The organism is Pseudomonas saudimassiliensis, assembly GCF_000939975.1.
GTDB lineage: Bacteria > Pseudomonadota > Gammaproteobacteria > Pseudomonadales > Pseudomonadaceae > Halopseudomonas > Halopseudomonas saudimassiliensis.
In genome coordinates this window covers 1-457,047 of sequence record NZ_LK391969.1, presented here as the reverse complement: position 1 = coordinate 457,047, position 457,047 = coordinate 1, and the positions used below count along the sequence as shown (strand labels likewise).

The window sequence follows — 457,047 nt, the reverse complement described above, 5'->3', positions numbered from 1 at the left end:
TTTCCTGGAACTCGGACATATTGATGGTGGTGAGGAAGCGCTCTCCACCGTACAGCAGGTCGGCCAGCGCCAATGCCGTTTCGGTCTTGCCGACCCCGCTGGGGCCGACCAGCAGGAACACCCCGGTGGGGGCATCGGGTGAGGACATGCCGGCAGCGGCCGCGCGAATGGCGCGATCCAATGCCTGGACGGCCTGCTCCTGGCCCCGCAGCCGCTGGCGCAGATCTGCAGTGAAGCTGGCCACCCGGGCATTGTGCTGGCGGGCCAGCTGGGACAGAGGGATACCGGTCCAGTGGCTGAGCACCTCGGCGACCAGGCGCGGGCAGACCTCATGGTTGACCAGCGCGCCCTCGGCCTGGGCCGCGTCGAGCTCGGTCTGCGTCTCGCATAATCTGGCTTCCAGCTGCGCGAGTTGCGTCTGTCCAGCGACTGGATCTTCCTCGACCGTAGGGGCCATGCCAGCCTGACGCGCCGCGGCACATTGTTTGCGCAGCTCGAGCAGCTGCAGGGCCAGATCCCGCTGATGTTCCCAGCGGTGCTGGAGTTCGCCCAGTTCGCTGTGGGCGGTGAGCAAGCGATTTTCCAGCCGGTCCAGGGCCTCGGTATCGATGGTCAGGCCAGCCTGTTGATCACGCCGCAGGGCATCGCATTGGCGTTCGCCCTCGGCTAGTTCCTGGCGCAGGCGTTCGACCGCTTCGGGTGCGGCGGCAAGGTTGATACGCACCCGCGCACAGGCGGTATCCAGTACGTCCACCGCCTTGTCCGGCAACTGCCGCCCCGCCAGGTAGCGGGCGGACAGCTCGGCCGCCGCCACCACGGCGTCATCGCGCAGGTAGACCCCATGGCTCTGCTCGTATACCGGCGCCAGCCCGCGCAGGATGGTGATCGCTTCGCTGACGGTGGGCTCATGCAGCTGCACGGGCTGGAAGCGCCGGGCCAGGGCCGGGTCCTTTTCGAAATACTTCTTGTATTCGCTCCAGGTGGTGGCAGCGATGGTCCGCAATTCGCCCCGGGCCAGCGCGGGCTTGAGCAGATTTGCCGCATCCGAGCCGCCGGCCTGGCCGCCCGCACCGATCAGCGTATGGGCTTCATCGATAAACAGGATGATCGGCCGGGGCGCTGCCCTGACCTCGTCGATCACCGCCTGCAGCCGGCGCTCGAACTCGCCCTTGATACTGGCCCCGGCCTGCAGCAGGCCCAGGTCCAGGCACAGTAGCTCGGTATCCGCCAACGCCGCCGGCACCTGGCCCTGGACGATGCGCAGTGCCAGCCCCTCGACAATGGCGGTCTTGCCTACGCCGGCTTCACCCACCACGATGGGATTGTTCTTGCGCCGCCGGGCGAGGATATCGATCATCTGGCGGATGGCGGCGTCCCGGCAGAGCACCGGGTCCAGTCGGCCCTCTTGGGCCTGGCGGGTGAAGTTGTGGGTGAAACGTTGCAGGGCGGACTCGTTGCTCGCCAACGCGCCAGGCGAAGCGGTGGCGGGCTGCTGCGAACGGGCGAATTCCCCCAGGCGCTCGGCGTTCAGTTCACCCAGGATCGCCATGTACCCCGTGCCGGCGTACCGTAGTGGATTACGCAGCAGCGCAAGGATCAGTGCGGCCTGGTCGATCTGGCCCTGTTTCAGCTCCAGCGAGGCCGTCAGCAGGGCGTCCTGTAGCCACTGGACCAGCTCGGGGGCAAACACCGGGTTGTTGGTGCTGGCCGACTCGGGCCGCGGCTGGAGCATGGCGGCCAGTTCATCGGTACTGTGGCCGGCATCCTGCAACGCCCGAACCAGCAGGCCATCGGGACGGGCCAGCAGGCAGGCCAGCAGGTCTTCGACCAACACCTTGGCGCCGCCTCGGCCGACGCAGCGTTCGGCGGCGGCTTCCAGGTCCCGACGGCTGTCGGCATCCAGGGCCTGTACCAGTTGTTGCAGATCCAGATTGATCATGGGGTCCATCCTCATAGGTTGTTGGCCGGGAAGGGTGTCTCAGCACACCTGCTGGGGCTGACTGCCCAGCGTGACCATGGCGTCGGCGCGCTCGCAGCCCAGCCAACTGGTCCAGCCCAGCCGGCAGGCGTTGCCCTTGCCCAGGCGTAATTCGCGGATTTCGTCCGGTCGCAGGTGCAGGCGGACGTCGTAATCCAGCGGCGTGCGCAGCACGAAGCGGATCAGCACGCGCAGCGGTTGGTTGTCACCGCCGGGCGGCAGAAAGTCGTGAAAGCGCGCCCAGTCGAGATTGAGAATATGAATGCGGAACTTGCCGCTGCGATCGCGCACCTGTTCGCCCAGCACCAGGCTGTCGCCCAGGGTGCTGTTACCCAGGCCCAGCTGGCAGCGTTGTTCCGCGGGAATTTCCACTTGCCGCTCCAGGCATTGCTCGATATGCAGTTGCTCGTGCTTGAAGTAATAACGCAACACCGACTCGACCATCGCAGCCGACTGCGCCCGCAGACTGAGCAGGCCCAGATAGGGCAGCAGCCGCTTCCAGTTCAGTTCGGTGGAATGTCGGATGATGCTGCCGCTGAGCCCGATCAGCGAGAACAGCAAGGCCGACACCGCATCGCTGCCGCCCGGTTTGAAACGCGCGTGGTAGCGGTATTTCTGCCAGACCGGCAGCAGCAGCCGCTGCAGCCGGTTGTTGAACAGGTCCATGAACTCGCGGGTGGGATTGCCGTCGGCGCTGTCGCCGAGCGCCTGCTCACCGTAAAAGGCCGGCAACGGCGAGCCGGCGCCGAACAGGCTGATCAGGTTCACTCGCAGCCGCGCCCGCAGCTCACCGCGCTCCTCAAAATACTCCACCGACTCGATTTCACTGCCCGGGAAGCCCATGCTCGGGTTCGCCTGCAGTTCCAGACGCTCATACAGCGCCTCATCGTCCAGTTCGGGATGGGCCTGGCGCAGGCGCTCCTGCACCAGTTGCACGCCCTGGAACAGGCTGTATTCCCGAATGCTGCGCACGATCGGACTCAAAGCAGGGGCTGTTGCCCCATGCGTGGCGGCCATTGATAGGTCTCTCCCTTGGAACTCTTGACCCGCAACTCGTGGAAGGAGTTGAGGCTGGCGTAAAGTGCAAAAAATTCGTTGAGCACGGAGGCGAACAGGAACAGATCGCCCTCGCCCAGGTAGCCATCGGCGTCCATGCTCAGCTCGGTGCGGATACCCCGTACCGGCAAGCCGCGGTGCAGCCGGTCAACGTGCGTATGGCTGATGTGCTTGAGGCCGCCGAGCAGGCGCTTGCTGACCTTGGCGGCATGCTGGTCGGTATGGCGTGGCAGGTCATAGGTTTCCAGGATGACCTTGAGCGCCTCGACGTTGGCCAGTGACAGGTAGTTGAGCGACATGTTGCTGATCAGCTTCCACAGGAAATCCCGGTGCAGAGGCGGCGCATGGCAGGGGGTGACCGCGCTGATATTGCGGAAATTCAGGAATTCCGGAGTGCCTTCACAGGGTAGGCAGATATCACCCAAGGTCAGTTTCTGCGGAAGGTTCTGGTTAGTACAGGTCAGCTCCACCGACAGCGTCTCGTGATGTTCCAGGCTGTACAGGCCGAAGCTGAGATAGGTCTCCAGCCCGTCGCCCACCGGCGATGCGTACTGCCGCAAGCTGTAGTAGGGGCGAGCCGTGTCGGCGCCGAAGCTGGTGTCGTGTTCGAAGGACTCGAAGGGGACATATTCCTCGTAGCCCTGGCCGCCCGGCTTCCAGCCGGTCACCCGGTCGATGGAAAACACGCCGCAGTGACGATTGCCGTAGGTGGCTGGCCGCAGCAGATACTGGTCCTGGCGGCCGTCGAGCCGGATCGGACTAGCGTCATGGCTGAACAGGTTGACGATCGGGGTGCAATACAGCCGCACATTGTCCAGCGTCGGGCGGATACGCTGTTCCCCCGCCTTGGCAATATGACAGCGCAGCTCCAGGCCCCTGGCCTGCTTCAACAGTTCCGCCGGTGCGCGTTGCACTACGTTCAGACCGAGTATGTCCACGAACAGGAACTTGTCCTGAAAGGCGAAATATTCCTGAATGTAGCGATAGCCGCGGAAGGTATTGAGGGGGTAGGGGATCATCGCCTCCTCATCAGCGAAGCCTACCTGTTGCACCTGCTCCGGGCCCAGCCGCAGGGCCTTCGTTATCTCGCCGGGCAGCTCCAGCGCAGCACCGTGCCGGTCGAGCAGCACGAGCTCGATGCTGTGCAGATTGCGCGACAGGCCCAGCAGCAGCATCTGGCTGATGTAGCGCTCGCCAGCGAAATGCAGGCGCAGTTGCTTGAGCTTGATATCCGCGAGGTTGCCGGGAGCGCTCATCATCAGTTGCAGATTGAGCAGGGCGCCATTGCCCTTGACCGAATAATCCACGGCCTGCATTGCCAGGGGCAGCACCTCGGTATCGAAATTGGTGCGGAATCGGCAACTCACTCCGTCTACCGGCCGTGACTCCACCGGCGTATTGCGGGCCACTACCAGGGCATCGCCAGCGTGGCGCAGCGGATCGAACTGCAGAATGCTCATCGCCGGCAGCGGCCGCATATAGTTCGGCCACAGCAGATGCATCAGCGAATGGGTGAGCTCGGGCAGCTCGTCGTCGAGCTTCTGCCGCAGCCGTCCAGTGAGGAACGCAAAGCCCTCAAGCAGGCGCTCAACGTCCGGGTCCTTGCCGCTCTGCCCAAGAAAGGGTGCCAGCGCCGGGCTGCGCTCGGCAAAGCGCTTGCCGAGCTGCCGCAACGCGGTCAGTTCACTTTGGTAGTAATGGTTGAACGACACTGTGCATCCCTGTGTAGTCGAGTAAAGGGTTGGCGTCAGCCGATCAACACCGTGGCCGAGCCCGCGGTGACGGCGTTGCCATGGGTGCCGGCGCTGCCGAGCGTCGCGGCTGGTTTGCCGTTGATCACCACTGTGGGGCTGAGCCCGTCCACTAGGCTGGCGCCGCAGGCAGTGGCATCACCCATACGTGCCGCCGGCACACCGTCAATCAGCACGTCGGCCGAGCCGGCGGCGATGGGGTTGGTGCCGTGGCCGGTTTTGGGGCAGGCTGTGGGGTCGCCCAAACGGGCGGCGGGTCTTCCTGACATGGTGAACTCCTATTCAACCTGGACTTGACCGCTGCCATCCAGGCGGGCGGAAAAGTTGACATTGCATTTCAGTTGCTCGACCTCCAGCCTGGCCTCGATGGCGAAGGCCAGGCTCAGGGGGTCGATATCCCGGGGCAGGGCGATGACCCGGACCTGGGACAACCGCGGTTCATGGGCCTCGATGAAACGCTCGATGGCGAGCCGCGCCTGCTGCAGGGAATCGTGCAGGGACAGGCGCATATCATTGAGATCGGGCAATCCGTAATCGGGCAGGGTCAGCACGCTGCCGGCACGGGTGCTCAGCATCTTGGACAGATGACTGGCTACCGAGGCCATGGCGGCGCGCTGCAGGTCCCAGCCAGCGCGGCCAGCGGTCTCGCCGGCCAGGCGTTCGAACAGACTGCCGTAGCCCATGTCTGCTTACTCCTTGTCCAGCTTGCCAACCAGCGACAGGGTGAAGTCCGCGCCCATGTACTTGAAGTGCGGCCGGACGCTGAGGGTGACCCGGTACCAGCCTGGCTCGCCTTCCACATCGGCAACACTGATCTGCGCCGCACGCAGCGGACGGCGGCCGCGGACTTCCGGGTTGGGGTTGTCCTGGTCGGCCACGTACTGGCGGATCCAGCGATTGAGTTCCAGTTCCAGGTCGGTACGTTCCTTCCAGGAGCCGATCTGCTCGCGCTGCAGCACCTTGAGGTAATGGGCCAGGCGGTTGACGACGAACAGATAGGGCAACTGGGTGCCGAGTCGGTAATTCAGCTCTGCCGCCTTGCCTTCCTCCGAGTTGCCGAAGAACTTGGCTTTCTGGGTCGAATTGGCGGAGAAGAACGCGGCGTTGTCGCTGCCCTTGCGCATGGTCAGCGCGATGAACCCTTCGTCGGCCAGTTCGTATTCCCGGCGGTCGGACACCAGCACCTCGGTGGGTATCTTGGTCTCGATCTCGCCCATGCTCTCGAAATGGTGCAGCGGCAGGTCATCGACCGCGCCACCGCTCTGCGGGCCGATGATGTTCGGGCACCAGCGGAATTTGGCGAAGCTTTCGGTCAGGCGGGTGGCAAAGGTAAAGGCGGTGTTGCCCCACAGGTAGTGCTCATGACTGTTGGCGACGTTTTCCTTGTACACGAAGCTCTTCACCGGATTGTCTTCCGGATCGTAGGGGTTGCGCAGCAGGAAGCGCGGCAAGGTGAGGCCGACGTAACGGGCGTCTTCCCGCTCCCGGAAGCCCTGCCACTTGGCGAATTGCGGGCCTTCGAAATGGTCTTTCAGGTCCTTGATATCCGGCAGGCCGGTAAAGCTCTCCAGGCCGAAGAAACGCGGCCCGGCGGAGGCGATGAAGGGCGCGTGGGCCATGCTGGCGACACTGGCGACATGCTGCAGCGTCTTGATGTCCTGGGCGCTGGGATCAAAATAATAGTTGGCGATCAGCGCGCCGACCGGCTGCCCGCCGAACTGGCCATATTCGGCGGTGTAGACATGTTTGTAGAGGCCGGACTGGACGATCTCCGGGCTGTCTTCGAAATCGTCGAGCAGATCCTGCTTGGAGGCATTGATCATCTCGAACTTGATGTTCTCGCGAAAATCCGTGCGATCGACCAGCAGCTTGAGCCCACGCCAGGAGGACTCCAGCGCCTGGAATCGCTGATGGTGCAGGATTTCGTCCATTTGCTGGCTGAGCTTGGCGTCGATCTCGGCAATCATCCGGTCGACCAGGGCCTTCTTGACCGGCTCCTTGTCATTCTGCGGCTTGAGCAGTTCCTCGATGAAAGCCGATACGCCACGGCGGGCGATGCCATAGGCTTCGTCATCCGGCGTCAGTCGGGTTTCGGCGATGATGCGGTCAAGGATACTGATGTCGTCGCTGGCGCTGGCTGCGGCAATGGCGGTTGTCTGGGTGCTCATGCGTGCTTCCTTGTGATCAGGCGTCCGGTTGTTGTTGCTGGGCCAGGCCCAGTTCGGCAAGTACGCGCTCGCGGGAGTCGTCATCGCTGAGCACGCTTTCAATCGCCTTGCGGAAGGCCGGTGCGTTACCCAGCGGGCCTTTCAGGGCCACCAGCGCATCGCGCAGTTCCATCAGCTTGCGCAGCTCGGGCACTTGCTCGACCAGGCTGGCAGGGTTGAAATCCTTCATGGAGTTGATCTGCAGGTTGACCGCCAGGTCTTCCCGGGCCGGGTCATCCTGCAGCCGGTTGGGCACCTGGAAGCTCAGGTTCAGCTCCTGCTTGGCCAGCACCTCGTCGAAGGTGTTCTTGTCGATGGCGATCGGCTTGCGATCCTCGATCTTGCGCTCGTCTTCCCGCTGGGTGAAATCGCCCAATACCATCAACTTCAAGGGCAGTTCGACTTCCTCCGAGGCGCCATTCGAGTCCGGCGTGAAGGTGACGTTGATCCGTTCTTTGGGTGCTACCGTGCCTTCTTTGGCCATGGTGGTTCTCCGCTACATTGATGGCCCGAGGGCCTTGTTCAGTACCACTTCCAGATCGAAGTGGCACAGCCGGTGGAAGATCTCTTCCCTGCGATCACGCACAAGCTGGCTCTGCGGCAGCAACTCACAGCAGGCATACAACAGACGCAGTACTTCCAGGTTCAGGGTGGGTTCCCAGCGTTCCAGTCCGGCGGACTGGAGCTGGTGAAGCAGGGCATCCAGCCGGCCGTACGCCGCCTCGTGCTGGCGGGCACGGAAGCACAGCTGGGCTTGCGCCAATTGCCAGTGGAAGCGGGCCCGATCGCTTTCGCTCTGCCGGGCACCTTCCGCGAGCAATTGCATGGCGGGCGGCAAGCCGTCCCGGCGCAGCAGTGTCAGCGCATCTTGCAGGGCCTGTTGCCAGGGAGCCGTCCCGTCGCTGCAGGACTCGGCAGCGGGAGCGGTCACGGTTGTCGCCGGAGCCATTACTCGAGTGCCGAGCCAGTGACGGGTGTCGGTGTCGGCGAAGGGTTCGCCGTCATGGAAACGCAGCTGTTCCAGTCCCGGCAGGCGAACGAGCAGCTGCCGCAGCTGGGATTCAATTTCCTGCATGGCAGGCTCAGCGCCCAGGGCTTCGTGGCAACGCCAGGCCAGATACTGGCCGCTCAGCCAGAAAGGTGCGCGGTTGAGACTGCCCTCGAGTTCAATCAATAACGGCTGGAACTGACCCTGATTGAATCGGTCCTGGAACCCCTTGAGACGATCGGCCGGGAGGTTGCGCAGGGCCGTGACCTGTTCCGCGTCGTGACCGGGGAGGCTGTCGATCGGCAGCCACAGCAGGGTGCGAGCCAGGCGTATGGCGCGTACGTCGCTGGGGTTGTGATGTTGCCACCAGGCGATCAGCGGCTTGGCCTGATCCTGCAGGGCGCGCAGGCTGCGGTGCGCATCACGGCCATCGACGATGGGGGCGCCGGCGGGCTGGGCCGAGGGCTCGAAGGCCGCTGGCGCCGAGATTGGCGGAGCCGCTGCGGTCTGCGTGGGGGAAGCCGCTGAGGCAGGCTGCGCCGCGGTATCGGCGCGCTCAAGCAGTTGCTCTACCCGGCGCGATAGCGTGCTCAGCGGCGGGGCGGCATCTCCCAGGTGCTCAATGAACAGGCGATCCAGTTCCCGCAGTTCTGTAGCGATGGCGCTGAATATATCCAGCTGGCCGGGCTCTGGTGCTTGCTCACCGAGTACCTCTTCCAGCCGGCTGCAGAGCCAGCTGATGGTCGCGGTACGGGTGCGGATGCGCTGGGGGTGCAGCGCCTGCCAATGCGCTGCGCATCCGTGACTAAGCATGGCCAGGCCCGCAGCCAGACCGGTGAAGCGCTCGGTTTGAAACAGCGACCAGACCAGCCAGCAGGCCACGCGCAGGTCCTTTGATTGGGTCTGCAACAAGGCTTCGGCACCTTCACGGACAACTGCCCAGTCGGTGCCCGTGGTGCGGTGGACGGAGCTGTCCTTGGCGAGTTCCTCTTCCAGTGCTTCGAACTCAGGGGTATAGCGCGCATCATCACCGGCATAATCATCAGCCGAGATGGGCGTGCTCATCAAATTGATGTAATCCGTGTCCAGCATATTCACATCAATCCCTGACTAAATGAAGAATCCGTGCAACTAAGACCTAATAAGGCAGGTCATGAAGTGCGCAATAAGTTGCGCAACTGAAGTGTGCAGCAAGTTGCGCACTTCTAGGTGACAGGGCTCGTATGCTATTGATCCGGCGGATGCGCTTCAAGGCACAGAATGTGACTTGGGTCCACTTTGTGGGTAATTAGCCGGGTGGGTTATCTAGAGTGTGAACCGCGTCATAGACGGGTGCGCAAGCGCGATGGCGCCCATGGCCGACCACTTGAGAAAGTAGCCGGTCATGGAGTAAGTGCATTGGAGTAATTGTTAACGGAAGGTGCGAAGTTGCTTGAAGCAGTTCACAAGTCTCAACTTAATTGCTTGTCCCGCAACTAAGTTCTGTGCACGCAGTGGGTTTGTTGTCCTGTTTGCTGCATTGACGGGCCAACTTCGCTTGGTCCGCGCAGCCAAGTGTTTCCAGGCCGATGGCCAGATTGTTCCAGCCGGGCTGGAAGTCCGGGAAATCATTTACCAGACGCTGGAAATGATCCAGCGCGGTCTGCCGATCGTTCATTGCCCAGCTCGTGTTACCCAGCCCCAGCCGCGCAGCGGGCTGATCCGGCCATTGGGTCGCGGCCTTCTGGTATGAGCGCAGGGCGCTGTCCAGCCGACCCGTCTGCTCCAAGTCACTGGCGGCCTGCAGGTAGCTTAGGGGGTTCGCGGTGGCGGGCAACTCGCCGGGGGGCAGCATGACCCGGGCCCAGCGGTCGGCTCGGTCCCAGGTACGCATGAACACGCCGAAGGGCTCTCGCTGCGCAGCGTTCAGACCGCTGTGCACGATCATTTCCTCTGCGGCCAGGTCGTAGCCGATGACAACTGCATAATGCCACTGCGGATACCAATCGAATGCCAGGTTCTGCATGACCAGCACCGGATTACCCGCATTCAATTCGCTGAGGATGGCGGTGAGCTTGCGCTCCAGGGGATAAACCAGCAGATCCCGTTCGCGGGCGGCGGACACCATTTCCACCTGCAGGGTACCGTTGCGTTCGGGCAGATAGACCCGGTCCTTCAAGCCATCGGGCGTGGCGCTGATATGTCGATGATTGAGTACCATCGCCAGCGAGGCGGGACCGCATTGGTAGGCATCCTGGGCGTGGAAGGGCACGCTCTCCAGTACTACGCGGTTGGGGAAACTGGCCAGTTCGGAAGGCGCTGGCATGACGGGCGCACGCCCGGCGCAGGCTGACAGCAGAGCTGCCAACCCGAGCAGGACGGTAATGCGGAGTAAGCGCACCGGTTAACGGTTGATGCAGTTGACGAAACGGAAGATGTTGGTGGCGCAGAGCATGTCGGTGATGATGAAGATGACCAGGAACAACACGATCACACCCAGTACACCGGCACCGGCAGGCGCTTCATCCAGTTGGGTATTGAAGTATGCCAGCTCATCTGCGGTCAGGCTGTTGATGCGCTGTTCAACCTGGTCGGGAGAAACCCCCATGCTGGCCAGTTTGTCTTGCACTGCTTCGTCATCGAGCATGGCCTTGAGCTGATCACGATCGACGCTGAGCTGCTCGGAGGCGATCACTTCATGGGTGCCGACCATGGAGGCCTGGGCGTGGATGCTGGCCATGCTGGTAAACATGAACAGCGCGGCCATCAGGATGGACAGATAACGGCGAGTGACGGAAGTTTGCTTCATGGGGGACTACTCCTGGGTTGTCTTGGTGCTGTGGTTTTTCTTGGTACCCTTGCACCCCTGTGACCGCTGGAACGCACCCGGGTTCCGGCTCAGACGCCGAAGCGGTCCCGCAGCTGATAATACCAGGCGCCGAGAGCCGTAAAAGGCACCCGGAACAGTCGTCCACCCGGGAACGGATAATGGGGCAGGGCAGCAAAGGCATCGAAACGCTCGGCCTGGCCGCGGATCGCTTCGGCCAGCACCTTGCCGGCGACGTGGGTGTAGGTCACACCATGGCCGCTGCACCCCTGGGAGTAGTAGATGTTGTCGCCCAACCGGCCAACCTGGGGCAGGCGGGACAGGGTCAGCAGGAAGTTGCCGGTCCAGGCGTAGTCGATCCGGACATTGCGCAGGGCAGGGAAGGTACGTGCCAGTTTGGGCCTTATCAGGGCCTCGATATTGGCCGGATCGCGGGCGCCATAGACCACGCCGCCGCCGAAGATCAGCCGACGGTCAGCGGACAGGCGATAGTAATCCAGCAGGTAGTTGCAATCCTCGACGCAGTAATCCTGTGGCAGCAAGCGCCGGGCGACTTCTTCACTGAGGGGCTCGGTTGCAATGACCTGGGTACCGCACGGCATCGACTTGGCGGCCAGCGGCGGCAGCAGCCCGCCCAGGTAGGCATTGCCGGCCACCACGACAAAGCGGGCCCTGACCTGGCCATGGGCGGTATGGACCACAGGCGTGGCGCCTTGCTCGACCTGCACGACCGCCGACTGCTCGTGGATGACGCCACCCAGCGACTCCACCGCGGCGGCTTCGCCCAGCGCCAGGTTCAACGGATGGATATGGCCGCCGCTCAGGTCCAGCATACCGCCGACATAGCGGTCGGTATCGACCACGCCGCGGATCGCCTGGGCATCCAGCAACTGCAGCTCGCCATGGCCGTGGCGCTCCCAGAGGGCTTTTTGCTCCTCCAGCTGGCGTAGCTGCTTCTGGTTCACCGCAGCGAATACGCCGCCGTCCTTCAGGTCGCAATCGATAGCATACTGCCGGACCCGGTCACGGATGATGCGCGCGCCTTCGAAGGCCATCTCGCCCAACTGGCGCGCATGCTTCGCCCCCACCTGCTTTTCGATCACATCCAGATCGCGGCTGTAGCTGTTGACGATCTGGCCGCCGTTGCGCCCGGACGCCCCAAACCCGACGCGTGCCGCTTCCAGCACGGTCACCTGGAAGCCCTGCTCAAGCAGGAACAACGCCGTGGACAAGCCGGTATAACCTGCTCCGATCACGCAGACGTCGGTGTCATGGGCTCCCGCCAGGGCGGGGCGGGCAGGGACCGGGTTGGCGGAGGCGGCGTAATAGGAATCGGGATAGGGCGTATGGCTCATGCTGCGCACCTTGTGTGATATTTTTTACATCCCCGCATGCTACCGATCCGCCGGGATGAATACCAGAGAGGGCAGCCGCTCAGGCTTTCGCCGGTGCCTTCGGCAGCGCCTTGGTAAAGCTGATGCACACCACCGAGAAGGCCAGCATGATGCCGATCAGGTGGAAGGCATCGTTGTAGGCCATGATCTGCGCCTGCTGGCGCACCTGCAGGTCGAGCATCCGCAGGGCCGCCTCGGCGCCACCGAGCTGCTCGCCCAGCGTCGCGAGGCGCTCGGTCGCCGCCGCATTGCCAAAGCTGACATGGCTGCGCAGGATGTCGAAGTAGTAGGCAGTGCGGCTGTCCAGGATGGTCGCCAGCGCGGCGATGCCAATGGCGCCGCCGAGGTTGCGCAGTATGTTGTACAGGCTGGAGGCCGAGCCGGCCTGGACCGGCGAGAGCCGCGCGGTGGCGATGATGGACAGCGGCACCATGACCATGGGCTGCCCGCAGGCGCGGATGATCTGGATGGCAATGAACTGGTCGCCGCCGAAGTCCAGGCTGAGCGAACCGCTGAGAAAGCTGCCGGTGCCGAACAGCGCCAGGCCCACCGCGCAGATCAGCCGCGGGTCGACGTAACGCATCAGCACGGGGATCAGCGGAATCAGCAGCAACTGAGGCACCCCCATCCACATGATCACCTGGCCGATCTGCAGGGCGTTGTAGCCCTGGATCTGCGCCAGGTACAGCGGCAGGACGAACACCGTGCCGTATAGACCCACCCCCAGTCCGATGTTGGCCAGGCTGCCGAGCAGGAAGTTGCGCTCCTTGAATAGCCGCAGGTTGACCAGATGGTTATCCCGGGACAGCTGCAGGATCACGAAGACGCCCAGGCTGATGAAGGCAATAGCGGCCAGCAGGATGATTTCCCCGGACTGGAACCAGTCCTCCCGTTGCCCCTCCTCAAGAAATATCTGCAGGCAGCCCAGGCCGATGGCCATGCTCAGAATGCCTGCGTAATCGCCCTTTTTCAGCAGCTCCCAGCGCGGCTCGCTCTTGTCCAGGCCGTACAGCAGCCCGAGGGTCATCAGCGCGCCGGGTACCACGTTGATGTAGAAGATCCATTCCCAGCCGTAGTTTTCCGTCAGCCAGCCGCCGATGGTGGGGCCGATAGAGGGCGCGAAGGTGGCCGTGATGGCGAACATCGCCATGCCCTTGGGCCGGACGTCGAGTGGCAGCTTGGTCAGCACCAGGGAGAAGGCGAAGGGGATCAGCGCGCCCCCGGCCAGACCCTGCAATACCCGGAACAGGATCATGCTTTCCAGGTTCCAGGCCATGGAGCAGAGCAGCGAGGCCAGCACGAAGAGGACAGAGATGGAGACCGCGAACCGGCGCGGCGACATGACCATGGCCAGCCAGGCCGCCAGCGGAATGATGATGATCTCGGCAACCAGGTAGGAGGTCGAGATCCAGGATCCTTCCTCAATGGTCGCCGAAAGCGCGCCCTGGATGTCCTTGAGCGAGGAGTTGATGATCTGGATATCCAGGATCGCCATGAAGGCGCCGAGGATGGCGCTGAGAATGGCGATCCAGTCGCGGCGCGTTGGCGGTGGGATCGGCTGCGCCTGGGCCGGGGCCGTTTCAGTCACGCAGGTCGACCTTGACGCTGACCGACATGCCGGGGCGTATCGTCCGGCTCAAGGGGTGCTGCTGGTCCACGGTGATCTTCACCGGGATGCGCTGCACCACCTTGGTGAAGTTGCCCGTGGCGTTATCCGGCGGCAGCAAGCTGAACTGGGCACCGGAGGCGGGGAACAGGCTATCGATGCGCCCGACCATCGGCTGCCCACCGAAGGCATCGAAGGTCAGGGTCACCTGCTGGCCCTTGCGCATGCGCTTGATCTGCGTTTCCTTGAAGTTCGCCTGCACCCAGAGGTCCTGGCCCGGCACAATGGCCAGCAGATGGTCGCCCGGTTGCACGTTCTGGCCGATCCGCACGCTGCGCTGGCCGACCCGGCCTGGCACCGGGGCGCGGATCTCGCTGCGTGACAGGTCCAGTTCAGCCCGTTGCACCTCGCTCTGCGCCGCCTGGATCAGCGCCGCCAGGCGGTCGATGTCGGCGCCCAGGGTTTCCTTGCTCAGAATCTGGGTCTGCAACTCGGCCTCGGCGCCGCGCAGCTGGGCCTTGGCTACGTCCAGCTGGGCGCGGAAGTTGCTCACCTGCTCCTCGGAGGCATAGCCGGACTTGCGCAGGGGCAGGATGCGCTTGATATCCAGCTCGATGCGCCGCTGTTCGGCCTGGCGGGCATCGACGGCGGCGCGGGCGGCTTCGATCAGGCTGTCCTGGCGGCGTAATTGGGCGCGGGCCTGCTGGTGCTCGGCTTCCCGGGTGGCGAGGTTGGCGCGGGCCTGGGCCAGGGCATTATCGAAATCACGAGGGTCGAGCCGAACCAGCAGGTCGCCGGTCTCGACCGTCTGGTTGTCGGTCACCAGCACCTCGGTCACCTGGGCGGCCAGTTGGCTGCTGACGCGGGTGATATCGCCGTGGACGTAGGCATTATCAGTCGTTTCATAATGTCGGCCGACCAGCCACCAGTTGGCTAACAGGGCGGCAGCAACCAGAAGAACCAGCAGCAGGAAGATGAGCAGGCGATTGCGGACCCGTGACGGCATGGTGTGCTTCCATAGTTATTGTGCGAATCACTCTACACTGTTCCGCGCCCACCCAATGACGCTAGAATCCGGGAAACTTTGTTGCATTACAGGAACAGTGTGATGGGATTGGACGACGCCCTGATTTTCACCCGGGTTGTGGAGTGTCACAGTTTTACCAGCGCGGCCCTGACCCTGGGCATGCAGAAGTCCACCGTCAGCCGCCGGCTGGCGCAGTTGGAGGAGCGGCTCGGGGTGCGCCTGCTCAACCGCACCACGCGCAAGTTGCGCCTGACCGAGGTAGGGCAAGCCTATTACGAGCGATGCCGGCAGATCATGCAGGAGTTTGCCGAGGCCGAGCAGGCCATCATGCAGCTGCAGAGCGAGCCTACCGGGCTGCTGCGTATCAGCTCGCCGATCGAGTTCGGCCAGCTGTTTCTCGGCGGTGTGGTGGGGGATTTCATGCGCCGCTATCCGGCGATCCAGGTGGAGGTCGAGTTGACCACGCGGGTAGTTGATCCGGTGGAAGAGGGCGTCGATATCGTCATCCACCGGGGCCGCCCCCAGGATTCCAGCCTGGTGGCGCGGCCCATGATGCACAGCCCGCGGCAATTGTTCGCCAGCCCGGACTACCTGGCGGAGCATGGCGTCCCGCAGAAGCCCGAGGACCTGATCCAGCACCGCTGCATCCATACGTTGACGGACGATGGACGCAAATGGCACTTCCAGGAGCCCGCCGTGAGCGTGGCCATCAACCCGGTGCTGACCGTCAATAACATCACCTTCGCCCGGGAGGCGGCCCTGGCCGGCACGGGCGTGATCAACGTGCCAGCCTTCATCGCCGAGCCCCATGTGGCCGAGGGCACCCTGTGCCGGGTGCTGGAACACTGCGTGCTGCCCGCTACCGAGCTCTATGCCCTGTACCCGTCCCGCCGCTTCCAGGCGATGAAGGTCAAGGCGTTCATCGACTACATCATCGAGCAGTTACAGCAGCGGCTTAACGTCGGGGTGGAGCAGGAAGATGACGCGCTGGTAACATTGCCGGCAACCTGAGATAGGGCGACAGCCATCGCCTGGCCCCTCAGCGACCCCCGAAAGGGGGCGACCTAACGTAATCCGGCCCGTTGCGGCCTGTAACCGAGATATTCCATGACCGTGCGCACCCGTATTGCTCCGTCCCCCACCGGAGATCCCCACGTAGGCACCGCCTATATTGCCCTGTTCAACCAGTGCTTCGCCCGCCAGCATGGCGGCCAGTTCATCCTGCGCATCGAGGACACCGACCAGGTGCGTTCCAACGCCGAGTCGGAACAGCAGATTCTCGACTCGCTGCGCTGGCTGGGGCTGGAGTGGAATGAGGGCCCGGACGTCGGTGGCCCCCATGGTCCGTACCGCCAGAGCGAGCGCAGCGCCATCTACAAGGAACACAGCGAGCGACTGATCAGCAAGGGGCATGCCTTCCGCTGCTTCTGCAGCTCCGAACGCCTCGATGCGCTGCGTGCCGAACAGATGGCCAGCAAGCAGACCCCGGGCTACGACGGCCATTGCCTGCACCTGTCCGAACAGGAAGTGAGCAAGCGCGTTGCCGCCGGCGAGCCCCATGTCGTGCGCATGAAGGTGCCCGCGACCGGCATCTGCAAAGTCCAGGACATGCTGCGCGGGGAGATCGAGATCCCGTGGGAGCAGGTGGACATGCAGGTGCTGATGAAGGCCGACGGCCTGCCCACCTACCACCTGGCCAACGTGGTGGATGATCACCTGATGCAGATCACCCATGTGCTGCGTGGCGAGGAATGGATCAACTCGGCACCCAAGCACATCCTGCTGTATCAATACTTTGGCTGGGACATGCCGCAGCTGTGCCACATGCCGCTGCTGCGCAACCCGGACAAGAGCAAGCTGTCCAAGCGCAAGAACCCCACCAGCATCATCTTCTACCAGCGGATGGGCTACCTGCCCCAGGCGCTGCTGAACTACCTGGGCCGCATGGGCTGGTCGATGCCGGACGAACGCGAGAAATTCTCCTTGGATGAAATGGTGGAGCACTTCGATATCCAGCGAGTATCCCTCGGCGGGCCGATCTTCGATGTCGAGAAGCTGGCGTGGCTGAATGGGCAGTGGATCCGTGATCTGTCGGAGCAGGATTTCGTCGAGGCGGTACAGCAGTGGGCGATCAACAGCGATTATCTGCGGCCCATCGTGCCGCTGGTGCAGAGCCGGGTGGAAACCTTCAGCGACCTGGTGCCGCTGGCGGGCTTCTTCATGACTGGCAAGCTGGAGCTTGATCCCGCCCAGTTCGCGCACAAGAAACTCTCCCAGGACGAAGTACGCCAGGCCCTGCAGTTGCTGCTGTGGAAGCTCGAGGCCCTGCGCCAGTGGGACAAGGACGGTATTACCGCCACCATCCAGCAGGTGGCCGAAGGGCTGCAGCTGAAGCTGCGGGACCTGATGCCACTGCTGTTCGTGGCCATCACCGGCCAGGCCAGTTCTGTCTCGGTACTGGATGCCATGGCGCACCTGGGACCAGACCTGACGCGCTTCCGCCTGCGCCAGGCGCTGGAGCTGCTGGGTGGTGCCTCGAAGAAGGAAGTGAAGGCCTGGGAGAAGCTGCTCTAAGGCGGACGCCCACCGCCCAGGCGGGGCTGCGGTACACGGGTTTGGCGGCGGCGCCTTCGCCGCGATGCTGGCCGCGAGGTCAGTCGCCCGGGCTGCAGCCCAATAAAACCGGCCCTGGCGCCTTAAGTTGCTGTTTTATTGAATTTATTTGTTGACAGTTTTTGGTCAGAGCCCTAATATGCGCCCCGTCCAGAACGACGGGGCTATAGCTCAGCTGGGAGAGCGCCTGCATGGCATGCAGGAGGTCTGCGGTTCGATCCCGCATAGCTCCACCACTTTTTTGGTCATTGCTCTGCGATGACCTGTTTTACACTAGCCGGTGTGCATTCGTGCATATCAGGTGATGAAACGATACCAGCATCGTTTCGAGAAGGGTTTGCGTCCCCTTCGTCTAGTGGCCTAGGACACCGCCCTTTCACGGCGGTAACAGGGGTTCGAGTCCCCTAGGGGACGCCATTTTTTACCGGCACTTCGGTGTCGGGGTCGCAAGACCACGGGGCTATAGCTCAGCTGGGAGAGCGCCTGCATGGCATGCAGGAGGTCTGCGGTTCGATCCCGCATAGCTCCACCATTTTTCAAAGGGCCGACACTTGTTGTCGGTCCTTTTTTTTTGTGCGCCCGGCAGGGCGCACCTACTCGGAGGTGAAAGTCCTCTACACACCCGGCAGGGGGAAGTGTTAGCTGAAGGCAAGGGTGTTGCGGGTGACTGCAAATCTGGAGGAAGCCCGAGGCAAAGCGCTGGCCTGACGAACAGGAAGCGGATACGAGGCGACGCGTTGGGGTGAGGCAGCAAAAAAGGCCAAAGCCCGATACTTGCACAGAACGACGCGGCGTATATCCGACGGGCATAAGCGTGAAGGTAGGTGCGTCATACCCGGGGAGATCTGCATACCTGCCGCTGTGCTACCGGCGTCGCGAGGTGTCGGGGTGGAAGATACACTGGCCCACGATCAAGGCCGCGTTGCTGAACGGTCAGTACATGCCACAGGCGACATACCCCAGCCTGCGGGCGGGGTAAGAGCGCTGGGCATCCCGACGGTACTGGATCGACTGATTCAGCAGGCGCTACTGCAAACACTCTGCCCGTAACGGGCAGGGTCCGTGGTGGAGCTCGGGCGCATCGCACATGAATGCGGCCTTCCCGAAACGCTCCTTCAATGCCGTGGGTTTGGTCTCGCTGCTGGACACCCAGCGGCGCCTTCAGTGTCACTGATGAACCGCCGTATACGGAACCGCGCGTACGGTGGTGTGAGAGGGCGGCGGGAGTGATCTCGCTCCCTACTCGATGTTCCGAAATCCCCCCTATGCTTATTGGTGTGACCTGTCGCGCCGCTCAACCCATCGGCAGCGTCCTTGTGGGAGCGGTCTCGACCGCGAATGGGCTGGCAGGAAACCTCGCGGTCCAGACCGCTCCCACAAAAATCACCTTCAGCATTAGGTCAGCAGCCTGTTTTCTGTGCGACAGCGCGTCGCCGCAGACTCCTGCATACAGTATTTATTCGGAGGAGCGCACAACATGACCCAGTTCACCGGCGGTTGCCTCTGTGGCAGCGTACGTCTCACATCAACCGGACAACCAGACCGCGTCGGCATCTGTCACTGTCTCGACTGCCGCAAACACCATGGCGCGCTTTTCCTTGCCTCCGCGATTTTTCCCCAGGAGGCCGTAACAGTGATCGGTGAAACACACGCGCATATCAGGAGCGATATTTCTGCCCGCGCTGTGGCTCCTCGGTCTTCCCACGCATCATGGATGAGAAGTGAATCTGGGGTCTCTGGATGAGCGGGATGGGGATTTTGAAGGGCGATGTGACTCCAAATCAGTGCTTGGGTATATCCGCTAACTACTAAGCTGAGGCATGTGCTTGGAGTGCAAGTTGGGTCCCTGGGGTGCCGCTCTAATATGTTAAGCTTCGCCCGGGTAGCCACCGTGACGACAGCGGCCCATTGCCAAATACTTAATGTAAACTGCAACATTGCCTCGTTCTGATCGATTGAAACCCCAATGACAACACGACGTATTGCACTGACTATCCTGCTGATACCGGCTCTGAGCTTGGGCGCCGGTTGGGCCAGTTGGCCTTATTTGTTTGAAGAGAATATCGACGAGGCGCGGGTTGCGGCGCTGGAACATGTAGATACGCTGCGCGACGAGCAGCTCAAAGCCGAGATTCGAGAACAGATCAGCTCGCTTTTCTATATGAAGAATCAGGCGCGCTCACTGTCAGGCAGATCCTACCGCGCCCGTTATATTGATGACCCAACTGTCATTTTGCGGCAAATCCCAGATCCTCACGAGCAGGCGCGTGCCTGGTTGGAGGGCACTTTTTTTGATAGTCGTCCAGGTGTTGATGATGCTGTCTTGGCGCTCTCTAGCCACTCACCTTTATCAAGGGACTCGGAGCCGCAATTCCCCTATAGCCTTGAGTGGCACTCGGCGACGCTGGACAACGGTCAGGTTCTGGAGGCGGCATACGACGTGTCCATCCGCCCTGAAGGAATTGGGCTGCACGCATCGAGATATTCTAATCGTATTGAACTTATATATCCGAAAGACCTGGAGAGCCGACCGGCCCCCGTGACCATGCATGGCGAGGCCAAGTCTGCAATTCCCCACCGCATCATGCTGTTTCGTTTTTCAAAATATGATGCCGGAATCACTCAGCGGGACGGCAATCTCAGCGTTAAGCTATTGTCCGTTGGCGAAAACTATGCCGAAATAGAAGTCACCAATCGTCTTTTACCCGCCGAGAGCCTTCCTGACTGGGCACATAAACCCTTCGAGATTCATGCCCAGGACCAAACAAACCGCTATCTGGCGCTACTGGGAAGCATCAAGGTTGATAGGGCAGAAATGCGGCTTTACGAGCGACAGTTACAAGCAGCTTTGCGGCAGAAGTCCTATAGTGAGAGCTTTTTCAATGAGCAGCGCTCCGAACGACTGGCCTTCAAGCGCAATCAGCGCAAGTACTACGGAAAAATCTATTTCAAAGGCCAGGTTGACTCCATCAGTGTCATCGCGCTGGACCTCTCGGAGGTCACTATCTGGGAGCACACATTGGCTGCGCCGGTCTACCAGCTCGAATCCCAAGTCAAGAGTCTGGATCTGCGACGCTACCCAGCCCCCACCATAATTCATGATGCGAGTCTGGAATCCTATCTGAGCGATTATAATATCAGCGAGGAGGAGCAACGTCAGCGCATCAAACTCTATCAGCACGCAGAATCATCACGCACCGCCTCAATACAGTTCGACAACGGCGCCCCTTTTAACTGGTATGTCGGCGGCAGCAGCAGCAATAGAATTAACTTCTATTCTCGAAACGAATCAGGCGCTCGCGAGCTGATAGAGGGTATCGATAAGTATGCGTTTCGTATCAGCATCCTTAACCAGAACATACGATACAACTTGCCCTCCTTTAGCACCAATCAGCGCCCCGCATTTGCCAGCGGCACTATGCCGCTGGTCCGGCCTGTCGTCAAAAGATTCGAATACGCAGCTGGGCTACTACCCGAACACCTTGAGCTAAAAGACAATGCCCTGCTTATCGGGCTGCATGGATTTCCTGAAAAGCGATGGCGCTTTTATGCCAAGGATGCAGACGGCAAATATCTGGTCCGGATGTTCGACGCAACACACTTGGGTGATGACAGCAAACCGGTTTACAAGGCCTTGTATTTCTATGGCCAGCCGGCAAGCATCGATGCTTACTTGTTGTCTGCTATTCACAGGCTGGATTACGACTTTGACATCGAACTAAGAGAACCCGAGTACCCTTGCTATGCTTCTGCAGGCATAAATATGGGCGGTTGTTTGTAGCTGGCGCGTAAACTATCGACGAAAATAAAGGTAAGACTTTGCCCAAATAAAATATCAGAAAACGAGGTCTGCTGGTCGCCCAGACAATACGAGTCTCTGTAATCTCGCGCCACAGAGCGGCGAGGCCGTACAGATCTATGAAGGCCGCTTCAAGGATGGCGAACAGACGGGTTTTCCTGGAGTGTCTGGTAGCTACTATGCTGGTATTTTGACAATTCATCTCCTTGATGCAGGGGAGCCGAAAGGTTCGAGGAAACCAGTCAACGGAAGAGCCGAGGTCAGATGGAAATATGGGCGTAATGTTCATGTCCCCTAGACGTCCTGCAAGCTTGGGTGGTATGTCTATCGCTGAAAGGCTTGGATGGCAGCCTGCTTGCGGTTATGGGCATCATGATTTATAGCGGTTTCGGTCATCGTCTTCCGGCGAGCCAAGAACCGAGTCCAATTCGGAGTGCGCGGCATGACCCAATTCACCGGCGGTTGCCTCTGTGGCGATGTTCGTCTCACAGCAACTGGACAGCCAAACCGCGTCGGCATCTGTCACTGCCTCGACTGCCGCAAACACCACGGCGCGCTTTTCCACGCCTCGGCTATCTTTCCGGAAGATGCGGTCACCGTAATTGGCGGAACGCACGCATATCAGGAACGCTATTTCTGCCCACGCTGCGGCTCGTCGGTGTTCTCACGCACCGCAAATGAGATAGAAGTGAATCTGGGCTCTCTGGATGCGCCTGACCAACTGCAGCCGACTTATGAGCTGTGGACCATCCGGCGGGAGGCCTGGTTGCCGGCATTTCCATTTGACGAGCACTATGAGCGGGATCGCTAAAGAGGTGGGGAGCAGAGGAGTTTGCCGATTCGTTTACTGACACAGCTAAACGCTGGAGCTTGGCGGTTCGACAAGCGCTGTAGTTGATTCGGGTGAATCTGGCGCAAGGAACTCGGTAGAAGGCCGCCCATCGGCGTTGTGTTGCACGATACGCACCGGGCGACCCTGAGTGTCGATCCAGACCTGGCCGATACCGGAGCTGTTCCACAGGCGCTCGCCGTGGTGGCGCTGGTCCGGCAGGCGCGGGCGCACCCGCAGGTCCCGGCGCTGGGTGAACCAATTCAGCGGTGAGCGGGGCGAGTACAGCCAGCGATTCAGTCGATCCAGCCAGTCCAGTAATCGCCGTGGGAACTCGTTCTTGATGCCACTGCTGGTGATCTGCCAGATATGCGGCGTGCGATCCCGGTCACGCACCTGCACTTCGTAGGCGAAGGAGTAGTGCACATCGCCGGACAGGATGATGTAGTTGCCCGGCGTGCGTGAGTGGCGAAAGATATTGAGCATGACGCTGGCCGCACCGCGGTGCGCCATCCAGTTCTCGGCGTCCACCGTGAGGGCGTGGCCGGCGAAGGAGCAGATCCGCTGGATCACCTCGATCAGTTTCACCCCGAACATGGGAGTGGGCGAGACGATCACCGTCGCCGTTTCATCCAGCAACTCATGTTGCAATTCGATCAGCGACTCCCAGTCCATCAGGCCGGAGGGACGACTCTGCAGGCCTCGGCTGCGCCAGCGGCGGGTGCGGGTGTCCAGCACCACCACGGTGGGGGAGGTGCGCAGCACATAGTCCCACTTGTCAAAGCCCAGCAGGCGATTGATCAGGGCGTCCTGGTTCGCAGGGGCAAGTCGGCCCTGGCTGTCTGCGCCTGCGGTCAATGCGGTCGCGTCATCCAGCAACGCGGTAAAGGCATCCGGCCGATTACCCCAGCCCTGGCACAGCATATAGGCCAGCAGGGCGTTGCCCACGATGCGCCGGGAGAAGGGGTGGCCGTAGGCGGTGCTGGCCCATTTTGCCGAGAGGTTCCAGTCATCGGTGATGTCGTGGTCGTCAAAGATCATCAGGGTCTGCACATGGGCGAACAGCCGGGCGGCCTGGGGCAAGTCGTGGCGAAAGCCCTGCAGGGCATGCATCTCGCGTCGCCAGCGGTCGCTGTATTGCTCATCCAGCGCCGGCATCACCGGATCCCCGACCAGCTTCCAGGGTATGGGCGACCACACCAAAAGATACATGGCCATCACCTCGGCCAGCGTCACCAGGTGGTTGTGGGCGTTGGCCGTGGTGAAGATGGGCTTTTCCACGCCGCCGAAGAACCGTTCTCGCAGCGCCTCGTTGGACTTGAACGCGGGTAGCAGGTCTTCCCGGCGGTAGTAGCTGGCAGGGTGGCGATACAGTTCCTCGCTGTCGGCAACCACTGCCCCTTCCAGGCATTCGTCATACAGGCCAAGCCGGCGGATCAGGGCGTGCACGGCCGCCAGCATGGGGCCAGCGACATCGTCGGCATACACCTGATCGCCGCACAGCATCAGCATGAACGGCCGAGCGTCGGCCTGGATGATCTGCTCGGCCAAAAGCGCATCGGCCCGGGCGAGTCCATCGGGGGCCGGATGGTGGGGTTTGCGGCAGGAGCCGAACAGGATGTTATCGGCACGGCTGCGCAGCACCAGGTTCGGCCGCCTGGCGCCCGCATGCAGCAGATGCGGCGCCCATTGCGCCATGCCTGCTTCAGCGCCGTCGTCTGCGGCCAGCAGCAGGTCGTAATGAATCAGCCGGTCCTGCGGCAATGGCTCGGCCAGCGCAACCTCAACCAGGTGTAGCCACGCATGGCGACCCACCCGCAGGGTGCGGCAATGACGCTCATCCAGGTCGATCCGTCTGCACGGCTCACCGTCCGGCTCCAGCACCAGCGCCAGGTTCAGCGGCGCGCTGCCGACCAGCCACAGCACCAGGCGGCCCGGCTCCAGTCGGCGCAGGATGGGGCCGGCAAGGACGGGTGGAAGAGAAGCGGCGGTCGGTGGGTGCATGGTCATGGGTATGTGCGGAGCGGGACCGAGACAGCGTAACAGGGCATATCAGGGACTGCGCCACCGGCCGTTAGTTCAAGGCGACAGGCGGTGGTTCCTGCCGCTCGCAGTCGACCGACGCAGGGCTAGAATCTGGGGGCACTACTTTTGCGGAGTGACGCACCATGTTCAGCAAAAATCGCATCTGCCTCTGGTACGACGGCACGGCACTGGAAGCCGCCAGTTTCTACGAGGACACCTTTCCCGACAGCTGCGTCGGCGCCATCCTGCGCGCGCCCAGCGATTACCCGGCCGGCAAGGAAGGTGACGTCCTTACCGTCGAGTTTAACGTCATGGGCATACCCTGCCTGGGCCTCAATGGCGGGCCAGCGTTCAGGCACAGTGAGGCCTTTTCTTTCCAGGTGGCCACTGCGGACCAGGCGGAAACGGACCGACTATGGGACGCCATCGTGGGTAACGGCGGGCAGACCAGCGAGTGCGGTTGGTGCAAGGACAAATGGGGCCTGTCATGGCAGATCACGCCCCGGGTGTTGACCGAGGCGCTGTATGACCCAGATCCCGCCGTCGCCCGCAGGGTGTTCACGGCGATGATGGGAATGCAGAAGATTGATGTGGCGGCGATTGAGGCGGCCGTGGCGGGGTAGCCTACGGGATGACTTTCGTCTGATCGAATAGTGCTTTCGGCGATTGACCGAGTGGTGGGTCAATCACCGAATTTTCCTTTCACTCCACCAGGCAATCCACAAAGAACCCGACGGTCCCGTCCTCCTGCACTACCGGCCGCAGCCCGTGGATATCGCTCTCGAACCCGGGGAACTCCCGATCCTGAGCCAGGGCGATCTGCAGGTAGTCGGCAATGGCACTGCTGTCACGGGAGAAGCGTTCCCCGGGCATGATGACGGGGATGCCCGGCGGGTAGGGCACCAGCATGACGGCGCTGATGCGGCCGCTGAGCTGGTCGATGGGTACCATCTCTACCTGGCCGCGCACCATCATCTGGTAGGCGTCGGCGGGGCGCAGGACGATCTCCGGTAGCTGGGTATAGATTTGGCGCAGTACCCGCACCATGTGCTGCTGCTTGTAGAAGCGGTGCAGCTGGTTGCACAGGTCCCGCAGGCCCATGTCGGGGTAATGACCGCTGCGTGCGATGGCGGGCAGGGTGAGGTCCAGCGGCGCGTTGTTGTCGTAAAGCCGCTTGAACTCCTGCAGCTCGGAAACCAGGGCGCTCCACTTGCCCTTGGTAATGCCCAGGGAAAACAGGATCAGGAAGGAATACAGGCCGGTCTTTTCCACCACCAGGCCGCGCTCGGCGAGAAAGCGGGTGACGATGGCGGCCGGGATGCCGGTGCGGCCCAGGCGGCCCTGTTCCTGTACGCCGGGGGTCAAGAGGGTGACCTTGATCGGGTCGAGCAGGGCGTAGTCATCAGCCATGTCGCCAAAGCCATGCCACTCGGCCTGGTTGTCCAGGGTCCAGTCGCTGGCGGCCAACTCTTCATTGTCGAGCGCCTGTTCCGGCTCCCAGACATCAAACCACCATTCATCTTCTGCCAGCCGTTCCGCGGTCTGCTGCATGGCGCGGCGGAAGGACAGGGCTTCGTCCAGAGTCTCCTGGACCAGGGAGCGGCCCGGTTCGCCGGCCATCATCCCGGTGGCGACATCAATCGAGGCAATGATGCCGTAATGCGGCGAGGTCGAGGTGTGCATCATGAAGGCTTCGTTGAAGCGCTCCACATCCAGCTGCTGCTCGACGCTGTTTTCGGCGAGGATGATCGAGGCCTGCGACAGAGCGGCCAGCACCTTGTGCGGCGATTGGGTGGCGAACACCAGCGGATGCTGGGCACGGTCGAAGCCGCGCTTGCTGCCCATGCCGTGGCGCCCCGCGTAGAACTCGTGAAAGGCGGCGTAGCCGTACCAGGCCTCGTCGAAATGCAGCACGTCCACCGCGTCTTCCAGCTCATCCTTGATCAGCTCGGCGTTGTAGCACAGGCCGTCGTACGTAGAGTTGGTGAGCACCGCCAGGCGGATGCGCGGCGTACGCCCCTGCAATAGGGGATGCTCGGCCAGGCGTTGGCGCAGGTTCTGCGGGGAAAAGGAGTCCAGGGTGATGGGGCCGATGATGCCGTAGTCGTTGCGCGAGCCGGTCAGGTACACCGGGATGGCGCCGGTCATGGTAATGGCATGGAGGATGGATTTGTGGCAGTTGCGGTCCACCAACACTACATCGTCCCGGGTGACGAAGGCATGCCAGATGATCTTGTTGGCAGTGGAGGTGCCATTGACCACGTAGAAGCTGTGATCGGCGCCAAAGGTGCGCGCGGTATTGGCTTCGGCTTCGGCGATGGGGCCGTTGTGATCCAGCAGCGAGCCCAGTCCCGGTACGGACACCGACAGGTCCGAGCGCAGGGTGTTCTCGCCGAAGAAATCATGGAATGCCCGGCCCACCGGGCTCTTGCGGAAGGCCACGCCACCGCCATGGCCGGGGGAATGCCAGGAGTAGCTGGCGCGGCCGGTATAGTCGAGCAGGGCCTTGAAGAACGGCGGCAGCAGCTGCGACAGGTAGGCGCGTGCGGTGCGGGCGATCTGGCCGGCGATGAAGGGCATGGTGTCTTCGAACAGGTAGATGATGCCGCGCAGCTGGTGCAGGTCCCGCAGATTGCTGAGCAGCTGATTATCCAGCGACTGGGTCGTGCTCAGGGCCATGATCGGCAGCTCCGGGGAGCGTGAATGGGCGGCGAGGAACAGCTTGCGCACCGGATCGAGACCGTGTTGATGGTCATTTTCCGCGCTGAATAGTATGCAGGACAGCCCGCGATGCGCCTCGGCTACGAGGCGCCCTTCATCCAGGGAGGTGGTGGCCAGGACTTCGAAGCCCTGGTGGCGGAGCTCATCGAAGAGTTCGTTGAGCTGCTGGCCAGCCACATTGCCGCGCCCGCAATCGGGGTTGATGACCAGAATCGGGAAATGCAGGTGCTTGAACATGCCGCCTCCTATGTGGGGATCTGTCACACAGTGTTGTGCTGCGGCCGGGCGTTGGCAAGCCCGCCGTGGCGCTTGCGTGGCATCGCGCCGGTGCCGGGAATGGTATGCTGCACCCCTTTACGTTGTGCTTTGCCGGGAGATCGACTGTGAAATGGGATCTGGAAAACCCCTTTATCGATGAGGTTCGGGTGCAGCCGGACGATATCGACGAACTGGGGCATGCCAACAATGCGGTGTATGTGCGCTGGCTGGAGCGGTGCGCCTGGCAGCATTCACGTTCGCTTGGGCTGGGGCTGGAGGAGTATCAGCAACTCGACCGGGCCATGGTAGTGGTTCGCCACGAGATTGATTACCTGGCGGCGGCCTACCTGGGCGAGGAGCTGAGCATGGGGACCTGGATCGTCAGTTGGGACAGCAAGCTGCGCATGACCCGCCAGTTCCAGCTGTGCCGGCCACGTGACGGGGTCACGCTGTTACGTGCGCATACTACCTTTGCCTGCGTCGAGCTGAGCAGCGGACGGCCGCGGCGGATGCCGCGGGAGTTCATCGAGCTGTATGGTCAAGCGATTGTCGGCGCCTAGCGCGCTGGCGTCTCAGCGGTATTCGCAGAGGTAGGCGGTATCCTGCTCCACCTTGAGATTGAAGCGGCTGTTGGCGGGGACGGTGAAGCGGGTGCCCGCGCCGAAGTCCTCCCAGTGGTCGCTGCCGGGCAGCTTGACGGTCAACTGGCCGGTGATCACATGCATGATTTCCAGGCTGCCGGTCCCGAACTCGTACTCGCCCGGCGCCATGACGCCGACGGTGGCTGCACCTTCAGGCTGCCGGAAGGCAATGGAAGCAACTTTTCCTTCGAAATACTGATTGATATTGAACATCCGGCGACTCCAAGAGTGAGCTAAAGGGCGCATATTATGCCTGTCGCCCGGCCCGCCAGCCAGCACCGCCCTGCGATTGCCCTCGCCCTGGTGGCTGGCCGCAGGCCTCAAGCCTGCTATGATCCAGCGGTTGTCCTCCGGTATGCCTGAGTGCGCGAATCGTGTGGCGGATGCCGGAGGCCGGATCACTGAATCTGACAAGCGGGGAGTCTGTATGGCCAGCGTAGCCTTTGTGGGTCTTGGGGTAATGGGATATCCGATGGCGGGGCATCTGGCCCGCGCCGGGCATGAGGTAACGGTGTACAACCGCACCGCGGAGAAGGCCCGGGCCTGGGTGGCGGAACACGGCGGCAAGGCCTGCGCCACGCCAGCAGAGGCGGCGACGGAACAGGATTTCGTGATGATCTGCGTAGGCAATGACCAGGACCTGCTGGAGGTGGTGAACGGGCCGGAAGGCATACTCGCCGGCGCGCGCAGCGGTACGGTGATTGTCGACCACACCACCGCCTCGGCAGGTATGGCCCGCCAGGTGGCGCAGCTGGCCAGGGAGCGCGGCGTGGGCTTTCTGGATGCGCCGGTCTCCGGCGGCCAGGCGGGTGCCGAGCATGGTCAGCTGACGGTCATGGTGGGCGGCGAGGAGTCGGTATTCGACCTGGCGCGGCCGGTTATTCACAGCTATTCACGCATGATCCGCCTGATGGGCGAGGTGGGCAGCGGCCAGCTGACCAAGATGGTCAACCAGATCTGTATCGCCGGGTTGGTGCAGGGGCTGGCCGAGGCGCTGAATTTCGCCGAGCATGCCGGGCTGGATGGCGAGGCGGTGGTCTCGGTGATCAGCAAGGGCGCGGCCCAGTCATGGCAGATGGAAAATCGCCACAAGACCATGCTCGCTGGCGACTATGACTTCGGATTTGCCGTGGACTGGATGCGCAAGGATCTGGCCATCGTGCTGGAGGAGTCCCGGCGCAATGGCGCGCAGCTTCCCGTCACCGCGCTGGTCGATCAGTTCTATGCCGATGTGCAGCAGATGGGCGGCGGCCGCTGGGATACCTCAAGTCTGATTGCCAGACTCAAGAACGGAAAATAAAATACGCGACGCCCGCTGGCCGGGCGTTCCGTAATCCGTCACGAGATGCTGCGCACCCATGAACTGTCGAGAAGGCTGCGGCGCCTGTTGCATAGCGCCCTCGATCACCTCGCCCATCCCGGGCATGCCCCAGGGCAAGCCCGCCGGCGTCGCCTGTATTCACCTGGCCCCGGACCGGCGCTGCCGCATATTCCACTCCCCGGAGCGCCCCGCGGTATGCGCGGCGTTCATGGCCGACGAGCAGGTCTGCGGCAACAGCGGCGAAGAAGCCCTGCAGATCCTCACCTGGTGGGAGCAGGCCACCGCCTGTTGAGCGGCAAGCAGGTCATGCGAGTGAAAGGCTTGCGATTACGCCGCGAGTGCATAGCCTGTTCGCTTCCAGCTTCCAGCTTCCAGCTTCCAGCTTCCAGCTTCCAGCTTCCAGCCACAAAAAAAGCCCGCGATGCGGGCTTTTTTGTGGCTAGGCGTCAACTTACTTGCTGGGGTAGTCGCGCTTGGTGTGGCCGGTGTACAGCTGGCGCGGACGACCGATCTTGTACGGACCGCTGATCATCTCGTTCCAATGCGCAATCCAGCCCGGCGTGCGGCCGGTGGCGAAGATCACGGTGAACAGCTCGGCTGGGATGCCCAGGGCCTTGAGGATGATGCCGGAGTAGAAGTCGACGTTCGGGTACAGGTTGCGCTCGACGAAGTAGGGGTCGTTCAGCGCGATTTCTTCCAGCTTCATCGCCAGTTCCAGCTGCGGATCGTTGATCCCCAGCAGGCCCAGTACCTCATCACAGGTTTCCTTCATGACCTTGGCGCGCGGATCGAAGTTCTTGTACACGCGATGGCCGAAGCCCATCAGCTTGAACGGATCGTCCTTGTCCTTGGCCTTGGCAATGAAGGTTTCGATGTTGGATACATCGCCAATCTCGTCCAGCATGCGCAGCACGGCTTCGTTGGCACCACCATGGGCCGGTCCCCACAGCGCGGCAATACCGGCGGCGATACAGGCGAAGGGGTTGGCGCCAGTCGAGCCGGCCAGGCGGACGGTGGACGTCGAGGCATTCTGTTCGTGGTCGGCGTGCAGCACGAAGATGCGGTCCATGGCGCGGGACAGGATCGGGTCGATCGGTTTGATCTCGGCCGGCGTGTTGAACATCATGTGCAGGAAGTTTTCTGCGTAGCCCAGTTCGTTGCTGGGGTACATCAGCGGCTGGCCCATGGAGTACTTGTAGACCATCGCAGCGATAGTCGGCATCTTGGCGATCAGGCGGATGGCCGAGATTTCCCGGTGATGGGCGTCGTTGATGTCCAGCGAGTCGTGGTAGAACGCGGACAAGGCACCCACCACACCACACATGATGGCCATGGGATGGGCGTCGCGGCGGAAGCCGTTGAGGAAGTTCTTCAGCTGCTCGTGCACCATGGTGTGGTTCTTGATGGTGCTGTCGAACTTCTGCTTTTCCTCTGCGCTGGGCAGTTCGCCCTTGAGCAGCAGGTAGCAGGTTTCGAGGAAGTCGGACTTTTCTGCCAGCTGCTCGATCGGGTAGCCCCGATGCAAGAGAATTCCCTTGTCGCCATCAATGAAGGTGATCTTGGATTCGCAGGACGAGGTCGCCATGAAGCCTGGGTCGAAAGTAAAGACGCCTTCGGCTGTCAGGCCTCGAACATCAATAACGTCCGGCCCCAACGTGCCCGAATAGACAGGCAGATCGATGGGGGCAGCGCCCTCGATGATCAACTGCGCTTTTTTATCAGCCATTGATGGCCTCCTAATTTGCTGTATCGAAAGTGTGACCCCCCACGCAGGGCCCGCATCACTATAAAGTCAAAAACCCGTTTGTCAATTATGCCGATAGAGTTTGCAAATCGACGTTATTCAAAGGTTTCATTGACTTTTGCGGATGCGCGCATATGTCGCAGCTGCGCGGCGCGGAGGCCGAGGGCAGGGGTTTTGCAGATTGTAATCAGACGCCCAACTCACTATACTCCTTGACCGGCAAAAGTGACCCATTCGGCTTCTTTCATGAAGCTAAGCCGCGCGTCATTTGGGTGTGATCCACACCTTCCTATAACCAGCCCTGACCACAGGGCCATGAGTGTGAAGATAGCCGTGAATAGCAAAAGACCTGTCAATCTCGACCTCAGGACGATCAAGCTTCCTGTTACCGCCTATACGTCTATTGCTCACCGGATTTCGGGAGTCATTCTGTTCATCGCCATTGCAGGCCTGCTTTGGTTGCTGAGCACTTCTTTGAGTTCCGAAACCGGCTTCGAGCAAGTCAAGGCAACCCTGCAACATCCGTTAGCCAAGCTGGTGCTCTGGGGCGTCCTGTCTGCCCTGCTGTACCACCTGGTCGCGGGCATTCGCCATCTGATCATGGATGCCGGTGTCGGTGAGGGGCTGGAAAGTGGCCGGCTGGGTGCGAAGCTGGTAGTCGTGATCGCCGTTGTTCTGATCGTTCTCCTGGGGGTTTGGATATGGTAACCAACGTCACCAACCTGTCGCGTAGCGGCCTGTACGACTGGATGGCGCAGCGTGTCTCCGCCGTGCTGCTGGCGGCCTACACGATTTTCATGCTCGGTTATCTGTTGCTTAACCCCGGTCTGACCTACGCCGAATGGCAGGGCCTGTTCAGCAACAATGCCATGCGCATCTTCAGTCTGCTGACACTGGTGGCGCTGGCTGTGCATTCCTGGGTCGGTATGTGGACCATTTCTACCGACTACCTGACACCCATGGCGTTCGGCAAAGCCGCCACTGTTCTGCGCTTCCTGTTCCAGGTTGTATGCGGTCTGGCGATGTTCGTGCTGTTCGTGTGGGGCGTACAGATCCTGTGGGGTATTTGATCAATGGCTAATATGCGTACTTTGACTTTTGACGCCATCATTGTTGGTGGTGGTGGTGCCGGTATGCGCGCAGCGCTGCAACTGGCTCAAGGCGGTCACAAGACTGCTGTGATTACCAAGGTGTTCCCGACCCGTTCGCACACTGTATCCGCCCAGGGCGGTATTACCTGTGCCATCGCCTCGGCGGACCCGAATGATGATTGGCGCTGGCACATGTACGATACCGTCAAGGGTTCCGACTATATCGGTGACCAGGACGCTATCGAATACATGTGTTCCGTTGGCCCCGAAGCCGTGTTCGAACTGGAGCACATGGGTCTGCCGTTCTCCCGTACCGAGCAGGGTCGTATCTACCAGCGTCCGTTCGGTGGCCAGTCCAAGGACTACGGTAACGGTGGCCAGGCTGCCCGTACCTGTGCCGCGGCCGACCGTACCGGTCATGCCCTGTTGCACACCCTGTACCAGAACAACGTCAAGCACGACACCACCTTCCTGAACGAGTGGTACGCGGTTGACCTGGTGAAGAACCAGGACGGCGCTGTCGTGGGCGTTATCGCCATCTGCATCGAAACCGGCGAAACCGTCTACATCCGTTCCAAGGCCACCGTCCTGGCCACTGGTGGTGCGGGCCGTATCTACGCCTCCACGACCAACGCCCTGATCAACACCGGCGACGGCGTCGGCATGGCGCTGCGCGCTGGCGTGCCGGTACAGGACATGGAAATGTGGCAGTTCCACCCGACCGGTATTGCCGGTGCCGGGGTGCTGGTTACCGAAGGCTGCCGTGGTGAAGGTGGATACCTGATCAACAAGCATGGCGAGCGCTTCATGGAGCGTTATGCACCCAACGCCAAGGACCTCGCCGGCCGTGACGTGGTAGCCCGCTCCATGGTCAAGGAAATCCTGGCTGGTAACGGCTGTGGTCCGGATGGCGACCACGTGATGCTGAAGCTGGACCACCTGGGTGAAGAAGTACTGCACAGCCGCCTGCCGGGTATCTGTGAACTGTCCAAGACCTTCGCCCACGTTGATCCGGTCACCGCGCCGGTGCCTGTGGTCCCGACCTGTCACTACATGATGGGTGGCGTGGCTACCAACATCCATGGCCAGGCCATTGCCCAGGACCTGGACGGTAACGACCGTATCATCGAAGGTCTGTTCGCTGTCGGCGAAGTGGCTTGCGTATCCGTACACGGCGCCAACCGTCTGGGCGGCAACTCGCTGCTGGACCTGGTGGTCTTCGGTCGTGCGGCCGGTCTGCACCTGGAGAGCGCGCTGAAAGAAGGTATCGAATACCGCGGTGCTTCCGAGTCCGACATCGAGGCCTCCCTGGCTCGCCTGTCCGGCATCAACACCCGCACCACCGGTGAAGAAGTCGCCCCGCTGCGCAAGGAACTGCAGAACTGCATGCAGAACTACTTCGGTGTATTCCGTACTGGCGAATACATGCAGAAGGGCATCAAGGAGCTGGAAAGCCTGCGCGAGCGCATTGCCAACGTCAAGATCGACGACAAGAGCAACGCCTTCAACACCGCGCGGATCGAAGCGCTGGAACTGCAGAACCTGCTGGAAGTGGCCGAAGCAACCGCTATCGCCGCCGAAGCGCGGAAGGAAAGCCGTGGCGCCCACGCTCGCGAGGACTTCGAAGATCGCGATGACGAGAACTGGCTGTGCCACAGCATGTACCACCCGCAGACCAAGCAGCTGACCAAGCGTGCGGTCAACTTCGCGCCGAAGACCGTTCCGGTGTTCGAGCCTAAAATCCGCACTTATTAAGGGGGCCCGGTATGTTGAAAGTCAGTATTTATCGTTATAACCCGGAGACCGACAAAGCTCCTTACATGCAGGACTTCCAGATCGATACCGAAGGTAAGGATCTGATGGTGCTTGACGTTCTGCAGTTGGCCAAGGAGCAGGATGCCGGTCTGGGCTTCCGTCGCGCCTGCCGCGAAGGTGTGTGCGGTTCCGACGGCATGAACATCAACGGCAAGAACGGCCTCGCTTGCATCACTCCGCTGTCCAGTGTAGTGAAGAACAACAAGCTGGTGCTGCGTCCGTTGCCAGGTCTGCCGGTAATCCGTGACCTGGTCGTGGATATGAGCATCTTCTACAAGCAGTACGAGAAAGTTCAGCCGTATCTGCAGAATGACACGCCGGCGCCGGCTATCGAGCGCCTGCAATCGCCGGAAGAGCGGGCGAAGCTGGATGGCCTGTACGAGTGCATTCTCTGTGCATGCTGCTCCACCTCCTGCCCGTCCTTTTGGTGGAACCCGGACAAGTTCATCGGTCCCGCCGGTTTGTTGCAGGCCTACCGCTTCCTGGCGGATAGCCGTGACACCGAGACCGAGAGCCGTCTGGCGGCCATGGATGACCCCTTCAGCGTATTCCGCTGCCGCGGCATCATGAACTGCGTACAGGTCTGCCCCAAGGGTCTAAATCCGACCCGGGCCATTGGCCATATCCGCAACATGCTGCTGCAGAGCGGGACCTGATCCGGCGTCTGCATTAGAGTTAAGCAATCCCAGCGGCTGAAACAGCCGCTGGTCGCAACAAATTCGGGTCGCAGCTCACAAAGCAGCGGCCTGTTATGTACCTAAACCAACAGGGGCAACGGGTAACACCCGAACTATCTGTCGGGGCCGGCAATATTCCGGTTTCGCGGAATGTGACAGAGCAGGGCGACTGGCAGGGACAATGCCGAATGCTCATCTGACTGTTCTGCACGGAGGGCAATTCATTTGCCTATTAATGGTCTTTGCGCCAGATGGTGTCCCCTTATAGAGGGTGACCAAGCATGCCAGACAGCGAAATGCAGCAGCTGTGGAGTACATCTCACCTATCCGGTGGGAATGCCTCCTATGTTGAAGAGCTCTATGAGCTCTATCTGCACGATCCCAACGGTGTCGCCGAGGAATGGCGCAGCTACTTCGACAAGCTGCCCCAGATCAGCGGTTTCACTGGATCGGATATTTCCCATTCCACTATCCGTGAGCACTTTCTGTCGCTCGCCCGGAACACCCGTCGCCCGCAGGCGGCTGCCGGTGGCCAGGTCAGCAGCGAACGGGACAAGAAACAGGTTGGCGTTCTACGCCTGATTCAGGCCTATCGGATGCGCGGCCACCAGGCGTCGTCGCTCGACCCGCTGGGTCTGTGGAAGCGGGACCAAATCGCTGATCTGACCCTGGCCGAATACGGCCTGACCGATGCTGATCTGGATACCGTGTTCCGTACCGGTGAACTGCAGATCGGCAAGGAAGAAGCTCCCCTTCGCGAAATTCTCGATGCGTTGAAGTCGACCTATTGCGGCACCATTGGCGCCGAGTACATGCATATCGTCGATTCCACGCAGCGCCGCTGGTTCCAGCAGCGCCTGGAAAGCGTGCGCGGCAAACCGCAGCACTCCGTCGAAAGCCGGCGTCACCTGCTTGAGCGTCTGACCGCAGCGGAAGGTCTGGAAAAGTACCTGGGCACCAAGTACCCGGGCACCAAGCGTTTCGGTGTGGAAGGTGGCGAAAGCCTGATCCCCATGCTGGACGAGATCATCCAGCGCTCCGGCTCCTACGGCGTCAACGAAGTGGTGCTGGGTATGGCCCACCGCGGCCGCCTCAACGTGCTGGTCAACACCCTGGGCAAGAACCCCCGCGATCTGTTCGACGAGTTCGAAGGCAAGAAGATGATCGATCTGGGCTCGGGTGACGTGAAATACCACCAGGGCTTCTCGTCCAACGTGATGACCTCCGGCGGTGAAGTACACCTGGCACTGTCGTTCAACCCTTCGCACCTGGAGATTGTCTCGCCGGTGGTGGAAGGGTCCGTACGTGCTCGCCAGGACCGTCGCAAGGATCCTACTGGTGACAAGGTGTTGCCGATCAGTATCCACGGCGACGCGGCCTTCGCTGGCCAGGGTGTGGTCATGGAGACATTCCAGATGTCCCAGACCCGCGCCTACAAGACCGGTGGCACCATCCATATCGTGGTCAACAACCAGGTCGGCTTCACTACCAGCCGCCAGGACGATGCCCGCTCCACCGAGTACGCCACCGACATCGCCAAGATGATCCAGGCGCCGATTTTCCACGTTAATGGCGACGACCCGGAAGCGGTGCTGTTCGTCACTCAACTGGCGGTCGACTATCGCATGCAGTTCAAGCGTGACGTGGTTATCGACCTGGTCTGCTACCGCCGCCGTGGTCACAACGAAGCGGACGAGCCCTCCGGCACCCAGCCGCGCATGTACGCAGTGATCGCGAAGCAGCCGACTACCCGTGAAATCTATGCCAAGCGCCTGGTGGAAGCGGGTGTACTGACCGATGACGAGGTTCAGGCCCGGATCGAGGAGTACCGCACCGCGCTGGACAATGGCGATCACGTCGTCAAGAGCCTGGTCAAGGAGCCGGATTCCAATTCCTTCGTTGATTGGAAACCCTACCTGGGCCACAAGTGGACCGCGCGCCATGACACCCGCTTTGACCTCAAGACCCTGCAGGAACTGGCCAACCGCCTGACCGACCTGCCGGACGGTCTGGTCGTCCAGCGTCAGGTCTCCAAGATCATCGAAGACCGTCGCAAGATGGCCGCCGGCGGCCTGGCCCTGAACTGGGGCTTTGCCGAAACCATGGCCTACGCCACCCTGCTGCATGAAGGCCACCCGGTGCGCATCACCGGCCAGGACGTGGGTCGCGGTACCTTCTCCCACCGCCATGCGGTGCTGCACAACCAGAAGGAGGAGGGCGCTTACATCCCGCTGGCCAACCTCAGCGAGAACCAGCCGCGCTTCGACATCTACGACTCGCTGCTGTCGGAAGAGGCCGTGCTGGCCTTCGAATACGGCTACGCCACCACCACGCCCAATGCACTGGTGATCTGGGAAGCCCAGTTCGGCGACTTTGCCAACGGTGCCCAGGTGGTGATCGATCAGTTCATTACCAGTGGCGAGCACAAGTGGGGCCGTCTGTGCGGTCTGACCATGCTGCTGCCGCACGGTTATGAAGGTCAGGGCCCGGAGCATTCTTCCGCCCGTCTGGAACGCTTCCTGCAGCTGTGCGCCGAGCAGAACATTCAGGTCGCAGTGCCGACCACGCCGGCCCAGATCTACCATCTGCTGCGCCGTCAGGTCATCCGCCCGCTGCGCAAGCCACTGGTCGTGCTGACACCGAAATCGCTGCTGCGTCATAAATTGGCAGTCTCTACCCTGGAAGATCTGGCTGAAGGGTCTTTCCAGACCGTGATCCCGGAAGCCGATGCCATCGATCCGGCGAAGGTGGATCGGGTGATCATGTGCAGTGGCAAGGTGTACTACGACCTGCTGGAAAAACGCCGTGCCGACGAGATCGACAATGTCGCCATCGTCCGTATCGAACAGCTGTACCCGTTCCCCGAGGACGACCTGAGCGATGTGCTCGCCCCCTACACCAACCTGAAGAAGGTCGTCTGGTGTCAGGAAGAGCCGATGAACCAGGGCGCCTGGTACTGCAGCCAGCATCACATGCGCCGGGTACTGGCAGAACACAGCGTCAGCAATCTGTATCTGGACTACGCTGGACGAGAGGCTTCCGCGGCACCTGCCGGCGGCTACCCCTCCGTCCACGCGGAAGAACAGGCGAAACTCCTGCAGGACGCGCTCTACGCTTGAGCCGCTGCATAACACCGTTTATTTAAGGATCGACAATGGCTATTGAAATCAAGGCCCCTACATTTCCCGAATCGGTTGCCGATGGCACCGTTGCCACCTGGCACAAGCAGCCTGGCGATGCGGTCAAGCGTGATGATCTGATCGTCGACATCGAGACCGACAAGGTCGTGCTGGAAGTCTTGGCCGAGGCTGATGGTGTCCTGGGCGAAATCATCAAGGGTGAAGGCGAGACCGTCCTCAGCGCCGAGCTGCTGGGCACTCTGAACGAAGGTGGCGCGGCTGCGCCCCAGCCCAAGGCCGCCGAAGCCGCACCCGCTGCGGCCGCTGCACCTGCCGCCGCTGACAGCGACGCCGATGAGCAGCTGTTGAACCCCGCTGCCCGCAAGCTGGCCGAAGAAAATGGCCTGAACCCTGCCGAGCTCAAGGGCACCGGCAAGGGCGGTCGCGTTACCAAGGAAGACGTGCTCAACGCCATCGAAGCCAAGAAGTCCGCCCCGGCTCCGGCCGCTGCGCCTGCGGCCAAGCCGGCCGCCGCTGCCAGCGCTTCCAGTGTCATGCTGAGCGAAGGTGACCGGGTAGAGAAGCGTGTACCCATGACCCGCCTGCGCGCGCGTATCGCCGAGCGCCTGGTCGAAGCCCAGTCCAGCATGGCCATGTTGACCACCTATAACGAAGTCAACATGAAGCCGATCATGGACCTGCGCAAGAAGTACAAGGACCTGTTCGAGAAGAAGCACGACGGCGTGCGCCTGGGCTTCATGTCCTTCTTCGTCAAGGCGGCCACCGAGGCGCTCAAGCGCTACCCGGCAGTCAACGCTTCGATCGATGGCAAGGATATTGTCTACCATGGCTACCAGGATATCGGCGTTGCCGTTTCCAGCGACCGTGGCCTGGTCGTGCCGATCCTGCGTAACACCGAATTCATGAGCCTGGCGCAAATCGAAGGCACCATCGCCGACTACGGCCGCAAGGCCCGCGACGGCAAGCTGTCCATGGAAGAGATGACCGGTGGCACCTTCACCATCTCCAATGGCGGTGTGTTCGGCTCGCTGCTGTCCTCGCCGATCGTCAACCCGCCGCAGGCGGCCATCCTGGGCATGCACAAGATCCAGGATCGTCCCATGGCCGTCGATGGCCAGGTGGTGATCCTGCCCATGATGTACCTGGCGCTGTCGTACGACCACCGCCTGATCGACGGCAAGGAAGCGGTCAGCTTCCTGGTCGCCCTCAAGGATCTGCTGGAAGATCCGGCACGCATGCTGCTGGATATCTGATCCGCGAGCGGATTTCAGGCTTCAACGCATCAAGCGGCAGGCTGCCTGTGGTGACCCCACGGGCAGCCTCGAGTACATAGCTGCAAAAAGAGGAACGGGTTTATGAGCGATAAATTTGATGTAGTGGTCATTGGTGCAGGTCCTGGGGGCTATGTAGCCGCTATCCGCGCTGCCCAGCTGGGCCTCAAGACCGCCTGTATCGAAAAGTACAAGGGCAAGGACGACAAGCTGGCCCTGGGTGGTACCTGCCTGAACGTGGGATGCATTCCTTCCAAGGCGCTACTGGACAGCTCCTGGAAATACCATGAAGCAAAGGATGCATTCCAGGTCCACGGCATCAGCACCGGTGAGGTGAAGATGGACGTCGGCGCCATGGTCGCCCGCAAGGACCAGATCGTCCGGAACCTCACCGGCGGCGTAGCCGGTCTGCTCAAGGCCAACGGCGTTACTGTCTACCAGGGCCACGGCAAGCTGCTGGCTGGCAAGCAGGTCGAGATCACCAAGGAAGACGGCAGCAGCGAAGTGCTGGCCGCCGAGAACGTGATCCTGGCTTCTGGCTCGCGTCCAGTGGAAATCCCCCCGGCGCCGGTGGACCAGAAAATCATCGTCGACTCTACCGGTGCCCTGGACTTCCAGAGCGTCCCGGCCCGTCTGGGCGTGATCGGCGCTGGCGTTATCGGTCTGGAGCTGGGCTCCGTCTGGTCGCGCCTGGGTGCAGATGTGACCGTTATCGAGGCGCTGGACAAGTTCCTGCCCGCGGCGGACGAGCAGCTGTCCAAGGAAGCCCTGAAGATCTACACCAAGCAGGGCCTCAAGGTGCTGCTGGGTGCGCGCGTCACCGCTTCTGAAGTGAAGGGTGAGGAAGTCACCGTCAAGTTCACTGACGCCAAGGGCGATCAGGAAATGACCTTCGACAAGCTGATCGTGGCCGTTGGCCGTCGCCCGGTTACTACCGATCTGCTGGCTGCCGATTCCGGGGTTGACCTGGATGAGCGCGGCTATGTGTATGTCGATGATCATTGCGCTACCTCGGTACCGGGCGTGTACGCCATCGGTGACGTGGTCCGCGGCCTGATGCTGGCCCACAAGGCGTCGGAAGAGGGCGTAGTGGTTGCGGAGCGCATCGCCGGCCACAAGGCGCAGATGAACTACGATCTGATCCCGTCGGTTATCTACACTCATCCGGAAGCCGCCTGGGTTGGCCAGAACGAGCAGCAGCTGAAGGCCGAAGGCGTTGAAGTCAATGTCGGCGTATTCCCCTTCGCTGCCAGCGGTCGCGCCATGGCTGCCAACGATACCGCCGGCTTCGTCAAGGTTATCGCCTGCGCCAAGTCCGACCGCGTCCTGGGTGTTCACGTGATCGGCCCGAGCGCGGCCGAGCTGGTTCAGCAGGGCGCCATTGCCATGGAATTCGGCACTAGCGCCGAAGACCTGGGCATGATGGTCTTCGCGCACCCGACCATGTCGGAAGCGATGAAGGAAGCTGCCCTGGCAGTGAGTGGCCAAGCCATTCACGTTGCCAACCGCAAGAAACGCTGAAGAATCTTCCCAGTTGCTACCGGCGCATCCCAGTGGATGCGCTGGTAGCCTGGTTGCCATTCACAAGGCAAGGTCAAGGGACTGACCATCACCCCTGGGAGGGTGGACCGGGTGTGTCGGATCGTTGATTCGGCAGCCTGACTGGTGACGAGGGCGCGGTCTGGTCGTCGTTATTGAATTCATACGAACTACGGTACAAAAGAATGAACCTTCACGAATATCAGGGGAAGCAGCTGTTCGCTGAGTACGGCCTTCCCGTCTCCAAGGGCATCGCTGTAGACACTCCCGAAGCAGCTGCCGAGGCTTGCGATACTATCGGCGGTTCCGAGTGGGTAGTAAAAGCCCAGGTTCACGCGGGTGGCCGCGGCAAGGCTGGCGGTGTAAAACTGGTCAAGAACAAGGAAGATGCCAAGGCATTCGCCGAGCAGTGGCTGGGCAAGCGTCTGGTAACCTATCAGACTGATGCCGACGGCCAGCCGGTCGCCAAGATCCTGGTTGAATCCTGCACTGATATCGCTCAGGAACTCTACCTGGGTGCCGTAGTGGATCGCTCCACTCGCCGTATCGTATTCATGGCGTCCACCGAAGGCGGCGTTGAAATCGAGAAGGTTGCCGAAGAGACCCCTGAGAAGATCCTGAAAGCCACCATCGATCCCCTGGTAGGCCCGCAGCCTTACCAAGGTCGTGACCTGGCCTTCAAACTGGGCCTGAAGGGCGACCAGATCAAGCAGTTCACCAACATCTTCGTCGGCCTGGGCAAACTGTTCGCCGACTACGATCTGGCCCTGCTGGAAATCAACCCGCTGGTCATCAAGACCGATGGCAACCTGCACTGCCTGGACGCCAAGATCAACATCGACGCCAACGCGCTGTACCGTCAGCCCAAGCTGCGCGCCATGCATGACCCGTCCCAGGACGACGCCCGTGAAGCCCATGCTGCCAAGTTCGAACTGAACTACGTAGCACTGGACGGCAACATCGGCTGCATGGTCAACGGTGCCGGTCTGGCCATGGGTACCATGGACATCGTCAACCTGCACGGCGGCAAGCCGGCCAACTTCCTCGACGTTGGCGGCGGCGCTACCAAGGAGCGCGTTACCGAAGCGTTCAAGATCATCCTGTCCGACAGCAATGTGGCCGCGGTACTGGTCAACATCTTCGGCGGTATCGTTCGTTGCGACATGATTGCCGAAGGCATCATCGGTGCAGTGAAGGACGTAGGCGTGAAGGTGCCTGTCGTGGTTCGTCTGGAAGGCAACAATGCTGACCTGGGCGCCAAGGTACTGGCGGAAAGTGGTCTGAACATCATCGCAGCAACCAGTCTGACCGACGCTGCAGTACAGGTCGTCAAAGCGGCGGAGGGCAAGTAATGAGCATCCTGATCGACAAGAACACCAAGGTAATCTGCCAGGGCATCACTGGTTCGCAGGGTTCCTTCCACACGGAGCAGGCGCTTGCCTACGGCACCAAGATGGTTGGTGGCGTCACTCCGGGCAAGGGCGGTACCGAGCACCTGGGTCTGCCGGTCTTCAACACTGTGGCTGAAGCGGTTGAAGCCACTGGTGCGGAAGCTTCCGTGATCTACGTTCCGGCGCCGTTCTGCAAGGACTCCATCCTGGAAGCGGCCAACGCTGGCATCAAGCTGATCGTCTGCATCACCGAAGGCATCGCTACCCTCGACATGCTCGACGCCAAGGTCAAGTGTGACGAGCTGGGTGTACGCCTGATCGGGCCGAACTGCCCGGGCGTGATCACTCCCGGCGAGTGCAAGATCGGCATCATGCCCGGTCACATCCACCTGCCGGGCAAAGTGGGCATCGTTTCCCGCTCTGGCACCCTGACCTACGAAGCGGTCAAGCAGACCACTGACGCTGGTTTCGGTCAGTCCACTTGCGTGGGTATCGGTGGTGACCCGATCCCGGGCTCTAACTTCATCGACATTCTGGAGATGTTCCAGAACGATCCGCAGACCGAAGCCATCGTCATGATCGGCGAGATCGGCGGCAGCGCTGAAGAAGAGGCCGCGGCCTACATCAAGGCCAATGTGACCAAGCCGGTTGTGTCCTACATCGCTGGTGTGACTGCTCCGGCAGGCAAGCGTATGGGTCACGCTGGTGCGATCATCTCCGGCGGCAAGGGCACTGCCGACGAGAAGTTCGCTGCGCTGGAAGATGCCGGTGTGAAAACCGTGCGTTCGCTGGCCGAAATCGGTTCTGCTCTGTCCGAGCTGACCGGCTGGGCAATGAAGTAACACGCCCCGCGCCATGAAAGGACCCCGCTTCGGCGGGGTCTTTTCGTTTCAGCCGCCCGGCTTTCGGCCCGCATGGCGGATCGGCATGGGCCTTTGCGCGCCTGGCTGTTTATAATGCCGGTGATTTTTGCCTGTACCGGGCAGACTGCAAAGAAGAATTTCGATGAAAACACTATCTCCGGCTAACTTGATAGCCCTTGGCTTCATGACATTTGCCCTGTTTCTTGGGGCTGGCAACATCATCTTCCCACCCAGTGCTGGCCTGTCGGCGGGTGACAATATGTGGCCGACGGCGGTGGGCTTCCTGCTGACCGCGGTGGGATTGCCGCTGCTGACGCTGGTGGCACTGGCACGCGTCGGCGGCGGTATCCAAGAGTTGACCGCGCCCCTGGGGCGGCTGCCAGGATTGGTGCTGGCCGTGCTGGTGTACCTGTCCATCGGGCCGCTGTTCGCCACGCCGCGTACTGCGGTCGTCTCCTACGAGGTGGGCGTTGTGGGTCTGGTGGGGGACAGCTGGCAGACTTTGCTGGTGTACTCGCTGCTGTATTTTGCCGTGGTGCTGGCGTTGGCGCTCAAGCCGGGTCGGCTGGTCGACAACATCGGTAAGTTGATCACGCCGGTGCTCTTGCTGGCCCTGGTCATCCTCGGCGTGTCCGCCGTTCTGTTTCCGGTGGGGGCGGTGGGTGAAGCCATGCCCGGCTACCGCGAAAGCCCGCTGGTGGAAGGTGTGCTGCAGGGTTATCTGACCATGGATGCGCTGGGCGCCCTGGTATTTGGTGTCGTGATCACCCGGGCGATCCGCGACCGCCAGGTGCAGGAAACCCATATCGTCACCCGTTACACCATCATTGCCGCGATCATCGCCGCGATCGGCCTTGCCCTGGTTTATCTCGCCCTGTTCCAGTTGGGCGCCACCAGCAGCGCGCTGATCGAGCCCGGTGCCAACGGCGGTCAGATCCTTGCGGCCTTTGTCCAGCACCGCTTCGGCACTGCCGGTAGCCTGTTGTTGGCGATCGTCATCACCCTGGCGTGCCTGACTACCGCGGTAGGCCTGATATCTGCCTGTGGCGCTTTCTTCAGTCGGGAGTTCCCGTTCAGTTATGCGCAGGTGGTCTGGGTCTTCACCCTCTTCTGCATGGCCGTATCCAACCAGGGGCTCGACAGCCTGATCCGTATATCCGTACCGGTGCTGGTAGGGCTTTATCCGCTGGCGATCGTGCTGGTTCTGCTCGGCCTGTTCCTGCCGGGCTGGCAGCGGCCGCAGAACATCATGCGTCCGGTCATGCTGGTTGCGTTGGTCTTCGGTATCATCGACGGATTGAAGGCTGCCGGTTTCATCGAGCGCGATGTTGCCTGGCTGAGCTCCTTGCCCTTTACTTCCCAGGGGCTGGGCTGGTTGGTGCCGGCGATCATCATGCTGGTAGTGGCCTTGATCGTGGATCGCGTCCGGCACGCCGGGCCGCAACAGGCTTGATGCAGGGGTAAGGGAAAACAATGAGCGAATTGCCTGGCGCTGAATCGCTGTGGTTGAACCTGGCGGCGGTATGCTGGTTCATGTTCTGCTGGATCGGCTATAACCGTTACGCCTGGCATCGGGGGCGGGATACGCCGTGCCTGGCTAGCGTATTGCACCTGTACCGCAAGGACTGGATGAGCCGCTTGCTGCTGCGTGAGCAGCGCATCGCAGACGCCAGTCTGATCAGCAATCTGGAACGCAATACCTCGTTCTTTGCCTCCAGCACCCTGCTGATCCTGGCGGGTCTGATTACCGTCATGGGGGCGAGTGACCAGGCGCAGAATCTGCTCCACGATCTGCCCTTTGTGGCACCGGTCAGCCGGGAGGTGTCGGAAATGAAGTTGCTGAGTATGCTCGGCATCTTTGTCTATGCCTTCTTCACCTTTTCCTGGGCCATGCGCCAATACAACTTCGCCTCGGTACTGTTTGGTGCGGCCCCCCTGGTAGGGGAGAAGCATGTGGGCGAGATCGAGCGCAAGGCTTTTGCCAACCGGGCGGCCAAGGTGCTATCCAAGGCGGCGCATTCCTTCAATCTGGGGCTGCGTTCCTATTACTTTGCCCTGGCCATGCTCAGTTGGTTCATCAATCCCTGGGTGTTCATGGGTATTACCGCGGGGGTAGTGTACGTACTCTATCGGCGGGAATTCCGCTCTACCGTGCTGGAAGTGCTGATGGCCACGCCCACCCACTTTCCCGAACCGCCGGCCGAGGACGTCTTGAAGCCGGAAAAGTGAGCAGAAACAACACCGGCCGCAGAAGCGGCCGGTGTTGTTTGGGATGCAGCAGAGTAAAAGCGTTACTCGTTGATGCGCTCCTTGGCGTCGTTCTTCGCATCAGCCGCAGCTTCGGCTGTGTCGTCATAGGCTTCACCGACGCGCTCACCAGCTTCATCCAGGTTTTCCTGGATTTTTTCGCCAGTGGTGGGCTCGTTATTGAAAGCCCGGTCGGCCTTCTGCTCGATGGCATCGCCCGTTTCTTCGGCGGCGTCACCCATGTTGTCCATGGCGTCAGACATCGACTCCTGGGCCGATTCCATCTTGTCTTCGGGCTCGTCCTGGCAAGCTGCCAGTAAACCGAGGCTGGCCATCAGAACCGCAGTTGCGCATAGTTTTTTCATCTGATTCTCCAAGTGATGTTGCACGAGGGATTAGTCCAAGCGAAACGCAAAGAGTTCCGTGCTCTCGGTAAAACACAGCGGGTTGCCGCGGGGTTTTAGCGCCAACATGTAGCGATCTGATAAAATCTGTGCTCTTTTCAGTCGACACGGACTTCCTATGATCATTGAACAGCGTGCGCGAGCCTTTCTTTCGGTATTGCGCCATTGCCAGGTGCTTGGCATGACCGTGGAACAGGCCGACAAGGATGGGCTGGTGATCAAGCTCCCCTATAGCGATCTCATCGTCGGCAACCCGGTCACCGGCGTGGTCCACGGCGGTGCCATCACCACCCTGATGGATACCTGCTGCGGCATTTCTACGGTGTGCTATCTCGACGATTTCGAAATCTGCCCGACGCTGGACCTGCGCATCGACTACATGCATCCGGCCGAGCCGGGGGCGCCCATCTATGGGTTTGCTGAATGCTACCGGGTGACCCCCACGGTGATCTTCACCCGCGGCGTCGCCTACCAACAATCCCGGGACGAACCGCTGGCCCATGTGGTCGGCACCTTCATGCGCATGGGCAAGGGTTCGCTCGATCTGGACAAGATGCAGCTGGCGGCGGGAGGTGCGGCATGAACGAGCGTATCGAGCAGCTCGTCCGTGATGCGCATGACTCTGGCGATTACATGCCGCTGATCGAAGAGATTCCCTATGCACGGATGCTCGGCATGCAGGTATTGCGACTCGGCGAGCAGATGGTATTCCACTTGCCGCTGCATCCGGACAATATCGGTAATCCGATACTGCCAGCACTGCACGGCGGAGTGCTGGCAGGCTTCATGGAACAGGCAGCCATGCTCCACCTGATGACCTCCATGCACAGCGAGAGCTTCCCCAAGATCATCGACTTCTCCGTGGACTACCTGCGGGCAGGATTATCCAAGGATACCTACGCCACCTGCCAGGTATGGCGTCAGGGCCGGCGAGTGGGTAATGTGGCGGTAACCGCCTGGCAGGCCCGATCGGATGAGCCGGTAGCCACGGCGCGGGCACATTTCAAGCTGGATTGAGCCAACAGCTGGCCTCAACAGGAGACATTCAGGACATGGAAGCCTTGATGATATTAGCCGGTGGGCTGTTGCTGATCCTGGGCTGGATCTGGCTGGTCGTTGCCGCCACCCGACTATCTGTAAGCCGCATGCTGCTGGCCTTGTTTCTCGCTCCGCTCACCCTGTTCTGGCGCAGTGGCGGTTATCCCAACGTGCCGCGCCTGCTGGTGCTGCTGGGTCTACTGGGCATCACCCTGGGCGCGCTGCAGCTGCACCGTCATCAACCGGAACGCTTGGACCTGTTGCTTAGCGGACAGTGGGGTGCCTCTGCCCCGGCAGCCAGCGAACTGCAGGGCACCATCATGGGCCAGGCCTTCACGCCGGAACGGGTATTCTGGCAGGGTGAGGACCTGGTATTCGAGGAGGGTCCAGCAGAACGGCCACGTCGTGCACTCACCATTCGGTTTGCCCGCGCCGAGGCGCTGTTGCAGGATCCGGTTATCGAACGCCTGCCAGGTGATGAGGGCGCCTGGCCTGAGCTGATACTCCAGTGGTATTCCGGCGCATTGACCGCACCAGGTCTGCGCAAGGTGGTGGATGACTACAGTCTCAGCCTGCATTTTGCCGAGCCGGAGCAGGGACGGGTGGAGGGTCGTATTCATCTGCATCTGCCGACGCTCTACAGCACCTGGTTGACCGGGCGGGTGGAGCTGTCATCGGCACCCCCATGGTTGCTCGAACGTAGCCAGGCCCAGCGTGAAAATCGGGCCCGGCAGGCTGCGGACGCGGTCACCGCTGCGCCGGCCAACCCTAGCCAAACGCCACGACCGGAATGGCAGGAGCTGAGTTTGCTGGCGCTGCTCGATGAGCCTGACCTGTTCAGGGATATTCCCGTGCGCCTGACCACCTGGTCCGGCCGGGTACATATGGGTACGTTTCGCCAGCTCAGCAGCGAACAGCGGCTGGTTCTCGCGCTCGCTCGGGGCGCGGATCAGGTCGAACTGCATTTCCATCCGCTGGACGTCCGGATGATCGAGACGCGGGGCACGCCTTGAAATAATGCCGCAGCATCCCCATCAAGGATCCATCCGCCCGCTCACGCACGGGCCATAGTCCTTGAGAAACATGGAGATCTTGCAAACATGACCGTGGAAGCCCAGAAGGAAACGCTTGGATTTCAGACCGAGGTGAAGCAACTGCTGCACCTGATGATCCATTCGATGTACTCGAACAAGGAGATTTTCCTCCGCGAGCTGATTTCCAACGCCTCCGACGCCTCGGACAAGCTGCGTTTCGAAGCCATTGCCAAACCCGAATTGCTGGAAAGCGATCCCAACCTGCGCATTCGTATCAGCGCTGATGAGCAGGCCAACACCCTGACCATCGAGGACAACGGCATCGGCATGTCCCGCGAAGAAGTGATCAGCCATCTGGGCACCATCGCCAAGTCCGGTACCGCGAGCTTCATGCAGCAGCTGACCGGCGACCAGAAGAAGGACGCGCAGCTGATCGGCCAATTTGGTGTGGGCTTCTACAGTGCGTTTATCGTCGCCGACAAGGTCGAAGTCTTCACCCGCCGCGCCGGCTTGACTGCGGCCGAAGGCGTACGCTGGGAATCCGCCGCAGAGGGCGACTTCACCATCGAGAACATCGAGAAGCCCGATCGCGGTACCCGCATCGTGCTGCACCTCAAGGCGGACGAGAAGGAGTTCGCCGATGGCTGGCGTCTGCGCAACGTCATCAAGAAGTACTCCGACCACATTTCCCTGCCGATCGAGCTGCCCAAGCAGCACTTCGGCGAGGACAAGGACAAGCCCACCGAGATCGAGTGGGAGAGCGTCAACCGTGCCAGCGCCCTGTGGACTCGCCCGCGTACCGAGATCAAGGACGAGGAATACCAGGAGTTCTACAAGCACGTCTCCCACGACTTCGAGGACCCGCTGAGCTGGAGCCACAACAAGGTCGAAGGCAAGCTGGAGTACACCAGCCTGTTGTACGTACCCGGCCGCGCGCCGTTTGACCTGTACCACCGCGAAGCCCCCCGTGGGTTGAAACTCTATGTGCAGCGCGTGTTCATCATGGACGACGCCGAGCAGTTCCTGCCGCTGTACCTGCGCTTCATCAAGGGTGTGGTCGATTCCAACGACCTCTCGCTGAACGTCTCCCGGGAGATCCTGCAGAAGGACCCGGCCATCGACAGCATGAAGTCGGCACTGACCAAACGCGTACTGGACATGCTGGAGAAACTGGCGAAGAACGACGCCGAGAAATACGCCACCTTCTGGAAGGCCTTCGGCAGCGTGATGAAGGAAGGCCCGGCGGAAGACTTCGCCAACCGCGAGAAGATCGCCGGCCTGCTGCGCTTTGCTTCCACCGCGCAGAACGATGACAGCGAAGTGGTCAGCCTGGACGCCTACATCGAGCGCATGCAGGAAGGCCAGGACAAGATCTACTACCTCACCGGCGAGCGCTACAGCCAGGTCAAGAACAGCCCGCACCTGGAGATCTTCCGCAAGAAGGGTATCGAGGTCCTGCTGTTGACCGACCGCATCGACGAGTGGCTGATGAGCCACCTGAGCGAGTTCAAGGGCAAGCAGTTCGTCGATGTGGCCCGTGGTGATCTGGATCTGGGCAAGCTGGAAGGGGAAGAGGACAAGCAGGCCCAGGAAGAAGTGGCCAAGGCCAAGGCTGATCTGGTCGAGCGCGTGAAGAAGGTGCTCGCCGATGACGTCGAGGAAGTAAAGGTCTCGCACCGTCTGACCGATTCGCCGGCTGTGCTGGTAATCAATGAGGACGGCATGGGGCTGCAGATGCGCAAGATCCTCGAGGCTACCGGCCAGAAGGCGCCTGAGAGCAAGCCGATCCTCGAGATCAACCCGGTGCACCCGCTGTTGGAGAAGCTTGACCAGGAGCAGGACGAGGACCGTTTCGCCGACCTGACTCGTATCCTGTTCGACCAGGCGGCGTTGGCTGCTGGCGAAGCGCTGCAGGACCCGGGTAGTTATGTGCGTCGCCTGAATGCGTTGCTGGTTGAATTGAGCAAGTAAGTCTTCGTCAGCGCATCACGCTACAACGCCCGGTCCGGTTCTCCGCACCGGGCGTTGTTGTGTCTGGGGCGTGTTCGGAGCTCGTCGGTGCTATGTTTGCGGCATGTTTGGCGTCCGCCGGTGCTGTGCAGTTGCCCTTGGCGAACGCGCACCCGTGCCATCCATGGCGCTCGTGTGCGGCCGTCCCTGGCCGCACACGGTTCGCCAAGGGCAACTGCACAACACCGGCTTATGGCTTCGGCGCGGCTGAGAGAAAACCTTAGCGCCCTTCGGCTTCCTCTTGATGGTCTATTCTTGCCTTTCAACCAACGCGCAAGGGATGCTGGCATGACCAAGATGCTTACCACCATGATTCTGGCCACAGCGGCTGGATTGGCCCAGGCGGAGATGACGACACAGACAGTGGATTATGAAATCGATGGCAAGCCCTATCAGGGCATGCTGGTGTATGACGACGCGGTCACCGAGCCACGGCCGGGGCTATTGATGGTGCCGAACTGGATGGGCGTGACCGAGAATGCGGCGAAGAAGGCCTACCGCGCTGCGGGTACCGACTATGTGGTCTTTGTTGCCGACTTGTATGGTCGGGACGTTCGGCCAGCCGATACGGAACAGGCCGGCAAGGCTGCCGGGGAAGTACGCGCCGACCGGGCGGTGATGCGCAAACGGGTCAATGCTGCGCTGGAGGTGTTCAAGGCGCAGGGCGACAAGGTCGCCCTCGACACCGGGCGGTTGGGGGCGATCGGCTTCTGTTTTGGTGGCACCGCTGTGCTGGAGTTGGCCCGCTCGGGTACCGAGATCGGCGGGGTGGTGTCCTTCCATGGCAACCTGGATACGCCGAATCCGGAAGACGCCAAGGCTATCCGGATGCCGCTGCTGGTACTGCACGGCGCCGATGATCCCTACGTGCCACCGGAGCAGGTGGCGGCCTTCGAACAGGAAATGCGCAGTGCCAAGGTGGCCGACTGGCAGTTGCTCAGCTATGGCGGCGCGGTGCATTCGTTCACTGATCCGACGGCCAAGGCCAAGGGGCAGGCGGAGTACCACCCGGTTGTTGCCGAACGCGCCTTTGCCCAGATGCGCAGCTTCTTTGCTGAAACCCTGGCCGACTGAAGCTGCGGTTACAGCAGTGTGCGTCGTGGGTGGGTAACCCCGCCCCTGCGGGGCGTGGGCGAGGATGGTAGAAGGCCATCGCGAGGCCACCATAACGGGTGATATTCAGCAGACTGATGACGGGTGCATGCCGCTAGTGGTTCACCCGTTCCCCATCAATAATGACCACAGCAGCGCAGGCCAGGAACGGCGTAACCGCGCGGTGTTGAATAACAATAATCGATGGAGATGGATCATGTCCCAACCTGAACTGCCCGGCTGGCGCTGGGGCCCCTTTACATTCCGTTTGCCTTTCTACCATACCCGGTTGTACTGGCCGGAACTCTTCCAAGGCATTTTCATTGCCGCGGCGACGGGGCTGTCGCTCATTCCTTTGATGACCATGTTCTTCGGTCTGACATTCGAGGAGGCGGTGGCCGCTTCGATGATCCACTCCATTCTCATCAGCTCGGCGTTGATCGTATTCGGCGAGCCCTACGCGCCTGGTTGGCTGACCCCCGCGTTGCCCCTGGTGCTGGCTTTTGCCATCGGCGCTGGTGATGATCCGACGCTGCGCCTGCAAGCAATGACCGCGTTGTCCCTGGACTTCGCCTTGCTGCTGTTCGTGCTGGGGCTTACCGGGCTGGGCAAGAAATTCGTCATCTGGCTGCCGGACACGCTGAAGGCGGGGATCATTCTCGGGGCCGCGCTGGCGGCGCTCAAGCGGGTATTCATCGATGACGCCGAGCGGTTTCTGCTGCAGCAACCCATCGCCACCACCCTGGCCTGTGCTGTGTGTCTGGTGTTTGCTTTCTCGTTGCCGATGCAGAAACTCAAAGAAAAGTACCGCTGGGTGGCGCTGATTGCGGCTCTGGGTCTGCTGCCGGGCTTTCTCATCGCCGCCGTGATCGGGCCCATGGTCGGGGAGGTGGCCTATGACATTCGCTGGGGCTTCATGATTCCGCCGGTGGGGGATATGTGGGCCAAGATGTCGCCATTCTCCATCGGCTTTCCCAGCCTGACCATGATGCTCCAGGCCATGCCGCTGGCCATCATTACCTACGTCATCCTGTTTGGTGATCTGGTGACCGGCAACGAAGTGATTCGCGAAGGACTGAAGGAGCGCAACGATGAACACATTGATATCAACCCGACTCGTTCGCACTTCTCGTTGGCCATCCGTAATGCCCTGATGGGCATCAGCGCGCCCTTCTTCCCCACCCAGGGGCCGATGTGGACCGGCGTGCACGTGATCATCATCCAGCGCTGGAAGCAGGGCAAGCAGACCATGGACAGCCTCCACAGCGGGCTGGTTTCCTATTACGGCATGGGCATCCCGATCCTCTTCTTCCTGCTGCCGCTGGTCACCGGGCTACAACCCTTACTGGGCATTGCGTTGTCGCTGACGCTGGTGTTGACCGGCTTTGCCTGCGCCTACATCGCCATGGCCATCCCCCAGAGCAATGCGTCGCGGGGCGCGGTGCTGATGATCGGTGCTGGGCTGGCTTTCTTCGAGCCCTGGGTGGGGCTCCTGTTTGGGGTGCTGACCACCTTGTTGCTGGTCGGCTGGGATCGAAATGTTGAGCCGATTCCGCAGGAACATGAGGAGCCCAAACCCCAGGCTATGGCCACCAAGACCCTGGAAGCGGAAGGTTAGCCACCAGCGGCTCTGCCTCGGGATGCTAGACTGCCGCCTTGGCACAGCATCCCGAGGCTTTTGCATTGCGACCCAGAAGTGATAGCTCCTACGCCGGTGGACCGGTCAATTGGCGGATCATCCGTAGTCTGATTCCCTATCTCAGCGAGTTCCGTGGCCGGGTAACCCTGGCCATGGCCTGTCTGTTGCTCGCCAAGCTGGCCGGGGTGGCGGTGCCCTGGGTGCTCAAGCTGATCGTTGAGCATTACGAGACCGTTACCGATGCGCTGGTGCTGGTACCGGTGGCCTTGCTGGCGGCCTACGGCCTGCTGCGCTTTTCTACCGTGTTCTTTTCGGAGCTGCGCGATGCCGTATTTGCGCGGGTAGCCGAACGGGCCATGCGGCGGATATCGCTCAAGGTGTTCGAGCATCTGCACCGGCTGGACCTTGGCTTTCACCTGTCCCGCCGTACTGGCGGACTGGCACGGGACATTGAGCGGGGGACCAGCGGCATCAGCTTCCTGCTGCGTTTCATGGTGTTCAATATCCTGCCCACGCTGTTGGAGATTGGCCTGATTGCCATCATCCTGCTAGCCAACTTCAGTCCTGTGTATGCCTTGACGGTGCTCGGTGCCGTGCTGGTTTACGGGTTGTTCACCATCGTGTTCACCGAGTGGCGCAACCGCTTCGTACGCGAAAGCAACCAACTGGATAACCGCTCCAATACCCGGGCGGTGGATAGCCTGCTGAACTACGAAACGGTCAAGTATTTCGGCAACGAGCAGTTCGAAGCCCGGCAATATGACGAGCACCTGGCGGGCTGGGAGTCGGCGCGGATGAAGACGCGGCTGTCGCTGGCGGCGCTCAATTCCGGCCAGGCGCTGATCATTGCCGGGTCGGTGACCCTGATGATGGTGCTGGCGGCGAACCAGGTGTCGGCGGGCAGCATGACCCTGGGTGGGTTGGTAATGATCAACGCCTACATGATCCAGCTGTTCATTCCGCTGAACTTCCTCGGCTTCATCTACCGCGAGATCCGCGAGGCGCTGATCAATATCGAGCGGCTGTTCGGACTGCTGGAGGCCCCGGTCAAGGTGGCGGACGCCGCTGCGGCGCCGGCGTTGCAGGTGGACGGTGGCACGGTGCGCTTCGAGCAGGTCAGTCATGCCTATACGCCGGAGCGGCCGATACTCAGGAATGTCAGTTTCACCATCCCGGCGGGGCAGACCCTGGCGGTGGTCGGCCCCAGCGGCGCAGGCAAATCTACCCTGGCGCGGCTACTGTTCCGCTTCTATGACGTCGAAAGTGGACGCATCACCATTGACGGCCAGGACATTCGGACCGTCAGTCAACACAGCCTGCGCCAGGCTATCGGTGTGGTGCCCCAGGACACTGTGTTATTCAACGACACCATTGGCTACAACATTGCCTACGGCAAACCGGGTGCCACCGACGAGGATATCTGGAATGCGCTGCGCATGGCGCAGCTGGAAGACTTTGTCCAGCGTTTGCCCGAAGGGCTGAACACACAGGTGGGCGAACGGGGGCTGAAGCTATCCGGGGGCGAAAAGCAGCGCATCGCCATCGCCCGGGTGCTGCTCAAGGGCCCGCAACTGCTGATCCTCGACGAGGCGACCTCTTCCCTGGATACCCATTCCGAACGGCGCATCCTCGACGCCCTCAACCTGGTGGCGCGGCGACGTACCACCTTGGCCATCGCCCACCGGTTGTCGACCATTACCCATGCCGAGCAGATTCTGGTGTTGGAGCAGGGGGAGGTGGTAGAGCAGGGCACGCACCAGGAGCTATTGGTGGCTGGTGGGGCCTATGCACGGTTGTGGGCGGAGCAGCAGCGCGAGGGGGATGGCGGGCAAGAAGGGAAGGGTCCGCAGCTGGCCTGACAGCCCGCTCGTCTCGAGGAGGGCTGCATTAACCCTGGGATGGTCGAGCACCAGCTCGACCACGGTGTGGTATGGGACATCTTGGACGAGCTGGTGCTCGTCCCACCCAGGGGAACGCTTCAGCCCGGCCGCATATCCTCCGGCGCAAAATCATCCACTTCGATCACCGCGCGGCGGGCGAGGCGGGCTTCGCGCAGTTTCAGCGCTTCGTCGGGGCTGATGACCCCGCTTTCCGCTGCCACCGCGAGCTCGTCGATGTCACTGCCAGCTTCCAGCTCGCCGGAGCGCTGCGCCTTGCTCAGCCGCCGTTCGATCGGGTCGGCGAGAATGACTTTCTCCAGGGTGTCGTTCAACAAGCCGGTCACATCATCCGGGTCGCTGCTGCGGTAGCAACCGGCCAACAGGCGGTCACGTGAGGCGCTGGGTGTCATCAGGCTACGCGCCACTTCTCCGCCGGTCCGGTCGGACGGTGGCTTGAGGCGGCGACCCAGCGGGAAGATCAGAACCCGCAGGGCAATGCCCATGCAGCGATCCGGGAAGTTGAGCAGGATCTCGTGCATGGCCTGCTCCGTCTTCGCCAGCAGATCCTCGATACCCCAGCGCAGCAGCGGCAGGTCCTCCTCGGGGCTACCGTGATCGTGGTAATGCTTGAGCGTGGCGCTGGCGAGATAGATGTAACTCATCACATCCCCTAGCCGGGCCGACAGCCGCTCGCGGCGTTTCAGCTCACCGCCCAGCATCAGCATGCTGGTGTCCGTCAGCGTGGCGAAGGCCGCACTGAGCCGGGACAGCTGCCGGTAGTAGGGGCGGGTGTGGTCATTGCCCGGCGTCTTGACCAGAGCGCCGGCGGTCAGGCCCAGCAGCAGGCTGCCGGCGGCGTTGCTCAGGGCGTGGCCGATGTGCTGGAACAGCAGGGCATCGAACCGTGCGATGGCGCACTCCTGGTCCGGGTCCCGGGTGGCTTCCATCTCCTGCAGTACATAGGGGTGGCAGCGGATGGCGCCCTGGCCGAAGATCATCATGCTGCGGGTGAGGATGTTGGCGCCTTCCACGGTGATGGAGATCGGCACCGACTGATAGCCGCGACCGAGGTAATTCTTCGGCCCCATGCAGATACCCTTGCCGCCGTGCACGTCCATGGCGTCGTTCATGCACTGGCGCATACGCTCGGTCAGGTGGTACTTGACCACGCCGGATAGCACTGCCGGCTTCTCGCCGAGATCCACCGCCCCGGCAGTCATGGTCCGTGCGGCATCCATCACATAGGTATTACCGCCGATCCGGGCGAGGGCTTCCTGCACTCCTTCGAACTCGCCGATGGGCAGGTCGAACTGGCGGCGAATCCGGGCATAGGCGCCGGTGGTCATGCTGGTCATCTTGGCGGCGCCGGTGGCCCCCGCCGGCAGGGAAATGGAGCGGCCGACCGCCAGGCAGTTCATCAGCATCTTCCAGCCATGGCCGATCATCTGCTGACCGCCAATCAGGTAGTCCATCGGGATGAACACATTGGTGCCGGAATTGGGACCGTTCATGAACGCCGCATTGAGCGGAAAGTGCCGGCGGCCGATTTCCACGCCCTGGGTGTCGGTAGGGATCAGGGCGAGGGTAATGCCCAGGTCTTCCTGGTCGCCCAGCAGGCCATCAGGGTCGTATACCTTGAAGGCCAGGCCCAGCAGCGTGGCGATCGGGCCGAGGGTGATGTAGCGTTTTTCCCAGGTGACGCTCAGTCCCAGTACCTCTTCGCCGTTCCATTGCTGCCGACAGACGATGCCCCGGTCCGGCATGCCACCGGCATCGGATCCGGCCTCAGGGGAGGTGAGAGCGAAGCAGGGAATTTCCTGGCCGGCGGCCAGGCGCGGCAGATAATGCTGTTTCTGCTCATCGGTGCCGTATTGCATGAGCAGTTCGGCAGGTCCCAGGGAATTGGGCACCATGACGGTGGAGCCGAGGTCACCGCTGCGGCTGGCCAGTTTCATGGCGACCTGGGAATGGGCGTAGGCTGAAAAGCCCTTGCCGCCGTATTCCTTGGGAATGATCAGGCCAAAAAAGCCGTTACTCTTGATGAAGTCCCAGACCGCTTCTGGCAGATCCTGCAACTCAGTGGTCACCTCCCACTCGTTGGTCATCCTGCACAACTCCTCCACCGGGCCATCGAGAAAGGCCTGCTCCTCTGCGGTCAATCGGGGCTGGGGATAGCTGTGCAGCTTGTTCCAGTCGGGGCGACCGCTGAAGATCTCGCCATCCCACCAGACGGTGCCGGCATCCAGGGCTTCCTGCTCGGTCGCGGAGATCGGCGGCAATACCTTGCGGAACCAGTGGAACAGCGGTGTGGTGATGCTCCGGCGGCGCCAGTCCGTCATGTTCAGGGGTATGGCCACACCAAAGAACAGTGCCCACAGGATGAGATCCAACAACCAGTGGACCGGACCCAGCAGGGTCATTGCCAGCAGGTAAGCGCCAACGGCGAGACAGGCGTTCAGCAGGCCAACGCGTACCCAGGCGAGCACGGTGACAAGAAAGATCAGGCCCAGCAGCCAGAGCAGGGTCAGCATGAATCACTCCTTCAGGGTTGAAATCCAGTCTTCAGCATAGTCGGTTTGCCGTCATGCTGTGACCGCCGGTGTAACGGAATATCACCAGGAAGGAAGCAAGGGAGGGAGGAAAAGCCGGGCAGCAGCGAAAGCTGCTACCCGGTGGCTGCGCTTAAGGCTCGATGTGCGCGGTATCGTACTTGATGGTCTTGCCCGCAAGGTAGTAATGGAAGCAGGCCCAGATATTGACGAGCGCCGCGGCAATCAGCGCGTAGCGCAGGCTGTCTGCACCATAGCTACTGTTCATCAGGTCACTGGCCAGACCAACCAGCTGCGGGCCGAAACCCAGGCCGAACAGGTTGAGGATCAGCAGCATGACGGCCGAGGCCAGCGCGCGGCTGCGCAGCGGTGTCAGGCTCTGGATCATGGCGAAGCTCGGCCCGAGGTAGAAGGCGCCAAGGAACACCGCTGGCATATAGGCCATCAGTGCCAGCGTGGTATTTTCGATGGTGTAGAAGGCGATGATGAACGGGATCGCCATGAGCTTGGCCAGACCAACAATCCATGCGTTCCAGCTCTGATCGCGTGCTGTCAGCTTGTCGGCCAGCAGTCCGCCGATCCAGACGCCCAGGCCGCCGACGATACCCATCAGCGGGCCGAGCAGCATACCGACTTCGCCTGCGCTCATGCCGTGACTGCGTATGAGGAAGGCCGGGTTCCAGACGATGGTGCCATAGCCGACCAGTGCCGTCAGGGTAACGCCGGTCACCACGTGACGGGTAGTGCGCACCCGCCACAGCACGGCCATGCCGGCTTTGACGCTGACCTTGCCGCGCGGTGGCGGTGGCACGCCGTCGGCGAAGCCGCGCGGCGGCTCGATCATGGTGAAGCGCACCAGCAGAGCAATCAACAGTCCCGGGAAGCCGACCACGAAGAAGGCTGCACGCCAGCCCCAGGCATCGGCGACGAAGCCGCCGACGATGAAGCCGATCATGATGCCGAAATACACACCCAGCGAGTACAGGGCCATGGCACTGGAGCGCTGTTCCTTGGGGTAGAGGTCAGACAGCATCGAATGTGATGGCGGACTGGAGCCGGCTTCGCCGATGCCAACCCCGATGCGGGCGGCAGCCAGTTGCCAGAAATTCTGCGCCAGACCACAGACCGCGGTCATCAGGCTCCAGATGGCAATGGCCCAGGCGATGATGTTGCGGCGATTGGAACGGTCCGCCCAGACGGCGATCGGAATGCCGAGGGTAGCGTAGAACAGCGCGAAGGCGATGCCGGACAGAAAGCCCAACTGGGTGTCAGACAGCAAGAGGTCGGCTTTCAGTGGCTCGATCAGGATGCCGACGATGTTGCGGTCAACGTGACTCGAAGTGTAGGCCAGCACCAGGATGAACAGGGCGTAACGACGGTAGGCAGGAGTAATGCGACTGGCAAAGTCGTCCTTGGCCGTTGCCGATGCTTCTGGCAATTGGGGCATGTAAATCTCCGTATCGTGTGGTTATTTTTCTGGTCCGAAGAATACGGCCCGCCCCCTGCGACCACAATCGACCACATGGTCACATTTGTAGAACTTTTGTAATTCCTGCTCCGGGCTCGTCGGGCTTGAATTCGTGGATTTCGTCCCCATATCGATCGGCTGATCCATGAATTGAAGGGGCATGCATGACGGCAGCAATCACAATCCGCGGGCTCGAGAAAACCTACCCCAATGGGATGCGCGCGTTGAAGGGATTGGACCTGGACGTGGCGCAGGGCGACTTCTTCGCCCTGCTCGGCCCCAACGGCGCCGGTAAATCCACCACCATTGGCATATTGTCGTCGCTGGTGAGCAAGACGGCGGGTAAGGTCAGCATCTTCGGCCATGATCTGGACACGGACTTGATGGCCGCCAAGCGTTGCATCGGTGTGGTGCCCCAGGAATTCAATTTCAGCCAATTCGAGAAGGCGCAGGACATTCTCGTCAACCAGGCCGGCTATTACGGCATCCCGGCGGGCGAAGCCCGCGAGCGAGCCGAGCACTTCCTGCGCCGCCTGAGTCTCTGGGACAAGCGCGATGTGCCCTCGCGCATGCTCTCCGGCGGCATGAAACGCCGCCTGATGATCGCCCGCGCGTTGATCCATGAGCCGCGGCTGCTGATTCTCGACGAACCGACCGCGGGCGTGGATATCGAGATTCGCCGTTCGATGTGGCAGTTTCTCGAAGAGATCAATGCCCAGGGGGTGACCATCATCCTCACCACGCACTATCTGGAAGAGGCCGAACAGCTGTGCCGGAATATCGCCATCATCGACGGCGGCCGGATCATCCATAACACCAGCATGCGCCAGTTGCTCAAGCAATTGCATGTCGAGACTTTCCTGCTCGACTGTCGCGACGCCATGGCGCAGGCGCCCAGCCTGCCGGGCTTCCCCTGCACGCTGGCCGATGACCACACGCTGGAGGTTCAGGTCGACAAGGGGCAGGGCATGAATGGTCTGTTTGCGGCGCTGGCGGCGCAGGGCATAGAGGTGCTCAGCCTGCGCAACAAGAGCAATCGCCTGGAGGAGCTGTTCCTCCACCTGGTTGATGGCAATTCGGACAAGGGAGCAGCATGAACATGAGTCATCGGCGCAGCAGCTGGATTGCCTTTACCACCATCCTTACCAAGGAAGTACGGCGCTTTACCCGCATCTGGCCGCAAACGCTGCTGCCGCCGGGCATCACCATGGCGTTGTACTTCGTCATCTTCGGCAACCTGATCGGCGGGCGCATCGGCGAGATGGATGGTTTTGCGTACATCGATTACATCGTGCCGGGCCTGATCATGATGTCGGTGATCACCAACAGTTACTCCAACGTGGTATCGAGCTTTTTCAGCACCAAGTTCCAGCGTTCCATCGAAGAGCTGATGGTGGCGCCGGTGTCGCCCCACGTGATTCTGCTGGGGTACTCCCTGGGCGGCGTGGCGCGGGGGCTGGCGGTCGGGTTGATCGTGACCCTGATGTCGCTGTTCTTCACCCGGCTGCAGGTACAGCATATCGGGCTGACGGTTGGTGTGGTCTTCCTGACCTCGCTGGTATTTGCCCTGGGTGGCTTCATCAACGCGGTGTATGCTCGCAGTTTCGATGATATTTCCATCGTGCCGACCTTCGTGCTGACACCCCTGACCTACCTTGGCGGCGTCTTCTACTCGATCAGCCTGTTGCCGGACTTCTGGCAGATGGTGTCGCTGATCAACCCCATCCTGCATATGGTCAACGCCTTCCGCTTCGGCATTCTGGGGGTATCCGATATCAACATCGGCCTGGCGCTGTTGCTGATGGCTGGCTTTGCGGTGGCGCTCTATGTGTTCAGCTATCGCTTGCTGGTACGCGGCACCGGCCTGCGGCAGTAGGCATTGGTTATTGGCTGAGCCGTCCGGCACAGGTATGCTTGCGGGTTAATTGAAGGAGACCCGCAGATGCATCCGGCAGAACAGTCGCCGCTGGGCAAGTCCAGCAGCTATAACGGTATCTATACCCCGTCATTGCTGTACCCGATCCCCCGTCAACCGATCTGGCAGGAGCTGGGTATCGATCCGCAGCGGCTGCCGTTCCATGGGGTGGATGTCTGGAACAGTTATGAGGTCTCCTGGCTGACGCCCTCCGGCAAGCCGGAAGTGGCGGCGGTGGAATTCGTTTTTCCGGTCACGGCCAATGCGCGTATCGTCGAGTCCAAGTCCTTCAAGCTGTATCTGAACTCCTTCAACCAGACGGTGTTCAGGGACCGTGCCGATGTGTTGCGTACGCTGGAATCCGATCTGAGCGTGACCGCCCAGGCACCGGTCATGGTGCGGCTGCTGACGATGCCCCGCTTGCAGCAGGTGGGGGTCGGGCGGCTGCCCGGCGAATGCCTGGACGATCTGGACGTTACCATCGATGTATACGAGTATTCGCCGGAGCTGTTGCAGCGGGTGCCGGGCGATGGTTGGGCGCGGGAAACCCTGCATAGCCACCTGCTCAAGTCCAACTGCCCGGTGACCGGCCAGCCCGACTGGGGCAGTGTCGCCATCAGTTACGCCGGCCCGGCTCTCGACAAGGCGGCGCTGCTCCGCTATCTGGTCTCATTCCGTCAGCACGGAGATTTTCACGAGCAGTGTGTCGAGCGGATTTTCCTCGATCTGCAGCGGGTGCTGGGGGAGGGGTGCGAATTGACCGTCTATGCGCGCTACCTGCGCCGCGGCGGGCTCGATATCAATCCCTGGCGCTCCACACACCCCGGCACGCCGGACAACACGCGGCTGGCGCGCCAATAATAGACAGGATGGCCCCGCGGAATGCGGGGCCATCTTGCTTCAGATGCCCATATTCGACAGGCTCTGGACCACGTTCTGCAGAGTAGCGGACAGGGTGGGGTGACGTTCCGAGAATTCCTCGACGAGCAGGTTTACGCTGTCAACCAGGCTGGGGTCGGCCACGGCTTCCTCGCTGCCTTCGCTGACCAGCAGCCGGGCTTCGAGATTGATCGCCAGCGTCTCCAGGGAGCTGCGTTCCTCTTCGCTCAGCACGATGGCCGGATCGTTCAACGTCTGTTGCAGGGATTCAAGCTGGGCTTGCAGATGTTCGTCCGCCATGGGTTTCTCCTTAACTAAGAATCTGGTCACACTATAGCGCTGCGCACCGTGGACGTCTGCACGGCGATTGATACAACATAAAAGCCGGTGGGCGGACCGGGAGTTTGCATTACAATGATGATCGTGAACGCGGCATGCTGCTTCGGCCGTCTGACCTCCCCAATGGAGACTGTAGCAACGATGAACCTGATGAACGTCACTACATATGGTTTGCTGGCCGGAGCGCTCTCCCTGGCACTGGTTGGCCCGGCCTCGGCCGTTGAAGACGACGACTACGCGGTCGAATACCACAATCCCGATCCCTGGGAGCCGGTCAACCGGGTAGTCTTCCGGTTCAATGATACCCTCGACACCTATGCCTTGAAGCCCATCGCCAAGGGCTATGACCGGGTCGTGCCGGGTCCGTTGGACGACGGCGTGACCAACGTCTTCAACAACCTGGGCGAGCCGAAGAACCTGGTCAACAACCTGCTGCAGGGCAAGTTCCATGACGCCAGTGTCGACCTGTCCCGGTTCCTGATGAACACCACCGTCGGGGTGGTGGGCCTGTTCGACGTGGCGACCCGCATGGGCCTGCAACGTAACGACGAGGATTTCGGCCAGACCCTGGGCGCCTGGGGCGTCGAGAGTGGACCCTACGTGATGCTACCGTTCTTCGGCCCCAGCACGGTACGTGATGGCAGCGCGTTTGCTGCTGAAGGATTTGCCGGTTACACCTACGGCAGCCAGATGGACCATGTCCCCAGCCGCAACACTGCGCGCGGGGTGGATGTGGTCGATACCCGCGCCGGGCTGTTGTCCCAGGAACGCCTGATCCGCGGCGACAAATATCGCTTCCTGCGCAATGTCTGGTTACAGAATCGCGAGTACAAGGTCATGGACGGGCAGGTGGAGGATGACTTCTGACCGAGCCTCGTCCGGACGACGGTTGCCTGCCGGAGCGGATGGGAGTAATGTCTGCCCCTTCGGGAGACATCCCTGGGCTTCAGACGTGAGTCTGACTATGAATACACCCTGTGGCCGCGTGGCTCTGCCTGGCTTCGCGGCAATGACGTAGGGAATCTATGCAGCTTCCTGGCACCACTTTGCTGGTTATTGATGATGACGACCAGGTTCGTCAAAGCATCTCGATTCATCTTGAACAGTGTGGCTTCGAGGTACTGCAGGCCAGTCGCGCCCAGGACGGTCTGGCGCTGGTTTCTGCCCGGCGTCCAGAGCTGGTGCTCTGCGATCTCTACATGTCCGACATGAGCGGTTTCGAGCTGCTGGCGCAGATTGCCGATGCCCGGCCGGATACACCGGTCGTGGTCATCTCCGATGATGGGGTGATGTGCGACGTCGTCGAAGCCCTGCGCCTTGGCGCCAGCGATTACCTGATCAAACCCCAGGCGGACCTGGAAGTGCTGGAGCATGCGGTCCGACGATCGCTCGACCGGGCGCGCCTGCGCAGCGAGAACCAGCGCATCCGTGAGCGCCTCGAGCTGGCCAACCGCGAACTGGAAAATCACCTGCGCGAGTTGCGCGATGACCAGGCAGCCGGGCGGCAGGTGCAGCTCAACATGCTCCCCGCCTCACCCTGGCAGAGCGACCAATACCTGTTCGAACACCGCATCATCCCTTCGCTGTACCTGTCCGGTGACTTCGTCGATTACTTCCGCGTCTCGGAAACCCAGTTGGCGTTCTATCTGGCGGACGTATCCGGCCACGGCGCGTCCTCGGCCTTTGTCACCGTGCTGCTTAAGTTCATGACCACCCGCCTGCTGTACGAGCAACGCAAGTTGCAGGAGCAGGGGCCGATCCGTTTCCAGCCCTCCGATGTGCTCGGGCACATCAACCGCAGCCTGATCAGTTGCAATCTGGGCAAGCATGTAACCATGCTCGGCGGTGTGATCGACGAAGCCGATCAGACCCTTACCTATAGCATTGGCGGGCATCTGCCGCTGCCGGTCATCTGTATCGATGGCAAGGCCGAATACCTGCAGGGCAAGGGCCGGCCGGTGGGGTTGTTTGCCGAAGCCGAATTCGAGAACCACCAGATCCCGCTCCCGCCCCGTTTTTCCCTGACCCTGTGCTCCGACGGCGTGCTCGATTGCCTCGAGGGTACTACGCTCAAGGAGAAGGAAGAGCGGTTGCCGGAGCTGGTCGGCCAAGCCGGAGGGGACATGCAGCGTTTCATGCAGTTGCTCGGCCTCGACCACACCAGGGTCATGCCGGACGATATTTCAGTATTGCTGTTGAGCAGGACATCGGAATGATGACGACGGGCAGGATTCAGTTCGCTGAATCCGAAGATACTTTCATCCTGAAATTCATCGGTGATGTGCGATTAACGCTCTGCGCGGCGCTGGATGCCTATATCGAGAAGATCTTCAGCGCGCTGAGTTTTGGTTGCATCGTCATCGACCTGACGGAAACCGATAACATCGACAGCACCTCACTGGGGTTGTTGGCGAAGTTGTCGATCCTCTCCCGGGACCGGGTTGGCCTGTTGCCGACCCTGGTGTCTACCCATGAGGATATGAACCGCTTGCTGCAAAGCATGGGCTTCGACCAGATATTCAATATCGTTCCTGAAACCACCCCGACTGATGCCGAACTACAGGATCTGCCTGGTCAGATTCTTTCCGAGGAGCAGGTCAGAAGCCGCGTGCTGGAGGCCCATCGCATACTGATGGACCTCAACGAGCACAACCGGGCGGCCTTTACCGATCTGGTCAGTACCCTCGAATCAGGCCACTGACGCGGCCCGCTCGCCCATCAACGACTCCAGTTTGAGCTGATCTGCGGCAAAGGCGCGGATGCCCTCGGCGAGCTTTTCCGTTGCCATGGCATCCTCGTTGTGTGCCCAGCGGAAGGTCGGCTCGGTCAGTATCTCCCGTGGATCATCCGAGCCGCTGGTCAGCAGGCCCGACGGTGTCAGGCTGCCGGACTCGGTCGCCAGTTGCTGGAGCAGGGCGGGGCTGATGGTCAACCGGTCGCAACCACAGAGCGCCTCGATCTGGCCGATGTTACGGAAGCTCGCGCCCATGACCACGGTGGCGTACATGTGCTCCTTGTAATAACGGTAGATGCGCGCCACCGACTGCACCCCAGGGTCTTCCGCGCCCTGATATTCCCGCCCATCACGCTGCTTGTACCAGTCATAGATCCGTCCCACGAAGGGTGAGATGAGAAACACCCCGGCGTCAGCGCAGGCCTGGGCCTGGGCAAAGGAGAACAGCAGCGTCAGGTTGCACTGGATGCCTTCACGCTCGAGTTCGGCGGCCGCCTGGATGCCTTCCCAGGTGGCGGCAATCTTGATCAGTACGCGGTCGCGGGTCACACCGGCCTGTTCATAGAGTTCAATCAGCTTGCGGGCCTTGGCCAGGGTGGCATCGCGATCGAAGGACAACCGCGCATCCACCTCGGTGGACACCCGACCGGGGACCAGCTTGATGATCTCGCTACCTACCGCCACGGCAAAATGGTCGCAGGCGTCGGTAATCAGCTCGTGGCTGCCGGCAGCCTGCTGCAGTGCCCGGTCCAGCAGATGACTGCAATCGGGTTGCTGCGCGGCCTTGAGCAGGAGGGAGGGGTTGGTGGTGGCATCCACCGGTTGCAGAGTGCGGATCGCGTCGATATCACCGGTGTCGGCGACGATCAATGTGTGCTGACGGAGACTATCCAGTTTGCTTGTCATGATGGCCCGAGGTGGTTGCGAAGAAAGTGGACTTCGACCTTACCTCAAGCTTGTTACAGTGAGCAATCCTGTGGTTGTGTGCGCTCCGTCATCTCGCTGACCAACCGGTCATACAGCGCCAGGGGCTGGTCGGTGCGGTGGATCTCGGTACTCAGCTGCCGGCGGAAGTGCCGGGCACCGGGGAGTCCCTGGAACAGGCCGAGGATATGCCGGGTCACATGGTGCATCGCGCCGCCCTGGGCCAGATGCGCAGCAATGTAAGGGCGTAGCGCATGGAGCACCTCAATGCGGCTGCGCACCGGCGCCGGGTCGCCGTAGAAGCGGCGGTCCACCTCGGCCATCAGGTAGGGGTTGTGGTAGGCCTCGCGCCCGACCATGACGCCATCGAGTTCATCCATCTGCTGTTGCATCATGTCGAGATCGGTAAGGCCGCCATTGAGGATGATCTCCAACTGCGGGAAATCCCTTTTCAGTTGCTGCACCACCTCATAACGCAACGGCGGCACCTCGCGATTCTCCTTGGGTGACAGTCCCTCGAGGATGGCGATGCGCGCATGCACGATAAAGGTCTCGCAACCTGCCTCCTGGAGCTGGCCGACAAAGTCCACCAGCTGTTCATAGCTGTCGCGGCCGTTGATGCCGATGCGGTGCTTGACCGTGACCGGGATGCTGCAGGCATCCAGCATCGCCTTGACGCCATCCACCACCAGCTCGGGATGGCCCATCAGGCAGGCGCCGATCAGGTTGTTCTGCACGCGGTCGCTGGGACAGCCGACGTTCAGGTTGACCTCGGCGTAACCGGCTTGCTCGGCCAGCCGCGCGCATTGCGCCAGATCCTGCGCATTGCTGCCACCCAGTTGCAACGCCAGCGGCTGCTCTTGCGGGCTGTAGCCGAGAAACCGCGCCCGATCGCCCTGTAATACCGCGCCGGTGGTCACCATCTCGGTATACAACAGGGCGTGCCGGCTGATCAGTCGCGCAAAGTAGCGATAATGGCGGTCAGTCCAGTCCATCATGGGCGCGACGCAGAAGCGCCGGGAGGGGCCGGGCCGGGAGCAAGGGAAAGACGACGGGGGAGGTTGCTGCATTGGTGCGGGCTGTCCTGGCGCTAGCGTGGGAAAGGGGTGCTAGTGTAGCAGGAACAGCCCGCCTGGGATCAGACTCAATAGGCGTTCTTGTTGAGGAAGCCTTTGAATACGGTGAGGAAGACGATCTTCAGGTCCAGCCAGAGGGACCAGCGGCGGATGTAGTTGAGGTCGTATTCGATGCGTTTCTGCATCTTGTCGAGGGTGTCGGTTTCGCCGCGCCAGCCGTTGATCTGGGCCCAGCCGGTGATGCCGGGTTTGACCTTGTGGCGGAGCATGTAGCCGCTGATGAGCTTGCGGTATTCCTCGTTGTGGGCGATGGCGTGGGGGCGAGGGCCAACGATGGACATATCGCCACGCAGCACATTGAGAAATTGCGGCAGCTCGTCCAGGGAAGTGCGGCGCAGGAAGGCGCCGAACGGAGTGATGCGGCTGTCGTTGCGCTTGGCCTGGGTGACGGTGTCGCCGTTTTCCATGACGGTCATGCTGCGGAATTTCCACACCTCGATGGGGCGCCCGTCCATGCCGTAGCGTTTCTGCCGGAACAGCGCGGGGCCGGGGGAAGTGAGGCGCACGCCCAGGGCGATGATCAGCATGGGCACGGCGATGATCGCGAGGATGGCCAAGGACAGCACTATGTCCTCGACACGTTTGACCAGCCGGCTAGCGCCGTCCATGGGAGAGTCGAAGATGCTGATGCTGGGCAAGCCGTTGATGGACTCGCTGCGGGCATGCAGCAGGTCGACGATGAAGACGTTGGGGATCAGGTAGACCGAGGCGGTGCTGTCGCTGAGCTGGTCGAGCAGCCATTTGATGCGTTCTTCGGCGCCCATGGGCAGGGTAATGTAGACCTTGTCGATATACCCGGCGCGGACGTTGTCAACCAGCGCCTGGTGATCACCGCGCACCGGCACGAAGCCCTGGATCTTTTGCAGATAGACCGCGTCGCTGGTCGCGTCGTCGTAGAAGCCCAGCAGGTCCAGGCCCATCCAGGGGTTGTCGACGATGTTGGCGGCGAGCCGTTGACCCAGTGAGCCGGCACCGACGATGGCGACGGTGCGGGTGTTGTAGCCATTGGCCCGCAGGGTGCGCATGAGCAGGCGCAGGCCGATGCGGTAGCCGCTGAGGATAACCAGGCCGCCGGCGAACCAGCACAGCTTGTCCCGGTCCGCCAGCAGCTCATTGTGCAGCAGGAAGTAGTCGGCGATGAACATGCCGACGAAGGCGGCGGCCCAGTTTCCCGCTACCCGCCGGTGCTCGCGGAACGTGGGCTCGCCCCGCCAGGAGCCGTACAGTTTGCTGCCATCGCTGAGCACGTAGAACAGGAACAGGGCGATCAGCAGGTTGAGCGTGTGTTGCGGTGACGCGGGGATGTCGCGCCCCAGCATCACCAGCAGCAGCGTGGCGCAGATGACACCCAGGTCCAGCCAACGCTGGATCACGTTGAGTATGGGTTCGTTGGAGCGAATGATGCCGTCTTGATTGTTCAACATGGAAAGATCCTGCAGTCGAGGCGCAAGGTGGTATGGAAGCCGTCAGGCGGAGGCGGGCTCCGGGACTGACGTTACCGTCATGGTCGGGACAAGGGTTCCGGCGGGCACGCCGGGCCATGCAGGCGCAACTGGCGGAACAGGTTGTCCCAGCAGGCTGTTACGGTGGCCATGGAAAAGTATTTGCGCGCCGAGCTGAGAATGGTCTCGGGGGGCAGGTCGTTCTGCTGCTTGATGGCCGCGCCGATGCTGTCCAGCTCGTCCACCAGGGTCAGGCCCTGCAGGTCAAGCTCCCGCTGTACCCAGTCGAAGAAGGGCGTTTTCACGGCAATGACCGGGGTGCCGAGGCTCAGGGCATAGAAGAAACTGCCGCTGACGATCATGTCGTTATCGGCGTGGGACAGGATCAGGCCGCGGGCGGAGCCGACCAGTTGGCGGGCTTCCGTTTCGGACAGAAAGCGCGAGATGAAGGTGATCTGTTTGCCTTCGGCAGCGGTCTGGAGCTTGCGGAAATAGGGCTGGTCATCACAGGGGCCGGCGATAACGAGTTGTTCATCCAGGGGAAACTGGTGGATCAACTGCTCGATATTCTTGTACGGCATGACCCGCCCGAAGACGATGAAGTGCGGCCCCTTGGCGCACATGGATTGTTCCAGGTAGAGCGGGTGCGGAATGTAGTGTTTCTCCGCATAGTGGCCACTGTGGGTGGCGGTCACGGAGTACAGGTGTTCGGACAGGTCGATCACCTTGGTCAGGGCGGTGGCGGATTGGCTACTGGCATGGTGGGGATAGGTGTTGTGGCGGATGTAGACCAACCGCCGGCACATGAGGCGGAGGAAGATAATCTGCACGAAATACGCCAGTATGCCAGCCATCGACAGGCGCCCGGTCCGCGGGTTGGCGGTCTTGTATTCCAGCCAGTTGACGATGATCACATCGAAGAAGCCGGGACGGTATTTCAGCAGTCGCCACAGGGACTTGGTCGAGGGCGACAGCGGATAGACCTGACCCAGTTCGGCCAGTGCTTCCTGGGTCCGCTGGACATAGGCGTTAGCCTCCGCGTACCCGGGCACATAGCCGATCTTCAGCTGGGGATCTGTAATCTTCTTCAAAACGTTTTCCTTATCTGGGTATTAGGTTTGCGAATGCTCTTGGGCGGGAGCCAAACGCCGGGACGTTTTGGTTTTCATGACAAAATCAGCTTGATTCTGCGTTTGGCCAGGCCGAGGAGCCGGCGTGGTAGCGAGGGGGTGTTGTATTTCTCGTATTGCTGTACCAGGGGGGTGATGCGCTCGATGAATAGGTCGAGGGACCCCTGGCGTTTTGCCGTGGCGAACAGTTCGTGGCTGGCGCGGGACAGCTCGCGGCGCCGCCGGATGAGTTCCCGACGGCGGCTGCCAACGATGTTCGCGTCGGGCATTACCCGCTTGGTTGGCGCCCACAGGCCTGCGTTCTGGTCGTCGGCCAGGCGCAGGGCCAGCCCTTCGCGACGGTGGCGGAAGTTGCCGGCCTGGGATTGGGCGGCTTCGGCGGCGGACAGGGGAGCAATGAAGAGTTCGCCTTCGGCCTGGCCGCGGTCGATCAGCCGCTGGATCACGGCGTTGCGGCACAGCAGGACATTGGTGCCGCGCCAGTCGGCCCGGTATTCCGGTAGCCAGGCGTCGCCCAGCACCACATCGGCGGTTTCAGCGAAAATGTCGTCGCAGTAGTTGCAGGCGTTGAGCTGGAACATGCCGTGGCCCCAGTTACCCCCCAGCAGTTGGCTGGTGGGGCGGGTGGTCCATTCGCAGTCGTCGGCGCCGCCGACGGTCGCTGCTTTGGCGCGGGCACCGAAGCGGTAACGCCCGGCATCCTCACCGGGTTGCTTGACGCGAAAGTCCACCGCGGCCAGTTCGTTGGGGCCGACGCCGCATTGCCAGGCCAGCAACTCGGCGAAGGCGGCGGATTTCAGATGGCCGCAGACCAGGCCGATAAAGTAGATCAGTTGGGTGGCCAGGGTCCGATCTTCCCGGCACAGCAGGCGCGCGCTCTTGATGAAACAGGGCACGCCCACCAGGGCGTAGCGCTGGCCATCTCCGTGGACACTGTGTAGCGCGCTATTGAAGCTGGTCGAGTAATAGATGGACTTGCGGCGGGCAGTCAATTCCTGGCGGCTACGGGAGATGCGGTAGGAAAACAGCCCGTCGCCACCCTGGCCGACGTGGATGACCCCGTCGATATGCCCTGTCTCCAGCAACTGGATCAGAATCCAGCTGGTGAGACCGCCGGAGCTGCTGCCGAGCAGGTAGTCATCGGCGGTGACCCGGGCGGCGGCGATGCTGAGGTACTTGCCGGTGCGCGGGTCCTCCCGGAGCACGGCGGGGAACACCTCGGCGGCAATGGCATCCTCGTTCGGCGCCTCCTGGGCAAAGGGGCAGACGCGGCTGCCGGTGGCGATGCTCTGGGGGCTGGCAGTGGTCAGGTCGGCACGGTAGTAACCCAGGTCGTTGCGCTGGACGGTGATGTCGCCGCGGGTGGCGAACTGGCAGGCGCCGCAACCGACGCAGATATCCCGCGCGACTACCTGTTCAATCGTAGGCACAGGACAACTCCTCCTGGCGGGCCGGCTCGGGCTGGGCCGCGTCGAAATTGCGCCGGGCCAGGGTGCGCACGGCGGGCAGCTTGCTGTGCAGGTGTTGGCGCAGGTCGTCCGGGCGGGCCAGCACCTGCTGGATCAGAGCGACGATGCGTTCGGCGAAGTCGGGCCGTGGTTCGATGGCCAGAAATTCCGCACCAAAGAGCCGCATCATGCCCTCGACCTTGCCCTGGGTGGCGAGGGTGATGGCGGGCACGCCGCTGTACAGGGACATGATTGCCAGGTGCATGCGGCCCGTGACGGTAAGGGTGGCGCCAGCGGTCAGGCCGCGGATTTCTGCCGGAGACAGCAGGCGCTCGATCATCAGCACCGTCGAGTCGCCCAATGCCTCGCAGATCTCCCGGCAGACGGGCAGATCATCACCGCCGGGGCGGGAGACGTGGGGCAGCAGTATCACCTGCAGGCCATGGTGTTGCAGCTCGCGGATGATGCGCACGTAGCCCTCGATCTGCACCGACGAGCGGCCAATCAGGCCACTGGCATTGACCAGTGCGTAGTTGCACTGGGAAGGTAGGGAATACAGCAATTGCGAAGCGGTGGCGAAGTTGACAGTGCGCGCGGCGAAGACGATATCCGCCACTTCGGTCACATTGGCCAGGCCGTCGGCCCGGGCCCGCTCGGCGGACAGCGGATCACGCAGGCACAATTGCACGCCGGCGGCCGTGGCCCGCTTCAGGGCGGCCAGGGCCTGGGGATGTGCCCGGCCGTTCCAGCTGAAGCCCAGAATGCGTACCGGGATGTTGGCCTGGGCGGCGAGCCAGGCGATGTTGGCCCGATTGGTGGAAGCTTGCCAGTTGTAGGCGCCGTCCATGATATCCGCCCCGGTAATGGCGACCATCTGCGCGCGACCGAGCAGTCGGCGAAAAACCCCGATACTGCGCAGGTGTGGCAGCAGGTGCCCATAGATCAACCCCGGCAGCACGATGACCCGGGTGCGCTCGGCGTGCTGATCGGGAATACAGATATCCTGCTGGCCGTGGCAGATGATCCGCACGTTGCCCGGGGTGTTTTCCAGAAAGGCCTCGACCATCGCCTGGTCGCCGATATTGCCCGCGCCGGGAGGCGCGATCAGCAGGCTGAAGGTCGAAGGTTGACTGGTCGCAGGGCCGATGGTGAACATCAGGCGATCGAACAGATGCAGCAGGCGCGGATGCCCCAGTGCGGCTCTGATGTGTTTTTTCATGACTGTTCCGAGCAAGTGGTTGAAAAGTTCATGGCTATTGTTTGCGGCGTGCGCGCAGCAGGGCGCCGGAGCCGAGCACCTGCAGCAGACTGCGGCGGAAGGGCGGCCAGATCAGTCCGAGCAGCACCAGGGCGCTGGCCATGGCCGCGCCGCCGATCAGCAGCTGCATCAGCAGTGAGCTGCCCCACTGGCTGGCGCTGTACCAGGCCAGGCAGGCACTGAGGGCGTGGCCGCCGATGATGGTCAGGCCGTTACGCAGCATGGCGGGGACCGGCGCGCCGGAATGCCGCAGGAAGTACAGCCCCCAGAGCCACAGCACACCGGTGCCGGCCGCGACGGTCAGCGCCACGCCCTGCATGCCCCAGTAGGCGCCCAGAAAGATGGCGGCGATCATTACCGGACGCGAGATCAGGGTGAACCGCAGATGCAGTGGCGTCAGCCCCTTGGAGAGGAAGACCCAGTAGCTTGCATAGCTGGCCGCCTGGAAAATCCCCGCTACCGCGAGAATGCGAAACACCGGCACGGCGGCCTGCCATTGCGGCCCCAGCACCAACAGGATCAGCGGCTCGGCCAATGCCGCGGCGCTGGCCAGCAGACCGACGATCAGATGCAGCATCACTGTCTGGCCATGGAGCAGGAACTGGTCATAGCGCGCCGGCTCCTGCTGCAGCCGTGACAGTACCGGCAGGGCGATGGTAGTGGCGGGCGCGTTGATCTGGTTCAGCGGCAACATGGAGAGCTGGTAGGACTTGCTGTACAACCCCAGGGACTCGGCGCCGAACCGATAACCGATGATCAGGCTGTCGAGATTGCGGGTGGCGTAGCCAATCAGCTGGGTGCCCATCAGGTTGCTGCCATAGCGCAGCAGGTCGCCCATGGCTGCATTGCGCCGGGGCCTGCCCGGCAGCCAGCGAGCGGCGCACAGCAGGGTCAGTAGGGTGGCGGTGGACATGGCCAGTTGCTGCCCGACCAGTGCCCAGTAGTTCCAGCCGGTGATTGCCAGATACAGCCCAGCGGCCAGGCCGGCCGCCATGCCGAGGATATCGACGATCGCCAGCGCCCCGAATTGCAGGCCGCGGTTGAGCTGTGCCCGATACTGGGTGGCGATGCCGTTGAGCACGAAGGTGATCGCCAGCACCCGGCTAATCGGAATCAGCCGGGGTTCATCATAAAAGGCAGCAATGGCCGGAGCGATGGCGAACACCAGCAGCGCCAGGCCCAGGCCGATTGCCGAGTTGATCCAGAACAGGTTGCTGCGTTGCTGGTCGGACAGGCTCCGCGCCTGGACAGCGGCGGAGGACAGCCCGAGGTCGCGCAGCACCTCCCCGATACCCGTCAGCACCACGACCATGGCCATGAGGCCATAGTCGTTGGGTGACAGCAGTCGGGCGAGCACCACGATGCCGCAGAACTGCAGCATGATCTTCACGCCCTGGCCACCCAGCGTGAGGACGGCGCCCCGGGCCGCAATACTGCCGAGGCTGCGTGGTGGCGGCGTGGCCGATACGGGGTCGCGGTCGCTCATTTGAGTGGCGTCACTGCCCTGGTGTCGCCGGTCACCTTCTCGACCCGGCCGTAACGGTCCTCGAAGCGCACGATGTCATCCTCGCCCAGGTAGGAGCCCGACTGCACCTCGATCAATTGCAGGTCGATGACGCCGGGGTTTTCCAGGGTGTGCACCTGGCCTACCGGGATATAGGAGGACTGGTTCTCGGTCACCAGGTAGGTCTTGTCGCCGTTGGTCACCTTGGCCGTGCCGCAGACCACGATCCAGTGTTCGGCCCGGTGGTGGTGCATCTGCAGGGATAGCTTGGCACCCGGCTTCACGGTGATGTGCTTGACCTGATAGCGATAGCCGTGGTCGATCGAGTCGTACACGCCCCAGGGCCGGTAGACCTCGCGGTGGCTGATGTGCTCCTGCCGACCGGTGGACTTGAGCTGCTCCACCAGCGCTTTCACCTCCTGGACGCGGTCCTTGTGGGCGACCAGCACGGCGTCCTTGGTTTCGACAATGATCAGGTCATCGACTCCCAGGGTGGCAACCAGCCGGTGCTCGGCGCGGATCAGGGTGTTGCGCGAGTCATGGGCCAGGGTGTCGCCCTGGGTGGCGTTGCCATGGGCGTCTTTGTCGCTGATGTCCCACAGCGCTGACCAGGAGCCGATATCGCTCCAGCCAGCGTCCAGGCTGACCACCACCGCGTCGGCGGTGTGTTCCATTACCGCGTAGTCGATGGATTCGCTCGGGCAGGCGGCGAAAGCTTCGGCATGCACCCGGGTGAACAGCAGGTCGTAGGTATTATCCAGTGCAGCCTGCCGGCAGGCGGTGAGGATGTCCGGGCGGTGGTCGGCCAGCTCTTCCAGATAGCGGGAGGCGCGGAACAGGAACATGCCGCTGTTCCACAGATACTGGCCCGAACGCAGGTAGTCATCGGCAGCGGCCGCGTCTGGCTTCTCGACGAAGCGGCTGACGCTGAAGGCGCCGTCGCCCGCCGGTTCGCCCTGCTGGATATAGCCATAACCGGTCTCCGCCGCGGTGGGTACTATGCCGAAGGTCACCAGCTTGCCGGCCTCGGCCAGGGGGATGGCTTGCCGCAGGCTGGCCTGGAAGGCGGCGGTATCGGCAATCTTGTGGTCGGCCGGGAGGACTAGCAGCAGCGGGTCCTGGCCGATGGTGTGGAGCTTGATGGCGGCTAGGGCAATGGCGGGCGCGGTATTGCGGCCGCAGGGTTCGAGGATGATGCGGGTGTCGTCCATGCCCAGCTGGTCCAGCTGCGCTGCTGCCAGGAACCGGTGCTGTTCATTGCAGATGAGCAGCGGTTGGGCACAGTCCAGGCCGTCGAGCCGCTTGATGGTGGCTTGCAGCATGGTCAGTTGCTGGTCAGCCAGTGCCAGGAACTGCTTCGGGTTGAGCTGGCGAGACAGCGGCCAGAGACGGGAGCCGGAACCACCGGCCATGATTACGGGCTGCAACATGGTCATACTCCTGCAAGGGTTGAGTTAGGGTTCGGATTGAACTCCTGGATGGCCGCATCCACCGCCCGGGAAAAACGCTCGCGGAACAGCTCGATGGAGAAATGCTCTGCCTGTTCACGGCAATGCTCGGGACGGATGCTGTGGCCTTGTTGTTCGAAATGCTCCACTGCCTGGATGAGCGATTCGGGTGTTTGCTGGGGAAAGAAGAAGCCGGTCCGGCCGTCCACCACGGTTTCCAGGGCGCCACCCTTGCCGTAGGCGATGACGGGGGTGCCACAGGCCATGGCCTCAACCGGGGTGATGCCGAAATCCTCCTCAGCGGCAAAGACGAAGGCTTTCGCCTGCTGCATGTAGTGGCGCATCTGCGGAAAGGGCAGGAAACCGGTCACCGTGATGTTGCTGGCGCCGGCGGCGACGGCGCGGACCTTGTCGAGATCCGGGCCGTCGCCGATGATCACCAGCTTGCGCTCGGGCATCTGCCGGAACGCCTGCGCGATCAGGTCCATGCGCTTGTAGGGCACCATGCGCGAGGCCGCGACGTAGAAGTCCTGCTTGTCGGGTTGCGGGATGAAATCGGTGATGTTCACCGGTGGATACACCACCTCGGCGGGCCGCCGATAGCACTTCTGCACGCGACGGGCTATGAACTCGGAATTGGCAATAAAGGCATTCACCCCGAGGGAGGAGCGCGCGTCGAAATTGCGGATGTAGTGCAGCGACCAGCGGGCGATCCAGTTCTTCAGACCCTTGTTGAGGCCCGATTGCATCAAGTATTGGTGTTGCAGGTCCCAGGCGTAGCGCACCGGCGAATGGATGTAGCAGATGTGCAGTTGGTCCGGCCCGGTCAGCACGCCCTTGGCGACCGCATGGGAACTGGAGATGATTAAGTCGTAGCCGCTGAGATCGAATTGTTCGATGGCAAGCGGCATCAGCGGCAGGTAGCTGCGGTAGCGTGTGCGGGCGAAGGGCATGCGTTGCAGGAACGAGGTGGTTGCCTGTTTGCCGTTGAGAAATGCCCGTTGATCATCCTGCAGGAAGTCAATCAGTGAAAACAGATCGGCATCGGGATAGAGCTGCAGTATTTGCTCGACCACCCGTTCTGCGCCTGAGTACACGGTAAGCCAGTCGACGACGAGGGCAACTTTCATGGTGGGTTCCTTGCTGAATGGGGGAGCTGGACAGATCAATGAAGGGGCAACCGGGCCAGCGCGGTACTGACCAGGCCCGCGGTTCGGTCCCAGGTGAAGTTTTGCGCCTGGACGAGTCCACGGGCGCAGAGTTGCTTGCTGAGCTCGGTATTGCCGGCGACGGCGAGCATCGCCATGGAGATGCTGTCGCTGTCATGGGGATCGACGTAGAGTGCGGCGTCACCGCCGACCTCCGGCATAGAGGACACCTCGGAAGTAATCACCGGCGTACCGCAGGCCATGCTCTCGGCAACGGGCAGGCCGAAGCCCTCATAGAGGGACGGGAAGACCGTGGCGATAGCCCCCCGGTACCAGCTGGCCAGTTCGATCTCACTCAGGCGACCGGTGAACAGGACCCGGTCCTGCAGGTCCTCGCGGGCGATCAGCTGCTGCAGCTCGACATCGGCATTGCCGGTGAACACCAGCTTGCAGTCACGGTGCAGGCCGCTCAGCTTGAACGCCTGCACCAATCGCTTTTCATTCTTGTGGCCCTTGCGGTTGCTGCAGCAAAAGAAGTAGGCATAGCCGGGCTGCATGGGCACGACCTGGGCGTGGAAGATATCGCTGACGCCATTGCCGACCACGGTGACCCGGTCGGGGTCACACTCCGCCCACTCGACGATCCGCCCGCGGGAGAATTCCGAGACGGTCAGCACCTGCTCGGCCCGGTGCACTGCTGGACGGATGATCAACTGGTAATAGAGGCGCTTGAGCGCCGAGCTGTTGTGTTCCACATCGATGTGGTTGAGGTCGTGGATAGTGAACACGAAGGGCAGCCGGCTGCCCGACGGCGGAATGTAACCGGGGCTGTAGAGCGCCTTGGCCCCGCTGCCGGCGAGCCAGCGGCCCAGGCGTACCGAGGAGGCGAAGGACGCCGGGTTGCCGGCGCCGTCGAACAGCTTGGTGAAATTCAGACGGTCCTGCACTTCCGTGGCAAAGCGGCCGATCCCATGGGGGCCGATCCACCTGGAATCAAAAGCTATGTGCGAGTGTTCCATGTGGTCTCCGAATGAGGTGGGGTGACTTCAGGCTCACGCAGAGCTGATCGAAGTAGAAGAACAGGGCCAGCACCGGCAAGAGCCAGAACGGGTAGAAGACGATCTGGTTGAAATGCCCGGCCCAGAGCAGGGTCAGGGCGGTGTAGATGATGAGCTTGCGAAACAGCTGATAGGGCTCGGGAGACGGCAGTTGGCGCAGCTTGCCGGCCACGACCCAGGCCCAGATTCCTCCTGCCACCAGGGTGACCAGGGAGCCGATGAAGCCATAGCTCATGATCACCATCTGCAGGCTGGAATCGACCTTGGTGCCGTCCTTGAACAGGAAACGGATGGCGAAGTTGTAGCCGTGGCCGAGCAGTGGGTGCTGCGCGATCAGCTCCATCCCGGTATCGAAGGCCTTCAGCCGCGACAGCGCGGAGCTGTCATCACGGGTGGTGGTGAAGCGTTCGATGACGCGCTCGAGCTGGCTTTCGAAGATCACGGCCAAGGCCATGATCAGGAAGGGCGACAGCAATAGCAGATACACATGCAGCGGCCGTACGCCGATATTCCGGCTCTGGAACTGGGTAATCATGCTCAGGGCACGCAGGCCGAAGACGCAGGCAAACGCGAGCAGGGCCAGGGAGATGCCCGAGCGGGAGAAGCTGAACAGTAGCGCCACCACCATCAGCAGGAAGAGCGCGATGTAGCCGGTGCGCTGGAGCACCAGGGTGGCCATCAGGATCGGCAACACGATGATGGTGCCGAAGAAGTTGGGGTCCAGGTAGGTGGAGACCAGGCGAAATTGATGGGGGTCACCGGTGAAATTGATGCCCATCTGCTCCAGCTTGAGCCAGAGCACCGTGGAATCCGGGAAGATCGCCAGCAGCACGAAGCTGAAGACGGAGGCGGCGCCGTAGGTGATGACGAAGGCCTTGGTCAGGCGTGGGATGTCGTCGCGGAACACCCATTGCAGGGCGACGCCGGCCGCAAAGCCCGACAGGATCATGGCGCTGAGGCGGATATTGTAGAAGACCGAGTCCATCGCCACGCCGTAGTGGAATATGCCAACGCCCAGGGAGAAGGTGTTGACGGCCAGCAGGAACAGCACCGCGCGCGAAGTGATCAGGCGTTTGAAGTTCCTGATCAGGATGGGCGCGGCACACAGGTAGATCACCAATTCGCTGGCATTGACGTTGCCGAAGGAGCCGGCCACGGGGACGAAGCGCGGCAGGTTGCCGAATACGGCAAACAGGCATACCAGGGCCAGGAAGGCGGCATTGAGCAGGTACTGGATTTTCATGGGGTCTCTGACATAACGCGAGCTGGGCTCTGACAGGGGAGCGGGGCGGCCGGGTTCAGACGGTCGTCTGGGTAGCGGGCAGCGGTTTTTCCTGGGTGCCATCCAGACTCTGATAGGCGCGCAGGTAGCGTGCGGTGATCCGCTCGCCGGAGAACTGCGCCGCCCAGGCCAGGCAATGTTCACGCAGCAGCGTGCGGTCGCTGCGGGCCAGCCGCTGGACGGCTGCGACGAAGGCATCCACGTCACCGGCGGGGCAGGCGAACCCGGTCTCCCCGGGGCGAATGATCTCGGGGATGCCACCGGCGTCCGAACCGACCACGGGCACGCCATAGGAGCTGGCTTCCAGTACCACCCGGCCCAGGGGCTCGGCCCACTGTGAGGGCACCAGCATGATGTCGATGCTCGGGAAGAATGCCTCCGGTGCTGAGTGCCCCAGCCAGGTCAGGTCCTGGTCGGCATAGGCCGCCTGCAGCCGGGCGACATAGGCGCTATCGCCCTTGCCGGCAATGCGCAGGCTGAAGCCGGGGCCGAGTCTACGGCAGGCCTGCAATGCGGTTTCGAGGCCCTTGGCCGGCTCGATCCGGCCCATGTAGCCCAGCACCGTGCCCTTATCGCTGGCTCGGGGTGGTGTTGCCGCGGGCTGGCTGATCGAGTTGTAGATGACCTCCGCCGGTGCCTGGCGGAAATAGCCCAGGCGTTGGTGCAATTCACTCACGTGTTCACTGATCCCGACGTAGTGCTGGACCTGGTGGGAGCGCCACTTGCGGACCAGGGAAAACAACCGGCAACTCAGCGAGCGCGGATCCTGGTTGCGCTCACCGCTGTAGAGCGTGCAGTTGGGATGAATCAGGTAATAGTCCCGGGAGGTGTGCACCACCGGGATGCCCACGGCCCGGGCGGCGTCCCATACCGCAACGGAAAAGCCCGCCAGGTTGTTGGTGTGCAGCAGGTCCGGCTGGATCTGCCGCAGCAGGCGCGATACATCGGCGCGCGCCAGCGGGTTATAGGTATCCAGCACATGCCAGAGCAGTCGCCGTAGCCGGGACGGGTGGCCGCCGAAGGGCCAGTACAGGTTGCGCACGGGCAGGCGATACAGCGTGACGCCGCCGGCTTGCTCGACGCTGGGCTGTCGCCCCTCATGCAAGGTGATGACGCTTACTGTATGCCCCTGGCCAGCCAAGCCTTCGGCGAGCAGCTGTACCGAGACTTCGGCGCCGCCAACCCGGTAGGGGTGGTATAGCGTATTGAGAATGGCGATCTTCATCTCAGCGTCCGATGGCGTAATAGGTGAAGCCCTTTTTCGCCATGCGTTTGGGGTCGTAGAGGTTGCGGCCGTCGAAGATCACCGGGTAGTTCAGATAGTCGTGGATGAGGTCGAAGTCCGGAGCCTTGAAGGCCTGCCAGTCAGTAACCACGACCAGGGCGTCGGCGCCCTTGAGGGCCGACTCCTTGGTGCCGCACAGCTGCAGGTCGTCACAGTGCAGGTATAGCCGCTGGGTCTCTTCCATGGCTTCGGGATCGTAGGCATGCACCCGGGCGCCGGCCTGCCAGAGTGCTTCCATCAGTACCCGGCTGGGCGCTTCGCGCATGTCATTGGTATTGGGCTTGAAGGCCAGGCCCCAGATGGCAAAGGTCTTGCCCTCCAGGTCGCCCTGGAAATGGTTGGAGATCTTGCGGTAGAGGAGGGTCTTCTGCTCCTTGTTGCGCGATTCCACCGCCCGCAACACCCGCGCATCGAAGTCGACCACTTCCGCGGTGCGGATCAGTGCCTGGACGTCCTTGGGGAAACAGGAGCCGCCGTAGCCGGCCCCGGGGTAGATGAAGTGATAGCCGATACGCGGATCCGACCCGATGCCTTGGCGTACCATCTCGATATCAGCGCCGAGCAGCTCGGCCAGGTTGGCCATTTCATTCATGAAGCTGATCTTGGTCGCCAGCATGCAGTTGGCGGCGTACTTGGTCAGCTCGGCACTCGGCACATCCATGATGATGATCTTTTCGTGAATGCGGTTGAACGGCGCGTAGAGTTCGCGCATCACCTCCTCGGCCTCGCCGCTGTCGGTCCCGATGATGATGCGGTCCGGCCGCATGCAGTCCGCCACGGCGGAGCCTTCCTTGAGAAACTCGGGGTTGGACACCACATCGAAGGTCAGCCTCGCGTCGTTGCGCTCGGCCAGGATGGCTTCGACCGTCGCGCAGACCTGGCGGGCTGTGCCCACCGGTACGGTGGATTTGTTGATGATGATGCGGTGGCCGTCCATGTGCTCGGCGATGGTAGCGGCGACCGCCAGCACATATTGCAGGTCGGCGGAGCCATCCTCGTCCGGGGGCGTGCCAACGGCGATGAACTGGACACTGCCGTGGCGCACACCGGCCGCCGCGTCGGTGGTGAACTGCAGCCGGCCGGCGGCGTGGTTGTCGCGCACCAGGTTTTCCAGGCCCGGTTCATAGATCGGAATCTGGCCCTGCTGCAGGCGCGCGATCTTGTCCGGGTCCACATCCACGCAGACCACCTGGTGGCCGACTTCGGCCAGCACGGCGCCCTGCACCAGACCCACATAGCCAGTGCCAAATACGGTTACTTTCATGGTGATTCCTCGATGAATTCAGTCGTTGCCGCAAGGGAGGTGGGTGCTAGGCCTTTTCTGATTTGTATTCATAGAAGTAGCTGCCGTACTGGTTGTAGCCGTAGGCCGAGGCCTTCTTGACGACGGCGTTGAAAATGGCGCCCTTGAGCTGGATGCCGTCCTGCTCGAAGCAGCGTTTGGCCGCCTCGATCTCCCTCGCCGAGTTCTGCCCGAAGCGGGTAACCAGCAGGCAGATACCCGCTTCGCGGCCGACCAGGGACGCGTCGGTAACCGCCAGCACCGGTGGCGTGTCGATGATGATGAGGTCGTATTGGTTGTCGATTTCCCGGAGGAAGCGGCGGAAGTTGTCGTGCATCAGCAACTCGGATGGATTCGGCGGAATACGGCCGCGGGCGATCAGGTCCAGTCGTTCGACTTCGGTAGGCCGAATCGCGGTCTGGATGTCGATGCGCGAGGTCAGCAGGTCGGACAGGCCGTCCCGGGCAGGCATGCGGAACACCTTGTTGATGTAGCCCTTGCGCATATCCGCGTCGATCAGCAGGACGCGCTGGCCGGTCTGGGCCATGGTGGTCGCCAGGTTTACCGCGACGAAAGATTTACCCACGCCCGGGCTGGGGCCGGTGATCATCAACACGTTATTCATGGCCCCGGCATGGGCAAAGTGCAGGCTGGTACGCAGCCGGCGCAGGGACTCCACGGCCAGGTCAGCGGGGTTCTTCAGCGCCAGGATCAGACTGTCATGCTGGGCGGCGCGATTACTGCTGCGCATGTGCTTTTCCAGGAATTCCTGTTCCCGGCTGAAGGGGATGCTGGCGTACACCGGCAGGCCGAGCTGCTCGATGAGCTCCGGATTCTCCACGCCACGGTTGTGGATCTGGCGCAGCAGCACCAGGGCGACGCCAAGGAAGCCGCCGAACAGCGTAGAGAGTATGGCGACGATGGCCTTGCGCGGCTTGACCGGGCGGGTGACGCTGGCGTCGGCGGCATCGATGATGCGAACGTTGCCGACGGTGCCCGCGCGCAGCACATCCAGTTCCTGGGAACGGTTGAGCATCGCGGTGTAGACTTCGGTGGTGACAGCGACGTCCCGCGACAGGCGCAGCAGCTCCTGCTGGGTTTCCGGCAGTTGATCTACCTTGGCGCTCAACTCGTTGCGCTGGCGTTGTAGCTGCTGGGTCTGCTCCTGGAGGATCTGATAAGAAGGGTGTTCACCGGTAAAGCGGCGTTGCAGTTCAGAACGCTTGAGGTTCTGCTCGGAAATCAGCGTGTCCAGTTCGATGATCTGATTGAGGACCGACTGGGTTTCAATGGAGATATCCACCGATTTGCTGCTGGTCTGGAAGTCGTTCAGGGCCTGCTCGTAACGCTCCAGCTCGGAGCGCACCTGGGGCAACTGGTCGCGCAGGAATTCGAGGCTCTGCGCGGCTTCCGCCGAGTTGCGCTCGACGTTCTGGCGAACATACAGCCGGCTGATCTCATCCAGTACGCGGATGGCATGCTGGTGGTCTTCATGCTGTAGCGACAGGCTGATGATGCCCGAGTCCTTGGCGCGCTCGCTGGCATCCAGCTCGTTCTGCAGGTACATGATGCTGTTCAGCAGCCGGTTATGGGCGACGGTGAAGCGCGTGCCGGGACGGGCGATAAGTTTGGCGATCTGGACCTTGAAACCGTTCTGCTCGACCTGCTGGCCGACCTGGCCGGTCAGCAGCTGCTCACCGTCATCGTTGTACAGGCTGAAATAGTCATGGGCGCCAGCGACGAGGGCGAGGGGTTGATCAAGGTAGGCCGGCGGGACTGCCAGCTGGAATATTTCCAGCTCTTCGCCGCCCCAGGCGTATTGCGCCAGGCCAAACCAGGGTTGGGCCAGTTCGCCTTCATACTCCGGCTTGAAGCGGCGCGCTGCCCAGTGGCCGATAAGCGGAAAGTAGCTGGGCGACGATACGGTATCCAGTTTGAGGTTGGTGACGGCTTGGCCGATCACCGCACGGGATTTGATCAATTCAATTTCGGTTACCGCCTTGGACGGCCCGCCGAATACGTCGGACAGCTCGGACATGCCCGCCAGGCCACCGCTCTTTTCTTCAATCTGAATCAGGGCGTTGGCTTGATAAATGGGGGTTGCCAGGATGGCGTAGGTCACGCCCAGCAGGGCGAAAAGCAGAGTCAGGCCGGCAATGATCCATTTGCCATCGATCAGTGCCCCGAAAAGGACCGCGAGGTCGATTTCGTCGGTACTGCTCTGGTTCCGATATGGGGGGGTGATGTTTTGCATGATTTCCCTTGCGCTCGCGCATATTGAAGGTGGTTGTGAAGCCCCGGCTCCGGAGTGGAGGGAAACGGCGCTCCAGGCACGCTACCGCCCCAGGATTTCTAGTCGGATCCTGAAGACTGGTGGTTCTTTAAAGTGGTACTACTGGTCAAACAGGCACAGGCCACCCACAACGGCCGAAGGCGCGTTTGGGGAAGGCAGTTAATAATTAAAAGCTCGTTATCGCCGGAGCATGCTCGCCAAGTTCGCCATCTTGAATTCAGGCTGTTGGTGATGTCCGATTCGGTGGGTGTATAAAGGTCTTACAAACTCTTCCACGGACTCCGGGCGCAAAGAAGGGCAGGAGTGCGTGGCTGCTTCGATAAGGTGCTGGAACGATCTGTTGGTGATGTCTTGTCGCCAGTCGGGAAGCAGTGGTCGGTTGAAATCCGAGGTCAGCAGCTGATACAGCAGTATGCCCAGCGAGTAGATATCGCTACGTGGGGAGACGTCGTTATCACGATAGGTTTCCGGGGCTCGGTAGAAATAGCCGACGGTGGCTTTCTGCGCTTGGCCAGCATCTGTAAGGCGTCTTTCCGGTGCAGTGATGCGAATACTGCCGTTGTCCGCCACAAGCAGATTGTCGGGTTGCAGGAACGCGTGCACGGTGCCTCGTGCGTGTTGCAGCGATACTGCTTTTGCCAGGGCCAGGAACAGGCTGAGCCGCTGTTCGATCGGCATGATGTCCAGGTGACGCCGCCCGGCCCAGGCTTCCAGGGTCGGGTCACCTTCAGGGTGGAAGGCCTTGCCTCCGGCGCGTTCGGTTCGCTCGGCTACGCTGGTACCGGCGTCCAGGGTAGTGCCGGAGCGATCAAACTCGGTGGGGTTTAGTGAGATTACATCGAGATAATGAAACGAGGTGACGGGCGGTGCGATACGGGCGCTGGTGAACACTGACTCGGGGCGCGGTGGGGCTGGGATCAGGGCGCAGTCAGCCTGCGCCTCCATCTTCTTTACCGGACCCTGGATGCGATAACCCACCCGAGGGATGGTCACCAGTAGGCCGGCGTTATCCCCCAGCGCCTTGCGCAGTTTGGCCATGGCATTGGCCAGGACGTTTTCGACGGTGATCCGCCCACCCCAGACGGTATGCAGCAATTCGGCTTTGGTTACGACCTGATCAGCGTGCTCGAGGATCTTGGCCAGCAAAACAAGAGGCCTGCGTTCTATTGCTACGGGTCGCTCGTTGATTCTGAGTTCGAATCTCGCTTCGTTAAACTCTGCCGTACCGAAGAAATATCGGTATAACTTAAGGGGCCTTTTCTGCAGTAAATCCATTTTTGTTTCCCTCGCTGCATTGATCCTCGCCGGACATTAAGGCAGATAAAACAGCATTTAGTTTGGTCCGTTAGTGATCGGTTATGGATCAGTTATCTCCCTGCTGACGTTACCGATTCGTGAAGGCATTCCTCCGGGTTCCATGCCTGAATGTCTCCGTGAATGGCAAAGGCATTGATGCAATTGCTGCGCCGAGTTAAAGGGTCCTCATGCATTGGGGTGTTGATATGGACATTGCTGGCAAGTTTGCCGAGAAACTGATGAACGCGATGCGTTATTCCTTGACTTCCTCGGTAGTGGAGGTGCTCCCGGAGTGGGCGGAATACCAACTCCGGTACCTGAAACGGCACGGTCGTTTCTGCAGCTTCAGTAATCCGCAAAGCCTGACCGAAAAGTTGCACCATCGAATGCGTTACCCCCTGCCGCATTTCTCCCGTCTGGCTGACAAGGTGTTAGCGCGCGAATATATTGGCGCTACTGTAGGCGAAAGATTCAATGTGCCTCTGTATGCCGCTGCGGAATTGTTAACTGCGTCACAGTTTGAGCATTTACCTGACAGTTTTGTTATGAAAACAAATAACAGCAGCGGTTCCGTACGTATCGTGCCGGACAAGTCAAAGGAAGATGTCAGTGAGTTGACGGCACTGGGCAATGCCTGGTTACGGGAAGACTTTTCTCGCCGTCGAGGTGAGCGTCATTACAAGGCAATACGCCCCCAGGTGCTATTTGAGCAGGCGTTGCTGACGGCAGACGGCCCGCCCGCAGACTACAAGGTCCATGTATTCAATCCCGCCGAAGGCGAAAGCTTCCTGTTCATCCAGGTGATCAACGGTCGGTTTGGCCGCATGACGCAAAATCTGTTCTCCGAGGATTGGCAGGGCCTGCCGTTCAGGCTTGGCGACAAGTTGTCGCCAAGTACGGACGCCCAGGTTACCCGGCCCCCCGCTGTGTTGGCGGAACTGCTGGATGTAGCCCGTCGGCTGGCCCAGCCGTTCGGCTACGCTCGGGTGGACATGTATGTGTACGAAGGGCGCATCTATGTTGGCGAGATCACCTTCACGCCTGGCGCGGGGGCGTTCAAGCTCTACCCCGAGGAGTGGGATCGGAAACTCGGCGCACTGTTTCGCTGGCCCGAGCTGCCGGTGCCGCCCCAGGATGCGCCCGTGGTGGTGCGGGGCGGTCGTTTTCATGACGCCGTGAATGAGCTGGGGTAACTATGGGCAACTTCCCTGATAAAACAGCAGCGGACAGCTTCCGCGGCGATATCGAAGGCCTGCGTGCGTTGGCGGCCTTGCTGGTGGCGATCTTCCATATCTGGATGAACAAGGTCTCCGGTGGGGTCGATGTCTTTTTCGTGGTGTCCGGCTACCTGATCACCCTGTCGCTGCTTCGGCAACGGGAGCAATTGGGACGGGTGCGTCCGCTGGTGTTCTGGGCCGGGTTGGCGCGGCGGCTATTGCCGGCTGCGCTGCTGGTGATCAGCGCAGTATTGCTGGGCACCTGGCTGCTGCTACCGCGCTCGCTCTGGATGGCGGCGATGAAGGAAAGCCTGGCCGCTATGCTGTATATGGAAAACTGGGCGCTGGCGCTCAATTCCGTTGATTACCTGGCCCGGGATAACCTGCCAAGTCCGGTGCAGCACTACTGGGCGTTGTCGACCCAGGGGCAATTCTACGCGCTGTGGCCCTTCGTGATCATGCTGGCGCTATATGCCAGCACCCGGCTGGCGGTGAGCCGACGGCAGGGGTTGCTGCTCATCTTCGGTAGCATCTTCGCTGTGTCCCTGGGCTTTTCCGTCATCCATACCGCTGCCAACCAGACCTTTGCCTATTTCAACACCTTCGCCCGGGTCTGGCAGTTCGCACTCGGCGGGATTATCGCCGTCAGCCCCTGGCTGGCAGTACCCAAGGGGCTGCGCTGGGCACTGGCTTGGCTGGGGTTGGCGGCGGTGATCAGCTGTGGATTTGTGCTGGACGTCTCGATGAGTTTCCCCGGCTACGCGGCGCTCTGGCCCTCCCTCGGGGCGGCGTTAGTGCTCGGTAGTGGTGCGGGCATGCTCCCCGGTAGTGCACGGAAGCTGCTGTCGCTGCGTCCCTTGCTCTGGCTCGGCGGGATCAGTTACGCCTTTTATCTGTGGCACTGGCCGGTGATGATCTTCCTGCGGGCGGTCGCAGGGGAGCCGGCGCTAACCTGGTATGGCGGACTGGCGATCATGGCAGTGTCGCTGGTGCTGGCATGGGGTACGACTCGGTTGGTGGAGAAGCCGCTGCGGGCGCGTCTCGGCCGCCGCTCTGCTGGCTTTGCCTACGGCGCAGCGGTGACGGCGATGGCCCCGCTGGTGGTCGTAATCCTGTTATGGCGTAACGAGGTGCAGACTCTGACCGAGGAGTACCGCGTGCCGGAGACGGTCGATGCCGCGCTGTACCCCGGCGCGCGGGTACTGGCCGAGGACGGGGGCGCACAGCCTGACGTGGGCATTATTCCCGAACCGTTCATGGCCAGCAGAGACGTACCCGGACCCTACAAGGAAGGGTGCCATCAGGGCCTGTATGGCACCGAGGCCAAGGCCTGCCATTACGGCAGGCCCGAAGGGGCGCTGACCATTGCCGTGGCCGGCAGCTCCCATGCCACCCATTGGGTGCCGGCACTGGACGTCATCGCCCAACAACGTAATTGGCGACTGGTGAGCTATACCAAGAACGGCTGTCGCTTTACCGCCGATGCCGACGCGTCACCGGACAATCGCGAGAATTCCTGCACCCTGTGGAATGACAATGTGCTTGCGGCCCTGGGCGAGCTCAAGCCGGACTTTGTCTTCACTACCGGCACGGTAGCGATGACGGCGGAGCAGCCCGAGCATGTGCCGGCTGGCTATGTGCAGCAGTGGCAGAAGGTAGCGCAGCTGGGGCTGAAGGTTCTGGCGGTACGGGATACCCCGTACATGGGCTTTCACGTACCTACCTGTGTCGACATGAACGGGGCGGACTCACCGTTATGTTCGCGACCGCGCAGCGCGGCGCTGGGCTCGGTGCTGAGTCCGACGCCGAACCTGGGTGAACACGTCCGGTTCATCGATATGAGCGACTACTTCTGTACCGCGGACACCTGTCCGGCAGTGGCGGGGAATATCCTTATCTACAAGGACAAGAGCCATATCTCCACCGTGTACATGAAGTCCCTGAGCGGCTTTCTTGCGGACGAGATGGAGCGGGCCATGCAAGTTGGGGAAATACGCCTGGCCGACCGCGTCCGCCTGCCGGATTCACGCACTAACTGAGGCCTCCGGTTCACGACTTTCGTTATCTGCCGAGCGAGCCCCTTGACTCCGACAGGGTGATAGGGGCTCTAATCTTGATACCGAATGTGCAGTGAAGGAGTTGCCATGAGCGACATGCCGTCTCGAGCCTGTGGTTGTGATTCGTCCCAGCCTGCGCCATCGGCTGTGCCGCCCACCGTTGAACCGGGCGCGGCCGCCGTGTGCTATCGGATCGACAACATGGACTGCCCCACCGAGGAGGCGTTGATTCGCGGCAAGCTGGCGAGCGTACCCGGCATCCTCGGGCTTGACTTCAATCTGCTGCAGCGGCAGTTGACCGTACGCCACAATCTGGCCTCCCTGGACCCGGTAGAGCGAGCTCTGGCGGCCATCGGCATGCAGGCGGTGCGACAGGAGTCCAATCAGCTTGCCGAACCGGTGCCGGATCGAACCCGTTGGTGGGCGCTAGGCGCGGCGCTGCTGGCGGCAGTCGCGGCCGAAGCCATGTACTGGGTGCTGGGCGGCCACCATTGGCTGGTAATGCTGCTGGCCCTTGGCGCTATCCTGATCGGCGGATTGTCCACCTATCGCAAGGGCTGGATAGCGCTGCGCAATGGCAACCTCAATATCAACGCCTTGATGGCCATTGCGGTCACGGGCGCGATGCTGATCGGCCATTGGCCCGAAGCCGCCATGGTCATGGTGTTGTTCTCCCTGGCGGAAGTCATCGAAGCGCGGTCCCTGGACCGCGCCCGTAATGCGATCCGCCAGTTGCTGGATCTCACCCCCGAACAGGCCACGGTGCAGCAGCCAGACGGCAGCTGGCAGGCATTGCCGGCGAGGCAGGTGACACTCGGCAGCCGGGTGCGGGTGCGCCCCGGCGAACGCATCGCGCTGGATGGAGAAATCGTCGCGGGTCGCTCCACGGTCGTCCAGGCGCCCATTACCGGGGAAAGCCTGCCGGTTGAGAAGGGGGTAGGCGATCCGGTCTTCGCCGGTACCGTTAACCAGTCCGGCTCCTTCGAGCTGCGGGTGACGGCCCCGGCCGACCAATCGACCCTGGCGCGCATTATCCGGGCGGTGGAAACGGCCCAGGCCAGCCGGGCGCCGACCCAGCGCGCCGTCGATCGGTTTGCCCGCTGGTACACTCCAGTGGTGGTCCTATTGGCGCTGGGTGTGGCGCTGGTGCCGCCGCTGTTCCTCGCGGGCGCCTGGCTGGACTGGGCCTACCGGGCGCTGGTGTTGCTGGTGGTGGCCTGTCCCTGCGCACTGGTCATCTCCACCCCCGTCAGCATCGTCAGTGGCCTGGCGGCAGCGGCGCGGCAGGGCATCCTCATCAAGGGTGGTGTCTACCTCGAAGAAGGCCGCAAGTTGCGCTGGCTGGCCCTGGACAAGACCGGCACCATCACCCATGGCAAGCCGGTGCAGACAGACTTCATGGCGCTGGGCGAGCAGGACGGCATAAAGGTCCGCCGTCTGGCCGCCGCGCTGGCAGGGCGCTCCGATCATCCGGTTTCCCGGGCGATCGCTGTGGCCGCCCGGGCAGATGGCTTGGCGTTGCCTGAGGTGACGGAGTTTGCAGCGTTGCCGGGGCAGGGGGTGGGCGGCTCGATCGATGGGGTGCCATGTTACCTGGGCAGCCAGCGGCTGCTGGAGGCCCAGGGGATGGCAGCGGCAGAGCTGGCACCGCGGATCACCGAACTGGAAGCTCAGGGCAAGAGCGTGGTGCTGCTGGTAGCCGGCGGGGAGGTGCAGGGCATCTTTGCCGTGGCCGATACCATCCGGGACAGCAGCCGGGCCGCGGTGGCCGAACTGCATGGGCTGGGCATCGCCACCGTCATGCTCAGTGGGGACAACGTCCACGCCGCACAGGCGATTGCCAGGCAGGCGGGGATCGACCGCGCCTACGGCAACCTGCTGCCTGAAGACAAGGCCCGGGAGATCGAGCGCCTCGCCAGTGAAGGTCGGGTCGGCATGGTCGGTGACGGCATCAATGACGCCCCGGCACTGGCCCGCGCGAACATCGGTTTTGCCATGGGCGCGGCGGGTACCGATATCGCCATCGAGACCGCCGACGTGGCCCTGATGGATGACGACCTGCGCAAGATCCCGGCCTTCATCCGGCTGTCACAGGCCACCTCACAGGTGCTGACGCAGAATATCGTGCTGGCCCTGGGGATCAAGGCGGTGTTTCTGGCATTGACCATTACCGGCGATGCGACCATGTGGATGGCGGTATTCGCCGACATGGGCGCGAGCCTGCTGGTAGTGGCAAACGGATTGCGGCTGTTGCGCAAATAAGTCCCTCCCGGGCGGGAGGGGCGGCTTTATTCCACGGTTACCGACTTGGCCAGATTGCGCGGTTTATCCACGTCCGTGCCCTTGACCAGCGCCACGTGGTAGCTGAGCAGCTGCAGCGGAATGGTATAGAGGATCGGCGAGATGATGTCGTCGACCTGGGGCAGGCGGATGGTGTCGCCATCGGCGCCCGGCTGTTCGACGGTTTCGCAGGCGAAGGTGATCAGCTGGCCACCCCGGGCGCGGACCTCTTCCAGGTTGGACTTGAGCTTTTCGAGCAGGCTGTCGCTGGGGGCAACGCTCACCACGGGCATGTTTTCATCCACCAGCGCCAACGGACCATGCTTGAGTTCGCCGGCGGCGTAAGCCTCGGCGTGAATGTAGGAGATTTCCTTGAGCTTGAGTGCGCCTTCCATGGCGATCGGATAGTGCGGCCCGCGGCCGAGGAACAGCGCGTGGTGCTTGTTGGCGAAGCGTTCGGCCAGGGCGGCGATGGCCGGTTCCAGGGCCAGGACCTGATCGATCAGGGCCGGCAGCTGGCGCAGGGCGGCGACATTGGCCGCGACCTGGTCAGCTGCACGGCCGCGCACCTGGAGCAGGGCGCTGGTCAGCCACAGCAGCGCCACCAGCTGGGTGGTGAAGGCCTTGGTCGAGGCAACCCCGATCTCCGGGCCGGCCTGGGTCAGCAGACGCCAGTCGGCCTCCCGGACCAGGGAGCTGCCGGCCACGTTGCAGATGGCGAGGGTGGCAAGGTACCCCTGGTCCTTGGCAAAGCGCAGCGCGGCCAGGGTGTCGGCCGTTTCGCCCGACTGGGAGAGGGTGATCAGCAGGGTATTGGCGGGCACCGCGACGGTGCGGTAGCGGTATTCGCTGGCCACTTCCACCTGGCACGGCAGGCCGACCTGGGACTCGATCCAGTAACGGGCCACCAGCCCCGCGTGGTAGCTGGTGCCGCAGGCGACGATATGGATGTTGTCCACCGATGCCAGGCGGCTCTCCGCGTCCGGGCCGAGGATCGCCGTCAGCACATGGTTGTCGCCGAGGATGCCGCTGAGGGTATTGCCGATGGCCTCGGGCTGCTCGAAGATTTCCTTGAGCATGTAGTGGCGGTACTCGCCCTTGTCCAGGCTGAGCGCAGCGTGTTGGTAACGCTTGACCGGCCGCTCGACAGGACTGTGCTGCCGATCCCAGAGGGTACAGCCGTCGACCGTCAGGCGGGCGTGGTCGCCTTCATCCAGATAGCGGAAGCGGTCGGTGACCTGCAGCAGCGCCAGGGGATCGGAGGCGATATAGGACTCGCCGCTGCCCTCGCCGATGACCAGCGGGCTACCCATGCGCGCGCAATACAGGTTCTGCGGCTCATCCTCGTGCACCATCGCCAGGGCGTAGGCACCTTGTAATTCAGCCAGGGTGTTGCGGAAGGCAGTGAGCAGATCCGGAGTCTGACGGTAGTGCCAGGCCATCAGGTGGGCAACCACCTCTGTGTCGGTCTCCGAGGTGAATACATAACCGAGGTCGGTCAGCTTGCGGCGCAGCGGTGAGTGGTTCTCGATGATCCCGTTGTGCACGATTGCCAACCCATCAGAAACATGGGGGTGGGCGTTATGTTCAGCTGGTTTGCCGTGGGTGGCCCAGCGGGTATGGGCGATGCCCAGGCAGCCCACGGCCGGGGTGGCCTCCAGGGTACGCTCCAGTTCCACGACCTTGCCGACGGCCCGTACCCGCTGCAGGTGATTGTCATCGGCCAGCACCGCCACGCCCGCGGAGTCGTAACCGCGATACTCCAGTCGGCGCAGGCCTTCGAGCAGGATGGGGGTAACATTGCGCTGGGCAACAACGCCGACGATTCCGCACATGGGGTATTCCTTGATTGCTGGCTGCAAAATGCGCAGTTTATCACCCCTGGGCCCAAGCACGGGAGACGCCCGATGTAGGCGCCTCGCAGTGCCGATACGGCTGGGCGTTTACTGGCGAATCTGCAACTCCCGCAACTTGATGTACAGATAGCGAATCTGGTCGTACTCGAACGGGCTGTCCAGCGAGCCATAGCGGAAGCCGTTTATGTACCGCAGGTTCACCACATAGAGGCCATAGGACCATGGGTGCTGGTTCATATGTCGCCGGTTGTCGAGATACTCCACGGCATCCTCGATCGACCAGTCCACCGCGCGGCCGGAGGCATCACGCAGGGTCGAAGGGCCCAGGAGGGGCAGCACCAGGTAGGGCCCAGTGGGGACGCCGTAGTGGCCTAGGGTCTGGCCGAAATCCTCCGGCTCCTGGGGCAGGCCCATGGCCTTGGCCACGTCGAACAGGCCCAGCACACCCAGGGTGGTATTGAACAGCAGCCGCGCGGTGGTCCGGGCGCCTTTCTGGAATTTGCCCTGGGCCACGCTGTTGGCCAGGTTTGGTACATCGGCCAGGTTGGCGAACACGTTCGACACCCCGGTGCGTACGAAGCGCGGGGTGGCCCATTCATAGGCGTTCACCACCGGCAGGTAAACATATTCATCGAACTGGCCGTTGAAACGGTAGACCCGCCGGTTGAAGCCCTCGATTGGATCCTGGATCTTCAGGGCTTCCAGACTGGAGCGCTCGAACTGGTAATTGGTGCCCTCGGTATCGATGGTCAGGGGCGCGAGGGGGTCACGGTACGGGGGGATGGCGTCGTTGGACTGGGCCTGGGTGGCTACGCTGGCCAGCAGTGCACAAGCGGCCAGCACTCCGGAGCTGAGTCGAATCATAGTGCGTTCCCTCCCATGAAAGTCACAATCTGCGTGACGATGTCCCGGTGTTGCAGATTGCCGCCATGGCCCCCGCGGGGGTACAGGAACGCACGATCACCGAAGGTGGTGGCGAGGAAGTGATAATTTTCCTCGGTCAGGATGAAATCGTCCGCGTTGGTCAGGACAGCAATGTCCTTATTGGTACGCAGGTAGGGCTCGATGCTGTACAGGCTGGTCTCCCAGGCCATGTCGTCCACGGTCTTGCCCTGGTTGGCGCTGCTCCAGGCGGGCCACAGTTGATTGTCCAGGTAGCAGCCAAAATCGCAGAACAGCGCGCGCCGCAGGTAGGGGGTCAGGGAGGTGCTGACCTTGAGTTCTTCCCGTGGGGGTGAATAGCGCCCGCCCTCGGTAATGACGTCGGCCATGAAATTCAGGTCAGCGGCGGAAAAACGGAAGACCGCGCCGATCAGCATTGCCAGTTCCGGATCGGTCAGGGCATTGTCGGAATGCTGGATGCCAGCGAACAGGCTGCTCTCGATATCGGTCGCGCCGGTCTCGAAGTGGCGGGCGAGCTTTTCGAAGATGTGCTCATAGAAGCTGTCGCCACTGCTGACCCCGTCGACCTGGGTGCGCGCCAGGGCGTCCAGGCGCCGGATCGACGCATAGAGGTCCACCGGCGGGTTGAGCAGCAGGGTGCGGGTAAAGTTGAACTGCTTCAGGTCGTCGTCCAGCTGCGCGACGAAAGCTGCGTTGAGTGCACCGAGGCTGAAGCCGGCAAGACGGTACTCGGTGATCTCCAGATTCTTCTCGCTGCGCGCGTGCTCGGCGGCTACCGACATAGCGGTATGCAGGTCGCGGGCATCGTTTTTCCCGAGGCCCGGCAGGCCGCTGCGCGAGGCGGCGGCAATGAAGTCATGATTGGTCGGCGAGGACAGCACAATCACATGCATGCCCGCCTGCCAAAACACCCGTTTCAGGTAATCCAGGCGGGGACTGCTGTAGCTCGAGCCGGTACCGGCGATGAGAAATACCAGCGGGGCAGGGGTGTCCTGCCAGGCGAGGCGGTAATGCAGCTGCTGGTAGCGTGACAGCACCGGCGGCAACTTGCGCTCGGGAATCACGGTAACGGCAAGATCGGTCTGCCGTACGTCTACCTCTTCTGGCACCGGCGCGACGAGCACGGAAGGCGTGCCGGCGATAGTGGCCAGGAAGGGGTTCTCCACGGGGTAGACAAAGTCATCATTGGCATGGGCAAGGTTGCCCAGGGTTAGCAGCGTAAGGCAGAACAGGAGACATCGATTCATGAGCGCACATTCCCGGTTGGCTTCATGAACTATACCCAAGTTGCTGCCGTTTAGTTCCTCAATACAGCGGCAATATGCCAGTTAGCCGCGAAATACCGGCGGTAGGCTGAGCACCGGGTCAACCAGGCGGCGACGCTCGATACGCTTCCAGACTTTTTCGTGGAAATGAAAGGCGATGGTATTGAGTGCTGGCTCGATCAATGCCACCGCACCACCGAGCAGAACGCTGCCGGTCAGCAGATAGACCACCCCGAAGGCGATGGTGAAATGCATTACAGCGAAGGTGAGGGTTTTGGTCATGGCGCACTCCAAATGGGAATAGTTTCTATTCGCCACATCTTACGTGCGCCATCTACCGCTCTGAATAAAAGCCTTTCAATGGCCCTGATCGAGCTGTTCTATCGGGTTAATCCAGGTCGAAATCGTAGTCAGACAGCTGCTTCTGCAGGCGCCGTTCCTCCAGATAATTATCGATCTGGCGGCGCTTGGTGAGACTGGCCTTGGTGTTACCCGTCTCGGTCTCGGGGGCGTCATCATCCTCGACGAGGAAGTCGTCTTCATCCAGTTCAATATCGGTTTTCGCTTTGGCCATAACTCCGCTCCACTATTGAAGATGCCATTTGCGCACCTTATAGCGAGAGTCGTGGGGAAGCGGAAATAGATTTTTTTTATGGTCTGATAGAAAACGCCGCGCCCTGTCAATCGGAGGTCTTGTGCTTGTACTCGCACAGGTCTTCGATCCGGCAGCTGCCGCATTGCGGGGTGCGTGCGCGGCAGACATAGCGGCCATGGAGTATCAGCCAGTGGTGCGCATCGAGAAGAAATTCCTTCGGCACATGGCGCATCAGCTTCTTCTCCACTTCCAGCACCGTCTTGCCGGGGGCGATACCGGTGCGGTTGCTGACGCGGAAGATATGGGTGTCCACGGCCATGACCGGGTGGCCGAAGGCGGTGTTGAGCACCACGTTGGCGGTCTTGCGGCCGACGCCGGGCAGGGCCTCGAGGGCTTCGCGGTTCTCCGGCACCTGGCTGCCGTGCTGCTCGATCAACAGGCGGCAGGTCTCGATCACGTTCCGGGCCTTGCTGTTGAACAGGCCGATGGTCTTGATGTATTCCGAGAGCCCCTCGACTCCCAGGGCGTAGATGGCCTCGGGGGTATTGGCCACCGGGAACAGCTTGTCCGTGGCCTTGTTGACGCCCACGTCCGTCGCCTGGGCCGAGAGGATCACGGCGATCAGCAGCTCGAAGGGGGAGTTGAAGTTCAGCTCGGTGGTGGGGTGGGGGTTGTCTTCCCGCAGGCGGCGAAAGATCTCGTAGCGTTTTTCTTTGTTCATGATCAGTTGATGGTTCCGGTAACCCGCACACGCTTGCTGCCGCTGGCCGCCGGGGCGCTGCTGCGCAGGGCGGCGCGGGCCTTGATATGCGCGTCGATGACATTCTTCAGGGCGATAAGCAGCCCCATGACCAGGAAGGCGCCGGGGGGCAGGACGACCAGCAGCACCTCCTTGTAATTGGTGAAGACCACCCAGGTCCAGTCGGCGGCGATAGGTCCAAGCAGCAGGTGCATGTCGGCGAACAGCGTGCCCTGACCGACCAATTCCCGCAGCATCCCCAGGACGAGCAACACCAGTGCGAAGCCCAACCCCATCATGAAGCCGTCGACGGCGGCGGGCAGCACCGGGTTCCTTGCAGCAAAACCGTCGGCGCGCCCGAGGATGACGCAGTTGGTCACGATCAGCGGAATGAAGATGCCGAGGATCAGGAACAGCTCGTAGGTATAGGCCTGCATCAGCAGTTCGATACAGGTAGTGACCGCGGCGATGATCATGACGAAGGCGGGCAGGCGCACGGCATCGGTCACAGCGCTACGGATCAGCGACACGGCGACGTTGGAGCTGACCAGTACCAGCATGGTGGCGATGCCCAGCCCCAGGGCGTTGACCGTGGTACTGCTGACGCCCAGCAGGGGGCACAAGCCAAGCAGTTGTACCAGGCCGGGGTTGTTATGCCACAGGCCATCGGCGGTCAGTTTGGAGAGTTTCTTCTCAGCCACGGGCAAGCTCCTCTGGCGTCAGTTGCAGCAGGACCTCACGGTGCTCGCTGAAATAGATGAGCGCCCTGTGTACCGCCTGTACCACCGCGCGGGGAGTGATGGTAGCGCCGGTGAACTGGTCGAAGTCGCCGCCATCCTTGCGGACCGCCCAGCGCTCGGGGGCGGGTATGGCCAGGCTTTTACCGTTGAAATCAAGAATCCAGTCGGCCTTGGCCAGCTCCAGCTTGTCGCCCAGGCCCGGGGTCTCCCGATGGTTGACCACCCGCACGCCAGCCAGCTCGCCGTTGGCGCGGATACCTACCAGTAGATCGATGCGCCCACTGTAGCCGTCCATGGTGACCACCGGCAGGATCACCGCGCTGACCTTGCCGGCGTTGCGCCCACGCCAGGCGGTAGCGGGGGCGGGCAAGCCCAGGTATTTCCTGTCATCGACCGTAAAGCTGTCATTCAGCAGGTCGTTGTCATGCTGGTCGTCGGGCAGGATCTCGTTGAGGGCGCGCATCTGCATGCGTTGCTGTTCGGCAATGATCCGCTGGGCGGTGCCCTGTTGGGTAATAGCGATCAGCCCCACGGTGAAAATGGCGAACAGGCCGAGGATCAGACTGTTGCGTAGTACCGAGCGGCTGGGCGTGGTCACCGGGTCCATGTCATTCCGCTCCCTTGCCCACGCCGCGCTTGGCCTTGCGATGGCCATAGGTGCGTGGGGTGGTGTAGTAATCGATGGTGGGCGCGCAGAGATTCATCAGCAGCACGGCAAAGGCCACGGCATCGGGGTAGTTGCCCCACACCCGGATGGCGTAGACCAGGATACCGATGCCGATGCCGAACACCAGTCGGCCGCGGTTGCTGGTGGCGCTGGTGACCGGGTCCGTGGCAATGAAGAAGGCCCCGAGCACGGTCGCGCCGCCGAGCAGATGGAACAGCGGTGAGCCGTTGGAACCCGAGCCGGAACCGTTCCAGAACAGCAGGCTCATCACCGCCAGGGCGCCGAGCATGCCCACCGGGGCGTGCCAGCTGTAGATACGCTGGTATAGCAGGTACAGGCCGCCGGCGAGGTAGGCGAGGGCGACCCACTCCCAGGCGCGGCCGGCCAGGCCGCCGAAGGCCGGTTGCGCTTGCTGCAGCTCGGCCATGGTCAGCGCCGTGTTGTTTTTCAGCAGATCCAGCACGGTGGCGCTGCTCCAGCCGTCCGCCGGCAGGCTGCCGGGGGCGAATACGCGCTGCAATCCTTCCAGCAGGCCCAGGGTGGGGGTAAATGCCGGCTGCAGGTCCTCGATGCCGCGCCACACCGGCCAACTGGTCATTTCCAGCGGGAAGGACACCAGCACCATGGCATAGCCGAGCATGGCCGGGTTGAAGGGATTCTGCCCGAGGCCGCCATACAGGTGCTTGCCGAAAACAATGGCAAAGCTGGTGGCGACCAGCACCAGCCACCAGGGTGCATAGGGCGGCAAGGCGAGCGCCAGCAGCCAGGCGGTGACCAGGGCGCTGCCGTCGTTGAGATAAAAGCCGACCGGTCGCTGGCGCAGGCGCAGGATGGCGGCTTCCACCGCCAGTGCGCAGCTGCCGGCCAGCAGGATATTGATCAGCGTGCCCCAGCCGAAGAACCAGGTCATCAGGGTAACGCCGGGCAGGGTCGCGCCCAGCACCTGGAGCATGATGGTGCGGGTGCGGTTGCTGCCCCGGGCGTGGGGCGAGCTGATGGCGACCATCAGGGCGTCTCCTTGGCGACGTGCTCATCGAAGGCTTGCTGGGCCTGTTCAAACGCCTGCTCCAGCTTGGGGATCTGCGCCTGCAGGGCAGCATTGTCCGGGTTGGCCTGCAGCTGTTTACGCGCCTTCTGCAGTGCCATGCGCGCAGCGGCTGCAGCCACCTTCAGTTGTTTGTGCTCGGGGCTGAGCTGGGCCTTGGCAGTCTGGATACGGGCCAGATCCGGCGTGGCGGGCTTAGCCACTGGGCCGGGTTCAGCTGTTGCGGTTTGCGGTTGGGCGGCCTGGGCTTCCCGGGCAGCCTTGGCGCGGGCGGCCTTCTCGGCCCGGGCCTGGCGCTCCAGCTCCCGCTGTTCGGCTTCGCGTTGCAGGCGCTCCTGGCGTTGTTCGAAGCGCTGCCGGGCGTGTTCGGCCCGGCTGTGCTGCAGCTCGATGGTGCGGATCTCCGCCTTGCCGGCGCGGAAGTACTGTATCAGTGGAATGCTGCTGGGGCAGACGTAGGCGCAGGCGCCGCATTCAATGCAGTCGAACAGATTCTGGCGCTGCAGCTGTTCGTAATCCTTGCCCATGGCGAACCAGTGCAGCTGCTGGGGCAGCAATTGCGCCGGACAGGCTTCGGCGCACAGGCCGCAGCGGATACAGGGCAGCGCTGGGGGCGGCGGGGGCAGTTCTTCGCTGGTGCCGGCCAGCACGCAGTTGCTGGTCTTGATGATAGGCGCACTGCTGTCGGGCAGGGTGAAGCCCATCATCGGGCCACCCAGGACCAGGCGCTGGAGTCGCTCCTGGCGCAGCCCAGCGAAGGCCAGCAGGTCCGCTATCGGCGTGCCGATCAGCGCCTCGACATTGGTCGGGCGCTCCAGCGCGGCGCCGGTCAGGGTAGTGATGCGGCTGATCAGCGGGCGGCCGAGTACTACCGCATCATGCACTGCCAGGGTCGTGCCGATGTTCTGGCAGAGTATGCCCAGGTCGGCGGGCAGCCCGCCGCTGGGCACCTCCTTGCCGGTGAGGATCTGGATCAGCTGTTTTTCGCCACCGGACGGGTATTTGGTGGGAATCACCACGACCTGCATCGGGCGTCCGCCCACCGCCTCACGCATGGCCTGGATCGCTTCCGGCTTGTTATCCTCGATCCCGATCAGCACCTGCTCTGGCTTGAGGATATGCATGAACACTTCAATACCGGCGATGATCTGCGGCGCGCGGTAGCGCATGGCCGTGTCGTCGGCGGTGATGTAGGGTTCGCACTCGCTACCATTGATGATCAGGGTGTCGATCTGGTGGTCCGGGCGTGAGGCCAGCTTGACCGCGGTCGGAAAGCCGGCACCGCCCAGCCCGCTGATGCCGGCGCCGCGGATATGGTCGAGCAGTTCGAGGGGCTCCCTGGCGCGGTAGTCGGCCATTGATTCCAGCGCCGTCCATTCCTCTTGTCCATCGCATTCCAGAATGATGGCCGGTTCGGCTAGACCCGAGGCATGGGGGTAGGGCGCAGGTGCAATGGCGCTGATGGTTCCGGAAGTAGGTGCGTGCAGCGGACAGCTGAGCGGACCATTGGCCTCGGCGATCAACTGGCCCTTGAGCACCCGCTCGCCGACCTGCACCAGCGGTACCGCCCGGTTGCCGATATGTTGCAACAACGGCAACACCAGCCTGGCTGGCAGCGGCATCTGCTCCAGCCCGCGGCCAGTGGATTGGGCCTTGTTGTCGGGCGGGTGGATGCCGCCGGGAATATCCCAGATGCGGGGCTGTGCAGACATCAGCGAGCGCCTCGCGGGGAGTCGGTGGCAAGCAGTTGATAGGCCGGGCGCGGCAAATCCCAGGCCCAGTTCTGCGGTGTAACGGGGACGGGGATCATGTCTATGCAATCCACCGGACAGGGCTCCACGCACAGGTCACAGCCGGTGCATTCATCGATGATGACGGTATGCATGTGCTTGGCCGCCCCTAGTATGGCGTCCACCGGGCAGGCCTGGATGCACTTGGTACAGCCAATACATTCGGCCTCGCGGATAAAGGCGACCGTGCGCGGCTTCTCCTCGCCATGCTCGCCATCCAGGGGCAGCACTTCCACATCCAGCAGATCGGCCAGCGCCTGGATGGTGGTTTCGCCGCCCGGCGGGCATTTGTTGATTGGCTCGCCATTGGCGATCGCCTCGGCGTAGGGCTTGCAGCCCGGGTGGCCGCATTGGCCGCACTGGGTCTGGGGCAGCAGGGCGTTGATCTGCTCGACGATGGGATCGCCCTCGACCCGAAAGCGGATCGCCGCATAGCCCAGCAGCGCGCCGAAGATCGACGCCAGTACCAGCAGAATGAGCACTGCAGTGACAACGATCGACATGCTCAGATCCTGATCAGCCCGGTAAAGCCCATGAACGCCAGGGACATGAGTCCGGCAGTGATCATGCCGATGGCAGCGCCACGGAAGGGGGCAGGGACGTCAGCGATGGCCAGCCGTTCACGCAGGCCGGCAAACAGGATCAGCACCATGGAAAACCCCAGCGCCGCTCCGAGACCGTAGGTGGCCGCCTTGAGGAAAGTCTGCTCGGCTCGATTGGTGATCAGCAGCGCTACGCCCAGCACCGCGCAGTTGGTAGTGATCAGCGGTAGGAAGATGCCCAGCACGCGGTACAGCAGGGGGCTGGTCTTGTGCACGACCATTTCGGTGAACTGGACCACCACGGCGATCACCAAGATGAAGGAAATGGTGCGCAGAAACTCCAGCTCGAAGGGCAGCAGGATGTACTGGTACGTCAGGTAGCTGAGGATCGAGGCCAGGGTCAGCACGAAGGTAGTGGCCATCGACATGCCGATGGCCGTTTCCAGCTTGCCGGACACGCCCATGAACGGACACAGCCCGAGAAACTGCACCAGCACGAAATTGTTCACCAGGACGGTGCTGAGCAGAATCAGGAGAAATTCAGTCATGGGTGGTCTCGTTGGTGGTTGGGGGGCACGCAAATCCCCCCTTTCCCCAACCGGATCAGCGCACTCGCTGCCCCGGCTTGGCCCCTTGATCCGGGCTCAGCAGGTAGATTTCCTCGCCACCCGGCCCCGCAGCCAGCACCATCCCTTCGGATACGCCGAACTTCATCTTGCGCGCCGCGAGGTTGGCCACATACAGCGTCAGCCGGCCCTCCAGCTTGCTCGGATCGGGGTAGGCGCTCTTGATGCCGGAGAAAACATTGCGCGTGGCGTCGCCGATGTTCAAGGTCAGGCGCAATAGTTTATCGGCGCCTTCGACGAACTCGGCCTTCTCGATCAGCGCCACCCGCAGGTCCACCGCGGCAAAGGTGTTGAAGTCGATTTCATCCGCCAGCGGATCCTTTTCCAGCTCGCCATTACCGGCCGGAGCGGTGTCGGTATCGGTGGCCGTGGCGGCCAGGTCTTCCTTGGAGGATTCCACCATGGCATCGATTCTGGCAGGTTCGATGCGCGTGAGCAGCGGCTTGAACGCGTTCAACTGATGGTCCGCCAGCATCGTGCCCAGGTCGTTCCAGCACAGCGGTTCAACATTCAGGAAGGCCTCAGCGTCGGCCGCCAGGGTCGGCAGCACCGGCTTGAGCAGAATGACCAGCTGGCGGAACAGGTTGATGCCCAAAGAGCAGATTGCTTGCACCTCATCCTGTTTGCCTTCCTGCTTGTTCAGTGCCCAGGGGGCCATGTCGGCGATCCAGGCGTTGGCCTTGTCGGCCAGGGCCATGATTTCGCGCATGGCGCGGGAGAAGTCGCGCTTCTCGTAGGCCTCGGCAATGGACGGGGCGGCGCTGATGAAGGCGTCGGTCAGTTCCGGCGCCGGGTTGGCCGCGACCATCACGCCACTGTTGCCCTTGTGAATGAAGCCTGCGCAGCGGCTGGCGATATTGACTACCTTGCCGACCAGGTCGGAGTTGACCTTCTGCACGAAGTCTTCCAGGTTCAGGTCCAGGTCTTCCACGCCCCGGCCCAGCTTGGCGGCGTAGTAGTAGCGCAGGTATTCCGGCGACAGGTGGTCCAGGTAGGTGCGGGCCTTGATGAAGGTGCCGCGGGACTTGGACATCTTCTGCCCGTTGACCGTCAGGTAGCCATGCACGTTGACCGCGGTCGGCTTGCGGAAGCCGGCGCCCTCGAGCATGGCCGGCCAGAACAGGGTGTGGAAGTTGATGATGTCCTTGCCGATGAAGTGATACAGCTCGGCGGTGGAGTCCTTGCCCCAGAACGCATCGAAATCCAATTCAGGACGGCGGGCGCAAAGGTTCTTGAAGCTGGCCATGTAGCCGACCGGGGCGTCCAGCCAGACGTAGAAATACTTGCCCGGCTCACCGGGAATCTCGAAGCCGAAGTAGGGCGCGTCGCGGCTGATGTCCCACTCCTGCAGGCCAGACTCCAGCCACTCGGCAATCTTGTTGGCCACGGCGTCCTGCAGGGTACCACTGCGGGTCCACTGCTTGAGCATGTCCTGGAAGTCGGGCAGGGCGAAGAAGAAGTGCTTGGACTCCTTCAGTACCGGCGTGGCGCCCGAGATGGCCGAGCGCGGGTCCTTCAGCTCGGTGGGCTCGTAGGTCGCGCCGCACTTCTCGCAGTTATCACCGTACTGGTCCTCGGCCGCGCATTTCGGGCAGGTGCCCTTGATAAAACGGTCGGCCAGGAACATGCCCTTTTCCGGATCGAAGTACTGGGTCACCGAGCGGGTGTTGATATGCCCGGCCGCCTTGAGCTTGCCGTAGATCAGCTCGGACAGTTCACGGTTCTCTTCGGAGTGGGTGGAATGATAGTTATCGAAATCCACCAGGAAGTCCGCGAAGTCGGCGGTGTGCTCTGCCTTGACGTTGGCAATCAGCTGTTCGGGGGTGATGCCTTCCTTCTCGGCGCGCAACATGATCGCCGAGCCATGGGCGTCGTCCGCGCAGACGTAGATGCATTGATTGCCGCGCAGCTTCTGGAAACGCACCCAGATGTCGGTCTGGATGTATTCAAGCATGTGCCCCAGATGGATCGAACCGTTGGCATAGGGCAGGGCACTGGTGACGAGGATCTGGCGGGAATCGGCGTTGCTGGACATGGGACTCGGCTTCTGTTGGGTGACAGGTCAAAGCCGGTAATTGTACCTGTTTGGCGGGGGGAGGTCATCAGATGGGCCGAAGGCGTAGCGCCGAGGCGCTACACCCGCTACCGGCCCGGGCTCAGGCTTTCTTGAAGAAACCCAGCGCCCTGAGGATGAAGATGAGCAATACCGCGCCGGCGATGGAAATGATGAAGCGGATGATCGCACCCCCTTCCGCAAAGCCCAGCATGCCGGCGATCCAGAAGCCGAGCATGGACCCGATGATGCCGACGATAACGTTGGCAATGATGCCCATCTGCGCGTTGGTTTTCATGATGATGCTGGCCAGCCAGCCGACGATGCCACCAATAATCAGGGAAACGATCCAGCTCATTGCTCTCTCCTTCACAAAGTGATGTAGCTTCAGTAAAGCAGACAAGTCCACCGCTTGCCTGCACCGGGGTGCGTTCCCGGTTCTATTGCCTAGACTGACTACGGGGCCGTTTGGTTCGGCCCGTTTGCGAAGGGGGCAGGCATGAAATACATCTTCGAGGTACATATCAAGGCAGGGCACACAGCTGAGGAATACGCTGATGCCTGGGTGCGAGCCAGCGAAATCATCCAGCGCGCGCCGGGTGCCCGGGGCACCGAACTGCACCGCAAGACCGATGATCCCGATACCCTGATCGCCATCGCCAGCTGGGACAGCAAGGCGCAACGGGATGCCATGGAAGGGCAGCATGACCCGACGGTGGCGGCGATCATCAGGAGTGCCGCGCCGTTCTGCGAGATTCGCCCGATCGGCGAGTTCGAGGACCCGGAGTGGGTGGTGAAGCCAGGCGGCAACGGTAGCAAACGCTGAACTCCCGTATCGCCCGAAGGTCACTTATACAACGTCAATGGATGGGATAGAACATGGCTCCGACATCATTCCGCAGTATCTGGCAGGTAGCGATCCTGGTGCTCATGGGCAGCTTGTTGGTGGGCTGCGGCATCAACAATATTCCCCGCTACGATGAACAGGTGAAGTCCGCCTGGGCGCAGGTGGAGAACCAGTATCAGCGCCGCGCCGACCTGATCCCCAACCTGGTGGAAACCGTGAAGGGTTTCGCGCGCCAGGAGCAGGAAACGCTGACCGCCGTGGTTGAAGCCCGGGCTCGGGCGACCTCCATCCAGGTTTCGGTGGATGATCTGGATGATCCAGCCAAGATGCAGGCCTTCGAACAGGCCCAGGCCCAGTTGACCGGCGCGCTGAGCCGATTGATGGCGGTATCAGAGCGCTATCCGGACCTCAAGTCCAACCAGAACTTCCTCGCCTTGCAGTCGCAACTCGAAGGCACGGAAAACCGCATCGCCGTTGCCCGGCGCGATTACATCAGCGCGGTGCAGCAGTACAACACCGAGATCCGCACCTTCCCTGGCCGTATCTGGCATAGCGTGCTGTATAGCGATATGCCGATCCGGGAAAACTTCGAGGCGACCACCGAGAACGCCGAGCAGGCGCCGCAGGTGCAGTTCGAATGAAATTCGCGCAGATACTGACGCTGGGGCTGCTGTTCTGGGTTGGGGGAGCGGCGGCCCAGCAGGCGCCGAGCGAGCCCACCTTCCCGCCGTTGACCGGGCGGGTGGTTGATCAGGCGGAATTGCTCAGCGCGCCGGTGGAAGCACAGCTCACCCAGATGCTGGCCGGTCATGAACAGGCAACCACCGAGCAGGTCGTGGTGGTGACGGTACCCGACCTCCAGGGGCGGACCATCGAGGAATTCGGTGTTCAATTGGGGCGGACCTGGGGCATCGGCCAGGAGGGGGAGGACAATGGCGCGCTTTTGATCGTCGCCTGGGATGACCGCCGCATGCGTATCGAGGTCGGTTACGGCCTCGAGGACCGGCTCACCGACGCGCAGTCATCGATCATCATCAACCAGATTCTTGCGCCGGCGTTTCGGCGCGGTGATTTCGAAGGCGGGATCGTCGCCGGTACCGAGGCGATGATCCAGGTGCTGGGCGGTGACCCGCTGCGCTCCGCCACCCCGGTGGTGGGCGAACGGCCGCCAGCGCCGCTGATCGGCGGGCTGACGTTTTTCTTCATGATCATCCTGTTTCTCATTGGCGGCGGTCGCGGTGGACGCGGGCGCTTCGGCCGGGCGGTGCTGGCGGGCGCCTTGCTTGGTGGCATGGGCCGGGGTGGCGGCATGGGTGGCATGGGGGGCGGCGGCTTCGGCGGGGGTGGTGGCGGCTTCGGTGGCGGCGGTGCCTCGGGTGGATGGTGATGCAGACAAGGGAAAGACAATGACGCTTTTAACGCAGGATCAACAGCAACAGGTTGCTGCCGCCATTGACCGCATCGAGCAGCATACCGATGCCGAAGTGGTGACGGTACTGGCCGCGCGGGCGGACGATTATCACTACATACCCTTGCTATGGGCGGGGCTAGCGGCCCTGCTGGTGCCGGGCATCGTGCTGGTCGCGACCGGCTGGTGGAGCAGCGGTGAACTGCTGCTGGCCCAGTGGCTGACGTTCGTCGTGCTGGCCATGGTATTTCGGATTCCCAGCCTCACCACCCGCTTGATCCCGCGCTCGGTACGGCATTGGCGGGCCTGTAATCTGGCTCACCGGCAATTCGTGCAGCTTGGGCTGCACCATACCTCTGGCGCAACCGGCATGCTGATTTTCGTCTCGGAAGCCGAGCGCTATGTGGAAATCATGGTGGATCGGGGCATTTCCCAGCGTATTGATGATAGCGTTTGGCAGTCCATCATCGCTGACTTCACCCAGAAGGTACGGCAGGGCCAGACGCTGGAGGGCTTCCTGGGTTGTATCGAGGCATGCGGAGCGGAGCTGCAGCGTGCCGTGCCGGCCACTCAGCAACGCAACGAACTGCCCAACCGGCTGGTTATCCTGTCGTAGAATGGCCGCTCGACATAAAGGAATCGATCCATGAAAGGTCTGCAACAAGTGTTAGGCGTATCCGCCTTGGTAACCGGGATGTTGTTCAGTGCGCAAGCTTCGGCCGAGCCGGTCGGGCTGTGGAATACCGAAGACAATCAGGGGCAGGTGCAGGTCAGCCCCTGTGGCGACAAGCTGTGTGGCGAACTGGTGTGGTTGGCCGAGCCCTTGGCCGCCGATGGACAACCCAAGCGCGACCAGCATAACCCCGACGAGAGCCTGCGCGACCGCCCAGTGGAAGGCCTGCGCATCCTCTGGGACATGCAGTCCGCCGGTGACGGCAAGACCTGGGAAAACGGCAAGGTCTACGACCCGGAAAGCGGCAAGACCTATCAGGGCAAGATGACCCTGGACGGCGCCGATGTGCTCAAGCTGCGTGGTTTTGTCGGGGCGCCGATCTTTGGCCGGACCTCCACCTGGACCCGCGCCGATAGCCCTGGCACCGCCCGTTAACGGGCGCTAGCGCAGCCGATGGTTCAACTCAAGCATCTTTGCCAGCAAGGCAATATAGGCCAGCGCCCAGCTGGCCGCGGAGATCCATAGCAGGATTGGCTGGCCGAACGCAGCGGGGCCGCTGGCAAAGCGGCTCAGCGCCGCGATGGCGACCAGCGTGGTGATGCAACAGACCCAGCCCGTGCCCGGTGGCGTCTTGCTGGCGCGCTGGAAGTACAGCCGCAACATGACCCCGGTAGACAAGGTACCCAACCCGCCAATGGTGATCAGATGCAGGGCCGGGGCAGCGGCGTGTTGGCCGAGGAAGGCAACACCGCAGAGCAGGCTACCGACGGCCAGCCAGGCGTAGCCGATACCGAAGGCCAGCAGGTCAGGGCGCTCAATGCAGCGCCACAACTCCCAGCGCCAGCAGCGTACCGCCAGCACACCGGCCGCTGCCAGCAGGCAGAGGCCGGACCAGCGATAAGCCAGGCTGCTATCCACTCCCGGTAACAACAACGGCAGGATAGCCAGGCCCAGCAGTATGATCAGGGCCGATTCCATATGCGGCTGCAGGCGGGCCCTGGGCTCGATCCCCTTGCGCTCCAGGGTGACGGTCGCTGCCGGCGCAATGATGCGCCCGCCCATGAACATCATCAGCAGTAACAGGCAGAGCACCCCGGCATGCAACAGGCGGCCGGCGCTGAACTCGAGGCCGCGCGCCAGGTCCGGCCAGTAGCGCCACGCGGCAAGAAGCCCCAGCCACGCCAAGGGCAGCAGGCAGACGGTCAGTATCAGCGGGCCGGTAATCCGGTTGCGCCACTTCTTCGCGGCGTTGAAGCGGGGCACCACATGCCAGGCCAGCAGCAGGGCGAAGGCCGGCGAGAGCAGCAGGGCGAGCCAGCTGTCGGGTATCAGCATCCAGGCCAGGCGGGCCGCCAGCCAGAGGCCCACCAGGGGATACAGCACCGACTGCGGCTGATTGCCCAGGGTATACCCCGCAATCAAGGCCAGGGCGAAGCCGAAGACCATTTCATGCCCATGGCCACTGCCGAGCAAACCGGGCGGCCAGCCGCTGCCCGACAACACCGCCCAGACCGACAGCGGTACGGTCAGCGCAGCCAGCAGGGCGGCGAGGGGAAAGAACAACAGGAAGGCCGGACGTTTGGCTGGGGCTTTCATGGGCATCCAGGGGCGAAGGGAACCGCCAGATGGTAGGGGCAGCCCCAGCACACCGCAAGAGCGGCGGGTCGCCGCTGGCTCAGTTCAGGACATTTTCCACGACGGTGTAGATCAGGCCGGTAGTGACTGCGACCAGCACCAGGTCACTGCCTGCCCGATGCCATTCGTAGCCCGGATACTGTGGCAGGTGGCGAACGTGTTGATGCGGCACCCGCTGGCTCCAACCATGGGGGATCGGCCGGCCGATGATCAGATGGGAGCGGGGTGGCCTGCCCGGACCGCGGCCCATATTATGGCGCTGCTGATATATCTGGCGGCGCAGTTGGTCCCGGTCGGGTGCGCGGTACTGGTGTCGTTGCTGATAGATCTGCCGATGCCCGGGGGGCAGCGCATGGTCACGGGGCCGGTAGCCCGAACCCGGGTGCTGCTGGCCATGGCGATTGTGGTCCCGGCGCAACATCTGGTCACGGTGATGATCCCGCTGTTGCTGATGGTGCTGGAAGCTCCGGCGGTGATCCTGGGATTTCCCGGGTGCAAAGGGTCCCGGCGCGGCCTGGGCCAAGGAGCCCAGCAACGCCGCTGCGGCGCAGATGCTGACAAACAGGTGGCGTAATTTCATGACGGGTACCCTCGCGCTGATAATGCTTAGAGCAGCGCCGATGCCCGAAATTCCGGCAAGAAACTTCCTTTTACGAAAGCCTTGCTCGGCCGCTTCGGCATAAAGCCTGCCCACACGAGACCGAGCATAGGGCATGGCGGAGCGGAGGGGCGTTTTGTAAAGACGCTTTTACCCGGTTTTACGCAAGGCTGTTGTTGAGGGTGCAACCGGCTTCAGGCCGGCTCCTCTTCCAACAGCGGCGCCAGGGCATCGGGCGAACTCTTGAAGGCCTTGGCGAACAGTTCGCGGTGCCTGGCCATGTAGATGCCTGCTTCTTCCGACTGCGCTTCGGTAAGTGACGGTACCGCCTGGCGCAGGACCTCGCTCAGCAGCTCGGCCAGCTCTAGCATCTTGTCGTGACGGTCGGCTTCGGCTTTATCCATGAACAGGCGCTCCGGGTCTCTGCTGCTTCGGTAGACTATTTCAACGGCCATTGTTTACCCCTGGCTTGAAGATGATTCGTTGGGTCGGCGGCAGCGCTGCCGCGGACGGTCGACAGTATACTGGTTTTTTATACAGTTTTGGGGCTTCGTCACCATCCCCTTGCAACCCTGCTAGAATCCGTCGCTTCTTTCGACCGGAACCTCCCATGAACCTCGACATCTGGCTGGCCTATTTTCTTGCGTGCTGGATCATCAGCCTGTCACCGGGCGCCGGGGCGGTGGCGTCCATGGCCAGTGGCATGAACTACGGCTTTGCCAGGGGTTATTGGAATGCGTTGGGGCTGCAGTTGGCGCTGGTATTGCAGATCATCATAGTGGCGGCGGGGGTGGGAGCGCTGTTGGCCACTTCGGCATTGGCCTTTGCGCTGATCAAGTGGTTCGGCGTGGCCTACCTGCTGTATCTGGCGGTCCGGCAGTGGTGGGCGCCGCCCCAGGTGATGGCGCTGGATCACCGGCCGATCGGGCGGCCCTTGAGTCTGGTGCTGCGCGGCTTTGTCATCAACTTCAGCAACCCCAAGGCGATCATCTTCATTCTCGCGGTGCTGCCCCAGTTCATCGATCCCGCCCGGCCCCTGCTACCGCAATACCTCATATTGACCGCGACCATGGTAACAGTGGATCTGGTGGTGATGGCGGGATACACCGGCCTGGCGGCGCGGGCGCTGCGCTTGCTGAACTCACCGCGCCAGCAGCGCATGCTCAACCGCAGTTTCGCGGTCATGTTCGGAGTTGCCGCCGGCTTGCTGGCAACGGTGCGCCGGGTCTGAACCGGCGCGCCCCTTGGTTAACCCCAGTCTTTCGCTTCGATGTAGCAGCTGGTAATGACCCAGCCGATGCCGAAGCGGTCGGTCAACATGCCAAAGCCCTTGGCCCAGAAGCTCGGGCCAAACGGCATGCGCGTGGTGCCGCCATCGGATAGCCGGTTGTAGGCCTGCTCAGCGGTCAGCACATCATCGTAGTAGAGCTGGATGAACATGCCCTGTGATGGTTCGTAAGAGCCGGGCGGGGCGTCCGAACCCATGATGACCTGGTTGGCCACGGTGACCTCGCCATGCATGACCTGATCCAGCCACTCATCGGGTACGCCAGTGCCCTCCGGGGCGTCACGGTAGCTGTGGATCTCGCCCAGGGTGCCACCCAGCTCCTGGGCATAGTATTGCAGTGCTTCCCGGCAGTTGCCGGAGAAGTTCAGGTATACGGCCAGGCCGGCGGGTTTCTTCGGAGTCTGCGTCATGGTTGCCCCCTTGCATCAATGGTGTGGGTTGGTGGCGTTGCCGCGATTCTGTTGCGGACTGCCGCTGCTCAGGCCGGCCTCGTTCGCGTCCACTTCCGCAGTGGCTGCCGCATCGGCCGGGGTGGCCGGAGCCAGACCGGAGTTGACCGCTTCCGCCAGTTGCTCGGCCATCACCAGGTGATGCTGCATCTTGTCCAGGGTGGTCCGGGAGAAATTGCCGATGTCGAAATCATCCAGGCGGGTGCCGCGGCGGTACAGGTCGATGGCCTGGCGATGGCTGGTGATCTGGTGTTCGGCGTAGGCGCGATCGAACGACCGTGATGACTTGAGGTTGGCCAGGGTCTCGCGGGCTTTGGCGGTGAGGCTGCCCGCCCCGGCGATCTGATAGCCACCGTTACTGGCCAGGCGTTCGAGTTCGCCATTGAGCGCGGTATGGTCGTCGATCATCTGCCGGGCGAAGATTCTGACCTGCTCATTGTTGGTTCGCTCCCGTGCGAGCCGGGCCGCCTCGATCTCCCCCAGACTCTGCAGCATGGCCTCGTCGATAAAACGAGCGGGCGCGGCATGCTGGGTGTCGGTGTACTTGCGGTAGAGGGCGGCTGCAGCGCCGAACGCCAGCAGCCCGTAGGTGAGGTTACGCAATCTGATCATGAGTCCTCCATCGATGGTGAATCAGCCATAACTATGGCGTTCATTAATGTGATGGGAGGCGATGCGCTGAGTTCAGGCTGCAGGACGAGTGGTCGGCAGGCCTAGGCCTGCCGGAGGGGTCAGGGGGCCGGCTGCGCGGCTGCTGGCTGGAAGGTCATGATCCCGGCACCGTTGCGCAGGGTCAACCGGTTGCCAGCCTCGTCAAACTGCAGCTGTAGCGGCTGTTGCAGGCGCTGCTTGATGGCATCCTCCCTGGCCATCAAGGCGGGTTCACAGGCCATCATGGTCTGCATCAGGTTGCCGATCTCCAGCGTGTCGCCCTTGAGTTGGTAATCGCCGCCCATGCCGTTGCAGGCGTTGCGTACGCCCAGGCGATCGGAATGGAAGCTCAACTCGATGGGCGGGCGTTCGCCGCCGGTCAGGGCGGTGTCCAGTCGACCATCGGCATCGGTCGCTTCGACCAGTGTCCAGGTGTGGCCGGTAAGCGCTTCGGGGTTCACACTCGGGCCGGTGCTGGCGCAGCCAGCGACCAACAGGGTGCACGCCAGAGCGGCGGGCAGCAGCATACGAAGGGTGCTCATGGTATCTCCAGTAGGCGGAATCGCGCACATGCTGCCCGATCCCGCGGGTTACGTCGAGCGGGTATCAGGAAACACCGCCGTAGGGCGAGCCATTGGCCGCCGCGGTTTTTTCCGGCATGCCGGCGACCTTCACTTCCGGCAGGTCGCCGCCGATGAATTCCACCTGACGGATGGGGAAGGCAAAGGCCACGTCCATATCCCGCAGGGCCTGCAGCAGCTGCAGGTTGATTTCCTGCTGGATGTCCATGTACTGGTTGTAGTCAGCCGTCTGGACGATATGCACCACCTCGAAAGTCAGCTGGTGTTCATTGAAGGCGAAAAAGTGTGCGCGGTCGAACTTGGTTTGTTCTACGCCTTCGATGATGCGTTTGACCTGCGCTCCCACCTCGCGAACCTTGTCGGCGGGGGTGTGGTAGCTGATGCCGAAGGTGAAGACGATGCGGCGGGTATTCATGCGCTTGTAGTTATGCACTATCTGGCTGAGCAGGTCCGCGTTGGCGATCACGATCTGCTCACCGCTCAAGGCGCGAATGCGGGTGGTTTTCAGGCCGATGTGCTCGATGTTGCCGGCCACCTCGCCGAATACCACGAAGTCACCGATTTCGAACGGCTTGTCAATGCCGATGGACATGGACGCGAACATGTCGCTGAGCAGCGTCTGCACCGCGAGGGCGATGGCGATACCGCCCACCCCCAGACTCGCAACCATCGCAGTGATATCTACACCCAGGTTGGCCAGGATCGACAGCAACATCATGGTCCAGATCACGATCCGCATGATGATGCCCAGCAGCGTCGTGGTGACCGGATTGCGCGCCTTGCCATCGCGGGTCAGACTATCGGTCCAGAGCCTGACGGCGTTGTCCAGCCAGAGCGCGATCTGGAAGGCGAGGACGATGAACCAGCCATGGGACATGGCCGATTCCCAGCGGGGTGACAGCTCCACCGTCTTGAGACCGATCATCAGGGCGAAGGCGAAGATCAGCAATTGGCTGGTGGTACGCAGCAACTCCGAAGCGAAGTGGAAGAAGCGGGAGTGGCTCGTCTTGTTGCGCTGTGCCAACTGTCGGCTCACTACCCGCAGCGCAACCGACAACAGCAGGTAGGTGATGAGGGTGACGGCAACCAGAAGGCCCAGTTGCAGCCAGAGTGAGCGGTCGGTGAGGGTCTCCCAATAGGGCATGTCACATCTCCAGTCAGGTGGTTGGCCGGCGGTTTTCCGGCCATTAAGTCTCCTAATTCTGTCGTTGACGAAGCGGATTAGTTCCGGCAGTTTGACCTGCTCGACCTTCCGTCCTTATCGACTACGGCGCCAGACGCCAGTGTCCATGGGCCGTATGCGCCGGGTAACCTCCGCCTTTTTCGAGACTATCGATGAACGTTTTTCTATATGCGGCCACTGTGCTGATCTGGGGCACCACCTGGATTGCCATCAGTATGCAGACCGGCCCGGTGCCGGTGCTGGTGTCGGTGTTCTACCGCTTTGCTATCGCCGGCGGCCTGATGCTGCTGGTGCTGGGCTTGAGTGGACGGTTGCAGAAACTGGGGCGCGGCGACCATCTGTTCTGCCTGCTGCAGGGGATGTGCGTCTTCGGCTTCAATTTCGTGTGTTTCTATACCGCCAATGCCTATATCAACAGCGGCCTGGAGTCGGTGCTGTTTTCCCTGGCGATCCTGTTCAACGCGCTCAATGGCGTGATCTTCTTCGGTCGGCGGATTACCCGGCGGTTGATGCTGGCCAACCTGCTGGGGTTCGCCGGCATCATCAGCCTGTTCTGGCATGACCTTACCGGTGGGGAGATGTCCAATGGCACCTTGCTGGGTATTGGCCTGAGCCTGCTGGGTACCTACGGCTTTTCCCTGGGCAACATGATCAGCGTGCGCTTCCAGCAGCGTAAACTCGACCTGCTGTCGACCAACGCCTGGGCCATGGGCTACGGCGCGTTGACCATGCTGGTACTGGCGCTGGTCACCGGGGCCAGCTTCACCATCGAGCAGACCCCGGGCTATATCGGCTCGCTGCTGTACCTGGCCTTGATCGGTTCGGTTATCGGCTTTGCTACCTACTTCTCGCTGATCGGTCGGATCGGCGCCGGCCCGGCGGCTTACACCACGGTGATGTTCCCATTGATCGCGCTGGGCATGTCGACGCTGTTCGAGGGTTATCAGTGGACCGGCGCGGCGGTGCTCGGGTTGGTGCTGATCCTGGTGGGTAACGTGGTGATGTTCTACCAGCCGAAAGCGGCGGCGATGCCGACTCGGCATTGACGGGGAGCCGCTGGGGCAGGCCCGCCAGCGGTATCAAATGTTCTCGGAAGTGCAACAGGGATGACATGAAGCGCTGCCATGCTGCGCTTCACCGCAATCCTACCGAGATACCCGTATGCAGAAGACCGCCCTGGCGACCTTGATTGTCGCCGCTTCCAGCCTCTGGCTGACCGCCTGCCTGGACAGCTCCAGCTCCTCCAGCGATAAAACCGTGACGCCGCCGGGCGAGACTGCCCCGGCTACCCGCGTTCTGGTGAAGCCCTACCTGCAGAACCCGACTGACGACGCCATCAGCGTCATCTGGTTTACCGATACGCAGGTGCCGGGTGAGCTGGTGGTGGAGGGGGTTGGCCGTTTTGCTTCCACGCCCGAGCTGGTCGAGGCACTGGGTTATGGCGACAGCGAGATAGCTTATATCCACGGCGATAAGAATGTCGGTGGTATCCATGCCGAGGTGGTTGATGGGCAGGCGCCGGCGTTGCCATACCGGCATCTGGTGCGGGTTGAGGGGCTGAGCGCAGCGACCCGCTATGACTATGAGGTTCGCCAGCCTGGCAGCGAGACGGCGATGACGGCGCAGTTCACTACCGCACCCGCTATCGGCGAGCGTGCCAGCGTGCGCTTCCTGGCCATGTCCGACATGGAAACCGAGCCGGAGTCTACCGGCAAGACCGTGGCCTGGGGGGCCAGCGCTGCGGCCGGCGGTGGTGACAAGCTGGCTACCGATACCGCGACCTACGACCGGCAGTACCCGGTCGACCAGACCACCGGCTACCGCGCCAATATCCAGTACGCCATGGAGCGCCAACCGGATTTCTGGCTGATCGCCGGTGACCTGGTGGAGAAGGGCGGTCGGCAGCTGGACTGGGATGAGTTCTGGCGCCACGCCGCGGGCGAGTGGAGTGACTTTGCCTCCCGCACGCCGATCTTCCCAGCCCTGGGCAACCATGAAAACTACTGGCATCCCGAGGGCGGTTCCTATTCCCCGCCGGCGGTGATGCGCTCCTATGACAAGTGGAACAGCTACTGGGAGTTGCCCCGCAACTACGGCACCGATGAGCGCTACGAGAAACGGTACTACCGGGTGGACTATGGTCCGGTCACGCTGATCACCCTCGACTCGTCCAATGGCGATGACAGCGACCCGCTGAAGGATACCAACCTGGCCATCGATGGCGTTCAGTCCCGGGTGCCGGATTTCAATCGCGGTAGCGAACAATGGAACTGGGCGGCGAGTGAGCTGGCGGATGCCCAGGCCCGGGGCCAGGTGATCTTCGTCCAGTTCCACCACACACCCTTCGGGACCGGTGTCCACAGTCTGCCGTCGGGGAGCGCCGGTATCGCCAGCAATGAGGACAGCCAGTCCGGCCAGCCGATGCGCATCTACCATGAGCTGTTCGAGCGTTATGGCGTGACCGCGGTACTCGCCGGGCATGATGAGCTGCTCGAGTACGTTGAGATCGATGGCGTGCATTACTGGGACGTGGGCTTTGCGGGAGACGGCCTGCGGGGCCCAGGCTACGCGCCCACCACCGACTACGTGCCCTTCGACCAGTTGCCAGCCCAAGCCCAGGCCAGCCACTGGAGTGCCCATGGCGATGCGCCGGAAATCTGGAACGGCAATCAACTGATCGACGGCGGCAAGCACTACGGCTTCCTGGAAGTGGAAGTGCGGCCCAGCGACGGTCAGGATTATGAAGTCGTCATGACGCCCCGCTATGCCTTTCCGTTGATGGATGAGCAGGGCGCGGCCACCGGCGAGTTTGCCCATCGTCAGTACAACAAGGTGGTAAGGGTGGCGGTCGAGCGCTAAGTCGACCCGGCCCGGCGTTCATCGGCCCGCCGCGACGTTTTCCGGCTAAGCGGCGGGCTTGGGGGCCCGCATCGCGCCGGGGCAGCGCTCCTACAACCAACAGGAGAAGATGAAAGTGGCAGGGGCCCGCGCTAGAATCGGCGGTCCTTTCAAGCAGGTACTGAACACCATGGAATATTTCATCATCGCCTTCGCCGTGCTCAGCGGGTTGTATTTTCACTGGTGGTTGATGGTGCGCATCCGCCGCTGGAGCAACCGGGACCTGGCGCTGTCCATGGCGGGCGAGGATCAGGCCAAGCGCGACTACATGCTCGAGCAACTGGCCGAGGCGCAGCGGCGCAAGGTCGGCCGCAAGGAATTGGAGCCCTGGTTGCAGCGCGCGGCTGATGCCTATCCGGGAAACAGGGATTGACTGGTGCCTGGCGCAGGCTGGTGTTCCAGTCGGTACCGCTCGGGCTGCCACCATTGAGGCAATAATTGCCGTACGGCCAGCTGGCCGAAGCGGTCATCGAGCAGCCAGACCACGCCTTCGTCCTCGGTGGTGCGGATGACCCGTCCGGCTGCCTGCACCACCTTCTGCAAACCCGGGTACAGATAGGCGTAGTCGTAGCCCTGGCCGAACATCTGTTCCATGCGGCTTTTTACTTCTTCAGTGACCGGGTTGACCTGGGGTAACCCCAGGGTGGCGATGAAGGCGCCGACCAGGCGCTTGCCCGGCAGGTCTATCCCCTCACCGAAGGCGCCACCCAGCACCGCGAAACCGATGCAGCGGGAGTCGTCGGTGAATTCCTCGAGAAAGGCCTCCCGCTGTGCTTCATTCATCTGCCGTGATTGCTCGCGCACGGGGATCTCGGGCCAGCTCGCACGGAAGGTATCCAGTACCTGTTGCAGATAGGCGTAGCTGCTGAAAAACGCCAGGTAATTGCCGGGGCGCTCGCGAAACTGCTGCGCCATCACCTGGGCGATGGGCAGCAGGCTGCGGGCGCGGTCCTGATAGCGGGTCGAGAGGTTGCTGACAAAACGCACCTGCAACTGCTCGGCGCTGAACGGGGACTCCACATCCAGCCATTGGGTGTCCGCCGGCAGGCCAAGCAAGTCGGCATGGTAATGCTGGGGGCTGAGCGTGGCGGAGAACAGGGTGCTGCTGTGGGCGGCGGTAAAACGGTCGCGGAGAAAGGGCGCCGGGACGATGTTGCGCAGGCACAGGGTCGACAGGGTGCGACGGCCGAGCTGAAGCCGGGTGATATCGAACAGGGAGTGGGGCCCGTGGTGATCGGCGAGGCGGCAGAACAGCATGGCGTCCAGATAGAAACGCAGCAGCGCCGCGTCGTTGCCCTCCGGCTGGTCGCTCAGGTGGTCGGTGATCGCACTGACGGCTTTCTGCAGGCTGAGCACGAAGAGATCCGGGATCGTCGGATGGATCTGGTAGTCGTCCTGCTGGTCCCGGTGCAGCTGGTTCCAATGGCGGCTCACCCGGTCCAGGGTCGATTTCAGTGCGCTGGGCGCCGTCTTGCGCAAGGCATTGAAGCTGCCCTGGTCGAGCTCAGCGGTATACATGCCGCGGCCCCGGTCGATCAGGTTATGGGCCTCGTCCACCAGCAGGGTTATTCGCCAGTCATTCACCACCGTCAGGCTGTAGAGCAGGGCGGTCATATCAAAGTAGTAGTTGTAGTCAGCCACCACGATATCGGTCCAGCGGCATAGCTCCTGGCTCAGGTAGTAGGGACACACCCCGTGGGCCAGGGCGGTGTCGCGGACGGCCTGACGGGTCAGCCAGCGCCGCCCGAGCGCTGCCTCCCGGGCCGCCGGCAGCTTGTCGTAGAACCCCTTGGCAAGGGGGCATGAGTCGCCGTGACAGGCACGCTCCGGGTATTCGCAGGCCTTGTCCCGGGCGACATGCTCCAGTACGCGTAGCGGCATTTCTGGCTGCTGCGCGCGCAGGCTGGCCAGGGCATCCAGGGCCAGCTGGCGCCCGGGCGTCTTGGCCGTGAGAAAGAACAGCCGGTCGAGCTGCTGCTCGGGAAAGGCCTTGAGCTGCGGGAAGAGCGTGCCCAGGGTCTTGCCGATGCCCGTGGTGGCCTGGGCCATCAAGGTGTGGCCGTCCCGGGCGGCGCGGTATACCTGGTTGGCGAGTTGGCGCTGCCCGGTGCGAAAGGACGGCCAGGGAAACTGCAGCTGCACAAGGCAAGCGTCGCGGGCCAGGCGGTGGGCGCTTTCCTGCTCGGCCCAGGTGAGGAAGCGGCGGCACTGCAGCTCGAAGAACTCGCGCAGGCTCGCGGCACCAAAGCGTTCGCGGTAGGGCGTTTCCTGCTGGCTGAGTACGTTGAAATAGACTACCGCCAGGTCGATCTCGTCTAACTCGTACTCCGCGCAGAGCAGCCAGCCATAGACCTTCACCTGCGCCCAGTGCAGCAGGCGGTGATTGTGCGGGATGCGCTTGACGTCGCCCCGGTGGGTCTTGATTTCCTCCAGCAGATTGAGCGCGGGGTCATAGCCGTCGGCGCGGCCGGCGACGAGCAGACCTTGGTAGCTGCCGACCAAGGCGACCTCGCTCAGGTAGTCGGGCCCACGCCGGGCGACCACTGTCCGGTGGCCCGCCATGCCCTCCTGGGCGCTGGGTGCCGGGGTGAAGCGCAGATCGAGGTCGCCTTCCCGGGCGGTGAACTCACACAGCGCGCGTACCGCAATGCGGTAGTTCACGGGTTGGCCCACTGGACATGGCAGACCGCGACCGGCATGTCGTGGCGATGGCAGAACTCCAACCAGCGCCGCTGGTTGTCCTGGAGGCGGTCACCGGGGCCTTTTACCTCGATCATCCGGTAACTGCCCTGCTCGGGCCAGAACTGGATAAGGTCGGGCATGCCGGCGCGATTGGCGCGGATATCTTGCAGCAGGCGCAGGAACCAGGCTCGCAGGTGGGCGGGCGGCAGGCATTGTAGAGCCTGGTTCAGCAGCGTTTCGGTCAGCAGCGACCAGTGGACGAAGGGGCTCTGGATGCCCTGCTTGGCCTGCCAGGTACGGCGGATACTGTGCTGCCAGGCATCGCTGTCCAGTCGGACCAGGCAACGCTCGAACAGCGGACGCCGCCGGTGCTGGAAGTCGGGGCTGTGCAGGTCGGCTGGGGCGCTCTGGAATGGGTGAAAGAAGGCGCCGGGCAGGGGCGCGAAAATGGCGTCCCAGCAGAGCAGGCCGAACAGGCCGGTGATCAGGCTGTTTTCCACGTAATGCACGGGAGCCTGGGGTGAATCCAGATGCTCGCGTACCGCAGCCTCCACGCCCAGCGCGTGGGGACCCGGGAGGTTCAGGTCGAGCCGCGTGGTGATGCCATCAACAGCTGGCGGGTGAGCCGGCTGGCCGAGCTTGCGCGCCAGGCGTCGTTGCACCCGCAGGGCGAGCTGCAGCTCCGCCTCGCTTTCTGGGGCATCGAGGGAATCCTGGACCAACGCCCAGGCCTGTTCATGCTGCTGCAGCTTCTCGAGTATACGAATCTGCCGCTGGCGGGCACCGCTCCAGCCGCTGCGTGCGTATAACGCCAGGGCCTGTTGCAGGTCTGCTTCCCGCTCCAATTGGCGGGCGAGGTCGAACAACAAGCGATCGTGGCGGCTGCGCAGCCAGGGATTGGCGTACTCCTGCTGGCCGAGCAACTCGAGTACCTCCAGGCAGGGTTGCCCCGCTTCCAGTTGGGTGCGGCACTGGTGCAGGTGACGATACAACTCGATATCCAGGCGGCAGGAAAAACCCCGGGACTCCGGGGTCAGCGCCACTTGCTCGTAGCGGAAGATACCCAGCTCGGCGAGCACGAACTCCTCCCACCCCTGGGAAAGATTGCCGAAGAACATCAGCCGCAGGCGTTCGCACAGGTCGCCGATCCGCAGCGTCAGCAGGCGTTCCGGGCTGGCGGGACACCATTGGTGAAAGCCGCGAGCTTCGGTTGCGGTCGACAGGCGTTGCACCAGCTCGGGTTTGCGCAGGGTGCGCAGCTCAGGCGCGGGAGACAGCAGCGCGATGATTTCGTCCCGGCGCAGCAAGGTACCCAGCTCGGCGGCGCCCAATGGGTGGCAATCATCCAGCCAGCCCAGTTCCAGCAAGGGCGCGGCGGCGGCGTCGAGATCGCCGATTTCCGGATAGTTGAGGCGGCTGCTGCGAAAATGTGGCCCCTTGCGCATGATCAACCTGACCAGCAGCGCCTGCGAGGCCTGGGGCAGGGCATCGAAGCAGGTCAGGAAGACCTGTTCCTCGTCGTTGAGCAGGTCGGCATAGCGTTGCCGCAGCCAGGTCGTTGCCTGCCGGAAGTTGTGCAGGTAGTAGAACGGCGCCGGCTGGTTCGCGGTAGCTGGAGAGGTGGGCTGGTTGGGCATACAGTATTCTGCCTGCGCTACCGCCCGCGCTTCAAGCCCTGGGTGACAGATGGAGCCCTGCGCGGGAGCGGCGCGCAGGGCAACCGATCTCTCAGAGCTGTTCGAGGCGGGTGACGGCGTCACCGGCGTCCATGGTGCGGGCCAGTTCGAGCGCCGTCTTGCCATCGGCATCGGTCGCCTGTGGGTCGGCGCCGGCCTGCAGCAGGCGCTCCAGCATGTCCACCCGATTGAACATGGCGGCATACATCAGGGGTGGCTTGCCCCCGGTTGGGCAGCCATTGGCATCGGCACCGCTGGTCAGCAGCAGCTCCAGCATGTCCATGTCGCCCTTGAACACGACGCCCGCCAGGGGCGTCTGGCAGCGGTCATTTGCCAGCTCCGGGTCGCCGCCATGGGCGAGCAGCACGCGGGCGGCATCCAGGTGACCGTTGTAGCAGGCCAGCATCAGCAGGCTGTCACCCTTGCTGTTGCGCAGGTTGGCGGGTAGGCCAGCTTTCAGCATGTTCTGCAGCTGCTCGGCGTCGCCATGGCGGGCCAGGTCGAACATGCGCTCGGCAAAGGCGAGGGTTTCGTCATCCAGAGTAGGTCGGTCAGCCATCACAGTTACTCCCGGGAAAAATCCCATTGTGCCTTCGCCTCGCGGGCAGGTCACGCCCGGTAAACGGCCAGGAAAGGAAGTTAGCCGGAACCAAACGGCAACTTCTGCTTCAATGAATACAAGACTAGCAACCAGAGGAGCTACCCATGGAATTACCCAACAAGCAATTGAGTGACCTGTTTGACCAGCTTGGCCTGTCTTCCACGCCCGAAGATATCGAGGCCTTTATCGCGAGCCATCGCTTGCCCGAGGATGTGAAACTGGTCGATGCGCCGTTCTGGACGCCGGGTCAGTCACAGTTCCTCAAGGAGGAATTTCGCGAAGATGCCGAGTGGGCGCCCATTGTCGATGAGCTGAATGTCCGTTTGCATGAGCATTAAACCGGCAGCATGACCTGATGAAGGTTTAACTGGTTCGGCGTGATCTGGCATCATGTCCGCTTGCGTCGAACCCGCTGTCGTTCGGCCCCCGCTTCCTGGACGTTACATGACATTACGCTTGCTTCTCATCCTGGGTGGCTTGAGTGCCTTCGGGCCTTTGGCCATCGATCTCTACCTGCCCGCGTTCCCTGCCATTGCGCAATCCTTTGCCACCGATTCCGAGCACGTCCAGCTTAGCCTGTCCGCCTATTTCATCGGTCTGGCCCTGGGGCAGCTCTTTTATGGCCCCCTGGCGGATCGCTTTGGCCGCCGCCCGCCACTGTTGTTTGGTATCGGTCTGTTCACCGTGGCATCGGTCGCCTGTGCCCTGGCGCCGAGCCTGGAATGGCTGATCGCCGCGCGTTTTGCCCAGGCCCTGGGTGGCTGCGCGGGCATGGTGGTCAACCGGGCGGTGGTCCGGGATATCTGCACGCCCATCGAAGCGGCGCGAGCTTTCTCCCAATTGATGCTGGTAATGGGGGTGGCGCCCATATTGGCGCCGTTGGCCGGTGGCTGGATGTTGCTGCTCGGTGGTTGGCAGGTGATCTTCGTCTTCCTGGCGATCTTTGCCGGTGTCTTCGGTTTCCTGGTGTTCTTCCGGTTACCGGAAACCCTGCCCGCGCATCTTCCTCCCAGCCGATTGTCCAGTGCCCTGGGGCGCTATGGTCGGCTGCTGAAGGAACCTCAGTTCATGTTTCACGCGCTGACCGGGGGGATTGCCATGGCTGGGATGTTTGCCTATATCGCCGGCTCCCCCTTTGTCTTTATCGAGCTGTATGGCGTGCCGGTTGAACATTACGGCTGGTTCTTCGGCATGAATTCGGCGGGCTTTGTACTGGCGGCGCAGTTCAACAGCCGGCTGCTGCGCAAGCGCACGCCCCTCCAGTTATTGAAAGTCACCACTTTGCTGTTCATGGGCAGCACCATTGCACTGTCCGCGGTGGCGCTGCTCGAACCGCCCTCGCTGTGGCCGCTGCTGGTGCCGCTGTTCTGCTGCATGGCTTTGCTGGCGCTGGTGTTGCCCAACTCCTCGGCCTGCGCTTTGGCGGGCCACGGACACCAGGCCGGGGTCGCCTCGGCGCTGATGGGGACACTGCAGTTCGCCATCGCTGGGGTGGTATCGGCACTGGTGGGCACGCTGCACAACGGCACGGCGTTACCGATGACCGGTATGATCACTCTGTGCGGAATAGGCGCCGCTACCATGGCACTGTTGGCGCGCCGGGTGGAGCGCGCGCAGCAGGCTGCTCTGCAGCTGCGGTAACGGAAGAAGGGAAAGAAAGAAGGCGGGCAGAGGGCTCTGCCCGCCATCAGTCTCAGGCGCCGTTCCAGCGCTTGAGGATCAGGGTGGCGTTGGTGCCACCGAAGCCGAAGCTGTTGGACATGATCAGGTCAACGGCCTGGTCCAGGCGCTCACGCAGGATCGGCAGATCAGCAGCGTTCTCGTCCAGCTCTTCGATGTTGGCCGAGGCGGCGAGGAAGTTGTCGCGCATCATCAGCAGACAGTAGATGGCTTCCTGGACACCCGCGGCGCCCAGCGAGTGGCCCGACAGGCTCTTGGTGGAGCTGATCTTCGGTGCCTTGTCGCCGAACACTTCACGGATGGCCTTGAGCTCGGCCACGTCGCCCACCGGGGTGGAGGTGCCGTGGGTGTTCAGGTAGTCGATGGTGCCCTCGACGGTCGCCATGGCTTGCTGCATGCAGCGTACCGCGCCTTCACCGCTGGGGGCGACCATGTCGTAGCCGTCGGAGGTGGCGCCATAGCCGACCACTTCGGCGTAGATCTTCGCACCGCGGGCCAGGGCGTGCTCCAGCTCCTCGACCACCACCATGCCGCCACCGCCGGCAATGACGAAACCGTCACGCTTGGCGTCGTAGGCACGGGAAGCCTTTTCCGGGGTGTCGTTGTACTGGGTGGACAACGCGCCCATGGCGTCGAACAACATGGACTGGCTCCAGTGCTCCTCTTCGCCGCCGCCAGCAAACACCACATCCTGCTTGCCCAACTGGATCTGCTCCATGGCGCTGCCGATGCAATGGGCACTGGTGGCGCAGGCGGAGGAGATCGAATAGTTGATGCCCTTAATCTTGAAGGGGGTCGCCAGGCAGGCGGAAACGGTGCTGCCCATGGTGCGCGGCACGCGGTACGGCCCGATCTTCTTCACGCCCTTTTCCCGCAGGATGTCGACCGACTCCATCTGGTTGAGGGTGGAGGCGCCACCGCTACCGGCAATCAGGCCGGTGCGCGGGTTGCTGATCTGCTCTTCAGTCAGGCCGGCGTCGGCAATTGCCTGTTGCATGGACAGGTAGGCAAAGGCGGCGGCATCGCCCATGAAGCGCTTGACCTTGCGGTCGATGGCAGCCTCCAGGTCGATTTTCACGCTGCCCGAAACATGGCTGCGCAGACCCATTTCGGCGTATTCAGGGTTGTAGGTAATGCCCGACTTGCCTTCTTTCAGGCTGGCAGCCACGCTTTCCAGATCCTGGCCGAGGCAGGAAACAATGCCCATACCGGTAATCACGACACGACGCATAGTGGTGATCCTCAGAAGCTATCAGTAGAAGTGAACAGGCCCACCCGCAGACCTTCCGCGGTGTAGATCTCGCGGCCATCGACCGCCATGCTGCCATCGGCAATGCCCAAGGTCAGGGCGCGGTTGATGGTGCGTTTGATATGTATGGTATAGGTGACTTTTTTCGCGGTTGGCAGAACCTGACCGAAAAACTTCACTTCGCCCGAACCCAGGGCGCGGCCGCGGCCTTCATAGCCCAGCCAGCCCAGGTGGAAGCCAACCAGCTGCCACATGGCGTCGAGGCCCAGGCAGCCCGGCATCACCGGATCGCCTTCGAAATGGCAGGCGAAAAACCACAGGTCGGGATGGATATCCAGCTCGGCAACGATTTCGCCCTTGCCGAAGCGGCCGCCCGTGTCGCTGATGTGGGTGATGCGGTCGATCATCAGCATGTTGGGGGCTGGCAACTGTGCGTTACCGGGGCCGAACAACTCGCCACGACTGCACTTAAGCAGATCTTCCCGGCTGAACGCATTTTGTTTTGACATAGAGGCTCCTGCTCTCCCCGTTCGGTGGGGCGCTATTATATCGGCATGGCGGGGGGTTGATGAACGGTTAATCCGCCAGCGTAAGCTCAGACTGCTGCAACGGGGTGAAAGTCACACCCGGGCAGACGCGAGGCGTTGAGGATACCCGTGATGCCAGCCGAGGACAAAAATTTCTGTCCCCTGGCTGGCAACGACGGGCAATTCAATCGAGGGTGCCGAACTCTCCGTGGAACTGATCGCGCAGTTCCCGCTTGAGTACCTTGCCGATGGCGCTGCGCGGCAACTCATCGGTAAGGATCAGCCGATTCAGGCGCTGGGTCTTGCCCACCTGGCCGTTGAACCACTGCAGGATCTGCTCCGCGGGGGTATCCGCTCCCGGTTTGAGTACCCCATAGCCGACCGGCGTTTCGCCCCAACTGGTGGAGGGTACGCCGATGACAGTGACTTCCTGCAGGTCCGGATGTTGCCGCAGGATAGCCTCCAGATCACTGGGGTAGATATTGAAACCGCCGCTGATGATCATGTCCTTGCGCCGGTCCATCAAAGTGAGAAAGCCTTCTTCATCAAAGCGACCAACATCCCCGGTACGGATGAAGCGCTTGCCGGTGTGGTCGTACCATTCGGCTTCGGCGGTCTTTTCGGGCTTGTTCAGGTAACCGCTCATCATGGCCACAGAATGACCCACTACTTCGCCGATTTCCCCGTGGGGAAGCTCGTTGCCGTCCTCATCGATGACGCGCATGTCATGGCCATCCAGCGGGCGACCGACGGTGTCCAACTTGTCGGGGAACTGGTGGGCCAGCAGCATGCAGGAGCCACCACCCTCGGTCATGCCATAGAATTCCACCAGCCCGCCGGGCCAGCGCGCCAGCACGTCCGCCTTGAGCTCGCCATGGAAGGGCGCGCTGGTGCTGAACTTCATCTGGAAACTGGACAGGTCATAGCGGTCGAAATCGTCACGGCTCATGATCCGCTGGTATTGCACCGGCACCAGCATGGTGTGGGTGGCGCGATGCTGCTCGGCCAGCTCCAGGTAGGTCTTTGCATCAAACTTGCTCATCAGCACCAGGGTGCCGCCCAGGCCGATGGTCGGCAGAAAGGACACCAGGGTGGTGTTGGAGTACAGCGGGGTCGACATCAAGGTGACGCATTCGGGACCGTAGCCGAAGGCGATACCACGCTGGATATGCGCCCAGCGCATGCGGTGGTCATGGACGATGCCCTTGGGCTCCCCGGTGGTGCCTGAGGAGTAGATCACATTGAACAGGGTCTCGGGCGTTAGCTCGACCGGTGCGGGCGGGGTGTCCGCCAGCCACGCGTTGAAACCCGTAGCTGGCTGGCTGTCATCCAGATGCAGCAGTGGGGTTTCCAGCTGCCCAGCTACCGGCTCGAGCGCCTCGGCAACGGGCTGATCGACAAATAGCAGCCGCGCTGCGGAATCCTTCACCATGGTCACCAGGCTGGCGGCGGTGGACGAGGGCGCCAGGGGAGCGACCACCATGCCGGCGCGCAGGGCAGCGAGGAATAAAACCACGTAGGGCGCCGAGTTGGCGGCGCAGATGGCAATAGCCTCCCCGGGCTGCAGCCCATCACGTTGCAGCGCCGCGGCAGCTCGATCGACCTGGGCATCGAGTTCGGCGTAACTGAGATGGTGAGGCCCCTGGATGACGGCAGGATGATCGGGCCGGTGCCTGGCGTTGAGGGCCAGCAGTTCGGGCAGGGTAGTGAAGGGTGATTCCAGCGTGATCGGGTAATCGGCTACAGCGCTCATGCCTGGTGAATTCCTGAAAAGACGAAGAGGCATCAGTGTGGCGCGTTGCCGCGGATGAATCCATTACCCGGATGTTACGAAATGCCAGTCGATCAGCCGGATTGATGCAGCGGTCAGGCCCAGCGGTCGAGTACCTCCCGCAGCGCCTTGCGGGTGACCGGTTTGCTGAGAAAGCCCTGCATGCCGGCTTGTTCGCTGCGTCGGCGGTCCTCCTCGGAGGCGCTGGCAGTCAGCGCGATACAGGGTCGCGGCTGCAGGTGACGCTCCTCACAGTGTTGCCGATACCACTGGAAGGTGTCGAACCCGTTCATGTCCGGCAGCTGGATATCCATGAAGATCAGCGAGAAGGGTTGGTTCGGGTCCTTGAGCAGTTGCAGTGCCTGTTGCGCATCATCGGCAATCACTACCGGGAGGGACAGGCTGCGCAGCATGCCTTCTATCACCATCTGGTTCACCGGGTTGTCCTCTACCAGCAACACCGGGAGGGCGCTGGGGCGGGCGACCTCCGGGAGCTGGGCTTGCTGCCCAGGCCGCTGGCCGTCGGAGAGTGCCAGGGGAATGGTCAAGGTGAAGCAGGAGCCTGCGCCCGGCTGACTGGTGGCAGCCAGGTCGCCGCCCATCTTGCGCGCAAAATTGCGGGCAATGGACAGGCCGAGGCCGGTGCCACCGAAGCGCCGTGACGTGCTGCTATCGCCTTGCTGGAAGGCGTCGAACATATGTTCCAGGCGCTGCGGATCCATGCCGATGCCGCTGTCAGTCACCTCGCATACCAGCTGCAGCATGCCTTCGGGATTCCCTTGCCAGCGGGCACGCAGGGCGATCCGGCCGTGCTCGGTGAACTTCAGCGCGTTGCCCAGCAGATTGACCAGGATCTGCCGTAGCCGCGTTGGATCGCCCATGACCTCGGGCGCTGCGGGGTGGCCATGCCATTCGGTGTCGAGGGTCAGGCCCTTCTGGCTGGTGGCGTGTTCAAAGGCAACCGCGGTCCGTTCCAGCAGCGCGGGCAGGCTGAAGGGGATGTGCTCGAGTTCGAAGGCCTCCCGCTCGACCCGGGACAGGTCGAGAATATCGTTGATGACCTTCAACAGGTGGTCGGTAGATTCGCTGGCTATCCGGCAATATTCAACCTGCTCGCTGGTCAGGTCGGTGGTCTCCAACAGTTGCAACATGCCCATCACGCCGTTCATTGGGGTGCGCAGTTCGTGACTCATCATGGCGAGGAAGTCCGACTTGGCACGGTTGGCCTGTTCGGCCTGCTCCCGGGCATTGATGAGTTCCGTCATGGCTTGCTGCTGCTGGGCCTGCGTCTGTTCCAACGTAGTGGCCAGACGGTTGATGTTATTCATCAGCTCGCCGATCTGGTTGCGCTCGCGCACCTTCAACCGGGTGTCCAGACGCCCGTCCTGCAGCGCCTGGACGGCCCTGCGCATTTCTACCAGGGGTAAGGCGAACGCCCGGGCCAGGCGGGTCGATAACAACAGCGCAGCGAGCAGGACCAGCGCCCCGAGCAGCAGGCTGCGGAGCAGGATGCTGCGCTGGCGCTCGACGAAGGGCTGGTAGCTGAGGCTGATCCTGACCATCCCCAGTTTCTGGCTTTGGTCCGCTTCGGTGGCCGGCGTGTTGAGCAGGAACAGGTCATAGTGCAGCGGAATGCGCTGACGCTCGATATCGGCATGGAACAGCCGCAGCGGGCCGGTTTCAGCAGGCTGCTTTTGCTCCATCGCCAGCAACTTGCCGTGCTGGTCGAGCACCTCCACCTTGTATACATGGGGGATCTTCAATGATCCCTGGATCAGACTTTCCAGCAACTCCATATTGCCGGTGATGATGCCGTACTCGGTTGCCGGCGCCAGTTGGTCGGCGATCAATTGCCCTGTGGTTTCCATTTCCTGGTTCAGGGCTTCGAGGCGCACATGGGTGAAGTAGGCAAGCAGTACTACGCCGAGCAGGGTGGCCGGGAGGAGGGCGATGGTGATCAGACGGCGGTTAATGCTGCCACGGCGGAAGATGTTCATCGGGTTTGCTCCATGGCAAGGATGCGGCGCATCAGCTCTCCATCATCGGGGGGCGGCAAGCCAAGCGAATGGGCTACCTGATCGTTGCTCAGTACGGAAAACTGTTCAGGATAGCGGATGGCGGCGGGCTTCCACGGCTGCCGCCAGGCGGCGATGACGCTCTCGGCCATGTTTTCCGGGGTGCTATAGGTGGTACTCAGGCTACCAGCGGCGATAAAGGGCGCCGACGGCCCGATCAGCACCCGCCGCCGGGCGTAGCTGGTGAGCAGTAGCGTCTTGAGGTTCTCGGCGTTATAGAGGGCCGGATCATCCAGCCCCACCAGCACATCACTCTGATTCAGTACGTCACTCAGTCGGCGCGGCAGCTCATCCGCATGAGCGACGCCGCGGGCATAGAGGGTTACGCCCTGGCGGGCGGCGGCGGCCTGCCAAAAGCGCTGCTGCCATTGCTGCTGCTCGCTGAACAACAGTCCTGCGGTGTTCATGTGCGGGATGAGCAGCTGAGCCAGTCGCAATTGCCGGTCGGGCTTGGCACTGGCCAGCAATATCTGCACCGAAGACGGGCGCACGCTGTCGTGCAGCTCGCGCAGCCCGTCCAGGGTGACATAGGTGGCAATCGTCGGGATCTGGGACGATTGCGCCAGGCGCCACTGCAAGGCTTCCTGGCCCATGGTCACCAACAGGGAGGCTGAATCCGGAACCTGTGGGATGCCCAGCACATGGACCTCGAGCCTGTCCGCAGGCATGCGACTGGCCAGCGCCTCGACGAAACTGCGCGTCAGGACGGTATCCTGCGGGATGACGACCCCGATGGTGTCTGCCCAGCTACCCATGGAGAGCAGCCAGGCCAGAGCCAGCATTAGCAGACGAGGCATACGCATGGCCTGGTCCGGTCCCGGTGAAGTTGGTGCACGATGACGATCCCTGTCAATCCGTTAGGTTCAGAAGTTTAGCCCAGCACTGAGGTAAAGGTGACTGGGACTGTCATATAAATTTTCATCCCAGGTCAGGGCTTCATTATCGAGCCGGTATTGCCAGACCAGGGCGAAGGTCAGACTGGTGTCGTCCCGGAAATTCAGTTTCTTCTCGATACGTGAGTCGATGCGCTCGAAACGCCGTTCGTTAAGCTGATCGGCGCCGTAATAAAGAAGGCTGGTATTGACCCCATGCGGCCACTGGTGCAGCCAGGCGACACTGCCTGAATGGTGAGCCGTGAGACGCTGGTCGTAACGGCTGGTAGCGTCGTAATCGATACGGGAGTGGGTCAGCCGAATCCGATCTGCGCGGGTTGCCTGCCAGTCGAGCTCGGTCTCGACACCCTTGAAGCGGATCTGTGAGTCGTTGTTGGGCAGGAAGTTGTCGATCTTCAGGGGTTCGCTGTTCATGCCGGTGATGCGCTCATGGAAGACCCGAACATCGACCTGCAGGCCCAACTGGTGGAAGCTGCCATGATAGCCGAGCTCCCGGGAACGCATGCGCTCCTGGTCCAGGTCGCCGGGTCCCTGGGCGTGGCTGTACAGGGTTACCGGTCCGCTGACCGGCCCGCTGAGGTTGCGCACCTGATAACGCCAGTCGGCGTTGTTTTCATACATGTCCGGGGAGCGCACCGCTTCCGCATAGACGGCCCGCAAGCTGTGCTGGGGTGCGATGAAGAAGTGAGTGGCCAGTCGGGGCGAGAAGGAGCCGCCGATCAGGTGGTCGTCTTCATACATGCCGCCGGCCTGGAACAACCAGCGCCGATGGGGGCGGTATTCCAGATTGCTGAACAGCTGGACAATGGTGTTGTCCAGGGCACCGGAGAAGTAGGTTTCCGAGTCGACCCGGTCGTAGCGATAGCTGCCGCCACTGAGTAGGCGCAGCCGCGGAGAAAGGCGCAGGGAGTCCTGAACCTCTACCTGGAACCGCGTTTCCCGGATGTTCTCGTTGATATCCCAGCAGGCCGGCTCGCTGCCGCGGTACTGGGTGGTCTCTGCCAGCAGCTGGTTGGCCAGTTCCTGCATCTGCGGCGTATAGGTCTCGCCGGCGCTACTGAGGTAGCGGTCGATGTACTGGTCCAGGGTTTCGCGGCGGTTGGGTTTGTCCAAGTAGCTGCTGACCCGGCGTGCCGCCAGCTGGCTCAGGGAGTTGAGTTGCCGCAGCCGATCGGAAAAGACCACGGGGGAATCACACACCCGCCAATCCCGCAGCCGCTCCAGATGCTGGGCGTGCGCCTGGACCTGCAGCTGATGGTCAGGGTTGAAATCGAGCTTCCATAGCCCCTGAGTGGCAAAGTCCCGTCCGCGCACGTCGGCGTCGGGTTGATGCGCGTTGATAGCGCGATCAACGAGCGAATTGCCATCCTCATGGTCCAGGTAGGTGCTGTAGTCGTAGGGGTGCTGGCGACTGGTTTCGCTCGCTGACAATTGCCAGTCGAGTGACTGGTTGGGGGTCAAATTCCACAGATGACGCAGGTTCATCCGGCTGGAGCGCAGGCTGTCCCGATAGTCATTGCCATCCTCGTCATGGTCAAACCCGTCATCCTGCTGGCTGGCGAGGCTCAAGCGCCAGCTATGCTGCATATCCCCGCCGCCATGTCTGGCATACCAGTCCCGGACGCCACGCTTGCCGTGGGTATATTTCAGAGAGGTGCCCTGGGTTTCCAGCGGTAGTCGGGTGATGATGTTGATCACCCCCATCAAGGCATTGGCGCCGTACGCGGCGGTATTCGGACCGCGAAAGACTTCGATGCGGTCGATGTCTTCGATGTTCAGAGCCAACTCGGCCCAATCCACCGTGGCCAACCCTGAGCGGTAAACCGAGCGCCCATCCACCAGTACCTGCAACCGTCTGGCCTCGGTGACATTGGTGCCGTGGTAGTTCACGTTGGCTTGATTGCCCCGTCGATAACCGATGTGCATCCCGGGCACCAGTCGCAGCAGCTCCGGCACGCTGCGCGCGCCGCTGGCCTGGATCAGCTCACGATTGAGTACCGTCATGCTGCCGGGAATCTCGGCAGGCGGCTGTTTCAGCCGGGTGGCACTGAGAACGGTGGGCAGGTGCAGCTCTCCCAGGCTTTCTGCCGCAGCCATTGAGGGCAGCAAGAGCATCAGAGCTGTCAGGAAGGCACGTGGCGGTTGTGGCTGTATGAGCATGACTTGGCGCGTCAGATGTGGCGAGGGTGCATAGTAACGGGCCAGCCAGGTTTTTTCATCTGCGCTTCGCTGTTATTGTTCGCAGACATATACTGACGGCTGTTATCTGGCTTAAGGGAATTTGCATGACCGACCTCGAGGTCCCCGTCGCCGTCCTGGGCGGCGGCAGTTTCGGTACCACGCTGGCCAATCTGCTGGCCAACAATGGCGTTCCGGTAACGCTGTGGCTGCGTAACGAAGAGCAGGCCAGAGAGATGCGTGAACGGGGCGAAAACACCCGTTATCTGCCGGGCATAAAACTCGACCCGCAGTTGATCATAAGCACCGATATGGCCGCGGCGCTGAACGCAGCGGAACTGGTCTTTCTGGCCATTCCCAGTAGTGCCTTTCGCAGCGTGCTGCAGCAGATCGGCCCGGGGCTGGCGGGTAAAGGGGTGATCAGCACCACCAAGGGCATCGAGCAGCCGGGCTTTCTGATGATGAGCCAGATCGTCGAGCAGGAAGTGCCCGAAGCTCGCGTGGCGGTACTGTCCGGCCCCAACCTCGCCCGGGAAATGGCCGCCGGCGCCTTGACCGCGACCGTGGTGGCCACCGAAGACGATGCGCTGAGCGTCCAGGTCCAGGCAGTATTGGGCTGCAAGAGTCTGCGGGTATATGCCAGCCGGGACCGTTATGGGGTCGAGCTGGGCGGGGCGCTGAAGAACGTCTATGCGATCATCTCCGGTATGGCGGCGGCCATGGGGGTAGGTGAGAACACCAAGAGCATGCTGATCACCCGGGCACTGGCGGAAATGACCCGCTTTGCCGTGCATATGGGGGCCAATCCGTTGACCTTCCTGGGGTTGGCCGGGGTAGGCGACCTGATTGTCACCTGTACCTCGCCGATGTCTCGCAATTATCAGGTGGGCCATGCGCTGGGCAAAGGGCAGACGCTGGAAGAGAGCATTGCCCGGCTCGGCCAGGTTGCCGAAGGGGTGAATACCCTCAAGGTGCTCCGGCAGAAATCCCTGGATGAGGGGGTCTATATGCCATTGGTGGCTGGCCTGCATGCCATCATCTTCGAGCAGCAGCCGTTGACGGATGTCATCGGCCGGCTGATGAGCGCTGAGCAGAAACACGATGTCGAGTTTTCCGCCTTCATGGCGTGTACCCCATTGACCAAGGAGCAGAAATGAACGCTTTCAAAGAGAACATCACCTCCGCCGACTTCTGGCTGCGTCTGATCTACACCCTGTTGTTCGCCCTGGCCTGGCAGGTGGTCGAGGTATTGCTGGCGGCCATCCTCGTTTTGCAGATCGTGTTCCGGCTGTTTACCGGCGAGCCCAACGCGCAACTGGCCGGTTTTGGCAACAGCCTGTCGCAGTACGCCTGGCAGATGGGGCGTTATGTCACCGGTGCCGCGGAAGAGAAGCCCTGGCCCTTCATGGAATGGCCCGACGAGGACGCCCAGTGGCAACCGCGCCCGGCGCAGGAGCCGGTGGTTGTCGATCCCGCCGAGGCGGCGCCAGTGCCCCCGGTAACGCCGGTGGTGCCGGACACCCACACCCCCGCGGCGGATGTTCCAGCGGAGCCCGCGGTGGTAGAGCCGGTGATCATTGTGGAAGAGACCGCGCCGACTACCACAACCGAGCCCGTGTCCTCGTCGGATCAGGAAATCATTGTCGAGCCACCGATCCTGCGGCCGGACACCGATGCGGATGATCTCGGTGACACGCCCGGTGACGGCAGCAGGCTCAAGCCGTGAGGTTGTGGATTCTGCGCCACGGCGAAGCTGAGCCCACGGCGGCCAGCGACGCCGAACGGCAGTTGACGGACCACGGGCGGGCCGAAGTGGCGAGCATGGCCCCGCAGCTTGAGGGGCATGCGCTGGAGGCTATCATCGCCAGCCCCTACCGCCGGGCCCAGCAGACGGCCGAGCTGATGCGTCAGGAACTCGGGTTTCGCCGCAGCATCATCACCGTGGACTGGCTGACTCCGGACAGTGATCCCTTGATGGTGCTGGACCAGCTGGCTGATCGCGTCGAAGGGGAGCTCCTGCTGGTCAGCCACCAACCCCTGGTCGGGCAACTGCTCAGCCTGCTGCTGGATGGCCACCGGCAGCGGCACTACCCCATGCCGACGGCCGGGCTGGCCTGTCTGGATATGGTCCTGCCGGCTGCCGGTGTGGCCAGCCTGATCAGCCTGGATGATCCAGCCAGTATCCGGGAGCAACTGGGGTAATCAAACGTTCGCTGGCAGGTCCATATAACAATCACAACATCATCGGTACAGCGGAGTAGGAATGACTAATCAGGCAGGGGCGGGCGACGTCTCGGTACTGGATGCGTTTTTTCGGCGGGAGCGGCAACATCCTGACAGGGTATGGCTGGTCCAGCCGGTGGCGGAAGGCCAGGTGCAGGAGGTGAGCTGGGGGCAGGCCGGAGAACAGGCCCGTCGCCTGGCTGGCTGGCTGCAGCAATTGGACCTGCCGGAACGCAGCCATATCGCCATTCTCTCGAAGAACTGCGCCCACTGGATCATTTCTGACCTGGCGATCTGGATGGCTGGCCACGTCTCGGTGCCGGTGCCACCCACACTGCCGGACGAGGCCATCCGCCACACGCTTGAACATGCCGAGGCCCGAGCGGTCATTGTCGGCAAGCTGGACGACTGGGCAAAGGTACGTCCCGGTTTGCCTACCGGTATTCCCTGGGTGGGCATGCCCCTGGCCCAACCCGATGAACGATTGCTGGACTGGGCCGGCCTGCAGCAATCGAACGAGCCGCTCTCCCAGGCGGTCGAGCGTGATCCCGCCGAGCTCGCCACCATCATATATACCGCCGGCACCACGGCACCGCCCAAGGGCTGCATGCTGAGCTTTGCCAATATGCAGTTTGCCGCCAGCAATTTCCTGCGGCTGTTCCTGACAGTGGAGCAGGATCGCGTGCTCTCATGGCTGCCCCTGGCCCATGTGGCAGAGCGTCATTTCATCGAGATGCAGTCGCTGCTGTCCGGCATGACTGTCTATTTCGCGCACAGTCGGGCGACCTTCATCGAGGATCTGCGGCGAGCCCGGCCGACCCTGTTCCTCGGAACCCCGTCAGCCTGGCACCAGATCCGCCAGGGCGCGATGCGCCGCTCGCAGCAGCGGGTGCTGGATGCGGCGCTGAAGATTCCCCTTATCGGCAAGCACCTGGCTGGTGGCCTGCTGGAGCAACTCGGATTGGACCAGCTCCGGTTCGGGCTGGCCGGTGGTGACGTGGCGCCGGTGGAGCTGCTGGAGTGGTATCACCGGCTCGGTGTGCGTCTGTTCCAGTTGTACGGGTTGACGGAAAACTGCAGCTATTCCCATGTTGGACGGCCCGAGCGGCTGCGTCCGGGCTGGTGCGGCCTGCCCAATCCCGGGGTGGAATGCCGCCTGGGTGATAATCAGGAGATTCTGGTGCGCAGCCGGGCCACCATGCTCGGATATTATCGGGACCCCGAGCGCACCGCGCGGGTGATTGATGAACACGGCTTCGTGCATACCGGTGACCGCGGCGAGATCGACACGGATGGTTTTCTGCGCCTGACCGGGCGCATCAGCGATCTTTTCCAGACTTCTGAAGGGCGCCAAGTCGTCCCGCAGCCAATCGAACAGCGATTATTGGCGCACGGCCTGGTGCAGCAAGCCTGCGTGGTCGGGGAAGGGTTGCCGCAGCCGCTGGCGTTGATAATCCTGACCCCGGAAGCGCATACCGCCGCCCGGCATGAAACCGAGCGGGAGCTGGAAATATTGCTGCGGGCCGTGAATGAAGGCCAGCCGCGGGCTGAACAGCTCGGCTGCCTGGTCATCATTGACGAGGAATGGAGCCCGGACAACGGCACGCTTACTGGTACCCAACAGCTGCGGCGCAACGTGATCTGTGCGCGCTATCATGACCGACTGGGAGACTGGTCGGTCCGGGGCATGACCGTCGTCTGGGCTGATTGAGCACCTTATACAGTTGCATTCATGGCCCGGCGTCTGCTTGCCTCGCGTGTTCCCCCTCCGTACATTCAGGCCTTTTCATTACCGTTCTAGGACATTCATGAGCGCGAGTCATGAGATACGTTTCAACCTGCCGTCGATAGGAGTCGCCGGCAAGGTGTGGGGGGAGCCGGGCGGGCTACCCGTCATTGGTTTGCACGGCTGGTTGGATAATGCCGCCACGTTCGACCTGATTGGACCAGCGTTGGACAGGGTGCATCTGATCGCCCTGGACCTGCCCGGGCACGGCCTGTCGGACCACCTGCCGGCGGGTGGTTACAGTCTTTGGCAGCAGGCAGCCACAGTGCTGCAGGTGGCCGATGACCTGGGCTGGGACCGGTTCGCCCTGCTGGGTCATTCCATGGGCGGCATTATCAGCTGCATCCTGTCCGGAACCGTGCCGGAGCGCTTGCTGGGAGCGGCAATGATTGACGGTATCCTGCCGGTCACCGGCGAAGCGGCTGACGCGCCGCAGCAGATGGCCCGGTTCTTCAAGGCTACCCGAGCCCTGACCACCAAGCGCAAACCTATCTACGATAATGCGACCAAGGCGGTTACCGCGCGGATAATGGGCGGCACCTTCAGCATTTCCCGCGATGCGGCCAGCAGGCTGGTGGAGCGGGGGCTGATGCCGGAGCAGGGTGGTTGGACCTGGCGGTCCGATCCGCAACTGATGCTACCTTCGCCGATGCGGTTGACCACCGAACATGCCGTGGCTTTTGCCGAGGCGATTTGCACGCCTACCTGTTTGATCCTCGCCAATCAAGGCGTGATGGCCAAACGTCCCGAATTGCTGGAGCGGATCGGGCGTTTCAAGCATATCCAGACCCACCGATTGGATGGCGGCCATCACCTGCATCTGGAAGCCCAGGCGCCCGCGGTTGCAACAATTATCAACAGCTTTTTCAAAACCCTTGCTTGACCCCAGCGGGTGGCTGGGCAAAGCTGCCCTGAAACCCGCACTGGAATTCCATTGCCGGCACCGGGTCGCTGCGGTCTCACGCGCAGCGACCCGTCTGTTCATAGGAGTATTGATGCATCTGCAATCGAAGGTTCGCCGGGACTGGCGACCGCTGCTGTTGACGCTGGCACTCTCCGGCATCGCGCCGCTCAGCGCTGCCGCCACCCCTGTCATAGAACCTCTTCCGCGGTCTGAAGTGGCGCGTGAAAGGGTGCTGGCCGACACGGAACATGCCGTGGTCATCGGCAATATTCGCCGCATCAACAACCAGGTGCGTGCCGAGCGTGAGGTCTTCGCTGAAGGTGAGCTGCTGCGTATCTCCTGGCTGATCCCCAGCGGCCATACCGCCAGGGAAGCCATGGCGCATGCCGTCAAGCAATTGCAGCAGCATCCCCATACCACCCTGTTTTTCTGCGAGGGGCGCGAATGTGGCAGCAGCAGTTTATGGGCCAACCAGGTGCTGGGTTATTCCCGGCTGTACGGCCCTGAGGAGAACCAGTCCTACCTCGCCCTGCGCCTCGACGACGAGCCACAACGGTTCATCAGCTTGTATGCCATCACCCGGGGCAACCGCCAGGTCTACCTGCACCTGGATCAACTGACCCCCGAGCCAGCTGTCACCGACATGCTTTACCCCACTCCAGCGACCTTGGGCAAGATCATCCACGCGGAAGGTGAATTGCTGATCTCGGCGGCCACGCCGGATGATAGCGACAGCGCAGTAACCGAGGCCTGGCTCGACCTGACCGCGCGCATGCTGCGCTCCGATAATCGCCTGCGGATCGAAGTCAACGGCGCCCAGGCTCCGGCTTTCGTCCAAAGCCTGTTGGACCGCGGTATCAACCAGCAGCGACTGGAGATTGGCGAGCCGCAGCCGGAGATGGGAATAAGGTTAGAGAAGCGCTGATTGGTTCGTCATCAGCGCGGGCTCACTGGCCATACTCGACATACTGCGCCATCAGGTTTGGTCGGTTGAAAGTGTCGATTCTGTCCACCCTGGCGCGCATATTTTTCCGTGCTGCCAGTAGCGCGGTTTACGTCCGGTACGGCGGTCATGCTCAGCGGTGAGAATTGTGATCGCTTGGCCCAGCGCGCATGACGGTAATGTTCATGGTCACAACGGTAATGAAAGTCGATATCCTCCATCGGCTTGGGCTTGTAGATACCTAGGGTTTCCTGTTCATCCCTGAGCCGACATTCCTCCTCGATCAAGCGCAAGCTATCCGGCTCGGGCCGCATAAAGATTTCTGGTACCAACTCCTGGGTGTTTCCCCATGGCAAGCGCTTGCCGGACAAGCGGCTCAAACCTGGGCGCGATATAGCTGCGGACATGCGCGAAAGTGAGGAGGATGAATAGGCGGTAGATAGATAGCTGGATGCATTCATCAAACCTCACCCCCTGTTACCCCATGGGTTTCTTGATCGGCCCAGTGCAGTAGACCCGTTCGGGGCCTTCGTCGCGCAGTCGGAAACGGAACGAATCAGTGAAAATACCGTGGCCCTTGAGCACCTCGGTGATGATCTGCGGCACGGTACGGTGCTGGAAGATGCGCTGGTTGGTGGCGTGCTGCAGGTAGGCCAGGCGCGGGACCAGGGTGATGCGGTAGCGGGTCAGGCGTTTGCCGGATTCGCCCTGGGCGACGCTGTGGATCAGGCCGTGTACGCCCTTGTCAGGCCCGGCATAGGAAAGACCAGCTGGTGACCCTCGGGGCTGTGCTGGAAGTGGTAGTGGATGCCTTCCTCTTCGCACAGGCGCTGGATGAAATGCAGGTCGGTCTCGTCGTACTGGGTGCAGTAGACCCGCTCCGGGCCTTCGTCACGCAGCTGGAAGCGGAAACTGTCGGTAAAGATGCCGTGGCCCTTGAGCACCTCGGTGATGATCTGCGGCACGGTGCGGTGCTGGAAGATGCGCTGGTTGGTGGCGTGCTGCAGGTAGGCCAGACGCGGGACCAGGGTGATCCGGTAGCGGGTCAGGCGTTTGCCGGATTCGCCCTGGGCGACGCTGTGGATCAGGCCGTGTACGCCCTTGTCGGGGCCGGCGTAGGAGAGAAACGCCGGCTGATGCAGCAGCCCTTCGATATCCAGGTCCGGCCGTTCGCTCACCAGGTCCAGTTCGAAGCAGTAGGGCTGGCTGATGGCTTCGGTACCCTGGAAGGCCAGCACCTTGAAGTCTTGGTCCAGGTGGGGCATGGCGAGGGTGAAATGGGCGGTATTGGCCGGGGCGAACATCCTGTTTCCCTTTGTCTGACGAAACAAAGTGGCCGTTATAGCAGAGCAGGGAAATGAAGGCCGCCACAAGGAGGCAGGGTTGTGAGTCAGTTGGCAAAACCCAGGACGAAAGCGTGCCGTTCCTCACATCCTGGCTGTTTCTCGTTTACTGCTAGCAGCAATGCGGCCGTGGGCTTGGCGGGATGGCCGAGTCCCGGCCGAGAAAGTCGCCGCAACCCGGCGCTAGCGCAGCAGCCGCTCCACCGTCTTCGAGGCCGCTACCATGCCGAAGGTGGCGGTGACCATGGTGACCGAGCCGAAGCCGCCGGAGCAGTCCAGCTTCACGCCCTCGCCGACAAAGGTTTTCTGCTGGCACACCGAGCCATCGGGCTTGGGGTAGCGCAGTTGCTCGGTGGAATACACGCAGGGCACGCCGAAACTACGTTTGCTGTCAGCGCGGGGAAAGTTGTGATCCCGGCGCAGCAGTGAGCGGGCCTTGGCAGCCAGCGGGTCGTTCACGGTTTTCGACAGGTCCGCGACCTTGATCATGGTCGGGTCGATCTGGCCGCCGGCCCCGCCGGTGGTCACGATGCCGATCTTGCGGCGACGGCACCAGGCGATCAGCGCGACCTTGGAGGCGACACTGTCGATGCAATCGACCACACAATCGATGTCATCGGTGATGTAGTCGGCCAGGGTGTCCGGCGTCACAAAGCCCATGATCGGCCGCACTTCGCAGGCGGGGTTGATGGCCTGCAACCGTTCCGCCATGACCTCGACCTTCAACCGACCGATATTGCCCTTCATGGCCGGCAACTGGCGGTTGGTGTTGGTGACGCAGATATCATCCATATCGATCAGGGTGATGCGTCCCAGCCCGGTACGCGCCAATGCTTCTGCCGCCCAGCTGCCCACCCCGCCGATACCGACGACCGCCACATGACTGGCCTGCAGCCGGCCGAGCGCCTCGGTACCGTAGAGCCGTGCTATACCACCGAAACGGGGATCATCAATGGCCATGCCCACCTCGCAGAAAAAAGACGGCGCAGTATACCGCATGGTGACGGGCCTGTTCTGCAGCTGGTCAATAAATCACCAGCACCCGCAACGCCACCGTGGACGTGGCCTTGCCCTTTCTATCACAGGGTTATCCACAGTTTCATCCACGTAATTTGTGCACAAGCCGGATGCTCCCCCAGCGCCACTATGGGACAATCGCCTGCCCAGCCGAGGAACACCAGCATGTCGTCCAAGCTCAAGCAGCCGCGCCCGAAGAAACCCGGGCTGCATCCACGCAATCGCCACCAGGGGCATTACGACCTGCGGGCGCTGGCGCGGGTCTGCCCGGCGCTCAAGCCCCATATCATCAGGGCTGCAGACGGCCAGGAGACACTGGACTTCGCCGATCCGCAGGCGGTAACGCTATTGAACCAGGCCCTGCTGCTGCAGCAGTACGGCATCAGGGATTGGGCCATCCCCACCGGCTATCTCTGCCCGCCGGTGCCCGGCCGCGCGGACTATATCCATGCGCTGGCTGACCTGCTGGGGGAAAGTCATGATGGCAACATACCCACAGGCGACCCGTTGGTGGGGCTGGATATCGGTACCGGGGCCAACCTCATCTATCCCCTGCTGGGGCGTGCGGAGTATCAGTGGCGGTTCGTCGGCGTGGATATCGACGCCACCGCCCTGGCCAATGCCAGCCGTATCCTTGGCGCCAACCCCGAGCTGGCCGCCGGCATCGAGCTGCGCCAGCAAACCACCCCGGCCCATATCTTTCACGGGCTGGTCGGGGCGCAGGAACAGTTCGACTTCACCCTGTGCAATCCGCCCTTCCATGCCAGCCAGACCGAGGCGATCTCGGGCGCCCAGCGCAAGTGGAACAACCTCGGCAAGACGCAGGCTGGTAATAGGCCGAAGCTGAACTTCGGCGGGCGGGCCAATGAACTCATGTGCGAGGGCGGCGAGGCCGGGTTCCTGGCCCGGATGATCGAGGAGAGCGCCGAGTTTGCCGGTCAGGTGTTCTGGTTCACCAGCCTGGTGTCCCGAGCGGCCAGCCTGCCGGCGTTGCAACAGCAGCTCAGGGCCCTGCCGATTACCGACTTGCGAATCATCCCCATGGCCCAGGGACACAAGCAGAGCCGGCTGCTGGCCTGGACCTTCCTCGACAAGAAACAGCGGCGCGCCTGGCGCAAGGCCCGCTGGAGCGCCAAGGTCCCCGCCTGACCTCCAGGTCAAGGTTTGTTGAACAGCCCCACTCCGAAGCGGTCAGAACCTTTGTCCATACTGTGACTGCAACAGTTCTTTCGACTGGTTGTTACAGCGCATCGGCAGCGCAATCTCCATGGCCCGGACGGTCCGCCAGCAAGGGAAGCACTGTTCGTTTTCCGTAACCATTGTTGACGCAATGCATTCAATCTGGAGTCGGAACCATGCCAAAACACGCCCTTTTGCACGTCCCTAAACACGTGATTGCCATTGCCACGCTGAGTGCCGCCGCCCTGGTGACGGGCTGCGCGAGCACCTCCCCGCCCACCAGTCAATTGGCCACCGCCCAGCAGGCACTCAACGCGGCCGATACTGCCGACAGCGCCCGTTACGCCCCGGTTGAGCTGCGCAAGGCGCGGGAAAAGATGCTGCAAGCGGAACAGGCCAACGTCGCAGAAGAGCATGAGCGTGCGCGTTACCTTGCCGAACAAGCCGAATGGGATGCCCGCGTTGCGGAGCGCAAGGCCCGAGCGGAGAAAGCGCGGCAGATGGTGGAACAAGCCGAACGAGGCACCCAGGAACTGCGCGAAGAAACCATGCGCGGCCTCCAGTGATCACCCAGGCCCACCTATCCAATTGTGAGGAGAAGATCCCATGCGTACTCAACTGATTATTCCTGCCTGCCTGGCCATGGGCCTGGTGCTGACGGGCTGTGCTTCCAAAGGCCCCAACCCGGCAATCGAACAGGCTCGCGCCAGCGTGACCGAATTGCAGAATCACCCCCAGGCACGGCAATTCGCCGCCGTCGAGACTGAAGATGCCCGCGAGGCATTTGGCCGCGCCGAGATGGCCGAACGGGCCGGTGCCGAACCGCCGGAAGTGGAGCACCTCGCCTATCTGGCCGAGCGCCGCGTTGAATTGGCCCGCGAGACTATCGCCTTGCGCGCCGCCGAACAGGAGCTTGAAGGCGTGTCGGAAAAGCGTGCCCGGACTCGCCTGGAAGCCCGCGATGCGCAGATCCGCAAGCTGCAGGAAGAACTGAACGCCAAGCAGACCGATCGCGGGTCAGTGGTGACCTTCGGCAACGTGCTGTTCGATCATGACAAGGCCGACCTGAAGCCCGCCGCCAATGCCAACGTCCGCAAGCTGGCAGATTTCCTCAAGGAGCATGATCAACGCAAGGTGCTGATTGAAGGCTTCACCGATAGCACCGGTGCCGATTCCTACAACCTCACCCTGTCCCAGGCCCGGGCAGACTCGGTACGGCGGGCGCTGATTCGCGAGGGTATCGATCCCGGTCGCATCGACGCAGTCGGTCTGGGTGAAGCTCATCCCGTCTCGGATAACAGTACGGCGGCCTCCCGGGCGATGAATCGCCGCGTTGAGGTCACCATTTCCCACGACGCGCAGGGTGTTCCCGCGCGCTGACCACCCGGCCCGCTGACGGCGACTGTCGCAGCGGGCAACCTGCTCTTCACCGGAGGATTTTCCCATGCTCAATCTCACTTCACCCAAGAACGTACAAGGCGCCGAGCGCGCTGCATCGATCATTGGTGGCCTGGCCCTGCTGGGCAACGGCATACGCACCGGCGGCTTGAGTGGCGTGCTGCAGATGGCGGTCGGCGGTATGGCCATCTTCCGCGGCGCTACCGGTCATTGCGAGCTCAAGCGCATTATCGAGGAGAAAAAGGAGCACTCCAACTCCAACGATATCCAGCGCTACAGCCATATGCCGCTGGATTCGGAAACCCACAGCCCCGACTTCCAGAGCCAGAAGGCGCTGCCGGACAGCACGCCCATGGGCCATGAAGCCCGCCCCAACACGCCGTAACCGCCCTGCGCTGCGGGGGAGCGTGGCAGCAGTTGATTCTGCTATCATGGCCGCCGATTTTCCATCCGGCCCGTGACCATGACCACCACGCTCTCCCCCACCCTTGCCCTGGCTTGCGAGCTGATCGCCCGGGACTCCACCACCCCCGATGATGCCGGTTGCCAACAGCTGATCGGCGCGCGCCTGGCGGCCTGCGGTTTCACCCTGGAAAGCATGCGCTTCGGTGATGTCGACAATCTTTGGGCACGCCGCGGCAGCGAGTCGCCGGTGCTGTGCTTCGCCGGTCACACCGATGTCGTTCCCTGCGGCCCGCTGGAGCAGTGGGACACCGCGCCTTTCGCGCCGGTAATTCGGGATGGCATGCTCCATGGGCGCGGTGCGGCGGACATGAAGGGCAGTCTCGCCGCCATGGTGGTAGCCGTGGAGGAATTTGTCACCGCCTGCCCCGATCATCGGGGCTCAATCGCCTTCCTGATCACCAGTGATGAAGAAGGCCCCGCCACCGAGGGGACGGTCAAGGTCGTGGAGACCCTGGTCGAACGCGGTGAACAGGTGGACTGGTGCATAGTGGGCGAGCCCTCCAGCACCGAACTGGTCGGCGACGTGGTCAAGAATGGCCGCCGCGGCTCGTTGAATGCCCGCCTGCTGGTACGCGGCAAGCAGGGCCATGTGGCCTACCCGCATCTGGCGCGTAACCCCATTCACCTGGCGGCGCCGGCGCTGGCGGAGCTGGCTGCGGAAACCTGGGATCAGGGCAATGCCTTCTTCCCGCCTACCAGCTTCCAGATTTCCAATATCCACGCTGGCACTGGCGCTACCAATGTGGTGCCCGGCCACCTCGAAGCGCTGATCAACTTCCGCTTCTCCACCGAATCCACCGTGGAAGGGCTGCAACAACGGGTGTGTGACATACTCGACCGCCACGGGCTGGATTACGAGTTGGAATGGACCCTGTCCGGTCTGCCCTTTCTCACCGAACCGGGTGAATTGCTGGACGGTGTCGCAGCCGCCATTCGCCAGGTGACCGGCCGTGACACCCAGCCTTCAACCTCGGGCGGCACCTCCGATGGCCGCTTTATCGCCACTATGGGTACCCAGGTGGTCGAGCTTGGCCCGGTGAATGCCACCATCCACCAGTTGAACGAACATATCAGCATTGCCGACCTGGAAACCCTCACGGCTATCTACCAGGCCACGCTGCAGAGATTGCTTACCTGATGCCACACCTGATCTGTCCACATTGCCAGGATGCCCTGGAAGCCGTTGGCCGTACCTGGTCCTGCAGCAATGGCCACAGCTATGACCAGGCCCGCCAGGGTTATCTGAACCTGCTGCTGGTGCAGCACAAGAACAGCCGCCAGCCCGGCGATACCCCGGCCATGCTTGCCTGCCGCCAGGCCTTCCTCGACGGCGGGCACTACCAGCCGGTCAGCGATGAAATCAACCGCCTGTTCACCGCACAGGCGCCCTCCGCGCTGCTCGACATGGGCTGCGGCGAGGGCTATTACACCGACCGGCTGGCCCGGGCGCTGGCCGGGGCCGATTGCGCTGGGCTGGATATCAGCAAGGACGCCGTGATCAAGGCCTGCCGGCGCAACCGCGACATCCAATGGCTGGTTGGCTCCAGCGCCCGTCTGCCCGTGGCCGACGCCAGCCTCGATGCCGCCCTGTGTGTCTTCAGCCCCTGGTCCTGGGATGAATGCCTGCGTACTCTGCGGCCGGGTGGCCACCTGTTGCTGGTGGGTCCCCATGCCGACCATCTGCTGGCCCTGCGGGAACAGTTGTACGACGCCATTCACCCTACCCCCGAACTGATCAGGGCCCTGCCCGAGGGCCTGGAGATCGTCAATGATCAGGTCCTGCGCTATGCTCTGGATCTGGAGCCAACGGCACTGGATAACCTGATCGGCATGACGCCCCACGGCTTCCGCAGTCGCCCCGAGCGCCAGCAGGCGCTGCGCGAAAGCGGTCTGAGCGGGTTGGAAGTCGCCATGCGCATGGTCATGTTGCAACGCCACTGAGAGGAATTTGCGTGCGCCAACCAGATATCGAGATCTACCTGAAGGAAGACTTCCTGGACGACCTGACTGCCTGGCTGGACCAGCAGGTGGGCCGGGTGGAGTTGGGCCCCTGGTCGGGCACCACCCGCCGCGGCACGCTGCACGGCGACAGCGCCATTCCGTTGATGATAGTGCGCAAGGCCGCCGGCAAGTGGGCAAGTGTCTGGTTTGAAAGTGACCGCACCCCCTGGGAAACCGACCTCGACTGCGCCCGCGCCGTGGCGAGCGGCATCGACCGTGAAGTGCGTTGCTCGATCGGCGGCTGGGAAGAGGAACAGGGTGAGGCGGATGCCGACCGCTGGCTCAAGGTGACCAGTGCCGGTGAGGAAGAATTCATCTGGGCGCAGAAGCCCTGAAACTGCCATTCGTTGATTGCTGAACAGGAGCCGACCATGAGCGAACCCATGACCCTGGCCTGCCCCCACTGCCATCGCCGCAACCGCTTACCGGGTGAACGGCTCGACCAGGCGCCCCGCTGCGGTGCTTGCAAGGAACCGCTGTTCTCCGGCGCGCCGGTGGACCTGGCGAGCGCCCAGTTCAACGCCCACGCCAATGCCGACCTGCCGCTGATTGTGGACTTCTGGGCGAGCTGGTGCGGGCCCTGCCGTCAATTTGCGCCGGTGTTCGCCCAGGCCGCGGCCACCGTCGAGCCCCGGGCGCGCCTGGCCAAGGTGGATACCGAAGCCGCCCAGGACCTGGCGGCACGCTTCGCCATCCGCAGTATTCCAACGTTGCTGATCATGCATCGGGGCAAGGAGGTCGCCCGGCTCAACGGCGCCCTGCCGCCGGCAGAATTCCAGCGCTGGGTCGATGGCAATCTGCCGAGGGTATAAGGTCAGCTATCCAGGGCCGCAGCCGAGCCTGCCAGCAATTGCAGCTCACCGGTTGCGGGTTTGTCGCAGGGGCGGGCATTGAACCGGCGCGCCAGATCAGCCAACGCGGGGGAAAAGTAGGCGGTCACCTGGCACTGCAAGCCATCGAGCCGGTGGCGGCTGAAGATAGCTGCATCCGGCGGGGGGCCCGCCGGATGCAATTGCCGGAAAGCCGCTTCGATATCATTCAGCGGGACGGTGGCCAGCAGACCATCGCCCAACGCCAGACAATACCAGCTTGCTTTCGCTTCGGCGGTCAAAGGGCGTTCACGTCCTCTGCCTGCAGGCCCTTCTGGCCCTGCGTCACAGTGAACTCCACCTTCTGGCCTTCAACCAGCGTGCGGTGCCCCTCGCCACGAATGGCGCGGAAGTGCACAAACACATCTGGACCCGATTCACGTTGAATGAAACCAAAACCCTTGGCGTCGTTGAACCACTTAACCGTACCGGTTTGCCGATCAGACATTCCCACAATCTCCACATCACCCATGATCCGCCACCCGGCAAGACCGGAGTGGCGACAGCGACACTCCGTCCAACCTTGATTCGGAATCTGGTGCGAACCTGACCGGCAGTCGTCAACGAGGACTCCACCGTACAACCGGACGCGCCCCAGCTTGGAATACTGTTATAGAGGCCGTGTCTGGATTCTAGGACCAGTTGTCACCTGACCGCAAGTAGCCGGCAGCCGGACAAAAGTCTAGGGTTCCCGAACGATATCGGCCTGCCGCTTGTTGAGTTCTTCCAACTGGGCAATCCCCAGCTGATAGGCCCAGCGCGGGTCGGCGTTGACCTGCAGTTGCTCTTGTTCCTCGCCCTCGGCGGCCTGGTAGCTGTCGATCAACAACCAGTAACGACCCTCAAGCTCATGCAGGGAAGCCGCCAGCTCGGCGCCGGACCAGGTGGTAACCTGCATCCGCAACATGGGCTCGGCCAGGGTCAGCTCATCGCGCTCAACCACATCCTGCGCGGTCAGGTTGATCAGCGCCAACACCATGCTGTTGATCCACCGCTCATTGCCGCCCTGCTGCTCGTCGGCCAGACCCACCAGGCGCAGGTTGTAATCACCCTCACTGCGCTTGTCCAGCTCCAGGGTTTCGCCGTCGGCGTGGGTCCATCGGGCCGATGCCACCTGCGTCATGGGGATATCCACGACATTGAGCGCCAGCCAGTCCTTGGGGTTGACCGACATGCTGAGAGGCCGGTTGAGCAGCAATACCTGGTCGCTGTCGCTGAAGCGCGCCAACTGACCGTTGCCCACCCGGTTACCGTAGACCAGGCCGAAGTCCAGCTCGGGGCTATGCAGGCTGACCTGCAGCGCTTCGCTGTCTGTCGCGTGCGGATCCAGGCCCAGGCGAGCATGGTGTTCCGGGTTATCGGTCTTCTCCTCGACTACCCGAGCACCGCGCAATGCGTGCAGCAGCGCGGCCAGCCGCTCGCGCTGCGCCGGGAAGCCGGCGTGGCTGGCCACGCCCCATTCTTCCCCTTCGCGAGCCAGTTCCACCTGCCCCTCACCGCGCGCCAGGGTGATGCGATCTACCTGGGCCAACTGCTTGGTCTGCATCGGCGACAGCAGGTTGCGGGTGGCCAGATCCGCCACCCGGCCCTGGTCACGCAGGTTCAGCGCCAGGGCGACCAGTACCGCTGTCAGCACCAGGGTAAAAATCAGTGGTTTGTTACGCATGTCCTTCTCCTTCTCACACCGCGCGCCGGCGTGCCCGGCCGATCAGCCACCACAGCAGCACGCCCAGGGTCAGCAGGGCCGGTACCAGGGCAATGTTGATCACCTTGAGCAGGTTACCCAGGCGCTCGATATCGGCGTTCAGCTCATAGCGCACATCCCGCAGCTGCTTGCGGATCGCCAGCTTTTCATCCAGAAAGCGCTGGATCGCCTGCTCCTGCTCGGCATTCAGCTCGGTCAGCTGGGTCGGATCCTGGCCCTGCTGCAGTTCGCGCAGACGCTGCTCGGTTTGCTCCAGCTGCTGCTGCAGCCGCTGCTCACTGGCGCGATAACGGCGCTCAGCCTTGCGTTGCAGATCCTCGACGACGGTGAACGGGCGGCTGAAATCGCCCCGCGAACGCACGCTGATCAGCGCTTCGGAACCGGAGAGGTTATCCAGGGCATTGATCAACAGACCACCATTGTCCGCCCAGGGCTGGGGAACGCGCTGGCCGAAGAAATCCTGTACCTGCACCCACATGCGGTCGGTGAGCAGATCGGTATCGGCCACCAGCAGCACGTTGATGTTGTCGGTCTCGCTCAGTTCAAGTTCACGCCCTTCCAGGCCATCCGGATAGGCAGTACGCGCCGGGCCCTGCAGACGGGCGGCGAAGTGGTAGATCTGGTCGTCAGCCTTGAATCCGGTAAGCAGGATTTCCGGATCCTGCATGCGGCTGAAACGGCTGCTGGGCGCCAGCGCACTGTGGGGGCTGCTCGACAGCAACGGCAGGAACTGGGTGCTGGCACCCTCCTGCGGCTGCAGGGCACCCGCGGTGGCTACGGTCAGCAGTTGCAGCGGTGCGGTGACGATATCCTCGCGGCTCATGAACGCCGGCTCGACTTCCAGCCAGCCGATATGCCGCGCCGGCAATTGGCCCTGGCCACGACTGACCGACATGCCCAGGCGGCTGTCCAGCACCACCTGCTCGGGATTGTAGTTAACCCCCCAGGCGGCCAGCAGCGGACCCAGATCCGACGCCTTGCCGTCGGCCATGCCTTCCATCATCGCCTCCATGCTCTGGTCCGATTCGGCCAGCGGATCAATGAAGGCCAGCAGCTTGCCGCCGCCCAGCACGAACTGGTCAATGGCGAACAGGGCCGCCTCGCTCAGAGCCTTGGGATGGACCAGCAGCAGGACGTCGATGTCCTCTGGAATGGTATCGATATCGGCTTCCAGCTGCTGTACTTCGAACATCTGCTGCATCTGCTCGAACGCCACCCAGGGCGCAGCCGGCTGACCGGTCATGGGGTTCATGCCGCCGCCCATGGGCAACCCGGAGATCAGCCCGATCTGGGGCTTCTCGGGGTTCGCCAGGCTGTTGATCAGGCGGCTCAACTCGTATTCCAGCAGGCCTTCCTGCTCCAGGGCGAAGAATGGGATGATCTCCTGCTGCGCCAGCTCATTGGTGCCGGCCAGGCCAAAATACAGCTGTTCGCCCGTCTGGGTCAGCGGCACGGCCTGCAGCCCGAACTCGGCAGCCCGGTCCTCCGCCTCGGAGAAGGGTTGCGGGTCGATGATCTGCAGCTTCAGCTTGCCGTCGGCGACGCGCTCGTACTCACGCAGCATCTCCTCCACCCGGCGGGCGTAGTTGCGCAGCACGACCATGTCCTTGCTCGCCCGGTCGGAGAAGAAGAAGTACAGGGTGATGGGCTCGTCCAACTCTTCGAGGATGTCGCGGGTACCGTCGGAGATGGTGAACAGCTTCTGTTCGGTCAGGTCGAGCCGGGCCCCAGGCAGCAGCACGCCAGAGGCCATATTGAAGGCGATGAACGCCAGCAGCAGTACCAGCAGACCGGTACCTGAATACATGAGTCGTTTCATTGTTGTTCTCCCTTGCCTCAATCGGCCTTTTTCAGGTCGATGACGATCGCGGTGGCCAGCAGCCAGGCGGCCATCAGCGATATGAAATACAGCAGGTCACGCAGATCCAGTACGCCCTTGCTGATGGCGTCGAAGCGAATCAGGAAACTGAGTGAGGCAATGGCGTCCAGCAGCCACTGGGGAGCCCAGCCGCTGAACAGGTCCAGCACCAGCGGGAACCCGCTGACGATGAAGACGAAACAGGCCACCACGCTGAGGATGAAGGCGATGACCTGGTTCTTGGTCAGCGCCGACATGCACGAACCGATAGCCAGGTAGCCACCGGCCAGCAACCAGCTGCCCAGGTAACCGGTGAAGATCGCACCGTTGTCCGGCGAGCCCAGGTAGTTGACCGTGATGATGATCGGGAAGGTCAGCACCAGCGCAATACCGACGAAGACCCAGGCGGCGAGGAACTTGCCCAGTACCATGTCGGTGCGTGACACCGGCAGCGTCATCAGCAGCTCGATGGTGCCGGACTTGCGCTCCTCGGCCCACAGGCGCATGGCCACCGCCGGTACCAGGAACAGGTACAGCCAGGGGTGGAAGTTGAAGAAGGGAATCAGGTCAGCCTGGCCGCCCTCGTAGAAGCCACCCAGGTAGAAGGTGAAGACCGCCGACAGCACCAGGAAGATAACGATGAAGATATAGGCCAGCGGGGTGGCGAAATAGCTGCCCAGCTCGCGTTTGAAAATCACACCAAGACTGCTCATGCGGCCTCCTCCGCAGTCAGGCGGCGGAAGACTTCATCAAGACGCCCCCGCTCGACCGACAGTTCCTTGACTTGCCACTGCTGCTGACGGGCATATTCGCCCACCGACGGGAAGATGATCGCGCCCGGTTCGGCGATCACTGTCAATTGATGACCGTCGCGCAGCACCTCGACTTCCTTGACCCCGGGCAGGCCGAGCAGCGGCTGGCTGTCGACCGGCTGCTGCAGCAATACGGTGACCGCCTGGTGATATTTCGAGCGGGCCTCCAGCTCGTCCGGCGGACCATCGGCCAGCAGGCGCCCCCGGGCAATGACCACGGCGCGGGTGCACACGGCGCTGACTTCTTCGAGGATGTGGGTCGAGATCACCACTATCTTGTTGCTGTCGCTGGCCAGCTGCTGGATCAACTGCCGGACCTGGTGTTTCTGGTTGGGGTCGAGGCCATCGGTGGGCTCGTCCAGGATCAGCACCTTGGGATCATGCAGGATGGCCTGGGCCAGGCCGACCCGGCGCTTGAAGCCCTTGGACAGCGTATCGATGCTCTGGCCGAGCACGCCCTGCAGCTCCACCTGCTCGACCGCCCGCTCCACCTGGCGCTGCTTGTCGGCGCCGCGCAGCCCCCGCACCTCGGCAATGAACTCGAGGAACCGCTGCACGCGCATATCGCCATAGCAGGGCGCGCCCTCGGGCAGGTAGCCCATCTGCCGCTGGGCCTGGAGAATCTGGGTACTGATGTCGAAACCGCAGATGGAGGCGCTGCCGCCGTCCGGCGTCAGAAAGCCGGTGAGCATCTTCATGGTGGTGGACTTGCCGGCACCGTTGGGGCCAAGAAAGCCCAGAACTTCCCCCGGTTGTACCTCAAAGGACAGATTGTCCACGGCGACATGGTCGCCAAAGCGTTTGGTCAGGCTGTTTATCTTTATCATGGCCTCTTCCACTTCCTCTGGAATACCGGCACGTCGCAATCAGGCGCGCGCCGTAAAAGCGCAAGGATACATTGATTATCAGCGCACGGGGAAAGGACATTTCGGGCTGGCAGTCGTTCCAGGACACCGGCCCCTCGGCAATCCCGAGAGGCCCCTCCCCGCGCCCGGCAAATTGATTGCCGCCAGTTGATATGGGCACGCTCCGTTGGCCTTTCAAGAGCCTGGAGGGCATGGCTGAATGTAACAAGGTGTTGAAAAGCGGTAGAATCGCACGGTCGTTGCCGCCACCAGAGATCACCCATGCCCGCAGTCCAGCCCTCCCTGTTCCGACGCCTGCGTCTCGGCCTGATGCGTAACCTGCTGTACCTGTGGGCTCGCTCCGACAGCATCGGCAATCCGCTGGCGAAGATCACCCCGGCGCCCGATGCCCCCATCCTCTATGTACTGCCGGGACGTTCTTTTTCCGACCTGCTGGTGCTGGATCATGAGTGCCGCCGCCTGGGCCTGCCGCGACCCCACCTGCCTCCCGGCGGCGGCCTGGAGGAGCCCGAAGCCCACTTTCATCTCACCAGCGACCTGGCCTGGAGCGGACGTCCCGATCCGCGCACGCGCTCACCACGCTTGCTGCGCGCGCTGACGGCGGTGGAGCTGCGGGTGATCCCGGAGGTGAAGATCGTGCCGGTGAGCGTGTTCTGGGGCCAGTCGCCGGACGCCGAATCCTCGCCGCTGAAGCTGCTGTTCGCCCATAACTGGGGCATGGGCGGCAAACTGCGCAAGCTGTTCGCGATCCTGGTGCACGGCCGCAAGATCCGGGTGAGCTTCGGCGAGCCCCTGTCACTGCGCGACCTGGCTGACGAAAACCTCGGACACAACCGTAACCTGCGCAAGATCAGCCGGCAGCTGCGGGTGCACTTCAAGCAGCAGCGCGGCGCCGTGGTCGGTCCCGACCTGTCCCACCGCCGTACCCTGCTCAAGGGCCTGATGCACGGTCCGCTGGTACGGGCCGCCATCGCCCGCGAAGCCGCCGAGCAGAATTTCAGCGAGGAGCGCGCCCGCCAGCGGGCGGCCCGCTATGCCGACGAGATCGCCTCGGACTTCACCTATACCATCATCCGCTTTCTGGAAATTGTCCTGTCCTGGTTCTGGAACAAGCTGTATGACGGGGTGAAGGTCAATAACCTGGAGAACGTGCAGGACATCGCCCGGGGCAACGAAATCATCTACGTGCCGTGCCACCGCAGCCATATCGACTATCTGCTGCTGTCCTATCTGCTGTTTCGCAGCAGCCTGACGCCGCCGCACATTGCCGCCGGGATCAACCTGAACATGCCGGTCATCGGCAGCATCCTGCGCCGCGGCGGCGCCTTCTTCATGCGCCGCAGCTTCCGCGGCAACCAGCTGTACACCGCGGTGTTCAACGAATACCTGCATACCCTGTTCAGTCGCGGGTTCCCGGTCGAGTATTTCATCGAGGGCGGCCGCTCGCGCACCGGCCGGCTGCTCGATCCGAAGACCGGCATGCTGGCGATCACCCTGCGCAGCTACCTGCGCTCCTCGCGCCGGCCGATCGTGTTCATGCCGGTGTACATCGGCTATGAGCGGGTGCTTGAAGGGCGCACCTACCTGGGTGAGCTGCGCGGCAAGGAAAAGAAGAAGGAATCCTTCTTCGACCTGTTCCGTGTGCTGTCGGCGCTCAAGCTGCGATTCGGCGAAGTAGCCCTCAATTTCGGCAGCCCGGTGGCGCTGAATGACTTTCTCGACCAGCAGCACCCCGGCTGGCGCGACCAGCGGGGCGGGCCGGAATACCGCCCCGACTGGTTGCCCGAGGCCACCCACCAACTGGCCCGCACCCTCGGGGGCGCGATCAATGCCGCGGCGGACGCCAACCCGGTCAACCTGGTAGCGCTGGTCATGCTCTCGACCCGGCGCCTGGCCCTGGACGAAGCCACCCTGGCGCGCACTCTTGATTGCTTTACCGGGCTGCTGCGCGATGTCCCCTACAGCGCCAACGTGACCCTCTCCGCCCTCGGCGGCATGGACCAGATCCGCCATGTGGAAGCCATGGGCATGATCGGCCGGCAGTCCGATGCCCTCGGCGAAATCCTGTTTCTCGATGAGCCCCAGGCGGTGCTGATGACCTGGTACCGCAACAACATCCTGCACCTGGTGGCCCTACCGGCGTTGATTGCCAGCCTGTTTCTGAACAATGCCCGGATGAACCGTGAGCAGATCACCCGGCTGGTGACGGCGCTCTACCCTTACCTCCAGGGTGAACTCTTTCTGCATTGGCCGGAGGATGAGCTGGCTGGCATGGTCGACCGCTACGTCGACGGCCTGATCGGCCGCGGCCTGCTGCGCGAGGACAATGGCCAGATCCATCGCCCCGATACCGCCTCCGCCGAGTTCGTCCTGTTGACCCTGCTGGCGCGCAGCATTATCCAGATGCTGGAGCGTTTCTACATGGCGGCGGCCTTGCTGCTGAACAACCCCAACGGCAGCCTCACCGCCGATCAATTGGAAGCGCTCTGCACCATCATGGCCCAGCGCCTGTCGATCCTGCATGGCCTCAATGCCCCGGAGTTCTTCGATAAAACGCTGTTCCGCCAGTTCATCCAGCGGCTACAGACCTTTGAAGTCCTAACGGCCGACAGCGAGGGGCGGCTGCACTATCTACCGGAGCTGGAAGACATCGCGGAAAACACCGCCAAGCGCGTGCTCAGCGCCGAAATCCGCCTGTCCATCCGCCAGGTGGCGCGCAGCGCGGGATAGGACGCGCTTACCCGAGCTTTTTCTTGCCGTAGATATCATAGCGGCTGGATTGGCCGCTCAGTTGTGCGCTCGGCGGTGGGCCATCGATGGACGGTGCCTTGCGCGGGCGCTTGACGGCCACGCGGTGGCTGGCCAGCGCCCACGCCGCAGCGAGCAAGGCTGGTGCGTCGAGGTCGTCGCCGGCCAGCGGGCGGAACAGCCGCATCTCCTTCTTCACCAGGGCGGATTTTTCCCGGTGCGGGAACATCGGGTCCAGGTGGATGACCTGCGGCGCGGCCGCTGCCCACTGCGCCATGAAAGTAATGGCATCGCCTTGGATCAGCGTCATGCGCTCGGCAATCTCGGCAACTTCGCCGCCAGCCTCGCGGGCCCGCTGCAGGCCGTCTTCCAGCAGCGCAGCGATGATCGGCTGGCGTTCGATCAGGGTGACCTCACAGCCCAGGGATGCCAGTACAAAGGCATCGCGGCCCAGCCCGGCGGTGGCGTCCAATACCGTCGGCCGCACTGCACCGCGCAGGCCCACTGCCTTGGCGACCATCTGCCCGGCCCCGCCGCCGAATTGACGCCGGTGGGCCAGGGCCCCCTCGACAAAATCCACCCGCACCGCGCCCGGCGCGTCGGCCCCGGTGGCCTGCAGGCTCAGGCCATCGCCACCGAGCCGCAGCAGCAGCTCCGCCTCGATGCTGTCTGCCGTAGCCACGGGCAGCTGCAGGCGCGCGGCCAGGTCCCGGGCCGGCTGCTCCAGTTCGGGCAACAGCCAGCAGACGGCCACGCGGCAAGGTGTATCACTCATGGCAGGCAGAACCCCCGAATAACAGCGGAAAGCGGGTAGTTTACCGCAACCCGGGGAGCCTGATCAGAACAGCCCACCCTGCTGCGGCTTCTCCAATTCCTGCAACTCACCCGGCCAGGCCGGCATGGGCGGCAAAGCGGGCAACTGCTGCTGCAAGCGGGCATGGAACAGCCGGGCCAGCTCTGGGGCCAGACGGTTATCCGGAGTGTGCATGAAGAGAATGGGGCGGCGCCCCTCGCTCAGCCACTGGGCACACTTGCCCAGCCAGGGCTCGAGCCACTGCAGGCTCGCGGCGTTATCCATGCCGCCGGTAAAGCGCACCGTGGGACGGTCGGTCAGGGCAACGGCATGTACCGGCAGGCGCGGCTTGCGACTCTGGGCGTCCAGGGTTGCCGCATCGGTGGCACTGCTGGCGAACAGGCCGCGGCTGTCGAACATGATGCGCTCGATACCACGCTCGTGCAGGATCCGGTTGAGTTGCTGTTCATTGTCATCCTTGCGGAAAAAGTCCAGATGCCGGACTTCCACGGCGTAGGGGTAATCAGCGGGCAAGGCGTCAAGAAACCAGACCAGTTGGTCCAGTTGCTGCGGCCCGACCCGCGCCGGCAGCTGCAACCACACCGGCCCCAGGCGCTGCTCCAGCGGAGCCATACGCTGGAAAAACTGCAGCAGCTCGGGGCGACGTGCATCCAGGCGATCGGCATGGCTGACCTCCCGGGGCAGCTTGGCGCAGAAATGGAACTGCGCCGGCAGCAGTTCGGCCCAGCGAGCCACCACCTCGGGCCCCGGCAGCGCATAGAAGGTGGTGTTGCCCTCCACGGCGGCGAAGACCCGGGAATATTCATACAGGCGCTGATCGGCATCGGCGCCGCTGGAATACAGCGCGCCTCGCCAGGCCGGTTCAGCCCATAGCGGACAACCGAGGATCAGCTGGGGAGTGGAATCAGACACGGAAAGCGAAATCAGACAAACAGATCGATACCAAAGAAGCCGTCCGCATCGGCGTCCGGGAGGCTGGCCATGGATTGATAACTGGCCAGCGCCTGGTTGACATGGCCATGCACCGGTTGTGTCGCACCCTGGCGCGCCGGAATATATTCACCCGCGGCGGCGGGCTGCTGCGCTGCGGCGGCACTGGTGCGGACCGGGACCGGCGTTGGCTGGGCGGCAGGCGGCACGCGATCGGCCACCGGCGCGGCAGGACGCGTGGGGCGAGGCGGCAGCGCAGAGGCTGGATTGTAGCCGTCCAGACGCATGATAAGGGGGTCAACTCCGCAGATAGCACAGAATCAAAGGGTAAGCCCGGGGCAGAAAAAACGCAAAATCACCCGACCTTCGGTGTGGCGACCTTATCCCGCAGGTATACCGGCTGGGCATCAGCCGCGTCCAGCACCTGCCCCGCCTGCCAGGCCGGAGACGCCAGACTGAGCAGATCGGTCGCATCGGGCAGCATCTGCGGCCAGCTGCGTTCGACTTTCACCGCTAGCCGCTCGGCATATTGCCAGCCCGTGCCCGCGCCGGCTGGCGCGGCCAGCCCAGCGGCAACCTCAACCTCCTCCGGCGCCACCACCCGCTCGCTGCCTACCAGCGTCATGACGCCGTCGACCAGGTGATAGCAGCCCCAATAGACCTCATCCATGCGCGCATCGATGGCGGCACAAACCTCTTCCACCCCATGCTCGCGCCAGGCGCGCTGGGCCAGGGCCGCCAGGTTGGAAATGCCGATCACCGGCTTGCCGCTGGCAAAGGCCAAGCCCTGGACCATGCCGGTGGCGATCCGCACCCCGGTGAACGCGCCCGGACCGCGGCCGAATACCAGCGCATCCACCTGCGACAGCTCAATGCCCGCCTCGGCCAGCAACTCGCCGATCATCGGCAGCAGCAATTGCGCATGCATGCGCGGCTGCACTTCCAGCCGGTGGAACAGGCGCCCCTCATGCAACAGGGCAGCGGAACAGGCTTCGGTGGCGGTATCCAGGGCAAGCAAGGTGGCAGTCATGGGGTCATCACGGTGGGAAAAAGGCGATTGTAACAAACAGCAAAGCCCGTGCGGCGGTTACCGACACGGGCTTTGGGCGCGAGGCGCGTTGATCAGCTCAGCGCTGCCAGCACCCGGCTGGTGATTTCCTCGACGCTGCCAACGCCTTCCACCCGGGAGCACTTGGGGGTGCCGGTGGATGCGGACAGGGCGCGGTAGAATTCCACCAGCGGCTGGGTCTGGGTGTGGTACACCTGCAGACGCTTGCGCACGGTTTCTTCCTTGTCATCTTCGCGCTGGATCAGGGCTTCACCCGTCACATCATCCTGACCGGCTTCACGCGGCGGATTGTGTTCGAGGTGGTAAACGCGACCCGAGCCGGGATGCACGCGACGCCCGGAGATACGGCCGACGATTTCCTCATCATCCACGGCAATTTCCAACACATGGTCAATATTGATGCCGGCCTCGACCAGGGCTTCAGCCTGGGGAATGGTGCGCGGGAAGCCGTCGAACAGGAAACCGTTGGCACAGTCCCCGTGGGTGATGCGCTCGTTGATCAGGCCGATGATCAGCTCATCCGACACCAGCCCACCACTGTCCATGACTTCCTTGACCTGCAGACCCAGCTCGGTTCCCGCCTTGACCGCCGCACGCAGCATATCGCCGGTGGAAATCTGCGGAATGCCGAACCGCTGGCAGATGAACTGGGCCTGTGTGCCCTTGCCGGCGCCTGGGGCACCCAAAAGGATGACGCGCATGTTGAACTCCTCAATCTGACTGAAACCGGGGCCGCCCGCGACGTGCCATCGGGGGCTGGCATGCTTCACCGAGTGGTGGAAGCAGAGAATTCGCTACCGTTTCGCAAAACGAAAAGGGGGTTCAACATACACGCAGAGCTGGTTATGCACAAGCTGATTGCGCCTTGTCAACCAGCGTCGAGGGTGGCGATGGGGAACCGGCGTACCGTGGTTTCTCCCGGCCAAAAGCAGCGCCGCGACATCATGTCGCGGCTGCAGCGTTCAGAGTCCCTGGTGCTTGGCCTGGTCCCAGAGCGCGTCCAGTCGATCCAGCGGGGTGTCGGCAAAACGCTCGCCAGCGGCGGTGAGGGTCTGCTCGATATAACGCAGCCGCCGCTCGAATTTCTCGTTGCCTTTGCGCAGCGCGGCTTCGGCATCGACCTTGAGATGGCGCGTCAGATTGACCATGGCAAACAGCAGGTCGCCCAGCTCCTCTTCGATCGCGTCGTGCTCCCGCCGGCCAATGGCCTCGCGCACCTCGTCCAGCTCCTCGGCGATCTTGTCGATCACCGGCGTCACCTGAGGCCAGTCGAAGCCGGCTGCGGCGGCCCGCTTCTGCAGCTTCTGCGCCCGGCTCAGCGCCGGCAAGGCCCGCGGCACATCGTCGAGCAGCGACAACTGTTCCGGCGCCACGGCTTTCTCGGCCCGCTCCTCGGCCTTGATCTGTTCCCAGCGCTCCTTGATCTGTTGCTCGTCCAGATGCAGCGTGCCGGGTGGCGTGCGCAGGTCGCCATCCGGAAACACGTGGGGATGGCGCCGCACCAGCTTGCGGGTGATGCCATCGACCACGTCATTCCAGTCGAAATGCCCTGCTTCACGGCCCAACTGCGCGTAGTACACCACCTGGAACAGCAGGTCGCCCACTTCACCGGCCAGTTGGGGGAAATCCTCCTCGGCGATGGCGTCGGCCACTTCATAGGCCTCTTCCAGGGTATGGGGCGCAATGCTGGCGAAGGACTGCTTGAGATCCCAGGGGCACCCGTGTTGTGGGTCGCGCAGGCGCTCCATCAGGTACAGCAGGTCATCCAGCTGGTAGCTCATGCCCGGCGCTCCTGCCGGTTGCGGCGGGCCTCGACCACGTTGGGCAACTGGCCGATGCGCGCCAGCAACCGCCCCAGCAGATGCAGGTTGGGAATCTCGATGGTCAGCAGCATGCTGGCGTAGTTGTCGTCCTTGTTGGTGCGGGTGCTGGCTTCCAGCACGTTCATCTTCTCGTTGGCCAGCAGCTGCGAGACATCGCGCAGCAGTCCCGAGCGGTCGTAGGCCTTGATGAAGATCTCGACCGGGTAGGTCTGCACCGGCTCGCCACCCCAACTCACCTCGATCAGCCGTTCCGATTCACGATCCTGCAGTTGCATGGCCGTAGCACAGTCGGCCCGGTGCACGGTCACACCCCGGCCGACGGTGATATAGCCGACAATCGGGTCGCCCGGCACCGGCTGGCAGCAGCCCGCCAGTTGCGTCAGCAGATTGCCCACGCCCTGGATATGGACATCGCCCCGCCGCCCGGGCTTGCTGGGCCGCCGGGCGACCAGCTCCACGGGCTCGTTATGCCGGTCCGGCTCGACCAGTTGCTGGGCCACATTGACCACATGCGCCATGCGGATATCACCCGACCCCACGGCGGCAAACAGGTCCTCCTGGCTGCGGATGCCCAGGCGCTCGATCAGCTTGGCGTAGTCGGCGCCATTGAGCGCCATGCGCGTCAGTTCCCGCTCGAGCATGAGTTTGCCGGCCTGCACGTTCTGTTCACGGTCCTGCTGCTTGAACCAGTGCTGGATCTTCGCCCGGGCGCGCGAGGTATGCACATAGCCGAGGTTGGCATTCAACCAGTCGCGGCTGGGGCCACCGGATTTACCGGTGATGATCTCGACCTGCTCGCCGGTCTGCAGCACATAGGTCAGCGGCACTATGCGACCGTTGACCTTGGCCCCGCGGCAATGGTGGCCGACCTCGGTATGCACGCGGTAGGCAAAGTCCAGCGGCGTCGCGCCCTTGGGCACATCCAGCACGTGGCCATCGGGAGTGAACAGGTAGATACGGTCCGGCTCGAAGTCGACGCGCAACTGCTCGGCGAGGCCGCCGATGTCGCCCATTTCCTCGTGCCATTCGAGCACCTGGCGCAGCCAGGCGATCTTGTCTTCGTAGGCGGTGGAGTTGCTCTCGACGTCGGTGCCCTTGTAGCGCCAGTGGGCGCACACGCCCAGCTCCGCCTCCTCATGCATGGCATGGGTACGGATCTGTACTTCCAGGGCCTTGCCGCCGGGGCCAATCACCGCGGTGTGCAGCGACCGGTAGCCATTCTCCTTGGGGTTGGCGATATAATCGTCGAACTCGTTGGGAATATGCCGCCACAGGCTGTGCACTATGCCCAGCGCGGTATAACAATCGCGCACCTGCGGCACCAGCACCCGCACTGCACGCACGTCATAGACCTGACTGAAGTCGATGCCCTTTTTCTGCATCTTCCGCCAGATCGAGTAGATATGCTTGACCCGCCCGGAAATGTCACCCTCGATGCCGGCCTCCTCCAGCTCGTTGCGCAGCTGGTCCATCACCGACTCGATATATTCCTGGCGGTCCAGCCGCCGCTCGTCCAGCAACTGGGCGATCTGCTTGTACTTGTGCGGCTCCAGGTAGCGGAAGGACAGGTCCTCCAGCTCCCACTTGATATGGCCGATACCCAGGCGATGGGCCAGGGGCGCATAGATATCGAACACTTCTCGCGCGACGCGGTAGCGTTTTTCATCATCCGCATCCTTCACCGCACGGATGGCGCAGGTCCGCTCGGCCAGCTTGATCAGGGCGACGCGGACGTCATCGATCATGGTGACCAGCATCTTGCGCAGGTTTTCCACCTGGGACTGGGTATTGAAGGTGTTGGTCTTGGGCGGGTTCTGCGACACGCTGATCGCCGCCATGCGCTGGACACCGTCGACCAGCGTCGCCACATTCGGGCCCAGGCGCCGTTCGACTTCCGCCAGCTCGGTCTTGTGCTCACGGACGGCCCGATAGATGACCGCCGCTACCAGCGAATCCTGATCCAGTTTGAGGTCAGCCAGGATCTCGGCCATTTCCAGGCCGGTACGGTAACTGCTGGCACCATTGGCCCAGTGGTGCTCCGTCCCACTCGACGCCTCATCCAGCTCGCAGGCCCACTCACAGGCCTGGCGCAGCACCTCGGGCTCGGGGAGCGGCACATGGCGCTGGACCCGTTCAATCCAGGCATCGAGATTGACAGTCCCATCCTTATTCACCGGATGATCTTCTCTGACTTGTACCATTACGTTCTGTCCTCGCCTGACACGAACAGTGCCATGGCTTCTACATGGGCAGTCTGGGGGAACATGTCCATTACCCCCGCCTGCGCCAATCGGTAACCTGATTCCGCCAGAATACCCGCATCACGTGCCAGGGTGGCCGGGTTGCAGGATACATAGAGTATGCGCTGCAATTTCCGGTGCGCCAGCAGCGTTACGAGTTCGGCTGCCCCATCCCTTGGCGGATCCAGCAGGGCGGCCTGGTAATCGTCATTTACCCACTTAATTGCTTCGGGCTTCGACAAGTCCGCCTGGTAAAAGTGCACACCGGCCAGATTATTTATCCGGGCGTTATCGGCGGCCCGCGCCACCATGTCGGCGCTGCCTTCGATGCCGGTCACCAGCGCCCCGGCCTGGGCCATGGGCAGGGCGAAGTTGCCGACGCCGCAGAACAGGTCCAGCACGCGCTCGCCCGGCTGCGGCGCCAGCCACGCCAGCGCCTGGTTGACCATCTGCTGATTGAGCGCCGCATTGACCTGGGTGAAGTCGCCCGCGGCAAAGCTAAACGTCAGGTCCTGGTCAGCGAGGCGGTAGGCTGGCTCCGGCGCCTCGGCCGAGAGTGCCTGGGCAGGCCCGGCGGCCTCGGGCTGCAGCCGACACACCAGGCCGTGGCGCGCGGCCAGCTCGTGCAGCCGCTGGTGATCGGCCGGCGACAACGGCTGTAAATGGCGCACCACCATGCTCGGGTGCTCACCGGCAATCAGTTCGATGTGGCCGAGCCCGGCGCGCCCATCCAACTGTTGCAGCAGCCCCGGCAATTCCTGCAGCACCCGGTCGAGCACGGGCACCAGAACGGGGCACTCGGCCACCTCCACCAGCTCGCTGCTGGCCCGCTGCCGATAGCCCACCACTAACCGCTGCGCCTGGCGATCCCAGCGCATGGACAGGCGCGTGCGCTGGCGATAACCGTAGTCCGGGCCGGTCAGCGCCGGCATCCACCGCATCGGCTGCAGCCCAGCGAAATGTTGCAATTGCTGGGCCAACGCCTGTTGCTTGATCTCCAGCTGGGTCTGCCGGGGCATGTGCTGGAGACTGCAGCCACCACAGAGGGCGAAATGCGGACACGGCGGCGGCAGCCGCTCCGGGCTGGCCTCCAGCACCCGCTCCACCCGCGTTTCGATCAGTTTGCTGCGCGCGCGCAGCACCCGGGTGTCAACCTTCTCCCCCGGCAAGCCGCCTTCGGCGAAGACGGTACGCCCCTGCCAGCGGCCGATGCCACGGCCATCGTGGGTCAGACGTTCCAGCGTGAGTTCGATGCGCTGCCCGATGGCGGCCGGCGCATCGGGCGCCCGCCGTGGTTTGCCGCGGAATCTGTTCATGGGCGGCTGTCAAAGACCCCGGTGGACAGGTAGCGGTCACCGCGATCACAGATGATCGCGACGATGATGGCGTCGCGTACCTCAGCGTTGAGGCGCAATGCCGCGGCCACGGCGCCACCGGAGGACACCCCGCAGAAAATGCCTTCTTCCCGGGCCAGCCGGCGCATGGTCTCTTCGGCCTCCTGCTGGCTCATGTCCACCACCTGGTCCACCCGCCGGTTGTCGAAGATGCTCGGCAGATAGGCCTGGGGCCAACGGCGGATGCCGGGGATTGCCGCGCCCTCGGTGGGCTGCAGGCCGATGATCTGGATCGCCGGGTTCTGCTCTTTCAGGTAACGGGACACACCCATGATGGTGCCGGTAGTGCCCATGGAGCTGACGAAATGTGTGACCCGGCCGCCGGTATCGCGCCAGATTTCCGGGCCGGTAGTACGGTAGTGCGCTTCCGGGTTGTCCAGATTGCCAAACTGGTCCAGCAATTTGCCCTTGCCTTCGCGCTGCATGGTCTCGGCCAGGTCCCGCGCCCCTTCCATGCCCTGCTCCTTGCTGACCAGGATCAGCTCGGCGCCGTAGGCCGACATGGCCCACTTGCGCTCATCGCTCGAGTTTTCCGGCATGATCAGGATCATGCGGTAGCCCATGATGGCCGCCGCCATGGCCAGGGCGATACCGGTGTTGCCGGAGGTCGCTTCGATCAGGGTGTCACCGGGCCGGATGTCGCCGCGCTGTTCGGCGAGCTGGATCATCGACAGGGCGGGACGGTCCTTGACCGAACCGGCCGGGTTGTTGCCTTCCAGTTTCAGCAGGATGGTATTGCCGGTATCGCCCGCCATGCGCTGCAACCGCACCAGGGGCGTATTGCCTATGCAGTCGGCAATGGTTGGGAACTCGCTAGTCATGTTTTTTCCTTCGGGATAGAGCGGAAACCGGATGCGCTGTCCGGCCGTGCTTTTTGAACTATGATACCGGCAACAGGGAGAGGGATATACATTGAACCAGCCAGGATCCACCGACGCCCCACTACGTCCTCGCCGCCATCTGAGCCTCAATGCCCGGGTATTGCTGATGACACTCGTCCCCACCGGCCTGATGGCCCTGGCGCTGGGCGGTTACTTCAGCTGGCAGCAGATGCGCGAGGCCGAACAGCAACTGCTGCAACGGGGATTGATGACCGTTGAGTACCTCCAGCGCCCCGCCGCCGACGCGCTGCTGGATGGCGACGTCGCGCGCTTCGGCCTGCTGCTCGAGGCAGCCCTCAACCATACCGATGTTCGCTCGCTCAGTCTGCATGATGTCGACATGCGGCCCCTGCAGCACCGCGGGCCGCAGATGTACCCCGCCGGCGAGCCGCTGACCGGCCTCACCATCACCGCGGGTACCGGCCTGCAGATCCAGCGCAGTAAACACAGCAGTCGCTTCATCATGCCGCTGCTGGCGAGACCGGAGCTGACCAACCGCCAGGCCCACCCGGAGGTGGCGGCCGACAGCCTGCTGGGCTGGCTGGAGGTGGAGCTGGCCCACGGCAATCTGCTGCTCGAGCGCTACCAGAACCTGCTGGCCACACTGATCACCATCATCCTCGGCCTGGCCCTGACCGGGCTGGTGGTGAGCATCATGGGCCGGCGTATCACCGAGCCCGTGGGCCGCATCAACGCCGCCATTCGCCAGATCAGCCAGGGGCACTTCGACATTCGCCTGGGCGAACAGGGCAGCCGCGAACTCGATGACCTGGCACAGGGCGTCAGTACCATGGCACTGACCATGCAGAGCGCCCAGGGCGAGCTGCAGCAGAACATCGACCAGGCCACCGAGGATTTGCGCCAGACCCTGGAAACCATCGAAATCCAGAACATCGAGCTGGACCTGGCGCGCAAGACCGCCCAGGAAGCCAGCCGCATCAAGTCCGAGTTCCTGGCCAACATGAGCCACGAGCTGCGCACCCCGCTCAATGGCATCCTGGGTTTCAGTACATTGCTGCAGCGCACCGAGCTCAGCGGCCGACAGCAGGAGTACCTGTCGACCATCGAAAAATCCGCCGACAACCTGCTGGCGATCATCAACGAGATCCTCGATTTTTCCAAGATCGAGGCCGGCAAGCTGATCCTGGAGAACCTGTCGTTCAACCTGCGTGACCTGATCGACGACACCCTGACCATGCTCGCCCCCAGCGCCCACGACAAGGGGCTGGAACTGGTCAGCATCATCTACCGGGATACGCCGTTGGGCCTGAGCGGCGACCCCATGCGGTTGAAGCAGATCCTGGCCAACCTGATCAGCAATGCCATCAAGTTCACCCATGAAGGCTCCGTCAGCGTGCGGGTCATGGCTGAACATCAGGATGCCAACCAGGTACTGCTGCGCATCAGCGTCAACGATACCGGCATCGGCCTGTCACCGACCCAGCAGAAGTCGCTGTTCAAGGCGTTCAGCCAGGCCGACAATTCCATCTCCCGGCAGACCGGCGGCACCGGCCTGGGGTTGGTCATTTCCAAACGCCTCGTGGAACAGATGCATGGCGAGATCGGCCTGCGCAGCCAGCCCGGCGAAGGATCGGAGTTCTGGCTCACCCTGCGGCTCGCCCGCTCCGCCCACAGTGAGGACGAACTACCGGAGAAGCCCCTGCTGGGGATGCGTGCCGCCCTGGTGGAGCCGCAACTGCTGAGCCGGCAGATGCTGCTGCACAACCTTGAGGACCTCGGCCTGTCGGTACGGGTCTTCGATAACACCCAGGAGCTGCACGAGGCGCTGACCTCGCGCACCAACCGCGACGACTCGTTGCAGCTGGCGTTGATCAGCGTGCGCCATACCGCCACGGCCCCGGGCGACACCCTGGAAATGGCTCGCCAATGGTCGGAGCTCAACATCTGCAAGACGATAGTGCTGACCGACACCACCGAGCATTATCCGCTACTGGATCAACTGCCCCGCTCGATGTGCCAGACGGTATCGAAACCGGTCTGTACCCGTAAACTGCATCGCGCGGTGATGCACCTGCTGGGCAACGACCCGCTGGCGGCCCCCTCCCCGGCGCGGCAAGGCGTCCACAACCTGCGCGTGCTGTGTGTCGACGACAACCTGGCCAACCTCAAGTTGCTGGAGGCCTTCCTGGCCGACATGGCGGTGGATTCCCTGCTGGCCACCAGCGGTGAGGAAGCGTTGGAGCTGCTCACCGAGCAGATGGTCGACCTGATCTTCATGGACGTGCAGATGCCCGGCATGGATGGCCGCCAGACGACCGCCGAGCTGCGCCTGCGCGAAGAGATCGCTGGGTTCGACCCGGTGCCCATCGTAGCGTTAACCGCCCACGCCCTGACGACGGAGCGCCGGGAGCTGTTGCAATGCGGGATGAACGATTACCTGACCAAGCCCATTACCACCGAGCAATTGCGCCACAGTCTGAACAAATGGACCGGCATGGCACCTGCCCAGCCAGCCGCACCGGCGCCCCCGGCCGCCCCGGCGCAAGATTCGAGCACCGTAGGCGCACCGAGCATGGAGCCGGTTCCAACGGACAGCCTGGCGGCGATTGATCTTGAGGAAGGTCTACGGCTGGCGGCCGGCAAGGCCGACCTCGCCGAAGACCTGCTGCAGATGCTGCTGGCGGGGCTGCCGGATGACCGTCAGGCCATCAGCAGCGCCCTGGAACAGGGCGAACGCAAGGCCTTGCTGGAGCGTGTCCACAAGCTGCACGGCGCCAGCCGTTATTGCGGCGCGCCGGAGTTGCGGGCGCGCTGCCAGCAAGCGGAAACCCTGTTGAAGCAGGACCGGGACAGCCACGGCGCGGTACTCGCCCTGCTGACCGCCATCGATCGCCTGCTGGACGCTTCAGTCAGCTGACCACAGGGCAAAGGCCAACGCCTGTTCGCGCTCGTCGCTGAGCGATAACAGCATGCGCCCGCCCCCGCCCTGCTGCAGCCGCTGCAGGGCGACCCCACTGAGCACCACATGGGGTGCGCCCAGGGCGTCATTGTCGATCTGCATATGTTGCCAGGACATGCCCTTGGCCAGCCCGGTACCCAGCGCCTTGAGAATGGCTTCCTTGGCGGCGTAGCGCTTGGCCAGGTAGCGGGCCGGCTGGGCATGGGCGCGAAAACGGGCCAGTTCCTCGGGGGTCAGGATACGCGCGGCGAAGCGCTCACCCTGACGCCCCAATACTGCCTCGATACGGCTGACCAGCACCATGTCGGTGCCTATGCCGATGATCACCGGGCTGCTTCGGCTGCCATGATCAGCGCCCGCATTTCGGCAACCGCACCGGCCAGGCCGGAAAACAGTGCGCGGGCGATAATCGCATGGCCGATGTTCAGCTCATTGATGCCGGGAATCGCCGCAATGGGCTCGACGTTGTGATAATGCAGGCCGTGACCCGCATTGACCACCAGGCCCAGCTTGCGGGCGTAGGCCACCCCCTCCTGGATGCGGCGCAGCGCCTGCTCCTGATCGCGCCCGGTAGTATCGGCGTAATGCCCGGTATGCAATTCGATGACCGGCGCACCGGCATCGCGGGCGGCCTCGATCTGCCGCGGGTCGGCGTCAATGAACAGCGACACCTCGCAGCCATAGCCCGACAGCCGCTCTACCGCCTCCTGGATGCGCGCGGCGGCGCCGGCGACATCCAGGCCACCTTCGGTCGTGAGCTCTTCGCGACGCTCGGGCACCAGGCAGACATGGGCCGGGCGGATCTCTTCGGCAAAGGCAAACATCTCATCGGTGACCGCCATCTCCAGGTTCATGCGCGTCTGCAGCACCTCGGCCAACAGGCGGATATCACGGTCCTGGATGTGCCGGCGGTCTTCACGCAGATGCACGGTAATACCGTCCGCCCCCGCCTGCTCCGCCTCGATGGCCGCCTGGATCGGGTCCGGATAACGGGTGCCGCGAGCCTGACGCAGGGTGGCCACGTGGTCGATATTGACACCAAGCAGTACGCGTTGCGGTTGAGTCACTGTTCGTCTCCTTCAGGGGGTGGGGATTGTCGGATAAAAAGTTGTCGGCTGACCAGCGGGCGATCGCCGAGATGGGCGCCCAGCGCCTGGCGCATCAGCCGCTTGGCAGCGCGCAGCGTATCGGCCTGCTGCCAGTCATCGGCGGCCATGGCCAGCAGCGCCGAACCCGGTAGCCCGCCGTCGATCAACAAGGGATCCGATAGCGGCTGCAGCCCGTCCGTGGTATGCCAGACGTAGCGCTGCTGCGCGTCAATGGGCCGCCCGCTGGCATCCTCGGTCAGGCTGAAACCATAGCCCAGAATGTCCAGCAGTTGCCATTCGAAGCGCCGCAGTATGGGTTCCACCGCAGCACCCTGGGCCAACTGTTCCAGCGCCTGCTGATAGCCGGCGAACAGCAGCGGCTGGGCGTCACCGGGGCGCAGCAGGCGCACCAGCAGTTCGTTGAGGTAGAGACCGCTGAACAGCAGCTCGCCCTGCAGCAAGGCGAACCCGCCGGCGACCTCGGCCTGGGTCAGGGTCTTCAGCTCACTGCGCCCGATCATGCCCACCAGCAGCGGTACGAAGGGTTGTGGCGCCAATTTCCGCCGCTGCCCCCGGGCACCACGCCACACCACGCGCTGCAAGCCTTGGTGCAGGGTCAGCAGGTCGACCAGGGCGCTGCTGTCCCGATAGGGACGACTATGCAGCACATAGGCCGGACTCAGGCTGGGCTGCATGCTCAGTCGAAGCGATAGCCCAGCGAGTTGAGCGCGCGCTCGTCATCGGACCAACCGCGGCGCACCTTGACCCACAGGTTGAGCATGATCTTACTGCCGAACAGCTTCTGCATGTCCAGCCGCGCTTCCTGACCAATCTTCTTCATCCGATCGCCACCGTCGCCGATGATGATCTTCTTCTGGCCCTCGCGCTCCACCAGGATCAGCGCATGGATGTGCAGCACCTTGCCTTCCTGCTTGAACTGCTCGATCTCCACCGCCACCTGGTAGGGAATTTCGGCGCCGAGCTGGCGCATGACCTTTTCCCGCACCAGTTCGGCGGCCAGGAAGCGTGAGCTGCGATCGGTCAACTGGTCGTCCGGGTAGAAGTGCTCGCCTTCAGGCAGCAAACCGGCAATCACCGCCTGCAGATGGTCGAGGTTGCCGCCGTTGAGGGCCGACACCGGTACTACCTCGGCGTTGGGCAGCTGCTGGGTCAACCATTCCAGGTGCGGCAGCATGTCCTTCTTGTCTTCCAGGCGGTCGACCTTGTTCACCACCAGTACCACCGGGCACTCGAGATGGCGCACCTTGTTCCAGACCATTTCGTCTTCTTCGGTCCAGCGCATGCGGTCGACCACGAACAACACCACATCCACGTCCCGCAGTGCCTGGGAGGCGCTCTTGTTCATGTAGCGGTTCAGGGCTTTCTCGTTATCCTTGTGCAAGCCGGGCGTATCCACATAGATGGCTTGGACCTCACCTTCGGTCTTGATGCCGAGCAGGGTGTGCCGGGTGGTCTGCGGCTTGCGCGAGGTAATGGCCAGCTTCTGGCCGAGAATATGGTTGAGCAGCGTCGACTTGCCCACGTTTGGTCGGCCGACGATGGCAACATAGCCACAGCGCGGTGCGGTATCACTCATTGACTTTCTCCACGCCCATGGCGATCAGGGCTTTCTGTGCGGCTTCCTGCTCGGCCAGGCGCCGGCTGCTGCCGACGCCAAATGTCTGTCCCGTCATCAGTGCCACGCGACATTCGACCCGGAATATCCGGCAATGTGCCTCACCACTGACATCGATGACCTCGTACTGCGGCAGCTCGCTGTGCTGTCCCTGCAGGTATTCCTGCAGGCGCGTCTTCGGATCCTTGTTGTTGTCCACCAGGGTCAGGGTTTCGATATGCCCGTCCAGCCATACCAGGATGCGCTCGCGGGCCGCTTCCATGCCGCTATCGAGGTAGATGGCGCCGATGATGGCTTCGGTGGTGTCGGCGAGGATGGATTCACGGCGGAAGCCGCCACTTTTCAGTTCACCCGAGCCCAGCCGCAGGTACTCACCCAGCTCGAAGCCCTTGGCCAGCTCGGCCAGCGTCACGCCTTTGACCAGGCGCGCCCGCAGGCGCGACAGCTGCCCTTCCCGCGCCTGCGGGAAACGCTCGAACAGCGCTTCCGCGGCGACGAAGTTGAGGATCGAGTCGCCGAGGAATTCCAGGCGTTCGTTATTGCGCCCACCCAGGCTGCGGTGGGTCAGCGCCAGGACCAGCAGGTCCGGATCCTTGAAACTGTACCCTATCTTTCTTTCCAGTCGGTCTAGCTTGTTGCTCACTTTAGCGGTCTGACAATATGGGTTTCATCGAAATGGACCAGCAGGTCCACGGTTCGCAGCATGGGTGCACGCACCTCATACTTGATAACGACAGTATAAGCGTCGGTTCCGCTGCTGGTGACAGTGATCACGTCTTCGGCCCTGAGGTCGCGAATGCCATTGATCTGCATGCCCTTGTTGATGTGGGCATGCATGTCCCGCAGGGAGTTGATCTTGACCGAAGGGTCGTCGTTCGCCGCCGTGACAATCTTGCGCAGCGAAAAGTGATCCAGATAGATCGGCACCAGCTTCATGGCCGTGACCGCGGCGAAGACCAGCAATACCAGCACCGCCAGCCAGCCAAAAAAAGACATGCCCTTCTGAGAATTGCGCATGGATAACCTCGTACGTCCGTTGTTGATGTTGTGTGCTGCCATCTCCCTGGCAGAAGATCATCCAGCCACAGCCCCCGCAGACTCCCGCGGGGCTGCCTAGTTGATCAGCCCGGCTCTGGTGAAGCTTGGCAGATTACTGAGCTTGGGTTCGGGCCAGTGCATCCATACCGCAAAGGCCTTGCCGACAATATAGTTGTCCGGGACCATGCCCCACAACTCCCGGGGCATGTCCGGGGCAGACCAGTAGCGGCTGTCGTTGGAATTGTCGCGGTTGTCGCCCACCATGAAGTAGTGACCTGGCGGCACTGTCCACTCCCGCTCCGCAGGGGTCTGCGACAGTCGCTTGTACCGCGCCTCGTGGGCCTGCTCGCCCAGCTCTTCGAGGTAAATATCCACCTTGGCCATGGCTTGCAGGGGATGGCCCGCGGGCACCTCGTCATCGGCCACGGTGCGCAGGCGCTCCCGCGCCACGGGCTCGCCGTTGACGAACAGCTGCTTGTCGGCGTAGCGGACATGGTCACCCGGCAGGCCAACCACGCGCTTGATGTAGTTGATCCGCGGATCGTTGGGATAACGGAAGACCATCACGTCGCCCCGCTGCGGATCGCCCACGGGGATGATCTTGGTATCGAGCACCGGCAGACGAATGCCGTAGGAGAACTTGTTGACCAGGATGAAATCCCCGATCTCCAGGGTGGGCTTCATCGATCCCGAGGGAATCTGGAACGGCTCGACCAGGAACGAGCGCAATACCAGCACTACCGCCAACACTGGGAAGAACGACTTGCCGTACTCGACCAGCAGCGGCTCCTTGTTCAGGCGCTCGAGGGTCACGGGGTCGACCGTTGCCACCTGGGCTTCATAAGCGGCCATGGCACGCCGACGACGGGGCGCCAGCCAGAGATAATCCACCAGAGCCAACAGGCCGGTGACGGCCACGGCAATCACCAGCAACAGCGGGAAGTTGATATGCATCGGTCTTGCGTTACCCCTGGGGTCCGTTGATGAGCGCGCCGCTGCGATGAGCCAGCATCAGCATCCTTAGTTGTCCACCTTCAGGACAGCCAGGAAGGCCTCCTGCGGGATCTCCACGTTGCCTACCTGTTTCATGCGCTTCTTACCGGCCTTCTGCTTCTCGAGCAGCTTCTTCTTGCGGCTGGCGTCGCCACCATAGCACTTGGCCAGAACGTTCTTGCGCAGCGCCTTGACGGTCGAGCGGGCAACGATCTGCCCGCCCATGGCCGCCTGGATGGCCACGTCGAACATCTGGCGAGGAATCAATTCCTTCATTTTCTCGACCAGCTGGCGCCCGCGGAAAGCAGCGTTGTCGCGGTGCACGATCAAGGCTAGGGCATCGACCTTCTCGTTGTTGATCAGGATATCCAGACGCACCAGCTTGGCGGCCTGGAAGCGATCAAAGGCGTAATCCAGGGAGGCGTAGCCCCGACTGACCGACTTCAGGCGGTCGAAGAAGTCCAATACCACCTCGTTCATCGGCAGGTCATACGCCACCTGGACCTGGGTGCCGAGGAAGACCATGTCCCGCTGTACGCCGCGCTTTTCGATACAGAGCGTGATGACACTGCCCAGGTGATCCTGGGGTACCAGGATATTGGCCCGAACGATGGGTTCACGCATCTCCTCGATCAGCGAGGGGTCGGGCAGGCGCGACGGGTTGTCTACGTAGATTACCTGGCCATCCTTCTTCAGCACCTCGAACACCACCGTGGGCGCCGTGGTGATCAGGTCCAGGTCATACTCGCGCTCGAGCCGCTCCTGGATGATCTCCATATGCAGCATGCCGAGGAAGCCGATGCGGAAGCCGAAGCCCAACGCGTCCGAGCTTTCCGGCTCGTATTGCAGCGCCGCGTCGTTGAGCGTGAGCTTTTCCAACGCGTCGCGGAAATCTTCGAAATCATCGGAGCTAACCGGGAACAGGCCGGCATACACCTGGGGCTGGACCTTCTTGAAGCCCGGCAGCATGTCCACATCGGGGGTATTCGACAGGGTCAGGGTGTCACCCACCGGGGCGCCCTGGATCTCCTTGATGCCGGCGATGATGAAGCCCACTTCGCCCGCCTTGAGATCGGCGGTTTCGGTGTGCTTGGGGTTGAATACGCCGACGCTGTCGACCTGGTGGACCCGGCCGGTGGACTTGACCAGCACCTTGTCGCCTTTCTTGATGCGGCCCTGCTTGACCCGCACCAGCGACACCACGCCCAGGTAGTTGTCGAACCAGGAATCAATGATCAACGCCTGCAGCGGCGCCTCGATTTCGCCTACCGGCGGCGGAATCACTGCAATCAGCCGCTCCAGCACGTCTTCGACGCCCAGACCGCTCTTGGCGCTGCAGGTCACCGCATCCGTAGCGTCGATACCGATCACGCTCTCGATCTCGGCCTGTACCCGCTCGGGCTCAGCCTGGGGCAGATCGATCTTGTTGAGCACCGGCATCACTTCGAGGCCCTGCTCGATCGCGGTATAGCAGTTGGCAACCGACTGGGCTTCGACACCCTGCGCCGCATCTACCACCAACAGCGCGCCTTCACAGGCAGCCAGCGAACGGCTGACCTCATAGTGAAAGTCCACGTGGCCGGGAGTATCGATAAAGTTGAGCTGGTAGGTCTTGCCATCCTTCGCCGGGTAGTACAGCGTGACGCTGTGGGCCTTGATGGTGATCCCGCGCTCGCGCTCCAGGTCCATCGAGTCCAGTACCTGGGCGGCCATCTCGCGCTCGGTCAGCCCTCCGCAGATCTGGATGAAGCGGTCGGCAAGCGTCGACTTGCCGTGGTCGATATGGGCAATAATTGAAAAATTGCGAATCAGGCTCAGGTCGCTCACTGCAGGGTTCTTCCAGACGTGGTTTGCCAGACATGGCGGTGACCGGGGCTTACCCCGAAAACAGCCCGCAAGTCTACCCGATTACACTGCGCGGCGCTATCTGTGCCGGGCGCGATGCGATCATGTCGGCATCCGCCCGGCTACTGCCTGTCGGATTACTCGGCCAGACGGAAGGTGATGTAACTCGCGCGCCCCTGGCGGATAACGCGCATGGAAACAGAGCGATTAGCCGGCAGCTTGCTGGCGATCTCGGCGAAATCGGCAGCAGTTGCGACTACCCGGTTGTTCAGATTGGTGATGACATCACCCGGACGCAGGCCAATCATCGCACCCGGACCCGGACGCACCTCGCGAACCACTACACCGGCGGGCACATCCAGGCTCTTTTTCTGTTCATCCGTCAGCTCGACCACGGCAATACCGAGGCGATTGTCAGTAGCGGCCGGAGCGCTCGGGGACGGCGCGCCCGGGCCTGCGGCCATGGCGTCGTCTTCCGCCAGTGCACCGATCTCGATCTGCAGCTTCTGGCGCTTGCGATCCCGGATGATGTCCATGGTGGCCTTGCTGCCGGGACGCATGCGGCCGACCGCGTGAGGCAGGTCGGAAGACATGATGATGTCTTCGCCGTTGAGCTTGAGGATCACATCACCGGCCTTCAGACCACCCTTGTCACCAGGGCCGCCCGGCATGACCTGGGCCACCAGCGCACCGGCGGGGCGTTCCAGACCGAAGGATTCAGCCAGATCCTTGTTCACTTCCTGGATGACCACGCCCAGCCAACCACGACGCACCGTGCCTTCGCTCTTCAACTGCTCGACCACATCCATCGCCACATCCACCGGAATGGCGAACGACAGCCCCATGAAGCCACCGGAACGGGTGAAGATCTGGGAGTTGATGCCGACCACCTCCCCGTCCAGGTTGAACAGCGGACCACCGGAGTTGCCGGGGTTGATTGCCACATCCGTCTGGATGAAGGGCACATAGCTCTCATTGGGCAGGCTGCGGCCCTTGGCGCTGACGATACCGGCCGTCACCGAGTATTCGAAACCGAAAGGCGAACCGATTGCCAGCACCCACTCGCCGGTCTTCAGGTCAGCGGACTTGCCCATGCGTACCACCGGCAGGTCAGCCCCCGCCTCGATCTTCAGCAGCGCCAGGTCGGACCGCGGATCCGCGCCGATCAGCTCGGCTTCCATCTCGCGGCGGTCGGACAGGCGCACGAAGATCTCGTCCGCATCGGCCACCACGTGATTGTTGGTCAGGACATAACCGTCCTTCGATACAATGAAGCCCGACCCCAGGGACTGGGCCTGGCGCTGGGGTGCTGACTGGGAACCGCCCGGAAAGCTGCGCTCGAAGAACTCACGGAAGATCGGCGGCAGCCCTTCCAGGTCCGGCATCATCGGACCCATGGCAGCCGAACGTGGATTGACGTTCTGGCGCGTACTGATATTGACCACCGCCGGGGAAGCCTCTTCAACCAGCTCGGTGAAATCAGGCAGGTTCGCGGCTACGGCAAGTGTCTGCCAGGTCATCAACCAGACACCGACAATTCCGAGCACCCATCGCTGTACTGTGATCATCAACAATCGCTCCTTACATGAATATCGCTGACAAAATTCGGTTTACCTGTCCGGCTCACCACCTGTGGCACGAACGCCGGATCTTCATTCAGTCGGATGGTATACCAGCGGAGAGAGATGAAGCCCAGGGCAAGCCCGACGAAACCGGCAATAATGATCATCGGCTCGCCGGCGCCCACCGCCTGAGCCAGCAATGAGAAACCGAACAAGCCCAGCAGGGGAACCAGATAGACCAGCGAGGAGCCGCGGACCACAGCCGTTTCCGGCACCCCGATGACAATCTCGTCGCCGACGCGGCTGCCGCCGTCGTCGAGCACACGAACAAGCCCCTGACGGGCGCCGCCGAGGCGCTGCAACAGCGCCTGGCCACAGCCGGCGCGGGCCTGGCAACTGCCGCAGGCGGAGCGGCGAATGGTTTCAACCCACAGGGTCTTGCCCTCTACGCTGACCACCCTGCCGCGCTCTTCGATCATCGCTGCGTGCCGGTCACGGCCTGGCTGAGAGACTCGGCGATCCGCTCGGCAGTCATGGGCGGGATTTCCCCCACCACCGTGGCCAGGTACAGGTTATCCTCGGCGACCAGGCGGCGACTCACGGCCACCGTGGGCCCGAGCTGCGCACGCAGATCCTCGGCCAGACTATCTCTGCCCAGCGGCTCGATGAACAAGGTGAAACGCGCCAGACCGTCCGTATAGATCTGGGTGGCGATGGGCGCCTCACTGCCTTTCAAGGTCTGCACTTCGCGATGGCCGAGACTGAAGCCCGGGGGCAGCCACAGCGGCTCCCAGAAGGTCACATCATCCGTCGCGATTTCAACAGGCGCCGGGAGTTCGAGACAGGAACTACCGGGCTGCAAATCCTGACGGGAGGGTCGATCGAAGCTGACGGTAGCGAATTGGAAACGCTCCAGCAGTTCGCGGCTATCATCGACCAACAGGGATTTGAGCAGCAGCCCGGTTTCCTTGTCCAGGTACAGCTCATAGGCGTAGCGAAAGGCGTCGAGCGGCTGCACCGACACGACCGTCACCGGGCGCGAGGCGATATGCGTATCGCCCAGCACCCGCAGGCCATACCACTGTGCAAGCTTGCTTACATCCTTGCCTAGGTGGGGTACGTTCTGCGGCGTTCGACCCTCGGTGAGGGAAGTGGCACAGACCAGGCGGCCATCACGGCGCACCCATTCCTGATGCCGACCCGCGCTTTGCACTAAACGCTCATGGACCTGGCCGTCATCGACCCGGCGCCAGATGTTCTGGGTGGTGAAAATTCCGGAGCGCTCGTAAACATAGGCACCGTGATAACTCTGTTCACGGGCCGCCCGTTCCATGCGCTCCAGCCACTGGAGACTGTCTTTAGCGGCGAGGCTGGAAGACAGCAACAGGGTGGCCAATCCGGACCACCCCAGCACGTACTTCAATCGTGACACTAATTGTTTTCCAGGCTCGCTGCGCGGGCGTAGGGAACGACATTCGCCCCTGATTGGGCACTATTTTCCGCATGGCGGCGCAGATAGCTGCCAATACGCTGCTCCTGCCAGGCCGACGGACCGGCGGCAACCGGCTTAGGCTGGTTCTGGTCTGCCAGCGAGGAGAAGCCAGCCAATACGGCACCCGGCTTCGCCTGGGCAGGCAAGGCTGCCGCCGCGGCAGCAGCGGGCGCCGTGCGCTCGACCGCGGCCATGGTATTGCTGGCATCCGGCACGCTCTGCTGGTTGACCATACGGACCCCCACCAATACCGCCAGGGTGACCGAGGCCGCCACCGCCACCCGACCCAGCTGGAGTTTCCAGCGAGAGGGTGTCACGGTCGGGGCCACAGCAGGCGTTGGCTCATCCGCCAACGCCGCCGCTATACCGGCAGACAGATCGATACCTGGCTGCCAGGGTTCCTTGTGCATGACGGACCGCGCCAGCTGGTAACGCTCCCAGCTACGACGGACGTCCGGATCCTGTTCACCGGCATGAAGGACTCGGCGCAGTTCCAGTTGCTCTGCCTCGTCATCCATGAGCGCGGAGAGAGTCTCCCGCAAGGATTCGCTTGTCATTGCTCTACCTCTACTTTATAGGCCCCGCTGGGGCGTCACCGTTCCCCTTGCTCCTCACGCTTCAAGCAGAGGTTTCAGGGCTTTGTCGATGGCCTCCCGTGCTCTGAAAATCCTTGATCGCACAGTCCCCACCGGGCATTCCATCACATTGGCAATATCTTCATAACTGAGACCTTCGAATTCGCGCAATGTCAGCGCCATTCGCAAATCTTCTGGCAATAACTGCAACGTCCTGTTGACCACCTGCTCGATTTCGTCCCGCAGGAGGTCACGCTCAGGAGAGTGAATATCCTTGAGGGCACTGTCGCCGTCATAGTATTCGGCATCCTCGGCGGCGATATCCGAATCGGGCGGACGTCTACCCCTGGCTACCAGGTAATTCTTGGCCGTATTGATCGCGATCCGATACAGCCAGGTATAAAAAGCGCTATCCCCCCTGAAATTCGCCAAGGCACGATAGGCCTTGATGAAAGCCTCCTGGGCCACATCCTGGGCCTCATGGGAGTCATGCACAAAACGGGTGACCAAGGCCAATATCTTGTGCTGGTACTTGAGCACCAGCAGGTCGAAGGCACGCTTATCCCCCTGTTGCACCCGTTCGACCAGTTGTTGGTCGGTTTGTTCAGTCATTTTCCGGCACCACCGCATCGATCCGCCGGATTTATTCTATTGCGATAGACCCGCGACGTAACCAAAAGTTCTCCCCTCACTAGGTTCAGCAGTATGAGCCTGCGACGTTCAAAAAGTTCCGCAGTGCAATGGCCAAATGATGACATCCTGGCAGTCAGTCACACCGCGCGCCCGCATCATGTGGCAGTATTGTGAAGCAGTTGCCTTATATATACTACCCCGGCAGAACGCGGAGACCAGCGGTTTCAACCCGCCACGCACGCGCCCCGGAATCCGACAAGAGACCCCAATGACCCGACAACGGCAATACGATGTACTGGTAATCGGCAGCGGCGCAGCTGGGCTGACCCTGGCGCTGCATCTGGCGGACAATCTGCGCATAGCGGTGATCAGCAAGGGCCGATTATCGGAGGGTTCGACCTTCTGGGCGCAAGGGGGCGTGGCGGCGGTGCTGGATGACGCGGATACCGTCGATGCCCACGTGCAGGACACCCTGATTGCCGGTGGCGGACTCTGCCACGAGGATGCCGTTCGTCAGATCGTCGGCGACAGTCGCGATGCAATCGGCTGGCTGGTGGATCAGGGCGTGCCCTTTACCCGCGGGCGGCGCGAGGATGGCTCCGAGACCGACGACTTCCACCTCACCCGGGAGGGTGGGCACAGCCATCGCCGCATCATTCACGCGGCCGACGCCACCGGCGCGGCGATCTTCAATACCCTGCTGCAGAAGGCGCAGACCCACGCCAATATCGAGCTGCTGGAAGACCACGTCGCGGTGGACCTGATCACCACCGCCAAACTGGGCCAGGCGGGCAACCGCTGCCTGGGCGCCTATATTCTCAATCGCAGCAGCGGCCATGTGGAAACCTTCGGCGCCCGCTTCACGGTCCTGGCGACCGGTGGCGCCAGCAAGGTCTACCTCTATACCAGCAATCCCGACAGCGCCTCCGGTGACGGCATCGCCATGGCCTGGCGCGCCGGCTGCCGGGTGGCCAATATGGAATTCAACCAGTTCCATCCGACCTGTCTGTATCATCCCCGGGCCAAGAGCTTTCTCATCACCGAAGCCCTGCGGGGTGAAGGCGCCGTGCTGAAGCTGCCCGATGGCAGCCGCTTCATGCCGCAGTTTGATGAGCGCGCCGAGCTGGCACCCCGGGATATCGTCGCCCGGGCCATTGACCATGAAATGAAGCGCCTGGGCCTGGACTGCGTCTACCTGGACATCAGCCACAAGCCGGCCGATTTCATTCGCCAGCACTTTCCCACCGTGCACGAGCGCTGCCTGAGTTTCGGCATCGACATCACTCGCGAACCCATACCGGTGGTGCCGGCGGCACATTACACCTGTGGTGGCGTCATGGTCGACGACACCGGCCTGACCGATCTCGATCATCTCTACGCCATCGGCGAAACCAGCTTCACCGGCCTGCATGGGGCCAATCGCATGGCCAGCAATTCCCTGCTCGAGTGCATCGTCTACGGGCGCGCCGCCAGCCGCGACATCCTGCAGAAGCTGCCACACACGCAGCTGCCCCAGAACCTGCCGCACTGGGATGAAAGCCAGGTAACCGATTCGGATGAGGACGTGATCATTTCGCACAACTGGGATGAGTTGCGGCGCTTCATGTGGGATTACGTCGGCATCGTGCGGACGACCAAGCGCCTGCAGCGGGCCAAGCACCGGGTGGACATGCTGCTGGCGGAGATCCACGAGTTCTACAGCAACTACACCGTATCGCGGGATTTGCTGGAGCTGCGCAACCTGGCGGTGGTCGCCGACCTGATCATCCGCTCGGCCATGCTGCGCCATGAAAGCCGCGGCCTGCACTACACCCTGGATTATCCCGAGCTGCTAGACGAGGCCCGGGATACTATTCTGCAGCCGCCCAGCGCTGACGACTGAAGCGCAACCGCAACCGCAGGCGCCGCAGCGAGTCTTCCGCGGCGGCGTCTGCCGGCAGGATCACCGACACCGGCAACAGCCGCCCCGGCTCGCGCAAACGCACCACGGTCAATACCGCGCTGACGTAGGTATCGGCCAGCAAACGGGCGCCCATTTCCGAGCCGTCACGCCGCAGCACATGCCAACCCTGGCTGTCGAAGCGCAGCCCGGTAACCGAATGGGCGTGGCGCAGGCTGACCTGGCGCGGCCAGATCCACAGACAGTAGGCCAGTAGCAGCAAGGCGCACAGCGATGCCGGCAGGGTTGGCAGCGCGCTGCGATACAGCGCCATGCAGCCGAGCATGGTCATCAATATGATGAGCCCACCCAGCCAGCGCGACGGCTGGCGTTTGAGCAGCAGTGAATCAGTCGGGTTGGACACGATCCAATATCATCCTAACGATGCGCCGCAAATCCGGATCCTCCGGCTCGCCACGCTGCATGAACCAGACGAACATGTCCTGATCTTCGCACTCCAGCAATCGCCGATAGCGAGCCTGATCTTCTTCGTCCAGGGACGAATACACCTCTTCCAGAAACGGCAGCAGCAGAACATCCAGCTCGAGCATGCCGCGTCGGCTATGCCAGTACAGTCGCTTCTTTTCCACTTCAGCCGTCATTAACCCATCTCCAATCGATTGCTTCGCCTTCATGACTGGCATTATACCCGCTGCGCCTGCCCAAGGCACTGACAAGCCACAGACAGCCCCCTATCATGTGACAGAATAGCTGCACCATCATTCAAATCCACCGGAGTGAGCCAGAATCATGCATGACACCCGAGATCTCTCCGCGCTGTTTCCCCAGCAATCGCTATTACCCGCGCCCCCTACTGCACTGGCGTTGCTCGATCATGAACGCATCCTCGAGGTCAGCGGCGTTGATGCGACCCGTTTTCTGCAAGGCCAGCTCACCTGTGATGTAGCCACCCTGCCCGCCGGCAGCAGCACCCTCGGCGCCCGCTGCAATCCCAAGGGCCGGATGCAGTCCAGCTTCCGACTGCTCAAACTGACGGACGACCACTTTCTGCTGGCAATGGATGCGGAACTGCTCGAGCCGCAGCAGACCGACCTGGCGAAATACGCGGCCTTCTTCAAGGTGAAACTCAGTGATTGCACTGACCAATGGGTACGCCTGGGCCTCTGGGGCCAGCAAGCCCGGCAGGCGCTGGCGGCGGCAGGCCTGGCAACCGATGCGGGCGATCCCGCGGCGGGCGTTCCCGCGGCGGGTCTGGCGGTCGCACTGGCCGAGGACACCCTGGAACTCTGGTTACCGGCCGACCGGGCGCAGGAACGTATCGAGGTCATGGCCCAGCAGGCCGAACCCGACGCCCTGAACGCCTGGCAATTGCAACTGATCCGCCTTGGCATCGGCCAAGTACACAGCCAGACCCGCGAGAGCTTCATTCCGCAGATGCTCAACCTGCAGCACTTGGGTGGCGTCAGCTTTCGCAAGGGCTGTTACACCGGCCAGGAAATCGTGGCTCGCATGCAGTACCTGGGCAAACTGAAGAAGCGCATGTACCGCCTGACCTGGGCCGGGGACCAACTGCCGGCACCGGGCGCCGCCATCCTCGACGGCGACAATGGCCGGGACCTTGGCGAAGTGGTGGCAGCCGCGCGCGGCGAAGACCATATCGAACTGCTTGCGGTTTTGCAGAATGAAGCGGCACAATCGACCACTCTGTGCCTGAGTGATATCAGCGAGCCACCTTTGGCAGTGGCCACGCTACCCTACGACCCTCAGCTGGCTGCCGAGGCGGCTGGAGCATAATCAATCAAGGAAGAATGTCATGACCGATCTGGCTCTGCGTGTACAGGATGAACTGATTCAAGCAATCGAGCGCGACCAACTGGTGTTGCCGACCCTGCCCGAAGTCGCCCTGCGCATTCGCGAGGCGGCCGAGAACCCGGATGTCAGCATCGCCGAACTGGTACGCCAGATCAGCACCGATACCGCCCTCAGCGCCCGCTTGATCAAGGTGGTCAACAGCCCGCTGCTGCGCTCGCGCCAGACCATTACCGACCTGACCATGGCCGTCAACCGGCTGGGGGTGGTCTACACCGCCAACCTGGCCACCGGCCTGGCGATGGCGCAGCTATTCCAGGCGACCACCGATATCATCGACCGCAAGATGCGCGAGGTTTGGGCGCGCAGCACGGAAGTGGCTGGCATCAGCCATGTACTGTGCCAGCACTACACTCGACTCAAGGCCGACCAGGCCACCCTGGCCGGGTTGGTGCACCAGATCGGGGTACTGCCGATCCTCAGCTACGCGGAGGAGAACAGCGAGCTGCTCGACGATTCCGCCAGCCTCGACCTGGTCATCGAGCGAATCCACCCGGTGCTGGGCGACCGTATCCTCGCCGCCTGGGACTTCCCGCAGCCGCTGCGCCACGTCCCCAGCCAGCACCTGGACTTCCAGCGCGCACCCGCGGAGGTCGATTACGCCGACATCGTCCAGGTTGCCCTGTTGCAGAGCCTGGCCGGCAGCGACCATCCCCATGCCCAGATGGACTGGAGCGACATCTCATCCTTCGCCCGCCTCGGCCTCGACCCAACCGGCGAACAGGCGGACGAGGACCTGTCGGCGGAAATGGAAGCGGCCATGGCCTTGCTTGGCTGAACCAGCCCCGGCGCCCCTACTTCACTGCAGGAGATCAACATGGCTACTAGCTCGTTTCTAGACCGCCTCGGCATCGACCTGCCGATCATCCAGGCACCGATGGCCGGCGTGGCCACGCCCCAGCTGGCCGCCGCGGTGTGTAACGCCGGTGGCCTGGGCTCGCTGGGCATCGGCCCCAGCCCGGTGGATCAGGCCCGGCAGATGATCGAGCAGACCCGCGCGCTCACCGACAGGCCCTTCAACATCAACCTGTTCTGCCACGCACCCGCCCAACCGGATGCGGCCCGCGAGGCGGCCTGGCTGCAGCACCTGGCACCGCTGTTTGCCGAAGTCGGGGTGCCGGTGCCTGCTAGCATCCAGGCCGGCTACCCAAGCTTCATCGAAGACGATCAGATCTTCGACATGCTGCTGGCCACGCGGCCGGCCGTGGTCAGTTTCCATTTCGGCCTGCCCAGTGCGGAACGCATCCAGGCGCTGCAGCAAGCAGGCATCTGTCTGCTGGCTACGGCGACCAATCTGACGGAAGCCCGGCAGATTGAACAGGCCGGCCTGGATGGTATCGTTGCTCAGGGATTCGAGGCAGGTGGGCATCGCGGCATGTTCGATCCCACCGCGGAAGATGAGCAACTGAGCACTGCGGTACTGGTACGGCTTCTGGTGCAGCAGGTCAGCCTGCCGGTCATCTCCGCCGGCGGCATCATGGACGGCCAGGGTATTCGCGCCGCCCTGGACCTGGGCGCCGCGGCTGCTCAGCTCGGCACGGCTTTCATTCTCTGCCCGGAATCCTCGGCGAACGATGCCTACCGCCAGGCGCTGCAGAGCGAGCGCGCCGCCACCACGCGGATGACCGCCAGCCTGTCGGGCCGACCGGCGCGGGGGATGCTCAATCGCTTCATCGCCCATGCCGACGCTCCCGGCAGCCCGGCGCCAGCGGACTACCCGATTGCCTATGACGCAGCCAAGCAGTTGCATGCCGCCGCCAGTCAACAGGGCAACCACGCCTTCGCCGCCCAGTGGGCTGGCCAGGGCGCGCCACTGGCCCGCGCCTTGCCCGCCGCCGAATTGGTCCAGCAGCTGGTGAAGGAGTGGCGCGGCGCCTGAGCAGCCTCGCTCAGCGATTGGTCCATTGGGGTGGGCGCTTTTCCAGGAAGGCGCTGACCCCTTCCCGGGTGTCCTCCAGATCGAACAGATCGACAAAACGCTCGCGCTCGGCTGTCAGCAAGGTATTCAGCGGCTGGCTGCGTCCGCCCTGGATAAGCTGCTTGCAGGCCTTGACTGCCTGCGGGCTCTGCCGGCTCACCTGGGCCGCCAGGCGCAACGCCGTGGCCAGCGCCTGCCCCTCCTCTACTACCTCCTCGACCAGACCGATACGCTCAGCCTTGACGCCATCAATGCGTTCACCGCAGAGAATCATGCGCTTGGCCCAACCCTCGCCCACCAGCCAGGCCAGCGCCTGGGTGCCGCCGGCACAGGGCAGCAGGCCGACACTCGCTTCCGGCAGCCCCAGCTGCACCTGGCGCTCGGCAATGCGGATGTCGCAAGCCAGCGCGCACTCAAGGCCGCCGCCCATGGCGTAGCCATTCAGTGCGGCGATGGTAACACCGGAAAAATCCCGCAAGGCTTCGAACGCCTGGCCGAACAGCCGGGCGATCAGCCGCGCCTGGGCCTTGTCGCCCTCGGCAAATATCTTCAGGTCGGCGCCAGCGGAGAAGAATCGGTTGCCGCGACCAATGATCACCAAAGCGTAGATGTCCGGGTCGTCGCTGAGATGGCCGATCAGCTCGTGAAGTCCGTGGAGGGTGTCGGTATCCCAGGTGTTGGCGGGCGGGTTGTCGATGGTCAGCAGGGCCGTGTGTCCGGCCTTCTGCACCACCAGCTTGTCGGTACGCGGAACCAGTGCGGTATAGGGCTGCAGGGCATGCTCCATGGCGAACTCCTCGTGACAATCGGAATTCACATCATTGAACATCCCCGCTGCGGCTTCAAGCCGACTGGCGCAGTTTACTCCGGGGCGGGCAATCGCCAGTCGATGGGGTTGCGCCCCTGCTCGATGAGGTAGGCATTGGCGGCGGAGAAATGGCCACAGCCAAGGAAGCCCCGGTGCGCTGACAGCGGCGATGGATGCACGCTCTTGAGCACCTGATGGCGACGGGTGTCGATCTGCTGGCCTTTTTTCTGGGCGTAGCTGCCCCAGAGCATGAACACCAGGTGCTCGCACTGGGTATTGAGGATCTCGATGATCCGTGAGGTGAAGATTTCCCAGCCCCGATTGGCGTGAGCCCCGGCCTGCCCCTGGGTGACGGTGAGTACCGCATTGAGCAGCAGCACGCCCTGTTCGGCCCAGTACTGCAGATTGCCGTGGGTCGGAATCGGGTGCCCCAGGTCTCGCTGGATTTCCTTGAAGATATTCTGCAGCGAAGGCGGCGGTCGCACGCCCGGCTGCACGGAAAAACTCAGGCCGTGGGCCTGGCCCGGCCCGTGATAGGGGTCCTGGCCGATGATGACGACCTTGACCTTATGCAACGGCGTGGTGTTCAGCGCGTTGAAAATCAGCGGTCCCGGCGGGTAGATCACCTTGCCGGCGGCTTTCTCGGCCAGCAGGAACTCGCGCAATTGCGCCATGTAGGGCTGCTCGAACTCATCGCCGAGCGCCTGCTTCCAATCCTCGGCCAGCTGTACCGGATGACTACCCATGATCACGGCGCCGACGGCACTGTCTGGGCGTTGCAGCGTACCACCCGCTGGCGGCTATCCACCAACAGGCCGGACAGGCCATTGTGGCGGGTGTCGTGCAGCATCATCACCCCGTCGACACATTCGGCCGTATGGTTGGCAGCCTTGGCTTGCAGCTGCCCAGCCTCCTCCGAGCCTATGGTCACCAGGCTGAACTCGGCCACCAGCAGCCCCTCTTCCTCGCGCACGAAGTTGAGGTAGCCATAGAAATGCAGCACCGCCATGGTCAGGAACAGGGTCCCCAGCGCGGTGAAGATGTAGGGCAACTTGTTGACTTCAGGTTTATCGCTCATGGCCACACTCCTAGAGGATATTGGCGTAATCAGCCTCGATGCGATCGAGACTGAGATTGGTCAGGAACCCGGAAAAACACATCCAGGCACTGAGCGCGTTCAAATCGGCGAAGGGTTCGGGCAGATAGCGCGGCGGCACCACCAGACCCTCCTCCACCAGCTGGCCGAGGGTGCGCATGTCTTCCAGGGTGGTCTTGCCGCAGAACAGCAGGGGAATCTGCTGCAGCTTGCCCTGGCGCACCGCCAGCTGAATATAGTTGTAGGTCAGGATAAAGCCCTTGAGGTAGGCCAGATCCTTGGTAAAGGGCAAACCGTCGCTGCTGGAGCCGCGAAATACCCGGCTGGCATTGGTATAGCTGGCCTCGTCGCTATAGCCTTCGCCACGATAGAAACCGAACACATCGAGAAAATCACCGCCGGCTTCCGCCAGTTGGATGGCCCGGGTGCGGTTGGTCAGTTTGCGCAGACGGGATGGATAGGAAGCAAAGGTAACGATCTCCATCAAGATCGCCAGGCCTTCCTGCGTCACGGTGGACGACGGCGGCCCCTTGGCCAGGAAGGTGCAGATCGGCTGGTGCTGGCCATTGAGGCTGGTCGCCACATGCACCATGCCCTCGTGAACGGCGAGGATCTTCAGGTCACGCTGGTTGAACAGCGCATCACTGCGGATCTTGATGTAGTCAGCCCCGGCGGCAGCATCGGCGACGATACCGTCAGACTCGAACACCCGCACCGCCTGGTCATCGGTGAAAACCGTGTTCATCTGCTCCTGCAGGATCGCCACCGCCTCGGGCGCGGCAATGGTCTTGGGTTCATGGCCGAGGTCATTGCCGATATTGCTCAGGGATTCGCTGAGCATGATGCCCAGATCGGTGATGGTCGGGTCGCCAGCGTGGAAGGCGTCGGAAGCCGAGCCATACAGTTCCTGGGAAATGCGCCCAAACTCGGCAGTGCCCCGTCCCTCGATCATGCGCAGCACCATGCGGTATTCACGGCACATGCGCCGCATGATCTGCCCGACCGGGTTGAAGGTACCGAGCTGACGGGTAATATCCCGCTCGATATCCTGGAATACCTGCAGGCGCTCGGCTGGATCGAAACTCAGCGGCCGGCCCTTGTAGTAGTCCGGACCCACGTCTGGCAGCTTACGGCAACCGTCGCGGAAGAACTGGTCGCGGATGTTGTCATCCCACTTGATGGCATCCAGCACCCGAATCGGCGCCTGCGCGTCAACAATACGGTCCGACAGGCTGCGGATAACCAGTTGGTACTGCTCGCTCTGTTTTACCGCCATGTTGAGTCTTCCTGTTGTCTGTTGCTGCTGTCTGGTGCTGGTTGCCGGGCCGTGCAGGGAAACATTGATCTGGCTGGGCTGTGGAGTGGCCGGATCAGGTGCCACCCAGTCCAGACACGCCGTGAATACATCCCTGTAGGCTCGCGGTTGCCATCCCTGGCAACCGACGGTCTGGCCTGGGTGGCACCTGACCCGGCTCGCAAGCCTCAGTGTGGATCAATGTTTCCGGCGTGCCCGGGCTAGCGCAACCACGCTACCCCTTTGGCGAACTTGCCACTGATCGCACCTTGTCGTCCCGCAGGCGCGCGACAACCCAAAAACCGACAGCCACTCCCAATTATCCGGAAAGCGGATCATTGCACGGACTATACAAGCGGGGTCGGGTTCGGCCTATGTGGGACCGTCGGTTGCCAGGGATGGCAACCGCGAGCTACATGGATGTACTTGCCGCGTGTCCCATATAGGCCGAACCCGACCCCGCCACCTCACCAACCAGGCTTGATCCGCTTTCCCCGCACAAAACACAAACTCAATGCCAAACTACTTCCGATCAGACCTCAGGCCGCATATGCGGGAACAGGATGACATCACGGATCGACGGCGAGTTGGTCAGCAGCATCACCAGACGGTCGATGCCGATGCCTTCACCGGCCGTGGGCGGCATGCCGTATTCCAGCGCGCGGACGAAGTCAGCGTCGAAATGCATGGCTTCGTCGTCACCCGCATCCTTCTCCGCCACCTGGGCGTGGAAGCGCTCGGCCTGGTCCTCGGCGTCATTGAGCTCCGAGTAGGCATTGGCAATTTCCCGGCCACCGATGAACAGCTCGAAACGATCGGTCACGTTCGGATCCTGGTCGTTGCGGCGCGCCAGCGGCGAGACTTCGAAGGGGTACTGGGTGATGAATGTCGGCTGTTCCAGCTTGTGCTCGACCAGCTCTTCAAAAATCATCACCTGCAGCTTGCCCAGACCCTCATGGCCGAGCACCTTGGCCCCGGCTTTCTTGGCGATATCCCGGGCGCGGTCCACATCCTTCAGGTCATCCGCGCTGAGCTCGGGGTTGAACTTGAGAATCGCGTCGAATACCGACAACCGGGCAAAGGGCTCACCGAAATGGAACACCTTGTCGCCATAGGGCACATCGGTGGTGCCGAGCACCGCCTGGGCCAGTTCGCGGAACAGCTCCTCGGTCAGGTCCATGTTGTCTTCGTAATCGGCGTAGGCCTGGTAGAACTCGAGCATGGTGAACTCGGGGTTGTGCCGGGTGGAAACGCCTTCATTACGGAAGTTGCGGTTGATCTCGAAGACCTTCTCGAAACCACCCACCACCAGGCGCTTGAGGTACAGCTCCGGGGCGATACGCAGGAACATGGGCAGGTCCAGCGCGTTGTGATGGGTCTCGAAGGGCTTGGCCGCAGCGCCACCTGGGATGGTCTGCAGCATCGGGGTTTCCACTTCCAGGAAGCCCCGCTCGCTGAGAAAGCGGCGGATATGCGAGATCACCTGGGAGCGCACGCGGAAGGTATCGCGCACCTCCTCGTTGACGATCAGGTCGACATACCGCTGTCGGTAGCGCTGCTCGGTGTCGGTCAGCCCGTGGTGCTTGTCCGGCAGGGGGCGCAGGGACTTGGTCAGCAGCTGGACCGCGGTCATGTGCACATACAGGTCACCCTTGCCGGAACGCGCCAGCGTGCCTTCAGCGGCGATGATGTCACCCAGATCCCAGGTCTTGATCGCCTCCAGGGTCTCGGCGGACAGCCCCTTGCGGTCGACGTAGACCTGGATGCGCCCGCTCATGTCCTGCAGCACCATGAACGCACCGCGGTTGAGCATGATGCGCCCTGCCACTTTGACCTTGATGGCGGCGTCGGCCAGCGCTTCCTTGCTGCTGTCGGCATACTGCTTCTGCAGATCACCCGCCAGGCTGTCGCGACGGAAATCGTTGGGGAAGGCCTGGCCCTTGGCGCGCTCAGCGGCAAGTTTTTCCTTGCGCAGCGCGATCAGACTGTTTTCTTCCTCTTGCAGTGCATGCTCATTCAGCGGTTGTTCGCTCATTTCTCTGTCCTGGGTAGATCAATTCGGTGAAAGTGCCGGCGGATCGGCAAGTGCACAGGGCCCGGTTACAGGCCCTGTTTCAGACTGGCTTCGAGAAACTCGTTGATGTCGCCATCCAGCACGGCGTCGCAGTTGCTCTCCTCGATACCGGTGCGCAGATCCTTGATCCGCGACTGGTCCAGTACGTAGGAACGGATCTGGTGACCCCAGCCGATATCCGACTTGCTGTCTTCCTGGGCCTGGGAGGCTTCGGTACGCTTCTGCATTTCCAGCTCGTACAACTTGGCCCGCAGCATTTTCATGGCGGTGTCCTTGTTGGCGTGCTGGGAGCGTTCGTTCTGGCAGCTGACCACGGTGTTGGTCGGCACGTGGGTAATACGTACCGCCGAGTCGGTGGTGTTAACGTGCTGACCACCGGCACCGGATGAACGGTAGGTATCGATGCGCAGGTCGGACGGGTTGATCTCGATTTCGATGTTGTCATCGATTTCCGGCGACACGAACACGGCGGTGAAGGAGGTATGGCGGCGGTTACCCGAGTCATAGGGACTCTTGCGCACCAGCCGGTGCACGCCAATCTCGGTACGCAGCCAGCCGTATGCATAGGGTCCCTTGATATGCAGGGTAGCGCCCTTGATACCTGCCACTTCACCGGCGGTCAGTTCCATGATGGTGGCGTCGAAGCCGTTGTGATCGGCCCAGCGCAGGTACATGCGCAGCAACATGTTGGCCCAGTCCTGGGCCTCGGTGCCACCGGAGCCGGCCTGGATGTCCAGGTAGGCGTTATTCTCATCCATCTCGCCGCTGAACATGCGGCGGAATTCCAGGGCTTCCAGGCGCGTTTGCATGCGCTGCAGCTCACTGGTGACATCGGCCACAGCGCCTTCGTCGTTTTCCTCGACGGCCATTTCCAGCAGTTCGGCGGCGTCATTCAGGCCGCTGCTCAGGTCGTCGAGGGTGCCGACGATCTCCGCCAGGGAAGCCCGCTCCCGGCCCAGGTTCTGCGCCCGCTCAGGGTCGTTCCAGACGCCGGGGTCTTCCAGCTCGCGCTCTACTTCGGTCAACCGATCACGTTTGTGATCGTAGTCAAAGATACCCCCTGATGGTCTCGGAGCGGCCACGCAGGTCTTTGATGGTGTTCAGAATCGGATTGATTTCCATGGTGACTAATCCCGTCAGGAAAAAGGGGACATTGTAGCGGAAAACCCCGCCCCGGTGCAGTGACAAGCTCAGCCCGTTCAGCAGGCCTGCAAGTGACGCACCAGCAGCTGCAGGCTTTGCCGGCCGCGGTATTCATTGATGTCCAGGCTGTAGGCCAGGCGCACCCGGCGAATGTTCGGGTCCGGCCAGACCTGCGGGTCGATATTGAAGGCAATGGCGTCCAGGATCTCGGTACTGCCCAGCGGCTGCAAAACCATCTTCAGGTGGCGCTCGCCGACCAGCCGCTGCTGGATCAGGCCGAACTCGCCGTGGAAGCCCGGCTCGGGAAAATGCTGACCCCAGGGCCCGGCCTCGCGCAGATGGGCCGCCAGTTGCAGATTGAACTCATCGACTGCCAGTTCGCCGTCGCACAGCAATCGCCCGGTCAGGTCATCCGCACACAGCTGGCGGCGGACTTCCCGGTCGAAGGCGGCGCGAAAGTCGTCGAAGTGACTGGCCGGCAGGGACAGCCCGGCCGCCATGGCGTGGCCGCCGAACTTGCTGATCAATCCCGGGTTGGCCGCAGCCACCGCATCCAGCGCATCGCGGATATGCAGCCCGGCAACGGAGCGGGCCGAGCCCTTGATCTGCCCGTCGCCGGCATCGGCAAAGGCGATCACCGGCCGGTGATAACGATCCTTGAGGCGAGACGCGAGAATACCGATCACGCCCTGGTGCCATTGCGCATCGAACAAACACAGGCCGAAGGGCAGATCGGCCTCCTGCAGGTCGGCATTGTCCAGCATGGCCAGGGCCTGCTTCTGCATGTCCTGCTCGATGCTCTTGCGGTCCCGGTTGAGGCTGTCCAGTTCGGTAGCCATATCCCGGGCCAGCTGTTCATCGCCGGTCAGCAGGCATTCGATGCCCAGGCTCATATCATCCAGCCGGCCCGCCGCATTCAGCCGCGGCCCGATGATGAAGCCCAGGTCGGTGGACACCAGCCGATCAGCGGGGCGCCGGGCGACCTCCAGCAGCGCGCGGATACCCGGCCGGCATCGGCCGGCGCGGATACGCGCCAGGCCCTGATGTACCAGCACCCGGTTGTTGGCATCCAGCGGCACCACATCCGCCACCGTGCCCAGGGCCACCAGATCCAGCAGCTCGGCCAGGTTCGGTTCGGGCCGCTCGGCGGTGAACCAGCCGCTGTCGCGCAGCGATGCGCGCAGGGCCATCAATACATAAAAGATCACCCCGACGCCGGCAATTGCCTTGCTGGGAAAGGCGCAGCCGGGCTGACTGGGATTGACGATGGCATCAGCGTCGGGCAGTTGCTCGGCGGGCAGGTGGTGATCGGTCACCACCACCTTGAGCCCGGCGGCCTTGGCCGCTGCCACGCCTTCGATACTGGAAATGCCGTTATCCACGGTGACCAGCACATCCGGGCGATTGGCCAGCGCTACCTCGACAATTTCCGGGGTCAGCCCGTAGCCGTATTCGAAGCGGTTGGGCACCAGGTAATCGACCTTTGCCGCCCCCAGGGCGCGCAGCCCAAGCACCGCCACACTGCTGGCGGTGGCGCCGTCGCAATCGAAATCACCGACCACCAGAATCGACTGACCTTGCGCCAGCGCCTCGCGCAATACCGCCACGGCCTGGTCCATGCCCTTGAACAACGTCCAGGGCAGCAACGACCGCAGGCTGCGGTCCAGTTCAGCGGCCGAGCGCACGCCACGGGCGGCGTAGAGTCGCGTCAATAGTGGTGGCAGATCGCCCAGGTCCGGCAGCTCGGCGGGCACGGGGCGGGACTCGATACGCATGGCGATCAGCGCTCCCCCATCAGCCACTCAAGGGCGAACTCATGCTGGGTATCGGCGTCGCTGACGTAGAGCACCCCGTCGGAAATCATCACGCCCCACTCAATCGTGCGCCCCAATTCGGCGGCCAGCGCGTCCAGCGGCTCCTGGGGCAGCGCCGTGATATTCAGGTTCTTCAGGTTCGCCACCGCCGGAATCATCTTGCTCGCCCATACCCGGGTGTTGCCATAGGCCAGCAGGGAAACGCGCTCGGCGCGCCGGGAACACCAGGTCAGACGATCGGCATCCGGTTGGCCAACCTCGATCCAGTGCTCGATGCGGTCATCCAGGCTCTTGTGCCAGAGCGCCGGCTCGTCCACCTCGGACAAGCCGCGGCCAAAGGCCAGCCGCTCCTGATACCAGAGCGCATAGGCGAGAATACGCGCGGCCAGGCGTTGGCCGGTTTCCGAGGGATGCCGCGCGACGGTGATGCGCAGATCTTCGTAGATACCGCGGTCGGTATCGGTGATGTTGAGCTGGACTTTACAGGGGACGGACTGGAGCGCCATGGAGCGAGGGCCTGTTGCAGAGGGACCGACAAGTGTACCGCAAAAGCGCCTGCGTCGCTGTCGGTCTATCGGCCGGTGACCCTGCTGTCAGGTGTCGTTCTTGTTCTGCGGCTCGAGGAAATGCGGCAGCACATTGAGGATGAACAGCATCAACAAGGTGGCGAGCACCGCGGTGGCCTCCAGGCCGACACCCACCGAGACACCTACCGCGGCGGTCATCCACACCCCGGCGGCGGTGGTCAGGCCCTTGACCTCGTTCATCCGATCGCCCTTGATGATGGTGCCCACTCCCAGGAAGCCGATACCCGCGACTATCCCCTGCACCACCCGGCTCATGGCGTCGTCGCCGCCGCCGGACAGCTCCGACGCGAGCACGAACAGGGCCGAGCCGGTGCATACCAACATGTGGGTACGTATCCCTGCGGCCTTGCCATGGGTTTCGCGCTCATAGCCCAGCAGACCGCCCAGCACGGCGGCCAGCAGCAACCGCAGGGCAACGCGCGTCGCCTGCTCGACGTCGGTCAGGTCCGAGAACTCGCTGAGCAGCGTGACCAGAATGATATCGATAACATCCATTACCGAGCCTGCCATTGACCGATGGGAGCTATCAGCATAGCAGTCACGCCGGCGTGCGCCGTGGCGCCGGTTGACGGGTAATTTGCCGGCGCAGCAGCCGTCCCCAGATCGAGCCCGGCAAGCTGCGCCAGACCTGATGATGCAGCCAGGCCATGGCCTGGGCATCCTGGGCCAGCAGGCTCTGTTCGGTGCGATCAAGGGCGCCGGGGCCCTGCTCCAGACAACGCTGGCACAGGGCATCCAGCCGCTGGCGGCGTGGCCCCGCCGGTGCGCGGCGCGCCAATCCAACCTGCAGCGCGTTGTAGCGCGGGTGGATTACCGACTCGCAGAAGCCTGGCTGCTCGACGCCCTCCAGCGGACTATGCGTCATGTCTTCCAGCAACTTGGAGCCGTAGGCTTCCTCGGCGGTCATCAGCCAGCCGCGGCGACGCAATCGCTGACCCAACTGCACCCGGCTGAGTACCACGGAAATCGGCGCAGCAAAGATCAGCGGCAAGGCCACCGGCAGGGACCAGTAGAAGAACATCGGCTGCAGCCACAGGGCGAACAGCGCCCAGGCCAGGCCGAGAATCGACCCGGGCGCCTGGTAGATCAGCGCTTCGACCCAGCCGGTTTCGCTGGTGCGGTTCTGCCCGGCCCAGCTGAGTTTCACATTGAGCAGCGCTTCCACCACGTAGCGCGAATGGGAGAGCATGCGAATTGGGGCGAGCAAGGCCGAAACCAGACTTTCCAGCAGCACACTGCCCAGCAACCGCAAAAAGCCGCCGAAGGCCCGCACCCGCTGCGTCAGGGCCGCATCGGCCAGGCCGAGGAACTTGGGCAGAAACAGCAGGCTGAGCGTTGCTGCCACCAGCCCGGCTGCGCGCAGCGGCTGCCATTGCGGCCACAGCGGGAACAGCTGGTGCGGATCGGGAAAGTAGTTGATCGGCCACAGCACCAGGCGGGTGGTGGCGATGGTGGTCAGTACCAGGAAGGCCAGCCACAAGGGCGACGCGACGTAGGACATGATGCCGTTGAGAAAGGCCATGCGGTGGGCGAACCGCAACCGCCGACTGCCGAACAACAGCCACAGATGCTGCATGTTGCCCTTGACCCAGCGCTGATCACGGGTCAATTCGTCCACCAGCGACGGTGGCGACTCCTCCCAGCTGTCGCGCAGGCCTGGCTCCAGCCAGACCTCGTAGCCGGCCCGGCCCAGATAGGCGGCTTCGACGAAGTCATGGCTCATGATCGGGCCGCGGAACAGTCCCCAACCGGGCAGTTTGCGCAAACCACAGTGGGCCATGAAGGGCTTGATCCGCAGGATGGCGTTGTGGCCCCAGAAGGCAGCCTCGCCCAACTGGAACGCGGCCAGGCCGGTGGTAAACAGCGGCCCGTACAGCTGGCTGGAGAATTGCTGGACCCGCGCGAACAACGAGCGGCCGTTGAGCAGCTCGGGACTGGTCTGCAGAATCCCCACCTGCCGGTGGCGCTCCATCAACTGGACCATGGTCACCAGCGTTTCGCCGCCCATCAGGCTGTCGGCGTCCAGCACTATCATGTAGTCGTAACGGCGCCCCCAGCGGCGCAGGAAGTCGCCCACGTTACCGCTCTTGTAATTCAGGTTGAGCTTGCGCCGCCGGTAGAACAGCCGACCCGCCGCACCCAGGGTCTCGACCAGCCGTGCCCAGGCCGCCTGTTCGCGCAGCCAGACGTCCGGCTCGCGACTGTCGGAGAGGATGAAAAAGTCGAAATGTTCGAGTTGACCGGTACGTTCCAGGCTGCGGTAGACCGCACTGAGTCCCCCCAGGCTGCGCTCGATGGGCTCGTGGTAGATGGGCATCAGGATCGCCGTGCGCGCCAGCGGCGTCGCCGCCAGGGTGGCCGCGTCCTGCTGGCGCAGCAGGGAGTGCCGATCACCGCCCAAGCGGCGCAGGACAAAGCCGGTAATGGCAATCCAGAAGCCGAAGGAGATCCAGGCAAACAGCAGCGCAAACAGCACCAGCATGCCGATTTCCACCCCGTTGCCACCCTGGTAGGGCAGTACCGACAGCATGAACCAGCTGGCTGCCAGCGTCTGGCCTGCCACCAGCAGCAACAGGGTGGTACGGCGCAGCCAGGCCGCTGCCCGCCAACGGCGACGGCCTCCGCGAGCATCCCTTCCCGCGGTACTTGGCATGGCGGTCATATCAATAATCTCCGTAATCGATACTGCCACGCTGCAGCAGCGGGCTGGCGGGCGGCGGCGACGGCATGGCGGTTTCCGCCAACAGCGGCTGCAGACAGCGATCGCACAACTCGGCGGTGTCCGCAGTCATGTTGTCCGCTATGCACCGCAATATGGCCGCTTGCCGCTCGGGTGTCGGCTCCTGGCCGGCCCATTGCAGCCAGGCCAGCAATCGACGCAGGGTTACCTCAGCGACAGATGCGCGCATGCTGATCCCGACATTCAATGGATGACATTGAGCACGTCACTGCCGGGGGCAAGTTGATAGGTCCAGGTTTCGCTGAGCCGCTCCTCCCCTTCCCGCAGGAAGGCCCGTACCGATAGCGGACGGTCCCTCGCCGGCTTGACCAGCATCGACAACCGCCAGCGCTCCAGCGCGGGAACGTATTCCACGAAATGCTCGACCAGCTCGCCGTCCTCCAGCGCCACCACCTCGGCGGCCACCGGAGCCTCGGCAGCGCGGTCGGCCAGCGGTCCGCCGACGAAATCGGCGATCACGCGCACGGCGCCTTCGACATCACCGCCGCCGACCCGGGTGCCGTCGCCGAGGAAGCTGTCCACTGCCTGGGCCATGGGGTTACCCGTCAGGTCGGCCATGCCGAAGCGGGCGGTATAGGCAAACCGGTGCGGCCCTTGCTCCGGCAAGCCCTGATCCGGGGTCCAGAAGGCGACGATGTTGTCGTTGGTTTCATCCGGCGTCGGCAGCTGGGTAAGCACCACATGGCCCTTGCCCCAATCGCCCTCAGGCTCGATCCAGGCGCTGGGCCGCGTAGAATATGCAGCCTCCGGGTCCATGTAGCTGCGGAACTCATCATCGCGCTGTAGCAGGCCGAAGCCGCGCAGGCTCTGCGTGGCGTAATAATCCATGGTCAGGGTCGTTGGATTGTTCAGCGGCCGCCACAGCCATTCATCCGTAGCGCCGTCATGCACCAGCAGGCCGTCGCTATCATGCACCTCGGGGCGCCATTCACCATGGGGGCGCAGGGTATTTTCGCCGTAATAGAACATGCTGGTCAGCGGTGCGATGCCCGTCAACTCTATGCCCTGGCGCGGGAAGAGCACCGACTCCACCTTCATCGCGGTCTCATCGCCCGGGGTTACGGTGAATTTGTAGGCGCCGGCCAGACTCCTGCCGTCCAGCAGCCCGTAGAAGGTCATGCTGTCACTTTCGGCGGCGGGTTTCTCCAGCCAGAACTCGACGAAGGAGGGAAATTCCTCACCACTGGGCAAGCCGGTGTTAACCGCGATGCCCCGCCCCGACAGGCCGAAGTTGTTATCCCGCCCGACGGCCCGATAATAGCTGGCACCCGCAAATACCAGGAACTGGTTCTGGGCATCCGGCGCGGCGAAGGGGAAGGTCAGCTTGAAACCGGCAAAGCCCAGGTCCGGCGGCATGAGTTTCTCGACTTCGCTGTTGGGGTAGGTGAACTGGGTCTTGTCGAAGGCCAGCGGTTGCGCCTCGCCATCCTGGATCACATTGATGGTCACCGCATGGTGATAGAACAACCCCGGCGGAATCAGCATCAGATTGAAGGGCAGTTGCTCGTCCAGCCAGAGGCTGCTTTCCGGCTTGAAACGGATGCTCTGGTAATCGTGGTAGCTCAGTTCCTGGAGGAAGCGGGGAATCTGCGGAGGGGCCTGCCAGGCACTGCCGGCCAAGGTCTCGGCCTTATCAATCACGGACTGGAAATCGAACTCTTCTGCAGCTGCCGTCAACGGCAATACCAGCAGCGCCGAGCACAGCAGCTGCCTGAATCCAGTTGTCATCCTCATCTCCCTTAACCTTTAATCGACGCCGTTGCGGTTTCGTTAGAGCCTTAGGTTACAAAGCCTCGAGTCAGTTCCCTGTCACATAAAACTGTAAATAATGAGCCCGCCTACACCCAGGGTGACGCTATAGGCCAGCAGCGCCAGCACCCCATCATGGGCGATCATGGCCAGGCCGAAACAGGTCAGCGCCAGGCCGGCACTGCTCGCGGCAAAGGGCAGTGGCTCCAGGAGCGGCAGGGTCACCGCCAGCAGCAGGCAGACCAGCGCGATCGGCCAGCTGGCGGGTCCATCGACCAGTACGCTCAGCCGCTCCTTGATCAGGCGATCGACGAAACGCGCCGGTCGTCGCAGCCATTGGGAGGCCTTGGCCAACTTCGATTGCCCAATCTGCCGCCGCAGGATCCAGCCCGGCAACCAGATATGCTTGCGCCGCACCAGCATCTGCAGGGCGATCAGGAACACGGCCACGCCCATGGTCGAAGGCAAGGTCGGAATACCGCTCAGGGGCGAGACCAGGATCAGGCCGATGAGCAGCAACACCGGGCCGAAGGAGCGTTTACCAATGGTCCCCATCAGCATGTCCAGTGAGACCGCTTCCTCGCCGTTGCCCGCCTCGTCGATGCGGTCCAGCAGCTGCTCCAGGCTGGTGAGTTTCTGTTTCATGCGCCCTCTTCCATCGCTCGCCGCATGCTGCGGTTCAATCGCCGGTACCAGCGCGATCCGATCCAGGCCGAGGCGGCAATATAGGGCAGCCCCCCCAGCACCCACATGATCAGCCCGGCCAGCTGCTGGTCCTGCAGGTCACGGGCATCGCCGTAGAAGGGTGCCTTGGCAAAGGTGAGGATCGCCCCCAATACGCCGGTATGCATCAGGGTAAACAGCATGGCGAGTAGCGCCCAGGGTCCGCCGGAATGTCGGCTCTGCAATGCGGACCACCAGAACAACCCGGCCGAGACGATGAACATCAGGTGCTCCACCGCGTGCCACCAGGGATTTTCCAGCGCCAGGATGTAGAAATAGGGCATGTGCCAGAACCACAGGATCAGCCCGTGTGCCCAGGCCATCGCCATCGGCCAGGCGGCCAGCTTCAGCAGTCCACGATAGGCCAGCTGCACAACCCTGCCGCCACTGCTGATCATCTGCGCCAGCGGCTGGGCCAATACCCATAGCGGCGGGATGATCACCATGAACAGCATATGCTGGACCATGTGCGCCGAGGCGCTGGTCTCGGCCCATTCATCCAGCGGCCCGGCAATGGCAAACAGGCATACCAGCGACCCCAGGTGGAAACACACTGACTGCCACCAGCGGGTTGGCCGGCGCAGCTGGCCGATCAGAAACAGCAGCCAGAACAGCAACAGCATACCGACGCTGATCATGGCGCTGACCAGATCCGCGCCCGTGCTGTCCAGCGGGCTGTGGGCCAGCGCCAGGGGGCTGAATAGCAGGGCCAGCGCCCCAAGAGGTAATGTCATAGGCATGGTGGAAGAAACCAGACAGGTACCGCCACCACGATCGTGGCGAAGGCGGACAGTAGATAAAGACCGGCGGAGGTACGGGCGACAAAGCGCCGGTTGGGCTGGGCGGGATCGGGTGTGTAGCGGGCGCAGTAGCGCGCGGCCCAGGCCAGCGCACCGACCACTGGGAGGGTGGCCAGCCAGAGCACGATGTTGATCCAGTTGACCGCCCCTTGCGCAGGGTCGGGCGGCAGAACCTTGCAGGCCACCGAGAGCCCCCCGTACAGGACGGTAAACCAGAAGGCCCAGACCGTCAGGCCGATGATCAGATGAAGCGGATGCCAGGACGGAATTCGCATGCAGACTCCTTACCAGGCCATGGGTAACAGGGTGAATGCGGCAATGCTGAGCCAGAACACACCCAGGACATAGCTCCAGAACGGGCGCAGCACCATGGGCTCATAGGGCAGCTGGGCACTGACGTAGCCGCAGCGTACCCGGGCCGCCTGCAGCGCGGTGGTGACCGTGGCAACCGCACCATGGAACAGCAGATACCCGAGCATCACCGCCAGGACCGAATCATGGGCCGACTGGGTCGGCACCAACCCTGCCGACAAGGCGACCCAGGTCAGTACCGCCAGATGCGCCAAGCCGAGTGCTGACACCAGCCACAGGCCGCCGGCCAGCCGGTCCGTCACACCCTGGCGCAACCGACGGGTCAGATACTGATAGGCGAGGACCGCCGCCGTGAGCAGCAAGCCGCTGGCCACCAGCGACATCAATCCCAGCGGACCATTCTCCGGAGCCTGCCACTGCGGCGAGGCCGTCCACAGGTAGAACCAGCCGAACAGCAGAGAAGCATACAGCGAGCCGTTGGCCATCAGGGTGACCAGCATGCCCCAGCGCCCTGGTCCGTCCAGGGTACGGGAATGCAGCGGCGGGTTACTGGGCTCGCCTTCGTGCACGGGCGCCATCTCGGGGTGGGCGCCGTTCACCCAGCTCCAGCGCAATATGACCACCGCCGCGACCAGGGCGGCCCCGAGGGCCAGCCAGTAGGCCTTCACCAGCAGGCTGATACACACCACTGCGAGGATCGCCCCGACCTGTAGCGGCAGCCAGGAGTTGGTCGGCAGGTGCACCACTTCCCGCACCTCCCCCGTTACCGCATCCGACCCCCAGGTTTCCCGCCGCCCATGGCGCAGGACCGCCATCTCATGCTCACCTTCTTCAATCTCGAACGGCAACTGCGGGTTCTGCCACAGCGGGTGGCGGCTGCGGATCGGCGGCAGGCTGATGAAGTTGTAGGTGGTGACCGGCATGGCCACCGCCCATTCCAGCGAATCCGCGCCCCAGGGGTTGCGCGGCGCCAGGCGACCGAAACGGAAATGCAGGCATATATCCAGCAGGAACATGGCGACCCCGATGGCCATCACGAAACCACCGACGGACGACAGCAGGTTGAGCCAATCCCAACCCAGACCAGCCTCGTAGGTATAGACCCGCCGGGGCATGCCCAGCAGCCCGGTGAGGTGCATCAGCAAGAAGGTCATGTTGAAGCCGATGAACACCATCCAGAACGCCCAGCGGCCGAGCACATCGGAGGGCATGCGACCGGAAACGTGGGGCAACCAGTAGTAAAGCCCGGCAATCAGCGGAAACAGCATGCCGCCGACCAGTACGTAGTGCATGTGCGCCACCACGAAGTGGGTGTCATGCACCTGCCAGTTGAACGGCACCAGCGCCAGCATCACCCCGGTCAGGCCACCGGCGACGAAGATGATCAGAAAGCCGAGAATCCACAGCATCGGCAGATTCCAGACCACCCTGCCCGTCCATAGTGTCGCCAGCCAGGCGAACACCTGGATCGCTGTGGGGATGGCCACCAGCATGCTGGCCATCGAAAAGAACGCCTGGGCCAGCTGCGGGATGCCGACGGTGAACATGTGGTGCACCCACAGCCCGAAGCTGATGAAGCCCATGACGATGATCGCCAGCACTATCCAGCGGTAACCGACGATCGGCCTGCGGGCAAATACCGGGATGAGGGTCGACACTATGCCCGCCGCCGGCAGGAAGATGATGTATACCTCCGGATGGCCGAACAGCCAGAACAGGTGTTGCCACAGCAGCGGGTCACCGCCACCGACCACCTCGAAGAACACCAGCCCCGCCGCCCGCTCCAGCTCCAGCAGGATGCTGCCGAGGATCAGCGGCGGGAAGCCGAACACGATCATCAGCGCCATGGCCAGGATGTACCAGCAGAAGATCGGCATCTGCCGCAGGCTCATGCCGCGGCTGCGGGTGCGGAGGATGGATATAACCAGTTCGATCGCCCCGGTCATCGAGGAGATCTCCACAAAGGTGACCCCCAGCAACCAGAAGTCCGACCCCGGGCCCGGCGAGAAGGTACTGCTGCTCAGGGGCGTATACATGAACCACCCCGAATCCGGTGCGATGGCCAGCACCATGCTCGACAGGATGATCAGCCCGCCGAACAGGTAGCAGTAGTAACCCATGGCCCCCAACCGCGGGAAAGCCAGGTCGCGGGCACCGACCATCTTGGGGATGAGGTACATCGCCACCCCTTCCAGGATCGGGATGGCAAACAGGAACATCATCAGGGTGCCGTGCATGGTGAACAGTTGGCTGTAGAGCTCCGGGCTGACGATATCCTGCTCCGGCAGCGCCAGCTGGGTGCGCATGAGCATCGCCAGCACGCCGCCGACCAGGAAGAAGAACAGCCCCGTCACCACGAAGCGCAAGCCGACCGAGGTGTGGTTGACGGCCGCCAATTGCCCGAGTCCCGGCAGGTTGCCCCAGACCCGGTCGAATTCCTCGTGCAGCTGGGCGCTGCGTTTCTGCTCCTCACTCATCTACTGTTGCTCCTTCCAACCAGGCCTCGAACTCAGCCGGCGTGTGCGCGCGCACGGTGAATTTCATATGGGCATGACCTGTGCCGCAGAATTCCGCACATTGGCCGTAATACACCCCCGGCTCGTCGGCCTGCAGGCGCAGCACATTGGTCCTGCCCGGGAACATGTCCAGCTTGCCGCCTAACCGGGGCACCCAGAAGGAATGGATGACATCCTCGCTGGTCAAGTGCAGGTCTACTGCTGTGCCGGCCGGAATATGCAGCTCGTCGAGCAACCGCACCCCCGTGCCGGGGTAACTCACATCCCACTGCCATTGCCGCGCCGTCACGTCGATCCGCAGGGCTTCGCCCTCGGCCAGGGGCAGCGGCAACATGCGATGGCCGATGGGAATACCGAAGGCCAGCAGCAGCGTGATCGCGGAAATGGGCAGGATGAGTCCGCCACCCACTACCCAGCGATTCTGGATGCGCTGGGCCTGTTCGTCCGGCACCTCTCCGGGCTGGCGACGCGAGGCGTATAGCCATAACAGCACCACCACGATCAGCGTCACTACCGAGAAGCTCGCCATCGCCCACCACAACGCTGCCGCCCCCGAGGCCGAGGGCCCAGCCGGATCCAGTGCCGAATAGGGTCCGCTGCAACCGGTCAGCAGCAGGCCGATCCCGGTAATGGCTGCTAGGCTTGGTGCATATCCACGAACCCGTTCCCCCCTGACAGGAGAATGCCCCGCATGATGTCCGAGTCCATTGTCAGCAAGATGTCGATTGGCGGTCACCCGATTCACCCCATGCTCATCCACTTTCCCGTCGCGGCGCTGATTGGCCTGATCGGTACCGACATTGCCTTTGTGTTCACGGGCGACCCATTCTGGGCTCGGGCAGGGCTGTGGCTGGCGGGGGTAGGTGCGCTCGGCGGCTGGGTATCGGGCATGGTCGGTTTGCTGGACTTGCTCATCGTGGCGCAGATTCGCCGTCTGATTACCGCCTGGTGCCATGCGGTCCTGGCAGTCATGCTGCTGTCGCTGGCCTCGCTCAACTGGCTGCTGCGCATCGGCGCGGCCGACACCGCCATCCTGCCCTGGGGGTTGTTCCTGTCGCTGTTGAGCGGCTTGGCCATCGGCGCCACCAGCCTGCTGGGGGGACAACTGGTCTATGACCACGCTGTCGGGGTGGACTTTCGCGAGGCTCCGGAACCACCTCACCCACAGTGAGCGGCCGCGCTGCCATATGGGTGCGCTCATATCGGCAGCTCCACATCCGGTTTGGCCAGTACCAACCAAAGTATCAGGGAAAACAATGTCACTGCCGCAGCCGCGGCGAGCACACACCAGCCGCGCAGAGGGCGATCGTCGCCCTGCTCCATCCGCAATATCAGCAACCCCACCCCCACATGGCAGACCACCAGCGCAGTGACCACTGTCAACTTGATCACCAGCCAGCCGTCAATGGTGTGATCGATCACAAACACCAGCGTGCCGGCAATGATGGCCAACAGTGCCGCGGGGGTGGCGATACGGGTAAAGACAAAGCGTTCTATCGAGTTATGCGGATTGACGCGCACCTCCACCGGGGAGCGGCGGCCCTCATGGCCGGCGATCAGGGCCGGCAGATATAGCAGTGAGGCAATCCAGAACACCAGTGCAATGATATGCAGCACCAGAAACCAGAGCATTCGGAGTCAACTCCTGTCATCTCGCGAGTCGGGAAACCCGGCCGGGAGGCAGGGTTGAGGAGACGATTTGGACTTGTTTCAGCCGCCTCCCTGAGAGGTCGGACAACGAAGGATGGTGATTCGTGCCAGTGAAATTGGCCAAGGACGTTGCAGAAAGTTTCGGCGAGTACCGCCGAGCGGGCGCTCGGCGGCGGAAAAACACCAGAATGTTGCCGGCCGATCACACCCGGTCGGCAATGCCTGTTACAACGGCTTGCCCCGATTGCCGTGGGCAGCGACGAACTGCTGGATATCGGTCAGGCTGTTGGGCAGCACTGTACAACGCTCAGTACGCTCGAACAGGTCCGCCAGGTGCGCCGGCAGCTGCGGCTCCTCGACGTTGGCCTGGCGCACCGCCTCGGGGAACTTCACCGGGTGGGCCGTACCCAGGGTAATCATCGGGATGGCCATGCTGCGGCGGCATTCCCGCGCTGCGCGAACGCCGATCGCGGTATGCGGATCGAGCAGTTCGCCACAGTCACGGTAGACCTCGGCAATGGTCGCGCAGGTAGCCTCGTCGTCCACCGCCAGCGAGTCGAACAGGCGGCGGGCCTCGGTCCAGCGCTCATCTTCCACCGACAGCTTGCCGGTCTGCTTGAAGCTGTCCATCAGGTCCTTGACCAGCGCACCGTTGCGACCGTGCAGGTCGAACAGCAGCCGCTCGAAGTTGGACGACACCATGATGTCCATCGAGGGCGACAGGGACGGATGCAGGGTGTCCTTGTCGTAGCGGTTGCCGCTCATGAAGCGATGCAGGATGTCGTTGCGGTTGGTCGCCACCACCAGCTGGCTGATCGGCAAGCCCATGTTGCGCGCCAGGTAGCCGGCAAAGATGTCACCGAAGTTGCCGGTCGGCACCGAGAAGGCCATGGACCGCTGCGGACCGCCCAGCTGCAGCGCAGCATGGAAGTAGTACACGATCTGCGCCATGATCCGCGCCCAGTTGATCGAGTTGACCGCGACCAGCCGGGTACCCTTGAGGAAGCCCTGGTCAGCGAAGCTGGCCTTGACCATTTCCTGGCAGTCGTCGAAATTGCCGTCGATGGCAATGTTGTGGATGTTGTCACCAAGGATGGTGGTCATCTGCCGACGCTGTACCTCGGACACCCGGTTGTGCGGATGCAGGATGAAGATGTCCACGTTCTCGCAGCGGCGGCATCCCTCGATCGCTGCCGAGCCAGTGTCACCGGAGGTCGCGCCCATGATCACCACGCGCTCGCCGCGCTTGGTCAGGAAGTGATCCAGCAGGCGGCCCAGCAACTGCAGGGCAAAGTCCTTGAACGCCAGGGTCGGGCCGTGGAACAGCTCCATGACCCACTCGTTGGCGTCGAGCTGGCGCAGCGGGGCCACGGCGCTGTGGGTGAAGGCGCCATAGGTGTCCTGGAGAATCGCCTTGAAATCGGCATCGGAAATGCTGCCGGCAACGAAGGGGCGCATCACATTGAAGGCCAGTTCGTGGTACGGCAGACCGGCCCAGGACGCGATTTCCTCCTGGGTGAACCGCGGCAGGTTCTCGGGTACATAGAGGCCGCCATCCGACGCCAGGCCGGCCAGCAACACATCTTCGAAATTCAGGGTCGGCGCCTGGCCGCGAGTGCTTATGTAGCGCATATCTGCAAACCTTCGGTTTGAGCGGTAAGCCCCAGGGCGCAAGCTGCAAGCTGTTCCGCTTGTGGCTTGCCGCTGGCGACTTGCAGCTGATTAATCCAGTTGTTCCACGCGGATCCGCATCAGCGGGCCAGCGACATCGTCCAGGGCTTCCATGGCGGCGATGGCATCGTTCATGCTCTGCTCGCGGACGCGGTGGGTGAGGATGATGATCGGCACCAGGCCGTCCTGTTCCTCGACTTCCTTCTGCATGATCGACTCGATGTTGATGCCGCGCTCGGACAGGATGCTCGCCACCCGTGCCAGCACGCCCGGGCGATCCTGGGCCTGCAGGCGCAGGTAGTAGGCGGTTTCCACATCGCCCACCGGCAACACCGGCAGGTCCGACAGGGTATCGGCACCAAAGGCCAGGTGCGGCACCCGGCTATTCGGATCGCTGGCCAGGGCGCGGGCCACATCGATGATGTCCGCCACCACCGCCGAGGCAGTGGGCTCGGCGCCAGCACCGGCACCGTAGTACAGGGTCGAGCCAACCGCATCGCCATTGACCATCACCGCGTTCATCACGCCATGGACATTGGCCAGCAGACGATCCGCCGGAATCAGCGTCGGGTGCACGCGCAGCTCGACCCCCTGCTCGGTGCGCCGGGCAATGCCCAGGTGCTTGATGCGGTAACCGAAAGCTTCGGCGTAGTTCACGTCAGCGGTAGTCAGCTGGGTGATGCCCTCGGTATAGGCCTTGTCGAACTGCAACGGAATACCGAAGGCCAGCGACGCCAGGATGGTCAGCTTGTGCGCCGCATCGATACCTTCGACGTCGAAGGTCGGGTCGGCCTCGGCATAACCCAGGGCCTGGGCCTCGGCCAGCACATCGGCAAAGGTCCGGCCCTTGTCGCGCATCTCGGTGAGAATGAAGTTGCCGGTGCCGTTGATGATGCCGGCCAGCCACTGCACGCGGTTGGCCGCCAGGCCTTCGCGCAGCGACTTGATGATCGGGATGCCGCCCGCGACCGCGGCTTCGAACATCACCATGACGCCCTGCTCACGGGCGGCAGCGAAGATCTCGTTACCGTGCACCGCAATCAGCGCCTTGTTGGCAGTGACCACGTGCTTGCCATTGGCAATGGCCTGCATGACGATCTTCAGCGCCAGGTCATAACCGCCGATCAACTCGACGATGATGTCGATATCCGGATTGCTGGCCAGCGCCAGGGCGTCATCGGTCACCTGGACGTGATCCCCGACATTGCAGGCAGGGTTCGGGTGCCGGGTGGCAATATGGGTCACCTCGATCGCCCGGCCTGCCCTGCGGGCAATCTCCCCGGCGTTGCGCTGCAGAACATTGAAGGTGCCACCGCCGACGGTGCCCAGACCACATATACCCACTTTGACCGGTTTCAAACCAAGCCCCCACGTTTCTCTATGTTGTAGTAACTGCGTTGTTCAGCCCACCGCGGTGGGCTGTCATTGATTGGCGATGGCCTCTTGGGCCAGCGCCTGGGCCGGCTTGTAGCCGGGCACCAGCGTACCGTTGGCGAGGAAGATCGCCGGCGTGCCCTGGACCCCGACCTGGGCGCCCAGCTCGTACTGGCCGGTAACCGGATTCTCGCAGGTGACACGCGTCACCGACTTGCCCTGCTTGGCGCGGGTCATGGCCGCCTGCCGATCTTCGGCACACCAGACCGAGCGCATGACCTCGGCGGTCTTGCTGTCGGTGCCGGCGCGCGGGAAGGCAGCGTAGCGCACCTCGATACCCAGCTCGTTCAGCTCGCCGATCTCCTCGTGCAGCTTGCGGCAGTAGCCGCAATCCACATCGGTGAAGACGGTGATGTGCGTTTTCGGTTGCGCGGGCGCGAATACCACCAGGTCCTTGGTAGGGATGCCATTGATGACTTCACCAATCGCCTTGGCTTCGACCTCAGCGGTCAGGTTGCGCGGCTGGCCGTCATTGACCGCAATCAGCGCACCCTGCACCAGATACTTGCCGTCGCCACTGCCATAGATCACCCGACCATTCTCCAGCTGAATCTGATACAGACCCTCGACGGGCGTTTCCGAAATCGTCGTAACTGCCAGGGGAAAGTTCAGCTGGTCCAGGCTCTGGCGGATGCTCTGCTGCGCATCAGCCCACGCCTGGGTAGCGCACAGGGCCAACAGCCCGGCTGTCAGGTGTTTCAGTCGCATTGGTCGGTCCTCTTGATGACGGGCAAGCTTATCATGAAACGCATTTCTCACCCACGGGGATGATGACTGGCATGCAGTTCACGCAGTCGATGCCTGGCCACATGGGTATAGATCTGGGTGGTCGACAGATCGCTGTGGCCGAGCAGCATCTGCACTACCCGCAGATCCGCGCCGTGGTTGAGCAGATGGGTGGCAAAGGCATGGCGCAGGGTATGGGGCGACAGCGCCGTACGGATACCCGCCTGCTGGGCATGCAGTTTGATCCGATGCCAGAAGGTCTGGCGGGTCATCTCCCGCGCCTGCTGGCTGGGAAACAGCACATCGCTGGGCTTGCCCTTGAGCAGCGCCGGGCGCGCCTCGGCGCAATAGCGGACGATCCATGCCAACGCTTCCTCACCCAGCGGCACCAGGCGCTCCTTGCTGCCCTTGCCGACGATCCGCACTATGCCCTGGCGCAGGTTCAGCTGATCCAGTCGCAGGCCGACCAGCTCGCTGACCCGCAACCCGCAGGCATAGAGCACTTCCAGCATGCAGCGATCCCGCAGTCCCAACGTGTCGCTGATATCCGGCGCGGCCAGCAGCGCCTCCACATCCGCCTCGCTGAGCGAATCGGGCAAGGGCCGGCCCAACTGGGGCATGGCGATATCCAGCGTCGGGTCTTCGCTGACCAGCCCTTCGCGCAGGGCATGCCGGTAGAACCCGCGCAGGCAGGACAGCAACCGCGCCGTCGAACGCGCCTGGTAGCCAGCCTGGATGCGCCAAGCCAGGTGTTCCAGCAGATCGCCCCGGCGCGCCGCATACAAGCCGCCCCGCCCCGCCAACCAGCCGGCCAGCAAGGTCAGATCGGTACGGTAAGAATCCAGCGTCTGGGCAGCCAGCCCCCGCTCCAGCCACAGGCTATCCAGATAGCGGCCAATGGCCCGCAGGTCATCTTCACCGGGCGGCTGGGGTAAGGGCGTCTTCATGCAGGTCTCGAACAGGTTAGCCCGACATCATAAAGGCTTTTGCGACAGGCAACAAAAAACCGCCCGGAGGCGGTTTTTCACTGGCTCGGCGTGGATAAACTGTGTCCTTCAACGGTTGAATGGATCCGTGAGCGGGTTTCAATGATGCGCCATCCCGCCTCGGTCAGCCGATAGCGGTCTTCATACTGCCCACCGAGCTGCCGGGTCAGGCCGGTCTGCGCATCCACATTGAAATAGTACAGTGCCCAGCGACCACGCGCCTCGGTCGCCGACTCCAGAACGATTTCCGGATTGGCCCCGTGATGCAGATCGATGACATTGGGCTGACAGGCCAGACGCGTATAAAGCTCCAGGAAGCTGTCGCGATCATGGAACACGCCGATCGCGCCGTAATCGATCAATATCGGCCCTGGCGCAAAACACGCGCGCATCTCCTCCACGTCCTTGCGATCACAGGCGTTGAGGTATCGGTGCTTGAGTTGCTGAATCTGCTCCAACGCCTCAAGTTTCTGCAGGCGCTGCTCCAACGCCACCATGCTGGTCTGCTGCATGCTTGCTCCCTCTAGCCGACCCGTGCCGGGTGTACGGGCACCGGCCCACCCAATTGCTGTCGCAGTGACGCTGGCTGACGCTGCCCGGCATCCACAATGCCGTAGCGTGCGGCCTGCTCAGCGGTGATCAAGGTCTGCCCATTCATCTGCGCCAACCCCGGGTCGTTTAATAGCGCATGAATGACGCTGCCATTGAATTCAGGGGTTTCCGCCTGCGCCAAGAACGCAGAATAATCCACACCACTTGCAGCTCCGACCAGCGCGCTGCGCTCGGTGTGTTGCAAGCCCAGCCACAAGGACAATGCGGCGACCTTGGTGCCTTCCAAATCCACAGCCATGTCGGCAGCGAGCTTGTCGCACCCTGCCTTCTGCGCTCCATAGGCCGGACCATGCATATAGCAATTGGCGCCGTAGGAGGAAATGAAGGTAATCAGGCCCCGCGGGGATTTCAGCAGCAGCGGTACAGCATAATAGCTCGCGACGTAAGCCGAACGCAGGCCCACATTGAGCATATCTACCATACCCAGTTCCTTTTCCCAGAAAGGTCCCGGAAGGACCAACTGGTGATGCAGGAAGGTGGCATTATTGACCAGCAGATCGAGCCGGCCATGCTCCGCAGCCACCTGCTCGAACAGGCTGGCTACCTGAGCATCGTCGGCATGATCGCAACGAACCGGGATCCCACGACCACCGGCGGCTGTCACCAGCTGGGCCGTCTCTTCCAGATTACCGCCCAGGACCTGGCCGTTGACCTGCTCCTGCCCCAGGCCGCTGAGTGTCCGTCCCGTGACATATACCGTCATTCCGGCACGCCCCAGGGCTACGGCGATGCCCCTGCCCACGCCCCGGCTGGCCCCTGTGACTACTGCAATATCAGATCCTGTGGATTGCACGCAGCTGCTCCATTAAGAAATGTTCAATCCCATTTCTATAACATGGGCAAGAAATCAGCATCGTCTGACCGGACGATAACGCGGTGCGCCGCAGCTGCCCGTTACCGCGGCCCCATCACCTCAGCCATCTGCCCCGGCTGCGGCATGCCGTTGAACTTGCGGATCAACCCGTCGCCTTGTCGAACAACGATGCCTGGCGTACCGCGAAAGCCAGTGGCGTGCATAAGCTGCTGGTTCTCATCGAGCACTCGCTGCGCTTTACTGGAAATGCTGCTGGCCGGCGTAATGCCGCCCTGGGCGAAATTCTTCTCGTTTTCCAGCAGCGCTGCTGACGGATCATCCGCCTCGAGGATGGCTGCCGCCTTGGCGGGACTGTCGGCCTTGATGACGCCGACAAACAGATGGCGTAATTGCACCTTGCCGGAGTCCACCCAAGGTCGGGCCGCTTCCCAGAAGCGGTGGCAGTAGGGGCAATTGGCATCGCTGAAGGTGTAGACCACGCGCGGCGCATCGGCCTGGCCGTCCAGTACCCAGGTTGAGCTTTCCAGTTGGGCCCAGGTCTTGTCGCTCATCGGTTTGGCCACCAGCTCCTGAAGCATCGCGGCATCGACCGGTTGCCCGCTGGCATCCAACCGAGTACCCACGATCGCCTTGCCGTCATTGGTGAGATAGACCGCCATGGGCTGATCGCCAGCGACAGCGGCGAAGGCCCGCAGCTCGCTCCCGGCGTCGAATTCCTCGACGATGGTCAGCCCCTGGGCTTGCAATGCGTTAAGCACCTGCGGCTGCGCCGCCTCCTCTGCGTACACGCCAGTCGCTACCGATAACAGGGCCGCCGCCATGCCGAAGGACATGCCGGGGCGCTGATGAAAAAGGGATCTGGAAAACATCATTATTCCTCGTTGGAAATGGATTGGGCGGATTGTGCAAAGTGGCGCGACATGTTGCTCTTGAAACTGGCCATGGTGAGTTCACCCATATGCGAATCCACCAGCTCACCGTCGGCATCAAAGAACAAGGTGGTGGGCAGAGCCCGTGCGCCGGTCGCGTGCATGGTTCGCGAAAAGGGATCAAGCAGTACATCGCTCAGCGTCAGGCCCTGGCTTTGCAGGAAGGCCAGCGCCTGCTCGGCGCTTTCGCCCTGGTTGACCATGACGATATTCACCTCCGGGAAGGCGGATTGGGCCTGCTCGAATACGGGCATTTCCCGGCGACAGGGTGGACACCAGGTAGCCCAGAGATTGACCACGGTCGGGCGGCCCTGATAGCTCAGCAGTGAAATGGGTTGCTCCTCCAGGGTGGCCAACTGCAGATCCGGCATGGGTGGCGAATGGTGCAGTAGCCCCACTACCGTGCCGGTGGCAAACCAGGCTGCAACACCGGTCAGCACACCTGCCAGCGCCGCCCGACGCAGCGTTCGCATGCGCCGGGCTCGCCACCCGATAAACGCCAGCGCGGTCAGCACCCCCACCCACCAGGTAAACCCGCCATCGCCAATAGCGATTATCGACATCGGTGTCGCGAAATAATCCTCCCACCAGAAGGCGACGTACCCCAGGCGAGCGGCTATCAACCCCCAGAACACCGCATCGAACAACACGGCGCCAGCCAGCTTGAGCGAAACATCATCCCCAATCCGCTTGGCAACCGCGCGGGTCACCAGCCAGGCGAGCAATATCGCAGCGACAACGCCGACGACTTTGATAGAGAACGGACCAATACTCATCATGGTGTACCTGCTGCATTCAGACGGTTGAGAAATTCACTCGCGTTGATTTCGCCGACCATCCGCAGATCGCGGCGCTCGGTGCCATCGGGCCCGACCAGGATCAGCGTGGGCGGCCCCAGCACGCCCCAGTGCCTGAGCAGCGCCTGGTCCACCGCATCGTTCTGGGTGACATCCGGCCGCACTATCTGCATGCGCGCCAGCCGCTCCGCCACCACCGGATCGCCGAACACATTGCGCTCGATCACATGGCAGCTGACGCACCAGTCGGCGTAGAAGTCGATCAGGGTCCACTCCCCCCGCGCGGCAGCTTCAGCCAGGCGGGCGTCCACATCCTCCACCGACTTGGCTTGCACATAGTCCGGCACAGACGGGGCGGATACCGGCGCTGAACCGCCGCCCAGGTGGGCCAATGGCTGCAATACCGAGCTGCCGCCCGAGGCCGCGCCCAGCAGCATCAGTACCGACCACAGTCCGATGAAAGCCGCACCGGTACGCAGGGTCCACACCAGGCGCGGTCTTGCCGGCGCGGCCTGGGCCCAGGCCAGCAGGCCGATGGCGATGGACAACAGCCACGCGCCCCAGAGGAGCAGGCTCAGGGTGCCGGGCAGGAAACGAACCAGCATCATCACGGCCATGCCGACCATCAGGTAGCCAAAGGCGATATTCACCCGCTCCATCCAGGCACCCGGCTTGGGCAGGATGCGCGCACCGAAGGTCGCGATGGCCAACAGCGGCAGCCCCATGCCCAGGCCGAGGGCAAACAGCGCCAGGCCACCATAGACAGCGCTGCCGGTTTGACCGATGTACAACAACGCGCCGGCCAGCGGCGCGGTCATGCAGGGCCCCACCAGCAGAGCGGAGAGAAAGCCCAGGGCAGTAGCACCGACCAGGCTACCGCCTGCCCGCCCGCGCCCTACTGACTCGACCCGATCCACCAGGGCCGAAGGCAGACGCAGGGTGAACAGGCCAAAGAGCGCGCTGGCCAGCACCAGGAACAGCGCGGCGAAGGCGCCCAGCAGCCAGGGCGACTGCAGGGTGGCCTGCAGGTTGGCGCCGGCTAACCCCGCTGCTACTCCGACCGCCGCATAGGTCGCAGCCATCGCCACCACGTAGCACAGCGATAACATGAAAGCGCGGGCAGGTCTGGCCTGGCTGCCGACCACCATGCTGGAAACGATGGGAATCATCGGCAGGGTGCAGGGAGTGAATGCCAGCAGCAGGCCGAAACCGAAGAACAGCAGCGTGCCCGCCACCGGCCCGAGGGTGGCCAGACGCTGCGCCGCCTGCTGATCCTCGCCCATCTCTGCGCTGGGAGCGGCGTTATCCGAAACCGAGGCGTCAGTTATGGAAGCATCCGGGGAAGCCCGGGCTTCTCCCTCGGAAGGTAGATCGACCTGCAGCGTTTGCGGGGGATAACAGAAGCCAACTTCCGCGCAGCCTTGCCAATGCAGCGTCAGCGGGCCTGATGTTCCTGCCGAAAAATTCAGGCGCAACATGTCGCCGGTATAGATTTCCGTGTCGCCGAAGAACTCATCGTGCTGGGCGGTGCCTGCGCTCAGGGCCAGGTCGACCGGCTCGCCGTGGCCATCAACCAGTTGCAGCGAATGGCGGTAGACATAATAGCCGTCGGCAACAATGCCCTTTGCCTCAAAGCGGTCACCTTGCTGGTGAATGCCGTCCAGCTGGAAGACGTCCACCGCCTCCAGCAGCTCCGGTTGCTTACCCCAGGAGGAAAACAGCCCGCCACTGGCCCAGGCGCTGCCGAAGGCGAAGAAACAAAGCAGTACAATGGCTGACGCGCGTCGGTACCAGAACAAATCCAATTCCCCGAGACAAGGTATTTGGGGAATGATGCACCTGCTCGGTTAAGCGAAACTGAAGGCGTGGACGCGGCAGCGGCGTGCCGAGGGAATGCAAGGCGGGACAGTGCCTGTCCCGCTTTGCCCAGGGAGGTCAGTCGTAGGTGCGCGGGCGCAGCACATCAGGCTTGAGGAAGTCCTTGCGACCGACGTTATCGTGATCGCCCAGCACCCGGCCTTCCACCTCCTGACCGTACATGGTGTGCTTATGGAAGGTGTCGCCATACAGCTCCAGGGTTTCCTTCACGTCGCCGGTGTAGCGTGGGTCCTGCGGGCGCTCCTGCGAGTCGATGAACTGGGCCAGATCCCAGGCCTGCTGATCGGTCAGGCTATTGGGCTGGCCCAGCGGCATGTTGTGTTTGATAAAGGAGGCCAGCGTGAACACGCGGCTGATACCGGCCCCCCAGTTGTAGGAGTGGTCGCCCCATACCGGTGGAAAGACCACCTCGCCACGCGTGGTGAGGCCAGCGCCGTCACTGCCGTGGCAGATCGAGCATTGGGCTTCGTAGGTCGCCTTGCCGCGCTGGTAGTCCGGCTTCTCGGCGGGTTCTTCCAGGCGGGGAAAACCACGTCCGTAGATATTGTCCGCAGCCAGGAACATGGGCACGCCGCTGGCCAGCCACTGATGGTAGGCACTGAGCGCAATCATGTCGTCGCTGCCATAGGCCGGCGGCTTGCCGTTCATGGAATAGGTAAAACAGCCGGCGATGCGTTCTTCCAGATTGTTGACGTGATCGTTCTTCGGCCGGTAATTCGGCAGGGTCACCGCCGCCGGCCAAATCGGCCCGGAGAACGGCAGCCGCCCCGCACCCAGGTGGCAACTGCTGCAGTTCATGTCGTTGAACACGTATTCATCGCGAAACTGCTGGGTATTGGTAAAGATGTCATAGCCGCGGCGAATGACCCTTTTGGTTTCCGGATGCAGCGACGAGGCTTCCAGGTCCTCCATGGTCGGCGGAATATGCACATAACTGTCGGCGGTCGGGGCGGGCGCACCCGGCGCCATACTGGCCAGCACCTGCAGGCTCTCTTGCGATAGCTCCGTCTTGGCCTGAGCCTGAACCAGGGACAGCGGACTTGCCAACAAGCACCCCAGCGTCATCAGCAAACACCGGCGCAACCGGGGCACAAACGAAATCAGGTTATTCATGTCTGCGTCCTCTATTGTTCAACGGCGGCTGGCTGGGTGGAAAGCCAGGCGGCAACAGCATTGATGTCTTCGCTACTCATGCGCTCGGCAATGCTGGCCATCAGGCGCTGCGGATCATTCTTGCGGGTGCCCTGTTGCCAGGCGAGCAGCTGGTCGCGGATATAGCCGAAATGCTGACCGGCGATGGCAGGAAATACCGTACCAGCGCCGAGATTGTCGGGGCCATGGCAGCTGGTACAGGCCACGATGTAGTTGTCCCAGTCGCCCTCGGTGGCCAATTGCTCGCCGCGCTCGAGCAGCTCCGCTGAATGGCCCTGCTCCTCGGCCGACGGGCCATTGCTGGCCGGGAGGCTGGCGAACCAGGCGGAGACATGCAGGATCTGCTCCTCATCCAGCATTTTGGCGAAGGCTTCCATGCTGGGGTTACGCCGCTCGCCGGTTTGGTAGGCGTGCAGTTGGCGGGCAAGATAGTCCGCTTCCAGCCCGGCTAGCCGCGGCCAGGACTCGCCGGCGGGGTTATTCTGGCCGCTACCATCGGCCTGGTGGCAGGTTTCACAGAGCGCCGCGGCGGCCTTGCCCTGCTCCGGATCACCCGCAGGTGGCATGGCAGACAGACCCATCGACCAGAGCGACAAGCAGACAGCCATGCCTGCTCCTCGAATATGATTTTTATGCATTGCAAGCTCCTTGGATTAGCCCATTAGCGCAGCCCTGACACCCAGGTGTCCGCGCAGCGACAGCCCGGTGGTATCGCTTTTGCGCGGGAGCTTTTAGCATAGCTCGGTTAAGCGAATCTTAAAGGCTCGCTCACCCGGCCGCCGGCTGACACCCCTCACCGTTCTGGCCTAAGATGACTGCTTTGGTTAATGCAGGGAGACGCCGCAATGCGGGTGCTGCTGGTGGAGGACGACGACCTGATTGGCCAGGGCATCGTTGCTGGACTGCGTAAACACGGGATCGAGGTGCGCCACGTAGGCACCGCCGCTGCCGCGGAAACGGCGCAGATGGACGACGCCTTCCAGGCCCTGGTGCTCGACCTGGGCCTGCCCGACCGTGACGGCATGGAATTGCTCGCCAGGATGCGCGCGTTCGAGCCTGACCTGCCGGTCCTTATTCTCTCGGCACGCGATGCCATCGAACATCGACTCGCCGGACTCCAGGGGGGTGCCGACGACTATCTGGTCAAGCCCTTCGACCTGCGCGAGCTGGCGGCACGGCTGCATGCGCTGGTCAGGCGCACCCAGGGCCGGGCCGTCCAGAGCATCAAAGCCGGGCCTTTTCGCCTGGAACCTGATAGCGGGCTGGCCTGGCTGGAGGGCGAGCCGGTTACCCTGTCACGCCGGGAAGTCGATCTGCTGGTCCACCTAGCGGCTGCCGATGGCCGCTGGGTGCTCCCCGACGCCCTCAACGAGCGCCTGTACGGGCTTGGCGAAGAGATCAACAGCAATGCGCTCAGCGTCCATATCCACAATATCCGGCGAAAACTGGGAGCCGAGGCAATCGAGACCGCCCGCGGGCTGGGCTACCGTTTAGGCTGGAGGCTCACCCCGTGAGCCTGCGCTCACGGGCGGTGCTGATCACCGGCATCGCCCTGGTGGTGCTCTGGACTGTGGCCGCAGCCTGGATGATGCAGGGCATGCGCGCCAACCTGGACCGCACCCTGGATGGCAGGCTGGCGATGTCGGCCCGCATGGTCGCCGGCCTGCTCCAGGGCGGCACGCTGGACCCCAACTCCTCACCGGCCAACTTCAGCGAGGCAGTTCAGATCAGCGGCAAGGAAGGCATCGCCTGCGAGATCCGGGCACTGCGGGGTGAAGTGCTGGCCAGTACGGGCAGCGTCCCCTCCTCGGACTTCGCCACCCTGCCCGCGGGCTACAGCACCCGTGAGGTACAGGGGAGACAATGGCGGGTCTACGTCCTGCACGACAACGGCTTTCAGATCACCACAGCGGACCGCATCGATGAGCGCAACGTGCTGATCAATGATCTGCTGGGCGCAGCGGGGATCCCTTTTCTGATCGCCTTTTTCGGCGGCCTGGCGGCGCTGTGGGTCGGCATCGGGCGCGGCCTTGCCCCCCTGGAAACCCTGCGCGAGCAGCTACGCGCCAAGAAAACAGACGACACCACACCTATCGTTCTCGATCATTCGCCTAGCGAGCTGCGCCCGGTTCTCGACGCCATGAATGGGCTGCTCGGGCGCCTGGCCCAGGCGTTGTCGAGCCAGCGCGCCTTCACCGATGCGGCCGCCCATGAACTACGCACGCCGCTGACCGTGATAGACACCCACCTGCAGGTGGTCCGGCTGAGTGATGGTGAGCAAGCCCAGGCCTCCCTTGCCGGCGCCGAGGCAGGCGTGCAGCGGCTGCGCCGCACCCTTGATCAGATGATGACCCTGGCGCGCACCGAGGCCGTGGTCAGTGAGGGGGATCAATGCAGGTCGGTACTGGAAGCGGTGAACAGCGTGCTCGACCGCCTGGACGAGGATCAGCGAAACCGCCTGACCCTGAACGTGGCGGGAGCCGATACCGGAACACCGATGCCCAGGTCGATGCTGGAAACGGCGCTGCGCAACCTGGTGGACAATGCCCTGCGCTATTCGCCGGACCACACGGCCATCGAGGTCGATGCGTTATTCGACCGCTCGATGCGGCGCTGTGTGCTGAGTGTTGCCGACCGTGGCCCCGGCCTGAGCCCGGAGCAGGCCGCCCGGGTCGGCAGGCGCTTCTGGCGCGGAGACCAGGGCCGCCGCCGTCAGGATGGTGCGGGCCTGGGCATCTCCATCGTGCGGGCCATTGTGGAACGCTTCGGCGGCGCACTCGATCTGCGCTCGCGGGCGGGAGGCGGCCTGGTGGCGGAAATGCTGATCCCGCTGGCAACTGCCACAAGCGACCGATAAGCAGCCTATCCGGCGCAACGCCCCCTTATCGCAGGACAACAAAAAACCGCCCGAAGGCGGTTTCTTGAGTACCAGGCAAAACGCTCGATCAGTTGAGCTTTTCCTTGATACGTGCGGCCTTGCCGGACAGGGCGCGCAGGTAGTACAGCTTGGCCTTGCGCACATCGCCGCGACGCTTGACGGTAACGCTGTCAACCATCGGCGAGAAGGTCTGGAAGGTACGCTCGACGCCAACACCGCTGGAGATCTTGCGCACGGTGAACGCGGAGTTCAGACCCCGGTTGCGCTTACCGATAACCACGCCTTCAAAGGCCTGCAGACGCTGACGATCGCCTTCCTTTACTTTTACCTGAACAATTACAGTGTCACCCGGTGCGAACACGGGGACTTCACGGGTCATCTGCTCTGCTTCGAGCTGGGCAATAATGTTGGACATTTCTAAAGCTCCTACAAGCCGCCGGACTTGCTTCAATGGTTATCGGTTTCCTGCTCGCGGATAAATTCCGCCAACAGTTGCTGCTGTTCTTTGCTCAAGGTCAGTTCTGCGAGCAGTTCCGGGCGTCGTTGCCAGGTTCTGCCCAAGGACTGCTTGAGACGCCAGCGCCGGATCAATGCATGATTACCACTGAGCAGCACCTCCGGTACGCGCTGCCCCGCAAACTCTTCCGGCCGGGTGTAGTGTGGACAATCCAGCCACCCTTCCGAAAAGGAATCCTCTGCCGCCGAATCCGCATGCCCAAGCACGCCGGGGATCAGACGGGTTACCGCATCCAGGAGCACCATCGCCCCCAGCTCGCCGCCGGACAATACGTAGTCGCCGATGGAAATTTCCTCGTCGACGCATGTCTCGACAATGCGCTCGTCGATACCTTCGTAGCGACCACACAGCAGGACCAGACTGTCCAGTTGGGCCAGTTCTGCGGCCCGTTGCTGCGTCAGCGGCTGCCCCTGGGGAGACAGATAGATCACCCGGGGCGTCGAAGGCGCCTGCTGCCGGACGGCCTCAATGGCTGCCAGCAATGGCTCGACTTTCATCAACATGCCCGGACCACCACCAAAGGGACGATCATCGACCGTACGATGCCGGTCGTGGGCATGATCACGGGGATTGCTGAACTCGACGGTCAGCTGGCCCCGCTTGACGGCCCTGCCGGTCACTCCGTGCTCGGTCAACGCCGTGAACATCTCGGGAAACAGGGTTACCACACCGGCCCACACCGGTCAGAACTCCGGATCCCAGTCGACCTGCATGACACCTTCGGTCAGGTCGATGTGCTTTACGTACAGATCAGGCAGATACGGCAATAACCGCTCGCGCTGATCCAGACTGCCCGCACAGGGCTTTACTACCATGACATCATTGGAGCCGGTTTCCAGCAGGTGGTCGATACGACCGAGCAGCTTCCCGTCGAGGGTCACTACCTGCAGTCCTTCCAGCTGATGCCAGTAGAACTCGCCGTCATCCAATGCCGGCAGCTCAACTCGCGGCACGCAGATTTCCCAATCCACCAGTTCTAGCGCCTTATCCCGGTCATCCAGCCCCTTGAGCTGAACCACCAGTATGCGGCCCTGAACCCGTCCCGCAACGACGGACGCCTGCTGCTGTACACCACCCTTGCGGAGAATCCACTCTGGGTAGTCGAGCACGTTGTCCAGCGGATCGGTGTGCGAGTACACCTTCACCGCGCCGCGTATGCCATGAACCGATACGATCTTGCCGAGGACCACCAAAGGCGATCCAGCCGGCTCAGGCTGGCGTGTCATATCAGGCAGAGGCCTGAGCTTCCTTCAGCAGGGAAGCAACGCGCTCGGACGGCTGTGCGCCCTGACCCAGCCAGTAGCTTACGCGCTCCTGGTCAACGGACAGACGGGTTTCGCCACCGGCAGCAACCGGGTTGAAGAAACCAACGCGCTCAACAAAGCGGCCATCGCGGGAATTGCGGCTGTTGGCTACAGTCAGGTGATAGAAAGGGCGCTTCTTGGAGCCACCACGAGCAAGACGAATGGTTACCATGTGGACATCATTTCCTGTATTTGAGTAAGACTCACAAATTCATTACGAGCATCTAGCCCGAAAGGTCGCGTATTCTACGGAATATCGCGGACAAATGAAACTCTTTTGTGCCCCGACCCGCTGGCGGGTCGGTTGCCGCAGGCGCTGCCATGACTTCGGCAGCGTCGCCGGTGTCAGAAACGGGGCATCCCGCCCATTCCGCCACCCGGTGGCAGCATGCCGCCACCACCACCACCCATGCCTCCCATACCGCGCATGAGCTTGGCCATACCACCCTTGCCGCTGACCTTCTTCATCATCTTCTGCATCTGCTTGTGCTGCTTGATCACCCGCCCGATGTCCTGGATCTGGGTGCCGGAGCCGGCAGCGATACGGCGCTTGCGCGAGCCGCTGATGATGTCGGGGTTGCGCCGTTCCGCGGGCGTCATCGAATTGATGATGGCTTCCATCTGCTTGAACTGCTTCTCGGCCTGGGTCTGGGCGGTTTCCATCTGCGCCGGATTGATCTTGCCCATCATGGGCAATTTATCCATCAGTGAACCCAGCCCGCCCATGCCGCGCATCTGCTGCAGCTGGTCCCGGAAATCTTCAAGATCGAAGCCCTTGCCTTTCTTCAGCTTGTTCGCGAGCTTCTCGGCCTTGGCCTTGTCGAGCTTCTGCTCGGCCTGCTCGATCAGGCTGAGCACGTCGCCCATCCCGAGGATGCGCGACGCCACCCGGTCGGGATGGAAGGGCTCAAGGGCGTCGGTCTTCTCACCCACGCCGAGGAACTTGATCGGCTTGCCGGTAATGTGGCGCACCGACAGCGCGGCACCGCCCCGGGCGTCACCATCGACCTTGGTCAGGATCACCCCGGTCAGCGGCAGCGCTTCGTTGAACGCCTGGGCCGTGTTGGCCGCGTCCTGACCGGTCATGGCGTCGACCACGAACAGGGTCTCGGCAGGCTTGGCCGCCGCATGGACGGCCTTGATCTCGTCCATCATGTCGGCGTCGACGTGCAGGCGACCCGCGGTATCGACGATCAGCACATCCATGAAGCGGTTCTTGGCTTCGCGGATAGCCGCTTCGACGATGGCGACCGGCTTCTGGCTCAGATCAGAGGGGAAGAAAGTAACATCCACTTCCGCCGCCAGGGTCTCCAACTGCTTGATCGCGGCCGGACGATAGACGTCGGCGCTGACCACCATGACTTTCTTCTTCTGCCGCTCGCGCAGGGTCTTGGCCAGCTTGGCAACGCTGGTGGTCTTACCCGCGCCCTGCAGGCCGGCCATCAGGATGACCGCCGGCGGCGTCACCGCCAGGTTCAGGCCCTCGGCCTGGCCCATGACCGCTTCCAGCTCGGCCTTGATGATCTTGACGAATACCTGCCCGGGCGACAGGCTGCGGGACACTTCCTGACCCACGGCGCGGTCACGTACCTGATCGACGAAGGTCTTGACCACCGGCAGTGCGACATCGGCCTCAAGCAGCGCCATGCGCACTTCGCGCAGGGTGTCCTTGATATTGTCCTCGGTCAGCTTGGCGCGACCGGTGACCCCCGCCAGACTGGCGGACAGGCGTTCGGTAAGATTTTCAAACATCGGCGAATTCTCCTTTGCCCCGCGCACCCCGTGACGGGTTGAGGCGTACTGGCCGGGCAGTATACATTGGGGTTTGTGCGGATGCAGCAAGCGCTTTATCCTCGGCCTGGCTTGTGCGACACTCCGCTTCTATTGATAGGCCTTCTCAAGGACGTATGACAGCTCCGATATTCAGCCTGCTGGCCGCTGCCTTCTACCTCGGCGGCACGCTCTACCAGATCCGCTGCCTGATGCAACGCCGCAGCGCCAGCCCCGCCTTGCTGCGCAGCATCGGTGTGGTCGCGCTGCTCTGCCATGCCGGCGGCCTGTATACCCAGATGTTCACCGGCAACGGCCTGTCGTTCGGTTTCTTCCATGTCTCGTCGCTGATTGCCTGGCTGGTGCTGGCGGTGACCCTGGTGTTCAGCCTGCGGGCACCGGTGACCAGCCTGTTGATCGCCCTCTTTCCGCTGGCCCTGGTCACCGATCTGCTGGCCTGGCTGTTCCCGGGCCATGGCGCGGCGCTCATTCCCGGCAACTCCAAGCTGATGATCCACGTGCTGTTGTCGATTCTGGCCTACGGCATCCTGACTATCGCCGCCTTCCAGGCCAGCCTGCTGGCAGTTCAGGACAACCAGCTGAAGAACCGCAATCCGGTACGCTTCAATCGTACCTTCCCGCCGCTGCAGACCATGGAGGCGCTGCTATTCCAGTTCGTCCTCTGCGGCGAGGTGCTGCTGACCCTGTCGCTGCTGTCCGGCTTCGTCTTCCTCGACAACATGTTCGCCCAGAATGTCGCGCACAAGACACTGCTGTCCTGTCTGGCCTGGGTGGTATTCGGCGTCCTGCTGTGGGGCCGACATTTCCGCGGCTGGCGCGGCAGCTTTGCCATCCGCTGGACCCTTGGCGGCTTCCTGCTATTGATGCTGGCGTATTTCGGCAGCAAGCTGGTCAGCGAATTCATTCTGCCAATGTGACCGCCAACCCGGCCGAGGTAACCCTTGAGTGACACAAGTACCGGCGTACTGTTACTGATTCTGGTTGTGCTGATTGCCCTCTCGGCGTTCTTCTCCAGCTCCGAGACCGGCATGATGAGTCTCAACCGCTACCGGCTCAAACACCTGAGTAAAAAGGGGCATAGAGCCGCCCAGCGGGCCGAAGCCCTCCTCGGCCGTCCCGATCGCCTGCTCGGTACCATCCTGGTCGGTAACAACATCGTCAATATTCTTGCCGCCTCCCTCGCCAGCGTGGTCGCGGTGCGGATATGGGGCGATGCCGGTATCGCCATTTCCACGGTCGCGCTGACCATTATCGTGCTTATCTTCGGCGAGATCACGCCCAAGACCCTGGCCGCGCTGCGTCCCGAGATGATCGCCTTTCGGGTCAGCATCATCCTCAATATCCTGCAGCGCGTGTTGTATCCCGTGGTCTGGCTGTGCAGCTCCGTGAGCAATGCCCTGCTGCGTCTCATGGGGGTCAACCCGAACAGCAGCGATGGCGCCCAGCTCAGCACCGAGGAGCTGCGCACGGTAGTGAACGAGGCCGGTCTGGGGATTACCCGCAAACGCCAGAATATGCTGCTGAGCATCCTCGATCTGGAGAAGATGACGGTCAATGACATCATGGTGCCGCGCAACGAAGCCTATGGCATCGACCTGGATGACGAGATGCCCGCCATCATCGACCAGCTGCGCACCAGCCACCATACCCGCCTGCCGGTATACCGCGGCGACATCAACAATGTCACCGGCCTGGTGCACATGCGCCATATCGCCCGCCTGCTCAGCCGCAACGAGTTGACCAAGGAGAGTCTGATTGCCTGTTGCAAGGACCCCTACTTCATCCCGGAAAACACCCCGCTGCATACCCAGCTGCTGAACTTCCAGAAGCACAAGCGGCGCATCGGCTTCGTGGTGGACGAGTACGGTGACGTGATCGGGCTGGTTACCCTGGAAGATATCCTGGAAGAAATCGTCGGTGAGTTCACCACCGACCTGCTGCCCGCCAACCACGACATCCACCCCCAGGGCGACGGCAGTTATGTCATCGACGGCGGCGTAGCCCTGCGGGCGATCAATCGTCAGCTGCTGTGGAAGCTGCCCGAAGACGGCCCCAAGACGCTGAACGGCCTGATCACCGAGCGCCTGGAGAATATCCCGGACAACAGCGTCGGGCTGAGCGTGGGCGCGTATCGGATGGAAATCCTGCAGACCAAGGACAACATGATCAAGAGCGTGCGAATCTGGCAGGTAGAACCGCGCGCCCAGCTGACCCCGGAAGCCTGACACCAGGCTCCGGGGCGCTAGTCGATACCGCTAGAGTTCGACCTGCACTGCCGCCGCCACCCGTGTCGCCCGGGCCCGCGCCAGCTCGATGCTCTCATCCCGTGCCAACGCCACGCCCATGCGCCGCAGACCCTCCACCTCCGGCTTGCCGAATAACCGCAACTGGGTATCCGGTTCGCTGAGCGCTTGATGCAGATCCCCATAGCTGACCGCCTCGGAGCGCCCTTCGGCCATGATGACCGCGGAGGCCGAGGGGCCATGCTGGCGGATCTGTGGGATGGGCAGACCGAGAATGGCCCGTGCATGCAGGGCGAATTCGGAAAGATCCTGGGAAATCAGCGTGACCAGCCCGGTGTCGTGGGGCCGCGGCGAGACCTCGTTGAACCACACCTGATCGCCCTTGATGAACAGCTCGACCCCAAACACCCCGCGCCCGCCCAGCGCATCGGTAATGCTGCGCGCCACCTGCTGGGCTTTGGCCAGGGCCTGTTCACTCATCTGCTGCGGCTGCCAGGATTCCCGGTAATCGCCGCTCTCCTGTCGATGACCGATTGGTGCACAGAACAGCGTGCCATCGACATGCCGTACGGTCAGCAGGGTGATTTCATAATCGAAATCAACAAAGCCCTCGACGATCACCCGGCCTACCCCGGCCCGGCCGCCGGATTGGGCATATTCCCAGGCCGCCTCGATATCCTGCTCGCTGCGCAGCAGGCTCTGGCCCTTGCCGGACGAACTCATCACCGGCTTGACCACACAGGGCAGGCCAATCTCCCGCACCGCTGCCAGGTAGTCCTGATGACCATCGGCGAACCGGTAGGGCGAGGTCGGCAGCTGCAGCTCTTCGCTGGCGAGCCGGCGAATACCCTCCCGGTCCATGGTCAGCCGCGCGGCCCGGGCGGTGGGAATGACGGTATAGCCCTCGCTCTCCAGCTCGACCAGCGCCGCCGTGGCGATGGCCTCGATTTCCGGCACTATATAGGCAGGCCGCTCCAATTCGACGACCTGGCGCAACGCGGCTGCATCCAACATGTTGATCACGTGACTGCGGTGCGCCACCTGCATGGCCGGGGCGTTGGCGTAGCGATCAACCGCGATGACTTCACACCCCAGGCGCTGGAGTTCGATGGCGACTTCCTTGCCCAGCTCGCCGGAGCCGAGCAGCAGCACACGGGTGGCCGTAGCGGTCAGTGGGGTTCCTATGCGGGGCATGCCGACTATCCTTTTACCGTTCCGATATTCATCCAGACGCCCTGCTCCCGCGCCCGGCTTTCGCACAGGCGCAGGATTTCCCGGCGCCGCTCGTTGCTGGCCCGCCCCCACTCGGTGATTTCCGCGCCGCTGCGCTGGCAGCCGACGCAGATGTCGTTGTCATCCAGGCAGCAGAGCGACACACAGGGAGAACGTACCGGTTGTTCCGCGCCCATCAGTCGTCCTGCGGCTGCAGATCGCGGCGGTAGCGCTGGGCGTTGTGCACATAGTGGGCAGCGCCGGCGGCGACGGCCTGCTGCTGTTGTTCAGTCAACTGGCGTACGACCTTGCCGGGCGAGCCCATGACCAGCGAGCCATCGGGTATTTCCTTGCCCTCGGGGATCAGCGCATTGGCGCCGATGATGCAGTTGCGCCCGATCTTCGCGCCATTGAGTACCACGGCGTTGATGCCGATCAGGCTGTAATCGCCGACGCTGCAGCCGTGCAACATGGCCTTGTGGCCCACGGTCACGCCCTTGCCCAGGGTCAGCGGCGAGCCGGGATCGGTATGCATCACGGCGCCATCCTGCACGTTGCTGTTCTCGCCAATCAGGATCAGCTCATTGTCACCGCGTAGCACCGCGTTGAACCAGACACTGGCTCCGGCCTCCAGCCGCACCCGGCCGATCACGACCGCCGTATCGGCGATCCAGGCATCGTCGGCCATCTCCACTCGGTCATCACCCAGTCTGTACTTCATCGTTGCTCCTTGATGGATATCGCGTCTTTGTAGGGGGTGCGCAGCGGAATGCGGGCGTCGAACGCCACGTTCATCAGATCGACCAGGATCAGCGCTGTCAGCCCCCAAATCTTGAAACCTTCATAGCGGTAGCTGGGGACATACCAGCTACGGCCTTCGTAATCGATGCGGTGCGTCATTTCCCGGTTGTCGCCCAGGAAAAAGCTGACCGGCACGCGGAAGACTTCCTGGATTTCACTTTCGTTGGGGCACAGGTCGAACACATCCGGCACTATGCCGACATAGGGAGTCACCTTGATGCCGAAGCGCGATACCAGGCTGCCCAGTGGCCCGACGACTTCGACCAGATCCGGCAGCAGGCCGATTTCTTCATGGGCTTCACGCAGGGCGGTGAAGGCCAGATCCACATCACCGGGGTCGCGCCGGCCACCGGGAAATGCCACCTCGCCGGAATGGGTGGACATGCTGTTGGAGCGCAGGGTCAGGATGATCTCCGGCTCGTTGTCCACACAGGTCACAGGTACCAGCACACCGGCCTCAGGCAAACCGGCAGCCTCTACCGATCGCGGGCAATACACCGGAATCCGCTCGCGTACTTTGTCCAGCATGCAACCTACCTCGTTGTTTTCAACCATCATGTCATGATCATCATTAACGGGCCAGCGCCCTGCCGCTACTGAATATTAACCCATAGCCCAGCTATTGGAGCGTGCTGCCCCTCTTTACCCGTCGGTAATTGCCAAGCAAGATAAACGCCATATCAGCCAGCCGGAGTCACCGGAGCATGAAATTCTGCAGTCATTGTGGCCACGCCGTCCGCGAGACCATTCCCCCGGGAGATACCCGCCTGCGCTACGTCTGCGAGCACTGCCAGGTCACCCATTACCAGAACCCGCGCATCGTTGCCGGCTGCCTGGTGGCCCATGGGCGACAGGTGTTGCTGTGTCGCCGTGCTATCGAGCCGCGGCACGGCTTCTGGACGCTGCCGGCCGGCTTCATGGAAAACGGCGAGACCACCGAGCAGGCCGCCCTGCGGGAAACCTGGGAGGAAGCGCGGGCCCGGGTCGAGCAGCAACGGCTCTATATGCTGTTCAACCTGCCGCATATCAACCAGGTCTACATGTTCTTCCGCGGGCAACTGGCCGACCTGGACTTCGCCGCCGGCGAAGAGAGTCTTGAGGTCCGACTGTTCAGCGAGGCGGAAATTCCCTGGGAGCAACTGGCGTTTCCGACCATCGGCAAGACCCTGAAACAGTATTTCCTGGATTATTCGACCCAGCATTTTCCCGTGCGCATGCGCGATATCACCTGGCCTGCGGGCGTACCGGGCACCCCGCTCAGATGAAACACTGGTGGGCGTTACTGCTGCTCGGTCTGCTGGCCGGCAGCTGCCTGGCCGAGACCCTGGCCATCGACAAGGTATTGGTGCACAAGGCCGAACGCCGGTTAGACGTGCTCAGTGGAGGGCAGGTCATCCGACAATATCGCGTCGCGCTGGGCAAACAGCCGGTCGGCCACAAGCAGGTGCAGGGCGACAACCGCACCCCGGAAGGGATCTACCATATCGATTGGCGCCACCACAGCCCCAGTTACAACCTCAGCCTGCACCTGGACTACCCCAACCTCAAGGACCGGGCCGATGCCTGGAAGCGCGGCGTCGACCCCGGCAGCATGATCATGATCCACGGCACTCCAGTGGATGAGGAATATCCCGAGTGGTTCTTTGCCGGGCTGGACTGGACCAATGGCTGCATCGCCCTGGACAACCGTAGCATGCGCGAGCTCTGGGACCTGGTGCCGGACGGCACCCTCGTTGAAATCAGACCTTGATACAGGTCAACACCTTCTCGGCTCGCTTGGGCGACACTTGACCCATCTGAACATGGCCGCAGAGCCATGCCTGTCGTGACAAGTGTCAAGGAGCATCACCCATGAAGAAATTACTCGCTATTGCCATTGCCGCCGGGCTCGGCTTCAGCGCGCAGGCGCACGCCGATCGCGTGGCTGCGGAATTGATCAAGCCCATCGAGCCGGCCACCGTCACCGATCCGGAAAAGGTCGAGCTGGGCAAGCAATTGTGGTTCGATCCGCGGCTGTCCATGTCCGGTTTCATCTCCTGCAACTCCTGCCATAACCTGAGCACCGGCGGCAGTGACAACCTGCCGACCTCCATCGGCCACAACTGGCAGGAAGGGCCGATCAACTCGCCGACCGTACTGAACTCCAGCCTGAACGTGGCGCAGTTCTGGGACGGTCGCGCGGCCAACCTGCAGGAGCAGGCCGGTGGCCCCATCGCCAACCCGATGGAAATGGCGTCCAGCCACGTGCTGGCGGTGGATGTGATCAACTCCATCCCGCAATACCGGGAAGAGTTTGCCAAGATCTACGGCAGCGCCGAAGTAACCATCGACAACATCACCGATGCGATCGCTGTATTCGAGGAAACCCTGGTCACGCCCAACTCGCGCTTCGACCAGTGGCTCAAGGGTGACGACAAGGCCATTACCGAACAGGAACTGGCCGGCTACAACACCTTCAAGTCCATCGGCTGCGTGGCCTGCCACAACGGCCCGGCCGCAGGTGGGACCTCATTCCAGCGCATGGGCGTGGTCGAACCCTACCAGACTACCAACCCGGCCGAAGGCCGTGCGGCGGTCACCGGCAAGGATGCGGATCGCTTCACCTTCAAGGTGCCGACACTGCGTAACGTCGAGCTGACCTACCCCTACTTCCACGATGGCGCCTACTGGGAGCTGGAAAAAGCGGTGGACGTGATGGCCCGACTGCAGCTGGGTCGCAAGCTTGAAGAGCAGGAGATCGCCAACGTGGTCGCCTTCCTCAAGACGCTGACCGGCGACCAGCCGACCTTCACCCTGCCGATCCTGCCGCCGTCCACCAACGACACCCCGCGGCCGCAGCCCTTCGGCATCAAGCAGTAATCAGCAACAGGGCGCCCCCTCCAGGGGCGCCTCTCTCGAGGACATCTGTAGGACCGGCGCCTCGCCGCGAGCAACTCCCCAGCGCAACCGACCTTGTTGCTCAAAAATCCGCCAACCGCCACACATCGTACGCCGGCTCCTCATAGGGATGAGCCTGCTTGAGCGCCGCCACTGCCGCCGCGATCAACTCGTCCGCACACACCAGGTCCACCCGGTACTCCGCCACGGTTTCCAGTTCACCTGTCGTGCCGATAAAGGGGTCGGCGCCCTGCCCCGGCCGGAACTGCCCCTGCCCCAGCACCTGCCAGCAGCAATGCTCATAGTCACCGATGCGCCCGCCACCGGCGGCGAATACCGCCTGCTTGACCGGCTCTAGATGGGATTCGGGAACAAAGAAACAGAGTTTGTACATGATGACGCTCCGGACTGAACACGACGGATGAGTGTTGCAGCCCGGAGCGCTTTGCTCAATGGGCTCAGAAGCCCAGGCGCACGCCCAGCGTCAGATTCCGCCCCGGCAGCAATACCTCATCCTTGATGAAGGAGGTGTGCTGGCGGGCCTTGTCATTCAGCAGATTATCGGCCCGTGCATACAGCAGGTAGTGCATCCCGCTCTGGCTGAAGCCCTGGTAACTGAGGCCGGCCATGAGCATGGTGTAGGCGCCGGTGTCCGTTTCGTAGGCCGCGGTGTCGCTCTGCCGGCGCACCCGGTAGCCCTCAAACTGCGCATCCAAGTGGTTGGTCAACTGCTGCTCCAGGCGCAGCCCGTAGCGGTCGGCCGGAATACGCGGCAGGTTGCCACCGCCGTCCTGCAGCTTGCCCCGTACCGTATCGCCAAACAGGGTCACCTGCAGACGCTCGGTTGCCTGGATTCCGACGCTGCCTTCCAGGCCCTGCAATACCGCATCCCCTTGCTGATACTCAACCACACGGTAATGGCCGCCGGGATCGTAGCCTGCGTCACCGGCGAAGATGAAATCATCCACCTGATTGCGGAAGGCGCTCACACTGTAGGTCAATTTGCCGCTGAGCTTACGCAAACCCACTTCCAGGTTATAGCCGGTTTCTTCCTTGAGGTTGGCATTGCCCAGCTCCACGGTGCGCGTTGCTGCGTGGGGGCCCATGGCATACAACTCTTCGGCGGTGGGCAGCCGCTGGGACCGCGACAGGTTGGCGAACAAGGCGTGATCGGGCACGAAGCGCCAGGTAACACCGGCCGACACCGATGTGCCGCGGTGAGAGGCATCGCGGCCACTGCGTTTCACGTCGATGTTCTGCCATTCATGACGCAGGCCCCACTCGTAACGCCAGTTACCGAGCTCCAGTTCCTCAACCAGAAACAGCGCATGGTTGGCGGTCAGGGTCGCGGGCACGTAGGCCTCTTCACCGAGGGCCGCGAAGTCGCGCCGGGAGGTCTGCCCGCCGAACACGCCACGCCAGCCGCCGATGGGTTTATGTGTGAGTTCGAGGCGCCCTTCACTGCCCTGGTTCTCGAAACGCGTTCCCACCTCGCTGCCTTCCATTTCCCGGTGGCGATAATCGGTGTGGGCCACCCGCAGCCGCACCCGGTCAAAACCGGCGAAGGGCTCCTGATATTCCCCGCGCAGATCCCAGCGCTGTTGGCGCATATCGATATGGGCGGCGCCGTGGTCGTCATGATCATGGTCATGCCCGTGATCGTGACCATGCCCACCGCAATGCCACTCGGGTCCATGGGTATGACAGTCGGCATGCTCATGGGCCAGCAGACCGTATTCGCGGTTCTGCTCACTGTAGGCCAGGCCAAGGTAGCCCCGATCACCAATCCAGCTGAGCCCCAGCCCGGCGGCGTCGGATTCGTTGAAGGCACCCTCCTGCTGCGAAGGGTTGCCGGGAATGTCGTAGGGGTCGGCGTCCAGCCGGCTGCCCTCCAGGCGCAGGGCAAACTGGCCGGCCCCGGCAGTTATCCCGAAGGCACCCGCGCGCTCGTCAGCCACCGTGTTGCCGCGCAGCTCCAGGTCAGCCTCGACCCCGCGTTCCGGCACATAGGTCGGCACACGGCGATCGATCAGGTTCACCACCCCGCCGATCGCTCCACCGCCGTACATGAGTGTAGCCGGCCCCTTGATCACCTCGATCCGTTCCAGCAACTGCATTTCGCCGGTAATCGCATGATCGGGGCTGCTGGTGGACGCATCCAGCACATCAGCGCCGTCACTCAGCACCTTGACCCGGCTACCTTCCAGACCGCGGATTACCGGCCGGCCCACCCCAGGCCCGAAGCCGCTGGAGTGAATCCCCGGCAGGCTCGCCAGGGTGTCGCCCAGTGTCGCCGACCGCCGACGGGTCAGTTCCTCGCCTTGCAGCACCGTGGTCGCAGCACTCAGATCACCCACGCGGCTGGCCAGTGCCGACGCCCGCACTACCGTATCGGGCAGTGTCGCAACGTTATCCGCCATCAGTGACGGCGCCAGCAACCCTGTCACCGCCGCTGCCCCTACCCAACGAAACCCTGATTTAGCCATGCGCTGCTCCCTCCGATCAGTGGGCGAGCCGAAGCCGGCCCGCAAAGGAGCGCGATTATTATTTGTTATATTATAACAATCAAGTTTTTTCAGCGGGGCGGTGGCTGGCTCAACTCATCGCTTACAATCCGCCCGTCCACCAACTGGACCGTGCGCGGGCAACTGGCTGCCAGGCGGGGGTCATGGGTGACCACCAGGATGGAGCAGCCGAACTGGTCGTTGATCCGCCGGAACAGCTCGAACACGCTGTCTGCCGTCTTGCTGTCCAGGTTGCCGGTGGGCTCGTCTGCCAGCAGCAGTGGCGGGCGGGTAATCAGGGCGCGGGCGATGGCGACCCGTTGCTGCTGGCCGCCGGAAATCTCGGTGGGTTTCTTGGTCGCAAGGTTTTCCAGGCCGACTTCCCGCAGCAGACTGCGGGCGAGTTCAATAGCCTCGGGCGATGGCCGACCATCGCGGATGATCAGCGGCATTAGCACGTTTTCCAGCACGCTGAAGGCGGAAATCAGATGGTGGAACTGGAACACAAAACCCAGGGCCTGGTTGCGCAGCCGGGTGCGGGTGTGGTCGTCGCTGTCGCGGGTGGGCCTACCTTGCAAGTAGAGCTCTCCGGCGGTCGGCACATCCAGCAACCCGATCAGGTTGAGCAACGTGCTCTTGCCCGAGCCGGACGGCCCGATCAGCGCGGTCAGCTCACCGCGCCCTAGCCGCAGGTCGATATCACGCAGCACGGTGCTTTCCAGCGCGGTGCCCTGGTTGAAGGTCTTGCTGATGCCTTGCAGGCGCAGCACGTCGTCAGACATAACGGATCGCCACGGCCGGGTCATAACGGGCAGCGCGGCGGGCCGGGACTGCCGCGGCCAGCACGCCGGCCAGCGTAGCGATCAGCATCGCCACCGGTACCAGCGCCGGTTCCACCGGCACCCAGAACAGCCCCGGCCCGAAGATATTGAACACCTGCACCAGGCCCCACCCCACCGCGCCACCGATGCCGGAGCCGATCAGCCCGAGCAACCCGCCCTGCAACAGGAACACCCGCAGGATCTGCCCCCGTGGACTGCCCATCGCCCGCAGGATGCCGATCTCCCGGGTGCGCTGCACCACGCTGACCGCCAATACGCTGGCAATACCGAAGGCCACGGAGATGCCGACAAATATCCGGATCATCTCGGTGGTCATGCTCTGGGAGGTCAAGGCGTTGAGCAGTTGGCCGTTGGTCTGCATCCAGCTTTCCGCCTGCAGCCCGGTCAGCCGTTCGATCCGCCGGGCCAGGTCATCGGCGGCAAATATCTCGTCTACCCGGGTGTCGATCACGGTCACGCCACCGGGCAGCGCCAGCAGCGTCTGGGCCTGCTTGAGATCGAGGTAAACATAGCGCGCATCCAGCTCACGCACGCCAAGTTCGAAAATACCGGCGATATCAACCACCGCCTCCCGGCCGTCTCCACCGTCCAGCCGCAGCTTGTCACCTACATCCAGCCCCAGATCCCCCGCCAGCTCGCTGCCGATGACTGCATGACCGGCGCCGACCCGGAAGACGCCGGCAATCAGGTCCTCGCTGACCGGGATGATGCGCTCATAGCGCACCGGGTCCATGCCAATCAGCGCCACCGACGCCCGCGCCACCCCGCTGAGCGCCAGCGCCGGACCGCTGACCACCGGCGACACCGCCGTCAGCCGGGGATGCTGATCCAACAAGGCGACCACGTCCTGCCAGTTGCTGATCGAACGCAACCGCTGCGCCCGTGGGCTTTCCCGGATCAGCGACACTGTGCCCTCGGGCAGCGGGACGATACGATTGAACTCATCCAGCGGCAGGATGCGGATATGCGCCTGAGTGCCCAGGGTGCGGTCCACCACGTTTTCCTGCAGCCCAGTGATCAGCGCGGTAATAAAGACGATCACCGCTGAACCCACCGTGATGCCGAACAGGATCAGCAGTGTCTGCATGCGGTTATCCAGCAGAAAACGCAGCGCGATAAGCCACTCGGTCCAGGCGCTGGCCAGCAATCGACGCATCGGTCTTAACCCCGCCCGCCAGTAAAGATCGGCTCGATACGTACCCGTACCCGCTGCCCTTCAGCGACCTCATCGGTGACCACCACGTCCCCCTCGCTAACCCCCTCGACCACCTCGGTCAGGCCGGTGCCGCGCAGCCCCAGTCGTACTGGCACCCGCTCCAGCTGGCGCGTGGCGGTCCAACGCAGCACCTCGGCGTGCTCGCCCTGCTGGTTGCGCAATACGTCGTTGGTCAGCACCAACGCCTGATCGCGACTGCCGGTGCGAATATCCACCGAGACGGTCATACCCTGGCGCAGGAAATCCGCCGGCTCGTGCAGATCAAGATGGATATCGATGGTGCCACGGTTGGTGTCGATGGCCGGGGCGATAAAACTGACCTGGCCGTTCAGCTGTTCAAGGGGATAGGCATCGGCGATGATCACCGCCGGCTGACCCACCGCCACCGGGCCCAGATCCTTCTCATCCAGCGGTACGATGATCTCCTGGCTGTCGGTGCGGGCGATCTGCAGCAGGACGCTGCCCGGTTGCACCAGATCCCCCGGCTCCACCTCGCGCACCTGCACTACGCCGTCCACCTGGGCACGGATCTGCGTGCGTGCCAGCGCCGCGCGGGCGGCCGCCAGGCGCTGCTGCAAGACCTGCTCATCACTGCCGCCGGGGGCGGCAGCGGCCGCTGCCAGCTGCGTCCGGTCACGGGCAACCCGGGCGCTGGTCTCCGCCTGACGTGCCTGCTCACGTTGCTCGGCCGAGATCAGTTGGCGCGCAAACAGCTCGTCACGCCGCTGCCGTTCCCGCACTACCTGCGCCAGGTTACTCTCCGCCTCGCGCAGCGCCGCCTGCGCCTGGGGCCGTTGGGAGGTGATCAATTGCTGCAGGGCCGCCTCGGCTTCGCGCAGCCGTGCCTGCTGTTCGTCATCATGCAGTTCCAACAACAGGTCCCCGGCCTGGACACTGTCACCCTCACGCACATGCCGGGCCTTCACCACACCGGTGATCTCGCTGCCCACCTGGGCCAGCGACTGGCTATCCACCTCGCCACTGGCCACCACCCGCTGTACCAAGGGGCGCATTTCCAGGCGATAACCCGAGACTTCCGGCCCCTGCCAGGCGCGCCAGCCAAACCAGGCAACCAGCAGCAGAACAGCCAGAACGATCAGCGACCAGCGTAACCGGGTGGAGACCATGCCTATCCTTGTCGCAGAAAAATGAGAGGGATCAATATATTACAGATCGGACTGGGCAGATATCCTGCCGCAATCACGGCACCTGATTCCGTCCTGCACCGGGAACAGCGGGAAGTGGATACCGATGAACACCAGGAAGGCCCAGCGCCGCCCGATCTGGTGATATTCCGTATGGGTACTGCCGCAGTGCGGGCAAGTCCTCGTCTCTTCGCCCTGCTGTTCCACCAGGTCCGGCTCACGATCCTCCGCCAGAATCGCCTGCGCCGCCTGGGCATAGGGCTCCGGCACCTGCAGCCGCACGCCACCCATGGCGTCGGAGTACAACCACTGCATGTTGATGGTGTGTTCGTCGGCGACGAAAGCCGGAATGCCTTCGCTCTCCAGCCGGGCGCGGGCTATGTGGGCTTCATAGGGAAAGCTGTAGCGGGAGATGGTTACCAGCATGATCTTTGCCCGGCCTCAGTCTGTATCAAAAGTGATATGCACCGAGGGTGCACTGCGTTGGGCCTTACCGTGGTACACCGCCTCGATGTTGTTCCCGTCCGGGTCCAACATGAAGGCCGCGTAGTAGTCGGGGTGGTAGGGACGCAGGCCCGGAGCGCCGTTGTCCCGTCCACCGTGGGCCAGCGCCGCGTGGTAAAGGGCATCGACCATGGCGCGATCCTGCGCCTGGAAAGCCAGATGCTGACGCCCGGTCAGCTCGCCCAGCGCCGCCTCGGAATCAGCCGTCGACACCACCAGTTCGTCAATCCAGAAGAAGCCATCGCCGCTGCCACCGATGGGGATATTCAACACCTCGGCAATGGCGCCGTAGAACCGCTCGGCGGCGGGCAGATCTCGCACCACCAGCTGGATATGGTCGATCAATCGGCCACGGTGCAATTGCTGGGTTTCCATAGCGTCTCTCCCGGTGCGATGCCAACGTTGCAACTGATGAGGATAGCTCCCTGCCCTTCCCCCTGCCAGCGGCGGACATATCTCGCCAAACCTTCCCACCTGGCGCTGGTCACAGCAATAACAGCCCAAGGGAGGAAAATCATGCGTCCGCAGTTCAAGGCCCGGATCAGGTGACCATGGCCCAGGCAGAGACCATCTGGACCGTCGGCCACTCGACCCGCTCGATCGAGGAGTTCATCGCCCTGCTCCAACATTACCGCATCGAGGCCATAGCCGATGTCAGGCGCTTTCCGGGCTCGCGCCGCCTGCCCCAATTCGGCCATGAAGCGCTGCGCGCCAGCCTGAACGCGGCGGGCATCGACTACCAGTTGATCACCGAGCTGGGCGGTCGGCGCCGACCGGCACCGGACTCGGTCAACATGGCCTGGCGCAACACCTCCTTCCGCGGTTATGCCGACCATACTGCCACCGACGAATTTGCCACTGGCCTCGCGCGGTTGCAGCAATTGGCACTACGCCGCCGCACCAGCATGATGTGCGCCGAAGTGCTCTGGTGGCGCTGCCACCGCTCGCTGGTGTCCGATGTGCTGATGGTGGGCGGCACGCAGGTGCTGCATATCCAGGACGAAAAGCATATTGAAGAACATCCCTTCACCCGCCCGGCCCGAATCGACCGGGGCGAGCTCACCTACAACCCGAGCCGCGGCGAGCCGTTGAACGCCAAGGAGCGAAGCGAGGGTATCCAGCAGCAATTGGATCTCTGAGCGTGAAACGATTCAGCGAACGCTCTCCCGTTCCCGATAGCGCGCCGGCGTCACCCCCTGCCAACGGCGAAAGGCCCGGGTAAAGGCGTTCTCATCGGAAAACCCGAGTTGTTCGGCAATCTGCGCCAGACGTTGATCGCTCTCCAGCATCTGGCAGGCCATGGTCTGCAGGACGCTGTCGCGCAGGGTTTTGAAGGACAGGCCGTCTTCAGCCAGACGGCGGTGCAGGTGGCGGCCACTGATCTGTAGCTGGGCCGCGATACGCTCCTTGCCCCAGCGTGGGTGGGTGCGGATCAACTGCTCCACTTCCGCGCAGAGACTCTGGCGACCAACCTCGGCGAGCATCTGATCGGCCAGCTGCCGCAGGTGATCACGCAACGCACTGTTGGCCTGGATCTGCGGCAAGGCCAGTTGCTCTATTGATAATCCCAACTGGTAATGATCCGCAGCGAAATGCACCGCGCAGCCGGCGAGGGCGGCATAACGCTCCGGGGCGTCCAGGGGTTGATGGCGCAGCCAGATACCGGCCGGCTGAAATCGCCCGCCAGTGGCCCAGCGGGTCAGATTGAGCAGGCTGCCCAGCGCCGCCTCGGCGCGCTCGGCCTGACGCACCTCGAAGCGCGGCCGGTAATCGATAAGCACCAGTCCCGCTTCCCGGCGCATATGAAATGCGCCGCCGTCACTGATCACCGGGGCATATTCCACCAGCTCTTCGAGGGCTTCGCCCAGGGTGTCGCAGGTCACCAGCAACATGCCGAGACTGTCCAGATGGCCCACCTGAATCTCCAGCCCCAAGCGCAGACCTATCAGCGGATCATGGCTGGCCTGACAGAACGCCTGCCACAACTCGTCCTGCCAATGGATGGGCACCCGTTGCAGGCCGTCCAGTCTCGTGCTCAGATGGTCTGGCAGGGCGATACCCAGCCGCTCGGCCATCTGCACGATGGCCTGGCTATAACGTGGGGTGACACTCTGCTCACTGCTTTCGTGCATGGCCTGAATTGCCGGCTCCGTGTCCCGTTTGGTGCGATACGCGCACCACCATTTGGCATAGACTGGCGATCATAACAACAAGATAACGGACATCCTATGTACGCCATCATCGGTGCCGGCCCCATGGGCCTGGCCTGCGCACGCAACCTGCAGAGACTCGGCATTCCTTTCATCGGCTTCGAGCAGCACGACAACGTCGGTGGGCTGTGGGATATCGATAACCCCCACAGCACCATGTACGACAGCGCGCACCTGATCTCTTCCAAACGCATGACCGAGTTTGCCGAATTCCCGATGGACGAGGCGGTCGCGCCCTACCCCCACCACAGCCAGATGCGCCGCTACTTCCGGGATTACGCCGCGCATTTCCAGCTGGGGGCGCACTATGAGTTCAGTACCTGCGTGGTCGAGCTGGCACCCGATGGCAACGGCTGGTTAGTAGTCACCGAACGCGCTGGGGAGCAGCAGCGGCGCCGCTTCGACGGCGTGCTGATTGCCAACGGCACCCTGCACCAGCCGAACATGCCCGCGCTGCCCGGCGAGTTCACCGGCGAGCTGCTGCACTCGGCCAACTACCGCAGCCCCACGCTGTTCAAGGGCAAACGGGTGCTGCTGGTCGGTTGCGGCAATTCCGGGGCGGATATTGCCGTGGATGCGGTACACCATGCCGCCAGCGTGGATATCAGCCTGCGCCGGGGTTATTACTTCCTGCCCAAATTCGTCAAGGGTCGGCCCATCGACACCCTCGGCGGCAAACTCAAGCTGCCCCGTGCGCTCAAGCAACGCCTGGATGCGGCCATGATCCGCATGATCATCGGCAAGCCCTCCGACTACAGCCTGCCGGACCCGGACTACCGCATGTACGAATCGCACCCGGTGGTCAATTCACTGATCCTGCATCACCTGGGGCATGGGGATATCACCCCGCGGCGGGATATCGCCCGGATCGACGGCAACACAGTGCAGTTCACCGATGGCGAGGCCGGCGAATATGACCTGATGCTGCTGGCCACCGGTTACCAGCTGCACTACCCCTTCATCGCCCGGGAACACCTCAACTGGCCGACCGAGCGGGACGCGCCGCAGCTGTACATGAACGTCTTTCACCCGCGCTACGACAACCTGTTCATGATGGGCATGATCGAGGCCACGGGCCTCGGCTGGGAGGGCCGCAACCAGCAGGCCCGGCTGGTCGCCCTGTATATCCACCAGCAGCGCAGCGGCACAGCCTCTGCCGCCGCCTTCAACCGTATTCGCGAACAGCGGGCCGGAGCGAGTCTGGACGGAGGCTACCGGTACATCAGGCTGGCGCGCATGGCCTATTACGTGAACAAGGACGCTTATCTCGCCGCGCTCAAGCAGCACATCACCGAGCTGGAACAGGACCTGCCGGCTGACCAACCGACGTCGGCGGTGACTCCATGAACGGCGCACCTGCCATGCAGTTCGATGTGGGCAGCATGGTGCTGCTGAATATCATCATGGCCTGCATGATGTTCGGTGTGTCCCTGTCCCTGCGTCTGGATGATTTCAAGCGCATTGTCCGCGCCCCGGTCGCACCGGCCGTGGGCATGGTGGCGCAATTTTTGCTACTGCCCGCGGCTACCTGCCTGGTCACCTGGGTGCTGCGCATCGATCCCGAACTGGCGCTGGGTATGATCCTGGTCGCGGCCTGCCCCGGTGGCGCCTTTTCCAACGTCATGACCTGGATGGCGCGGGGCAATCTGGCAGTGTCGGTCAGCATGACTGCCGTATCCAGCCTGGCCGCCACCATCATGACCCCGCTTAACTTCGCCCTGTACGGCTGGCTCAACCCCTACACCCGCGAATACCTGACGCAAATCACCTTGGAGCCGAGCAGCGTTCTATTACTGGTGATACTGGTACTGGCGCTGCCGATGGCGGTTGGCATGGTTACCGGGCGGCGTTTTCCAGGGCTGGTTACCCGCAGTGAAAAGCCCCTGCGCATTGTGTCCCTGCTGGTATTTCTCGGCTTTGTGGCCATCGCCTTCAGCCGCAATATCGACCTGTTCCTGGCGCGCTTTCATAGCTTCTTCTGGCTGGTGGTGGTCCATAACCTGCTGGCGCTGCTGCTGGGCTACGGGCTGGCCCGGCTGTGCCGGCTGGTCGAGAGCGATCGCCGCGCCGTGACCCTGGAGGTCGGCATCCAGAACTCCGGGCTGGGGCTGGTCATCCTCTTCACCTTCTTCCCCGATGCCGGCGGCATGCTGCTGATCACCGCCTTCTGGGGCGTCTGGCACCTGGTCAGCGGCCTGACCCTGTCCCAGTTCTGGGCCCGCAAACCCCTGCCCGCTGACGACCCGGCGGTCCGGTCAGCGCTCAAGGAGCAACTCGCATGACCCCGCGCATTCTGATCACCGGCGCCGCCGGGTATATCGGCCATCAATTGGGTAATCGCCTCGCGGCGGACCTGCATGTCGTGGGCACTGACCTGCATCCGCGGGATGACGTGCAGTTTCCCATTCAGGTAATGGATATCCGCGACCCGGCGCTGGCCGAGCTGCTGCAATGCGAGAGCATCACCCATGTGGTGCATCTGGCGTCCATTCTGCAGGCCTCCCCGGACCGGCAACGGGACTACGATATCGACGTCAACGGCACCCGCAACGTGCTCGAGTGCTGTCTCAAGTCCGGTGTCAGCCATCTGACCATCACCAGCTCCGGCGCTGCCTACGGTTACCACCCGGATAACCCGGCGTGGATCGATGAACAGGACCCGCTGCGCGGCAATCCGGAATTTGCCTATTCGGATCACAAACGGCAGATCGAGGAACTGCTGGCGGATTATCGCCAGCGTCACCCAGCGCTGCGCCAGCTGGTCTTGCGCCCCGGTACCGTCCTCGGCGCGGAAACCCGCAATCAGATCACCGAGCTGTTCATGGCACCGCGCCTGCTGGCGCTCAAGGGCAGCGATTCGCCCTTCGTATTCATCTGGGATCAGGACGTGATCAGCGCCATGGAGCTGGGGCTGCGCCAGAGCCGGACCGGGATCTACAACATGGCCGGCGACGGCGCGCTGAGCATGACCGAGATTGCCGCCCGGCTGAACAAGCCGGTACGTCGGCTGCCGGTGTGGTTAGTGAAGATTGGGTTGCAGCTGGCCCAGTGGCGGGGCAAGCCAACCAGCCCCGCGCAGGTGAAATTCCTGCAGTACCGCCCGGTGCTGAGCAACCGGCGCCTGAAGGAGGAGTTCGGTTATACGCCGCGCAAGACCTCTGCCGAGACCCTGGACTACTTTGCCCAGTGCAGCGGAGCGCGCCGGGGATGATCGATCCCTGGATCTGGATTGGCCTGTTTGTGCTGATTGCCTACACGATCGAAGCGATCACCGGCTTTGGCAGTCTGGTGATTGCCCTGTCGCTGGGAGCCCTGCTACTGCCCGTGCCGGAGCTGCTGCCGGTACTGGTACCGCTGAACGTACTGATGAGCGGCTTTCTCGCCTGGCGCAATCGCCAACACCTCGACCGTGCGCTCCTGCTCAAGGTGATCCTGCCGCTGATGTTGGGCGGCACCCTGGTTGGTTACCTGCTGCAGAACGGGCTGGCTGACCAGGTGCTGAAGCTGCTGCTGGGCCTGCTGATCATCTGGTTTGCCTGCCGGGAGCTCTGGCGACTGCGGTGCAGTACCCCGGCCCGCGCCCACCCCGCGTGGCTCAACCGCCTGCTGATACTGGCCGCCGGTATCTCCCACGGGCTGTTTGCCTCCGGCGGTCCGCTGCTGGTCTATGCCATGGCCGGCACTGCGCTGGATAAATTCCGCCTGCGCGCGACCCTGCTCTGCGTCTGGTTCACGCTCAATACCAGCCTCAGTGTCCTGCTGCTGGTCCAGGACCGACTGGCCTCGGCCCGGCCGCAGTTGCTGTGGTTTCTCCCGCTGCTGGTGGTTGGGGTGGTGGTGGGCGAATACCTGCACCCCCGAGTCAACGAGCAGCGCTTCCGGCAGACGGTCTACGCCCTGCTGGCGGTCACCGGCGTGCTGCTGGCGGTGCAGTCAGTCTGAGCAATGATTCAGGCTTGCCAGCCGGGCCAGGCACATGGTCTCCATTTCCGCCGCCCATTGCCGCAGCTGCGCAGCGTCCAGACGCAGCTGCATGGCATAACGTCGCCCGCCCCACACCGCCAGATGCAGCGCCTCGATGAGATGGTCATCCGGCTTTACTGGCAGGTCATTGCAGGCGTCGAACAGCCGCCGCCACAGCGCAAGAAATTCCGCCCAGGCGCGTTGCTGGTGCTTCTGCTCCGCCACCCGCGGCTCCAGCGCCAGCATATCCGGGTGGAACCAGGACAGCTCCTGCAACCCACACAGCAGGCCTACCGCCCTGGCCACGCGCTGCTGCCAATCCAGCCCACTGGCCTGCACCGCCTGCTCATCCACGGCGCTGATCAGGGTTTCCATGCAATGCCGCACATAGGCCGAGTGCAACGCCTCCTTGCTCGGGAAGTACTCGTAGAGGGTGCCCACCGCCACACCGGCCTCCAGCGCCACCGCGCGCGTGGTCAGGCCAGCCCAACCATCGCGTTGCCAAATCCGAACATAGGTGTCGAATATGGCCTGTACGGTAAAGCGCGCCCGCGCCTGGGTGGGGCGTTTCAGTGGCTTGGCACGGGGTGCCGGGGTGATTTTGCTGCCCATTGTTATCCGAACCCGTTCAGCGTGAAGCTGGCATAGAGTCTATGTACTGCCAGAACCTTTCCATGGAAACCCATCATGACCCAGATCCAAAGTCTGCAAACCGACAAGCGCGACCTCGCGCGTACCCGCATCGTCACCCAAACCCTCGGCGAACTGCAAGCCGGCCAGGCACTGCTGAAAATCGACCGCCTGGCGCTGACCACCAACAACATCACCTACGCGGCCTTCGGTGACACCCCGCACCTGCGCTACTGGAACTTCTTCCCCACCGGTGACGCGGGCTGGGGCCATATGCCGGCCTGGGGTTTTGCCGAGGTCATCGAAACCACGGTGGAAGGCCTGGAGATCGGTGAGCGCTTCTACGGTTATTGGCCGATCGCCAGCCATCTGCTGGTCGAGCCGGTACGGGTTACCGAGCGCGGCTTCTACGATGGCAGCGCCCATCGGCTGGAACTGACCTCGGCCTACAACCAGTACCAGCGCACCCGCACCGACGCGGCCTACCGCCCGGAAAACGAAGATTACCAGATGCTGCTGCGGCCGCTGTTCATCACCTCGTTCATGCTCGCTGACTACCTGGAAGACAACCGTTTCTTCGATGCCAAGCGCGTATTGGTTTCCAGCGCTTCCAGCAAGACCGCCTTCGGCACCGTGTTCTGCCTCGAAGGCAAGGATATCGAAGTGGTAGGCATCACCTCCGCCGCCAACCAGGCCTATGTCGACGGTCTCGGCTGCTACGACCGGAGCGTCACCTATGAGCAGCTGGAATCACTGGATGCTTCGGTGCCGACCCTGTACGTGGACTTTTCCGGTAACGCCGAGCTGCGCCAGCGGATACACGAGCATTTTGGCAACGCCCTGATGCACGACTGCTATGCGGGCTCAGCCCATAGCCAGGATCACATCAGCGAGCAGAAGCTGGTGCTGCGCGGCCCGCAGCCGCAGAGCTACTTTGCGCCGAACCAGATCCGCAAGCGCAATGCTGACTGGGGGCCGGCAGAGGTAACCCGCCGCTTCAACGAGGCGCAGCTAAGCTTCATCAAGCGCGTCAGCGATGCCCAATCCCCGTGGCTGAAACTGGAAACCCACCAGGGCCTGGAAGCAGCGCAACCACTGGTGGATACCCTGGTGAACGGTCGTATCGCACCGATCGACGGGCACGTGGTCACCCTGGGCTAACCCAGCGGCACCTGTTCACCGAAGATCGACAGCATCTGCATAAAACTCGGCTCCGGCGCGCAACGCAGCATCAGCGGCGCGCCGGTTGCCGGGTGCGCAAAGGTCACTCCCGTGGCCGCCAGCATCAGTCGGCTGTAACCGAAACGCTCAGCGAAATAGTGGTTGTGTCGGGTGCGCCCGTAGTTGGTGTCACCGATGATCGGATGACTGATGTGCTGCATGTGCCGGCGCAGCTGGTGCTTGCGTCCGGTCTGTGGGAAGAGCTGCACTAGGCTATAGCGACTGCTCGGATAGCCTTCGATCTCCACCGCAATCTCGGTCGTGGCCAGCCGCTCATAACGCGTGGTGGCATCGCGCAACGGCAGCGACTCGTCCTTGCTGCGCCGATCCGTCGCGTGCTCACGCAGCGGATGATCAATCACCCCCTGCTCCGGTGCCCAGCCGCGCACCAGCGCAAGATAAGTCTTGCTCACCTCCCCCGCCATCCAGGCCTTGCCCAGCACACTGGCGGTATGGGGATCACGGGCAAACACCAACAGTCCTGACGTTGGTCGATCCAGGCGATGCACCGGATAGACATGCTCCCCGCCGTTGAGACCACGGGCATACTGCAGGGCAAACTCCGTCTCGTGGCGATCGATGGGGCTGCGGTGCACCAGCAAGCCGGCGGGCTTGTGCACCGCCAGCAGCCAGTCATCGCGATGGATTTCAATAAGCGGATTATCGGCAGACTGGGTCACAGGTGAGCGCTCGGCAGTAGTAGATAGCGAGGAGGCTGATGTCAGGCTGTGGCAGCGAGCTTCAGGCCAACAATGCCTGCCCCGATCAGCACCAGGCTGATCAACCGCAGGGGACTCGCCGGTTCATCGAACAACAGGATGCCCAGCAGCACCGTCCCTACCGCGCCGATGCCAACCCAGACCGCATAGGCCGTGCCCATCGGCAAGGTCTTCATTGCTATCCCGAGCAGCCAGACGCTGATCGCCATGGACGCCACCGTACCCAGGGTCGGCCATAGCCGAGTGAAACCCTCGGTGTATTTCAGTCCCACCGCCCAGCCAATTTCGAAAAGACCTGCAACAACCAGGATGGCCCAATTCATCAGATATCTCCTGATCGGGGCCGTCCCCGTTTGCACAGTAGCAGTGAGGTCGTCCCCACTGGGCGCAGCACTGCCGCGCGATCGCGATTATATCGGATTTCGGGCGGCAATTACCCCCATCAGTGCGCAACCGCCTTGGAAAACACATTCAGCACTACGACACCGGCCACGATCAAGCCCATGCCGAGCACCGCCGGCAGGTCCAGTTTCTGCCCGTACAGCAGCCAGGCCACCGCCGTTATCAGCACGATGCCGACCCCGGACCAGATGGCATAGGCGATGCCGACGGGAATGGTGCGCAAGGTCAGCGCCAGCAGATAGAAGGCGATACCGTAACCGACCACCATCAGCAGGGTCGGCAACGGCTTGCTGAAGCCCTCACTGGCTTTCAACGCTGAGGTCGCAATGACTTCAGCAACAATGGCGATGGACAGGAATATCCAGGCGTTCATCTTCGGGCACCTTCTGGTTCGGGCCCAGAATAATAGCAGCCGCGACGCTGCGCGGGTGCGCGTCGAGCATTTCCGGTTACTGGAATAACCGCTTGGCCCGCCAGCGGCCCCAGCGGTAATAGGCGAAGGAAAAGCCCGCGCTGAGCATGAAGCTCAGCCCGATCCCCAGCGCCACACCCGTGTCGCCGTACACCGAGGTGGCCCAATAGGCCAAGGGCACGCGCAGCACCCACAGGGAAATGATATTCAGCGCCAGCACCTGGACCATCGCCCCCGCCCCGCGTACCACACTGTTGAAGACAAAGTTCAAGCCGATGAAGGGGTAGAAGAACGCGATGGTCTTCAGGTAGCTGGTGCCAAAGGCCACGCTGGCTTCATCTTGGATAAACAAGCTGATCAGGGGCTCGGCCCAGATGAACAGGATACTGGCCAGGAGCAGCATGATGCCGGTGTTGTAGGCAATGCCGGCGCGGGTGATTCGCCCCACCCGCAGCCACTGCTGTGCGCCGATATTCTGCCCGGCCATGGCGGTGATCGCCGTGCCCACTGCCACCGCCGGCAGCAGGATGAGGTTATCCAGCCGCTGGGCCGCGCCAAAGCCCGCCACCGCATGGGCGCCCAGGCTGTTGACCAGCGAAAGAATGACAGTGGTACCCGCGTGGATCACCACCATCTGCGCCCCGGACGGGATGCCCAGGCGCAGGATGGTCTGCGCCTCCACCCACTGCGGCCAGCGCAGCCGGAAGCCGTGGCCGGGAAACTTGCGCGCCAGGTGCACCAGACTATAGAGAAAGGCGCCGCCCTGGGCCGCCACCACTGCCAATGCTGCGCCCGCCATGCCCCAACCGAACACGCCGATAAACAGCGGCGACAACAGGGTAATCAGCCCGGTGGCCAACAGCACGAAATACAGCGGCGTACGACTATCGCCAAAGGCCCGCAGCACGGTACTGATAAAGTTGTAGCCCACCAGCAGCAGGGTGCCGGCGAAGGTGATCTGCAGGTAGATCCGCGCCTCGTCGATAATAGCCGCAGGCGTGTTGAGCAGCACCAGCAGCGGCTCGGCAAAAACGTAGCCGGCCACGCTGATCAGCGCCGACAGCAGGCAGAGGATGATGACAAAGGCGCTGAGGTAGGCACCAATCGCACCGCTGTCACCCCGCCCGCGCAACTGGGCAAAGACGGTCAGGGTCGCCTGGTTTACGCCCATGACAAAGGCCAGCACCACCATCATCAGGACGGTGCCCACGGTCACCGCACCGAAGGCTTCGCTGCCCAAAAGGTTACCTACCCACAGGCCGTTGATCAGCTGGATGGACACCTGCAGCAGGCTGGTCACGACAATCGGCAGGGAGAACGCACCCAGCTGCCTGGCGATAGGCCCGTCAGTAAAGCTCTTCAATAGTCTGGTACCGGCAATTGTAACGAGCCCGATTGTAACGTACCGACGCTTCGCCCGCGGTCCTCTCGCCCCCGAGGCGGTCGCCGGAGAATGTTATACTCGGCGGCTTTGTGTGGCGGAGAGCAATAATGATCAATGCGCGTTACGTTCCCTTGGTGAACTCGATACTGATGTCCCTCTACATGGTCTCGATCATGACCTTCGTCATCACCGGAGCGAACACCGGCTTCAGCGGCGACTTCCTCGCACGCTGGTGGCGCGCTGCCTACATCGCCTGGCCGATCGCCTTCACCCTGATCCTGCTCGGCGCGCCACGGATCAGCCGCTTTGCCCTCAGCCTGCAGAAGAAGTAACACGCCAGCAAGGCAGTCGATTCCAGCGCAGCTCAATCCAGCTCCTGGTGCTGCGGCAGGTCATCGGCAATCTCGTACCAGGGCGCCTTGCTGCCAACAAACACATGCCGCTGCGGCTGGACGCCCGGGTCGGAATCCAGCGTCCCCAGCGGAAAGCCATAGACCTCGGGCTGCGCATCGAAGCGGGTGTACAGGCTGGAGCTGCATACCGAGCAGAATGCCTTGTGCTCGCCCGGCGACGACTCGTAGAAGCGGATCAGTTCCTCGCCCTTCAGGGTCTTCCAGTCAGCCGAGCGGATCTTCGCGCTGGTGCGAAACGCCGCCGCATGGAGCTTGCGGCACATCGAGCAGTGGCAGTTGTACACATTTTTCAGCTCGCCCTGGATTTCATACTGCACCCCCTGGCACAGACAACTTCCCGATAAGGCCATGACCCACCTCCGTCGTTGATTATCTTCCCAAGCTTAGTGCAGAAACCGGCAGGCATATTGCCGGGCGGGGCTGCTCACCGGCAGTCGGTTCTGCTACCGTCGAACTCCGTTCCCCATAACAAGAGAAAATGCGATGAGCGCTTTGTACGACATTCCCCTCACCAAGATCGATGGCACCCCCGGCAGCCTGGCCGACTACCGCGGCAAGGTACTGCTGGTGGTCAACGTGGCCTCCAAATGCGGGCTGACGCCGCAGTACGAGGGGCTGGAGAAACTCTATCAGGCCAAGCACGCGCAGGGACTGGAAGTGCTGGGCTTTCCGGCCAACAACTTCAAGGGTCAGGAACCTGGTACCGAGGAGGAGATCCGTGACTTCTGCTCCACCCAGTACGATGTGCACTTTCCGCTGTTCGCCAAGATCTCGGTCATCGGTGAAGACCAGCACCCCCTGTATGCCCAACTGACCGAACAGCAGCCCCAGGCCATTGGCGACGGCCCGTTCCGTGAACGGCTGAAGGGCTTTGGCGTGAATCCGGAGAACCCGGCGGACGTGCTGTGGAATTTCGAAAAATTCCTGATCGGCCGCAACGGTGAGGTGGTGGCGCGCTTCGCACCCGATACGGCAGCGGATGATCCCAAACTGGTTGCCGCGATCGAGGCGGAGCTGGCCAAGACCGCCTGAAGCCTGACACATACTGCGGGCGGTGGACGACCGCCGCCGGTAGTTACCTCACCCTCTGCAATTTCCAGCTAGGGTGCCGCTAGGGCTGCTCGGCCAACCACTTGTACATGACCAGGGCATCGACATAGCCCAGCGTGGGATGGTTGAAGGCGCGCGGCAGCCGGCCCACCGTAGCGAAGCCCAGCTTGTTCCACAGCCGCACCGCACCCTCATTGCTGGACGCGACAAAGTTGAACTGCATGGCCTGGTAACCAAGCTCGACAGCGACCTGCTGAGAATGCTCACACATGGCCGTCGCCAACCCCCGCCCCCGCGCCAGTGACGACACCATATAGCCGCAGTTGCATACATGGTCGCCCGGGCCTGCCTGGTTGGTCTTGATGTAATAGGTCCCCAGTACCTGACCGTCTTCTTCCCAGAGATAGGTCTTGCGCGGGTAATCCATCCATAGCGCCAGTGCCTGCTCCCGGGTGGTATCCCGCGGATAGGCATAGGTATCGCCCGCGGCGGCAACTTCATGGAAAATCGGCCAGATATTGTCGAAGTCTTCCTTGGTGGCTTCTCGGATATTCATAACGCTTGTCTGTTCCAACGGCGAAAGGTGCGGCTTTTTTACTACTTACCGCCGGCCAGGTCCATAAACGACCCGGTGACATAGGACGCCTCATCCGACAACAGCCAGGCGATCGCATTGGCCACCTCCTCCGGCTGACCTCCCCGCTGCAGCGGGATCTGCGCTGCCAGTCGCTCGATGCGATCCGGCTCGCCGCCATCGGCGTGCATCCGGGTGTGGATAAACCCCGGCCGCACCGCATTGACCCGAATGCCGCGCGCAGCCACCTCCAGCGACAGTCCCTTGGTCAGGGTATCGACAGCGCCCTTGGACGCGGCGTAATCCACGTATTCGAACGGGGACCCGCTTCTGGCGGCCACCGAGGATACATTGACGATGGCGCCGCCCTCCCCGGCCCGGCGCAGGAATTCCCGCGAGCAGAGAAAGCAGCTGGTCACGTTGGTGAGCATCACCTTGTTGAAACGCTCGACACTCATGTCGACCAGGGGCGACTGGGTAAACAGCGCACCGGCATTGTTGACCAGATGCGTGACGGGCCCGAGCTGGTCCGCCACGGCATCGAACAGCGCCCGCACGGCATCTTCGTCCGACACATCCGCAGGGACGGCGATGGCCCGGCCACCCTCGGCCACAATCGCTGCCACCACCGCCTCGGCGCTGTCCCGGTCGGCACGGTAATTGACCCCCACCGCGTATCCCCGCGACGCCAGCAGGCGGGACGTGGCCGCGCCAATGCCCCGTCCACCGCCCGTTACGATGACTACCTTGCTCACACTCTCTACCCCTGTTCTGCTGCGTTACGCCAGCCAGTGTAGCCTCGCTGGTGTTGGCCCGGCACCTGAATCAGCTACCATGGGCAGGATCCAGCCGACCAGGAATGTCCCTTCATGTCCTACCCCATTGAGCAGAAACTCGTGATTGCCGTCGCTTCCAGTGCGCTGTTCGATCTGTCCGAGTCCGATCAGGTGTTTCGCGAGCAGGGGGAAAAGGCGTACCGGGCATACCAGCAGGAGCACCTGGACGTGCCCCTGGGCAAGGGTGTTGCTTTCCCCTTCGTGCGGCGCTTCCTCAGCATCAACCAGAAGTTTCCCGCCCAATGTCCGGTCGAGGTGGTGTTGCTATCGCGGAACTCGGCGATCACCGGCAAGCGCGTGTTCAACTCGATTATCCACCACGGGCTTAACATTACCCGCGCTGCGTTCCTGGAAGGCAAATCACCCTACGCCTATATTCCTGCGTTCAACGCGTCCCTGTTTCTCAGCGCCAACGAGGCCGACGTGCTGGAGGCGATCGACTATGACCATCCCGCAGGGACCGTGCTGCCCAGCCATGTGGTCGACGATGTGGATGATGTCGAACTGCGGATCGCCTTCGACTTCGATGGGGTGATTGCTGACGATGCCTCGGAGCGGGTATACAAGGCGGGATCACTGGCCGAATTCCAGGCCCACGAGACCTCGCATTCCCATATTCCCCATACGCCCGGGCCGCTGGCAGACCTGTTTCGCAAGTTGTCCCACCTGCAGCGGCTGGAAGACCAGGCCCTGGAAGCGGATCCCGACTACAGGCGGGTGCTGCGCACCGCCATCGTCACCGCGCGCAATGCGCCCTCGCACCAGCGGGTAATCACTACGTTGGAGCACTGGGGCGTGAATGCGAACGAGGTGTTCTTTTTGGGCGGCATGCGCAAGGATCGGATACTGAGCGTGCTCAAGCCGCACATGTTTTTCGACGACCAACGCTCTCATCTAGAGTCTGAAGCGGGTGACATTCCGATGGTGCACATCCCCTTCGGCGTCGCAAACCGCGTCTGAACAGGCGCCGCGCTGGCGTCAGCTCGCGACTTTCTCGACGATGCTGATCTGCCCGTCCGCTTCCAATATCGCCTGTTTGACCTGGCTGATATCGGTGATGCCATTCATGCGCAGGTGCGCCTTCAGCTCCTGCTCGGTGAGCTTTTCCTTGCGCATATTGGGTGAAAGCAGCACACCGTTGTAGATCAGCAAGGTGGGTGGATGCTGGGCGAACTTGCGGTAAACCGGCAAATGAAACTCCGCCAGGTTGAACAGATAATCCCAGATCACCACGACGCCCACCAACAGCAGGATTTCCAGCAGCGTCTGGGCTTCACCAATGATCGCATCAGCACCCAAAGTACCGATAATGACCAGGGCGATCATGTCGTTGGGAGCCAGGTTACCGGTCTGCCGCTTCGGCACCAGCCGCAGGATCACCGAAATCGCGACATACCCCAGGGAGCCCCGGGCTAGAATTTCCCAGAGCGGCAGATTGAGAACGAAGGCGTCACCCACGGCCGCCCCTCCTTCCACAAGAAGAATTAAAACCACTGTTAACAGGATGGAGCGTTACCGCAGCCGTTGGTTCAACCAAAGTCCGGCGCCGCACCAACGCCTAGCCACCGCCGCTACGGTTACTACCCCATCGCGGCTCGCTTCCCCAATCGTCCTTATCTATCGACCATCTTGAGCTTTTCAATTTAGATCAATCACTTAGCACTCGTACTCTGGCGCGGACGCCCGGTAACGGGCCTTCAAGATCGTAACGAGGAGTGATTATGAAGTTCAATTTCCGAGCGGCACCTGCGCTATGCCTGAGCGCAGCGGCTCTCGCTGGCACCCTGTCGCTATCCACCCAGGCAGCCGAGCTGACCCGGGACAATGGCGCCCTGGTAGGGGACAACCAGAACTCCCAGACCGCCGGCGCCAACGGCCCCGTGCTGCTGCAGGACGTGCAGCTGCTGCAGAAACTGCAGCGCTTCGACCGGGAACGTATTCCCGAGCGCGTGGTTCATGCCCGTGGTACTGGCGCCCATGGTGAGTTCACTGCCACCGCCGACCTGTCTGACCTGACCATGGCCAGCCTGTTCCGCGAAGGCAAGACTACTCCGGTGTTCGTCCGCTTTTCCACAGTGGTGCATGGCAACCACAGCCCGGAAACCCTGCGCGACCCCCGCGGTTTCGCTACCAAGTTCTACACCGAAGATGGCAACTGGGACCTGGTCGGCAATAACTTCCCGACTTTCTTCATCCGCGACGCGATGAAGTTCCCCGATATGGTTCACGCGTTCAAACCCGACCCGGACAAGAACTTCGGCACCGACAAGACGCTGTTCGACTTCTTCAGCCATGTGCCGGAGTCGACCCACACCCTGACCCTGCTGTACTCCAACCAGGGCACCCCCGCCAGCTACCGCCAGATGGACGGCAGCTCGGTGCATGCCTACAAGTTCGTCAACGACGAAGGCGAGTACAACTACGTCAAGTTCAACTGGAAGAGCCAGCAGGGCGTGAAGAACCTCGACCCGCAGCAGGTCGAGCGCATCCAGGGCAAAGACTTCAACCACATGAGCCGCGACCTGATCAGCGCCATCAATGAGGGTGACTATCCGAAGTGGGACCTGTACGTGCAGATCATCAAGCCCGAGGACATGGGCAACTTCGAGTTTGACCCGCTCGACCCTACCAAGACCTGGCCTGACGTACCGGAAACCAAGGTCGGCACCATGGTGCTGAACCGCAACCCGGCCAACGTCTTCCAGGAGACCGAGCAGGCCGCCATGGCCCCGTCCAACACCATCCCGGGCATCGAGCCTTCGGAAGATCGGTTGCTGCAGGGCCGTCTGTTCAGCTATGCCGATACCCAGATGTATCGCCTGGGCGCGAACCACCAGTTCCTGCCGATCAACCAGGCCAAGGCAGCGGTGAATAACAACAACCAGAATGGCGCGGCGAACACCGGTGCCCGTACCGGCGAGGTGAACTATGAGCCCAGCCGCATGGCGCCCAAGCCGCAGGCCGAAGCTGCCCGCTACAGCGAGCTGCCTCTGACTGGCACCACCCAACAGCGCAAGATCTACAAGGAACAGAACTTCAAGCAGGCAGGTGACCTGTATCGGTCCTTCACCCGCAAGGAACAGAAAGACCTGGTCAAGAGCCTCGGCGAGGCCCTCGGTAACGCCGAAGACGAAGCCAAGCACCACATGCTGTCGTTCTTCTACAAGGCCGACGCCGACTACGGCAAAGGCCTGACCAAGGTAGCCGCTGGCGACCTGTCCCGCGTGCAAGCGCTGGCAGCCCAGCTGCAGGACTGACCTGACCGGTGCCGCTGACAGCGGCACCACCCTCCTGCCTGGTCTGCCCCCGGATCAGGCAGGAACCCTCCCCCAAGACATCACGACCCCGCCACGTCCCTTCGCACCACCACCACCACTCATCCACTACTACCAACACCTACCTCAAATGGACGAGGCGGGGCCTGGACCGCCGGCCTACTCTCCAGACCAATGGAGAAATCCGGCATGGCGCCAACAAGACCCAACAACAAGGGGCCAACCATGAAAATAAAGAAATGGCCGTTCTGGCCAGTGTTTGCCATGGGTTCACTGATTGCCGTGGTGGCAGTGGTAGAGATCAACAGCGCGACCGCACATCAGACGCAGCAGTGCACGGGCAGCCCGGTCATGTGCAGCGCACCGACGGTCACCATCAACAGGCTGTTTATTCCCTGACAGGTAGCATCGACCGCGGGGGCCGCTCTGGGCCTTGCCTGGCGATCGACACGCGTAGTCGGCCCCCTGCGCGGTAACTCAGCCACGACGATGCGGGCTGGACAAGCCCGCCGCTCGCTTTACAATGCCCCGCTCTACCGGTCGCAGCCTACCCGGACAAAACAAGGACAGCCGATGAATGCCCTATTGATCTGCTCCGGCGGATTCGACTCCGTCACCCTGGCCTACCGGCTGGCAGCGCAACAATCCCTCGGCGCCTTGCTGACCTTCGACTACGGCCAGCGCCACCGCAAGGAAATCGACGCTGCCCGGCGTTGCGCCGAGCGCCTTGCCGTCCCGCATCTAGTGCTGGATATCGGCCACATCGGCCGCCAGCTCTCCGGCTCGGCGCTGACCGATGATATTGCCGTGCCCCACGGCCATTACACCGAAGAGAACATGAAAGTAACCGTGGTGCCCAACCGCAACGCCATCATGCTCACCATCGCCTTCGGCGTGGCGGCTGCCCGCAGCCTGGATACCGTGGCCCTGGCGGTGCACGGCGGCGATCACTTCATCTATCCCGATTGCCGCCCCGACTTTATCCGCCTGTTCGGTGAGATGCAGGCCAAGGCGCTGGAAGGCGTGGCCGAGGTCGCACTGCTGGCACCCTATGTTGATACCGACAAGACCGAAATCGCCCGGGATGCGGCCCGCTTCGCAGTACCAGTGGCTGACACCTGGTCCTGCTATGAAGGCGGCGAGCTGCATTGCGGGCGCTGCGGCACCTGCGTAGAACGGATCGAAGCCATGGCGCTGGCCGGCGTGACCGACACCACGGCTTATCAGGATGATCAGTATTGGCGTGACGCCGTGGCGCGGGTCAGCAGCAACTGAGCCGCGTTACCGGCTCAGAACCAGGCTGACAGGGTCAGCGAGCCGAACTGGTCATGTTCGTTCTGGCCATGGAACTCACGGGTCCGCCAGACACTGGCGAAGGCCAGCTGCCAACTGTGCCAGGTCAGCGCCACACCCGCCTTGGCATCCCCCACCCATTCCCGGGCATCCACCGAGTGACTGTCGGTAAAGGTGTTGCCCTCCAGCAGCATGTTATGCGCCATGTAGCGCCCCTCCAGATTGCCGAACAGGCTCCAGGCGAAACCACCCTTCTGGTCGTAGTACATGCTGCCGCCCTGGGCTGGGGCCACTGCCGGCAGACTGAAACTGCGCGCCAGCCCCTGGCCGATACGCACGCCCAGGCCCGCCGAGCCGTAGGTATAGAGGTTACCGAGGGACGCCCCCAGGCTCGGGCCGTATTCCAGCTCAAGACCAGCGAAGCGTTGCTGCAGCCACCAGCGCTTCTGATAGCCGAGATTGACGAAGGGTTCGTTACTCAGTTGGTGATCCCAACCATTGGGTTTGTCGCTGCCAGTCGCACTATGCACCGCCCGCTGGATGCGCTTACCGCCTGCGCCCGGCCCCACCAGCCCCACATCCATATGCAGGCCACGAACCTCGCGCCAGCCATCATGGGCAATATCACCGAACATGGACACGCCAACAAACAGCAGGCCGGCATAGGGCCGATCGTCCTCGATCAACTCGTGGGTCTCAATCTCGTTGGGCGTATAGATCTGATGCCCGAAGCGATAGGCGACGCTATCGAGATCCATACTAAACCCGCCCGGCATCGCCCCGGCTACGCGCCGCGACCAATGATCGGCCTCCGGTTGGAAGGAGCGCATCAACTCCACACCGCTGGAATAATGCCCATCACTGCCACTGGCAATGATGTCGTTCTCGATCTTCAGGGAATACAGGTCAGCCTGGCTGACCAGCGGAACCAATCCAACGGTTACTGCAATAGCCAAACGATGCAGGCGCGGTAATCCCATGATGCACTCCTGGTTACATACAGTTGCGAATGTATGACCCGAGTGTAGAACACGCCGCTTCGTTGCGAGAAAAAATTTACCGCGTTGGAAGGCTGCAACGCGCCATTCCAGAGCGGCTAACGGAACTTGCGCTCGTACGCATCCCGCACATGGACCGAAATATAACTACTCAACCCTCGCCCGGCCCGCGCCAGGCGCTGCATATCGGCAATGGCCGCTGCCCCGGCGCTGCCCTCGGTATATTCGTACTTCCAGCCGTTGTTGAACTGCACCACGATAGCGCCCGGTGACACTTCATAGGCAATGACACCGGACTCACCACTCAGATTGCCGTAACGCTGCACTGGTTATTCTCCGTTGCGATGGTTCATACCCAGCATAGTTAAAGCAGCATGGTTCGGAGGAGTAACCATAGGCGATCAACCAGTCCACATATATGTCTCGCTTATCGTGGTCCATGAATAATCATTCGCGGCTAACGTCATTCTGATGTGTCAAAAACATCGTCTTAGGGACTGTCTTGCCTTCTGTCCGTATAAAAATAACATTCAGGAGAAACTCGATGTTTAGTCGCGCTACTGGTAATGCCTGCGTTGCCTCACCACAACGCCACCCTCTGGTTGTCGCCATCTCTCTCGCCGCTGGCTCGTTGTTGTTGGCTGGCTGCCTGGGTGGCGGCGGCGGAGGCTCATCCGACGGGCCAAGCGATCGCGCCAAATTGACCCTCGCCAATGGCGAGATCCTTGGTCGCGCTACTGACGACACCTTGATCTGGCACGGCGTGCCCTACGCCCAACCGCCGGTCGACGAGCTACGCTGGCGCGCCCCGCAGCCGCCGCAGGACTGGACCGGCACCCTGGACGCCCGGGAACGCGGGCCGGAATGCGTGCAGGCAGAAACCACCACCCAGTGGCAGCGCACCTCACGCATGGTCGGTGAGGAGGATTGCCTCACGGTCGATATCTATCGCCCCAACCGTCGCAACTTCCAGGACGAGTCGCTTCCGGTCTACGTGTGGATTCATGGCGGCTCAAACAACTTCGGTACCGCCAAACAATATGACGGCAGCACCCTGGCCAATCATTCCGATGTGGTCGTGGTCGTCGTTCAGTACCGCCTTGGGCCGCTGGGCTGGTTCTTCCATCCCGAAGTGCAAACCGGCGGCGCCGACCCACTTTCCGACTCCGGCAACTTCGGCACCCTGGATACCGTACGCGCGCTGGAGTGGATCCGGGGCAATATCGCTGAATTCGGCGGCGACCCTGACAACGTCACCATCACCGGCGAGTCCGCCGGCGGTCACAACGTGCTCAACCTGATGGTGTCACCGGAGGCATCCGGCCTGTTCCACCGGGCCATGTCCCAGAGCGGGTCGATGAACACCCGCAGCCCCACCGCCGCCCGCAACTCGGCCAACAGCCATGTCGAGTGGCTGATCCGCCTGCTGGAGGACCGTAAAACCCCCGACACGCCTATCACTGCTGACCAGGCCCGGCAGATGCGCGAAGAAATGGAAGCCGCAGGCACCTTGGGCGAATATCTGCGCGCCGCAGAAGGCAGGGATTTATATCAGGCGGTCTTCAACTACAGTTCACTGAGCGCCTATGGCGCCGTCGAAGACGGTGCCGTCATTCCCACCGGCGGCTGGATACCCAGCTTTACCAGCGGCGATTTCAATAACGTACCCCTGATCCTCGGCGCCAACGAATACGAGCAGAAATCCTTCATGCCGCTGTATGGCGCCGCCGTCAAAGGGGCGTTGCCAAGCATACCCTCCCCGCCGGACAAGACTTGGCTGGACCTGCTGGACGTCGCCTTTGAAGGTACCCAAACCCTGGACGAGGTGCTGCCCACGCAGCAGGACAAGGACACCTATGACATCACCGGTTACCACGGCGGCCGCGCCTGGCGGGCCAAGTATGTAGACCAACTGGCACGTCTGATCAGCCAGCATCAACCCGCTACCTACACCTACGATTTCCGCTGGGGCACCCAGTCGGGCCCCGCCCCGTTCAATTTCATCTACGGTGCAGGTCACGCGGCCGATATTTCATTCTTCTTCGGCACCGGTGAAGGCCTGTTCGAGCTGCCCTTTACCGAGCAGAACGAACCAGGCCGGGTCGCCTTGCAGCGCACCATGATGAACTACCTGGCCGACTTTGCACGGGACGGTGATCCCAACGGCAGCCAGAGCGAGGAGCAGCCCACCTGGAACGCCTGGACGCCCGCGGCGGACCAGGACAAGATCATGGTCTTTGATGCAACCAACACCGAGGCCGATGTGGGCATGTCCGCTGAAGAGCTTACTCTGGCCCAGGTCAACACCGCCTGGGTAGACGCACTGACGGCAGCAGGCCTGACCCCGACGGAAGCCGGTACGTTACGGAGCCTGTTCGGCCAGTCCGGGAGTTACTCAACACCTTGATTCAGCAATGAAAAAGCTCCCGACTGTGACAGCAGCCGGGAGCTTTCTACGGTTGTAGCAACGCCACTCAAGTAACTGGCAGCAAGGCCGGCAGGCGCGTACCCGCTCAACCGTAATACATCAATCAGTCGATAAATCCCTTTTTCTTCATCTCCTTTTCGGACAGGTACTCCTTGAACACCAGGGTAATGCCCAGAGCGACAACGAACAGCGCGGTAATGGTTATGATCAGCTTGAAAAACAACGCCGGATCAAGCGGTGCAAACCATAACTGCACGAGAGATAGCGCCACCCCTAATACGAACAGGCCGGTACAAATGATCGACCCGTACTTCATTTGTCCCTACCGAGGATGACCACATAGGCTTCGCGCTTCCAGAACAGCAACATCCGGCGGATGTCCTTCTCCATGGTCTGGACCCGCCAGCCCTCGGAACTGTTCTTGTTCAAGAAGTCAGAAAACTTGAGCGGGTTGACCTTCGACCCACCCAGCAACAGCGACCCAAGCATACCTTCCTGATAAATAACCACTTTGTATTCCATTACCAACTCCCTGTGGACTAAACAATTCACTAACAGCACCCTCCGTGCCGTCGCCATACAATATGACAAAGCCCGCAGCAGGACAATTAGCTGCAGCCAAAGTCATGCCGGGACTCGTGGCCAGGCTGTCAGCTGCCACACTGCGCTTGCAGCAACTTGAGCGTCTGCTCATCCAACTGCCCGCCGAAGAACACCTCAAGCGCACGGCGAAAGAGCGGCTCCGACGGATCAGCGAGCGAAAACAGCGTCAGGCAGGACCGGAACTTCATTGCATCCAGCTCGCCCAACACCGAGCTCGCGCCCTTGGCCTCATGCACCAACACTGCCTCTGTCGCTTCACGAAGCCGCTCGCCCAGCACCGGGTGCGCAAGATAGGCGCGCGCTTCCGCCAGCCCGGTCAGGCCATAACGCTCAGCAGTGGAACTGCGCCCCAGCCCCCGCAGCTGGGGGAACACATACCAGATCCAGTGTGTGCGCTTGTGGCCGGCGCGGAGCTCGGCCAGGGCCGTGGCATAGGTGGATTGCTGGGCGTCGGTGAATCGGCTCAGGTCAAAATCGTTGGGCATGGGGCCTCCGGTGAATGTTGTTCTCAGACTAGGGTTTCCGGACGACAAGGTAGAACCGATGCCGAGTGTGCGGGATAAACCCACCATTACCTCGGACCCTGTCTCGCTGTATGACTAAGTGCGACATACCACATACAGGACGAAAGTCGAGACCGACGGGCCAGGCAGCCGGTTAAGCAATGCCAGCTCGATCTTTCTTTATCCGGTACATCTCTCTATCCGCATGGTTAAGCAGGCTATCGGCATCCTCCCCATCCTCCGGATAACAAGCAACACCAATGCTGCAGGACGGCATACGCATGTCGCCGAACTCCGGTCCTAATGGCTCAGCCATGACCGCCTGGATCTGGTCTATTTTTCCGGCAATAGCCCCTGCGTGGATCTCCGTAAAAAGTACCGTGAACTCATCACCACCCATACGGGCCAATGTGTCGGTATCGCGCATGCAACGCTCCAGCCGTCGCGCGATAACACAAAGTATGCGATCGCCCGCAGAATGGCCGTAAGTGTCATTGATCTGCTTGAAGTCATTGAGATCCAGAAACAGCAAAGCCAGTGTGCTGTGATGGCGGCGCGCCGATCGCAGGGCTGAGTCCAGTCGGTCGTTGAAAAGTGATCGGTTAGTCAACTGTGTCAGCGGATCATGATGAGCAAGGAAACGCAATTTCTCCTCAGCCTGGCGCAGGGCCGTCACATCCCGCGCAACACCAATCCGCGCATTCAGCTCCTCAGACCATCGAGCCGACCACAGGATGTAAGCGATCCCACCATCCTTGCGAATATAGCGGTTGTAGAAATCAACATGAGGCTGATCATTCATCACCCGGACAATGGAGGCCCGAGTGGCTTCCAAGTCTTCCGGGTGCATATAGCTTGTGATCCATGTACCGATCAATTCCTCCGCGGTGTAACCAAGCAACTGCTCGCAAGCGTTACTCACGAAGACAATCCGGTCGTCCCGATCAACCAGAAAAACCGTGTCCAGCATCAGATTGATCAGCTTGGGATAAAGCCTTTCCAGCTCGATAGGCATAGCTCTGCGAATCCGTTCATAGCTTGATAACCAACGATGCCATTTAGCAATCATCCAATCAACATATGGATGATGCCCCATAACCGGATGTCTTCTTCCTTTCGTTGCAGGGCGTTCTTAGGGAAACTGATCGAATAAGTCAGCTACGCTAACCCCATTGGACCTATGATCAGACAGCCCAGCCACGCGGATGACGCAGGCGCCAAGGGTTTGCCCCGCCTCTTGTGCGGTAATAACGGGCAGCGAAGCACCAGACCTCTAACTTTGTCAGGAGAAAAAAGTGTCAGATACCAATATCGAACTGACTTCGACCATTAGCGAAAACAACAAACTGGAACTGGCCCTGCGCGAGATCGAGATCCCGCAACCAGGCGAAAATCAGGTGGTCATCCGCGTCGAAGCCGCGCCTATCAACCCGTCTGACCTGGGAGTGATGTTCAGCGTAGCCGACATGACAACGGCCAAGCAATCCGGTAGCGCCGACCGCCCAGTCATCAGTGCCGAGGTCCCGGCTAAATTCATGGGTGCCGTTAAAAAGCGCATTGGCAAGTCGATACCGGTGGGCAACGAAGGCGCCGGTACCGTCGTCGCGGCAGGCTCGTCAGCCGCTGCGCAAAGCCTGATGGGCAAAACCGTTGCGTTCATTGGCGGTGGCAGCTACCGCAAATACCTGTGTGCCAATGTTCAAAGCTGTCTGGAACTGGAGCCGGGTACCACGGCAGTCGAAGCCGCTTCCAGCTTTGTTAACCCGCTTACTGCATTGGCCATGGTAGAAACCATGCGCGCTGAAGGTCACAAGGCCATCGTTCACGCGGCCGCCGCCTCCAACCTCGGACAAATGCTCAACCGCATCTGCATCGCCGACGGCATCGATCTGGTCAATATCGTCCGCAAGCCGGAACAGGAAGCATTGCTGCGCGACCTAGGTGCCAAATACGTGGTCAACTCCAGCAGCGACAGCTTTATGGCAGACCTGACCCAGGCACTCATCGACACCGGCGCCACCATCGCCTTCGACCCTATCGGTGGCGGACGATTGGCTAGCGACATCCTCACCTGCATGGAAGCCGCCGTCTCGCGCAACATGACTGAATACAGCGTGTACGGATCTGATATCTACAAGCAGGTGTATATCTATGGCGGCCTGGATCGTGGCCCCATCACGCTCAACCGCACCTTTGGTTTTGCCTGGGGCGTAAACGGCTTCCTGTTGTTCAATGCGTTGGGGAAACTGGGTAAGGACACCGCCGCCGCCATGCGCAAGCGCATAGCCGCCGAAATCAAGACCACCTTTGCCAGTCACTACACCCACGAAGTCTCCCTGGCCGGTGCGTTACAGCTGGATGCGCTCTCGGTGTACGGCAAACAGGCTACCGGCGAGAAGTTCCTGATCAAACCTCAGAGCTAAGGTTTAGCGTGTGGCCTTAAGGCCAGCCCAAGGGCGCTGGAGTCAGCTTGACTCCAGCGCCTGCATGAAAGGTGATCCTGCTTTTAATCCTGGAGGCTCCTGATAAAGGCCTCTGATTCAGCAATGGATTTTTCCATTTCCCTGATCAGCTGAGCGACATCTGTTTCTATCGTCCCCAGCTCACCTTGTAACGAGTCAATGGCTCGCGCATTCAGATTATGCTTCAGAAACAGCACCTGATCCTGGAAGGCCCGTAACACGGGCGCCATGCGGGTCTCTGCGCTACGCATCGCCTTGATGAGCCCTTGGTATTGCCGCCGGGTCTGGCTTAGCTTCGCGGCACTTTGGCGTTTGAGGTTGGCATTGCTGTACAGCTCGATTTCATCCTCCCACTCATCGAACAAAGCCTCGGACACGTCTTCGACCGCATCGATGCGCTGGGTCACCGACTTAGCGGCCGCTTTACTGTCTTCATATTCATCGTTCAGCTTGTCGTAGCGTGCTGCCAGGTCCTGATCCTTGATCTGGACAATGGACCGGAACTGCGCCAGGGCGGATTCGAATTGTTCCTTGGCATCCGTCTGCGCCTCCTGGACCGACTCCACGCGATTGACCATGATGTCGCGCTTGTGAACGCCTACTTTCTCCATTGCGCTGTAATACGCCGACTGACAACCCGCCAGACTCACCACCAACAAAGCACCTAAAAACCAACGACTTATCGACATGTATCCTTCCCTTTAGCTGGGCTATCGCGATCTTGAATGGGATAGATGATAGCCTTTCCAGACTGGAAGATGGCCCCTCTGGCGCAAAAGAAGGGGACACAAGTGCTACCGGCAATGCTCAGCGCAGCGCCAGCTCCCAGCCCAGCACACCGAGCATCACTAGCAGGGTCAGATAGCCCACCAGAAACAGACGCAGCCGTGTCGGCACATGGTTGGAGTGCGTATGGACCCAGGCGTGGAGATACCGGCTGAGCACGAACAGGCTCGCCAGAAACAGCACCACGGCGGACACCGCATTGAGCCCCAGAAACGCCAGACACAGGGCATAGAACAGCACCGGCGCCTCGAACTGGTTGGCGATGTTGTTGGATACCTTGACGGTATCCTCCGGCCACAACTTGTTATCCAGCGCCACCTGCTGGCGATCCACTGCCTTGTCCCTCATCGCCCTGGCCTTGCGCGCGGCCAGCACCAGATACATCAGCAACGTCAGCAGGATCTGGGCGAAAACCGGCCAGAGAATCAAATGTGCATCCATGTCCACTCCTTGTTGTCGTCAGTCTTAATGGTCTGATCCACAGCAGATCGGCACTCTCCCACGGCTCGCCAATACGGAGAGTGTTCCTTTGTACCTCAGGCAGGGGCTTTCAGCCACGGTAAAGATCACTACCGGCGTACTCAGAGCTGGATCGTCCCCTCGATGACATCCACCACCTCGCCACCGACCCATATGCCCTCCCCGTCCTGATGCAGATAGATGCGCCCAGCGCGTTGCATGGCTGTCCTCTGGGAGGCGACATAGGACGACTCGACCAGGCCCGCACTTACATCCACTGTGCCAGGCTGGCATTCAGGCTCCCGGTTACCAGCCCGGGCCATTGTCAACCCACTGGTGGTGCGGCACCTCATCCGGCGCTATACCGCCAAGCAGATCAGCGGAAAATACGTTTACCTGGGAGAAAGCATGGCGGGACATGGGGACGCTCCTGCACGGGAGTTGAAAGGTGACGGGAAGTGGTACAGCTGAAGATTATTGACCGCCCGGCGCCCTGTCGCCAGTTACAAAAGCCCGTTGGCAATCAGGCACTGCGGCAGGGGCCCATAGCGGACCGGAAACCACCGCAGGGTTCAAGCCCCGAACAGAAGGATATTCAGAAAACGGCCCGGCGCCACCGCACCCACGCCGGCGGCTACCGTCCCCAGATAGGCCCCCACCATGCAGGCCTTGTGGGCCACGTACTTTCTGTTGCGGATGAATACGATGCCCGCGCAGATGCTGACCAGACTGGCCAGGGCAAGGAGGTGTATCCAGCTGTATCCATCGCGCTGAAGAAAAAATGCCGAGACATTCACCAGCAGCATCAGTGACACCCACAGCCAACCGGTCGCCCTGTGCACAGGCGTGCCCTTTTTCCCGGCCAGCACAAAGGCCCCGACCACCAATGCGGGGAGCACCGCGGTCAGATGGATCACACCGGCGCTGGTAAGGCTAGCAGCCATATCGGGAGAACCTCAGGCGACGCAGCGCGTCGCAGGTCAGGAGCCTTTGTTCGGCTGGCGGCTGAATTCCATGAGCAGTTCAGCATGGCCGGTATGCTCATCGGTCTGCTCGCCGGCAACGGTGAATCCGTGCTTTTCATAGAACTGGATACTCGGCGCGTTTTCCTTGTACACCATCAATTGCAGGCGCGGCCGCTGGGTCTTGGCATCCGCCAGCAGAACCGAACCGATGCCCTGGCCCTGCGAGCCGGGCGCCACGAAGATCGCAGCCAGGGTGTCTTCATACAGGCTGTAGAACCCGAGAACCTTGCCCGCCGCTTCGTATACCCGCGTCTGCGAGGCCGGAAGATAGATTTCGCGCATATCCCCGACCTTCGATATCCAGAAGGACGAGTCGATGAAGTCATGGGCCTGGATGGACGCCGACAGCCATATATCCAGAATGGCATCGATATCGTCTGCTTGGGAATCGCGGATCATCCATGTGGATCTTTCGAGTGGGCTCATGGGTGCAGGCACCCTTGACCCATACCGGCGTCAGTAATGAGCTTCTCAAACGGAGGCGGCTTGCGGTATGGATCTTCCGCTATCAGCGCTAACAGTTCCTGGGCTTTTGGTTTGAGGCCGCTGGAGGCCCACTTCTTTGCATCTTTCTGGGCTTGCTTGGCGTAAACCAACTTCCATGTCACCAGTCCAGCTCCTCATTGCATTCATCCACGGGGGTATCCATCCCCTCTCGAATAGACTCCCGCATACCTGGTACGGAGAGCAGGTAGTGTTTCCTGAATTGCAGACCAGTCTTCTTCGGAAACCAGGACGGAGTTGTTCCGCTTACCCATGATGACGATTGGTTGGTGGGACTCGGCGGTTTCGTCAATCAACCGATAAAGGTTGCCGCGTGCCTCAGTTGCTGTGATTCCCGTCATGATGCACCTATTGCGCGTTCAACTTTTCGAAGTGTACGCCTTTGTGTACGTACGTCAAAACGAACGCGACACGTAACGCCCGGCACACGTGCCGATTTGTAGCCGCGGAGCGGCGGAGAAGCGGTCACCGTGCTGCCACTTGTTAGGCCTTGCTGGCCTGTGGAACATACGCGGCCTCGAACTGAGGAAGATCGTCGTTGATGGCCCACCAATTGGCCTTCGATCCTGTGTAGGAATGAGCCACCGGCTTTGACGACAACGGCTCATTGATCAGCCCCGCGCGAATTCGAAGCACACCGGGCAGAGCATCTTTTTTGCTGTAAATTGGCGATCCGCACTTACTACAAAAAACTCGCTGTTTGCCAGGCGACGCCTCGAACGATTTAAGCAGCTCCGCGCCACTATCCAACTGGAAAGCAGCCTCTTTGACAGGTGTATTTGTTGCGAACGGTGTGCCCTGCGCTTTGCGACATTGGGAGCAATGGCAAACTTGGATGGGTTCTAGCTCGCCCTGAATCTGAAAGCGGACCCCGCCGCATAAGCAACTACCTGTATACATACTGCCTCCTTGTTTTGCCTAACGCCGCGCTCTGCGGCAAATTTGGAGCGCAGCGGAAAATTTGCCCGACAGCAGCGCCTTGTTAGCCGAGCGTAGTTTCTGGTGCGACTGCTTGCCACCCATCCAAAGGGCCAATATGGGCCTTGATACCATACGCATACTGATCTTGATGATAAGGAGCACCAAGATACAGAATATATTGGCATTTCTCGTCTAACTTTTTATACGTCTTGTTTCCTGTGCCGCAGCTATACAGTAGAGCAACAGAAATTTTTTGGTTTTTACACACTCCCTCTACAAGCATATATTCACCATCTTTTTGAGGATCGCTTACGGTCAAATGCCAGCCTTTATCCTTGAGTGGACGAACCAATTCACTCATACATTTTTTTGAAAGAATGCTAGCTCTCAGAAGCCACCCATCATCAGTTGGTAATTCTGGCACTATTCTTCCGTGTTTCTGATACCTCTCTGCCATTATGTTCTGTGAAACAAACTGTATTTCAGTTCTGAATTGTGCCTCCTCAAATAACAGCCTGCTGTCATCATTTCTATCAGGAAAAAATGTAGAATTTTTCGCATCCTCATTTACCCACCCCTCCAGCCAAGCTAGTGCCATCAAGGCCCCTAAGAGGCGATGAAAGTTAGTCGGCTTTTGCCATACAAAGGACAGCCCATGAGCAAACACATGGCGATTTAGACCTGACAAGCCCTTATAGTTTGATGTTTTGCTAAAGAAGCTAAATTTGAGCCATCTTCTTATGGTCTCAAATAGGTAAATACGTTCATCAACAAGTTTCAAATGCTCAATTTTTGTAAATTCTTTTGCTATCCAGCAGTGTTCATAGTGTATTAGAGTAGCTTTTTCGACCGCAGCATCAATTACATAATCAACTTTCTCAAGTAGCTTAAGATTTAATTCGGCTTCTGCGCTTAAAAAATCATTGATAGCGCTTTCCACAATAGGGATTAGTGCGGCAATTGCAGCTGTTTTATACCCGCTGTAGAAAGATAGATACGCTTCCCTTATGGTTTTTGTGTGTTCTTTTAAGACCAAGCTGTTTGGGAAAAGCTGTTCAATGGCTGTTGCGCAATCAACCATCGTATATATTCCGGTAATATGATGATCAAAATCACCTTCTATTCGCTCTCTACCAGCACTTAGTAATTTTGTTAAAGAGTCAATGATTGGGTTCGTAACGCTCATCATTATGTATGGAGGCTCAAACCAGTCTGCTTTTTCCCAAGCTTTTTCTCTGAGGTTTAGATATTTCTTTTTCTTGTCAATCCCTGAGATTTCATCTGGAAGGCACTTGGGGAATAAAGCTGTACCCTCTGAGGAAACTAGCTTTATAGCAGGAATTCTTACGAAAACACCCGCTTCGACACTTTCTACAGAAACATTGGATAAGCCTTTATTTTTAGCCCATTCTTCTATGGCATTAAGATCTGGCTCCGAATAGCTTTTACTATTTAAGAGTCTAAGCCAAATGCCTCTAAATATTTTTTCATAATCCAAATAGATTCACTCCTACGAGCATATATTGAGTGCATGCTAGATGATTCTTTCAGCGGCTAACGCCTGCCAGCACGCGCGGCTTTGTAGTGAAGGCGAAGCCGCAACGGAAAAGCCGTCGCTGTGCCTGGCTTTGTTAGGCAATTAATTGATGTTAATTTTAGCAAGCTCAACTTTAAACCCCATGTTAATCAGTCTTCTTGCGTGATGCCGGAGATTCACTTTTGAGAAAAACGGTAGGTGTAAGTCCCCAGCATTCTTTTGCATAATTGCCAGAACAATTCTGTATTTTCGGGGGCTGTCTTCGCTATTAAAGTTGACGCTTAAGTAAGTTTCTTCCAAATGCTTATTAACTTGCTCTTGCACGCTAGGGTCATTCATAAGAAAATCGGTCGCGACAGACGCCTGTGAAAAGAGATGGCTTAAAACAGATGAGGAACCGTATTTTTTGACGTGAATAAAGGCATCACATTGAGAAAGCAAATCACAAAATTCGAGTCTATTCCCCGTACCCTTTGGATGAATCCACTGTTGATCCAGCAGCGCGAAATTTTCACCATCGGAAATTTTCCGCAAATATTCACCTTCTTTCATGCCGTTATAAGGAGGGAATTCAATTCGACATTTATCTAAAGAATTGAAAAAGTTGTTAACAGCTTCAGAAAACTCGCTATCAATTCTGTACCATTTTCCGTCATTTAGAATATATGTTTCATCATTCAGCGTTAGCTCGCAATTCATACAGTGAAAGACAGGCCAGCCCCCAATGTTTTTTTCCTCCGCATTAAATTTGTATATCTCCCTTCTTTTTAAAGAATCAATTGTTATAGGTTTTCTTGGCTTTGATTCGGCAATATAGGATGACAGGTCTAACTCGCCATGAAGGCATGGAGACTGGCCGTTCTTAATTTTGTAAACGAACCCAGAGAAATCGTTGTAATCAATAACTTCCGGCGGAGAAATCCATACATCATCATATTTTTCTTCATTTAGAAGATTGGCCATTTCTTCGTTTAACTCTTGAAGTAATGATGGATCCGCTACGAACTGTATAAAATCTACCCAAGGGTACTTTTCTTGATATTTATCATCTCTATAAGCTACAAGTAGCCTTTTCGCTAACTCTGGAAATTTATCCAGCTCGATTTCAGTGTTAATTGAGACAGAGTCGCAACCTGATACGACCTCTGAGCTTTCACTGTCATTGTCCTCAACTACAGCGCAGATTGATTTCAATATTTCTTGGTCAAATTCAAAATCAAAGTCATTCACATTTGTGTTTTTTGAGGTTTGTGAGCGTGTATTCAATGAAACCTTTTCCAAGGTTGATTTATCAATAGATTTTATCTGATCGGAATCCCCAAGATTAAGAGTAACCCGCAATCCAAATCCACGTTCAACCATGAATGACTTTAACATTGACCTGCCGTGCCCGAAGGTGAAAGCAAAAATCCTATTTTCGATATTTACAACCAAAAGCCCTCTTACGCTTTCTGACCTAAAAATATTTGGATCAATACCATCCACATCATTAAATAGTTTCGACCATTTTGGTTCGGAACGAGATTTTTTAATGTAAAGACCACAAAGGACTCCATTTATTTCTATTGGAGTCCTCTTGGATATCTTGTCTTTATCTAAGGCATCATCTTCAGTGGTGCCTTCTTTAATCAAGTAACAAACCACATTGAGCTTCATCGGAGGCGGCTCCCTGTCGGCTGCCTAACGGTAAAGGTAACTGGCGCGTAGCCGCGAATGCGGCGAAGCGTCCAGCTCACCTAATTGTTAGGATATTTTTTATAGCTTCGCTTCCACATTGAGTTCGCACTGTTGATCTCGATATCAAAGTTCTTCTAGATCGCGGTGTGGTTGGCATAGCGCATCACTAACGAGGTAAGCAGGGCCAAGAATCCCAACCCAGCCGCAGGACCCTTTTCTGTGCTCAACAAGAATGTTGTTATAGCGCGGAAAATCCCGCCCACACCGAACGGCACCAGCAAGGGCATTAGTATGTTGAAAATGGTAAGTATGCCGCCCGCCGTGAGAAATAGATAAACTAGGCCCGTTATAACGATGACTTCTGGGCGGCCTGACCATGGGCTGGATCCGCCAATTTTGAGAACTAAGAATGCGATTGCAAATGCAAACACCGAGAGAAGGAGTTTGCTTGCACTTGATTTCAGGTATTTCCACGCCTCGGAAATGTCGCCATCTACGCTTCGTTGAACACCGGCGAAGTAGCGGCCGAGCATGGCATCCATGGAAGCACGCCATGATTTTGGCGTGAAATAATCCCACCCCATCAGCAGAGCGGCGGCAATCTGAAAATACAGAATTGTTAATTCACTGAATGGCACTGTGCTCTCCCGATAGCCTAACGCCCGGCTCACGCGCCGGTTTGGAGCTGCGAAGCAGCGGAAAACCGGTCGCTGTGCAGCCGATTGTTAAATCCTGCCCAAGGCATGCTGAACTGCCTGCTCTGCATGTATTTCTGTAGTATCGTACAGTTTGATATCTGTATCCGAGCACTGGATCAAAAGACCTATCTCCGTGCACCCCAAAATTACGCCTTGTGCACCGCGTTCTGCCAATGATGCTACGACACCCAAATACTCAGTTTTTGAATCGGGCTTGATCACTCCTTGGCACAGTTCATTGTAAATCACGGAATGAATACTCTCTCGTTCGGTCTCATTCGGCACAACGACTCGGATACCATGGTCTTGGAGACGACCAAGGTAAAACTCCTGCTCCATAGTAAATCGTGTCCCAAGCAGCCCCACACAGGTTACGCCATCCTTTTTGAGGACGTTAGCCGTAGCATCTGCGATGTGAAGAAGAGGGATACTTACTGCGCGTTCAATTTGGGAAGCGACTTTATGCATCGTGTTGGTACAGAGAACCAGAAATTCTGCACCTGCCGACTCAACTGATTGGCCGACTGCCCCCAATATTTCACCTGTTGCACGCCAATCCCCTTGATGCTGCAACGTCTCAATTTCGGCAAAATCTACACTATACAGAACGAGCTTTGCTGAATGGAGCCCGCCGAGTTCTTCTCTTACTCTCTGGTTGATCAGTCGGTAATAAGTCTGAGTTGATTCCCAGCTCATTCCACCAATGAGACCTATTGTTTTCACAAGGAACCTCCATGTTACTACTTTGATTTAACGCCGCGCTCTGCGGCAAACTTGGAGCGCAGCGGAAAATTTGTCCGACAGCAGCGCTTTGTTATGCCTGAGATCTATCAACATTCTCTTGCAATCTTCTTCTTAACTCGTCAGATAGATCGATCTCATATGGAATACGATCAAACTCTTCAAATGCATCAAGAAGATACTGAGCGTATTCATAAGATGTTTTGCCCATGCTAAACCCACCACACTGAATGGAGTTCATCAATGCATCTGCGTAAGGCTTTGTTGCGGCTACTTTTCGCAACTCGAAGTATCGTCGATATACGATATCTATTATGTATTTTTTGAATCTGTCAGAAAGCGCATCAGTCACCAGTATTTGTTTGGCTATCTGACCAAGTGCCAACATGCTACTTTTAGGTATGTTCCCATTTTCGTGGTGTGCCGATGTCGTTTCTAGTGCAACGTTGTCTTGATCCAATGGCAGATGGTCGACAGCAGAAACCCACTTACAAAGACAAGAGGTTATTTCATACAGTGCATAATGGTATTTAGTAGGCCACTCTGCATGAAAGTCGACAAGTTTTTCGTTGGGGTCTAAATTTCTTACGATACGCTCAACAAAGTGCGTAAAGTAATAGAGCCACATATGCCATTGTATGTTTTGGTACAAAGCGCTTGTGACCATGATATCGAAAAATCTAATTCCCACCATAAGTTTTGAATCCCACTGGCCCTCCTCAAAAAAATCACCCATAGGTTCATTATATGGGTCAGGTAAGGAACTGCTGTATAACTCATCTAGATGGGCAATAACAAATTCCCCAACAGGCTTATATACCCCGTATCTTTCAGCAACCTTGCAATCTTCGAATAAGTAATTGAGGAGCCGGTTTCTTTTAGGGAGGGCATAACGATCTCGGCCCGCCAAGTTCTGATTGTTGCGCACCTCATGATACAAAACACTTTTTGTGTCTTCTGCCAAGTATCTTAGGTACGTATCTACAAATTCATTATTTTCGTAAAATTCATAAGGGAATATTTGCAACGCGAAATACGGCCTTATTTCAGAAATCGCTTTGACGGTGTTTCTGTTTATCAAAACCTCATGCACAATTTCCGTTGCGACTTCCTTTTCTCTTTCATAGGTGGGAAGTACTCGAACCAACAGCCCAGAGCACTTCCTTAGAAGTGTGTGGATTATATCACGCCCCATTGGTTCACGTTCTTTGGGAGAACCCCCTAACTCAGAAATCAACGATCGAATATCTGGATAGTCTCTTGAGTACCTTTGAAGATAGGCTTGGAGTCTTGAGAGTACGAAGAGCCCGTTATATATACGTGCAACATGGTTGATATTTCTCTCAATCAACGAGAATAGCTCTGAGTATTTTTTCTCACGTGAAAGCTCAAAAACATATTCCCTGAATTTAACAATGTTAGATCTAGAGAGTCGTCTAATACGCAGGTAAACGTATAAGGCCAGGGACATTAGCAGGATTATTAAAAATGAAGCATTAGAAGGCGTGATTGACCATCTAGAGAGATTTAAGCTTGGCGTAAGGCCCAAGGACCTAAATGTTTGGTAAAACTGCAAATACAGAATAGACGCCATGGAGATTAATAGTATTGCCCAGCCAACCTTTCCAAATCGAAGAGAGATCTCTAACCGTCTTACCCTAGGAATAATTGCATAAACTGCGACAAACAAACCCGCAACTGTTATCAGGCTATCTAAGTTCACACATTACCTCTCAAGGGTGCATAACGCTCGCCATAAACGGCGCGAGGAACGAGCGTCCGGCGACCGTAGGGAGCGAATTTAATGGCTTGGTTAGGCAGTTTCACCAGAACCGCCCCTCCATAACTGCAAGATGGCGTTGCAATTCATGCATGAAGCTCGGCCTGTTGTTCATGACCCACTGCTGTCCTTCTTCATTCAAGTACCACTTTCCTTCGTCAGTGTGGAGAACAAACTGGTCTATATCCACGAGCTCTGGAGTCAGATGAGTTTCAGCCTCATCAGACAGCGATACAGAAAAGACAGAGCCAACCGTCGTTCTAGATCCCAATGCTGCACTCTGTTCGAGAACTCCAGCATTCATAAGTGACGATACAGATGGTTGCTCAATAGGCAGCTTAATTGTACGCGCACTAGCGAGAAAGAATTCTCGTAGGACTGCTTTCTCTGATACGTCCAATCCTTGCAGGTAGTCTCGGATATGTTGTTTTAGCGATCGGCCAGCGTAATGCGCTCTAACACTACGATATCCCCAGATTCCCAACTCAATCAGCAGTATCGATGAGCTAATTAAGAGACCTAAGCCAAAATACTGCCCGAAGTCTTCTCTAACCTGTAGTAAAGCCACCTTCTCAAGTGCTGGTTCAGGAAGCAGCAAAACAATGGCGCAAACAACCGTGACCGACCCGATAAATTTGGTCGGAATTTTCGCCAAATCAACGATTCTTGATAGCCACTCCATAATATAAAAACCTGCCTAACGATAAGCTTTGGGGCGGCTGGAGCGAAGCGTAAGCCGTCCCAGCCGCGATAGCGGCGACAACAGCGCCTGGTTATGCATTTTCGACCTCGATGAACCACTTGGGCTGCATGGCGTCGAAATCCTGACGGATATTGGATGGCAGGTAACTAGCCGAATCCAGCACAAATGGTTGACCTCCCACGCGCTTGAATACAACCCAGTGCCAGAAGTCCTTGCCTTCTTCCTGATGGTGCTTGATAGACAACAACGCCAGATTGGGCAATGCCTCCCAAGATTCAAATGGGGTTTCATCAGCGGAAGTTTTGACACCTGCGCTCGACAACATACGCCGGACATACTGTGTATCTGACCACAGCGATTTGTCCGAAGCATGGATGCCCATAGCATTGGCTACGGCCTTCATCTCTGAGTACGTTTTGCCCAGAATGTTGGCAACCGACGCGATTCCGCATCCCGTGGCTTCCTCCTGAACTACTGGTTCGAGCACTGACTCCCCCTTAATGCATAACGCTTGCAGCATGCGCGCCTACGGAATGAAGCCGAAGGCGCAATGTAGTAGGCGTCGCCGTGCCTGCACTTGTTATGCAAGCATGCGTCATGCGGCCAAATTCCATACCGATACAGCCAGCATAGCCAGCAAGACCAAGGCTCCGGTCATGAAGAGTGGCAGCCTCACTGGTATATAGTTTGAAGTCACATGCACGTATGCGTGGGCGTACCTGCTCACGACGAAGAGCCACGCCAGAAATACTGCGACAGATCCGGCAGCGTTGATACTGTATAGAACGAAACAGAGAACGTAGAAAAGAACCGGAATCTCAAACTGGTTGGCAATATTGTTGGAAACTTTGACGACATCCTCGGGCCATACCCGATTATCCAAGGCCGCTTCCTTACGATTAACCCTGCCGGCTTTTACTGCCTTGGCCTTTCTCGCACCGAGAACGATAAACATCACCAGCGTGAGAAGAATCTGTGCCAAAGCAGGCCAAAAAATATGACTAGAACTCATCCGTGACTCCTGATTATTTGTGCATAACAGTGATTAGACCGCATGCGGCACTAATGCATAAGAATGACTTCGGTATAACTCCGGATAGCCGGGATTAAGCGCCATATTAAATTCTTTTAAATTCAGTAGCTTATCCATAATTACCTCTACTCCTTCTGTATTAGCTTGACTTCGTCATTTCGCACATCTATTACTACTGTATAAAAAAACAGTAAAGGATGACATATGGACAGCCCAGCCCATAAGCCTCGCCTGAGGGAGCAGTTTCGCTCGGTGATGCGCTTGAATCACTACAGCATCCGCACGGAGAAAAGCTACTGGTACTGGATCCGCTATTTCATACGCTTCCACGGGATGCGCCACCCTCTTGAGCTGGGAACGTCTGATGTGAATGCGTTTCTCAGCTGGCTGGCCACTGATCGTCAGGTTGCGGCTGCGACTCAGAATCTCGCATTGAATGCCATCGTATTTCTGTATGCCCGCGTCCTTGAACAGCCTCTAGGCGAGATCGGGGACGTGGTCAGGGTGAAGCGACCACCGAGACTGCCGACGGTACTCTCCCACCAGGAGGCCATGTCCATCATTGAGCAGCTAGCCCAACCGTACCGCTTACTGGCTTCTCTTATGTACGGTGCGGGGGCTGCGGGAGCAGATCGAAGCTGCATGGCGGTCACAGGAGGAAATGTACAAGGTGCCTGTGTCTCTCCCTTTCGCGTTGCGACGTAAATATCCACGCGCTTCTGTTTCGCTGGCTTGGCAGTGGCTTTTCCCTTCAAGCGGGATCTGTCTTGACGAAGATGGTCAGAGCGTTCGCCATCATGTGCATGTCAGTACCATTCAGCGTGCTGTTAAACAGGCAGTTCGCGTTACCGGTATCGAAAAGCCTGTTGGTTGTCATACATTCCGACATACCTTCGCTACTGAGTTGTTACGCAGGGGTAGTGATATTCGTACGGTGCAAACGCTGCTGGGGCATGCTGATGTGCGTACTACGCAGATCTATACCCACGTGCTCGGGCAGGGCTTTGCGGGCGTTCAGAGCCCGCTGGGTTAGGGTTTAGCTCGTTGCGGGTACGCTACCGCCCTACCCTGGCCCCCGAGCATAAGCGCTATATCTTGGAGGGAATTGATGGCTGTCCGATGCCTCTGTTGGAGTGTCTGCATTCCCTGCTTGGCTTTAACCATAATGCAGGCATCTGGCCATTTCAATGGCATTAGGGGCAGTTGGTCATTTCGTAGCCTGTGCCCTGCTCTTCGTTGATCAGGTTGTTGGCGTCTTCGTAGCCGAGGTCTTTGGCTTTTTGTATGTCGCTGGCATTGATTTCGTGCAGGTGAAGGCCGAGGGTCGGGGCGCCGCAGACGGTCATTACGGACATGCCGGTTTGGGTGGCGCAGTTTGAGGCGATGACCTCAATGCCGGCGCTGGTGAGTTGGTTGGTGCTGTTGGCTAGGGTGGAGGTGGCGGGTTCGCATTGTTTGTTGCCGTCGGGTTTGTAAATGTGGGTGGTTTGGGTGGTGCAGGCGGTGGTGGTCGCGGTGAGGAGGATGACGGCGGTTAGGGTTGTTGTTTTCATGGCGGTGGTGGTTCCTGGGGTCGGGTGATTGGAGATAGATTAGCGGTTGTTTGGGGGTCTTTCCCCCTCTCCCCAGCCCCGCTCCGCGCCCCGGCCCTTCGCAGAGCTCAGGGCGCTCAAGCGGGCGAAGCAGTGCTTCGCTTATTCCGCTTTCGCCCCGCAAGGGGAGAGGGGGCAGAAATGTGCATGCTGGCAAAGTGTGCATACAAAAATCCCGGCGCGTGGCCGGGATTTTTGTTGGTCGGGTGGGTTGTTAGCCTACCCAGACCCTGGCGTTGCGGAACATGCGCATCCAGGCGCCGTCTTCGCTCCAGTCGTCCGGGTACCAGGAGTTCTGGACGGCGCGGAAGACGCGTTCCGGGTGGGGCATCATGATGGTGACGCGGCCGTCGCGGGTGGTGAGGCCGGTGATGCCGCGGGGGGAGCCGTTGGGGTTGGCGGGGTAGCGGTCGGTCATGCGGCCGTGGTTGTCGACGAAGCGCAGGGCGACGCTGCTGCTGGCTTCGCAGGCGTCGACGGCGGCGCTGTTGGCAAACTCGGCGTAGCCTTCGCCGTGGGCGATGGCGATCGGCATACGTGAGCCGACCATGCCGCTGAGGAAGATTGACGGCGAGGGTTGCACTTCCACCATGGCGACGCGTGCTTCGAACTGTTCCGAGCGGTTGCGTACGAAGCGCGGCCAGTGCTCGCTGCCCGGAATCAGTTCGCGCAGGTTGGACAGCATCTGGCAACCGTTGCACACGCCCAGGGAGAAGGTATCCGGGCGGGCGAAGAAGTCGGTGAAGGCCTGACGCGCCTGTTCGTTGAACAGGATCGATTTGGCCCAGCCTTCGCCGGCGCCCAACACGTCGCCGTAGGAGAAGCCGCCACAGGCGACCAGTCCACGGAACTGTGCGAGGTCAACCCGGCCGCTGAGAATGTCGCTCATATGCACGTCGATGGCGGTGAAGCCAGCGCGGGTGAAGGCGGCAGCCATCTCAACCTGGCCGTTGACGCCCTGCTCGCGCAGGATGGCAACCGCCGGGCGCATGCCGGTGTTGATGTAGGGCGCGGCGACGTCTTCGTTGATGTCGTAGCTGAGCATGGCCTGCAGGCCGGGATTCTTGTCGTCGGCCAGGCGTTCGTGCTCCTGGTCGGCGCATTCGGCGTTGTCACGCAGGCGCTGGATCTGCCAGCTGGTTTCGCTCCAGGCCTGTTGCCAGTCGGCGCGGGTACCGGACAGTACATCCTTACCGGCGTAGTAGAAGTCCAGCTGCTGCTCGGGTTTGGGCTGGCCGATCACGGCGCTGCAATCACCCAGGCCGGCGGCGGCCAGTTGGCTGAGTACCGCTTCGGTATCGTCCTGGCGTACCTGGATGACCGCACCCAGTTCTTCGTTGAACAGGGCGGCGGGCAAATCGGTTGCGCTATCGGCCAGCACGTCCAGGTTGATGTCGATGCCGCAGTGGCCGGCAAAGGCCATCTCCGCGACGGTGGCCAGCAGGCCGCCGTCGGAGCGGTCGTGGTAGGCCAGCAGCAGGTCGTCCTGGTTCAGGCCCTGAATCACGGCGAAGAAGGCCTTGAGGTCTTCGGCGTCGTCCAGATCAGGTGCCTGTTGGCCGATGCGGTTGTATACCTGCGCCAGCGCCGAGCCGCCGAGGCGGTTCTGGCCGCGGCCCAGGTCGATAAGGATCAGATCGGTGTCGCCCTGGTCGATGCGCAGCTGCGGGGTCAGGGTGCGGCGGATGTCCTGCACCGGCGCAAAGCCGGTCACGACCAGGGACATCGGCGAGGTGACGCTCTTGTCCTGGCCTTCATCATTCCAGCGGGTCTGCATGGACATGGAGTCCTTGCCGACCGGGATGGTGATACCCAGCTCCGGGCACAGCTCCATGCCGACAGCCTTGACCGTGTCGTACAGGCGCGCGTCTTCACCGGGGTGGCCGGCGGCGGCCATCCAGTTGGCGGACAGGCGGATGTCGGACAGCTTGTCGATCCGCGCAGCAGCCAGGTTGGTGACGGTTTCGGCAACAGCCATGCGACCGGACGCCGGGGCGTCGAGCAGCGCCAGCGGCGTGCGCTCGCCCATGGCCATGGCTTCACCGGTGTGCACGTCGTAGCTGGTGGCGGTCACGGCGCAGTCGGCGACCGGTACTTGCCAGGGGCCGACCATCTGGTCGCGGGCGACCAGACCGGTAATGCTGCGATCACCAATGGTGATCAGGAAGTTCTTGCTGGCCACGGCCGGCAGGCGCAGCACGCGCAGTGCGGCCTCTTCCAGCTCCACGCTGGTGGCGTCGAAGTCATCGCCCTGCTCTGCTTCCCGGCTGACGCTGCGGTGCATGCGCGGCGGCTTGCCGAGCAGCACAGACAACGGCATGTCGACTGGCTGGTTGTCGAAGTGACTGTCGTTGAGCACCAGCAGCTGTTCTTCGGTGGCTTCACCGACTACGGCGAAGGGGCAGCGCTCGCGCTCGCAAATGGCCTGGAAGCGCTCGAAGTCGGCGTTCGGCACGGCCATGACGTAGCGTTCCTGGGATTCGTTGGACCAGATTTCCAGCGGGCTCATGCCCGGCTCGTCATTGGGGATGTTGCGCAGCTCGAAGCGGCCGCCACGACCGCCGTCGTTGACCAGCTCAGGGAAGGCGTTGGACAGCCCGCCCGCGCCCACGTCGTGGATAAAGGCGATGGGGTTCTTCTCGCCCAACTGCCAGCAGCGGTCGATGACCTCTTGGCAGCGGCGTTCCATTTCCGGGTTCTCGCGCTGCACCGAGGCAAAGTCCAGATCTTCGGCACTGCTGCCGGTGGCCATGGAGGAGGCGGCACCGCCGCCCAGGCCGATGAGCATGGCCGGGCCGCCGAGTACCACCAGCTTTGCACCGACCGGGATCTCGTCCTTTTCGACGTGCTCGGCGCGGATGTTACCCAGGCCACCAGCAATCATGATCGGCTTGTGGTAGCCGCGGATTTCCGGGCCACGGGGCGAAGGTACAGTCTGCTCGAAGGTGCGGAAGTAGCCAGTCAGTGCGGGGCGGCCGAACTCGTTGTTGAACGCGGCGCCGCCGAGCGGGCCGTCGATCATGATCTGCAGCGGGGTCACGATGCGGCCCGGCTTGCCGTTGTCTTCTTCCCAGGGCTGTTCGAAGCCGGGGATGCGCAGGTTGGATACGGTAAAGCCGGTCAGCCCCGCCTTGGGCTTGCCGCCACGGCCGGTGGCGCCTTCATCGCGGATCTCACCACCGGAGCCAGTGGAGGCGCCGGAGAACGGTGAAATGGCGGTCGGGTGGTTGTGCGTCTCGACCTTCATCAGGATATGGATCGGCTCCTGATGGGCGCGGTATTCTTCGGTGCCCGGCTCGGGGAAGAAGCGACCGCCGACAAAACCTTCGATCACCGCAGCGTTGTCCTTATACGCGGACAGTACGCCTTCGCTGCGCATCTGGTAGGTGTTCTTGATCATGCCAAACAGGCTTTTTTCCTGCGCCTGGCCGTCGATGTCCCAGCTGGCGTTGAAGATCTTGTGGCGGCAATGCTCGGAGTTGGCCTGGGCGAACATCATCAGCTCGACGTCGCTGGGGTTACGACCTAGCCCCTGGAAGCTCTCGACCAGGTAATCGATTTCATCATCGGCCAGGGCCAGGCCCAGCTCGGTGTTGGCCTGCTCCAGCGCGGCCTTGCCGCCCTCGAGGATGTCCACCCGATTGAACGGCTTCGGTTCGGTGTGGTGGAACAGTTGGGCGGCCGCGTCCACGTTATCCAGTGCCAGCTCGGTCATCCGGTCGTGCAGCAGCGCCGTCACTTGCTGCAGCTCCGCAGCGCTCAGCTCCCCATCGACATAATAGGCAATGCCCCGCTCAAGGCGGGCAATGGCGCTCAGGCCGCAGTTATGGGCGATGTCCGTAGCCTTGCTCGACCAGGGCGAAATGGTGCCAAAACGGGGGACTACCAGCACCAGCGTGCCCGTCGGCTCTTCGACCGCCACCTTGGGGCCGTATTTGAGCAAACGGTCCAGTACCGCCTGGTCCTGTTCCGCCAATTCACCAATCAGGTCGGCAAAATGCATGAACTCGGCATACACGCCGCTCACGCCGGGAACCTGCTGTTGCAGTCGCGCAAGCAACTTGTTGCGTCGGAAATCGGAAAGGACTGGGGCGCCACGCAGGATATGCATGTTGGTTTCGGCCTCGGAGATTCTGGGAAATGGAAAAGAAGGCGCATAGGATACCCCATGCGGCGCGTTCGGGCTATTGGGCAGCGGCCAGCCGCGACCAGCCGCACCCCCCTCCCCGGCCAGTGACAATCGTGCCCTATTGCCGGGGGGTGGATTTACTTATACTGGGCGCATGTCAAAACGCCGTCTCCATCACGCCGCTGTCCCCGTCCTCGCCTTGCTGTGCTCGGTGCTGCTGGCTGCCTGTGAACAACCCAGCCGGCTGGAGCAGCTGCGCGAGGAAGGCACGCTGCGCGTGGTCACCCGTAACACGCCGACGACCTATTACCAGGGCCGGCACGGCGACACCGGGCTGGAGTATGAGCTGAGCAAGCGCTTTGCCGACCGCCTGGAACTTGATCTGACCATGATCACCAGCCCTACGCTGGAGAATATCTATAACCAATTGGCGCAGGACAAGGGCCCCCACCTGGCCGCAGCCGGGCTGACCGCCAACCCGGCCCGCGCCGGCCAGATCCAGTTTGCCGAGCCCTATCTGCAGGTGACGCCCCAGGTGGTGTACCGCCGGGGCAATCGCCAGCCGCGGGGCATCGAGGATCTGTACGACAGGCGCATCATGGTATTGCGAGGCAGCTCCCTGGCTGACCAGTTGCGTGAGCTGCAAACCGAGCATCCGCAGCTGGCGTTCGAAGAGTCGGACAACCTTGAGGTAGTGGACCTGCTGCGCATGGTCAACGACGGCGAGCTCGACTTTGCGGTGGTCTATTCCAACGAGCTGATCGTCAACCAGGCGTTCTACCCCGCCGTGCACGTGGGCTTCGATCTGGGCCCGACCCAGCCGATGGCCTGGGCGCTGCCCGGTGGCGAGGATGACAGCCTGTTGCTGGAGGTGAACAAGTTCTTCGACAGCATCCGCGCCGACGGCACCCTTGACCAATTGCTTGAGCGTTTCTACGGCCATGCCGACGTGCTGGATTATGTTGGTGCCCGCGCCTTCGCCCGACATATGCAGCAGCGGCTGCCGCGCTTTGAAAAAATGTTCCGCCAGGCGGGTGATCAACAAGGGTTGGACTGGCGCCTGCTGGCGGCCATGGCCTATCAGGAATCGCTGTGGGACGTGGATGCGCGCTCACCCACCGGCGTGCGCGGCCTGATGATGCTAACCCTGCCCACCGCCAAGTTTGTTGGCGTGACCAACCGGGTTGATCCAGCGCAGAGTATTGCCGGCGGCGCGCGCTATCTGATCTGGGTGCGTGATCAGCTGCCAACCGACATTCCCGAGCCCGACCGCACCTGGTTCGCCCTGGCAGCCTACAACGTTGGTATCGGGCACCTGGACGACGCCCGCATCCTGACGCGCAACAATGGCCGCGACCCCAACCGCTGGATTGATGTGAAGGATCACCTGCCGCTGCTGTCGAAGAAGCAGTGGTACAGCCAGACCCGCTACGGCTACGCCCGGGGCGGCGAGCCGGTGCACTATGTGCAAAACATTCGCCGCTACTACGAGATCCTCACCTGGGTAACCCAGCCGCAGTCCGAAACCCCGCAGATGCCAGATGAGCAGTACCATGCGCCGGGGATCCTGGAGCAGTTACCGCAGGGGATTTGATGATGGTGTAGTGTGAGCCTTTTCCCCTCTCCCCTCGCGGGGCGAAAGCGGAATAAGCGAAGCACTGCTTCGCCCGCTTGAGCGCCCTGAGCTCTGCGAAGGGCCGGGGCGCGGAGCGGGGCTGGGGAGAGAGGGGGAATAGATAAAAGCCCTACCGCCGCGCCCGAAAGAACTCCGTCAATATCGCCCCACATTCGTCGGCCAGCACCCCGCCCTCCACCTGCACCCGGTGATTTAACCAAGGCTGGTCCAAAACCTGCGCCCGACTCACCACCGCTCCCGACCGCGGCTCGCTGGCCCCAAACACCAGGCGGCTGATGCGGCTGTGCACCAATAACCCCGAGCACATGGTGCAGGGTTCGAGGGTGACGTAGAGGGTGGTGCCTGGCAGGCGGTAGTTGGCGTCGCTGGCCGCGGCCTGGCGCAGGGCGACCATTTCCGCGTGGGCGCTGGGGTCGTGGCTGCTGATGGGTTGATTGAAGCCGCGGCCGATGATCTTGCCATCACGGACCAGGATCGCGCCCACCGGCACTTCGCCCAGATCGGCACCCTTGCGCGCTTCGGCGATGGCCTCGCGCATGAAATCGATATCAGCTGGTTTCATCTGGAATCTGTTGCCGCCCGACTATCACATTCTATGGACGGCAAAGGATACACAATCAAGCGGGAAAAAGTGGCGGGCATTGCTGCCCGCCGGAGGGATACCGCTCAGATCAGCGAGCGCTCGCGCAGCAGCTCGACAACCTTGTCGACACTCGCCGCCAGATCCAGCTCGGCGGTATTGATCACCAGATCGGCATCTTCAGGCGCTTCGTAGGGATAGGAAACGCCCGGGATGGTGCCCTCTTCCCCTGCGGCGTACAGACCGGAAGGGTCACGCTCCTGGCAGACTTCCAGCGGCGTGTTCAGATACACCATCAGGCAACGATCACCCAGGATGTGTTTCGCGGTTGCGCGGCTTTCCGCCGTCGGCGCCACAAAAGCGCCCAGCGCGATCAGGCCAGCCTGGTTCAGCTGGCGGGCCACACGGGCGCCCCGGTGCAGGTTCTCTGCGCGACCGGCCGCGTCCCGACCAATGCCCTTGCTCAGGTCCTGGCGCATGGCCTTGCCATCCAGCACAAAACAGGCGCGGCCGCGGTCGAACAGGCGGCGCTCAACGGCGTAGGCCAGGGTGCTCTTGCCGGCGCCGGACAGGCCGGTGAACAACAGCGTAACCGGCTCCTGGCCGTAGCGGATCGCCCGCTCACTCGGGGTGACGTGGGCAAACTGGCCATGACCGCCAGCGCTGTGCTGGGTTGCCTGCGCCTTGGCCACGATCATGCCGGCGCCGACGGTGCCGTTGGTCATGCGGTCGATGACGATAAAGGCGCCAGTGGTGCGGTTGGCACGGTAATCGTCATAGGCGATAGGGCGTTCCAACGCCAGCTCGACCCGGGCAATTTCGTTCAATGCCAGTTCGCCGGCCTCTTCATGGGCCAGAGTATTAACATCCTGGCGGAAGTGGATACGGGTAAAGGAGCCCGGGCTGTAGCTGGTGGCGCGCTTGATGTCGTATTTGCGCCCCGGCTGCATGGGCTGCTCCGACATCCACACCAGGCTGGCCTCGAACAGATCCCCGATCACCGGCTGGTTGTCCACGTGGGCCAGCATGTCGCCGCGGGAAATGTCGATCTCGTCTTCCAGGGTCAGGGTGACGGCCTGGCCGGGACCGGCGGCATCCAGCTCGCCGTCGAAGGTAACAATGGATTTGACCCGGCTGGTCTTGCCCGAGGGCAGTGCCACCAGCTCGTCGCCCTTGCTGACCACGCCCGAGGCGATGGTGCCGGCAAAGCCGCGGAAGTTCAGGTTGGGCCGGGTAACCAGCTGGACCGGAAAGCGCAGATCGGTCAGATTTCGGTCGGCCGCCACTTCCACGGTTTCGAGGATTTCCATCAGCGAGGGGCCGGTGTACCAGGGGCTGCGCTCGCTGCGGTTGACCACGTTGTCGCCTTTCAGGGCAGACATGGGCACGAAATGAATCGAGCTATTGGCCAGGGTATCCAGGCCCTTGGCAAACTCGCTGTAGTCGGCGCAGATCTGGTTGAACACCGTCTGGTCGAAGTCCAGCAGGTCCATCTTGTTGACCGCAACGACAATGTGCTTGATACCCAGCAGGGAGGCGATAAAGCTGTGCCGGCGGGTCTGGGTCTGCACGCCGTAACGGGCGTCGATCAGGATGATCGCCAGGTCACAGGTGGACGCCCCGGTGGCCATGTTGCGGGTGTACTGCTCGTGGCCGGGGGTATCGGCGATGATGAACTTGCGCTTGGCGGTAGAGAAATAGCGGTAGGCCACGTCAATGGTGATGCCCTGCTCGCGCTCAGCCTGCAGGCCGTCAACCAGCAACGCCAGGTCCACTTCCTCGCCGGTGGTACCGGACTTCTTCGAGTCGCGGGTAATAGCTTCCATGTGATCTTCGTAGATCATCTTGGAGTCATGCAGCAGGCGCCCGATCAGGGTGCTCTTGCCGTCATCCACGTTGCCGCAGGTAAGAAAACGCAGCAGTTCCTTGCGCTCGTGCTGCCCCAGGTAGGCCAGGATATCCTGGCTGATCAAATCAGATTGGTGACTCATTACTCAATTCTCCGGGCGGCGCTTAGAAGTAGCCTTGACGTTTTTTCTCTTCCATAGAACCTGCCTGATCGTGATCGATCACGCGGCCCTGGCGCTCGGAAGTACGGGTCAGCAGCATTTCCTGGATAATTTCCGGCAACGTGGCGGCGGTGGATTCCACGGCGCCGGTCAGCGGGTAGCAGCCCAGGGTACGGAAGCGCACCATTTTCATTTCCGGGGTCTCGCCGGGGTTCAGCGGCATGCGCTCGTCGTCCACCATGATCAGCGAGCCATCGCGGTTAACCACCGGGCGCTCTGCGGCAAAGTACAGCGGCACGATCGGGATGCTTTCCAGGTAGATGTATTGCCAGATGTCGAGCTCGGTCCAGTTCGACAGGGGGAACACGCGGATGCTTTCGCCCTTGTGCACCTTGCCGTTATAGATGTTCCAGAGTTCCGGGCGCTGGTTTTTCGGGTCCCAGCGGTGATGCTTGTCGCGGAAGGAGTAAACGCGCTCCTTGGCGCGGGACTTCTCCTCGTCACGGCGGGCACCGCCGAAGGCCGCGTCGAAGCCGTATTTGTCCAGCGCCTGCTTCAGGCCCTGGGTCTTCATCACGTCGGTGTGTACCGCACTACCGTGGGTAAACGGGCCGATGCCCTGCTCGATGCCGTCCGGGTTCATGTGCACCAGCAGGTCCAGGTCCATCTCTTCGACCATACGCTCGCGAAAGCTGTACATCTCGCGGAATTTCCAGCCGGTGTCCACATGCAGCACTGGGAATGGCAGCCGGCCCGGGTAGAAGGCCTTGCGCGCCAGGTGCAGCATGACGGCCGAATCCTTGCCGATGGAATAGAGCATTACCGGGTTCTGGAATTCGGCGGCAACCTCACGAATGATGTGGATGCTTTCCGCTTCCAGCTGTTTGAGATGGGTCAGTTTTTCCAGCATGGGCTACTCACGGTGAAGAGGCTTGATAAAGATTGCGGGCATTGTAACAAAGCCTCTCCCTTCTAATAAGCCGCCCTTCGATACCTTTAAGTTATAAGCATATGCGCGCCGGTTCAGCTCAAACCGGATTGTCGATGTCGATGAACTGGTGCTCGATGCCGAACTGCTCAGCCAGATGATCGCCCAGCGCCTTGACCCCGTAACGCTCGGTGGCATGATGGCCGGCAGCGTAGAAATTGATTCCGCATTCCCGCGCGATATGAATGGTGGGCTCGGATACTTCCCCGGTGATGAAGGCATCGACTCCCAGCGCCACGGCTTTCTCGATGTAGCCTTGCGCCGCGCCGGTGCACCAGGCGATACGCTTGACCGGGCGGCCGTGGCCATTGATGAACAGCGGCTCGCGGCCCAGCGCGACGTTCAATTGCTGGGCCAGTTCGGCGCCGCTGACCGCTTCGCTCAACTCGCCCTGCAGGCCGATGGAACGGGGATTGGTTGGCTCGAGCCCGCCGGTGATATGCCAACCCAGTAACTGGGCCAACTGAACGTTGTTGCCCAACTTCGCATGGGCGTCGAGGGGCAGATGATAGGCCACCAGGTTGATGCCGTGTTCGAGCAGCGCCTTGATTCGCCGCTGCTTCAATCCGGTAACGGGAGCCGCCTCGCCTTTCCAGAAATAACCGTGGTGCACCAGCAGCATATCTGCCCCCTTAGCAGCGGCCGCTTCGATGAGCGCCTGGCTGGCCGTCACCCCGGTAACCACACGTTTTACTTCGCTACGCCCTTCCACTTGCAGACCATTGGGGCAGTAATCGCTGAAAGCTCCGCTTTCCAGCAGGTTATTGCAGTAGGTAACCAGTTCCAGACATTGTGTCATTTTGACTCTCCCTTCAATGGAAAACGGCATCTCTGTATCTGTTGCACATGGATACAAGAGTTCAATACGTATCTGCACATTGGCTTAAATCTCTCTATAATGGCGGCCTGTGATTAATTCAACATGACCGCACTTCAGGTGTCCCGATGAAAGAGTTTCTGCGCAATCTGGGCTGGCCTGCCGTATGCGGCCTGTTAATAGCATTGCTCATCATGCAGCAATTTCCGCACTGGCTTGGCTTCCCGGCGAATTCTGCCGCGATACCCGCCGCGCTTGCCTTGCCCAGCAGCAGCGGCGGGGTGGTGTCTTATAGCGAGGCAGTAGCCAAGGCAGCACCCGCAGTGGCCAATATCTTCACCACCAAGCAGATCCCCAGCCGCGATAATGCGCCCTTCGGCGATTCGACCCTGCGCGACTATGCCGACACCCTGCCTGCGCCAGCGCGGCGGCAATCCAGCCTCGGGTCGGCGGTCATCCTGCGCAGCGACGGTTACCTTTTGACCAATAACCACGTCGTCGCCGATGCCGACGAAATTCTTATCGCCCTGCGCGACGGCCGTGAAGCCATCGCCAAACTGATCGGCACCGACCCGGAGACCGACCTGGCGGTACTCAAGATCGATCTGCCGGACCTGCCCGCCGCGACCATCACTCCGGAAGAGCAGCCCGCGACAGGCGATGTGGTCATGGCCATCGGCAACCCCTTTGGCCTGGGCCAGACGGTGACCATGGGTATTATCAGTGCCACCGGCCGCAACCAGCTGGGCCTCAACACCTACGAGGACTTCATCCAGACTGACGCGGCTATCAACCAGGGCAACTCCGGCGGCGCGCTGATTGACGCCCACGGCCGCCTGATCGGCATCAATACTGCCATTTTTTCCCAGTCCGGCGGCTCCCAGGGCATCGGCTTCGCCATCCCTGCGCATCTGGCCGTTGATGTCATGGAAGAGATCATCGAGCGTGGCCGGGTCATCCGCGGCTGGCTGGGCGTGGAGGTTCAGCCGCTGACCAGCGACCTGGCGGAATCCTTCGGCCTGGTCCAGACCGAAGGCATCGTAGTTTCCGGCCTGTACCGTAACGGTCCGGCCTGGAGCGCCGGTCTGCGGCCGGGGGATGTGATCTTGCGGATTGATGACAAGGCCATTGTCCATGGCCGTCATGCAATGAATCAGGTGGCCCGGGCCAAGCCCGGTTCCACGGTCGAGCTCGAGGTGCTGCGCAATGGCGAACCAATGAGCTTCACGGCCGAGGTGGGCGTGCGGCCCACCTTCGGCTCCTGACGGGGCGCAAGCCCCTCAGTCGATCAGCGTATCGAGCGCCAGCAGCAGCGCCTGATTCTGCTCCGGCGTACCCACGGTAATCCGCAGGAACTGCTCGATACGCGGCTGGCGGAAGTGCCGCACTATCACCCGCTGCGCCCGCAGGCCGGCGGCCAGTTCCGCGGCGTCGTACCCTGGGTGGCGGGCCAGCACGAAGTTGGCCGCCGACGGTAATACCTGGAAGCCCCGCTCCACCAGCCCCTTGGTCAAGGCATCGCGACTGCTTATCACCGCCTGGCGAGTCTGCTCGAAATAGGCCTGGTCGGCGAAAGCAGCGGTCGCCCCGACAATCGCCAGGCGATCCAGCGGATAGGAGTTGAAGCTGTTCTTGATTCGCTCAAGCGCCTCGATCAGATCCGGGTGACCGACTGCCAGGCCTACCCGCAGACCGGCCAGTGAACGTGACTTGGACAGCGTCTGGGTGACCAGCAGGTTCGGGTAGCGATCCACCAGGGCAACGGCCGTCTCGCCGCCGAAATCGATATAGGCCTCATCGACCACCACCACCGAATCCGGGTTGGCCTGGAGAATCTGCTCGATACCGGCCAGCGGCAACAGCATGCCAGTGGGCGCGTTGGGGTTGGGGAAGATGATGCCGCCGTTCTCGCCCTGGTAATCCTCGGGGCGGATACTGAAATCCTCTGCCAGCGGCAGGGCCTTCGCCTCGATCCCGTAGAGCCCGCAGTAGACCGGGTAGAAACTGTAGCTGATATCCGGCATCAGCACCGGCCGGCCGTGCTGGAACAGACCATGGAAGATATGCGCCAGCACTTCGTCAGAACCGTTGCCGACGAACACCTGGGCTGCGGTCACGCCATAGTAACGGGCGATCTGCTCCTTCAACTGGTCCGCATTGGGCGCGGGGTACAGCCGCAGGCTGGCATCCAGCTGGCCGCGAATCGCCTCGACCACCTCAGGCGACGGGCCATAGGGGTTCTCGTTGGTATTGAGCTTGATCAGGTTATCCAGCTTGGGCTGCTCGCCCGGCACGTAGGGCACCAGATCCTTTACAAAGGGGCTCCAGAAACGACTCACGGTAGTACTCCAGAAAACGGGTGGTTCAAGGTTGGGAGCCTTCGACGGCAGGCTATACGCTTTTAGCTGGAGCCGAAGGGCCCGCTGCGCGGGCCAGCGCGCCGAGGCGACGCTCCTACAGCTTATGGCTTGTCGCTTGGGGCCGCTGCTATCCGGTATTCCGCACTGCGTGCATGGGCAGTAAGGCTTTCGCCACGGGCCAGCACCGAGGCCGTCTTCGCCAATTCCGAGGCGCCTTCTGGGGAGCAGAAGATGACCGAGGAACGTTTCTGGAAGTCATAGACTCCCAGCGGAGACGAGAACCGGGCGGTGCCGGAGGTCGGCAGTACGTGGTTCGGGCCGGCGCAGTAGTCGCCCAGCGCCTCAGGGGTGAAGCGGCCCATGAAGATGGCGCCAGCGTGGCGGATCTGCGGCAGCATGGCATCGGGGTCAGCCACCGACAATTCCAGGTGTTCGGGCGCGATGCGGTTGGACACTTCGCAGGCCTGCTCCAGACTGTCAACCTTGATCAGCGCGCCACGGCTTTCCAGGGAGATGCGCACCATATCGCTGCGCTCCAGGGTGCCGAGCAGCTTGTTCAAGCTGGCTTCCACCGCATCGAGGAACTGCCCATCCGGCGACAGCAGGATGGCCTGGGCGTCTTCGTCATGCTCGGCCTGGGAGAACAAGTCCATGGCGATCCAGTCGGGGTCGGTCTGACCGTCGCAGATCACCAGGATTTCCGAGGGCCCGGCGATCATGTCGATGCCGACCTTGCCGAACACCGCACGCTTGGCCGTGGCCACATAGATATTGCCCGGGCCGACAATCTTGTCCACACCTGGGATGCTCTCAGTGCCATAGGCCAGCGCAGCGACGGCCTGGGCACCGCCCACGGTGAACACCCGGTCAACGCCGGCCAGGCAGGCCGCGGCCAGGACCAGCTCGTTGATCTCGCCCCGTGGGGTCGGCACCACCATGACCACTTCCGGTACGCCAGCGACCTTGGCCGGAATGGCATTCATCAGCACCGAGGACGGGTAGGACGCCTTGCCGCCCGGCACATACAGGCCAACCCGGTCCAGCGGGGTAACCTGCTGACCCAGCACGGTGCCATCGGCCTCGGTATAGCGCCAGGACGCCTGGCGCTGATGCTCGTGGTAGACCCGCACCCGCTCGGCTGCCACTTCCAGCGCCTGGCGCTGTTCGGTGGTGATGCGCTCCAGCGCCAGTTCCAGGCGTGCCCGGTCCAGGGTCAGGTCAGCCATGCTGGCGACCTTGAGACCGTCGAACCGGGCAGTGTATTCGACCACCGCCGCGTCACCGCGCTGGCGCACAGCGGCGATGATTTCCTCGACCCGCTCATTGACCGCCTTGTCGGACACCCCTTCCCACGCCAGCAAACCGTCGAGATGATGGTTGAAATCAGCCTGATTGACATCCAGACGGGCGATTTTCAACGGCGTGTTCATGGTGAATTCCTCAAAGTGGTCAGGTAGGTACTTCAGTTGGCGCGACGCTCAACGGCCTCGGCCAGCAGGTCAATCAACGCCTTGATACGGGCGTGCTTCATTTTCATCGAGGCCTTGTTGACGATCAGCCGCGAACTGATGTGAGCAATCAATTCCTGCGGCTCCAGGCCGTTGGCCTTGAGGGTGTTGCCGGTATCGACCACGTCGATGATCTTGTCGGCCAACCCCACCAGCGGCGCAAGCTCCATGGAGCCATACAGCTTGATCAGCTCCACCTGGCGGCCCTGCTCGGCATAGTAACGACGGGCGACATTGACGAACTTGGTCGCCACCCGCAGGCGCCCCTTGGGCTCGGGCGTATCCACCGGGCCGGCGGTCATCAGCCGGCAATTGGCAATCTTCAGGTCCAGCGGCTCGTACAGCCCCTGGCTGCCGTATTCCATGAGGACATCCTTGCCCGCCACGCCCAGATCGGCGGCGCCCTGCTCGACATAGGTCGGCACGTCGGTGGCGCGCACGATCAGCAGACGCACGTCCGGATCGCTGGTACTGAAGATCAGCTTACGGCTCTTGTCCAGGTCTTCCACCGGCTCGATACCCGCCAGCTTGAGCAGCGGCAGGGTGTCGTCCAGGATGCGGCCCTTGGACAGGGCGATAGTCAGGCTATTGCTCATGTAAACCCTCTCAAGCAGAAACGCGGCGGATGGCGGCACCCAGCATCTGCAGCTTTTCTTCAATACATTCGTAACCGCGATCGATGTGGTAGATGCGGTCGACCAGGGTATCGCCGTCGGCCCACAGGGCTGCAATCACCAGGCTGGCGGAGGCTCGCAGGTCGGTGGCCATGACCGGTGCGCCCTTGAGCTTCTCGACCCCGGTGATGATGGCGGTGTTGCCCTCCACCTGGATCTGCGCACCCATGCGACCCATTTCCTGCACGTGCATGAAACGGTTCTCGAACACGGTCTCGATCACGGTGCCGGTCCCTTCGGCCACGGCGTTCATCGCCATGAACTGGGCCTGCATATCGGTCGGGAACGCGGGATACGGCGCGGTACGCAGGTTCACCGCGCGGGCGCGGTTGCCCTTCATGTCCAGACTTACCCAGTTCTTACCGGTATCGATCTGCGCACCGGCTTCTTCCAGCTTCAGCAACACGGCTTCGAGGATCGACGGATCGGTATCCTTGAGCTTGACGCGGCCGCGGGTGGCGGCGCCGGCCACCAGGAAGGTGCCGGTTTCGATGCGATCGGGCATGACCGAGTAGGTAGCACCGTGCAGGCGCTTGACGCCGTCGATGGTGATGGTATCGGTGCCGTGACCCTGGATCTGCGCGCCCATGGCGATCAGGCATTCCGCCAGGTCCACCACTTCAGGCTCGCGCGCGGCGTTCTGGATCACGGTCTGGCCGCGGGCCAGGGTGGCCGCCATGAGGATATTCTCGGTACCGGTCACACTCACGGTATCGAAGAAGTAGTGCGCGCCACGCAGGCCGCCTTCCGGCGCGCGGGCCTTGATATAGCCGCCTTCCACGGTGATCTCGGCGCCCATGGCCTCGAGACCGCGGATGTGCAGATCCACCGGCCGCGAGCCGATGGCGCAGCCGCCGGGCAGGGCCACTTCGGCGTAGCCGAAATGCGCGACCATGGGTCCCAGCACCAGAATGGAGGCGCGCATGGTTTTTACCAGCTCGTAGGGCGCGACCAGGGTGGTGATACTGGTCGGGTTCACTTCGACGTTGAGCTTGTCACCCACCACCGGTTGCACACCCATGCGACCGAACAACTCGATCATGGTGGTAATGTCGTGCAGGTGCGGCAGGTTGCAGATAGTGACGGCTTCGTCGGCCAGCAGGGTCGCCGCCAGGATCGGCAGGGCCGAGTTCTTGGCGCCGGAAATGCGGATCTCGCCATCCAGGCGGTTACCGCCGGTGATCATCAATTTGTCCATACGGGTTCTCTTGTGCTGGGTCCGCTTACCGGTTAGCCCAGGCCTCACGGGTAAAAAATTTCATGGTGACCGCATGGATGCTGCCGTCGGCAATCGGGCCGTTGAGCAGCGCATAGACCTGTTGCTGACGCTTGACCGGCGACAGCGCCGCCAATTCGTCGCTGATCAGCAACAGCTGGAAGTTACAGCCCTCGCCGTCTACTTCCACCTGGGTATTGGGCAACTGCTGCTCCAGCAGATTCTTCACTTCACTGGCCTGCATGGGGTATCTCCGTTGTGCTGCCATTGCTGGCAGAAAGTGTTTCCAGCCAGTCGTCCAGGCCACAGACCGCCGCCATGCTCAACAGGCCGGCTGGCAGTCCGATGGTCTGCAACTGGACCTTGCTCTGTTGCGCCGCGCGGGCGGCAGCCAGCAGCAGTGACAGACCGACGCTGTTGACGCGGGTCACGCCTGACAGGTCGAGGGTGACCTGCTTGCCCGCGGAAGCGGCCAGGTAGGTATCGAGCGCCTCGCGCACCGGGATGGCGCTGACAAAATCCAGCTCGCCCTCCAGCCGCAGCTGCTCGCCCTCCGGTACCCAGCGCGCGGTCACTCGCCGGTCTCTTCTTCGACGATTTCCCGGGACTTGGCAACCACCCCACCCCAGTTGTCGATGACCGCGTCCAGGTCATTGCGATGGGTCTGCATGGCCTGGGCAAACTGGTCACGGAACAGCAGACCGATATTGATGCCCTCGACGATCACGTTGCGCACCTTCCACTGGCCGTCGATATTGGCCATGGTGTAGGTCACCTTGTAGACATTGCCGTCGTTGGCCTGCACTTCCATATCCACGCTGGCGCGCTGGTCGGTCTGCTGGGAGCCCTTGGCCGGCGGCAGGACATTGATCTTGCCGCTGTTGAATTCCAGCAGGGCATTGCCATAGAACTCGACCATGCTGCGCTTGAAGGTGTCGATGAACCGCTCCATCTGTTCGTCCGTGGCGCTGCGGCTGTAACGCACCGTCATCACGCTGCGGGCAATACCGTGGAAGTCGACCACCGGGTCGAGGATCTCGTTGAGCCCTTCAAGAAACGCATTGGAATCCTGCTTGTACAGGTCGCGGTTGGCGTCCAGCACTTCCATGACCCGCACGGAGGTATCTTCCACTACCTGCTGGGGAGTGGCTGCGGCGGCGTGGGCCAGCAGCGGCATGCTCAGTAACAGGGCCAGGCCCCAGGTCATGACATTGCGCATAAATTCTCTCCTGTTAGTCATCTTTGCTGACGGTGTTGAGCAAGAAGCGGCCGATCAGTTCCTCGAGCACCAGCGCCGATTGGGTATCGAGAATCTCGTCACCATCCTCCAGTACCAGCTCATCACCGCCTACAGAGATGCCGATGTATTTTTCACCCAGCAGACCAGCGGTCACGATCGAGGCCGTGCTGTCCGCCGGCAGGGTGTCCACATCGGCATTGATGGCCATCTCGACCAGGCCGGTGTACCGGTTCTTGTCGAAGGTGATGCGTTTGACCTGACCGATGGTCACGCCCGCCATGGTCACCTTGGAGCGGGCAGTCAGGCCGGACACGTTATCGAAGTGGGCATATACGGTATAGCTGTCCCCGCTGGTGCTCAGGGTCAGGCCGCTGACCCGCACGGCCAGTATCACCACGGCCAGCAATCCAGCCAGGATGAACAGGCCGACAGTCAATTCCAGTTTACGGGTGCGCATGGCAGTTTCCTTGGCTGATCAAAACATCAAAGCGGTGAGAATGAAATCCAGGCCCAGTACGGCCAGGGAGGCATAGACAACAGTGCGGGTGGTGGCCCGGCTGATGCCTTCGGACGTCGGCTCGCAGTCATAACCCTGGAAGACCGCGATCCAGGTCACCACAACGGCGAATACCAGGGCCTTGATCAGGCCATTGAGTACGTCCGCACTGAACAGTACCGAGTTCTGCATGTTGGACCAGTAGGAGCCGGAATAGACGCCCAGCCAGTCCACCGCGACCATGGCGCCACCCCAGATACCGACCACGCAGAAGATCAGCGACAGCAGCGGCAGGGAGATGAAGCCCGCCCACAGGCGCGGCGCAACAATGTATTTCAGCGGGTCGACGCCGATCATTTCCAGGCTCGACAACTGCTCGGTGGCCTTCATCAGGCCGATCTCGGCGGTCAACGCCGAACCGGCACGGCCAGCGAACAGCAGCGCGGTGACCACCGGCCCGAGTTCGCGCAGCAGCGACAGCGCGACCATCTGGCCGACCGCCTGCTCGGAGCCGTAGTCCTTGAGAATGTTGTAGCCCTGCAGCGCCAGCACCATGCCGATGAACACCCCGGACACGATAATGATCGCCAGCGACAGCACGCCCACGGCATACAGCTGCTTGAGCAGCAGGCCGAAGGGGTTGCCGAAGTTGGAGCGCCCGGTCAGCGCCTGGTAGAGAAAAATGCCGGAGCGGCCGATGGCAGCAACCAGGTCCAGGCCCGACCGGCCCAGCAGCGCTACCCGATCTGCAATGGTGCTCACGCCTTGCGCTCCTTCTGCAACAGCTCACCCATAAAGTCGGTGGCAGGAAAATGGAATGGCACCGGGCCGTCCGGCTCGCCCTGCATGAACTGGCGGATGCGCGGGTTATCGGAGTTCATCAGCTCATCCGGCGCGCCCTGCCCCAGCACCTGGCCATCGCCCACCACATAGAGGTAGTCGGCGATGCTGGCGGTTTCCGCCAGGTCGTGGGAGACCACGATGCTGGTCAGCCCCAGGGCGTCGTTGAGCAGCCGGATCAGCCGCACCAGCACCCCCATGGAAATCGGGTCCTGGCCGACGAAAGGTTCGTCGTACATCATCAGCTCAGGGTCCAGGGCGATGGCGCGGGCCAGGGCAACCCGGCGCTTCATGCCGCCGGACAGCTCGTCCGGCATCAGCCCGGTCGCACCGCGCAGCCCCACGGCCTGCAGCTTCAGCAGCACGATGTCGCGGATCATGTCCTCCGGCAACTGGGTATGCACCCGCAGCGGGAAGGCGACGTTCTCGAATACGTTCAGATCAGTGAACAGCGCTCCGCTCTGGAACAGCATGCCCATGTGCTCGCGGGCAGCAAACAGCTCTTCGCGCCCGAGCGCGGGAATGTTCTGGCCATTGACCAGGATGGCACCGCTGTCAGGGCGCAGTTGCGCCCCGATCAGGCGCAGCAGCGTCGTCTTGCCACAGCCCGATGGGCCCATGATGCCGGTAATCTTGCCGCGGGGAATCCGGATATCCACATTACGGAAAATAGTCCGCTCACCCCGCGTGAAGGTTACCTGCTGCAGGTCGACGATGAAATCCGATGATTCGGGCATAGTTATGGGCGGCCTTACCAGTTACCGGCGCAATGACGGAAAAAATGAACGGGGTAATATATCAGTTCCACCGAGGCATCCCAAGCTGCATGGTTTTCAATTGTTTCAGCGCTTCGCCTAATCCCGCCGGAACATCACAGATGAGCTGATCACAACAAACCGTTATACTCAGCGCTGACTGAAACCAGATAGCCGAGCCCATGCCCGAATTCGATTACACCGCTTCAGCGCAGCGCACCATCCGTATGGAACGTGATGCCGTCGACAGCCTGCTCACCCGGCTCGAAGGCCACTTCGACACCGCCTGCGCCACCCTCATCCAGTGCCCCGGGCGCATCGTCGTGACCGGCATGGGCAAATCGGGGCATGTCGGCCGCAAGATCGCCGCTACCCTGGCCAGCACCGGCTCGCCGGCGTTTTTCGTCCATCCCGGCGAAGCCAGTCATGGCGATATGGGCATGATCACCGCCCAGGATGTGGTCATCGCCCTGTCCAACTCGGGCAATACCGCCGAAGTGGTCACCCTGCTGCCGCTGATCAAGCGCCTCGGCATCCCGCTGATCAGCATTACCGGCAATCCCGACTCCACCCTGGCCAAGGCCGCCGTCGCCAACCTCAACACCGGCGTCGAGCAGGAAGCCTGCCCCTTGAACCTGGCACCCACTTCCAGCACCACCACGGCCCTGGTCATGGGTGACGCCCTGGCCATCGCGCTGCTCGAAGCCCGCGGCTTCAGCGCCGAGGATTTCGCCTTCTCGCATCCCGGTGGCAGTCTCGGCCGCCGCCTGCTGTTGCTGGTCGACGACATCATGCACAGCGGTCCGCAGATGCCCCTGGTATCGCCCGACACCCCGCTACGCGATGCACTGCTGGAAATGACCCGCAAGGGCCTGGGCCTGACCGGCATCACCGATACCGAAGGGCGGCTCGCCGGCATCTTCACGGACGGCGACTTGCGCCGCACCCTGGATCAGGACATCGACATCCGCAGCGCTCCCATCGAGCAGGTGATGACGCCGCGCTGCAAGACCGCCCGCCAGGGTGTGCTGGCGGCCGAGGCGCTGAAGATCATGGAGGACGGCAAGATCAGTGGGCTGTTCGTGGTGGACGGCGACGGTAAACCGGTCGGTGCGCTCAACATGCACGACCTGCTCAGAGCGGGGGTGGTATGAACACGGATCTGACATTGCTGGAACGGGCACGCAACATTCGTCTGGCGATCTTCGATGTGGACGGCGTGCTTACCGACGGGCGGCTGTACTTCATGCCCGACGGCACCGAGTTCAAGTCCTTCAATACCCTGGACGGCCACGGCATCAAGCTGCTGATCGCCTCCGGTGTGGAAACCGCCATCATCAGTGGCCGCAAGTCCCCACTGGTGGAACGTCGCGCCGCCAACCTCGGCATCCAGCACCTGATCCAGGGCCGCGAAGACAAGCTCACCGCCCTGGCTGAACTGCGCGCCAAGGTGCCGGTGGAGATGGAGCAGATCGCCTTTCTCGGTGATGATCTGCCGGACCTCCCGGTCATGCGCCGCGTGGGGCTGGGGATGGCGGTGGCCACCGCCGATACCTTCGTGCGCCAGCACGCCCATGGGGTGACCACCCATGCCGGGGGCGCCGGCGCGGCGCGGGAATTCTGCGAACTCATCATGCGCGCCCAGGGCACCCTGGACAGCGCCCAGGCTGCCTACCTGTGAAGATCCCCCGCTATCTCGTGACCGGCGGCATCGTTCTGCTCGCCGTGGCACTGGCATTGGCGGTGGGCTACTGGAACATCCGCCCGGCCACTTTCACGCCCCAGGTGATCCCGGACCCGCTGCAGCCTGACTTCTTCATGGAGAATGCGCGGATCCGCCAGCTCAACGAGCAGGGCCAGCCGGTGTACGACCTGACCAGCGTACGCGCAGCCCACCAGGTAGGCGATGACGTGACCGAGCTGGATGATCCCAAACTGCTGTACTACCGCGAAGGCGAGCAGCAGCCCTGGGATGTGCAGGCCCGTTATGGCGAAGTCAGTGCGGGCGGCGATCAGGTGAATCTTCGCCAGAATGTGGTGATCGAACAGCAAGTGGAAGGCCAGCCGGTGCGGCGCCTGTCGACCCCGGCGCTGAGCATCTTCCCCGACCGGCATTTTGCCGAGACCGACCGGAGTGTCAGAATCGAGGCCGCCAATGGCGTGACCACAGCCACCGGTATGGAAGCGAATTTCAACGACGGCCGCATCAAGTTGCTGTCCAACGTAAGAGGCGAACATGACGCGCTTTAGACTCATCTGCCTGGCCCTGCTGACCGGCGCGGCCGCGCCGGCCCTGGCCCTGCCCGACGATGCCAACCAGCCGATCCGCATCCAGGCCAATGCCGCCACCCTGGATGACCGCCGCAGCACCGCCGTCTATACCGGCAACGTCATCATTACCCAGGGCAGCATGCGCCTGACCGGCAACCGCGTGACGCTGACCACCAATGATGCCGGTGACGTCAGCAAGGTCGTCTCCGTGGGCTCGCCGGCCACCTACCGCCAGCAACCCGAGGCCGACGGCAACCCCGTGGACGCCCGCGCCCAGACCATCGAATACCATGCCGCCGACGACCGCGTGGTGCTGATCGACCAGGCCTTCCTCGAACAGGGCGGCAATACCTTCCAGGGTCAGCGCGTCAGCTACGACATCAGCCGCCAGGTCGTGGATGCCGGCCGCGCCGATGCCAGCGAAGGCGATAACGCCGAACGCATTGAAATCATCATCCAGCCACGCAAGCGTACCGAGCCGGCCACCAATGACGAAACTTGAAGCCCGCCACCTGGCCAAGGCCTATAAAACCCGCAAGGTCGTGCAGGATGTCTCCCTGTCGATCAACAGCGGCGAGGTAGTCGGCCTGCTCGGCCCCAACGGCGCCGGCAAGACCACCTGTTTCTACATGATCGTCGGCCTGGTCAAGGCCGACCAGGGCAACATCCTGATCAACGGCCAGGATGTGACCCGCCTGCCGATGCACGGCCGGGCGCGCCAGGGCATCGGTTACCTGCCCCAGGAAGCGTCCATCTTCCGCAAGCTCAGCGTGGCCGACAACATCATGGCGGTGCTGGAAACCCGCAAGGACCTGAACCGCAAGGGGCGCGAAGGCAAGCTTGATTCGCTGCTGCGCGAGTTTCATATCCATCATCTGCGCGACAGTGCCGGCATGAGCCTGTCTGGCGGCGAGCGCCGCCGCGCGGAGATTGCCCGGGCCCTGGCTACCGATCCGCAGTTCATTCTGCTGGACGAGCCCTTCGCCGGCGTCGACCCGATCTCGGTGAACGATATCAAGCAGATCATCCAGCACCTCAAGGACAAGGGCATCGGCGTGCTCATCACCGACCATAACGTGCGTGAGACCCTGGATATCTGTGACAAGGCCTACATCGTCAACGACGGCCATATCATCGCCGAGGGCGGTGCCGAGGAGGTGCTTGCCAACCAGCTGGTGCGGGACGTCTACCTTGGCCATGCCTTCCGTTTGTAAAAGCTCGGTGGAATGAGGCATGCTGATCCTGTTTCTGGTTGTCTCTCAATGGCTTGAACAGCGCACAAGGTAAATCGCAACACTATGAAACCATCGCTCGTCCTCAAGATGGGGCAGCAGCTGACCATGACTCCCCAGCTGCAGCAGGCCATCCGACTGCTCCAGTTGTCGAGCCTGGATCTCCAGCAGGAGGTGCAGGAAGCACTGGAAGCCAACCCCATGCTGGAAATGGCCGACGACGGCGATGACGACTTCGGCCCGGGCGCCGGCGACAGCAGCGGCAACGACGAGGCGCCTGCCACCACCCTGCCCGAGCCCGTCGAGCTGCAGACCATCGATCAGCACAGCCACAGCGAAGAAGACGGCAACTGGAACGAGCAGATCCCCAATGAGCTGCCGGTGGATACCCAGTGGGAGGACATCTACCAGACCTCTGCCAGCTCCCTGCCCAGCTCGGATGATGAGGACTGGGACTTCACCTCACGCACCGGCACCGGCGAGACCCTGCAGAGCCACCTGGAATGGCAGCTCAACCTGTTGCCGTTATCCGATACCGACTTCCAGATCGCCGTCGCCCTGATCGACGGCATCAACGCCGACGGCTACCTGGAAGAATCCCTGGAGGACATCCTCGCCTCCCTCGATCCAGCGCTGGAAGTAGAGCTGGATGAGGTGGAAATGGTGTTGCACCGGATCCAGCAGTTTGAACCGACCGGGGTTGGCGCCCGCAACCTGAGCGAATGCCTGCACCTGCAGTTGCAGCAGCTGCCGCCCTCCACCCCCTTGCTGGCAGAGGCGAAACGGGTGGTCCGTGATCACCTGGAGCTGCTCGGCAGCCGCGATTTTGCCCAGCTGATGCGCCGCTCCCGGCTCAAGGAAGACCAATTGCGCGACGTGGTGGCGCTGATCCAGACCCTCAACCCCCGGCCCGGTGGTGAAATCGCCTCTGGCGAAGCGGAATACGTCATTCCGGATGTGATCGTACGCCGCGACCAGAACCGCTGGATTGTCGAGCTGAACCAGGAAGCCGCGCCCAAGGTGCGGGTCAACAGCCAGTACGCCTCCATGGTCAAGCGGGCGGACAGCAGTACCGACAACACCTACCTGCGCAACCATCTGCAGGAGGCGCGCTGGTTCATCAAGAGCCTGCAGAGCCGCAACGAGACACTGATGAAGGTCGCCACGCAGATCGTCGAGCACCAGCGCGGCTTTCTCGAACATGGCGAAGAAGCCATGAAGCCGCTGGTGCTGCATGACATTGCCGAAGCCGTGGGCATGCACGAGTCGACCATTTCCCGGGTGACCACGCAGAAGTTCATGCACACCCCGCGGGGCATCTTCGAGCTCAAGTACTTCTTTTCCAGCCATGTCAGCACCAGCGAGGGCGGCGAATTCTCGTCCACGGCCATTCGCGCGCTGATCAAGAAGCTGGTCGCGGCGGAAAACCCGAAGAAACCATTGAGTGACAGCAAGATCGCTGGTCTACTTGAGGAACAAGGCATCCACGTGGCGCGACGCACCATCGCCAAATACCGCGAGTCGCTCAACATAGCACCATCAAGCGAGAGGAAAAGGCTGGTCTGACACGAGGTGGATCAAGGAAATCGGATACGAGAAGTGGCATCATTGGGGTAGCCGCCTCCGGCACCCCGGTCTATCAAGCCAATCAGGAGAAGTGTTATGCAAATGAACATCACTGGTCTTCAGCTCGATATCACCGACGCACTGCGTGACTATGTCACCGAGAAAATGGCCCGCCTGGAACGCCATTTCGACAAGATCATCAGCGTGCAAATCACCCTTCAAGTAGACAAGCTCCAGCAGAAGGCCGAAGGTACCCTGCATATTGCCGGCAACGACCTGGTTGCCGAAGCGGAACATACCGATATGTATGCCGCCATCGACCTGCTGGCCGACCGTCTGGACCGCCAGTTGATCAAACACAAGGAAAAACACATTGGCCGCCAGCAAGGCGTCAATGACCGGTAAGGCTATATAGCAAGCGAACCCATGCAGATAGATAACGTACTCACCCCCCAGCTCACCTTCACCGGTGTGCAGGGGGGCTCAAAGAAACGTGTGCTGGAGATGATCGGCAAGATGATCGCCCAGCACACCGACCTGGATGCCGATGCGATCTACGAGAGTCTGATCGCCCGGGAAAAGCTCGGCTCGACCGGCTTCGGCAACGGCATCGCCATCCCCCATTGCCGTCTGGAGCAATGCAGCCACGCCATAGGTGCATTGCTGCAGCTCGACGGTCGGATCGACTTCGACTCCCTGGACGGCGAGCCGGTCGATCTCATTTTCGTGCTGCTGGTGCCCCACGAGGCCACCGAGCAGCATTTGCAGATACTCAAGATGCTCGCCGAGAAACTTGACCAGGAAGATTTGCGCGAGGCCCTGCGACAGGCGCCGGATGCAGAGACCCTGTATCGGGTCATGGTCGGCACCAGCGGAGACTGACACTGATGCGTCTGGTTGTAGTCAGCGGACGATCCGGGTCCGGCAAGAGTACCGCCCTGCACCTTCTGGAAGATAACGGCTTCTACTGTATCGACAACCTCCCGGCAGGCCTGTTGCCGGAACTGGCCCGGCAGGCCAACAACACCGATCTGAGCTTGCCGAAGGTCGCCATCAGCATCGATGCGCGCAACCTGCCCAGCGATCTGCAGCGCTTCCCGGACCTGCTGAAGCAGGTGCGTGACGCTGGTATCCATTGTGATGTACTGTTTCTCGCCGCCACCGATGAAGTGCTGATCAAGCGGTTCTCGGAAACCCGCCGCAAGCATCCGCTGACTGACGGCAACCTGTCCCTCGGCGAGGCCATTGCAGCGGAGTTGAAGCTGCTCGAACCCATCATCGATCTGGCCAGCCTCAAGATCGACACCAGCCATTTGACGCTCTATCAGCTGCGCGACCTGCTCAAGCAGCGCCTGCTCAGCAGCCAGAGCAACAGCCCCTCGATCCTTATCCAATCCTTCGGCTTCAAGCGCGGCGTGCCGGTCGATGCCGACCTGGTGTTCGACGTGCGCTGCCTGCCCAACCCCTACTGGAAGCCGGATCTGCGGCCCTTTTCCGGCAAGGACCAGCAGATTCGGGATTACCTGGACGCCGAACCGGACGTCCAGGACATGTACCAGGACATCTTCCATTTCCTGCAGAAGTGGCTGCCGCGCTATGCCGCGGGCGAGCGCAGCTACATGAGCATCGGCATTGGCTGCACCGGCGGCCACCACCGCTCGGTGTATATCGCCGAGCGCCTGGTCAAGGAGCTCAGCGTGCACTCCTCCAACCTGCTCATTCGCCACCGGGACCTGCCATGACGCAGCTGACGCAACGCGTGCAAATCATCAACAAACTGGGTCTTCACGCCCGGGCGGCAGCCAAGTTTGTGGGTGTGGCCAAGCAGCATGACTGCGATGTCCGGGTCGGCGCTAGTGAACAGCAGTTGGTCGACGGCAAGAGCATTATGCAAGTCATGATGCTCGCCGCCAGCAAGGGCAGTGAAATCTGTATCCGCTGTGAGGGCGCGCAGGCCGAACAGGCCATGGAAGATCTCGTCGGCCTGGTCAACGACTACTTCGGCGAAGGAGAATAACCACAGCTGGAAGCTTGAAGTTAGAAGCTCCCGTTGGGGGCGCCTCAGGCGCCCCCAACGGTCATCCCATCAATCAACCAGCTGCCGGTCAGGTAGTTGCCGCGGCGTTCGATATCCGAGCCGACGCAGCGCAGGTTGGCGAACATGTCCTTCAGATTGCCGGCGATGGTGACTTCCCGTACCGGATGGCTGATCACACCGTTTTCGACCCAGAATCCGCCAGCACCGCGGGAGTAGTCCCCGGTCACGCCATTGACACCCTGCCCCATCAGCTCCGTCACCAGCAGGCCGGTGCCCATTTCCTGCAGCAGCGCCGGCAGGTCGCCGGCGTTGGAGTTGATATGCAGGTTGTGCACGCCGCCAGCATTGGCGGTGCTGGCCAACTTCAGCCGGCGCGCCGAATAGGTGCTCAATACCCAGCTCTGCAGTACACCCTGCTCAATGAAGCTCTGCGCGCGGGTGGCTAGGCCATCGCCGTCAAACCCGGCGCTGCCCAGAGCCTGGCGCAAATGGGGGCGCTCATCGATGGTCACCCACTCGGGGAATACCCGGGTGCCCATGGCGTCCAGCAGGAAGGTCGACTGGCGGTAGACCGCGCCCCCGGAAATCGAGCCGATCAACTGACCCAGCAACCCGGCGGCCTGGTCGGCGGCAAACAGCACCGGTACCTTGGCGGTTTTCACCGGTTTGGCGCCCAGCCGTGCCAGCGCCCGCTCGGCGGCTTTTTGCCCCAAGGCTTCGGGGTCCAGCAGACGCTCGGCCTTGCGGTCGACGGTATACCAGTAGTCCCGCTGCATGCCGTCTTCGGTGTTGACGATCAGCACCGCCGAGGCGCTGTGGCGCGTGCCCAGCGAACTGCCGATAAAGCCGTGACTGTTGCCATAGACCCGGCAGCCCTGCTGGCTGCTGATATTGGCGCTGTCGCTGCTTAACCGCGGGTCCATCGCCAGCGCCGCGGCTTCGCAGCGCAGCGCCCGCTCGATCGCCGCGTCGGCATCCAGGGCCCAGGGGTGATACAGATCCAGATCGGGAATATCCCGCGCCATCAGCTCGGCGTCGGCCAGGCCGGAGTACGGATCAGGAGAGGTGTTGCGGGCAATCACCAGCGCCGCCTCGACCGCCGCCCGGATGGCCTCGTCAGAGGTATCCGAGGTGCTGGCCGAGCCCTTGCGCTGGTCCAGATACAGGGTAATACCGAAACCCTGGTCCCGGTTCAGCTCGACTGTCTCGACTTCACCGCAGCGCACCCCCACCGACAGGCCGGTGTTCTGGCTGACGGCTACTTCACAGGCCGAAGCGCCCTGGCGGCGCGCCTCGTCGAGTATGAATGCCACGCGCTGTTCGAGTTGCTGGCACAGGGCACTGGGGTCGTCATCGTGCTGGACAGGAAGCTGTTCGGTCATGTGATCTCCTCGTAGGCGGCCATTGTACCCCGGACAGCCGGCCTGTGAACGGGTATCATGAGGCATTGAACAGAACCGGTGAACGGGCAGCAACCATGACAGATTTTCCTGAAGAACACGACAATGACGAGCTGGAAGACGAGAAGAGCAAAAGTCAGGTCAAACGCGAAATGCACGCCATGCAGGAGCTCGGCCGGCGCCTGACCGAGCTCAAGCCGCACCAGCTGGAAAAGCTGAACCTCACCGATGAGATGCGCAAGGCACTGGATGAAGCCCATCGCCACACCGCCCGGGGCGCCCTGAAGCGGCACTTGAGCTTTGTCGGCAAACTGATGCGCGACCAGGACGTCGAGGCGATCCAGGCCTACATCGACCGCCTCGACAGCAGCAGCCAGGCCCACGCCCAGTTCTTCCACCAGATGGAGCGCTGGCGCGACCGCCTGCTGACCGGCAAACCGGAGCAGCAGCAGGCGTTCATGGAAGCCTATCCCGATGCCGATCGCCAGACCATCCGGCAACTGGTGCGCCAGGCCACCAAGGAAGCAGCGGAAGGCAAACCACCGGCCGCCTCGCGCAAACTGTTCAAGCTGATCCGCGAGGTAGTGGAGAACGCGGAGTAAACCGCTGGCGGTGTAATGGCGATCTGCGGTGGGTGTGCTAGGTTCAAGAGACCGTTATGCGACCCCAACACAGGAACATGCCGTGAACACCGCCACGCCTCTTCCCCGCCTGGAGAATCTACTGCCACCGGATTGTGGCACTGAACACCAACAGCTTCTCGATGGACTGCTGCAACCCCAACCCAGCATCAACCCCAAATATTTCTACGACGATACCGGCTGCGAGCTGTTCACCCGCATCTGCGAGCTGGACGAGTATTACCTGACCCGCACCGAAGCGGCCATCTTCGAGCAGCACGCCGATGACATGAGCTCCGCCCTGGCCAATCACGCCCAGTGGATTGATCTGGGCTGCGGCGACTGCAGCAAGACCCGCCGCTGGTTGCAATACGTGACGCCAGCCCGGCTGATCGGCGTGGATATCGCTGGCGACTTCCTGCAGAGCTGCCTGGCTGACATTGCCAGTGAGCATCCCGATCTGGAGTGCATCGGCGTGGTCAGTGATTTCACCCGGCGCCTCGACCTCGCTGATCTGCTGGCTGAGGACGAAGCTAATCCCCCGGTCTTTTTCTATCCCGGCTCGTCCATCGGCAACTTCGCCGAGGCCGACGCCCTGCGCCTGCTGCAGGGTATCCGCAGTCACTGCGGCGACGAGGGTCAATTGCTGATTGGCGTGGATCTGGTCAAACCCGCGCACATTCTGCGGGCCGCCTATGATGACAGCGAGGGTGTGACCGCCGCCTTCAACCTCAATGTGTTGCAGGTCGCCAACCGCCTGCTGCATGCCGATTTCGATCCCGCCAACTTTGCCCATCAGGCGGTATACGATCCGGTGCATAACCGCATCGAAATGCGCCTGGTAGCGCAACGATCCCACCGCGTGCAATTGGCCGACCGGGAACGACGCTTCGAAGCTGGGGACTATATCCTTACCGAACATTCCCACAAGTACACCACCGATGGCTTCAGCGCACTGCTGGCCCGGGCCGGCTTCAACTGCCAGCATCTGTGGACCGACCCGCAGGAGTGGTTCGGCGTTTTTCTCGCGGAGTCCTGAATGACCTCTAGACCACCCTTTATCGAGGGCGCGGTGCTCAGCGCACGCTTCAGCCAGGTGCGCGAGTACAGCGTAGAATTGATCGAAGGCCTGTCGGCGGAGGACTGCCAGCTGCAGTCCTGCGCTGAAGCCAGCCCGCTGAAATGGCACCTGGCCCATACCAGCTGGTTTTTTGAAACCTTCGTGCTGGCGGCGCTGGCCGCCGCTCCCGAGCCTTTCGATCCCGCCTTCAAGGTGCTGTTCAATTCCTACTACGTTGGCGTGGGCGACCGCCATGCCCGGCCCGAGCGCGGCATGCTGTCCCGGCCGTCGCTCGAACAGGTGCTGGCCTACCGCAGCCACGTGGATCAGCACATGCAAGAGGCAATCGCGGCCGGGGCTTTATCCACTGAGTTGACAGCCCTGGTCGAATTGGGCCTCAACCATGAACAGCAGCACCAGGAACTGATGCTGACCGATCTCAAGCAGCATTTTTCCCGCAACCCGCTGTACCCGGCCTGGCGCCCCTCCGGCAAGGATCAGCATCCCGTGGCGGAGCCGCCGGCGAGCCGACTGGCATTCGACGGCGGCCTGGTCGAGGTGGGGCACGGGGCTGGCGGCTTCTGCTACGACAATGAGTTGCCGCGCCACCGGGTTTGGCTGGAGTCCTTCCAGTTGGCCAGCCGCAATGTAACCAACGGTGATTACCTGGCATTTATCCGCGATGGCGGTTATCAGCGGCCAGAGTTGTGGCTATCCGACGGTTGGGATCAGGTGGTCAGCGGCCAATGGCAAGCCCCGCTGTACTGGCAGCACCAGGAAGACGGCTGGCAGGTGTTCACCCTGCACGGGCTGCAACCCCTGGCCGATGACGCCACCCTGAGCCACATCAGCTTCTATGAAGCCGACGCCTATGCCCGCTGGGCGGGCGCGCGCCTACCCACGGAAGCGGAATGGGAGCATGCCGCCACCCACAGCGATCAGCTGCACGGCCTGTTTGATGAGGTCTGGCAATGGTGCAACAGCGCCTACCTGCCCTACCCCGGCTTCCAGCCCGCGGCCGGTGCGGTTGGGGAGTACAACGGCAAGTTCATGATCAACCAGATGGTGCTCCGCGGCGGCTCGCTGGCTACGCCAACGGGACATAGCCGGACGTCCTACCGCAACTTTTTCCCTGCCGGGGCCCGCTGGCAATTCAGCGGCGTACGCCTGGCCTGGGACGGCTTATAGGCGGATGCTGCGGGCGCTTGGTGAGCCTGGGTGCAAGTTGGTGGCGGTTATACGGACACGCCGTGAATACTTCCCTGTAGGCTCGCCCCTCGCTAACAATCGAAGCGGCAGGTAGCTTTTTTCAGCCAGCACACTTTCGACAAGTGCGTAGCCGGTTGGCCCTGGCCGGACCGTGTGATGGCCAGGGAAGGCCATCACACGAGCGCCCATGGACGGCCCGAGCGGGTCCGGTCAGGGCCAGCCGGCTATGCACAGACCACGCCCCCTCAGCCAACACCACACAACGCCAACAAAAAAGCCGCCCCGTTACCAGGAGCGGCTTTTAAAGATCAACTCAACTCTGGGAGGATCAGTACCCCAGCGAGAAGTTCTCTTCTTCCATGTCCATCAGGTTCGCGGAACCGGACAGCATGGCTTCCACGTGGGCGCGGGTGCGCGGCAGGATGCGCTGATAATAGAAGCGCGCAGTCTGCAGCTTGGCCTTGTAGAAGGCTTCGTCACCACCGCCGGCCGCCAGTTTCTCGGCAGCTACGCGGGCCATGTCGGCCCAGAAGTAGGCCAGGCAGACATAACCGGAATACATCAGGTAGTCCACCGACGCGGCGCCGACCATCTCCCGGTCCTTCATTGCGCTCATGCCGATCTTCATGGTGATATCGGCCCATTCCTTGTTCAGGGTGGCCAGCGGACCGACGAATTCCTGAACGGCCTCGTTGCCTTCCTGACCCTTGCAGAACTTGTGCACTATCTTGGTGAAGTTCTGCAGGGTAGCGCCCTGAGTCATCAGCACCTTGCGGCCGAGCAGGTCCAGCGCCTGGATGCCGGTGGTGCCTTCGTACAGCATGGAGATGCGCGAATCACGCACGTTCTGCTCCATGCCCCACTCGGAGATAAAACCGTGGCCGCCGTAGATCTGTACGCCATGGTTGGCTGCTTCGAAACCCACCTCGGTCATGAACGCCTTGGCGATCGGGGTGAGGAAGGCCAGCAGCGAGTCAGCATGCTTCTTCTGCTCTTCATCGGTGCTGCGCTTGATGATGTCCACCTGCTTGGCAGCGAAGTACACCATGGCGCGGTTGCCTTCGGCGAAGGCCTTCATGGTCAGCAGCATGCGGCGCACATCCGGATGCACGATGATCGGATCGGCGGGCTTCTCGGGGGCTTTCGGGCCGGTCAGGGCGCGCATCTGCAAACGCTCGCGGGCGTATTTGATACCACCCTGGAACGCCACTTCGGCGTGGGCCAGACCCTGCAGGGCGGTACCCAGACGCGCGGTGTTCATGAAGGTGAACATGCAGTTCAGACCCTTGTTCGGCGGGCCGATCAGGAAACCGGTAGCGCCGTCGAAGTTCATCACGCAAGTCGCGTTGCCGTGGATACCCATCTTGTGCTCCAGGGAGCCACAGGTAACCGCGTTACGCTCGCCATTCTCACCTTGGGCATTCGGCAACACCTTGGGCACGATGAACAGGGAGATACCCTTGGTGCCGGCGGGGGCATCGGGCAGGCGGGCCAGTACGATATGGACGATGTTCTCGGCCATATCGTGCTCACCGGAGGAGATGAAAATCTTGGTGCCGGAAATCTTGTAGCTGCCGTCGCCAGCCGGTTCGGCCTTGGTGCGCAGCATGCCCAGGTCGGTACCGCAATGGGGTTCGGTCAGGCACATGGTGCCGGTCCACTGGCCGGAGACCAGCTTGGTCAGGTACACCTGCTTCTGCTCGTCGGTGCCATGGGCTTCGATGGTGTTCATCGCGCCGTGGGACAGGCCCGGGTACATGCCCCAGGACCAGTTGGCCTGGCCAACCATTTCGCTCACTGCCAGACCCAGCGAGTCCGGCAGCCCCTGGCCGCCGTATTCGGGGTCGAGCGACAGGCTCGGCCAGCCGCCTTCAACAAACTGCTCGTAGGCTTCCTTGAAGCCGGTCGGCGTTTTCACGCCTTCAGGCGACCAGGTGCAACCTTCGGTATCGCCAACCCGGTTCAGCGGGGCAATGACCTGCTCACAGAATTTGGCACCTTCCTGGAGGATGGCATCAACCATGTCGGGGGTAGCGTCTTCGCATCCCGGCAGGCTGCTGTAATGTTCTTCATATCCCAGTACTTCGTCGCGCACGAAACGGATGTCGCGCAAGGGAGCCTTGTATTCTGGCATGGTGTACTGACCTCAACGATTATTTCAGGATTCGGAACGGCGACGAGCCGGACGGCCCATTCAAACACGTGTTTGAAACTTACGTTTCAGCCCAGGCAATGTCAAGCCCCGCCGGATGAAAAACCCGACGCAATGCTATCGAGATTAGCAGTAACACAGGGAGGCAGAGAATCAGTGACGGAGATAGGGATAGCGCGCGGCCGGGGCCGGGCGCGGCAAGCTCCCATGCGTTAGCGGAGATCTAGCGGGGGAAGGGTTCAAGCATGAACATCAATCAGCGTACCCAGTACTTCATCTGCGATATCGATGATCGCAGCACCGGCCTGCGCTTCCTGTTGGGCTTGCTGGAGATCGACCAGGCTGTTGACCAGGTTGACGGGGCGGTTGCTCTCCACCCGGGTGGTGGCGGCCGGCTGGCCGGTAGCGGGCTGCAATGGGATTGACCCCGCAGCCGTAGCGCTAACCGGCGCACCCGCGCGGGCAATATCTGCGGCAGTGGTATTGGCGCGGTATTGGCCTTGACGCACAGCGTCAAAGCCGGAGGACAGCAGATCGAGCGAGGCCATGGCGAGCAACTCACGTAGTGGCAATATGCCTATTCAAGCATATAAGACATCAGCTGGACAGGCCGGCGGTCGGACCCAGCAGCGCGTCCAGCTGCAAATGGGCGGCCACTGCCGCCGCACTGCCCCCTTCGACTCGCGGCACCACCCCGAGGCAGGGCGCGCGCAGCATCACGCGCAGCGTTTCCAGGTTGTGCTGCTGGCGCTCCATCTGCGGATCGATCTGATTGGCAACCCACCCCGCCAGCCGCAGGCCGTCGCGGGCAATGGCTTCGGCCGTCAGCAGCGCATGATTGATGCAGCCCAGGCGCAATCCCACCACAAGTATCACCGGCTCACCCAGCTCCTGCGCCAGGTCCGCCAGGGTCTCCCGGTCATTCAGGGGCACCCGCCAGCCCCCCACTCCTTCCACCACCGTCAGATCAGCGCCGCGCTCGAACATCCTGAAACAGGGATCGGCCAGCCGCGCCGCGGTGAGTGCGACTCCGGCTTCGCGGGCGGCGATATGGGGCGCGATGGGCAGGGCCAATGCCACCGGGTTGATCGCCTCGTAGTCGAGTGGGGACGAGCATTGCGCCTGGAGTGCCAGGGCATCCTCGTTGCGCAGCCCGTCGGGCGTGTGCTCGCAGCCGGCGGCAACCGGCTTTACCGCAGCGGTGGATAAGCCCCGTTGGCGGGCGGCATACAAGAGTGCTGCGGCGATGGTGGTTTTACCGATCTCCGTATCAGTGCCGGTGATGAAATAGCGTTTTGGCATGGCGAGGGGTCCGGTTCAGACAGTGTCAGGCTTGACCATCAGGATCTGCGCCACTTGCCAGCTGGCGGGCAGCCCCTGTTGGGTTCGAAATTGTTCATAGGCCTCGGTGAGCTGACGCAGCCGTGCCCGACCGGTCAAGCCCCCCGGGCGGCCCGGGTTGATATTGTGGGCGCCTAGCGCCTTGAGTTCGTGGGTAAGTTCCCCCAGGCGTGGGTAGTGCAGGCAATGCTCTTCCACCTCCCAACGCCAGTCGGCAAAACCCGCCGCGGCGAGGATGCCCTGCAGCTCGTCGGCGGTCATGAAGCGGTTCACGTGCACAAAGTCGTCCACCGCCCGCCAGGCGGTACGCAGCTCATGCAGGCTGCCATCAAGCAGGGTGTTGAACGCCAGGCAGCCGCCCGGACGCAGCACCCGCAGGGCTTCACTCAGGGCCAGCGACAGGTCCGGACACCACTGCAGTGCCAGACTGGAAAAGATCAGATCCTGGGAGCCGTCACGCAGCGGCAGGGCTTCTGCATCGGCGGCGATCCAATGCCCGCCAGGCGGGCTCGCCTGCCGGGCGTGACGCAGCATGCCTTCAGCCAGATCCAGCCCGGTCACCGGCGCATCGAAACGCGCCGCCAGCGCCCGGCTGAAGTAGCCAGTGCCGCAGCCAAGATCAACCAGATCAACCGGGTGGACATCCCGCGGCAGACGCGCCAGCAGATTATTCCCGACGGCGCGCTGGAGCGCGGCCGCCTGGTCATAGGTCGCTGCGGCGCGGCTGAAGGAGTCAGCGATCTGGCGTTTGTCAGGCATTGCCTCAGCCATGCTGGGCCTCCAGCCAGCCGGCAATTTGCTCGGCCAGCCACAGAGGCTGCTCCAGCGGCAGGGCATGGCCTGCCGTGGGATGCACCACCACCCGCGATGATTCGTGCAGCTCGGCAATCGACGGCGCGGCCCCGGTGGGGACCAGCGCATCCCGGGCGCCCAGGCAGTGGAGCATCGGCTGCGTCGGCCGACCGAGCGCGACGCGGTTGTCGAGGATGCCAAGCACCGCCAAGGCATGCAGGCGCTGCGCCGGGTCAAGGTCATCCCAGACCAACTCCCTGGTCAGTTGCCGCGCCTGCTCGCTGCCTTGGGTTACCAACAGACCAAAGCGCTTGAGAGTCTTCTCCGGCGCTTCGCGATAGTCGTTGTAAAACGCCTTGAAGTCATCCGTCGGCATCGCCACCGGCCAGGTTTTACGCTCGACGAAGCAGGCATTGGCCGCCAGGGTGATGACCCGGGGAAAATGCTCGGGAAAGCGCCGGTGCAGTTGCACGGCCAGCATACCGCCCAGCGACCAGCCAACCAGTACCCCCGGCTTGATCTGCTGCGCCAGGGTGCTGAGGTCGGTTTCCAGGCTGGAGAGCTGGATCGCCGGCAGGGGCTGGATGCTCACCGGGGTATCTGGCAGGCGTTCGGTCAGGGCGGCACGCAACGGCTGCATGGTTTGCGGGGCCAGGGCCCAGCCGGGTAATAGGGTGAGGTGATTCATGGGGTGTGCTCCGGCAGATGGCTCAGCGCCTGCTGCAGCGTTTCCAGCAGGCGGTCGATATCCGCCGCACTGTGCGCCGCCGACAGGGTCACGCGCAACCGCGCCGTGCCCTGGGGCACGGTTGGCGGCCGGATGGCCGTGACCAGCACGCCCCGTTCGCGCAAGGCAGCCGACAGTTGCATGGCGCGCGCGCTGTCCCCGATCAGCAGCGGTTGAATGGGCGTGGCGCTGTCCATCAATTGCAGGCCCAGCTCCGCAGCACCGGTGCGAAAGCGCGCGACCAAATCAGCCAGATGCTCCCGGCGCCAGCGCTCGTCGCGCAGCAGCTGCAGACTTTTCAGGGTGGCCCAGGCCACGGCCGGTGGCTGGCTGGTGGTATAGATGTAGGGGCGCGCAAACTGGATCAGGGTTTCAATCAGTTCCTCGCTGCCAGCAATAAAGGCACCGGCAGTACCGAACGCCTTGCCCAGGGTACCCACCAGCACCGGCACATCTGTGGCGCTCAAACCGTAGTGTTCGACTATGCCGGCGCCCGTAGGGCCCAGGCAGCCAAAACCATGGGCGTCGTCAACCATGACCCAGGCCTGGCGCCGGTGCGCGGCGGCGCAGACCGCCGGCAGCTTTGCCAGATCGCCATCCATGCTGAAGACGCCGTCGGTCACCACCAAGGTATTGCCGGTGGCCTTGTCCAGGCGTTTTTCCAGACTGTCCACGTCATTGTGCAGGTAGCGGGAAAAACGGGCGCCGCTCAACAGGCCGGCGTCCAGCAGGGAGGCATGATTCAGTCGATCCTGCAGCACGGTATCGCCCTGCCCTACCAGCGCGGTGATAACACCGAGGTTGGCGGTGTAGCCGCTGGACATCAACAGCACCCGCGGCCGCCCGGTGAACTCGGCCAGGGCCTCTTCCAGCTGGTGATGCGCTTCGCTGTGCCCAATCACCAGATGGGACGCCCCACCCCCCACGCCCCAGCGGCGCACACCCTCGACCATCGCCTCGGCCACTTCAGGATGATTGGCCAGCCCCAGATAATCATTGCTGCAGAAAGCCAGCAGCGGCTGGCCATCGACGCGGATGTGTACATCCTGCGGCGAGGTCAGCAGCGGCCGTTGGCGGTAAAGATGGGCGGCACGGCGCTCGGCCAGGCGCGCAGCAAGATCAAAGGACATAGGAATCTCAGTAGAGAAGCTAGAAGCTAGAAGCTAGAAGCTAGAAGCTAGAAGCAAAGCGTGCCGCACACTCCCGACAACTTCCAGCTTCAAGCTTCCAGCTTGGTTAAACCGCTGCGTTGGTGAACATGGCACTGTCGCGCTGTTCGAGCAGCGCCTGCTCGATGGCTGCCTGGTGGACTTCGTCATCATGTTCCTGGCGCTCTTCCGGTTTGATACCCAAGCGATCGAACAGGCGCATGTCCTTCTCGGCCTGCGGGTTGCTGGTGGTCAGCAGCCGGTCGCCATAGAAGATGGAGTTGGCGCCAGCAAGGAAGGCCAGTGCCTGGGTCTGCTCGTTCATCTGCTCGCGACCGGCGGACAGCCGCACGTGGGACTTGGGCATCATGATCCGGGCCACGGCAAGCATGCGGATAAAATCGAAGGGGTCGATGTCCTCGGCGTCTTCCAGGGGGGTGCCGGCGACCTTGACCAGCATGTTGATCGGCACGCTCTCGGGATGCTCCGGCAGGTTCGCCAGCTGGATCAGCAGGCCGGCGCGATCTTCCAGCGACTCGCCCATGCCGAGGATACCGCCCGAGCAGATTTTCATGCCGGCATCGCGGACGTAGGACAGGGTCTGCAGCCGGTCGCTGTAGGTGCGCGTGGTAATGATGCTGCCGTAGAACTCCGGCGAGGTATCCAGGTTGTGATTGTAGTAATCCAACCCGGCGTCAGCCAGTGCTGCCGTCTGTTCCTTGGTCAGTTTGCCCAGCGTCATGCAGGTTTCGAGACCCAGTTCACGCACGCCGCGCACCATCTGCAGCACGTAGGGCATATCCTTGTCAGACGGATGTTTCCAGGCCGCGCCCATGCAGAACCGGGTGGCGCCGATGGCCTTGGCCGCGGCCGCCTCGTCCAGCACCTTCTGCACCTCGAGAAGCTTCTCCTTGTCCAGGCCAGTGTTGTAGTGGCCGGACTGGGGGCAATACTTGCAGTCCTCGGGGCAGGCGCCGGTCTTGATCGACAGCAGCGTGGATACTTGCACCCGGTTGGCATCGAAATGCTGGCGGTGCACGGTCTGCGCCTGGAACAGCAGATCATTGAAGGGTTGGCGCAACAGGGCCAGCACTTCGGCGGGTTTCCAATCGTGGCGGGTAACAGGCGCAGTCATCGGCTTTCCTTGGTTTTATTCAGGGCGATCAATGCAACGCATGATAATGACGGCAAGGATACTGTCAACCAAATATGAAGAATACGGTTTACAACTGGCTATCTTTTAACCATCTCAATCGATGCCTGCTTTGTCTGGGCAACGCCAGCGGCATTCCCGAATGCCTATGTCATGGTTGCCTCAATGACCTTCCCTGGCTGGGACCGGCGTGCCGCTGCTGCGCGTTGCCCTTGCCCCAGGCCGATCTGCTGTGCGGTAAATGCCTGCAGCAGGCCCCGGCCTTTGCCCAAGTGGTCGTGCCCTTTCGCTACGGTTTTCCGCTGGACAGCCTGATCCCAGCGTTCAAATACCACCAGCAGCTAACCTATGGCCGGCTCCTGGCACGCCTGCTGTTGCAGGCCGTCAAGCATCATTACCACGCACACGAACAAGCCCTGCCGGATCTGGTGATACCGTTGCCGCTGCACCGCGCCCGGCAAGCCCAGCGCGGCTATAACCAGGCCCTGGAACTGGCGCGCCCGATTGCCCGGGCGCTGCGCCTGCCACTGGATCGTACGAGCCTGATACGCCAGCAGCCCACGGCACCCCAGCAAGGGCTGGATGCCCAGGCCCGCCGGCAGAATCTGCGCAATGCTTTCGCCTGCACCCACCCGGATCGGGTCAACGGCAAACACATCGCCCTGCTCGATGACGTGGTAACCACCGGCACCACGGCCAACGAGGCCAGCCGCACCCTGCTGGCCGCAGGAGCCGCCAGCGTCAGTATCTGGTGTGTCGCGCGCACGCCATAAAACCGCTATGCCTGTGACTGGCCACCGCGTAGGTCGGCAATCCTGTAAGCTGCAGGCAACTGTGCTATCACCTTATTGATGCGGACCACTGCAGCTTGCCGCGTCCTGCCTGGAGCTGAATATGAGTCACCCTTTCGCCCTGCTGACCCCCGATACCGTGCTGGATGCGGTGGAGTCGCTCGGCTTTGTCAGCGACGCTCGAACCCTGACGCTGAACAGTTACGAGAACCGCGTGTTCCAGATCGGTATCGAAGGTGCTCAACCACTGATTGCCAAGTTCTACCGCCCCGAGCGCTGGAGCGATGCGGCCATTCTCGAGGAGCACCAGTTCTCCCTGGAGCTGGCCGAACGGGACATCCCGGTGATCCCGCCGATGCAGATCGATGGCCAGACGCTGTTCGAATTTGCGGGCTTCCGCTTCAGCCTGTTCAAGCGCTTTGGCGGGCGCGCACCGGAATTCGACAACCCGGACCATCTCCTCATGCTCGGTCGATTGCTTGGCCGTCTGCACGCCGTGGGTGCCATGCAGCCCTTTGTCGAACGGCCCGAATTGACGCCGCAGAGCTTCGGCCACGAATGCATCGCCTGGCTACGCGAACACGACAGCGTGCCGGAGAACCTGCGCCCGGCCTATTTTTCGGTGGCCGACGACCTCTTGGCGCGGATCGACCAGATCTACCGCGACCACCCTTACCAGAGCATTCGCCTGCACGGTGACCTGCACGTGGGCAACCTGCTATGGCGGGACGACAGTCTCTATATGGTCGACATGGATGACTGCCGCCGCGGTCCGGCGATCCAGGATCTGTGGATGATGCTCTCGGGCGAGCGTGATCAGCGGCAGGCCCAACTGTCCGAACTGGTTGATGGCTACAACGAATTCCATGACTTTGATCCGCGCCAATTGCCCCTGATCGAATCGCTGCGCAGCCTGCGGCTCATGCACTACAGTGCCTGGCTGGCGCGGCGTTGGGATGACCCCGCCTTTCCCATGCACTTCCCCTGGTTTGCCAGCGAGCGCTACTGGGCCGAGCAGATTCTCACCCTGCGCGAGCAGCGCGCCGCACTGGACGAGCCGCCCCTGCGGCTGTTCTGAGATTTTTGATCCCCTTGTATCAATACCATCAATGGCTGTTCCCCCGCTGGTAATGTGCCGCATACACTGCGGCACATTATTATCCAACCTCCGACCCGCGCGCGTAGCCAGCAACCCGGCCGCACGCAGCCTGTCGTGAGACGACCTTGAAGGGCAGCAGCCATGACCGACACCTTGCTCGACTCCCGTAACCTGGCATTCGAACTCTACGAAGTGCTCAATGCCGAAGAACTGACCCAGCGTGAGCGGTTCGCCGACCACAACCGGGAAACCTTCGATGCCGCGCTGGATACGGCCCGGCAGATCGCCGAGAAATACTTCGCCCCGCACAACCGCAAGAGCGACGAGAACGAGCCGGAGTACGTGGATGGCGCCGCCACCCTGATCCCCGAGGTCAAGCCGGCGGTGGACGCCTTTATCGAAGCCGGCTTCCAGAATGCCGGGCGCAGTTTCGAGGAGGGCGGCATGCAGCTGCCGAACCTGCTGTCGCGCGCCTGCTTCGCGCACTTCCAGTCGGCCAACATTGCCACCTCGTCCTACCCGATGCTGACCATGGGCGCCAGCAACCTGATCGGCACCTTCGGCACCGAAGACCAGAAAAAGCGCTTCTTCCAACCAATGATCGAAGGCCGCTTCTTCGGCACCATGGCATTGACCGAGCCCCATGCCGGCTCGTCGCTGTCCGACCTGCGCACCCGCGCCGAGCCGGCTGGCGATGGTACCTACCGCATCAAGGGCAACAAGATCTTCATCTCCGCTGGCGATCATCCGCTGTCGGAAAACATCGTGCACATGGTGCTGGCCAAGCTGCCCGATGCCCCGCCCGGCGTCAAAGGCATCTCCCTGTTCATCGTGCCCAAGTTCCTGGTCAACGATGACGGCAGCCTGGGCGAGCGCAACGACGTGGTGCTGGCCGGCCTGTTCCACAAGATGGGCTGGCGCGGTACCACCTCCACCGCACTGAACTTTGGCGACAACGGTAACTGCGTGGGTTATCTGGTGGGCGAGCCGCACAAGGGCCTGACCTACATGTTCCAGATGATGAACGAGGCCCGTATCGGCGTCGGCATGGGCGCCATCATGCTCGGCTACGCCGGTTACCTGTATTCCCTGAACTACGCCCGGGAGCGGCCGCAGGGTCGTCACCCCGATGGCAAGGATCCAAGCAGCCCGCAGGTGGCGCTGGTGGAGCACGCCGATATCCGTCGCATGCTGCTGACCCAGAAGGCCTATGTGGAAGGTGCCTTCGACCTCGGCCTGTTCTGCGCCCGTCTGGTGGATGACGGCAAGACCGGCACCAGCGACGAGCAGCGCCAGCTGGCCCACGAGCTGCTGGACCTGCTAACGCCCATCGTCAAGTCCTGGCCCTCCGAGTTCTGCCTCAAGGCCAACGAACTGGCGATCCAGATCCTCGGTGGCCACGGCTATACCCGGGAATACCCGGTGGAGCAGTACTACCGCGACAATCGCCTGAACCCGATCCATGAAGGCACCCACGGCATCCAGTCGCTGGACCTGCTGGCACGCAAGCTGACCCAGAACAAGGGCGCGGGCCTGCGCCAGCTGATCGGCCTGATCGAAAGCAGCGTCCAGCGCGCCGGCGAGCATGCATCGCTGCAGGAATTGCGCGCGCCGCTGGAACAACTGCTGCAACGCCTGCAGACCACAACCCAGGGCCTGCTGGGCGATCTGGGCAGCGGCAAGGTCAACGAAACCCTGGCCAACTCGGCGTTGTACATGAAGGTCTTCGGCCACACCGTCATCGGCTGGCGCTGGCTGGAGCAGGCCATTCGTGCCGAGGAAGGCCTGGCCCGCGGCAACAGCGCCGACGAGGCGTTCTACCGCGGCAAACTGCAGGCTGCGCGCTACTTCCTGACCTGGGAAGTGCCGGCCTGCCACCACGAATTGAACCTGCTGGATGCCCGGGATCAGACCTGCATGGAAATGCGGGATGGGTGGTTCTAAACCCTCCCCCTCTCGCCCACCCCTCTTCCGCAAGGGGAGAGGGGCTTGATGGGCCGGCTGTTGTCTTATCCGTCTGACATCCCGCCCCCTTTCCTTCCCTCGCACCGAGGTCTACCCTAGCGATCAGCTCACTGCGGATCGTCCTTCATGCCTCGCTTCAAACTGTTGCCCCTCCTCCTGCTCGCCTGCCTGTCGTGGTTGCCCTTTATGGCCCATGCCCAGGACGAAGACGGCGATACCAGTGCTATCGAGCGATTGCAGGCGGACATTGCCGCGCTGCCCGACAGCGGTCGGTCGGCGGCCGAACAGCAGCAACTGCAGGAAGCCTGGCAGCAGACCCTGGCCGCGCTGCAGCGCATCGAGTCCCTGCAGGAGGAGCAGACCGCCCTGCAGCAAACCCTCGACAATGCGCCGGATGAGCTGCGCCGATTACGCCAGCAGATCGATTCCCTGCAGCCGGTCAATGAGGAACGCCTGCGCCAGCGGTTTTCGCCCAGCAGCATGCAGACCCTGGATGCCACTCTGGGCGACTTGGTGGCACGCATGTATGACTGGCAGAACGAGCTGACCCGGGTCAACAGCGACCTGATCGCCGCAGAAACCCGTCCGGAAAAGACCCAGAGCCGCATTTCCGCCAACCAGTCGCGGGTCACCGAGCTCAACGAGCAACTGCGCCAGCTGCAACGTCAGCCCCAGAGCCAACTGAACCAGGCACGCATCGATGCGGCCGAAGCGGAAGTGCTGAGTCTGGAACATTCCAGCAACCTGCTCCGCCAGCAGTTATCCGGTAACAATATCCTGCTCGACCTGGCCAATGAGAAACGCCGCCTGCTGCTTGCCGAGCTGGACAAGATCGACCGGGAAATCAATGTATTACAGGATGTCATTGACGAAAAACGGCGCAGCCTCTCGGAACAGGTGATCAGCGATACCACCGCCGAGGCCGAGCAGATCAGCAATCACCAACTGCTGCACAAGCAAAGCCTGATCAACCAACGGATCAGCGAAGAGCTGCTGGAATCATCCAACCAGATCAGCGCGCTGTCGCGCCGCAACATCCAGATAACCCAACAGATCGACTTCCTTACCCAACAGGCCAGTGCGCTGGATCAACAGATCAGTGTGCTGGAGGGCAGCCTGCTGCTGTCGCGCATCCTACACCAGGAAAAGCTGACATTGCCGGCGGTGAAGATCGACCGCACCTTGACCGAGTCGGTCGCGGACATGCGCCTGCGCCAGTTCGAAATCAATCAGCTGCGCGAGCAGCTGCGCAATCCCGAAGCCTATCTCCAGCGCCTGCTCAATCAGGTACCGGAGGATCAGCGCGAGACATTGCAGGACGATCTGCAGCAGCTGGTCCGTAGCCGGGCGACCCTGGTTGAACAGCTCAGCACGCACATCAATACCCTGCTGGGCGAAGCCATTGCGCTGCAGATCAGCGAAACCCAACTGCAAGACCTTGGCACCAAGCTGCGCCAGACCATCGATGACCAACTGTTCTGGGTGGCCAGCAACCCACCGATCAGCCGTAGCTGGATACTGGACCTGCCCGAGCAGATGCTGTCCCAGTGGCAGGACCTGCAGCCGGTGGCGCAGACCCAGCGCTTTCTGCTGACCCTCAAGGATCATCCCGGCTGGCTTATCCTGCTGCTGGCACTGGCCGCGCTACCGCTGCTGCTGCGCAAACGTCTGGTCAGCCGCCTGCAGCAACTGCACGCGGAGGTCGGCCATTACCGCTACGACAGCCAGCGCACCACCCCCCTGGCGCTGCTGCTGACTGCGGTGTGGGTGCTGCCCCTCCCGATACTGCTGGGCGGGACCGGCTTCGCCCTGGAATACGGCGAGACGCCAGCGATGCCCACCCTCGGGCGGGCGCTGCGCCACCTGGCCATGAGCTGGTTCGCCTTGCACCTGATGTACCGCCTGTTCGATGCCCAGGGCATCACCATCCGCCACTTCCGCTGGTCGGCGGCCAAGGTCGCGCGGCTGCGCAAGCTGACCAGGCGCCTGGCCTGGGTGCTGCTGCCCATGGTGCTGGTGATCAGCGTGGCCACCACCAACCCCGAGCACCTGGACAAGGATGTGCTGGGCCGCCTGGTGATGATCACCACCCTTGCCTTGTTCAGCCTGTTCATCGGCCGCATGATGCGCCAGAGCGAGCCACTGAATAACTCGCGGGTTTTCCACTTCGCCGCCTCGGTGCTGCTGGTCATGGCGCCGCTGATCCTGGCCGGGATGACCATCTGGGGTTATCACTACACCGCGGTGCGTCTGGCCGACCGCATGATCGATACACTCTATCTGATCACCGCCTGGATACTGCTGCAGGGCATAGTGGTGCGCAACCTGCGGGTAGCCGGCCGGCATCTGGCGTATCAACGGGCAATCAGCAAGCGCCAGGCCGAAGAGGCGGCCGGGGGCACCCCGAATGACACCCCGCTGGAGATCCCCGAGCTCAAACTGGAACAGATCAACCAGCAATCCCTGCGCCTCGGCCGCCTGGGGTTGCTGATCCTGTTCAGCGTGTTGATCTATCTGGTCTGGTCCGATCTGATCAGCGCCGCCTCCTATCTCGAATCCATTACCCTGTGGGAGTACAACAGCGGCACCGCTGATAACCCGCTGATGGCGCCGCTCAGTGCCGGCGACCTGCTCGGCGCGCTCATCATTGCCGGCCTGACCATTACCCTGGCGCGCAATATTCCCGGACTGCTGGAGATACTGGTGTTGTCACGCATGGAGCTGCGCCAGGGCAGCAGCTATGCCATCACCACCCTGCTCAGCTATCTGATCGTCGGCATCGGCATCATCGGCTTCCTGGCCAGTCTGGGAGTCAGCTGGAACAAGCTGCAGTGGCTGGTGGCGGCGCTCGGTGTGGGGCTGGGCTTCGGCCTGCAGGAAATCTTCGCCAACTTCGTCTCCGGACTGATCATCCTGTTCGAGCGGCCGGTACGCATCGGCGATGTGGTAACCATCGGCAACCTGTCGGGCACAGTAAACCGCATCCGCATCCGCGCCACCACCATCACCGACTTCGACCGCAAGGAAATCATCGTCCCCAACAAGACCTTCGTCACCGAGCATCTGATCAACTGGTCGCTGTCCGACACCGTCACCCGGGTCACGGTCAGGGTCGCTGTCGCCAATGGCTCGGATGTGGAGCTGGTTCGCCGGCTGCTGTTACAGATCGCCCAGGGCAACCCGCGGGTGCTGGACGACCCCGAACCGCTGGTATTCTTCCTTGAATTCAACGACCACCGCCTGGAGCACGAGCTGCGCATGCACGTGCGCCAGCTCGACGACCGCAACGCTGCCATTGACGAGACCAACCGCGAGATCGACCGGCTGTTCGCCGAGCACGGCATCGAGATCGCCGCGCGCCAGATGGACATCAATCTGCTCAACAGCGCGGGCCAGCAGCAGTTGATATCCAGCCGTACGGAAGACAACGCGCCGCTTGCGTCGCCAGAGGGTGAAAAAGCACAATAACACCTCTTTATCCTCACCGAGCCAGCGCCATGCCGAAAGCCGCCGAACTGAAAAAAGGCCAGATCATCCAGATCAACAACCAGCCGTATATCGTGTCGCAGATTGACGTGAAGAGTCCCTCTTCACGCAGCGGCACGACGCTGTACAAGGTGCGCTTCAACCATGTGCAAACCAAGCAGAAGCTAGACCAGAGCCTCACCGGCGACGACTTCCTGACCCCCATCGACTTCCAGAAGCGCGCGGTGCAGTACCTGTATCAGGACGCGGACGGCTACACCTTCATGGATAACGAGGACTTCACCCAGTTCACCCTGAACGCCGATGCCCTTGAGGAACAGATCCCGTACCTGCATGATGGCATCCAGGGGCTGTATGGCCTGGTAGTGGAAGGCAACCTGGTGGGCGTGGAGCTGCCGGCGGTGGTGGAGATGGCCATCGAGGAAACGCCGCCTGCCATCAAGGGTTCATCAGCCAGTGCCCGTACCAAGACAGCCCGTTTCGCCAGTGGTCTGGAGATCCAGATTCCGGAATACCTGGAGACCGGCGAAGTCGTCCGCATCAATACCGAGAGCGGCAAGTTCATGTCGCGCGCCTGAGGAGTCATCATGTCGAACCAAGCCCTGATCATCGAATCCCCGCAGCCGGCCGATGCCTGCGTCATCTGGCTGCACGGTCTGGGCGCGGATCGCTATGACTTCGTCCCGGTGGTCAAGGCACTGGAGCTGCCGGCGGACCATCGGGTGCGCTTCATCTTCCCCCAGGCGCCCACCCGCCCGGTAACCATCAACGGCGGCTATCCCATGCCGTGCTGGTTCGACATTCTCAGCATCAGCCCGCAGCGGGTGATGAACATGGCGCAGATGGCGGAGTCCGTGGCCATGGTGCGCGGGCTGATTGATGAGCAGATAACCGCCGGCATCGCCGCCGAACGCATCATCCTCGCCGGCTTCTCCCAGGGCGGTGCGGTCATCCTGCATACCGCCCTGGAGAGCGGCCTGCCCCTGGGCGGCGTCATGGCATTGTCGACCTATGGCCCTACCGTCGAACAAGTGCTGGCCGAGCAGCAGGGGCCGACCCTTGAGGCCTTCTTCGCCCACGGCCTGCATGACGACATCCTGCAGCCGGAGATGGGCCGCAGGGCCCATGACCTGTTGCAGGCCGCTGGCCATGCCACTACCTGGCACGCCTACCCCATGGCCCATGAGGTCTGCCCCGCCGAGATCAATGACATCCGCAACTGGTTGGCGACGCGGCTGGGGCTGTAAGGCGCTGCAAGGCCGCTGCGCATAGTAGTTTTTCAGAGCTTCCTTTACACTGCTCGGTGATCCCATACCACATCGAGAGACGATTGTGCTAAAGGCACTGAAAAAACTGTTCAAGCCGGGCAAGACCCCGGCGCCGCACCACGAAACGCATATCGAGCCGGCGGCCGCGCCGATAGCGCCCGCGGTAGAACGTCCTGCGCCGCCCGCCGCGGCCCAGCCACAACAGCGCGAAGCGCGTCCTAAACGGGCCCGGCAAGCCAAGCCGCGACCGGCACCGGCACCGGCCAAGCCCTGGTCCATCGCTGATTTTGCCGTTGAGCCAGCCGAAGGCAAGACTCGCTTCCATGACTTCCCTCTGCCTGACAGCCTGATGCATGCCATTCAGGATCTGGGCTTTACCTATTGCACCCCGATCCAGGCTGAAGTGCTGGGCAATACCCTGCTCGGCCATGACGCCATCGGCCGCGCCCAGACCGGCACCGGCAAGACCGCCGCGTTCCTGATCTCCACCATCACCCAGCTGCTGGAGACCCCGCCCCCGGACGAACGCTTCATGGGCGAACCCCGGGCGCTGATCATTGCCCCAACCCGGGAACTGGTCATGCAGATCGCCAACGACGCCGAAGGCCTGACCAAGTATTGCGGCCTGAACGTGATGGGCTTTGTCGGCGGCATGGATTACGACAAGCAGCTCAAGCAGCTGGAACGCAAATACTGCGACATCCTGGTCGCCACCCCGGGTCGCCTGCTGGACTTCTGCAATCGTGGCGAGGTGCACCTGGATCTGGTCGAGGTACTGATCCTCGACGAGGCCGACCGCATGCTGGACATGGGCTTCATCCCCCAGGTCCGCCAGATCATCCGCCAGACGCCGCGCAAGGGCGATCGCCAGACCCTGCTGTTCTCCGCCACCTTCAGCGACGACGTGATGAACCTGGCCCAGCAGTGGACCGTGGAGCCGGCCGTGGTGGAAATCGAACCCGAGCGCCCCGCCTCGGAGAACATTACCCAGCAGGTGTATGCCGTCAGCAGCAGCGACAAGTATAAGCTGCTATACAACCTGATCACCCAGTTGGAGCTGGAACGGGTGATGGTCTTTGCCAACCGCAAGGATGAGGTTCGCCGTATCCAGGAGCGCCTGGTACGCGACGGCGTCAATGCCGCCCAGCTGTCCGGCGACGTGCCGCAGAACAAGCGCGTGCGCACGCTGGAGAATTTCCGCGAGGGCAAGCTGCGGGTGCTGGTGGCCACCGATGTGGCAGGCCGCGGCATCCATATCGACGGCATCAGCCACGTGATCAACTACACCCTGCCCGACGATCCGGAAGACTACGTACACCGCATCGGCCGCACGGGCCGGGCCGGTGCCAAGGGGACCTCGATCAGCTTTGCCGGTGAGGATGATGCCTTCCAGCTACCGCCGATCGAGGAGCTGCTGGGCGGCAAGCTCGACTGCATTCCACCGGAAGAGATCTACCTCCAGCCGGTACCCAAGCGCCAGCGCACGGCCGAGGAAAAGGCCGCCAGCGATGCCAACGAAGCGGAACAGGCAGCCGCCGCCGCAGCCAACCGCAAGCGTTCCAGCAACCGCCGTGACGGTCGCCGGGACCGTCGCTGAGCTCCTGCCATAGCCGGGGCGGCACTGCCGCCCCCCGTTCCGATAGTGTCCGGTTACGCATTTCCCTTCCCTGACGCTTGTGGCTGTCACCAAAAGTGGGCTATACCTCAATTAACCGACCGATACCGGGCAGTGATCCATTGATACCGCCGGGTAATGCGAGTCGGCCTGCGGACTGCCAGGTGCGGACCGGCGCTTGATCCAGTCCCGTGATTGCGACCATTGCGAGGTAATAGCCCATGGAAGCGTGCGGAGCGACCCGACACACCTTCTACGTTCTTGATACCAACGTCATCATCCACGACCCCAACGCACTGCTCAATTTCGAAGAACACCACGTCATCATCCCGATGACCGTCCTTGAAGAACTCGACAAGCTCAAATCCGGCAAGACCAGCACCGCAGCCGACTGCCGCCAGGCCATCCGCCTGATCGACCAGACCCTGGCCGACGCACCACCCGACCTGGTGGAGTCCGGCGTCCCCATTCAACGCGGCAAACTGGGGCCCAACGGTACCCTCGCCATCCTGATGGACAAAGCTCCCCTCCCGGCCCACTGCCTGCCCAACGACATCAACGACAACAAGATCATCAACCAGCTGTGCCAGCTGCAGGTGCGTCATCCCGATGACCGTATCGTCCTGGTGTCGAAGGACATCAACATGCGGCTCAAGGCCCGTGCCTGCGGTATCGATGCCGAGGATTACCAGACCGATCAGTTGCTCGACGACATCAATCTGCTGGCTCGCGGTTATCTGCAGATAGAGGGGTCCTTCTGGGACCGCGCCAGCAAGGTCGAAACCCGCCAGCTCACCGGTCAGACGCTGCACGAGGTCCAGCTCATCGATAACCTGCCCGCCCTGCATATCAACGATTTCATCATCGACGAGCAGGGTTTCATCGGGCAGGTCAAAGGGGTCGAGGGTGGTACGCTGCGCTTGCTCGATATGCATCGCGAACCCCTGCTCCACCAGGAGGCCTGGGGGCTGCGGCCGCGGGATGTGTTCCAGGCGCTGGCGCTGCACGCGCTGCTCGATCCCGACATTCACCTGGTCAATCTCACCGGCGCTGCCGGCTCTGGCAAGACCATACTGGCCCTGGCTGCCGCCATCGAGCAGACCATGGTGAGCAAGACCTACCGGCGCATCATTGCCACCCGCAGTACCCAGGGGCTGGATGAGGACATCGGTTTTCTGCCGGGTACCGAGAAGGAGAAAATGGAGCCCTGGCTGGGGGCGATCACCGATAACCTGGAAGCCCTGCATATGGATGACGAGTGCACCCACGGCAGTGTGGAGTACATCCTCGATCGGGTGCCGCTGCAGTTCAAATCCCTGAACTACATCCGCGGCCGCAGCTTCCAGCAGAGCTTCATCCTGATCGACGAGAGCCAGAACCTCACCCCGCACCAGATCAAGACCATCATCACCCGCGCCGGCACCGGCTCGAAGGTGGTTTGCCTGGGCAACCTGGCGCAGATCGACACGCCCTACCTGAACGCCACCAGCTCCGGGCTGACCTACCTTACCGAATGCTTCAAGGACTTCCCCCACGGCGTGCACATCCACCTGCAGGGTGTACCGCGCTCGGTGCTGGCCGAATACGCCGAAACCCACCTCTAGCGAATCAGCTCCGCACGCTCTAGCCCTCTCCCCTCGCGGGAGAGGGCCGGGGAAAGGGGGATAGATGCATCTCCAAACTATCCCCATCAATACCCTCTATCACCCTCATTGCAAGCCATTAAGCGCAGCTTGCGGCATAATACCGAGCAACGAATCGAAGGAGCCCGCATTATGCTGATGGTCATTTCCCCCGCCAAGACCCTGGATTACGAGACAGCCCCGGCCACCGAGCGCCACACCCTGCCACGCTATCTGGATCACAGCCGGGAGCTGATCGACGTGCTCCGGGAACAGTCGCCCCAAGAGATCGCCAAGCTGATGTCCCTGTCGGACAAGCTGGCGGCGCTGAACGTCGCGCGCTACGGCAGCTTCAGCGACACCTTCACCACCGACAACAGCAAACAGGCGCTGCTGGCCTTCAAGGGTGATGTCTACACCGGCATGCAGGCCGAGGATTTCAGCGAGGAGGATTTCGCCTTCGCCCAGCAGCACCTGCGCATGCTGTCGGGCCTGTACGGTATCCTGCGGCCGCTGGACCTGATGCAGCCCTATCGCCTGGAAATGGGCACCAAGCTGGCCAACCCGCGGGGCAAAGACCTTTATGCCTTCTGGGGCAACCACATTACCGAATGGCTGAACCAGGACCTGGCCGAACAGGGCGATGACGTGCTGCTCAACCTCGCCTCGCAGGAATACTTCGGCGCGGTCAAGCCCAAGGCGCTCAAGGGCCGGCTGATCGAAACCGTGTTCAAGGACCAGAAGAACGGCCAGTACAAGATCATCAGCTTCTACGCCAAGAAGGCCCGCGGCCTGATGGCCCGCTATGTGATCAAGGAACGACTGAAGGACCCGGAGGGCCTGAAGGATTTCAATCTCGAGGGCTATTACTTCGACAAGGCCAGCTCCAGCGCGGACAAATTGGTGTTTCTCCGCGAAGAGCAGAAGTAAGACAGCGCCTGACGGGGCAGCCGGGCTGCCTCTTACCCCCGCTGATCGCGAAACGCCAGGTAACCGCTCAGCACCTGCTCCGGGGCCTCCACCTGGGGATAGTGCCCGATGCCCTCCAGCAAGACGGTATCGGGCTCGGCAATCAATTCCCGATACCGGGCCACCATGTGGGCACCGGAAATCGGATCCGCCGCCCCATCGATCACCCGCATCGGCACCGCCGTGCACTGCATGGCCCCGACCCACCGCTCGCGGTGCACCCGCCGCTCGGCCATATAGCGGATCAGCCGGTGCATCACCCCGGGGCCGTCATTGGTTTCGATCATGGTCCAGAAAGCGTCCAGCTCCGCCTCGCTCGGCTGTGTGTGGGCACCGAACACCTTGCCGAAGCTGGCCGCCAACCGCTCGCGGCTGAAACGCCGGCCAATCAGATAGCCGATCGGACTCATCAGGAGCTTCTGCAGCAACACCGGACGGTGGGTTTCCGGAAACAGGCCACCGTTGAGCAAGCACAGGCTGCCGATGCGCCGCTCCCCCTCCATATCCCGCGCCAGCAATTCCTGGGCGACGCTGTCGCCATAGTCATGGGCGAGGATGTGGTAGCGGCCCACACCCAGCTGCGCCAGCAGCGCCTGCTGGATGTCCGCCTGCTCCAGCAGGCTGTAGGCGTGCCCCCGCGGTTTGGCGGAAAAGCCGAAACCCAGCATGTCGCAGGCGATCACCCGGTAGCGCTCGGCGAGCGGCTGCCAGAGGTAATGCCAGTCCCAGGAGCCGGACGGGAAGCCGTGGATCAGCAGCAGGGGTTCGCCCTGCCCCGCCTCCCAATAACGTAGCGTGTGGCCACGAAAGTCGAAGGTCCGCGCCTGGGCGCGCCAATCATCCAGGGGGATGCCCACCAGCCGGTCCATGTCAGACATCGAAACCCGGATTGACCCGCTGCAGCTTGCGCACCAGGGCCGGCCAGGCGATACCGCTGCCCGCCCCCCGGGTTACCTTGCGCATGCTTTCCTTGGCGCCATCGAGGATGGTCTGCGGGATGGTCAGCAACTCGCTACCGCCAGCCTGCGCAGCCACCTGGATCTCGCAGCAGCGCTGCAGGGTATACATGGTGAGGAAGGCATCGGAGACGGTCTTGCCGCAGGTCAGCAGGCCGTGGTTGCGCAGCACCAGATTATTGGCGTAGCCCAGATCGGCCTGCAGCCGCACTTTCTCCTCCTCGTTCAGCGCGACGCCTTCGTAGTCGTGGTAGGCCAGGCTGCACAGCACGAACAGCGCCTGCTGGGAAATCGGCAGAATGCCGTCCTTCTGGCAGGAAACACCCACCCCGGCCGGCGTGTGGGTATGCAATACACACCCAGCGTCATGGCGCACCTCATGGATAGCGCTGTGGATGGTGAAGCCGGCGGGATTGATCTCGTAGGGCGAGTCCATGACCTTGTTGCCCTGCAGGTCGATCTTGACCAGATTGGAAGCGGTCATCTCCTCGAACATCAAGCCATAGGGGTTGATCAGGAAATGCTCGGTACCCGGGATCTTCGCTGACACGTGGGTGAACACCACATCATCCCAGCCGTACATGGCAATCAGGCGGTAACAGGCAGCCAGATCAAGCCGGGTCTGCCATTCTTCCGGGCTCACCTGGCCCTGGATATCGATGGCGGGCAGCGACTGTAGTGCATTCATGGGGGTGATCCTCTTGTATGTGGGGACTTGCGGGGGCGCCAAGGGCCGGACAATTGGGCATACTATCCGCAGGCGGCGGCGACCCTGGCCGGCATTCTTCAGGAGAGTCTAGAACGTGGCAGCAGACAGCACTGTCAACCAGGTTACAGTGTCAACGGACGACGGCGACCGGCATGTGGCGCTACTGCAGCGCAATCGCTGGTTCCGCGACCTGCCGGCGGACTGTATCAGCGAGATGGTGGCGCTGGCCCGGCTGCGGCGGCTGGAAGACGGGCAACGCTTGCATGCCCGGGGGGACCTGCCGGATGGGCTTTATGGCATCAGCAAGGGTGCCATGCGCATCAGCAATACCGGTGCCGATGGCCGCGAAGCCCTGCTGACGGTGCTGAGCCCCGGCAACTGGTTTGGCGAGATTTCGCTGTTTGATGGCCTACCGCGCACCCACGACGCCCACGCGATGGGGCCAACCGAGGTGCTGCTGATTCCGCGCAGCGGATTTCAGCAGTTGCTGGAACGCCGCCCGGAACTCTATCCCCATTTCATGCGGCTGTTGTGCCGGCGCCTGCGCCTGTCCTTCGACATGATGGAAGACAGCGCCCTGCTGCCTTTACCAGCGCGATTGGCCAAGCGCCTGCTGATGCACGGCCAATACTACGGCGATGTGGAACAGGGCAACGGCCGGCTGACGATCCAGCTATCCCAGGAAATGCTCGGGCTGATGCTCAACAGCTCGCGCCAGAGCATCAACAAGCTGTTGAAGAAACTCGAGCAGGCGGGTTGGATCAGCATCCACTACAGCCAGATCACCATCCTCGATGATCAGGCCCTGGCCCGCCTGGCGGCCGGGACCGAGAGCCTCTCCTGATCAACCGTTCTGCAGCAGCCCGATAAACTCGTCGAGCCAGGGCTCGGCATCCACCTCTGGGGTGACCGTTTCGCTGGCGTCCAGCCGCAGCATGGGCAGGGCTTCGCGCGCCTGCAGCTCCAGCAGCAGCTCGCGGAGCTGCTCGCCGCCCTGGCAGAAGGTGTCGCCATAGGACGAATCGCCCAGGCCGATGACGCCGAAGGGGATGCCGGTCAGCAGCGGGAAACGCGTCTGCAACTCGCTGTAGAACGGCATAATGGCGTCTGGCAGCTCGCCCATTCCGGTCGTGGAGCAACACACCAGAATGGCCTGCGCATCCGCCGCCAGCAGCGCATCAACCGAGGCTGGCTTGATGCGGCTGACCTGCAGCCCCGCCGCCGCGCAGCGCTCCGCTGCCTCATCCGCGAGAAAATCGGCGGTGCCGAACACCGAACCACTGAGTATTGCCAGACGCATCTCTGCCCCCTTGAAAGATAAACCGGGCGCATAGTATGCCCGAATCGACCTCCCGCTGCCGGACCCAGCCGGGCAGACATGTTAAGATACGGCCTTCGATCGACCACCAGACCCGGCCCCCATGACCAATCAGCAGACCATTCTGATTACCGGAGCAGCCCAGCGTGTGGGGCTGCATTGCGCCCAGCGGCTGGCGGCCGACGGATTCCGGGTGATCATCACCTGCCGCCGGCCACGCCCGCAGTGGCAGGATGCGCCGCCGGACAATATCGAAGTGCTGCTCGCCGACTTCTCCACCGAAGCGGGCATCCAGGCGCTGATCGACACCCTGGTCAGCCGGCGGATCCAGCTGCGCGCGTTGATCCACAACGCCTCGGAGTGGATGGATGATGAGAACCAGGCCGACGCTTTCCAGCGGATGTTCATGGTGCATATGCAGGCGCCCTATCTGTTGAACCTGGCCTGCGCCGAGCTGTTCGATCCCGCGATGACCGGCGACATCATCCATATCAGCGATCACGTCGCCCAGCGCGGCAGCGCCCGGCACATTGCCTACAGCGCCACCAAGGCCGGACTGGAAAGCCTCAGCCGCTCCTTCGCCGCCCGTTTCGCACCGCACATCAAGGTCAATGCCATCGCGCCGGCGCTGATCATGTTCAATGAGGGCGATACCGAAGCGTACCGGGAGAAGGCGCTGGCGAAATCGGCGCTGGGCATCGAACCCGGCCCGGATGTGGTGTACCAGTCCATCCGTTATCTGCTGGACAACCCCTACGTAACCGGTACCTGCCTGGATCTGAACGGCGGCAGGAACCTGAAGTGAATCCACGAGAGAACCCCATGAGCCTTGAAAAACTGACCAGCAACTATCACGACATCCTGAGCAATCTGGGTGAAGATCCCCAACGTGAAGGGCTCAAGGGCACTCCCCTGCGCGCCGCCAAGGCCATGCAGTTTCTCTGCCGTGGATACGATCAGTCGCTGGAAGACATCGTCAACGGCGCCCTGTTCGAGTCGTCCAGCGACGAGATGGTGATCGTCAAGAACATCGAACTCTATTCCCTCTGCGAACACCATATGCTGCCCTTCATCGGCAAGGCCCACGTAGCCTACATGCCCGATGGCAAGGTCATTGGCCTGTCCAAGGTAGCGCGCATCGTCGACATGTTCGCCCGCCGCCTGCAGATCCAGGAAAGCCTGACCCGGCAGATCGCCGAGGCGGTGCAATCGGTGACCGGCGCCAAGGGTGTGGCCGTGGTCATTGAGGCGCGGCACATGTGCATGATGATGCGCGGCGTGGAGAAGCAGAACTCCTCGATGATGACCTCGGTGATGCTGGGCAGCTTCCGCGAGTCGTTCAATACCCGCCAGGAATTCCTGCAACTGATCGGCCGGAGCAACTGACATGGAACGGTTAGAGCCCGGTCTGGCGCGTATCCGGATCAAGGATCTGCGCCTGCGTACCTTTATCGGCATCAAGGAAGAGGAGATCAACAACCGCCAGGACGTGCTGATCAACGTCCGCATCCTCTACCCGGCGGACAGCGCCGTGACCGAGAACGAGATTGACCACGCGTTGAACTACCGCACCATCACCAAGGCGCTGATCAGCCACGTGGAAAACAACCGCTTCGCCCTGCTCGAGCGGCTCACCCAGGAGCTGCTGGATATCGTCATGCAGCATGAGCAGGTGCGCTACGCCGAGATCGAGGTCGACAAGCCCCATGCCCTACGGTATGCCGAGTCGGTGTCCATCACCTTGAGTGCCGAACGCCCATGACCATCGAGCAATTCAAAGCCCGCCTGGGCTCGCCCGACCACCGCTTTGCCGATACCCTGGCGTTTATCGACCGGCACTACCACTACCAGCCCAGCGCCTTCCGCAACGGGCCGGTAAGCAATAGCGCGGAGCAGAACCAGGGCTCCTGCAAGGTGCTGGCCCTGGCGCTGGACCAAGGCCTGACCGACCAGCAGACCCTGCACTGCTTCGCCGAACATTACCAGGCCGTCCTGGCCGACCCTGAAGGCAGCGATCACGCCAACATCCGCGCCCTGCTGCAACAGGGTCTGGCTGGCGTAGTGTTTGAACATTCGCCCCTGACCCGGCGCTGAACGATCTCGGCAACCTGACACAGACGGAGTCCGCATGGCGGTCAAGCAACTGTTACCCACCGGGGATTTCCCCGCTCCCGGCCTGTTCCGCCGCCTGGCCAGCAACTTCTACGACCTGCTGTTGGTGTTGGCACTGTTGATGGTGCTCATCCTGGTGTACCAGCAGGGTATCCTGCGTATGGTCTACGGTAGCGAAGCCTTGCAGGCGATGTCCGACGCCGGCGCGCTGGACCGCGATCCGGTGCTGACCATCCTGATGATCGTCTTCATCTACGGTTTCTTCGGCCTGTTCTGGACCTTGCGTGGCCAGACCCTGGGTGCCCAGGCCTGGCGCGTGCGCGTGCAGCAGCCCGATGGCCGCTCCATCACCTGGCAACAGGCAATCAACCGGGTCACGGTCGGATTGATCTCCTGGCTCTGTGGCGGGCTGGGTATCTGGTGGGCGTTGTGGGACAAGCAATCGCGCACCTGGCCGGATATCGCTTCCGGCACCCGGACGGTGGCGTTGCCCAAGAGGTGATCCAGACCAAGGGATGGGAGCGCGCATCAGGCGCCATGGCTGCGCCGCTCCCATCGACATTACCAGTTCTTGTACTGCGTCTCGTAGCCGCTACCACAGAAATCGCAGCTCGGATCGATGAACATCGTCCGCCGCTCGGTCTCACCTGCCAGCTGCCAACGCAGCCAGCCCACAATCACCGCCAGGCCATCGCGCGCGGTGCTGGTGTGGCTGGCATCATCAATCACCGTGAACCAGACCGGCGTGCGGGCGTTGCGATAGTCCCGCTCACAGTTGGGCGTCGCAGTACGGTCATCCTCACCGCAGATAAACGCCGCCGGGCGCCGCAGATTGTCTGGTCCGCGACCGTCGAAAGAGCCGCCAGCCACATGGATGGTTGTGGTCAGGCGCGCATCGCTGGCATTGGCGAAGGTGGCAACCGAACCGCGGGAATGACCGCCCGCCCCAATCTTGCTGGTATCCAGCTTCTGGTAGTAAGGGCTACGGGAGCTGCTGTTCTGCTCGATCAGCCAGTCGATTGCCTCGCCCATCTCATCGCCCGAGTTCGACGACACCTCGGAATACACCACGAAACCGTGGGAAGCGATGCGCCGCAGATGGTCCTCGTAGTCGCTGGGCCGACTGGCCGCACCCGGCCCCCAGATGAAGATGGGATGCGCAACGCCGTTCGCTCCCAAGGTCGTCGGACGTGCCACCCAGCCGGCACGCGAGGGACCCGTGCGGGTATCGATAATAACGGCATAGGGGCCGTCAGCGTCCACGCGGGACACCGGCGGCAGCGGATTGCCGCCAGGCGGCGGCTCTTCGGGGTCAGTAGGCGGGTTGACGGCCATAGCGGCCTGAAGTGGCAGCAAACCAAGAAAAATCCCGAGCAGCAGGGCTTTTCTTGTCATTTGGATAAAGGACATATCGTCCTCCTTCTTGTTAGGGATAGGGATGACTCGGGCGCCCTACCGCATCACCAGGAGGCAGTGCGGCCAGAGAAATATAGAAGTCCCAAAAAGAAGCACTAATCAGAAATAGTCGATTTGAGATACAAATCACTATTTTGTATCGAAACCACACTTTTGGGTTAGGGGATGAGCACGGGTAGCGAGCTGATTCTGGAGCAACCTTAGGTGGGTCACAAAGCGAGCAGGTTATTTAGGTACGAAACTCTCTGTTCATACCGTCTCGTAGAGCAGGAAAAGAAAGCAGCCCGATAGGCTTGAGTGCCCTTTTCAATCTCGAAGGCCTCGAGATCGCAATCTGCTTTGACAGATTCTGCCCAGTATCGCTGAGCGTGTTCCACGTCTTCCAGCAGCTGCGCCCCCAGGTCTGGATCTGCAGCATATGTTTTATTTATTCTTTCCCGCAATAAATCGAGCGACTCCTCCATTTGCCCTCGCGCAGTCTTCCAGCCCGATTTTGCACAAGCCAGCACCGGTAAACTGTGCGTTATATTTTCACATGGGTCGATTGCCGTTTGGGCAGCTGTCAACTGGCTGACCAAGACGATAACCATGGCGACCAAGAGACGTTGTGGCTTTATATTTCTCATCTCTAATAAACCGTGCGACTTCGCTGGCGTTTTTTACCGGGATCACCAAGAGCGCTGAATCAGCACGGTTTAGAAGCAGCAGCAAACCTGGGAAAAATCCAATTAGCAGGGGCTTTTCCGTCAGTCGGATAACATTTCAGGAGCAGTGCATTGGAGATTGCCGATTCGGTTACCTAGTGGTATGGCGCAATCCTGGATGTACTCGCCCGGGCTGGTTTTGTCAAAAAAAGTAAATTGGAACAGCAACGCCTCGTCGGTAAAACTTAACGCTCCGAATGAAGCATAGGCGTAATCGTGTTCGAGATTCTTCCCATTCATTTCACAGATTTCTTTTTTCTCGACCACCGCCCAGTCTTCCGCCGGAGCTATCAACTCCAGTTTCAGACAGGGATACGGGGACTCGGCGTTGTGTCTTGTAAATCGGAAAAGGTGTTCACTGATTCTTTTCGTCCCGATTTCCATTACGTAGCCGGGGATATCGCCGCCTGCGGCTACGCAAGATACTGAGTAAAGGCAGAAAAATGTAGCGGCTAACCATGATCGTGCTCGCATGATCAATCCTCTAAGAAGGCTGCGTGCTTCGAAAATCGATCCGCAGGAAAGTCTGCGGGCCAGACAGAACGATCAGTGATCACCTGTCTGAACTTGTCGAGGTCATTGTTCGCGACGTGAACCTGAATTTTTTGGCGCATGCGAGGCGTGTAATCACCTCTGAATCTGAGATCCACCAACATCTCCTTGATTTTTGGATTTAGATTTTCCCAATCGGTGCCGCCGTAAGCTTCAACCACGTCTTTTTTGTTGGATATTCACTTAACATCATTTTCCATGCGCTCATACGCCAGCAGGAAAAGCTCTTGCTGCTGCTTCCGCGTTATTTGATGGCGCCGGATCTCTGGACTGGCATTCTGCAAATAATCCCGAGCAGCGTTTCGCGTCAGGCCTTGCGCTCCCTCTAACCATGAAAGCAGGGGCTCTGTGATGCCAACACTTTCCAAATCGCTTTTCACGTTAGATTGATGGCCAATATCATATCCTCTGCCGATAGTTATCCCCGACGCTCCTAACCGGGGCCAATGAGCAACTCGACTGAAATATATCGAACTTTCATCATCATTACCTTCAACGTCGAAGGTGAGCTGCCCCTTCGGCACTTGTAGCCACTTTAAATCGTTCTCAACGTTGGGTTGTGCCTGTTCCAATAAGTTGCCGCGTTGATCGTCATCGCCTGTATCCGATATCTCCGGCAATTTGATTCCGATATTCGAGCCATTTCCCGGACTACCACCCGAATTCAACCGTACCTGCGGACCCAGCAGGGTTACACCGCTGGGGTCGATCTTGATGAAACTGCCGCCGGCTTTGAGGGTGATTTCCATGCCGGCTTCGATGACCATTTTCTGGCCGGCCTTCAGATGGATTTCGCGGCCGGCGGCCAGGAGCTGGGCGGCACCCAGCTTGACGTGCTGGTTGCCCGCGATGGTCAGGTGGTCATCGGCCTTGAGCTCGGTTTTACGGTCGGCATGGGTGGTGTGGTGCTCTTCGGCCAGCAGCTCGGTGTAGCTGTTGGCCTCGACGCGGTCGTGGCGCTCGTGACCGACACGCACATGCTGGTCGTGCTGGATGTTCTGGTCCCAGTCGCGTTGGGCGTGGATGAAGATCTGTTCTTCACCGGCCTTGTCTTCGATGCGCAGTTCGTTGAAGCCCTCGCCGCCGGGGCTGCTGAGGGTCTTGAAGACGCTTCTTGTCTTGTGTTCTGGCAGGGGGTACGGGACTTGATGCGTCTTGTGGTAGAGGCAGCCGGTGACGAGCGGTTGGTCTGGGTCACCTTCGAGGAAGCTGACCAGTACCTCCATGCCGACCCGTGCACGCCCTTGTCGGGCCCGGCATAAGAAAGAAACGCCGGCTGATGCAGCAGCCCTTCGATATCCAGGTCCGGCCGTTCGCTCACCAGGTCCAGTTCGAAGCAGTAGGGCTGGCTGATGGCTTCGGTACCCTGGAAGGCCAGCACCTTGAAGTCGTGGTCCAGGTGGGGCATGGCGAGGGTGAAATGGGCGGTATTGGCCGGGGCGAACATCCTGTGTTCCTTCTTGGAATCTCTGGAAAACCCTTACACAGCCACGCTGGTGACGCGCTACGTTTTCCGGAAGCTCCTTGCATGTCATGGAAAAGCCTGCGACCGGAACACCGGCCGCAGGCATCGATCACTGCGCGGCTCAGGCAGAGATCGGGGTACGCCAGTCATCGGAGCCGGAAGTACCGGATACTTCGTGGGTCCAGACGATCTTGCGGTAGGTGAAGTAGACATCTTCCAGGTGTGTGAAATGCGACAGGTTCGGGTCCTGGCAGTTGGGCATGCGCGACTGGACGTCGACGATGATGGCGTCGTGCAGCTCGATGGTGAAGTAGTGCTCCTGGGTGCCGGTAGCGGAGGTGCGGTACCACTCCAGGCGGCACTTGTTCAGACGCTCGCCGGAAGTCAGCGAATTGAAGATCAGCGGCGACGACTTGTCGAACACCTTGGTGATCATCAGCGGCTTGTGCACGCGCTGACCGGTCGGCTGGCCGGATTGCGGATCGCGGGGAATGATGACCTGATGATCGAAGGCCTGAACCAGGATCTGGTCTTCATGACCTTCCTGGAAGATGTTGCCGACGGAATCTTCGGTAAAGGTGCCGGCGGTGATGAGGCCTTGCTTGGTGCCTTCGATGGTCAGATACGCTGGTGTTGGCATGTTGCTCTCCTTGCCTGGATTGAGTGGATCATGGCGATCCGGGAACCAGTCGTATTACAAGAGCCATGCCAATATAAAAAAGCACATCTGAATCAAACACTTACCCTGCCACGCTATTCGCGACACGCAAGGGCTGTGAACCAACGCACAAGGAAATGCGCAATAAGTTGCGCAGTGCTGTGCAACTTGTTGCCCAGGGGGCTGGAGGCGCAAGCAAACCGCGCCCTCAACACCTTACTCACAAATTTATCCACAAGCCGCTGCGCCATAATTGGCGCAGCCGCCAAGTGGGTTCAACCGGCGCGCCGCATCAGCAAACCGCCCATGACCAGCAGAATCAGGATGGGGAGCAGCACCGCAATCAGGGGCGAGAACCCGAACACCAGACTGGAGGGCCCCAGCAGGTCCTGCAGAATGCGGAAGCTGAACCCGACCAACACGCCAGTGAACACCCGTTGCCCCAGGGTAACCGAGCGCAGCGGACCAAAAATGAAGGAGATGGCAACAAATACCAGCGCAGCGGTGGTCAGCGGTTGCAGCAACTTCTTCCAGAACGCCAACCAATACTGGCTGTTATTCAGCCCCTGCTCGGCGAGGTAATTCTGATAATGCCAGATGCCGGTCAACGGCAGTACGTCTGGATCAAGCAGCACGACCCGCAGCAGCCGTGGCGACAGGCCTACATCCCAGCGCTGCTGCGCGTGCTGTTCGACCCGGCTGGTGCCGTCCGGCTCGAACAGCGTGGTCGCCACATCTTCAAGTAACCAATCCTCGCCCTGCACGCTCGCCCGATGCGCGAAACTGGTCTCGATCAGTTCTCGCTGATCATCGAAACGGTAGCGGGTGATGCCATGCAGCACGCCGTTGGGCTGCACCGCGTTGATATGGATGAAGTCGTCGCCTTCCCGGTGCCAGAGCCCCTTGGACTTGACCGCTTCGCCGCTGCCTATCGCCAGTGCCCGGCGGCTTTCCGCCAGGTTTTCACTATAAGGGGCAGCGTATTCCCCAAGCAGTACCCCGGCGACCATCAGTGCCAGCAGGGGCTTGAGCACGGCGCCCATGATGCGGGCGATGGATACCCCCGAGGCGCGCATCACCGTCAGTTCCGAGTTGCTTGCCAGCGTGCCCAGGCCAATCAGGCAGCCGACCAGTGCGGCCATCGGAAGCAGCTCGTAGAGACGCCGCGGGGTGGTCAGGAGGATATAGGTCAGCGCCTCGACAGCGCCGTAGCCGCCTTCCAGGTCTTCGAGTTCACTGATATAGGCGAACAAGAGGTCGAGACCCACCACGATCACCGCCACTGTCAGCACGCTGAGGAAGACGGTCTTGCCGATATGGCGATCAAGCAGCCGCATGCCGGCCTCCTGCAGGTGCACTGGGCGCAGTCAGCACGCGGAAGTTGAGGAGCACACCGATCGTCAGAAACACCCCATGAACCCACCAGAGCCCCAGCGCTGCCGGCGTCTTGCCCGCCTCCATCCAGCCGCGGGCGCTGACCAGCATGGCCAGATAAGCCATGTACAGAATGATCGCGGGCAGGAGCTTGAGGAAGCGCCCCTGCCGGGGATTGACCCGCGCCAGCGGCACCGCGAAGAACGCCACTATGGGCACCAGTAGCGGGATCGCCAGTCGCCACTGCAACTCGGCCCGGTTGCGCAGATCTGGGCTGCCAAGCAGGTCCGTGGAGGCCATCGCCTCGCGATCAGTCACTTCGGTCACGACTTCGGGCTTGGGCAGGAGCACACCGTAGGTATCGTACTGAATGGTACGGAAATCCGCCGAGCCGGGGCGACCGTCGTAGCGATAGCCGTTTTGCAGAACCAGATAACGACTGCCGTCCGTGTTCATCTGCTGTCGCCCGCTCTCGGCCACCAACACGCCGACACTGGCGTCCTCGCCCGAGCCAGTGCTTTCCGCAATGAAGATGGTTTCCAGCTCGGTACGGTCATCCGACAGTCCGCCGGCATAGGTCACGCGCAGGCCGCTACCCAGCGACTGGAAGCGTCCGGCCGCCAGGGTATCGAACTCGGTCATGGCATCCTGCTCGTTGAACAGCTGCTGGGTCTTGAGCACGCCGGCCGGCGCCACCCATAGGCTGAGCCAGGCGACCAGCAGCGCCACTAACAGGGCCGGCCCCTGGGTGTAGGCGAGGATCTTGCGGTCACTGACCCCGGTGGCCGATAGCACCGCCATTTCGCTGTCCAGGTACATGCGACCGTGGGCCAGCAGGATGCCGAGGAACATGCCCAGCGGCAGGATGAGTACCACGAAGCCTGGCAGGCGATACCCCATGATGGTGAACAGCACGCCGGGGTCCAGCTGCCCCGCCGCCGCCTGGGCCAGGTACTTGATGAAGCGGCCGCTCATGATGATCAGCAGCAGCACGCCGCTGACGGCTGCAAGCGTGGTCAGCACCTCGCGGCTGAGGTATCGGAATACGATCACATTGGTTTCCTTGAATCCGGGGGCTTTAAGGGCTCTCGGGAATAGGCCAGAATGCAGCTACAGCCTGACTGAATGCAGCTGCCTGACCCGAGCCGGCACTATGTCGGCCATAATTGGGCTGCATTATCGGTCAATCCACACGATTTGTCTTGGGGAGCACCATGGAGTTCAACGTCAAGCACGGGGCACCGGAAAGCATCGAAACCGGCTGCCTGGTCGTCAGCATCAACGAATCAAGCACCCTCACCGGCACCGCCGCCCACCTCGACAGCCTCTGCGGCGGGCGGATCAGTGCCGCCGTCAAGCAAGGCGATATCGCTGGCAAGCTGGGGCAGACGCTGATGCTGTTCGACCTGCCCGGCGTGGCCGCACAGCGCCTGTTGCTGATCGGCAGCGGCGACAAGCCGGAACTGGGCGACCGTGACTACCGCAAACTGCTGCAGAAGGCGGTAGCCATTCTCAAGGATGGCGGCGCCACCGATGCGGTGCTGGCACTCAGCGAATTGCCGGTCAAGGGTCGCGACCTGTACTCCCGTGCGCGCCTGGCCGTCGAGACCATCCGCGAAAGCCTGTATCAGTTCGACCAGTACAAGAGCAAGAAGGCCGACAAGCCGCGGTTGCAGACATGCACCCTCTGGTCCGCTGACCAGGCCGATGCCGACGCGCTCAACCAGGCCATCGCCCACGGCCAGGCCATCAGCGATGGCACCGACCTGACCCGCACCCTGGGCAACCTGCCCGGCAACGTCTGCACCCCTACCTACCTGGCCGACCATGCCAAGGCCCTGGCCGAGCAGTTCGAGGGCACCGACGTCGAGGTGCTCGAGGAAAGCGACATGCGCGCCCTGGGCATGGGCTCCCTGCTGTCGGTCAGCGCTGGCAGCGCCGAACCGGCCAAGCTGATCCGCCTGAGCTATCAGGGCGCGGCAGCCGACACCCAGCCCCATGTGCTGGTGGGCAAGGGCATCACCTTCGACACCGGCGGCATCAGCCTCAAGCCCGGTGCCGGCATGGATGAAATGAAATACGACATGTGCGGCGCGGCTACCGTCCTGGGTGTATTCAAGGCCGTCGTCAGCCTGCAGTTGCCGATCAACCTGACCGTGCTGATCGCCTCCGCCGAAAACATGCCCAGCGGCACCGCCACCAAGCCCGGCGACATCGTCACCAGCATGTCCGGCCAGACCATCGAGATCCTCAACACCGACGCCGAAGGCCGTCTGGTGCTGTGCGATGCGCTGACCTATGCCGAGCGCTTCAAGCCGGCCAGCGTAGTCGATATCGCCACCCTTACCGGCGCCTGCATCGTTGCCCTGGGCAGCCAGACCACCGGCGTCATGGGTAATAACGATGAACTGATCGAGCAATTGCTGGATGCCGGCAAGCAGGCCGACGACCGCGGCTGGCAACTGCCGCTGTTCGACGAGTATCAGGAGCAGCTGGACAGCCCCTTCGCCGACATCGCCAACATCGGTGGCCCGAAGGCCGGCACCATCACCGCGGCCTGCTTCCTGTCGCGCTTCACCAAGGCCTACCCTTGGGCGCACCTGGACATTGCCGGCACCGCCTGGACCAGCGGCGGCAAGGACAAGGGCGCCACCGGTCGGCCGGTGCCCTTGTTGACCCAGTATCTGTTGAATCAGGTCCGAGGCTGAGTTACGGAGCATTTCAGCCGGGTCGTGTAGCGCCAATCACCGACCGTCGATAGCCAGAGATGGCTATCGCGAGCTACAGGGATGTACTTGCTGCGTGTCTGTGATCGGCGTTACCGAAATCGGCAATACACGAATGCCAAGCCGTCGATATGTCCTTGCACGAACTCTCAACCGTACACTCCACACCCAACGGCGCCCATGACCCGAATCGACTTCTACATTCTCAACAGCCCCAGCCCCGAGGCGCGGCTGCAGTATGCCTGCCGCCTCGCCCACAAGGCGTGGCAACAGAACCGGCATGTCTATCTGCACTGCGCCGACGAAGCCGAGGCCAGCCAGCTGGATGCGTTGTTGTGGTCGTTCCGGCCGGACAGCTTCCTGCCCCATGCGCTGCATTCCGACCAGCCGAACGAGGCCGTCGTGTGCGGGTGGGGACATGACCCTTCACCCCACCACGATCTGCTGATCAACCTGAGCAACGACACCCCGGATTTCTTCAGCCGCTTCAACCGCCTGGCGGAAATACTGGTGGAACACGACCCGATCCTGGTCCCGGCGCGGGAACGGTTTCGTTTTTACCGCAAACGGGGCTATCCTCTGAACACTCATCAGATACGGATAGCAGGGTGATATTGTGACGCAGCACGAGTCAACAGCCCCGTACCGCTGGCTGCAGAGCGCTCAACATCAAGCAGATGATGCGCCAGACAATCATGCTGAGAGTGAGTCAGGTGCATAAAAAATGGCCGCTATCTGCCCATTGTAATATCAAGACAATATCATTACCCTTCTACCCCTCCTATCAACGTTGCTCCTAGCTAGCTGAAAAATCAACCCGTCACTCAATAGAAGGGATTCTAGAATGAAAAGGCTCCTCACCCCGGCCATTGCAGTGTCTGCATTGGCCGTACTTGCCGGTTGCGCCACCGAGAGCTCGCGCTCCGTAGAAGTGGCGAAGGTTGCCAGCTACGGCAGCCAATATCAGGGACAACGCAGCCCGATAGCTGTCGGCAAGTTTGATAACCGCTCCAGCTTCCAGCGCGGCATCTTTTCCGATGGTGTCGACCGACTGGGCAATCAGGCTAAAACCACTCTGGTCACCCACTTGCAGCAGACCAACCGCTTCAACGTGCTGGATCGGACCAACATGGATGAAATCCGTGCCGAAGCAGGCATCAGCGGTCAGCAACAGCAACTGAAAGGTGCCTCCTTCGTCATCACCGGTGATGTCACCGAGTTCGGGCGCAAGACCGTAGGCGACCAGCAGCTGTTCGGCATTCTCGGTCGCGGCATGACCCAGGTAGCTTACGCCAAGGTAGCGCTGAATGTGGTCGACGTACGCACCTCGGAAGTTGCCTATTCGGTACAGGGCGCTGGCGAGTATGAACTGTCCAACCGCGAAGTTATCGGCTTTGGCGGAACAGCGGGTTATGACGCGACGCTCAACGGCAAGGTGCTGGATCTGGCCATCCGCGAAGCGGTCAACAATCTGGTCAATGGCGTAGACAACGGGGCATGGCGTCCGGCCCAGTAATACAAGGAAGTAATATGCACACAAGCATCAAGACCAGCGGCCTGCTATTGCTGGCTGCACTCGCTACCGGCTGCGTCCAGGCGCCACCACAGCTGTACCAATGGGATGCTTACCAGCCATCGGTTTATCAGCACTACCAGGCCGACAGCGCCAATCTGGGCGAACAGATTCAGGCCCTGGAACAGGCGGCAGACAAGGCCCAGGCTCGCGGTGTGAGCGTGCCCCCCGGCATGCACGCCCATCTGGGTATGCTCTATTACAACGTCGGCCGGGAGCAGGATGCTCATGCCCAGTTTGCGGCGGAGAAAGCACTCTTCCCGGAATCCGCGCACTTCATGAATTACATTCTCAAAGCACAGAAGGACGTGTCGCAATGATGAGAGCTTCCGCCTTGCTGCTGATAGGTATAGCCGCCCTGTTGACTGGCTGTGCCACCCCAACGCCTTACGACTACTCTGCTTTCCATGAAAGCAATCCACGCTCCATCGTGGTATTACCCCCAGTCAATCGATCGCTTGATGTCAAAGCCAGCTACAGCTTTCTCTCTCAAGTCACCTACCCACTCGCCGAATCCGGCTACTACGTACTTCCAGTCGCCGTAGTGGATGAGACCTTCCGTGAAAACGGCATGGTCAACCCTGAAGACATTCAGGGCCTGCCACTGGACAAGCTGTACGAGGTATTCGGTGCTGACGCCGCCCTGTACATCACCGTCAACCAGTACGGCACCAGCTACCAGCTACTGGCCAGCGATACCCGGGTCACGGCTGAAGCATCCCTGATTGATATGCGTAACGGCAAGTTGCTCTGGAAAGGAGCCGCCACCGCATCCAGCACCGAGCAGAACAACAACTCCACTGGAGGACTGGTTGGCATGCTGGTGCAGGCATTGGTGGACCAGGTCGCCAACTCTCTCAGTGATCGCAGCCACCAGATTGCGGGAATCACCAGCACCCGGCTGCTGTCGGCAGGCATGCCTAACGGGATCCTCCAGGGCCCCCGCTCACCCACGTACGCACGTCAGTAACATCCACCTCCCATCCAGCGCTCGACTCTGGATGGGAGGCGCTCAAGGGCATTGCGGGCTGGCGGACACTTCCTGGCTGGCTTCACGCAGCATACTTGTCACCTGGTCTGCGTCCCGTGCGGTATACACACGCCCGCCCGTGTTGTCCGCGATGCAGTTGGAAAGCTCGCTATCGCTGATGTTGACCACATTGACCCGCAAGCGCGGTTGCTGACGGGCGATACTGCGGGATACGGCGCAGGCATTGCGCCCGCAGCCATCTTCACCGTCAACGAACATCACCACCAGCGCATCGCGCAGACGCCCATCTACCCTGCTGGCGGCCGCTTCCAGACTACTGGCCAGCGGCGTACCGGCAGCGGCTTCGAGCTGATGCACCCTGTGCTGGAGCAGCGCCCGCTTGCTGTCGTCATATAAACCATGATCGATCTGGTTATAGCAGCCGTCAAAGGTGATCAAACGGGTGTCAACATCAGAGTGAAGGTGTTCAAGCATGCCGGAGAAGGCCTGCTTGGCGACGCTCAAACGGGTCGGCTCACTGAGAATACGAACCTGACGAGGATTGGTAACCGGCAGACGATCGCCTATGTTGTTCATCCACAGCTCGTCGTCAGGCGTGGCGTCGATATTGAAGTTCATCGAACCGGAGGTATCCAGCACTACCGCGAAATCCGGTGGGCGCGTGCCTTCTGGGTGACAGGCGTAACTGGTCATGGACGCGGGATGAACCAGATTTAACAGGTAACCCCGCCAGAACCAGGCCAGCCAGAGCAGCAGCAACAACAGCAGGGGCAAGAGTAGCCATGACAACCGCAGGCGCAGCCACCAGGCTCTGGCGGGCACAGGGTCCACCCGCGGCGGCGGTGCAGGCGCGGCGGACGTAACCACAGGCGGCGGTGGCAGCCCCCAACGCACGACCAGCGGCTCATCGTTGAGGCTGTACAGATTGGCCAGATCCGGCGGACCGATCAGGCTGCGTAAACGCTCAGCATCCTGTTCCATGCCGCGTCTCTGCAGCTCGCCTGCCAGGTTGCCGATGGCGTGCTGGCGCTGCTGGTATTTCTCCAGCAAGCGACCTTGCTGGTCATTGCTCAACTCAGCATAGAGGTGCGGCTGGCCGCCCAGGCCGGACCACCACTGCAGGCTGCCGTCCTCACCTGTGCGCGGCACAGCGTAGAGACTGGCAATGCTCGGCGGGAAATGCCGGCGTATCAGTTCGACCTTGGCATCCAGCGCCGAGAGTGCCTGCCGGGGATAGGTTATCGCGTCGCGTGTCACCCGCTGCATCAAGTGAATTCCTGAGAAATGAAGGCCGTCAGTGACGGCCTCGGGAAAGCATGGGCCGGTTACTCGTAACCCAGGCTCAGCTGCAGACGGCTGACCTTCTGCTGAAGCTCCCTGAGCTCCTGCCGGCGCGCTTCAACATCGGCGGGATTGCCAGTACCGGAGGGACTCAGCCTGAGCTCCTGTTCCAGGCTGGTGATCTGCTGCTGAACCTCGCTTTTATGGGCGTGCCTGGTCTTGAGCTGAATCAGCAACGCGTTCAGTGATTGCAGCAGGCTTGCCTGATGTGCTCGCTGGGCTTCGAGGCTCTGGCGAGTAGCCTGCTGCTGCGCCTTGATCTCTTCATAAACCCGGTGAAAGAGTTCATTTTCCGCGCGGGCATCCAGCAGCTCCTGTTCACGCAAACGTACCTGTTCGCTGTAACCGCCGGAATGATCGCAACGAACCTTTGCAATCAGACTTGGATCACGATCAGCAAAGGTGCAATCCGCCGGGGCGGTGGCGCAGCCAGCAAGGGTTAACCCCACAACAGCGGGAAATAACAGTCGTAAGTTCATATGCCTCATCTCAACCCAGAGTAATCGCGGAGCGCTGGCTGTAGAGGCCATCAACTTCCTGTTGCAGCGCAGCGACCTTGCGGTTCATCTGGCCGATTTCCTGTTCGATCCTGACCACCTCGGCGCCCGCACCAGCTTCCCGCTCGAGCTTGGCAGTCTTTTCATACTCGCTGACCTTGGCCCGCATGTTGCCCAGTTCCTTGCGCATCACTACCAGGTTCTTGTCGATGCCGGCCAGCTCCTGCTCGGCTTTAACCGTATCCAACTGGTTGGCCTTGATCGCTTTCTGGATGGCGGCAATGCTCTGTTCGTCATCGCGGATGACACGCTGCATGGTTTCGGTACGAGCGACGACATTCTCGGTATCTTTCTGGATATCAGCGCTCATCACCTGCAGCCGCTCAGCCGTATTGGCATACTGACCGCGGCGCTGGTCGTAGTAATAGTTTGCCCCCATGGCCACGCCACAGGCCGAGATGCCCGCGATGATCGCGCATTTTCCCTTGTCGCTGGCGTTGGAAAGCGCACAGGCCAGTACCCCGACGCCGGCGGCACCGGCACAGGCTGTGAAACCGGATTTGCTGAAGAAGGTCGCATCGTTCCCCTGCGTCAGACGCGGGTCAGCGGATACCGAATTACCGGTCAAGGCGCTACCGGTGCTGGCACACCCGCTCAGCAGAATGGTGCCGGCCATGATGAAGCCGAAAACAGCCTTGGAAAACCCACCCTGGGTCATTTTCATGTTGTTACTCCTTATGCGTTGGCGCAGTAATTTTTGCTTGTTATCGGGATACGTTCTTGCAGTTCTCAAGCCAGGCATTGGTATCGATCCTGTGGCTCTGCAGAAAGGCATTCTGGTTAGCCCAGTGGGTGCGCAAGTAGGGCGTCAGCTCCTGCAGCTGCCGATTGCGACCGATGAGCTCCTCCATCACTGGAAGCTGTTTTGCCAATAGCGGATGACCATAAAGCGTGGCGGACTCCACCAGACTGCTGGCGTAGTAGCGACTGAGCTTGTGCAGACGATCCTGCTGCTCATCCAGCTTGACCTTGCGCATCGGGCAACTGGAATCCTGATCCTCAGCGGCACAATTGAGGTCGTAATTCTTCTGCAGGAAATCCATGTACTGGCCGTCATCGAGCATTTTGGTGCACAGGAAGGCGCCGAGATTGAGGCTGGCGCGAATGGCCTGATCGCGAGCTTCCTCCTGCTGCTGGTTGCTGGCGCGCAGCTGGTTTTCAAGTGTCTTGAGCTGATCCTTCAGAGCCTGATCTTCTATGCCGGAGGCCAGCGCTTCGAGCGTCTGCACCGCGCCCTTATCCGCCGCCGCAGACTCGTCAGAGCCGCTACCGAGTTTCTTCCAGCTGCTTTCGATGCTGGCGACCCGCTCGCGGGAAGTGAGGGTCGGCGAGACCAGCGCCAGGCGCAGGCCGCTGGTACGGTTCTTCACCTGGCCGGTGGCGTTGTAGTAGGGTTCTTCCTTGCGCAGTGCGGTGCGCATTTCACTCTGCGCAGTCAGGTAGTTACCGCCACGCACCACGTAGCCGCCGGCCTGGCCATGCTGACGGTCGAGCTTGTTCAAGCGAAATGGCTCGAAGATCATTTCATCCGCGTTGCCGAGCATATCGTGCAGGCCCAGCGGGTTGGGTTTAAGCAGACCCGACAACTGCAGCTGGCCGTTGGCCGATTGCGAACCGGCAAACCATTCATGGCCGTTCAGCCCTTCGGCCATGGGGTAGCGGCTGTCGCGGAATTCAGCGGTACCCACCTCCAACCCCCCGCGTGCGGCAAACTCCCATTCGATCTCGGTCGGCAGGCGTACAAAACCCAGCGCACCGTCTTCCCTGGGTAATCTGTCCGCTGCGTGTTCACGCAACCACAGGTTATAACGATCAGCCGCCTGTAACGCCTCCAGCCAGCTGACCGATACCACCGGCAGGCGCAGTTTGTTGGAGGGCGTCGGGCAGCTCTCGTCGGTCAGGGCGCGGTACTGCAGCTGACTCATTTCATACTTGGCCAGCAGGTAGTAGCGTGAATTCTGCTTGCCGCCGGCGGTGAAGCTCCCGGCAATATGGGCTGGGCGGGTCTGTTCGACATAGCCCCATTCGGCACTGTCCTGGCCGATATTGATCGGATAGTCGTCCAGTGGACCGACTACCGGGATATGCACCTTGCGAAACACCATGGAACCGTCGCAGGGCATGGGCAGGACGACGTCGTCGGGTGCAGGCATGGGGTTGTAGTGCTTCTCATCCCAGCTGGCAACGGCTTGAGTGCAGGCCAGCCCGAGCGGTAACAACAGTAAACGACCGATCTTTCTAGAGTTCACGCAGACTCTCCGCAGGTTCAATGCTGATGGCGCGCAGGGCGCCGACGAGGGCTACCAGCGCTGCCACCAGCAACGCCAGCAACAGGGCGATCAGCCCGTGCCAGAAAGTGATATCGCAGGCGAAGGTGCCGGTGGCCTGGCTGCTGCCCAACAGCCGATTGAACAACAGGCGGCCGACCCCATAGCAGGCGAGACCACTGAAATACCCGGCGCTGCCCAGAAACAGCGCCTGCAACACCAGATAACCGGCCACCGCTCCGCGCTGAAATCCCAGCAGACGCAGCAGTGCCAGGCTGCGCCGCTTGCGGTCAATATTGGCCAGGAAGGCGCCCACCAGCGAGGCAATGCAGCCAACCAGTGAAGCGCCGGCGATCACCCCGAAGATCACCCCCAGTACATGGTTGATAGCCTTGACCGCCTCAATCTCGGCGAGGCGGCTGGCGGTTTCGATGTGTTGTTCATTCAGCCAGCGCTCAAGGGGCGCGACGCTGTCGATATCCCGCGCATAGAGTCGCGCACGGGCATAGCCGGGCACCAGGTCTTCGGCCGACTTGCCATTGTGGGCACCCAGCGCAGGCGTCCGATAGCCATCGCGAAAGTGTTCCAGCCCCATCAACAGCTCAGGCGCAACGAAGGCGGCCGGACGACCGAAGCGCGCCGCTTCCAGCACCGCCACCACGTCGAGCGACTGCTCGCCACGCTCAGTGACGCCCTCCAGCCTGCGCGTGACGCGCAATCGCAGCGAATCGCCGGGCTGCAACGCCAGACGCTCGGCGGCGCGGGCGCTGAGAATCACCTGGTTGCCGCTCAATGCACTCAACGGCGTATTGAGCAGCGGATCGCCCGCCTGGGTGGGAATGATTTCGGCATTCTCGACAAACCGTCTGTTGTCTGCCAACAGGTCTGCCTGGGTATTCAATGAGCGCGTCTGGCCGATGGCGAAGCCGGTTTCCGGACGCTGCTGCAGCTCGGCAAGCCAGGCACGGTCGTAACTGCCGCTGCTCAACAACCGGATTTCCAGGTTACGCGGATCCGTCACCAACTCGTCCTGCAGCTGGCTGACCACACCGTGCTTGAGTCCGAACAGCAGCAGCAAGGGTGCTATTACCGCCATCAGCGAGGCGGCGACACACAGAGATACCTTGCGGTCGTGCCACAGGTCGCTCAAGGCCAGCTTGCCGAGTAGAAAAAAACGATCAAGACATAGGGACAAAGCGTGTCTCCCCTTCGCTGCTGACCGCACCCAGACGCGCCAGGCCGAACTCATCAATCAGCGTCCAGTCATGGGAGACCACCAATGCACTCAGCCCCAGCTCTCGCACCAGGCCCAGCAGCAGCTCGAACAGTCGGCGCGCGTTGATCGGATCAAGCGCCGCAGTGGGCTCATCAGCCAGCAGCAATAACGGCTCATGTGCTATTGCGCGCACACAGGCCACGCGCTGACGCTCGCCGATGGACAGCGCCTGCGGGTACTTGTCGAGCAAGGGTTGCAAACGCAGCACGTCCACGGCCGTTTCGACATGGGCGCTGCGCGCTGGCAGGCCGAGCAGGCGGCGCGGCAGGCTGATATTGTCGCGCACCTTGAGAAACGGCAGCAGGCCGCCGTTCTGCAACACAAAACCAAGTTGCCGCGCACGCACCTCTGACAACGCTGGCTGGTTATCAGCACTCAGCAGCTGACAGATATCCCGACCTTCCCGGCCCAGTCGGTAATGCGCAAGCTGCTGCGGCTTCAGTAGCAGGCCGATGGCTTCGAGCAGCGTGCTCTTGCCACAGCCGCTCTCACCGGTGATCGCGCGGATCTCGCCACGCCCCAGCTGCAAGGCCGGCAGGCAAACGCGATGCGCCTGCGCGCCGTCGCCCCGGGCGACCCGTAATTCCTGAATATCGAGCATGAATCAAGGCATCATTTCTAGCGGCACGGGATACACGTTATCGCGCGCGTCGCTGTCCCTGGCCAGCGCCACCCAGCGATCAACATCGGCGTTGTAGCGCTGGTAATGGCGCAGCTTGGTGCTCAACGTGCGAATGAACCGTTCCTGCGCCAGCCCGTCCCAGCTCTTCCAGGTGTCCTCGTCGAGGTTGAGTACCTCGCTCTGGTAAGGAAGGTCTTCCAGATACTCGCCGAGCATACCGAGTTCGGCCAGGCGGGTACTGTCACTCTGCTTCAGCTGGTTGGGGTCGGCGCCCATAGTGGCTGCTACCGAACGCAGGCGCTCGAACATCTCGCTGGGCGAGATCAGTCCCTGGTTGGCAGCATCGAGGATCTGCTTGAGTACGTCGCTCAGATCACTCAGCTGGGACTTGGTCAACAGCACGCGCACATCAGTGGTCGGCAGGTTCTGCTTGATCAGGTCACGGTCGCTGATCCAGGCCTGGAATACCGGCGGCGCCTGGGTACCGGTCTTCTGTCCAAGGTAGGCCAGTTGCATGGCGTGACCGATCAGAGCGGCATCGTCGAGCATCTTCTGCTCTTCGCTGCTGGCCGCTGCCGGTTCCGCCCTGGCGTTAAGCGCGCTGCCGATGGCTTCTTCGCCCATGTACGCCGCCTTGACCTGGCTGGTGATAGCGCTGGCCAGCGCATCAACCTTGCGCCCGAACGCATCGACGTCGCCGGCGTTGACCGGGTAGTACAGCGAAGTGTTGGTGCCTGGATAGGTCGACAGAGCCTGATACTGAGCCTCTGCCCTGCCGTGGTTTTTCAGGCCGGCAGCGGTTTTCAGGTGCAGAGTGTAAATCGCCACACCGGGATTGCTGGCTTCGATCCGCACCTGCTCGGCGTTGAGCCCGGTACCCGAGAGCTGGTTATCGCCGTCGATAGCGCCCGCATCACTGATCAGCACTACATAACGGGCGCCGAACTGGCTCCAGTCGACCTGATCGATAGCGTGCATGACGCCGGAATAGGCGTCCTCATCAAAACTGCTGCTCGATACCCTGGCCTGCCGGAGGTCGGCGACCTTGGCCATGAAGTCGGCGCGATCCTGAACGGTGTTCGGGTCAGCGTACATCTTGCTGACGTACTCCAGCCCCGGCACCGCCTGGGTATTGGAACGGAAGGCAACCAGACCGAACTTGACCTGGTTACCGAGCTTCTCCCGCGCTACCTGCTCATACACCTTGTTGATGGCTTCGCGTGTGCGCTCGATATACGGATCCATGGAAATGGTCGAGTCGATGACGAATACAACCGCCGCGCTGAACTCCTTGAGCTGGCTGCTGATATTGGAAGGCGTATTGCCGCCAGGCGCTGCAGAACCGCCCGGGGCGTCCAACCCTTCGGCCTTGCTCACCGAAGCCACGTTAAGCAGGCGCATGCGAAACCCTTCTTCGCTCATCACCTCTTCGCCGCTGAGTACGGGGAGCAGGTAGAACTGTTTCTGTAGATCGACAAAGAACTCCGGCTCCTGGGCCAGCACGCCCGGTGCCGTCTGACCCTGTTTGAGCCTGGCGCGCAACGGCGCGATATGACTGACCGGGTCGGGCGCATCAATGATATCTTCCAGCGCCTTTCGCTCCTTGAAAAACAGCAGTCGATCCCGGTTGGCTGGGTTGGTGAAGGCAAGTGTCAGCTGCATCTTCCAATCCACGGTGCAGGCGGCAGGCAGCCAGCCAATGGTCTTGCCGTAACTGTCCGGGCCAACGCGCAGCCACTCGGCGTTGCCAGCCTGCGCCCGCTCATAAACGTAGAAGCGACTGAATGCCGGCTGAATTTCACCGCTGCCACCAGGATCAGCACCCAGCTGGCAATTGGGGGTCGTCAGCACGCGCTGGAACAGCGTCTTCTTGCCCTGCTGCAACAGGGGCTTGTCCGCCGCCTGCAGACCGGCGCTGACACACAACAACAGGGCTGCACCAGCAATACGCAGGTTCACGGCTGCAACTCCTCAAAACGTTGGGCGGCCTGGACATCGTCCGGATCTGAAACAAGGATGGTTTCGTACCAATAGGCCGCCGTCGCAGCGTCAGGCTCAGCGAAGCAGGTACTGGGCTGATGGAACTGCGGATCGTATTCGCGGGCATAAGCGTGGGCGATCTGTACGTCACCGGCCTGGGCGCGGTTGGCATAAAGACGCTGGGCGATTCCGCAATGGCCGGCTTGCTTGGCGGTGGTGATGATTTCCAGCAACGCGGCGCTGTCCGGTGCCTCGCGGATGCAGTTCTGCACAAAGCTCAGCTCGCTCTGGCTAGCCATGCTTTCCAGCGTACAAGGGCCAGCCGCTCCAGATTCGCTGGTGATGGCGAGTCCTGGTGCTGGTGCTACGTCGAGCGTCGCTTCGGCGACTGGCTTTTTCAGCCAGAACCAGAGGCCCAGGGTAACAGCCAGCAAGATCAGCACACCCAGAAACAGCGGCACCAGATTGCGCTTGCTGGTCACCGGCGCTGGGCTGGCAGCTTGGGCGCCAACAGGTTCGACGCTGACCCGCTCGGGAGCGGGTTCCGGTTCAGGCAATGTCAACTCTGGCAGATCGGGAATTTCCGGCGCGGCCAGCGTCTCCGGTACGACGCTGAGCTCGCCACCGTCATAGATGGAGCGGGTGTCGCCGCCGGCGCTGGACGACAACAGACCTTGCGCCGGGCGCACCACACCCTGATCGCTGAGACCGCCGTCAAGTTCGCGCAACTCCATGCGAAAATTGGAGCTGCCGCTGTTCTCCAGCAAGGGATCAACCAGCTCCGGGCCGACCGGCGCTTCCAGCACCTCCCCGTCGTCACCCTGCTTGAACTGCGATATCTGAAACCAGAACGGATTATTGCTCCACTGCTGGTTGCCCTGCAGATAGAGCTGGTCCTGGTTGCGCTGGATGGAAAACTCCAGCCCCTCGCTGGCGCCCTGCCACTTCTTTACCGCCAGACGGGCCTGACCGGGAATGTTCGGCTCGAAGGCCAGCAGATCAACTCGTATGGGCATGGCTTATCTCGCTTGGAAGGACTGCAGCACGCGGCCCAGCCATTCATTCTGTTCAATGGTAATTTCGCGTCCGGCGCTGTGCCCGGCGTTGTCCTGGGTAATGCTGGCCAGCCCGGAAAGCCAGTCACCGAGGAACAGCTTGGACTGGCTGGCGGGTTGCGCTGGCAGCTCGGGCAACTGGCCCGGTTGCGGATGGCGATAGAAGGCGAACAGATGATCCTTGCTGCCGATCAGGCTCTTGGGTCGCTCTTCCAATGGCTTGTTCAGGTTGCCGAACCAAGACACATAGTCGCGCAACACCAGTTGCACGATCAGCACCTGGCGCTGCACCAGTTGATCGCGCCGCGCGCCGCTCTGCACGCGTTGCTGCAGGGCATTGCTGAGCTGTTCGGGTACCTTGAGGCGGTAGGCGGCGGTGATGAGTTCATCGACCACCGCCTCTACCACCTTGTGATTCAGGCCCAGCAGGGTGAGCAGGCTCTGGCGGTTGCCGAGTTCGCGAAGATGGCTGATCCAGGCCTTGAATACGGCCCTGGCGAAACGGTGTTCGCTGCCCTGCGGCTGCGGAGCCGGTACTTTGCTGGTGGGTACGTCGGTCTTGCTGTCAGCGCCGAACACGTCGCCGAAATCGAAGCCGCCATCGCTGCCGTACAGACTCTGCGGAGCGGTCTGGGCGGCTTCTTCAGACTCTTCGAGCGCTTCCTCTTCTACTTCGTAGGCCCCGCTCAGATAGAGATCACGCACGCTGTCGCTGGGTAGTTGCAGATGATCGATCAGCTCGCCGAGTACCGGCAGTCTGTGACCCAGGTCTTGCAGGATCATCTTTGCCTGAGTCCGCTTGAGCGCAAGGGCACCTGCACCGTCCTTGTGATACCAGCCGTTGAGGCTGTGCAGCAGCTCATTCTGACAACGCTCCAGCTGCTCTTCGATGCGATTGAGTTTGAAATCCAGGTTGGCGACCTGGCCCAGATACTGGCTGATGCGTGCGATGCCGCCGTCGTTCAGCGCCATCATCGCTTGCCAGGCCGCTGCTGGCTGGGCGATGTGATCACACACCGCTGGCGCGTCAACAAAGGTGCGACCGAGCAGCTGCAATTGCTCCTCATAGCGCGCAACCATGCCCAGTTCATCGTAGGTTTCTTCGGCCATTTCAACGAAGGTGGCCATTGGCAGGCGCGGCTTGCGCACCAGATAGGTATTGTTGAACGGCTGGCCCGCCCAGTTCTGGATCCATTCGTACTGGCCGAAGCGCTCCAGCATGGTCTTCTTGAGCAGCCCGTCCCAGCCCTCACGCACCATGCTTTCATCCTGTTCGAGCATGGCGCCGATCTGCATATCAAACATCGTCAGCGCCCAGATCAGGCCCGAGGTCCGTCTGCCCCGTTCCTGAGCGGTGGCCCCCTGAGTCTTCTCGATCCAGCGGGTGAGTACCGGCCCGACATCCTTGACGTCGATCTGTTTGGACGAGCTGGTACAGACCACCAGACTGTTCATTTCCTGGCTGTCGGTGTAGCGCTCGAACAGATAGGCGACCTTACCGCGCAACAGCAGCTGCGATACCGGGTTGCCGCCCTGAGCACTGGCCTGGTTACCCGCCTCGCTGACCGAGCGGATGCCCAGGCGTCCGCGATAACCGGGAAAGTCCAGCAGATCAACCTGTTCTACATGCGGGTCGCGGGTCGGGTTGACCAGCGGAAAGATCATCTCGGCGGTCAGCGCGGCCAGCTGCACCACCGCAATACTGACTGGCGGAAGCAGACTTTCGCCTGGCGCTGGGCAGACGTCGACCGGCAGATCGCGATTGCTACCCAGGCGCTCGAGCATGTCCACGTTCATTATGCTGTCGCGCTGGGAATAGCCTTCGCCGTCACGGCTGACCAGCACGCTCAACGGCGCAAAAACCCGTGCCGTATGGCCCAGACGCTGCAGCGTGGAAGCCAGCTGGACATAAAGATCGGTCAGCTCAGGCTGTTCACCCCAGAGAATCGAGAACAACTCGGCGCGCTGGCTGCAGTTCAGACCAGGCGCAAGCTCTATCGCCCGCGGCCAGTACTGGTGCTCCAGCTTGCGGATCGATTTCTCGAAGTTATCGCGCAGATAGTCCCACAGCGATACCACGTCATCAGCACTGACCCCCGCCTGTGCCACATTCGCTGCGCCGCTTTCAAAGCGTTTGAGAATGCTTGTGATGCGCGGCTCGTCGAGTTCGTAATCGACCAGCTCCTGATTGAAATCGTTAAACCACGCGTTGGCCAGGATCTTGGCTAGCTCAATCTCGCTGAACAGCTTGAGTTCTACTGGATGGCTGCTTGGTCCAGACTGCGCTGTGCGACTGAAGCGGGTGACCAGACCGGTGGCCTCCTTGCCGCCGCCGGGTGGATTCACATGCTTGATGAAGTCCAGCTCGGCGCCGCCGTAATTGGTCACCAGCTTGCCGTTATCACTCGCCGCCAATGCCGAAATCAGGTACGACTTGCCAGCTTGGGAGAGACCGAAGAAACCGATAGTCATGGGTGTACCGGCTACCCGGCCCAGACTCCGTGCAATATTGCGTGCGCGGTGCAGTTTGAGGTTGAAACTGTCGGCCTCGCTGTCCAGACGCGGCGCATTACCACGTACTTCGCGAATCCATTCCAGGGCCTGGCCGGCACCCTCGTGAACTGCCGCCCAAGCGGAGCTCAGTTGCTGCTGTTTGTCAGTCAGTTTGTTCATTTGCGTTTCACACTTCCGCTGTCCAGCCAATACTTGGTATCGCTCAGCCCCGCGTCGAGCATGGTATTGAGCTCCAGCTCCAGATCACTGCGCGGATTGAAAACCACCCTGTTGCTGTTCGATTCGACATTTGCGATGGCCAGCCGGTCGCTGATGAGCCCCTGTTTGCGGACACGCCGGTCACGGGTGTCAATCTGGAAGCGAACCTTCAACAGCGGTGCCTCTCCCTCGGCATCAGCCCGGGAAAATTTCTCGCGGCCGGCCTTGGTGAAGCGCAGCGTATACAACGGCGATGCAGCCCACCGCTCGGCGGTCAGCTGACGGAAACCCAGCCGCAGGTCACCGCGCATTTCCAGCTGCGGGGTGTCGGCATCATCGCCTACGCCGATCAGGGGCAAGCTGATCTTGCCCTCCTCCGAGGCGATATCGCGATAGAGCACATCGGCATTCTTGATGACGTTGTTCAGGTCGATAACACCGATGTGCTTGATGGTCGAATAGGGCTTGAGTGCGGCTGAACGAAAATAGAAATTCGGTACGCTGTGGTTGGCGCACAGCAAGCACAACATGGCGCCGACTGAAGCAGTGCTTTTTGGATCATCGATCAGGCCGCTCTTGTGAAACGGATACCAGCCGCCGGTACGGTAGTTTTGCAGCGGCAGGATGCGCCCGGGCGGCAGCGGCAGCATCTTGCGGATGAATGCCTGTACACCGGGCAGACGCGAAGGGCGGCCGGTCAGCAGCAGCATGTCGCACGGATACTGGAAGATCACTTCACACAAGGCACTGAGCGTTTTGGTCAGGTTGATCCTGTCGTTGAGGAAGGCTCCGTGCAGTTGTTGCAGATCAAAGCTGACCGGCACCTGCAGCAGGTCGAACAACGTCTGTCCGCCCACCGCCCGGCGTACCGCGCTGCAGACATATTCCCACACGCTGTCACTCACCGCCTGCTCGCCGAGGAGTTCGCTGTAGGTATGACTGACGGCCTCCTGCGGATACTCAGGATCGTATTCTTCGTAGGCTTTGAGCAGCGCCAGACCCAGAGGGGTGAACACCTGCAGGTTGAGCTGCTGGCGCAGGATCGCGTCCTGAGCACTGACCGACTCGTCACCGCACAGACGCGACATCAGCGCGCCCGGGCTCGGCACTCCAGCAAGGCGCAACGCCTTCTCAAAGCTCGGCAGGATGAAGTCCTGGATCACGTCCAGCAGAATGTCGTCGCCTGCCACCTTGAAACCGTCGCGAAAGCGCTGTTCCGGCACAATATGTACGTTGCTGCCGCTGCCGCCATTGCCGGCGCGGTCCAACCGGTAATCAGTGATCACCAGGTCAGTGGTGCCGCCGCCAATGTCGATGGTGGCGAGGGTGATGCGTTCGCGGTCAGTCTTGTCAGGACGCGCCAGGGTGGCAAAGAACTCTTCCGGGTGGCCGGCAAAATTCTCATTGATTTCGGTATAGAGATAGACCAACTGGCCACAGGAAGCTTCGTCCCACTCGACACGAATGCTCGGAATCGGCGTGCGGGCGCTGCTGACTTCTTCCTCGTGAGGATCTTCCTCGCCGGCATGCCAGCCAAGGCTTTTCCAGACCAGCCCGATAGCCTGCAACATACGTTCGTTGAGAATGCTGCGTTCAGCCTGGGGCATGCCCGGCGGCACGGTGAGAATAACGCTGTTGAGCTGACGCGGTACGCGTGTGTGACCCTGACGCGCCCGCTGGGCCGGGCTGTTGATCTGCGACAGCGCCTGAGCCAGTACTTCGGCCAACATGAAGGTCATCAGCGAGCTGCGCGAATAACGCGGCATGAAAACCGGCAGACGATCATCTTCTTCAAGGCTGTACAGCGCCTCGCCGGTCTCGTTGATCAGATGTGAGAAGGGTGCGGCGGTAGCATAGGGCTCGCTGTCACCCCTGGTATGGGAACAGTTGAAGCGCCAGCCGTGTCCGTAGGGGTTTTCATCCCACAGGTAACGTTTGGGGCTGGTCAGGCCGGTCGAGCCCTCTGTGCCGCGTCGACGACTGGCCAGCCGCCCGGCTTCACTGCCGATTCGAGCAATGGTTGGCCATTGAAAGGCGTCGTGACGACCGCTCTTGACCGAGAACTGATCCTTGCCGAAGGACGCCTGGGCGAATTCCACACGGCTTTCGAAGGGTTGGTTGTAGACATGTTCGGGCGTGATCAGGTCGCGCAGCTCCAGGACATAGTTCTGCTTGAGCCCGGTGCCCGCCTGGCCGTGATTCTCCACCAGAATACCGCAGGTGCGCGAGTTGCCGACGTCCAGCACCAGATCCACGGGGATCGGTTTGACCTGCCCGTTGACCTCGTTGGCCACCACTCGTACTTCGGGAACTTCCACCTTGGCGCGGGCGTTGGTCTGCTGTGCGGCGACCGGGCGGGCCATCAGACTGATCAGGTTCAGATAGTGTCCCAGGTGGTGATTTTCACGCACCTCGACGTCAACTTCATCGCGCGGGCGATGCTCGTTGCCCTCGCGGAAGACTTCCAATAACCATTCCTTCACCCATCCCTGATCAAGGAACCAGCGGGTGTCACGGATGCTGCAGGCCAGCCGGAAGGCGACGCCGGAGCTGACGTCTTCGTGGTTGGGCGCCAGATACGCGGTGCCGTCCTGGCGAGGCATGACCCGGCTATCAAAGGCCAGTGTCAGCCGATGGCTGTTGCCGTCGATATCCGGCTCGGGCAACCTGACCACCCGCATGCGCGCCCAGTTACTGGGACCCTCGTCAAAGCGGTGAGGTGGCATGAAACGGAAGAAAGGCAGCGGCAGCCAGAGGCCGTCGAGCAGCTCCAGGCTGCTCTTCATGTCGAGACTGAAGGCAGGCCTGGTTTTCTCGATTTTCTCCGGCTCAGGCTCGTAGAAATAGAAATCCTTCTCTTCGTTGTACAACAACCGCGTCAGCAAGCCGCTGGTCAAGGGCGCAAACTCACCCGGCGGCTCCCTGCGAAGATCCAGCGACAACGCAAAATCCATGAATTGGATGCCGGTATCACTGATCAGGGTAACGGTTTCTTCGAATTGGGTGACTTCAGGCAACATTGTGATTCATCCAGTCTTATTCGCCAGCGCGGCGCATGGACATCGGAAAGCTTTCGCTTCCGTAGTTGCCCGTACAATCCGCAATATTCTGTGCGCCCTGGGCGCAGGTGACCTGTGGCATATCGTAATGACTGCCATCGCCACACACTGCCTGGCCCTGGCTGTCGATAGCCAGGCTGCCGTCGTTCATGGCGGCGGTTACCGGACCCGAGCAGCTCACACCATCCGGACGGCGCACCGTGACCTCGCCTTTACCGTCATCGAAACGGTATTGCAATCGCAGCGGCTTGCCTGTCCGGCGATCCTGAATGCCAGCGCCAGCGCGCCAGTCACCGTTGAGGAAATCCGCCGAGCTGTTGCCGTCATGCCCATCCGGGATGGTCAGCGGTTCCTGCGGATCCTCGGGCAGTTGGGGCGGTTCGGGCCGTGCCGGGGGTTCTGTCGCCTCAGCCTCTGGCTCAGTTACAGGTTGTTCCGGCTCCGGTTCAGGCTCGGCTGGCAGTTCTTCGCCAGGATTCTCGCTCGGCTCCGGCTCGTTGCTCTCCGGGGGCTCGGTTGCGGGTGACTCCGCATCGCCTCCAGGCGTGCCCGGGGCGCCGGATGCGTCCGCTCCAGCTCCGCCACCGGAGCCATTCGCCCCCAATCCTCCCGTGGGCAGTGACAGGCTGGGCAGCTCCGGTGCAGAGATTGACGGTAAGGAAACCTGGGGCAGGCCCGGCAGGTTCGCACTGGGCATACAGCCACGCAGCAGACTGAGCAACAGCAGCGCGAGCAGTAGAAGGAGCAACGGCCACAACCACCACCAACGCCGCCACCAGGGGCGAGCGACGGGCGGCACCGGCTCAACAGCAGCCACCGCCGGCGCAGAGGCCACCGCGGGGGCAGGTATCGCGGCGACGCTGGGCGTGGGGGGCTCAACAGGTGGATACAGGCAATGCAGGGGTTCCAGGCTGCGGTCGGCATCGGCATGTTGGAAGCCCCAGAAGGTCAGCACCGGCTTGCCGTTCACCAGGTAGACGAAGCTTTCATCGGGAAAATAGACGACGCGCTTGAGCAGCTTGCCGAACACGGCCTTGTCGCCCTGTTGCTCACCCGGCTCGCTGCCGAGATAGCGGCCGCTGAGATCGTCCAGCGCGGATTTGAGCCGCTCCAGCTGTTGCCGTGCCGGCGCGCGCTCTTCTTCGGTGGCAGACGTCCAGGGAATCACATCACCGGTGATCCCGCTGTACCAGTCGATCCGGTTGCCCAGTTCGTCGCTCTGCGGTATTGCCAGATGTTCGACAAGATCTGGATCCTTGCGACGGATCGCCTCGCGCAGTTGCAGCGCCGCACGATAGACTGGTTGCCCAGTCTCCCCTAAAGCCGTAAAAGTCTCGCTTTTACCGCTACGTAGCAATGCACCGCGCATCCCTGCTCCAGAACCTGATCAATACCGCTGTAAAACGGCGCTTTCAGCGCCGTCACAATTTGAGAAAGACAGTAAGGTAAACTGCCTGCAAGGTCAATTTGATATCACGCGCCAGGCTGCAAGGGGCTCCTGAAGTCCAGGTGTTCCGGCATTGTCTATCGAAAGCGAGGCACGAAACCTGAGCGCAGCGGGTTTCGCGCCTCCACGCTCCATCAGGACTGCGCTGGCGTGGTCTGACCACCGGAAAGAACTTCTTGCCTGCGCTTGGCCTCAGGCAAATCATTTATGCAATAGTTTATGTAATAGATATTAAAAAAGAATGTATAAAAAGCGTTCATCCGCAGGTCAACTCTATGCTCATTAAGAGCATATTCCTGAATTGACGTCCTCGCTTTAAAAGCCCACACAACATACAGAACCAGTCCGGCAAATGACAAAAGTCCAGAGATAATATCCATGACTTCTTCGCCAGTTCCAACTAGTGCCGCACCCAGACCGACGCAAACAGCGAGCCAAATGATAAACACATCATCCGAAACAACCCTTTTGGTAATCGAGGAGATCACTGGTGTGTTTCTGTAAATCCATAATATTGGGTAAATTCCACCAGTTGCGATCGATAAAAGTACTAGATTAATTGTCTTTGTATTTACCGCATCTTTCAGCTCAGTAATCGACGACATGGGACTTCCTTAATGTTTTATTTTTTATCAGGCGAAGGCCAAGCAAACCCCCTCTGCAGGGCCTCTTCACTTCGGCAATATCAGGGAACCATTTCCCTCAAGTCCACTCGGTAATCTTGTTTCCACTCTTGTCGGTAAACGCGCCAACAATGATCATAATGAAATCAATCAGCACCCAGATTCCCAGGCCACCCAGGGTGACTATCTGCAGAATACCCGTACCAATTTTTCCAACATAGAATCGGTGCACCCCAAACATACCCAGGAAGAAACAAAGTAGAAAAGCAGGAAGGATTTTTTTGTCGGTCATTTCCATCAGTCCTTGTTGTGTTTTTATAATCAGACAAGGAACAGCCGTCCCTATCCAGATGGAGCGGTGTGCTGCATTCCCTTGCCTCACTCGAACATAAACGAAACGGCGAAATAGTGCCATACCCTTCGATTATTTATCGGCTATCGCGCGCCCGGCAAACACAGCAGGCACTTCGAAGATGGTAAGCGAGGTGGCATTACTGGCTATCCATCAACGAACAACATGACGCCTGAACAACAACTCTGATCCAACCCAAACCGGAGGGACATAAGGGTATTCTCAATCCTTGCACAGCGCAGCACGGGGCTGCGTGCATCGCTCAGGAGCAGAGTTCATGGGTTCAGCGTTTTCCGGCAAGGTGGTATTGGTTACCGGTGCCGCCAACGGCATCGGCAAGGCAACCGCACTGGCCTTCGCTGCGGAGGGTGCCCGCCTGGTACTGGCGGATATCGACAGCGTCAATGGCGAGGCGGTAGCAGCCAGCATCCGCGAGAATGGCGGTGACGCCCAGTTCAGCCAGTGCAATGTGGTCGATGGCGAACAGGTCAAGGCGCTGATTGGCATGATCGAAACCACCTACGGGCGCCTGGACTGCGCTTTCAACAATGCCGGTGTGGAGTTCGAGCAGAGCAAGCTGGCCGACGCCGAGGAGACCGTCTTTGACCGCATCATGGACGTCAACGTCAAGGGTGTCTGGCAGTGCATGCGTTTCGAGATCCCGCTGATGCTAAAAGGCGGTGGCGGCGCCATCGTCAACACCGGTTCGATTGCCGCACTTGGCGCAGCGCCCAGGATGAGCGCCTATGCCGCCAGCAAGCACGCTGTATTGGGTCTGACCCGCTCGGTTGCGGTGGAGTATGCGCGCCAGGGTATCCGCGTCAACGCGGTCTGTCCCGCTGTTATTGATACCGACATGTATCGCCGCGCAGTGGAGCTTGAACCGCGGCGGGTCGATTCCATCGCCCGGTTGCACCCGGCAGGTCGCGTCGGCAAGGCCGAGGAAATTGCCGCAGCGGTACTCTATCTGTGCTCGGACGGCGCCGCCTTCACCACCGGTATCGCGTTGCCGGTGGATGGGGGCAGCACCTGTATTTGAGGTCGAACACGACCCGATCATCGCCCCGGCGCGGGAACGATTTCGTTTTTACCGCAAACGGGGCTATCCTCTGAAAACTCATCAGATACGGATAGCAGGATGATGTATGACGCAGCACGAACCCACGGAGCCGTCCCGCTTGTTGAAGGATCTGGAGTCCATCCGCACCTTGCTGGATGAACCTGACTCCGCCCTAGACCGGCAGCCCAACCTACCGCTCGAAATTCCGCTATTGCAGGACATCATCAGTTCCGGCAGCGACACGCCTGCGGCCACCCCCCAGGCTAACCCCTTTCTACCCTACGAGTCACTGGCGCGCCTGGCCGGCGAGCGCGTTCACCTCGAGCAACTGCTGCAGCAGAGCATGGGGCGAGTGCCCGAAGGGGGTGTGCACACCGGGGCGCGGGAAGTGCGCATGGAAGCCCGCCTGCAGAACGAGGCGCAGTTGATCATGCAGGATGTCATCGATGAAATCCTGCCGGTGATCGAGGCGGAACTGCGCAAGCGCCTCAGTGGCAGGCTCGAGCAGATAGTGCAGCAACAACTGGCGCAGGGCCCGGTAACCAGCTGAGCCCTGCCCCGTCACTCCGGCTTCTCGTCCAGATCCTGGATATCGTCTGCCGATTTGGGTATCGGCGTTTGGTCCTTGGGTAGCACCGTCGGCGTCAATACCGACGCAGTAGCGGTCTCCGAGGAGTGGGTCAGAAAGGCCAGGTGCGCTTCATAGCGGTCCAGCACATCATCGATGATCTGCTGTTTGGTGAGCCCCATCAGGTCATAGCCGCCGGAGCCGGTCTGGGTAAACACCTCCAGCCGATAATAGACGTCGGTCTCACGGGACATGCGGCCGGTGAACATCGGCACGGGTGCTTCCACCATGGCTACCTGGTAATGAAAGCTGCGAACGTCCTCCATGGTCACCCGCAATACCGGCTCCTCTACCTGGTAGACGTTCAGCATCACGTCCCGCTCGACATTGTAGCCCTGCTTGCGAAATTCGTTGGTTATCTCATCAAGCGCCGGTCGCACCGTGCGGTCAAGGAACTGAGTGACCTGACGCTGGCTGGGGTAGGCACGCAACTGCTCCAGCCGCTGCTTCCAGGAGCGCTCCGGCACATGGCCGCCAATCGGCGCGACGCTGGGCCGGTGCAGTACCAAGCCTTCGCGCTCGGCGCGCTCCATGCGCAGCACCTTGTGGAAGGATGCCATCACCAGATAGGCGATGATGGTCACCGGCAGCGCGAAGATCAGCGTGGCGTATTCCATGGTGGTCACGCCGCCAGCCAGCAGCATGGCAATGGTCAGCACTGCGGTGAGTATCGCCCAAAAAATTCGCAGCCATTTCGGGCCGTCATGGGCTGGGTCGGGTATGGACGCCGAGAAGTTCGACATGACCATGGCACCGGAGTTGGCGCTGGTCAGATAGAACAGCAGTCCCGACAGGGTCGCCAGACCAATCAGGAACATGGCCCCGGGGAACATCCCGAGCAGCACGTACCAACCCTGCTCCGGGCTATCCACTGCCAGCTCGGCAAAGCCCAGGTTGCCCTGCAGCACCTGGAACAACGCCGAGTTGCCAAACAGCGAGACGATAATGAAGTCGCAGAGCACCGGCGCGGTAATGGCGGCAATCACGAACTCGCGCAGCGTACGACCGCGGGAAATACGCGCCAGGAACACCCCGACGAATGGCCCCCAGGCCAGCCAGAATGCCCAGAAGAACAGCGTCCAGCCGCCCATCCATTCCGAACCACCGGGTTCATAAACGAAGGTCTGCAGGGTACGGGCCGGCAGGGTCATGAGGAACCGGCCGATGTTCTCGGTCAGCGCGTTGAGCAGGAAGGCCGTCTCGCCACTGACGAGGATGTACACCATCATCGCCACGGCGCTCCACAGGTTCAGCTCGGAGATCCAGCGGATGCCGCGGTCCACGCCCGAGGTGGTCGCGCCAATGGTCAACACCACCGCCCCGATCACCAGGCCGATCTGCAGTCCCAGCCCATGCTCCAGGCCGAACAGCAGGGAAAAGCCGACGCTCAGCAGCACCACGCCGATACCCATGGAGGTGGCTACACCAAACACGGTGCCCACCAGCGCGATGATACTGATGCCATCGCCCAGCGGGCCGCGCACCCGCTTGCCCAGCAGGGGGTAGAGCGCTGCGCGAATCGACAGCGGCATGCCCCAGCGATAGGCGAAATACCCCATCGCCATGCCCAGCAGCGCATACATCGACCAGCCGGCGATGCCGTAGTGGAACATGGTCCAGACCACGGCGTCCTGCAACGCCGCCTGCGAACCGCCCTCACCCGACGGCGGATACAGGTACTGCACCACCGGGCCGGTGACCGAATAGAACAGCATGTCGATGCCGACCCCGGCGGCGAAGAGCATCGCCACCCAGGTGCCGAGGCCGTACTGCGGGCGCGAATGGTCCGGCCCGAGGCGCACGTTGCCCTCCTTGGACAGGGCGACCCAGAGCACGAAGCCGATCACCAGCGTAACGGTCACCACGTAATACCAGCCGAGGTTCAGCGCAATCCAGTCCACGGTCGACTTCATCGTGGTGCGGGCTTCATCCGGGGCCATGATCGCCCAGATTGAGAAAAGCAGGATCACCACCGAGGAGACAATCAACACGCTCCAGTTGGTACGGGAAGTGCGGTGCTCAAGCAGCTCCTGGGGGCCCTTGCTCAGATCGGCGCGGGAGACTGGCGCGTCGTCATCTTCTGCGCGCCCAGGGCGTTTCTGCGAGCCCCCAAAGCGGGTACGTTCCAACGGCGGAGGCATCGGCCCCATGGCAGAGGGGTGATGACTGGATTGAGCGTCGTCGTTGCGCTCCTCGGCAGGAGGGTCTATGGGCATTTATTCACTCTTTATCCATGCGTCAGGGCGGAAAAAACCGTAACGCGACAATCGGTTTGCCCATCAGCCTAGCAGAAACGCGAAACTCTCGTTTTGGATGGCAGGCTGGGACGGCTCTGCCCGCGCCCCCGCCCCGAGTCTCCCATGCCATCCTCACAACAGAACCCCGAACACGGCAATAATGGCTGCAAACAGGGCGGACAAGCCGATCAATATCTTCCAGGGAAAGGGCGCCGGTGCAGGCTCCACCGCGAGCTGCTGGTTCAGGTAATTTCTCAGCAGACGGGTATTACGGCTGTTGGCTTTGTAGACGGCATCGAAGGCATCCCCAAACACGGGGATCAGCCCACCCACGAAGTCGATGCCGATATTACGCAGCATACGCCGCTTCACCTCCTTGCTCGCCCCCGCCCGCTGCGCCTCCAGCAAGACATAGCCGGACATCGCCAGGCCAATCACGTCGCCCACACCGGGCACCAACCCGATAATCGGCTCGACGCCGATCTTGAAACGGGTGAAAGGCAGGCCAATGCTGCTATCGGTGAAACGGCTGAACTTATCGAGCCGAGCGAGAATGGCGCGCTGTTCGGCTTCCGATGGTTTTCTGGTCATCGCGTCTCCCAAATCCCGAGGAATCAACCCTGATCACGGTTCGCTTGCGTGCTCCTCTCTGGCGCTCGCACATCGGCAAGGCTGGACCGATCTCCTGCGCTCTGCTTAATGACGCTGAATGAGCCGTCTGTTTCCAACACCACAGCTTCCACCTCCGAGAGCGAGGCCACCCCAGCCGCGCGCACAGCGGCTCTGACCTCGGCCTCGGTGATCCGCGTGCGGCGAAGCGCCGGCGACAACAGAACCCCCCGATGCAGCAGCATCGATGGCTCTCCGGTAACCAGTTGCCGTACCCAATGCACCCGTACGCTGGACCAGGTCACCACGTATTGCAGTCCGATCAATAGAGCAAAGGCCACTGCTCCATCAGCAAGCGCCAGGTCTTTGGTCAGCAGCACCGTCGCCAGGGTGGAGCCGAGGGCGACGGTCACGACCAGGTCAAAGGCATTCATCTTCGACAGCGTGCGCTTGCCCGCCAGCCGAAGAAAGACAACCAGGGTGACATATGCCAACGCCCCGACAATCAGAATACGGAACAGGCTCTGCGTCCCGCCAAAAAATAAAGACTCCAAGTCACCTCCATCCACGCTGTATTGTCTGCTTCTGAACATAGTTCATCGGGTGGTCCCTAACCATTTGGCGTCTCGATACACCAGGAGTTCGATCCGATGTACCCACCAGCTTCGCTTCCGGCAAAAAAAACGCCCCGGAGTGCTGAGCTTCCGGGGCGTTGACTGCTACCGGTCAATCAATGACCGCTGCTGTGGTCTACCTTCTCGTCGGACTTGAAGATGGTGTCGTCGGCTTTGCCGTTGACATGGAGCAGACCTACCAGTCCTTTCTCGGCGCGGGACAGCGCGTGGTCCACCAGGATGTACTTGCCGGGGTACTCAGTCTTGAACTCGACCATGGTGGCGCCGCCCGGAGGTACCAGAGTGGTTTGCACGTCAGTCAGCGGCGGGCTGGTCAGGGAAGCCTGGTCATATACCCGGTCGAAGATCTCGCCAATCACATGGAAGCTGGATACCAGGTTGGGGCCACCGACACCGAAGAAGATGCGCACGGTTTCGTCAACATTGGATTCCATCTTGTGGGTGGCCGACAGGGCATCCATGGAGCCGTTGAACATCATGTGTTCGGGACGCTCGTCGAGCAGCTTGTCCAGCGAGAACTCCTGCAGGCCAGCCGAGCCGTGACGCTGCGCGGTATAGAGTTCGCCCTGCATCACATAGTACTCGCGGTCTACTTCGCTCAGGCCGCCCTCAGGCTCGACCAGGATCATGCCGTACATGCCGTTGGTGATATGTTGCGCAACCATGGGGGTAGCACAGTGGTAAACATACAGGCCGGGAGCCATGGCTTTGAACGAGAAGCTCTTGGAATGGCCGGGAGCAACCTGAGTTACCGCAGCACCACCACCAGGGCCAGTCACGGCATGGAAGTCGACCGAGTGGATATGGGCGCTGTCCTCGGCGTTTTTCAGGTTGATGTTCACAGTGTCGCCCACACGTACCCGCAGCATCGGGCCCGGTACGGTGTTGTTGAAGGTCCAGAACTTGTAGCTCGCACCATCGCTCAGACGACCTTCCACTTCAGTGGCTTCAAGGTCAATAGTAAGTTCCTTGGGTCCACGCTTGCCGACTGGCTCACCCACTTCACTGGGGTTCTTGGACAGGTCAGGGAACTCACTGCCCGCTTTTTCCTGGGCATCACCCACGATCAGCTTGCCGAACATACCCGCTGCCTTGTGCCCGGGCAGGCTGCACAGGTACTCGTAGATACCACCCTTGTTCGCCCGGAACACGATCGCGGTCGCCGCGCCCTTGCCGCCAATCTGATCGGATTTGACATTGAAATCGGGAACGGCAAAGTCATGAAGAGCGCCATCGCCGTTGACGATATTCACTTGCACCACGGCATCTTCCGCGACCCGCAGATCAGGGTTCACTTGCCCCTTGGTCGGGCCAGCCTCACTGACATAAACCAGCTTGCCGTCGGCAATATCGGTACGCAGCGTGAAGACGACATCCGGCACGGGCTTGACGTTGGCGGTGCCGCTGGGGTGATCGGCCATTGCCGGCGCACCCAGCCCGACAAGTCCGCAGAAGGTGATGAAATAGAGAAGGAAGGCTCTCATGGGTATGATCCTGGATCAGATGGGACCCTGCCAGTGCAGAGTCGAAACATGCCCGGGAGACTGTGAAAGCATCCGACTAACGTCGGTATTGACACTGCCACCGAGCTTCAAGATCAGGCTACGCGTGGCGGAAGGGACGCCCCTTGATGGAAATCAAATAGTTGGAAGGTAGGCGGGCTCGGAGGCGTGGTCGGTTGTCGCAGGGAGTGCGCGACGCAGCCAGACGCCCTGGCTTTTATCCGAAGGTCGCCAGGTACAGCTTCTCCACCTTCTCTCTGGCCCAGGACGTCTTGCGCAGAAACTTGAGGGATGACTTGATCGACTGGTCATTCTTGAAGCAATTGATCGCAATCCGCTCGGCCAGGCCATCCCAGCCGTAGTGGCTTTCCAATCGGGTCACGATGTGCTCGAGCGTTACGCCATGCAAGGGGTCACGCGGATGTTCGTTGGTCATGGTGCTTATGAATGCCTGTGCGGTAACGGGGTAAGTGCGCGGAGGATATCACGCGCCGAGTAGCGTGCCTGCCGCCCATGGCCGCCGCCCACCCTGGCGCAGCGCATCGAGCGATGCCAAACGCAAGATCCCTGATGCAGGCATCCTCGAGACAGTGTCAGACAGCGGGCCGCAGGGTAGTCGACATAATCCTGATTACAGGCTTTCACGCACCACATCCATCACCCGGGCCTCGACAGTGCGTTGTATCCTATCTTCGATCTCGCTGCACAGCGGCTCCACTTCCTGCGCTGATAGCCCCGTCACCACAAAGGTCCATTCGCTGGCATCCACCCGGTCCCGATCGCCGCTCTCGCAAACCGCTACCGCTGGCTGGCGCCCATAGCGCTCGTGCATGCCACCCATGCGCTGGCGCTTCTCCTTGAGAGAGCGGCAGCCTGGCAGTGAAAATCTCATGGTCAGCACAACGATATGCATGGATGGCAGCCCCGGCGATTGCGTCAACTCAGTCGAACACATCCAGCAGGATATCAGCGATGATGCCGGTCGCTACCGACACGAGGATCAGGTCAGTCCCTGCCGACTGCCATTCATAACCCGGGTGGCGCGGCAGCCGCTCGAGCAACGCACCGGATCGAACTTTCTTAGCGATCCCCGGGGGCAGGGGCTTGCCCCGCATGAGGTTCTTGCGGATGCCCGGTGGCAGATCGCGATGACCACTCAGGCCCGCGTGGTGCGCGTACTCCCGGGCCAGCACGGCGGAAATGCCGGCATTGACCAGCGTCTCGAAAGCGACTTGACTGCGGTATCGGTCCTCCCGGTAGTGACGCTCATCGCGCCCTGGCTTGCCCTTGCCGGGATGCCCATGGTCCGCAGACCGGTGATGGGGAGGCCCCTTGCCTTCCGGTGGCCCCGCATAAACGTGAGGTACCCACAAACTGGCGGCCAACAGGCCAACCAGGACAGCGATTCGATATTGCATGATCAAGACTCCAGAGCCGACCGCCAATCCGCAGCAGCCCTCTGCCCGGTGCTTCTATGCGATCTGCCCTATAGACCAGCAAAGGCTCCGTTGGTTGCCGGCAGGACCAGCCACCGCACATGACGCCTGCCCAGGCGCTGGTCAGGCAGGCACGCCCGACCGCGTTTCGCTGCGCAGCTTGAAGACGTTTACACTCGGTAGCGCCAGCACCCAAGGATTACCCGCCCTGGAAACCCGGGCCCCTATGGTAAAGTAGCCGCAAAATTGACCGGACAACTCAAATGCTCATATACATTCTGATCGCCTGCGACCGCCTTGAAGAAAAGCGCGAGAAAAAGCTGAGGCAGAGCCTGCCGGAACTGCAAGCGGCTTTGCAGGCGTATGTTGATGCCAATCCAGCCGTCAACGTAACGCTGATCAATGAATGCGAGAGCGATGACTGCGAAGACTGGCAGTTGGGCATCAGCCAGCAGGTGAAGAAGAAACTCCACCTCAATCCCCCAGTGGATCTGTTCAACGGTCTGGCCGAGCAATACGGCATTGATTGCGAGGTGGGTTATATCGAAGACGAGACCCGCGAGCCGGTCAGTTATTTCGGCAAGTATGAAGGCAAGGGTGAAGCCTTTCTGTTAGCAGAGTATCTGGGGTTGTAGCGGAGTAATCGACCTCCCGCGCCGGGGATATGGCTGACAGCATGGCTTTCATACCTGCCGGAATAGGCTGCCGGGGCAAGGTTCACTCACCGCGAACCGACCTGCCCCCCAGCGCCACCCCATCACCCGCCCTCATATCCCATGAACAAGCTTCCTGATGCAGAGTGCCTTCATCCGTCGGATTGATATTCTGAACCACGGACAGGCTCTGGTATGGGACCGCAGCCTTCGCTCAAGAGAACACACCATGGAATCAGCGTATTCGGGCAGAGTTGTACTGATCACTGGGGCCGCTGCAGGCATCGGCAAAGCCACTGCCCAGGCTTTTGCCGCTCAAGGGGCACGGCTGATACTCGCGGATATCGACACCATCAACGGGGAGGAGACAGTGGCTGGCATCCGCGAGCAAGGCGGTGATGTCATGTTCTGTCAGTGTGACGTGGCCGATGCCGCCCAGGTCCGCTCGATGCTGGAGATGATCGAGCGCGACTATGGCCGGCTGGACTGCGCTTTCAACAACGCCGGGGTTGAATTCGAGCAGGACAAGCTGGCCGACGGGGACGAAACGGTGTTCGACCGGATCATGGACATCAACGTCAAGGGCGTCTGGCAGTGCATGCGCTTCGAAATTCCGCTGATGCTCAAGAGCGGTGGCGGAGCCATCGTCAACACCGCCTCGATCGCCGCCCTGGGCGCAGCGCCGAAGATGAGCATCTATGCCGCCAGCAAGCACGCCGTGCTTGGGCTGACCCGGTCGGCGGCGGTGGAATATGGGCGCAAGGGGGTGCGCATCAACGCAGTGTGCCCGGCGGTGATCGATACGGACATGTTCCGCCGCGCCGTGGAAGCCGAGCCGCGCAAGGCCGACTCCGTCGCGGCACTGCATCCCATCGGCCGTATCGGCCGGGCGGAGGAAGTGGCTGCTGCGGTGCTCTACCTGTGCTCCGATGCTGCCAGCTTCACCACCGGTATTGCCCTGCCCGTAGATGGTGGCAGCACCTGCATCTGAACCAGCGGCGGGAGGGGCCGGACGCGGGCATGCCCCCAGGTGCAGACCAAGGCACCTGGTATCAGCAACCAGCGCCCGAGCCCATCGGATATAGCTCACCCTCAACAACGAGTACGGCCCCCTCCCCGGCCTGCGGCTGAATCTCCCAGCCGCCGGTCAGAGCACCAAAAGACGGCAGCACGGACACGCCGTCGCGCCACCAGAACACCGGTGCCCGCAATCGATCGCCCCCCGCCGACAGGCTGTAAACAGGGTGCAGGTGCCCGGCCAGCACATGCCTGCCGGGGACGCTCTGTGGTTCATGGCATAGCCGGAAGGGTCCGATATCCAGCGTGGCATGCCAGTTGATGCCGATATCGATGCCCTTGGCGTGCCGGTCATGGTTACCTATGACCGCTTCCACCTGCACATGCCCATGGCGCGCCAGCCAGTCCGGGAACTGTGCGAGAAATGGCTCGCTCGGGCTGGGCCGGTGATGGAAGAAGTCGCCCAACACAATCAAACGCTGCGGTTCAAAATGCGCGATCAAGGCGGATAACCGTTGCAGGTCATCCTGGCTCTGCCCGGTCGGCACCGCCAGCCCCTTGCGGCGGAAGAAAGCGCCCTTGCCAAAGTGCGTGTCGGCCACCATGAGCGTGGCCTGGACCGGGTAATACAAGGCCTTGTCACCGTGCAGAATGACCCTCTCACCCGCCAGCTCCCAATCCAGGGTGCGACTCATCGGCGTTTTTTCGCGACGCGGTCGGCGTTGCGCTCCAGGGTGACCAGCATGCGTTGCACGCGCTGGCGCCAGTTCTCGGTGCTCAACCGGCTGCGCAGGCGATCGACCCACAGCGGGAAACCAAGGGGCGAGAAATGCTTCAGACTCTTGATAATCAGCTCCTGCTCGGCTGCGCGCTCCAGCACCGCGCGCAGCCTTCTCATATCCAGCTGGTCTTCCATCACTTCGCGGCGGGCCTGATCGAGCAGTTTGTGGTCGGGGTCATAACGCGTGAGGGTGTCATAGAGCAGGCTGGTCGAGGCCTGCAACTGACGGTCGGTCTTGCCGCGCCCTGGATACCCCTGAAACACCAGCCCGCTGATCCGCGCAATATCGCGGAACTGCCGGCGCGCCAGCTCACTGGCGTTCAATGCCGCAAGCACGTCGTCCAGCAGTTGGTCCGGGTTGAGCAGCGACCGCCAAATGGCGTCGGTGAGCTCGGGCGGTTCCGTTGCAGTGAGCAATTCCAGCCCGTAGTCGTTGACCGACAGGGAGAAGGTCGCCGGCTGTAGCTGACCGAGTCGCCACGCCAGCAGCGCGGCTAGCCCCTCATGGGCCAACCGGCCGGCGAAGGGATAGATGAACAGGTGATGGCCTTCCCGTGAACGGCAGCGCTCGATCAGCAGATGCTGCCGGCCCGGCAAGGCCGACTGCTCGCGCTGTACTTCCAGCACCGGACGCACGGCTTCCACTTCGGGGTCTCGATAGATCCCCTGATCCACTTCCTCAAGGATCTCCAACACCGTATCGGCCAGCTCCGAAGACAGCGGCAAGCGCCCGCCGTACCAGCGGGGCACGCTGTGCCGGCGGGTAGAGGCGGGTTTTACGTAGGCCACCAGATCGCGCACCTTGATCAATTCCAGTGCGCGCCCCGAGAACAGAAACACATCGCCGGGATTAAGCCGGGCGATAAAGGACTCCTCCACCGTGCCCAAGTAGCCGCCGCTCAAGAATTTCACCCGCATCTGCGCATCACTGGTGATGGTACCGATGGCCATCCGGTGACGGCGGGCAATGCCCGTATCCTCCACGCGGTACAGCCCATCCTGCTCAACCACCCGATGAAACTGCGGGTAATGCTCCAACACCGGCCCGCCTTGGGTGATGAACACCAGACACCAATCGAACATCTCCCGCGTCAGGCCGGCAAAGGCGTGGGTAGCCTGCGCTTCGGCCAGTGCCTGCTCCGCTGCAAACCCCGGCCCGGCAGCCAGCGTCACCAGATGCTGAACCAGCACATCCAGACACAGGCGCAACGGCCGCCGGGCTTCGACCCGCCCGGCCTCCCAGGCGCGGCGTGCAGCGGCAATTTCCACCAGTTCAAAGGCGTGGCTGGGTACACAGAGAATTTCGCTGGGCGCGCCGGGCTGGTGGCCGGAGCGGCCAGCACGTTGCATCAGGCGGGCAACGCCCTTGGGACTGCCGACCTGCACCACCCGATCGACCGGCGAGAAATCCACGCCCAGATCCAGACTGGAGGTGCAGATAACACAGCGGAAGTCCCCGGCGCGCAGCCCGTCCTCGATGCGTTTGCGCAGCTTGCGGTCGATCGAGCCGTGGTGCAGCCCGATCTGCGTCAGCCAATCCATGCGCGCCTTGAGCACCGACTCGAACCACAGCTCGGCCTGGGAGCGGGTATTGGTGAACAACAGTGCGGTATCACCCTGCTCCAGATACTCAAGCACGCCCTCCAGCTGCGCCAACCCCAGATGCCCACCCCAAGGGAAGCGCTCAAGTGTTGCCGGAATCAGCCCGCGCACGGCCAGCGTCTTGTGGGTATCGCCGGCGATGCTGACGCCCGGCGCGGCGCCCTCACCGAGCAGCACCTGCATGGCCTCATCCAGATTGCCCAGGGTGGCCGACAGCCCCCACACCGGCAGACCCGGACGGCGCGCGCGCAGCCACGCCAGACACAGCTGCAGCTGCACACCGCGCTTGCTGCTCAGCAACTCGTGCCACTCATCGACGATGACCGCATCCAGCTGGCGGAAACTCTCCTCCACGTTGCGGTAAGACAGCAGTACGGACAGACTTTCCGGGGTGGTGACCAGCGCCTGGGGCAGCTTGCGCCGCTGCCGTGCCCGTACGCTGGCGCTGATGTCGCCGGTGCGGGTTTCGACCTGCCAGTCCAGCCCCAGCCCGTCCACCGCCTGCTGCAGATTGCCCGCGGTGTCCGTGGCCAGCGCACGCAGCGGGGTAATCCATAACACCCGCAAGCCGGCAGGCGCCCTGCCCTGCTCCAGCGCCACGGAAACCGGGCCGAGCCAGGCAGCCAGGGTCTTGCCGGAGCCGGTCGAGGCATGAATCAGACCGGACTGCCCGGCGCGGAAGGCCGCCCAGCTGCGCCGCTGAAAAAGCGCAGGCTGCCAGCCCTGGCGGGCGAACCAGTCTTCAATTGCCTGGAGGCCATCCACCGAGGTATCAGCTGCCATAGATGCGCAACAGCTCTCTGACCTGGTCGAGGGTATCGGCCTCCTCGACCGGCTTGTCCTGCCGCCAGCGGGCAATGCGCGGAAAACGCAGCGCGATGCCGGACTTGTGCCGCGGGGACGGTTGAATGCCTTCGAAGGCGATTTCCAGCACCTGCTGGGGCTTGAGCGAACGCACCGGGCCAAATTTTTCCACGGTATTGCGCCGGATCCAGTGATCCAGCTGCTGGATTTCCTTGTCGGTCAGCCCCGAGTAGGCCTTGGCGATGGGCACCAGACTCTCCCCGTCCCGTACGGCCAGGGTGTAGTCGGTATACAGGTTGGCGCGCCGGCCATGCCCCGGCTGGGCGTAGAGCAGCACGGCATCGATAGTCAGCGGATCGATCTTCCACTTCCACCAGTCGCCCCGCACCCGCCCGCTGCGATAGGGGCTGGCGCGACGTTTGAGCATCAGACCCTCGACGCCGCGCTCGCGGCTGCCTTCGCGAATAGCCGCCAGCGCCGGCCAATCGCGGGCGTCGGTTATCGGACTCAGGCGCAGCGCCGGTTGAGCGGCTTGCTCCAGCACGGCTTGCAGCGCAATGCGGCGCTCCTCAAGGGGCCGTTGCCGCCAGTCTTCACTCTGATATTCCAGCAGGTCATAGGCCAGAAACACCACCGGCACTTCCTTCAGCAGCTTCGGCCCTACGGTCTTGCGTTGAATGCGCCGCTGCATCTGCGAGAAGGGCAATACCTGCTCATCCCATGCCAGCAGCTCACCATCAAGCACCACCTCCGGCAAGGCCAGCGCTGCCTCTTCCACCTCGGGGAAGCGCCCACCCATGGGCTCTTCCCCACGGGACCAGAGCCAGATACCGCCGGGGCGGGCAATCAACTGGGCGCGGATGCCGTCCCACTTCCATTCCGCCAGCCAGTGGCTCAAATCGCCCAGATCAGAGGGATCACCCTCCAATGGCGACGCGAGAAAGAAGGGATAGGGCTGGCCCTGGCGCTCCTCCCGGTGCTCCTCATCAAACAGCCGCTGATAGAACTCGGCGCTGGGCTCAAACTCACCCATCAGGCGGCGCGCTATCAAGGCCCGGGGTTTGCCACTGAGCGCCGCCAGGGCGCGCTCCACCAGACCCCGGGAGACACCGACGCGCAGGCTGCCAGTCAGCAATTTGTTGTACAGAAAGCAGGCGTGGCGCGGCAGCGTGCGCCACAGTGCGATGACATGCTCCTTGCGCTGCTCTTCCTCCAGATCGCGCAGGCTGAGAATGCTCTGCTCGACCCATTCGGCAAAACTGCCCTGCACCGCCGGCCGTTCGGTATCGTCTTCCATCAGCAGGCTGATGGTTTCGGCCAGATCACCCACGTGCTGGTAGGTTTCCTCCACCAGCCAGTCCGGCAACCCACTGGCCTCAGCCAGCCATTCGCGCAGCCGCCGCGGGCCGACCAAGCGCTTCATGCGGCGGCCGGTCAGTATGTACACCGCCCAGGCGCCGTCATGGGGATCGACGCCGTCAAAGTAGGCCGTCAGTTCATCCAGCTTGGCCTGGGTCCGGGTGGTCGAGTCCAGCGCGGTATAGAGGTCGGCGAAGGCCTGCATCAGTCGTCCTCGCCCCCGTAGAGGGTTTCCAGCTCATGGGCTTCAATCCCCTCGTGCTCGCGCAGATAGCGCACCAGATCATCGCTGCGACCGTGGGTGGTCAGCACGGTGCTGGCACCGCACTCGCGGATGGTGCGCAGCAAGGCCGGCCAGTCGGCGTGATCGCTCAGCTCGAAACCATGGTCATAGCCACGGCGACGACGGTTGCCGCGGATACGCATCCAGCCGGAGGCAAAGCCGGTGCTGGCATTGCGGAAGCGACGCATCCAGGGCGAACCGGCGGCCGAGGGCGGCGCGAGGATAAGCTCACCGGCAAAATCATGATCAGCGGGCAGCTCGGTAATGGGCGTGGTCGGTAGCATCTGCACACCCGCCTGCCGATAGATCTCCGTCATCGCCACCATGGCACCGTGAACAAGAACCGGGCGGTCGGTATGCGCAGTCAGCGCCGCCAATACCCGCTGCGCCTTGCCCAGCGCGTAGGTGAAGAGAATACAGGGCCGATCCGGATGCGCCGCCCACCACTGCCAGATCTGCTCCCCCACTCGCTCAACCGGTGGCCAGCGGTAACAGGGCAAGGCAAAGGTCGCCTCGGTGATCAGCGTATCGCAGGGGATGACTTCAAAGGGCGCACAGGTCGGATCCGGGTCGCGTTTGTAATCACCGGTCACCACCCAGACGCGACCATCATCATGCTCCACCCGCACCTGGGCGCTGCCCAGCACATGCCCCGCCGGGTGCAGGCTCAGGGTAATAGCGCCAAAGCGCCGCTGCTCACCATAGTCCAACCCGGTAAAACGGTGCTCCCCCAACCGATGCCGCATGATCGGCAGGCTGAGGTGGTGAGCCAGATAATGCTCGCTGCCAGCGCGAGCGTGATCCGCGTGGGCATGAGTAATCACAGCCGTAGGCACCGGACGCCACGGATCGATATGAAAATTGCCCGCCGGACAGAACAAGCCTTCATCGGTGGGGATGATGATCGGGTCATGCATGCGGTACGGCGCCCCTGCGACTCGTCGAATATCGACACCTGTAGGTGTGACAATCGAAGCGCGGGGATGTTACAGAGGATGCGGTCGGTAGCCCCCGCCTTTGGGCACCTGGAAGGAGACGCCCTGCTGACGCGGCAGCAGGACGTATTCATATCACTGGCGTGTCAGTCGAGATTCCTGGCGATCTCACGGAACAGTTCGATGGTCTCGTATTCCCGCCACGAAGTCTCATCGCCAGCCGAAGCGTAGTTACGCGAGGCCGATAGCTTCACGATCACAGTGTCGTGCTTGGGGCTGATACACATAAACTGATTGAGGATACCGATCGCACAGTAGTCCTGCTCATCACCTTCCGGAATCCACCACTGGTAGCCGTAGCCCATGCTGGCATCGCTATTGTCACGCGTACCGGGCATCAGGTGCGGCGCGTCTGGGGTGATCGAGGCTTGTACCCAGTCAGCGGGGATGACCTGCTTGCCGTTGAACTTGCCGTTCAGGCGGAACGCCTCACCGATACGCGCATAATCACGGGCGGTAGCATTGAAACCGGCGAAAGCCATCGCATTGCCGTCGTTGTCGGTGTTCCAGTAGGCGTCATGGTTCGCGCCCAGGGGCTCCCAGAGTTTTGCCTGTGTATAGTCAGCCATCGACTGCCCGGTGGCCGCTTCCAGTATCAGGCCCAGCACCTGAGTGTCTGCAGAGCTGTAACGGTTGAAGGTGCCCGGCTCCAGTTCGTTCTGGATCTTTGCAACGAATTCCACCAGCGACGAGCCAGTTGCCATGGCGCGTCCCAGACGAGCGATCTCGCTGTCGGGATTGCCATATTCCTCAAGCCAGCGGGCGCCGGATGACATCTGCAGAATATTCTTGATGCTGACATTTTCGTAGCCCGAGCCCTTGAGCGCCGGTACGTAGGTGACAGCGGTATCCTCGATGCTCTTGATCTTGCCCTCCGCCACCGCAATGCCTATCAGCGCCGAGACCACGCTCTTGGCAACCGACATCGACATCCAGTGACGATCAGGCGCACCGGTCAGTCGATAGTTCTCGTAACGGATCTCTCCGCCCTTGATGACCAACAGCGCCGCGGTATCCGTTTCTTCCAGCAGCGCCTGTGTCGACAGTTGCTTGCCTTGGTAGGTGTAATGCTGGGGCAGCTCGATAGTCTCGCCTTGTGGCCAAGCGATCGGCTGGCTGGATCTGGCAACCTTCTGGCTGGGCAGCAGTTCTTCGGTGCGATAGAAATTGGAGTATTGTTCCTCACCGCTGAACAGCGTGCCAAGGAACTCCTGGGCATTGGTGGCTTTGTTCAACGTCTCGGCGTGTACCGCGGTAGTAACGCTGAGCAGCAGCGCCAGGGGAAGCAGCTTTGTTCTTAATTTCATAGTTGTTCTCGCTTTCTCAGGGAAACCAGGGATCAGAAGCTCTTGCTGACACCGACGACGGCAGTGGCGCTGCAGACGTCATCGAAGCCGTTGAGGTTCATGCACTCACGTCGGGAAATATCGGTATCGGCATAAGCCAGCGACCACGCCAGGCGGAGCATTTCCTTGGAAACCTTCGCCTCCCACTCGCGGTAGGCCTCGCGGCTCTTGCCGCTGCTACCGACCAGCCACGGGTCTTTGTAGTCAACCTGGCCGTAGCGCGTGCTGAGCAGCACGTCATACGGTAATTGGGTCTTGTATCCGAGCCAGCTGTAGAGGTAGCTGTGTTTGCTGCCCAGTGCAGGAACATCGTCCGAATACTGGCCTGCGAGGGTGAAGCCGTAGGCCGACAGCATGGCATAGACCTCAGACGAATTGTCGCCGCTGCCGCGCGGATAGGTGTACTTAACGTAGCCCAGATCCATCGCCAGTTTCTCGCCCAGCGGCACATACCAGCCAGCGTAGTAGTCGATCTCGTTACGCACCTTCGAGCCGTAGCCGTAATCAACTGTTGACGTCCATACGCCTAGATACAGACCGGTGCTTTTGCTGGAAAGCATGGCATCGAACTGCAGGGCTGGGTCGTTCTGAGTGTAGGAAATGCCGCGGGGGCGGTAGTCGCTGAGCGCAGTGACAGTCATGTCCAATGACAGATCCTGGTTCAGTTCCAGAGCATGCGCAGCAGGGACGCACAGCGCCGTGAGACTTAAAGCTAGAGTCAGCTTCTTCACGTTTTGCAACCTTCTTTTTTTTGTGAGTGATGTCCTATCGCGACCTCATGAGTGGGTCACGGCTGAAATTTATTGAAGTTAAATATTTTAGTCAAATAAAACTTTTATTCGACTAAAACCAACCGCGTTTATCGCGTGCAGATACTCAGGAGGGGGAATTGAGTGATGCGCGGGGCTCAGAACCGCCGCAAGGCTACGGATGCAGGCCGTTGAAGATCAGTTCAAAGGCTTGACGGACGCGCAGGTCATGCGCGGCGCGGTCGGGCGAATCCTCGTGTACCAGCTTGGCAAACATCAACGTGCAATAGTCGTTGAGAAACTCGGCGATAAAGAGAGGATCGTATTGGCTGCTGATCCGCCCACGCTGCTGGGCTTGGCGCAGTTGCTGCGCGGTCCCCTGCATCAAACGTTGATTCACCGCTTGATAACCTTCGGAAACGTTGCCATAAGGGCTGCAGATCTCACGCCAGACCGTGACGGGCAGGGCTTCAAGCTCGCGCTTGACGATCATGGAGTTGAGATGGCACATCGCATCAACCATGCTGTCCATTGCGGGCAATTCTTCGAGGGCTTCGTTGAGCGCCAGAGTATCGGCCCGAACTGCCAGGGCATAGAGGATGTCCTGCTTGCTGCCAAAATAATTGAACACAGTAGGGGCTGACACGCCAGCGCGAGCGGCAATCTGTTCGACCGTAGTGGCGCTATAGCCTAATTGGTCAAACAACGTCACGGCAGCATCCAGGATCGCTTCCCGGCGCTCCTCTTTCTGTCGCTCACGCAAACTGCTCATCGCTGTTCCTTGTCTTCCGTAAGATAGGTGAGGATGAACGTTAACATTAATCCGCCAAGCTGTGGCCCTTCTGCTTTCTGCGCCTCACTGATGAATGTAAGTGGAGATGTCATTTCCCAGACTCAGTGTCTGCACCGCAAATGCGCGCCAGGGGACCGAAGCGCACCGCAGCGCAGCATTCGCCCCGTTGATAACGCCCCCACAGGAGACACACCCTGCCGCAACCTCCAGCCATAGCCTGATCGAAAGCATGCGCGAATGGCTCATGGACGAAATGGTGACAATCCCCAGAAAAGAGGAGCCGATGCTCAGATACCGTGGTCAGATTGTGCAGAGGAGTTAGCCGATCAAGGATGCCGCCATGCGCAACCACTGATTGTGTTTTCCATGAATATAAAAATTGACATGGCTGAAAAATGCTGTAGGGTAGATCTCGTTAGGAAGTTCTGATCTATATTGTAAAAGCCTGTTCGATCCCTGCCAGTAGCTAGCAACTCTTCAGCATGTAATCGTCCCGTATTTTTTAGTAATAGACTCTTTCCGGCAACACCGGTCCGATTGGGCCATCCATATCTTATTTGTAGGAACGATTATGTCAGCAGTTACTGGTACGGTTAAGTGGTTCAACGAAGCTAAAGGTTTTGGTTTTATTGAGCAAGCATCGGGTGCAGATGTGTTTGCTCACTTCAGCGCCATCACCGGCTCAGGCTTCAAAACCCTGACCGAAGGCCAAAGCGTCAGCTTCAACGTGACTCAAGGCCCGAAAGGCCTTCAGGCAGAGAACATTCAAGCTATCTAAGATAGTTTGATTCGGCGCTTCGGCGCTGATGTTCTAAAAAGGCGACTACCTCAGGGGAGTCGCCTTTTTTCATATGTAAAGGAACAAAAAGCAATTCCTTGCTGATTGATGGCGCGCGACAGACCGGCAAGGCCGACGCCACTCTAATTGAAGCGGTGTTTAACCAGCCCTGTAACTGGACATGCCCATGGGGCACTATAAGGGTCTGGCGTCGGGGCAGTTAAAGGCAGATGGCAAGCAATGAATGGATTGAACTACGGTACGGAATTGCTGGGCTTGCTGATTGCCCTGGCGGTCGGACTGATCATCGGATTCGAGCGGGGTTGGCAGTCGCAGAACCTGGATGCCGAGCGGCACCAGGAGATCGACGATCAGACAGTAACCGGCATCCGCACATTTGGCCTGCTGGGTCTGGGCGGCGGGGTGGTCGCGCAGCTGGGCATGCTGTCGTCGGATTGGATATTAGCGGCGGGGCTGCTGGGCGTCACCGCCCTGCTTATCGTCGGTTATATCCACAGCAGCAAAGTCACCGGTGATCTTGGGGCCACCACCGAAGTCGCCGCGCTGCTCGCTTTCCTGCTTGGCGCGCTCGCCGTGCACGGTCTGTATCTGGAAGCGGCAACGGCGGCAGTGATAACTGCAGTACTGCTAGGCGCCAAGGAACGGCTGCATGCACTGCTGCGCAGCCTGTCCCGCCTGGAGCTGAATGCATCGTTGCAATTGCTGGTGATCGTGCTGGTGATACTGCCGCTACTACCGAACGAGGCCATGGGCCCGTGGGGCAGCATCAACCCGCAGGTGATCGGCTGGCTGGTGATCCTGATTGCCGGCATCAGTTTCGCTGGTTATTTCGCCGTCAGACTGTTGGGAGATCGTGTTGGGCTGGTGCTGACCGCCCTGCTCGGCGGACTCGCGTCCAGTACCGCGCTGACCCTCGCTTTCTCGCGCATGGCACGCTCGGATGGCAGCCGCAACGCCCTGCTTGGAGCGGGCATTGCCCTGGCCTGCGGCACCATGGCGTTACGTTTGATACTGGAAGTGGCTGTGGTCAATCGCACATTGCTGCCGCCCCTGCTGCCAGGCTTGCTCGGGCTGGCACTGGTACCCCTGATGGCATTGTTGTGGATCCTGTTACGCCGCCGGGATGAACAGCCCGTAGGTCATACACCACCAATGCATAACCCGCTGGATCTTCAACAGGCATTGATCATGGCCGGGTTCCTGGCGCTGATATTCATATTGTCCAAGGGTGCAGAGCATTGGTTTGGCAGTGAAGGCGTCTATATCCTCGCAGTCATTGCCGGGATTGCCGACGTAGATGCTGTAACCATCGCCCTGGCCCAACAAGCCAAGGGCGAGCTGGCCAACGACGTGGCCGTGCGCGGCATTCTCCTTGCAGCGCTGACCAATACCGCCGTCAAGGCCGGGATAGTATTGGTAATCGGAGGCCTGCCGCTGGCACGCTGGGCCAGCTCAATCCTGCTGGCGGCATTGGGGGTAGGCGTTCTCGGTTTGCTTTTTGTCTGATCATACCCCGTCATATTCCCGAAATATTTCCGCAATATAATCCAGCCCGCCTACCCTTCTACATTTATCAGGGCAACGGAAATGCCACAACGCTCGTCGCTGTTATTCCCTCGTATTCGTACATTCTTGTTTGCCGGCCTGGTCGGTTTCGGTATTCCGGCTCAAGCGGCATCGCTGCAGCTACAGATCAACGGCTCCAATACCATAGGTGCCAAACTGGCACCGCAACTGGTCGAAGGCATGCTCCGTGAGGCGGGAGCCAGCGATATTCAGGCGCATCTCAATCCTGACACCCGCGAACACCTGATCACTGCCATCAGCAGTGAGGGCGATAGCATTGAAGTATCCCTGCATGCCCATGGCTCTGGTACAGCATTCAAAGGACTGGTAGCGGGTACGGCCCAGATCGGCGCAGCCTCCCGCCCCATTCATGACGACGAGGCCCTGGCCCTGGCCACGGCCGGCGACATGCTCAGCGCAGAAGCCGAGCAGGTGATCGGCCTGGATGGTCTCGCAGTCATCGCCCATCCTGACAACCCGCTGACCGCGCTGGATTTCGAACAGCTGGCCGAGGTATTTGCCGGCAGGATAACCGACTGGCGCGAGCTGGGCGGCCAGCCCGGCCCCATCAACCTGTATGCCCGGGATGGCAACTCCGGTACCTGGGAAACCTTCCGCGATCTGGTGCTGACCCCACGCCAGCTTGAGCTGGCCGCTGATGCCAAACGCTTCGCTTCGACCAGTGCCCTGTCCCGCTCGGTTGCCGGTGACATCCACGGCATCGGCTTTGTCGGCCTGTCGGGTATTGCCCCTTCCAAAGCCATTGCCCTGTCCTCGGGCAACTCCCGCCCCATGCTGCCTACCGCGGAACTGGTGGCCACCGAAGACTATCCCCTGTCTCGCCGGCTGTTTATGTACATCCGCCCGGATGAGACCAATCCACTGGCCAGAGCACTGATCGAGTTTGCCCGGAGCCACGCGGGCCAAGAGATTGTCGACCAGGTGGGTTTTGTCGGGCAGAACATCCGCACCATCAAACTGGAACCACTCGCCGACATGCCCCGAACCTACCAGCAACTGGCTGCGGAAGCCCTGCGCCTGTCAGTCAACTTTCGCACCAAGGAGCACACAGCTCAGCTGGATAACAAGGCCTGGCAGGACATTGACCGCCTGGTGGAATATCTGAATGCGCACGACAAGATGGATAACCATGTAGTGCTCGTGGGCCTTGGCGACACGCGTCATGGAGGCGCAGAGGAACTGCTGGCCAGACTGCGCAGCGCCACCGTCAAGCGCGCCCTGAACGAAAGGGGCGTCACCGTCAGGGAGATTCTTGCCATTGGTAACGAACTGCCGGTGGCCACCAACAGCAACGGCAGTGGCCGCGTGAGAAACCGGCGGGTGGAGATCTGGGTTTATTGACGCTCGGGAGAATCGGCGGTAAATCCGAGAGAGCCAACACCACACGCCAGGGCATCCCCGTATATCTCTACCCGCAATTGTATTTCACGGGAGCTGGCATAGGTACAAACATCCATCATCAGTTGAAACCAGTCCGCCAGGTCAGCCTCATCCACCTCGGATGCATCCTCAATCGAGAAGCGCCAGAGAGCAGGTTCTGACAGCTGATCCACATGGTCGAGCAACAGGTCATAGGCTGCATCCCAGTTGTCACCGAAGTAATCCGGAAAGTTGAAAGCGCCACAAAGCGCCTGCAACAGGATCGACTTGTTCAACAGACCATTTGCATCCAGAGCAACGGCAGGTTGATCCAGCTGGTGCCTCGGTTGCCAGGTGATTGGCGCGGACTGTTCAGGTGTTGTCGTCATGTCAGTGCCCCCTGATTCGGCTAAAGGAACGGTAGTGATCCTCGGTGTAATAGAACTCCACTGGCGGGTTACCACCGGTCACCACCCGGCGCGGCCCTCTGTGCGACAAACCGGGCGTGTCCACTGTGTATTCCCGGTAATATCCCCGCGGCTTGCTTGGCAACAATCGCTCCCGATTTTCGAAGGTGATGCCATCGCGTTGGTAAGGGAATGGACCGTTTCGGCTAATCCGCCCCAGCGTCTTCTGCAGCTCCTGTTCCTGCGCGGACAGGTTCGAGTAACCGGCAGAGTCGGACTGAGTAGAGCCGCCGCTATTAAGCAGAGCATCAAGATGCCCACCCTGCTGAAGTTGGAACAGGCCAAAGGCGAAGACCAGAACAAGTAAGATTTTCTTCACAGAAAGTACTCAAGAGTCGCAAGAATAATCGGTGTCAGTTCAGCTCGGTGCCGTTGTTGCTGGCATACCCACGCTTTAACGAAGTAGCAGCGAGTTGTCGCTGTTCTGGGGTCGTGGATGACGGCTCGCTCTCAGTAGTGTGGGTAACCTTCTCGGTTCTGTTCTTGCTGCTCGCCTGCCGAAATTCCTGAAATTCTTCGAACCGCTCCAGATACTTGATGTCAATTTTTTCAGGTGCTTCAGCGAGAATCTTTCGGTCTCGCTCAGAAATATGAAAGCGCCCCCGCTTTGGTGATTCCAGGACCCCTGCCTGTGTGAGATAGACCTTTGCCCATGCCACGCGATTTGCAAATGTCGTTTGCCGACCACTTGGCAGCCTTTCCCGTAGATCCTCTTCGGAAAGTCCCATTAACTTGGCGAGCCCGTCACGAGCTTCTTGCATCGTATGTTCTTCGCCATCAGCGGAAAACTTGAGCAATGGAAACATCAATGATTGAAAGTCAGGTACAGCCAAGGGGTACTCCCATTTTTTACCTATAACGTTTGGTTATGGGGCCGGCTTTAGCCGGTCCCAGTGAGCGAAGCGAACGGTTTGAACCAGTTGTTATGTTTCTTTTTCAGCGCCACCAGCTAAACCTTTAAGTAAAGCTTCCATAGCATGGGCACCATCAGTTAATGCCCAGCGTTGCTGTAAACGCTTTACACCGTCTTCTTGCTCGTTGATAAGCACGCCGCTAGCGATGGCAAATTCTTTGGCCATTGAATATGTGTCAGGCTGCTCCCCCTTGAATTTCTCTAACATAGCTAAGCTGGCTAGCATGAAGCCTCTTCTCTCGCCATCGTTTCCTCTGGAAGAGTTTTTGAGAATTTTGGCAGCTTGATATTCAATGCTTTTCAGCTCTGCTACTTGAGATTCCAATAATTTATTTTTCGCCTCCACAGAGGCTGAGTCATAGATAAAGAAAGCTGTAATAGAAACAAGGATAAGCGCATAGGATACGTGTATGAGCTTTGATTTAACGCCGGCTAGTTGCATGAGATAGCTTATTATTGATGCTAGTCCGCCAATGATTCCTATGGTAATTGTCAGATTATCCAAAGGTACTGCTCCTTGAAACGTAACGCCCGCAGCACGCGCGGCTTTGTAGTGAAGGCGAAGCCGCAACGGAAAAGCTGTCGCTGTGGCTGGCCTTGTTATACGCGGGCATCGCTCCTGTACCCATCCATGTAATAGATGGAGTTGTGGCTCCACTTGTCGACGCCGTAGACTTTAGCGCCTTGCGCAACAATGACTGATATTGAAGAAGCTCCATGAAGGGGAGGGATTATCACGTCGCGATCAACAAAGTAGACGTGATGATCTCTGATCTTGACCTCTTTAAGATAGCTCTCTTTAGCCCCGTCTTCCCAGGCTTTGATCTCGGCGGGAGTCGCTGGCTTTGCGATGGAAAAGAAATGGTGCTTTATAGACTCGTGGAGCTGTTGTGCTTGCTCCTGCGCCCTCTGAACGTCGTGCCCGAGGCTCCATAGTTGCGACTGGGTATGGTTGAGCTGGCTTTTGAGAATCTCAACTTCGCTCGTGGATTCCGTTTTGTTTTTCTGCGATTCGATTTTTTTAATCGCCTGCTTTATCTTCGCGCAGCAGCCGGTTACGGCATCGGACAGATTTTCTTCTTGGTCGTCGTAAAAAGATGCCGTAACGCCAGCCAAATCGGTGGGAAGTCGAAAGGCCGTCTCCGCCGATTTGGGAACCAAGATAAAGCACCTTTCGAGCCCCAGTGCGCCGATAAACATACCGAGCTCGAGGATTACGTTGTCTCTTACCGCGCTATATTCCTTATCTCTGATAATGCTTTTGTCGTCTGGATGGAACACGAAAACGCTGTAGTCAGCTTCCTTGGTTTTGTCGATGAGCGTCGTGATGGTAATGGAGGACAGGTCGAAAGCGTTTTCCCACAGCCTGACTCTAAGCTCTTGTTCGAGTTTTATATGAACCGCCTCTGCCACAGGTATCGCCTCGGAAGAGGAGGCTATAAACACGGTTGGTTTGTTGTTCATATTTGGTTACTCATGTTCGATTCCTTGCAGTGCTTCTGAGTGCATAACGTTTGGTTAAGGGGCGGGCTTTAGCCCGTCCCAGTGAGCGAAGCGAACGGTTTGAACCACTTGTTAGGGCTTACATAGCTTCATTTAAGTCGACTTTTAAGCCAGCAACCTTTAGCTCTTTAGCCAAAGTTAGCCGCCATGCGCCTGCTGCATCGATATCTATGTATAGAACGCCAAGAAAATCAGAAGGTATTTCTACGTTTCCTTTTCTTAGAACGCATACACGATTCCTTCCTATCTTGGCAGCCATATAACCAAGCTCAACCAAAACGTTCTGTCTGGCACGAGGCTGGAGGTTTCCTGGTGATGCCGAACTTGCGCCCACGTCGTCAGGGGTAAATAGAACGACGGCATATGCAGCGTCAGTATGTTTTTCTAGTTTCTCAATAATGGTTTGTCCTTCATTTGCTTGCTCATGAAGGATTACTGCGTTCAAGCCTAATTTCTCAATGAATCTTGCCGATGACTCTTTAGCTTGTTCATCGTGGCCGTGGACAATAAACACATTATTGCTATTTCCAGAGATCACGCTTCCTTTGGTATTTTTTATTTCTTGCTCTTTAAATAACAGATCATGTGTGTAGTCTTTTCCAGATGACAGGGGTAGCAATCGACGATCTGTTGCCAAATCAGCTATGCCAGAACCCCTCATTCTATAGTTATGCTGTTCGGCATAGTGAGATTTTGGCTGTGGAGTATTTGTAATTTTAATTTTTTGGATGTCATCAATATTTTTGATTACCATTCCGTCAACAGTAAACGCTCTTCCAGAATGCCAAGGCGTTATGATTTGTTGGCTAAGCTCATCAAACGTTAGATCGTTGAATACAGCAGATCTATCTTTTTTCTTGCTATCTCCGGCTAGCTCTACATGGCAGTGCCAGTACTTGTCAGGGAAAATGTCTATTTCTTCCATATGCTGAATTCACCTACTCTTCTCAGTGCCCTAACGTTTAGCTTAAGCTGCGTCCACGTCAGAGCGAAGCGGAGGCGCGGGCGTCGGCTTGAAGCTCTGGTTATGAGATTGCCGCAGCGAGCGCATGAAGTGCTGGGATTGCAGCAGGCGCCAAAGCGCCGAAAAGCTCAATGTGCGATGAAGCCAACCCAACGAAATCTCGGTAGTGCTTTAAGAACGACGGCTTATCTTTAGCATCAAAGGCCTCCTTAAGTTCGTCAATCTTACCTACGAGTTCGCTCTGATAGGGTGGTCCAACGTCATGTTTTTTGACGATGCTTTCAAGACTTTGAAAAAGGCTAGATACACTTTGCTCGGTTGTGATTTTTACCGTTGACCGGCCTGTGGCGGTAACGTTATTGATGACCCCAGAGTTGTTGCCATGGACCACGGTGCTGTTAGTAACGGGCCTCATGATTTCGTTGTGAGGAATGTCATTTTCAATCATTTTCATACCTCTTGGGGCGATCTCTAAGAAACCGTCCCATGAGTCATCAATCATTTCCCATGTTTGACCCTCGGCCAAATTTTCCGAAATGAGATACTTGGCGATACGCGCCGATTGAATCTTGGAAAGACCAAGCACCTTTGCTGGCTGCTCAACTCTATGCTGTCCCGGATTTTGGTAGAGCCACAACAGGTATTTCTGTCTTGTCTCAGGCGTCATTGCGCCCCTCCCGAATCTCATAACGCCAGCGCACAACGGCGCTCTTGAAATGGAGGCGCAGCCGCAATGTAAAGAGCGTCCGGCGGCCGCAGGCCGCGAATTGATGCGCCTTGTTAAACGTTTTTAGCCCGCCGCCTGGTACCTCTCATACTCAGAAACCAGAAAAGGTGGGCCGACCAATAATAGAAAACACAGCAGGTAACTGCCGATGCTGCCGCCACCTGACGTGGCAATGCGATATATCAAAAATGGCAGAACCAACGCGCAATATCCAACCATCCACAGCTTCAGCAGGCCATGCCGACCGATGAAATCCCCAAGCGACTGTTGCTCAGCTCCGTAGCCTCTCCAATTCCTGATCTCAGGGTTTAACAACGGCCACAAAGAAAACAAAACTCCGAGTATCAAACCAGTCTTCAGGCGATACTCGTGCGGTAGCTGAAATACCACCGCGAAAGCCACCAGCCATACGCAGCCGATGACCCAGTTTTTAACCATAACTTTCTGGGCTGAGGTCATAGACGTTTAACGCTTGGCTTTGCGGCGTGCCGGAGCGCAGCGTAGGCGCGTCCGACAACAGCCATTTGTTAAAATGTCAGTCCGCGTCAGGGTCAAAGGTATGCTCCGGGTAGTAGCGGAGGACCTTATACATTTTGGGCGTTCCCCTCACAGTCTCAACCTCTACATCAACCACATAAGCGAGTTCATGCCAAGGCTTCCCAAATTTTGGTTCCGCATGCAGCATCTCATCCTTTACCGCATTATTCTCGAAAATTACCTTTAAGGCTGATTTCGAGAGGTCATCGATGATTGCTCGATTACCTGTGTCTGAATTCGGATCAAATTTTGTCTGGTACCAATACATCACCTTTCGGGTATGTATATTGCCTTCGGGGGTATCCATGTCGGATATCAGGTTTCCGATTCGGTTCTGCATGGCATTTGCTTCGGTGGAATTGATGATGAATTGCTGGATTACCTTGCCATTGTCGGAAACATTTATGTTCATTTGAGAGCCATTATCCTTCGCCACAGGCTCAACAAATTTGTTCCACTCTTGAAGATCCTGCTTTGTTAGCTCTTTTGGAGGTTTCTCTGCTCTACCCAATAACCAGCCACAAATCCCCTCTGCGACTTTGGACCATTGAGCCAACGAACCACCTTCCCACAGCAGAGGTACTATTGGTGCAGCATGGGAAATTAACTCAACAATGATTGACCCGCTACGAACCTCTTTAATCAGTAACTCGGAGCCTATATCCGTTTCCCGATTGGTCTCAGACTCGACAAACTTTTGAAACTGATGATTGAAAGCCAGTAAAGAGAGCGATAGATCTTCCAGACCGACAGGATTTTTGTTATTGATTTTTATCTCAAGCCGCTTGCTGAGATCAATCTCCATTATATTGTTCATATATTTTCCTGACATTTCATCAGTATAGCGAAGCCACTCACTGATGCCATTAGCTTTATCATTGCCTTAAAAATTAGCACCAAATCAGCACTGATACCGATCCTTAATGTATTGGTGGTAATAGCGTCCGACAGAGCCAGAACTTATAAAATCATGGAACACTGATTCTGGAACGCCACAGAACGTGTAAATCGGATGGCTATCTTCGAAATCGATAAACATTCTGGAACTGGTAGCATCATATCCGATTTTTCTTATGGCTTTTGAGCTTACAGAAACCCACTCAATCATGATGCTCTCCCGAGATTTTAACAGTGATTAGACCGCATGCGGCACTAACACATAACAGTGACTGCGACCTAACTCCGCTTCATCGAAATTACGCCGCCTGAAATACGCTTAAAAAACAATGCTTTATAGATCTCGCCACAGCCACCCCGTATTCGCTTGACTGCGTCTTTTCATGAACCCATTACTACTGGATAAAAACCCAGCTCATCAGCCACGCTACCGCCCCACCCTCAACAGGCAGGCAAGCCGGTACGCTCTCAATTCGGGTATGGAAGGTAAGGCTGTCCTTGCCCCTTGGGCGGGAACGGCTGCGATCCATGCTTTGAGGTCAACATAGCCCAGAGAATGGCGCTTGGCCATAGTCGGAAAGTCATAGAGGGTGAATAGATGTCGGCGCGGCGTTCGACCGGCGCTCAATGCACCCTGCACGCCACGCAAACAAGGATGCGACCACCCTCCCTCCTCGCTATAATGGCCGTTTTTGCGACTCTGTCTCACGGCGCGCGGAGTTCCTGCATCTATAGCCCTACCGATCGGCGGGCCGGGCGGGACTCCTGTAAACTGCCGTAGCATCCTATTTCGTCGCCAGCCATATACCGGACAGCCAAAAACACCCATGGATAAAACCTACCAGCCCCACGCTATTGAATCTTCCTGGTACCAGACCTGGGAGCAGAACAATTATTTTGCTCCGCAGGGTTCTGGTGAGTCGTACACCATTGCCCTGCCGCCGCCGAACGTGACCGGTAGCCTGCACATGGGCCATGGCTTCAATAACTCGATCATGGATGCGCTTATCCGTTTCCGCCGCATGCAGGGTCGCAATACCCTCTGGCAGCCGGGTACTGACCATGCGGGTATTGCCACGCAGATGGTGGTGGAGCGGCAGCTGGGGGCTCAGGGTGTGAGCCGGCATGATCTGGGCCGGGAGAAGTTTCTGGAGAAGGTCTGGGAATGGAAGGAAAAGTCCGGTGGTACCATTACCGGGCAGATTCGCCGGCTGGGCAGTTCGGTGGACTGGAGCCGTGAGCGCTTCACCATGGATGAGGGTATGTCTGCCGCCGTGCAGGAGGCCTTTGTACGCCTGCACGAGGACGGGCTTATCTACCGTGGCAAGCGGCTGGTCAACTGGGACCCGGCGTTCCACACCGCCATTTCCGATCTGGAGGTGGAGAACCACGACGAGACCGGCTCGCTGTGGCATTTGCGTTATCCGCTGGCCGATGGCGCGACCACGGCTGATGGCAAGAATTACCTGATCGTTGCCACTACCCGCCCTGAGACCATGCTGGGTGATACCGCTGTGGCGGTGAACCCGGAGGATGAGCGTTACCAGGCGCTGATCGGCAAGTTTGTCGAACTGCCTTTGGTGGGCCGGCGCATTCCGATTGTTGGCGACGACTATTGCGACCCGGAGTTCGGTACCGGCTGCGTGAAGATCACCCCGGCGCATGACTTCAATGACTATGAAGTCGGCAAGCGCCATAACCTGCCGCTGATCAACGTGCTGGACAAGGACGCAGCGATACTGGCTACCGCGCAGGTGTTCAATGTCGACGGCAGTGTGAATACCGAGGTGGACGCTACCCTGCCCGCTGCCTATGCCGGGCTGGACCGCTTCGAGGCGCGCAAGCGCATCGTCGCTGATTTCGACGCTGCTGGCCTGCTGGAGAAGATCGAGCCGCACAGCCTGAAGACGCCCAAGGGCGACCGCTCCGGTGCGGTGATCGAGCCCTGGTTGACGGATCAATGGTACGTGTCCACCAAGCCGCTGGCCGAGCAGGCGATTGCGGCGGTGGAAGATGGCCGCATCCAATTTGTGCCCAAGCAGTACGAGAACATGTATTTCTCCTGGATGCGCGACATCCAGGACTGGTGTATTTCCCGCCAGCTGTGGTGGGGCCACCGCATTCCAGCGTGGTATGACGAGGCGGGTAACGTTTATGTCGGCCGCGATGAGGCAGAAGTGCGCGCCAAGCACAACCTGGGCGATGCCGTTCTGCGTCAGGACGAGGACGTGCTGGACACCTGGTTCAGCTCGGGCCTGTGGACCTTCTCCACCCTGGGCTGGCCGGAGCAGACCGAGGCGCTGAAGACCTTCCACCCCACCGATGTGCTGGTAACCGGTTTCGACATCATCTTCTTCTGGGTGGCGCGCATGATCATGATGACCATGCACCTGATGAAGCATGAGGACGGCAGCGCGCAGATTCCGTTCAAGACCGTTTATGTGCACGGCCTGGTGCGTGATGGCCAAGGCCAGAAGATGTCCAAGTCCAAGGGCAACGTGCTCGACCCGCTGGATATCGTCGACGGTATCGACCTGGAATCCCTGGTGGCCAAGCGCACCAGCGGCATGATGCAGCCGCAACTGGCGGCGAAGATCGAGAAGCAGACCCGCGCCGAGTTCCCCGAGGGCATCGCCGCCTACGGTACCGACGCGCTGCGCTTCACCAACCTGTCGCTGGCCTCCACCGGCCGGGATATCAAGTTCGATATGGGCCGGGTCGAGGGTTACCGCAACTTCTGCAACAAGATCTGGAACGCTGCGCGCTACGTGATGATGCAGTGTGAGGACAAGGATGTTGGCGTGAATGGCGAGCCCGTTGAACTGACCCTGGCCGACCGCTGGATCATCTCCCAGCTGCAGCGCACCGAGGCGGAAGTAACCCGCCATCTGGATCAGTTCCGTTTCGATATGGCCGCCACTGCCCTGTACGAGTTCATCTGGAACCAGTATTGCGACTGGTATCTGGAGCTGTCCAAGCCGGTCCTATGGGACGAGAACGCGCCGGCCGAGCGCCAGCGTGGTACCCGCCGTACCCTGGTGCGCGTGCTGGAAACCGCCCTGCGCCTGGCCCACCCGTTCATGCCCTTTATTACTGAAGAGATCTGGCAGCGCATCGCACCGATGGCCGGCGTCAGCGGCGACACCATCATGCTGCAGCCCTGGCCGCAAGCGGCAGATGACCGCATTGATGCCGCCGCCGAAGGGGATATTGAATGGCTCAAGGGCTTGATCCTGGGCGTGCGTAATATCCGTGGCGAGATGAACATTGCCCCCGGCAAGGCACTGGAGGTATTGCTGCGCAAGGTCGGCTCCGAGGATCAGCGCCGCCTGAGCGAGAACGAGGCGTTTCTCAAGAAGCTAGCCAAATTGGAGTCGATCACAGTATTGTCCGACTCGGACGAGGCGCCGCTGGCCGCCACCGCACTGGTGGGTGAGCTGGAAGTGCTGGTACCCATGGCTGGATTGATTGACAAGGACGCGGAACTGGCGCGTCTGGACAAGGAAATTGGTCGTCTGCAGGGTGAAGTCAAACGCATCGGCGGTAAACTCGGCAACGAAGGTTTTGTCGCCAAGGCGCCGCCGGCGGTGATCGAGAAGGAACGCGCGAAACTGGACGAGGCGGAAAAGGCCCTGACCCAGTTGAGCGAACAACGGGCGCATATCGCCAATCTGTAAAATCGGGTTCACGGAATGGGAAAAACGCGGCAAGAAGCCGCGTTTTTCTGAACCTGGAAACAACAACAATCAGACTGGGCCGCTGCCGGCCCGATAGGATAGGTAATGAAGTCACCCATCGGTAAGTGGTTGTCCCTTGGCGCCTTGGCTATGGCCCTGGCGACCCCGTTCTCCAACGTTGTTGCCGAGACCAAGTCGGTAGCCGCTACGGCCATCGTCGAGCACCCGGCGCTGGACTCGGTACGTGACGGTGTTCGCGCCGCACTGGAAGCAGCCGGTTACAGCGGCGACAACCTCAAGTGGCAATATCAGACCGCCCAGGGCAATACCGCGACCGCCGGGCAGATCGCCCGCAAGTTCGTCGGCGATAAGCCCGACGTGATCGTCGCCATCGCCACCCCGTCCGCCCAGGCAGTGGTCGCCAGCACCAAGTCGGTGCCGGTGGTCTTTGCTGCGGTAACCGATCCGATAGCCGCCCAGCTGGTCCGTAATTGGGAACCCTCTGGCTCCAACGTGACTGGCGTATCCGACGAGCTGGAGCTGGATCGGCAGATGGAGCTGGTCAAACGCGTCCTGCCCGAAGCCAAGCGTGTAGGTATGGTCTACAACCCCGGCGAAGCCAACTCGGTGGTCGTGGTCGAGCGTCTGCGCGAGCTGCTGCCGACCATGGGCATGACCCTGGTTGAAGCTGCCGCGCCGCGTACCGTCGATGTGAGCTCCGCTGCTCGCAGCCTGGTCGGCAAGGTGGATGTGATCTACACCAACACCGATAACAACGTGGTGTCTGCGTACGAGTCGCTGGTCAAGGTCGGTACCGATACCAAGACCCCGTTGATCGCCTCCGACACCGACAGCGTCAAGCGTGGCGCCATTGCTGCACTGGGTATCGACTACTACCAGCACGGCGTGCAGGCCGGTGAAGTAGCGGTGCGCGTGCTCAAGGGTGAAGCCCCTGGCAGCATCGCACCACAGAAAAGTGGCGAGCTGAGCCTGTACATCAACCGCTCCGCCGCTGCGGCTCAGGGTGTCACCCTGTCCCAGGAGCTGATCGACTCGGCCGCCGAGATCATCGACTGATCTGCCCTGCGCCGGCGTCCCCGCCGGCGCAGCCGTTCACCAAAGGCTTAACATCCCATGTCATTGTTTTCCCTGTTTGGCGCCCTCGAAGTCGGCCTGATTTTCAGTCTGGTGGCGCTCGGTGTATTCATTTCCTTCCGTCTGCTGCGCTTTCCCGATCTTACGGTAGACGGCAGTTTCCCGCTGGGCGGCGCCGTTTGCGCCGTGCTGATCGCCAATGGCATGGACCCGTTCCTCGCCACGCTGATCGCCACCCTGGCCGGCGCGCTGGCGGGCATGGTCACGGCAGTGCTCAATGTGCATCTGAAAATTATGGATCTGCTGGCCAGCATCCTGATGATGATCGCGCTGTACTCGATCAACCTGCGCATCATGGGACGCCCGAATATTCCGCTGATCATGGAGCCCACCATGTTCAGCATCCTGCAGCCCGAATGGCTGGCCGACTATATCGCCCGCCCGCTAATCCTGCTGCTGGTGGTACTGGTTGCCAAGTTCATGCTGGATGCCTACTTCTCCACCCGCCAGGGCCTGGCCATCCGCGCCACTGGCTCCAACCCGCGGATGAGCCGCGCCCAGGGTGTGAACACTGGCGCCATGGTCATTCTCGGTATGGCGATTTCTAACGCGCTGGTCGGCCTGGCCGGGGCCATGTTCGTGCAGACCCAAGGCGGTGCGGATATCTCCATGGGCATAGGTACCATCGTCATTGGTCTGGCGGCGGTGATTATTGGCGAGAGCATCCTGCCGGCGCGGCGCATTATCTTCCTGACCCTGGCCGTGGTGATCGGTGCGGTGATCTACCGCTTCTTCATCGCGCTGGCGCTCAACAGCGACTTTATCGGTCTGCAGGCCCAGGACCTGAACCTGATCACTGCCGTGCTGGTGGTGATTGCACTGGTCATCCCGCTGATCAAGCAACGTCTGACCCGCAGGAGGCACGTCTGATGCTCAGCGCCCAGAACCTGAAAATCACCTTCAACCCCGGCACGCCGATCGAGACCAAGGCGCTGCAGGGGCTGTCGCTGGAAATACCCACCGGCCAGTTCGTCACCGTGATCGGCACCAACGGCGCCGGTAAATCGACCTTCCTCAATGCGGTTTCCGGTGACCTGTCAGTGGACAGCGGCAAGATCCTCATCGATGGCGACGACGTGACCCGCCTGCCGGTATGGAGCCGCGCTGACCGCGTGGCCCGGGTATTCCAGGACCCGATGGCCGGCACCTGTGAGGACCTGACCATCGAGGAAAACCTCGCCCTGGCCCAACAGCGCGGCGGCAAGCGCGGCCTGCGCAAGGCGGTGCAACGGGAGATGCGCGACGGCTTCCGCGAGCGCCTGTCCACCCTCGGCCTGGGTCTGGAAAACCGCCTGACCGACCGCATCGGCCTGCTCTCCGGCGGCCAACGGCAGGCCGTGAGCCTGTTGATGGCCGCCATGCAGCCGTCCCGCATCCTGCTGCTGGACGAACACACCGCCGCCCTCGACCCACGCACCGCTGACTTCGTACTGCAACTGACCGCGCGTATCGTCGAGGAAAAAAAGCTCACCACCATGATGGTCACCCACAGCATGCGCCAGGCGCTGGATGTGGGCGACCGCACGGTGATGCTGCACCAGGGGCAGGTAGTACTGGATGTGGCCGGTGACGAGCGCAAGGGGCTGGATGTACCCGACCTGCTGCGCATGTTCGAAACCGTGCGCGGGGAGAAGCTGTCCGATGATGCCTTGCTGTTGAGCTGAGGACTTCCAGGGTGTAGCGCGCCTGCGCTACGCCCTTGCCAGGGCCGTGGCTACCATCCCCACCAGCGGTTCACCCGGAACATCCCGTGCCAGATCTTGCCCAGCAGCGTTGGAAACAACCGGGGCGCGGCGAAGGCAATGAGCGCAAACAACACAACTGACACCAGCAAATACCGGCTGCCGACGAACCCGCCCCAGAACGCCAGCTCCCTGTTGACCCATAACCAGATGAGCGCGGCGGTGGGTATCGAGACGAAAAGCGAGAACAGTGCTGCCATCAGGCGTGAGCCGACTGTTTCGTGTTGCGTACGTGGTCCTGACATTGAGCATCCTTGCGTCACTAGCTAGCGGCCGGGTCCAAAGCGAACCTGGGTGAAGTGGTTATTCTCGACCAGCGCCGTCATCGCTTCAACATCCGTTAACACCACCCACTCCTGATCCCCGCCAATGTCCATCAGCAGGCATTCCTCACGCTGCTCGTTATAGCCGGTATCCAGCGGCGTGCCTTCGACCTGGCGGCCGTCGGTCCAGCGCAGGGCGATGGGGATGCGGTACAGGCAGGCGATCTCGAGGTAGTCGGATTGGTCGCAGGTGATCATGGCGGCTCCGGCGTCAGTGGTCATGACAATGAACGAACGGGTTCGATCAGAGTGTAGCTCCCTCCGACCGGACTGAAGGTCCCATTCCGGACCCAATCGCACCATCGCTACCCCTGCCCCGCCGCTTGAGGTAAAGTCCGGCACCTGTAACAGGATGTGTCGTGTCCGATGGACACGGAATTGACCCGTGACAAGTCCATGGCGCCGTCCAAGGCGGACAATAGCTCACCGGACCCGGACCGCTGCCGCAAACCGCGAACGGTCTGCAGGGCGGGTCTGGTTTCGCGCATGTGATCTCATATAGGAAGGAGTCGGATTGATGTATGTGTTGATGGCGGTCATCTTTGTAGTTGGCTATCTCTGTATAGCGCTGGAGCATCCGCTCAAGCTCGACAAGGCGGCTTCGGCCATTCTCACGGCCGCGCTGACCTGGGCGGTACTGGTACTGGGGGCCAACGAGATATTGCCGACCCTGGCGCTGGGCACCAATGATCCGGCGGACTCCTCTGGCATCGTCGTCAGTGCGCTGCGCCATCACCTGGGCGAGATCGCTGAAATCCTGTTCTTCCTGCTCGGCGCCATGACCATCGTCGAGCTGATCGACGCCCATGGCGGTTTCAAGGTCATCACCGATCGCATCACCACCCGCAAGCGGGTGTCGCTGCTGTGGATCATCGGCCTGCTGACCTTCTTCCTCTCCGCCGTGCTGGATAACCTGACCACCACCATCGTCATGGTGTCGCTGCTGCGCAAACTGGTGCGTGGGCGGCCGGAGCGCTGGCTGTATGTGGGTGTGGTGGTCATTGCCGCCAACGCCGGCGGCGCCTGGTCGCCCATTGGTGATGTGACCACGACCATGCTCTGGATCGGCGGTCAGATCACTGCACAGCAGGTGGTGGTGGAGCTGTTTCTGCCCAGCCTGGTCTGCCTACTGGTACCGCTGGCGATCCTGAGTGTGCGCTTGAAGGGCGATGCGCCCCGGCCCCGGGTTCGTGCCCACGTGGCCGAAGGCGGCCACGCGACCACTGACCGTGAGCGCAACATCGTTCTGGCGATGGGTATTGGCGCCCTGCTGTTCGTGCCGGTATTCAAGACGGTGACCGGGCTGCCGCCGTACATGGGAATCCTGTTCGGGCTGGGTGTGCTCTGGGTCGCCACCGAAATCATGCACCGGAACAAGAAGCCTGAGCTCAAGCATCCGCTGTCGGTGATCGGGGTACTGCACCGGGTCGATACACCGAGCATTCTGTTCTTCCTCGGCATTCTGCTGGCGGTATCCAGTCTGGCCACAGCTGGTCATCTGGGTCAGATCGCCGTGGCGCTGCGGGATGGTCTGGGCAATATCTTTGCTATCAACTATGCCATCGGCCTACTGTCGGCGGTGGTCGATAACGTGCCGCTGGTGGCCGGTGCCATGAAGATGTATCCGCTGGTCAGCGACGGCATGCTCGCCTCGACCGCCGCCTCCGAAACCGATTGGGTCGGCCAGTTCGTTACCGATGGACGCTTCTGGCAGCTGTTGGCGTTCTGCGCGGGCACCGGTGGCAGCAGCCTGATCATAGGTTCGGCGGCTGGCGTGGCGGCCATGGGTATGGAGAAGATCGGCTTCTTCTGGTACATCAAGCGCGTCAGTCTTCTGGCCTTCCTCGGCTACACGGCCGGGGCGCTGGTCTACTTCCTGATGTATATGTGAGCGATGCTGCCGAGGCGTTCTACCGCCTCGGCCGGCTTCTCAGATACCGCGTGGCGCGAACATGATAATCGCCATACCGCTCAGCGCCACCGCCGTCCCCACCAGGTCCCACATCGTGGGTCTGACCCCATCGACGGTCCATAGCCACAGGATCGCCATGAAGATATACACACCCCCATATGCCGCGTATACCCGGCCCGCCGCGGTCGGGTGCAGCGACAATAGCCAGGCGAACGCCGCTAGACTCAAGGCACCGGGTACCAGCAGCCAGATGGTCTTGCCCTCGCGCAGCCAGAGGTACGGCAGGTAACAGCCCAGGATTTCCGCCAGCGCGGTAAGCAGAAACAGGCCGAGGGTTTTCAGTTCGGACACGGGAATACCTCGGGTGGAGTGTAAGGCAGCAGGGGATGCTACGATCCCGCGCAACCATGTTCAAGCGCGTTCAAGCCCGGGTAACATGTCGCCCAGTTGGGCTCACCCCCATGGATCGCGCTGCCCATGACCGCACGCACTACCATACCCGCGAGCCTCTCGTCAGTCTGCCGGAAAGGAATGCATGAATACCGACCTCGCCATCGTGCTCGCCCTGCTGCTTACCAGCATGGTGCTCTTCATCCGTAACAAGCCCCGCATGGACGTGGTCGCCCTGCTGGTTATCGTAGCCTTACCGTTGAGTGGGGTGCTCAGCATCCAGGAAGCGGTGGCCGGCTTCAGTGATCCCAGCGTGTTGCTGATCGCGGCATTGTTTGTCATTGGCGACGGTCTGGTGCGCACCGGGATTGCCTACCAGCTCGGCGACTGGATGGTGCAGCAGGCCGGCAGCAGCGAAACCCGCCTGATCCTGCTGTTGATGCTGACGGTCGCTACCCTGGGGTCGGTGATGAGCTCCACGGGCGTGGTGGCGATCTTCATTCCGGTGGTCATGAGCGTCACGGTGCGCATGGGTATACCCGCGTCACGGCTGATGATGCCGTTGAGCTTTGCCGGACTGATCAGCGGCATGCTCACCCTGGTCGCCACGCCGCCCAACATGGTGGTCAACAGCGAGCTGGTACGCAACGGGCTGGAAGGGTTCTCCTTTTTCAGTTTCACCCCCATCGGGCTGGCCATCCTGGTCTGCGGTATCGCTTACATGCTGTTCGTGCGCCGCTGGCTGGGGGGTACCGGTGCGGGCAAGCATGAGCCGGAGCGCCAGACCATGCACGACCTGGCCGCGTTGTATCGGCTGCCGGAACGGGAGCGGCGACTGCGCCTGAATGCCGACTCGCCGCTGATCGGCCGTCCGCTGAATGAGCTGGAGCTGCGCAGCGAGTACGGCATCAACGTGATCGCCATCGAGCGCCAGCGCCGCTTCCGTAACCTGCTGCAGGTGGCCACCGGTAATACCGTGCCCCAGCCCGGTGACATCCTGCTGGTGGACCTGGCCAGCCCGGCCATCGCGCTGCTCGGGGCTTACCAGGAGATTGGCGTCACCCCACTGGAGTTGGAGACCTCCTACTACAGCACCCACTCGCACCAGCTGGGCCTGGCCGAGGTCGCGCTGCCGCCGGAGTCGCGCCTGCCCGGCAAGACGATCCAGGAACTGGCATTTCGCAGTCGCCACCGCCTGAACGTGGTGGGCCTGCGGCGCGCCGGCGAGGCGCTGCCGGGGCTGCTGGTGGACGAGAAGCTCAAGGCCGGCGACACCTTGCTGGTTGCGGGCAACTGGAAGGACATCAACCGCTTGCATATGCTGACCCGGGACTTCGTTTTGCTCAGCCTGCCGAGCGAGATCGACGAAGTGGTGCCCGCGGCCCGCAAGGCGCCCTATGCGCTGTTCAGCCTGGGTGTGATGGTTGCATTAATGGTATCGGGGGTCGTATCGAATCTGATGGCCGCGCTGATCGGCTGCCTGCTGATGGGCGCCTTCAAGTGCATCACCATGGACTCGGCCTACAAGGCGATCCATTGGCCGAGCCTGATCCTGATTGTCGGCATGTTGCCCTTTGCCCTGGCGTTGCAGAAAACCGGGGGGATCGACCTGGCAGTGGGCGGGCTGCTGACACTTTTTGGTGATGCCGGGCCGCGGGCGCTGCTGGCCACCCTGTTCATCGCCACGGCGGTCACCGGGCTGTTCATTTCCAATACCGCCACCGCGGTCCTGATGGCGCCGGTGGCGGTGGCGACGGCCCAGGCCATGGGCGCATCACCCTACCCCTTCGTGATGACGGTGGCGCTAGCTGCCTCGGCCGCCTTCATGACCCCGGTGTCCTCCCCGGTGAATACCCTGGTGCTGGACCCCGGCGGCTATCGCTTCAGTGACTTCCTGAAGATAGGTACGCCCTTTACCCTGGTGGTGCTGTTGATCAGCGTGGTGCTGGTGCCGGTCATCTTCCCGCTGTAGGCATCATTGCCATTGCGCGCAGTAATCCTGGCGGGGCGCCGCCGGGGTCAGCCAGACATAGTCCGCCTGCTCCGCACCGGGCAAAGGCTCGTCAGCTTCATGCAACATGACCACCAGCGGCGCGGCTTCCTCCAGATGCAGGGCGATGCCCAGATCCTTGCGGGCATGGAAGTTGCCCACCAGCAGCAACGTCGGCGTGGGCGCGGCGGCCAGGGCGTCGCCCATGCGCCGGTCACGCTGCTGCTGAATGCTCAGCATGCCGGCCAGTTGCGTCTCCGGCAGCTTGCCACAGTGGGACGCTTCGATGACCTCGCGCAGTTCGGTCAGCGCCGCTTCGCCATAGCGGGGCGATAACGGCGCCGGATCACGATATAGCCGGGTAATGTCCTCGGCATCCAGGTTGGCGGCGCGCAGCGGCACCGCATTCTTCAGCGCCCACTCCACCAGTGGCCCGTATAACGCCCAATCCCAACCGGGGTTCCATTGCAATTGCTGTTCAGGATCGGTCACGTCTCCCTGGAATGGTTGCTGCTGCAAGGCATCCACCGCTGGCTGCTGGGACGGCGTGAGTATTTCCAGCAGCAGGCTGGCCTGGGGCCGCTGGTGCTGAAGCTGTTGCAGCAACCAGAGCTGCAGCCGGTGATGGTCCAGGTTGTCATGCTGCTCGCCTACCAGCACCTGCTCGGCATGGGCCAGGCGCTCGACCAACTCACCTGCAGTCAGCCAGCGCCCGGCGGCGGTGTCCAGCACCTGCCCTACCCGCTCCGCCTGCGCTGCCTGCTCCGGCAACGGGTGGTGCCAGGCCGGCAGCGGCTCGGCTGTGGCCAGGGTTACCCAGGCGCCCAGCAAGGCGGCGATCAGCATGCGCTTCATATCTGCTCCCGGTAATTCGACCTACCCCAGCGGCCTGCCCATGACGATTTGCGGCAGATCGACAACTGGAGTACCTTGCTGCAGCTGACCCCATTGGTCAGCCACGTTCTTCTGTTCTACCGCTCCGGATACCAGTATGCCCATCGACAACAGTATTGTTCACCAGATTCACAAGAAGCCTGACGGCCAGCCCGCCAGCCTCACCCTGCGCGATGCCGAACTGGGTAATTCCGAGGCGCTGGAACAGCTGCTGGCCGGGCTGATCGAGGCGTACAACAGCAAGCCCAACAAGGCCTGGGGTTACTTCCACGAAGAGAGCGGTGCTTACCCCTTCAGCGGCTGGCTGCAGCAACTGCTGGATGAGGAGCAGGACTTTGTCGGCTTCTCCAAGCAGTCGGCCGAACACCTGAAGACGCTGATGGAAGGTTCCAACCTGGCGCTGGGCGGCCACGTACTGTTCATCCGCTATCGCCAAGGCATGACCGCCTTCCTGATCATCGCCCTGCTGCACCATACCGAGGGCGTGACCGTCACCGACGATCTCGAAGTGGCAGCGGCCCGGCACCTGGATCTGTCCGCCCTGAACATGGCGGCACGCATCAATCTGACCGAGTGGAAACAGAACGCCGCGTCCAAGCAGTACATTTCCTTCATCCGCGGGCGCAGCGGCAAGCGCGTGTCGGATTACTTCCGGGACTTTATCGGCTGCATGGAAGGCGCCAACCCCGAGCAGGAAACCAATACGCTGCTGCAGGCATTCCAGGACTACGTCGGCGAAGCGGACATGCCGATCGAGGAACTCAAGGGCAAGACCAAGGCCATGAGCGGTTATGTCAGCAGCCAGGCCCGCCAGGGTGAGCAGGTGGCGCTGGAAGAGCTGTCCGGGCTGATCGACGAGGAGCAGCCACGGGCGTTCTACGACTACATCCGCAACAAGGACTACGGCCTGAATCCGGAAATCCCGCCGGACAAGAAGGCGTTGAACAACTTCCTGAAGTTCTATGGCAAGGCCGACGGTCTGTCGATCAGTTTCGAGGCGCACCTGCTGGGTGACCGGGTGGAATATGACGAGGGGGCCGACTCCCTGGTAATCAAGCATCCGCCCAAGGGCTTGATCCAGCAGCTGCGCAACAAGCGCAAGTAACCTCAGCACAGCGGGGGAGCAACTACTCCTCCGCTCGCCTCACCTCCCGCGTTCCATCCCCGCAGTACGCTCAGACACACTTTGAATGACTCTGTGCAGTCGTTTTTTCTGAACAAGCGATACATCTCCAAGGTCATCCATTACACAGACGAAGCAATGGGGGCCGTTGATGACGTACTCGAATAAAATTGTCGTGGTCTGCGGAGCCTCGGCAGGTATTGGCCGGGCTACCGCTGTCGAATTCGCCCGCAGCGGCGCTACCGTCGCCCTGTTGGCCCGGGGGGCCAAGGGCCTGGCCGGCGCCAAGGCGGAAGTGGAAGCGGTGGGCGGCACTGCCTGGGTCAAGACGCTGGATGTTGCCGACGCCCAGCAGGTGGACGAGGCGGCGGCGCAGATCGAAGCCGAGCTGGGTCCGATCGATGTGTGGGTCAACAACGCGATGGTCACGGTCCTGTCGCCGGTGAGCCAGACCACCGCCGAGGAGTACCGCCGGGTGACCGAGGTAACTTACCTCGGGACTGTACACGGCACCTGCGCCGCCCTGCGCTACATGCGCCAGCGCAACCGCGGCGTCATCATCCAGGTCGGCTCCGCCCTGGCCTACCGCGCCATTCCCCTGCAATCGGCCTACTGCGCCGCCAAGTTCGCCTGCCGCGGCTTCACCGACTCCCTGCGGGTCGAGCTGGAGCATGAGGGCAGCGCCATCCACGTCACCTCGGTGCACCTGGCCGCCTTCAATACTCCCCAATTCGACTGGGCCCGCACCCGCCTGGACAGGAAACCCCAACCCATGCCGCCGATCTTCCAGCCGGAAGTCGCGGCGCGGGCCATTGTCTGGGCCGCCGGTAAACGCCGGCGCGAGGTGTGTGTCGGTTTTCCTGCGGTCAAGGCGATCTGGGGCAACAAGTTCTTTCCCTCGGTGGCCGACAAGGTACTGGAAAAGGACGGTTACGAAGGGCAGAAGGACGACGTACCGCTGCCAGGAGACCGCCCTGACAACCTGTTCGAGCCGGTCGATGCGGATTTGGGCAGCCACGGGCGCTTTGACAGCGAGGCCCGCAACCATAGTCGGCAATTGTGGCTCACCATGCACCGGGGCGCAGTTGCCGTGGGCATGCTGTTGCCGCTGGCGCTGATGTTGCTGCGCAAGAAACGTTAAACCGAAAGACAGGGATATTCATGACCCAGCCTATCGAGGACTATGCGCTGCTCGGTAACCTGCGCTGCGCAGCGCTGGTCGGGCGCAACGGCAGTATCGACTGGTTCTGCCCACCGCGGTTTGATTCGCCCGCCTGTTTCAGCAAGCTGCTCGGCACCGAGGAACACGGTTTCTGGCAGCTGGCACCGGACCGGCCGGTCCGCGAGGTGCAGCGCCAATACCAATCCGAGACGCTGGTGCTCTGTACCGAATTCGACTGCGGCGATGCCGGTCGGGTGCGCATCACCGATTTCATGCCGCTGGACAGCGAGGCGCTGATCGTCCGCAGGGCCGAAGGCCTGGCCGGGAGCGTATCAATGCACATGCAGCTGGCGCCCCGTTTCGGCTACGGCAAACGGACGCCCCGCTGCACCGAGGACGTGGACGGGATCAGCCTGTGGGATAACGACGGCCAGCGGCTGCTGCTCAAGAGCGACCTGCCGGTCAAGGTTACCGAGGCCGAGGGCGCCAGCGTCCAGTTCACCCTGCGGACCGGGGAGGTGCAGGATTTCATCCTCTACCATCTGCCGGAGGGTCAGCCGCCCAGGACCGCAGCCGACGCGGCGCACCTGCTCGACGCCTGCGAGCGCTGGTGGCATGAATGGGTCAGCCAGTGCTCCTACAGGGGCCGCTGGCGCGAGGCGGTGATCCGCTCCCTGATCACCCTCAAGGCGCTGACCCACGAGCCCAGCGGCAGCATGGTGGCGGCGCCGACAACATCACTGCCGGAGGCGCCCGGCTACGGCGCCAACTGGGATTACCGATTCTGCTGGATTCGCGATGCGGTCTGGGCTCTGGATATCCTGATCGACTCCAACTACCTGGAGGAGGTGCGCGCCTGGGTCAACTGGCTGCAGCGGGTCATCGAGCGCAATGACGGCACCATGCGCGTGCTGTTCAGCGTGGATGGCCAATCGGCCGAGGACGAACGGGAGCTGGACTGGCTGCCGGGCTACCTGGACTCGCGCCCGGTACGCGTCGGCAACGAGGCCCGTGACCAGCATCAGCTGGATGTGTACGGCCAACTGGTGGACCTCCTGCACATCGCCCGCCGCAGTGGCGCGCAACTGACCCAGCAAGACTGGCACGATCAGCGCCGGTTGCTGGACAAGGTGGTAGCCTGCTGGCATCAACCGGACGAAGGTATCTGGGAGCTGCGCGACGCCCGCCGCCATTATGTGCATTCCAAGGTCTACGCCTGGGTGGCGTTGGATCGCAGCATCCGCGATGCCGAGGATTACGGCCTGGAGGCCCCGCTGGAACAGTGGCATGCGGTGCGCGATGAGATCCATGCGGATGTCTGCCGCCGGGGTATCGATCCCGAGCGCGGGGCCTTCAAGCAGAGCTATGAGCAGGCCAAGCCGGACGCCAGCCTGCTGATGATTCCCATGCTGGGTTTTCTGCCCATCGATGACCCACGAGTGCAGGCGACCATCGCCTGGGTCGAGCGCGACCTGCTCCGGGACGGTGTGGTCCACCGCTTCCAGCGCCAGGACAGCTTCAGCGGCACGGAGGGCGCCTTTATCGCCTGCTCGTACTGGCTGGCGGACAACTGGGTGCTGAGCGGACGGGACGAAGACGCCGAGAACCTGTTTGCCCGGCTGCTGGCGCTGCGCAACGACGTGGGACTACTGGCCGAGCAATACGATCCGCGCCACGGGCAGATCGGTAACTTCCCGCAGGCGCTGTCGCATCTGGCGCTGGTCAAGACTGCCTATCTGCTGCAAGCCTGCGAACGGGTCCACCAGGGCGGCAGCCCCGAGCGCCACTCCTACAAGCCGGTGACCTGACCGCCGCCCAGCTCCACCTCCCAGCGGCCTCACAGGCCGCTGGGGAAGGTCTCCGGCACGTCAACCCCGTGCACGGGCTGGAGCGGCAGTGCTTGCAGCGCCTCGGTGCGGTCGAAATGCAGCATGAAATCGAACTGCTCGGCCAGACGGCTGTAATAGTAGTGGCTGTGACGTTCGGTCTGGGGCCGATAGATGACCCCGATGGCCCGCTGCAGGCGCGTTTCGGCCAACTGGGTGGCGACCGGCCCGGGCCCGCGCAGGTCCAGCAGGAAGCGCTCGTGCGCCACCGCCTGGAAAATGGCCTCCTGACTACCGGCCAGCGGCTCACGGATGCCCATGCACTCGGCGGGGCAGTCCCAGTCCGCCGCGGCAGTGACTTCCCCGGTGGCGGTCGAGAACCCGACCAGTAGGGCCTGGTCACCGTATTTGTCCCGGGCCAGTTGTCCGATATTGACCTCGCCGCGGGCACCCATCTCGGTGGCGGCGCCGTTACCCACATGGGAGTTGTGGGCCCAAACCACCACGCCCGCAGGCTCGCCCAATTGGTGACTGAGATGATCGCCCAGCGCCTCCAGGGTCTCGAACATGTGATGGTCGCGCACGTTCCAGGAATTGGGCCGCCCGCGGAACATGGCGCGGTAATACTCCTCGGCATTTCGCACCAGCCGGGCATTCTGCTCGGCGCAGAAACGCTGCTCGTCCGCCACCAGGCCCAAGCCCACCAGGCGCCGGTACGCGCGGTTCTGCATGTCGTGCAGCTGCTCGGTGATGGCTTTCTCGCAGGAGGCGCTCAGCCCGAACTCCACCGACTGCCCGTACAGGTGCGGCTCGTCGAGGAACTGGTCAAGGCAGGCGTAGCGCTCCCGCGCCCGCGCTGCTGCGGGCGGGTCGTGCTTGTCCAGGTAGGCGATCACCTCGTGTGCCGAGCTGTTCATGCTGTACAGGTCGAGACCATAGAACCCCACCGGTCGCAGGCCGGCCTCGGCCCGGGTGGGCGTGGCATTGTAGCTGGCCAGCCAGCGGACAAAGGCCAGCACCTCGGTGTTGGCCCACATCCAGGTGGGGAAGCGCTTGAAGGTCTCGAACACGTCCTCGGCAGGCTGGCCCGGCTCCAGATTCCATACATGCCGATTGATGGCGTAGGCATCTGGCCAGTCGGCTTCCACCGCTACCGCGGAAAAACCCAGCTCCGTGATCAGGCGGCGGGTGATGTGCGCCCGCGCCTCGTAGAATTCCCGCGTACCATGGGTCGCTTCGCCTATCATCACCAGCCGCTTGCCCCGCGCCGCCTCGATAATTGCATCGAAATCCCCTGGCGCACCGGTCAGCGGCGTTGCGGCTTTGTCCAAGGTGCGAATCAGAACGGCATCAGCTTCGGTCATCGTACATTCCCCGTATAACTGGGCATTGGCCCCTTTCTAAAGGGACCGACCGAGCCGGAGACTGTTCAACCCATTTGCCCGAGCTCAGGGCTTGAGCTTGTACCCGGTACGGAAAATCCACCACACCAGCGCCAGGCAGATGCTCAGGAAGCCGAAGGTCATCCCCAGGCTGGTGGCGATATGCACGTCGGCCTGGCCGTAGAAGCTCCAGCGAAAGCCGCTGATCAGGTAGACCACCGGGTTGAACAGGGTGATGGTCTGCCATACCGGCGGCAGCATGCTGATCGAATAGAAGCTGCCACCCAGAAAGGCCAACGGGGTGACAATCATCAAGGGAATGATCTGCAGCTTCTCGAAGCCATCGGCCCAGACCCCGATGATGAAGCCGAACAGGCTGAAGGTCACCGCCGTGAGGATCAGGAAGGACATCATCCACACCGGATGGGCGATCTCGTAGTCCACAAACAGCCGGGCGGTAATCAGGATCAACAGTCCCAGCAGCACCGACTTGGTCGCCGCCGCGCCCACATAGCCGATAACAATTTCCAGCGGCGATATCGGCGCCGACAGCACCTCGTACAGGGTGCCGGTGAACTTGGGCATGTAGATGCCGAAGGAGGCGTTGGAGATGCTCTCGTTGAGCAACATCAGCATGATCAGGCCCGGAATGATGAAGGCGCCATAGCTGACCCCATCGACCTCTTCCATCCGCGACCCGATCGCTGCGCCGAACACGATGAAATACAGGGAGGTGGAGATCACCGGCGAGGCGATGCTCTGGAACAGGGTGCGCCACATGCGCGACAACTCGGAGTAGTACAGCGCCCACATACCGTACAGATTCATGCCCCACCCCGCTCGCGATTACTGTCGCGCACCAGCCCGACAAAGATGTCTTCCAGCGAACTCTGGCTGGAGTTCACGTCCTTGAATTCGATGCCCTCCCGCGCCAGCGCCCGCAGCACATCACCCACGCCGGTCTGCTCGCCCTGGGCATCGAAGGTGTAGACCAGCGTGCCGCCATTATCGGTCAGCTCAACCGCACGCCCCTGCACCGCCGGCGGCAGGGCTGCCAGGGGTTGCTGTAGCTGGACGATCAGCTGACGCTTGCCCAATTGCCGCATCAGCACCGCCTTGTCTTCCACCAGCATCAGCTCGCCCCGGTTGATGATGCCGATCCGGTCGGCCATTTCCTCGGCCTCTTCAATGTAGTGCGTGGTCAGGATGATGGTGACGCCGCGCTCGCGCAGCTGGCGCACCATGGCCCACATATCCCGCCGCAGCTCCACATCGACGCCGGCGGTGGGCTCATCGAGGAACAGGATCTGCGGTTCATGGGCCAGGGCCTTGGCGATGAGCACCCGGCGCTTCATGCCGCCGGACAGGCCCATCATCTTCTCGTTGCGCTTGTCCCATAGCGACAGGTCACGCAGCAGCCCCTCCAGGTAGGTACGATTCGGCGGCTTGCCGAACAATCCGCGGCTGAGGCTGACGGTCGCCCAGACGGTATCGAACAGGTTGTTGGTCAGCTCCTGGGGCACCAGCCCGATCAGGCCGCGGGCTCGGCGGTAATCGCGGACGATGTCGTGGCCGTCCACAGTGACCTTGCCCATCGATGGATTGACGATGCCGCAGATGATGCTGATCAGCGTGGTCTTGCCCGCCCCGTTGGGACCGAGCAGGGCGAGAATCTCACCCCGCCGGATCTGCAGATCGACTGCTTTCAGCGCCTGGAAGCCACTGGCGTAGGTCTTTCCCAGCCCGTTGACGGCAATGACGGTATCGGTTGCCGCCATCAAGCCACATCAACCCGGTAGCCGACACGGGGGAAGTGCACATGCACCAGGCCGGCGCGCTCGTCTTCCCGGGCAATCACAATTTCATCCATCTCCTCGTGGACCAGCTTGCCCGCCACCGGATCACAGCCGTAATCCGTCGCCTGGACGGTCACCGACTGCCCCAGCGTCAACCCGCGGGTACTGACGAAACCATGCTCGGGCAAGTCTTCCGGCGTCGCCTCCTGGGCGATACGGATCGCCTCAGCGGCGTCCATCTTCTGGGAGGCGCCGTGCCCCATATCGGCAATACGGGCCATCCACGCCCGGATCATCGGGTAATCCTCCAGCAGCACCGCCACCGCCGCATTGGCGGCCATGAACCACAGCGGGTGATACCAGGCCAGGTCGACAATGCTCGGCTCCTCGCCAAGCAGAAACTCACCATCGCGCTCCAGCTGGGTTTCCAGGCGGCTCATGAGCACCGGCCACTGGGCCAGCGCCTCGTCTACCGGCGGGCGCCTGGCGCTGCCGTTTTCGAACAACGCCTGACGGTCCCGCACAAAACCCTTCATGACCTCTTCCGGCAGCTCGGCAAAGCGCGCCGCTACCGCGTCAGGCTGGAAGTTGATCGAAATGGAATTATGGAACAGCACCTGGTCGCCAAACTGCGCCAGCGCCGCAGCAATCGCCTCGCGGCCATCCGGAAACAGCGCCGGCATCGCCTTCTCCCGCTCCAGCCGGTGGGCGATCAATGCCGTGTCGCAATAGATATCCGCACCGATCTGCAGCACCGGCGTGCGCCGGTAGCCCCCGGTCAGGGCAGTCAGGTCGGGCTTGGGCATCACCGGCGGAATCAATACCGAACGCCAGGACAGCCCCTTGAGGCCGAACATCAACCGGGCCTTTTCGGCAAAGGGTGATTGTGGATAGTGATGAAGAATCAGCTCGCTCATGACAATCTCCGCTTAACGATTGAAGGTCAGCTTAGCTTCTGCCAGCCGGCCCTGCATCGTCAATCGAACCCCCGCCGTGGATCACTCGGCGGGCGACGGTGTCAGTTGCAATAGAATCAGCCGCTCCTTGGCGCTCTTGCGCAGGGCCTTGATCGCCAACTCGCGGCGCAGGGCAGCGGACTTGTCTGCGCAACGTTCGCGCCATACCAGCGCGCTGGCCGGGCTACGATTGAAGAAACGCGCGCCACGCTTGCCGCCGACATGCTCCCGAAACCGCCGCTCGGGGTCGGTGCTGACGCCGGTGTACAGGTGGCCGTTCTCGGCGCGCACCATGTACACCCACCAGCTACGCTGGGGTGCGGCGGTGGTGGGGCTGTGTTCAGCGATTTCAGACGGCATACTGGCGGCAATTATCCTGGGAGAAAGTCATGTTCGTACAAATCTTCAGCACCGGCGGCACCCTCGACAAGCTGTATTTCGACGCGCTCAGCGAGTTCCAGATCGGCGAGCCGATGGCCGCTGAGTTGTTGCAACAGGCGCGGGTCGGGTTTGATTATGCCATCGAGCCGCTGGTTCGGAAGGATAGTCTCGAACTGGATGACGCCGACCGCGAGCTGATTCACGCCAGTGTTGCCGCCTGCCCCCACGATCACATCCTCATCACCCATGGCACCGACACCATGACCGTCACCGCCGCGGCGCTGGCCGACATCGAGGACAAGGTCATCGTCCTCACCGGCGCCATGCAACCGGCGCGCTTTCGCGACTCGGACGCGCTGTTCAATCTGGGCCTGGCGGTCGGCGCGCTTAACGTATGCCAACCAGGGGTGTATATCGCCATGAGCGGCAGGGTATTTCCGGCAGATGGTGTGCGCAAGAATCGGCTGGCGGGACGGTTTGAAGGGGTCTAAAACTCAACCAGAAACACAGATCTCTCCGGCGGCGCAGCCCGACAGGGTTGCGCCGACCGTCGGTCGCCAGGGATGGCGACCGCGAGCCTACATGGGTGAGGCAAATGTTTGCGAAGCATTGCTTCGCGTGCAGCCGAACGCACGGCAATCTACGATTGACGGGCCGGGCCGCTTGCGGGATTTACGGCGTGTCGGCGCGGCCCTGTCGGGCTGTGCGGCCTTGCACAAAATCGCTGCGGCATGTTCTGCGCAGATAGTGCAAGCCAGCCGGCCCAGCCCGACACGCCGTAAATACATCCCTGTAGGCTCGTTGATGACATCCCTGTCATCAAACGGTCGGGCTGGGCCGGCTGGCTTACACCATCGTTGTATCTTGTATATGGCTGAAAGAACCCCTTAAGCCCCGGTGCCACCTACCGTAATCTGATCAATCTTCAAGGTCGGCTGACCTACACCCACCGGCACTGACTGACCATCCTTACCGCAGGTACCTACACCGCTGTCCAACTCCAGGTCGTGGCCGACCATGGACACACGGTTCATTACCTCCGGACCGTTGCCGATCAGCGTGGCGCCTTTAACCGGCGCGGTGATCTTGCCGTCCTCGATGAGATAGGCCTCACTGGTGGAAAACACGAACTTGCCGCTGGTGATATCCACCTGACCGCCGCCCAGATTGGCGCAGTAGATCCCCTTCTTCACCGACCGGATGATCTCCTCCGGATCGCTCTCCCCGGCCAGCATGTAGGTATTGGTCATGCGCGGCATGGGCAGATGGGCGTAGGACTCGCGGCGACCGTTGCCGGTCGGCGCCACGCCCATCAGGCGCGCGTTCAGCTTGTCCTGGATGTAGCCCTTGAGAATACCGTTCTCGATCAGCGTGGTGCAGTTGGTCTGGTTACCCTCGTCATCGACGGTCAGCGAACCGCGGCGGCCCGGCAAGGTACCGTCATCGACGATAGTGCACAGGCTGGACGCTACTTTCTCGCCCACCCGGCCGCTATAGGCCGAGCTGCCCTTGCGGTTGAAGTCGCCTTCCAGGCCATGGCCCACCGCCTCATGCAACAGCACACCGGACCAGCCCGGGCCCATCACCACCGGCATGCTGCCGGCCGGCGCCGCGATGGCGTCGAGGTTTACCGTGGCCTGGCGCACCGCCTCGCGGGCGTAGGCCATGGCCCGTTCCTCGGCCTCGAAGAAGCGGTAATCGGTGCGCCCGCCGCCGCCGAAGCTGCCCCGTTCCCGGCGACCGTTGTGCTCGATGATGACGCTGATATTGAGCCGCACCAGGGGCCGGATATCACCGGCCCAGGTACCGTCGCTGGCGGCCACCAGCACGGTATCGTGCACTCCGCCCAGGCTGACCGACACCTGGGTGATGCGCGGGTCAAGACTGCGGGTGTAGGCGTCCAGGCGCTGCAGCAGGGCGACCTTGTCGGCCTGGGGCATCACATCCAGCGGGTTTTTTGCCGCATAAAGCGCGGTGTTATCGCTGCGCTGCCACGCCTGTACCGCGCCGCTCTGACCGCTGCGGGCAATGGAACGTGCGGCGCCCGCAGCCTGGGCCAGGGCGGCCAGGCGCAGGTCGTTACTGTAGGCAAAGCCGGTCTTCTCGCCGGACTGGGCGCGCACGCCCACGCCCTGATCGACGTTGAAGCTACCGTCCTTGACGATACCGTCTTCCAGCACCCAGGATTCGCTGACCTGGTGCTGGAAATACAGATCCGCCGCGTCTACACCCGGCGCCGAGACCAGTTGGCCGAGCACACTGGCCAAGCTGTCGGGGCTGAGCTCAGCGGGCAGCAGCAGGCGGCTTTCAACCTGGGTCAGCAGATTACTCATAGTTCAGGACTCCCTTGAGGCCGGGACAATAGTGTCGACCGGCTCGAAGCGGCGATGCCCGGCTACCGGCATGCGACCGCGGATGGTGTTCAGGTGCTGCAGATCGATGGTGCCGGACACCACGCCCTCGCCCTGGGGCAGACAGGCGGTGACGGCGCCCCATGGATCAATCAGACAGCTGTGGCCGAAGGTCTCGCGACCGTTGGCATGGGTGCCGCCCTGGTTGGCGGCGAGCACGTAACACTGGGTCTCGATGGCCCGGGCGCGCAGCAGGACTTCCCAATGGGCAGCACCGGTTACCGCGGTAAAGGCCGAAGGGACCACGATCAGTTCGGCCCCGGCACGGCGCAGCGCCCCATAGAGTTCGGCAAAGCGCACATCGTAACAGATGCTCAGGCCCAGCCGCCCGACCGGCGTATCGATACAGACGAAGCGATCGCCGTAGGCGTAGTCCTTCGATTCCCGGTAACTGCGCTGGTTGTCCGCCACCTCCACGTCGAACAGGTGCAGCTTGTCGTACCGCGCCACCTCGTTGCCCGCGGCATCCAGTACCAGGCAGCAGGCCAGCGCCTTGCCGCCCGGCTCGGCAGGTAGCGGGATGCTACCGGCCACCAGCCAGACGCCGTGCTGGCGGGCCTGATCGGCAAGAAAGCGACGGATCGGCCCGCTGCGGTCATATTCGGCGGCGGCGATCGCGGCCAGGGTGCGGTTGCCGAAGGCGGCGAAGCATTCCGGCAGCAACACCAGTTGCGCGCCCTGCTCCGCGGCCTCGGCAATCAGGCGGGCGGCGGCGTCCAGGTTGGCCTGCACATCTGCCCCGCTGATCATCTGTATGGCGGCTACCTGCGGCATTTCAATCCTCCAGTGCGGCCTTGTCGTCGAAGGCCCGGTCGAAATCGACGGATGGGTGGCTCCAGTCGCCGCTGATGCGGTATTTCACCGAGGCGAAGCGGGCAACGCGATCGCCGAGAATCCGGTCGGCCAGAAACAGTGCACCACCAATGTAGGGCGCCCCAGCAATAAGGGCCGCCAGCGGCAGGTTGTTGGTGACCGGCAGGGTCACCAGCATGCCCATGTCGATGCGGTCCGCCGGCAGGTCCACGGTGCCGTCCAGCTGCAGCTTGGCGCTGGGGCCATCCATCACCAGCGGCGACATGGTCTGCATCAGCCCGTTGGTCAGGGCGACCTCACCGGTGAAGGTATCATAGGCGGTGCCCTTGCCGAACAGGTCGGAAAAGTCCAGCCGCAGCCGCCTGGCCAGGGCGTTGAAGTTGAGCAGGCCGAACACCCGCAGCGCATCAGCGGAGCTTTCGCCGCTCTGCAGCATGCCATCCTCGGCCTGCACCCTCAGGGAGCCGGTACTGCGTTTCAGCGCGAACCAGGCAGGGGAGCCGGGCCACTCCAGGGCCGTGTCGGCCTTGAAGCGCTTGCTGGTGACGGTCGGTGCATAGCGCCAGGCGGTCAGCACCTTGCCGATATCGCTGGCCACCAGGCTACCGTCGAAGCGGGTGCGCTCGGCGCCCCAGTGCATATTGCCATTGAGCTGCAGGCCGCCACGCAGGCTCAGATCAATATCCCGGATGTCCAATCCGGCCGCCACCGGGCGCAGCCCAAACCGGGTGGCGCCGACCAGATCCACGCCCCAATACAGCTGATCAATGGCCACATCCATCGCCGGCAATCCCGCCGGGTCGATGTCGCGCAGCGGATCGTCGCTGGCCAGGGGCTCGATGATACCGTCCGCATCCGGCGGCAGGTCGGGGGCCTTGGGAAAGCGCAGCCGCTGCAGATCCAGGTTGATGACGCCGCCCGCTGCCTGGGGCAGGTCGATGCGGCCCTGCAGGTCAGGGTGCCGCACGTCCACCTGCCAGCCGGCCGCCACCGGGCGCGCCGTGGCCGTCAACTGCTGCAGGTCGAGCCCGAAGCCGGTGAAATGGCCGGTCTCGACCTCGACTGAGCGCAGCCAGGGCAAGGGGGCGGAGGCGGCTGCCGACGAGTTGGTCGCCGCTCCGCTAGCGGCCTTGCCCAGGCCGGCATCGGCAAACCATTGCTGCCATTGGGACCAGTCGAATGCATCCAGGCGGGCGCTGATGGTCACACCGGGCGCCGTGGATGGCTGCGGCGTACCGCGCCGATAGCGGATATCCCCGCTGAGTGCGCCATCACGCTGCACCAGATGACCGCGCATGGCCTCGCCGAGGCGCCACTGCCAGCGCGAGACTGGCCCCATATCGAGCTGCAGCTCGCTCGGCAGGCTGGTGCCCGCCGCCTTGGCCAGCGGGCCGGGAAGGTCAAGGCGCACCGCTTTCAGATCGGTCCGCAGCAGCAGGCGGCGCAGGTCCTTGCCCAGCAGCAACTCGGCATACCAGTCAAAGCTGCCGGCACCCAGCCCGGGCGGCACCGCCTCCAGCAATGCCCAGTCCTGCAGGTCGCGCAGATCATGCCGGCCTTCCAGGCGCAGCCGCTGGTCGCGACCGCGCAGGTCGATGCGGCCGGTGACCGGCTGCCCCAGGAAACGCAGGTTGACCGTATCGCTGAGCAGCCCCTTGCCATGCTCGTAACTGAAATCACCGCTCAGCTCTTCCAGCGACGCCTGCACCTGCGGGATATCCAATTGCTGGGCCCGGGCCTGCATCTGCAGGCGCACCTCGGGCTCCCGGCCCGTTCCCAGAGGGATGCCCAGTTGCAGGTTGCCGTTGAGCTCACCGCTGCCACGCCAACCATCCAGCGGATCGCCGGTCAACCGGGCCAGCGGCGTTTCCTGCATCAATTGCAAGCCATCCTGCAGAGGGCCGGCGAAGGCACCGGCGATCTGCAGGCTCAGCCGCTCGCCAACGTCCCTTTCGAGGCTCACGTTAATGTCATCCAGCTGGGTCTGCAGCAGGCGGCCACGGGCCTGGTCGATGGTCAGATCGGTATTGCGCAGGTGCAGGGAAGCATCGACCTGCTCAAGCTTTGGCCAGCCCGGCTGGAATTGCAGACTGCCCTGCTCCAACTGGCCGAACAGGCTGATCTGGCGCTGCTCAGGGGTAGCACCTTTTATCAGGGCACCTTCGTAGGCAAAGATAGCCAGGGGTATGGCACCGGCGAGCTGCGTCTCGGCGAGCCAGGTCGCCAGGGCCGGACTCATCGCCGAAGACAGGGTGGGCAGGTAGCGGCTGTGGAATTCGGCGCGGCTGTCGCGCAGCGCGACCCGCAGATCCATCGTAGGTGTGCCGCCCGGGCGCGGCAGATGCAGGTCCAGCTTGGCCGCGCCAGCGCCTTCTTCCCCGTCTACCGCCGCCCCCGGCACCGCCAGGCGCAGGCCATCGTCCTGGGACCAGGTCCAGTTCATGGCGCCCAGCAGCCGGTCGTAGGACCAGCGCTCAGGAAACAACCGTGGCAGGTGCATGCTCCAGTCGTGGCTGTCGACCCGCAACTCCCCCGCGCCCGGGGTGCCGGTGACCACCCCACTGATTCCGGCGAAGGCCGGCACCCCTTCCCAGGCCTGTACCGCGACATCGTCGAGCCGGGCCTGCAGGCTCCAGTCCAGGATGTCCTTGATCTTGCCGCCCGCCAGGGCAACGTCGCGCAGGTGACCTTCCGGCGCCAGGGTTTGCAGGATCTGCGCGGCCTGATCCTGCGGCAGTACACCGGGCAGCCACTGGCCCAGCAGATCCAGCGGCAACTGGTCGGCATGGGCCTGCCACTGCCCACTCGCGGGCTCGCGCAGCAGCTGCAGGCGGGTAGCGGGCCAGGGCTGGTCATTCAGGCGCAGGCGGAAGTCTTCGACATTCAGCCATTGGCGGTCGTCCTCGAGCTGCAGCTCGAAGCGCATGGCCAGGTCCTGCAGCGGCGGTGCCGGGCGCGGCAGGTCCAGTTCGATGGTGGGTATCTGCACGTTGCCCCGCAACTGTTGCATGCGGTTGTCCTGCCATTGCCCCCAGAGCTGGCCACCGGCGACCAGGCGCTGGACGCGGGCGGCATCCAGGACATCGGCCGGCAGCCAGCCACTCCAGTCGCTGGCTGGCAACTCGGCGAAGAATTCGAGGCGAGCCCGGCGCCAATCCCGGCCGGGCAGCCGGCCCTCCAGCCGCAGCTGGACGAGCTGCTCATCCGGCAGCCGGACCCGGGCATCCAGCCGGTGGCGGTTACCGCGGTTGAGCAGGGTCAGGTCCCCATCGACGAATACCCAATCGGACTGCTGCCAGGGACTCAGGCGGATGCGGGTATCCAGCAGGGTGATCCGCCGCTGCCCGAACAGCTGCTCCAGGGCCCGGTCGAGGCCGTCACCGGGGGTGCTCTTGGCGCCGAGCCCCTCCAGCCGCCATTGGCCCTGCTCGTTCTCGATCACCTCCAGCGACAGGCCCTCAAGCTGCAGGGCGTCCATCACCGGTTGCCGGCGCCACAGACTGGCGAAGACATCGACCCGCGCCGTGACATGCTGCAGGTCGAGCAATACCGGGCTCTCCGGGTCCGCGGTCTCGTGCACCCGCAGGCCGCGCAGGGTGAACACCGGCTGGGCGCCCTGCATCTCCCCTTCCAGATCCTGCAACGCGATGCTGCGCCCGGTCTGGCCCTCGACCCAAGCAACGAGCTCGGCCTGGTAGTCCGCCACAGCAGGCACGAATTGCCGGCCGAGACTGACATAGGCAGCAGCCAGCAGCAGCCAGCCCACCAACAGCAGGATCAGCCCATCGAGAAAACGCCGCAACCAGCGCTGCCAGCTCAAAGGTTCATCACTCCAGTCGGTCGGGTCAGGTCAGCACCACGTCATACTGCTCCTGGGTGTACATGGTTTCGACCTGGAACTTGATGGGTCGTTGGATGAAGGTTTCCAGGTCGGCCACATTGCCCGATTCCTCGTCAAGCAGCCGGTCGATCACCGCCTGGGAAGCCAGCACCATATAGCCACCGGCCTGGTAGGCCCGGGCTTCGCGCATGATCTCGCGGAAGATTTCATAGCAGATGCTTTCAGGAGTCTTCTGGATGCCCCGTCCGGAGCAGCATGGGCAAGGTTCGCAGAGGATCTGCTCGAGGCTTTCACGGGTGCGCTTGCGCGTCATCTGCACCAGCCCGAGCTCGGTAATACCGATGATGTTGGTCTTGGCGTGGTCGCGCTCAAGCTGGCGCTCCAGCGTGCGCAGCACCTGGCGGCGATGCTCTTCGTCTTCCATGTCGATGAAGTCGATGATGATGATGCCACCGAGGTTGCGCAGCCGCAGTTGCCGGGCGATCGAGGTGGCTGCCTCCAGGTTGGTCTTGAAGATGGTCTCTTCCAGGTTGCGATGGCCGACGAAGGCGCCGGTATTGACGTCGATGGTGGTCATCGCCTCGGTCTGGTCGATCACCAGGTAGCCACCGGACTTGAGCATCACCTTGCGCTCCATGGCCTTCTGGATCTCGTCCTCGACGCCGTACAGATCGAATACCGGACGCTCGCCGGGGTAATGCTCCAGCAGGTCCTCCACCCCCGGCATCAGCTCGCGGACAAACTGCTCGACCCGCTGGAAGGTCTCCCGTGAATCGATACGGATCTTTTCCAGCCGGGGGTTGGCCAGGTCGCGCAGGGTGCGCAGCGCCAGCGGCAGGTCTTCATAGAGCACCGAGGGGGCCGGGGCACTGTTCATCTGCTGCTGGATCTGTTTCCACAGCAGGCGCACATAGCGGATATCCATCAGGATATCCTCTTCGCGGGCGGCCTCGGCGGCGGTGCGCAGGATGAAACCGCCGCGCTCCTCGATGCCCTCCTGCTCGACACAGTGGGCGACGATGTCCTTGAGCCGCTCGCGCTCGGCTTCCTCATCGATCTTCAGGGAAATGCCCACATGGGGCGTGCGCGGCATGTAGACCAGGTAGCGCGAGGGGACCGACAGATGGGTGGTGAGGCGGGCACCCTTGGTGCCGATCGGGTCTTTGGTAACCTGTACCACCAGCGCCTTGCCCTCATGCACCAGGGCACTGATGGGCTCGACCGCGGCACCCTCGCGCTGGGAAATCTCGGAGGCGTGGATGAAGGCTGCCCGCTCCAGGCCGATATCGACGAAGGCCGCCTGCATACCCGGCAGCACCCGTACCACCTTACCCTTGTAGATATTGCCGACGATGCCGCGACGCTGGGTGCGCTCGATGTGGACTTCCTGGAGCACACCGTTTTCCACCAGCGCAACGCGGGTCTCCATAGGCGTGATGTTGATCAGGATTTCTTCGCTCATGGAGCCCCCTTCCTCGGTATCGGACAGTCAGGATACCGGCACGCTCGCACTCTGTCAGCGCAACTGCCAACAGGGGACGGAAAAATCTGCCAGCAGCTGCGCAGTTTCCGCCAGGGGCAGGCCGACGACGGCGCTGTAACTGCCAGCCAGATGCTCGACAAAGACCGCGCCCAGCCCCTGGATACCGTAACCGCCAGCCTTGTCCGCCGGCTCGCCGGTGGCCCAGTAGGCGGCGATCTGCGCCTCGCTCAAGGCTCCGAAACGGACTCTGGAGGTTACCAATTGCAGACGAACCTCGGAGCCACGCGCCACGGCGACCGCTGTCATGACCTGGTGCTCGCGGCCGGACAGTGCCCGCAGCATGGCCAGACCCTGCGCCCGATCGGCGGGCTTGCCGAGAATCCGACCGTCGAGCACCACCGCGGTATCCGCCGCCAGCACTACCGCGCCGGCCGGGGCGGCGGCCACGCCCGCCTGGACCTTGTCGCGGGTCACCCGCTGCACATAGTCCGCAGCGGCTTCACCGGGGTGCACCTGCTCGTCTACCGCACAGACCACCCGCTGCACCGGTACGCCGATCTGCTCCAGTAGCTCGCGGCGGCGCGGCGAGGCGGACGCCAGGTGGACGCAGCGAGCCTGGTCAGCGCACATGGAAACGCCGCCGCAGACCGCGCAGAACAGAAAACACCCAGGGCCAGAGTATCGCGCTGATCACCGCCGGCAGCAGGTACAGCAGTGTCGGCGGACGATTGCCGGCCAGGCTGTTGAGCCACAGCGCCACCATCTGGGCGATTCCCAGAACCGGCAGCATGACCAGGCTTTGTTGCCACAGTGGAAAGCGGCGGATGCGCTGGTACAGCAGCAACATCAGCCAGGCGACCAGCACCAGTACCAGGGCATTCTGGCCGAACAGCTCGCCGGCCAGCACGTCGGTCGCCAGGCCCGCCACCCAGGCGGTAAGCAGCCCCACGCGGTGGGGCAGTGCCATAACCCAGTAGGCAACCACCATGGCCAGCCACATGGGCCGTGCGGCGTCGAAGGGTGCCGGCATGGGCACCACGCTGAGAATCAGTGCGACCAGGAAGGTCAGGCCCACAATCAGCCTACTGCGCATCGCTTGGCTCCCCTTGGGTCGGCTCGCTCGTTGCGGGCTCGGCTGCGGTGGCAGTGGTCGCCGGCTCGTCGGCCGCGGCCGGTGGTGGTTCGACGGCTTCGGCCTCGGGATTGAGGCTCAGTGCCGGCAGCACATCGCCGTAGCCGCTTTCCGGACTGAATACCAGGAGCAGGTAGCGACTGCGGTTGAGCTGGGCGGTGGGCTCGACCCGCACCTCGGCAAAGGGTTGGGAGGAATCGCGGTTGACTGACACTACCCGACCTACCGGGTAGCCCGCAGGAAACCGTTGCCCCAGCCCGGAGCTGACCACGATGTCGTCCACCCGAATATCGGCGGTATCGCCCACATGCCGCAGCTCCAGCCAATCGCTGTTGCCGGTGCCACTGGCGATGGCGCGCAGGCCGTTGCGGTTGATCTGCACCGGCAGGCTATGGGATGAATCGGTGATCAGCAGCACCCGGGCGCTGAAGGGCAGCACCTCGACCACCTGGCCCATCAGGCCGGTAGCGTCCAGCACCGGCTGGCCGAGGAAGACGCCATCCTTCTCGCCCTTGTTGATCAGAATACGCTGAGTAAAGGCATTGGGATCAACGCCGATCAGCTCGGCGACGAGCACGCGCTCATCCAGCAGCTCGGAGGAGTTGAGCAGCTCGCGCAGGCGCACGTTCTGCTCGGTCAGGGCGGCCAGCTTCTGCAGCTTGCGCTTGGTCAGCAGCGCCTCGGCCCGCAGGCTCTGGTTTTCCGCTATCAGGTCGGCGCGACTGGTTAATTGCAGATAGAGGGTATCCCAGGCGCGTACCGGCAGCTCGGCGACGTAATACAGGGGTGTGAGCACCAGGCCCAGTTGCGAACGCAGGGGCTTGAGCGCAGCAAAACGGGCGTCGACCACCATCAGGGCGATCGACAGCACCGTCAGCGCCAGAAAGCGGACCCCCAGTGACGGGCCCTTGATGAAAAGCGGTTTGATGATGGGCTCCTTGCTGCGGAAGGACAGGCTGTTGCGGCAAGCCGAGGCCTGCCGCCATGGCACCGATTACTCGGTGGACAGCAGATCCATCGCGTGCTGGTCCATCATCTCCAGCGCCCGGCCACCGCCGCGGGCCACGCAGGTCAGGGGCTCTTCGGCGACGATCACCGGCAGGCCGGTTTCCTGGCTCAACAGTTTGTCCAGGTCACGCAGCAGCGCGCCGCCGCCAGTGAGAATAAGACCGCGCTCGGCGATATCCGAGGCCAGCTCCGGCGGCGACTGTTCCAGCGCACTCTTGACCGCCTGGACGATGGTCTGCAGGGATTCCTGCAGGGCTTCCAGCACCTCGTTGGAGTTCAGCGTAAATGCCCGCGGCACCCCCTCGGCCAGGTTGCGGCCGCGCACATCCACTTCCAGCATTTCGCCACCGGGGAAGGCCACACCAATTTCCTGCTTGATGCGCTCGGCGGTGGATTCACCGATCAGGCTGCCGTAGTTGCGTCGCACATAGGTGATGATGGCTTCGTCAAAACGGTCGCCGCCGACCCGTACCGATTCCGCATAGACCACGCCGTTGAGCGAGATCAGGGCGATCTCGGTGGTACCGCCGCCGATATCGACGACCATGGAACCATGGGCTTCCTCGACCGGCAGGCCGGCACCGATGGCCGCAGCCATCGGCTCTTCGATCAGGTAGACTTCTCGCGCGCCGGCGCCCAGCGCCGACTCGCGGATGGCCCGGCGCTCGACCTGGGTCGACTTGCAGGGTACGCAGATCAGCACGCGCGGGCTGGGCTGGATGAAGCTGTTCTCGTGCACCTTGTTGATGAAGTACTGCAGCATCTTCTCGCACACGCTGAAGTCGGCAATGACACCGTCCTTCATCGGGCGGATCGCCTGGATGTTGCCGGGCGTGCGGCCGAGCATGCGCTTGGCTTCGGTACCGACGGCCACCACGCTTTTCTGGTTGCCGTGGGTACGGATGGCTACGACGGACGGTTCATCCAGTACAATGCCCCGGTCACGGACGTAGATCAGAGTATTGGCGGTTCCCAGGTCGATGGACAAATCACTGGAAAACATGCCGCGAATTTTTTTGAACATGCTTTGAATAGACCCCGAGGGCACGTGGGTTGAATGAAAGGAACACTGATACGCGGCATGCCTGGCAAATAGCCACTGACCCACATTAATGAAGAGCGGCGGAACGACTCAAACACAGGCAACCGATCGGTACTTCCCGAAGTGTCGCAACTCTAACAATGGCGGGGTTTTTGGGCAAGGCGCGGATGTGGTAAATTCGTCCCTTTGCCCGACAACATCGGCATACAACACCGGATCGTCCGGCTTCATGGAGAAACCACATGGCCCTAGACCGCTCTGACGTGGAACAGATTGCCCATCTTGCGCGCATTGCCCTCCACGGCGACGACATTACCGCCACTACCGACAAGCTGGCCGGCATCATGGGCTTGATCGACCAACTGCAGGCCGTCGACACCAGCGGCATCGAGCCGCTCGCCCATCCGCTGGAAACCACCCAGCGCCTGCGCGCCGATGCCGTGACCGAGACCAATCAGCGCGACGCGCTGCAAGCCATAGCGCCAGCCACCGAACAGGGCCTGTATCTGGTTCCCCGGGTCATCGAGTGATCATCGATGTTTGTTGCCGCGCTTTGAAACGAGACAAATTACATGCATGAGAAAACCCTCGCCGGCTTGTCCCAAGCCCTGCACAGCAAGGCTATTTCCAGTGTCGAGCTGACCGAACTCTACCTCAAGCGCATCGAGCAGTTCGATGGCGCGCTCAACAGCTACATCACCGTCACCCCGGAGCTGGCGCTGGAGCAGGCGCGCGCGGCTGACGCCCGGCTGGCCGCCGGTGATGCCGGCCCGCTGACCGGCATCCCGCTGGCGCACAAGGATCTGTTCTGCACCCAGGGCGTGCGTACCAGCTGCGGCTCGAAGATGCTCGACAACTTCATCGCGCCCTACGAGTCCAGCGTCACCGCCCGGCTGCTGGCCGCCGGCACCGTGACCCTGGGCAAGACCAACATGGACGAGTTCGCCATGGGCTCGTCCAACGAGTCCAGCTACTACGGCGCCGTGCGCAACCCCTGGAATACCGAGCATGTGCCCGGCGGCTCGTCGGGCGCGCCTGTGCGCGGCGGCCACCGGCACCGATACCGGCGGCTCGATTCGCCAGCCGGCGGGCTACACCGCGTTGACCGGCCTCAAGCCGACCTATGGCCGGGTCTCGCGCTGGGGCATGATTGCCTACGCCTCCAGCCTTGACCAAGCCGGCCCCATGGCCCGTACTGCCGAAGACTGCGCCATGCTGATCCAGGCCATGGCCGGCTTTGATGAGCGCGACTCCACCAGTGTCGACGAGCCGGTGCCCGATTACTGCGCCGACCTGAACCAGCCGCTGACCGGCCTGCGCATCGGCCTGCCGAAGGAATACTTTGCCAGCGGCCTGGATACCGCCACTGCCGATGCCATTGCCGCTGCGGTCAAGCAGTTCCAGGCGCTGGGCGCCGAGATCAAGGACATCAGCCTGCCCAACACCGAGCTGGCGATCCCGGCCTACTACGTCATCGCGCCGGCGGAAGCCTCCTCCAACCTGTCCCGGTTCGACGGCGTGCGTTTCGGCTACCGCTGCGAGAACCCGGCGGACCTGACCGACCTGTACAAGCGCACCCGTGCCGAGGGCTTCGGTGACGAGGTCAAGCGGCGCATCATGGTCGGCGCCTATGCCCTGTCGGCCGGCTATTACGACGCCTACTACCTGCAGGCACAGAAGGTTCGCCGGCTGATCAAGAACGACTTCATGGCCGCCTACGAGCAGGTCGATGTCATCCTCTGCCCGACCTCGCCGAGCCCGGCCTTCCGCCTCGGGGAGAAAATCGACGATCCGGTGAGTCTGTACCTGACCGACATCTATACCATCACTGCCAACCTCGCCGGCGTCCCGGGCATCGCCCTGCCGGCCGGTTTCGCCGGTGATCTGCCGATCGGCATGCAGTTGCTGGGCCCCTATTTCAGCGAGGCCCGGCTACTGAATGTCGCGCACCAGTACCAGCAGCATACCGACTGGCACACCCGCGCCCCCGGCGGATTTTGAGGAATACTGACCATGCAATGGGAAATCGTTATCGGGCTGGAGATTCATGCCCAGCTCACCACCGCCTCGAAGATCTTTTCGGGCAGCGCGACCAGCTTCGGCGCCGAGCCCAATACCCAGGCCAGCCTGATCGACCTGGGCATGCCGGGTACCCTGCCGGTGCTCAACGCCCAGGCCGTGCGCAACGCGGTCAAGTTCGGCCTGGCCATCAATGCCGAGATCGGCCAGACCAACGTGTTCGCCCGCAAGAACTACTTCTACCCAGACCTGCCCAAGGGCTACCAGATCAGCCAGATGGACCTGCCGATCGTCGGCAAGGGCTTCCTGGACATCACCCTGGATGATGGCACCGTCAAGCGCGTCGGCGTTACCCGGGCGCACCTGGAAGAGGACGCCGGCAAGAGCCTGCATGAAGACTTCCAGGGCATGAGCGGCATCGACCTGAACCGCGCCGGCACCCCGCTGCTGGAAATCGTCTCCGAGCCGGATATGCGCAGCGCCAAGGAAGCGGTGGCCTACGCCAAGACCATCCATTCCCTGGTGCGCTACCTGGGCATCTGCGACGGCAACATGGCCGAAGGCTCGCTGCGCTGCGACTGTAACGTCTCGGTTCGGCCCAAGGGCCAGGCCGAATTCGGTACCCGCTGCGAGATCAAGAACGTGAACTCCTTCCGCTTCATCGAGAAGGCGATCAACACCGAGGTGCAGCGCCAAATCGAGCTGATCGAGGACGGCGGCACGGTGATTCAGGAAACCCGCCTGTACGATCCCAACAAGGACGAGACGCGCTCCATGCGCAGCAAGGAAGAAGCCAACGATTACCGCTACTTCCCCGACCCGGACCTGCTGCCGGTAATCATCGAGCCAGCCTTCATCGAGGAAGTGCGCGGCGAGCTCCCCGAACTGCCGCAACAGAAGCGCGAACGCTTCCAGAGCGAGTTCGGCCTGTCGGCCTACGACGCCAGCGTGCTGGCTGCCAGCCGCGAGATGGCGGACTATTTCGAGGAAGTACAGCGCGTCTGCGGCGACGCCAAGCTGGCCGCCAACTGGGTCATGGGTGAGCTGTCCAGCCTGCTCAACAAGTCCGATATCGAGATCGACCAGTCACCGGTCAGCGCCGAGCAGCTCGGTGGCATGATCCTGCGGATCAAGGACAACACCATCTCCGGCAAGATCGCCAAGATGGTCTTCGAGGCCATGGCCGCCGGCGAGGGCGATGCCGACCAGATCATCGAGGCCAAGGGCCTGAAGCAGGTGACCGACAGCGGCGCCATCGACGCCATGCTGGATGAAGTGCTGGCCGCCAATGCCGAGCAGGTCGAGCAATACCGCGCCAGCGATGAAGCCAAGCGCGGCAAGATGTTCGGCTTCTTCGTCGGCCAGGCCATGAAGGCCTCGAAGGGCAAGGCCAACCCGCAGCAGGTCAACCAGTTGTTGAAACAGAAGCTCGATGGATAAGCGCATGGCGGGGCTGCATTCAGGTGCGCGTGCTCTGGCTGGCCGCCTCCGGGGCAAACCGGCGTGGTTCGGCCGAGTGGCGCTGGCTGCCCTGCTCACCCTATCGGGCACCTTCGCCACCGGTGATAGCCGTATCGACGAGGAAGGCGGGCTGAGTTATACGGCCGAGGGGCGGGCTTCCTACTACTCCTCTCGCCTGCATGGCCGCCGCACTGCCAGCGGCGAGCCCTACGACGAGACTGAAATGACTGCCGCGCACCCCAGCCTGCCCTTCGACTCGCTGCTCTGTGTCACCAACCTGTTCAACGGTCGCAGCGCCGAGGTCAGGGTCAACGACCGCGGCCCCTTCAGCGGCAACCGCATCATCGATTTATCAATGGCCGCTGCCAGGGAGCTGGGCATGCTGCGCGCCGGCACGGCCCGGGTCCGGGTGGAAAACTGCAGCGAGATGGACAACTGACCCCGCCCCGGAGGCTCTAGAACCGGCTGCTATACTCTTGGCTGAGCGCGGCTGACCCCGCGCGCAAAGCCTCTGACCAAGGAGTATGTCCCGCATGCCGGAATCCACCAGGCGCCGTCTCTGGAATACCACCATCCTGCTGCCGGTCTTCATACCGGCATTCTTTTTCATCCTGCTGCTGGTCATCGGTACCGCCAGTCAACCCGAGTTGGCCGGCGAGTTGTTCTCGTCGGTACTGGGCTACATCACCGAGACCTTCGGCTGGTTCTACATGTTGTCGGTGGCCATCTTCCTGGTGTTCATCGTCATCGTCGCCATGAGCAAATGGGGCCAGATCAAGCTGGGCCCGGACCATGCCGAGCCGCAATACAGCTTCCCCGCCTGGTTTGCCATGCTGTTCTCCGCCGGCTACGGTATCGCCCTGCTATTCTTCGGCGTGGCGGAGCCGGTATTGCATTATGCCGACCCACCCGAGGGCGCCGCAGGGCTGACCCTGGATGCGGCCAAGCAGGCCATGCAGATCGCGTTCTTCCACTGGGGCTTTCACATCTGGGCCATCTACGGCCTGACCGGGCTGGTGCTGGCGTACTTCTCCTTCCGCCATGGCCTGCCGCTGTCGATCCGTTCGGCGCTGTATCCCCTGATCGGTGATCGCATCTACGGACCGATCGGCCACGCCGTGGATACCTTCGCCATCCTCGGCACCATGTTCGGTATCGCCACGACCCTCGGTCTGTCGGTGGCGCAGATCAATGCCGGGCTGAATTATCTGTGGCCCAGCGTCCCGGTGGGCGTCGGCATACAGGTCGCCTGCATTGCGGCGATTACCCTGTTGACCATGGGCTCGGTGGTAGCCGGAATGGACAAGGGCATCAAGAACCTGGCCATGCTCAACATGGTGGTCGCCACGGCGCTGATGCTGTTCGTGTTCCTCGCGGGACCGACCGTCTTCATTCTGGAAACCTTCCTGCAGAACACCGGCAGCTACCTGAACAATATTGTCGAGCGCACCTTCAATCTGCAGGCCTATTCGCGCTCCGACTGGATCGGCAACTGGACCCTGTTCATCTTCGGCTGGACCATCGCCTGGGCACCCTTCGTCGGGCTGTTCATTGCCAAGATCAGCCGCGGCCGGACCATTCGCCAGTTCGTCTTCGGCGTGATGCTGGTACCGACCATCTTCACTTTCTTCTGGTTCTCGGTATTCGGCGACACCGCGCTGCACCTGATCATCAACCAGGGTTATTCCGAGCTGATCGATCAGGTGAAGGCCGACAACGCCATCGCCCTGTTCAAGCTGTTCGAGCAGTTGCCGCTGACGGCGATCATTTCCACCATTACCGTGATCCTGATCACCCTGTTCTTCGTCACCTCAGCGGACTCCGGCGCGCTGGTTGTCGATTCGCTGGCCTCCGGTGGCGCCCTGGCTACCCCCGCCTGGCAGCGCGGCTTCTGGGCCATCCTCAGCGGGGTACTGGCCTCGGTGCTGCTGGTCGCCGGCGGGCTCAAGGCGCTGCAGAGCATGGCGGTGGCCAGCGCCCTGCCCTTCGCCATTATCATGCTGATTTCAGCGGTGGGCATGTGGCGGGCGCTGGTCATCGAGAGCCATCACCAGAAGGTGAGCCAGGGTTACGGCATGCAGTCCGGCCGCAGCGGTTCCGGCGCCAGCTCCTCGTTGTGGAAGAAGCGCCTGGCCGGCATCGTCAACTATCCCAGGAAGGACGAGGTGGAGCTCTTCATCAAGGAGACTGCCCTGACCGCCATGATCCGCGTCGCCAAGGGCCTGCAGGCCCAGTCGTGGCCGGCGGAAGTGCATTACGACGAGGAGCATCGGCGCGCCTACCTGGAGGTCATCGTGCCGGATCAGTTGGACTTCCTCTATGAAATCCGCCTGCGCGATTACCTGCGTCCCGCCTTTGCCCATCCGGAGGCGGAGGAAACCGCCGACGAGGATAGCTACTACTACCGCGCCGAGGTCTTCCTGCGCCGCGGCGGCCAGGCCTATGACATCTATGGCTATGACCAGCAGGAATTGATTGGCGACATTCTCGACCACTTCGAGAAATACCTGCACTTCCTGCATCTGAGCCCGGGTGTGCTGCCCTGGAACATGGCCGAGCACGACGAGATGCTGCAGACCCCACCGCGTGACCCGAAGGAAGAATGAGGAAATGACCAGGAGCCGTCGAGACGGCCCCTTGTGCGGGGAGCTTACTGCTGGAGAATGCGGATGATTTCCGGATCCTTGAAGATGCGCGACAGGGCATCGCTCATCACTTCGCTAACCAGGCGGGTATTGGTGGCCTGGTTGGGCGCATAGCCGAAACGGTGCTGCGCCGAGGCGCTGTAGCGCCCGTTGTAGCGCTGATTCATCGAGCGCACCTCAGCAGCGAACACCGCGCCGATATCGGCCTGGGTGACGTAGACGCCCTCTTTCGGCGAGACGTAGGACAGGTCCGCCAGGCTGACGACCAGACTGTTGGCGTTGGGCGTACCCGCCGGCACGACCTGGAAGCCCAACTTGCCGAGCGCCTGCTCCACCTGCTGGCGCACGTGGGGTACGGTCTGCGGGCTGATGGTCAGATTGCTCGAGTCCGGATAGAGGCCGCCACGGGTACCCAGAACCGGCGAAGGGCGACTGTCCTGCACCGTGACCACCACCGGTTGCTGCCGGGCCACCTGACTCAGGGGCACCGTCACATTCGGCGTGACATTGAGCTGCTGCGGGCTGTGGGCGCAGCCGACCAGGGCGATTGCCAGCCCCGCTACAGCGAGGAAACCCAGACGTTTCAACATGCTTGCACTCCTTCGGCAATGGTTGGATGAACCTGCTACGCACTGCTCCGCACGCGCATGCGGGCGGGCATCACTCAATCGAGCGCGCTCCGGCGGCGACCAGCGCCTCGACATATTCCTCAGCCTGGGCATGCTCGCGCAGGATCTGCAGCATGGTGCGGCCGTCGGCATCGATAGCATTGATGTCGTGCCCGGCGGCCAGGAACATCTCGAGGAAACGGGCAAAGTCATGGGCCCGCAAACCCCGGTAGGCGCGGGTCAGCATATACAGATCAACGGACTCGCCCGGGTCACGGGGGCGAAAATTCAGAAAGACGGCGACTTGCTCATCGCTCATGGGCTCGCCCACTACCTTTTGCTTGTCTTTGCGCACGAACAACTCCTCAATCTGAAGCGGAAAGCACGAATTGTAACCATCCGACCGCGCCGCCACCAGCACCGCAGCGCGTGGCGTCTTTTCAGCGAACGCTGATCGGCCCGGCATGGACATCTGCCCACACGGTGCCATTACCATGGAAGCGCGCCTGGACGTAATGCGGCCCGGGGCCGGCGAGCAGACCCCGCACCGTCTCCAGATAGCCCAGGGGGAAATACAGGGTCAGGGTACCAGCCTCGTGCCGGGCCGGCGGCAGGGACCCCGGCCCATCGACAAAGCCTATCCGCACATGGGCGAGCTGAGCGCCCGGCAACAGTGAGCGGCCATCGATGAACAGCCAGAGGCTGCTTTCCTGGGTCCGGCTAGTGCCCGTCTGGCGGGATTCGCTAGCGACGGTCAGCCGATAGCGCTCGACCTCAAGCAGTAATTGCTCGGGCCGATCCTGCCGCGCTGCGTAGCGGTCCGGTGGCATAAATTCATCATGGGGCAGCTGCGGCGCAGCGGCTGCCACTACACTTGCCAGCATGCCGAGGAGTATGCTGGTCAGTACCTTGACGCCAACCTTCATGGGGAAGCTTCCCGAGCAGACAGAAAGATCTGTTGTGGCAGCCAGCCCCGGCTTTGTCAACACGGGAGAATCATGCCCAACCACTCCTTCAAGCTGCCGTTGTTCGTCGCGCTGCGCGAGAGCTTCCGGCAGGGATATTCGTTCGCCCGGCTGCGCGGTGATGTGCTGGCCGGCATCACCGTCGGCATCATCGCTATCCCCCTGGCTATGGCGTTGGCCATCGCCGTGGGGGTAGCGCCGCAACATGGCCTGTATACCGGCATCGTCGGCGGGCTGCTGATCGCGCTTTGCGGTGGTTCGCGTTTCAACATCTCCGGCCCCACCGCGGCCTTCGTCGTGATCCTGCTGCCCATCACCCAGCAACACGGCCTCGGCGGCCTGCTCCTGGTGACGCTGATGGCCGGGATGATCCTGTTGATGCTGGGGTTGGCGCGCCTGGGCAACCTGATCCAGTTCGTGCCCTACCCCGTGGTCATGGGGTTTACCGCAGGCATTGGCATTGTCATCGCCACCTTGCAGATCAAGGATTTCTTCGGCCTGCAGCTGGCGGCCCAGCCCAGCCATTATCTGGAGCAGTGGCAACTGCTGATTTCCGCCCTGCCGTCGATCCAGATGGGCGATACGCTGGTCGGCGTGGCGACCTTGTCGGTGCTGTTGCTGTGGCCGAAGTTGACCCGGCGCATTCCCGGCCATCTGATCGCCCTGCTCGCCGGCAGCCTGCTGGGCGCCTTGCTGCTGGCCATGGACATTCCCGTGGCGACACTCGGGGCCCGGTTCAGTTATGAACTGGATGGCGTTACCCACGCCGGCATCCCACCTTTCGCGCCCCAGTGGGTATTGCCCTGGCAACTGCCCGGGGCCGATGGCGAGCCGCTGACGGTGAACTTCGCCCTGCTGCAACAGCTGCTGCCGTCGGCCCTGGCGGTGGCAATGCTGGGCGCCATCGAGTCCCTGCTATGCGCGCTGGTGGCCGACGGCATGGCCAATACCCGTCATGATCCCAATGCGGAATTGCTGGGCCAGGGGCTGGGCAACCTCATCGTGCCCTTTTTCGGCGGCATCACCGCGACCGCGGCTATCGCCCGCACCGCCACCAGCGTACGCAGCGGGGCCTTCTCGCCCATTGCCGCCGTGGTGCATGCCCTGGTCATCCTGCTGGCGGTGGTGTTGCTGGCCAGGTTGTTCGCCTGGCTGCCGATGGCTTCGCTGGCGGCCATGCTGCTGATTGTCGCCTGGAACATGAGCGAGGCGCCCCAGGTGCTGCACCTGCTGCGCGTCGGTCCGCGCCAGGATGTGCTGGTGCTGCTCATCTGCCTGCTGCTGACGGTGCTGTTTGACATGGTGCTGGCGGTGGGGGTGGGGCTGCTGCTCGCCGCTGCCCTGTTCATCAAGCGCATGGCAGACCTGAGCGAAGGCGGCGCGCAGCCCCGCGCCCAGGATCAGGCATTGGCCGACCTGCCGGACTGCGTGGCGCTTTACCGTATCCATGGCCCGCTGTTCTTCGCCGCCGCCGACAAGGCGCTCGATGCCATCAACCGCTTCGACGGTCAGACGCGCTATGTGGTGCTCGACATGCGCAGCGTGCCGAGCATGGACATGAGTGCCCTGGTGCTGTTCGAGAAGGCGTTACGGGGGCTGGCCGAACGGGGCATGCAGGTGTATCTGGTGGGGGTGCGGGCGCCGATCCGGCTCAAGCTCAAGCGCGCCGGGATCAGCGCCAGCCGGGACCGGCGCACCTTCGCCGGCACACCGCAGCGGGCGGCGCAGATGATCCGGGCGAAGCTGGCAGCGACCGCTGACTGATCAGTGATCCTTCAGCGCGTAGATGCCCGCCGCGTTGCGCCAGTAACCCTTGTAGTCCAGACCGAAGCCGAACAGGTAGCGGTCTTCCACTTCCAGGCCGGTGAAGTCGGCGCGCATGCCTTCGTAGGCCTTGCGGTCGTGACGCTTGTCCAGCAGCACACAGGTGAGCACCTGCTCGGCGCCGGCGTCGCGGCAATATTCAACGATCGCCGCCAGGGTATGACCTTCGTCGAGGATGTCGTCGATGATCAATACCGTACGACCAACCAGTGAATGCTCGGCCCGCGCCTTCCAGAACAGCTCGCCACCAGACATCTTGTTGCGGTAGCGGGTGGCGTGCAGGTAGCCGACTTCCATCGGGAAGTCGAGGCGGGTCAACAGTTGGCCGGCGATGATCAGGCCACCGTTCATCACGCTGTAGACGATTGGATTACTATTCTGCAGGGTCTGGGTAATCTCGGCGGCCATCGCGTCCATGGCGGCTTCGATCTGCTGCTGGTTGTACAGGCAATCGGCTTCCTTCATTACCTGTTTGACGTGGTCCAGATCGATGGACATGCAAATAACCTCCGGTGCGGCGTGAAAAAGGGAGCGAAAATACTGTACCGCTGGCACCAACGCAAGCAATCTGCCCAACAACTGCAGAGAATCGGATGACCAGCCTAAAACATTCGTTTACCCTAACCCAATTCTGAAAATGGCGGCAGCTGAGCCATTTTTTCAGACGTTTCCGAATGCATTTTAGCCGCCCCTGGAACCCGTCGATGAAGATTCAAGAAATCCGCCACCCCCTGATCCGCCATAAGCTCGGCCTGATGCGCCGCGCCGACATCAGTACCAAGAACTTTCGAGAGCTGGCCCAGGAAGTTGCTGCGCTGCTGACCTATGAAGCAACCAAGGACATGCCGGTCGAGCCGCACACCATCAATGGCTGGTGTGGCGAGGTCAGCGTCGAGAAGCTGGCCGGCAAGAAAATTACCGTCGTGCCGATCCTGCGTGCCGGCCTCGGCATGCTGGATGGCGTACTCAGCCTGATCCCCAGCGCCAAGGTCAGCGTGATCGGCATGGTACGCAACGAGCAGACACTCGAGGCCGACACCTACCTGGAAAAACTGGTCAGCGAACTGAACCAGCGCCGGACCCTGATCATCGACCCGATGCTCGCCACCGGCAGCTCCATGATTGCCACCATCGATCTGCTCAAGCGGGCCGGCGCCCAGGAAATCCGGGCGTTGGTGCTGGTAGCTGCGCCGGAAGGCATCCGCCGCGTCAATGCCGCGCACCCGGATGTGGAGATCTTCACCGCCTCGGTGGATGAGCGCCTGAACGAACACGGTTACATCATCCCGGGCCTCGGCGACGCCGGTGACAAGATCTTCGGCACACGGCAAAAGGACGTGCATTGATGCAGAACATGGACACGACCGGCTGGCGTACGGTGCTAGCCGGCTCGCAAATGTTGTTCGTGGCCTTCGGCGCCCTGGTGCTGATGCCACTGATTACCGGCATGAGTCCGAGCGTAGCGTTATTTACCGCCGGGCTCGGCACCCTGATCTTCCAGTTCGTGACCCAACGCCAGGTGCCCGTGTTCCTGGCTTCCAGCTTCGCCTTCATCGCGCCCATCCTCTATAGCAACCAGACCTGGGGGATACCCGCCACCCTGGGCGGGCTGGTCGTCGCGGGGCTGACCTACATCCTCTTGAGCCTGCTGGTACGTCTGCGTGGCCCGGGCTTTATCCATCGTTTGCTGCCGCCGGTGGTCGTTGGCCCGGTAATCATGGTCATCGGTCTGGGCCTGGCGGCCACCGCAGTGAACATGGCCACCGGCAAGACCGGTGACGGCAGCGCCCAGTTGATCGATTACCACACCGCGCTGATCATCTCGATGGCATCGCTGGCGACCACCCTCGCCGTGGCGGTATATGCCAAGGGGGTGTTCCGCCTGGTGCCGATCATGGCCGGCGTGGCGGTGGGCTACAGCCTGTCCTGGCTGTTGGGCGTGGTGGATTTTACCGTGGTCAGCGAGGCCAATTGGCTGGCGACGCCGGGCTTCGTGTTCCCCGAGTTCTATCTGCCCGCCATCCTGTTCATGCTGCCGGTGGCCATTGCGCCGGCGATCGAACATATCGGTGATGTGCTGGCAATCGGCTCGGTTACCGGCAAGGACTATGTACGCAAGCCTGGTCTGCAACGCACCCTGCTGGGCGATGGCCTGGCCACCTCCACCGCCGCCTTTCTCGGCGGGCCGCCGAATACCACCTATTCCGAGGTGACCGGCGCGGTCATGCTGACCCGCAACTTCAACCCGGTGGTCATGACCTGGGCGGCGGTATTTGCCATCGCCCTGGCGTTCATCGAGAAAGTCGGTGCTGTGCTGCTGAGCATGCCGGTGCCGGTGATGGGCGGCATTCTCTGCCTGCTGTTCGGCTCCATCGCCGTGGTCGGCATGAATACCCTGATCCGCAACCAGGTGGACCTGACCCAGTCCCGCAACCTGTGCATTGTCTCGGTTACCCTGATCTTCGGCATTGGCGGCATGGCCATCGGTTACCAGGACTTCACCCTGCAGGGCATCAGCCTCTGCGGCGTGGTGGCGATCGCCCTGAACCTGTTGCTGCCGGCAGAAAAACCAGCGTCGGCCCGCCCCGCAGCGGAATGATCGGCACTCAGCGCCGCCAGCAGCGACTGTCCGCTGGCGTGCGCTGGCCCACCTGGTTCAGCGTATAGGTGGCGCACACATCCCCGGCCATGATGCTGCCGGACGCCGCCGTAGCGGTGAGCACGAAGCTCTCGGCATCCAGCGTCGGCACAATGGTGAATACCGCCGCGCCGCTGGCCGGACTCTGGCTGATCAGCCCGGTGGGCGTACCGCTGTCATAGCTGCCATGGCGGGTGTAATGCCGCTCCAGCAACTGGGCGTTTTCCAGTAGCAGCGCCGCGACTTCGGCGCGCCGGGTCTGGCGCACATGCTCCTGGTAGGACGGCAAGGCGATGGCCGCCAGAATGCCGATGATCACCATCACTACCATTACTTCGATCAACGTGAAGCCGCGCGGCATTGCCCTGTGCATGGTCCTGCTCCTCATTGCAGTTGCCGCCACATGATGCGATTGAACTGGCAGTGTGGCCGGCCGGCCACCACCGCCACGTCACTGGAGCCCTGCACTACGTAGACCTCGCCACTGCAGCCGGTCTGCATGCCTGCTTCGTCCCGATCCAGCACGTTGAGATCGCCCGGCAAACCAATACCCAGCTCCAGGCCCGCTGCCGGCAGGTCACTGTCATCGATGCGCCCATCGTCATCGGTATCCAGTACCTGGCGCGCGGGCAGGCTGCCATTGACCAGGTCCAGTGCCATCAGCCAGCCCCCGGCCTGGGTCAGGCAGGGATCCTGGGTGCCGCTCTTGATGAAGCCGGTGGTGAACAGCACCCGCGCATTCTTGATGACAAACTCCCGCGCCACCCGCTCGCCCTGCCGCTGACCGTTATGGGTCAGCGGCAGGTACCAGCCGTACCGCGAATTCCAGTCCACCGTCCGGTCGGTCACGGTGCGCACCGCCTGGCCACTGACAGGATCGGTGGTCAACGAATCTATCTGCTGCTCCTGCAGCTGCGCCGGGGCCAGGCCGCCGACCGGCAGCGCGGGCACATCCAGCACGGCGTAGAAGGCCTGGATGCTGGTATCGGTCAGGTCGGCGGCCTCCATGAACTTGCCGGTGCCAAACAGGACCAGGTCGCGGCCATCACGCATGCCGGGGTGCAATTGCGGCGGCACCGTAATCGGCTGATCAGCCGCGGCGCTGAACAGCGGCGCGCCGGCATGGGCAACGCCCCAGCGGGCGGGATCCGGATCGCTCAGGTCGAATTTCCACAATTGCCCTTGCAGGTCGCCGGCAAAGGCGGCCCGGGCAGTGCCGGCGGCGTCGTACTGCAATACCGGCGCGGACAAGCCGTTGTCCGACGACGCTCCGGCGCGGCTGGTAACGTCCAGCTGCCGCAGCAACGCTCCAGTCTCAAGGTCGAAAATCAACAGCGCCCCCGTTCCCGCCGAACTGCCGTAGCCGTTGCCGGTCACCAGCACGCTGCGGCCATGCAACTGCGCCACGATCGGCCGACCGTAGATATGGCCGATGGCAGCGTGGTCAGTGGCATTGATCTCCCAGAGCGCACCGCGGGCACCATTGCCCCGGGCCGCATCAAACAGCCGGATGACCGCCAGCCCCTTGCCGCCGGCACCGAAGCCGGTGGCGGCCAGGGTGCTCCAATGGCTGCCGAGCTTGATATCGGCCACCCCCAGCCGGCCGTCTACGCCGGAGCGGTGATGGTCGCCCCCGCCGTAGTCGCTGCGTGCACGGCTGCCCAGGGTGCCGTGCAGGGCGGCCGGCAGGTAGGAATACAGATGGGCACCCTGGGTATCGAACAGCCGCAGGAAGCCATCGTTGGCGCCCACCAGCAGGCCTTCGGTCATGCGCCCCCGGCGATCCTGGAGATAGGCGACATAATCGGCGCTGCGTCCACGGGCCGGATGATAACCGGCGCCGACCAGCACCGGCGCGGAGTTGATGATGTCACCCAGCAGCGCGCTGCGCCGGCGCAGGTCGGCATCGTGACTGCCGCGAACCCAGTTCAGCAGCCGCTGCGCCGCATTGTTACCGGACAGCCCCGCCAGCGCCGCTTCGGCATCCAGCACCGCTTGCTGGGCCGTCGGTAGCGCTGCCCAGGTGCTGCTGTTCAAGGGCACCGCGCCAGCCGCAGCGCTCCCCTGGGCGTTACGCCAGGTCTCGAATGTCCCCGCCTGGGTGCCGGGCACGAAGGTCTGGTCGGTGCTCCACAGCAACGTATCTGGCTCACCGGCGGCGTTCATGCTGTAGGCCTGCAGGCTGCCGCTCCAATCCGCTGGGTCGAAGCGAGTCTGGTAATAGCGGCTGACGCCCGCGCTGAGCTGCTGGCTATCGGTGACGGCGCCGCCACCCGAGCCGGCTGCGGCGCTGATATCCTGCAGGGCGCTGCTGAGAGCATCCTTGAGTTGTTGACGATTGGTCGCAGTGAAATAGCGGCCGTTGCCGGCGGCCGCGGCCTGCCGGAGCCGCGGGTCGTCCAGGGCGAAGCCGACGGTGTAGGTCTGCAGACTCTGGCGAGGGAACTGGCTGTCATTCCAGCTCTGCCCGGCCTGGTCCGTCCCGGTGGTGCGCAGGTCGATCTCATAGGCAAAGCGCGCGATATCGTCCAGGTAGAAGGTGCCGCCCTCGGTGCTTTCCATACCGCTGACATCGGCCCCATCACCGTCCCAGTCGGGCAGGTTGAAGGCACCGCTTACCTGCGGATTGTTACCGTCGGGCTCCTGCGCCAGGGTGGTGGGAAACTGCGCGTCGTAGGTGGGCAGGCCGTCAGTCACCACCAGCCCGAAGTTTTTCTGGCAGCGATACTCGAGTGGGCTGTCGAACTGCTCACGCTGGGCTTCAGGCTGGCTCTGCGGATAGAAGGCACGCAACCCGCGAAGATAGCGTGTCATTTCGTAATAGCTCTCGGCCAGCGGCGTCCAGGTCACACGGCCGCTGCGCTCCGGGTCGAGCGCATCCAGCGTCTGGTTGATGCTGGTGAACCGCGCTTCCCCGGCGGCCGTGCCCGGCGCGATGCTGCCGGCCTCCACCCGCAGCAGGCCACCGGGGCCCGGGTCATTGCCACCTCCCTGGCGAAAGGTGAACAGACCGAACCGCAACCCCCGATTCGCGGCGATGACCTCCTTGGTCACATCCCGGGCGATATCGAGGCGGGTCTCACCATCGATGCGGTTGATGACCATGCTGGACGAGTTGTCGAACAGCACCAGGACGTTGGGCGCGACCGCGGAGGCGGACAACACCGGGCCGCTCAGCGGCGTGAAGGCCTGGGCCGGCAAGGCGCAGGTCAGTCCCAGGACCAGCCCAGCCAGCGCCCCGCGCAGGGGTTGCGCTTCAAATCCGTGTGAAGGCATAGATACTCTCCAGAACCGTCCGTGTGGCGCCCTTGTAGCTGACCACGGAGATGCGATACAGCGTGCTTGGCGCCGCAGCGGCCATATTGGCCGGGATGGCACTGTCACCCAGCCGTACTATCCGGTACCAGGCCGCCATGCCGTTGCCGGTCACCGCAGCGGGAACCGGTAGCCAATCGGGGCCGGGCGCCGACAGGTGATCAGGATCCAGCGCGGCTGCCGGCAGCTCGCAGCCAGCCTGGCTGCAGATGGCCAGGGGCAACAACAGGGCATTGCTGCGCACCTGTTCCTCGACGTGGCGCAATCCGCTCTCCGCCGCCTGGAAGCTGTCATTCTTGAGCTTGACGTTGTGGGCCATGCGCTCCTGGCCGGTGGACATATCGATGCCCGCCAGGGCAGTGAGCGTGGTCATGAGCAGCAATACCAGGCTGATGGCCAGGGCGGCGCCGGTCTGGGCCGAGCGCGAATCGGTAACGGTCATGGTGAGCTCCCTTCAATCCAACCGGTTACGCAGCGCGGTCACCAGCGTGTATTGCTGGACCCGGACCTGCCCGTCCTGGGTATTGGCCGGGTTATCGCTGAGGCTCAGGGCCATCCGTACGCTGCGGATGCGCTCGCTGTCCGCCGGGGCCACGGCGTTCACATAGCTGCCCGTCACCCCGCGGTGTGCCGGGGTGGCGGCGAGGCCGAACTGCAAATCGAAGGCGGCGACGTTATCGATCAGCACCTCGAAATTGCCGGTGCCATTGATCCGTGTCTGGACCCGATGCTGGTCCAGGCGGTACTCGATCTGACGGATGGGAATGAGCAGATCGCCGGGTGTGACCGACAGGCTGTCGCTCCCGGCGGCGACGCGCAGCTCGTCCAGGCAGTTGGTCGCCAGCAACCATTGCGCACCAAAGTCCGTGGCCTGGCGGGTCCCTGCCGCGGTCACCCGATCGTGGACGGGCACCGCACTGACCACCTTGAGGATGTCGTTGGCGTAGCTAATCGGCGTAGCGAATTCCGCCGGTAGCTGGTTGCGGGTAGCCGCCGGCAGGCGGAACAGGTCCAGGCAGCCGAACATGCCGGCCTGACGCAGGTCACGGCTGATGCGGCTGAGGACGAAGCGGGCATTCTCCTGCAGCGCGGCGGTGTGTTGCTGCACCACAAAGCCCTGCTTGCTGGCGATGAAGATCTGCGACACGCCCAGCACCAGGATCAGCCCCAGGGCCATGGCGATCATCAGCTCGACCAGGCCGAACCCGGCTGCCGGTGCAGCGGCGGGGCGCGGGCTCACAGGTCACCCCGGATCATCGAGGAAATCACGAATTCGGTGGTGCCGCCACCGGCCAGGATGCGCTCTTCCGACCAGCCGATGGTAACGGTGGCATTGTTACCCTGGACCGCCACACTGCCGTAACCGCCGGGCAGCAGACAACTGACGGCATGGGCAAAATCCTGCTGATCGGTGGCGAGGATGGAGCCACCCGGATTACCCGCTGCGCAAGGAGTGTTGACGTTGGTGACGTAGCTGGGCAGGTGATCGACATTGGCCCGCATGCGGTCGAGCATGTCGTAGGCCAGGAAACTGGCCTGGGTGGTATAGGCGGCACTGGCGTTGTAGCGCAGCGCGCTGATCTGCATGGCCACGGCGCCCAGCACACCGATCGCCAGCACCAGTACCGCCACCAGGACTTCCAGCAGGCTGACGCCACGCTGCGCGGTGGCATTCGGCAGACGGATCAACGGGCGCTGCGCCGACCGTTCCTTGTCCATGTCAGGTCCCTCATCAGTAGCAGACTATGGCTCAGGGAAAGCCTGCTCCTGATCGAGGCTGGAATTTATCGACGCACGCCGCGCCTTGCACCACCCGAATGGGTGATCCTGATGAATCTGTGATCTTGGTCATGCTGAATCTGTGGACCAGGTCACTCAGACGATACGGCGACGCTCGCGCTGGTTGTCATCTACCAGGCTCTCCACCAACTGGCTGACGATACGCTGACGTGCTTCCCGGCTGCCCCAGGCGCTGTGCGGCGTCACCACCAGGTTGGGCACGCTGTCGTCGAGCAATGGGTTGCCCGCCACCGGCGGCTCGGTGGTCAGCACATCGAAGCCGGCACCGCCCAGATGCCCGCTGCGCAAACTCTCGACCAGTGCCTGCTCGTCCACCAGCCCACCGCGCCCGGCATTGATCAGCAGGCTGTCAGGTTTCATCAGCGCCAGCTCCGCAGCGCCGATCAGGTTGCGGGTCTGCTCGGTCAGCGGGCAATGCAGGCTGAGCACGTCCACCTGGGGGAGCAAGTCATGGAGGCTCGGGCGGTCCGGATGCTCGCGGCCGGGCAGCGACCCCACCAGGATAGTCATGCCGAAGGCGCTGGCCAGCCGACCCACCTCCTGCCCCAGTTCGCCATAGCCGAGGATACCGAGGGTGCGGCCGGACAATTCGCCGATCGGGTAATCGAGCAGGCAGAACTGACTGCTGCGCTGCCAGGCGCCTTCGCGTACAGCCTGGCGATAGGACTCGAAGCGGGTGATCAGCACCAGCATCAGCATCAAGGTGTGCTGGGCTACCGACGGGGTGCCGTAGGCCTGGCAGTTGCAAACGGTGATGCCCTGCTGCCGGGCCGCCTCCAGGTCGATATTGTTGGTGCCGGTGGCAGATACCAGAATCAATTTCAGTTGCGGACAGGCCCGCATGACCTGCGCGTCGATGACCACCTTGTTGGTGATCACCACCTCATGGTCGGCGATGCGTTCCGCCACCTGCTCGGCGGTGGTCGCGGGATACAGGGTGAGGACCGCTGCGGCGTCGTGCAGCGCCTGCATATCCAGATCGCCCTGATCCAGCGACGCCTGATCCAGAAATACCACTGACCGTTTTTTCATCTCGGAACCTGTTTCGATTGTTGCTGGTTTAGAATGGCCGTTTTCCCGGCCGGAGTGGACGCATTGTATCTGAACGAGTTTCTGCTGGTGGCGATGGTCCACCTGCTGGCGGTAATCAGCCCCGGGCCAGACTTTGCCGTGGTAATCCGCAACAGCGTGATGGCTGGCCGGCGCGCCGGGTTGATTACCGCCGCCGGGATCGGGGTGGGGATTTTCCTGCACGTGGCCTATTCGCTGCTGGGCATCGGCATTATAGTGTCGCAGTCGGTGTGGCTATTCAATGCGCTGAAACTGGTGGCGGGAGCCTATCTGCTCTATCTGGGCTTCAAGGCCCTGCGGGCCCGCCCGCAGAAGGCGGACGAGGTGGCACTGGTGCAGCGGGAGATGCCGGCGCGCAAGGCGTTCGTCAACGGCTTCATCACCAATGGCTTGAACCCCAAGGCGACGCTGTTCTTCCTGTCGGTCTTCACCCTGATCATCAACCCGCAGACGCCGCTGCTGGTCCAGGCGGGATATGGCCTCTACCTGGCGGCGGCCACAGGGTTGTGGTTCTGCCTGGTGGCCTTGCTGTTCAGCCAGGCCCGGGTGCGCCAGGGCTTCGCCCGCCTGGGCCACTGGTTCGACCGCCTGATGGGGGCGGTGCTGATTGCGCTGGGGCTGCATCTGGCCCTGTCGGAGTGGCTCAAGCGCGCCTGAGCCACGCCATGGCCTCAGGCGCTGACGGGCTCGGTACGCGCCCAGTGGGCCAGGGTATCCATCCACTGGGGATGGTCGTTCAGGCAGGGCACCAGTACCAGCTCCTCACCGCCGGCATCGATGAACTGCTCGCGGCCGCGGTCGCCGATTTCCTCGAGGGTCTCGATGCAGTCGGCGGTAAAGGCCGGGCACATCACCAACAGCCGCTTGACGCCACGGGCCGCCAGCGCATCCAGAGTCGCCTCGGTATAGGGCTCGATCCACTTGTCCCGGCCCAGGCGGGACTGGAAGGCCATGCTCCACTGGTCAGCCTGCAAGCCCATCCGCTGGGCGAACGCCCGGCTGACGGCACTGCACTGGGAGCGATAGCAGGTCGCGTGGGCCGGCGACGGCCGCTCACAGCAATCCGGGGTCGACAGGCAATGGCCGGTGGGGTCCAGTTTGCGCAGGTGCCGCTCCGGCAAGCCGTGATAGCTGAACAGCAGATGATCAAAGCCCTGCTCCAGATGCGGCTGGGCACTGGCGACCAGGCTGTCCAGGTAATCCGGGCGGTCATAAAAGGCCGGCAGCACGGTCAACCGTACCTTGAGCCCATGCTTGGAGATGACCCGTTGTGATTCGCGGATGGAGGTGGTGATGGTGCTGTCGGCAAACTGCGGGTACTGGTGCATCAACAGGATCTCCTGCACCCCCTGCCCGGCCAGCGCCAGGATGCCCTGCTCCACGGACGGCTCGCCATAACGCATCGCCAGCTCCACCGGCATGTCCAGCCGCGCGCGCAGCTCATCGCGCACCCGGCGGCTGATGACAATCAGCGGCGAGCCGTCATTCCACCAGATCGACTGGTAGGCGGCGGCCGACTCGCGGGGGCGACGCAACAGGATCAGGCTGACCAGCAACCGCCGGGCCGGCCAGGGCAGGTCCACCACGCAGGGGTCCATGAGAAATTGGTTGAGATAGCGACGCACGTCCGCCACCTCGGTGCTGGCGGGCGAACCCAGATTCAGTAGCAGAACCCCTCGATCGGACATCAGGCTTTCCCCTTGTGGCATCATCATCTGCAAGCTGCGGAAAACCCGGATTGTACCTTGCCCGCAGCGGTTTTACCGCTGCCGCCTTGGCTATGGCTGCGATTGGCAATACCGATCAGGACAGGTTTCAAGATAGGCAGCGGACATTACTGCCGTAAGGAAGGCGACGCGGAAAAAGCGGAAGCGCCATGCAGGGCATCCTTGCCCCGGTTGGGTCAGAAGCCCAGACGGTAATACAGCGCAGCCATGTCGATGCCATCGTTCGGCTGTTTGATGCTGGCGTTGGAGTAGTGGTAATAGCGCACCCCCACTTCCGAGCCGCTGGCGAACTTCAACCCGGCGCCCAGTCGATCCTCGAACTGGAATTTGCTCCCCAGATCCTGGTCATCCAGGTCGGTTTCGGTGAAGTAGGACGCGCCTATGCCGCCCTCGAGGAAGGGTGTGACCCCGCCGTCGCTGGCACCGAAGTTCAGTCGAAACATGGGCGTCAGCGTCAGGCTGGTCGCATCCAGGCTGCTCCAACGGGTCACACCGGCATCCCAATAGCCATCCAGCTGCACGCCGCCGGACTGGCTCTGCCACAGGGTGCGACCGAACTCGAACTGCGCTCCGATCCGGTAGGTAGTGGTATTTTCGGATGATTCACCGATCTGCAAAGTGAGTCCGTCCAGGGCATGGGCAACAGGCATGCTACCCAGTGCAATCAGGGCACAGGAGAGTGCCAAGGCAGTTTTCTTCATCTCGTTTTTCCTTGCTAGGGTTGATCTCACCGTAGTCGAAGGCTACCTCTGAGCGCGCAGTGATTTCAGAGACTCTTCACCTTACACCGACAACGACTCTGCCGTTGCGTTCCCTTCCCACAGCAGCGGTAATACCCGCTCCAGAGCGGTCGCGTCGCCACTGCTCCACAGTCGCGTCGGCTGGGCCGGGCCCTGGGCCAGCGCGTCGAGCTCCGCCAATCTGGCGCGCAATTGCCGCGCGACCGCCGCGCCGGTATCCACAAGATGGACATGGCTGGGTAACAGTTGCCGCAACGCCGGACGCAAAAACGGATAATGGGTACAGCCTAGTATCAAGGTGTCGCACCCGGCTTCGAGCAGGGGTTGAGTATAGCGGGCCAGCAGCGCGTTCACCTGCGGCCCGCTCAATTCACCCCGCTCGACACATTCCACCAACCCCGGGCAGGGCTGGGTAACCACCTTCACCGAGCCGGCGAAGCGATCCAGCAACGCGGCGAAACGGGCGCTGCGCAAGGTGCCGGTCGTCGCCAGCACCCCCACTACCCCACTGCGGGTGGCCAGCGTGGCTGGCTTGACCGCCGGCTCCATGCCGATGATCGGCACCGGGAAGTGCGCGCGCAGATCGGCCACGGCCGCCGCCGTCGCGGTATTGCACGCCAGCACCAGCGCCTTGGCGCCCTGAGCCAGCAGAAACTCGGCAATCGCCCGGCTGCGCTGGCAGATGAGTTCAGGCGGCTTTTCACCGTAGGGCACGAAGCCACTGTCGGCCACGTACAGCAGCGACTCGGTGGGCAGCAACTGGCGAATCTCGCGCAGTACCGAGAGCCCTCCCACGCCTGAATCAAATACCCCTACGGGCGCCTCATTCATCGCTGGCCCCACTGCCGCAACAGCCGCAACCCGGGTCGCGGGCGATGCGCAATTCGCGAAAGCCGGTACGCAGGGCATCGATCAGCAGCAGCCGACCGACCAATGGCTCGCCAAAACCGGCCAGCAGCTTGAGCGCTTCCAGCGCCTGCAGACTGCCCACGGTGCCGACCAGCGGGCCGATTACCCCGGCTTCGCTGCAGGTCGGGGCGACGTCATCCCCATCGCCGTACAGGCATTGGTAGCAGGGGCTGTCCCCACGGCGGAAATCGAACACGCTGATCTGCCCCTGCAAGCCAATGGCTGCGCCCGATACCAGCGGGCGGCGCAGGGCGACGCAGGCGCGGTTCAGCGCCTGGCGGGTGGTGAAGTTGTCCGTGCAATCGAGCACCAGGTCCACCTCGCCCACCGCGGCTAGCATCTGCTCGCCTACCAGGCGCTGCTGTAGCTGGCGCAGTTCGACGGTCGGGTTGAGGGCGGCCAGGCGGTCACTGGCGGAGACGGTCTTGGGCCGGTCCAGATCCGCCGTGCCGTGGATGATCTGGCGCTGGAGGTTGGTCAGGTCAACCTGGTCGTCATCGGCCAGCAGCAGCGTACCTACGCCGGCACCGGCCAGGTACAGTGCCGCCGGGCCGCCCAGGCCGCCCATACCGACAATGAGTACCCGACTGTCGAGCAGCCGCTGTTGACCATCGACATCGATCTGCGGCAGCAGGATCTGCCGGCTGTAGCGCAGCAGTTGCTGATCATCCACGCCATTGCCCTCCACTGACCCGTTGATGCCCACCGAGATCCTCCCAGGACTGCACGGCAGCGAAGCCGCGCTGTTCCAGCAAGCCACGCACCACCGCGGCCTGCTGCCAGCCATGCTCCAGCAGCAGCCAGCCGCCGGGCTGCAGATGGCCCGGTGCGGTCTTGACGAGATGGCGAATGTCATCCAGCCCGTCGGCGCCGCTGACCAGCGCACTAGCCGGCTCGAAGCGGACATCACCCTGGGTCAGGTGCGGATCGTCCGCGGCGATATAGGGCGGGTTGGAGACGATCAGGTCGTACCGCGCAGCGCCCAGCGCGGCAAACCAGTCGCTTTGCAGGAAGCGGACGTTAGCCAGCCCCAGGCGGGCACGATTCTGTTCGGCCAGCGCCACCGCACCGGGCATGCGGTCGCTGCCGGTGAGCTGCCAGTCGGGGCGCTCGCTGGCCAGGGCCAGGGCGATGGCACCAGTGCCGGTGCCCAGGTCGAGTACTGCAGCCGACCGGGATGGGCCCAGCTCCAGGGCCAGTTCGACCAGGCGTTCGGTGTCCGGTCGCGGAATCAGGGTGTCGGGGCTGACCTGCAGGTCCAGGGTCCAGAAGCCCTGCTCACCCAGCAAGTAGGCCACCGGCTCGCCACTGCGCCGACGCGCCAGCAGCGCGCTGAAGCGCGCCGCCTCGGCCTCCGCCACCGGCTGGTCCGGCCAGGTGAACAGGTAGCTGCGCGGCTTGCCCAGTACATGGGCCAGCAGCAGCTCGGCATCCAGCCGCGGGGTGTCCGAGCCAGGCAGTTCGGCCTGCGCCAGCAGGGTAGCGATAGGTTGGCTCATGCCTGGTCCAGGGCCGCCAGCTGGTCAGCCTGATACTCGCGGCGCAGGGGCTCGACGATGCCGTCCAGCTCGCCTTCAATCACCTGATCGAGGCTATACAGCGTCAGGTTGATGCGGTGATCGGTGACCCGGCCCTGGGGAAAGTTGTAGGTGCGGATGCGCTCGGAACGATCCCCCGAGCCCACCAGGGAGCGGCGGGTATCGGATATTTCCTTTTCATGGGCTTCCCGTTGCCGGTTGGCCAGCCGGGCCTGCAGCAGCGCCATGGCCCGGGCACGGTTCTTGTGCTGCGAGCGCTCCTCCTGGCATTCGACCACGATGCCGGTCGGCAGGTGGGTCAGGCGGATCGCCGAATCGGTCTTGTTGACGTGCTGACCGCCGGCCCCTGAGGAGCGATAGGTGTCCACCCGCAGATCCGCAGGATTGATCTCCACCGCGGCCTGCTCGTCCGGTTCGGGCATCACGGCCACGGTGCAGGCGGAGGTATGGATACGGCCCTGGGATTCGGTCTCGGGGACCCGCTGCACGCGGTGGGCGCCGGATTCGAACTTGAGCTTGGCATACACGCTCTGCCCTTCCACCCGGGCGATGACTTCGCGATAACCGCCGTGCTCGCCTGCGTTCTCCGACAGAATCTCGATGCGCCAGCCCTGCCGCTCGGCATAGCGCGAATACATGCGAAACAGGTTGCCGGCAAAGATCGCCGCTTCATCACCACCGGTGCCGGCGCGGATTTCCAGAAAGACGTTACGCTCGTCGTTGGGATCCTTGGGCAGCAACAGCAGGTTCAACTGGGCTTCCAGCTGTTCCAGGGTGGCGGTGGACGCCTCGGCGTCATCCTCAGCCATGGCGCGGATATCCGGGTCGGCATCCTTGAGCAGGCTGCGCGCCTCCGCCAGATCGGCATTGGTCTTGAGCCACTGGCCGTAGCACTTCACGGTCGGCTCCAGCTCCGCATACTCCCGGGAATAGGCGCGGAACCTGCTCTGGTCCTGGATGACTTCCGCATCGCTGAGCAGCGCCGACAGTTCCTCGAAGCGCTCGCGCAGCGTGTCCAGGCGGTTCAATAGTGAGGCTTTCATGGTTTGCCCTGTGCAGTATTCGTATCGTCATCGAGCGCGAACAGCTCCATGGCCAGCGACAGGGATTCGCTACGGCCTTCGGCGCTCATGCGCTTGAGCTGCACGCTGGGCTCGTGCAGCAGTTTGTTGGTCAGCGCCCGGGCCATCTCAGCCATGACTGTCGCCGGATCGCCACCGCGCTCCAATCGCGCCAGCGCCTTGCTCAGCTCCTGGTCGCGCTGCTGCTCGGCCCGCTGCCGGTAGCGCTTGAGCACATCCACGGCGGCGCGCGAGCGCAGCCGCTGCATGAACTCGTCGGTCCCCAGGTCAATCAGCCGCTCGGCGGCCGCGGCGGCATCCTGTCGGGACCGCAGGTTCTCCTGGATGACTTCCTGTAGATCGTCGACGCTGTACAGATAGACATCGGCCAGATCCCCGACCTCCGGCTCGATATCCCGGGGTACGGCGATATCGACCATGAACATCGGCTGGTGGCGGCGCTGCTTGAGCGCACGCTCTACTGCACCCTTGCCGAGGATCGGCAGCGGGCTGGCAGTAGAGGCGATGACGATCTCGCACTGCGCCAGCACCTCGGGAATCTGATTGAGCGTGATTGCCCGGCCGCCCAGCGGCGCGCTCACCGCCTCGGCCCGCTCCAGGGTGCGGTTGGCGATGATCAGCTTGCTGACACCCTGCTCGTTGAGGTGCCGGGCGACCAGTTCGATGGTTTCCCCGGCGCCGATCAACAGCGCCGTACTGCGGCTCAGATCGGCGAAGATCTGCCGCGCCAGGCTGACTGCGGCAAAGGCCACCGACACCGGGTTGGCGCCGATCGCGGTGTCGGTACGTACCTGCTTGGCGGTATTGAACGTGCTCTGGAACAAACGATCCAACGCCGGACCCAAGGTGCCGGCGGTACGCGCGTACTGCCAGGCGTCCTTCATCTGACCGAGAATCTGTGGCTCACCCAGCACCATCGAATCCAGCCCGGCCGCGACCCGCATCATGTGCTTTACCGCGCCGGCGTCCTTGTGGACGTAACTGCTCCCCGCGATCGAGCTCGGATCCAGGCCGTGGTAACGCGCTACCCAGTCGGCCAGTACCGCCGGGTTGGGCTGGTCCTGGGTGCAGTAGATTTCCGTGCGATTGCAGGTGGAAAGTATGGCCACTTCCTGGGACAGCGTTTCATCACGTAGCTGCTGCAAGGCGTCGGCCAGCTGATCCGGGGCGAACGCCACCCGCTCACGCACGTCGACCGTCGCCGTCTTGTGATTGATCCCGAATGCGAGAAAGCCCATGACACCTCAGTCTATGCCCGAAAACACGGGGTAAAAGCAGGTAATTGTCCTATTAATAGCGATGCCGATCAATTCCTTCGACAGAATGCCGGACAAAACCCCCTCGCCAGCCACCGCCACCACGCGCACCGAGCCGGTTTGCACTTGCGCGCTGTGGGTTTGCAACTCATCCTGTATCATCAGCCCCAGCCTCGCTGGCGTAGCAAAGAGAGTATCCATGACGGCACGATTCCACCACTCGCTCCTGGCGCTGACCATCAGTCTGCTCATCGCCGGTTGCGCCACCACTGCGCCCGCACCCGAGCAACCGACAGCCGTGCCGCCCCCCGCCACCGCGGCCGCGCCTGAGGAACCCGTGGTCTATGGCCAGTTCCCGGCCGACACCCTGTTCGCCCTGCTGACGGCCGAGATTGCCGGGCAGCGCAACCGTTTCGATGTGGCGCTGGGCAACTACCTGGAGCAGGCGGTGCGTACCCGCGACCCGGGCATCATCCAGCGGGCGATGGAAATTTCCGAATTCCTCGGGGCCCACGAGCAGGCCCGGGACATGGCCCTGCTGTGGACCGAGGTTCAGCCGGAGAATCCCGAAGCCCTGCGCGCCGCTGCGCTGCAACTGGCGCGTGCCGGCGAGCACGATGAAGCCATGCAGATGATGGAGCAGGTGCTGCTGTTGCAGGACGACACCCACTTCGACCTGCTGGCTCTCACCGCGCTGCAAGCTGACAGCGCCACCCGCACCAGCATGCTGGAGAACCTGCAGCGGCTGCTGCAACGGTATCCCGATAATCCCCAACTGAGCTTTGCCGCGGCGCTGCTGCTGCAGGAAGAACAGCGTAGCGAGGAAGCCCTGGCGCTGCTGGATGAACATACCCGGGAAAACCGCACTGCCGCCTCGATCATGCTGCAGAGCCGGCTGCACGCCGGCATGGGTAAAACCGCCGCCGCCATCGACGTACTGCAGCAAGGGGTCATTGAATTTCCGGATGATAGCCGCATGCGCCTGCTACTGGCCCGCCTGCTGGTCAACAACGAGGATCACCAGGCCGCTATCGTCCATTTCCGTGAGCTGGTGCGCCAGAACCCAGATGACGATGAGGTGCGCCTGGCCCTGGCGCTGGTCGAACTGGAAGGCGGGGCAACCGAGGCCGCCATCCAGGACCTGCAAGCCCTGCTCGAGAGCGACCCGGCAAACGAGGCCGTCGCCTACCATCTGGGTAGCGCCCATGAGCAGGCCGAGCAGTGGGACGATGCCGTCCGCGTCTGGCAGAGTATCGGCGCCGGCGAGCACTACCTGCCCTCCCGGCTGCGCATTACCCAGCTGCTGATCCAGCGCCAGCGCACCGATCAGTTGGCCACGCTCATGCAGAACGAACGGGCGCTACAACCGCAACTGGCGGCGGAGCTCTATCTGCTGGAGATAGAAGCCCTCAGCGAGCCCCAGCCGCAGCTCGCCATGCAGCGGGCCAGCCAGGCCATCAAACAGCTACCCGACGACAGCCGCCTGCGCTATACCCGCGCCATCCTCGCCGAGCGTCTCGGCAATCCGGCGGGCCTGGAAACCGACTTACGACACATCATCCAGCGCGAACCGGACAATGCCATGGCGCTCAACGCCCTGGGCTACACGCTGGCCGACCGCAACGAGCGCCTGGATGAAGCCTTGGAGCTGATCCAGCGGGCCCACGAACTGAAACCGGACGATCCGGCCATTCTCGACAGTCTCGGCTGGGTCCACTACCGCCTCGGCAATCTTGATCGTGCCGAGCAGCTGTTGCGCGACGCCTTCGCCAGTTTCCCCGACCAGGAGGTCGGTGCCCACCTGGGCGAAGTGCTCTGGCACCAGGGCAAGCGGCGCGAGGCCCGCGCCGTCTGGGATGAGGCCGCCGAGCTGGCCGAGGACAGCACCCTGATTGATGCCACCCGCAAACGATTGAAGGCTGATTGATGACTGCTTCACTACGACTGCTGTGCCTGCTGGCACTGTCCTTGACGCTGGCCGCCTGTAGCAACCTGCACCAGCGTGAAACGCTCGAATTTGGTGGCGACCCGGCCGCCTGGAAAGCCCACCGCAGCGCTGTCGCCCCGCTCACCCACTGGACCCTGCAGGGCAAGCTCGGGGTGAAGGCGCCCCAGGAGTCGGGCAGCGGCACCCTGTTCTGGCTGCAGCAACACGACCAGTACGATATCCGCCTGTCCGGCCCCCTGGGCCGAGGGGCCACGCGCATCCAGGGCAGCGACCGCGGCGTTACCCTGGAGATCGCTGGCCACCCCCCGGCCAGCGCGGCCTCGGCGGAAAGCCTGCTGGAGCAGCAGATCGGCTGGCGCCTGCCGGTTGAACATCTACTGTGGTGGGTGAAAGGATTGCCCGCGCCGGACAGCCCCAGCCGCCTGCAGCTCAACCCTGACAGCCAACTCGCGCGCCTGGCACAAGCCGGCTGGACGGTCGAATACAGCCGTTATCAGCAGGTCGGCGGCCTGACCCTGCCCCAACGCCTGCAGCTGTCGGGCCACAACGTACTGCTGACTTTGGTCATCACCCGCTGGGAACCGCGACTCGCCGAATGATAACGCCGACCCTGAGCCTGCCCGCCCCGGCCAAGCTGAACCTGTTCCTGCACATCACCGGGCGCCGGGCGGATGGCTACCACCTGCTGCAGACCCTGTTCCAGTTTCTCGACCATGGCGACACCCTGCACTTTTCGCCGCGGGACGATGGCCAGATCCATCTGCTGAGTGACCTGCCCGGTGTGGCACCCGAGGACAATCTGATTGTGCGTGCGGCCCGCAGTCTGCAACAGGCCAGCGGCACCCGCCTGGGCGCGGACATACGCCTGGATAAACGCCTGCCCATGGGCGGCGGCATCGGCGGCGGCAGTTCGGATGCGGCCACCACCCTGGTGGGCCTGAACCATCTCTGGCAGACCGGCCTGAGCCTGGAACAGTTGGCCGAACTGGGAATACGGCTCGGTGCCGATGTGCCGGTATTCGTGCATGGCCGCGCCGCCTGGGCGGAAGGCGTGGGCGAACAACTGACCCCGGTGGAACTGGATGAACCCTGGTATCTGGTGGTAGTTCCGCCTTGCCAGGTGAGCACCGCTGAAATATTTTCCGATGAGAGGTTGACTCGGGACACCCCGCCGATTACATTAGCGGCCTTTCGAGAGCACGGTGGTCGGAACGACTGCTTGCCGGTAGTAATGACGCGTTACACTGAAATTCGTAACACGTTGATCTTGCTAAACAATTTTTGTGAGGCTAAGATGACCGGGACTGGCAGTTGCTTGTTTGGGGCCTTCCCAAACGAACGCGAAGCTGATAAAGTTCGCGCCCGGTTGCCAGCCACTCTGCAAGCCTTTGTTGCGAAGGGGTGTAACGTTTCACCGTTACATGCTTTACTCGACAAAGCGACGTAAGAAGGATGCAACCTAAAGCATCCGGACAGTTACAGGGGCGTAGCCAAGCGGTAAGGCAGCAGGTTTTGATCCTGCCATGCGTTGGTTCGAATCCAGCCGCCCCTGCCATTTTCTCCGGCAGCAATAATTCATGACATCTTGAGTCCGGCTTGACCGGCCAGGCGTGTTTCTGCTCGCCCGGCTCTCTCACTGACTCATCGCACAGACCACTACCCAGAAGGTATTGCAGCGTGTCCAAGATGATGGTTTTTACCGGGAATGCGAACCCCGATCTTGCACGACGCGTCGTGCGTCAATTGCATATCCCCCTTGGTGACGCGTTGGTTAGTCGTTTCAGCGACGGCGAAGTCAGCGTTGAATTGAATGAAAATGTGCGCGGCAAGGACGTCTTCGTCATCCAGCCCACCTGCGCACCCACCAATGACAATCTGATGGAATTGGTTGTCATGACCGATGCCCTGCGCCGCTCCTCGGCCTCCCGCATCACTGCCGTGATCCCCTACTTCGGTTATGCCCGCCAGGATCGCCGTCCCCGTTCAGCCCGTGTGCCGATCAGCGCCAAGGTCGTTGCCGACATGCTGGACGTGGTGGGTGTCGACCGGGTACTGACCGTTGACCTGCACGCCGACCAGATCCAGGGTTTCTTCGATATCCCGGTCGACAACATCTACGGCTCGCCGGTCCTCATCGATGACATCCAGGATCAGCGCCTGGACAACCTGCTGATCGTTTCCCCGGATATCGGTGGTGTGGTGCGCGCGCGCGCCGTTGCCAAATCCCTGGGTGTGGACCTGGCGATCATCGACAAGCGTCGGCCCAAGGCCAACCAGTCGGAAGTGATGCACATCATCGGTGACGTGGAAAACCGCAACTGCATCCTGGTGGATGACATGGTCGACACCGCCGGCACCCTGTGTGCAGCGGCGCGGGCCCTGAAGGAATACGGCGCCACGCGGGTATCGGCCTACTGTACCCACCCGATCCTGTCGGGCAAGGCGATCGAGAACATCAACGGCTCGGTCCTCGACGAACTGGTGGTGACCAACACCATTCCCCTGACCCCCGCCGCCGATCACTGCGAGCGCATCCGTCAGCTGGACATGGCCCCCATCATCGCCGAAGCGATGCGCCGTATCAGCAATGAAGAATCCATCAGCGCGATGTTCCGTTAAGGACGCGCACTGATTCAAACAGCCCGGCAATGATGCCGGGTTTTATCAATCGTCCGACGCGCTGGTCGCAAGTGCCCGGACGCTCAGCAAGGAGACTACACATGGTCGACTTCACTTTGAATGCGAATGCGCGTGATGACCTGGGGAAAGGTGCGAGCCGCCGCCTGCGTCGTAACGCTGATCTGGTCCCGGCTATCGTTTACGGTGGCAACAAGGAGCCGCAGAGCATTTCCATCGCCGCTCGCGAACTGAACAAGGCGCTGGAAAACGAAGCTTTCTACTCCTCCATCATCGGCCTGTCCGTTGATGGCAAGAAGGAAGAAGTGCTGCTCAAGGCACTGCAGCGTCACCCGGCCAAGCCGCGCGTCATGCATGCTGACTTCCAGCGCATCGTTGCCGGTCAGAAGGTTTCCGTCCACGTACCCCTGCACTTCATCAACGAAGAAACTTGCGTTGGCGTGAAGCAGGAAGGCGGCATGGTCTTCCGTAACCTGCCGGAAATCGAAGTAACTTGCCTGCCGAAGGACCTGCCCGACTTCATCGAAGTCGACCTGCAGGAACTGAAAGTTGGCCAGGTTCTGCACCTGGCAGACCTGAAACTGCCGGAAGGCGTGACCATCCCGAGCCTGGCGCTGGGTGATGACCACAACCTGCCGGTCGTCAACATCATGGCCCAGCGTACTGCTGCCGCTGCTGATGACGAAGCTGGTGAAGGTGAGGAATCAGCGGAGTAATCTCCTGCTGAAACCCTAGAGGGCGCCCGTTGTGACGCACGGAATCAAGTTGATCGTCGGTCTCGGCAATCCCGGACCGGAATATGACATGACCCGGCATAACGCGGGCGCCCTTTTTGTTGAGCGCCTCGCAGCCGCACATAACCAGGCATTACGCCCGGAAAAACAGTTTTTCGGCCTTACCGGCCGCCTGACCATCAACGGTCAGGATGTTCGCCTACTCATCCCCACCACCTTCATGAACCGCAGTGGCCAGGCTGTCGCCGCCATCGCCGGGTTCTATCGCATCATCCCCGAGGAAATCCTGGTCGCTCATGATGAGCTGGACCTGCCTCCCGGCGTGGTGAAATGCAAGAAAGGCGGGGGTCATGGCGGACACAACGGACTGCGCGACATCATCGCCAGTCTCGGGAATCAGAATGCTTTCCACCGCCTGCGCCTGGGCATCGGTCATCCCGGCCACAGCTCGCAGGTAACCGGTTTTGTCCTGGGCCGGGCGCCCAAGGCCGAACAGCAGGCACTGGATGCCTGTATCGACGAGGCCTTGACCGAACTGCCTGGCATGGTCGCCGGCGACTGGACCCGCGTCATGCAGCGCCTGCACAGTTTCAAAGCCTGACTTCATTTCGCCGCCACCACGGCAGAGGACACCAGTATGGGATTCAATTGCGGTATCGTCGGACTGCCCAACGTCGGCAAATCCACCCTGTTCAACGCCCTGACCAAGGCCGGCATCGGTGCCGAGAACTTCCCGTTCTGCACCATCGAGCCCAACAGCGGCGTGGTCCCCATGCCTGACCCGCGCCTGGACGCCCTGGCGGCCATCGTCAAACCTGAGCGGGTGCTGCCGACCACCATGGAGTTCGTGGATATTGCCGGCCTGGTCGAGGGTGCGTCCAAGGGTGAAGGCCTGGGCAACAAGTTCCTGGCCAACATCCGCGAGACCGACGCCATCGCCCACGTGGTGCGCTGTTTCGATGACGACAACGTCATCCACGTCTCCAACAGCGTCGACCCCAAGCGCGATATCGAGATCATCGATCTGGAATTGATCTTCGCGGACCTCGACAGCTGTGAGAAGCAGCTGCAGCGCGTCGCCCGCAACGCCAAGGGCGGCGACAAGGAAGCCGTAGCCCAGAAGGCATTGCTGGAGAAGCTCATCCCGCATTTCAGCGAAGGCAAACCGGCCCGCACGTTGATGAAGGACCTGGCCGATGACGAGAAGAAGCTGATCAAGGGCTTCCATCTGCTGACCAGCAAGCCGGTCATGTACATCGCCAACGTCGCCGAGGACGGCTTCGACAACAACCCCTATCTGGATATCGTGCGCGGCATTGCCGACGCCGAAGGCGCGATCGTGGTGCCGGTGTGCAACAAGATCGAAGCGGAAATCGCCGAACTCGACGATGGCGAAGAGAAGGACATGTTCCTCGAAGCCATCGGCATGGACGAGCCAGGCCTGAACCGGGTGATCCGCGCCGGTTACGAGTTGCTCAACCTGCAGACGTACTTTACCGCCGGGGTCAAGGAAGTCCGCGCCTGGACCGTCAAGGTCGGCGCCACCGCGCCCCAGGCCGCCGCCGTCATCCACACCGACTTCGAGAAGGGCTTTATCCGCGCCGAAGTGGTGGCTTACGACGACTTCATCCAGTACAACGGCGAAGCTGGCGCCAAGGAAGCCGGTAAATGGCGTCTGGAAGGCAAGGAATACATCGTCAAGGACGGCGATGTGATGCACTTCAGATTCAACGTCTGACGCGGACTGCTTGACCAGATAACCCCTTGCGATGACCGTCCCAAGGGGTTTCTTTTTTGCGCCGCCGTTTGCCGGATATACTGCCCTGTCCTGCCCCCTCGGTGGCGGCCACGCGAGACGATCACCGCCATGCTGCACTTCGCTTTCTCCCAACCGCACAGATGGTTGCCCGCCCTGCTGCTCAGTATCGGCCTGCTTTCCGGCTGCAGTCTGCCGGCGCAGAACTTGACCGAATCCGTCGCCCTGGATCCCGACAGCGCCCGCACTACACGCCTCGGCCAGGCCCTGGCCGCCGAAGTGGCCGCACATCCCGACCAGAGCGGCATCCACGCCCTCTCCGACCCGCACGGCGCCTTCGCTGCGCGGGTGCTACTGGCCAGGACTGCAGAGCGCACCCTGGACGTGCAGTACTACATCTGGCATGGCGACATGACCGGCACCCTGTTGCTGGAGGAGCTGCACGCCGCTGCGGACCGGGGCGTACGGGTCCGGCTGCTGCTGGATGACAACGGCACCGCGGGCCTGGATACGGAGCTGGCCGCACTGGCCCTGCACCCGCAGATCGAGGTGCGCCTGTTCAACCCGTTCATCGTCCGCAACCCCAAGTGGCTGGGGTATATCACCGACTTCCCCCGGGCCAACCGGCGCATGCACAACAAGTCGTTCACCGCCGATAATCAGGCAACCATCATCGGTGGTCGCAATATCGGCGATGAATACTTCGGTGCTACCGACGGCATCCTGTTCGCCGACCTGGATGTGCTGGCGGTCGGCCCGATCGTCGGGGACGTCTCGATGGATTTCGACCGCTACTGGGCCAGCGGCTCCGTCTATCCGGTGGAACACATCCTGCCCCCGGTGTCGGCCCGGCATCTGGAACAGTTGAGCCAGAAAGCCGCCTTGGTCGAGATGGATAGCCAGGCCGCCGCCTACGTCGCGGCAGTGGCTCGCTCCGACTTCAGCCGCCAACTGCTGGCAGGCGACCTGCCGCTGGAATGGGCCACGACCCGCATGGTCACCGACGATCCGGCCAAGGGGCTGGGTGGGGCGAAGCCAGAGGGCTTGCTGACGCACCAGCTAGGCCAGATCCTGGAGCGGCCGCGCAGCGCCGTAGTACTTGTCTCGCCCTATTTTGTACCGACCGCTGCGGGCGTCGAGGCCTTTACTGCGCTAGTTAACCAAGGCATCGATGTTCGCATTTTGACCAACTCGCTGGACGCCACCGATGTGGCAGCGGTACACGCCGGCTATGCCAAACGACGCCGCGACTTGCTCGCAGGCGGCGTGCAGCTGTTCGAGATGCGTCGTCTCTCCCCCCATCGGGAACGCAACGAGAGCGCCGGGCCCTTCGGCAGTTCCGGCTCCAGCCTGCACGCCAAGACCTTTGCGGTGGACGGCGAGCGGGTCTTCGTCGGCTCGTTCAACTTCGACCCCCGCTCCATGCACCTGAACACCGAGCTCGGCTTCGTCATTGACAGCCCGGCGCTGGCCCAGGCTGTTCACCAGGCCTTCGATACCAGCATTCCGGCCAACGCCTATGATGTTCAGCTGGACGCCAAGGACCGCCTGGTCTGGATCGAGCGTTTCGACGAAGGCGAAGTACGCCATGACCAGGAGCCCAACACCGGCTTGTTGAAACGCGGCGGGATATGGCTGTTATCGCTGCTGCCGATCGAATGGTTGCTGTAAGATAGCCGACCGCCTGCCGGGCTACGCCGGCTGCGCCCCCCGCTGCCCTTATCGCCACACCCATCAGGCTAAGCGGTTGAAAATTTTACCAATTAGCCACGCCACCCCTTGACAACAATCCCGCTTCTCGGAATAATGCGCGCCTCGGATGGCTACATAGCTCAGTTGGTTAGAGCACAGCATTCATAATGCTGGGGTCCCTGGTTCAAGTCCAGGTGTAGCCACCAACCTTTTTCAAAGGCTTAGCTTCGGCTAGGCCTTTTTTGTTTCTGCTTTTCCAGTTGCTGCACAGATAAATCACTCCCCAGGCGCAGCGGATAGCCGCCTCTCGCGGCGCGCTCCTTCACTTCGGACTCATGACCTAACGCCAGCGGGTAGCCACCAGCAGTCCGAGGAAGGTCAGCGCACCACCAGCCAGGTGGTACCAATAGAGCTGCTCACCCAACAGCGCGACCCCCAGCAAGGCGGTGAAGGCAGGCACCAGGTAGCTGAACAGGGAAGCGGTCGACGGGCCCAATACCTTGACGCCATGGTTCCACGCCACATAGGCCACCAGGGAAGCAAACACGGCGGTGTAACCCACCGCCCCGGCCGCCGGCCAGGTCACCGGCATCGGGCCCAGCTGGGCCAGTTCCCAGAGAAAGAACGGGGCCAGCAGCGGCACACCGCAGAGCAGCATGGCAGCCATCAGCACCAGTCCCGGCGCGGGCATCACCCACCGCTGCAGCAACACGGTATATAACCCCCAGGACAGGACGGCTGCCAGCATGATCAGGTCACCGTCATTGAAGTGCAGGGCTAACAGCCGCGCCGGCTGCCCTCCGGTGAGGATCAGCAGCAGTCCGCAGAGCCCCAGCAGGGTTCCGCCTACCGTCGCTCGGGCGGGCACCTGACGCAGCAACAGCATCGACCAGAAGAACGCTGACACCGGCAACCCGGTGCCTACCAGGGTAAGGTTGATGGCACTGGTGCTTTGCGCAGCCTGGTACAGCAGCGTGTTGTAGGACGAAATACTGAGGGCCGCCAACACCGCAATCCGCAGCCCGTTATCCAGCAATAGCCTGCGGTACTGCCATAGCCCCCGTAGGGTGAACGGTAACAACAGCACCAGAGCCACGCTCCAACGCCAGAACGACAGGCCGATGGGAGGCAGCATGCCGGCGCTGGCACGGGCAATAAGGGCGTTGCCAGCCCAGCTCAGGGCCGTGATCATCAGACCGATAACGGCCCAGTGGCGCGCAGACATAAACAGCTCGGAACGGGACTGAGCACGAGCTCAGTCGATTAGCGAATAGGCCATGACCAACGCATCTTCACGACCGCCAACAGCGGGGTAATAGTCGCGTCGCCGGCCGATTTCATTAAAGCCGAAGTTTTCATAGAGCCGGATAGCCGGATGGTTGGACTCCCGGACTTCAAGAAAGGCGACTTCCGCCTCCCGCGCCTTGGCCCGCTCCATCAGATGGGCCAGGAGTTTGCCGCCCAGTCCGTTGGACTGATTCTCTGGCTTCACGGTCAGGTTCAGCAGATGGGATTCCCCCGCCGCTGCCGACAGTACACCGTGCCCGACTTGCTGATTGCCCAGGTACATCAACCAGCACTCATGGCCCGAGGTGACACAGTCAAGAAAGATCCCCCGCGTCCAGGGATGGCTGAAGGCGGCGAATTCGATGGCAAGTACTGCTTCCACATCCGATTCGGTCATCGGACGAAATACCGGTTCTGTCATTGTTGCACCTGCCAGCGGGACATCACGCGCTTGAGCTGCTGCCATAGCCGAGCCTTGCCGGCGGAATCCTTCATCAAAGCATCCAGATCCGGGGCGAACCAGGCTGGCGGCAACTGCTCCAGAGCCTCTTCACGGTCATAGGGGAGGTTCTCGGCATCCAGCTCCGGCCCTATGAGCAGGCCGGGATGAGTACCAAAGCAGCCGATGGATACCACCGGCTCGTTTTCCAGACGGCCCTGCATGAAGGCCTGCAGCGCCAGGCTCGCTGCCCGGGCACTGCGATCCAGCTGCAGATTCCTACTCAACGGCCAGCGAAAGTCGGCATACAGATGGGGCGCTTGCGGCAGTTGCACGGCACGCAATATATCCTTGAGCAATCGCAACCCGGGCGACGCGCTTTCCAGGCCCGGCTCGGGCACCTCGACCAGCAAGGCACATGGACCGGCCATCCACAGCTGCAGATAGAAAGGATCCAGCGGTACCGGCTTGGCTTCGGGCTCGACCGGTGCCGCGGCAACCGGAGTAGGAGCTACCGGTGCCGGCCGGGTAGGACGCACCACCACCCGCGCCCTGGCGGGCCCCGCTGCGCTCGTGGGTGCGATATCGATCACCGCGGCACTCTTGCCGGCAGTCGCCAGCGGCTCGCCCTCTTCCGGGGGCTCCGGAAGTACCGGAGGAACACGATAAGCGGCATGGGGCAACACCTGGCGCGGCACCCAGCCGACCACGCCCATGGCGGCAAGATAATCGAGGCGTGTTGACTCCAGCATCAGATACCTTCTACCTGCGGGTGCGCCTTGGGGCTGTCCGAGTGCATCAGGTTGAGAGCGTTGATGTAGGCCTTGGCAGACGCGATAACGATGTCGGTGTCGGCACCATTGCCGTTCACAATGCGCCCGCCTTTCTCCAAGCGAACGGTCACTTCGCCCTGGGAGTCCGTCCCTTCGGTAATCGCGTTGACCGAGTACAGTTGCAGGGTGGCACCGGAGTCAGCGATCTGCTCCAGCGCCCGGAAAGCTGCATCCACCGGGCCAGAGCCTGAGGCAGATGCCTGACGCTCTGCGCCATCCAGCTCTACCGTCAATGTCGCGACGGGCGTATCGCCAGTGCGGGAGGTAACTTCCAGGAACACCAACCGCATCCGCTCCGCCACATCGGTGACGGTATCGGATACCAGCGCCTGCAGATCCTCATCAAAGATCTCGTGCTTCTTGTCCGCCAGCTCCTTGAAGCGCGCGAAAGCTGCGTTCAATTCTGCCTGATCAGTCAGCTCGATACCCAACTCCTGCAGGCGAGTCCGGAAGGCGTTGCGGCCAGACAGCTTACCCAGGGACAGCTTGTTGGCATGCCAGCCGACTGACTGGGCACTCATGATTTCATAGGTCTCGCGGTGCTTGAGGACACCGTCCTGGTGTATGCCCGACTCATGGGCAAAGGCGTTGGCGCCGACAATCGCCTTGTTCGGCTGCACGGGAAATCCCGTGACGCTGGAGACCAGCCGGGAGGTGCTGAGAATATGTTCGGTCACGATACCCGTGTGCACCCCCAGCACATCCTGGCGGGTCTTGATCGCCATGACGATTTCTTCCAAGGAGGCATTACCGGCCCGCTCGCCCAGACCGTTGATGGTGCACTCCACCTGCCGGGCGCCGGCCGTCACTGCCGCCAGGGAGTTGGCCACAGCCAGTCCAAGGTCGTTGTGGCAGTGAACGGAGAAGACCGCCTGGTCGGCATTGGGGACGCGTTCGATGATCTGGCGAATGGTCTCGGCAAACTGATGGGGGATTGCATACCCCACCGTATCGGGGATATTGATGGTACGGGCGCCTGCCTTGATCGCCTGCTCGATGATACGACAGAGGAAGTCGATTTCCGAACGGCCGCCGTCTTCACAAGAGAACTCCACATCGGCGCAGAGATTGCGCGCACGCTTGATCGCCCGCACCGCCTGCTCAATCACCTGATCCGGCTGCAGGCGCAGCTTGTGTTCCATGTGGATCGGGCTGGTGGCGATGAAGGTATGAATGCGACCGGAATTGGCGTTCGCCAGCGCCTCGGCAGCGCGATCGATATCGGCATCGACGGCGCGAGCCAAACTGCAGACGGTGCTGTCCTGGATGCTGTTGGCAATACTCTTCACCGCCTCGAAGTCACCGGGACTGGCAATGGCAAAACCGGCTTCGATAACATCCACCCGCAGCTTTTCCAGCGCCTTGGCGATCCGCAGCTTCTCTTCCCGGGTCATTGACGCACCGGGGCTCTGCTCACCATCACGCAAGGTGGTGTCGAAAATGATGACGCGATCCTGACCCATCTGCCTGTCTCCTCGGTGCCCAAGTTGTAAACAGGCAAATTATACCGCATGCGCGGTGGGCAGATAGGTACGAGTGGTCGTTTGTGGGCAGACCGGAGTGCCGGGGACAGGAGCAATCCCGCAGCCCGAGGTTTTCCCGCGCCAAAAGAAACGCCCCGACCTGTTTCCAGATCGGGGCGTTTCGGTATAGCGCTTGACGATGACCTACTCTCACATGGGGAAACCCCACACTACCATCGGCGATGCATCGTTTCACTGCTGAGTTCGGAATGGGATCAGGTGGTTCCAATGCTCTATGGTCGTCAAGCAATTCGTTGCTATGCGGCTGTTAATCCACACGGCGTAAAGGGTGGGAAAAGTGATAGTGTTGGGACAAGGGGTAACGGTAATCTCGTGCAGTTCCAGACTGTCGTTCAATGCGTCAAGCCATAGGCCCAAATTGTTTGGGTGTTATATGGTCAAGCCACACGGGCAATTAGTACTGGTTAGCTCAACGCCTCACAGCGCTTACACACCCAGCCTATCAACGTCGTAGTCTTCGACGGCCCTTCAGGGGGATCAAGTCCCCGGTGAGATCTCATCTTGAGGCAAGTTTCCCGCTTAGATGCTTTCAGCGGTTATCTTTTCCGAACGTAGCTACCCGGCAATGCCACTGGCGTGACAACCGGAACACCAGAGGTTCGTCCACTCCGGTCCTCTCGTACTAGGAGCAGCCCCTCTCAAATCTCAAACGTCCACGGCAGATAGGGACCGAACTGTCTCACGACGTTCTAAACCCAGCTCGCGTACCACTTTAAATGGCGAACAGCCATACCCTTGGGACCGGCTTCAGCCCCAGGATGTGATGAGCCGACATCGAGGTGCCAAACACCGCCGTCGATATGAACTCTTGGGCGGTATCAGCCTGTTATCCCCGGAGTACCTTTTATCCGTTGAGCGATGGCCCTTCCATACAGAACCACCGGATCACTAAGACCTACTTTCGTACCTGCTCGACGTGTTGGTCTCGCAGTCAAGCGCGCTTTTGCCTTTATACTCTACGCACGATTTCCGACCGTGCTGAGCGCACCTTCGTACTCCTCCGTTACTCTTTAGGAGGAGACCGCCCCAGTCAAACTACCCACCATACACTGTCCTCGATCCGGATAACGGACCAGAGTTAGAACCTCAAAGTTGCCAGGGTGGTATTTCAAGGTTGGCTCCACGCGAACTGGCGTCCACGCTTCACAGCCTCCCACCTATCCTACACAAGCAAATTCAAAGTCCAGTGCAAAGCTATAGTAAAGGTTCACGGGGTCTTTCCGTCTAGCCGCGGATACACTGCATCTTCACAGCGATTTCAATTTCACTGAGTCTCGGGTGGAGACAGCGCCGCCATCATTACGCCATTCGTGCAGGTCGGAACTTACCCGACAAGGAATTTCGCTACCTTAGGACCGTTATAGTTACGGCCGCCGTTTACCGGGGCTTCGATCAAGAGCTTCGCCGAAGCTAACCCCATCAATTAACCTTCCGGCACCGGGCAGGCGTCACACCCTATACGTCCACTTTCGTGTTTGCAGAGTGCTATGTTTTTAATAAACAGTTGCAGCGGCCTGGTATCTTCGACCGGCATGAGCTTACGGAGCAAGTCCTTCACCCTCACCGGCGCACCTTCTCCCGAAGTTACGGTGCCATTTTGCCTAGTTCCTTCACCCGAGTTCTCTCAAGCGCCTTGGTATTCTCTACCTGACCACCTGTGTCGGTTTGGGGTACGATTTCTAGTTACCTGAAGCTTAGAGGCTTTTCCTGGAAGCATGGCATCAACCACTTCATGTTCTAAAAGAACACTCGTCATCAGTTCTCGGCCTTGATTTCCCGGATTTACCTAAGAAATCAGCCTACCACCTTAAACACGGACAACCAACGCCGTGCTGGCCTAGCCTTCTCCGTCCCCCCATCGCAGTAACCAGAAGTACGGGAATATTAACCCGTTTCCCATCGACTACACCTTTCGGTCTCGCCTTAGGGGTCGACTCACCCTGCGTCGATTAACGTTGCGCAGGAACCCTTGGTCTTCCGGCGTGGGAGTTTTTCACTCCCATTGTCGTTACTCATGTCAGCATTCGCACTTCTGATACCTCCAGCCAACTTCTCAATTGACCTTCACAGGCTTACAGAACGCTCCTCTACCGCACATCTTACGATGCACCCGTAGCTTCGGTGTATGGTTTGAGCCCCGTTACATCTTCCGCGCAGGCCGACTCGACTAGTGAGCTATTACGCTTTCTTTAAAGGATGGCTGCTTCTAAGCCAACCTCCTAGCTGTCTAAGCCTTCCCACATCGTTTCCCACTTAACCATAACTTTGGGACCTTAGCTGACGGTCTGGGTTGTTTCCCTTTTCACGACGGACGTTAGCACCCGCCGTGTGTCTCCCGTGCTCGCACTCACTGGTATTCGGAGTTTGCATGGGGTTGGTAAGTCGGGATGACCCCCTAGCCCAAACAGTGCTCTACCCCCAGTGGTGATACACGAGGCGCTACCTAAATAGCTTTCGAGGAGAACCAGCTATCTCCGAGCTTGATTAGCCTTTCACTCCTATCCACAAGTCATCCGCTAACTTTTCAACGGTAGTCGGTTCGGTCCTCCAGTGCCTGTTACGGCACCTTCAACCTGCCCATGGATAGATCGCCCGGTTTCGGGTCTATACCCAGCGACTAAACGCCCTATTAAGACTCGGTTTCCCTACGCCTCCCCTAGACGGTTAAGCTCGCCACTGAATATAAGTCGCTGACCCATTATACAAAAGGTACGCAGTCACCGAACAAGTCGGCTCCCACTGCTTGTACGCATACGGTTTCAGGATCTATTTCACTCCCCTCACAGGGGTTCTTTTCGCCTTTCCCTCACGGTACTGGTTCACTATCGGTCAGTCAGGAGTATTTAGCCTTGGAGGATGGTCCCCCCATGTTCAGTCAACGTTTCACGTGCGCCGACCTACTCGATTTCACGGCAAAGAGTCTTTCGTGTACGGGGCTATCACCCACTATGGCCGCCATTTCCACAGCGTTCCACTAAACTCAATGCCGCTTAAGGGCTGCTCCCCGTTCGCTCGCCACTACTTGGGGAATCTCGGTTGATTTCTTTTCCTCCGGGTACTTAGATGTTTCAGTTCCCCGGGTTCGCCTCACACACCTATGTATTCAGTGTGTGATACCCAGCTTATGCTGGGTGGGTTTCCCCATTCAGAGATCTCCGGATCAAAGGTCGTTTGCCACCTCCCCGAAGCTTTTCGCAGGCTACCACGTCTTTCATCGCCTCTGACTGCCAAGGCATCCACCGTATGCGCTTATTCACTTGACCATATAACCCCAAACAATCTGCTTGCGCTGATTGCTGGCAGCCATAGGTCTTGACATGATTTCACGACAATCCGGAACTTGCACTTGAGATTACAAGTTACCTTAGCCATAACGTGTGCAGTGAAACACCCGTTATGTCTTGTCTTACTTCTATCACTTTTCCACATTGTTAAAGAGCGACTGATCAAAGATCAGACATCAATCATCCCGCCTGGCGGAATCATTCATGTATGAACTCTTATCGAGTACTGGCGATGGTGCCCCTGGGCCGTCCTGGTGGAGCCAAGCGGGATCGAACCGCTGACCTCCTGCGTGCAAGGCAGGCGCTCTCCCAGCTGAGCTATGGCCCCGTTCAGACCTGACACCTCGACAATTGGTGGGTCTGGGCAGATTCGAACTGCCGACCTCACCCTTATCAGGGGTGCGCTCTAACCAACTGAGCTACAGACCCAATTATCTCGGCCTGCTACCTGTTGCTTAGTGCTACAGACCTAATCGCCTTTCTTTCGGAATCAAGTAATTCGTGTGAGTGCTTGAAGAATGTCGAGATCTGTCGATTAAGGAGGTGATCCAGCCGCAGGTTCCCCTACGGCTACCTTGTTACGACTTCACCCCAGTCATGAATCACACCGTGGTAACCGTCCTCCCGAAGGTTAGACTAGCTACTTCTGGTGCAACCC

440 protein-coding genes, 7 tRNA genes, 3 rRNA genes and 8 pseudogenes (1 of these 458 only partly in view) are annotated in these 457,047 nt (G+C 61.9%); 167 read left to right on the top strand and 291 right to left on the bottom strand.

Annotated features, from left to right (window positions below; all coding sequences use genetic code 11):
* From tssH to VG99_RS02190, 13 genes and pseudogenes are all read right to left on the bottom strand, one after another.
* A protein-coding gene (gene tssH / locus VG99_RS02250) for a type VI secretion system ATPase TssH (RefSeq protein ID WP_044498129.1) crosses the window boundary here: on the bottom strand, positions 1–1,939 show its 5' portion. It extends 674 nt beyond the left edge of the window; the window shows 1,939 of its 2,613 coding nt (coding positions 1–1,939); its start codon is at positions 1,937–1,939; its stop codon lies beyond the left edge, outside the window.
* Between the two features lie 39 nt (positions 1,940–1,978).
* The gene (gene tssG / locus VG99_RS02245; protein ID WP_044498128.1) at positions 1,979–2,995 is read right to left on the bottom strand and encodes a type VI secretion system baseplate subunit TssG; all 1,017 of its coding nucleotides are present in this window, start codon (positions 2,993–2,995) and stop codon (positions 1,979–1,981) included.
* Entirely contained in the window at positions 2,959–4,746 is a 1,788-nt protein-coding gene (gene tssF, locus VG99_RS02240; protein WP_044498127.1) for a type VI secretion system baseplate subunit TssF, read from the bottom strand. The genes tssG and tssF overlap by 37 nt, the downstream gene beginning before the upstream one ends.
* A gap of 38 nt (positions 4,747–4,784) precedes the next feature.
* Positions 4,785–5,054: pseudogene (locus VG99_RS02235) on the bottom strand (PAAR domain-containing protein); the annotation flags it as partial.
* A gap of 9 nt (positions 5,055–5,063) precedes the next feature.
* Positions 5,064–5,468 (bottom strand): type VI secretion system baseplate subunit TssE, encoded by a 405-nt coding sequence (gene tssE / locus VG99_RS02230; protein ID WP_044498126.1) that lies wholly within the window; start codon positions 5,466–5,468, stop codon positions 5,064–5,066.
* 6 nt (positions 5,469–5,474) lie between these two features.
* Positions 5,475–6,953, bottom strand: coding sequence for a type VI secretion system contractile sheath large subunit (tssC, locus tag VG99_RS02225; protein ID WP_044498125.1), 1,479 nt, complete (start codon positions 6,951–6,953; stop codon positions 5,475–5,477).
* Positions 6,954–6,969: 16 nt separating this feature from the next.
* Positions 6,970–7,476, bottom strand: a complete 507-nt coding sequence (gene tssB, locus VG99_RS02220) for a type VI secretion system contractile sheath small subunit (RefSeq protein ID WP_044498124.1) — start codon at positions 7,474–7,476, stop codon at positions 6,970–6,972.
* A 12-nt stretch (positions 7,477–7,488) separates the two neighbouring features.
* Entirely contained in the window at positions 7,489–9,072 is a 1,584-nt protein-coding gene (tssA, locus tag VG99_RS02215; protein WP_044498123.1) for a type VI secretion system protein TssA, read from the bottom strand.
* A gap of 364 nt (positions 9,073–9,436) precedes the next feature.
* Positions 9,437–10,285 carry a PA2778 family cysteine peptidase gene (locus VG99_RS02210; RefSeq protein ID WP_044498122.1) on the bottom strand — a complete coding sequence of 283 codons (849 nt, stop codon included), beginning with the start codon at positions 10,283–10,285 and terminating at the stop codon, positions 9,437–9,439.
* Between the two features lie 78 nt (positions 10,286–10,363).
* Positions 10,364–10,768 carry a PA2779 family protein gene (locus VG99_RS02205; RefSeq protein ID WP_044498121.1) on the bottom strand — a complete coding sequence of 135 codons (405 nt, stop codon included), beginning with the start codon at positions 10,766–10,768 and terminating at the stop codon, positions 10,364–10,366.
* An 89-nt stretch (positions 10,769–10,857) separates the two neighbouring features.
* Entirely contained in the window at positions 10,858–12,141 is a 1,284-nt protein-coding gene (locus VG99_RS02200; RefSeq protein WP_044498120.1) for an NAD(P)/FAD-dependent oxidoreductase, read from the bottom strand.
* A 79-nt stretch (positions 12,142–12,220) separates the two neighbouring features.
* Complete coding sequence (locus tag VG99_RS02195) at positions 12,221–13,768, bottom strand: DHA2 family efflux MFS transporter permease subunit (protein WP_044498119.1); 1,548 nt, start codon at positions 13,766–13,768, stop codon at positions 12,221–12,223.
* A complete protein-coding gene (locus VG99_RS02190) occupies positions 13,761–14,792 on the bottom strand; it encodes an HlyD family secretion protein (protein WP_044498118.1) in 1,032 nt (343 codons plus the stop codon). The genes VG99_RS02195 and VG99_RS02190 overlap by 8 nt, the downstream gene beginning before the upstream one ends.
* Positions 14,793–14,894: 102 nt before the next feature.
* On the opposite strand from VG99_RS02190, the gene VG99_RS02185 reads away from it, so the two are divergent.
* The 9 genes and pseudogenes from VG99_RS02185 (at position 14,895) to VG99_RS02155 (ending at position 22,036) form a co-directional block, all read left to right on the top strand.
* A complete protein-coding gene (locus VG99_RS02185; RefSeq protein WP_044498117.1) occupies positions 14,895–15,824 on the top strand; it encodes a LysR family transcriptional regulator in 930 nt (309 codons plus the stop codon).
* Positions 15,825–15,920: 96 nt separating this feature from the next.
* A complete protein-coding gene (gene gltX, locus VG99_RS02180; RefSeq protein ID WP_044498116.1) occupies positions 15,921–17,387 on the top strand; it encodes a glutamate--tRNA ligase in 1,467 nt (488 codons plus the stop codon).
* 199 nt (positions 17,388–17,586) lie between these two features.
* Positions 17,587–17,662 (top strand) — tRNA-Ala (locus VG99_RS02175).
* A gap of 105 nt (positions 17,663–17,767) precedes the next feature.
* Positions 17,768–17,843: transfer RNA gene (locus VG99_RS02170), tRNA-Glu, on the top strand.
* Between the two features lie 39 nt (positions 17,844–17,882).
* Positions 17,883–17,958: transfer RNA gene (locus VG99_RS02165), tRNA-Ala, on the top strand.
* Between the two features lie 360 nt (positions 17,959–18,318).
* Positions 18,319–18,473, top strand: a pseudogene (locus VG99_RS16415) (group II intron reverse transcriptase/maturase); the annotation flags it as partial.
* A 430-nt stretch (positions 18,474–18,903) separates the two neighbouring features.
* Positions 18,904–19,145: pseudogene (locus VG99_RS15625) on the top strand (GFA family protein); the annotation flags it as partial.
* Between the two features lie 247 nt (positions 19,146–19,392).
* Positions 19,393–21,207: a hypothetical protein gene (locus tag VG99_RS02160; RefSeq protein ID WP_044498115.1), complete on the top strand. Its 1,815-nt coding sequence runs from the start codon at positions 19,393–19,395 to the stop codon at positions 21,205–21,207.
* A gap of 460 nt (positions 21,208–21,667) precedes the next feature.
* Positions 21,668–22,036: a GFA family protein gene (locus VG99_RS02155; protein ID WP_044498114.1), complete on the top strand. Its 369-nt coding sequence runs from the start codon at positions 21,668–21,670 to the stop codon at positions 22,034–22,036.
* 45 nt (positions 22,037–22,081) lie between these two features.
* On the opposite strand, the gene VG99_RS02150 is transcribed toward VG99_RS02155, so the two are convergent.
* Entirely contained in the window at positions 22,082–24,064 is a 1,983-nt protein-coding gene (locus VG99_RS02150) for a metallophosphoesterase family protein (RefSeq protein WP_082049967.1), read from the bottom strand.
* A gap of 158 nt (positions 24,065–24,222) precedes the next feature.
* Between VG99_RS02150 and VG99_RS02145 the strand changes: the two genes are divergently transcribed.
* Positions 24,223–24,702 (top strand): VOC family protein, encoded by a 480-nt coding sequence (locus VG99_RS02145; protein WP_044498112.1) that lies wholly within the window; start codon positions 24,223–24,225, stop codon positions 24,700–24,702.
* A gap of 79 nt (positions 24,703–24,781) precedes the next feature.
* Here the strand turns inward: VG99_RS02145 and VG99_RS02140 are convergent, their stop codons facing one another.
* Positions 24,782–27,037 carry an Orn/Lys/Arg family decarboxylase gene (locus VG99_RS02140; protein WP_044498111.1) on the bottom strand — a complete coding sequence of 752 codons (2,256 nt, stop codon included), beginning with the start codon at positions 27,035–27,037 and terminating at the stop codon, positions 24,782–24,784.
* Positions 27,038–27,183: 146 nt separating this feature from the next.
* Here VG99_RS02140 and VG99_RS02135 point away from each other — a divergent pair, with 146 nt between their 5' ends.
* Positions 27,184–27,618 (top strand): acyl-CoA thioesterase, encoded by a 435-nt coding sequence (locus tag VG99_RS02135; RefSeq protein WP_044498110.1) that lies wholly within the window; start codon positions 27,184–27,186, stop codon positions 27,616–27,618.
* Positions 27,619–27,630: 12 nt separating this feature from the next.
* Here VG99_RS02135 and ppnP read toward each other — a convergent pair whose 3' ends face one another.
* On the bottom strand, positions 27,631–27,912 hold the full coding sequence (gene ppnP, locus VG99_RS02130) for a pyrimidine/purine nucleoside phosphorylase (RefSeq protein ID WP_044498109.1): 282 nt from the start codon (positions 27,910–27,912) through the stop codon (positions 27,631–27,633).
* A gap of 214 nt (positions 27,913–28,126) precedes the next feature.
* On the opposite strand from ppnP, the gene VG99_RS02125 reads away from it, so the two are divergent.
* On the top strand, positions 28,127–28,999 hold the full coding sequence (locus tag VG99_RS02125; protein ID WP_044498108.1) for an NAD(P)-dependent oxidoreductase: 873 nt from the start codon (positions 28,127–28,129) through the stop codon (positions 28,997–28,999).
* Positions 29,000–29,057: 58 nt separating this feature from the next.
* The gene (locus tag VG99_RS02120; protein ID WP_044498107.1) at positions 29,058–29,312 is read left to right on the top strand and encodes a YkgJ family cysteine cluster protein; all 255 of its coding nucleotides are present in this window, start codon (positions 29,058–29,060) and stop codon (positions 29,310–29,312) included.
* A 159-nt stretch (positions 29,313–29,471) separates the two neighbouring features.
* Here the strand turns inward: VG99_RS02120 and gltA are convergent, their stop codons facing one another.
* The gene (gene gltA, locus VG99_RS02115) at positions 29,472–30,746 is read right to left on the bottom strand and encodes a citrate synthase (RefSeq protein WP_044498106.1); all 1,275 of its coding nucleotides are present in this window, start codon (positions 30,744–30,746) and stop codon (positions 29,472–29,474) included.
* Positions 30,747–31,085: 339 nt separating this feature from the next.
* Here gltA and sdhC point away from each other — a divergent pair, with 339 nt between their 5' ends.
* The 11 genes from sdhC to VG99_RS02060 all read left to right on the top strand — a co-directional run bounded on the left by sdhC (position 31,086) and on the right by VG99_RS02060 (position 44,780).
* Positions 31,086–31,472, top strand: coding sequence for a succinate dehydrogenase, cytochrome b556 subunit (sdhC, locus tag VG99_RS02110; protein WP_158023946.1), 387 nt, complete (start codon positions 31,086–31,088; stop codon positions 31,470–31,472).
* Complete coding sequence (gene sdhD, locus VG99_RS02105; RefSeq protein ID WP_044498105.1) at positions 31,466–31,834, top strand: succinate dehydrogenase, hydrophobic membrane anchor protein; 369 nt, start codon at positions 31,466–31,468, stop codon at positions 31,832–31,834. The genes sdhC and sdhD overlap by 7 nt, the downstream gene beginning before the upstream one ends.
* 3 nt (positions 31,835–31,837) lie before the next feature.
* Complete coding sequence (sdhA, locus tag VG99_RS02100; RefSeq protein WP_044498104.1) at positions 31,838–33,610, top strand: succinate dehydrogenase flavoprotein subunit; 1,773 nt, start codon at positions 31,838–31,840, stop codon at positions 33,608–33,610.
* 11 nt (positions 33,611–33,621) lie between these two features.
* On the top strand, positions 33,622–34,326 hold the full coding sequence (locus tag VG99_RS02095) for a succinate dehydrogenase iron-sulfur subunit (RefSeq protein WP_044498103.1): 705 nt from the start codon (positions 33,622–33,624) through the stop codon (positions 34,324–34,326).
* A gap of 302 nt (positions 34,327–34,628) precedes the next feature.
* The gene (locus VG99_RS02090; RefSeq protein WP_044498101.1) at positions 34,629–37,466 is read left to right on the top strand and encodes a 2-oxoglutarate dehydrogenase E1 component; all 2,838 of its coding nucleotides are present in this window, start codon (positions 34,629–34,631) and stop codon (positions 37,464–37,466) included.
* Between the two features lie 35 nt (positions 37,467–37,501).
* Positions 37,502–38,740: a 2-oxoglutarate dehydrogenase complex dihydrolipoyllysine-residue succinyltransferase gene (gene odhB, locus VG99_RS02085; RefSeq protein WP_044498099.1), complete on the top strand. Its 1,239-nt coding sequence runs from the start codon at positions 37,502–37,504 to the stop codon at positions 38,738–38,740.
* Positions 38,741–38,842: 102 nt separating this feature from the next.
* The gene (gene lpdA, locus VG99_RS02080; protein ID WP_044498098.1) at positions 38,843–40,279 is read left to right on the top strand and encodes a dihydrolipoyl dehydrogenase; all 1,437 of its coding nucleotides are present in this window, start codon (positions 38,843–38,845) and stop codon (positions 40,277–40,279) included.
* Between the two features lie 203 nt (positions 40,280–40,482).
* Positions 40,483–41,649 (top strand): ADP-forming succinate--CoA ligase subunit beta, encoded by a 1,167-nt coding sequence (gene sucC, locus VG99_RS02075; protein WP_044498096.1) that lies wholly within the window; start codon positions 40,483–40,485, stop codon positions 41,647–41,649.
* The gene (gene sucD, locus VG99_RS02070) at positions 41,649–42,530 is read left to right on the top strand and encodes a succinate--CoA ligase subunit alpha (RefSeq protein ID WP_044498095.1); all 882 of its coding nucleotides are present in this window, start codon (positions 41,649–41,651) and stop codon (positions 42,528–42,530) included. Before sucC ends, sucD begins: the two co-directional genes overlap by 1 nt.
* A 163-nt stretch (positions 42,531–42,693) precedes the next feature.
* The gene (gene brnQ, locus VG99_RS02065; protein WP_044498094.1) at positions 42,694–44,004 is read left to right on the top strand and encodes a branched-chain amino acid transport system II carrier protein; all 1,311 of its coding nucleotides are present in this window, start codon (positions 42,694–42,696) and stop codon (positions 44,002–44,004) included.
* Between the two features lie 20 nt (positions 44,005–44,024).
* Positions 44,025–44,780 carry a DUF599 domain-containing protein gene (locus VG99_RS02060; RefSeq protein WP_044498093.1) on the top strand — a complete coding sequence of 252 codons (756 nt, stop codon included), beginning with the start codon at positions 44,025–44,027 and terminating at the stop codon, positions 44,778–44,780.
* Between the two features lie 62 nt (positions 44,781–44,842).
* On the opposite strand, the gene VG99_RS02055 is transcribed toward VG99_RS02060, so the two are convergent.
* Entirely contained in the window at positions 44,843–45,163 is a 321-nt protein-coding gene (locus VG99_RS02055; protein WP_044498091.1) for a hypothetical protein, read from the bottom strand.
* Positions 45,164–45,320: 157 nt separating this feature from the next.
* Here VG99_RS02055 and VG99_RS02050 point away from each other — a divergent pair, with 157 nt between their 5' ends.
* From VG99_RS02050 to VG99_RS02020, 7 genes are all read left to right on the top strand, one after another.
* The gene (locus VG99_RS02050) at positions 45,321–45,785 is read left to right on the top strand and encodes a PaaI family thioesterase (RefSeq protein ID WP_044498089.1); all 465 of its coding nucleotides are present in this window, start codon (positions 45,321–45,323) and stop codon (positions 45,783–45,785) included.
* The gene (locus VG99_RS02045; RefSeq protein ID WP_044498088.1) at positions 45,782–46,219 is read left to right on the top strand and encodes a PaaI family thioesterase; all 438 of its coding nucleotides are present in this window, start codon (positions 45,782–45,784) and stop codon (positions 46,217–46,219) included. Before VG99_RS02050 ends, VG99_RS02045 begins: the two co-directional genes overlap by 4 nt.
* Positions 46,220–46,254: 35 nt before the next feature.
* The gene (locus VG99_RS02040) at positions 46,255–47,253 is read left to right on the top strand and encodes a hypothetical protein (RefSeq protein WP_044498087.1); all 999 of its coding nucleotides are present in this window, start codon (positions 46,255–46,257) and stop codon (positions 47,251–47,253) included.
* Positions 47,254–47,340: 87 nt separating this feature from the next.
* A complete protein-coding gene (gene htpG, locus VG99_RS02035) occupies positions 47,341–49,245 on the top strand; it encodes a molecular chaperone HtpG (RefSeq protein ID WP_044498086.1) in 1,905 nt (634 codons plus the stop codon).
* A 327-nt stretch (positions 49,246–49,572) separates the two neighbouring features.
* Entirely contained in the window at positions 49,573–50,358 is a 786-nt protein-coding gene (locus VG99_RS02030) for a dienelactone hydrolase family protein (RefSeq protein ID WP_044498085.1), read from the top strand.
* Positions 50,359–50,593: 235 nt separating this feature from the next.
* Positions 50,594–51,994: a hypothetical protein gene (locus VG99_RS02025; RefSeq protein ID WP_044498084.1), complete on the top strand. Its 1,401-nt coding sequence runs from the start codon at positions 50,594–50,596 to the stop codon at positions 51,992–51,994.
* 65 nt (positions 51,995–52,059) lie between these two features.
* On the top strand, positions 52,060–53,874 hold the full coding sequence (locus VG99_RS02020) for an ABCB family ABC transporter ATP-binding protein/permease (RefSeq protein WP_044498083.1): 1,815 nt from the start codon (positions 52,060–52,062) through the stop codon (positions 53,872–53,874).
* Between the two features lie 119 nt (positions 53,875–53,993).
* Here VG99_RS02020 and VG99_RS02015 read toward each other — a convergent pair whose 3' ends face one another.
* Positions 53,994–56,423, bottom strand: coding sequence for an acyl-CoA dehydrogenase (locus VG99_RS02015; protein ID WP_044501374.1), 2,430 nt, complete (start codon positions 56,421–56,423; stop codon positions 53,994–53,996).
* Between the two features lie 154 nt (positions 56,424–56,577).
* Entirely contained in the window at positions 56,578–57,891 is a 1,314-nt protein-coding gene (locus VG99_RS02010) for a spinster family MFS transporter (protein WP_044498082.1), read from the bottom strand.
* Between the two features lie 185 nt (positions 57,892–58,076).
* On the opposite strand from VG99_RS02010, the gene VG99_RS02005 reads away from it, so the two are divergent.
* The 3 genes from VG99_RS02005 to queF all read left to right on the top strand — a co-directional run bounded on the left by VG99_RS02005 (position 58,077) and on the right by queF (position 60,688).
* On the top strand, positions 58,077–59,009 hold the full coding sequence (locus VG99_RS02005) for an ABC transporter ATP-binding protein (RefSeq protein WP_044498080.1): 933 nt from the start codon (positions 58,077–58,079) through the stop codon (positions 59,007–59,009).
* A 2-nt stretch (positions 59,010–59,011) separates the two neighbouring features.
* Positions 59,012–59,788: an ABC transporter permease gene (locus tag VG99_RS02000; RefSeq protein ID WP_044501373.1), complete on the top strand. Its 777-nt coding sequence runs from the start codon at positions 59,012–59,014 to the stop codon at positions 59,786–59,788.
* A gap of 66 nt (positions 59,789–59,854) precedes the next feature.
* Positions 59,855–60,688, top strand: coding sequence for an NADPH-dependent 7-cyano-7-deazaguanine reductase QueF (queF, locus tag VG99_RS01995; RefSeq protein ID WP_044498079.1), 834 nt, complete (start codon positions 59,855–59,857; stop codon positions 60,686–60,688).
* A 39-nt stretch (positions 60,689–60,727) separates the two neighbouring features.
* Here the strand turns inward: queF and VG99_RS01990 are convergent, their stop codons facing one another.
* Positions 60,728–61,006, bottom strand: a complete 279-nt coding sequence (locus VG99_RS01990; RefSeq protein WP_044498078.1) for a DUF4404 family protein — start codon at positions 61,004–61,006, stop codon at positions 60,728–60,730.
* 189 nt (positions 61,007–61,195) lie between these two features.
* Here VG99_RS01990 and VG99_RS01985 point away from each other — a divergent pair, with 189 nt between their 5' ends.
* The 3 genes from VG99_RS01985 (at position 61,196) to rssC (ending at position 63,746) form a co-directional block, all read left to right on the top strand.
* Positions 61,196–61,912 carry an MlaA family lipoprotein gene (locus VG99_RS01985; protein ID WP_082050066.1) on the top strand — a complete coding sequence of 239 codons (717 nt, stop codon included), beginning with the start codon at positions 61,196–61,198 and terminating at the stop codon, positions 61,910–61,912.
* A gap of 158 nt (positions 61,913–62,070) precedes the next feature.
* Positions 62,071–63,261: a SpoIIE family protein phosphatase gene (locus VG99_RS01980; RefSeq protein WP_044498077.1), complete on the top strand. Its 1,191-nt coding sequence runs from the start codon at positions 62,071–62,073 to the stop codon at positions 63,259–63,261.
* On the top strand, positions 63,261–63,746 hold the full coding sequence (rssC, locus tag VG99_RS01975) for an anti-sigma factor antagonist RssC (RefSeq protein WP_044501371.1): 486 nt from the start codon (positions 63,261–63,263) through the stop codon (positions 63,744–63,746). The genes VG99_RS01980 and rssC overlap by 1 nt, the downstream gene beginning before the upstream one ends.
* Here rssC and tal read toward each other — a convergent pair.
* The 15 genes from tal to VG99_RS16005 all read right to left on the bottom strand — a co-directional run bounded on the left by tal (position 63,735) and on the right by VG99_RS16005 (position 83,692).
* On the bottom strand, positions 63,735–64,685 hold the full coding sequence (gene tal / locus VG99_RS01970) for a transaldolase (protein ID WP_044498076.1): 951 nt from the start codon (positions 64,683–64,685) through the stop codon (positions 63,735–63,737). The genes rssC and tal overlap by 12 nt on opposite strands.
* Positions 64,686–64,738: 53 nt before the next feature.
* On the bottom strand, positions 64,739–65,773 hold the full coding sequence (gene dusA / locus VG99_RS01965) for a tRNA dihydrouridine(20/20a) synthase DusA (protein ID WP_044498074.1): 1,035 nt from the start codon (positions 65,771–65,773) through the stop codon (positions 64,739–64,741).
* A 74-nt stretch (positions 65,774–65,847) separates the two neighbouring features.
* Positions 65,848–67,263 (bottom strand): undecaprenyl-phosphate glucose phosphotransferase, encoded by a 1,416-nt coding sequence (locus tag VG99_RS01960; RefSeq protein ID WP_044498072.1) that lies wholly within the window; start codon positions 67,261–67,263, stop codon positions 65,848–65,850.
* A gap of 77 nt (positions 67,264–67,340) precedes the next feature.
* Positions 67,341–68,372: a glycosyltransferase family protein gene (locus VG99_RS01955; protein WP_044498071.1), complete on the bottom strand. Its 1,032-nt coding sequence runs from the start codon at positions 68,370–68,372 to the stop codon at positions 67,341–67,343.
* A gap of 74 nt (positions 68,373–68,446) precedes the next feature.
* The gene (locus tag VG99_RS01950) at positions 68,447–69,841 is read right to left on the bottom strand and encodes a Coenzyme F420 hydrogenase/dehydrogenase, beta subunit C-terminal domain (protein ID WP_052508665.1); all 1,395 of its coding nucleotides are present in this window, start codon (positions 69,839–69,841) and stop codon (positions 68,447–68,449) included.
* Positions 69,828–71,078: a polysaccharide pyruvyl transferase family protein gene (locus VG99_RS15440; protein ID WP_052508664.1), complete on the bottom strand. Its 1,251-nt coding sequence runs from the start codon at positions 71,076–71,078 to the stop codon at positions 69,828–69,830. The genes VG99_RS01950 and VG99_RS15440 overlap by 14 nt, the downstream gene beginning before the upstream one ends.
* Before the next feature lie 34 nt (positions 71,079–71,112).
* Positions 71,113–72,603 (bottom strand): lipopolysaccharide biosynthesis protein, encoded by a 1,491-nt coding sequence (locus VG99_RS01940; protein WP_044498070.1) that lies wholly within the window; start codon positions 72,601–72,603, stop codon positions 71,113–71,115.
* Complete coding sequence (locus tag VG99_RS01935; protein ID WP_044498069.1) at positions 72,600–74,051, bottom strand: mannose-1-phosphate guanylyltransferase/mannose-6-phosphate isomerase; 1,452 nt, start codon at positions 74,049–74,051, stop codon at positions 72,600–72,602. Before VG99_RS01935 ends, VG99_RS01940 begins: the two co-directional genes overlap by 4 nt.
* 2 nt (positions 74,052–74,053) lie before the next feature.
* Positions 74,054–75,199 (bottom strand): glycosyltransferase family 4 protein, encoded by a 1,146-nt coding sequence (locus tag VG99_RS01930; RefSeq protein ID WP_044498068.1) that lies wholly within the window; start codon positions 75,197–75,199, stop codon positions 74,054–74,056.
* A gap of 35 nt (positions 75,200–75,234) precedes the next feature.
* Positions 75,235–76,236 (bottom strand): glycosyltransferase family 4 protein, encoded by a 1,002-nt coding sequence (locus VG99_RS01925; RefSeq protein WP_044498067.1) that lies wholly within the window; start codon positions 76,234–76,236, stop codon positions 75,235–75,237.
* Positions 76,211–77,518 carry an O-antigen ligase family protein gene (locus VG99_RS01920; protein WP_044498065.1) on the bottom strand — a complete coding sequence of 436 codons (1,308 nt, stop codon included), beginning with the start codon at positions 77,516–77,518 and terminating at the stop codon, positions 76,211–76,213. Before VG99_RS01920 ends, VG99_RS01925 begins: the two co-directional genes overlap by 26 nt.
* Positions 77,519–77,573: 55 nt before the next feature.
* On the bottom strand, positions 77,574–78,782 hold the full coding sequence (locus VG99_RS01915) for a glycosyltransferase family 4 protein (RefSeq protein WP_052508662.1): 1,209 nt from the start codon (positions 78,780–78,782) through the stop codon (positions 77,574–77,576).
* 1 nt (position 78,783) lies between these two features.
* The gene (locus VG99_RS01910; protein ID WP_044498064.1) at positions 78,784–80,106 is read right to left on the bottom strand and encodes a UDP-glucose dehydrogenase family protein; all 1,323 of its coding nucleotides are present in this window, start codon (positions 80,104–80,106) and stop codon (positions 78,784–78,786) included.
* Positions 80,107–80,152: 46 nt separating this feature from the next.
* The gene (locus tag VG99_RS01905; RefSeq protein WP_044498063.1) at positions 80,153–82,378 is read right to left on the bottom strand and encodes a polysaccharide biosynthesis tyrosine autokinase; all 2,226 of its coding nucleotides are present in this window, start codon (positions 82,376–82,378) and stop codon (positions 80,153–80,155) included.
* Between the two features lie 216 nt (positions 82,379–82,594).
* Complete coding sequence (locus VG99_RS16005) at positions 82,595–83,692, bottom strand: protein kinase domain-containing protein (protein WP_076939710.1); 1,098 nt, start codon at positions 83,690–83,692, stop codon at positions 82,595–82,597.
* A gap of 227 nt (positions 83,693–83,919) precedes the next feature.
* Here VG99_RS16005 and VG99_RS01895 point away from each other — a divergent pair, with 227 nt between their 5' ends.
* The 3 genes from VG99_RS01895 to VG99_RS01885 all read left to right on the top strand — a co-directional run bounded on the left by VG99_RS01895 (position 83,920) and on the right by VG99_RS01885 (position 89,249).
* Positions 83,920–84,906 carry an ATP-grasp fold amidoligase family protein gene (locus VG99_RS01895; protein WP_158023870.1) on the top strand — a complete coding sequence of 329 codons (987 nt, stop codon included), beginning with the start codon at positions 83,920–83,922 and terminating at the stop codon, positions 84,904–84,906.
* A 2-nt stretch (positions 84,907–84,908) separates the two neighbouring features.
* Positions 84,909–86,969 carry an acyltransferase family protein gene (locus VG99_RS01890; protein ID WP_044498060.1) on the top strand — a complete coding sequence of 687 codons (2,061 nt, stop codon included), beginning with the start codon at positions 84,909–84,911 and terminating at the stop codon, positions 86,967–86,969.
* Positions 86,970–87,074: 105 nt separating this feature from the next.
* Positions 87,075–89,249 (top strand): heavy metal translocating P-type ATPase, encoded by a 2,175-nt coding sequence (locus VG99_RS01885; protein ID WP_044498058.1) that lies wholly within the window; start codon positions 87,075–87,077, stop codon positions 89,247–89,249.
* Positions 89,250–89,275: 26 nt separating this feature from the next.
* Here VG99_RS01885 and glmS read toward each other — a convergent pair whose 3' ends face one another.
* From glmS to VG99_RS01815, 14 genes are all read right to left on the bottom strand, one after another.
* Positions 89,276–91,102, bottom strand: coding sequence for a glutamine--fructose-6-phosphate transaminase (isomerizing) (gene glmS / locus VG99_RS01880; protein ID WP_044498055.1), 1,827 nt, complete (start codon positions 91,100–91,102; stop codon positions 89,276–89,278).
* Between the two features lie 108 nt (positions 91,103–91,210).
* Positions 91,211–91,987 carry an MlaA family lipoprotein gene (locus VG99_RS01875; RefSeq protein WP_052508660.1) on the bottom strand — a complete coding sequence of 259 codons (777 nt, stop codon included), beginning with the start codon at positions 91,985–91,987 and terminating at the stop codon, positions 91,211–91,213.
* Complete coding sequence (locus tag VG99_RS01870; protein WP_044498054.1) at positions 91,984–93,273, bottom strand: alpha/beta fold hydrolase family protein; 1,290 nt, start codon at positions 93,271–93,273, stop codon at positions 91,984–91,986. The genes VG99_RS01875 and VG99_RS01870 overlap by 4 nt, the downstream gene beginning before the upstream one ends.
* An 81-nt stretch (positions 93,274–93,354) precedes the next feature.
* The gene (locus tag VG99_RS01865) at positions 93,355–93,573 is read right to left on the bottom strand and encodes a DUF2061 domain-containing protein (RefSeq protein ID WP_044498051.1); all 219 of its coding nucleotides are present in this window, start codon (positions 93,571–93,573) and stop codon (positions 93,355–93,357) included.
* 106 nt (positions 93,574–93,679) lie between these two features.
* The gene (locus VG99_RS01860) at positions 93,680–93,865 is read right to left on the bottom strand and encodes a PA3496 family putative envelope integrity protein (RefSeq protein ID WP_044498050.1); all 186 of its coding nucleotides are present in this window, start codon (positions 93,863–93,865) and stop codon (positions 93,680–93,682) included.
* Between the two features lie 106 nt (positions 93,866–93,971).
* Positions 93,972–94,607, bottom strand: coding sequence for an endonuclease III (gene nth / locus VG99_RS01855; protein WP_044498048.1), 636 nt, complete (start codon positions 94,605–94,607; stop codon positions 93,972–93,974).
* Positions 94,608–94,609: 2 nt separating this feature from the next.
* Positions 94,610–95,326, bottom strand: a complete 717-nt coding sequence (locus VG99_RS01850; RefSeq protein WP_044498047.1) for an electron transport complex subunit E — start codon at positions 95,324–95,326, stop codon at positions 94,610–94,612.
* Positions 95,319–95,972 (bottom strand): electron transport complex subunit RsxG, encoded by a 654-nt coding sequence (rsxG, locus tag VG99_RS01845; RefSeq protein WP_044498046.1) that lies wholly within the window; start codon positions 95,970–95,972, stop codon positions 95,319–95,321. Before rsxG ends, VG99_RS01850 begins: the two co-directional genes overlap by 8 nt.
* 1 nt (position 95,973) lies before the next feature.
* A complete protein-coding gene (rsxD, locus tag VG99_RS01840) occupies positions 95,974–97,038 on the bottom strand; it encodes an electron transport complex subunit RsxD (RefSeq protein ID WP_044498044.1) in 1,065 nt (354 codons plus the stop codon).
* Positions 97,038–98,789 carry an electron transport complex subunit RsxC gene (rsxC, locus tag VG99_RS01835; RefSeq protein ID WP_052508659.1) on the bottom strand — a complete coding sequence of 584 codons (1,752 nt, stop codon included), beginning with the start codon at positions 98,787–98,789 and terminating at the stop codon, positions 97,038–97,040. Before rsxC ends, rsxD begins: the two co-directional genes overlap by 1 nt.
* Positions 98,789–99,370, bottom strand: coding sequence for an electron transport complex subunit RsxB (gene rsxB / locus VG99_RS01830; protein ID WP_044498042.1), 582 nt, complete (start codon positions 99,368–99,370; stop codon positions 98,789–98,791). The genes rsxC and rsxB overlap by 1 nt, the downstream gene beginning before the upstream one ends.
* Before the next feature lie 2 nt (positions 99,371–99,372).
* Positions 99,373–99,957: an electron transport complex subunit RsxA gene (rsxA, locus tag VG99_RS01825; RefSeq protein WP_044498037.1), complete on the bottom strand. Its 585-nt coding sequence runs from the start codon at positions 99,955–99,957 to the stop codon at positions 99,373–99,375.
* 55 nt (positions 99,958–100,012) lie between these two features.
* Positions 100,013–102,070: a methionine--tRNA ligase gene (metG, locus tag VG99_RS01820; RefSeq protein ID WP_044498036.1), complete on the bottom strand. Its 2,058-nt coding sequence runs from the start codon at positions 102,068–102,070 to the stop codon at positions 100,013–100,015.
* A 121-nt stretch (positions 102,071–102,191) separates the two neighbouring features.
* Entirely contained in the window at positions 102,192–102,446 is a 255-nt protein-coding gene (locus VG99_RS01815; protein WP_044498035.1) for a GlsB/YeaQ/YmgE family stress response membrane protein, read from the bottom strand.
* Between the two features lie 141 nt (positions 102,447–102,587).
* Between VG99_RS01815 and VG99_RS01810 the strand changes: the two genes are divergently transcribed.
* From VG99_RS01810 to VG99_RS01790, 5 genes are read left to right on the top strand one after another with little or no spacing between them, the layout of a single operon-like run.
* Positions 102,588–102,914 carry an antibiotic biosynthesis monooxygenase family protein gene (locus VG99_RS01810; RefSeq protein ID WP_044498034.1) on the top strand — a complete coding sequence of 109 codons (327 nt, stop codon included), beginning with the start codon at positions 102,588–102,590 and terminating at the stop codon, positions 102,912–102,914.
* A 53-nt stretch (positions 102,915–102,967) separates the two neighbouring features.
* A complete protein-coding gene (locus VG99_RS01805; protein WP_044498031.1) occupies positions 102,968–103,576 on the top strand; it encodes a LemA family protein in 609 nt (202 codons plus the stop codon).
* Positions 103,573–104,322, top strand: coding sequence for a TPM domain-containing protein (locus tag VG99_RS01800; RefSeq protein ID WP_044498030.1), 750 nt, complete (start codon positions 103,573–103,575; stop codon positions 104,320–104,322). Before VG99_RS01805 ends, VG99_RS01800 begins: the two co-directional genes overlap by 4 nt.
* A 19-nt stretch (positions 104,323–104,341) precedes the next feature.
* Entirely contained in the window at positions 104,342–104,959 is a 618-nt protein-coding gene (locus tag VG99_RS01795; RefSeq protein ID WP_044498028.1) for a TPM domain-containing protein, read from the top strand.
* Between the two features lie 30 nt (positions 104,960–104,989).
* Complete coding sequence (locus tag VG99_RS01790; RefSeq protein ID WP_052508658.1) at positions 104,990–105,451, top strand: DUF2147 domain-containing protein; 462 nt, start codon at positions 104,990–104,992, stop codon at positions 105,449–105,451.
* Between the two features lie 6 nt (positions 105,452–105,457).
* Here VG99_RS01790 and VG99_RS01785 read toward each other — a convergent pair whose 3' ends face one another.
* The 3 genes from VG99_RS01785 to VG99_RS01770 all read right to left on the bottom strand — a co-directional run bounded on the left by VG99_RS01785 (position 105,458) and on the right by VG99_RS01770 (position 107,704).
* Positions 105,458–106,612 carry an NnrS family protein gene (locus VG99_RS01785; RefSeq protein WP_052508657.1) on the bottom strand — a complete coding sequence of 385 codons (1,155 nt, stop codon included), beginning with the start codon at positions 106,610–106,612 and terminating at the stop codon, positions 105,458–105,460.
* Positions 106,613–106,691: 79 nt separating this feature from the next.
* Entirely contained in the window at positions 106,692–107,231 is a 540-nt protein-coding gene (locus VG99_RS15900; RefSeq protein WP_158023869.1) for an RcnB family protein, read from the bottom strand.
* Between the two features lie 212 nt (positions 107,232–107,443).
* Positions 107,444–107,704, bottom strand: a complete 261-nt coding sequence (locus tag VG99_RS01770) for a YebG family protein (protein ID WP_044498025.1) — start codon at positions 107,702–107,704, stop codon at positions 107,444–107,446.
* Positions 107,705–107,859: 155 nt separating this feature from the next.
* On the opposite strand from VG99_RS01770, the gene VG99_RS01765 reads away from it, so the two are divergent.
* Complete coding sequence (locus tag VG99_RS01765; RefSeq protein WP_044498024.1) at positions 107,860–108,480, top strand: LysE family transporter; 621 nt, start codon at positions 107,860–107,862, stop codon at positions 108,478–108,480.
* 17 nt (positions 108,481–108,497) lie between these two features.
* Here the strand turns inward: VG99_RS01765 and VG99_RS01760 are convergent, their stop codons facing one another.
* The 4 genes from VG99_RS01760 to VG99_RS01745 form a co-directional block, all read right to left on the bottom strand.
* Positions 108,498–108,947 (bottom strand): VOC family protein, encoded by a 450-nt coding sequence (locus tag VG99_RS01760; RefSeq protein WP_044498023.1) that lies wholly within the window; start codon positions 108,945–108,947, stop codon positions 108,498–108,500.
* A 15-nt stretch (positions 108,948–108,962) separates the two neighbouring features.
* Positions 108,963–109,598 carry a DUF4142 domain-containing protein gene (locus tag VG99_RS01755; RefSeq protein ID WP_052508655.1) on the bottom strand — a complete coding sequence of 212 codons (636 nt, stop codon included), beginning with the start codon at positions 109,596–109,598 and terminating at the stop codon, positions 108,963–108,965.
* Between the two features lie 119 nt (positions 109,599–109,717).
* Positions 109,718–110,179, bottom strand: a complete 462-nt coding sequence (locus tag VG99_RS15435) for an META domain-containing protein (RefSeq protein ID WP_052508654.1) — start codon at positions 110,177–110,179, stop codon at positions 109,718–109,720.
* 64 nt (positions 110,180–110,243) lie between these two features.
* Entirely contained in the window at positions 110,244–111,362 is a 1,119-nt protein-coding gene (locus tag VG99_RS01745) for a mechanosensitive ion channel family protein (protein ID WP_044498021.1), read from the bottom strand.
* Positions 111,363–111,553: 191 nt separating this feature from the next.
* Here VG99_RS01745 and VG99_RS01740 point away from each other — a divergent pair, with 191 nt between their 5' ends.
* From VG99_RS01740 to VG99_RS01730, 3 genes are all read left to right on the top strand, one after another.
* Entirely contained in the window at positions 111,554–112,447 is an 894-nt protein-coding gene (locus VG99_RS01740; protein WP_044498020.1) for a DMT family transporter, read from the top strand.
* A gap of 115 nt (positions 112,448–112,562) precedes the next feature.
* On the top strand, positions 112,563–114,260 hold the full coding sequence (locus VG99_RS01735) for a metallophosphoesterase family protein (RefSeq protein WP_044498018.1): 1,698 nt from the start codon (positions 112,563–112,565) through the stop codon (positions 114,258–114,260).
* A 169-nt stretch (positions 114,261–114,429) separates the two neighbouring features.
* Positions 114,430–114,672 carry a hypothetical protein gene (locus VG99_RS01730; RefSeq protein ID WP_044501360.1) on the top strand — a complete coding sequence of 81 codons (243 nt, stop codon included), beginning with the start codon at positions 114,430–114,432 and terminating at the stop codon, positions 114,670–114,672.
* Here the strand turns inward: VG99_RS01730 and VG99_RS01725 are convergent.
* The 3 genes from VG99_RS01725 to VG99_RS01715 form a co-directional block, all read right to left on the bottom strand.
* Entirely contained in the window at positions 114,651–116,960 is a 2,310-nt protein-coding gene (locus VG99_RS01725; protein WP_044498017.1) for an ATP-dependent DNA helicase, read from the bottom strand. The two genes, VG99_RS01730 and VG99_RS01725, sit on opposite strands and share 22 nt — an antisense overlap.
* On the bottom strand, positions 116,957–118,618 hold the full coding sequence (locus tag VG99_RS01720; RefSeq protein WP_044498015.1) for a VRR-NUC domain-containing protein: 1,662 nt from the start codon (positions 118,616–118,618) through the stop codon (positions 116,957–116,959). The genes VG99_RS01725 and VG99_RS01720 overlap by 4 nt, the downstream gene beginning before the upstream one ends.
* A gap of 91 nt (positions 118,619–118,709) precedes the next feature.
* Positions 118,710–119,216: an ankyrin repeat domain-containing protein gene (locus VG99_RS01715; RefSeq protein WP_044498013.1), complete on the bottom strand. Its 507-nt coding sequence runs from the start codon at positions 119,214–119,216 to the stop codon at positions 118,710–118,712.
* A 146-nt stretch (positions 119,217–119,362) separates the two neighbouring features.
* On the opposite strand from VG99_RS01715, the gene VG99_RS01710 reads away from it, so the two are divergent.
* Both VG99_RS01710 and VG99_RS01705 read left to right on the top strand, forming a co-directional pair.
* Positions 119,363–119,596 (top strand): DUF2789 domain-containing protein, encoded by a 234-nt coding sequence (locus VG99_RS01710; protein WP_044498012.1) that lies wholly within the window; start codon positions 119,363–119,365, stop codon positions 119,594–119,596.
* 106 nt (positions 119,597–119,702) lie between these two features.
* Entirely contained in the window at positions 119,703–120,899 is a 1,197-nt protein-coding gene (locus VG99_RS01705) for a Bcr/CflA family multidrug efflux MFS transporter (protein ID WP_044498011.1), read from the top strand.
* A gap of 52 nt (positions 120,900–120,951) precedes the next feature.
* On the opposite strand, the gene fabB is transcribed toward VG99_RS01705, so the two are convergent.
* The 6 genes from fabB to VG99_RS01675 all read right to left on the bottom strand — a co-directional run bounded on the left by fabB (position 120,952) and on the right by VG99_RS01675 (position 129,613).
* A complete protein-coding gene (fabB, locus tag VG99_RS01700) occupies positions 120,952–122,169 on the bottom strand; it encodes a beta-ketoacyl-ACP synthase I (RefSeq protein ID WP_044498008.1) in 1,218 nt (405 codons plus the stop codon).
* Positions 122,170–122,180: 11 nt separating this feature from the next.
* Positions 122,181–122,696 carry a 3-hydroxyacyl-[acyl-carrier-protein] dehydratase FabA gene (fabA, locus tag VG99_RS01695; protein WP_044498007.1) on the bottom strand — a complete coding sequence of 172 codons (516 nt, stop codon included), beginning with the start codon at positions 122,694–122,696 and terminating at the stop codon, positions 122,181–122,183.
* 202 nt (positions 122,697–122,898) lie between these two features.
* A complete protein-coding gene (locus VG99_RS01690) occupies positions 122,899–124,467 on the bottom strand; it encodes a class I adenylate-forming enzyme family protein (RefSeq protein WP_044498006.1) in 1,569 nt (522 codons plus the stop codon).
* A gap of 113 nt (positions 124,468–124,580) precedes the next feature.
* A complete protein-coding gene (locus VG99_RS01685; protein WP_044498005.1) occupies positions 124,581–126,482 on the bottom strand; it encodes an ATP-binding protein in 1,902 nt (633 codons plus the stop codon).
* Positions 126,479–127,363: a hypothetical protein gene (locus VG99_RS01680; protein WP_158023868.1), complete on the bottom strand. Its 885-nt coding sequence runs from the start codon at positions 127,361–127,363 to the stop codon at positions 126,479–126,481. Before VG99_RS01680 ends, VG99_RS01685 begins: the two co-directional genes overlap by 4 nt.
* Positions 127,364–127,423: 60 nt before the next feature.
* Positions 127,424–129,613, bottom strand: coding sequence for a TonB-dependent receptor plug domain-containing protein (locus tag VG99_RS01675; RefSeq protein WP_044498001.1), 2,190 nt, complete (start codon positions 129,611–129,613; stop codon positions 127,424–127,426).
* Between the two features lie 125 nt (positions 129,614–129,738).
* On the opposite strand from VG99_RS01675, the gene VG99_RS01670 reads away from it, so the two are divergent.
* From VG99_RS01670 to VG99_RS01645, 6 genes are all read left to right on the top strand, one after another.
* A complete protein-coding gene (locus VG99_RS01670; protein WP_044497999.1) occupies positions 129,739–130,788 on the top strand; it encodes an NAD(P)H-dependent glycerol-3-phosphate dehydrogenase in 1,050 nt (349 codons plus the stop codon).
* Complete coding sequence (locus tag VG99_RS15430) at positions 130,785–131,357, top strand: DUF4389 domain-containing protein (protein ID WP_052508653.1); 573 nt, start codon at positions 130,785–130,787, stop codon at positions 131,355–131,357. Before VG99_RS01670 ends, VG99_RS15430 begins: the two co-directional genes overlap by 4 nt.
* The gene (sixA, locus tag VG99_RS01660) at positions 131,354–131,833 is read left to right on the top strand and encodes a phosphohistidine phosphatase SixA (protein WP_044497998.1); all 480 of its coding nucleotides are present in this window, start codon (positions 131,354–131,356) and stop codon (positions 131,831–131,833) included. The genes VG99_RS15430 and sixA overlap by 4 nt, the downstream gene beginning before the upstream one ends.
* Positions 131,834–131,894: 61 nt before the next feature.
* Positions 131,895–133,565: an AMP-binding protein gene (locus VG99_RS01655; protein WP_044497996.1), complete on the top strand. Its 1,671-nt coding sequence runs from the start codon at positions 131,895–131,897 to the stop codon at positions 133,563–133,565.
* A gap of 97 nt (positions 133,566–133,662) precedes the next feature.
* Positions 133,663–134,523: an alpha/beta hydrolase gene (locus tag VG99_RS01650; RefSeq protein ID WP_044497995.1), complete on the top strand. Its 861-nt coding sequence runs from the start codon at positions 133,663–133,665 to the stop codon at positions 134,521–134,523.
* 112 nt (positions 134,524–134,635) lie between these two features.
* Entirely contained in the window at positions 134,636–135,469 is an 834-nt protein-coding gene (locus tag VG99_RS01645; RefSeq protein ID WP_044497994.1) for a DUF4892 domain-containing protein, read from the top strand.
* 11 nt (positions 135,470–135,480) lie between these two features.
* Here the strand turns inward: VG99_RS01645 and VG99_RS16000 are convergent, their stop codons facing one another.
* The 4 genes and pseudogenes from VG99_RS16000 to tcdA all read right to left on the bottom strand — a co-directional run bounded on the left by VG99_RS16000 (position 135,481) and on the right by tcdA (position 137,790).
* Entirely contained in the window at positions 135,481–135,948 is a 468-nt protein-coding gene (locus tag VG99_RS16000; RefSeq protein ID WP_158023867.1) for a hypothetical protein, read from the bottom strand.
* A 16-nt stretch (positions 135,949–135,964) separates the two neighbouring features.
* Positions 135,965–136,312 carry a contractile injection system protein, VgrG/Pvc8 family gene (locus tag VG99_RS15620; RefSeq protein ID WP_082050065.1) on the bottom strand — a complete coding sequence of 116 codons (348 nt, stop codon included), beginning with the start codon at positions 136,310–136,312 and terminating at the stop codon, positions 135,965–135,967.
* Positions 136,249–136,791 (bottom strand): annotated as a pseudogene (tssI, locus tag VG99_RS01640) (type VI secretion system tip protein TssI/VgrG); the annotation flags it as partial. The gene VG99_RS15620 and the pseudogene tssI, both read right to left, overlap by 64 nt.
* Before the next feature lie 222 nt (positions 136,792–137,013).
* Positions 137,014–137,790, bottom strand: coding sequence for a tRNA cyclic N6-threonylcarbamoyladenosine(37) synthase TcdA (gene tcdA / locus VG99_RS01635; protein WP_044497986.1), 777 nt, complete (start codon positions 137,788–137,790; stop codon positions 137,014–137,016).
* Positions 137,791–137,976: 186 nt separating this feature from the next.
* On the opposite strand from tcdA, the gene rlmF reads away from it, so the two are divergent.
* The 8 genes from rlmF to trxC all read left to right on the top strand — a co-directional run bounded on the left by rlmF (position 137,977) and on the right by trxC (position 143,702).
* Entirely contained in the window at positions 137,977–138,996 is a 1,020-nt protein-coding gene (gene rlmF, locus VG99_RS01630; protein ID WP_082049962.1) for a 23S rRNA (adenine(1618)-N(6))-methyltransferase RlmF, read from the top strand.
* A 206-nt stretch (positions 138,997–139,202) separates the two neighbouring features.
* A complete protein-coding gene (locus VG99_RS01625) occupies positions 139,203–139,592 on the top strand; it encodes a DUF4398 domain-containing protein (RefSeq protein ID WP_044497982.1) in 390 nt (129 codons plus the stop codon).
* Between the two features lie 40 nt (positions 139,593–139,632).
* The gene (locus VG99_RS01620) at positions 139,633–140,406 is read left to right on the top strand and encodes an OmpA family protein (RefSeq protein WP_044497980.1); all 774 of its coding nucleotides are present in this window, start codon (positions 139,633–139,635) and stop codon (positions 140,404–140,406) included.
* Positions 140,407–140,470: 64 nt separating this feature from the next.
* Positions 140,471–140,809, top strand: coding sequence for a YgaP family membrane protein (locus tag VG99_RS01615; RefSeq protein ID WP_044497978.1), 339 nt, complete (start codon positions 140,471–140,473; stop codon positions 140,807–140,809).
* Positions 140,810–140,887: 78 nt separating this feature from the next.
* Positions 140,888–142,027 (top strand): succinyl-diaminopimelate desuccinylase, encoded by a 1,140-nt coding sequence (dapE, locus tag VG99_RS01610; RefSeq protein WP_044497974.1) that lies wholly within the window; start codon positions 140,888–140,890, stop codon positions 142,025–142,027.
* A complete protein-coding gene (locus tag VG99_RS01605; RefSeq protein WP_044497972.1) occupies positions 142,027–142,830 on the top strand; it encodes a putative RNA methyltransferase in 804 nt (267 codons plus the stop codon). Before dapE ends, VG99_RS01605 begins: the two co-directional genes overlap by 1 nt.
* Positions 142,831–142,841: 11 nt before the next feature.
* Positions 142,842–143,225: a hypothetical protein gene (locus tag VG99_RS01600; RefSeq protein WP_044497970.1), complete on the top strand. Its 384-nt coding sequence runs from the start codon at positions 142,842–142,844 to the stop codon at positions 143,223–143,225.
* Between the two features lie 36 nt (positions 143,226–143,261).
* Positions 143,262–143,702 (top strand): thioredoxin TrxC, encoded by a 441-nt coding sequence (trxC, locus tag VG99_RS01595; protein WP_204216676.1) that lies wholly within the window; start codon positions 143,262–143,264, stop codon positions 143,700–143,702.
* 2 nt (positions 143,703–143,704) lie between these two features.
* Here the strand turns inward: trxC and VG99_RS01590 are convergent, their stop codons facing one another.
* The 6 genes from VG99_RS01590 to VG99_RS01565 all read right to left on the bottom strand — a co-directional run bounded on the left by VG99_RS01590 (position 143,705) and on the right by VG99_RS01565 (position 148,961).
* A complete protein-coding gene (locus VG99_RS01590) occupies positions 143,705–144,001 on the bottom strand; it encodes a hypothetical protein (RefSeq protein WP_052508652.1) in 297 nt (98 codons plus the stop codon).
* Positions 143,998–144,207, bottom strand: coding sequence for a cold-shock protein (locus VG99_RS01585; protein WP_044501356.1), 210 nt, complete (start codon positions 144,205–144,207; stop codon positions 143,998–144,000). The genes VG99_RS01590 and VG99_RS01585 overlap by 4 nt, the downstream gene beginning before the upstream one ends.
* A 234-nt stretch (positions 144,208–144,441) precedes the next feature.
* Positions 144,442–145,425 (bottom strand): DUF4340 domain-containing protein, encoded by a 984-nt coding sequence (locus VG99_RS15425; protein ID WP_052508651.1) that lies wholly within the window; start codon positions 145,423–145,425, stop codon positions 144,442–144,444.
* Between the two features lie 13 nt (positions 145,426–145,438).
* Positions 145,439–147,283 (bottom strand): GldG family protein, encoded by a 1,845-nt coding sequence (locus VG99_RS01575; protein ID WP_044497968.1) that lies wholly within the window; start codon positions 147,281–147,283, stop codon positions 145,439–145,441.
* Positions 147,284–147,300: 17 nt separating this feature from the next.
* The gene (locus VG99_RS01570) at positions 147,301–148,035 is read right to left on the bottom strand and encodes an ABC transporter permease subunit (RefSeq protein ID WP_036990926.1); all 735 of its coding nucleotides are present in this window, start codon (positions 148,033–148,035) and stop codon (positions 147,301–147,303) included.
* Positions 148,032–148,961 carry an ABC transporter ATP-binding protein gene (locus VG99_RS01565; RefSeq protein ID WP_044497966.1) on the bottom strand — a complete coding sequence of 310 codons (930 nt, stop codon included), beginning with the start codon at positions 148,959–148,961 and terminating at the stop codon, positions 148,032–148,034. Before VG99_RS01565 ends, VG99_RS01570 begins: the two co-directional genes overlap by 4 nt.
* Positions 148,962–149,261: 300 nt before the next feature.
* On the opposite strand from VG99_RS01565, the gene plsB reads away from it, so the two are divergent.
* Complete coding sequence (gene plsB, locus VG99_RS01560; protein WP_044497964.1) at positions 149,262–151,730, top strand: glycerol-3-phosphate 1-O-acyltransferase PlsB; 2,469 nt, start codon at positions 149,262–149,264, stop codon at positions 151,728–151,730.
* 7 nt (positions 151,731–151,737) lie between these two features.
* Here plsB and VG99_RS01555 read toward each other — a convergent pair whose 3' ends face one another.
* The 9 genes from VG99_RS01555 to cysM form a co-directional block, all read right to left on the bottom strand.
* Positions 151,738–152,523 (bottom strand): class I SAM-dependent methyltransferase, encoded by a 786-nt coding sequence (locus tag VG99_RS01555; protein ID WP_044497958.1) that lies wholly within the window; start codon positions 152,521–152,523, stop codon positions 151,738–151,740.
* Positions 152,524–152,586: 63 nt separating this feature from the next.
* The gene (locus tag VG99_RS01550; RefSeq protein ID WP_044497957.1) at positions 152,587–153,474 is read right to left on the bottom strand and encodes a DUF72 domain-containing protein; all 888 of its coding nucleotides are present in this window, start codon (positions 153,472–153,474) and stop codon (positions 152,587–152,589) included.
* An 11-nt stretch (positions 153,475–153,485) separates the two neighbouring features.
* Complete coding sequence (locus VG99_RS01545) at positions 153,486–153,779, bottom strand: hypothetical protein (protein ID WP_044497955.1); 294 nt, start codon at positions 153,777–153,779, stop codon at positions 153,486–153,488.
* Between the two features lie 68 nt (positions 153,780–153,847).
* A complete protein-coding gene (gene tsaB / locus VG99_RS01540; RefSeq protein WP_044497954.1) occupies positions 153,848–154,522 on the bottom strand; it encodes a tRNA (adenosine(37)-N6)-threonylcarbamoyltransferase complex dimerization subunit type 1 TsaB in 675 nt (224 codons plus the stop codon).
* A 92-nt stretch (positions 154,523–154,614) separates the two neighbouring features.
* Complete coding sequence (gene adk / locus VG99_RS01535; protein WP_044497953.1) at positions 154,615–155,262, bottom strand: adenylate kinase; 648 nt, start codon at positions 155,260–155,262, stop codon at positions 154,615–154,617.
* Positions 155,263–155,523: 261 nt separating this feature from the next.
* Positions 155,524–156,342 carry a nucleoside triphosphate pyrophosphohydrolase gene (gene mazG / locus VG99_RS01530; RefSeq protein WP_044497952.1) on the bottom strand — a complete coding sequence of 273 codons (819 nt, stop codon included), beginning with the start codon at positions 156,340–156,342 and terminating at the stop codon, positions 155,524–155,526.
* Positions 156,339–158,585 (bottom strand): GTP diphosphokinase, encoded by a 2,247-nt coding sequence (gene relA, locus VG99_RS01525; protein ID WP_044497951.1) that lies wholly within the window; start codon positions 158,583–158,585, stop codon positions 156,339–156,341. Before relA ends, mazG begins: the two co-directional genes overlap by 4 nt.
* A complete protein-coding gene (gene rlmD, locus VG99_RS01520; RefSeq protein WP_044497950.1) occupies positions 158,585–159,940 on the bottom strand; it encodes a 23S rRNA (uracil(1939)-C(5))-methyltransferase RlmD in 1,356 nt (451 codons plus the stop codon). Before rlmD ends, relA begins: the two co-directional genes overlap by 1 nt.
* Entirely contained in the window at positions 159,937–160,839 is a 903-nt protein-coding gene (gene cysM / locus VG99_RS01515) for a cysteine synthase CysM (RefSeq protein ID WP_044497949.1), read from the bottom strand. The genes rlmD and cysM overlap by 4 nt, the downstream gene beginning before the upstream one ends.
* A 166-nt stretch (positions 160,840–161,005) precedes the next feature.
* Here cysM and VG99_RS01510 point away from each other — a divergent pair, with 166 nt between their 5' ends.
* A complete protein-coding gene (locus VG99_RS01510; protein WP_044497948.1) occupies positions 161,006–163,777 on the top strand; it encodes an ATP-binding protein in 2,772 nt (923 codons plus the stop codon).
* Here VG99_RS01510 and acpS read toward each other — a convergent pair.
* The 13 genes from acpS to rpoE form a co-directional block, all read right to left on the bottom strand.
* On the bottom strand, positions 163,766–164,146 hold the full coding sequence (acpS, locus tag VG99_RS01505; protein WP_044497947.1) for a holo-ACP synthase: 381 nt from the start codon (positions 164,144–164,146) through the stop codon (positions 163,766–163,768). The two genes, VG99_RS01510 and acpS, sit on opposite strands and share 12 nt — an antisense overlap.
* Complete coding sequence (pdxJ, locus tag VG99_RS01500; RefSeq protein WP_044497946.1) at positions 164,143–164,886, bottom strand: pyridoxine 5'-phosphate synthase; 744 nt, start codon at positions 164,884–164,886, stop codon at positions 164,143–164,145. The genes acpS and pdxJ overlap by 4 nt, the downstream gene beginning before the upstream one ends.
* Positions 164,883–165,602 carry a DNA repair protein RecO gene (gene recO / locus VG99_RS01495; RefSeq protein WP_044497945.1) on the bottom strand — a complete coding sequence of 240 codons (720 nt, stop codon included), beginning with the start codon at positions 165,600–165,602 and terminating at the stop codon, positions 164,883–164,885. Before recO ends, pdxJ begins: the two co-directional genes overlap by 4 nt.
* 2 nt (positions 165,603–165,604) lie before the next feature.
* Positions 165,605–166,504, bottom strand: a complete 900-nt coding sequence (gene era, locus VG99_RS01490) for a GTPase Era (protein WP_044497944.1) — start codon at positions 166,502–166,504, stop codon at positions 165,605–165,607.
* Positions 166,497–167,186 (bottom strand): ribonuclease III, encoded by a 690-nt coding sequence (gene rnc, locus VG99_RS01485; protein ID WP_044497943.1) that lies wholly within the window; start codon positions 167,184–167,186, stop codon positions 166,497–166,499. Before rnc ends, era begins: the two co-directional genes overlap by 8 nt.
* Positions 167,183–167,560: a DUF4845 domain-containing protein gene (locus VG99_RS01480; RefSeq protein WP_044497941.1), complete on the bottom strand. Its 378-nt coding sequence runs from the start codon at positions 167,558–167,560 to the stop codon at positions 167,183–167,185. Before VG99_RS01480 ends, rnc begins: the two co-directional genes overlap by 4 nt.
* Before the next feature lie 96 nt (positions 167,561–167,656).
* Positions 167,657–168,535, bottom strand: coding sequence for a signal peptidase I (gene lepB, locus VG99_RS01475; protein WP_044497940.1), 879 nt, complete (start codon positions 168,533–168,535; stop codon positions 167,657–167,659).
* 66 nt (positions 168,536–168,601) lie between these two features.
* The gene (gene lepA, locus VG99_RS01470) at positions 168,602–170,401 is read right to left on the bottom strand and encodes a translation elongation factor 4 (RefSeq protein ID WP_044497939.1); all 1,800 of its coding nucleotides are present in this window, start codon (positions 170,399–170,401) and stop codon (positions 168,602–168,604) included.
* A gap of 155 nt (positions 170,402–170,556) precedes the next feature.
* On the bottom strand, positions 170,557–171,987 hold the full coding sequence (locus tag VG99_RS01465; protein WP_044497938.1) for a DegQ family serine endoprotease: 1,431 nt from the start codon (positions 171,985–171,987) through the stop codon (positions 170,557–170,559).
* Complete coding sequence (locus VG99_RS01460; RefSeq protein WP_044497937.1) at positions 171,987–172,460, bottom strand: SoxR reducing system RseC family protein; 474 nt, start codon at positions 172,458–172,460, stop codon at positions 171,987–171,989. The genes VG99_RS01465 and VG99_RS01460 overlap by 1 nt, the downstream gene beginning before the upstream one ends.
* The gene (locus VG99_RS01455; protein WP_158023866.1) at positions 172,457–173,413 is read right to left on the bottom strand and encodes a MucB/RseB C-terminal domain-containing protein; all 957 of its coding nucleotides are present in this window, start codon (positions 173,411–173,413) and stop codon (positions 172,457–172,459) included. The genes VG99_RS01460 and VG99_RS01455 overlap by 4 nt, the downstream gene beginning before the upstream one ends.
* On the bottom strand, positions 173,413–174,030 hold the full coding sequence (locus VG99_RS01450) for a sigma-E factor negative regulatory protein (protein WP_044497935.1): 618 nt from the start codon (positions 174,028–174,030) through the stop codon (positions 173,413–173,415). Before VG99_RS01450 ends, VG99_RS01455 begins: the two co-directional genes overlap by 1 nt.
* Positions 174,031–174,084: 54 nt before the next feature.
* On the bottom strand, positions 174,085–174,660 hold the full coding sequence (rpoE, locus tag VG99_RS01445) for an RNA polymerase sigma factor RpoE (protein WP_036990964.1): 576 nt from the start codon (positions 174,658–174,660) through the stop codon (positions 174,085–174,087).
* Between the two features lie 289 nt (positions 174,661–174,949).
* Here rpoE and nadB point away from each other — a divergent pair, with 289 nt between their 5' ends.
* Positions 174,950–176,563: an L-aspartate oxidase gene (gene nadB, locus VG99_RS01440; RefSeq protein WP_044497934.1), complete on the top strand. Its 1,614-nt coding sequence runs from the start codon at positions 174,950–174,952 to the stop codon at positions 176,561–176,563.
* On the opposite strand, the gene VG99_RS01435 is transcribed toward nadB, so the two are convergent.
* Positions 176,532–176,984 carry a hypothetical protein gene (locus VG99_RS01435; RefSeq protein ID WP_044497932.1) on the bottom strand — a complete coding sequence of 151 codons (453 nt, stop codon included), beginning with the start codon at positions 176,982–176,984 and terminating at the stop codon, positions 176,532–176,534. The two genes, nadB and VG99_RS01435, sit on opposite strands and share 32 nt — an antisense overlap.
* Positions 176,968–177,222, bottom strand: a complete 255-nt coding sequence (locus tag VG99_RS01430; RefSeq protein ID WP_044501354.1) for an FAD assembly factor SdhE — start codon at positions 177,220–177,222, stop codon at positions 176,968–176,970. Before VG99_RS01430 ends, VG99_RS01435 begins: the two co-directional genes overlap by 17 nt.
* Positions 177,223–177,370: 148 nt before the next feature.
* On the opposite strand from VG99_RS01430, the gene ygfZ reads away from it, so the two are divergent.
* Genes ygfZ through VG99_RS01415 form a run of 3 tightly spaced genes read left to right on the top strand, consistent with a single transcriptional unit; the run spans position 177,371 to position 180,329 of the window.
* Positions 177,371–178,375, top strand: coding sequence for a CAF17-like 4Fe-4S cluster assembly/insertion protein YgfZ (gene ygfZ / locus VG99_RS01425; protein ID WP_082049959.1), 1,005 nt, complete (start codon positions 177,371–177,373; stop codon positions 178,373–178,375).
* Between the two features lie 19 nt (positions 178,376–178,394).
* Positions 178,395–179,228 carry an HDOD domain-containing protein gene (locus VG99_RS01420; protein ID WP_044497925.1) on the top strand — a complete coding sequence of 278 codons (834 nt, stop codon included), beginning with the start codon at positions 178,395–178,397 and terminating at the stop codon, positions 179,226–179,228.
* A gap of 39 nt (positions 179,229–179,267) precedes the next feature.
* On the top strand, positions 179,268–180,329 hold the full coding sequence (locus VG99_RS01415; RefSeq protein WP_044497924.1) for an NAD(P)H-dependent flavin oxidoreductase: 1,062 nt from the start codon (positions 179,268–179,270) through the stop codon (positions 180,327–180,329).
* 10 nt (positions 180,330–180,339) lie between these two features.
* Here VG99_RS01415 and VG99_RS01410 read toward each other — a convergent pair whose 3' ends face one another.
* The 17 genes from VG99_RS01410 to coxB all read right to left on the bottom strand — a co-directional run bounded on the left by VG99_RS01410 (position 180,340) and on the right by coxB (position 198,760).
* The gene (locus tag VG99_RS01410) at positions 180,340–181,155 is read right to left on the bottom strand and encodes an enoyl-CoA hydratase (protein WP_044501352.1); all 816 of its coding nucleotides are present in this window, start codon (positions 181,153–181,155) and stop codon (positions 180,340–180,342) included.
* A gap of 74 nt (positions 181,156–181,229) precedes the next feature.
* Entirely contained in the window at positions 181,230–181,922 is a 693-nt protein-coding gene (gene ung / locus VG99_RS01405; protein ID WP_044497923.1) for a uracil-DNA glycosylase, read from the bottom strand.
* 2 nt (positions 181,923–181,924) lie between these two features.
* Positions 181,925–182,254 (bottom strand): PA3694 family proteiin, encoded by a 330-nt coding sequence (locus tag VG99_RS01400; RefSeq protein WP_044497921.1) that lies wholly within the window; start codon positions 182,252–182,254, stop codon positions 181,925–181,927.
* A gap of 10 nt (positions 182,255–182,264) precedes the next feature.
* Positions 182,265–183,548 carry a flavohemoglobin expression-modulating QEGLA motif protein gene (locus VG99_RS01395; RefSeq protein ID WP_044497919.1) on the bottom strand — a complete coding sequence of 428 codons (1,284 nt, stop codon included), beginning with the start codon at positions 183,546–183,548 and terminating at the stop codon, positions 182,265–182,267.
* 550 nt (positions 183,549–184,098) lie between these two features.
* On the bottom strand, positions 184,099–185,601 hold the full coding sequence (gene lysS, locus VG99_RS01390) for a lysine--tRNA ligase (RefSeq protein WP_044497917.1): 1,503 nt from the start codon (positions 185,599–185,601) through the stop codon (positions 184,099–184,101).
* Between the two features lie 65 nt (positions 185,602–185,666).
* Positions 185,667–186,762 (bottom strand): peptide chain release factor 2 gene (prfB, locus tag VG99_RS01385; protein WP_158023865.1). Its coding sequence is split into 2 segments (ribosomal slippage): positions 185,667–186,689 and positions 186,691–186,762, totalling 1,095 coding nucleotides; the frame shifts between segments, so codons are not numbered across the junction.
* 77 nt (positions 186,763–186,839) lie between these two features.
* Entirely contained in the window at positions 186,840–188,558 is a 1,719-nt protein-coding gene (recJ, locus tag VG99_RS01380) for a single-stranded-DNA-specific exonuclease RecJ (protein ID WP_044501350.1), read from the bottom strand.
* A gap of 5 nt (positions 188,559–188,563) precedes the next feature.
* Positions 188,564–189,103, bottom strand: a complete 540-nt coding sequence (locus tag VG99_RS01375) for a YaeQ family protein (protein WP_044497908.1) — start codon at positions 189,101–189,103, stop codon at positions 188,564–188,566.
* Between the two features lie 87 nt (positions 189,104–189,190).
* On the bottom strand, positions 189,191–189,679 hold the full coding sequence (locus tag VG99_RS01370; RefSeq protein ID WP_044497906.1) for an MgtC/SapB family protein: 489 nt from the start codon (positions 189,677–189,679) through the stop codon (positions 189,191–189,193).
* A gap of 43 nt (positions 189,680–189,722) precedes the next feature.
* Positions 189,723–191,846: a glucans biosynthesis glucosyltransferase MdoH gene (mdoH, locus tag VG99_RS01365; RefSeq protein ID WP_082049957.1), complete on the bottom strand. Its 2,124-nt coding sequence runs from the start codon at positions 191,844–191,846 to the stop codon at positions 189,723–189,725.
* A 1-nt stretch (position 191,847) separates the two neighbouring features.
* Positions 191,848–192,093 carry a hypothetical protein gene (locus VG99_RS01360; protein WP_158023864.1) on the bottom strand — a complete coding sequence of 82 codons (246 nt, stop codon included), beginning with the start codon at positions 192,091–192,093 and terminating at the stop codon, positions 191,848–191,850.
* A gap of 14 nt (positions 192,094–192,107) precedes the next feature.
* Positions 192,108–193,652: a glucan biosynthesis protein G gene (locus VG99_RS01355; RefSeq protein WP_052508649.1), complete on the bottom strand. Its 1,545-nt coding sequence runs from the start codon at positions 193,650–193,652 to the stop codon at positions 192,108–192,110.
* Between the two features lie 81 nt (positions 193,653–193,733).
* The gene (locus VG99_RS01350) at positions 193,734–194,318 is read right to left on the bottom strand and encodes an exopolysaccharide biosynthesis protein (protein ID WP_044497901.1); all 585 of its coding nucleotides are present in this window, start codon (positions 194,316–194,318) and stop codon (positions 193,734–193,736) included.
* Positions 194,315–195,136 (bottom strand): cytochrome c oxidase assembly protein, encoded by an 822-nt coding sequence (locus VG99_RS01345; RefSeq protein ID WP_082049956.1) that lies wholly within the window; start codon positions 195,134–195,136, stop codon positions 194,315–194,317. The genes VG99_RS01350 and VG99_RS01345 overlap by 4 nt, the downstream gene beginning before the upstream one ends.
* Positions 195,127–195,471, bottom strand: a complete 345-nt coding sequence (locus VG99_RS01340; protein WP_044497898.1) for a hypothetical protein — start codon at positions 195,469–195,471, stop codon at positions 195,127–195,129. Before VG99_RS01340 ends, VG99_RS01345 begins: the two co-directional genes overlap by 10 nt.
* Positions 195,472–195,480: 9 nt before the next feature.
* Positions 195,481–197,985 carry a cytochrome c oxidase subunit I gene (gene ctaD, locus VG99_RS01335; protein WP_044497895.1) on the bottom strand — a complete coding sequence of 835 codons (2,505 nt, stop codon included), beginning with the start codon at positions 197,983–197,985 and terminating at the stop codon, positions 195,481–195,483.
* On the bottom strand, positions 197,978–198,760 hold the full coding sequence (gene coxB / locus VG99_RS16200) for a cytochrome c oxidase subunit II (protein ID WP_275425463.1): 783 nt from the start codon (positions 198,758–198,760) through the stop codon (positions 197,978–197,980). Before coxB ends, ctaD begins: the two co-directional genes overlap by 8 nt.
* Between coxB and VG99_RS16195 the strand changes: the two genes are divergently transcribed.
* Complete coding sequence (locus VG99_RS16195; RefSeq protein WP_044497893.1) at positions 198,716–199,195, top strand: DUF2231 domain-containing protein; 480 nt, start codon at positions 198,716–198,718, stop codon at positions 199,193–199,195. The genes coxB and VG99_RS16195 overlap by 45 nt on opposite strands.
* A 26-nt stretch (positions 199,196–199,221) precedes the next feature.
* Here the strand turns inward: VG99_RS16195 and VG99_RS01320 are convergent, their stop codons facing one another.
* The 12 genes from VG99_RS01320 to VG99_RS01265 form a co-directional block, all read right to left on the bottom strand.
* Entirely contained in the window at positions 199,222–199,656 is a 435-nt protein-coding gene (locus tag VG99_RS01320) for a CopD family protein (protein ID WP_044497891.1), read from the bottom strand.
* A 243-nt stretch (positions 199,657–199,899) separates the two neighbouring features.
* Positions 199,900–201,306 (bottom strand): threonine synthase, encoded by a 1,407-nt coding sequence (gene thrC, locus VG99_RS01315; RefSeq protein WP_044497889.1) that lies wholly within the window; start codon positions 201,304–201,306, stop codon positions 199,900–199,902.
* Positions 201,307–201,396: 90 nt separating this feature from the next.
* Positions 201,397–202,704, bottom strand: a complete 1,308-nt coding sequence (locus VG99_RS01310; RefSeq protein WP_044497887.1) for a homoserine dehydrogenase — start codon at positions 202,702–202,704, stop codon at positions 201,397–201,399.
* A 63-nt stretch (positions 202,705–202,767) separates the two neighbouring features.
* Complete coding sequence (locus tag VG99_RS01305; protein ID WP_044497886.1) at positions 202,768–203,487, bottom strand: thioredoxin fold domain-containing protein; 720 nt, start codon at positions 203,485–203,487, stop codon at positions 202,768–202,770.
* A gap of 47 nt (positions 203,488–203,534) precedes the next feature.
* Positions 203,535–204,452 carry a site-specific tyrosine recombinase XerD gene (gene xerD / locus VG99_RS01300; protein WP_044497884.1) on the bottom strand — a complete coding sequence of 306 codons (918 nt, stop codon included), beginning with the start codon at positions 204,450–204,452 and terminating at the stop codon, positions 203,535–203,537.
* Positions 204,453–204,529: 77 nt separating this feature from the next.
* Positions 204,530–205,003, bottom strand: coding sequence for a nuclear transport factor 2 family protein (locus tag VG99_RS01295; protein WP_239419774.1), 474 nt, complete (start codon positions 205,001–205,003; stop codon positions 204,530–204,532).
* 11 nt (positions 205,004–205,014) lie between these two features.
* A complete protein-coding gene (locus VG99_RS01290) occupies positions 205,015–205,896 on the bottom strand; it encodes an SDR family NAD(P)-dependent oxidoreductase (protein WP_044497883.1) in 882 nt (293 codons plus the stop codon).
* 101 nt (positions 205,897–205,997) lie between these two features.
* On the bottom strand, positions 205,998–206,789 hold the full coding sequence (gene dsbG, locus VG99_RS01285; RefSeq protein ID WP_239419769.1) for a thiol:disulfide interchange protein DsbG: 792 nt from the start codon (positions 206,787–206,789) through the stop codon (positions 205,998–206,000).
* Positions 206,789–207,622, bottom strand: coding sequence for a TlpA disulfide reductase family protein (locus VG99_RS01280; protein ID WP_239419768.1), 834 nt, complete (start codon positions 207,620–207,622; stop codon positions 206,789–206,791). The genes dsbG and VG99_RS01280 overlap by 1 nt, the downstream gene beginning before the upstream one ends.
* Positions 207,622–209,442 carry a protein-disulfide reductase DsbD gene (gene dsbD, locus VG99_RS01275; RefSeq protein WP_044501345.1) on the bottom strand — a complete coding sequence of 607 codons (1,821 nt, stop codon included), beginning with the start codon at positions 209,440–209,442 and terminating at the stop codon, positions 207,622–207,624. Before dsbD ends, VG99_RS01280 begins: the two co-directional genes overlap by 1 nt.
* A gap of 136 nt (positions 209,443–209,578) precedes the next feature.
* Positions 209,579–210,634, bottom strand: a complete 1,056-nt coding sequence (locus VG99_RS01270) for a c-type cytochrome (RefSeq protein WP_052508648.1) — start codon at positions 210,632–210,634, stop codon at positions 209,579–209,581.
* An 11-nt stretch (positions 210,635–210,645) separates the two neighbouring features.
* Positions 210,646–211,281 carry a c-type cytochrome gene (locus tag VG99_RS01265; RefSeq protein WP_204216671.1) on the bottom strand — a complete coding sequence of 212 codons (636 nt, stop codon included), beginning with the start codon at positions 211,279–211,281 and terminating at the stop codon, positions 210,646–210,648.
* A 237-nt stretch (positions 211,282–211,518) separates the two neighbouring features.
* On the opposite strand from VG99_RS01265, the gene VG99_RS01260 reads away from it, so the two are divergent.
* Both VG99_RS01260 and VG99_RS01255 read left to right on the top strand, forming a co-directional pair.
* Positions 211,519–212,187, top strand: a complete 669-nt coding sequence (locus tag VG99_RS01260) for a response regulator (RefSeq protein WP_044497877.1) — start codon at positions 211,519–211,521, stop codon at positions 212,185–212,187.
* Entirely contained in the window at positions 212,184–213,530 is a 1,347-nt protein-coding gene (locus VG99_RS01255; RefSeq protein ID WP_044497876.1) for an ATP-binding protein, read from the top strand. Before VG99_RS01260 ends, VG99_RS01255 begins: the two co-directional genes overlap by 4 nt.
* An 88-nt stretch (positions 213,531–213,618) precedes the next feature.
* Here the strand turns inward: VG99_RS01255 and rplS are convergent, their stop codons facing one another.
* From rplS to ffh, 5 genes are all read right to left on the bottom strand, one after another.
* Entirely contained in the window at positions 213,619–213,966 is a 348-nt protein-coding gene (rplS, locus tag VG99_RS01250; RefSeq protein ID WP_044497875.1) for a 50S ribosomal protein L19, read from the bottom strand.
* A 32-nt stretch (positions 213,967–213,998) separates the two neighbouring features.
* Positions 213,999–214,748: a tRNA (guanosine(37)-N1)-methyltransferase TrmD gene (gene trmD / locus VG99_RS01245; protein WP_076939708.1), complete on the bottom strand. Its 750-nt coding sequence runs from the start codon at positions 214,746–214,748 to the stop codon at positions 213,999–214,001.
* Positions 214,749–214,751: 3 nt separating this feature from the next.
* On the bottom strand, positions 214,752–215,294 hold the full coding sequence (gene rimM, locus VG99_RS01240) for a ribosome maturation factor RimM (protein ID WP_044497874.1): 543 nt from the start codon (positions 215,292–215,294) through the stop codon (positions 214,752–214,754).
* 1 nt (position 215,295) lies between these two features.
* On the bottom strand, positions 215,296–215,544 hold the full coding sequence (rpsP, locus tag VG99_RS01235) for a 30S ribosomal protein S16 (protein WP_044497873.1): 249 nt from the start codon (positions 215,542–215,544) through the stop codon (positions 215,296–215,298).
* A gap of 173 nt (positions 215,545–215,717) precedes the next feature.
* Complete coding sequence (gene ffh / locus VG99_RS01230; RefSeq protein ID WP_044497872.1) at positions 215,718–217,124, bottom strand: signal recognition particle protein; 1,407 nt, start codon at positions 217,122–217,124, stop codon at positions 215,718–215,720.
* A gap of 155 nt (positions 217,125–217,279) precedes the next feature.
* Between ffh and VG99_RS01225 the strand changes: the two genes are divergently transcribed.
* Both VG99_RS01225 and VG99_RS01220 read left to right on the top strand, forming a co-directional pair.
* The gene (locus VG99_RS01225) at positions 217,280–218,080 is read left to right on the top strand and encodes a cytochrome C assembly family protein (protein WP_044497870.1); all 801 of its coding nucleotides are present in this window, start codon (positions 217,280–217,282) and stop codon (positions 218,078–218,080) included.
* Between the two features lie 24 nt (positions 218,081–218,104).
* Entirely contained in the window at positions 218,105–219,388 is a 1,284-nt protein-coding gene (locus tag VG99_RS01220; protein WP_044497869.1) for an HlyC/CorC family transporter, read from the top strand.
* Positions 219,389–219,418: 30 nt separating this feature from the next.
* Here VG99_RS01220 and purT read toward each other — a convergent pair whose 3' ends face one another.
* The 4 genes from purT to VG99_RS01200 are packed head-to-tail and all read right to left on the bottom strand — an operon-like array spanning position 219,419 to position 221,947.
* Positions 219,419–220,600 carry a formate-dependent phosphoribosylglycinamide formyltransferase gene (gene purT / locus VG99_RS01215; protein ID WP_044497868.1) on the bottom strand — a complete coding sequence of 394 codons (1,182 nt, stop codon included), beginning with the start codon at positions 220,598–220,600 and terminating at the stop codon, positions 219,419–219,421.
* A 5-nt stretch (positions 220,601–220,605) separates the two neighbouring features.
* Positions 220,606–220,815 (bottom strand): DUF1289 domain-containing protein, encoded by a 210-nt coding sequence (locus tag VG99_RS01210; protein WP_044497867.1) that lies wholly within the window; start codon positions 220,813–220,815, stop codon positions 220,606–220,608.
* Complete coding sequence (locus VG99_RS01205) at positions 220,815–221,339, bottom strand: gamma carbonic anhydrase family protein (RefSeq protein WP_044497866.1); 525 nt, start codon at positions 221,337–221,339, stop codon at positions 220,815–220,817. Before VG99_RS01205 ends, VG99_RS01210 begins: the two co-directional genes overlap by 1 nt.
* On the bottom strand, positions 221,336–221,947 hold the full coding sequence (locus tag VG99_RS01200) for an NUDIX hydrolase (protein WP_044501342.1): 612 nt from the start codon (positions 221,945–221,947) through the stop codon (positions 221,336–221,338). Before VG99_RS01200 ends, VG99_RS01205 begins: the two co-directional genes overlap by 4 nt.
* Positions 221,948–222,123: 176 nt before the next feature.
* Here VG99_RS01200 and VG99_RS01195 point away from each other — a divergent pair, with 176 nt between their 5' ends.
* From VG99_RS01195 to VG99_RS01185, 3 genes are all read left to right on the top strand, one after another.
* Positions 222,124–222,684 carry an NUDIX hydrolase gene (locus VG99_RS01195; RefSeq protein WP_044497864.1) on the top strand — a complete coding sequence of 187 codons (561 nt, stop codon included), beginning with the start codon at positions 222,124–222,126 and terminating at the stop codon, positions 222,682–222,684.
* Positions 222,681–223,169 (top strand): L,D-transpeptidase family protein, encoded by a 489-nt coding sequence (locus VG99_RS01190; protein ID WP_052508647.1) that lies wholly within the window; start codon positions 222,681–222,683, stop codon positions 223,167–223,169. Before VG99_RS01195 ends, VG99_RS01190 begins: the two co-directional genes overlap by 4 nt.
* 101 nt (positions 223,170–223,270) lie before the next feature.
* On the top strand, positions 223,271–224,278 hold the full coding sequence (locus tag VG99_RS01185) for a cytochrome-c peroxidase (protein WP_044497863.1): 1,008 nt from the start codon (positions 223,271–223,273) through the stop codon (positions 224,276–224,278).
* Between the two features lie 100 nt (positions 224,279–224,378).
* Here VG99_RS01185 and VG99_RS01180 read toward each other — a convergent pair whose 3' ends face one another.
* The 7 genes from VG99_RS01180 to VG99_RS01150 all read right to left on the bottom strand — a co-directional run bounded on the left by VG99_RS01180 (position 224,379) and on the right by VG99_RS01150 (position 230,882).
* Positions 224,379–224,690 (bottom strand): YqfO family protein, encoded by a 312-nt coding sequence (locus tag VG99_RS01180; protein WP_044497861.1) that lies wholly within the window; start codon positions 224,688–224,690, stop codon positions 224,379–224,381.
* A 64-nt stretch (positions 224,691–224,754) separates the two neighbouring features.
* Complete coding sequence (locus VG99_RS01175; RefSeq protein WP_052508646.1) at positions 224,755–226,782, bottom strand: TonB-dependent receptor; 2,028 nt, start codon at positions 226,780–226,782, stop codon at positions 224,755–224,757.
* 89 nt (positions 226,783–226,871) lie between these two features.
* Positions 226,872–227,582, bottom strand: coding sequence for an ABC transporter ATP-binding protein (locus VG99_RS01170; protein ID WP_158023862.1), 711 nt, complete (start codon positions 227,580–227,582; stop codon positions 226,872–226,874).
* Positions 227,575–228,798: an ABC transporter permease gene (locus VG99_RS01165; protein ID WP_044497857.1), complete on the bottom strand. Its 1,224-nt coding sequence runs from the start codon at positions 228,796–228,798 to the stop codon at positions 227,575–227,577. Before VG99_RS01165 ends, VG99_RS01170 begins: the two co-directional genes overlap by 8 nt.
* Positions 228,799–228,803: 5 nt before the next feature.
* The gene (locus VG99_RS01160) at positions 228,804–229,985 is read right to left on the bottom strand and encodes an efflux RND transporter periplasmic adaptor subunit (protein WP_044497856.1); all 1,182 of its coding nucleotides are present in this window, start codon (positions 229,983–229,985) and stop codon (positions 228,804–228,806) included.
* Positions 229,986–230,024: 39 nt separating this feature from the next.
* The gene (locus VG99_RS01155; RefSeq protein WP_082049955.1) at positions 230,025–230,429 is read right to left on the bottom strand and encodes a putative signal transducing protein; all 405 of its coding nucleotides are present in this window, start codon (positions 230,427–230,429) and stop codon (positions 230,025–230,027) included.
* A gap of 15 nt (positions 230,430–230,444) precedes the next feature.
* Positions 230,445–230,882: a VOC family protein gene (locus VG99_RS01150; protein WP_044497855.1), complete on the bottom strand. Its 438-nt coding sequence runs from the start codon at positions 230,880–230,882 to the stop codon at positions 230,445–230,447.
* Between the two features lie 176 nt (positions 230,883–231,058).
* Here VG99_RS01150 and VG99_RS01145 point away from each other — a divergent pair, with 176 nt between their 5' ends.
* Entirely contained in the window at positions 231,059–231,646 is a 588-nt protein-coding gene (locus VG99_RS01145; RefSeq protein ID WP_044497854.1) for a DUF488 domain-containing protein, read from the top strand.
* Positions 231,647–231,658: 12 nt separating this feature from the next.
* On the opposite strand, the gene VG99_RS01140 is transcribed toward VG99_RS01145, so the two are convergent.
* Positions 231,659–232,639, bottom strand: a complete 981-nt coding sequence (locus tag VG99_RS01140; protein ID WP_044497852.1) for an AraC family transcriptional regulator — start codon at positions 232,637–232,639, stop codon at positions 231,659–231,661.
* Positions 232,640–232,735: 96 nt separating this feature from the next.
* Between VG99_RS01140 and VG99_RS01135 the strand changes: the two genes are divergently transcribed.
* From VG99_RS01135 to VG99_RS01120, 4 genes are read left to right on the top strand one after another with little or no spacing between them, the layout of a single operon-like run.
* Positions 232,736–234,064: a flavin-containing monooxygenase gene (locus VG99_RS01135; RefSeq protein ID WP_044497851.1), complete on the top strand. Its 1,329-nt coding sequence runs from the start codon at positions 232,736–232,738 to the stop codon at positions 234,062–234,064.
* Positions 234,061–234,999 carry a bile acid:sodium symporter family protein gene (locus VG99_RS01130; protein WP_044497850.1) on the top strand — a complete coding sequence of 313 codons (939 nt, stop codon included), beginning with the start codon at positions 234,061–234,063 and terminating at the stop codon, positions 234,997–234,999. Before VG99_RS01135 ends, VG99_RS01130 begins: the two co-directional genes overlap by 4 nt.
* Positions 234,996–235,928: an SDR family oxidoreductase gene (locus VG99_RS01125; RefSeq protein WP_044497848.1), complete on the top strand. Its 933-nt coding sequence runs from the start codon at positions 234,996–234,998 to the stop codon at positions 235,926–235,928. Before VG99_RS01130 ends, VG99_RS01125 begins: the two co-directional genes overlap by 4 nt.
* Positions 235,925–236,659, top strand: a complete 735-nt coding sequence (locus VG99_RS01120; protein ID WP_044497847.1) for a TSUP family transporter — start codon at positions 235,925–235,927, stop codon at positions 236,657–236,659. Before VG99_RS01125 ends, VG99_RS01120 begins: the two co-directional genes overlap by 4 nt.
* On the opposite strand, the gene VG99_RS01115 is transcribed toward VG99_RS01120, so the two are convergent.
* Positions 236,651–237,292: a TetR/AcrR family transcriptional regulator gene (locus VG99_RS01115; RefSeq protein WP_044497846.1), complete on the bottom strand. Its 642-nt coding sequence runs from the start codon at positions 237,290–237,292 to the stop codon at positions 236,651–236,653. The genes VG99_RS01120 and VG99_RS01115 overlap by 9 nt on opposite strands.
* A 75-nt stretch (positions 237,293–237,367) precedes the next feature.
* On the opposite strand from VG99_RS01115, the gene VG99_RS01110 reads away from it, so the two are divergent.
* Positions 237,368–238,471 carry a DUF2855 family protein gene (locus VG99_RS01110; RefSeq protein WP_044497845.1) on the top strand — a complete coding sequence of 368 codons (1,104 nt, stop codon included), beginning with the start codon at positions 237,368–237,370 and terminating at the stop codon, positions 238,469–238,471.
* Here the strand turns inward: VG99_RS01110 and VG99_RS01105 are convergent.
* The 4 genes from VG99_RS01105 to VG99_RS01090 form a co-directional block, all read right to left on the bottom strand.
* The gene (locus tag VG99_RS01105) at positions 238,468–239,211 is read right to left on the bottom strand and encodes a pseudouridine synthase (protein ID WP_052508645.1); all 744 of its coding nucleotides are present in this window, start codon (positions 239,209–239,211) and stop codon (positions 238,468–238,470) included. The genes VG99_RS01110 and VG99_RS01105 overlap by 4 nt on opposite strands.
* 41 nt (positions 239,212–239,252) lie before the next feature.
* Positions 239,253–239,573, bottom strand: coding sequence for a quaternary ammonium compound efflux SMR transporter SugE (gene sugE / locus VG99_RS01100; RefSeq protein WP_044497844.1), 321 nt, complete (start codon positions 239,571–239,573; stop codon positions 239,253–239,255).
* A gap of 119 nt (positions 239,574–239,692) precedes the next feature.
* Entirely contained in the window at positions 239,693–240,025 is a 333-nt protein-coding gene (locus VG99_RS01095; protein ID WP_044497842.1) for a DMT family transporter, read from the bottom strand.
* Between the two features lie 76 nt (positions 240,026–240,101).
* On the bottom strand, positions 240,102–241,427 hold the full coding sequence (locus VG99_RS01090; RefSeq protein WP_044497841.1) for an MATE family efflux transporter: 1,326 nt from the start codon (positions 241,425–241,427) through the stop codon (positions 240,102–240,104).
* A 128-nt stretch (positions 241,428–241,555) separates the two neighbouring features.
* Between VG99_RS01090 and VG99_RS01085 the strand changes: the two genes are divergently transcribed.
* Positions 241,556–241,780: a DUF2798 domain-containing protein gene (locus tag VG99_RS01085; protein ID WP_044497840.1), complete on the top strand. Its 225-nt coding sequence runs from the start codon at positions 241,556–241,558 to the stop codon at positions 241,778–241,780.
* Positions 241,781–241,812: 32 nt separating this feature from the next.
* Here VG99_RS01085 and VG99_RS01080 read toward each other — a convergent pair whose 3' ends face one another.
* Positions 241,813–242,211, bottom strand: coding sequence for a GFA family protein (locus VG99_RS01080; RefSeq protein WP_044497839.1), 399 nt, complete (start codon positions 242,209–242,211; stop codon positions 241,813–241,815).
* A 133-nt stretch (positions 242,212–242,344) separates the two neighbouring features.
* Between VG99_RS01080 and VG99_RS01075 the strand changes: the two genes are divergently transcribed.
* Entirely contained in the window at positions 242,345–242,893 is a 549-nt protein-coding gene (locus VG99_RS01075; protein WP_044497837.1) for a glutathione peroxidase, read from the top strand.
* A 79-nt stretch (positions 242,894–242,972) separates the two neighbouring features.
* Here VG99_RS01075 and VG99_RS01070 read toward each other — a convergent pair whose 3' ends face one another.
* Together VG99_RS01070 and VG99_RS01065 are read right to left on the bottom strand one after the other, a co-directional pair.
* On the bottom strand, positions 242,973–243,467 hold the full coding sequence (locus VG99_RS01070) for a GNAT family N-acetyltransferase (protein ID WP_044497836.1): 495 nt from the start codon (positions 243,465–243,467) through the stop codon (positions 242,973–242,975).
* A 41-nt stretch (positions 243,468–243,508) separates the two neighbouring features.
* Positions 243,509–244,240, bottom strand: coding sequence for a glucose 1-dehydrogenase (locus tag VG99_RS01065; RefSeq protein WP_044497835.1), 732 nt, complete (start codon positions 244,238–244,240; stop codon positions 243,509–243,511).
* Positions 244,241–244,354: 114 nt separating this feature from the next.
* Here VG99_RS01065 and VG99_RS01060 point away from each other — a divergent pair, with 114 nt between their 5' ends.
* A complete protein-coding gene (locus tag VG99_RS01060) occupies positions 244,355–245,281 on the top strand; it encodes a 5'-nucleotidase (RefSeq protein WP_044497834.1) in 927 nt (308 codons plus the stop codon).
* A gap of 18 nt (positions 245,282–245,299) precedes the next feature.
* On the opposite strand, the gene VG99_RS01055 is transcribed toward VG99_RS01060, so the two are convergent.
* Entirely contained in the window at positions 245,300–245,779 is a 480-nt protein-coding gene (locus VG99_RS01055) for a DUF421 domain-containing protein (RefSeq protein WP_044497833.1), read from the bottom strand.
* 263 nt (positions 245,780–246,042) lie between these two features.
* Between VG99_RS01055 and VG99_RS01050 the strand changes: the two genes are divergently transcribed.
* From VG99_RS01050 to queC, 3 genes are all read left to right on the top strand, one after another.
* Positions 246,043–247,578, top strand: a complete 1,536-nt coding sequence (locus VG99_RS01050) for a catalase (RefSeq protein WP_082049954.1) — start codon at positions 246,043–246,045, stop codon at positions 247,576–247,578.
* A gap of 243 nt (positions 247,579–247,821) precedes the next feature.
* Positions 247,822–247,995 carry a hypothetical protein gene (locus VG99_RS15990; RefSeq protein WP_158023861.1) on the top strand — a complete coding sequence of 58 codons (174 nt, stop codon included), beginning with the start codon at positions 247,822–247,824 and terminating at the stop codon, positions 247,993–247,995.
* A gap of 90 nt (positions 247,996–248,085) precedes the next feature.
* Positions 248,086–248,871, top strand: coding sequence for a 7-cyano-7-deazaguanine synthase QueC (gene queC / locus VG99_RS01045; protein WP_158023860.1), 786 nt, complete (start codon positions 248,086–248,088; stop codon positions 248,869–248,871).
* Between the two features lie 14 nt (positions 248,872–248,885).
* Here the strand turns inward: queC and VG99_RS01040 are convergent, their stop codons facing one another.
* Positions 248,886–249,869, bottom strand: coding sequence for a lipid A deacylase LpxR family protein (locus tag VG99_RS01040; RefSeq protein ID WP_044497831.1), 984 nt, complete (start codon positions 249,867–249,869; stop codon positions 248,886–248,888).
* A gap of 116 nt (positions 249,870–249,985) precedes the next feature.
* The gene (locus tag VG99_RS01035; protein ID WP_044497830.1) at positions 249,986–250,213 is read right to left on the bottom strand and encodes a hypothetical protein; all 228 of its coding nucleotides are present in this window, start codon (positions 250,211–250,213) and stop codon (positions 249,986–249,988) included.
* A 218-nt stretch (positions 250,214–250,431) separates the two neighbouring features.
* Here VG99_RS01035 and VG99_RS15420 point away from each other — a divergent pair, with 218 nt between their 5' ends.
* Positions 250,432–252,294, top strand: coding sequence for a carboxylesterase/lipase family protein (locus VG99_RS15420; protein WP_082049953.1), 1,863 nt, complete (start codon positions 250,432–250,434; stop codon positions 252,292–252,294).
* Between the two features lie 124 nt (positions 252,295–252,418).
* Here the strand turns inward: VG99_RS15420 and VG99_RS01025 are convergent, their stop codons facing one another.
* The 4 genes from VG99_RS01025 to VG99_RS01010 form a co-directional block, all read right to left on the bottom strand.
* Complete coding sequence (locus VG99_RS01025) at positions 252,419–252,631, bottom strand: hypothetical protein (protein ID WP_044497829.1); 213 nt, start codon at positions 252,629–252,631, stop codon at positions 252,419–252,421.
* Positions 252,628–252,837, bottom strand: a complete 210-nt coding sequence (locus VG99_RS01020) for a DUF4177 domain-containing protein (RefSeq protein WP_197674235.1) — start codon at positions 252,835–252,837, stop codon at positions 252,628–252,630. Before VG99_RS01020 ends, VG99_RS01025 begins: the two co-directional genes overlap by 4 nt.
* A gap of 128 nt (positions 252,838–252,965) precedes the next feature.
* Positions 252,966–253,403, bottom strand: coding sequence for a DUF1810 domain-containing protein (locus tag VG99_RS01015; protein WP_044497826.1), 438 nt, complete (start codon positions 253,401–253,403; stop codon positions 252,966–252,968).
* 172 nt (positions 253,404–253,575) lie between these two features.
* Positions 253,576–254,436 (bottom strand): diguanylate cyclase, encoded by an 861-nt coding sequence (locus VG99_RS01010; RefSeq protein ID WP_044497825.1) that lies wholly within the window; start codon positions 254,434–254,436, stop codon positions 253,576–253,578.
* A gap of 280 nt (positions 254,437–254,716) precedes the next feature.
* Between VG99_RS01010 and VG99_RS01005 the strand changes: the two genes are divergently transcribed.
* Positions 254,717–255,844: a zinc-binding dehydrogenase gene (locus VG99_RS01005; RefSeq protein WP_044497823.1), complete on the top strand. Its 1,128-nt coding sequence runs from the start codon at positions 254,717–254,719 to the stop codon at positions 255,842–255,844.
* 83 nt (positions 255,845–255,927) lie between these two features.
* Here the strand turns inward: VG99_RS01005 and VG99_RS01000 are convergent, their stop codons facing one another.
* The 15 genes and pseudogenes from VG99_RS01000 to VG99_RS00940 all read right to left on the bottom strand — a co-directional run bounded on the left by VG99_RS01000 (position 255,928) and on the right by VG99_RS00940 (position 267,726).
* A complete protein-coding gene (locus VG99_RS01000) occupies positions 255,928–256,566 on the bottom strand; it encodes a DUF2959 domain-containing protein (RefSeq protein ID WP_420848284.1) in 639 nt (212 codons plus the stop codon).
* Positions 256,567–256,690: 124 nt separating this feature from the next.
* Positions 256,691–257,110, bottom strand: coding sequence for an MAPEG family protein (locus VG99_RS00995; RefSeq protein WP_044497819.1), 420 nt, complete (start codon positions 257,108–257,110; stop codon positions 256,691–256,693).
* 590 nt (positions 257,111–257,700) lie between these two features.
* Positions 257,701–258,045: a DUF2306 domain-containing protein gene (locus VG99_RS00985; protein WP_158023859.1), complete on the bottom strand. Its 345-nt coding sequence runs from the start codon at positions 258,043–258,045 to the stop codon at positions 257,701–257,703.
* A gap of 63 nt (positions 258,046–258,108) precedes the next feature.
* The gene (locus VG99_RS00980) at positions 258,109–258,552 is read right to left on the bottom strand and encodes an N-acetyltransferase (protein ID WP_044497815.1); all 444 of its coding nucleotides are present in this window, start codon (positions 258,550–258,552) and stop codon (positions 258,109–258,111) included.
* 56 nt (positions 258,553–258,608) lie between these two features.
* Positions 258,609–258,761: pseudogene (locus VG99_RS00975) on the bottom strand (Txe/YoeB family addiction module toxin); the annotation flags it as partial.
* Positions 258,758–258,998: pseudogene (locus tag VG99_RS15610) on the bottom strand (type II toxin-antitoxin system Phd/YefM family antitoxin). The pseudogenes VG99_RS15610 and VG99_RS00975, both read right to left, overlap by 4 nt.
* 142 nt (positions 258,999–259,140) lie before the next feature.
* Positions 259,141–259,557 (bottom strand): GFA family protein, encoded by a 417-nt coding sequence (locus VG99_RS00970; protein ID WP_044497813.1) that lies wholly within the window; start codon positions 259,555–259,557, stop codon positions 259,141–259,143.
* An 82-nt stretch (positions 259,558–259,639) separates the two neighbouring features.
* On the bottom strand, positions 259,640–261,076 hold the full coding sequence (locus VG99_RS15985; RefSeq protein WP_158023858.1) for a hypothetical protein: 1,437 nt from the start codon (positions 261,074–261,076) through the stop codon (positions 259,640–259,642).
* A gap of 141 nt (positions 261,077–261,217) precedes the next feature.
* A complete protein-coding gene (locus tag VG99_RS15605; protein ID WP_076939705.1) occupies positions 261,218–262,771 on the bottom strand; it encodes a TIGR04141 family sporadically distributed protein in 1,554 nt (517 codons plus the stop codon).
* Between the two features lie 155 nt (positions 262,772–262,926).
* The gene (locus VG99_RS00965; protein WP_158023857.1) at positions 262,927–263,430 is read right to left on the bottom strand and encodes a hypothetical protein; all 504 of its coding nucleotides are present in this window, start codon (positions 263,428–263,430) and stop codon (positions 262,927–262,929) included.
* A gap of 87 nt (positions 263,431–263,517) precedes the next feature.
* Positions 263,518–264,213 carry an aspartate/glutamate racemase family protein gene (locus VG99_RS00960; RefSeq protein WP_044497810.1) on the bottom strand — a complete coding sequence of 232 codons (696 nt, stop codon included), beginning with the start codon at positions 264,211–264,213 and terminating at the stop codon, positions 263,518–263,520.
* A 91-nt stretch (positions 264,214–264,304) separates the two neighbouring features.
* On the bottom strand, positions 264,305–265,954 hold the full coding sequence (locus VG99_RS00955; RefSeq protein ID WP_158023856.1) for a hypothetical protein: 1,650 nt from the start codon (positions 265,952–265,954) through the stop codon (positions 264,305–264,307).
* A gap of 100 nt (positions 265,955–266,054) precedes the next feature.
* The gene (locus tag VG99_RS00950) at positions 266,055–266,693 is read right to left on the bottom strand and encodes a super-infection exclusion protein B (RefSeq protein WP_044497808.1); all 639 of its coding nucleotides are present in this window, start codon (positions 266,691–266,693) and stop codon (positions 266,055–266,057) included.
* Between the two features lie 91 nt (positions 266,694–266,784).
* Positions 266,785–267,201 (bottom strand): hypothetical protein, encoded by a 417-nt coding sequence (locus VG99_RS00945; protein WP_044501335.1) that lies wholly within the window; start codon positions 267,199–267,201, stop codon positions 266,785–266,787.
* 108 nt (positions 267,202–267,309) lie between these two features.
* A complete protein-coding gene (locus VG99_RS00940; RefSeq protein WP_044497807.1) occupies positions 267,310–267,726 on the bottom strand; it encodes an MAPEG family protein in 417 nt (138 codons plus the stop codon).
* 225 nt (positions 267,727–267,951) lie between these two features.
* Between VG99_RS00940 and VG99_RS16410 the strand changes: the two genes are divergently transcribed.
* Positions 267,952–268,452 (top strand): phage integrase N-terminal SAM-like domain-containing protein, encoded by a 501-nt coding sequence (locus VG99_RS16410; RefSeq protein WP_420848271.1) that lies wholly within the window; start codon positions 267,952–267,954, stop codon positions 268,450–268,452.
* The gene (locus VG99_RS16405) at positions 268,409–268,780 is read left to right on the top strand and encodes a tyrosine-type recombinase/integrase (RefSeq protein ID WP_420848270.1); all 372 of its coding nucleotides are present in this window, start codon (positions 268,409–268,411) and stop codon (positions 268,778–268,780) included. Before VG99_RS16410 ends, VG99_RS16405 begins: the two co-directional genes overlap by 44 nt.
* A gap of 160 nt (positions 268,781–268,940) precedes the next feature.
* Here the strand turns inward: VG99_RS16405 and VG99_RS00930 are convergent, their stop codons facing one another.
* Together VG99_RS00930 and purL are read right to left on the bottom strand one after the other, a co-directional pair.
* Positions 268,941–269,300 carry a hypothetical protein gene (locus VG99_RS00930; RefSeq protein ID WP_044497802.1) on the bottom strand — a complete coding sequence of 120 codons (360 nt, stop codon included), beginning with the start codon at positions 269,298–269,300 and terminating at the stop codon, positions 268,941–268,943.
* A gap of 253 nt (positions 269,301–269,553) precedes the next feature.
* On the bottom strand, positions 269,554–273,450 hold the full coding sequence (gene purL, locus VG99_RS00925) for a phosphoribosylformylglycinamidine synthase (RefSeq protein WP_044497801.1): 3,897 nt from the start codon (positions 273,448–273,450) through the stop codon (positions 269,554–269,556).
* A gap of 172 nt (positions 273,451–273,622) precedes the next feature.
* Here purL and mltF point away from each other — a divergent pair, with 172 nt between their 5' ends.
* Positions 273,623–275,062, top strand: coding sequence for a membrane-bound lytic murein transglycosylase MltF (gene mltF, locus VG99_RS00920; protein WP_044497799.1), 1,440 nt, complete (start codon positions 273,623–273,625; stop codon positions 275,060–275,062).
* A 151-nt stretch (positions 275,063–275,213) separates the two neighbouring features.
* Here mltF and tadA read toward each other — a convergent pair whose 3' ends face one another.
* From tadA to VG99_RS00900, 4 genes are all read right to left on the bottom strand, one after another.
* Positions 275,214–275,666, bottom strand: coding sequence for a tRNA adenosine(34) deaminase TadA (gene tadA / locus VG99_RS00915; protein WP_044497798.1), 453 nt, complete (start codon positions 275,664–275,666; stop codon positions 275,214–275,216).
* Positions 275,667–275,770: 104 nt separating this feature from the next.
* Entirely contained in the window at positions 275,771–277,675 is a 1,905-nt protein-coding gene (gene cysN / locus VG99_RS00910) for a sulfate adenylyltransferase subunit CysN (protein WP_044497796.1), read from the bottom strand.
* Positions 277,676–277,697: 22 nt separating this feature from the next.
* On the bottom strand, positions 277,698–278,603 hold the full coding sequence (gene cysD, locus VG99_RS00905) for a sulfate adenylyltransferase subunit CysD (protein ID WP_044497795.1): 906 nt from the start codon (positions 278,601–278,603) through the stop codon (positions 277,698–277,700).
* A 118-nt stretch (positions 278,604–278,721) separates the two neighbouring features.
* Positions 278,722–279,480, bottom strand: coding sequence for a Nif3-like dinuclear metal center hexameric protein (locus VG99_RS00900; protein ID WP_044497794.1), 759 nt, complete (start codon positions 279,478–279,480; stop codon positions 278,722–278,724).
* Between the two features lie 146 nt (positions 279,481–279,626).
* Here VG99_RS00900 and VG99_RS00895 point away from each other — a divergent pair, with 146 nt between their 5' ends.
* A complete protein-coding gene (locus tag VG99_RS00895; RefSeq protein ID WP_044497793.1) occupies positions 279,627–280,763 on the top strand; it encodes a S1C family serine protease in 1,137 nt (378 codons plus the stop codon).
* 15 nt (positions 280,764–280,778) lie between these two features.
* Here the strand turns inward: VG99_RS00895 and hisC are convergent, their stop codons facing one another.
* From hisC to VG99_RS00845, 10 genes are all read right to left on the bottom strand, one after another.
* Positions 280,779–281,837: a histidinol-phosphate transaminase gene (gene hisC, locus VG99_RS00890; protein WP_044497792.1), complete on the bottom strand. Its 1,059-nt coding sequence runs from the start codon at positions 281,835–281,837 to the stop codon at positions 280,779–280,781.
* A gap of 122 nt (positions 281,838–281,959) precedes the next feature.
* The gene (gene hisD, locus VG99_RS00885) at positions 281,960–283,288 is read right to left on the bottom strand and encodes a histidinol dehydrogenase (RefSeq protein ID WP_044497791.1); all 1,329 of its coding nucleotides are present in this window, start codon (positions 283,286–283,288) and stop codon (positions 281,960–281,962) included.
* A 32-nt stretch (positions 283,289–283,320) separates the two neighbouring features.
* A complete protein-coding gene (gene hisG, locus VG99_RS00880; RefSeq protein WP_044497790.1) occupies positions 283,321–283,962 on the bottom strand; it encodes an ATP phosphoribosyltransferase in 642 nt (213 codons plus the stop codon).
* Between the two features lie 10 nt (positions 283,963–283,972).
* Positions 283,973–285,238 carry a UDP-N-acetylglucosamine 1-carboxyvinyltransferase gene (gene murA / locus VG99_RS00875; RefSeq protein WP_044497789.1) on the bottom strand — a complete coding sequence of 422 codons (1,266 nt, stop codon included), beginning with the start codon at positions 285,236–285,238 and terminating at the stop codon, positions 283,973–283,975.
* 25 nt (positions 285,239–285,263) lie between these two features.
* Positions 285,264–285,500 (bottom strand): BolA family protein, encoded by a 237-nt coding sequence (locus VG99_RS00870; RefSeq protein ID WP_044497785.1) that lies wholly within the window; start codon positions 285,498–285,500, stop codon positions 285,264–285,266.
* The gene (locus VG99_RS00865; protein ID WP_044497783.1) at positions 285,487–285,831 is read right to left on the bottom strand and encodes an STAS domain-containing protein; all 345 of its coding nucleotides are present in this window, start codon (positions 285,829–285,831) and stop codon (positions 285,487–285,489) included. Before VG99_RS00865 ends, VG99_RS00870 begins: the two co-directional genes overlap by 14 nt.
* Positions 285,828–286,475, bottom strand: coding sequence for an MlaC/ttg2D family ABC transporter substrate-binding protein (locus VG99_RS00860; RefSeq protein WP_044497781.1), 648 nt, complete (start codon positions 286,473–286,475; stop codon positions 285,828–285,830). The genes VG99_RS00865 and VG99_RS00860 overlap by 4 nt, the downstream gene beginning before the upstream one ends.
* A gap of 13 nt (positions 286,476–286,488) precedes the next feature.
* Entirely contained in the window at positions 286,489–286,953 is a 465-nt protein-coding gene (gene mlaD, locus VG99_RS00855) for an outer membrane lipid asymmetry maintenance protein MlaD (RefSeq protein ID WP_044497779.1), read from the bottom strand.
* An 18-nt stretch (positions 286,954–286,971) separates the two neighbouring features.
* The gene (mlaE, locus tag VG99_RS00850) at positions 286,972–287,754 is read right to left on the bottom strand and encodes a lipid asymmetry maintenance ABC transporter permease subunit MlaE (protein WP_044497778.1); all 783 of its coding nucleotides are present in this window, start codon (positions 287,752–287,754) and stop codon (positions 286,972–286,974) included.
* Positions 287,751–288,569 (bottom strand): ATP-binding cassette domain-containing protein, encoded by an 819-nt coding sequence (locus tag VG99_RS00845; protein WP_044497776.1) that lies wholly within the window; start codon positions 288,567–288,569, stop codon positions 287,751–287,753. Before VG99_RS00845 ends, mlaE begins: the two co-directional genes overlap by 4 nt.
* 200 nt (positions 288,570–288,769) lie before the next feature.
* Here VG99_RS00845 and VG99_RS00840 point away from each other — a divergent pair, with 200 nt between their 5' ends.
* From VG99_RS00840 to VG99_RS00795, 10 genes are all read left to right on the top strand, one after another.
* A complete protein-coding gene (locus VG99_RS00840; protein WP_044497773.1) occupies positions 288,770–289,741 on the top strand; it encodes a KpsF/GutQ family sugar-phosphate isomerase in 972 nt (323 codons plus the stop codon).
* A complete protein-coding gene (locus VG99_RS00835; RefSeq protein WP_044497771.1) occupies positions 289,738–290,268 on the top strand; it encodes a KdsC family phosphatase in 531 nt (176 codons plus the stop codon). Before VG99_RS00840 ends, VG99_RS00835 begins: the two co-directional genes overlap by 4 nt.
* Entirely contained in the window at positions 290,265–290,837 is a 573-nt protein-coding gene (gene lptC / locus VG99_RS00830; RefSeq protein WP_052508643.1) for an LPS export ABC transporter periplasmic protein LptC, read from the top strand. The genes VG99_RS00835 and lptC overlap by 4 nt, the downstream gene beginning before the upstream one ends.
* Positions 290,824–291,360 carry a lipopolysaccharide transport periplasmic protein LptA gene (gene lptA, locus VG99_RS00825; RefSeq protein WP_044497769.1) on the top strand — a complete coding sequence of 179 codons (537 nt, stop codon included), beginning with the start codon at positions 290,824–290,826 and terminating at the stop codon, positions 291,358–291,360. Before lptC ends, lptA begins: the two co-directional genes overlap by 14 nt.
* A complete protein-coding gene (gene lptB, locus VG99_RS00820; RefSeq protein WP_044497767.1) occupies positions 291,347–292,072 on the top strand; it encodes an LPS export ABC transporter ATP-binding protein in 726 nt (241 codons plus the stop codon). Before lptA ends, lptB begins: the two co-directional genes overlap by 14 nt.
* 84 nt (positions 292,073–292,156) lie before the next feature.
* Positions 292,157–293,656, top strand: a complete 1,500-nt coding sequence (locus VG99_RS00815; protein ID WP_044497761.1) for an RNA polymerase factor sigma-54 — start codon at positions 292,157–292,159, stop codon at positions 293,654–293,656.
* A gap of 96 nt (positions 293,657–293,752) precedes the next feature.
* Positions 293,753–294,061 carry a ribosome hibernation-promoting factor, HPF/YfiA family gene (hpf, locus tag VG99_RS00810; RefSeq protein ID WP_044497760.1) on the top strand — a complete coding sequence of 103 codons (309 nt, stop codon included), beginning with the start codon at positions 293,753–293,755 and terminating at the stop codon, positions 294,059–294,061.
* Positions 294,062–294,082: 21 nt separating this feature from the next.
* On the top strand, positions 294,083–294,538 hold the full coding sequence (gene ptsN, locus VG99_RS00805; RefSeq protein ID WP_044497759.1) for a PTS IIA-like nitrogen regulatory protein PtsN: 456 nt from the start codon (positions 294,083–294,085) through the stop codon (positions 294,536–294,538).
* A gap of 5 nt (positions 294,539–294,543) precedes the next feature.
* Positions 294,544–295,398, top strand: coding sequence for an RNase adapter RapZ (gene rapZ / locus VG99_RS00800; protein ID WP_044497757.1), 855 nt, complete (start codon positions 294,544–294,546; stop codon positions 295,396–295,398).
* Entirely contained in the window at positions 295,395–295,673 is a 279-nt protein-coding gene (locus VG99_RS00795) for an HPr family phosphocarrier protein (protein ID WP_044497755.1), read from the top strand. Before rapZ ends, VG99_RS00795 begins: the two co-directional genes overlap by 4 nt.
* Positions 295,674–295,717: 44 nt before the next feature.
* Here the strand turns inward: VG99_RS00795 and pmbA are convergent, their stop codons facing one another.
* Entirely contained in the window at positions 295,718–297,076 is a 1,359-nt protein-coding gene (pmbA, locus tag VG99_RS00790; protein ID WP_044497753.1) for a metalloprotease PmbA, read from the bottom strand.
* A gap of 95 nt (positions 297,077–297,171) precedes the next feature.
* On the opposite strand from pmbA, the gene yjgA reads away from it, so the two are divergent.
* From yjgA to egtB, 3 genes are all read left to right on the top strand, one after another.
* Positions 297,172–297,696, top strand: a complete 525-nt coding sequence (gene yjgA, locus VG99_RS00785) for a ribosome biogenesis factor YjgA (RefSeq protein ID WP_044497751.1) — start codon at positions 297,172–297,174, stop codon at positions 297,694–297,696.
* Positions 297,697–297,778: 82 nt separating this feature from the next.
* Positions 297,779–298,753 carry an L-histidine N(alpha)-methyltransferase gene (gene egtD / locus VG99_RS00780; RefSeq protein WP_052508642.1) on the top strand — a complete coding sequence of 325 codons (975 nt, stop codon included), beginning with the start codon at positions 297,779–297,781 and terminating at the stop codon, positions 298,751–298,753.
* A complete protein-coding gene (gene egtB / locus VG99_RS00775) occupies positions 298,754–299,962 on the top strand; it encodes an ergothioneine biosynthesis protein EgtB (RefSeq protein ID WP_044497749.1) in 1,209 nt (402 codons plus the stop codon).
* 349 nt (positions 299,963–300,311) lie between these two features.
* Here egtB and VG99_RS00770 read toward each other — a convergent pair whose 3' ends face one another.
* Positions 300,312–302,117 carry a phenylacyl-CoA dehydrogenase gene (locus VG99_RS00770; protein ID WP_044497747.1) on the bottom strand — a complete coding sequence of 602 codons (1,806 nt, stop codon included), beginning with the start codon at positions 302,115–302,117 and terminating at the stop codon, positions 300,312–300,314.
* Positions 302,118–302,380: 263 nt separating this feature from the next.
* On the opposite strand from VG99_RS00770, the gene VG99_RS15980 reads away from it, so the two are divergent.
* Positions 302,381–302,560, top strand: a complete 180-nt coding sequence (locus VG99_RS15980) for a hypothetical protein (protein WP_158023855.1) — start codon at positions 302,381–302,383, stop codon at positions 302,558–302,560.
* Positions 302,561–302,732: 172 nt separating this feature from the next.
* Here VG99_RS15980 and bioD read toward each other — a convergent pair whose 3' ends face one another.
* From bioD to bioB, 5 genes are all read right to left on the bottom strand, one after another.
* Positions 302,733–303,437 carry a dethiobiotin synthase gene (bioD, locus tag VG99_RS00760; RefSeq protein WP_044497745.1) on the bottom strand — a complete coding sequence of 235 codons (705 nt, stop codon included), beginning with the start codon at positions 303,435–303,437 and terminating at the stop codon, positions 302,733–302,735.
* Positions 303,438–303,452: 15 nt separating this feature from the next.
* Positions 303,453–304,247: a malonyl-ACP O-methyltransferase BioC gene (gene bioC / locus VG99_RS00755; protein ID WP_044497744.1), complete on the bottom strand. Its 795-nt coding sequence runs from the start codon at positions 304,245–304,247 to the stop codon at positions 303,453–303,455.
* Entirely contained in the window at positions 304,240–304,956 is a 717-nt protein-coding gene (locus tag VG99_RS00750; protein WP_044497743.1) for an alpha/beta fold hydrolase, read from the bottom strand. Before VG99_RS00750 ends, bioC begins: the two co-directional genes overlap by 8 nt.
* Positions 304,953–306,125, bottom strand: coding sequence for an 8-amino-7-oxononanoate synthase (bioF, locus tag VG99_RS00745; RefSeq protein WP_044497742.1), 1,173 nt, complete (start codon positions 306,123–306,125; stop codon positions 304,953–304,955). Before bioF ends, VG99_RS00750 begins: the two co-directional genes overlap by 4 nt.
* A 106-nt stretch (positions 306,126–306,231) precedes the next feature.
* Positions 306,232–307,278: a biotin synthase BioB gene (bioB, locus tag VG99_RS00740; RefSeq protein ID WP_044497740.1), complete on the bottom strand. Its 1,047-nt coding sequence runs from the start codon at positions 307,276–307,278 to the stop codon at positions 306,232–306,234.
* A gap of 74 nt (positions 307,279–307,352) precedes the next feature.
* Here bioB and VG99_RS00735 point away from each other — a divergent pair, with 74 nt between their 5' ends.
* The 9 genes from VG99_RS00735 (at position 307,353) to yaaA (ending at position 320,072) form a co-directional block, all read left to right on the top strand.
* Entirely contained in the window at positions 307,353–308,069 is a 717-nt protein-coding gene (locus VG99_RS00735; protein ID WP_044497738.1) for a ComF family protein, read from the top strand.
* Between the two features lie 121 nt (positions 308,070–308,190).
* Entirely contained in the window at positions 308,191–309,165 is a 975-nt protein-coding gene (locus tag VG99_RS00730) for a serine/threonine protein kinase (RefSeq protein ID WP_044497737.1), read from the top strand.
* Positions 309,166–309,327: 162 nt separating this feature from the next.
* Positions 309,328–311,130 (top strand): acyl-CoA dehydrogenase, encoded by a 1,803-nt coding sequence (locus VG99_RS00725; protein WP_044497736.1) that lies wholly within the window; start codon positions 309,328–309,330, stop codon positions 311,128–311,130.
* Positions 311,131–311,277: 147 nt separating this feature from the next.
* Complete coding sequence (gene mscK / locus VG99_RS00720) at positions 311,278–314,619, top strand: mechanosensitive channel MscK (RefSeq protein WP_052508641.1); 3,342 nt, start codon at positions 311,278–311,280, stop codon at positions 314,617–314,619.
* Between the two features lie 29 nt (positions 314,620–314,648).
* A complete protein-coding gene (efpL, locus tag VG99_RS00715; RefSeq protein WP_044497735.1) occupies positions 314,649–315,215 on the top strand; it encodes an elongation factor P-like protein EfpL in 567 nt (188 codons plus the stop codon).
* A gap of 9 nt (positions 315,216–315,224) precedes the next feature.
* Positions 315,225–315,884 carry an alpha/beta hydrolase gene (locus VG99_RS00710; RefSeq protein WP_044497733.1) on the top strand — a complete coding sequence of 220 codons (660 nt, stop codon included), beginning with the start codon at positions 315,225–315,227 and terminating at the stop codon, positions 315,882–315,884.
* A gap of 85 nt (positions 315,885–315,969) precedes the next feature.
* Positions 315,970–317,502: an ATP-dependent RNA helicase RhlB gene (gene rhlB, locus VG99_RS00705; protein WP_082049949.1), complete on the top strand. Its 1,533-nt coding sequence runs from the start codon at positions 315,970–315,972 to the stop codon at positions 317,500–317,502.
* A gap of 239 nt (positions 317,503–317,741) precedes the next feature.
* Complete coding sequence (locus tag VG99_RS00700) at positions 317,742–319,124, top strand: PhoH family protein (RefSeq protein ID WP_044497732.1); 1,383 nt, start codon at positions 317,742–317,744, stop codon at positions 319,122–319,124.
* A gap of 171 nt (positions 319,125–319,295) precedes the next feature.
* Positions 319,296–320,072 carry a peroxide stress protein YaaA gene (gene yaaA, locus VG99_RS00695; protein ID WP_044497731.1) on the top strand — a complete coding sequence of 259 codons (777 nt, stop codon included), beginning with the start codon at positions 319,296–319,298 and terminating at the stop codon, positions 320,070–320,072.
* 32 nt (positions 320,073–320,104) lie between these two features.
* On the opposite strand, the gene VG99_RS00690 is transcribed toward yaaA, so the two are convergent.
* Positions 320,105–320,980 (bottom strand): alpha/beta fold hydrolase, encoded by an 876-nt coding sequence (locus tag VG99_RS00690; RefSeq protein WP_044497729.1) that lies wholly within the window; start codon positions 320,978–320,980, stop codon positions 320,105–320,107.
* Position 320,981: 1 nt separating this feature from the next.
* Complete coding sequence (locus tag VG99_RS00685; protein ID WP_044497727.1) at positions 320,982–321,755, bottom strand: class II aldolase/adducin family protein; 774 nt, start codon at positions 321,753–321,755, stop codon at positions 320,982–320,984.
* 115 nt (positions 321,756–321,870) lie between these two features.
* On the opposite strand from VG99_RS00685, the gene VG99_RS00680 reads away from it, so the two are divergent.
* A complete protein-coding gene (locus tag VG99_RS00680) occupies positions 321,871–322,620 on the top strand; it encodes a Crp/Fnr family transcriptional regulator (protein ID WP_052508640.1) in 750 nt (249 codons plus the stop codon).
* On the opposite strand, the gene VG99_RS00675 is transcribed toward VG99_RS00680, so the two are convergent.
* Positions 322,621–323,076 carry a flavodoxin domain-containing protein gene (locus tag VG99_RS00675; RefSeq protein WP_044497726.1) on the bottom strand — a complete coding sequence of 152 codons (456 nt, stop codon included), beginning with the start codon at positions 323,074–323,076 and terminating at the stop codon, positions 322,621–322,623.
* A gap of 121 nt (positions 323,077–323,197) precedes the next feature.
* On the opposite strand from VG99_RS00675, the gene folM reads away from it, so the two are divergent.
* The 5 genes from folM to VG99_RS00650 are packed head-to-tail and all read left to right on the top strand — an operon-like array spanning position 323,198 to position 325,708.
* Complete coding sequence (gene folM / locus VG99_RS00670) at positions 323,198–323,899, top strand: dihydromonapterin reductase (protein WP_044497725.1); 702 nt, start codon at positions 323,198–323,200, stop codon at positions 323,897–323,899.
* A gap of 17 nt (positions 323,900–323,916) precedes the next feature.
* Complete coding sequence (gene folE, locus VG99_RS00665; protein ID WP_044497724.1) at positions 323,917–324,480, top strand: GTP cyclohydrolase I FolE; 564 nt, start codon at positions 323,917–323,919, stop codon at positions 324,478–324,480.
* 1 nt (position 324,481) lies between these two features.
* Positions 324,482–324,856: a dihydroneopterin triphosphate 2'-epimerase gene (gene folX / locus VG99_RS00660; protein ID WP_044497722.1), complete on the top strand. Its 375-nt coding sequence runs from the start codon at positions 324,482–324,484 to the stop codon at positions 324,854–324,856.
* Positions 324,853–325,188, top strand: a complete 336-nt coding sequence (locus VG99_RS00655) for a HopJ type III effector protein (RefSeq protein WP_044497720.1) — start codon at positions 324,853–324,855, stop codon at positions 325,186–325,188. The genes folX and VG99_RS00655 overlap by 4 nt, the downstream gene beginning before the upstream one ends.
* Before the next feature lie 34 nt (positions 325,189–325,222).
* Positions 325,223–325,708: an RDD family protein gene (locus VG99_RS00650; RefSeq protein ID WP_044497718.1), complete on the top strand. Its 486-nt coding sequence runs from the start codon at positions 325,223–325,225 to the stop codon at positions 325,706–325,708.
* Between the two features lie 59 nt (positions 325,709–325,767).
* Here VG99_RS00650 and VG99_RS15415 read toward each other — a convergent pair whose 3' ends face one another.
* The 8 genes and pseudogenes from VG99_RS15415 to lptF all read right to left on the bottom strand — a co-directional run bounded on the left by VG99_RS15415 (position 325,768) and on the right by lptF (position 332,428).
* On the bottom strand, positions 325,768–326,616 hold the full coding sequence (locus VG99_RS15415) for a poly(ethylene terephthalate) hydrolase family protein (protein ID WP_052508639.1): 849 nt from the start codon (positions 326,614–326,616) through the stop codon (positions 325,768–325,770).
* A gap of 215 nt (positions 326,617–326,831) precedes the next feature.
* Positions 326,832–327,248 (bottom strand): lysozyme inhibitor LprI family protein, encoded by a 417-nt coding sequence (locus VG99_RS15600; RefSeq protein WP_076939703.1) that lies wholly within the window; start codon positions 327,246–327,248, stop codon positions 326,832–326,834.
* A 120-nt stretch (positions 327,249–327,368) separates the two neighbouring features.
* Complete coding sequence (locus VG99_RS00635; protein ID WP_158023853.1) at positions 327,369–327,800, bottom strand: hypothetical protein; 432 nt, start codon at positions 327,798–327,800, stop codon at positions 327,369–327,371.
* A gap of 257 nt (positions 327,801–328,057) precedes the next feature.
* Positions 328,058–328,402 (bottom strand): pesticin C-terminus-like muramidase, encoded by a 345-nt coding sequence (locus VG99_RS16265; RefSeq protein WP_239419938.1) that lies wholly within the window; start codon positions 328,400–328,402, stop codon positions 328,058–328,060.
* Between the two features lie 27 nt (positions 328,403–328,429).
* A pseudogene (locus tag VG99_RS16260) lies at positions 328,430–329,113 on the bottom strand (bacteriophage T4 gp5 trimerisation domain-containing protein); the annotation flags it as partial.
* Between the two features lie 351 nt (positions 329,114–329,464).
* Entirely contained in the window at positions 329,465–329,983 is a 519-nt protein-coding gene (locus tag VG99_RS00620) for an Hcp family type VI secretion system effector (protein ID WP_044497712.1), read from the bottom strand.
* Between the two features lie 293 nt (positions 329,984–330,276).
* Positions 330,277–331,338, bottom strand: coding sequence for an LPS export ABC transporter permease LptG (lptG, locus tag VG99_RS00615; RefSeq protein WP_044497710.1), 1,062 nt, complete (start codon positions 331,336–331,338; stop codon positions 330,277–330,279).
* Positions 331,325–332,428: an LPS export ABC transporter permease LptF gene (gene lptF, locus VG99_RS00610; RefSeq protein ID WP_044497709.1), complete on the bottom strand. Its 1,104-nt coding sequence runs from the start codon at positions 332,426–332,428 to the stop codon at positions 331,325–331,327. Before lptF ends, lptG begins: the two co-directional genes overlap by 14 nt.
* 161 nt (positions 332,429–332,589) lie before the next feature.
* On the opposite strand from lptF, the gene VG99_RS00605 reads away from it, so the two are divergent.
* From VG99_RS00605 to VG99_RS00585, 5 genes are all read left to right on the top strand, one after another.
* A complete protein-coding gene (locus tag VG99_RS00605) occupies positions 332,590–334,083 on the top strand; it encodes a leucyl aminopeptidase (protein WP_044497707.1) in 1,494 nt (497 codons plus the stop codon).
* Between the two features lie 198 nt (positions 334,084–334,281).
* Complete coding sequence (locus VG99_RS00600; RefSeq protein WP_044497705.1) at positions 334,282–334,713, top strand: DNA polymerase III subunit chi; 432 nt, start codon at positions 334,282–334,284, stop codon at positions 334,711–334,713.
* 232 nt (positions 334,714–334,945) lie between these two features.
* Positions 334,946–335,617: a CsgG/HfaB family protein gene (locus VG99_RS00595; RefSeq protein WP_044497703.1), complete on the top strand. Its 672-nt coding sequence runs from the start codon at positions 334,946–334,948 to the stop codon at positions 335,615–335,617.
* A 14-nt stretch (positions 335,618–335,631) separates the two neighbouring features.
* The gene (locus tag VG99_RS00590; protein ID WP_044497701.1) at positions 335,632–335,994 is read left to right on the top strand and encodes a DUF4810 domain-containing protein; all 363 of its coding nucleotides are present in this window, start codon (positions 335,632–335,634) and stop codon (positions 335,992–335,994) included.
* Entirely contained in the window at positions 335,991–336,644 is a 654-nt protein-coding gene (locus tag VG99_RS00585) for a DUF799 domain-containing protein (protein ID WP_044497700.1), read from the top strand. Before VG99_RS00590 ends, VG99_RS00585 begins: the two co-directional genes overlap by 4 nt.
* Before the next feature lie 42 nt (positions 336,645–336,686).
* Here VG99_RS00585 and VG99_RS00580 read toward each other — a convergent pair whose 3' ends face one another.
* The 13 genes from VG99_RS00580 to VG99_RS00520 all read right to left on the bottom strand — a co-directional run bounded on the left by VG99_RS00580 (position 336,687) and on the right by VG99_RS00520 (position 353,896).
* Positions 336,687–337,931 carry a vWA domain-containing protein gene (locus VG99_RS00580; protein WP_044497699.1) on the bottom strand — a complete coding sequence of 415 codons (1,245 nt, stop codon included), beginning with the start codon at positions 337,929–337,931 and terminating at the stop codon, positions 336,687–336,689.
* Positions 337,932–337,990: 59 nt separating this feature from the next.
* Entirely contained in the window at positions 337,991–338,536 is a 546-nt protein-coding gene (locus VG99_RS00575; RefSeq protein ID WP_338052287.1) for a hypothetical protein, read from the bottom strand.
* A complete protein-coding gene (locus VG99_RS00570) occupies positions 338,496–339,227 on the bottom strand; it encodes a tetratricopeptide repeat protein (RefSeq protein ID WP_044497697.1) in 732 nt (243 codons plus the stop codon). Before VG99_RS00570 ends, VG99_RS00575 begins: the two co-directional genes overlap by 41 nt.
* Before the next feature lie 40 nt (positions 339,228–339,267).
* Positions 339,268–340,716: a formylglycine-generating enzyme family protein gene (locus VG99_RS00565; protein ID WP_420848283.1), complete on the bottom strand. Its 1,449-nt coding sequence runs from the start codon at positions 340,714–340,716 to the stop codon at positions 339,268–339,270.
* Between the two features lie 85 nt (positions 340,717–340,801).
* Positions 340,802–342,025, bottom strand: a complete 1,224-nt coding sequence (locus VG99_RS00560) for an FtsX-like permease family protein (protein ID WP_044497694.1) — start codon at positions 342,023–342,025, stop codon at positions 340,802–340,804.
* Positions 342,009–342,707: an ABC transporter ATP-binding protein gene (locus VG99_RS00555; RefSeq protein WP_044497692.1), complete on the bottom strand. Its 699-nt coding sequence runs from the start codon at positions 342,705–342,707 to the stop codon at positions 342,009–342,011. Before VG99_RS00555 ends, VG99_RS00560 begins: the two co-directional genes overlap by 17 nt.
* Positions 342,708–342,710: 3 nt before the next feature.
* Positions 342,711–344,687 (bottom strand): vWA domain-containing protein, encoded by a 1,977-nt coding sequence (locus VG99_RS00550; RefSeq protein WP_044497689.1) that lies wholly within the window; start codon positions 344,685–344,687, stop codon positions 342,711–342,713.
* Positions 344,684–345,724 carry a hypothetical protein gene (locus VG99_RS00545; protein WP_044497688.1) on the bottom strand — a complete coding sequence of 347 codons (1,041 nt, stop codon included), beginning with the start codon at positions 345,722–345,724 and terminating at the stop codon, positions 344,684–344,686. The genes VG99_RS00550 and VG99_RS00545 overlap by 4 nt, the downstream gene beginning before the upstream one ends.
* A gap of 3 nt (positions 345,725–345,727) precedes the next feature.
* Positions 345,728–348,436: a putative virulence factor gene (locus VG99_RS00540; RefSeq protein WP_044497686.1), complete on the bottom strand. Its 2,709-nt coding sequence runs from the start codon at positions 348,434–348,436 to the stop codon at positions 345,728–345,730.
* Positions 348,433–351,495, bottom strand: a complete 3,063-nt coding sequence (locus VG99_RS00535; protein ID WP_044497684.1) for a virulence factor SrfB — start codon at positions 351,493–351,495, stop codon at positions 348,433–348,435. Before VG99_RS00535 ends, VG99_RS00540 begins: the two co-directional genes overlap by 4 nt.
* Positions 351,496–351,511: 16 nt before the next feature.
* Positions 351,512–352,903, bottom strand: coding sequence for an SrfA family protein (locus VG99_RS00530; RefSeq protein WP_044497683.1), 1,392 nt, complete (start codon positions 352,901–352,903; stop codon positions 351,512–351,514).
* Between the two features lie 212 nt (positions 352,904–353,115).
* Positions 353,116–353,586, bottom strand: a complete 471-nt coding sequence (locus VG99_RS00525) for a DUF4234 domain-containing protein (RefSeq protein WP_044497682.1) — start codon at positions 353,584–353,586, stop codon at positions 353,116–353,118.
* 97 nt (positions 353,587–353,683) lie between these two features.
* Positions 353,684–353,896: a TM2 domain-containing protein gene (locus VG99_RS00520; RefSeq protein ID WP_044497680.1), complete on the bottom strand. Its 213-nt coding sequence runs from the start codon at positions 353,894–353,896 to the stop codon at positions 353,684–353,686.
* Positions 353,897–354,233: 337 nt separating this feature from the next.
* Here VG99_RS00520 and VG99_RS00515 point away from each other — a divergent pair, with 337 nt between their 5' ends.
* Together VG99_RS00515 and VG99_RS00510 are read left to right on the top strand one after the other, a co-directional pair.
* Positions 354,234–354,995, top strand: a complete 762-nt coding sequence (locus VG99_RS00515) for an SDR family oxidoreductase (RefSeq protein WP_044497678.1) — start codon at positions 354,234–354,236, stop codon at positions 354,993–354,995.
* Between the two features lie 106 nt (positions 354,996–355,101).
* Positions 355,102–355,566: a hypothetical protein gene (locus VG99_RS00510; protein ID WP_044497675.1), complete on the top strand. Its 465-nt coding sequence runs from the start codon at positions 355,102–355,104 to the stop codon at positions 355,564–355,566.
* 11 nt (positions 355,567–355,577) lie between these two features.
* Here the strand turns inward: VG99_RS00510 and betT are convergent, their stop codons facing one another.
* The 7 genes from betT to VG99_RS16255 form a co-directional block, all read right to left on the bottom strand.
* Positions 355,578–357,860 carry a choline BCCT transporter BetT gene (betT, locus tag VG99_RS00505; RefSeq protein WP_044497673.1) on the bottom strand — a complete coding sequence of 761 codons (2,283 nt, stop codon included), beginning with the start codon at positions 357,858–357,860 and terminating at the stop codon, positions 355,578–355,580.
* Between the two features lie 153 nt (positions 357,861–358,013).
* The gene (locus VG99_RS00500; protein WP_044497672.1) at positions 358,014–358,472 is read right to left on the bottom strand and encodes a DUF4112 domain-containing protein; all 459 of its coding nucleotides are present in this window, start codon (positions 358,470–358,472) and stop codon (positions 358,014–358,016) included.
* A 23-nt stretch (positions 358,473–358,495) separates the two neighbouring features.
* Positions 358,496–359,044, bottom strand: a complete 549-nt coding sequence (locus VG99_RS00495; protein WP_044497671.1) for a DUF421 domain-containing protein — start codon at positions 359,042–359,044, stop codon at positions 358,496–358,498.
* 176 nt (positions 359,045–359,220) lie between these two features.
* A complete protein-coding gene (gene nirK / locus VG99_RS00490) occupies positions 359,221–360,609 on the bottom strand; it encodes a copper-containing nitrite reductase (RefSeq protein ID WP_239419765.1) in 1,389 nt (462 codons plus the stop codon).
* A gap of 235 nt (positions 360,610–360,844) precedes the next feature.
* Positions 360,845–361,063, bottom strand: a complete 219-nt coding sequence (locus tag VG99_RS00485) for a VF530 family protein (RefSeq protein WP_044497669.1) — start codon at positions 361,061–361,063, stop codon at positions 360,845–360,847.
* 195 nt (positions 361,064–361,258) lie between these two features.
* Entirely contained in the window at positions 361,259–361,540 is a 282-nt protein-coding gene (locus tag VG99_RS00480; protein WP_044497667.1) for a DUF503 domain-containing protein, read from the bottom strand.
* A gap of 28 nt (positions 361,541–361,568) precedes the next feature.
* Positions 361,569–362,045 (bottom strand): anti-virulence regulator CigR family protein, encoded by a 477-nt coding sequence (locus tag VG99_RS16255; protein WP_044497665.1) that lies wholly within the window; start codon positions 362,043–362,045, stop codon positions 361,569–361,571.
* 281 nt (positions 362,046–362,326) lie between these two features.
* Between VG99_RS16255 and VG99_RS00470 the strand changes: the two genes are divergently transcribed.
* Both VG99_RS00470 and VG99_RS00465 read left to right on the top strand, forming a co-directional pair.
* A complete protein-coding gene (locus VG99_RS00470; protein WP_044497663.1) occupies positions 362,327–362,698 on the top strand; it encodes a hypothetical protein in 372 nt (123 codons plus the stop codon).
* Between the two features lie 247 nt (positions 362,699–362,945).
* On the top strand, positions 362,946–363,707 hold the full coding sequence (locus tag VG99_RS00465) for an SDR family oxidoreductase (protein ID WP_044501326.1): 762 nt from the start codon (positions 362,946–362,948) through the stop codon (positions 363,705–363,707).
* A gap of 61 nt (positions 363,708–363,768) precedes the next feature.
* Here VG99_RS00465 and pdeM read toward each other — a convergent pair whose 3' ends face one another.
* The 7 genes from pdeM to VG99_RS00430 all read right to left on the bottom strand — a co-directional run bounded on the left by pdeM (position 363,769) and on the right by VG99_RS00430 (position 372,424).
* Positions 363,769–364,428 (bottom strand): ligase-associated DNA damage response endonuclease PdeM, encoded by a 660-nt coding sequence (gene pdeM / locus VG99_RS00460; RefSeq protein WP_044497655.1) that lies wholly within the window; start codon positions 364,426–364,428, stop codon positions 363,769–363,771.
* Complete coding sequence (locus VG99_RS00455; protein WP_044497653.1) at positions 364,425–366,899, bottom strand: ligase-associated DNA damage response DEXH box helicase; 2,475 nt, start codon at positions 366,897–366,899, stop codon at positions 364,425–364,427. Before VG99_RS00455 ends, pdeM begins: the two co-directional genes overlap by 4 nt.
* Entirely contained in the window at positions 366,889–368,484 is a 1,596-nt protein-coding gene (locus VG99_RS00450) for an ATP-dependent DNA ligase (protein WP_044497651.1), read from the bottom strand. Before VG99_RS00450 ends, VG99_RS00455 begins: the two co-directional genes overlap by 11 nt.
* Positions 368,484–369,479, bottom strand: coding sequence for a ligase-associated DNA damage response exonuclease (locus VG99_RS00445; protein WP_044497650.1), 996 nt, complete (start codon positions 369,477–369,479; stop codon positions 368,484–368,486). Before VG99_RS00445 ends, VG99_RS00450 begins: the two co-directional genes overlap by 1 nt.
* 164 nt (positions 369,480–369,643) lie before the next feature.
* A complete protein-coding gene (locus VG99_RS00440; protein ID WP_044497648.1) occupies positions 369,644–370,864 on the bottom strand; it encodes a serine hydrolase domain-containing protein in 1,221 nt (406 codons plus the stop codon).
* A 32-nt stretch (positions 370,865–370,896) separates the two neighbouring features.
* Positions 370,897–371,634 carry a TorF family putative porin gene (locus tag VG99_RS00435; protein ID WP_044497646.1) on the bottom strand — a complete coding sequence of 246 codons (738 nt, stop codon included), beginning with the start codon at positions 371,632–371,634 and terminating at the stop codon, positions 370,897–370,899.
* Between the two features lie 193 nt (positions 371,635–371,827).
* The gene (locus VG99_RS00430) at positions 371,828–372,424 is read right to left on the bottom strand and encodes a TetR/AcrR family transcriptional regulator (protein ID WP_044497645.1); all 597 of its coding nucleotides are present in this window, start codon (positions 372,422–372,424) and stop codon (positions 371,828–371,830) included.
* A gap of 592 nt (positions 372,425–373,016) precedes the next feature.
* On the opposite strand from VG99_RS00430, the gene VG99_RS00420 reads away from it, so the two are divergent.
* The 3 genes from VG99_RS00420 (at position 373,017) to VG99_RS00410 (ending at position 376,172) form a co-directional block, all read left to right on the top strand.
* Complete coding sequence (locus tag VG99_RS00420; RefSeq protein ID WP_044497641.1) at positions 373,017–373,223, top strand: cold-shock protein; 207 nt, start codon at positions 373,017–373,019, stop codon at positions 373,221–373,223.
* A 240-nt stretch (positions 373,224–373,463) separates the two neighbouring features.
* Positions 373,464–374,750, top strand: coding sequence for an MgtC/SapB family protein (locus VG99_RS00415; protein WP_044497639.1), 1,287 nt, complete (start codon positions 373,464–373,466; stop codon positions 374,748–374,750).
* 81 nt (positions 374,751–374,831) lie between these two features.
* On the top strand, positions 374,832–376,172 hold the full coding sequence (locus VG99_RS00410; protein ID WP_082049947.1) for a substrate-binding domain-containing protein: 1,341 nt from the start codon (positions 374,832–374,834) through the stop codon (positions 376,170–376,172).
* Here the strand turns inward: VG99_RS00410 and VG99_RS00405 are convergent.
* From VG99_RS00405 to VG99_RS16400, 10 genes are all read right to left on the bottom strand, one after another.
* A complete protein-coding gene (locus VG99_RS00405; RefSeq protein WP_044497637.1) occupies positions 376,166–376,579 on the bottom strand; it encodes a barstar family protein in 414 nt (137 codons plus the stop codon). The genes VG99_RS00410 and VG99_RS00405 overlap by 7 nt on opposite strands.
* A 1-nt stretch (position 376,580) precedes the next feature.
* Entirely contained in the window at positions 376,581–376,976 is a 396-nt protein-coding gene (locus tag VG99_RS15590; RefSeq protein WP_076939702.1) for a guanyl-specific ribonuclease, read from the bottom strand.
* A gap of 34 nt (positions 376,977–377,010) precedes the next feature.
* Positions 377,011–377,490, bottom strand: a complete 480-nt coding sequence (locus VG99_RS00395; protein ID WP_204216652.1) for a winged helix-turn-helix domain-containing protein — start codon at positions 377,488–377,490, stop codon at positions 377,011–377,013.
* 90 nt (positions 377,491–377,580) lie between these two features.
* Positions 377,581–378,075: a hypothetical protein gene (locus tag VG99_RS00390; RefSeq protein WP_044497635.1), complete on the bottom strand. Its 495-nt coding sequence runs from the start codon at positions 378,073–378,075 to the stop codon at positions 377,581–377,583.
* A gap of 95 nt (positions 378,076–378,170) precedes the next feature.
* Positions 378,171–379,034: a TIR domain-containing protein gene (locus VG99_RS00385; protein ID WP_044497634.1), complete on the bottom strand. Its 864-nt coding sequence runs from the start codon at positions 379,032–379,034 to the stop codon at positions 378,171–378,173.
* 118 nt (positions 379,035–379,152) lie between these two features.
* Positions 379,153–379,998: a TIR domain-containing protein gene (locus tag VG99_RS15585; protein ID WP_082049946.1), complete on the bottom strand. Its 846-nt coding sequence runs from the start codon at positions 379,996–379,998 to the stop codon at positions 379,153–379,155.
* A gap of 100 nt (positions 379,999–380,098) precedes the next feature.
* The gene (locus tag VG99_RS00380) at positions 380,099–380,704 is read right to left on the bottom strand and encodes a hypothetical protein (protein WP_044497633.1); all 606 of its coding nucleotides are present in this window, start codon (positions 380,702–380,704) and stop codon (positions 380,099–380,101) included.
* 123 nt (positions 380,705–380,827) lie between these two features.
* Positions 380,828–381,223 carry a hypothetical protein gene (locus tag VG99_RS00375; RefSeq protein ID WP_158023851.1) on the bottom strand — a complete coding sequence of 132 codons (396 nt, stop codon included), beginning with the start codon at positions 381,221–381,223 and terminating at the stop codon, positions 380,828–380,830.
* A gap of 76 nt (positions 381,224–381,299) precedes the next feature.
* Positions 381,300–382,118, bottom strand: a complete 819-nt coding sequence (locus VG99_RS00370; protein ID WP_044497630.1) for a hypothetical protein — start codon at positions 382,116–382,118, stop codon at positions 381,300–381,302.
* 84 nt (positions 382,119–382,202) lie between these two features.
* Positions 382,203–382,409 carry a KTSC domain-containing protein gene (locus tag VG99_RS16400; protein ID WP_076939701.1) on the bottom strand — a complete coding sequence of 69 codons (207 nt, stop codon included), beginning with the start codon at positions 382,407–382,409 and terminating at the stop codon, positions 382,203–382,205.
* Positions 382,410–383,025: 616 nt separating this feature from the next.
* Between VG99_RS16400 and VG99_RS00365 the strand changes: the two genes are divergently transcribed.
* From VG99_RS00365 to VG99_RS00350, 4 genes are all read left to right on the top strand, one after another.
* Positions 383,026–385,875: a valine--tRNA ligase gene (locus VG99_RS00365; protein ID WP_044497628.1), complete on the top strand. Its 2,850-nt coding sequence runs from the start codon at positions 383,026–383,028 to the stop codon at positions 385,873–385,875.
* A gap of 105 nt (positions 385,876–385,980) precedes the next feature.
* A complete protein-coding gene (locus VG99_RS00360) occupies positions 385,981–386,952 on the top strand; it encodes an ABC transporter substrate-binding protein (RefSeq protein ID WP_044497627.1) in 972 nt (323 codons plus the stop codon).
* Positions 386,953–387,009: 57 nt separating this feature from the next.
* Positions 387,010–387,900 (top strand): ABC transporter permease, encoded by an 891-nt coding sequence (locus VG99_RS00355; RefSeq protein ID WP_044497625.1) that lies wholly within the window; start codon positions 387,010–387,012, stop codon positions 387,898–387,900.
* Entirely contained in the window at positions 387,900–388,694 is a 795-nt protein-coding gene (locus VG99_RS00350) for an ABC transporter ATP-binding protein (RefSeq protein WP_044497624.1), read from the top strand. The genes VG99_RS00355 and VG99_RS00350 overlap by 1 nt, the downstream gene beginning before the upstream one ends.
* Positions 388,695–388,744: 50 nt before the next feature.
* Here VG99_RS00350 and VG99_RS00345 read toward each other — a convergent pair whose 3' ends face one another.
* Both VG99_RS00345 and VG99_RS00340 read right to left on the bottom strand, forming a co-directional pair.
* The gene (locus VG99_RS00345) at positions 388,745–389,017 is read right to left on the bottom strand and encodes a hypothetical protein (protein ID WP_044497623.1); all 273 of its coding nucleotides are present in this window, start codon (positions 389,015–389,017) and stop codon (positions 388,745–388,747) included.
* Between the two features lie 21 nt (positions 389,018–389,038).
* Positions 389,039–389,293, bottom strand: a complete 255-nt coding sequence (locus VG99_RS00340; protein WP_044497622.1) for a Rho-binding antiterminator — start codon at positions 389,291–389,293, stop codon at positions 389,039–389,041.
* Between the two features lie 319 nt (positions 389,294–389,612).
* Here VG99_RS00340 and nhaD point away from each other — a divergent pair, with 319 nt between their 5' ends.
* Positions 389,613–390,986 carry a sodium:proton antiporter NhaD gene (nhaD, locus tag VG99_RS00335; RefSeq protein WP_044497621.1) on the top strand — a complete coding sequence of 458 codons (1,374 nt, stop codon included), beginning with the start codon at positions 389,613–389,615 and terminating at the stop codon, positions 390,984–390,986.
* 39 nt (positions 390,987–391,025) lie between these two features.
* Here nhaD and VG99_RS00330 read toward each other — a convergent pair whose 3' ends face one another.
* A complete protein-coding gene (locus VG99_RS00330) occupies positions 391,026–391,358 on the bottom strand; it encodes a YnfA family protein (protein ID WP_044497620.1) in 333 nt (110 codons plus the stop codon).
* A 184-nt stretch (positions 391,359–391,542) separates the two neighbouring features.
* Here VG99_RS00330 and VG99_RS00325 point away from each other — a divergent pair, with 184 nt between their 5' ends.
* A complete protein-coding gene (locus VG99_RS00325) occupies positions 391,543–393,369 on the top strand; it encodes an SLC13 family permease (RefSeq protein WP_044497619.1) in 1,827 nt (608 codons plus the stop codon).
* A gap of 3 nt (positions 393,370–393,372) precedes the next feature.
* Here VG99_RS00325 and VG99_RS00320 read toward each other — a convergent pair whose 3' ends face one another.
* Positions 393,373–394,242 (bottom strand): ChaN family lipoprotein, encoded by an 870-nt coding sequence (locus VG99_RS00320; RefSeq protein WP_044497618.1) that lies wholly within the window; start codon positions 394,240–394,242, stop codon positions 393,373–393,375.
* Between the two features lie 136 nt (positions 394,243–394,378).
* Between VG99_RS00320 and yejK the strand changes: the two genes are divergently transcribed.
* From yejK to VG99_RS00305, 3 genes are all read left to right on the top strand, one after another.
* A complete protein-coding gene (gene yejK, locus VG99_RS00315) occupies positions 394,379–395,386 on the top strand; it encodes a nucleoid-associated protein YejK (RefSeq protein WP_044497617.1) in 1,008 nt (335 codons plus the stop codon).
* A 169-nt stretch (positions 395,387–395,555) separates the two neighbouring features.
* A complete protein-coding gene (locus tag VG99_RS00310; protein ID WP_044497616.1) occupies positions 395,556–396,545 on the top strand; it encodes an SDR family oxidoreductase in 990 nt (329 codons plus the stop codon).
* A gap of 20 nt (positions 396,546–396,565) precedes the next feature.
* Positions 396,566–398,374: a glycoside hydrolase family 15 protein gene (locus VG99_RS00305; RefSeq protein ID WP_044497614.1), complete on the top strand. Its 1,809-nt coding sequence runs from the start codon at positions 396,566–396,568 to the stop codon at positions 398,372–398,374.
* Between the two features lie 29 nt (positions 398,375–398,403).
* On the opposite strand, the gene VG99_RS00300 is transcribed toward VG99_RS00305, so the two are convergent.
* The 5 genes from VG99_RS00300 to VG99_RS00280 form a co-directional block, all read right to left on the bottom strand.
* Entirely contained in the window at positions 398,404–399,756 is a 1,353-nt protein-coding gene (locus tag VG99_RS00300) for an erythromycin esterase family protein (protein WP_044497612.1), read from the bottom strand.
* Between the two features lie 84 nt (positions 399,757–399,840).
* Positions 399,841–400,602, bottom strand: a complete 762-nt coding sequence (locus VG99_RS00295) for an ABC transporter permease (protein ID WP_044497611.1) — start codon at positions 400,600–400,602, stop codon at positions 399,841–399,843.
* Positions 400,599–401,552: an ABC transporter ATP-binding protein gene (locus tag VG99_RS00290; RefSeq protein WP_044497609.1), complete on the bottom strand. Its 954-nt coding sequence runs from the start codon at positions 401,550–401,552 to the stop codon at positions 400,599–400,601. Before VG99_RS00290 ends, VG99_RS00295 begins: the two co-directional genes overlap by 4 nt.
* Entirely contained in the window at positions 401,552–402,487 is a 936-nt protein-coding gene (locus VG99_RS00285) for a glutathione S-transferase family protein (protein ID WP_044497607.1), read from the bottom strand. The genes VG99_RS00290 and VG99_RS00285 overlap by 1 nt, the downstream gene beginning before the upstream one ends.
* 81 nt (positions 402,488–402,568) lie before the next feature.
* The gene (locus VG99_RS00280) at positions 402,569–402,886 is read right to left on the bottom strand and encodes a GIY-YIG nuclease family protein (protein ID WP_044497605.1); all 318 of its coding nucleotides are present in this window, start codon (positions 402,884–402,886) and stop codon (positions 402,569–402,571) included.
* A gap of 29 nt (positions 402,887–402,915) precedes the next feature.
* On the opposite strand from VG99_RS00280, the gene VG99_RS00275 reads away from it, so the two are divergent.
* Positions 402,916–403,398: an asparaginase domain-containing protein gene (locus tag VG99_RS00275; RefSeq protein ID WP_044497603.1), complete on the top strand. Its 483-nt coding sequence runs from the start codon at positions 402,916–402,918 to the stop codon at positions 403,396–403,398.
* A gap of 396 nt (positions 403,399–403,794) precedes the next feature.
* Here VG99_RS00275 and tldD read toward each other — a convergent pair whose 3' ends face one another.
* The 8 genes from tldD to mreB all read right to left on the bottom strand — a co-directional run bounded on the left by tldD (position 403,795) and on the right by mreB (position 414,619).
* Positions 403,795–405,240 (bottom strand): metalloprotease TldD, encoded by a 1,446-nt coding sequence (gene tldD, locus VG99_RS00270; RefSeq protein WP_044497602.1) that lies wholly within the window; start codon positions 405,238–405,240, stop codon positions 403,795–403,797.
* Between the two features lie 3 nt (positions 405,241–405,243).
* Positions 405,244–406,092, bottom strand: coding sequence for a carbon-nitrogen hydrolase family protein (locus VG99_RS00265; RefSeq protein ID WP_044497601.1), 849 nt, complete (start codon positions 406,090–406,092; stop codon positions 405,244–405,246).
* 1 nt (position 406,093) lies between these two features.
* Positions 406,094–409,951 (bottom strand): YhdP family protein, encoded by a 3,858-nt coding sequence (locus VG99_RS15410; protein ID WP_052508638.1) that lies wholly within the window; start codon positions 409,949–409,951, stop codon positions 406,094–406,096.
* A 25-nt stretch (positions 409,952–409,976) separates the two neighbouring features.
* Positions 409,977–411,434: a ribonuclease G gene (rng, locus tag VG99_RS00255; RefSeq protein WP_044497600.1), complete on the bottom strand. Its 1,458-nt coding sequence runs from the start codon at positions 411,432–411,434 to the stop codon at positions 409,977–409,979.
* A gap of 54 nt (positions 411,435–411,488) precedes the next feature.
* Positions 411,489–412,085 carry a Maf family protein gene (locus VG99_RS00250; RefSeq protein WP_044497599.1) on the bottom strand — a complete coding sequence of 199 codons (597 nt, stop codon included), beginning with the start codon at positions 412,083–412,085 and terminating at the stop codon, positions 411,489–411,491.
* On the bottom strand, positions 412,075–412,548 hold the full coding sequence (mreD, locus tag VG99_RS00245) for a rod shape-determining protein MreD (RefSeq protein ID WP_044497598.1): 474 nt from the start codon (positions 412,546–412,548) through the stop codon (positions 412,075–412,077). The genes VG99_RS00250 and mreD overlap by 11 nt, the downstream gene beginning before the upstream one ends.
* Positions 412,538–413,485 (bottom strand): rod shape-determining protein MreC, encoded by a 948-nt coding sequence (gene mreC, locus VG99_RS00240; protein WP_239419933.1) that lies wholly within the window; start codon positions 413,483–413,485, stop codon positions 412,538–412,540. The genes mreD and mreC overlap by 11 nt, the downstream gene beginning before the upstream one ends.
* Before the next feature lie 96 nt (positions 413,486–413,581).
* Positions 413,582–414,619 (bottom strand): rod shape-determining protein MreB, encoded by a 1,038-nt coding sequence (gene mreB, locus VG99_RS00235; protein ID WP_044497597.1) that lies wholly within the window; start codon positions 414,617–414,619, stop codon positions 413,582–413,584.
* A gap of 260 nt (positions 414,620–414,879) precedes the next feature.
* On the opposite strand from mreB, the gene gatC reads away from it, so the two are divergent.
* The 5 genes and pseudogenes from gatC to VG99_RS00210 all read left to right on the top strand — a co-directional run bounded on the left by gatC (position 414,880) and on the right by VG99_RS00210 (position 420,723).
* Positions 414,880–415,167, top strand: coding sequence for an Asp-tRNA(Asn)/Glu-tRNA(Gln) amidotransferase subunit GatC (gatC, locus tag VG99_RS00230; RefSeq protein WP_044497595.1), 288 nt, complete (start codon positions 414,880–414,882; stop codon positions 415,165–415,167).
* Between the two features lie 42 nt (positions 415,168–415,209).
* A pseudogene (gene gatA / locus VG99_RS00225) lies at positions 415,210–416,638 on the top strand (Asp-tRNA(Asn)/Glu-tRNA(Gln) amidotransferase subunit GatA).
* Between the two features lie 12 nt (positions 416,639–416,650).
* Complete coding sequence (gene gatB, locus VG99_RS00220) at positions 416,651–418,096, top strand: Asp-tRNA(Asn)/Glu-tRNA(Gln) amidotransferase subunit GatB (RefSeq protein WP_044497593.1); 1,446 nt, start codon at positions 416,651–416,653, stop codon at positions 418,094–418,096.
* Positions 418,089–418,556, top strand: a complete 468-nt coding sequence (locus VG99_RS00215) for a septal ring lytic transglycosylase RlpA family protein (protein ID WP_239419759.1) — start codon at positions 418,089–418,091, stop codon at positions 418,554–418,556. The genes gatB and VG99_RS00215 overlap by 8 nt, the downstream gene beginning before the upstream one ends.
* A gap of 94 nt (positions 418,557–418,650) precedes the next feature.
* Entirely contained in the window at positions 418,651–420,723 is a 2,073-nt protein-coding gene (locus VG99_RS00210) for a BCCT family transporter (RefSeq protein ID WP_044497592.1), read from the top strand.
* Between the two features lie 44 nt (positions 420,724–420,767).
* Here VG99_RS00210 and VG99_RS00205 read toward each other — a convergent pair whose 3' ends face one another.
* The 3 genes from VG99_RS00205 to VG99_RS00195 all read right to left on the bottom strand — a co-directional run bounded on the left by VG99_RS00205 (position 420,768) and on the right by VG99_RS00195 (position 422,296).
* Positions 420,768–421,352 carry a YajG family lipoprotein gene (locus VG99_RS00205; RefSeq protein WP_044497591.1) on the bottom strand — a complete coding sequence of 195 codons (585 nt, stop codon included), beginning with the start codon at positions 421,350–421,352 and terminating at the stop codon, positions 420,768–420,770.
* A 70-nt stretch (positions 421,353–421,422) separates the two neighbouring features.
* Positions 421,423–421,725, bottom strand: a complete 303-nt coding sequence (locus VG99_RS00200) for a PA4642 family protein (RefSeq protein WP_044501320.1) — start codon at positions 421,723–421,725, stop codon at positions 421,423–421,425.
* Positions 421,726–421,810: 85 nt separating this feature from the next.
* A complete protein-coding gene (locus tag VG99_RS00195; protein WP_044497590.1) occupies positions 421,811–422,296 on the bottom strand; it encodes a hypothetical protein in 486 nt (161 codons plus the stop codon).
* A 72-nt stretch (positions 422,297–422,368) separates the two neighbouring features.
* Here VG99_RS00195 and dauA point away from each other — a divergent pair, with 72 nt between their 5' ends.
* Positions 422,369–424,099, top strand: a complete 1,731-nt coding sequence (dauA, locus tag VG99_RS00190) for a C4-dicarboxylic acid transporter DauA (RefSeq protein WP_044497589.1) — start codon at positions 422,369–422,371, stop codon at positions 424,097–424,099.
* Here dauA and VG99_RS00185 read toward each other — a convergent pair whose 3' ends face one another.
* Positions 424,100–424,657: a hypoxanthine-guanine phosphoribosyltransferase gene (locus tag VG99_RS00185; RefSeq protein ID WP_044497588.1), complete on the bottom strand. Its 558-nt coding sequence runs from the start codon at positions 424,655–424,657 to the stop codon at positions 424,100–424,102. It abuts the gene before it with no gap.
* Between the two features lie 206 nt (positions 424,658–424,863).
* Here VG99_RS00185 and upp point away from each other — a divergent pair, with 206 nt between their 5' ends.
* Complete coding sequence (gene upp, locus VG99_RS00180; RefSeq protein WP_044497586.1) at positions 424,864–425,505, top strand: uracil phosphoribosyltransferase; 642 nt, start codon at positions 424,864–424,866, stop codon at positions 425,503–425,505.
* A complete protein-coding gene (locus VG99_RS00175; RefSeq protein ID WP_044497584.1) occupies positions 425,505–426,758 on the top strand; it encodes a uracil-xanthine permease family protein in 1,254 nt (417 codons plus the stop codon). Before upp ends, VG99_RS00175 begins: the two co-directional genes overlap by 1 nt.
* A 7-nt stretch (positions 426,759–426,765) precedes the next feature.
* On the opposite strand, the gene VG99_RS00170 is transcribed toward VG99_RS00175, so the two are convergent.
* From VG99_RS00170 to VG99_RS00145, 6 genes are all read right to left on the bottom strand, one after another.
* A complete protein-coding gene (locus tag VG99_RS00170) occupies positions 426,766–427,170 on the bottom strand; it encodes a type IV pilin protein (RefSeq protein WP_044497582.1) in 405 nt (134 codons plus the stop codon).
* Between the two features lie 11 nt (positions 427,171–427,181).
* A complete protein-coding gene (locus tag VG99_RS00165) occupies positions 427,182–430,073 on the bottom strand; it encodes a PilC/PilY family type IV pilus protein (protein ID WP_052508637.1) in 2,892 nt (963 codons plus the stop codon).
* Positions 430,054–430,554 carry a pilus assembly PilX family protein gene (locus tag VG99_RS00160; RefSeq protein WP_044497580.1) on the bottom strand — a complete coding sequence of 167 codons (501 nt, stop codon included), beginning with the start codon at positions 430,552–430,554 and terminating at the stop codon, positions 430,054–430,056. Before VG99_RS00160 ends, VG99_RS00165 begins: the two co-directional genes overlap by 20 nt.
* 12 nt (positions 430,555–430,566) lie before the next feature.
* Entirely contained in the window at positions 430,567–431,352 is a 786-nt protein-coding gene (locus VG99_RS00155; RefSeq protein WP_044497578.1) for a PilW family protein, read from the bottom strand.
* The gene (pilV, locus tag VG99_RS00150; protein WP_044497576.1) at positions 431,349–431,831 is read right to left on the bottom strand and encodes a type IV pilus modification protein PilV; all 483 of its coding nucleotides are present in this window, start codon (positions 431,829–431,831) and stop codon (positions 431,349–431,351) included. Before pilV ends, VG99_RS00155 begins: the two co-directional genes overlap by 4 nt.
* Positions 431,832–431,987: 156 nt before the next feature.
* Positions 431,988–432,944, bottom strand: a complete 957-nt coding sequence (locus VG99_RS00145; protein ID WP_044497574.1) for a 2-hydroxyacid dehydrogenase — start codon at positions 432,942–432,944, stop codon at positions 431,988–431,990.
* A gap of 63 nt (positions 432,945–433,007) precedes the next feature.
* Here VG99_RS00145 and VG99_RS00140 point away from each other — a divergent pair, with 63 nt between their 5' ends.
* Positions 433,008–433,640 carry a LysE family translocator gene (locus VG99_RS00140; protein WP_044497567.1) on the top strand — a complete coding sequence of 211 codons (633 nt, stop codon included), beginning with the start codon at positions 433,008–433,010 and terminating at the stop codon, positions 433,638–433,640.
* Between the two features lie 14 nt (positions 433,641–433,654).
* Here the strand turns inward: VG99_RS00140 and hemH are convergent, their stop codons facing one another.
* The 8 genes from hemH to VG99_RS00100 all read right to left on the bottom strand — a co-directional run bounded on the left by hemH (position 433,655) and on the right by VG99_RS00100 (position 440,436).
* On the bottom strand, positions 433,655–434,671 hold the full coding sequence (gene hemH / locus VG99_RS00135; RefSeq protein WP_044501318.1) for a ferrochelatase: 1,017 nt from the start codon (positions 434,669–434,671) through the stop codon (positions 433,655–433,657).
* Between the two features lie 215 nt (positions 434,672–434,886).
* Positions 434,887–435,411 (bottom strand): acyloxyacyl hydrolase, encoded by a 525-nt coding sequence (locus VG99_RS00130; RefSeq protein ID WP_044497566.1) that lies wholly within the window; start codon positions 435,409–435,411, stop codon positions 434,887–434,889.
* A gap of 81 nt (positions 435,412–435,492) precedes the next feature.
* Positions 435,493–436,281: a glutamate racemase gene (gene murI, locus VG99_RS00125; RefSeq protein ID WP_044497564.1), complete on the bottom strand. Its 789-nt coding sequence runs from the start codon at positions 436,279–436,281 to the stop codon at positions 435,493–435,495.
* Entirely contained in the window at positions 436,274–437,032 is a 759-nt protein-coding gene (locus VG99_RS00120) for a HesA/MoeB/ThiF family protein (RefSeq protein WP_044501317.1), read from the bottom strand. The genes murI and VG99_RS00120 overlap by 8 nt, the downstream gene beginning before the upstream one ends.
* Positions 437,025–437,858, bottom strand: a complete 834-nt coding sequence (gene prmC / locus VG99_RS00115; protein ID WP_044497562.1) for a peptide chain release factor N(5)-glutamine methyltransferase — start codon at positions 437,856–437,858, stop codon at positions 437,025–437,027. The genes VG99_RS00120 and prmC overlap by 8 nt, the downstream gene beginning before the upstream one ends.
* Positions 437,855–438,940, bottom strand: coding sequence for a peptide chain release factor 1 (gene prfA / locus VG99_RS00110; protein ID WP_044497561.1), 1,086 nt, complete (start codon positions 438,938–438,940; stop codon positions 437,855–437,857). Before prfA ends, prmC begins: the two co-directional genes overlap by 4 nt.
* Positions 438,937–440,217: a glutamyl-tRNA reductase gene (gene hemA / locus VG99_RS00105; protein WP_044497559.1), complete on the bottom strand. Its 1,281-nt coding sequence runs from the start codon at positions 440,215–440,217 to the stop codon at positions 438,937–438,939. Before hemA ends, prfA begins: the two co-directional genes overlap by 4 nt.
* 6 nt (positions 440,218–440,223) lie before the next feature.
* Complete coding sequence (locus VG99_RS00100; protein WP_044497557.1) at positions 440,224–440,436, bottom strand: hypothetical protein; 213 nt, start codon at positions 440,434–440,436, stop codon at positions 440,224–440,226.
* Here VG99_RS00100 and VG99_RS00095 point away from each other — a divergent pair.
* From VG99_RS00095 to VG99_RS00050, 10 genes are all read left to right on the top strand, one after another.
* Complete coding sequence (locus VG99_RS00095) at positions 440,435–442,162, top strand: tetratricopeptide repeat protein (protein WP_044497556.1); 1,728 nt, start codon at positions 440,435–440,437, stop codon at positions 442,160–442,162. The genes VG99_RS00100 and VG99_RS00095 overlap by 2 nt on opposite strands.
* A complete protein-coding gene (lolB, locus tag VG99_RS00090) occupies positions 442,162–442,782 on the top strand; it encodes a lipoprotein insertase outer membrane protein LolB (RefSeq protein WP_044497554.1) in 621 nt (206 codons plus the stop codon). The genes VG99_RS00095 and lolB overlap by 1 nt, the downstream gene beginning before the upstream one ends.
* Positions 442,779–443,630: a 4-(cytidine 5'-diphospho)-2-C-methyl-D-erythritol kinase gene (gene ispE, locus VG99_RS00085; RefSeq protein WP_044497552.1), complete on the top strand. Its 852-nt coding sequence runs from the start codon at positions 442,779–442,781 to the stop codon at positions 443,628–443,630. The genes lolB and ispE overlap by 4 nt, the downstream gene beginning before the upstream one ends.
* Positions 443,631–443,663: 33 nt before the next feature.
* Positions 443,664–443,738, top strand: a tRNA-Gln gene (locus VG99_RS00080).
* A gap of 122 nt (positions 443,739–443,860) precedes the next feature.
* Entirely contained in the window at positions 443,861–444,802 is a 942-nt protein-coding gene (locus tag VG99_RS00075) for a ribose-phosphate pyrophosphokinase (protein WP_044497550.1), read from the top strand.
* A gap of 101 nt (positions 444,803–444,903) precedes the next feature.
* Positions 444,904–445,536, top strand: coding sequence for a 50S ribosomal protein L25/general stress protein Ctc (locus VG99_RS00070; RefSeq protein WP_044497548.1), 633 nt, complete (start codon positions 444,904–444,906; stop codon positions 445,534–445,536).
* A gap of 88 nt (positions 445,537–445,624) precedes the next feature.
* Positions 445,625–446,155, top strand: a complete 531-nt coding sequence (pth, locus tag VG99_RS00065) for an aminoacyl-tRNA hydrolase (protein WP_044501316.1) — start codon at positions 445,625–445,627, stop codon at positions 446,153–446,155.
* A gap of 36 nt (positions 446,156–446,191) precedes the next feature.
* Positions 446,192–447,292 (top strand): redox-regulated ATPase YchF, encoded by a 1,101-nt coding sequence (ychF, locus tag VG99_RS00060; protein ID WP_044497546.1) that lies wholly within the window; start codon positions 446,192–446,194, stop codon positions 447,290–447,292.
* 129 nt (positions 447,293–447,421) lie between these two features.
* Positions 447,422–448,981, top strand: coding sequence for a phospholipase D family protein (locus tag VG99_RS00055; RefSeq protein ID WP_044497544.1), 1,560 nt, complete (start codon positions 447,422–447,424; stop codon positions 448,979–448,981).
* A gap of 150 nt (positions 448,982–449,131) precedes the next feature.
* Positions 449,132–449,208 (top strand) — tRNA-Met (locus VG99_RS00050).
* 134 nt (positions 449,209–449,342) lie between these two features.
* Here VG99_RS00050 and VG99_RS00045 read toward each other — a convergent pair.
* From VG99_RS00045 to VG99_RS00005, 9 genes are all read right to left on the bottom strand, one after another.
* Complete coding sequence (locus tag VG99_RS00045; protein WP_044497542.1) at positions 449,343–450,227, bottom strand: DMT family transporter; 885 nt, start codon at positions 450,225–450,227, stop codon at positions 449,343–449,345.
* A gap of 30 nt (positions 450,228–450,257) precedes the next feature.
* Positions 450,258–450,710: a ribosomal protein S18-alanine N-acetyltransferase gene (gene rimI, locus VG99_RS00040; protein WP_044497540.1), complete on the bottom strand. Its 453-nt coding sequence runs from the start codon at positions 450,708–450,710 to the stop codon at positions 450,258–450,260.
* Complete coding sequence (locus tag VG99_RS00035) at positions 450,707–451,480, bottom strand: hypothetical protein (RefSeq protein WP_052508636.1); 774 nt, start codon at positions 451,478–451,480, stop codon at positions 450,707–450,709. The genes rimI and VG99_RS00035 overlap by 4 nt, the downstream gene beginning before the upstream one ends.
* On the bottom strand, positions 451,480–453,024 hold the full coding sequence (locus VG99_RS00030) for a 2-isopropylmalate synthase (RefSeq protein WP_044497536.1): 1,545 nt from the start codon (positions 453,022–453,024) through the stop codon (positions 451,480–451,482). Before VG99_RS00030 ends, VG99_RS00035 begins: the two co-directional genes overlap by 1 nt.
* 191 nt (positions 453,025–453,215) lie before the next feature.
* Positions 453,216–453,331 (bottom strand): 5S ribosomal RNA (rrf, locus tag VG99_RS00025).
* 147 nt (positions 453,332–453,478) lie between these two features.
* Positions 453,479–456,368: ribosomal RNA gene (locus VG99_RS00020) — 23S ribosomal RNA — on the bottom strand.
* 273 nt (positions 456,369–456,641) lie between these two features.
* Positions 456,642–456,717 (bottom strand) — tRNA-Ala (locus VG99_RS00015).
* 24 nt (positions 456,718–456,741) lie between these two features.
* Positions 456,742–456,818, bottom strand: a tRNA-Ile gene (locus VG99_RS00010).
* Between the two features lie 107 nt (positions 456,819–456,925).
* Positions 456,926–457,047: ribosomal RNA gene (locus tag VG99_RS00005) — 16S ribosomal RNA — on the bottom strand; the annotation flags it as partial.

Bases quoted from the DNA above. Each gene is read 5' to 3' on its own strand.
- tssG (WP_044498128.1), bottom strand. From the start codon at position 2,995: ATGGCCGCCACGCATGGGGCAACAGCCCCTGCTTTGAGTCCGATCGTG.
- tssE (WP_044498126.1), bottom strand. From the start codon at position 5,468: ATGGGCTACGGCAGTCTGTTCGAACGCCTGGCCGGCGAGACCGCTGGC.
- tssC (WP_044498125.1), bottom strand. From the start codon at position 6,953: ATGAGCACCCAGACAACCGCCATTGCCGCAGCCAGCGCCAGCGACGAC.
- tssB (WP_044498124.1), bottom strand. From the start codon at position 7,476: ATGGCCAAAGAAGGCACGGTAGCACCCAAAGAACGGATCAACGTCACC.
- tssA (WP_044498123.1), bottom strand. From the start codon at position 9,072: ATGCTGGACACGGATTACATCAATTTGATGAGCACGCCCATCTCGGCT.
- VG99_RS02210 (WP_044498122.1), bottom strand. From the start codon at position 10,285: ATGCCAGCGCCTTCCGAACTGGCCAGTTTCCCCAACCGCGTAGTACTG.
- VG99_RS02205 (WP_044498121.1), bottom strand. From the start codon at position 10,768: ATGAAGCAAACTTCCGTCACTCGCCGTTATCTGTCCATCCTGATGGCC.
- VG99_RS02200 (WP_044498120.1), bottom strand. From the start codon at position 12,141: ATGAGCCATACGCCCTATCCCGATTCCTATTACGCCGCCTCCGCCAAC.
- VG99_RS02190 (WP_044498118.1), bottom strand. From the start codon at position 14,792: ATGCCGTCACGGGTCCGCAATCGCCTGCTCATCTTCCTGCTGCTGGTT.
- VG99_RS02185 (WP_044498117.1), top strand. From the start codon at position 14,895: ATGGGATTGGACGACGCCCTGATTTTCACCCGGGTTGTGGAGTGTCAC.
- gltX (WP_044498116.1), top strand. From the start codon at position 15,921: ATGACCGTGCGCACCCGTATTGCTCCGTCCCCCACCGGAGATCCCCAC.
- VG99_RS02160 (WP_044498115.1), top strand. From the start codon at position 19,393: ATGACAACACGACGTATTGCACTGACTATCCTGCTGATACCGGCTCTG.
- VG99_RS02155 (WP_044498114.1), top strand. From the start codon at position 21,668: ATGACCCAATTCACCGGCGGTTGCCTCTGTGGCGATGTTCGTCTCACA.
- VG99_RS02150 (WP_082049967.1), bottom strand. From the start codon at position 24,064: ATGACCATGCACCCACCGACCGCCGCTTCTCTTCCACCCGTCCTTGCC.
- VG99_RS02145 (WP_044498112.1), top strand. From the start codon at position 24,223: ATGTTCAGCAAAAATCGCATCTGCCTCTGGTACGACGGCACGGCACTG.
- VG99_RS02140 (WP_044498111.1), bottom strand. From the start codon at position 27,037: ATGTTCAAGCACCTGCATTTCCCGATTCTGGTCATCAACCCCGATTGC.
- ppnP (WP_044498109.1), bottom strand. From the start codon at position 27,912: ATGTTCAATATCAATCAGTATTTCGAAGGAAAAGTTGCTTCCATTGCC.
- VG99_RS02125 (WP_044498108.1), top strand. From the start codon at position 28,127: ATGGCCAGCGTAGCCTTTGTGGGTCTTGGGGTAATGGGATATCCGATG.
- VG99_RS02120 (WP_044498107.1), top strand. From the start codon at position 29,058: ATGAACTGTCGAGAAGGCTGCGGCGCCTGTTGCATAGCGCCCTCGATC.
- gltA (WP_044498106.1), bottom strand. From the start codon at position 30,746: ATGGCTGATAAAAAAGCGCAGTTGATCATCGAGGGCGCTGCCCCCATC.
- sdhD (WP_044498105.1), top strand. From the start codon at position 31,466: ATGGTAACCAACGTCACCAACCTGTCGCGTAGCGGCCTGTACGACTGG.
- sdhA (WP_044498104.1), top strand. From the start codon at position 31,838: ATGGCTAATATGCGTACTTTGACTTTTGACGCCATCATTGTTGGTGGT.
- VG99_RS02095 (WP_044498103.1), top strand. From the start codon at position 33,622: ATGTTGAAAGTCAGTATTTATCGTTATAACCCGGAGACCGACAAAGCT.
- VG99_RS02090 (WP_044498101.1), top strand. From the start codon at position 34,629: ATGCCAGACAGCGAAATGCAGCAGCTGTGGAGTACATCTCACCTATCC.
- odhB (WP_044498099.1), top strand. From the start codon at position 37,502: ATGGCTATTGAAATCAAGGCCCCTACATTTCCCGAATCGGTTGCCGAT.
- lpdA (WP_044498098.1), top strand. From the start codon at position 38,843: ATGAGCGATAAATTTGATGTAGTGGTCATTGGTGCAGGTCCTGGGGGC.
- sucC (WP_044498096.1), top strand. From the start codon at position 40,483: ATGAACCTTCACGAATATCAGGGGAAGCAGCTGTTCGCTGAGTACGGC.
- sucD (WP_044498095.1), top strand. From the start codon at position 41,649: ATGAGCATCCTGATCGACAAGAACACCAAGGTAATCTGCCAGGGCATC.
- brnQ (WP_044498094.1), top strand. From the start codon at position 42,694: ATGAAAACACTATCTCCGGCTAACTTGATAGCCCTTGGCTTCATGACA.
- VG99_RS02060 (WP_044498093.1), top strand. From the start codon at position 44,025: ATGAGCGAATTGCCTGGCGCTGAATCGCTGTGGTTGAACCTGGCGGCG.
- VG99_RS02055 (WP_044498091.1), bottom strand. From the start codon at position 45,163: ATGAAAAAACTATGCGCAACTGCGGTTCTGATGGCCAGCCTCGGTTTA.
- VG99_RS02050 (WP_044498089.1), top strand. From the start codon at position 45,321: ATGATCATTGAACAGCGTGCGCGAGCCTTTCTTTCGGTATTGCGCCAT.
- VG99_RS02045 (WP_044498088.1), top strand. From the start codon at position 45,782: ATGAACGAGCGTATCGAGCAGCTCGTCCGTGATGCGCATGACTCTGGC.
- VG99_RS02040 (WP_044498087.1), top strand. From the start codon at position 46,255: ATGGAAGCCTTGATGATATTAGCCGGTGGGCTGTTGCTGATCCTGGGC.
- htpG (WP_044498086.1), top strand. From the start codon at position 47,341: ATGACCGTGGAAGCCCAGAAGGAAACGCTTGGATTTCAGACCGAGGTG.
- VG99_RS02030 (WP_044498085.1), top strand. From the start codon at position 49,573: ATGACCAAGATGCTTACCACCATGATTCTGGCCACAGCGGCTGGATTG.
- VG99_RS02025 (WP_044498084.1), top strand. From the start codon at position 50,594: ATGTCCCAACCTGAACTGCCCGGCTGGCGCTGGGGCCCCTTTACATTC.
- VG99_RS02010 (WP_044498082.1), bottom strand. From the start codon at position 57,891: ATGCCCCAATTGCCAGAAGCATCGGCAACGGCCAAGGACGACTTTGCC.
- VG99_RS02005 (WP_044498080.1), top strand. From the start codon at position 58,077: ATGACGGCAGCAATCACAATCCGCGGGCTCGAGAAAACCTACCCCAAT.
- VG99_RS02000 (WP_044501373.1), top strand. From the start codon at position 59,012: ATGAGTCATCGGCGCAGCAGCTGGATTGCCTTTACCACCATCCTTACC.
- queF (WP_044498079.1), top strand. From the start codon at position 59,855: ATGCATCCGGCAGAACAGTCGCCGCTGGGCAAGTCCAGCAGCTATAAC.
- VG99_RS01990 (WP_044498078.1), bottom strand. From the start codon at position 61,006: ATGGCGGACGAACATCTGCAAGCCCAGCTTGAATCCCTGCAACAGACG.
- VG99_RS01985 (WP_082050066.1), top strand. From the start codon at position 61,196: ATGAACGTCACTACATATGGTTTGCTGGCCGGAGCGCTCTCCCTGGCA.
- VG99_RS01980 (WP_044498077.1), top strand. From the start codon at position 62,071: ATGCAGCTTCCTGGCACCACTTTGCTGGTTATTGATGATGACGACCAG.
- rssC (WP_044501371.1), top strand. From the start codon at position 63,261: ATGACGACGGGCAGGATTCAGTTCGCTGAATCCGAAGATACTTTCATC.
- tal (WP_044498076.1), bottom strand. From the start codon at position 64,685: ATGACAAGCAAACTGGATAGTCTCCGTCAGCACACATTGATCGTCGCC.
- dusA (WP_044498074.1), bottom strand. From the start codon at position 65,773: ATGCAGCAACCTCCCCCGTCGTCTTTCCCTTGCTCCCGGCCCGGCCCC.
- VG99_RS01960 (WP_044498072.1), bottom strand. From the start codon at position 67,263: ATGTTGAACAATCAAGACGGCATCATTCGCTCCAACGAACCCATACTC.
- VG99_RS15440 (WP_052508664.1), bottom strand. From the start codon at position 71,078: ATGAAAAAACACATCAGAGCCGCACTGGGGCATCCGCGCCTGCTGCAT.
- VG99_RS01940 (WP_044498070.1), bottom strand. From the start codon at position 72,603: ATGAGCGACCGCGACCCCGTATCGGCCACGCCGCCACCACGCAGCCTC.
- VG99_RS01935 (WP_044498069.1), bottom strand. From the start codon at position 74,051: ATGTTGCAGCCCGTAATCATGGCCGGTGGTTCCGGCTCCCGTCTCTGG.
- VG99_RS01930 (WP_044498068.1), bottom strand. From the start codon at position 75,199: ATGAAAGTTGCCCTCGTCGTCGACTGGCTTACCGTGTACTCAGGCGCA.
- VG99_RS01925 (WP_044498067.1), bottom strand. From the start codon at position 76,236: ATGGAACACTCGCACATAGCTTTTGATTCCAGGTGGATCGGCCCCCAT.
- VG99_RS01920 (WP_044498065.1), bottom strand. From the start codon at position 77,518: ATGAAAATCCAGTACCTGCTCAATGCCGCCTTCCTGGCCCTGGTATGC.
- VG99_RS01915 (WP_052508662.1), bottom strand. From the start codon at position 78,782: ATGAAGATCGCCATTCTCAATACGCTATACCACCCCTACCGGGTTGGC.
- VG99_RS01910 (WP_044498064.1), bottom strand. From the start codon at position 80,106: ATGAAAGTAACCGTATTTGGCACTGGCTATGTGGGTCTGGTGCAGGGC.
- VG99_RS01905 (WP_044498063.1), bottom strand. From the start codon at position 82,378: ATGCAAAACATCACCCCCCCATATCGGAACCAGAGCAGTACCGACGAA.
- VG99_RS16005 (WP_076939710.1), bottom strand. From the start codon at position 83,692: ATGGATTTACTGCAGAAAAGGCCCCTTAAGTTATACCGATATTTCTTC.
- VG99_RS01895 (WP_158023870.1), top strand. From the start codon at position 83,920: ATGGACATTGCTGGCAAGTTTGCCGAGAAACTGATGAACGCGATGCGT.
- VG99_RS01890 (WP_044498060.1), top strand. From the start codon at position 84,909: ATGGGCAACTTCCCTGATAAAACAGCAGCGGACAGCTTCCGCGGCGAT.
- VG99_RS01885 (WP_044498058.1), top strand. From the start codon at position 87,075: ATGAGCGACATGCCGTCTCGAGCCTGTGGTTGTGATTCGTCCCAGCCT.
- glmS (WP_044498055.1), bottom strand. From the start codon at position 91,102: ATGTGCGGAATCGTCGGCGTTGTTGCCCAGCGCAATGTTACCCCCATC.
- VG99_RS01875 (WP_052508660.1), bottom strand. From the start codon at position 91,987: ATGATTCGACTCAGCTCCGGAGTGCTGGCCGCTTGTGCACTGCTGGCC.
- VG99_RS01870 (WP_044498054.1), bottom strand. From the start codon at position 93,273: ATGAATCGATGTCTCCTGTTCTGCCTTACGCTGCTAACCCTGGGCAAC.
- VG99_RS01865 (WP_044498051.1), bottom strand. From the start codon at position 93,573: ATGACCAAAACCCTCACCTTCGCTGTAATGCATTTCACCATCGCCTTC.
- VG99_RS01860 (WP_044498050.1), bottom strand. From the start codon at position 93,865: ATGGCCAAAGCGAAAACCGATATTGAACTGGATGAAGACGACTTCCTC.
- nth (WP_044498048.1), bottom strand. From the start codon at position 94,607: ATGAACAAAGAAAAACGCTACGAGATCTTTCGCCGCCTGCGGGAAGAC.
- rsxG (WP_044498046.1), bottom strand. From the start codon at position 95,972: ATGGACCCGGTGACCACGCCCAGCCGCTCGGTACTACGCAACAGTCTG.
- rsxD (WP_044498044.1), bottom strand. From the start codon at position 97,038: ATGGTCGCCATCAGCTCGCCCCACGCCCGGGGCAGCAACCGCACCCGC.
- rsxC (WP_052508659.1), bottom strand. From the start codon at position 98,789: ATGTCTGCACAGCCCCGCATCTGGGATATTCCCGGCGGCATCCACCCG.
- rsxB (WP_044498042.1), bottom strand. From the start codon at position 99,370: ATGTCGATCGTTGTCACTGCAGTGCTCATTCTGCTGGTACTGGCGTCG.
- rsxA (WP_044498037.1), bottom strand. From the start codon at position 99,957: ATGACTGAATTTCTCCTGATTCTGCTCAGCACCGTCCTGGTGAACAAT.
- metG (WP_044498036.1), bottom strand. From the start codon at position 102,070: ATGTCCAGCAACGCCGATTCCCGCCAGATCCTCGTCACCAGTGCCCTG.
- VG99_RS01815 (WP_044498035.1), bottom strand. From the start codon at position 102,446: ATGAGCTGGATCGTTTCCCTGATTATTGGTGGCATCGTCGGCTGGCTG.
- VG99_RS01810 (WP_044498034.1), top strand. From the start codon at position 102,588: ATGAAATACATCTTCGAGGTACATATCAAGGCAGGGCACACAGCTGAG.
- VG99_RS01805 (WP_044498031.1), top strand. From the start codon at position 102,968: ATGGCTCCGACATCATTCCGCAGTATCTGGCAGGTAGCGATCCTGGTG.
- VG99_RS01800 (WP_044498030.1), top strand. From the start codon at position 103,573: ATGAAATTCGCGCAGATACTGACGCTGGGGCTGCTGTTCTGGGTTGGG.
- VG99_RS01795 (WP_044498028.1), top strand. From the start codon at position 104,342: ATGACGCTTTTAACGCAGGATCAACAGCAACAGGTTGCTGCCGCCATT.
- VG99_RS01790 (WP_052508658.1), top strand. From the start codon at position 104,990: ATGAAAGGTCTGCAACAAGTGTTAGGCGTATCCGCCTTGGTAACCGGG.
- VG99_RS01785 (WP_052508657.1), bottom strand. From the start codon at position 106,612: ATGAAAGCCCCAGCCAAACGTCCGGCCTTCCTGTTGTTCTTTCCCCTC.
- VG99_RS15900 (WP_158023869.1), bottom strand. From the start codon at position 107,231: ATGAAATTACGCCACCTGTTTGTCAGCATCTGCGCCGCAGCGGCGTTG.
- VG99_RS01770 (WP_044498025.1), bottom strand. From the start codon at position 107,704: ATGGCCGTTGAAATAGTCTACCGAAGCAGCAGAGACCCGGAGCGCCTG.
- VG99_RS01765 (WP_044498024.1), top strand. From the start codon at position 107,860: ATGAACCTCGACATCTGGCTGGCCTATTTTCTTGCGTGCTGGATCATC.
- VG99_RS01760 (WP_044498023.1), bottom strand. From the start codon at position 108,947: ATGACGCAGACTCCGAAGAAACCCGCCGGCCTGGCCGTATACCTGAAC.
- VG99_RS01755 (WP_052508655.1), bottom strand. From the start codon at position 109,598: ATGATCAGATTGCGTAACCTCACCTACGGGCTGCTGGCGTTCGGCGCT.
- VG99_RS15435 (WP_052508654.1), bottom strand. From the start codon at position 110,179: ATGAGCACCCTTCGTATGCTGCTGCCCGCCGCTCTGGCGTGCACCCTG.
- VG99_RS01745 (WP_044498021.1), bottom strand. From the start codon at position 111,362: ATGCCCTATTGGGAGACCCTCACCGACCGCTCACTCTGGCTGCAACTG.
- VG99_RS01740 (WP_044498020.1), top strand. From the start codon at position 111,554: ATGAACGTTTTTCTATATGCGGCCACTGTGCTGATCTGGGGCACCACC.
- VG99_RS01735 (WP_044498018.1), top strand. From the start codon at position 112,563: ATGCAGAAGACCGCCCTGGCGACCTTGATTGTCGCCGCTTCCAGCCTC.
- VG99_RS01730 (WP_044501360.1), top strand. From the start codon at position 114,430: ATGGAATATTTCATCATCGCCTTCGCCGTGCTCAGCGGGTTGTATTTT.
- VG99_RS01720 (WP_044498015.1), bottom strand. From the start codon at position 118,618: ATGCCCAACCAGCCCACCTCTCCAGCTACCGCGAACCAGCCGGCGCCG.
- VG99_RS01715 (WP_044498013.1), bottom strand. From the start codon at position 119,216: ATGGCTGACCGACCTACTCTGGATGACGAAACCCTCGCCTTTGCCGAG.
- VG99_RS01710 (WP_044498012.1), top strand. From the start codon at position 119,363: ATGGAATTACCCAACAAGCAATTGAGTGACCTGTTTGACCAGCTTGGC.
- VG99_RS01705 (WP_044498011.1), top strand. From the start codon at position 119,703: ATGACATTACGCTTGCTTCTCATCCTGGGTGGCTTGAGTGCCTTCGGG.
- fabB (WP_044498008.1), bottom strand. From the start codon at position 122,169: ATGCGTCGTGTCGTGATTACCGGTATGGGCATTGTTTCCTGCCTCGGC.
- fabA (WP_044498007.1), bottom strand. From the start codon at position 122,696: ATGTCAAAACAAAATGCGTTCAGCCGGGAAGATCTGCTTAAGTGCAGT.
- VG99_RS01690 (WP_044498006.1), bottom strand. From the start codon at position 124,467: ATGAGCGCTGTAGCCGATTACCCGATCACGCTGGAATCACCCTTCACT.
- VG99_RS01685 (WP_044498005.1), bottom strand. From the start codon at position 126,482: ATGAACATCTTCCGCCGTGGCAGCATTAACCGCCGTCTGATCACCATC.
- VG99_RS01680 (WP_158023868.1), bottom strand. From the start codon at position 127,363: ATGCGTATGCCTCGTCTGCTAATGCTGGCTCTGGCCTGGCTGCTCTCC.
- VG99_RS01675 (WP_044498001.1), bottom strand. From the start codon at position 129,613: ATGCTCATACAGCCACAACCGCCACGTGCCTTCCTGACAGCTCTGATG.
- VG99_RS01670 (WP_044497999.1), top strand. From the start codon at position 129,739: ATGACCGACCTCGAGGTCCCCGTCGCCGTCCTGGGCGGCGGCAGTTTC.
- VG99_RS15430 (WP_052508653.1), top strand. From the start codon at position 130,785: ATGAACGCTTTCAAAGAGAACATCACCTCCGCCGACTTCTGGCTGCGT.
- VG99_RS01655 (WP_044497996.1), top strand. From the start codon at position 131,895: ATGACTAATCAGGCAGGGGCGGGCGACGTCTCGGTACTGGATGCGTTT.
- VG99_RS01650 (WP_044497995.1), top strand. From the start codon at position 133,663: ATGAGCGCGAGTCATGAGATACGTTTCAACCTGCCGTCGATAGGAGTC.
- VG99_RS01645 (WP_044497994.1), top strand. From the start codon at position 134,636: ATGCATCTGCAATCGAAGGTTCGCCGGGACTGGCGACCGCTGCTGTTG.
- VG99_RS16000 (WP_158023867.1), bottom strand. From the start codon at position 135,948: ATGAATGCATCCAGCTATCTATCTACCGCCTATTCATCCTCCTCACTT.
- tcdA (WP_044497986.1), bottom strand. From the start codon at position 137,790: ATGGCCATTGATGATCCCCGTTTCGGTGGTATAGCACGGCTCTACGGT.
- rlmF (WP_082049962.1), top strand. From the start codon at position 137,977: ATGGGACAATCGCCTGCCCAGCCGAGGAACACCAGCATGTCGTCCAAG.
- VG99_RS01625 (WP_044497982.1), top strand. From the start codon at position 139,203: ATGCCAAAACACGCCCTTTTGCACGTCCCTAAACACGTGATTGCCATT.
- VG99_RS01620 (WP_044497980.1), top strand. From the start codon at position 139,633: ATGCGTACTCAACTGATTATTCCTGCCTGCCTGGCCATGGGCCTGGTG.
- VG99_RS01615 (WP_044497978.1), top strand. From the start codon at position 140,471: ATGCTCAATCTCACTTCACCCAAGAACGTACAAGGCGCCGAGCGCGCT.
- dapE (WP_044497974.1), top strand. From the start codon at position 140,888: ATGACCACCACGCTCTCCCCCACCCTTGCCCTGGCTTGCGAGCTGATC.
- VG99_RS01605 (WP_044497972.1), top strand. From the start codon at position 142,027: ATGCCACACCTGATCTGTCCACATTGCCAGGATGCCCTGGAAGCCGTT.
- trxC (WP_204216676.1), top strand. From the start codon at position 143,262: ATGAGCGAACCCATGACCCTGGCCTGCCCCCACTGCCATCGCCGCAAC.
- VG99_RS01585 (WP_044501356.1), bottom strand. From the start codon at position 144,207: ATGTCTGATCGGCAAACCGGTACGGTTAAGTGGTTCAACGACGCCAAG.
- VG99_RS15425 (WP_052508651.1), bottom strand. From the start codon at position 145,425: ATGCGTAACAAACCACTGATTTTTACCCTGGTGCTGACAGCGGTACTG.
- VG99_RS01575 (WP_044497968.1), bottom strand. From the start codon at position 147,283: ATGAAACGACTCATGTATTCAGGTACCGGTCTGCTGGTACTGCTGCTG.
- VG99_RS01570 (WP_036990926.1), bottom strand. From the start codon at position 148,035: ATGAGCAGTCTTGGTGTGATTTTCAAACGCGAGCTGGGCAGCTATTTC.
- VG99_RS01565 (WP_044497966.1), bottom strand. From the start codon at position 148,961: ATGATAAAGATAAACAGCCTGACCAAACGCTTTGGCGACCATGTCGCC.
- plsB (WP_044497964.1), top strand. From the start codon at position 149,262: ATGCCCGCAGTCCAGCCCTCCCTGTTCCGACGCCTGCGTCTCGGCCTG.
- VG99_RS01555 (WP_044497958.1), bottom strand. From the start codon at position 152,523: ATGAGTGATACACCTTGCCGCGTGGCCGTCTGCTGGCTGTTGCCCGAA.
- VG99_RS01545 (WP_044497955.1), bottom strand. From the start codon at position 153,779: ATGCGTCTGGACGGCTACAATCCAGCCTCTGCGCTGCCGCCTCGCCCC.
- tsaB (WP_044497954.1), bottom strand. From the start codon at position 154,522: ATGACTGCCACCTTGCTTGCCCTGGATACCGCCACCGAAGCCTGTTCC.
- adk (WP_044497953.1), bottom strand. From the start codon at position 155,262: ATGCGCGTCATCCTTTTGGGTGCCCCAGGCGCCGGCAAGGGCACACAG.
- mazG (WP_044497952.1), bottom strand. From the start codon at position 156,342: ATGAGCTACCAGCTGGATGACCTGCTGTACCTGATGGAGCGCCTGCGC.
- relA (WP_044497951.1), bottom strand. From the start codon at position 158,585: ATGGTACAAGTCAGAGAAGATCATCCGGTGAATAAGGATGGGACTGTC.
- rlmD (WP_044497950.1), bottom strand. From the start codon at position 159,940: ATGAACAGATTCCGCGGCAAACCACGGCGGGCGCCCGATGCGCCGGCC.
- cysM (WP_044497949.1), bottom strand. From the start codon at position 160,839: ATGACTAGCGAGTTCCCAACCATTGCCGACTGCATAGGCAATACGCCC.
- VG99_RS01510 (WP_044497948.1), top strand. From the start codon at position 161,006: ATGACACTCGTCCCCACCGGCCTGATGGCCCTGGCGCTGGGCGGTTAC.
- recO (WP_044497945.1), bottom strand. From the start codon at position 165,602: ATGCAGCCCAGCCTGAGTCCGGCCTATGTGCTGCATAGTCGTCCCTAT.
- era (WP_044497944.1), bottom strand. From the start codon at position 166,504: ATGAGTGATACCGCACCGCGCTGTGGCTATGTTGCCATCGTCGGCCGA.
- VG99_RS01480 (WP_044497941.1), bottom strand. From the start codon at position 167,560: ATGCGCAATTCTCAGAAGGGCATGTCTTTTTTTGGCTGGCTGGCGGTG.
- lepB (WP_044497940.1), bottom strand. From the start codon at position 168,535: ATGCATATCAACTTCCCGCTGTTGCTGGTGATTGCCGTGGCCGTCACC.
- VG99_RS01465 (WP_044497938.1), bottom strand. From the start codon at position 171,987: ATGATCACAGTACAGCGATGGGTGCTCGGAATTGTCGGTGTCTGGTTG.
- VG99_RS01460 (WP_044497937.1), bottom strand. From the start codon at position 172,460: ATGATCGAAGAGCGCGGCAGGGTGGTCAGCGTAGAGGGCAAGACCCTG.
- VG99_RS01450 (WP_044497935.1), bottom strand. From the start codon at position 174,030: ATGACAAGCGAATCCTTGCGGGAGACTCTCTCCGCGCTCATGGATGAC.
- rpoE (WP_036990964.1), bottom strand. From the start codon at position 174,660: ATGACTGAACAAACCGACCAACAACTGGTCGAACGGGTGCAACAGGGG.
- nadB (WP_044497934.1), top strand. From the start codon at position 174,950: ATGACCCGACAACGGCAATACGATGTACTGGTAATCGGCAGCGGCGCA.
- VG99_RS01430 (WP_044501354.1), bottom strand. From the start codon at position 177,222: ATGACGGCTGAAGTGGAAAAGAAGCGACTGTACTGGCATAGCCGACGC.
- ygfZ (WP_082049959.1), top strand. From the start codon at position 177,371: ATGCATGACACCCGAGATCTCTCCGCGCTGTTTCCCCAGCAATCGCTA.
- VG99_RS01420 (WP_044497925.1), top strand. From the start codon at position 178,395: ATGACCGATCTGGCTCTGCGTGTACAGGATGAACTGATTCAAGCAATC.
- VG99_RS01415 (WP_044497924.1), top strand. From the start codon at position 179,268: ATGGCTACTAGCTCGTTTCTAGACCGCCTCGGCATCGACCTGCCGATC.
- VG99_RS01410 (WP_044501352.1), bottom strand. From the start codon at position 181,155: ATGGAGCATGCCCTGCAGCCCTATACCGCACTGGTTCCGCGTACCGAC.
- ung (WP_044497923.1), bottom strand. From the start codon at position 181,922: ATGGGTAGTCATCCGGTACAGCTGGCCGAGGATTGGAAGCAGGCGCTC.
- VG99_RS01400 (WP_044497921.1), bottom strand. From the start codon at position 182,254: ATGAGCGATAAACCTGAAGTCAACAAGTTGCCCTACATCTTCACCGCG.
- VG99_RS01395 (WP_044497919.1), bottom strand. From the start codon at position 183,548: ATGGCGGTAAAACAGAGCGAGCAGTACCAACTGGTTATCCGCAGCCTG.
- lysS (WP_044497917.1), bottom strand. From the start codon at position 185,601: ATGAGCGAACAACCGCTGAATGAGCATGCACTGCAAGAGGAAGAAAAC.
- recJ (WP_044501350.1), bottom strand. From the start codon at position 188,558: ATGCGTATCGAGTCCCGCCCCGTGCCCGCCGAGCTGCCGGACCTGGGC.
- VG99_RS01375 (WP_044497908.1), bottom strand. From the start codon at position 189,103: ATGGCGCTCCAGTCCGTCCCCTGTAAAGTCCAGCTCAACATCACCGAT.
- VG99_RS01370 (WP_044497906.1), bottom strand. From the start codon at position 189,679: ATGGATGTTATCGATATCATTCTGGTCACGCTGCTCAGCGAGTTCTCG.
- mdoH (WP_082049957.1), bottom strand. From the start codon at position 191,846: ATGACCGCCATGCCAAGTACCGCGGGAAGGGATGCTCGCGGAGGCCGT.
- VG99_RS01360 (WP_158023864.1), bottom strand. From the start codon at position 192,093: ATGCGCGCATCTGTCGCTGAGGTAACCCTGCGTCGATTGCTGGCCTGG.
- VG99_RS01355 (WP_052508649.1), bottom strand. From the start codon at position 193,652: ATGACAACTGGATTCAGGCAGCTGCTGTGCTCGGCGCTGCTGGTATTG.
- VG99_RS01350 (WP_044497901.1), bottom strand. From the start codon at position 194,318: ATGAAACAGAAACTCACCAGCCTGGAGCAGCTGCTGGACCGCATCGAC.
- VG99_RS01345 (WP_082049956.1), bottom strand. From the start codon at position 195,136: ATGCCTATGACATTACCTCTTGGGGCGCTGGCCCTGCTATTCAGCCCC.
- VG99_RS01340 (WP_044497898.1), bottom strand. From the start codon at position 195,471: ATGCGAATTCCGTCCTGGCATCCGCTTCATCTGATCATCGGCCTGACG.
- ctaD (WP_044497895.1), bottom strand. From the start codon at position 197,985: ATGAGTGAGGAGCAGAAACGCAGCGCCCAGCTGCACGAGGAATTCGAC.
- VG99_RS16195 (WP_044497893.1), top strand. From the start codon at position 198,716: ATGATGTCCGAGTCCATTGTCAGCAAGATGTCGATTGGCGGTCACCCG.
- VG99_RS01320 (WP_044497891.1), bottom strand. From the start codon at position 199,656: ATGCTCTGGTTTCTGGTGCTGCATATCATTGCACTGGTGTTCTGGATT.
- thrC (WP_044497889.1), bottom strand. From the start codon at position 201,306: ATGCGCTACATAAGCACTCGCGGCCAGGCGCCGACCCTGAATTTCGAA.
- VG99_RS01305 (WP_044497886.1), bottom strand. From the start codon at position 203,487: ATGCGACTGAAACACCTGACAGCCGGGCTGTTGGCCCTGTGCGCTACC.
- xerD (WP_044497884.1), bottom strand. From the start codon at position 204,452: ATGAAGACGCCCTTACCCCAGCCGCCCGGTGAAGATGACCTGCGGGCC.
- VG99_RS01295 (WP_239419774.1), bottom strand. From the start codon at position 205,003: ATGCAGCAGACCAGCATGGTGGCGTTGGAGCAGCGCCTGCAGAAACTT.
- dsbG (WP_239419769.1), bottom strand. From the start codon at position 206,789: ATGATGTTTTCCAGATCCCTTTTTCATCAGCGCCCCGGCATGTCCTTC.
- VG99_RS01280 (WP_239419768.1), bottom strand. From the start codon at position 207,622: ATGAGTATTGGTCCGTTCTCTATCAAAGTCGTCGGCGTTGTCGCTGCG.
- VG99_RS01270 (WP_052508648.1), bottom strand. From the start codon at position 210,634: ATGAATAACCTGATTTCGTTTGTGCCCCGGTTGCGCCGGTGTTTGCTG.
- VG99_RS01265 (WP_204216671.1), bottom strand. From the start codon at position 211,281: ATGGCTGTCTGCTTGTCGCTCTGGTCGATGGGTCTGTCTGCCATGCCA.
- VG99_RS01260 (WP_044497877.1), top strand. From the start codon at position 211,519: ATGCGGGTGCTGCTGGTGGAGGACGACGACCTGATTGGCCAGGGCATC.
- rplS (WP_044497875.1), bottom strand. From the start codon at position 213,966: ATGTCCAACATTATTGCCCAGCTCGAAGCAGAGCAGATGACCCGTGAA.
- rimM (WP_044497874.1), bottom strand. From the start codon at position 215,294: ATGACACGCCAGCCTGAGCCGGCTGGATCGCCTTTGGTGGTCCTCGGC.
- rpsP (WP_044497873.1), bottom strand. From the start codon at position 215,544: ATGGTAACCATTCGTCTTGCTCGTGGTGGCTCCAAGAAGCGCCCTTTC.
- ffh (WP_044497872.1), bottom strand. From the start codon at position 217,124: ATGTTTGAAAATCTTACCGAACGCCTGTCCGCCAGTCTGGCGGGGGTC.
- VG99_RS01225 (WP_044497870.1), top strand. From the start codon at position 217,280: ATGACAGCTCCGATATTCAGCCTGCTGGCCGCTGCCTTCTACCTCGGC.
- purT (WP_044497868.1), bottom strand. From the start codon at position 220,600: ATGCCCCGCATAGGAACCCCACTGACCGCTACGGCCACCCGTGTGCTG.
- VG99_RS01210 (WP_044497867.1), bottom strand. From the start codon at position 220,815: ATGGGCGCGGAACAACCGGTACGTTCTCCCTGTGTGTCGCTCTGCTGC.
- VG99_RS01205 (WP_044497866.1), bottom strand. From the start codon at position 221,339: ATGAAGTACAGACTGGGTGATGACCGAGTGGAGATGGCCGACGATGCC.
- VG99_RS01200 (WP_044501342.1), bottom strand. From the start codon at position 221,947: ATGCTGGACAAAGTACGCGAGCGGATTCCGGTGTATTGCCCGCGATCG.
- VG99_RS01195 (WP_044497864.1), top strand. From the start codon at position 222,124: ATGAAATTCTGCAGTCATTGTGGCCACGCCGTCCGCGAGACCATTCCC.
- VG99_RS01190 (WP_052508647.1), top strand. From the start codon at position 222,681: ATGAAACACTGGTGGGCGTTACTGCTGCTCGGTCTGCTGGCCGGCAGC.
- VG99_RS01185 (WP_044497863.1), top strand. From the start codon at position 223,271: ATGAAGAAATTACTCGCTATTGCCATTGCCGCCGGGCTCGGCTTCAGC.
- VG99_RS01180 (WP_044497861.1), bottom strand. From the start codon at position 224,690: ATGTACAAACTCTGTTTCTTTGTTCCCGAATCCCATCTAGAGCCGGTC.
- VG99_RS01175 (WP_052508646.1), bottom strand. From the start codon at position 226,782: ATGGCTAAATCAGGGTTTCGTTGGGTAGGGGCAGCGGCGGTGACAGGG.
- VG99_RS01170 (WP_158023862.1), bottom strand. From the start codon at position 227,582: ATGTCTGACGACGTGCTGCGCCTGCAAGGCATCAGCAAGACCTTCAAC.
- VG99_RS01165 (WP_044497857.1), bottom strand. From the start codon at position 228,798: ATGCGTCGATTGCTGGCCAGCGCCTGGACCGAGTGGCTTATCGCGCTG.
- VG99_RS01160 (WP_044497856.1), bottom strand. From the start codon at position 229,985: ATGGTCTCCACCCGGTTACGCTGGTCGCTGATCGTTCTGGCTGTTCTG.
- VG99_RS01155 (WP_082049955.1), bottom strand. From the start codon at position 230,429: ATGCTGGTAACCATCTCCCGCTACAGCTTTCCCTATGAAGCCCACATA.
- VG99_RS01150 (WP_044497855.1), bottom strand. From the start codon at position 230,882: ATGGAAACCCAGCAATTGCACCGTGGCCGATTGATCGACCATATCCAG.
- VG99_RS01145 (WP_044497854.1), top strand. From the start codon at position 231,059: ATGGCCCAGGCAGAGACCATCTGGACCGTCGGCCACTCGACCCGCTCG.
- VG99_RS01140 (WP_044497852.1), bottom strand. From the start codon at position 232,639: ATGCACGAAAGCAGTGAGCAGAGTGTCACCCCACGTTATAGCCAGGCC.
- VG99_RS01135 (WP_044497851.1), top strand. From the start codon at position 232,736: ATGTACGCCATCATCGGTGCCGGCCCCATGGGCCTGGCCTGCGCACGC.
- VG99_RS01130 (WP_044497850.1), top strand. From the start codon at position 234,061: ATGAACGGCGCACCTGCCATGCAGTTCGATGTGGGCAGCATGGTGCTG.
- VG99_RS01125 (WP_044497848.1), top strand. From the start codon at position 234,996: ATGACCCCGCGCATTCTGATCACCGGCGCCGCCGGGTATATCGGCCAT.
- VG99_RS01120 (WP_044497847.1), top strand. From the start codon at position 235,925: ATGATCGATCCCTGGATCTGGATTGGCCTGTTTGTGCTGATTGCCTAC.
- VG99_RS01115 (WP_044497846.1), bottom strand. From the start codon at position 237,292: ATGGGCAGCAAAATCACCCCGGCACCCCGTGCCAAGCCACTGAAACGC.
- VG99_RS01110 (WP_044497845.1), top strand. From the start codon at position 237,368: ATGACCCAGATCCAAAGTCTGCAAACCGACAAGCGCGACCTCGCGCGT.
- sugE (WP_044497844.1), bottom strand. From the start codon at position 239,573: ATGAATTGGGCCATCCTGGTTGTTGCAGGTCTTTTCGAAATTGGCTGG.
- VG99_RS01095 (WP_044497842.1), bottom strand. From the start codon at position 240,025: ATGAACGCCTGGATATTCCTGTCCATCGCCATTGTTGCTGAAGTCATT.
- VG99_RS01085 (WP_044497840.1), top strand. From the start codon at position 241,556: ATGATCAATGCGCGTTACGTTCCCTTGGTGAACTCGATACTGATGTCC.
- VG99_RS01080 (WP_044497839.1), bottom strand. From the start codon at position 242,211: ATGGCCTTATCGGGAAGTTGTCTGTGCCAGGGGGTGCAGTATGAAATC.
- VG99_RS01075 (WP_044497837.1), top strand. From the start codon at position 242,345: ATGAGCGCTTTGTACGACATTCCCCTCACCAAGATCGATGGCACCCCC.
- VG99_RS01070 (WP_044497836.1), bottom strand. From the start codon at position 243,467: ATGAATATCCGAGAAGCCACCAAGGAAGACTTCGACAATATCTGGCCG.
- VG99_RS01060 (WP_044497834.1), top strand. From the start codon at position 244,355: ATGTCCTACCCCATTGAGCAGAAACTCGTGATTGCCGTCGCTTCCAGT.
- VG99_RS01050 (WP_082049954.1), top strand. From the start codon at position 246,043: ATGAAGTTCAATTTCCGAGCGGCACCTGCGCTATGCCTGAGCGCAGCG.
- VG99_RS15990 (WP_158023861.1), top strand. From the start codon at position 247,822: ATGAAAATAAAGAAATGGCCGTTCTGGCCAGTGTTTGCCATGGGTTCA.
- queC (WP_158023860.1), top strand. From the start codon at position 248,086: ATGCGGGCTGGACAAGCCCGCCGCTCGCTTTACAATGCCCCGCTCTAC.
- VG99_RS01040 (WP_044497831.1), bottom strand. From the start codon at position 249,869: ATGGGATTACCGCGCCTGCATCGTTTGGCTATTGCAGTAACCGTTGGA.
- VG99_RS15420 (WP_082049953.1), top strand. From the start codon at position 250,432: ATGTTTAGTCGCGCTACTGGTAATGCCTGCGTTGCCTCACCACAACGC.
- VG99_RS01025 (WP_044497829.1), bottom strand. From the start codon at position 252,631: ATGAAGTACGGGTCGATCATTTGTACCGGCCTGTTCGTATTAGGGGTG.
- VG99_RS01020 (WP_197674235.1), bottom strand. From the start codon at position 252,837: ATGGAATACAAAGTGGTTATTTATCAGGAAGGTATGCTTGGGTCGCTG.
- VG99_RS01015 (WP_044497826.1), bottom strand. From the start codon at position 253,403: ATGCCCAACGATTTTGACCTGAGCCGATTCACCGACGCCCAGCAATCC.
- VG99_RS01010 (WP_044497825.1), bottom strand. From the start codon at position 254,436: ATGCCTATCGAGCTGGAAAGGCTTTATCCCAAGCTGATCAATCTGATG.
- VG99_RS00995 (WP_044497819.1), bottom strand. From the start codon at position 257,110: ATGGATGCACATTTGATTCTCTGGCCGGTTTTCGCCCAGATCCTGCTG.
- VG99_RS00980 (WP_044497815.1), bottom strand. From the start codon at position 258,552: ATGATCCGCGATTCCCAAGCAGACGATATCGATGCCATTCTGGATATA.
- VG99_RS00970 (WP_044497813.1), bottom strand. From the start codon at position 259,557: ATGTATACAGGTAGTTGCTTATGCGGCGGGGTCCGCTTTCAGATTCAG.
- VG99_RS15605 (WP_076939705.1), bottom strand. From the start codon at position 262,771: ATGAAGCTCAATGTGGTTTGTTACTTGATTAAAGAAGGCACCACTGAA.
- VG99_RS00950 (WP_044497808.1), bottom strand. From the start codon at position 266,693: ATGGAGTGGCTATCAAGAATCGTTGATTTGGCGAAAATTCCGACCAAA.
- VG99_RS00940 (WP_044497807.1), bottom strand. From the start codon at position 267,726: ATGAGTTCTAGTCATATTTTTTGGCCTGCTTTGGCACAGATTCTTCTC.
- VG99_RS16410 (WP_420848271.1), top strand. From the start codon at position 267,952: ATGGACAGCCCAGCCCATAAGCCTCGCCTGAGGGAGCAGTTTCGCTCG.
- VG99_RS16405 (WP_420848270.1), top strand. From the start codon at position 268,409: ATGTACAAGGTGCCTGTGTCTCTCCCTTTCGCGTTGCGACGTAAATAT.
- VG99_RS00930 (WP_044497802.1), bottom strand. From the start codon at position 269,300: ATGAAAACAACAACCCTAACCGCCGTCATCCTCCTCACCGCGACCACC.
- purL (WP_044497801.1), bottom strand. From the start codon at position 273,450: ATGCATATCCTGCGTGGCGCCCCAGTCCTTTCCGATTTCCGACGCAAC.
- mltF (WP_044497799.1), top strand. From the start codon at position 273,623: ATGTCAAAACGCCGTCTCCATCACGCCGCTGTCCCCGTCCTCGCCTTG.
- tadA (WP_044497798.1), bottom strand. From the start codon at position 275,666: ATGAAACCAGCTGATATCGATTTCATGCGCGAGGCCATCGCCGAAGCG.
- cysN (WP_044497796.1), bottom strand. From the start codon at position 277,675: ATGAGTCACCAATCTGATTTGATCAGCCAGGATATCCTGGCCTACCTG.
- cysD (WP_044497795.1), bottom strand. From the start codon at position 278,603: ATGCTGGAAAAACTGACCCATCTCAAACAGCTGGAAGCGGAAAGCATC.
- VG99_RS00900 (WP_044497794.1), bottom strand. From the start codon at position 279,480: ATGACACAATGTCTGGAACTGGTTACCTACTGCAATAACCTGCTGGAA.
- VG99_RS00895 (WP_044497793.1), top strand. From the start codon at position 279,627: ATGAAAGAGTTTCTGCGCAATCTGGGCTGGCCTGCCGTATGCGGCCTG.
- hisD (WP_044497791.1), bottom strand. From the start codon at position 283,288: ATGAACACGCCGTTGAAAATCGCCCGTCTGGATGTCAATCAGGCTGAT.
- hisG (WP_044497790.1), bottom strand. From the start codon at position 283,962: ATGAGCAATAGCCTGACTATCGCCCTGTCCAAGGGCCGCATCCTGGAC.
- murA (WP_044497789.1), bottom strand. From the start codon at position 285,238: ATGGACAAATTGATGATCACCGGCGGTAACCGCCTGGATGGCGAGATC.
- VG99_RS00870 (WP_044497785.1), bottom strand. From the start codon at position 285,500: ATGCAGGCCAGTGAAGTGAAGAATCTGCTGGAGCAGCAGTTGCCCAAT.
- VG99_RS00860 (WP_044497781.1), bottom strand. From the start codon at position 286,475: ATGCGCAATGTCATGACCTGGGGCCTGGCCCTGTTACTGAGCATGCCG.
- mlaD (WP_044497779.1), bottom strand. From the start codon at position 286,953: ATGCGCACCCGTAAACTGGAATTGACTGTCGGCCTGTTCATCCTGGCT.
- VG99_RS00845 (WP_044497776.1), bottom strand. From the start codon at position 288,569: ATGCCCGAATCATCGGATTTCATCGTCGACCTGCAGCAGGTAACCTTC.
- VG99_RS00840 (WP_044497773.1), top strand. From the start codon at position 288,770: ATGCCCGAATTCGATTACACCGCTTCAGCGCAGCGCACCATCCGTATG.
- VG99_RS00835 (WP_044497771.1), top strand. From the start codon at position 289,738: ATGAACACGGATCTGACATTGCTGGAACGGGCACGCAACATTCGTCTG.
- lptA (WP_044497769.1), top strand. From the start codon at position 290,824: ATGACGCGCTTTAGACTCATCTGCCTGGCCCTGCTGACCGGCGCGGCC.
- lptB (WP_044497767.1), top strand. From the start codon at position 291,347: ATGACGAAACTTGAAGCCCGCCACCTGGCCAAGGCCTATAAAACCCGC.
- VG99_RS00815 (WP_044497761.1), top strand. From the start codon at position 292,157: ATGAAACCATCGCTCGTCCTCAAGATGGGGCAGCAGCTGACCATGACT.
- hpf (WP_044497760.1), top strand. From the start codon at position 293,753: ATGCAAATGAACATCACTGGTCTTCAGCTCGATATCACCGACGCACTG.
- ptsN (WP_044497759.1), top strand. From the start codon at position 294,083: ATGCAGATAGATAACGTACTCACCCCCCAGCTCACCTTCACCGGTGTG.
- rapZ (WP_044497757.1), top strand. From the start codon at position 294,544: ATGCGTCTGGTTGTAGTCAGCGGACGATCCGGGTCCGGCAAGAGTACC.
- VG99_RS00795 (WP_044497755.1), top strand. From the start codon at position 295,395: ATGACGCAGCTGACGCAACGCGTGCAAATCATCAACAAACTGGGTCTT.
- pmbA (WP_044497753.1), bottom strand. From the start codon at position 297,076: ATGACCGAACAGCTTCCTGTCCAGCACGATGACGACCCCAGTGCCCTG.
- yjgA (WP_044497751.1), top strand. From the start codon at position 297,172: ATGACAGATTTTCCTGAAGAACACGACAATGACGAGCTGGAAGACGAG.
- egtB (WP_044497749.1), top strand. From the start codon at position 298,754: ATGACCTCTAGACCACCCTTTATCGAGGGCGCGGTGCTCAGCGCACGC.
- VG99_RS00770 (WP_044497747.1), bottom strand. From the start codon at position 302,117: ATGCCAGAATACAAGGCTCCCTTGCGCGACATCCGTTTCGTGCGCGAC.
- VG99_RS15980 (WP_158023855.1), top strand. From the start codon at position 302,381: ATGAACATCAATCAGCGTACCCAGTACTTCATCTGCGATATCGATGAT.
- bioD (WP_044497745.1), bottom strand. From the start codon at position 303,437: ATGCCAAAACGCTATTTCATCACCGGCACTGATACGGAGATCGGTAAA.
- bioC (WP_044497744.1), bottom strand. From the start codon at position 304,247: ATGGCTGAGGCAATGCCTGACAAACGCCAGATCGCTGACTCCTTCAGC.
- VG99_RS00750 (WP_044497743.1), bottom strand. From the start codon at position 304,956: ATGAATCACCTCACCCTATTACCCGGCTGGGCCCTGGCCCCGCAAACC.
- bioF (WP_044497742.1), bottom strand. From the start codon at position 306,125: ATGTCCTTTGATCTTGCTGCGCGCCTGGCCGAGCGCCGTGCCGCCCAT.
- bioB (WP_044497740.1), bottom strand. From the start codon at position 307,278: ATGACTGCGCCTGTTACCCGCCACGATTGGAAACCCGCCGAAGTGCTG.
- VG99_RS00735 (WP_044497738.1), top strand. From the start codon at position 307,353: ATGAAGAATACGGTTTACAACTGGCTATCTTTTAACCATCTCAATCGA.
- VG99_RS00730 (WP_044497737.1), top strand. From the start codon at position 308,191: ATGAGTCACCCTTTCGCCCTGCTGACCCCCGATACCGTGCTGGATGCG.
- VG99_RS00725 (WP_044497736.1), top strand. From the start codon at position 309,328: ATGACCGACACCTTGCTCGACTCCCGTAACCTGGCATTCGAACTCTAC.
- mscK (WP_052508641.1), top strand. From the start codon at position 311,278: ATGCCTCGCTTCAAACTGTTGCCCCTCCTCCTGCTCGCCTGCCTGTCG.
- efpL (WP_044497735.1), top strand. From the start codon at position 314,649: ATGCCGAAAGCCGCCGAACTGAAAAAAGGCCAGATCATCCAGATCAAC.
- VG99_RS00710 (WP_044497733.1), top strand. From the start codon at position 315,225: ATGTCGAACCAAGCCCTGATCATCGAATCCCCGCAGCCGGCCGATGCC.
- VG99_RS00700 (WP_044497732.1), top strand. From the start codon at position 317,742: ATGGAAGCGTGCGGAGCGACCCGACACACCTTCTACGTTCTTGATACC.
- yaaA (WP_044497731.1), top strand. From the start codon at position 319,296: ATGCTGATGGTCATTTCCCCCGCCAAGACCCTGGATTACGAGACAGCC.
- VG99_RS00690 (WP_044497729.1), bottom strand. From the start codon at position 320,980: ATGGACCGGCTGGTGGGCATCCCCCTGGATGATTGGCGCGCCCAGGCG.
- VG99_RS00685 (WP_044497727.1), bottom strand. From the start codon at position 321,755: ATGAATGCACTACAGTCGCTGCCCGCCATCGATATCCAGGGCCAGGTG.
- VG99_RS00675 (WP_044497726.1), bottom strand. From the start codon at position 323,076: ATGCGTCTGGCAATACTCAGTGGTTCGGTGTTCGGCACCGCCGATTTT.
- folM (WP_044497725.1), top strand. From the start codon at position 323,198: ATGACCAATCAGCAGACCATTCTGATTACCGGAGCAGCCCAGCGTGTG.
- folE (WP_044497724.1), top strand. From the start codon at position 323,917: ATGAGCCTTGAAAAACTGACCAGCAACTATCACGACATCCTGAGCAAT.
- folX (WP_044497722.1), top strand. From the start codon at position 324,482: ATGGAACGGTTAGAGCCCGGTCTGGCGCGTATCCGGATCAAGGATCTG.
- VG99_RS00655 (WP_044497720.1), top strand. From the start codon at position 324,853: ATGACCATCGAGCAATTCAAAGCCCGCCTGGGCTCGCCCGACCACCGC.
- VG99_RS00650 (WP_044497718.1), top strand. From the start codon at position 325,223: ATGGCGGTCAAGCAACTGTTACCCACCGGGGATTTCCCCGCTCCCGGC.
- VG99_RS15415 (WP_052508639.1), bottom strand. From the start codon at position 326,616: ATGTCCTTTATCCAAATGACAAGAAAAGCCCTGCTGCTCGGGATTTTT.
- VG99_RS15600 (WP_076939703.1), bottom strand. From the start codon at position 327,248: ATGAGAAATATAAAGCCACAACGTCTCTTGGTCGCCATGGTTATCGTC.
- VG99_RS00635 (WP_158023853.1), bottom strand. From the start codon at position 327,800: ATGCGAGCACGATCATGGTTAGCCGCTACATTTTTCTGCCTTTACTCA.
- VG99_RS00620 (WP_044497712.1), bottom strand. From the start codon at position 329,983: ATGCCAACACCAGCGTATCTGACCATCGAAGGCACCAAGCAAGGCCTC.
- lptG (WP_044497710.1), bottom strand. From the start codon at position 331,338: ATGCGGCTGCTTGATCGCCATATCGGCAAGACCGTCTTCCTCAGCGTG.
- VG99_RS00605 (WP_044497707.1), top strand. From the start codon at position 332,590: ATGGAGTTCAACGTCAAGCACGGGGCACCGGAAAGCATCGAAACCGGC.
- VG99_RS00600 (WP_044497705.1), top strand. From the start codon at position 334,282: ATGACCCGAATCGACTTCTACATTCTCAACAGCCCCAGCCCCGAGGCG.
- VG99_RS00595 (WP_044497703.1), top strand. From the start codon at position 334,946: ATGAAAAGGCTCCTCACCCCGGCCATTGCAGTGTCTGCATTGGCCGTA.
- VG99_RS00590 (WP_044497701.1), top strand. From the start codon at position 335,632: ATGCACACAAGCATCAAGACCAGCGGCCTGCTATTGCTGGCTGCACTC.
- VG99_RS00585 (WP_044497700.1), top strand. From the start codon at position 335,991: ATGATGAGAGCTTCCGCCTTGCTGCTGATAGGTATAGCCGCCCTGTTG.
- VG99_RS00580 (WP_044497699.1), bottom strand. From the start codon at position 337,931: ATGCAGCGGGTGACACGCGACGCGATAACCTATCCCCGGCAGGCACTC.
- VG99_RS00575 (WP_338052287.1), bottom strand. From the start codon at position 338,536: ATGGCCTCTACAGCCAGCGCTCCGCGATTACTCTGGGTTGAGATGAGG.
- VG99_RS00570 (WP_044497697.1), bottom strand. From the start codon at position 339,227: ATGAAAATGACCCAGGGTGGGTTTTCCAAGGCTGTTTTCGGCTTCATC.
- VG99_RS00565 (WP_420848283.1), bottom strand. From the start codon at position 340,716: ATGCCTGCACCCGACGACGTCGTCCTGCCCATGCCCTGCGACGGTTCC.
- VG99_RS00555 (WP_044497692.1), bottom strand. From the start codon at position 342,707: ATGCTCGATATTCAGGAATTACGGGTCGCCCGGGGCGACGGCGCGCAG.
- VG99_RS00545 (WP_044497688.1), bottom strand. From the start codon at position 345,724: ATGCCCATACGAGTTGATCTGCTGGCCTTCGAGCCGAACATTCCCGGT.
- VG99_RS00540 (WP_044497686.1), bottom strand. From the start codon at position 348,436: ATGAACAAACTGACTGACAAACAGCAGCAACTGAGCTCCGCTTGGGCG.
- VG99_RS00535 (WP_044497684.1), bottom strand. From the start codon at position 351,495: ATGTTGCCTGAAGTCACCCAATTCGAAGAAACCGTTACCCTGATCAGT.
- VG99_RS00530 (WP_044497683.1), bottom strand. From the start codon at position 352,903: ATGCGCGGTGCATTGCTACGTAGCGGTAAAAGCGAGACTTTTACGGCT.
- VG99_RS00525 (WP_044497682.1), bottom strand. From the start codon at position 353,586: ATGTCGTCGATTACTGAGCTGAAAGATGCGGTAAATACAAAGACAATT.
- VG99_RS00520 (WP_044497680.1), bottom strand. From the start codon at position 353,896: ATGACCGACAAAAAAATCCTTCCTGCTTTTCTACTTTGTTTCTTCCTG.
- VG99_RS00515 (WP_044497678.1), top strand. From the start codon at position 354,234: ATGGGTTCAGCGTTTTCCGGCAAGGTGGTATTGGTTACCGGTGCCGCC.
- VG99_RS00510 (WP_044497675.1), top strand. From the start codon at position 355,102: ATGACGCAGCACGAACCCACGGAGCCGTCCCGCTTGTTGAAGGATCTG.
- betT (WP_044497673.1), bottom strand. From the start codon at position 357,860: ATGCCCATAGACCCTCCTGCCGAGGAGCGCAACGACGACGCTCAATCC.
- VG99_RS00500 (WP_044497672.1), bottom strand. From the start codon at position 358,472: ATGACCAGAAAACCATCGGAAGCCGAACAGCGCGCCATTCTCGCTCGG.
- nirK (WP_239419765.1), bottom strand. From the start codon at position 360,609: ATGAGAGCCTTCCTTCTCTATTTCATCACCTTCTGCGGACTTGTCGGG.
- VG99_RS00485 (WP_044497669.1), bottom strand. From the start codon at position 361,063: ATGACCAACGAACATCCGCGTGACCCCTTGCATGGCGTAACGCTCGAG.
- VG99_RS00480 (WP_044497667.1), bottom strand. From the start codon at position 361,540: ATGCATATCGTTGTGCTGACCATGAGATTTTCACTGCCAGGCTGCCGC.
- VG99_RS16255 (WP_044497665.1), bottom strand. From the start codon at position 362,045: ATGCAATATCGAATCGCTGTCCTGGTTGGCCTGTTGGCCGCCAGTTTG.
- VG99_RS00470 (WP_044497663.1), top strand. From the start codon at position 362,327: ATGCTCATATACATTCTGATCGCCTGCGACCGCCTTGAAGAAAAGCGC.
- VG99_RS00465 (WP_044501326.1), top strand. From the start codon at position 362,946: ATGGAATCAGCGTATTCGGGCAGAGTTGTACTGATCACTGGGGCCGCT.
- pdeM (WP_044497655.1), bottom strand. From the start codon at position 364,428: ATGAGTCGCACCCTGGATTGGGAGCTGGCGGGTGAGAGGGTCATTCTG.
- VG99_RS00455 (WP_044497653.1), bottom strand. From the start codon at position 366,899: ATGGCAGCTGATACCTCGGTGGATGGCCTCCAGGCAATTGAAGACTGG.
- VG99_RS00450 (WP_044497651.1), bottom strand. From the start codon at position 368,484: ATGCAGGCCTTCGCCGACCTCTATACCGCGCTGGACTCGACCACCCGG.
- VG99_RS00445 (WP_044497650.1), bottom strand. From the start codon at position 369,479: ATGCATGACCCGATCATCATCCCCACCGATGAAGGCTTGTTCTGTCCG.
- VG99_RS00440 (WP_044497648.1), bottom strand. From the start codon at position 370,864: ATGAAATTAAGAACAAAGCTGCTTCCCCTGGCGCTGCTGCTCAGCGTT.
- VG99_RS00430 (WP_044497645.1), bottom strand. From the start codon at position 372,424: ATGAGCAGTTTGCGTGAGCGACAGAAAGAGGAGCGCCGGGAAGCGATC.
- VG99_RS00420 (WP_044497641.1), top strand. From the start codon at position 373,017: ATGTCAGCAGTTACTGGTACGGTTAAGTGGTTCAACGAAGCTAAAGGT.
- VG99_RS00415 (WP_044497639.1), top strand. From the start codon at position 373,464: ATGAATGGATTGAACTACGGTACGGAATTGCTGGGCTTGCTGATTGCC.
- VG99_RS00410 (WP_082049947.1), top strand. From the start codon at position 374,832: ATGCCACAACGCTCGTCGCTGTTATTCCCTCGTATTCGTACATTCTTG.
- VG99_RS00405 (WP_044497637.1), bottom strand. From the start codon at position 376,579: ATGACGACAACACCTGAACAGTCCGCGCCAATCACCTGGCAACCGAGG.
- VG99_RS00385 (WP_044497634.1), bottom strand. From the start codon at position 379,034: ATGAACAACAAACCAACCGTGTTTATAGCCTCCTCTTCCGAGGCGATA.
- VG99_RS15585 (WP_082049946.1), bottom strand. From the start codon at position 379,998: ATGGAAGAAATAGACATTTTCCCTGACAAGTACTGGCACTGCCATGTA.
- VG99_RS00380 (WP_044497633.1), bottom strand. From the start codon at position 380,704: ATGACGCCTGAGACAAGACAGAAATACCTGTTGTGGCTCTACCAAAAT.
- VG99_RS00375 (WP_158023851.1), bottom strand. From the start codon at position 381,223: ATGACCTCAGCCCAGAAAGTTATGGTTAAAAACTGGGTCATCGGCTGC.
- VG99_RS00370 (WP_044497630.1), bottom strand. From the start codon at position 382,118: ATGAACAATATAATGGAGATTGATCTCAGCAAGCGGCTTGAGATAAAA.
- VG99_RS16400 (WP_076939701.1), bottom strand. From the start codon at position 382,409: ATGATTGAGTGGGTTTCTGTAAGCTCAAAAGCCATAAGAAAAATCGGA.
- VG99_RS00365 (WP_044497628.1), top strand. From the start codon at position 383,026: ATGGATAAAACCTACCAGCCCCACGCTATTGAATCTTCCTGGTACCAG.
- VG99_RS00360 (WP_044497627.1), top strand. From the start codon at position 385,981: ATGAAGTCACCCATCGGTAAGTGGTTGTCCCTTGGCGCCTTGGCTATG.
- VG99_RS00355 (WP_044497625.1), top strand. From the start codon at position 387,010: ATGTCATTGTTTTCCCTGTTTGGCGCCCTCGAAGTCGGCCTGATTTTC.
- VG99_RS00350 (WP_044497624.1), top strand. From the start codon at position 387,900: ATGCTCAGCGCCCAGAACCTGAAAATCACCTTCAACCCCGGCACGCCG.
- VG99_RS00345 (WP_044497623.1), bottom strand. From the start codon at position 389,017: ATGTCAGGACCACGTACGCAACACGAAACAGTCGGCTCACGCCTGATG.
- VG99_RS00340 (WP_044497622.1), bottom strand. From the start codon at position 389,293: ATGATCACCTGCGACCAATCCGACTACCTCGAGATCGCCTGCCTGTAC.
- nhaD (WP_044497621.1), top strand. From the start codon at position 389,613: ATGTATGTGTTGATGGCGGTCATCTTTGTAGTTGGCTATCTCTGTATA.
- VG99_RS00325 (WP_044497619.1), top strand. From the start codon at position 391,543: ATGAATACCGACCTCGCCATCGTGCTCGCCCTGCTGCTTACCAGCATG.
- VG99_RS00320 (WP_044497618.1), bottom strand. From the start codon at position 394,242: ATGAAGCGCATGCTGATCGCCGCCTTGCTGGGCGCCTGGGTAACCCTG.
- yejK (WP_044497617.1), top strand. From the start codon at position 394,379: ATGCCCATCGACAACAGTATTGTTCACCAGATTCACAAGAAGCCTGAC.
- VG99_RS00310 (WP_044497616.1), top strand. From the start codon at position 395,556: ATGACGTACTCGAATAAAATTGTCGTGGTCTGCGGAGCCTCGGCAGGT.
- VG99_RS00305 (WP_044497614.1), top strand. From the start codon at position 396,566: ATGACCCAGCCTATCGAGGACTATGCGCTGCTCGGTAACCTGCGCTGC.
- VG99_RS00300 (WP_044497612.1), bottom strand. From the start codon at position 399,756: ATGACCGAAGCTGATGCCGTTCTGATTCGCACCTTGGACAAAGCCGCA.
- VG99_RS00295 (WP_044497611.1), bottom strand. From the start codon at position 400,602: ATGAATCTGTACGGTATGTGGGCGCTGTACTACTCCGAGTTGTCGCGC.
- VG99_RS00290 (WP_044497609.1), bottom strand. From the start codon at position 401,552: ATGGCGGCAACCGATACCGTCATTGCCGTCAACGGGCTGGGAAAGACC.
- VG99_RS00285 (WP_044497607.1), bottom strand. From the start codon at position 402,487: ATGAGCGAGCTGATTCTTCATCACTATCCACAATCACCCTTTGCCGAA.
- VG99_RS00280 (WP_044497605.1), bottom strand. From the start codon at position 402,886: ATGCCGTCTGAAATCGCTGAACACAGCCCCACCACCGCCGCACCCCAG.
- VG99_RS00275 (WP_044497603.1), top strand. From the start codon at position 402,916: ATGTTCGTACAAATCTTCAGCACCGGCGGCACCCTCGACAAGCTGTAT.
- tldD (WP_044497602.1), bottom strand. From the start codon at position 405,240: ATGAGTAATCTGCTGACCCAGGTTGAAAGCCGCCTGCTGCTGCCCGCT.
- VG99_RS00265 (WP_044497601.1), bottom strand. From the start codon at position 406,092: ATGCCGCAGGTAGCCGCCATACAGATGATCAGCGGGGCAGATGTGCAG.
- rng (WP_044497600.1), bottom strand. From the start codon at position 411,434: ATGAGCGAAGAAATCCTGATCAACATCACGCCTATGGAGACCCGCGTT.
- VG99_RS00250 (WP_044497599.1), bottom strand. From the start codon at position 412,085: ATGTGCGCTGACCAGGCTCGCTGCGTCCACCTGGCGTCCGCCTCGCCG.
- mreD (WP_044497598.1), bottom strand. From the start codon at position 412,548: ATGCGCAGTAGGCTGATTGTGGGCCTGACCTTCCTGGTCGCACTGATT.
- mreB (WP_044497597.1), bottom strand. From the start codon at position 414,619: ATGTTCAAAAAAATTCGCGGCATGTTTTCCAGTGATTTGTCCATCGAC.
- gatC (WP_044497595.1), top strand. From the start codon at position 414,880: ATGGCCCTAGACCGCTCTGACGTGGAACAGATTGCCCATCTTGCGCGC.
- gatB (WP_044497593.1), top strand. From the start codon at position 416,651: ATGCAATGGGAAATCGTTATCGGGCTGGAGATTCATGCCCAGCTCACC.
- VG99_RS00215 (WP_239419759.1), top strand. From the start codon at position 418,089: ATGGATAAGCGCATGGCGGGGCTGCATTCAGGTGCGCGTGCTCTGGCT.
- VG99_RS00210 (WP_044497592.1), top strand. From the start codon at position 418,651: ATGCCGGAATCCACCAGGCGCCGTCTCTGGAATACCACCATCCTGCTG.
- VG99_RS00205 (WP_044497591.1), bottom strand. From the start codon at position 421,352: ATGTTGAAACGTCTGGGTTTCCTCGCTGTAGCGGGGCTGGCAATCGCC.
- VG99_RS00195 (WP_044497590.1), bottom strand. From the start codon at position 422,296: ATGAAGGTTGGCGTCAAGGTACTGACCAGCATACTCCTCGGCATGCTG.
- dauA (WP_044497589.1), top strand. From the start codon at position 422,369: ATGCCCAACCACTCCTTCAAGCTGCCGTTGTTCGTCGCGCTGCGCGAG.
- VG99_RS00185 (WP_044497588.1), bottom strand. From the start codon at position 424,657: ATGTCCATCGATCTGGACCACGTCAAACAGGTAATGAAGGAAGCCGAT.
- upp (WP_044497586.1), top strand. From the start codon at position 424,864: ATGAAGATTCAAGAAATCCGCCACCCCCTGATCCGCCATAAGCTCGGC.
- VG99_RS00175 (WP_044497584.1), top strand. From the start codon at position 425,505: ATGCAGAACATGGACACGACCGGCTGGCGTACGGTGCTAGCCGGCTCG.
- VG99_RS00170 (WP_044497582.1), bottom strand. From the start codon at position 427,170: ATGCACAGGGCAATGCCGCGCGGCTTCACGTTGATCGAAGTAATGGTA.
- VG99_RS00165 (WP_052508637.1), bottom strand. From the start codon at position 430,073: ATGCCTTCACACGGATTTGAAGCGCAACCCCTGCGCGGGGCGCTGGCT.
- VG99_RS00160 (WP_044497580.1), bottom strand. From the start codon at position 430,554: ATGACCGTTACCGATTCGCGCTCGGCCCAGACCGGCGCCGCCCTGGCC.
- pilV (WP_044497576.1), bottom strand. From the start codon at position 431,831: ATGGACAAGGAACGGTCGGCGCAGCGCCCGTTGATCCGTCTGCCGAAT.
- VG99_RS00145 (WP_044497574.1), bottom strand. From the start codon at position 432,944: ATGAAAAAACGGTCAGTGGTATTTCTGGATCAGGCGTCGCTGGATCAG.
- hemH (WP_044501318.1), bottom strand. From the start codon at position 434,671: ATGTCCGATCGAGGGGTTCTGCTACTGAATCTGGGTTCGCCCGCCAGC.
- VG99_RS00130 (WP_044497566.1), bottom strand. From the start codon at position 435,411: ATGAAGAAAACTGCCTTGGCACTCTCCTGTGCCCTGATTGCACTGGGT.
- murI (WP_044497564.1), bottom strand. From the start codon at position 436,281: ATGAATGAGGCGCCCGTAGGGGTATTTGATTCAGGCGTGGGAGGGCTC.
- prmC (WP_044497562.1), bottom strand. From the start codon at position 437,858: ATGAGCCAACCTATCGCTACCCTGCTGGCGCAGGCCGAACTGCCTGGC.
- prfA (WP_044497561.1), bottom strand. From the start codon at position 438,940: ATGAAAGCCTCACTATTGAACCGCCTGGACACGCTGCGCGAGCGCTTC.
- hemA (WP_044497559.1), bottom strand. From the start codon at position 440,217: ATGGGCTTTCTCGCATTCGGGATCAATCACAAGACGGCGACGGTCGAC.
- VG99_RS00095 (WP_044497556.1), top strand. From the start codon at position 440,435: ATGACGGCACGATTCCACCACTCGCTCCTGGCGCTGACCATCAGTCTG.
- VG99_RS00100 (WP_044497557.1), bottom strand. From the start codon at position 440,436: ATGGATACTCTCTTTGCTACGCCAGCGAGGCTGGGGCTGATGATACAG.
- lolB (WP_044497554.1), top strand. From the start codon at position 442,162: ATGACTGCTTCACTACGACTGCTGTGCCTGCTGGCACTGTCCTTGACG.
- ispE (WP_044497552.1), top strand. From the start codon at position 442,779: ATGATAACGCCGACCCTGAGCCTGCCCGCCCCGGCCAAGCTGAACCTG.
- VG99_RS00070 (WP_044497548.1), top strand. From the start codon at position 444,904: ATGGTCGACTTCACTTTGAATGCGAATGCGCGTGATGACCTGGGGAAA.
- pth (WP_044501316.1), top strand. From the start codon at position 445,625: ATGACCCGGCATAACGCGGGCGCCCTTTTTGTTGAGCGCCTCGCAGCC.
- ychF (WP_044497546.1), top strand. From the start codon at position 446,192: ATGGGATTCAATTGCGGTATCGTCGGACTGCCCAACGTCGGCAAATCC.
- VG99_RS00055 (WP_044497544.1), top strand. From the start codon at position 447,422: ATGCTGCACTTCGCTTTCTCCCAACCGCACAGATGGTTGCCCGCCCTG.
- VG99_RS00045 (WP_044497542.1), bottom strand. From the start codon at position 450,227: ATGTCTGCGCGCCACTGGGCCGTTATCGGTCTGATGATCACGGCCCTG.
- rimI (WP_044497540.1), bottom strand. From the start codon at position 450,710: ATGACAGAACCGGTATTTCGTCCGATGACCGAATCGGATGTGGAAGCA.
- VG99_RS00035 (WP_052508636.1), bottom strand. From the start codon at position 451,480: ATGCTGGAGTCAACACGCCTCGATTATCTTGCCGCCATGGGCGTGGTC.
- VG99_RS00030 (WP_044497536.1), bottom strand. From the start codon at position 453,024: ATGGGTCAGGATCGCGTCATCATTTTCGACACCACCTTGCGTGATGGT.